Source organism: Micromonospora lupini (genome assembly GCF_026342015.1).
Taxonomy (GTDB): Bacteria; Actinomycetota; Actinomycetes; order Mycobacteriales; family Micromonosporaceae; genus Micromonospora; species Micromonospora lupini_B.
This window is the reverse complement of sequence record NZ_JAPENL010000002.1, coordinates 1590395-2051767: the sequence shown is the minus strand read 5'-3', so window position 1 is coordinate 2051767 and position 461373 is coordinate 1590395. Positions and strand designations below refer to the sequence as shown.

The window sequence follows — 461373 nt, the reverse complement described above, 5'->3', positions numbered from 1 at the left end:
GGTCATGGACGCGGCGCTGACGTCCGCGGCCGGACTGCGCTCGTCGTCGACGACCCTGCCCCCCTCGATGGTGAAGGGGTTCCGGGCGGACGTCATATCGGGCACGAGGTGCTCCAGGAGATGTGCACGGCAGCGCTCGACTCAGTCGTCGGCAGCTTCGAAGCCGTGGAGAGGCGGAGGGGCGGACCCGGCGATGGGCCATCGGTGCCCGCACCCACAGCCTAGCGCCCCGGGCACGGTCCGGGCGCGGCGATGCGGACGTGCGGTCACCGCGGCAGGCCGACGGTGCGCGGAAACATTTCCGGCCGGCACCAATCCGGCGGGGCACCGGCGACGAATCCCTCTCGACAGCACCTGAGCATCAACGCCATTACGGCGGAGACGGAGATCTGTTGTGAGATTGTCCCGAGCCCTGCTCACCGTGCCCGCGGCCGCGCTGGTACTCGCGTTCCCGGGAGTCGCGCACGCCGACGAGACCGTGCAGGTCCAGTTGCAGGACCTCAACGAGACCGGTGCCACCGGAACCGCGACACTGACCGCGACCAGCGGCGGTGACCTCAAGGTCATGATCCGGTCCAAGGGCATGACGCCGAATTCACCGCACGCCCAGCACGTGCACGGCGCGGCCAACGGCATGGACTTCCACTGCCCGGACAAGTCGGCCGACACCAACGGCAACGGCTACGTCAGCACCGAGGAGGGACTGAAGATGTACGGGGACATCTTCATCTCGCTGACCACCACCGGCGACACAACGAAGGCCAGCGGACTCGCGGTGGACCGGATGCCGAAGGCCGACGCGCGGGGCAACCTCAGCTACGAGCGCACCATCCCCGCCGCCGAGCTGCCCACCGGCACGATCGAGCACCTGAAGGACCTGCACCTCGTGCAGCATGGCATCGACGCGAACGACAACGGCAAGTACGACATGGAGGCGCTCGGCGAGTCGACGTTCGCCAAGTCGATCGGCGTCAACGGCATCCCGGCCGAGGCCACCGACCCTGCGACGTGCGGCATGGTCAGTGGCGCGGCAGCCGGCTCCGTACCCGCCGGGGGTGTGGCCACCGGCGACGGAAGCACCTCCGGGACCTCCCCGATGACCCTGTACGCCGTCGGCGGACTCGCTCTGCTCGGCGCGGCTGGTGCGGTCGTCGCACGCCGCCGCGTCGTCGGCGAACGCTGAGCCGGGGAGCAATCGTGTTGGACACCGGCGACACGCCTCTGCCGGCCGGCCACCGTCGTGGGCGTTTCACGCTCCTGGCGGTGGCCGGCGTCCTCGCCGTGACCGCGGCCGTCACGATCGGCGCCGCCGTCGTAGGTCAGCGGTCCCAACCACCCCGACCGGTCACGTCGGCGGCCGCACCCGCGGCGGAAGCCACGCCGGCGCCGGCCACCCGGCCGGGCGAGCTGACCACGGGACCGTTGATGGCCAACTCGCCGCCGGTCCGGGTGTCGATCCCGTCGCTCAAGGCCACTGCGGCGACCATCGCCCTCGGGCTCCAGCCGGACGGCGCCATGCAGGTACCCGACAGCGCCACCGACGTCGGCTGGTTCACCCGGGCCCCGGCGCCGGGCGCCCTCGGCCCGGCGGTGCTGGCCGGGCACGTGAACTGGAAGGGGCGCCGGGGTACGTTCTTCGATCTGGGCAGGTTGACGCCCGGCGCCGGGATAACCGTCGACCGCCGGGACGGCAGCGTCGCGATGTTCACCGTGACCAAGGTCGAGCAGTACCCCAAGGACCGGTTCCCCACCGACGAGGTGTACGGGGCCACTGACCACGCGGCGCTGCGTCTGATCACCTGCGGGGGCGAGTTCGACGACACCACCCACCACTACCGCGACAATGTCATCGTCTACGCGCGCCTCGCTCACGCTCATCCCGCCTGACGCCCCGCGTACGCCCTCGACGGCAGGGCGGTCCGTCACCAGCACCCGCGAGAGGATCTGCCGACAATGATCGGTGACCCGGAGAAGGCGCGACGGTTGCGCTCCGTGCCGGACGTCGCAAGTCCACCTGACGCCAGTGAGCTGCTGTCCCGGGTGGCTCGCGGCGACGAGACGGCGTTCGCCACCCTGTACGACGCGGTGGCGGGTCGGGTCCTCGGGCTGGTCCGGAGGGTGGTGCGGGATCCGGCGCAGGCAGAGGAGGTGACTCAGGAGGTGATGGTCGAGGTGTGGCGCACCGCCGCCAGGTTCGACGCCGCTCGCGGCTCGGCGTCGGCGTGGATCCTGACCATGGCGCATCGACGTTCGGTGGACCGCGTGCGTTCCGAGCAGGCCCGCACGAACCGCGCCTCGCACGTCGCCGCGGCCGAGAACCGCATCCCCTACGACGAGGTGGTCGAGGATGTCACCGCCCGGTTGGAGCGGGAGCAGGTCCGTCGGTGCCTGGGCCGGTTGACGCCGGTGCAGCGGGAGGCGGTCACCCTGGCCTACTACGGCGGCCACACCTACCGTGAGGTCGCGGACCGGCTGGGGACGCCGTTGCCGACGGTGAAGACGCGGATGCGGGACGGGCTGATCCGGATGCGGGACTGCCTGGGCATCGATCTGGAGGGGCGGGCATGAGCGGCGACATCCACACCCTTGCCGGCGCGTATGCCCTCGACGCGGTCGACGAGCTGGAGGGCGCCGCGTTCGAGCGGCACCTGACCGAGTGCGAGGCGTGCAGGTCGGAGGTCGCGGAGTTGCGGGAGACGGCCGCACGCCTCGCCGACGACACCGTGATCGAGGCGCCCTCGCCGGGGCTGCGGGAGCGGACCTTGGCACAGGCCGCCCGGACGCCGCAACTGCGTCCTGGTGCAGGCGCCCAGGGCCGGCCTTCGGCGCGGCGGTGGCGGCAGGTGGCTGTGGCGGCAGCCGCGGCCGTCCTCGTGGCCGGCGGCGCGAGTGCGGTCACCTGGTCTGTCGGCATTGACCGGCTCAGTGACGAGCGGGCCGGCAGCGACCAGGCTCGGCAGGTCGCCGCGGTGCTGAACGCCCCGGACGCCCGCGTCTTCGACGAGCAGCTGTCGCCAGTTGGTGCCGCGACCGTGGTGGTGTCCCGCGATCGTGACCGGGGCGTGGTGCTGCTGCGTGACCTGCCCGACCCCGGTCCCGGACGGGCCTATCAACTGTGGCTCGTCCGGGGGGCCGAGCCGGCCCGCTCGGTGGCGCTGTTGACCGCCGGTGCCCGGGAGTCGACGACGGTCATCGGTCCCGTCGCTGCCGCCGGCACATTCGGGGTGTCGAACGAACCGGCGGGCGGCTCTCCCGCCCCGACCCGGATCGTGGGGCTCGTGACGCTGAGCTGACCGTCCGAGGGCCGAGCGACGACGGGGCTTCGGTCGGCCCTCGGCCTGTCCGCCACCTGCCGCGTGAGAACGCCGGAGTTCCCGACCCATCCGCGCCGGCCTCCGCTGCGAATCACTTACATGAAGGACGACCTGCTCGCCGGCCGATACCGTCGGCTCCTGCTGATCGGTTCCACGACGCCAGCACGCGTCTGGCTGGCTCGCGACGAGCTGCTCGACCGGCACGTCGCGCTCAAGCAGATCGCCGTGCCCGCGTGGCTCGCACGGGCGGAGCGGTCGCGGTTGCAGGACCGCACGCTCACCGAGGTCCGCGGGCTGGCCGGGCTGGACCATCCCGGTGTCGTGGCCATGTGGGACGTGGTGAGCACCGATGGTCACCTGTGGCTCGTCATGGAACACGTGCCGGGCCGGAGCCTGGCCGCGGCGGTCGCGGCGGACGGCCCCCTGGCGGTCACCGAGGTGATACGGGTGGGTCGGCACGTGCTCGCCGCCCTCGGTGCCGCCCACTCGGCCGGTGTGGTTCATCGGGAGCTGCGCCCGGACAACGTGCTGCTCGCCGACGACGGACGGGTCCTGCTCGACGGGTTCGGCCTCTCGATCGTCGACGGCCGCGACCCCGCGACGGTCTCGGGGGCAGCCCTGTCGACGATCCAGTACGTCGCGCCGGAGCGCGCCCGCGACCGGAACGTTGCTCCCGCCGCCGACCTGTGGTCCCTTGGCGCGACGCTCTACCTGGCCGCCGAGGGCCGCCAGCCGTGGGCGCGGCCGTCGACCCTGGCCACCCTTGCCGCCCTGGCCACCGAGCCGCCCGACCCGATGCGCGCCCGTCCGCTCGAACCGACGGTCACCGGTCTCCTCCGCCGCAACCCCCGCCAGCGGCTGACCGCCGTGGAGGCGCGGAGCCGCCTTGAGGCCCTGGCCTCGTCGACCGCTGCCGCCGGCCCGGCCGAAAGGTCGCGATCCCGCCGAAGGCGGCGGGCGCCGACCGGCCCACAGCCGGCGGTGGAGAACGTCGTGTCGTCCCCGGCGGTTCCGGGTGGGCAGGCCCCTGCCGTCCGCATGGTCGTGGCACCCGACCGGACCCGGTGGGCGTTCGCCGCCTCGGTGCTGGGACTGCTGACGGTCGTGGCCGTCGTGATCATCGCCGCCGGCACCCTGATCGGCGGCCTGGGCGGTCGACCCGACGGAGACGGGCCCACCGCCCCGGGGGGCGCCGCCGCAGGCGCTGCGGAGGTGGCGGCACCCGCCCACCTATGCCTCGACGGCGCCGCAGGCGACGGCGAACCGTTGCCGCCGGTCACCGCGCCCCCGCCGGGCGACTTACCAGATGGCTGGCAGTGGGTGAGCGACCCGGCCGGTTTCCGGCTGGCGGTGCCGGCTGGATGGACCCGCCACACCGATGGCGGGAACGTCTGCTTCCGCGACCCCGTCGAGCCGCGCGCCATAGCCGTCGATCCCGCCGCCGAGGCCGACCCCGTGCCGTCGACACTGTGGCAGGCCGCCGAGGGCGACCTGAGACGCTCCGGCGCGGTGCCTGGATACCAGAAGATCAGCATCGGTCCGGTCATCCGGCCCCGTGGCGCCGCCGCCGAGTGGGAGTACACCTTCGACCTCGTCGACGGGCAGCGGATGCACGTGCGGCGGCTGCTCGTCAACGACACTGCCACCCGCGCCCACAGCCTGACCTGGCTCACGCCGGACAGCCGGTGGGCGCTGGACACCCCCTGGCAGCGACTCGCCTTCGCGGGCGTCGGCCTCGACCAGGGTGGAACGTGATCTGCTCGACCCACCCTGCCGGGTCCAGTCAGCACCGCTACGGTCGAGACTGCGGAAACCGTCCCCCGACGCGGGTTCGGTGTGGTGCGAACGGACAGGACAGACATGACGGTTCAGATCGATCTCGCCGGCAGGACCGCGCTGGTGACCGGCTCCACCCAGGGAATCGGCGCCGCCATCACGGTCGGGCTCGCCCGAGCGGGGGCCCGGGTGGCCGTGAACGGCCGTACCGCCGGATCGGTCGAGCGCGCGGCCACGGCGCTGCGCGGCGAGGTCCCCGGCGCCGAGGTCGTCGAGGTGGACGCCGACGTGTCGACCGACGACGGTACGGCTCGCGTGCTCGACCTCCTGCCCAGCATCGACATCCTGGTCAACAACCTCGGCGTCTTCGGCCCCACTCCGGCGCTGGAGATCACTGACGACGAGTGGCGTCGCTACTTCGAGGTGAACGTGCTGGCCGGCGTCCGGCTGACCCGCGCCTACCTGCCCGGGATGATGGAACGCGGTTGGGGTCGGGTGCAGTACATCGCCAGTGACTCGGCTGTCGTCATCCCGGCCGAGATGATCCACTATGGCGTCTCGAAGACGGCCCTGCTCGGCGTCTCGCGCGGGTTCGCGAAGGCCGCCGCCGGCACCGGCGTGACAGTCAACTCGGTGCTGGCCGGGCCGACCCACACCGGGGGCGTGGAGGACTTCGTGGCCGAACTCGTCGGCGACAGCCTGCCGTGGGAGGAGGCGCAGCGGGAGTTCATGCGGCAGCACCGGCCGCAGTCGCTGCTCCAGCGGCTGATCGAGCCCGAGGAGATCGCCAACATGGTCACGTACCTCGCCTCGCCGCTCGCCTCCGCGACGACGGGCGCGGCGGTCCGGGTCGACGGCGGCTACGTGGACGCGATCGTCCCGTAACGGCCGGCTCAGAACTGCACGACGTGGCCCAGGTGCGGCGGCGTACGACCGGCGAGGACGTCGAGCCACGCGTCTCGCAGGGCCTCGGGACCGTTGCCGACCCGCACGTCGACCCAGCCGCTCGCCGCTGGGACGAACCGCTGCCAGGCGTCGGTGAACCGCCTGTCGAGCCCGTCGCGGCCCCAGTCCCGGCTGCGCTTGCGCATCTGCACCGGCGCGAAGAAGACCTCCCCGGCGGCGTCCGCGTTCGGTGTCTGGTTGGTGAGCCCGACGGCGATGTCCCGGACGAGCCGTTCGCCGAGGTGACCGCGCAGCGCGGCCCGGGTCGCTGGTGCGCCGGACAGGTCGAGGTAGACGGTCGGGACCGCGTCGAGGGCGGCGATGTCGTCGTACGCGAGGACGTCGTCGTAGCAGCCGAGGGACCGCGTGAAGGCGACGTTGCCGGGTGAGGTGAGCCCGACCAGTCGCGGGCCGCGACCGTGCAGTTCGGCTGCGGCGGCGTACGCGGTCTTGCTCGACGCCGACGACAGCACGATCGACCGCGCGCCGTAGAAGTCGTTGTCGACGACCTGGTCGGCAAGCATGAACGAGGTGAAGAACAGGGGCCGGAACAGGATCAGCAGATCCTCCTGCCCGACCTGGTACGCCGGGTCTGCGGTGGTCGACCGGTACGCGTTGTACGGCGAGGGCAGCTCGGCCCGGTGTGGGCTCGCGTCGCGGAACCCGGACGCGTCCACCCGGTCCGGTCGGACCACCAGGTGGCCGGCGGGAGGCAGGTAACCGTAGACGCGTTGGCCGACCTCGACCCCGGCAACTGTGGAGGCGACCACGTCGGCGAAGCCCCACAGCGGCGGAAGCCCCCACTGTGGCCCGAGCCCACGGGGACCGGGCGGAAAGAACTCCCAGTAGCGCATCGCCTCGCCGAGCACCGCGTAGGTCACGTTGTTGGCGGTGAGGCCGACGCGGTCGACGCGCAGCAGCGCCGCGCCGTCGGGCAGCGCGGGCGCCTCGGCGTCGGCGAGGGTGGTGTGGCGCAGGTCTGCACGGGCCACGGCGAAGGTCCACGAGTCAGCCATGGCCTGACGCTAGACAGCCTCGCATACCGGAGACAAGTGCACTGGGAGTGCAAAATCCCACTCGACGGTCAGGGCTGGGACGTGCTGACGTGCCGCAGGTGCCCCAGCGGCAGGTGCGGAGGCTGCCACTCAAGGAAGAGGGCCGTGGCGTCGTCGTCGAGCTGCTCGTCCTGGTACGCGAGGACGGCGCGCACCAGGCGGCGCATCGTCTCCGGGCTGGGCAGCCCGTCGTTGAGGGCACGGTTGACGAAGTCGACGAGCCGGTCCAGCCCGAACCGCTCCCCGTCGTCGCTCTTCGCGTCGGTGATGCCGTCGGTGTAGGCGAGGATGCGGTCGCCGGGGTGCAGCTCCTCCTCGTACACCTGGGGTCGCGCCTCGGTCAGGTGACCCAGGCCGAGCGGCAGCGCGGTCGGCCCCGGCAGCTCCCGGATGGCCTTGCCGTCGCGCAGCAGCATGGCACCGGGGTGGCCCGCGTTGATGATCCGGAGCCGACCGGTGCGCCGGTCCAGCTCGGCGAGCAGCGCCGTCGCGAAGTAGCTCGGGTGCTCGGAGCGCACCCACCTGTCGATGCTGATGGCGGTGTCGACGAGATCGAGGCCGGACCGGCGGGCGTTGCGGTACGCGCTGACCACGAGCGAGGCCAGGGTGCTCGCCTTGATGCCGTGCCCGCAGGTGTCGAAGAGCCCGAGGCTGAGCACGTCGCCGTTCAGCGCGTAGTCGAAGATGTCGCCGCCGACGTCGTAGCACGGTTCGAGGATCGCGGTGATCACCAGGTCGTCGGTCGCGAAGGTCAGCGGCGGCAGCAGCCCCCACACGATCTCGGCGGCGACCTGCATCGGCTGACGTCGCCGCATCCGCTCGATGACATCGCCGTAGAGCCGGCGGTTCACCAGGACCTGGGCGACGTTGACCGCCAACTCCCAGGCCGGCCCGTCCAACTCGGGGTCACCGGCGGCCGGTGACACGACCTCAAGCACGCCCAGCCGCTCGCAGCCGAGCAGCAGGGGCACCCAGAGCCGGTCCGGGTTGTCGGCGGCACGCTGCACGTCGAGGGTGGTGAACGCCCGACCGGCCAGGGTCGTCTCGATCGTCAGCTCGTCCCGGGCGAGACCCGCGGCCAGCAGGGGCACGAGGCAGGACTGGGTGTAGTCGGCCAGATAGATCACGATCTCGGTGGCACCAACTGCCGGCGCGGCCCGGGCGACCAGGAGCGACAACTCGTCCGGGCCGCCCCGGGGTGCGTTGAGCTGCAGCCAACGCGCCGCATCGCCGGCGTCGACCAAGCTCCACCTCCCGTGTCGTCACCACCGTAGAAGCCCGGCGGCCAACTGGCCAATGCACGAGGGCCCGGCGAGACGAGGGACTCCCTGCTGTCGCTTCGGGGCACGGGTGCCGGCGAGGCGAAGAAATACGACTATTGAAGCGATGTTGACCGTTATGCAAACTTTATCGCTTAGTTATGCAAAAGTCCGATACGTCCATCTGCGGCTCGGGGCGGCCGCTCAACCGCCGACCCGACCGGCGTCCGGTGAGACACATTCGTGAAAGGGCACATCGTGACAAGCACATTATTGCGCCGACCTCGCGCGGTCATGTCCGCGTTGACGGCCGTCGCCGCCGGCGGCGCAGCCGTCGCCGTACTCATCTTGAGCAGCACCGGCGCGAGCGCGGCCGAGGCGCCGGTCAACCTCGGGACGGCGGCGAACTTCTCCGTGCTGGCCGGCTCCACGGCCACCAACACCGGGCCGAGCTTCCTCGCGCAGAGCCTGGGTGTCAGCCCCGGCAACGCCGCTCCCGGCTTTCCGCCAGGAGTCGTTGGCGGGGAGACCCACCTGGGCGACGCCGTGGCGCTGCAGGCCAAGAACGACCTGACCACGGCGTACAACGACGCCGCCGGCCGGACGCCGTTCACCAACCTGCCCGCCGAACTGGGCGGCACCACGCTGACTCCGGGGGTCTACCGGATCGGCGCCGCACAGCTGACCGGCACGCTGACGCTCAACAGCCAGAACGACCCGGCGGCGGTGTTCATCTTCCAGATCAACTCCACACTCGTCACCGCCTCGAACAGCAGCGTGTTGTTCATCAACGGCGCCACACCCTGCAACGTCTACTGGCAGGTGAGCAGCTCGGCCACGATCGGCACCGGCACCCGCTTCATGGGCAACATCCTGGCCCAGACCTCGATCACCATGAACACCGGCGCCACCCTCCAGGGCCGCGCCCTGGCACAGACCGGTGCGGTCACCCTCGACACCAACACCATCAATGCGCCCGTCTGCCTCCAGCCGACGGGGACCCCGACCGGCCAGCCGACCGGCACGCCCACCAGCACACCGACCGGTACGCCGACCGGGACGCCGACGGGCCAGCCCACCGGGACACCTACCGGCCAGCCGACGGTGACTCCCACCCGCACCGAGCTGCCCGTCACCGGCGGTCGGGGTGGCAGCGGCCTGCTGCCCGCCCTGAGCGCTGTCGGCAGCATCGCCGTCGCCAGCGGCGCAGCCCTGCTGCTGCTTGTGCGCCGACGCCGACAGCTCGAGTCCTGACGAGGCGCCCCGGCGGCCGGGTGACCGGCCGCCGGGGCACCCCTCCGAACCCACCGAGCTGCCTAATCTCATACTTTCGGCTAGTAATACTTCGCACTTTCGGGTAACGTGCGCGCCAGCACCTGAACGACATGACGCGGCGGCGAGGCCCGTGGTTGTGGTCCTGCCGACAGCGCATCGGATTCGTCCGGTCGCCCTGGTCGACGGGCATGCGCGGAGAGGACCAGCCCATGGTCACGACTGTCGAACCCACCACCGGCACCGCCTTCGGCCGACGGAGCACCGCCGGCACCGACGAACTGATCGTCGAGCTGGCCACCACCCCCGCCGACGACCCGCGCCGACCGGCTCTGCGGGAGCGCGCCATCGAGGCGTGGTTGCCGCTCGCCCGCCATCTGGCCCGCCGCTACTCGGGCCGCGGCGCCCCCGACGAGGATCTGACGCAGACCGCCATGGTCGGCCTCATCAAGGCCGTCGACCACTTCGACGCCACACGGGGTGTCGACTTCAGCGGGTACGCCATCCCCACGATCGTCGGCGAGATCAAGCGATACTTCCGGGACCGCACCTGGGCGGTGCGGGTGCCGCGCCGCCTCCAGGAACTCCGGCTCTCGATCACCGCCGCCAACAGCACGCTTACGCACACCCTCGGCCGCTCGCCCACGGTGGCCGACATCGCGACCTATCTCGACGTCTCCGAGGAGACCGTGCTGGAGGGGCTGGAGGGGGCCCGCGCGTACCGGGCGACCTCACTGTCCACTCCGATGGGCATCGACGGGGGCATGGAGCTGGGCGACACCCTCGGGGAGCACGACCACGAGTTCGACCTCGTCGACCTCCGCGTCGCCCTCGGTCCGGCGCTCGCCACACTGCCGGAACGCGAACGACGGATACTCAGCCTGCGGTTCCACGGCAACCTGACCCAGGCCCAGATCGCCGAGCAGATCGGCGTCTCCCAGATGCACGTCTCCCGGCTGATCACCCGGGCGCTTGCCACGCTGCGCGGGCACCTCGCCGCGGACTTCGCCTGATCCACCCGACCGCCCCGGCCCCGCAGCCCGACTGCCGCGTCGGCCCGTCGGCCTGCTCAGTCTCGTCGGGCGTCCACCATCGCGGCGAGCAGCGCGGCCATCGGCACGGTGGCGAAGCCGACCCTGGCGTCGCTGGCGCCGTACGGCAGCCACAGCTCACCGTCGTGGACGAGCCCGCCGCAGGAGTAGACGACGTTCGGCACGTAGCCGTCCCGGTCCGATCCCTCGGGGGACAGGAGCACGCCGGGGAGGCGCGCGACCACCCGTTCCGGTCGGTGCAGGTCGAGCAGGAGCGCACCGATCGCGTACCGACGCATCGGGCCGACACCGTGGGTGAGCACGAGCCAGCCCGCCTCGGTCTCGATGGGAGATCCGCAGTTGCCGACCTGGATCAGCTCCCAGCTGTCCCGAGGAGCGTGCAGCGGGACCGGTGGCTGCCAGCGGTTGGCCGTGTCCAGCACGGTCAGACCGATGGTCTCGCCGTCGGCACGGCAGAGGGCCAGGTGCCGACCGCCGACGGTACGCGGAAACAGCGCGACCCCCTTGTTGCGGACCCCCGGCCCGCGCATCGGAGTCATCTCGAAGTGGCACAGATCGGGGCTGACAAGTGCCCGGGTGGCGATGCTCCGGCCGTCGTAGGCCGTGTAGGTGGCCCGGTACACCGGCTCCGACCCGTCGGTGAACCGGACGAACCGGGCGTCCTCCATGCCGTTGCTCTCCGCCGGGGTGGCCGGCCAGAGCACGCGTTCGTGCAGAACCGACTCGGCGGGAAAGGCGGTGGCGTAGCTGCCGACGTTGGTGCGCCGCAGGTGTTCCAGCGTGTCCAGCCCGGTGCTGCGGGAGAGCAGATCCGGCGGCAGACCACCGAGCACCCGCTCGAAGGTCGCCTCGTCGTACCGGTCGGGCAGCGCGTCCAGCACCGTGGCGGTGACCTCGTTGTCGCAGTCCTTCTCGGCCAGACCGGCCACGAGCAGATCCCGGCGGTGCCGTACTCCGGTCCGCTGGCCGACGACCAGCGGGCCGCCACGGTCGGTGACGGTGAGCTGGCGCCCCGGTCCGAGAACGGCGCTGGCGAATCCGATGGACGACAGGTGACCCTCGCCGATCTGGCGGAGGCTGACCGCGACGCGCAGCTGCCCGGCGCCCAACCGGCTCTGGTCGGGGTGGGCGACCATCGACGGGTTGCACAGGGCGGCGGCCTCGACCGCGTACTCGTGACTGAAGTAGGCGCCGACCAGGAGCCGGCTGGCGGGTGAGAGGTCCGGGGCGCGTGCGGCGCGGTGCCGCACGAGGTCGTAGTGGTGCTGGAACGTCGCCGCGAGGTCGCGGTGCCGGGTGCCGAAGCGGTCCAGCGTGTCCCGCAGCAGCCGGTCGGTCTCCTTCTCGTCGAGGCCCGCGACACGCTCGATGAGCGCCCCAGCGCGGGTGCGTACCACCGCAGCGTCCTCACCCGGGACGAAGAGCTTGACGACGACCCGGCGGGGGTCGGGGGTGAGGGTGACGTCCTGGCGGACGGCCAGGACGTCGGTCACGACCACCGCCGGGCGTGCTGGAGCGTGGCGATGAGCGCGAGGGTCGATTCGGCGCCCTGGTTGAGGTTGGGGCCGTGGGCGGTCAGCCCGTCGTATCCGCCACCGGTGCTCGGGTCCCACATCGGCGCGCCGAGATCGTTGTCACCGAGGAACCAGCCGATCGCCTGCCGTAGCCCGTCGTCCCAGGCCGGGTCGCCGGTCACCGTGGCGGCCGTGGCGCAGGCGTCCGCGAGGGCCGCGACCTCGATCGGCTGCTGGTCGTGGTGGAAGCGCACGGCGCCGCGTCGCCACCCGGCGGCGGGTACGACCGACAGCCGCCCGTCGCGGGTTTGCACGTCACGCAGCCAGGCCAGCATCCGCAGGCCGTCGTCGAGGGGCGGGCCACCGTGGCGCAGCTGACTGGCGACGATGACGACCTCGGCGAGGGCCGCGTTGGCGTAGGTCAACCGCTGCTGCGGCCAGGGCCACCGCGCGTCGGTGTCCGGTGCGCCGACGGCGTTGGCCGCGTCCGCCAGCAACGTCGCCGCGGTCACGTGGCCCGGATGGCGACGCAGCACCTCGGCCGCGCCGAGCCCGGCGAAGGCCATCGCGTGCGGCGCAGGGGATCGCCGCGTCGCCCCGCGACTGAAGGCGACAAGAGCCTCCTCCCGTACCCAGGCGGCGGGACTGCGGGCGACTGCCGTGCCCAGCCCCCACAGCGCTCGGCCCCACCAGTCGCCGAGGCCGGGCTCGTCGGTCCAGCGCCGGTCGTGCCCTAGCCGGTTGTGGAAGGCGCCGGCGTCGTCCTGGGCGTGGGTCAGGAACGCGAGGTAGCGCTCCGCGAGCCGCAGGAGCTCCGCCGTCGGCTCGGGCTCGCGGCAGAGAACCACCAGGCCACGGGCCACGTCGTCGGTGCAGTAGCCGTGCTCGCGCCGGACGATGGCGTGGCGGGCGTGCTCGAACAGGCCTGTGTCGTCGCTCAGCCGGGCCAGGTGCGCGAAGCTCGGCGGGGGCGCGGTCACCCACCGCCTGCTGGAGGTTGCCCGGGAGCGGTCGGCGGTCGCGGTCACGCCGACGCCACGCTGACCACGGACGGGCGTACGTCGGTGAGCCGCTCGGCGAGCATGCCGTAGCGGGCCGCCACCGCCGGCCAGCGCAGATCCGCGGCCAGCGGCCGGACCCGGCCGGCCAGCCGGGTCGCGAGGCCCGGCTCGGTCAGGATCCGCCGGACCGCCAGGGCCAGCGCCGCCGGGTTCTGATGGGGTACGACCAGACCAGGCCCGCCGGTGAGCAGCTCGACGGCGTGCGGGAACGCCGTGGCCACGACTGGCACTCCGGCGGCCACCGCCTCGATGAGCACGCCCGAGGTGACCTGTTCACGGGAGTCGTACGGCAGCACGACCACGTCGGCGGAGCGGATCAGGCGGCCCAGATCGTCCTGGTCGTGGTAGACGTCCTGGTAGTCCACGGCGTGCGCGATCCCGAGCTGGGCGCCGAGCTGGTGCAGACCCGACCGGTACGTCTCGCCGTGGTGCTCGATCACCTTCGGATGGGTCCGTCCGGCGACCGTGTAGGTGGGCGTCGGATCCAGGTCCTGCAACCGGGCGAGGGCGCGCAGCGACCACTCGATGCCCTTGCCGGGGCCGATCAGCCCCCAGGTGAGCAGGTGCGGGCGGGTACGCCTGTCGGCTGGCACACGGGCGAGTTCGGCGGCGCCGTGCGGGATGACGGTTACCTTCTCCACCGGCACGTCGTAGCCGATGAGCAGGCGGTCCCGGGCAGTGTCGGTCATCGTGACGACCGCCCCGGCGGCGGCGACGATCCGCTCCAGCAGGGACTTCTGTCGGGCGGAGGGTTCGCGCAGCACCGTGTGCAGAACCACGATGCTCGGCACGGTGAGCCGGCGCAGCAAGGGCAGGACGTCCTCGCCGTCGGCGCCCGGGTAGATGCCGTACTCGTGCTGGACGATTGCCACGTCGAAGGTGTTCAGGGCGGCGGCGGCGTCCCGCCACCCGGCCGGCGTCCGCGCCGACCAGGTGTGCACGACCCCCGGGGTGGGCCGCTGGTCGTCGCCGTGGTCGGTGACCCGCACGATCCCACCGCGCGTGCCGTCGGCGGTGAGGTGGGCGGCGAGGGCTGAGTTGAAGGTGGCAAGTCCACACCGGGTCGGCGGGTGGGTGCTGAGGAATCCGTAGCTGAGCATGAACGTCGGGCCTTCCGGTTGTCGGCCGCCACCGTGGTACGGGGGCACGCCTCACGCGGTGAGGGCGCACGCCGGTCAGCGTGTGTGACCGGCGGAACGTGTTCGGGGGTGATCAGCTACGGGTGGGGTGTCAGAGCACTGTCGCCTGGTCGGGGACGGCCTGTCGCTCGACGGGTGCGGCGACGCGGCCGACGAGGCGCTCGTAGACGGCGAGATAGTCGCTGACCATTCGATCCGCGCCGAAGCGTTGCAAGGCCCGTTCCCGGCAGGCGGCCCGGTCGAGGCCGGCGACCACTGTCACCGCGTCGACTGCCTGCTCGACGGTGTGGACGAGACATCCGGTGACGCGGTCGTCGACGACCTCCGGCATGGACCCCCGCGCGTACGCGACGACAGGCGTGCCGCAGACCATCGACTCCACCACCGACAGGCCGAACGGTTCGTCGAACGCGATCGGGTGCAGCAGGGCGGTGCTGGCGCCCAGCACCTCGGCGCGTCGGCGCGGGCCGACCGACCCGAGGAAGACGACCTGGTCCCCGTCGATGTGCGGGGCCACCTGCTCGGCGAAGTACCGCTCGTCCTGCACGATGCCGCAGATGGTCAGGGGTCGGCCGGCGCGGCGGGCGATCTCGATCGCGGTGTGGGTGCCCTTGTCGGGGTGGATGCGGCCGAACGCGGCCAGTCCCGGGCCGGCGTCGCCCGTGAACGGCAGCCCGCCGACGTCGACGCCGTGGTGGACCGTGGCGACGTAGTCGAGCGCAGGCGCCCGGTCGGCGTCGGAGATCGACACGTACGACGAGCGTGCTCGGGCGTAGGCGGGCAGGATCCCGGCCCCGGAGAAGCCGTGCACTGTGGTGAGCAGTGGAGCGTGGCAGTGCTCCGCGAACGCCAGCGGCAGCCAGTCGAGGTGACTGTGCACCAGGTCGAACTCCGCCGAGCGGGCGAACGCGTGGGAGACGTGCATCGCCTCCCACACCCGGCCGTCCACGGTCGGGTCGTCCGCGTACCCCCGGGGGGTGACGCCGTCGAGCCGGGCGGAGGTGACGGAGTCCAGCGTCGCGAAGAGCGTCACGTCCACGCCTCGGCTGACCAACCCCTCGGCGAGCAGGCCGGTCACCTGCTCCCAGGGGCCGTAGTGGTGCGGGGGCGTACGCCAGGCGACTGGGCCGAGGAGCGCAACCCTCACGGCGACGGCGCGTCGGCGAGGTCGGCCGGGTCGAGGTGCAGGGTGGCGAGCAGCCCGGAGTTCTTGGCCGGGTCCACTCGCTCCGGCAGCTCACGCTCGACCCAGTCGGCCCGGGCCTGCTGGCCTCGATCACGTAGCGCGCTGACGATCCTGTGCTTGGCGATCCTCATCTGGTGCTCCCTTGTTGAGCCGTCCGGACCGGCGACGCTCCTGGACGGCGGTGTGAAAGCGCGGGTGGGATGCCATTCGCTGCCGTCACCGGGGAACCGAATGTGCGGTGACCGGTGAATCCGACTGGCGGGCCGTGGTCGAGAACGACCAGAACGATCAGCACGCCGCAGCGGGGGCGATGTCGATCGATAACGCCCCTGACGGGCTGGTGGCGGCGACATCCGGCGGCCACCGGGGGCCCCGGGCGACATGCCCAGCCTACGCCCCGGCCTGGGCGGCTGCACGCGCACCGGCCGCGCCAACCAGTCGGCGGTCGCCTGAACGGTGGAGTCGGTCACGACGGCGTACGCTCGAAGTACTCGCCGCCGCACACCCATTCGACCCGGTCGCCGACTTCGCGTGGCACCGCTGGCCGGCCCCTTCCCCCGCACCGGCTCGCCGGGCCGCGACGGTCTGTCGACGGCCCGCCCCCAGCCCGCACGCTGGCAGTCAGCCGTGCCGGGCACCCATCGGAAGGCGGCGGATCGTCGTGACCGCACCCCCGAACAGACCCATCCAACCCGCCACCATCAACGGTCACGAGGGCCCCACCGATTCTCGCCCGGCCCCCGTCCGACTGGCGGTGAAGCGATCGCGGATCGGGGATCTGTGGATCGTCGCAGTGGTTTTCGCGGTCATGCTCCTGCTGCTTCTGATCTTCGTACTGCAGAACGGGCAGCAGACCGAGGTGTCCTTCCTCGGGGCGCACTCGGCCCTGCCCACCGGCGTGGCGCTGCTGCTGGCGGCCGTGATCGGCGTCCTCCTCGTGGCCCTACCCGGCACTGCCCGGATCCTCCAGCTCCGGCTGCGCGATCGCCGTTCCTCGGCACCCCCGCCCGGTTGGCCCTCGTCCGGTTCCGTTCCCCTGTCGAGGACCGGCGTCGCCCCGGCTCCGCCGACGCCGCGCCAGGACGGCTGAGTCATGCCCACCATCGCGCGACAGGCCGCCCGATCTCCGTCCCGACCCCGACCGCCCCTGGGCCCGCGTCCTGACCGCCGCGCCGCGCCGCGTCCGGGCCCGTCGGCGGCTACCGCCTGTCAGTACGCGGTCTGGGACAACGAGGGCGGTAGCAGCGGCGCCCTGCGCAGCCACGTTGACCCCGCCGACCGATAGGGTCTGACCTGCGGCTTTGCCGGAACTGACGGTGATACCTCACTAGCATCAAGGTCCCGAAGCCACCAGACGGGCACCTGATGACTACCGACCGAGCGGTGGGCCTGACCCGCAGGGACGAGGGGCCTCAGCGGGCGACCCTGCTGGAACTCTTTCTCGATCTGGTCTTCGTCGCCGCGCTCGCCCTGACCTCCCGCACTCTGGCGCAGCGTCTCGACTGGGTCGGGATCGCGCAGACCGCGTTGGTGCTGATGGCGATCTGGTGGATCTGGTCGGCGACCGCGCTGGCAACCGAACTCTCCCATGCGCAGAGACCTCCCGTCTTCCTCACGACGCTCTGGGTCATGCTCGGGACCATCCTGCTGGCTGGCTCACTGCCCGGCGCCTTCACCGAGCACGCTCTGCTCTTCGCGGGCGCATACGTGGCCGTCCAGGTGGGACGTGGCGTCCTTCTCGTCGCCGCGCTGCACGGTCGCGCCGCGCCCGCCAACCGGCTCATCTTCTGGTCCGTCGTGTCCGCCGTGCCCTGGCTGGCCGGCGGTCTCGTGGCGGGCCCGGCGCGAGCCCTGCTGTGGGCTGTGGCGCTCGCTGTCGACTACGGGTCAGCCTGGCTCCGATACCCGACGCCGCGACTCGGCCGACTACCCATGCTCCAGTACTCGGTGGCAGCCGACCATCTGGCGGAGCGCTACCAGCAGTTCTTCACCCTCGCCCTGGGTGACCTCGTCCTCGTCACCACGTTGACCTACGCCGACAACGGTGTGACGGCGATCCGTACGGTGGCGCTCGTCGTGGCCTTCGCCGCCACCGTGCTGTTGTGGCAGATCTACGTCCACCGTGCCGGGGCCCTGCTACAGGCCGCTATCGAGTCCTCGCGGGACCCCGGCGGATTCGTACGGTCGGCCCCCAACACCCATCTGCTCATGGTGGCCGGAGTGGTCCCGACGGCGACCGGCTTCGAAGTCGTCATCGCCCACCCCACCGCGTCCACCACGCCCTGGCTGGCAGGTGTCCTCCTCGGCGGACCCGCGCTGTTCCTGGCCGGTCGCGCCCGATTCGAGTACGAGGTGTTCAGCCGGGTTTCACCGTCCCGGTCGGTCGCGCTGATCGTGCTGGTGCTCGCGGGCCCCGCTCTGGTGCGTGCGCCCGCGCTGGTGTCCGGCCTCGTCGCCGCCCTCGTCCTGGCCGGGGTCGCTGTCGCGGACGGCATCCGTGCCCGCGGCCACCCGCCGGAGGCGCCCGCGCCCTCGACGTGAGGGACGGTCAGGGCTCCAGCACGACCTTGCCCGGACGGCTGCGGGCCTCGGCGAAGGCCAGCGCGGCGGAGACCTCGGTGAGCGGGTAACGGGCGGCGATCTGCGGGACGATCACGCCCTGGCGGAGCAGGTCGAGCACGATGCCGAGGTCGGTACGCAGCCGCCGCCGGAACGCCGCGCGGCGGGTCAGGCTGCCGGCCCAGAAGTTGTAGAACCCGGCCCGGTGGCCGTTCGGCAGGGCGTTCCAGGTGTAGAGGCGGGCCAGCAGCTTCACGAAGACCCAGACGATCGAGCGTGCGGAGCCCAGGGCGGAGGCGTTGCCGTAGACGACCAGCTTCCCACCGGGGGCGAGCAGCCGGAACGAGGTGCGTACGCCCGGGCCGGCGACCGGGTCGAAGACGGCGTCGACGCCCGCGGGCGACAGTTCGCGCACGCGTGCGGCCAGGTCCGGGTCGCGGTAGTCAAGCGGTTCGACGCCGAGTTCGCGCAGCGCCGCGTGGTGCCGGGCCGCGGCGGTGCCGATGACCCGCAGCCCCAGGTGGCGTCCGAGTTGGACGAGCACGGTTCCGACGCCGCCGTTCGCGCCGTGCACGAGGATCGTCTGTCCGGCCCGCAGGCGGGCGCCGTGCAGCATCTGCCAGGCGGTCACCCCGTTGACGACGACGGTCTCGGCCGCGGCCGGGTCCACGTCGGGCGGCACCGGGGTGAGGTCGTCGACGTCCACCACGGCGTGCGTGGCCCAGGCGCCGGTCTTGGTGACCGCCGCGACCCGGGTGCCGACAAGCGAGCCGTCGCCTCCCGGGCCCACCGTTCGGACGGTGCCGACGAGGTCGTAGCCGGGCACGAACGGAAACTTCGGCTGGCCGGGGTAGAGGTCGCGGCGCATGCTCTGCTCGGCGAACGAGATGCCGGTGGCCTCGACCTCGACGAGCGCCTGCCCCGCGGCGGGTACGGGCATGGCGCGGCTGTTGATCTGGAGCCCGTCCGGCTCCACCACGCCGGGCAGTACCACTTCGGTGATCATCCTGTCGGTCGTCACAGTGTTCTCCTTCTGTTTGTAAGTGTGCACTCACACACATGCTTGGCGGAAAAAGTGGGCCGCCAGGGAGCGGCCCGGTGGTGCGGACGTCGGGATCAGGGGTGGCGGATGCCCGCGGTCAGCGCACGAGCCCACGGCTCGGGCACCTGCTCCAGGCCGGCGGTCACGATCAGGTGGCAGAGCTGGCCGTACGCGAAGAACTGCTGCACCTGCGCGTCGCTGGCGCCGGACCGACTCCGCACGAAGGTGGCGACCCGCTTGTAGCCGGCCCGCACCGCCTCGGCGATCTCGGGGACGTCCGTGACGGCCTGCGCCTGCACCTGGAACAGCAGGAGGTCTCGGTCGGCGATCAGCTCGGCGTAGGCGTCGCCCATCGCCTCCAGGACCTCCTCCGGCCCCGCGTCGCCGGCACGCTCCGCCCCGGCCTCGAGCGCCACGACTATCCGCTCGAAGCACGTCCCGGCGGCCGCCACGAACAGCCCGAGCTTTCCGGCGAAGAGCCGGAAGACGTACGCCTCGGAGATGCCGGCGGCGGCCGCCACGGCGGTGACCGGGGTGGCGTGGAAGCCGGTGCGCGCGAACGCCGACACGGCGGCGTTCAGAACGGTGGCCCGGCGGGCCTCGGCGGTGGATCGCATGTTTGTAAGTGTGCACTCACAAACATCTTCCGTCAACCCCGCGGGCGCGGCACTCACTCCAAGGGATACAGGCGTGCCGGATCGCCGGCCCGGAGGCTGTCCGCGCCGCCGTCCGGCGTGCTGGCCGCGATCGAGCCGAGCAGCGCCAACGACCGTGCCGACTCCGTACCGGGCTCGGCGTGGTAGATCACCAGGAGCTGCCCCTCGGCGCCGGCGACGGTGAGCTTGTCGCAGTACAGGTCGAGATCGCCCACCTCGGGGTGGTGCAGCCGGCTCACCACACCCTCGCGCCGCCGCACCTCGTGCCGGGCCCACAACTGGCGGAAACAGTCGCTCTTGAGCGACAACTCCCCCACCAGCGCCGTCAGTCGCGGGTCGTCGGCGTCCTCGGCCGAGTCGGCGCGCATCTGCCCCACCACACTCTGCATCGCCTGCCGCCAGTCCCGGAACAACTCCCGCTCCGCCGCGTCCAGGAACACCGCGCGGAGCCGGTTGGCCCCCGGCGCGAGGTTCGGCGACAGCGCCCTCGCCATCCGGTTCGACGCCAGGATGTCGAGATAGCGGTTCTGCACGAAGGCCGGCATCGGGAGCTCCCGCACCAGGTGCAGGACACTTGCCGGCACCCGCTCGACGGCCGGCCGGACCGCCCGGCGCGACCGCGGGCGCGTCAACCCGATCATGTACGCGGTGGCCTCCGGGTCCAGCCGCAACACCCCGGCGAGCGCGTCGAGGACCTGTACCGACGGGTGTCGCTCACGGCCCTGCTCCAACCGCAGGTAGTAGTCGGCGCTGATGCCGGCGAGCATCGCCACCTCCTCCCGGCGCAGGCCAGGCACCCGGCGCAGACCGACGCCCGGGCCGAGACCGACGTCCTCGGGCCGGATCTGTTCCCGCCGGGCACGCAGAAACTCGCCGAGCTGGTTGGTGGCGTCCATGCCACTGACGGTAGATCGCCCCGCGGCCCGGTGACTGGCTGTGTCACTACCAGGAACACCCCGCCCTGCCGGCCGGACGGATGCCGACGGACAGTCGTCACAGGCCGATCTTCGGACCGCTCGCATATCCACCACGACAACGGATAGAGATAAGACATGAGCGACAACCTTCCCGGCGGCTCCCTGACCCCCGCCGATGGCCTCACCCTGAGCCGGATGGGCTACGGGGCGATGCAGCTCGCCGGCCCCGGTGTCTACGGCCCGCCGCGCGACCGCACGCAGGCCCTCGCCGTGCTGCGCGAGGCCGTCGACCGGGGCGTCCGACACATCGACACGAGCGACTTCTACGGCCCGGTGGTGGTGAACGAGCTGATCCGCGAGGCCCTGCACCCGTACCCCGAGGATCTGCACCTGGTCACCAAGGTCGGCGCGCGGCGCGGCACCGACCGCTCCTGGATCCCGGCGCTGGCGCCTGAGGAGCTGAAGGCCCAGGTCCGGGACAACCTCCAACACCTCGGCCTGGACGTCCTCGACGTGGTCAACCTGCGGGTCGGCGTGGCGGAGGGCACCGGCGACGATCCCCTGTCCGAGCAGTTCGGCGCCCTCGCCGAGTTGCGGCAGGAGGGGCTGATCCGGCACCTCGGGCTCAGCAACGTCACGCTCGACCAGCTCACCGAGGCCCAGGCCATCGCCCCGGTGGTCACGGTGCAGAACCTCTACAACCTCGCGAACCGACAGGACGACGCCCTGGTGGACCGGTGCGCGGCGGAGAACATCGCGTTCGCGGCGTTCTTCCCGCTCGGCGGATTCACGCCGTTGCAGTCCGACATCCTCAACGATGTGGCCACCCGGGTTGGCGCCTCGCCACAGCAGGTCGCCCTGGCCTGGCTGCTGCAACGCTCCCCCACCACCGCGCTGATCCCGGGCACGTCCACGCTGGCACACCTGCGGGAGAACCTCGCCGCGGCCGACCTGACGCTGCCGGCCGACGCGATCGCGGAGTTGGACACCATCGGCGCCTGACCGCGGCCCGCTGGCGCTGGGGCGGCCCAGGGCCGTGCGCGGGTGCCACCCCGTGCCGGCTCGGCCCTGGTCCCGGTGGCGACGGCCCTGGTCCCGGTGCTGGCCCGGTTCTTGGGGCCGTCGCCGGGACGGCCCTGGTCCCGGTGCTGACGTGGCTCGGGGCCGTCGCCGGGTCGGCCCTGGTCCCGGTGCTGGCCCGGTTCTTGAGGCCGTCGCCGGGCCGGCCTAGCGCTGGTGCGGGCGGTTGCGGATGAGGGTGAGCGCGAGCACGGCCGTGACCAGGAAGACGATGCCGCTGATCCGCAGACCGGCCTGGACTCCGGAGGTCATCGCCTCGGCGAGCGCCGCCCGGACCGGATCGGGCAGCGGCTGGTCGCCTGTCGCGCCGGCGGCCACCGCCGCCTGCACGGCGGTACGGGTGGGCTCGCCGACCTGGTGCGCGGCGAGGCGGTCGGGCAGGTCGGCCACCATCGTGGTGGTGAGCAGCGTGCCCAGCAGGGACGAGCCCAGCACCGAGCCGACCTGACGGGAGGCGTTGACAGCGCCGGACGCCATGCCAGCCTGGGCAGGCGCCACGCTGGCCAGCGCCGCCGCCGTGGCCGGGGCCACCACCAGCCCGCTGGCGGCGCCGAACAACACGAACAACGCCCAGCGGTGCTCGAACGTCGTGGTCGGCCCCTGCGCCGCCAGCCCGAAACTGGCCGCCGCGCCGAGGACCAGACCCAGGGTGAGTGGCGCCTTGAACCCGGTGCGCCGGATGGTCCGGCCGGCGGCGAAGGCCACGAGCACGTACGCGCCGAAGAGCACAAGCATCCGCCAGCCGGTGTCCAGCGGGCTGAGCGCCTGGGCACGCTCGTGGAAGAGGACAAGCAGGATCGCCACGCCGGTGAAGCCGAACAGCGACACCGCGGCGACGACCATGACGGCGCTGAACGACGCCGAGCGGAACAGCCGTACGTCAAGCATCGGTGTGCTGGTCCGCAGCTCGACCAGGACGAACGTGACCAGCGCGACGGCCGAGACGACCCAGGCGGTCCCCACGACGGGGCTGGCGTAGCCGTCGCGTCCGCCCTGGATCATGGCGTAGACGGCGGCGGCGATGGCGACGGTGCCGAGCAGCAGACCGGGCAGGTCGAGTCGTCCGGCGCTGGGCCGCGACTCGGCCACCCCGATCGCGGCGACAACGAGGGTGACCACACCCAGCACGATCACCGACAGGTAGACGCTGTGCCACGAATGGTGACGCAGCAGCGCGCCTGCGATGAGCGGGCCGATCGCCAGCCCGATGCCGGAGGCGGCCGACCAGGCGGTGATGACCTCGGTCCGGCGGTGCGGGTCGGTGAACGTGGCACCGAGGATCGCCAGGCTGTTCGGCAGGATCATGGCGCCGCCGAGGCCCGCGACCAGCTGACCGACGATCACCCACGCCACGGTGGGGGCGCTGGCCACTACGGCGCCGCCGACGATCATCGCGACGACGCCGGCACCGAACATGCTCCTGCGGCCGTACCGGTTGCCCAGGGTCGCGGCGGACAGCACCAGACTCGCCACGACGAGGGTGTAGGCGCTGGGGATCCAGATCACCGTGGTCGGGTCGACCCGAAGGTCGGCCTGGATGGTGGTCAGGGCGGAGACCGTCGCAGTGATCTGCAGGAAGGTGATCATCGCGCCCAGACACATGGCGATCAGGGTCACCGGCCGAGAGCCGCGAACGGACGTACGGGTGGCGACGGCCGGCCCGGTCGGGGCCGTGCTGCTGGCCGGCCCGGTCGGGGCCGTGCTGCTGGTGGTCACAAGGCGTCCTCGGGTTGGAGTCCTACTGGCTTGCCTTGGCAAAAGTCAGCAGTGCCCCAGTCAATCACCTGGCTAGCCTCGGCGCAAGTCAGGTAGGCTCGGTGACATGGAGGACCTACGGGACGACCGCGACTCCTGGTCGATGGAGAACTGTTCCGTCGCACGGGCCATGGACATCGTGGGCAGCCGTTCGACGATTCTGATCCTGCGCGAGGCACTGCTCGGCACGCGTCGTTTCGACGACTTCGTCCACCGGGTCGGCGTCGGCGAGCCCGCCATGGCGGCCCGCCTCAAGGACATGGTCGCCGCCGGCCTGCTCGAACGGATCCCGTACCGGGAGCCGGGACAACGCACCCGCCACGAGTACCAACTCACCCGCAAGGGTCACGAACTGCTGCCGGTCATCACCGCGCTGCGCAACTGGGGCGACACCTGGAGCGCCGACGAAGCCGGCCCCGGCATCCTCGCCACCCACCACGACTGCGGCGAACCAGTCCGTGCGGTGCTCCGCTGCGCAGCCGGACACGACGTCGAGAGCGGCGACATCGACATCACCGCCGGACCGGGCCTGATCCGCCGCAACTGACACCCGGACCGGCCGACCGCAACCGGGCTGCCGCCCCCCGGCGGTCCGGATGGTCCGGCAGCTCACGACGGTCCGACGACTGCAGGCAGGCCAGCGGCTGCAGGCAGGCCGGGCGCGGCGAGCAGGCCGGACGGGCAGACCGGACGGGCAGACCGGACGGGCAGACCGGACGGGCAGGCCGGGCAGACCAGGCGCGGCGGGCAGACCGGACGGGCAGGCCGGGCAGACCAGGCGCGGCGGGCAGACCGGACGGGCAGGCCGGGCAGACCAGGCGCGGCGGGCAGGCTGCGGCTCCGGGCGAGCCGGACGCCGCAGGCGGGCCAGTGGCGGAAGATCGATGGATCTTGGTAGCCGAAAATGTCGTACACCTGTTCTATTCTCGGGTCATGGTGGAGGAGTTGACGCAGGCCGAGAGCGCCGTGGTGGCCTGCGCCGACACCGACATCTGGGCCCTCCCCACGGACGACCTCGTTGCCGCGCTCGATGCGGCGCACCGCATCGAGCAACGCCTCGCCGCCGTCAAACTCTCGCTGATCCGCGAGCTGGACGGCCGGGGCACACCCGCCGCGCAGGGAGCGTCCTCCACGGCGGTGTGGCTCCGCGAACGACTGCGCCTCACCGTCCCCACCGCCCGTCGCCTCGTCGACCTCGCCGCGGCGCTCGACACCGGGAATCCAGGGGTACGACAGGCATTGGCCGATGCCGACATCACGCTCGATCAGGCCCGGGTCATCGCCGACACCGTCGACGCCGTGCGGAGCACCGCCGGCACGACGGTCGCCGACAAGGCGGTGGGTGTGCTCGTGGAATGGGCCGGGCAGTTCGACCCGACCCTGCTCCGCAAGCTGAGCATGCGAATCCTCGACCACGTCGCACCGGAGGTGGCCGACGCCGCCGCGAAGGCCGCGCTAGAGGCTGAGGCGCGCCGAGCCGCCCGCGACCGCCACGTCACTCTCTCCACGCTCACCGACGGCCGCCTCCGACTCACCGGCACCCTCGACACCGAAACCGCCGGCCTGCTGCGCGCCGCCATCGACCCCCTGACCGCGCCGTCAGGTCCCGATGATCAGCGCTCTCCCGGGCAACGCCGACACGATGCGCTCGCTGACCTGTGCCGGCTCACGCTGCGCACCGGCGAACTACCGGAACACGGCGGCGAGGTCGCTCAGCTTGTCGTCACCACCAGCTTCGACGGCCTCGTGGGACAACTCGACGCGGGCACACTGGACACCGGCCTCGGGCTGACCCCGGAATCGGTCCGCCGGCTCGCCTGCGACGCCGCCATCCTGCCCGCCGTCCTCGGCGGCGGCGGCCAGGTCCTCGACCTCGGCCGTCAACGTCGGCTCGTCACCGGCGCACTCCGCCGGGCACTCGTCCTCCGTGACGGTGGGTGCGCCTTCCCCGGCTGCGACCGCCCACCACGCTGGTGCGACGCCCATCACATCCACCACTGGGCCGACGGCGGCGGCACCAGCCTCGCGAACGCCGTTCTGCTCTGCGGCCATCACCACCGGCACATCCACCACGGCGACTGGACCGTCCGATTGGCCGGCGACAGCCGCCCCGAGTTCACCCCACCCGCCTGGCTCGACCCCGACCAACTCCCCCGCCGCAACCAATACCACCGCCGCACGTAGCCCCGGCGTCCCGCCACCTTCCTGCTGCTCGCAGCGTTCCCGGTGCGCACTCACGAGAAAACAGCAGATGCGACCGGACCGACGAGCGCAGACCGCACGCCTGCGTCGCGTTCAGGGTGCTCGCCGACCCACCGAGCGCAACCCGGGACCCACCGCGCCCATGCCCCGGACCCCACCGAGCGCAGACCCGGGACCCACCAAGCGGAGGCCCCCGACCCACCAGGCGCAAACCGCAGACCCACACGCACACTCCGCACCCCACCGAGCACAGACCCGGAACCCACCAACCGGAGGCCCCGACCCACCAGGCGCAAACCCAGACCCACACGCACACCCCGCACCCCCAAGCACAGACCCGGGACCCACCAACCGGAGGCCCCCGACCCACCCGGGTGGACCACAGACCCAGAGCGCATGCCCCGCAGCCCACTGAGCGCAGACCCGGGAACCAGCGAGCGCAACCCGCAGACCCAGCGAGCGCAACCCGCAGACCCACCGACCGCAGACCCGGGACCCACCTGGCGCAGACCGTAGGCCGCGTCCCCGGATCCACGCCGTGGAACCAGCATCGGAGCTGTCCGAGGGTGCGGCGGGAGCGTGCCGGTCAGCCGAGGCGCTGGGCCAGCACCTGCCCCGGCCAGGCTCCAGCCTGGAAGGTTTCGGTGGCCGTGAACCCGTGACGCTCGTAGAAGGCGACCAACTCGCCGCCGCCGCCCGCCCAGCAGTCGACCCGTAGCAGCCGCACGCCGGCTCGCCGGGTCTCCTTCACGGCTTGTGCCAGCAGGGCCGACCCGAGGTGTCGACCGGCGAATCGTCGGTCGGAAACCAGCAGGCGGACGTACCGCTCGGGCTCTTCCGCGGGCGCGATCGGTGCCTGCGGATTGGGCCCGGAGTCCAACACCAGGGCTGCGGCCGGCACGCCGTCCAGCTCCGCGATGTATGGAAGGTTCTCCGTCAGGTACCGATCGACCATCTCGACCCCGCCGGGCTTCTCCGAGAACGGCGTCGTGCCCCACTGCTCGGTATTGCCGCGAGCGTTCATCCAGATCACCGCCGAGTCGAGCATGTTCAGTACGGCGGGTGCGTCTGCCGGGCCACCGGGTCTGATACGTATGCCACGGGAGGCGTCGTCCATGGCGGAACTCTAATCGAGGCTGAGGCTGAGGCTGACGCCGCTGGCCGAGCGTCGGGCGGGCCGGGGGCCGATTGCGGGCCGATTGCCGGCCGTCTCTGGGTGGCGGGCCGCCGGTCGGCGGCCCGCCACCTCCGGATCAGAGGACGATCTGGTGTACCCGGTCGTCCGCGCCGCGCACGGCCAGCCAGGCGCTGCCGTTGGCGCCCGCGGCGGCCCCCGGGGCGCCCCGGAACGCGTCGGTGGCGAACTCGCCGCGACGGAACCAGCCGCCCCACGCCCCGTCGGTCAGGTTGCGCTGCCACAGCCGGTTGTCGGCGGCCAGCGCGAACAGGTAGACCCGCCCGGCGGTGGCGAGCAGCGTCGGGCTGCCGCTCGTGGTGCCGCCGAGGTTGGTCCAGGCCGACCAGGTGGTGCCGGTCCGGCTGCGCCACCACACCTCGTCGGTGCGGCCGCGCACGGCGACGTGCACCACGCCGGCGTCGTCGACGACCGCGCTCGGCCGGCCGTAGACCGGCCGGTCATCGGGAGCGCCGATGCCGCTCCAGCCGCTGGTCGGGGTACGCGACCAGAGCTTGCCGTCAGCGCCACGGACGACGAGCGTCCACTGCGTCGGGCTGGTCCACGCCACAGTCGGGCCGTCGGTAAGCGTGCCGCCGAGGCTCTGCCACGGTCCCCACCTACCGGCGACGTAGCTGCGTTGCCAGGCCGCGTTGTCGGTGCCACGGACGAACACGTCGATCCGCCCGTTCGGCGAGGCGTACGCGGCCGGCTGGCCGAGGATCCGACCGCCGACCGGGCCGCCGAGCGAGGTCCACACGGTCCCCCACGTCGTACCGGAGCGGGTGTTGACCGCCAGCGCGCCCTGCGCGTCGCGGACGAAGGCCATGGCGTGCGTGTCGTCCACCCGGACCAGCGCGGGGCTGGCGCTTGCGGTGCCACCGAGGTTGGCACCGGCGACCTGGTCGGTGCCGGTGAGGCCGAGCATGGCCACGCCGTGCGCCGGGACCTCGACTGTGTACGAGCCGGTGAACGGCTGGACGCCCGGCGTGTTCGGCTGCGCGTCCACGTCGGCGCGGGCCCACAGGTCGCGGACGCGGACCGATCCGCCGAGCGCGACGTCGGCGAAGGTCACGGTGATCTGCTGGGCGGTGTCGTGCCTGTTGAGCAGCGCTACCGCCCGCTTCCCGGGCCCGGTGAGCACCTTGCTCCACACCTGCGCGTCGGTGCCGGTGTCGGTGACCTTGACGCCCTGTCGGACCAGCGGGTCCTGGTCCACCGCGACGATCTCCGGGTTGGTCAGCGCCGAGATCATCTCGCTCGGCAGGCCGCGCGGGTCGGAGCCGATCACCAGCGGCGCGGCCATGATGGCCCACATGCCGAGCTGCGTCTTGGACTCGTCCAGGCTCAGCTCGTACCCGCCGTCGGGCAGCGGGCGCATCGGCAACAGGTAGTCCGGGTCGTTGTAGTGCCCCGGCCCGGTGGCCGCCGGGTGGTACGCGTTGACGTCCATGTTGCGCAGCACCCACGGGTACGCCCACTGCGGGCTCGGGTCGGTGAGCCCCACGTCGGTGTACGTCCGCCACGAGTCGGCGATGGTCGGCGCGTACGTGTAGCTCCAGGTGGAGAGCTGCTCCGGGGTGTACGGGCCGCCACCCCAGTCCGAGCTGACCGGGTTGCAGATGTTGAGCAGCATCGGCCGGGGCGACTCGCGTACCGCCTGCGCCAGCTCGCGGAACGTGGCCTCCGGGTCGAGGCCGGCGGCCCGGCCGCACAGCCAGTCGGCCTTGAGGGCGTCGAAGCCCCAGCCGGCGAACTGGGCGATGTCGGCCTGGTAGTGGCCGTTGCTGCCGAGCCCACACTGCCCCGGCAGGTACGGGCCGGCGTCGGTGTAGATGCCGGCCTTCATCCCCAAGCTGTGGATGTACGCGGCAAGCGCGGCCATCCCACCGGGGAAGCGGGCGGGGTCGGCGACGAGCTTGCCAGCCTCGTCGCGCGGGGTGAGTGCCGCCCAGTTGCCGTCGATCCAGACGTACGTGTAGCCGGCGTCGCGCAGGCCACTGTGGACCATGTAGTCGGCGACCGACCGTACTTCGGCCTCGGTGGGGTCGCCACCGAGGCCGAAGTAGGTGTTCCAGCCCTGGTAGGGCGTCGGGGCGAGCCCACTGTCGAAGAACGTGGGCGCGCCCTGGTCCTCGGCTCCGGCACTGGCCGGCGTGTGACCGGGACGACCGGGACCGTGACCGGGCTGCGGCAGGCCGGCCTGCGGGGAGCCGGCCTGCGGGGGGCCGGCCATGGCTGGCGTGGGGCTGGCCAGGCCCAGGCCGAGCACGGCCAGGGCAGCGGTCAGCTGTCGGTTCAGGCGCATGGAGGTACTCCTGTCCCTCGGGGGTGGGGGTGGTGGTGCTCCGGCCTCAGTCGCGGGTCAACACGATGAGGTCGGCGTCGTGGGTCGCGCTCCACTGCACGGGCAGGCCGACCGCGCCGAGGTGGCTGCCCGAGTAGTGCCGCTCGCCGTCGGAGTAACGGGCCGCCGGGTCGAGGCCGCGCAGCGGCAGCCGCACCGGGCGCGACGGAAGCAGGCCGGCGCCGTCGAGCCGGCCTGTGTGCCACGCCAGCACGACCACCCGACGCTCATCCGGCGCGGTGTACTGCACCGCGCAGCGGGCCTGGTCGGGGCCACCTATGAGGTGCACCTCGCCGCGCGTGACGACGTCGCGGATCTCCTTGTGGCGGGCGATCCAGTCGGCAGCCTCGGCCCGCTCGGCGGGGGTCCACGCCCGGATGTCCGCGCCGATGCCGAGCACACCGGCCATCGCCAGCACGAACCGGAACGCGAGCGTTCGCGGGCGGGGATCGAACAGGCCGGGCGCGTCGGTGACCCAGGAGCTGAGCAGGTGCGGGGCGTTGGCGTGCAGGAAGCCGTACTGGATGGCCAACCGGTCCAGCGGGCCTGTGTTGTCGCTGGGCCAGAAGACGTCGGCGCGGGCCGCCATCGCCAGGTCGGTCCGCCCGCCGCCGCCGGCGCACGCCTCGATCAGCACGTCGGGGTGGTCCCGGCGCAGCCGCTCGTAGATCCGGTGCAGGTTGGCGACGTGCGCGCCGTCCAGGTCGAGCGGGCCCACCCCGCCGGGACGACCAGGCTCGGTACGCGGTCGGTTGAAGTCCCACTTCAGGTAGTCGATGTCGTACCGGCGCAGCAGACCGTCAACCGTGGAGTGGACGAACTCGGCGACCTCGGGTCGGCCCAGGTCGAGGAGGTACTGGTTGCGGACCGGGGTGAGCGGTCGGCCGTCGACGGCGTACACCCAGTCCGGGTGCTCGGCGTACAGGGTCGACTTCGGGTTGACGCATTCCGGCTCCACCCAGAGCCCGAAGTTCAGCCCGAGCGCGCGGACCTCGGCGATGAACGCGTCGAAGCCGGCGGGGAACTTGGCCGGGTCGGGCGTCCAGTCGCCCAGGCCTGCCGTGTCGTCGTCGCGGCCGACGAACCAGCCGTCGTCCACCACGAACGTCTCCACGCCCAGCTCGGCGGCGATCCGGGCGAGCGCCAGCTGACTCTCCGCCTCGACGGCGAAGTAGGTGGCCTCCCACGAGTTGTAGAGCACCGGGCGCGGGGTGATCCGCTCTCCGGCCAGCAGCCTCTGGTGGGTGTGCCAGACCCGGGCCAGCCCGTCCAGGCCGTCCGGGCTGTACGCGCCGGTGACCACCGGCAGGCTCAGCCGCTCGCCGGCGGCCAGCTCGAGCGGGCCGTCGACCAGGTGGCGGCCGGCCCGTACCCGGGTCAGGCCGCCGGTGTCCCGCTCGGCGCTGATCTCCCACGAGCCGGTCCACGCCAGCGCCATCCCCCAGGCCGGGCCCGCCGGTTCGGCGGTGTCCCGGACAGCCAGCCAGGGCACGTGCAGATGCCCGGGTACGCCCTGGGAGCTGCCGATGCCGAACGTGCCGTGGCCCAGCTCGACGTGCGAGAGCTGGAACTCCTGCGACCACTGCCCCCACTGGTGGCTGAGCAGCGCGCCGTGCGGCGTCGGTACGCAGAACCCGCCGGATCCGGCCCGGACCACTCGCAGGGGGTCGGTGCCGTCGTTGCTCAGCTCGACCCAGCGCTGCACCACGTCGGTGCCCTCGGGCATCCGGTAGTGCACTGTGGCGCGCAACCCGGTCACCTGGTCGGCGAAGTCGACGGCCAGCTCCCGCTGGTCGGCGTCGATCCGCGCGTCGGTGTGCACGAAGCCCACCCGGCGCTTTCCGTCCGCGGTCTCGATGACCAGGTCGGCGCCCGTGAACGGGCGGTCGGCGTCGGTGGCGTACTCGATGGGGGCGGCGTCCCCGGCGGTGAGGAACGGCACCGGGCCGTCGTAGGCGACAGGCGACGGCCCGTCGGAGACACCGTGCGGCCCCCACGCGACAAGTTCCAGCCAACGCCCGTGCGCGGGCACGGTGACGGCGTACTCGGTGTGCGCGCCGCGCAGCGTCCAGCGCTGCCCGGTGGCGGCGGTCACTTGACCGCTCCGAGCGCCAGGCCGGAGACGAAGTGCCGCTGGAAGCGCAGGAACACCGCGACTGTGGGAACGGCCGCGATGACCGTGCCGGCGGCGATGACGTTCCAGGACGAGACGAACTGCCCCTGCAGAGCGAGCAGCGCCGGGGTGACAGGCATGTTGTCGTCGGTCCGCAGCACTGTGATCGCCCACAGCAGGTCGTTGAAGATCCACGTGAAGGAGAGCGCGCCGAGGGCTGCCAGCGCGGGTCGGGTCAGCGGCAGCATCACCTTTGTGAAGATCTGCGCGGTGCCGGCGCCGTCGATCGTGGCCGCCTCCTGGATCTCGCCCGGCAGGTCCCGCATGAACCCGTGCAGGACGAACGTGTAGAAGCCGAGCCCGAAGCCGACCTGCACCGCGATCAGCGCCCAGAGCGAGTCGTACAGGCCGGTCAGCTCGCTGAACTTGGCCACCGGAATGAGCAGGATCTGTGGTGGGAGCAGGTTGCCGGCGAGCATCAACAGCAGGATCGTCCGCCGGCCGGGTATCCGGAAACGGCTCAGCGCGAACGCGGCCATCGCCGCGAGCCCGAGGCTCAGCACCACTGACGGCACTGTCACCACCATGCTGTTGATCAGCGCCCGCAGCTCGCCGCCGTCGGTCCACGCCTGCCGGTACGTGTCCAGGGTGAACGACCGGGGCAGGCTGCCCACCCCGTGCGCGGCGATGTCGTCGAACGACCGGGTGGACATCACCACGACCCAGAGCACCGGACCCAGCCAGAGCAGCGACAGCAGGATCATGCAGGTGTGGAAGGCCCCGGTACGGAGCTTGTTCATCACGCTTCCTCCCGGAACGCGCGGACCAGGTAGCCGAGGATGACCGCAAGCGCGAGCACGAAGATCACGACGGCGATTGCGGAGGCGTAGCCAAGCCGCAGGCTCTGGAACGCGGTCGAGTACATGTAGGTGCTCAGCAGCTCCGACGAGTGGTACGGGCCGCCCCTGGTCAGCGACCAGACGATGTCGAAGGAGCGCAGCGAGTCGATCACGATGACCGAGAGCACCACCGCGTTGACGCCCTTGAGCTGGGGAATCGTCACGTGCCGCAGCCGCTGCCAGGAGTTGGCGCCGTCCATCCGGGCCGCCTCGTGCAGGGCCGGGTCGATCGCCTTCAGGCCGGCCAGGAACAGCACCATGACGTACCCGATCTGCCGCCACAGGGCGGGCAGGATCACCGCGTACAGGGCGGTCTGCGGGTCGGCGAGCCAGGGCCGGATCAGGCTCTCCAGCCCGACGGCCCGCAGGATCGTGTCGGCGACGCCGTCGGGCTGGTAGAAGACGCGCCAGACCAGCGCGGTCACCACAAGCGAGAACACCACAGGGGTGAACAGGGCGGCCCGGTAGAAGCCGACCCCGCGCCGCTCCTTCTGCAGGACCAGCGCCATGCCGAAGCCGCCCAGCACGGAGAGGCCGCCGAAGAGCACCAGCCAGATCACCGTGTTGACGAGCGCGCCCCGGAAGGTGGCGTCACCGGCCAGCTCGACGTAGTTGTCGGTGCCGACGAAGGCCGGCGGCGACATCCCGTCCCAGCGGGTGAGCGAGAACCAGAAGCCCTGGAGTGCGGGCCAGAACACCCAGACGCTCTCGACCGCGAACGGCACCAGGACGAACGCCACCAGCAGCGGCGACAGTCGGGCCGACCGTCGCCGCCGCCGGATGGGGGTGACCGAAGTCGTGGAGATCGTCGCTGTCACGTCAGCCCTTGAAGACCTTCTCGGCGCCGGCCTGCCACTCCCGCAGTATCGCGTCGATCTGGTCCGGCTTGTCGATGAACTTGGTGAGCGCGGTGTCCGCGGTCGGCTGGAGCGCGTCGCTGGAGTCGCGGTTGAAGAACTGGGTCAGCTCCTTGGCCTCGTCGAGCATCGCCTTGCCCTTGACCACGAGCGGCGAGTCGGACGCCTTGGCCTTCGGGTTGGCCGGCAGCACGATGCCGGAGCTGGCCTTGACGTACGCCTCCTGGGCCTCGGTCGAGGCCAGGTAGCTGAGCAGGGCCTTGGTGCCGGTCGGGTTGGCCGTCTTCGCGCTGGCGAAGAAGCCGTCCGTCGGGGCCTCCTCGGCCAGCGGCACCGCCGGGTCGATGACCGGGAACCGGAAGAAGTCCAGGTCGCCGAGGGCGTCCTTGGGTGCGGCGTCGGCGAAGAACGTGCCGATCAGGAACATCCCCGTCTTGCCGGCCAGCAGCGCGGTGGTCGCCTCCTGGAACGGGTACGCCTTGCCCTTGGGGTCGAAGTAGGGCAGGGCCTCCCGCCAGCGGGTGAACACCGCCTTGACCTTCGGGTCGTCGAAGCGCTGCTTGCCGGCGAGCAGCTCACGGTGGAACTGCGCGCCGTTGATGCGGATGTTGAGGTAGTCGAACCAGGCCGAGGCGACCCACGGGGTGTCGCCGAGGCCGATGCCGATCGGGGGGACGCCCTTGCTCTTCAGCGTCTCGCAGACCGCCAGGAACTCGGTCCAGGTCTTCGGCTCCTGCACGCCCCACTTGGCGAAGTTCGACTTGCGGTAGAAGAAGCCCCACCAGTAGTTGTTCATCGGCACGAAGATCTGCTTGCCGCTGGCGTCGGTGGAGAGGGTACGCAGCGACTGGGGGTAGTCGCCGAGCGACTTCCAGACGTCGGAGACGTCCAGCAGCAGGTCCCGGCTCGCGTAGTCGTTGGCGACCGAACCCGCGTACCAGGTGTAGACGTCCGGCGGGTTCGCCGAGGTGAGGTACGTCGGGAGCTGGGTCCGGAAGGTCTCCGAGGCGATCGTGTTGAGGCTCGCCGTGCCCTTGCCCTGCTTGTTGAACGTCTCGATCAGCTTCTCCATCGCCGCCTTGGCCTGCGGCGAGGAGAGGTTGGACTGGATGGTGACCGCGCCCGAGCCGTTGCCCGCGGCCGGCCCGCTGGCGGAGCTGGCGCACGCGCTGAGGAACGAGCTCGCGCCGAGCGCACCCAGGCCGGCGAGCCCGAGGTGGCCAAGGAATCGCCGGCGACCGGGGTCGAAGTCGCTCACGGTGGTGTCCTTCCTCTACGACACGCAGCGTCACGACGCGATGTGTCGGCCATGTGAATGTGTGTGACCAGAAGGTTGCATCGGCCGTCCCCGGCTGTCAAGATATCTTCGTAATTAATGATTAGATGAGATCAAGGCGAGGGTCAGGTGGATCAGCCTATGCGCCGGCTTGAGGGTAAGAACGCGCTGGTCACCGGCGCGATGGGTGGGATCGGCGCGGCCATCGCCCGGCGACTCGCCGCCGAGGGTGCGGCTGTCGCACTGCTCGACGTGGCCGACTCGACGCCGCTGGCAGAGGAACTGGCCGCTCGCGGCGACCGCGCACTGTCCGTAGTGGGCGATGTCAGCGAGGAGAACGACTGGACGGCCGCCGTGACAGCCGTACGGGCCGGCCTCGGCCCGATCGACATCCTCGTCAGCACCGCGTACGCCGTACGGGTCGCCCCGGCCCACGAGACCAGCCGGCAGTCCTGGGACCACCAGCTCGGCGTCAGCCTCACCGGCTCGTTCCTCGGCGTCCGCGCCTGCCTGGACGACCTGCGGGCACGCGCGGGCGCGGTGGTGCTCATCTCCTCGGTGCACGCGCTTGTCGGGCTGCCCGGCCGGCCCGCGTACGCGGCGGCCAAGGGCGGCCTGGTCGCGCTCGGCCGCCAACTCGCCGTCGAGTACGGGCCACAGGTGCGGGTCAACACCGTGCTGCCCGGTCCCATCCGCACCGCCGCCTGGGCCGAGGTGTCCGAAGAGGACCGTCGACGCAGCGTCGCCGAGACCGTGGCGAAACGCTTCGGCACCCCGGACGAGGTGGCCGCGACAGTCGCCTTCCTCGCCTCGCCGGACGCCGCCTACGTCACCGGCGCGAGCCTCGTGGTGGACGGTGGCTGGACAGCGGTGAAAGCCTCGGCCTGAGAGAGAGATCGATCCGACAAGCGAAAAGGCCAGGAGCATTGGCACAGTACGCACGCCGCGGCATCCACGGGCAGACCGTCGAAGCGATCGCCCGTCGCATCCTCACCGGCGAGATCGCCGCCGGCGCGACCCTGAACATCGTCGCGCTCCAGGAGGAGTTCGACGTCAGCCTGACGGCCCTGCGCGAGGCGCTGAAGGTCCTCTCCGCCAAGGGCATCGTCGACGCCAGGCAGAAGCGCGGCACCTTCGTCCGGCCCCGCGCCGACTGGAACCTGCTCGACGGCGACGTGATCCGCTGGCAGTTCGCCGAGGGCCCCGACGAACGTCTGCTCGAAAAGCTGCACGAGGTGCGCGCGATCATCGAGCCGGCCGCCGCACGGCTGGCCGCCACCCGCGCGACCGAGGACGACCTGGCGGCCCTCGACCAGGCACTGACCGAGATGGCCGAGGCCGACGGTGACCCCGCCGCCGCCGTCGCCGCCGACCTCGCCTTCCACCGCGCGCTGCTCGCCGCCACCCACAACGAGCTGATCGAACGGATGGAGGTGGTGATGGAGACCGGGCTCGCCGAACGCGACCGCCTCGTGCACGGCGGCGCCGCGCACGACGACCCGGTGCCGAGCCACCGCGCGGTGGTCGACGCGCTGCGCGAGCGGGACGAGTCGGCGGCCGAGACCGCCATGCGTGAGTTGCTGGACAAGGCCGTCCGCGACGTCGAGAAGGCACGGGGACGAAGGGGCAGTCAGTGAGGATCGAGCGGATCGAGACGTTCCTGGTCGCGCCACGGTGGTTGTTCTGCCGGGTGGAGACCGACGACGGGCTCGTCGGCTGGGGTGAACCGGTCATCGAGGGCCGCGCCGAGGTGGTGCGCAGCGCGGTCGAGGTGCTCTCCGAATACCTGATCGGTCAGGATCCCCTGCGCATCGAAAAGCACTGGCAGGTGCTCACCAAGGGCGGCTTCTACCGGGGCGGCCCGATCCTCTCCAGCGCCGTCGCCGGCCTCGACCAGGCACTGTGGGACATCGCCGGGCAGGCGTACGGCGCTCCGGTGCACGCACTGCTGGGCGGGCCCGTCCGCGAGAAGGTGCGGATCTACTCCTGGATCGGCGGGGACGAGCCCGACGAGGTCGCCGACGCCGCCGCCGCGCAGGTCGCCGCCGGCCTCACCGGGGTCAAGATGAACGCCTGCGGCCGGCTCTCCGCCATCCCCACCTCCGCCGAGGTGGACGCCATCGTCGATCGGGTCGCCGCCGCCCGGGAGGTGCTCGGCCCGGACCGGGACATCGCGCTTGACTTCCACGGCCGTGCCGGGCTGGCCGCCGTACGCCGCATCCTGCCCGAGTTGACGCCGCTGCGCCCGTTCTTCGTGGAGGAGCCGGTCCTGCCCGACCAGGCCCACCACCTGCGTGACATCGTCGCCGGCACGCCGATCCCGGTGGCCACCGGTGAACGCCTCTACGGCCGCTCCGAGTTCCTCACCCCGTTGCAGGCCGGCGTCGCCGTCGTCCAGCCGGACCTGTCGCACGCCGGCGGCATCTCCGAGGTCCGCCGGATCGCCGCGCTGGCCGAGACGTACGGCGCGCTGCTCGCCCCGCACTGCCCGCTCGGCCCGATCTCCCTGGCGGCCAGCCTCCAGGTGGCCTTCGCGACACCGAACTTCCTGATCCAGGAGCAGAGCATCGGCATCCACTACAACGTCGGCTCGGAGCTGCTGGACTACGTGCTCGACCCGGAGCCGTTCCGGTTCGTGGACGGGCACATCGCCCGTTTCGACCGACCCGGCCTGGGCATCACTGTTGACGAGGCGGCGGTCCGCAAGGCCGCGCAGACCCCGCACACCTGGCGCAACCCGGTCTGGCAGCACGCCGACGGGTCGTTCGCCGAATGGTGACCACGCCGGTGCCGCTGCGGGTGGCCTACGACGCCGCGCACGGCGGCCGGTGGACAAGCCTCAACGGCGGCGGCCGGGAGTGGCTGTGGCGGGGCCCGGCGTCCGGCCGACACGACGTACGCCCCGACGACGCGTTCGTCGACGCCGGCGGCCTCGAGGAGTGCCTGCCCACCGTGCGCGGGCTGCCCGACCACGGCGAGGTGTGGTCGCGGCCGTGGCGGAGCGAAGGCCCCGGCACCGTGGTGATCCAGCGGCCGACGTTCACGCTGAGTCGCCGGATCACCGACGACCGTGGCGTGGTGGTGGCCGACTACCGGTTGGCCGCCGACCCCGGGTACCGGTTCGTCTGGGCCGCGCACGCCCTGCTCGACCTCTCCCCCGCCGCCCGGCTCGACGCGCCCGCGGGCACCCCGACCCGGCTGCACCAGGAGGCCGCCGCGCTGCTCCCGCCTGGCGCCTGGCGCGACGGCGACCCGTGGCTCACCGGGTCGTGGCCCTCCCCGGCCGGTTTGACGCTTGACACACTCGGCCCCGACGACGGCACCGCCCTCGGCGCGGTGCTGCTCGACTGCCCCCGCGTCCAGGTGCGCGACGACGACGACCTGCTGACCCTGGAGCTGGAGTGTGCGGGCCAGCCCCGCAGCACCGCGCTCTGGCGCAACCTGGGCGGTTGGCCGGCCGACGGCCCGTACCGCAGCGTTGGTGTCGAGCCGATGCTCGGCGCGGCCTTCGACCTGGCCGACGCCGGTCCGGCCGACACGGCGGTCGTCCCGCACACGGGTGAGGTCACCTGGCGACTCACCATCTCCGCCCACCGCATCCACTGAGGACATTCGCGATGAACCTGCTCGACGAGTTGCGTACCCACCGGTTGCTGGCCATCGTGCGCGGCCCGGACCCGGCGGCGGCGCTTGCCGCCGTGCTCACCCTGGCCGAGAGCGGCGTCGCCCTGGTCGAGGTCTCGCTGACAAGCGCCGACGCGCTCGGCATCATCCGCCGCGCCCGGGCCGCCCTCGGACCCGGGTACGCCCTGGGTGCGGGCACCGTGCTCAGCGTCGAGGACGCCCGCACGGCCGCCGAGGCAGGTGCCGGCTTCCTCGTCACCCCGGCGCTGGCGCCGAGCGTCACCGAGGCCGCCCGGCTCGATCTGCCGGTGCTCGCCGGGGCGCTCACCCCCACCGAGGTGGTGCAGGCCAGCAGCGCCGGGGCCGCCGCCGTCAAGCTCTTCCCCGCCTCGTTCGGTGGGCCCGACTACCTGGGCGCGCTGCGTGACCCGTTCCCGGGCACCGCGTTCGTGCCGGTCGGCGGGGTCGACGCGGACGGCGCGCGACGCTACCTCGACCGGGGAGCGGTGGCGGTCGGCGTCGGCTCGCCGCTGCTCGGCGACGCCGTCCGCGGCGGTGACCCGGCCGCGCTGCGCGAGCGCGCGGCCGCCTTCCTCGCGGCGGTGCGGCAGTGACCGACCTGCTCACGCTCGGCGAGACGATGGCGGCCTTCCGATCCACCGGCCCGCTGCGGCTGGGCGGCACCGCCGGGATCTCCGTCGCCGGGTCGGAGTCGACTGTGGCCATCGGGCTGGCCCGGCTCGGTCACCACGCCGCCTGGGTCGGTGTCACAGGCGCGGACGAGCCCGGCGAACTGGTCCGCCGCACCCTGCGCGCCGAGGGCGTCGACCTCGCCTTCTCCCGGGTCGACCCGGCCGCGCCGACCGGGCTGATCCTCTTCGAGAACAGGGTCGCCGACATCTCCCGGGTCACCTACCACCGCGCCGGCTCGGCCGGCTCCCGGCTGGGCCCGGCCGACGTCGCCCGCGCCTTCGACGCGCCCGGCCCGCCACCCCGGCTGCTGCACGTCACAGGCATCACCTGCGCGCTGGGCGCCGGGCCGTACCAGGCGGTGGTGGAGGCCGTACGTCGGGCTCGCGCGGCGGGCAGCACCGTCTGCCTGGACGTCAACCATCGCAGTCGGCTCTGGTCGGTCACCGAGGCGGCGGCGGCGCTGCGACCGCTGCTGCCCTCGATCGACCTGGTGGTCGCCTCCGACGACGAGTTGGCAGTGCTGACCGACGCGCCCGACCCGGTCGCGGCGCTGCTCGCAGGCGGCGTGACCGAGGTCGTCGTGAAGCACGGCGGGGACGGAGCCACAAGTCACCGCGCGACAGGCACGATCCGCAGGCCGGCCCGGACGGTGCCGGTGGTGGACACCGTCGGCGCGGGCGACGCCTTCGTGGCCGGCCTGCTCTCCGCGTGGCTGGACGGCGCCGACGTCTCCGCCCGACTGGACCGGGCGGTCACCACAGGCGCGTTCGCTGTCGCCACCAGGGGCGATTGGGAGGGCCTGCCCGACCGGGCGGAACTGACGCTGCTCGACCACGGGCCCGGCGGCACGGTCCGCTGACACTGCTCGACCACGGGCCGGCGGTACGGTCCGCTGGCGAGTGCGGCGGCCGGCGCGGGCCGGCGCACCGACGACCGGCGCGCGCCGGCCGCCGCCGACCGGAGATCCTTTGGAGGAGCACCATGGAGCTGACCGAGCCGACCGTCTGGAGCACCGACCGGCTTGACCTGGGTGAGGGCCTGCGCTGGGTCGACGACCGGCTCGTCCTGGTCGACCTGCTGGCCGGGCGGCTGTTGGAGACCGACGGCGACGCCCCGACCCCGCTGCGCGAGCTGCGCCGCCTCGACGTGCCGCTCGGCGCGGTCGCCCCGGTGGTCGACCGGCCGGGCGAGTGGCTGGCCGCCGCCGGGACCGGCGTCACGGTGCTGCCCGCCACCGGCGACCCCCGACCGGTAGCCGACCTGGTCGCCGACGCGCCCGAGCCGACCCGGATGAACGACGCGGTCGCCGACCCGCACGGCCGCTTCTGGGCCGGCAGCATGACGTACGCCGCGGTGCCCGGCGGGGGCACGTTGTTCCGCCTCACCCCGGGCGCCGCGCCGGTCCCCGCGGTGACCGGGCTGACCATCCCGAACGGGCCGGCGTTCGACGCGGCCGGCACCACCATGTACCTGGCCGACACGCCACGCGGCGAGATCGACCGGTTCACCGTCGACCCCGCCACCGGCGCCCTGCACGGGCGGGAGCCGTTCGTGCGGCTGTCGCCCGCCGACGGCGGCCCGGACGGCATGACGCTCGACGCGGCCGGCCACCTCTGGATCGCGCTGTGGGGCGGCTCCGCGGTCCGCCGCTACCGGCCCGACGGCACCCTCGACCGGGAGATCCGACTGCCGGCCACGCAGCCGGCCGGCATCTGCCTGGGCGGCCCCGACAGGCGCCGACTCTTCATCGGCACCGCCCGGGTGGGGCTGGACTCGGCGGGCCCGCAGGACGGCGCGCTGCTCGCGGTGGACGTTCAGGTGCCCGGCCTGCCCGCCGCGGGGGCCGGCGCACCGGTGAGCTGATCGGAGGCATATCGGACGCCGGGGCGGGAACAACCGCTGCGAAGCGGTATCAGCCGACCGGTAGGGAGCGAGCCGATGCGCACCGTGGGGCGGACGTCATGAACGGGCCGGTCGGCGACGAACCGGTCGGCGAGTTGGAGCTGGTGCACACGTTCACCGGCCCGATGCCGACCGGGGTGAGCGTCTCGCACCGGGGCCGGATCTTCGTCAACTTCCCGAAGTGGGGCGACGAGGTGCCAGCCAGTGTCGTCGAGCTGCGCGACGGTAGGGAGGTGCCCTACCCCGACCAGGCGTGGAACACCCCGTCCGGCGACGACGACGCGGGCGCGTTCGTGTCGGTGCAGAGCATCGTGGTGGACCCGGCGGACCGGCTCTGGGTGGTGGACACCGGGAGCCCGATGTTCCAGCCCACCAAGCCTGGTGGGCCGAAGCTGGTCCGGATCGATCTGGACACCGACACGGTGGCCCAGGTGATCACCTTCCCGCAGGACGTGGCGCCGCCGACGACGTACCTCAACGACGTCCGCTTCGACCTGCGCCGGGGCGAGGCCGGGGTCGCCTACATCACCGACTCGACGGACTCCGGGCCGAACGGGATCATCGTCGTGGACCTGGCCAGCGGGGCCTCCTGGCGGCGACTGCACGACCACCCGTCCACGAAGGCGGAGCCGCTGAAGAACTACCGCCCCTTCGTCGAGGGCCGACCGCTCATGTCACGCCCGAAGGACGGGCCGCCGAAGCCGCTGGCGATGGGCTCCGACGGCATCGCCATCTCGGCCGACGGCAGCCGGCTGTACTACTCGCCGCTGATCTCCCGACGCCTGCACAGCGTGTCCGCCGAGGCGCTTGCCGACCCGTCGGTCACGCAGGAGGCGGTGGCGGCCACCGTCGTGGACGAGGGGGACAAGGCCACCGGGTCGGACGGGTTGGAATCCGACGACGCGGGGCGGCTCTACTGCACGTCGTACGAGCACAACGCGGTGCTGCGGCGGCACCCGGACGGGCAGTACGAGACGCTCGTCCACGACCCGCGGCTGCTCTGGCCGGACACCATGTCGGTGGCCACCGACGGACACCTCTACGTGACCGCCAACCAGTTGCACCGGCAGCCGCAGTACCAGCGGGGCCAGGACCTGCGACGCAAGCCGTACGCGTTGTTCCGCACCCGCATCGACGCCGGCCCGGTGCTGCTGCGCCGCTGAAACCGCGCCAGCCGTCAGGCGACGGGCAGGGCGCGGCCCAGGAGGTCGAACAGGGCGGCCCAGTGGCGTTCGGTGGCCTGCTCGTCGTACGCGTGGGTGTCGGCCATCGTGTAGCCGTGGTGCGCGCCCGCGTACACCTCGGAGCGGTAGCGCACACCGGCGGCGTCGAGCGCCTTCTCCAGCGTGGCGATCTGCTCGGGCGTCATCGACTGGTCGGCGTCGGCATGGCCGAAGTACACCTCGCCGGTGATCGAGTCGACGCCCAGGTGCGGGCTGTCCGGCGCGTCGGTGACGATCCGCCCGCCGTGGAAGCTCGCCATCGCGGCGATCCGGTCCGGGTGCGCCTCGATGGCCCGCAGCGCGTTGGTGCCGCCCATGCAGTAGCCGGTGATCGCGACGGGGCCCGGCCGGACGTCGTCGCGGGCGGCCAGGAAGTCGAGGTACGCGGCGCTGTCCCGGCTGATCACGTCGGGGGTCAGCGCGCCGATCAGCGGCATGATCTTCTCGAAGATCGCGCCGCGCTGGGCGGCATCGCCGAGACCCGACAGATCGAACAGCGGCGCCCGGCCGGCCCGGTAGAACAGGTGAGGGGTCAGCACCAGGTAGCCGCGCTCGGCGATCCGCTCGGCCATCTCCACGAGACGGGGCCGAGGCCCGAAGGCGTCCATGAACAGCAGCACCGCCGGAAACGGGCCGTCCCCGTCGGGGCGGGTGAGGCTTGCGTCCGCGATCCCATCGCCGGTCGGAATGTCCACCGTCGTCGTCTGCACCGAGCCTCCTCGTACGCCGATCTTGGTCCGTCTGGAACGTTACTCGCCACGCCGACGTGCCCGGCACCGGTCCGCCAGCCAGGGACCGCCGATCCCTGGACAAGGTCGCCCTGGGTACCGGGCGACGGCCGGCCCAGGGTTGTACGTGACCGATGAGGGACACCGTCGACCTGGAGGTATGTCGTGCTCGACCTGACCGTTGGGGACCTGACCGGGAAGCTCGCCGTGGTGACCGGCGGCAGTGACGGGCTGGGCCTCGGCCTGGCCACCCGGCTGGCCCGAGCCGGTGCGGAGGTGGTGCTGCCGGTCCGCAACCCGGCCAAGGGCGCCGCCGCGCTGGACACCGTGCGGGCCGCCGCGCCGGACGCCACCGTGTCGACCCGGGAGCTGGATCTCGCGTCGCTGGACTCGGTGGCGGCGCTGGCCGACGCGCTGCTCGGCGAGGGGCGGCCGATCCACCTTCTGATCAACAACGCGGGTGTCATGGCGCCGCCCACCCGACACACCACGGCGGACGGCTTCGAGCTGCAGTTCGGCACGAATCATCTCGGCCACTTCGCGCTTACCGGACGGCTCATGCCGCTGCTGCGGGCCGGGCAGGCCCGGGTCACCACCATGTCGAGCAGCGCCGCCCGCTCCGGTCGCCTGGACTGGGACGACCTGCAGAGCACCCACCGCTACGGTGCGGTCCGCTCGTACAACGCCTCCAAGCTCGCCGCCCTGCACTTCGGGCTGGAACTCGACAGGCGCAGTCGAGCCGGCGGATGGGGCATCGTCAGCAACGTCGCCCACCCGGGGACGACAATGACCAACCTGTACGCGTCCGGCCCCAACCTGGGCCGCAGCAAGCCCTCGCCGCACCACGCGGTGATGGAGCGGTTGAACCGCTGGGGCCTCCTGGTGCACTCGGTCGACGCCGGGCTGCTTCCCGCCCTCTACGCGGCGACCAGCCTCCAGGCGCAGGGCGGCCGGTTCTACGGCCCGGACGGCCTGGGGCAGTTCACCGGCAGACCGACCGAGCTGGCCGTCTACCGCTCGGCGCGCGACACCGCCGACGCCGCCCGCCTCTGGACCGTCTCCGAGCGCTTGGTGGGCGTCGCGTTCTGAGCCGGAGGGGCCCCGGCGTGAACGGCGCGTCAAGAATCCGCGGCGGCCCGTCGAAACCGCGTATCGACTGGCGCTCCGCCGCCGCTCGACGGTGACTATGGGTCCATGAGTCCTTGGCGGATGACACGCTGGGAACGCGGGAACCTGCCTCCCGACACCGACAGCAGCTCCGATGACACAGCGACCGGGCCGGCCGAGCCCGAACGGCGACACGAAGCTCTGGTAAGCGTCCGGCTCGGCCCGTCCGCGCCCGGCAGTCACCTGGTGGAGTACCTGCGACACGAGCCGTGCGCCGTCGCCGCGTGGTGGATCGCCGCCGACGTCGACGCGGTGGTGCGACTCTCGGCCGACAGCATGACAGTGCTGCACCGCGCCGTGGCCGACCTGCGCCGCCGCGCCGGGGTGGAGGTCGTGGTGGCGCACTCCATCCTGCGCGCGCTCGACCTGACCGCGCCGGCCGACCCGCGTGCCTCGACGAACGCCCCGGCGTGGATCGCGCCCGCCGCATGAGCCGCCCGTGCACCAGCCCTCGCGTCGTGGCGGGCGTCGACAGGTCGTTCGCCGGCATGCAGGCGCTGCGCCGCGCGGTGCAGCTCGCCCGCCGCGACGGCGCGCAGCTGGACGCCGTACGGGCGTGGGTCTTCGCGCCCACCTGGCGGCCCGGCACGCTGACCTGGCGCTGGCAGGACGAGTGCGACAAGGCTGCCCTGGTCTACCTGCGGGGCGTCTTCGACGCGGCGTTGGGTGGAATCCCCCGGGACGTGTCCGTGCGGCTCGTGGCGACGCAGGGCTACGCCGGGCAGGTGCTCGTCGACCACGCGTACCGCGAATCCGACGTCCTGGTCGTCGGCAACCCCGAACGTGGCCGGTTCGGTCGGGCGCGTGGCCACGTCACCCGGTACTGCGTGACGCGGGCCGTCGTGCCTGTCGTCGCGGTGCCCGCCCCGTCCTGGGCGCGGGCCGCGACGATCCGCCGCTTCGGCCGCGACCTCGAACGATTCAGTCGATGAACGCCGCTTCCACGACACCTTTCGAAAGGACCAACCCGACCATGGACGAGGCCCCGATAATCTACGCCGTTCCGGTGCGAGAGCTGCCGGGACGGATGATCGGGACGGTGCGGACCGGCCGGTCACCGCAGGGTCAGCGGGTGGGCATCGCCTTCACCCGACCCGAACTGCTTGTCGCCGCCATGGGCGCGGACCAGCCGTGGGAGACGCTCTGCGAGTCGGCGCTGCGCGGCATGCTGCGTCCGCTCGGCATCGACCGGATCCAGGTCGACCCACTGCTGGTCGCGCCGGCGCTCGACCCGAGCGTCGGCGACCGGGCGGCACCGACCGCGCCGGCTGGCCTCGTCAGCGCGCGGCCCGGGGGCGACCCGGCCGCACCTCGCGCTCAGGCGGGCACGAAGCGCACCGCGTCGGCGACCACGTAGCCGTTGGTGTCCTCCGTGCGGATCAGCACGCTCCCGTCGGTGCCGGCGGTGAACGGGTAGGTGCCCAGCGGCACCCACTGCCCGCCGGACTGCCGCTGGTCGACAGTCCTGGTGGTCACCCCACCGGAGTACGCGATGTCCACCGGCACGTTCGTCGCCCGGTTCGGGTCGGCGGTCCAGCGCAGGTGCACGGTCCACGAGCCGGCGGTGGGCAGCGTCGGACGGAACCGCAGCCGGTTGACGCCCTTGGCGGTGTTGCCGTCGTGCTCGTAGTCCGGGCCGACGTAGCCGCCGACGGCTGTGCTGCGCAGCCACGTACCGCCCCGGGTGATCCCGACCGACGCCGCGTTGTCCAGGATCACCTCGCCGGGCGTACCCAGGTCCAGCACCGCGCCGTCCTGGCGCAGCCGGGCCTGGAGGGTGGGCACGGACACGGCCTGCACGGCGAGGTTGCCGGTGAGCGCCAGGGACGCCGCGGTGGCCGCCGCCTGCCCGAGGATCATGAACACGGGTTCCATCCGGATCGAGCCGTACGCGATGTGGCTCGCCGACAGGCAGACCGGGACCAGCAGGTTGGCGCACTGGGCCTGGTGCGGCACGATCGAGCGGTAGCTCACCGGGTAGGGCTGCGGCACACCGATCTGCACGTCGCCCTCGTTGCGCACCCGGCCGTCGACGACGACCCGCTGACAGTTGTGCGAGTCCATCGTGTAGCTGGCCAGCCCCACCGAGTCGGTGGCGCGTACCCGGCCCCGGCAGTCGGCCTCGGTCACCACGTACGCGGAGACCATCCGGCGGGCCTCGCGGATGTAGAGCAGTGGCGGCCAGCCACCGGTGCCGGTGAACTCGTCCACCGGCAGCCCCCACCGTGCGGTCGAGTCGCGCACCGACGCCGGCAGCCGGGGGTCGTTGGCCAGGAACCACATGAGTCCCTGCTGGTAGGTGCGGTGCTCGGCGATGATGCTCTCCCGTACCGTCCAACTCGCCGTCGGATACGCGTGGTTGAAGCCGATGTGGTCGGTCGACACCGCGCCGTTGTTGTTGGAGTCGGTCTTGCCGCCGCCGACGGAGTTCGTGGTGAAGTACGGCCCGGTGTAGCCGGCCTGGATGTGCCGTAGCAGCAGCTCGTACCGGATCGGGTCGTAGCCGGACGGTTTGCCGAAGGGGATCCGGTTGGCGGCCTGGGTCAGACACATCCGGAAGCAGTACGCCTGGATCCGGTCGTCGGCGCTGCCGCGCGGGGCGAGCGGCGTGGCGGAGATGCCCGGCAACAGGCCGCTCGCGGGCGAGCCCGCCGTCACGTACGGGTCGACGGGGTAGACGAACTGGTGGGTGTTGCCGGACTGCACCCCGTTGATCGTCTCGCCGTACGTGTCGTTGGACTCCCGCCCGACGGTAAAGCTCACCCCGGCCATTGCCATCAGGTCACCCTCGTACGTGGCGTCGACGAACACCCCGCCCCGGTAGATCGAGCCGTCCTCGGTGCGCAGCTCGGTGATCCGGTCACCACTGCGGCCGACGCCGGCCAGCCGGGCACCGGTGATCACCGGCACGCCCGCCTCGGCAAGCATCTCGGCGAAGACGTCGGCGGCGACGTGCGGTTCGAAGGTCATCCGCAGCGGTGACGTCGGCGTAAGGGTTCCGCCGTGGTACTTCACGTACACCCGGCGGTAGAACTCGGCCGCGAGGCCGCCGATGGACGCCTGGACGCCGGTGTCGGTGGCGCCCAGCCCGGCGGTGCTCAACCCGCCGACGTGGCCTGTGGGCTCCAGCACCACTGCGGTGCGGCCGAGCCGGCGCATGGTGATCGCGGCGGCCAGCCCACCGGAGGTGGCGCCGTAGACGACCAGGTCGGCGGTGGTGACCGCGGCTCGGGCGGGGCCGGCCCGGAACGGATCGGTGAGACCGGCCAGGACGAGGCCGGCGCCGCCGGCGGTCAGCAGCCGACGACGGGACAGGGACAGGGACACGGCGGGCTCCCGAGGGGTAACCGGAGGGGACGGTTACAGAAGCACGCCGCTGCCGCTGCGAACGAGATTCTTCAATCTCCGCCGGCAGGTGTCAACGGGTCACGGCCGGTAGCGGTAGCCCATTCCCGGCTCGGTGATGAGGTGGCGGGGACGGGCGGGGTCGTCCTCAAGCTTGCGCCGCAGCTGGGCCAGGTACTGCCGCAGGTAGTTCGTCTCGTTCTGGTACTCCGGCCCCCACACGTCCTGGAGGAGCTGGCGCTGGCTGACCAGCTTGCCGGGGTGCCGCAGCAGCTTCTCCAGCACGCTCCACTGGATGGGGGTCAGCTTGACCTCGGTGGCGTCGTCGCGCCACACCCGGTGGTCGGCCAGGTCGACTGTGTGCCGGCCGATCCGCAGCGCCGGCACGGCCTCGCTGGGCGTGCCGAGCCGCCGGGTCACCGCGCGGATGCGGGCCAGCAGCTCCTCCACCCCGAACGGCTTGGTGACGTAGTCGTCCGCGCCCGCGTCGAGCGCCGCGACCTTGTCCTCGCTGCCGGCTCGGCCGGAGAGCACGATTATCGGCACGGCGGTCCAGCCGCGCAGGCCGCGGATCACCTCCACGCCGTCGATGTCGGGCAGGCCGAGGTCGAGGACAACGAGGTCGGGCGGGTGGCTGGCGGCGGCCTTCAACGCGGCGGCCCCGGTCGCGGCGACGTCCACGTCGTACCGACGGGCGCGCAGGTTGATCCGCAGGGCGCGCAGGATCTGCGGTTCGTCGTCGACGACCAGGATGCGCGTCATTCCTGCGGCTCCTCCGGGCTGGTCTGCGCGGCGGCGGGCAACCGCAGCACCATGGTGAGCCCACCGCCGGGCGTGGTCTCGGGGGTGATGCTGCCACCCATCGCCTCGGCCAACCCCCGGGACAGGGCGAGCCCGAGACCCACGCCGGTCTGGTTGTCCCTGTCGCCGAGGCGTTGGAACGGCAGGAAGACGTGCTCCCACTGGTCCTCCGGGATGCCCGGCCCCCGGTCGATGACCCGCAGCTCCACCTGACCGGCATGCGCGCTCGCGGTGACTGTCGGCGGCTGGTCGGGCGGGCTGTAGCGCAGCGCGTTGGCGATGACGTTCACCAGCACCCGTTCCAGCAGGCCCGGATCGGCTGTCGCGGCCGGCAGGTCGGCCGGGATGTCCGTGCCGACCGTCGCGGCCGCCGGGCCAAGTTCGTCCAACGCCAGGGGTACGGCGTCCTCCAGGCCGATGGCCGTCGCCGAGATGCCCAGCACGCCCGCCTGGAGGCGGCTCATGTCCAGCAGGTTGCCGACCAGCCGGGCGAGCCGGTCCAGCGACTCCTCGGCCGTCTCCAGCAACTCCTCCCGGTCGGACTCGTCGAACTCGATGTCGTGGCTGCGCAGGCTCGTCACCGCCGCCTTCGCCGAGGCCAGCGGCGTACGCAGGTCGTGGCTGACCGCGGCGAGCAGCGCCGTGCGCATCCGGTCGGCGGCGGCGAGGGGCCGGGCGGTGGCGGCCTCCTCGGCGAGCCGTTCCTGGCGCAGCGCGACGGCGGCCTGGGCGGCGAACGCCTCGACGATCCGCCGGTCGGCGGCCTCCAACCGCCGGCCGCTGAGCACGACTGTGATCCGGTCGTCGACGGGTACCGCCGTCTCGCCGGCGTCGGGAGTGCAGGCCGGCTGCTCGCCGACGCTGGCCACGACGCACCAGGCGTGCTCCTCGCGGGCACGCTCGGGGCGGCCGCTGGCCTCCTCGGCCAGCTCCAGCACGCTCACCGCGCGCAGACCGAAGGTCTCCCGGAGCTGGTCCAGCAGGGCGGGCAGCGGGCGTTCGCCGCGCAGCACGCCACCGGCGACGGCGGCGAGGGTCTGCGCGTCGGCGGCGGCCCGCGCGGCCTCCCGGGTACGCCGGGCGGCCACGTCGACGATCCAACTCACCGCAAGCGCCACCGCGACGAAGACTGCCAGGGCGAGCAGGTTGTCGGCCTCGGCGATGGTGAGCGTGCGGTACGGCGGGGTGAAGAACCAGTTGAGCAGCAGCGACCCGCCGAGCGCGGCGAGCAGCGCCGGCCACACGCCGCCGACGAGCGCGACTCCGACGACCCCGGCGAGGGACAGCAGGATGTCGTTGGTGAGCGTCAGGTCGGGCAGGGCCTTCAGCAGCCCTGTGAGCAGCGGCATGCCCAGCACGGCCAGGCCGAAGCCGAGCAGCCGTCGACGTCGGGACAGCGCCGCCGGCACGGCCGCCGCCCGGCGTCCCTTGCCGGCCTGCCGGTGGCTGACGAGGTGCACGTCGATCGAGCCGGAGAGCGCGGTGGTGGTCACCCCGACGCCGCGGGCGAAGATCTGCGCGAGGCGACCCCGCCGGCTGGCCCCGAGCACCAGTTGGGTGGCGTTCACGCCCTGCGCGAAGTCGAGCAGCGCGGCCGGCACGTCGGTGCCGAGCACCTGGTGGTACGTGCCGCCCAGGCTCTCCACGAGCACCCGCTGCCGGGCGAGCTGGGCCGGGTCCGCGCCGGCCAGGCCGTCGCTGCGGGCCACGTGCACGGCGAGGAGGTCGGCGCCCTTGCTGCGGGCCGCGACCCGGGCCGCCCGGCGGATCAGCGTCTCGCCCTCCGGGCCACCTGTCAACGCCACCACGACGCGCTCCCGGGCCTCCCAGGTGGCGGCGATGCCCTGCTGGCTGCGGTACCTGTCGAGCTGCTCGTCGACCTTGTCGGCCAGCCAGAGCAGCGCCAGTTCACGCAGCGCCGTGAGGTTGCCGACCCGGAAGTAGTTGCCCAGCGCGGCGTCGATCTTGTCGGGTCGGTAGATGTTGCCGTGCGCCATCCGGCGGCGCAGCGCCTCCGGGGTCATGTCGACAAGCTCGACCTGCTCGGCGGCGCGGACGATCTCGTCGGGCACGGTCTCCCGCTGGGTGGTGCCGGTGATCTGCGCGACGACGTCGTTCACCGATTCCAGGTGCTGCACGTTCACCGTGGACAGCACGTCGATCCCCGCGTCGAGCAGTTCCTGGACGTCCTGCCAGCGCTTGTCGTGGCGGGAGCCGGGCACGTTCGTGTGTGCCAGCTCGTCGATCACCGCGATCTCCGGCCGGCGGGCCAGCACCGCGTCCACGTCCATCTCGGTGAACTCGGCGCCCCGGTAGGTCATCGCGCGGCGGGGCACCTGCTCCAGGTCGCCGAGCATGGCGGCGGTGTGCGGGCGGCCGTGGGTCTCCACGAATCCGATCACCACGTCGGCGCCCCGCGCGGCCCGCCGTTGGGCCTCCTCCAACATGGCGTACGTCTTGCCGACGCCGGGGGCGGCCCCGAGATAGATGCGCAGTTCTCCGCGTGGCACGGGGTTCATCCTCCCTGGTCAGATCGGCGGGCGGGGCCGCGCCCGGTCGGCACGGCCCCGCCCGAGGTGCGCTCAGCGTGCGGCGAACTGCTTGTCGAGGGCGATGTTGAGCTCCAACACGTTGACCCCGGGCTCACCCATGAACCCCAGCCCGCGCCCGTCGGTGTGCTCCTCGACCAGCTTGCGGACCGCCGCCGGGTCCGCGCCGCGCTCGCGCGCGACCCGGTTCACCTGCAATTCGGCGTACGCCGGGCTGATCTGCGGGTCGAGGCCGCTGCCGCTGGCGGTGACCGCGTCGGCGGGCACGGCCGGGTCGGCGGGCGCGTCACCCCGGATCGGGGTGATGATCCCGCCGGCGGCGACGTAGTCCTCGCCGGGCTTGGCCAGCTCCACCGGCACCCCCTGGTACGAGGACACGAACGGGGTGGCCGGGGCGACCTGGTTGACGCTCACCACCCGGGTGACCCGGCCGGTCAGACCGTCGGCGCGGAAGACCGCCAGCACGGCGCCCACCCCGTCGTCGGTGCAGAAGGGGCGCCTGCCGTCGACGCCGTCGAGTTCGCCGATGGCCTTGCTGCGCCCGCAGACCTGGGTCAGCAGGCTCTCGCTGGCCTCCTCCGGGTCGGTGGCGAGGGTGTCGACGACGCTCTCCGGGCCGAGGTTGCTGGCCGAGGTGGACGTCGGGTCGTAGCCGTCGCCGGCGGCCGACGGCCGGGACTGGAAGTAGCGGGCGACGGGGTTGCCGTCCGCGTCGGTGAAGGACTGGCCGATGAGCGCGCTGCCGACCGTCGTGCCGCCCGAGGTGATCAGCGAGCCGTCGCTCTTGTGGTCGAGGCCGGGCAGTTGACCGACGGCGACCAGAGCCAGCGGGTAGACCAACCCGAGCAGCACCGTGAAGACGAGCAGGGCGCGCAGGGCGGCGAGGTGTTGGGCGATCCAGGTGGGTAGGCGCATCACGAAATCCCCGGGATGAACTGGATGAGCAGGTCGATGAGCTTGATCCCGATGAACGGCACGATGATGCCGCCCAGTCCGTAGACCAGCAGGTTGCGGCTGAGCAGCTTCGACGCGGCGGCCGGCCGGTACCGCACGCCCCGCAGGGCGAGCGGGATCAGCGCGATGATCACCACGGCGTTGAAGATGACAGCGGACAGGATCGCCGACTCCGGGCTGGCCAGCCGCATGATGTTCAGCGCGTCCAGGCTCGGGTAGAGGCCGGCGAACATGGCCGGGATGATCGCGAAGTACTTCGCGATGTCGTTGGCGATGCTGAACGTGGTGAGCGCGCCACGCGTGATCAGCAACTGCTTGCCGATCTCCACGATCTCGATCAGCTTGGTCGGGTCGGAGTCGAGGTCGACCATGTTGCCGGCCTCCTTGGCGGCCGACGTGCCGGTGTTCATGGCCACGCCGACGTCGGCCTGAGCGAGCGCCGGCGCGTCGTTGGTGCCGTCACCCGTCATCGCGACCAGCCGACCGCCCTCCTGCTCCCGCTTGATCAGCGCGAGCTTGTCCTCGGGCGTCGCCTCGGCCAGGAAGTCGTCCACCCCGGCCTCGTCGGCGATGGCCTTCGCGGTACGCGGGTTGTCACCGGTGATCATCACGGTCCGGATGCCCATCCGGCGCATCTCGTCGAACCGCTCGCGCATCCCGGACTTGACGACGTCCTTCAGGTGGATGACGCCCAGGGCGCGGGCGGGCTCACCGTCGACGTGCTCGGCGACGACAAGCGGCGTGCCGCCGGTTCCACTGATCGCGTCCACGATCTCGCCGACCTGCTCGGTCGGGTGGCCGCCGTTCTCGCGTACCCACTTCATCACCGCGGCGGCGGCGCCCTTGCGGACCCGGCGGGCAGTGCCCACCGCGCCGCCGTCCACGCTGCCGTCCGGGGTCAGGTCGACGCCGCTCATCCGGGTCTGCGCGGTGAACGGCACGAAGGTGGCGTGCGGCATCACGCCCGGCTCGCGCTCGCGCAGCCCGAACTCGTTCTTCGCCAGGACGACAACCGAGCGCCCCTCCGGCGTCTCGTCGGCCAGGCTGGACATCTGCGCGGCGTCGGCCAGGGTCGCGGCGTCGACCCCCTCGACAGGTACGAACTCGGCTGCCTGCCGGTTGCCCAGCGTGATGGTGCCGGTCTTGTCCAGCAGCAGGGTGTTGACGTCGCCGGCCGCCTCGACGGCCCGGCCGCTCATGGCCAGGACGTTGCGCTGCACGAGCCGGTCCATGCCGGCGATGCCGATGGCGGAGAGCAGAGCGCCGATGGTGGTGGGGATCAGGCAGACCAGCAGCGACACCAGCACGACACCTGTGACACCGGAACCGGTGATCGCGCCGCTGTCCGGCGCGGCAGCCTGGTACGCCTTCGAGAAGATCGCCAGCGGCTGAAGGGTGACCACTGCCAGCAGGAAGATGACCGTGAGCGCGGCGAGCAGGATGTTCAGCGCGATCTCGTTCGGCGTCTTCTGCCGGTTGGCGCCCTCGACCAGGGCGATCATCCGGTCGATGAAGCTCTCCCCCGGCTTCTGGGTGATCTTCACGATGATCCGGTCGGAGAGCACCTTCGTGCCACCGGTGACCGCGCTGCGGTCCCCACCGGACTCGCGGATGACCGGGGCCGACTCGCCGGTGATTGCCGACTCGTCGACGCTGGCGATGCCCTCGACGATGTCGCCGTCGCCGGGGATGATGCCGCCCGCCTCGACGAGCACGACGTCGCCCTGACGCAGCTCCGGTGCGGGCACCGCCTCGTCGCGGTAGGTGTCGGCCCGCGCGCCCGGCTTCCAGTCGACCAGCCGGGTGGCGATGGTGTCCCGCTTGGCCTGCCGCAGGGCGGCGGCCTGGGCCTTGCCCCGGCCCTCGGCGACCGCCTCGGCCAGGTTGGCGAAGATCACGGTCAGCCAGAGCCAGATGGTGATCGCCCAGGCGAACACCGACGGGTCGGTCACCGCCAGGACCGTGGTGAAGGCGGCGCCGATCTCCACGATCAGCATCACCGGGTTGCGCCACAGGGTGGTCGGGTTGAGCTTGCGTACGGCGTCCGGCAGGGACCGGATGAGCTGCTGGGGGTCGAGCAGGCCCCCACCGACCCGGTTGCCCTGAGTCGCCGGAGTGCCGGGGAGCTGCTCTGTCGGGGCGGACGTGGCGGACATGTCCTCGTTCCTCATGGTGGTCAGAGCCCCTCTGCCAGCGGGCCGAGCGCGAGCGCGGGCAGGAAGGTCAGCGCGACGAGGACCACGGTGACGCCGACGACCATGCCGATGAACAGCGGTCGGTGGGTCGGCAGGGTGCCCTCGGACGCGGGGGTGGGTGCCTGGCGGGCCAGCGAGCCGGCGAGCGCGAGCACGAAGATGAGCGGTAGGAACCGGCCCAGCAGCATGCACAGCCCGAGCGCGGTGTCCCACCAGGTGGTGTTGACAGTGATGCCGGCGAACGCGGAGCCGTTGTTGTTGCTGGCCGAGGTGAACGCGTACAGGACCTCGGAGAGGCCGTGCGGGCCGACGTTGAGCGCTGTGGAGTTGTTGCCTGTGGCGAACGCCGCCGCCGTACCGACAAGCACCAGGATCGGCGTGATCAGGAAGTACAGCGAGGCGAACTTGATCTCCCGCGAGCCGATCTTCTTGCCCAGGTACTCAGGGGTGCGGCCGACCATGAGCCCGGCGATGAACACCGTGATCACGGCGAGGATCAGCAGGCCGTAGAGGCCGGAACCGGTGCCGCCGGGCGCGACCTCGCCGAGCATCATGTTGACCATCGTCATCATGCCGCCGAGCGAGGTGAACGAGTCGTGGAACGAGTTGACCGCGCCGGTCGAGGTGAGCGTGGTGGCGGCGGCGAAGGTGGCCGAGTTCGACACGTCGAACCGCACCTCCTTGCCCTCCATCGCCGCGCCGACCGCCTGCGGCACCGTGCCGTGGCCCGCCAGCTCGAACACGTTGGTGATGGCGATGCTTGCGAACGCGAGGATGCCCATCACCGCCGCGATGGCGTAGCCCTGCCGGTTCTGCCCGACCATCCGGCCGAAGACCCGGGGCAGGCTGAACGGGATCAGGAAGATCAGGAAGATCTCCAGCCAGTTCGTCCAGGTGGTGGGGTTCTCGAACGGGTGCGCGCTGTTGACGTTGTAGAAGCCGCCACCGTTGGTGCCCAGCTCCTTGATCACTTCCTGGCTGGCGACCGGGCCGCCGGTGACGGTCTGGGCGCCGCCGGTAAGCGTGCTCACGTCGGTGCCTGCGGAAAGGTTCTGCACCACCCCGCCGATCATCAGCACGATGGCGCCGAGCACCGCGATCGGCAGCAGGATGCGCAGCGTGATCCGGGTCAGGTCGACCCAGAAGTTGCCGAGCTGCCCGGTGCGGCTGCGGGCGAAGCCGCGGACCAGCGCCACCGCCACCGCGATGCCGACCGCCGCCGAGACGAAGTTCTGCACGGCCAGGCCGGCCATCTGCACCAGGTGACCCATCGTCGACTCACCCGAGTACGACTGCCAGTTGGTGTTGGTCACGAACGACACTGCCGTGTTCCACGCGCCGTGCGGCACCACCGGGTCGAAGCCCAGCGACAGCCACAGGTGGTTCTGCACCCGCTGGAACAGGTACAGGAACAGGATCGAGACCGCCGAGAAGGCAAGCACGCTGCGGGCGTACACGCCCCAGGTCTGCTCGGCGGTCGGATTGACCCCGACCAGGCGGTAGACCCCTCGCTCGACACGCGACTGCTTCGTTCCGGCGACCGCCCGGAACATGTAGTCGCCGAACGGCTTGTAGACGGCGACGAGGGCCGCCACCAGCGTCAGCACGAAGATGACGCCCGCTGTTGTCATGGTCATCAGAAGCGCTCCGGAAACAGCAGGGCGAACACCAGGAACGCGCCCAGGACGACCGCGAGCACCAGACCGACGGCGTTTACCGCGTTCACAGCTTCTCCACCGCCCGGACCACAAGGGCGAGCACTGCGAACAGCGCCACCGTGAGGACCACGAACACCACGTCAGACACGCTGACTCCTCTTACCGGAAAGGTTCGTCGCGACCGCCTTCCGGTCGCGCCGGGCAATCAAAGCCCCACCACCCGCCAGAGGGCAGGGGCCATAACGCGACCATGACGGCCGCGAACCCTTTTTTGACGCGGTTTTCACACAGGCCCACTGAACAGGTGAAATACGGCACAGACGCCGTGGTCGTCCGGGATGGTGGACGCGGAGAGACCGTGCCTGACCGGAGCGGGAGGCGGCGCGACCCGGCGCGGCTTGGCGCGGGCGGCGGGGGGGTGTGGCCGGGTCAGGCCGGGCGGCGGGCCACCAGCACGTCTCGCATGATCGACTGATCCACCCGGTGCCGCAACGCGCGGTAGGGCTCCTCGTCGACCACAGTCAGGCCGGCGTCGGCCAACGCCGCCGCCGCGTCGTCCCGACCGGCGACGTGGGTGTTCCACGAGATGCCGAGCGCCCCACCGGGGCGCAGCAGCCGCGCCCAGACCGGCGCGGCCTCCGCGAGCAGCGCCAGCGGGTCACGCGTCAGGCCCTGATCGGCGGTACGGCTGCCGTGCTGCACGCCGTACGGCGCGTCGGCGACCACCAGGTCGACGGTCTCCGGCCGGAAGAACTCCGCCGAGCGGGTGGTGTCGGCGTTGACGACGTCGAGCAACTGGGTGCGGCCCGCCTTGTGCTCCTCGCGGGTCGGTGCCAGCTCGATGCGTACCCGCCGGCCGACCACCTTGCGCTCCCGCCGCACCGGCCCCGACTCCAGCACCCGGTGCTTGACCCGCTTCTGCTTCAGCCAGGTCGTGACGAACGCCCGGTACGCCTCGACGTCCTTCTGGTCACGCTCGATCCCGGCGGCGTCGAAGCCGTACATGAGCGCCTGGTTGAGGGTGGTGCCCCGACCACAGAGCGGGTCGAGCACCCGGAACCGGCGGCTGGTCAGCTCCCCGGCCCAGTCCGACGCGAGCAGGGTGACGTTGAGCAGCAGCTTCGTGAACTGCTCGTTGGTCTTGCCGGGGTACTTCTGGATGGTGAGCAGATCGTCGTCGTAGCGGTCCAGCCGGCTCCACTCGACCGGACGCAGCAGGTCGCCGACGATCTCGAACAGCGCGTACCCGGCGGAGAGGTTGCCCAGGACGGCCAGGTCCCGTTCGGTCAGCCCGTCACCTGTGAACGTGACGTACGTCGCGCCGCCGACGACCTCGGTGTCCAGCTCGCCGATCCGGCCGTCGAGCGCCGATGAGCCGAAGATCTCCAGCTCGGCCCGGGTGAGGTCGATGGCGGAACGGGCGTACACCCGGTTGGTGGCGGGAAGGATCAGCAGGCCGTAGCGCGTCATGATCCGGCGAGTATTCCACAACGCGCCCGGGTCGCCGGGAACCGGAGCGACCTGCGGACCGACTACCCACACATGGGGTGTGAGCAGTGGCGGGAGGTCCTGTCCGCGCAGTTGGACGGGGAGGAGACCGCCGCCGAAGGGGCGGCGGCGCAGGGGCACCTGGACGAGTGCGCCAAGTGCCGGGCCTGGTTCGCGACGGCTGTCGCGGTGACGCGCCGGATTCGTACCCGATTGGTCACCGACGTCCCCGACCGGACCGACGCGATCCTGGCCGCCATCGGGGCCAGCGCGGTCACCGGCTCCGATGCCGAGGACGCGCCGCCGGCCCGCCGGTCGCGTTGGCGGCTTCGCCTGCCGGGCCGCGCCGGCCTGGTCGTCGGGCTGCGCGCGGCGCTCGGGCTGCTCGGCGCGGTCCAGCTCGTGCTCGGGCTGGCCCAGGTCGGCCGGGGAGCGACAGGCGACCACGTGCACGCCGCCGGCCAGCACCTGTGGCACGAGTCGGCAGCCTGGAACGTGGCGGTCGGGGCCGGCTTCCTCTTCGTGGCGGTACGCCGCAGCCCGCCGGCGGGTCTCCTGCCGATGCTCAGCGCGTTCGTCGGCACGCTCCTGCTGCTCTCGGTCAACGACCTCGCCACCGGCTCGGTGGGTGGCGAGCGCCTGGTCAGTCACGGGTTCCTGGTGGTCGGCTACCTGATCACCGTGCTGCTGTCCCGGCCCGGGCTGCGCCCCGGCGGACCCGCGCCGCAACGGCAGCCGACGCCGTCGCGCTGGAGGTTCGGCGCGGACGAGACCGAACGGCCACTGCGGGTCGTGCGCGCCGAGCCGTTCTCCGCGCAGGCCGTTCAGCGTCACGCCGCCCCGGCCGCACGCGCCGATCAAGCCGCACGCGCCGATCAGGCCGCACGCGCCGATCAGGCCGCACGCGCCGATCAGGCCCGCCACCGGCGCGCAGCCTGAAGGTCGGCGGGCCCGCGACCGCCCGTCAGCCGGCGCGGCGGCCGTAGTCGGTCGGGTCCAGCCGGGCGGTACGGCGGCGGTACTCGGCTGCCATCCCCGGCCAGTTGGTGACGATCCGGCCGGCGGCCGTGCGGTACCAGCTCCGACAGGCCGCCCACACACTTCCGGCGAGCCGGCGTTGCAGCTCCGCGTCGTAGCGGGCGGCCACCTCGGGGCGTACCTCCAGGGGTTCGCCTCCGGCGGCGAGCAGGCGCACCGCCTGGGCGATGTGCCGGGCCTGCGCCTCCAGGAAGTAGAGCACCGACGTGTTGCCGGTGTTGGTGTTCGGGCCGTACATCAGGAAGAGGTTGGGGAAGCCGGGCACGGCCATTCCGAGGTACGCGTACGCGCCGTCGCGCCACTCCTCGCCGAGCTGGCGGCCGGCGCGTCCGGTGACCCGGATCGGCACCAGGAAGTCGGTGGCCGCGAAGCCGGTGCCGTAGACCAGCACGTCGCAGGTGTGGGTCCGGCCGTCGGCGGTGCGGATGCCGTCCTCGGTCACCTCGACGATCGCCTCGGTGACCAGCTCGACGTCCTCCCGGCCCAGGGCGGGCAGCCAGTCGTTGGTGAACAACACCCGCTTGCAGCCCATCGGCTCGACAGGCGTGACGCGGGCCCGCAGCTCCGGGTCGCGTACCTGCCACCACCTCTGCGCCCGCGAGACAAACCGCAGCACGGCAGCGGCGGCCCGGTTGCCGGTCACCGCCAGCCCGGTGAGCACCGTGACCGACCAGAACGCGGCCCGGGGCACCCGCATCAGCGCCGGCACCCTCCGGTAGAGCGCCCGGCCCAGCCGCCCGTGCCGGCGGTCCGGCTTGGGCAGCGTCCAGGGCGGGGTGCGCTGGAAGACTGTGACCTGGGACGCCCGATCCGCGATGGCCGGCACCAACTGCACCGCGCTGGCGCCGGTGCCGATCACCGCCACCCGAGCGCCGTCCAGCCGTACCGCCGGGTCCCACCGGGCGGTGTGCATCGCCGCCCCGGCGAACCGCTGCGCGCCGGGCAGCGCCGGCACCACCGGCCGCGAGAGCTGGCCGACCGCCGGGACCAGGACGTCCGCCGTCAGTTCCGCGCCATCGGCGGTACGCAGCCGCCAGCACGCCGCGGCCTCGTCCCACGACGCGTCGGTGACCTCGGTACGCAACCGCACGCTGTCGGTAAGCCCCAGCTCCGTCGCGCAGCGGTGCAGGTAGTCGAGGATCTCCGAGTGCGGCGGAAAGCGCCGCGACCAGTCCGGGTTCAGCGCGAAGGAGTACGAGTAGAGCGGCGCGGGGATGTCGCAGGCGCAGCCCGGGTAGGTGTTGTCCCGCCAGACGCCGCCGATCCGGTCGGCCCGCTCCAACAGCACCACGTCCGCGTCGCCGGCGCTACGAAGCGCGGCGGCGACCGCCACTCCGCCGAAACCGGAGCCGATGATCGCCACCCGCACCCGACCGGCAGGTCGGACGGTAGCTGCGCTGTCGGTCATGGCCGGCTCCCTCGGCGGTGCGGCCGACCGTAACAGCTTGTTGGCGGCTCGCCAATGGCTAGCCTGAATGCGCCTGCCGCGCCGCCTCCTCGCCCGCGATGACCTGCGGGATGACCTGCTCCACAATGGTCAGCAGCGTCGCGGTGAGCAGCAGGTGCACCTGGGAGCGGGTCAATGCGCCGCGCTGGAGCCACTCGCGCGCCGTGGACGTGGCCAGCCCGCCGTACGCCCGGACCATCCCGCGCAACTCCTCGCGGTGCTCGGCCTCGCCGGCCAGCCCGACGGCGACGAGCATGCGGTCCGCGGCGACCTCCTCGGCCTCGGCGAGCACCCGCTCCACGTCGGCGTCGCCGCCCATCCCCCGGGCGGTGACGGCGGCCAACCAGGAGGTGCTGTGTCGGGACACCACGTCGAGGAACCACGAGACGCTGGCATCCACCCGGGTTCGTAGATCACCCTTGGGCAGCCGTTCCAGGGCGACCTCCGGAATGGTCACCATGACCCGGACGACCTCCAGGTAGAGGTCCTTCTTCGTGCCGAAGTAGTGGTTGACCAGGCCCCGGGCGACACCCGCCTCCCGGGCGACGTCTGTGGTCGACACGTCCGCGTACGGCCGCTCGCCGAACAGCCGGACCGCGCAGGCCAGGATCTGCCCGCGCCTGGCGTCCGGCTCCAACCGGCGGCGACGGGGAGCCGTCTCGACACTCATCTGCCCGACCCTAGCGGCAGCCACCCCCCTCACCTTGATCAAGTGATGGAAAGTAGGTCAAAGGCAGCCGGGAGACCTGTTTTCATCACTTGATCAAGAAAAGCCGCCCATGATCACTTGCCGCGGTGGCGTCGGACCACGTGCCGGCCGAGGTGCCGCAGGTGGGACGTCTCGGAGTAGAGCGCCGCGTTGATCGCGCCGACCGCCACTCCGGGCGCTCGCTGCACCCGGTCCACGTCCCGGACCACCCGGCCGATCAGCGTGAGTCGGCAACGGAGATCGAACAACTCTCTGCGTGCGCAGTGCAACGCCGTCTCCAATCCCCCGACCCGCTCCCGCAGCCACGCCAACTCCGTCGCCTGATCCATCGGGCCTCCTCCAGCACTCGCGATCGCTGACCAATCGGCCCGAGCCCAGCCGGGCCGACGAGTTCACCTTCACCCATTCGGAAGGACTGCGCAAGTAGGTAGACGCAATTCGGCATTCCTGATCGTCCTACCGTCGACTGATGGGTGAGGTCCCGGGTCCGCTTGTCGGTCCGCACGAGTTGCAGGAGTTGCTCGGCGGCGTGAGTCGGACCCGGATGCGTCAGCTCATCCGCTATCCGACCTTCCCCGCGCCGTTCCAGCGGCTGCACGGGACCACGGTCTGGCTGCGGGCCGATGTGGAGGCGTGGATCGCCGAGCACCGCCCACCTCGCCCCACCGACGGCGACGAGGCCGAGTAGTTCACGCGCGCTGGCTACGACAAGCTGGTCAGCGGCCGAACTTCTCGATCGCGTCGGGGGTCACCGGGGTGAAGAAGTTGACCAGGTTGCCGTCGGGGTCACGGAAGAGCAGGGCTCGGTTACCCCAGGGCATGGTCGTGGGCTCGTTCACGAAGTCCTCCACGACACTCTTCAGCTTGTCGTAGAGCGCGTCCACGTCTGCCACGAGGAACTCGATGATCACGGTGTGGTTGTCGGCCGGGCGGGCCGACCCTGGCGCGAACAGTGGGACGGTGCGCGTACTGCCGATCGCCAGCGTGCCGTGGGCGGTGCGCACCTCGGCGAAGTCCTCGTTGCCCCAGGCCGCCTGCACGCCGGTGATCTTCTCGTAGAAGTCGACCAGGCGGTTGATGTCGCCGGTGATGATGCGGATCGATACGAAATCCATGTCTTATCCCTGTTCAGTATGGTCGGGACCGGTCTGTCATCAGCACGCTAGCCCGAATACCGGACAGATCTGGTCCAGTATTCGGGCTAGGTTCAGACCCATGGCACGACCGACAGCCCAGGTGCTGGCACTGCTGGGGCTCCTGCAGTCCGGCGGCGTCCGGACGATGGCCGAGCTTGCCGAGCGCCTCGGCGTCGAACCGCGCACGGTGCGGCGCTACGTGAGTCACCTGGTCGACCTCGACGTGCCTGTGGAGTCGGTGCGCGGTCGCTACGGCGGGTATCGGCTCGCCGCCGGCTATCGTCTGCCGCCGCTGATGTTCAGCGACGACGAAGCCTTGGCCGTCCTACTCGGCCTGGTTGCCGGCCGCCGTGCCGGGCTGGCGACGGCTACCGGAACGGCGGGTGAGACCGCCGCCGCGAAAATCCGGCGCGTCCTGCCGTCGCGGATCGCGGACCGGCTGGACGCCGTACTCCAGTCTCTCGCCTTCACCACCGAACCCGGCGACTTCCCCGCGCCGCAGACGGATGTCCTCCTCACCGTCGCCGAGGCGGTCCGCCAGCACCTGCCGATCTCACTCAAGTACACCTCGCGCAACGGCAGGCGTAGCGTCCGCGTCCTGCATCCGTTCGGGCTGGTCAACCATGCGGGCCGGTGGTACGTCACCGGGGCCGATCCGGATGTCGGCGAGGATCGAACCCTTCGGCTCGACCGCATCGCGGACGCGAGAACGCTGCCCGGCTCGTTCGAGCCGCCCGCCGGGAACGATCCCGCAGGGCACCTCCTCACCTCGATGGCACAGGCGCCGTACCGGCATGCGGTGTCGCTACGGATACAGGGAACACGTGAGCAGATCCGCGGGCAGCTACCCGCAAGCATCGCCGAGGTGCGCGAGGGCGCGGACGAAGGCTGGCAGGACGTGGAGATCCGGGCAGAGAGTCTCGACTGGTTACCCGCTGTGCTCGCCGCGCTCGACCTGCCGTTCGTCATCGAACGCCCGGACGAACTCCGCGATCGTGTCGTCGCACTCGCCGAGCGGCTGGCGGCCTCCGGACGACGTGAGTCGACCCGCAGCTAGTCGCCCGAATTGATCACGCCGAGTCAGCCTTCTGCGCGGCTCTTCATTGGTAATAAACCAATCGTCAAGAGTGCCGCTTTAGCGTGTGTAGCGCCCCATCCTGGCGTTTGTGCCCGAAGGGTACCGCCAGGGCACCACGGCCCAGGCTGACGGCCGGCATGCGGACTGACGCCTGGCGCATCTAGCAAAGGGAGCAGAATCGTGGTTTCTCGACGTCGAGTCCTCTCCGGCGCGGCCGGCGCGGCGGTGGGCCTGTCGGCCGCCGGCACGTTCGCCGAGTCCGCGGCGGCAGCGCCGTCCACCGCCAACGAAGTGACGTCGCCCCTGGCCGCCCCGCGCGGCCGCCTGCTGAGCAGGACAGTGGTGACCGCACCGGCCATCCCGTTGACCCACCTGTCCATCAGGCACGGCGGACCCTCTGCGGCGGTGCGCCTCCGGACCGGCAGGGTGTGGAGTGACTGGCTGGAGCTGAACGCGTGCCAGAACGGCCGGGACGGAGGCCGGGCATCGGCCCGCTCCAACGTCGTGGTCGCCAACGGCGCCACGGCGTACGAGGTCCAGGTCGCCGACGGCTCGGATGCCACAGTGGCCGAACTGAACATGGTCGACGGGCCCCGGCGGAAGGTCGCGAATCCGCGAACGAACAGCCTTCCGGTTCCGCGAGGTGGCCGGCCGCCGACGTACCTGCCCCGATCCCGGTGGGGCGCTGACGAGTCGCTCCGCTTCGCCGACGACGGCAGCGAACTGTGGCCGGCCGAGTTCTTCCCGGTGCAGACGCTGACGGTCCACCACAGCGGGGTGTACGAGCACAACGAGGACCCGGATCCGGCCGCGACGGTCCGCGCCATCTACTACGACCAGTGCGTGCTTCAGGAGTTCGGCGACATCGGCTACCACCTGCTGATCGACGAGGCGGGACGGATCTACGAGGGCCGCTACTCCGACCCGGGAGTCCTCCCGGTCTACGGTCCGGGCGTCGGCACCGACGGTCGGCCGCTCATGGTCAACGGTGCGCACGTGGGTGGCTACAACGCCGGCAACATCGGCATCTGCCTGCTGGGCCGGTTCACGTCCCGTCAGCCCAGTGCCGCGGCGCACCGGTCGTTGGTGTTCGTCCTGGCGGGCCTCGCCGCCGCGGGTCGGCTCGCCCCCGGCGCGCAGACCAATTACGTCAACCCGGCCAGTGGGGCGAGCGGCAGGGTCGACGTCATCTCCGGCCACCGGGACTGGGCGACCATCGGGGCCGATCCGACCGAGTGCCCCGGCGACGCCTTCCACCCCTACCTCGGCGCTCTCCGCCAGGAGGTCGCGGTGATGCTGTCGCAGTTCCCGACTCCGCCGAAGCACACGCGATAGTCGGCTTGGTCCACGCCAGATCGGCGATCTGGGCGTTTCCGATCGCCCGGATACCGCCACATCGCCGATCTGGTGTGGGCCCCCCGACGCACTCTTATTGACAGGTCGCCAACAGGGCGCGAGGGTGGTGCACATGCCGACGCCCGACGGTCCCCCCTCGCCCTGGCGCGAACCTGAGCACGACGACCTCGCCGACCTGGCCCGCACCTTCTTCACCAAGGAGGTCCTGCCGCACGCCGAGCGTCTGCTGGCGCAGGGCCACCCGGACCGCGAGCACTACCTGCGCGCCGGTGAGCTGGGGTTGCTCGGCCTGTCGGTCCCCGAGGAGTACGGCGGCGGGGGCGGCGGCTTCACCCACGAGGCAGTGATGCTGCACGAGCAGGCGTACACCGGGGAGAGCAGTCTCGGGCTGGCCGTCCACAGTGGCATCGTCACCGGCTATCTCGTCGCGTACGGCAGCGAGGAGCAGAAGCGACGGTGGCTGCCCGGCCTGTGCAGCGGTGAGCTGGTCGGCGCGATCGCGATGACCGAGCCCGACGGCGGCTCGGACCTCCAGGCGATGCGTACGCGGGCGGTCCGCGACGGCGACGACTACCTGGTCACCGGCGCGAAGACCTTCATCACCAACGGCGGCCTGGCCGACCTGATTCTCGTGGCCGTCAAGACCGACCCCGAGCAGCGGGCGGCAGGCGTCTCGCTGCTGGTGTGCGAGGTGGGCGGCGATCCGGAGGGCTTCCGCCGGGGCCGCCTGCTGTCCAAGATCGGACTGCACGCCAACGACACCGCCGAGCTGTTCTTCGACGGGTTCCGGGTGCCGGCGGCCAACCTGCTCGGCGGCGCCGAGGGGCTGGGCTTCATCCAGCTCATGCAGCAACTCCCGCAGGAGCGGCTGGTCATCGGCGTCGGCGCGGTGGCCGCGATGGAACGCGCCGTCGCGCTTACCGTCGCGTACGCCAAGGAGCGCTCCGCCTTCGGCAAGACCCTGATGGGGCACCAGAACACCCGGATGGTGCTCGCCGAGTGCGCCACCCGCACCCGGGTCAGCCGGGTCTTCCTGGACGACTGCATCGTCAGGCACACACGTGGCGACCTGGACGTGGCCACGGCCGCGATGGCGAAGTCGTGGCTGACCGACGGGCAGTGCGAGGTCATCGACAGGTGCCTGCAACTGTTCGGCGGCTACGGCTACACGACTGAGTATCCGATCGCCCGGATGTACGCCGACGCCCGCGTCCAGAAGATCTACGGCGGCACCAACGAGATCATGAAGGAGCTGATCGCCCGTGCCCTCTGAGGCGTACGTCTATGACGCGGTCCGCACCCCGCGCGGACGCGGCCGGGACACCGGCGCGCTGCACGGGGTCAAGCCGATCTCGCTTGTCGTCGGCCTGATCGACGCGTTGCGCGAGCGCAACCCCGGCCTGGACGTGGGCCGGTTGGAGGACCTGTTGCTCGGCATCGTCACCCCGGTCGGCGAGCAGGGCGGTGATCTGGCGCGGGCCGCCGCGCTGCTGGCCGGGCTGCCCGACCAGGTCGGCGGGGTGCAGCTCAACCGGTTCTGCGCCTCCGGACTGGAGGCGGTCAACTCCGCGGCCGCGCGGATCCGCTCCGGCTGGGAACACCTGCTGCTCGCCGGTGGGGTGGAGTCGATGTCCCGGGTACCGATGGGCGCCGACGGCGCGGCCTGGGCCACCGACCCGCAGACCGCGCTTGCCACGTCGTTCGTGCCGCAGGGCGTCAGCGCCGACCTGATCGCCACCCTGGAGGGCTTCACCCGCGACGACGTGGACGGCTACGCCCTGCGGTCGCAGGAGCGGGCCGCCAAGGCAATGGCCGGTGGGCACTTCGCCCGCTCGGTGGTGCCGGTCCGCGACGGCAACGGGCTGGACATCCTCACCGTCGACGAGCACCCCCGCCCGGAGACCACCCGGGAGGTGCTGGCCCGGCTCACCCCGTCCTTCGCCACCATGGGCGAGGCGGCCGGGTTCGACGCGGTCGCGTTGCAGAAGTTCCACTGGCTGGAGGCCATCGAGCACGTCCACCACGCCGGCAACTCGTCGGGCATCGTGGACGGCGCGGCGCTGGTGCTGATCGGCTCGGAGCAGGTCGGGCAGGCCCTCGGCCTCACCCCGCGCGCCCGGATCGTCGGGGCGGCCGTCACCGGCGCCGATCCGACGCTGATGCTCACCGGCCCGATCCCCGCCACCCACAAGGCGCTCGCCGTCGCGGGGCTGACAGTCGACGACATCGACCTGTTCGAGATCAACGAGGCGTTCGCGGCAGTGGTCCTCAAGTACGTCCGCGACCTGCGCCTCGACCCGGACCGCGTGAACGTCAACGGCGGCGCGATCGCCCTCGGCCACCCGCTGGGCGCGACCGGAGCCATGTTGCTCGGCACGGCGTTGGACGAGTTGGAGCGCCGCGATCTGCGCCGCGCCCTCGTGACCCTCTGCATCGGCGGCGGCATGGGCGTCGCCACAGTTCTCGAGCGCTGCTGACCCGGGGGAAGAGACACATGACCACCACCATCCGGTACGACCGCGGCGACGACGGCATCGTCACTCTCACCCTTGACGACCCCGACCAGACCGCCAACACCATGAACCGGGCGTACGCCGCGTCGATGAGCGCCGTGCTGGACCGGCTGGAGGCCGAGCGCGATCTCGTCGGCGTCATCGTGACAAGCGCGAAGTCCACGTTCTTCGCAGGCGGGGACCTGCCCGAGATGATCAGGGCCACCCGCGCCGACGCGCCCGCCCTCGCCGAACTGCTGGGCACCATCAAGCGGGACCTACGCCGCCTGGAGACGCTTGGCAGACCCGTCGTCGCGGCGGTCAACGGCTCGGCGCTCGGCGGCGGCCTGGAGATCGCCCTCGCCTGCCACCACCGGATCGCGCTTGACGCGCCCGACTCGCGGCTCGGGCTGCCCGAGGTGACCCTGGGCCTGCTGCCCGGGGCGGGCGGCGTCACCCGGACGGTACGGATGCTCGGCCTGGCCGGAGCCCTGACCACTGTGCTGCTCACCGGTCGGCGGATGGGCCCGGCCGACGCCCTGGCCGCCGGCATCGTGGACGAGGTCGTCGCCACGCCCACCGAAATGCTTGATCACGCACGGGCCTGGATCGCGGCGAACCCGCACCCGGCCCAGCCGTGGGACCGGCCGGACTATCGGATGCCCGGTGGCACCCCGGCCAGCCGCACGCTTGCCGCGCAGTTACCCGCCTTCCCCGCGACACTGCGCAAGCAGCTCAAGGGCGCGCGGCTGCCCGCGCCGGAGGCGATCCTGGCCACCGCCGTCGAGGGCGCCCAGGTCGACCTGGACACCGCGTTGACCGTGGAGACCCGACACCTGATCGGCCTGCTCACCGGCCAGGTCGCCAAGAACATGATCGGCGCGTTCTTCTTCGACCTGAAGGCAGTCAACGGTGGTGCGGCCCGACCCGCAGATGTGCACGCCCCGGAGGTGCGGAAGGTGGCGGTGCTCGGCGCGGGCATGATGGGCGCGGGCATCGCGTACGCCTGTGCCAGCGCCGGCCTCGACGTGGTGGTGAAAGACGTGTCGCCGGAGGCCGCCGGGCGGGCCCGGGAGCACGCCGAACGGCTGCTGGCACGCCGGGTCCGCAAGGGCCGCGCCACGGAGGCCGACGCCCGCGCGGTGCTGGACCGGATCACCACCACCGACCAGGTGGACGCGCTCGCCGGCTGCGACGCGGTCATCGAGGCGGTGTTCGAGGACCCGGCGCTGAAGAAGGCGGTCTTCGCCGAGGTGCTGCCGGTGCTCGCGCCGGGCGCGCTGCTCGCCTCCAACACCTCCACCCTGCCGATCACCGCGCTGGCCACCGGCGTGGACCGACCGGCCGACTTCATCGGCATGCACTTCTTCTCCCCGGTGGACCGGATGCCGCTGCTGGAGATCGTGGTGGGCGAGCGGACCGGGGACGCGGCCCTGGCGCGCGCCTTCGACCTGGGCCGGCGGATCGGCAAGACCCCTATCGTGGTCAACGACGGCCGGGGCTTCTTCACCAGCCGGGTGATCGGCAGGTTCATCGACGAGGCGGTCGGCATGGTCGCCGAGGGCGTACCGGCCGCGTCGGTCGAGCAGGCCGCTCTTCAGGCCGGCTACCCGACCGGGCCTCTCGCGCTGGCCGACGAGGTGAGCCTCACCCTGATCCAGCGGATCCGCCGCCAGTTCGAGGCGGCCAGCGAGGAGTACCTGCCGCTGCCCGCGCACCGGCTCGTCGACGAGCTTGTCGACGCGTACGACAGGCCGGGGCGTGCGGCCGGACGCGGCTTCTACTCCTACGACGAGGGCACCCGGGGCCGGCTGTGGACCGGCCTCGCCGACCTGGTCACCGACGCCGGCCGGGCGGTGCCGTTCACCGACCTCCAGGAGCGAATGCTCTTCGCCGAGGCGCTCGACGCGTTGCGCTGCCTCGACGAGGGGGTGCTGCGCACCGAGACCGACGCCAACATCGGCTCGATCTTCGGCATCGGCTTCCCCGCCTGGACGGGCGGCGTGATCCGCTACGTCCGGCAGTACGCGGGCGGCCCGGCCGGCTTCGCGGCCCGCGCCGCCGAACTGGCCGAGGTGTACGGCGACCGGTTCACACCGCCCACCGACCTGGCCGGCAGGCTCTCCACCCGTACCGCCGCAGGCGTCGCGTGACGGCGGCCTGGCCTGCCCCCGACGACAAGGCAGCCGGCAAGCGGGGTGGGGAGGCGCGGGGCGGGCCGCTGGCCGGGGTGCGGGTCGTCGAGTTGGCAAGTCTCGCGCCGGCCCCGTTCGGCTGCATGGTGCTCGCCGACCTCGGGGCGGACGTGGTGCGCGTCGACCGGCCGGGCGGCCCGGGAGCCGGGCGACTGGCCGCGCCTACCGGTGGGCCGTTGCAGCGGAGCCGCCGGATCACCGCGCTGGACCTGAAGTCACCGGCCGGCGTGGCAGATCTGCTGCGCCTGGTCGCGCGGGCGGACGTGCTCGTCGAGGCGTACCGGCCGGGGGTCGCCGAACGGCTCGGCTTCGGCCCGGGCGTCTGCCGGGACCACAACCCCCGCCTCGTGTACGCGCGGATGACCGGCTGGGGCCAGGACGGCCCGCTGGCGTCTCGGGCCGGCCACGACATCGACTACATCGCGGTCGCCGGGGCGCTGGAGCCCCTGGGCCGACCCGGCGCCCGCCCACACGCGCCGCTGAACCTGATCGGTGACTTCGCCGGCGGGGGCATGGTGCTTGCCGTGGGGGTCCTGGCGGCACTGCTGGAACGGGAACGCTCGGGCGTCGGCCAGGTCGTCGACGCCGCCATGGTGGACGGATCGGCGCTGCTCACCTCGTTCCTGCACGGGCTGCTGGGCACCGGCCTGTGGGCCGCCTCGCGCGGGCGGAACCTGCTCGACGGAGGAGCACCCTTCTACGACACGTACGCCACCGCCGACGGCGGTTTCATGGCCGTCGGGGCGCTGGAACCGGCCTTCTACGCCGTGCTGCTGGCCGGTCTCGGCCTGGCCGACGAGCCGGACCTGCCCGACCAGTACGACCCGAGCGGCTGGGACGAGCTGCGCAGGCGGTTCACCGAGCGGTTCGCCGAGCGCACCCGGGACGAGTGGACTGCGGTCTTCGCGGACCTGGACGCCTGCGTCGCCCCCGTGCTCACACCGGGCGAGGCGCACCGACACCCGCACAACGCGGCTCGGGGGACGTTCGTCGAGGTCAACGGCGAGATCCAGCCGGCCCCGGCGCCCCGCTTCGACCGTACGCCAACGGGCCCGCCCGCCCCGGCGCCCGATCCGGGGCGTGACGTCGCGCCGGTCGAGGAGATCCTCGCCTCCTGGGACTGATCCACGGCGGACCCCGCGGGGCACCCGAACGGGTGTCGCGTTGGTACCGTCGTGCACCGACTGTCGACTGCGGACGTGGGGGGACGAGCATGGCGAGCGGGATTGATCCGTCCGGCCTGAGCGGCTCGCTCGAAGAGGCGATGCGCCTGCTGAGCCAGGCATCGGGTGCCGTCACGGCTCAGCCGGGTGAGGCCGACGGGCAGCACGACCAGCAGGTGCCGGACGCCGAGCAGATGGTGGGGCGGGGCACCGGCGGTGACGGTCTCGTGGAGGCGGAGGTCGGCGCCTTCGGCGCGCTGCGGACGCTGGTGATCGACCCGAGCCTGTCCCGGGCCGGCACGACCACGATCGCCGAGTACGTCCTGGAGGCGGTCAAGGCGGCGCAGGCCGACGAGCGCGCCCGCCGCGCCGACCTGACGGCCGCGGCCCAGGTCGACAGCACGGCCCTCACCCAGCAGCTCGAACGGGTCTCGCAGGAGGCGTTCCGCGGCTTCCAACAGATGATCGGTGACCTGGACGCGGCCACCCGCCGGATGAATCGTCGCTGAGCCATGTCGGACGGGATTGAGGTGGACGTCGACGCCCTGCACTCGGCCGCGGCGTCGATCGGGACGACCGGCCAGCAGCTCGGCGAGGCGGTGAGCGGCCTCGAGTCGACTGTCAACGGGGCGGGTAGTCCCTGGGGCGCCGACGAGGCGGGGTCGCTCTTCGGGGCGGTGTACGTCGAGGTCCTGACGCATGCGCTCGACGTGTACCGGTCGATGGCCGACCAGTTGTTGGAGGCCGCCGAGAACCTCGACCTCGGTGCCGACGCGCACGAGGCGACAGACCTCGCCAACGCGGAACTCTTCACGAGGATGGAGCTGCCCAGTGGGTATGCAGCTTCCTCCTGAGCTTGCCGAGGCGCTGGGCTGGGTCGGCTTCACCTGGCCGACGGCCGACGAGGAGTTGCTGTTCGAGGCGTCCCAGATGTGGTTCGCGTTCGCCGGCCGGCTGCGGACGTCGGTCGGGGAGGCGCAGGCGGGCGCTGCGCAGGTCGGCACGACCAACCGCGGCGACGACATCCGGGCGTTCGAGCAGGCGTGGCAGGACGAGGAGGGTGCGCCGCGCCGCATGGAGGACGGCGCGCAGGCGGCCGAACTGATCGGCATGGCGTTGCTGGTGATGGCGATCATCACCCTGACGCAGAAGATCATCGTGATCGTCCAGCTGACGATCCTGGTGATCCAGGTGGCGATCGCGTTGGCGGCGGCGGCACCCAGCTTCGGCGCCTCGCTGGCCCAGATCCCCGTATCGATCGGCCTGGCCCGGATGGCGATCCAGCGGGTGATCAAGGAGGTCATCGAGCGGGTCGTCAAGGAGATCATTCCGCAGTTGTTGAAGCGCGCGAAGACGCTGCTGCGCCGCTTCGCCCGCAAGGGGGCGAAACGGGGTGGCCCGAAGGGGCCCCGCGTGCCCGGCCCGCACACCACCCCGCGCTACCCCAACACGAAGAAGATGCTCGACAAGTACCGCAACGAGCATCTACCCGGGGGGCACTTCCCGACTGCCGTGCGCCGGCTCAGTCCCGAGGAGCTGGAACAGCACCGGGTCTTCTTCGACAGCGACGGCGTGCTGCGCAGCGCGCGCAACGGCGAACCGTTCGACACGGCGAGCGCGCAGACCGTGTTCAGCGGAAACGGTCAGGCGATCTTCGTGATGGACCGCAACGGCAACATGTACGCGTCCAACTACCAGAGGGTCGGCGACTTCCACCACTCCACTCTGGGCAACGGGAACCCGGTCGCCGCGGCCGGCGAGCTTGTCGTCAAGGACGGTAGGGTCCAGTACGCCACGGCGCGCAGCGGCCATTACCAGCCCGACCCGAGCCACATGGCCAACCTCGACGCCGAGTTCAAACGCAACGGCGTCAACGGGGTTCCGATTCTGGGCTGGGATGGCGGCCGGATCTTCTAGGGGAGTCGACGAGCATGGGTACGGACAGTTGGAAGGGCCACGTCAACGGGATCCTCTACGGGGTCCAGTTCGACAGGGCGCTCGACGATTCGGTGGTGACCCGGGTCGCCGACGGGGTGGCCGGCGGGCTCTACCCGGGTGGCCGGGCCGAGACGCGGGAGGCGCTGGACCAGGCGCTGCTCTACTCGGGCCCGCTGAACGACCAGGCGGAGACGCACCACAGCGAGGACGACATCCGCGCGTTCTTCCGGCGGCTCTCCGCCGCGCTGGCCGCCCCGTCCGCGCAGAGCTGAGCAGAGCTGATCACGAGGTTCGCGGCACGGCAGCGCCCTGTCGTGACGCGAGCCCGCCGATCGCGCGGGGTGACCGCCTGCGGTAATACCACAAGGGTCCCCGTTTCGCGACTTCCGCACGACCACCGGCATGATCATGGAGCCTGGAAGGGCGACCATGGAGGAGGTGCCTGTGCCGGACGCGGACGAACTCGTCGCCGACGCGCTCGCGGCGGTGCGCGGCACCGACGTACGACAGACCGAACGGCAGCTGGACCGGCTGATGGTCGGCACCGGCGCGGCGGACGGCAACACGGCGGTGGACGCGGCCCTGCGGCGTCGGCTGGTCCGTGGCCTCGGGCAGCTCTGGCCGCGCGGTTGGCAGCCTGTCGACGTGCACCGGATCACCGGGCGGCGGCTCGACGCCCGGGCGGCCCGGCTGGTCCGGGACGCGCTGGCCGCCCAGCGACACGAGCAGGCCGGGCCGGTCCCCGACTGGTGGGACGACCAGCTACGCGGGCTGACCGCCGAGGGCCGGGACGACTACCGCGACCTGCTGGCCGCCTGGACCGCCGCGGAGGGGTTGGACCGGGTCGACGCGCTCCGCGCCGCGGTCGACGTACTCGCGCTTGTGGAGAGCCTGCCACCGATCGCGGTGCTCCGCCCGCCACCAGGCTCGACAGGTGCGGCCGTCCCCCGCGTGGCCGGTTCGGCCCGCAGCGGATCGCCGATGCTGGACCGGGTACGCGCGCTGCTCGCGAAGGCCGAGTCGACAACCTTCCCGGCCGAGGCCGAGGCGCTGACCGGGAAGGCGCAGGAGCTGATCGCGAGGCACAGCATCGACGAGGCGCTGCTGGCCGCCGGGGCGGAGCGCGGCGACCTGCCGGGTGGGGTGCGGCTGGGCACCGAGACCCCGTACGCGGGTGCGAAGGCGCTGCTGGTGCAGGAGGTGGCGGCGGCGAACCGGTGCGAGGCGGTGTGGTCCGACGATCTCGGTTTCACCACCGTGCTGGGGTGGCCGGCGGACCTCGTGGCGGTGGAGCTGCTCTACACCTCGCTGCTGGTACAGGCCACCGCCGCGATGCTGCGCGGGCGCACCGAGCGCCGGCCGGGGTCGGGCCGGCGGACGAAGGTGTGGGACGAGTCCTTCCTCAACGCGTTCGCGCTGCGGATCGGTGAACGACTGCGCGCGGCCACCGAGTCGGCGGACCAGGCGGCCGTCGAGTCGGCGGGGTCGGAGCGGTTGCTGCCGGTGCTCGCCGCGCGCGGCGAGGCGGTCCAGGAGCGGCTGGGCACCCTCTTCCCGGGCGTCACCCGACACCGGCTGAGCGTCCGCGACGCCGAGGGCTGGTCGTCCGGCACCTCGGCCGCCGACCGGGCCGCGCTCGACGTCGCCGGTGGGCGGCAGCCCCGCCAGGTGCCCGGCCGACCGGACCGGCGCTGATCAGCCCGGCGTGGGACCACCGCCGGGGAAGATTTTCTGCGATTTTCTTCGGTACCGGTAGGGAACGGGGTGTCGACTCCGACCCTCCGGTGAGCCGCGCCCCGACCGGGGGCGGCCAGTAACCGAGGAGCGTCGCCGTGAAGTACATGCTGCTGATCTGGAACCGGCCCGGCTTCACCGAGGGGCTGACCGAGGAGGACCGCAACGCCCTGTTCGGCGAGGTCGACGACATCATGAAGGAGCTGACCGAGACCGGCGAGCTGGTTGACGGCCAGGCGCTTGCCGATCCGGCCCAGACACAGACGGTCCGCCGCGTCAACGGCGACACCGAGATCGTCGACGGGCCGTTCATGGAGAGCAAGGAACAGTTCGCCGGCTACCTGACCGTCGACTGCGACAGCCCGCAGCGGGCCGCCGAGATCGCCGCCCGCTGGCCGGACGTGCGCTACGGCGGCGCGATGGAGGTCCGGCCGATCATGGAGCAGGCCGGGACGGAGATGTGACCGAGGACCGGACGGTCGAGGACCTGCTGCGCACGCTCGCGCCGCAGGTCCTCGGCCTGCTGGTCCGCAGGCACGGCCAGTTCGACAGGTGCGAGGACGCGGTGCAGGAGGCGTTGCTCGCGGCCGCGACGCAGTGGCCCGGGCAGGGCGTACCGGACAACCCGCGCGCCTGGTTGCTCACCGTGGCCACCCGCCGGCTCACCGACGAGTGGCGCAGCGAGAGCGCCCGCCGCGACCGGGAGGTGGCGGTGGCGCGGCGCGAGCCGGCGTACGCCCAGGTCGCCCCGGCGGCGGACGCCCCGCCTGCGGTGGCGGACGCCGACGACACTCTCACCCTGCTCTTCCTCTGCTGCCATCCGGCGCTCGCCCCCTCGGCACAGGTAGCGCTCACCCTGCGCGCGGTCGGCGGGCTCAGCACCGCCCAGATCGCCCGGGCGCACCTGCTGCCCGAGGCGACGATGAGCCAGCGGATCCGGCGGGCCAAGCAGCGGATCGAGGCCGCCGGGGCCCGGTTCCTGCTGCCCGGGCCGGGTGAGCGCGGCGAGCGGCTGCGGACGGTGCTCCGGGTGCTCTACCTGATCTTCAACGAGGGGTACACCGCGTCCAGCGGGCCGGACCTGCGACGGGCCGAGCTGACCGGCGAGGCGATCCGGCTGGCCCGCGTCCTGCACGGGCTGCTGCCCGACGACGGTGAGGTGACCGGGCTGCTGGCGCTGATGCTGCTGACCGACGCGCACCGGGCGGCCCGGGTCGGCGAGGACGGCGAGTTGGTGCCGCTGACCGAGCAGGACCGCACCCGCTGGGACGCCGACGCCATCGCGGAGGGAGTCGTCCTGGTCACCGAGGCGCTCACCTGGTCGCCGCCCGGCCCGTACCAGCTCCAGGCGGCAATCGCTGCGGTGCACGCCGAGGCGCCGACGGCGGCCGAGACGGACTGGCCGCAGATCGTGGCGCTCTACCGGCTGCTGGCCCGGATCGCCCCGAACCCGATGGTCACGCTCAACCAGGCGGTGGCGGTGGCCATGGTGAACGGGCCACGGGCCGGGCTCGCCCTGCTCACCGCCCTGGACGCCGACGGGCGTACGGCCGGACACCACCGGCTCGCCGCGGTCCGGGGGCATCTGCTGGAACTGGCCGGCGACTCCGGCGCGGCGCGGGAGGCGTACCTGGCGGCGGCACGCGGCACCACGAGCCTGCCCGAGCAGCGGTACCTGGAGCGGAGAGCCGCCCGACTGGCGGGACAACGATGAGAGACGGGAGTCGAAGGACATGGGCATGGTGCGAAGTCAGCTGTCGATCTCACTCGACGGATACGTGGCGGGGCCGGAGCAGAGTCAGCAGGATCCGCTGGGCCGGGGAGGCATGCGGTTGCACGAGTGGGTCTTCGGCCTGGACACCTGGCGGGCACAGCACGGGTTGACCGGCGGTGAGCGGGGCGTCGACGCGGACGTCGTCGAGGAGATGACCCGGGACATCGGGGCGTACGTGCTGGGTCGGCGGATGTTCGGTGGCGGGGACGGCGACTGGGACGAGAGCTGGCAGGGCTGGTGGGGCGACGACCCGCCGTTCCACACGCCGGTGTTCGTGCTCAGCCACCACCCCCGGGAGCCACTTGTGATGCGGGGTGGCACCGAGTTCCGTTTCGTCACCGACGGGATCGACTCGGCGCTGCGGCAGGCCCGCGAGGCGGCGGGCGACCGCGATGTGGCGATCGGCGGCGGGGCGAGCACGGTTCGGCAGTACCTTGCCGCCGGGCTGGTCGACACGCTGCAACTGCACCTCGTGCCGATCATCCTCGGCGCCGGCGAGCGACTCCTCGACGGCATCGCGCCACGTCTGGAGCAGGTGTCGGTGGTGGCCGGGCCGACAGTCGCGCACCTGACCTATCGGGTCCTGCGCTGATCGACGCTGTGCCGTTGCCGGCCGCCGGGCGGATCTGACCGTCCGACGGCCGGCAGCTCGGTCACACGTCGGGGTCGACTGCCGGGCAGCGGGTGCCCAGGGGCGGCACCACCTGGTCGATCAGGTAGGCGTCGACGGTCGGCCCCACGCACGGGCTCGTGGTGTAACTGCCGTGCCCCCAACCCTCGTAGGTCAGCAGCACGCCGTGCCGGCCCAACTGCCGCGCCACGTTCGTGGCCCAGTTGTACCCGCTGGCCGGGTCGTGCACGGTGGCCGCGATCAGCAGCGGCACGTCGGTACGGACGCGCAGGCGGTGCTGCGGATCGGCGACCGGCGTCGGCGTGCCCAGGCAGGTCACGAGGGCGAACACCGCCGTCGGGTACCGCAGGTCAGGTGCGAGCCGGGCCATCCGGCGCAGGTGTCCGGCGTACTCGCGGTAGTCGCGGACGGGCAGGCTCCAGTCCTGGCAGAAGACCGCGAAGGGGTACGGGGCCACGGCGTCGCCGGTCGACGCGCCGGTCGTCCGTGCGGCGCTCGGGGCGGTCGTCTGTGCGGCGCTCGGGGCGGTCGTCTGTGCGGCCAGCTGGCCGATCCACTCGGCCAGCCCCGGCCACCACCGCGTCTCGTAGAGATCCCGATGTGTGAGCCGGGTCAGCTCGAACGGGGTCAGCACCACCCCGCCCCGTTTCGGGTCGGTCAGCGCCCCGCGCTCGGCCCGCGCGCGCAGCCTCTCCCAGATCGCCCGGAAATCCTGCCCGTGCAGGGCGCACACGCTGGACCTGTCGCACCAGGCGACGAACTCGTCGAACGCGTCCTCCGAGGTGACGGCCTGGGTGTCCAGAAGCGCTCGGGTGCCGAGGCTGTGGTCCATGGCGCCCTCCAGCACCATGGCCCGGACCCTCTCCGGGAACAGCTCCGCGTAGCGCTCACCGAGCAGGGTGCCGTACGAGCTGCCGTGGAAGGTCAACTGCCGCTCGCCGAGCGCGGCCCGGATCGCGTCGAGGTCGCGGGCGGCACTTGTGGTGTCGACGTGGTCGTAGAGGGGCCCGGTGCGGGCGCGGCAGTCGGCCGGCAGCAGCACGTTGCCGGCCAGCGTGGCGTCGAACTGGGCCTGGTCGGCGATCAACTGCGGTTGCCGGGCGAGCAGGTCCCGTGCGCAGAGCACCGGGTTGCTGCCGCCGGTGCCGCGCGGGTCGAAGCTGACGATGTCGAACCGGCGGCGCAGGTCGGCGCTGAACCGGGAGCTGCCGTTCACCACCCGGTCGACCCCGCTGTCGCCCGGCCCGCCGGGACCGAAGACAAGCGCGCCCTCCCGGGTGGCCGGGTTGGCGACCCGGCGGGCCAACGCCAGGTCGAAGCGCTCGCCACGGGGTCGGTTCCAGTCCACGGGCAGCGACAGGGTGCCGCACTCGGCGCTGGCGTCGGTGGCGCAGGGCCGCCACGTGATCGTCGGGGCGGGCCGCGCAGCGGGCTGTGCTCGGGCGGCGGCCGGACTCGCCGGGGTCAGGCCGGCGGCCGTGAGGGCCAGGGCGACCGCCCAGCCGACTGCGGATTTGCGTACGCGCAGCATGAGGTGTTGTCCTCTCCTCGAAGGAGCGTTGCCTGTGAAACTCGCCCAGCGGGCGAGGTGATGCTGCTTCCACCCGGGCCGTCGAGTGGCCGCTCGACGGCCCGGGGCCTTCGTCCGGGGCGGGGTCAGTCGACGTCGCGCAGGACGCGTTCGAGCGTGGTCATGCGGGTCTCCATCCCGCCCAGCCGCCCGTCCATCGCGGCGAGCAGGCGGGCGTTCTCCGCCTGGGACTGGGCGGCCGTCTCGGCGATCCGGCGGTAGTCGTCCGCGCGGGCCGCCTCGTACCGGGCCCGCCGGGTCTTGGCGAACTGCACGACGGTCACCGTGACCACGCTGATCAGGAAACCGAAGATGCCGATCGCCCCGACCACCTCGGTCCAGTCGTGCTCGCTCATCGGTCCGCTCCGGACTGCTCGGCCGAGTCGGGCACGGTAAGCGTCTGGACCGCCGCCGCGATGACCTCGGGGGTGAGTGTGAGCACGAACGGCTCCACCTCGTAGTAGTTCATGGCCTTCCCGTCCTCCGACAACTCCAGGCGGGCGGTGACCAGCCCGGCCGCCGCCAGCTTCCGTAGGTGGACCTGCAACAGCGCCCGGCTGATGCCCAGTTGCCGGGCCAGCCCGCTGACATAGGCACGCTCGCGGGCCAGCGCGGCGACGACCCGCAGCCGGTGCGGGTTGGCCAGGGTGGCAAGCACCCGGACCAGGTCGTCGCCGGTCGGCGGTGGAGCGGCACTCATAACCAGCCCTTGCACATGCCAACAGAAGTTAGCAGGTAATGCCGCGCCGCGGTGCGGTCGGAGAGCGGGATCAGGGGGATCTCAGGGTCACAGGCGAGGCCGGACACGCAGAACGCCGGGCCGGTGAAGATCACCGGCCCGGCGTTCGGAAATGTCGTACGTCAGCTCTTGAAGGCGTCCTTGATCTTCTCGCCGGCCTGCTTGAGCTTGGCCGTGGACTGGTCAGCGCGACCCTCGGCCTCGAGCTGCTCGTTGTCGGTGGCCCGACCGGCGCCTTCCTTCAGCTTGCCGGTCGCGTCCTCGGTGGCGTTGTTGATCTTGTCGTCGAATCCCATAGCCAACCTCCATTGCAAGCGTCTCTACGACACCAGAGGTACCCCCGCCGTCGCCGGTCCAACCATCGCCGTCGTCACATTCCGCGATCGGTGGCCGAACGGAACCGCCGCAGCCGCAGACTGTTGGCCACCACGAAGACCGACGACAGCGCCATCGTGGCACCGGCGATCATGGGGTTGAGCAGCCCGGCGGCTGCCAGCGGCAGGGCCGCCACGTTGTAGCCGAAGGCCCAGAAAAGGTTGCCCCGGATGATCCCCAAGGTGCGCCGGGACAGCCGGATGGCGTCCACCGCCGCGTCCAGGTCGCCCCGGACGAGTGTGAGATCGGACGCCTCGATGGCCACGTCGGCGCCGGTACCCATGGCCAGGCCCAGGTCGGCCTGGGCCAGCGCCGGGGCGTCGTTCACCCCGTCCCCCACCATCGCCACCGACCGCCCCTGCGCCTGCAGCCGCCGGACGACGTCGACCTTGCCCGCGGGCAGCACCTCGGCGATCACCTCGTCGATGCCCACCTCGGCGGCGACCGCCCCGGCCACGGTGGAGTTGTCCCCGGTCAGCAGGACCGGGGTGAGCCCGAGCGCGCGCAGCCGGGCCACTGCCGTCCGGCTGGTGGGCCGGACCACGTCGGCGACCGCGAGCACGCCCCGCGCCCGTCCGTCCCAGCCGGCGACGATCGCCGTACGCCCGGCGGCCTCCGCGTCACGCACGGCCAGGTCGACCTCCGGCGGTACGTCGAAACCGCGCTCCCGCAGCAGCCGGGACCGGCCGACCAGCACGGCCCGCCCGTCGACGGCGCCGGTGACGCCAAGCCCTTCGAGGTTGGCGAAGCCTGTCACCGGAGGCAGCGCTCCGGCCTCGGCGGCGCCCGCGGCGACGGCCCGGGCGATCGGGTGCTCGGAGGCGGCCTCCACGGCCCCGGCGAGCCGGAGCAGCTCGTCGCGGGCCGCGCCGCTCGCCGGCACGGCGTCCACAAACGTCATGCGGCCGGTCGTCACGGTGCCGGTCTTGTCCAGCACGACGGTGTCGACGCGTCGTGTCGACTCCAGCACCTCCGGTCCCTTGATCAGCACGCCGAGCTGGGCGCCGCGACCGGTGCCGACCAGCAGCGCGGTAGGCGTGGCCAGACCGAGAGCACACGGGCAGGCGATGATCAGCACGGCCACGGCGGCGGTGAACGCGGCGGTCGGCCCGGCGCCGGTGCCGAGCCACCAGCCGAGGGTGCCCACCGCGAGGGTGATGACGATCGGCACGAAGACGCCGGAGATCCGGTCGGCGAGCCGCTGCACGGCGGCCTTGCCGCTCTGCGCCTGCTCGACGAGGTCGGCCATCCGGGCGAGCTGGGTGTCGCCGCCGACCCGGGTGGCGGTGACGACCAGCCGGCCGCCCGCGTTGATCGTGGCGCCGACCACGCCGTCGCCCGGCCCGACCTCGACAGGCACCGACTCGCCGGTCAGCATGCTTGCATCGACGGCTGAGGTGCCCTCGTCGACCACCCCGTCGGTGGCGATCTTCTCGCCGGGGCGGACCACGAACCGGTCACCGACGGCGAGCCGGTCCACCGGGATCCGCGTCTCCACCCCGTCGCGCAGCACCGCCACGTCCCGGGCGCCCAGTTCGAGGAGGGCGCGCAGCGCCGCCCCCGCGGTCCGCTTGGACCGGGCCTCGAAGTAGCGGCCCGCCAGGATGAACACCGTCACCCCCGCGGCCGCCTCCAGGTAGATGGTGCCGGCGCCGTCGCCACGGCTGATGTCGAAACGGAACGGGTGCGTCATCCCGGGCATCCCGGCGTCACCGAGGAAGAGCGCCCAGAGCGACCAGCCGAACGCGGCCAGGGTGCCCAGCGAGACCAGGGTGTCCATGGTCGCGGCGCCGTGCCGCAGGTTGGTCCAGGCGGCCCGGTGGAACGGCAGCCCGCCCCAGACCACCACCGGGGCCGTGAGGGTGAGCGACAGCCACTGCCAGTAGTCGAACTGCCACGGCGGCACCATGGCCAGCAGGACCACCGGCACGCTGAGCGCCACCGACACCCACAGACGGGTACGCGGACCCCGCAGCGGGTCGACCGGCTGCTCGGTCGCCGGTGGGGCCGGCAGGGCCGCCGTGTAGCCGGTCTTCTCCACAGTGCCGATCAGGTCGTCCGGGGTGACACCGTCGGCGTACCGGACGGTGGCCTTCTCGGTGGCGTAGTTGACGGTGGCGCTCACCCCGTCCATCCGGTTCAGCTTCTTCTCGATCCGGGCGGCACAGGCGGCGCAGGTCATCCCCCCGATGGCAAGCTCGATCCGGTTCGGCGCCTCGGGCAGTGGTCTGCTGGTGGTGGTCATCGTCTGGTCCCGTCAGTTGTGCCCGTGGCCGGGGGTGCCGTGCTCGGCGCTGCCGGTCGGGGCCGGTCCACGCGGGGTGGGGTCGCCGCTCCCGGTCGCGGCAGCGTCGGCGACGACAGTGAACTCGGCGGTGTGCACCCGACCGCCGTGCCGGAAGTCGAGGTAGAGCCGGTAGCTGCCGGCCGACGGCACCTCGGCGAGGAAGGTCACTTCCGGCCCCGGCCGGGTGCGCCCGTCGCCTGGTGTTCCGTCCGGGTGTACGTGCAGGTACGCCAGATCGCCCCGGCGCAGCGCCACCAGGTGCCCGTACGCCCCCAGGTAGGGCTCCAGGTCGGTGACCGGCTGCCCGTCGCGGCTGACGGTCAGGGTGAGTGACGAGGTGCGGCCGGGCTGTGGCACTCCGGCCAGGGTGACTGTGTAGCCGTCGACAGTGGTGCTGGTCGCCGGGGCGGGCAGCGGCCGTTCGGTCAGCTCACCGGGGACTGTCACGTCCACCCCGAGGGTCAGCGGCTCGCCCCCGGTGGGTGTGAAGTCGGCGAACGCCCGCCACTGCCCGGGGCCGGCCAGCGGGGTGTCGACCCGCCAGGTGCCGTCCGGGGCCAGCTCGGGGTGCACGTGGCGGAAGCCGGACAGGTCCCGGCGGGCGACGATCAGGTGCATCAGCTTGTCGTGCGCCACGTCGTACCTGGTCACCGGGCGGCCGGCCGGTCCAGCGATCCGGAAGGCGAACTCGCCGACCGGGGCGGCCACCGGAACGAGTGTGTAGCCCCGGTCGGAGACGAGCAGGCCGCCGGGAAGCCTGTCGGTCACCTCGTCGTGCGCGGCGGGGCCCGGGGTGTGGGCAGCGGCGCCGTCGGGTCGGCTGTGGGCGGCCGGGTCGGCCGGGTCGACCACCCGGCCGATCCCGTACGCCGCTCCGAAGACCGCCGCGAGACCGAGGGCGAACCCGCCCAGTCTGGTCACCGTGTTCATCCCGGGCCTCCCGCTCACGCCTCGACGAGGTCGTAACCGGCCTCGTCGACCGCGGCCCGGACGGACTCGGTGGCCACGGGCTGGTCGCTGGTGACGGTGACCCGACCGGTGGCGAGATCCACCTGCACGTCGCGCACCCCGGTGATGGCGCCCACCTCGGCGCTGACCGCGCTGACGCAGTGCCCGCAGGTCATGCCCCGCACCTCGTACGTCGTGTCGACCATCGAACCTCTCCCTTCGCCAGACCCGAGCCTATACCCCCCAGGGGTAATGCTCGGGCGGACTCCTGCGCTGCCTCGTACCGGTACCCGGTGGGGGTATCCCACACGACGGACGTTACCATACCCCCCAGGGGTACGCTATCCTCGTCGCCATGACCACACCCACGCCGATCCGCGGGTACACCGCCAGCAAGGACCAACTGCTCGCGCGGCTCCGTCGCGTCGAGGGGCAGGTCCGGGGCATCGAGAAGATGGTCGACGAGGACCGCTACTGCATCGACGTGCTCACCCAGATCTCCGCGATCCAGGCCGCACTCGACAAGGTGGCCCTGGGCCTGCTCGACGGGCACGCCCGGCACTGCATGCACGAGGGGGCGGCCGAGGGCCGGGCCGACGAGATGGCCACCGAGATGATGGCGGCCGTCGGTCGACTCATGAAGCGGGGCTGAGCCGACAGACGAGTCCGGCTCCCGACGTGACTACCATCTCCGACGATGGCTCACCGGACCCCGCCACGCAGTCCGGCACCGGCACCGCCACGGCGCGGCGCCGGCACCTACCCGCCGGGCCGACCGGTCACTGTCCGTGACCGTTGGGTAGTCAACCAGCCATCCGATGCGCTCGTCACCGCGTTCGTCAGGCGGAGGTGAACCGCCTGGCCCGTCGGCACGTACCCCGCACCGGATCGTTGGGAGTCTCGCATTGGGTTCCGACCACAGCCGTTCCGCTCGTCCCGCCCCGCCCCGGGTACGACGGATCCTCGTCGCGACGGTGGTGCCGCTCTTCGTGGCCACCGTCGTCGCCGTGGTGCTCTGGCCACGGGACGGGGTGCCGCAGGCCGGCGGTGGCACCGACGCGCCGCGCCACCACGGCCGGTGGCCCGTGTGGTGACCGAACCCTGCCCACCGTCGGCCGACCCGGAGGGCACGCCGGCCACCGGACCGTGCGGAACCGTGGACGTACGGATCGAGGACGGGCGCAGCTCAGGCCAGCAGGTGCGGACGCCCGTTCCCGCCGGGCCCGGCGCGCCGCGGGTCGAGGTCGGCGACGAGGTCGTCCTGGTCGCGCTGACCGACCCGACCGATCCCGCCGTCAACAGCGGGAACATCGCCGAGCACCAGCGCGGCACGCCGCCCCCGCGCGGACCGGACGGAGGCACTGGCCGCCCTCAGCTCCCCGCCAACGGGTCGGCCCGACGGGCTCGACCGCGAGCGGAGCACACCCCATCCACCGCCACCGACAGGTGGCCAGAGCCGAACAGGAGCACGGATACGGCATGGTGACACTCCTCAGCGTGACCGGATCGGGCACCCGCCCTGAGAACCGCGTCACTGGTCACTCAACGCCATGGCGAAATGACGCTTTTAGTCGGCATCAGGACGTAGCTCAGGCGGTGGACTCTCGGGTAACCTCGCTGCCGGTCACCGACGAAGGCGCGCAGCGGCGCCTGCGGTGCCACCGCCCAATCGCCAACCGGCGAGCCGGGGACCCAGGTATGTGGGGTGAATCCGCGTCAGCGGTAGGGGCCACTTCCGCCCCGAACCCGTCAGCTAACCCGGTCGGCGGTCGACGGAAGGGAACATTGTGACGGCACCCCTACGCCGCTGGTTGACACCCGTGGTGGCCGTGCTCGCCGCGCTGACCGTGTTCGCCGGACCCCTCCCGGCCCACGCCGCCCCGACGACCCCCACACCGTCCGGGCACGAGCAGGAGGACGAGCCCAAGCTGCTCGACGACGTGATCGAGCAGACCAACCGGGACTACGTGGCGGCCAAGTCCAAGCTGGACAAGTCCAAGAAGCGGCAGCTCGAGCTGGCGCTGGAGGTCGACCGGGCCAAGGCCGACCTGGCGGCGCTGGAACCGCAGGTCGCGCAGATCGCCGCCCAGTCGTACCGGACCGGACGGATCGGCGCGATCGCGATGCTGCTGGAGAGCGACGCCCCGGACTCGTTCGTCCGACGGGCCGCGGCGCTCGACGAGATGAACATGGTCAACGAGAAGAAGCTCGCCGAGGTCAACGCGGTAAAGGCCCGCGCGGAGCAGGCCAAGCTGGCCCTCGACGCGGAGGTCCGCGAGCAGCAGAAGCAGACCGCCCTGATGGCGAAGGACAAGCGCGACGCGGAGAAGTCGCTCGCACTGGTCGGTGGTCAGGGTTTCACCGGCGGCCTGGTGGACGCCACCTCCCCTGTCGCCCGGATCGGCCCGGGTCGCACCGCCGACGGTGACTGGAAGCCGCAGTCGTGCAGCGAGAAGGACCCCACCACCTCCGGTTGCGTCACGCCGCGCACCCTGCACGCCTACAAGGAGGTCAAGCGGGCCGGGTTCAACCGGTTCGTCGGCTGCCACCGCAACGGTGGCCCGTACGAGCACCCGAAGGGCCGCGCCTGTGACTGGTCGTTGCAGAAGAGCGGCTTCAGCCCGTGGCACAACAACGACACCCGCATGTACGGCAACAACGTCGCCGCGTTCCTCATCCGCAACGCCGACCGCCTCGGCATCTACTACGTGATCTGGAACCGGCAGATCTGGTTCCCGGCGACCGGCTGGAAGTCGTACAGCGGGCCGTCGAACCACACCGACCACGTGCACATGTCGCTGCTCTGACCCGGCAGTCAGGAGTCCGAGGGCCGTCCCGCATCCGGCGGGGCGGCCCTCGTCGTGTCCGGCGGCGGAGCGTCAGGCGGCGGCGGAAGCTGCCGGGTCGTCCGAGGCGCCGGGCGCGTCGAACGTCGCAGCACCCGACGGTACGGGGGTCACCGGGCGCACCACACCGGCGGCGAGCCGGTACGACATGCCCACCACCGCACACCGCCCCTGCGCCACCTCGTCCGCCAGCACGGGCGACTGCGCGAGCAGCGTTTCGACTGTCTGCGCGATGTGGATGTCGACGATGCCGTCGATGTCGGCGACGCCCTCGGCCGTGGCCCGCCGCAGGCTGGGCAGCACCGCGTCGACCACCGCGGGAAGGTGCCCGGGAGGCGCGATGCCGGTGGCGGCGGCCTCGCGGGCGGCCTGCACGGCGCCGCACGAGTCGTGGCCGAGCACCACCACAAGCGGGGTGCCGAGCACGGTCACCGCGTACTCCACGCTGCCCAGCACCTCCGGGCCGGCGGTGTGCCCGGCCGTGCGGACGACGAAGAGATCACCAAGCCCCCGATCGAAGATGATCTCGGCGGCCAACCGGGAGTCGGAGCAGCCCACGATCACCGCGAACGGGTGCTGCCCGTCGGCCACGGCGGCCCGGTGCCCGGCGTCCTGGTTGGGATGGCGCGGCGCTCCGCCGACGAAGCGGCGGTTGCCGGCGGCCAGCTCGGCGAAGGCTCGGGCCGGCTCGGTAGACATCGGCGCTCGATCGGCGGCCCGCTGCGGGCCCGGCTGCGCGCCAGGCGTACCGGGACGGCTCATTACCGCACCTCGTCTCTAGGCGTTTGACCTGCTCAACAGGCTTTTCAGCCGGGCCGGCGGTGGGCGCTGGCTCGGGCTCCACGGTCACACGCACCGCAAGATGCGTCAAGGTATGCGTGATTTAGATTTCATACGTAGAACCCGAAACGATCTCGGCCACCGGGGCCGGCCGGCCGGTCGGCACCTGGCTCGACACACCGGCGGCATAGGGTGGGGCGGACAACCGGAGAGGCGGCGCCACGATGGCGAGCGCGGCGACGGCCGGAGGCGGCCGGAACTGGACGTTCCTGACCAACCATGGGCATGTGCTGCTGGCCATCGCTCGCGACCCCACCGCTCGACTACGTGACGTGGCGGCCGAGGTGGGCGTCACCGAACGGGCCGCCCAGGCCATCGTCGCCGACCTGGAGGCCGGCGGTTACCTGCACCGCACCCGGGTGGGCCGCCGCAACGAGTACACCCTGAACCCGGCCGGCCGGTTCCGGCACCCCGCCGAGGCCGACCGCCAGGTCGGTGCCCTCCTCGCGCTCTTCGCCGACGCACCCGTCGACGACGTCACGTCCCGACCCTGACCGCGACCTCGCGGCAGCGCTGAACGTCGACGGCCGTGCCGGCCCCGAACGGCGTCCCCGTTCCCCGCCGGAGTGGCGTCCCCCGCCATAGCGGCGTCGGTGGGCCGCTGCCCGGCGCGGCGCAGCGGTAATCTCTGCGGGTGCGCGAATGCCTGCCGCCGAGCGCGACCGAGCCGTCCCGCCGTGCCGTCCGAGCCGTCCTCAGTGGAACGCTTGCGGCCCTGCTCGGCGCCGCCCTGGTGGTCCCCTCCACCCCGGCGGTCGCGGCGGCGCCCACCTGCGGCCCGGCCGGCGAGGACGGCCTGGTCCAGATGCCGTGGGCACTGCGCAGGGTGGATCCGGCCGCGGCGTGGCCGCTCTCCCGGGGAGCCGGGGTGACGGTTGCGGTCATCGACTCCGGAGTCTCCGCAATCCACCCGGCCCTGAAGGGTCAGGTGCTCGAGGGGCGCGACTTCAACAACCTGCCGGCCAACCGGGGTCAGTGCGACCTGGCCGGCCACGGCACGATGGTCGCCGGCATCATCGCCGGCAAGGATGGCACCGGGGTGCCGTTCAGCGGTGTCGCCCCGGCGGCGCGCATCCTTCCCATCCGGGTCCTGCCGGACGCCAAGGGCACCAACGACGAGGCGCTGCCCGGGCAGATCGCCGCAGCCATCGACTGGGCTGTCGACAACGGCGCCGACGTGATCAACCTGTCCCTGGTGACCCTGCCCCGCCCCGAACTGGCACGGGCCGTCGAACGCGCCCTCGCCAAGCGGGTGGTGCTGGTCGCCGCCGCCGGCAACCGGCAGGAGACCCAGGAGGACAGGCCCGCCTACCCGGCGGCGTACCCCGGGGTGATCGCCGTCGGTGGCGTGGACGAGCAGGGCGGGCACGTGGGCACCTCGGTCAGCGGCACCTTCGTCGACGTCGCCGCACCGGGACTGAACATCGTCGGCCCGGCGCCGGGTGGATCCGGCTACCGCGCCGAGCCGACGGGCGGCACCAGCTTCGCCGCCGCGTACGTCTCAGGGGTGGCGGCGCTGGTTCGGGCCGCCTACCCGGATCTCACCCCGGAGCAGGTCGGCGACCGGCTGGAGCGGACGGCGGACAACCCGCCGCAGGGGCGCAACGCCGAAGTCGGCTACGGCGTGGTCAACCCGTACCGGGCGGTGTCGAGCCTGCTGGGCGCCCGCACCAACCCGCCGGTCGGCAGGCTCGCCGCACCCGCCCCTCCCGTCGACCCGCTGAGCTGGCAGCGCACAGTCGCGATCTGGGCCGCCGCGGTGGGAGCCCTGCTCGCCGTACTGCTGCTGATCACACGCCCGATCATGGCGCGCGGCCGCCGACGCGGCTGGCGCCCGGGCCGCCGTACCGACGAACCGGTCACCGGCTGACCGCCGGCGCGCGCCCACGGCGACGGCCCACAGCACCAGGCTGATTCACGGCGCGGACACGCGACACGGCCCGGGCCGGCAGCACGGCGCTGACCCGACGCACGGCCCTGCCGGGTGGCCCGGCGATGCGGCCGTGGCGCGGCGGGTGCGGCCGTGGCGCGGCGGGTGCGGCCGTGGAATGCGCCACGGCGCTGCTGCTCGCGAACCGCAGCAGCGCCGTGGCGCGAAAGCTCAGCGCAGGATGCCGGAGGTGCCGCCGCCGTCCGCGCCCCACACGTCCTCGTCCTCCTCCAGCCAGGTGTTGCGGGCGGTGTCCTCCTCGCCGTAGCCGGCGCCGCCGCCCGCCCCGGCCACGCCACCGGCGCCCCGAGCACCCGCACCCCGGCCGGCACCCGCCGCGCCGCGCCCGGCGCCGCCCCGGCCGGCGCCGCCGCCACCGGCGGCGCCACCCATGCCGGGGGCCATGCCGCCGCCCAGCTTGCCGCCGGCACCGAGTCGACCACCGGCGCCCCGGCCACCGCCGCGACCGGCACCCGCCGCGCCGCCACCCATCATCGGGCCCATGCCCGGGGAGACCGCCCGGCCGAGCGCGCCGCCACCCGCGAGTGCGCCGGCGCTGCCCGCGCCGCCGCCGCTGCCGAGACCACCGGACGAGCCCAGGCCGCCGCCGCCTCCGAGGCCGGAGCCAAGGCCGGGCGAACCGCCGCCGCCCGCACCCGCGAGGCCGCTGCTGAACTCGTCGCCCGCGCCGCCGACGCCCGGGACGCCACCGGTGCCCGGATAGTTACCCGTGCCCGAGTCGTACCCGCCGGAGAGATCCGGGTGGGCGCCTGAGCCGCTGGGCAGGTTGCCGGTGTCCGGCATGGCGGTGGCACCGATCGAGGGCTTCGCACCCAGGTCGCCGGCGGATGGACCGCCGCCGAGCTTCGGCACTCCACCGCCCCCGCCCCCACCGCCACCACCATTGTCCAATTTGGGAATCTGGTTGGTCGGGTCACCCGTGCCGATGTTTCCGGCCTCACCCGGGTGGCCGGGCGCGAGGGCCTGGTAGTCGTCGCTCACCTGCTGGAAGACCCTGGCGGCGTCCTCGGACTGGTCGTTGATCCAGTCGGCGATCGCGGTCACCGGGTCGAACCAGCCCAGGAAGTCCGGCGAGACCTTCGCCTCGAAGAAGCCGACCCCGAGGGTCAGCTTGGCGTTGCGCGCCTCCAGGACGTCGTTGACGCAGGTCGCCGGGATCGGGAAGTCCCGCTGGGCCACGGTGAGCTTGTCGGCGGCGTCCTTGAGCGACTGGACGATGCCGTTGCCCTTCTCCGTGTCCGCCACGATCTGCCCGGTGTCCTTGGAGATCTGCTCGACGTGACCCTTGAACGCCTCGTACGCCGGGCCCTTCCAGGTCGTACCCAGGTCCTTGATGTTGGTGTCGAGGCTCTGCTTGACGTTGTTCAGATTCTTGATCAGCTGTTCCCAGCCGAGGGCGGCGCTTGTCACGTCCCCCGGCCGGCCGTCGATGACGACCTTCTGGCACATCTCTTCCCAGCTCAGGCCCATCTGCCGTCCTCCCCCGTCCTAGCGACCGTCGCCGTTGCCGGCCACGTCGCCGAAGACACGCTGCATGTCGGCGGCGGACATCCTGTTCTGTTCCTCCGCCGTCTCGTAGTTCTGCTTGACCTGGCGCAGCGCCTCCGCCGCGTCGTACAGGTTCTGCGAGAGCTTCCGGACACCGGACTCGGTGCCCTGGTAGAGCCCCTGGTGCTTGGCGGCCAACCGGGCTGCCCAGTCGAACCCGCCGAGCGGGCTCGGCTGCCCGCCGGCTCCGCCAGCCACGCCGCTGGTCGCGCCACCCATCAGATCCTGGATGTCGACCATGTCGTAGGAGAGCTTGTTCAGGTACGCCGCGTGGGTCTCCAGCCAGGTGATGGCCGAGTCCAGGCTGGTCGCGTCCCACTCCGTCTTGACTCCGGCCTCGCCGGGCGCGGTGACCAGGCCCTTCGGCGTCTCGGCGTGGTTGACGTTGTCGATGTCCAGGCCGGTGATGGCCAGACCCGACGTCGGAAACCCGCCCACCGGCACCGGGATGTAGAGGTCGTCGTTCTCGTACCGTGCCGGCTGGCTGGTCCTGTCGTCCGTCATCGGTCCCCTCCCCGAAACCCTGACTGGTGGTCTGCGCTCACTTTTGCTGCTGCTGCTGCGGGCCGGGTGGCGGTGACGCCGAGCCCGGCCAGCCGGACGCGCCCGGCGGTGGCGCCGGAGCGGTCGGCGCCGGCGGATGGCCCTGCGCGGGATAGCTGGGCGGCGGGTATCCGGGCCCAGGCTGGCCCGGCGGCGGGCCGTACCCGGCCGGTGTCGGCGGGGTCGCGGGCCAGCCGGGCGGCGGCGTGCCTGGTGCGCCGGGGTACGGGCTTCCGGCCGGCGGAGAGCGCCGCTTACGGCGTCGCAGCACCACCAGCAGGACGATCAGCGCGATGATCGGTACGCCCAGGCAGAGCGCCACCTGGACGATGGCGCCGGCCTTGTTCGTCACTCCGAACTCAACCGCCGGGCCGTCGTCGTCGCCCGGCCGGGCGACACCGCCGGGGCGGGTCGGGCCGGCCGCCGCGCTTTCCAGCAGCGGGTTCGCCGTCACGGGCGGTACCGACCGGGTCAGCGCGGCCAGCAGATCGACCGTGCCGAAGCCGAACTGCGGGTCACGGCCGGGCGGGCCGGCGTCGCGAGCGGTCTTGATCAGCCGGTTGATGACGTTGGCCGCGTCGAGCTTCGGATACTCGGAACGGATCAGCGCCACCACCCCGGAGATGATGGCGGCCGCCGAACTGGTGCCGCTGCCCAGCGAGTAGCCGTTCGGTGAGACCGCCTTGGGCACCGGACCGATGATGCTGTCCATCGGACCAGCGATGACGGCCTCCGGGCCCTGCACCGAGCCGGCGAAGAAGCCGCCCCGCTTGTCCAGCCCCGTGACGGCGACGACCCCGGGGATGTTGGCCGGGTAGCTGACCTGCCGGTCGCCGTCCTCGATGTTGCCGGCGGCGGCCACCACCACGGCATTCTTGCCGAGGGCGTAGTTGATCGCATCCACCACACCGGGCGCCGCCGCGGTATTGGTGCTGCTGCGGAGCGAGAGGTTGATGACGTCGGCACCGGCATCTGCCGCCCACCGGACACCCATCGCCACGTCGTCGTCATTGAATCGATCACTCATCGAAACCGGGAGGATCTTGGCGGCCGGTGCGATGCCCAACTCGTGCATCGCGCCACCGCCGCGGGCGGCGACGATACCCGACATCCGAGTGCCATGCCCCTTCACCGGATCGTCGTCACGCCGGCCGTCCCGCGCGGCCGCGGCGGTGGTGCCGTGCCCCGCCAGCACCTGCCCGCGCAGGTCGGGATGGCTGGCCTCCACACCCGTGTCGACGACGGCGACCACGACACCCGCACCCTTGGTGATCTTGTGGGCCGCGGGGACCTTGAGGTAGTCCAGGTACCACTGAAGGCCACGGACGGTGTCAGCGGCCTGAGCCGGCGCCGGCGCGACAGTCACCGCGGGGGCCAGCGCGGCGCACAACGCCAGCGCGGCCGCGGCCACGGCCCGTGTCGATCGGAAAGGCTTCCCCGTACGCATCGCTCTCCCAGAACCTGTGCCGACGCCAACACAATGCGGCTCCGGCCCGGTCGAGCCGGACCGGAGCCGCATCGGCGATTGTCTCAGCCCCACACCTTCGAGTTGCTCATCTCGGTGGAGACGTAGTTCTCGCGGGCGATGCCGACGGCACCACCGATCTCGTTCAGGATCCGGTTGATGTCCCGAACCGAGGAGTCCCACTTCGCCTGGTGCTGCTCGTAGGCGGTGCGGTCCTCGCCCTCCCACTCGAGCTTGGACAGCATCGACCGCAGCGTGTCCAGCTTCTCGTCGATGGTCTTCGAGATCGCCTGCATCTGCTGGTTGCTGCTCTCGAGGACCGCGTAGTCAACCTTGATCGTCACGACTTCCTCCTCTGCTGGCTACGGATCACGGGTTGAGAGCAGAGTGGAACTTGTCCAGCATCTGCTGCTGCTCCTCGTCGTTGACCTGGTGCGTCGTACCCGACTTGTCGAGCAGGTCCGCGATGCTGTCCATCGCGGTCAGCAGGTTGTTGGTGTCCTCGCTCCACCGCTGCATGAGCGACTGGAACCCCGTGGACGCCTGACCCTTCCACGCCATGGCCAGGTCGTCGACTACGTTCCACAGCTTCTTCAGCTCGCCGTCGACCTCGCTGCGCGTGGACCGCACGTCACTCGCGGCGGTATGCAGAGTCGCAGCTTCGACCTCGAACGCCATGCTTCACACCCTTCCGTCATGTTGTGGCGGCGGCTTTGCCGCGCCCCTCCCCCGCGGCAAGGCAGCAACACCCCACCGACGGACACTCCAAGTGAGACCGTAGCGGAATCCGTCCAGCGGCCGCAGCCCTGACCGGCAGGTTCGATGGATGGCGATGAATCACGTCGTTTGTGCGACCCGGTCGGACGGGAATCCGACCCGCGCAGACCCCACAGCGCCACAGTCGATCCTGGACGGCCCAGTCCCGCGCGGGCCTGGCCCGAAGGCTCGGTCAGGCCGGCTCGGACCAGGCGGTCTGGATCAACTGCTGACCGTCGCGCCGGCGGACGAGCGTGCCCCGACCGGGTGGCTGCGGGCTCGGACGCAGCGTGCCGAAGACCGCGCCCTCCTCCCGGTTGCCGGACATCAGCAGGCCGGGTGAGTCCAGTTCGCGCAGCCGTTGCAGCACCGGCTCGTAGAGCGCCCGGGACACCCCGCCGACCCGACGCGCGACGATCAGGTGCAGACCGATGTCCCGGGCCTGCGGCAGCAGCTCGTGCAGCGCGCTCAACGGGTTGCTGCCACCGGACGCCACCAGGTCGTAGTCGTCCACCAGGAGGTACAGGTCCGGGCCCTTCCACCAGCTGCGGTCCCGCAGCTGCGCGGTCGTCACGTCCGGGCCGGGCAGCCGGTTGGACAGCGCGCTGCGGATCGAGCCGAGCCCCTGCGCGAACGCCTGGTTGGACGGCGCGTAGTCGAGCAGGTGATCGCCCTCCACCGCGCCCAACAGCCCACGTCGGTAGTCGGCGATCACCAGCCGCGCCTGGGCCGGCGTGTACCGCTCGGTGATCCCCCGGGCGATCAGCCGTAGCAGATTGGTCTTGCCGCACTCGGCGTCGCCGAAGACCGTCAGGTGCGGCTCGTTGGCCAGGTCAAGGTAGACAGGCGCGAGCGCCGACTCGTTGACGCCGATCGGCAGGCCGGGCGCCGACCGGTCGATGATCCGGGCCAGCTCGGACACCGGCAGCCGGCGCGGCAGCAGCCGCACCTTCGGCGCCGGACGCCCCGGCCAGTTCGCGGCCACGTGCCCGGCCAACGCGACGGACGCCTCGCTCAGGTCCTCGATGTCGCGCCGACCGTCGATCCGCGAGATCGCGGTGAGGAAGTGCAGCTTGTCCCGGGTCAGGCCCCGACCGGGCGACTTCTCCGGCACGTTCATCGCCGAGCGCCTGTCGATCTCGGACTCGGCCGCGTCGCCCAGGCGCAACTCCAGCTTGGTGCCGAGCAGATCGCGCATGTTGATCCGGATTTCCGCCCAACGCACCGCCGTGAGCACCACGTGCACCCCGAAGCCGAGACCCCGGTTGGCGAGCGTCGTGATGGTCTGCTCCAGCTCCTCGTAGTCCTGGCGCAGGGTGTTCCAGCCGTCGACCACCAGGAACACGTCACCGAACGGGTCGTCGGCGAACTCGCCGGCGGCCCGGCGGCGGCGGTAGCTGGCCACCGAGTCGATGCCGTGCTGGGCGAAGCGCGTCTCCCGCTCGTCCAGCACCGCGACCACCTCGGCCACCGTGCGCCGCACCGCCTCGACGTCGCGCCGGCCGGCCACCCCGGCCATGTGCGGCAGGCGCTCCAGGCTGCGCAGCGCCCCGCCGCCGAAGTCCAGGCAGAAGAACTGCACCTCACGCGGCGTGTGGGTGAGCGCCAGCGAGGCCAGTAGCGACCGCAGCATGGTGCTCTTGCCGCTGAGCGAGCGACCGACGATGACCACGTTGCCGCCGGCCCCGGCCAGCTCGACCATCATCGGGTCGCGGCGCTGCTCGTACGGGCGGTCCACGACGCCGACCGGCACCGTGAGGCGACCCCGACCCGGCCAGGAGGCAGTGCACAGCCCGTAGGTGGGGTCGACGGCAAGCGGACCGAGCAGCTCGCCCAGGCCCGGGGGATCCGCAAGCGGAGGCAGCCACACCTGGTGCGCGGGCCGTCCCCGACCCTTGAGCTGGTCGATCAGGACGTCAAGCATCGCGACGGCCTTGCCGTCGGCGGGCTGCTCCGGCTCCGGCACGGCGTCCACCGACACCTGCGTGGCCTGCGCCGGGATGAATGTGACGCCGTACGGCACGATCCGGCGCTGCACCAGGGCCTGCGACGCGGACGCCTGCTGGCCGGGCGCCCGGTACGGCCCCGAGACGTACGCGGCCCGGAAGCGCAGCATCGTGCTGGTGTCCGTCTTCAGGTACCCGTGTCCGGGCGCGTTCGGCAGCTCGTACGCGTCCGGCACGCCGAGCACGATCCGGCTCTCCACCGCCGAGAAGGTCCGCAGACCGATCCGGTACGACAGGTGGGTGTCCAGACCGCGCAGCTTGCCCTCCTCCAGGCGCTGCGAGGCAAGCAACAGGTGCACGCCGAGCGACCGACCCAGTCGGCCGATCATCACGAAGAGGTCGATGAAGTCAGGCTTCGCGGCCAGCAACTCGCTGAACTCGTCACAGATGATCAACAGGCTCGGCATCGGGGCCAACGGCTCGCCGGCCGCCCGAGCCTTCTCGTACTCGAAGCGGGAGACGTAGTTGCCGGCCGCCCGCAGCAGCTCCTGCCGGCGCACCATTTCGCCCGCGAGCGCGTCGCGCATGCGGTCGACCAACGGCAGCTCGTCGGCCAGGTTGGTGATCACCGCGCTGGTGTGCGGCAACGCGTCCAGCGAGGCGAACGTGGCGCCGCCCTTGAAGTCCACAAGGACGAAGTTCAGTTCCTCCGACGAGTGGGTCACCGCAAGCGCGGCCACCACCGTACGGAGCAGCTCGCTCTTGCCGGAGCCGGTCGCGCCGATGACCAGGCCGTGCGGGCCCATGCCCTCGTGTGCCGACTCCTTGAAGTCCAGTTCGACGACGTTGCCGTCCGGGCCGACGCCGAGCGGGATGCGCAGCCGGTCCCGGTGCCCGCGCGGCCGCCAGGTCTGGTGCACGTCCACGGTGGCCGCGTCGCCGACGCCGAGCAGGTCGGGCAGCTCCGTGCTGCGGGCCAGCGGCTCCTCGTTGCTGGCCTGCTGCTGCGACAGCCGGTACGGCGCGATCTGCCGGGCCAGCCCCTCGGCGGCCTCGGCGGTGAGCCGGTCGGGTCGTCCGAGCCGTGACGACGAGCTGCCCCGGATGAGGTCGAGGGCAGTGCCGTCGCCCACGTCCAGGCAGAGCAGCCAGCGGCCGGCGTCGCGCGGCACCGTCCCGGAGAGGTCGATCAGGGTGACGCCGAGCAACCCCTGGCCCACGAGTTGGCAGGTCGGGGAGATCTCGCCGCCGTCGACAACCACGATCACGTGTGGCGCGGTGGTCAGCGGCTTGGCCTCGGCGGTGAACCGGGGTCGCCCGGCCAGCTCGCCGGCGAGGGACTCCTCGGCCTCGGCCAGGCTGGCGAAGACCAGCCGGCGCGCGCCTGCCGCATCCGTCCGGCCGGCGTGGTGGGCGTGGGGAAGCCACTTCACCCAGTTCCAGGCGGGCTGCCGGTCGGGCGCGGCGACCACGGCGACGACCAGGTCGTCCGGGGCGTGGAACGTCGCCAGTTGGCCCAGGGCCGCCCGCGTCAGGTCGAGCACGGGCTCGCGGTCGCCGCGCAGCACGACCCGGCTGAACGCGCGCACCGACAGCGCGGTCGGCAGCTCGGGCACTGTGGAGTGCGCGCGGACGAACCGGCGTAGCGCGATGGCGCTCATCGGCTCCAGGTCCTCGACCGGCTTGGTCTCCGGGGGGACGATCTCCACGGCCAGCCGCTGCGGGCCGAGCGCGATCCTGGTTTCGCCGAAGTCGGGTTCGGTGATCCGCCGCTCCCACAGCCGGCGGGACGCCGCGAGCGACCAGAGCGCGTCGGGCTCGGGGTGCCGCCAGTTCATCGCGTCCCGCTGCTGGGCCGCCGCCCGTCGGGTGCGCTTGCGCATCTGCGCCAGGTAGCGCATGTAGTCGCGGCGGTCGGCGTTCAGCTCGGCCTTGTCGTTGCCGCCGTTGCCGAGCGAGCCGAGGGCCATACCGAGCATCGAGACGCCGAACAGGCCACCGGCGACGTACGTCATCGTGCCGCCGCCCCGGCCGGCGTAGAGGAACGCCATCGCGCCGACACCGCAGACCATCGGCAGGATCATGAGCAGCTGCCCCATCCCACGGGGCGTCGGCTCGGGCAGCTCGGGAGGCGACTCCAGCAGCACCTCACCGCGCGGCAGCGCCGGCCCCGGCTGGCGCGGAGGTCGGCGGAACACGACCGTGCTCACGGCTGTCTCCTCCCCAGAAGCGGCCCTGCAGTCGTGCCGGCGCGGCGCGAAGCCCGCGGGTGGGCACTGTACGTGCCCGTCATCGTAGGTAATCTCCCGTGGGCGCGGTGCACCCGCACCGCGGGACCGCGGCCCGCTGATCGTAGATGGACACCAGGAGGCCACTGTGGCGACGAAGACGGCGACCGGTGGTCTGAGCCGGATCACCATTGTGGCCCCCCGTACCCGGATGGATCTGGCCCTGCCCTCGGACGTGCCGATGGCGGACCTCCTGCCCACCCTGCTGCGCTACGCCGGGGAGGACCTGGCCGACGACGGCGTGCGGCACGGTGGTTGGGCGCTGTCCCGCCTGGGTGGCGCACCTCTGGACGGTGGTCGTACGGCCACGCAGCTCGGTGTCCGCGACGGCGAGGTGTTGTACTTCAACCCCCGGTCCGCCGCCGCGCCGGAGGTCGTGTTCGACGACGTGGTGGACGCGGTCGCCACCGCGACCACCCAGCGGCCGGGTTCCTGGCAGGTCGGCGCGACCCGGTCGTTCGCTGTGCTGTTCGCCGCGGCGGCGTTCGGCGCCGCCGCCCTGGCCGCCCTGTTCACCGGCCCTCCCCACCTGCCCGGCGCGCTGGCGGCCCTGCTGGTCGCGGTGGCGCTGCTGGTCGGTGCGGCGGTGCTCTCCCGGGCCGCGGGTGACAGCGGAACGGGCTCGGTGCTGGCGATGGTCGGGCTGGGGCACGCGGGCACCGCTGGCCTGCTGCTGCTCGCCGGCGACCGCAAGCTGACCGAGCTGGCAAGCCCGCACGTCCTGCTCGCGGCCACCGCCGTGGTGGTCGCCGGGGCGGTGGCAGTGGTGGCCGTCGGTGACCGGTACCCCCTCTTCTTCTCCGCGATCGGGGTGGGCGCGGGGACGGGTCTGGGCGCGCTGCTCTGCCTGGCCTTCGGCATCGACGCGGCGGCCGGAGCCGCGGTGGTGGCGGCGGTCGCGTTCGGCATGGTGCCGGCGTTGCCGATGGTGGCCTACCGGCTGGCCCGGCTGCCGGTGCCGTCGATCCCGACCGGCCCGGACGACCTGAAGACCGACAGCGAGTCGGTGGACGGACGGCAGGTGCTCGAGCGGAGTGACCGGGCCGACCGGTTCCTCACTGGTCTGCTGTGGACGGTGTCGCTACTGGTGCTCGGCGCGCAGCTGGTGCTGGCCCTGGACGGCAGCCTGCCGGCGGTGCTGCTGTGCCTGGTGCTGGCCCTGCTGTCGTTGCTGCGGGCACGCCCGCTCCTGGGCCGGGCCCAGCGCGTTCCGGTGCTGCTCGCCGGCACCGTCGGGCTGGGCCTGACCGCCGCCGCGACCTTCGCCGGCGGATCGCTTCCGGTCCGGCTCGGTCTGATCCTCGGCGGCCTGCTGCTGGCGGCCGTGGTCAGTCTGATCTACGGCCTGAGCGTCGCCGGCAAGCGCATCTCGCCGGTGTGGGGCCGACTGCTCGACATCGTCGAGATCATGCTGATCATCGCGCTGGTGCCGCTCGCCGTCTGGGTCGGCGGCCTGTACGGCTGGATCGTCAACCTGCGACCCTGACCGGAGCGCCCCAGCGCGCCGTCAGCGGGGTTGCCGACGACTGGCGCCGCCCAACGCCGACGCGACAGGCGCGCTGGCGTAGACGCCCGGGCCGTGCTGCCCGTCCACCGGCCGGGCCGGCGTGCCGGCACGGCGCGCGACGTCCCGGACGGCCTTGACCAGCGCCTCGACGTGGTTGTCCATGGCCGCGACCCGGAGCAGCGGCGCCGCCCTGCCCCCGTCCGGCGACACCGCCGCGGCCACCGTGTGCGAGGGGGCCGACGTGGCGGTGATCGCGTCCACAAGCGGGCCGAGCGGCGCGTCCGGGCGGCCGCGCAGGGTCAGGCAGTGGTGCGTCCAGCCGCCGCCGCGCAGCCCTCGCCAGCTCTCCGTCGGCGGCTCCGGCACCAGGTCCAACCCCGCGGCGGACACCACGGCGGCGCGCAGCTCGTCGCGACCCAGCGGCCGGTGGGCCAAGCCGGCAGCCGTCAGCGCCTTGCCCAACCGGCCGATTCCGGCGGCAAGCGTCCGGTGGACGCCGGGCAGCCCACCACCCCGACTCACCGTCTCGACCCGTGCGTCGCGGACCGTGAGCCGTAGCGCCACCCAGACGGTCCGGTGCGCCGCCGGCGGCGCACCGGGGGCTGGATACCAGACCAGGGTGTGCGCGACCACCTGGGCCCTGGACACCGGAGCCGAGAAGTCGGCGAGCACCCGCAAGGCGCGGTCCACTGTCGCCGCGTCCACCGAACCCACCGCGGCGCCGGTGTCCGGTTGCAGCGCGACCGCGGCGAACCAGCCCTGGTCGTCCTGCCCGATGCCGAGCCGGGTGCCCCGGTCGGTCAACTCGATGACGTCCAGCTCGGGTGCGAGCGCGGCCAGCCGGGGGTCGGTCGCGGTGCCGCCGGCCAGCGCGGCCGCCGCCCGTTCGCGGCGGTGCCGCAGCCCGCGACGCAGCAGCACGTCGTGGAACCACCAGCGCCCGCCGCGGCGCGCGAACGCGGCCACCACGACGGCCAGCGCCAGGGCGGCCACCGTGGCGAGCAGCCAGCTCGGACCGGCCGTCGCGGCCCAGACCGCGACGGCACACACCTCGAGTACGACGAGCTGGCCGACAAGCACCGGACCGATGCGACCCCGACCGGGTCGGTCGGCCGCCGGGGTGACACGTGCCGGGACGTCGGACGGCCTCGTGACCGCTCGGGCGGGTGGCGCCTGAACCTGCGTCATCGCTGACAGTCCCTCCTGGACGGTACGACTCTGCGCCGGGTCGGCCCGGCACCGATCCGGCGGCGGCCCCGAGGACCCGCCGTCGGCCCCTTATCGTAGGGAAGCCCGCGACGGCACCCCGAGGACATCGTCGCGGATCCACCCCGCCGGAGGTAAGTCATGCGGACCCGCCGCGATCAGGTGCAGGCGTACCGCTTCGTGACCCGTCGGATCGTCTCCGCGCTCATGTCGGGCGATCCGGAGACGACGAACCTGCCGATGCGACGGCTCGGCATGGCGGTCGCCGGCAGCGTGATCGCCGCTGCGGTGGTGCTCGGTGGTGTGGGCGCGTACGGCCAGTTGACCGGGAACGCCGCGCCGCTGGAAGAGAACTCCCTGGTCATCGAGCGGGAGACCGGCGCGACGTACGTGTTCGCCGAGGGCCAGCTCCACCCGACGCTCAACTACACCTCGGCACGGTTGATCCTGAACGAGCCCGACCCCGCGGTGCGCACCATGTCGCAGGCGGCGCTTCGCGACCGGCCGCGGGGCCACACCGTCGGCATCGTCGGCGCGCCCGACGCGTTGCCGGACCGCAAGTCGTTGACCGGCCTGCCGTGGTCGGTCTGCGACGTGCCCGACCCGGCCGACCCGCGCCACTCCACCACCCGCGTGGTGATCGACCGCGCGCTGCCCGGTGGTACGCCCCTCGGCGACCGGGCGGTACTGGTCACCGTGGACGGCCAGCGGCACCTGCTCACCGGCGACTCCCGGCTCGAGGTGCGCGGCGGTGACCAGGCGGTCGCGGCGCTGCGGATGAGCGGCACGACGCCGCTGCCGGTCGGGCAGCAACTGCTCAACGCCGTGCCGGCCGGGCCGCCGCTGCGCAAGCCGTCGCTGCCCGGGATGGGTGACCGCAGCGGGCTGAGCGTCGCCGGCCGACCCGCCACCATCGGTCAGGTATTCCAGGCGGCGGGGCAGCACTACGTCCTCGCTCGGGAAGGTCTCGTCTCGATCAGTGAGATCACCGCCCTGCTGCTCATCAGTGGCGGCGGTCAGATCACCGACATCACTCCGGACCAGGCCGGCCGGCTGTTGACCGAGCAGCGGGTGGACGCGGACGGGATGCCCAGGACGCTGCCCGCCCTGTACCAGGCCAGGGCCGGGCAGACGCTGCTCTGCGCGACGTACCGGGCCGGCAGCGCGGGTGGCCCCCCGACCACCACGTTGGAGGTCTTCGACCGGGTTCCGGCGGAGTTGACGCCCGACGAGCCCGGCTCGGTGCCGGTGCGCCAGACCAACCGCGACGCGGTGCGCACGGCCGAGTCGGTGCTGCTGCCCGGCGGCAAGGGCGTACTGGCCCAGGCCGCGTCCGGCGCCGGCACCAGCGGGTCCGGCGCCGCCGGCGCGACGGTCTACCTGATCAGCCCGCAGGGTGTCCGCTACCCGCTCGGTTCCGCCGAGACGCTTGGCGCGCTCGGCTACGAGGGGGTCACCCCGCTGGCGGTACCCGGCTCGCTGCTCGCGTTGATCCCGACCGGGCCGACCCTCGACCGGGAGGACGCGCTCGTGCAGTACGCGCCCGGTGACACGCCGGCGAGCGCGTCCGCGCCGCAGCCGACGTCACCAACTCCGGCCACGGGCGCACCGGCGAGCGGCGGCACGGGCGGTGGGCTGCCCGGGGCATCGACCGGCGCCGACGACTGAGCCGTTCGGACGGGTCGCCGCGGGTCGCAGCGGTGGACTAACCTGGGCTCGCTGACGGTTGTCAACCAGAACGACGGGGATGTTGCCATGACCGGGCGGACGGAAGTCGATCTGCTGTCCCTTGAGGACTTCCACAAGCACCTGGCATCGCGGCTGAGTGAGGCCGAGTCGGTGCTGCGCAAGCTCAACACCGAGATGCAGTGCAGCCCACCGGCGTTGGGCTCGTTCACCGACGCCACCCAGAATTCGCGCCGCTACAGCGAGGTCCACCAGTCGTACGTGGATCAGGCCGAGCGGCTCCGGCAGGCGGTGCAGGCGGCGCAGCAGGCGACAAGCACCATCCTGGCCAACTACCGCACCGCCGAGGCGCGTAACGCGGCCAACGCCACAGACATCACGGCCGCGCTGACCGGTGTCGACCGGGCGTTGCAGCCGAAGGGGGACGGCAGTGTCTGAGTACACCCAGCGCTACCAGGACAAGAGCCACCGCGAGCTGTACGACGCGGTGATGGCCGGCAAGCCGGAGCAGATCGAGGGGATCGCCGCCCAGTGGGCCGCTCTCAAGGGCATCCTGGACGGTCTCGGCCGGGAGTTGAGCGGCGACCTCGAGAAGCTCGGCAACACCTGGACGGGCTCGGCAGGTCGTGAGTTCCAGCGCCGGCTGACGTTTGTCGTCGACCACTCCGACGCGCTGGGCGACGGCATGTCCGGAATCAAGCAGGGCCTCACCATGATGGCCGGCCAGCTGCGCACCGCGCACAAACAGGCCGAGAGCCCGGAAGAGACCGACGACAACGACCAGGCCATCTCGGGCGCGCTCAAGGGCGCAGCCTTCGGCCTGCCCGGTGCCGTGGTCGGGGGCATCATGGGCCACCAGCAGGACAAGGAAGAGCAGGAGAAGGCCCACCAGCGGATGGTGAACGTGGTGGCCGAGCTGGCCGCCGGCTACGACCTCTCCGCGTACGACCGGGTGGTCGACCCGCCCCACCCCCACCCGGACACTCCCCAGACGACCAACCACGACCGGCCGACGCCGCGCAGCGGCCCGGCCACCACGACGCCGTCGGCCGCTCCGAGCGCCACCGGCCTGACCGCGCACACCGGCGGCGCGACAGTCGGGACGCCCGACGGCGTGGCGCCTCCTCCGGCCGGCGGGGGCGGTTCCGTCCCGGGCCAGGACGCCGGCAGCTCGGTCGTCGTCATCGGGCCGGAGGGCTCCGGCAGCGACCTCGAAGGCAGCACCACATCACTCGCCGGCGCGGATCCGCTGCTCGGCGGGGCGGCCGGAGTGGCCGGGCTGTCCGGGTCGACAGCCGTGGCCGCGAGCGCCGCGGGCGGGTCGAGCCTGCTGTTCGGGGCACCGGCCGGTGGGGTGCTGCGCACCTCCGCGCTCGCCGGGTCGAGCAGCACGCCCACCCCGGCGGCCCGGCCGACCGGCGGCGCTGCCGCCGCCGAGAGCCGTTCCGCAAGTGGCGTCGGGCGCAGCATCGACGGTCGTCGCGGTGAGCCCGGTCGGGCGGCCGTGGGAGGGCGCCAGGGCCTGTCGGGCAGCGGCCGGGGCGCCAACCGCCCCGGGGTGCTCGGCGGGCACGGTCGCCCCGAGGACGACGAGTCCGACGAGCGGCTGACCTGGCTGACCGAGGACGAGATGGTGTGGCGGGACGCCGGGGACGAAGCGCCGCCAGTGCTCGGCACGGCAGGCTGACCAGTCGATAGCGCTCGGCACGGCAGGCTGACCCGTCGGCGGCGACCGGCGCCGCGCGAGATCCCCGAGTGACCCCTGCCGGCGTGCCGCGGCGGGGGTCACAGTGGTTCACCCCTCGGCTCCCGGTTCCGACGCAGCCGCTGGTCATCACCGTCCACAGTGTCGGTGGTGGTGGCGGTCACCCCCATTGCGCCCGCTGTGGTGCTGCGCCGAGCCGGGTCGGGCGATAGGTTTGTCGGGTGTCGTCCGCAGCCCTGGTCCGCCCCGCCCGGTGGGCAGTGCTGTGGTCACTGCGGGAGCTGACCCGGCTGGCGGTCACCGCGCTGGTGCTCGCGGTCGGCCTCGGCGGCGCCCTCGCCGCCACGCCGCCGTCCGCCCAGGCGCAGCTGCGGCCAAGCGCCGTGAGCAGCCGGGTGGACGCCGTTCGACCCGACGCTGTCGCGGCCACCGAGCGTACGAGCCAGCCGGCCGCGCACCGGCCGAGCAGCCAAGCCGTCGTCGCCGCGCCGACCCGCCAGGTCCTCGCGAGCGCGGAGCACGCGCCGGCCGTTGCGCCCGGCCGTGGCACCCCGACCCGACGCGGTCCTCCCACCAGCTGACCCCAGGCCGTCCGGCCCCCCGACGCTCCCCGTGACCCGCCTTCGGGTCGTGCGTCCGGGCGCCCGGGTCGCCGTCGTCGTCGGCGCGACCCGCAGCCAGACCCGATCCGGCTCGCCAGATCCCCGCCCGGCGGGGATCGGCCCCGATCCTCGGACGGCCATCCGCAGCTCACCCCGACCACTCGGAGCCCGGCTCGTCGACACCAGTCGCGCGACCGGCCCGGTGCCGTCAGGACCCATCCGTCGATACCGTCGTTCGACCGCGAGGTGCTGATCATGCAGACCGTCCTCTCCGCCGTCCTGCCCGACATGCCCCGGGCCGCCGCCATCTGGCTGAGCCTGCTCGGGGTCGTGGTGGTCGCCGTCGCCGCGCTCCTGCTGCGACCCGGCCGGCTTCGCCTCGCCCCGGCGGCCCGGATCCGCAACGCCGCCATGCCCAGCCACCTCGAAGAGGCGCAGGAGGAGCGCGAGCAGACCCGCTACGCGCAGGAGGTCGCGGTGGCCGCCGAGCGTGCCACCACCACCGCCAAGCGTCGACGGGCGGAGTGGGTGGCCGCGCAGGAGACCGTCGAAGCCGCCTGGCAGGCACTGGAGGCGGCCGAGGCCGGCGTACGGCGGCTTGGCGGGGCGGCCGCGATGCCGCTGCCGCACACTGCCCGGACCCCTGCCGAGTACGCCGACCGCGAGCGCTACCTGCACCGGGCAGCGCTGGACGCGTACTGGCGGCGGGAGCTGTCGGTGGAACAGCTCAGCGACGTCTTCGCGCACCGCGACGGCTGGGACCCGCGGCTGCACCCCGTCGAGCAGGAACTGGTGCTGCAGCGGGCGATCCGCGACAACCTGGCGGCCCGGCACGTCGCCGCCCAGGAGCGGGAGCAGGCGGCCTGGCGGGCAGCGGAGCTGGCCGTGGCGGCGGCCCGCAGCCTGCGTGCGGAGGCCCACGCGGCGACCGGACGGCGGGTGGCGGAGTCGGCGTCGGTGCTGCCGCTCAGCGAGGTCCTCCGGCCGTCGGCCGAGCAGACCCGGGAGAACGCAGTTGTCGCCCGCGGCCGGGCGGCGGTCCCGGCGTTCTGACCCTGTGGCTCGGCAACTGCCGGTTCCCGAAAGCAGCGCGCCGCCGCCCCTGCCCGGCCGGCTCGGGGGCGGCGCGGCGGGCCGGCGCGTACGGGGGCGCGCGGCGGGCAGGAGCGGCGCGGCGGGCCGGACCGGCGTCAGTGGGTTAGCGTGACGGCATGTCCCGACAGGCGTGGGTCCTCGTGGTGATCGCCGGCATCCTGGCGCTCGCCACACTCGTCGGCGCGGTGGTGCTGGCGGTACGCGTGGTGCGTACGAGGCGGCTGCTGACCGGGCTCGGCACGGGCGGCAAGGTCGCCTTCTACGGGGCGCTGATCTACACGATCTTCCCGGTGGACATCCTCCCGGATCCGATCTACCTGGACGACATGGGCGTTCTGGCCGGCGCGCTCATCTATCTCACGCGGCTCGTGCACAAGCGCCGGGCGGCCGGCCGTCACCTGCCTGGGCAGCCGGACGCGCCGCCGGATCCGGACCGCGCCCGCTCCGTACGATGATCGGGGTCGGCGCACAGGACGGGGGACGGACGTGGCGGGCGATCATCGGCTGGACATCCGCGACGACCGGGTTGCCGCCTTCTGCGCGGAACGGCACCTGGCGACGCTCACCACCCTGCGCGCCGACGGCACCCCGCACGTGGTGCCCGTCGGGGTCACCCTCGACGCGGCGGCCGGACTGGCCCGCGTGATCACCTCCGGCACGTCCCGCAAGGCGCGGCAGGTGGCCGCCGCCGGCGACACGGGCACTCCGGTGGCCGTCTGTCACGTGGACGGCCGCCGCTGGCTGACGATCGAGGGCCGGGCGGTGCTCCGGTCGGATCGAGCCGCCGTCGCGGAGGCAGAGCGCCGCTACGCCGAGCGGTACCGGACACCACGCCCGAATCCGGAGCGTGTCGTCATCGAGATCACCGTGACGGGGTTGCTCGGAAGCCTCTGACCCAGCGGTCCGTTGCGTCACCGTTCGACCGTTTCGGTACCGAGCCCACACCTCCGGAATCCCCCAGGGCCGGTGGCCGTTACACCTGGTCACGACGCCCTCAGCGGCAGCCGGCGGCGGAATGCCGGCCGCAGCACTGCCGTTACGTCCCGGTACCGCACGGCCGAGACCGCCACGGAGGCGGCACCCCCGAACGGAGACTCGACCATGAACCCGATCGTGCAGAAGAGCGGCCTGTCCGTCGTCGGCCTGCTGGTCGCCGGCGGTTGCGCCCTCGGCCCCGCCGTCGCCGCGCAGGCGGCACCCGCGCAGGGCGCCGCGCCCTCGTCGAGCCAGACCGACCGCAGCGCCCAGCGGATCCTCGACGTCGACTACCAGGCGCAGCCGAACTTCTTCTACTGCGGGCCCGCCGCGACCCGGATCGCGCTCTCCGCGCAGGGCAAGGCGCTGTCCCAGGACGAGGTGGCCAAGCGGCTCGGCACCACCGAGGCGGGCACACCGTCGGCCCTGGACACCACGCGCGTGCTCAACGAGCTGACCGGCGGTCGCTACCGGACCACCGAGATCAGTGATTCGGTGGCTCGCCCCGACCAGGTCGAGCAGCTGCGCCGGGACGTGCTGGCCGCGATCGACGCCGGCCGTCCGGTGGTGGCCAACATCAAGGGCACGACAGTGGACACCGACGGCAACCCGCACTCGTACGAGGGCGGCCACTACCTGACGCTCGTCGGCTACCGCGACGGTGGGGACACCATCCGGGTCGCCGACCCGGCCGACCCGGCACTGGGCGAGTACTGGGTGAGCCTGCCGAAGGTGGCCAACTGGATCGCCGAGCGCGGCTACTCCTCCTGATCCGACGGTTTCACCGGGCCGGCCTCTCCCGCGCGGAGGGGCCGGCCCTGTCGTCGTCGCGCCGACGGCTGGCGAGCTGCGCTCGTCGACGCGCCCGAGCGGCCCGGGTCGGCCGGGCGCGGTGCAGATGGCCTCGGGCCGGCGGGGAGATGGCCGCCTCGCCGGCGCCGGCAGCCCTGCGCACGATCCGGTTGGCGTCGTCCGGTTCGCAGCCGGCCGCCCGGAGCAGGTCGCTGGCCGCGGTACGCAGACCGGTGACGAGCGCGTCGCCGAACGACCTGACCCCGCGGGCGGCGGACCGCCCAGCCAGCTCGGCACACTCCTCGACCAGCTTCCGGGTGCACCGCGGGGCGTCGCCGACCCGGCACTCGGTGTGCAACTTCGCGACCGCCTGTCCGAGTCGGGCGATCGCCTCCGGCAGCTCCGACGGAATCGGCTCGTCGTACTGCAGGGCGGTCGTCGACCAGCGGGCCAGCGCACGGGTGTCCAGCAGCAGCCGCTCCAGGTGCGACGCGCTGCGGGCGTACTCGTGGAACTGTTGGCGGCGGTGCCAGCGCGCCGGCGCGATGGTGACCACCTCCTCCGCCCCACTCAGCGAGTCGTTCAGTCGTCCCACGTCGCCCTCGGTGCCGCGAAGCCGCTCCAGAACACCCTTCGTCCGGTCGACGTCGCGCTCGCGTACCGCCTGCGCCAGCTCCGCGAGCTGCTCGCGCAGGACCGCGAAGATCGGCGCGGCGGCGCGGTCCAGCACGCGCATCGGGTTCACCGGCACCAGCAGCGCCACTACCAGGAGACCGACCGCACCGCCGACGAGCGCGTCGACGATCCTCGGCAGCTCCAGGCCACGCTCCATCGGGGCCAGCGTGGCGATCAGGACGGCGGTACCACCGGCCTGGCCGACCAACGGCCCACCCTTGCCGGCCACCAAGAGAGCGCTGGCGATGGCCAGGGCGACGACCACGCCTGTCTGCCACGGCCCGGAGCCGATGAGGAAGCGCAGCGTGTCGCCGATGACGATGCCCAGGCCGACACCGAACAGCAGCTCGAAGGTGCGGCGGGCCCGCTGGCCGATGGCGGTGGCGATCGTACCGACGGCGGCGGCGGGAGCGAAGACGTGCGCCCCGGGACCGAGGAAGTGCTGCGCGATCAGGCCGGCGAGCGCCGCGGCGAGCCCGGCCTGGACGGCGATCACCAGGGTGACCTCCAGCTGCCGGGCCCGGATCCGGCCGGCCTGACCGCCTCGGTGCCACACCCGACCAACCGTCCGGCCACTGCGCTCGGCGGCGTCACTCAGCGCTGACCGGTCAGGGTCGGCTGGTGGGCGGTCGTCGGCCATGGCGGCGGTTACCCCGGGGTCGTCCGGGCAATCGTGCTCCTCCGTCCCGCACGCGCCACGGACACCTGTGGCACCAACAGTCAGCCCGGCCACGGACGACGTACTTCGTCAAATCCATCGGCGACCGTAGGTTTGCCCGACAGTTGGGGGGTACCAGGGGCCGCACACCTACCGACCGCAACCGGCAAGGGGCCCAGATGACCAATCCACTGACCACCGACGACCAGGACGTCGTCGACATCCTCATCGCCGACCACCGCGAGGTCGAGACCCTCTTCGTCGAGCTGGAGACGCGGCAGGGCACGCCCGAGCACCGCCGCCGGCTCGCCGACGTGGTGATCGCCGAGCTGGTCCGGCATGCGGTGTCCGAGGAGGCATACGTCTATCCGACGGCTCGCAGGGCGCTGCCCGACGGCGACCAGATCGCCGAGCGCGATATCGAGGAACACTCCGACGCCGAACGGACCATGAAGGACCTGGAGTCGGTCGATCCGTCCGATCCCCGCTTCGACGAGCTGCTCGCCCACCTGACCAGCACCATTCGCCACCACGTGCGGGACGAGGAGAGCGACCTCTTTCCCCGGCTGCGCGCCGCCACGGCCCGGGAGGAGCTGGTCGAGCTGGCCGCGAAGGTGACGGCGTTCAAGAAGGTGGCACCGACCCGGCCACACCCGAGCGCGCCGGACCGGCCGCCGGCGAACAAGCTGCTCGGACCCGGTACCGGGATGATCGACAGGCTGCGTGACGCACTGAGCGACAGGCCGACCTCGGTGGACGAGCTACGCGAGAGGCAGCAGCACTGACCGACGTACCGTCCGACAGAGACAGTCCCGGGCCGCCGAGTCCTCGGCGGCCCGGGGCATGTCCGGTTCGTCAGCGGACCTGGTCGCCCTCACCGGTACGCGCCTGCGCCTGATCCACGCCCTTGTCGATCTGGTCGTCGTACTTGCCGCCCGTGCGCTTGTCGGCCATGTCGCCGGCCTTCTCCATACCCTGGTCGACCTGCTTGTCGTGCTTGTCCGCGACGTCCTTGGCCTTGTCCATGAAGTCACCCACGGCGCTCCTCCTCCTCAGGTCGTTTCCCTTCGCGTTCCCTGGGCCGGTCGGCGCAAACGCCGACGGTCCGGGCGTGGATGTCGAAGAGCCGGCCGACCGGCACGTCTCGGCGTACGATCCGCGCGGGTGGCACGCCCGTCACTTCGACGGCAGCCCAGCGCCGGCGCGATTCGGGTGTCGGCGCGTCGCCGGCCGGGTACCGACCTCGCCGAGATCGAGGAGGGCCGACATGACGGCAGACGAACCCGGGGCGGACGCCGGGCCGACAACCGGCACCACGGCGACCGGCACCACGGCGACCGGAACTACAGGCACCACGCCCACGGCCGGCGCCACGGCGACCGGTGAGACAGGCGCGCGCCAGGCGTGGGCGGCGCTGCCCTGGCTGGTCCGGAACGCGGTGCTGTGGAGCGCCTGCCTGGTGGTGATCATCGCCGGGCTCTACCTGCTGGGTCGGATCGCCGTCCTGCTGGCCCCGTTGGCCATCGCCCTGGCCGCCACCATATTCCTCACCGCGCTACTCGACCCGGTGCTGCTCCGGCTGCGCCGCCTGCGCCTGCCCGCGGCACTCGCCGCGCTGCTCACAGTCCTGCTGCTGCTCGGCATCCTGGTGGGGGTCGGTGCGCTGGTGTGGAACCTGACCGCCAGCCAGTTCGATCAGCTCAGTCAGGAGCTGACCCAGGGGCTCGACCGCAGCCGCGACTTCGTCACGTCCACTTTGCCGGTAAGCGACGCCCAACTCGACAAGCTTGTCGACCAGGCCCGGGAAGGGCTCAGCGGCAGCTCTCCGGACCCGGTGGCGGGCGCCCGGACGGCAAGCGAGGTCGTCGGGTCCGCGCTGCTCGCCCTGGTGTTGCTCTTCTTCCTGCTCAAGGACGGCCGGTCGATGTGGCACTGGACGCTGTCCCGGATGACCGGCCCGAACCGACCGGTGGTGGCCGAGGCCGGCCGGGCCGGCTGGCAGACGCTTGGCGCCTACAGCCGGGGCACCATGCTCATCGCCGCGATCGACGCCATCGGCATCGGTCTGGCCCTGGTGGTGCTCCGGGTGCCGCTGGCCCTGCCGCTGGCCCTGATCACCTTCCTCGGCGGCTTCGTACCGATCATCGGGGCGACGGTGGCCGGCGCGGTGGCGGTGCTGGTGGCGCTGGCTGCCAACGGGCCGACGACAGCTCTGCTCACCCTCGCGGCGGTGGTCGCCGTGCAGCAGATCGAGGGCAACCTGCTGGAGCCGCTGGTCATGAAGCGTCAGGTGCGCCTGCACCCGGCCGTGATCCTGGTGGCGGTCACCGCCGGCACCCTCATCGCGGGCATCGCCGGCGCCTTCGTCAGCGTCCCGATCACCGCCGTCCTCTGGCGGATCATCGACACCGTCCAGCGCCGCCGCTCCACCACCGACGCGCCGGCACGCTCCTGAAGGCGGCGCGCCGCGTCGCTCACGAGCGGCGCGGCGCGGCGGTCGTCCGGACGAGCTGGGTGGTGAACCAGGCGCCGGCGTGGTCGGCGACCTGGTCGAGCGCGCCGGGCTCCTCGAAGAGGTGGGTGGCCCCCGGCACCACCCGCAGCTCGCCGACGTCGCCCAGCTCGGCGAGCGCCCGCTCGTTGAGCGAGATCACTTCCTCGTCCAGGCCGCCGACCAGCAGCAGCGTCGGGGTACGCACCTGGGCCAGAGCGGCGCCGGCAAGGTCGGGTCGGCCGCCCCGGGAGACCACCGCGCCCACCCGGTCGGCGCGGGACGCGACCGCGACCAGCGCCGCGGCAGCACCCGTGCTGGCACCGAAGAGACCGATCGGCACGTCACCGGCGGGGCGTTCGGCCGCCAACCAGTCGACGATCCCGGCCAACCGGCTGGCCAACATCCCGATGTCGAACCGCAGTTCTGCGGTACGCGTGTCCACTTCGTCCTCGGCGGGGGTGAGCAGATCCACAAGCACGGTCGCGAAGCCGCGACCGGTAAGCGTCCGGGCCACCGCGACGTTGCGCGGGCTGTGCCGCGAGCTGCCGCTGCCATGGGCGAACAGCACCACGCCGACCGGCTCGGCGGGAAGCATCAGATCGGCGGGAAGTTGCGCGTCCCGGACCGGAATGGTCACCGTGCTGCGTTGCTCGTCCATGCCGCACCTCCACGTGCTCGCCTCCGGCCCGCTTACCCCGGCCGCCGCGTCGCACGCGCGCCCGACGCTCGCCGCGCCGCACGCGCCCGCCGCGCCACCACACGCGCCCTGATGCTCGCCGCGTCACACACGCGTCGGGTCACCTGCCGGGCCGCCCGCGCCCGGTCGCGCCGCCCCGGGACGCGGTGTTTGCCGGGTGGGCCGCCGGGTACGCGACGACCGACCGCAGACCGTGTAGGCGCACGGCGCCCCGACGGATCGCGAGGATCACGATGGCCAAGCAGCAGATTTCCCGGCAGCAGCAGATGACCGAACGCGCCCAGCGTGAACAGGACGCCGAGCGCGACCAGGACTTCGGGGACCAGGCCGCCTCGGCCCGGCTGCCCGACGATCCCAAGGCGGCCGCGCCCCGGGACGCGATCGGACGCCCGTCGACAGGCGAGCCGATCTGACGTACGCGTACGACGGCCGGGGCGGGACCACTCCCGCCCCGGCCGTCACTGCTCGTGCTCGGGCAACCGGAGCAGCGGCGACCGGCCCGGCGGCTGCTCCGGCGGCGGACCCGACGGCTCGGCCGGCGGAACGGGCACGGTCACCGGTTCGTGGCAGGTGACCCGCAGCATCTGGTCGTGGTGGCGCAGCTCCACCACGTCGTCCGGGCCGCCGTGGCGCAGCGAGTACGTCGTCTGGTGCGGCCGGACGTCCACCCGCAGCGCCAGCCCGCGCCACTGGAGGGAGAACTCCAGGCGACTGAGCCGGCTGGAGAGCCGAGGCGCGAACGACAGTTCGCCGTCGTGGTCGCGCAGGCCGCCGAACCCGCTGACCAGGGCGAGCCATGCGCCGGCCAGCGAGGCCATGTGCACGCCGTCGCGGGTGTTCTCGTTGAGGTCGTGCAGGTCCATCAGCGCGGCCTCGCGCAGGTAGATGTGCGCCAGGTCGGGATGACCCACCTCGGCGGCGAGCACCGACTGGGTGCAGGCCGACAGCGACGAGTCCCGCACCGTCCGCCGTTCGTAGTAGAGGAAGTTGCGCACCTTCTGTTCGGGGGTGAACGCGTCCCCCCGCCAGTGCATCGCCAGGACCAGATCGGCCTGCTTGACGACCTGCTTCCGGTACAGCTCGAAGTACGGGTAGTGCAGCAGCAGCGGGTACTTCTCGGCGGGCGTGTGCGGGAAGTCCCACTCCTGGAGCCGGGTGAACCCCTCCACCTGCTGGTGCACGTCCAACTCGTCGTCGTACGGCACGTGCATCGAGGTGGCCGCGTCCCGCCAGCTCGCCGCCTCCTCGTCGGTGACCCCGAGGTGGAACGCCTCGTCCCGGTAGCGCATCACCACCTCGGCGGCGGTCAACAGGTTCCGCTGCGCCATCAGGTTGGTGTAGATGTTGTCGTTCTTCACCGCGGTGTACTCGTCGGGGCCGGTGACCCCGTCGATGTGGAAGCGGCCGTGCCGGTCGTGGTGCCCGATCGAACGCCACAGCCGGGCGGTCTCGACAAGCAACTCCAGCCCGATCTCCCGCTCGGTGTCGGTGTCTCCGGTGACAAGCACGTACCGGCGCACGGCGTCGGCGATGTCGGCGCCGATGTGGAACGCCGCAGTGCCGGCCGGCCAGTACCCGGAGGACTCCGGTCCCTCGATGGTCCGCCAGGGGAAGGCCGCGCCCTTGAGGTTCAACGTCTCGGCCCGCTCCCGGGCCAGCTCCAGCGTGCTGTGCCGCCACTGCAGGGCGCTACGCACCGCGCTGGGCTGGGTGTACGTGAGCACCGGCAGGACGAACATCTCGGTGTCCCAGAAGGCGTGCCCGTCGTAACCGGGGCCGGTTAGGCCCTTCGCCGAGATCGGTCGCTGCTCGGCACGGGCCCCGGCCTGGAGCACGTGGAACAGACCGAACCGCACGGCCTGCTGGATCTCCGGATCGCCTTCGACAAGCACGTCCGCCGCGTCCCAGAACTCGTCGAGGTAGTTGCGCTGCTCCCGGTGCAGCCCGTCCCAGCCGTCCAGGCGGGCCCCGGCCAGCGCCGCGCCGACCTGGTCGCGGAGCGCGGGCAGCGAACGGCGGCTGGACCAGCCGTACGTCAGGTACTTGACCACCCGCAGCTTCTCGCCGGGCTTGAGGATGCAGCCGATGGTGGTGCGCACCCAGTCCTCGTACCCCTCGGACTCGATTGTGGTGTGGTCCGGACCGTGCACCTCGTGCTCCATGGCGGCGGCCACCCGCAGCCCGGAGACCTTGGTGCGGTGGAGCAGCAACCCGCCGTCCGGGGTGGTCAGCTCCTCCTCGGCCTGCAACGGCGACTCCAGCACGGCCGCGACCCGGGGGTCCTTGCTCTGCGCCGGCAGTGACTCGTTGGCGACCAGTTCGGACTGGACGATCAGCCGCAGCGGGCGGTCGACGGCCTCCACCTCGTAGCTGATCGCGGCGACCGACCGCTGGGTGAACGACACGAGCCGGGTGCTGCGGACCTTGACCTCGCGGCCGGCCGGGGAGCGCCAGTGCAGCTCCCGGTGCAGGGTGCCGGCTCGCATGTCGAGGATCCGCTCGTGGGACAGCAGCTCGCCGTAGCGGACGTCGAGTGGTTCGTCGTCGACGAGGAGCCGGATCAGCTTGCCGTTGGTGACGTTGACTATGGTCTGCCCGGACTCGGGGAACCCGTAGCCGGCCTCCGCGTACGGCAGCGGGCGCAGCTCGTAGAACGAGTTGAGGTAGGTGCCGGGCAGGCCGTGCGGCTCGCCCTCGTCGAGGTTGCCGCGCAGCCCGACGTGCCCGTTGGAGAGCGCGAAGACCGACTCCGACTGGGCCAGCACGTCCATGTCCAGGCGGGTCTCCCGGATGTGCCACGGCTCGACGGGATAGGCCCGTTCCCGGATCACGCGAGGCCCCGCTCGCCGGTCGGCGCCTGGCCGGGTGTGCGCGGCGCCGGCGGGGCGGCGTCGCCGGCGTCGAGCAGGTCCGCGAGGTCCTTGACGACGATGTCGGCGCCGTGTGCGAGCAGTTCGTCTGCCTGCCCCACCCGGTCGACACCGACCACGTACCCGAAGCCACCGGCCCGGCCGGCGGCCACCCCGGAGAGCGCGTCCTCGAAGACTGCGGCCTGGGCCGGGTCCACGCCGAGGATCTTCGCCCCGGCCAGGAAGGTGTCGGGTTGCGGCTTGCCGCGCAGCTTCTGCTCGCGCGCTACGAGCCCGTCGACGCGCGCCTCAAGCATGGCCTCCAGGCCGGCCGCGGCGACCACCTCGCGCCCGTTGGCACTCGCGGTGACCACCGCCCGACGCAGCCCGGCGGCGGTCGCCGCCTTCAGGTAGCGCACCGAGCCCGGGTAGACCTCGACGCCTGCGGTGCGTAGCTGTTCCAGCAGCAGGACGTTCTTGCGGTTGCCGACGCCGTTGACGGTGTCGGCGTCCGGTGGGTCGTCCGGGCTGCCCTCGGGGAGAACGATCCCCCGGGAGGCGAGGAACGACCGGACGCCGTCGGCGCGGGGGCGGCCGTCGACGTAGCGGTTGTAGTCCGGGCCGGGGTCGAACGGCTGGAAGGGTTCTCCGGTCGCCGTGGCGCGTTGCCGCAGGAACTCGTCGAACGTCTTCGTCCAGGCGGCGTTGTGCACCCGGGCGGTCTGCGTCAGCACACCGTCCAGATCGAAGAGACAGGCGGTCACATGAGCAGGTAGGCCCAGCACGGTACGAATCTAACCACCCGGCAGGGCCCGCAAACCCGTTTTCGGCCGCCCACGACGCGGGTCAGTTCGGCCGCAGCGTCCAGATCACCGTCAGCGCCGAGGTGGGTGTGCCGTCCTCGGTGGCGATCTCCACCTCGACGGCGAACTCGGGCCGACGACCGGCCTCCAGCTCGGCGATCACCTCCGGGGCGGGCCGCCCGAGCCGCGCGGTGGCCAGCACCGGCCCCCGAGCCAGCTTGCGGTAGGCGATCTCGGCCCGGACGGCGAGCGGCACGGCCCGGTCGAGCAGCTGCCCGAAGGCGGCCAGCACGACCGCGCCGGAAGCCGTCTCACCGAGCGTGAACATCGCCCCGGCGTGCGGACCGCCGACGTGGTTGTGGGTGGCCGGCGTGTCGGGGAGTCGGACGACGGCCCGCACCCCGCCGTCCGCCTCCGGTGCCACCTCGACGAATTCGATGCCGAGCGTACGGGCGAACGGCACCGCTTCCAGGATGCCGGCCGCCACCTGGCGGGAGTCGATGGTCATGGCCCGACGTTACTTCTCGGTAACCAGGGCGGCAACCAGGGTTTTCTCCGGCCGCAGACGGGTCAGAGGTTGGCGATCGTCCGCAGGATCTCGGCATAGAAGTTGCCGTCGATGCTGCGGAAGAGCGAGAAGTCCTTGTCCGGGTCACCGAAGAACGGACGCAGCGTCCACGCCAACTGGGTGCCGACGAACCCGAAGAGCAGAATCCAGATGTAGAGCAGCGTCATGCTGGCCGGCCGCTGCGTCGGCTCGCCACGCCGGACCGGCGGGGTGCCCCACGGGCGCTGCGCGGCGGGGTAGCCGGGCGGCATCATGCCGGGTGGGAACGAGGCGGCGGCCGGCTGACCGCTCCACTGCGCCGGAACGTGTGCCGGGGCCTGCCCCGGGGCGGCCGGGGCGGGCGTGGCGGTCGTGGCGTCGGGTGCGCCGCCGTTCGCCGTCGACGCGGCAGCCGCTCCGGCCGGCACGGCGACCGGCTCGGCGACCCCACCGGCCGACCCGGCGGGCACCGTGGCTGGCACGGCGTCGGCGGGCACCGTTGCCGGAACCGCGCCGGCGGGCACGGCGGCCGGGGCGTGGGCCTGGGCCGGGGCGTTGCTCGTCGCCGGGGCGAGCAGGCCGTGGTCGTTGAGCACCTGCATCCCGCCGGTCAGGAAACGCAATCCGACAAGCGCCGACAGCGTCAGGATCGCCACGTTCAGCAGCTTGAAGAAGCCGTAGTCGGGCGCGGTGATCAGGAAGAAGAGGCTGATCGGCGCGAACGCCACCGCCAGCATCGAGGTGACCGTGATCGCGACCATCACCAGCGCCAGCGACTGGCGCACCGACAGCCGGGCGCCGAACACCAGGTTGAACAGGTAGAGCGTGGGCAGGCAGATGGCGAGCGTGACCAGGAAGAGCAGTGGCAGCTTCAGCGCGGACGTGAGCGCCATCAACGGGCTGTGGAACGCCCCGAGCACCGCCCCGTAGCAGGCGAGCGCGACGGCGGAGCTGGCCAGCATCCGCCCGGTCAGGGCGTTGAGGTCGCCCTCGGCCACGATCTGCTGCCAGATGCCCTGCCTGTCGCGCAGGATGCGCTCGATGACGAGCGGGCTGGGACGGTCACCCGACACGGGTGTACCCCTCTCGGTGTGTCACATACTGGACTAGGTGGGCAGACGGTAGGACACCGGACGGCCGTCCCGCCACCCCGTCGCGGCGTGGCGTCACCGCCAACCCACGTCGATCCGGGCACCGCGCTCGTCGAAGAAGTGCAGCGCGTCCATCCGAACCGACACGGCGAGCGGGTGGCCGGCGGTGACCGCCGGGTACGGCGCCAGCCGCACCGCCAGCTCCGCCGGGCGGCGGTGGTGCCGGCCCGGGTCGGGGAGGACGCTGGTCCGCGCGGCGCCGTTCGACGGCTCCTCGGGCTCTACCGGTTTGCCGGTGAGCCGCTGCATGACCGCGCCGAACCGGCGCAGTCCTCGCTGGCCCACAGGCGGCGGGTCCAGGGGCGCGCCCATCTCGTCCACCATGATCGCGGTCGCACCGATGTCGAGGAACGCCAACGACTCGTGCCCGTGGTGCTCCAGGTAGCGGATCCGGCCGCGCAGCACGTCACCGGGGCTGTCCGGGGCGACCGGGGTGAGCGCCTCGGCCCGCATCCCGACCACGATCCGCTCACCGTGGTAGTGCGCCACCGCCCGGCTGCGGATGTCGTTCCACGGCAGGTAGAGCGACTGGTCACCGAGGTTGAGCGTGACGTACCTGTCGAGGTGGACGTAGACCGACGCCTCCAGCAGGTTCATCCGGGGGCTGCCCAGGAAGGCGGCCACGTAGAGCGTCGCCGGGCGGCCGTACACCTGGGTGGGTGTGCCCACGTCCTGGAGCACCCCCCGGCGCATGATGGCCACCCGGTCGGCCATGGTCAGCGCCTCGGCCTGGTCGTGGGTGACGTAGACGGTGGTGACGCCCAGCTCGCGGGTCAGCCCGGAGATCTCCGCGCGCAGCTCGGCGCGCAGCCCACTGTCCAGGTTCGACAGGGGCTCGTCCATCAGGAACAGTCCGGGCCGTCGGACGATCGCGCGGCCCATGGCGACGCGCTGGCGCTGGCCACCGGAGAGCTGGCCCGGCTTGCGGGCGAGCACGTCGCTGATGCCCAGGGCGCTGGCCACGTCGGTGACCCGCTCACCGCGTGGCTCGGGTTCCACGCCGGCCAGCCGCAGCGGAAAGGCGATGTTGTCGCCGACGGTCATGTGCGGATAGAGCGCGAAGTCCTGGAAGACCATCGCGATCTTGCGATCGCGTGGCGGCAGGTCGTTCGCCAGCTCCCCGTCCAGCAGCACCGCGCCCTGTGTCGGGTCCTCCAGACCGGCGATCATCCGCAGCACTGTGGACTTGCCGCAGCCGGATGGCCCCAGCAGCACCATGAACTCGCCGTCGTTCACATCCAGATTTATGCTGTCGACGGCCAACGTGCCGTCCTTGAAAATCTTGGTCACATCTTTGAGCGCGACGGTGCTCACCGTCACCTCCCCCAGGTCGTCGGCCGAACCCCCACAAGACTGTGACCAGGATCATTCGTTTCGCACATCGGGTAAACGTCTCATGTTCGGCTCATGACACCGCAATTACGTGGCACGGGGTGCGGGTGCGGTCAGCAGCCCGCCGACGGCTCGGCCTGTTCGCCGAGGAACACCCGGCGCACCACCCGCTCGGCCGCCCGCCCGTCGTCCAGGTGGCAGAACCGGCCCCGGAAGTGCTGGCGGGCCTTGTCGGCCGCGTCCGAGCGCACCGCGTCGGTGCGAAACAGGTCGAGCAGGTCGGCGAACGTGGTGGCCACGGCCCCCGGCGGCTCCGCGGTGACGTCGAAGTAGACGCCCCGGGCCAGGCGGTACGCCTCCCAGTCCGGCGCGTAGAGCACGATGGGCCGGTCCAGCACCGCATAGTCGAACATCGCCGACGAGTAGTCGCTGACCAGGACATCGGCGACCAGGTAGAGGTCCTCCACCCGCTGGTAGCCGCTGACGTCGCGCACCCGCTTGACGTCCAGCGGCCGGCCGGGCCGGCGCTCCCGGTCGTGGAAGTAGTGGCTACGCATCAGCAGCCGCCCCGAGTCACCGAGCGCGGCGACGAACCGGTCCGGGTCGAAGGGCGGCCGGTAGCCGGGTAGGTGCTCGCGGTGCGTCGGGGCGTACAGCACCACCTGCTCGTCCGGCCCGAAGCCGAACTCCGCGCGCAGCCGGCGTACCTCGTCCGGACTGGCCGTGACCAGCCGGTCGTTGCGCGGATAGCCCACCTCCAGCGTCGTGTAGGTGGCCGGATAGGCCCGGTCCCACATCTGGGTGGAGAAGCTGTTGGCGCTGACGCTGTAGTCCCAGCGGTCCACCCGGCGCAGCAGGCCTGCGAAGTCCATCCGGCCCGCGCCGATCGGGTAGCGCTGCTGGTCCAGCCCCATCACCTTCACCGGCGTGCCGTGGTGGGTCTGGACGTGCACCTGCTCCGGGCGCTTGCGCACGAAGTCCGGGTAGTTGACGTTGTTGACCAACCACCGGGCCCGCGCGAGGACCCGGTAGTACGCAGGGGTGCCGGCGACGACGTACTCCACCCCGGCCGGTACGACGTCCACCCGGTCCCGGCGCACGATCCACACGCCCCGCACCCCGGGGGCCAGCCGGCGGGCCACCTCGTAGATCGCCGCCGGGTTGCAGGAGTATCCCCGGTACCAGTAGGCCGCGTACACGGCGAGCGTCGGGTCCACCGGCCGGCGCAGCTCCGCCCGGTAGTACTCGCGCAGCAGCCCGTCGCGGGTCAGCCGCGCGCCGCGCCGGGCCACCGGCCCGACCCGACGGCGGGCCGTACGCGCCTGCCTCCGGGCCGTGTCACGGGCCCGGCTGGCGGCCCGCAACGCGCTGAACGTCCGCCACCGGCCGGCAGCCACCAGTCGGTGCTTGACTCCCTCGACGCCCTCAGGCACCGGGTAACCGCCGGCCGGCAGCCACCGCGCGTAGTCGGCGGTGATCTGCGCGAAGAACGCCGGCCGCAGTTCCGGGGCGATCCGCTGACCGTTGCCGAGCACCGTCAGGTAGTGCCAGACCATCCGCTCGAAGACCGCCGGCCGCAGCGCGTCCACAGCCGGTGACCAGGCGTCCATCAGGTGGAAGACCCGGTGCCACTGCGGGAACACCTCGAAGTGCCGGTCCCCCCGGGTCTTCGTGATCGCGCCGGCGCGGCGCTGCCGGTAGTTGACGCAGACCCGATCCAGTACGCCGATCCGCTGCGCCGCCATCAGCACCGGGTAGCTGAACGAGACGTCCTCGTACCAGCCGTCCGAGAAGCGCAGCCCCAGCTCGACCAGGAACTCCCGGCGGACCAGGCGGTTCCAGGCGGTGTGCAGCAGCCGCATCGCCTCCGGCCGGTCCCGCAGCCGGAAGGTGGCCACCCCGGGCGACTCCGGGAACACCTCGGCCATCGCGCTGCGGGTGGCGGTGTCGTTCCAGTGCGTCCGCACGTGGTCCACAAGCAGCACGTCCGGCCGGGTCGCGCGCAACCGCTCGGCCACCTCCCGCAGGCAGTCCGGCACCAGCCAGTCGTCCCCGTCGAGAAACCACACGTACTCGCCGACGGCCTGGTCCAGCCCGATGTTGCGGGCTGGACCGAGGCCGACGTTCTCCGACAGCCGGACCGACCGGACCCGCTGGTCGCGAGCCGCGTACTCGTCGATGATCTCGCCGCTGGCGTCGGGCGAGCAGTCGTCGACGGCGATCACCTCAAGGTCGGTCTCCGGCTGGCCGAGGATCGAGTCCAGGCACTCGCGCAGGTATCCCTGCACCCGGAAGGCCGGCACCACGAAACTGATCAGGGTCATCCGGGCCGTCCCTCCGTCAGCGCGGCGCGACACCTCCCGCGCCCACCGGCGCGGCCGACGCCCGCGCGCTACGGGCCGGCCGGACGAACCAGGCCAGGACGACGCTCGCCACGAAAACCACGAGAAGGTACGCACCGAGTGTAGCCATGCCGATACTCACGACGCCGGCAATCGCCGCGAGGGCCAGCAGTACCGAACGTCCGTCCCAGCCCAGCGTGGCGGCGTGCAGCGGCGGCGCCGTCTGCCGCTTCTCCAGCCGGGCCGTCAGGTCGTAGTGGTGCACGGTGAGCACGAAGACGTACCCGAAGATCAGCCATCCCGGTGCGCCGCCGACCACCCCGACAGCTATCGCGAACAGGTACTCGGCGGCCCGCAGCGCCGCCGGCACCAGCCAGTCCAGCGGGCCGTTGTGCGCGGCACCGGCGCCGAGACCACCGGCCAGCAGCACCAGCAACGCCACCGGCACCGCCAGGCGCAGCGCCGACGGCGAGTCCCCGACCAGGGCCGCGACCAACAGCACCGCCGGGCCGAGCGCGGCGAGCACCGCCAGGGTGAGCGGCCCCATCGGGCGGACCACAGGCAGCCGGCGGGCCAACGGGCCGTCGTCGCGGTGCAGGGTCGCGTCGACCGTGTCCAGCACCGGCACCCACATCCAGCGGGCCCGCAACGTGCGCAACGCCCCGGTGTACGCGAACGCCAACCCGCCCCAGACCAGCACCGCGACGAGGCTGACAAGCGGGTTGAACAGCGCCACGGTCAGCGCGATAAGCGCCCACCGCTCGCCGATCGGGAACACCACGGTCCGCTTCAGCCAGTACGACAGCGAGCCCGTGTCCGCCTGCACCCGCGTCGAGGCGGCGTTCAGCCGGTCACCGATCCCGCCGCTGGCGCCCGCAGTCGTCCGGGGCCGGCGTGCCGCCTCGTCGTGCAGCACCCCGTACCAGGTGTCGGTCATGTGCCGGACGGTCTGCAACGTCATCGCGGCGATGGCGAGGGCCCAGCCGTTGCCCAGCCCGGCGTGGCTCACCCCGAAGCCGAGGCCGGCGTAGACCAGGTACTCCTTCGCCCGGTCGGCCATCGTGTCCAGCCAACCGCCCCACGCGCTGAAGTGCCGGGTGTAGCGGGCCAACTGGCCGTCGACGCAGTCAAGCACGAAGCCGAGGTAGAGCAGCACCGCCCCGCCGACCAGCGCCGGCCGCCCGCCGACCCCGAACAGCACAGCGGCGGCCAGCGCGAACAGCACCGAGATCACCGTGACCCCGGTCGGCGTGAGCCGCAGCCGTGCCGCCAACCGCACCACGTACGGGGACCAGGTGCTGACGAAGTACGTGGAGAAGAAGTCGTCCTTCTCCTTCACCGACAGCCGCAGCTCGGCACGGTCCTCGTCGACAGCCGTCACCGCCGCCTCGGCGGCGACCAGCCCGGCGCTGTCCTCGACCCGGTGCGCCACGAGCAGACGTACCCGCTGGGCGAAGATCAGGGTGCCGAGCGCCGCGAGACCCGCGACGAGCCGGTCCACGGCGGACCCGGGGTTGCCCGGTCCGGCATCCCCGGCGGCCGGCAGCGGCGACACGTCGCCGGCCGGGCCGAGCGGAGCGGTGACGGGCCGCGCGCCGACGGCGGCGGCCCGCGCGGCGGCGGCCAGGGTCGGCAGGTCGTCGACGCCGACGCGCAACGCGCCACCGAACACGCCCGTGGCGTCGCCGTCGAGGGCGTCCAGCGTGCCGGCGTCGACGATCTGGCCGCGCTCCTCACGCACGGCCGTCCGTCCGGGCACCGGCGGGTCGGTAAGCACCAACGCCACAGTCGGTCCCACCGGGCTGGTGGCGAGATGCCGCAGTACGGCGGTGTGCGCCACCAGGTCGGTGCCACTGACAAGCAGCGGCCCGTCGGCGGCGTCGGCGAGCGCGGCCAGCTCGTCGAGGGTGGCGGCGAAGCGCACCTCGGCCGCCCCGGCCCGGCGTAGCTGGGCGGCGAGACGGTCGGCCAGCGGCTCGCCGGACGCGGTGGTCAGGCCCGCCGCGGACGTCCCGGCGGCGAGCACGATCGCGAGCGTCACCGCGGAACCGCGGCGTGGTACGCGTCGAGCGCCTCGGCGATGGTGCCGTCGAGCGTCAACCGGCCCGCGTCGAGGTACAACCCCCGACGGCAGAACCGGGTCAGGTCCTTTTCGTTGTGTGACACCAGCACGAGCGTGCGCCCCTCCCCGAGCAGACGATCAATCGTCGCGTAACACTTCTTGCGGAACTCCGCGTCCCCGACCGCGGTCACCTCGTCCATCAGCAGGATCGGGTGCGGCAGGTGCGAGATGATCGCGAAGCCGAGCCGCACCTTCATCCCCGACGAGTAGTGCCGCACCGACGTGTCGATGGCCCGTTCCACCTGCTCACCGGCGAACTCGACGATCTCGTCGAAGTGCCGCTTCAGGTAGCTCGCCGACAGCCCGTGCAGTCCACCGACCAGGTGCAGGTTCTCCCGCCCGGTCAGGTCGTTGGAGAAACCGGCGGACAACTCAAGCAACGGCGCCACCGCGCCGTGCACCCGGATGTCGCCCTCGTCCGGGATGAGCACCCCGGCGATCAGCCGCAGCAGGGTGCTCTTGCCGGTGCCGTTGCGGCCGATCACCCCGACGGTCTCGCCCGGCTCGACTGTGAACGACACGTCGCGCAGCGGCCAGAACTGGCCGGGCAGGGCGCCGCGCCCGCCCCGGTGGATGAACAGCTCGCGCAGCCGCAGTTGGCGGCGACGGTTGCGGACGAACCGGATGCCCAGGCCGTCCGCCTCGATGATCGGCGCGGCCACGTCAGAGTTCCTTGAGCACTGCGGGTTCCAACCGGCGGAACGACCACCAGCCGGCGGCCAGCACCAGCAGGCTGCCGACGACGGTGGTGGCGAGCAGCCGGGCGTCCGGGAACTCGTCCGGGTACCAGATCGCGTGGTGCAGTTGGAAGATCCCGACCAGCGGGTTCAGCTCGTACACCACCTTCAGCCACCCCGGCAGTCCGGACTCCCGGACCAGGCTGAGCGGATAGATGATCGGCGTGGCGTAGAACAGCACCCGGATGATCAACCGCAGGAACCGCTCCACGTCGCGCATCAGCACGTTCCACGCGGACAGCAGCAGGGCCAGCCCGACAAGCAGCACCGCCTGCACCGCCACCGCGAGCGGCAGGGCGAGCAGCGACCAGCCGGGGTGAATCCGGCCGTGCGCCGCGTAGATCACCGCGATGGCGATCAGGATCGGCAGGCCGGCCGCGTACTCGGCGAACCGACCGGTGACCCGGCCGATCGGGAAGACCTGCCGCGGCACGTTCATCGTGGTGATCAGCCGGGACTGGCCGGTAAGCGCGTTTGTGGCCTCACTCAGCGCCGAACTGGCCCACATCCAGGCGAAGATCCCGGTGATCAGGAACAGCGGGTACGATCCGGCCGCCTCGCCGAGGTGCCGGCCGGTGTCGCGGGAGTAGAGCACCCCGAAGACGAACCAGTAGATGGCGCCCATGCCGAGCGGCTCGATCAACGACCAGAAGTAGCCCAGCACCGACTGCTGGTACTTCACCGCCAGGTCCCGCCTGACCAGGATGCGCAGCGAGTTTCGGTGCGACCACAGGGCCGCGACGCCAGAGGTCACCGCGAGCCTCCCGCCTCCTGAAACGGACGACAGGTTAGCAGTCGGTGAACGAATGCCCCGAATCGGCCGGACTCAGCACTCGATCACGTTGACGGCCAGACCGCCACGCGCCGTCTCCTTGTACTTGACCTTCATGTCGGCGCCCGTCTCCCGCATGGTCTTGATGACCTTGTCCAACGACACCTTGTGCACACCGTCGCCGCGCAGGGCCAGCCGGGCGGCCGTGATCGCCTTGATGCTAGCCACCGCGTTCCGCTCGATGCAGGGGATCTGCACCAGGCCACCCACCGGGTCACAGGTCAGGCCGAGGTTGTGCTCCATCCCGATCTCGGCGGCGTTCTCCACCTGCTCGGGGGTGCCACCGAGCGCCTCGGCCAGCCCCGCCGCCGCCATCGAGCACGCCGAGCCGACCTCACCCTGACAGCCGACCTCCGCGCCGGAGATCGACGCGTTCTCCTTGAACAGCACACCGATCGCGCCGGCCGCCAACAGGAACCGCACCACGCCGTCGTCATCGGCCTTCTCGACGAAGCGGCTGTAGTAGTGCAGCACCGCCGGGATGATCCCCGCCGCGCCGTTCGTCGGCGCGGTCACCACCCGACCGCCTGCCGCGTTCTCCTCGTTCACCGCGAGCGCGAAAAGCGTCACCCAGTCCATCACGTGCAGCGGATCCGCCGTCCCGGCGTCCGCCTCCAGGCCGCGCCGCAGCTCCGCCGCGCGCCGCCGAACCTTCAACCCCCCAGGGAGTACGCCGTCCCGCTCGCAGCCGCGCTGCACGCACTCCTGCATCACCCGCCAGATCTCCAGCAGACCCGCCCGGATCTCCGCCTCGCTTCGCCACGAGCGCTCGTTGGCGAGCATCACCTCGCTGATCGACAGCCCGGTGCGGGTGGTCACCTCCAGCAGCTGCGCCCCGGTCAGGAACGGGTACCGCACCCGCGTGCTGTCCGGCTTGATCCGGTCCGCCCCCGCCGCCGCCTCGTCCACCACGAAGCCGCCGCCGACGGAGTAGTAGCTCCGCGCCCTGACCTGCTCCCCGGCCGCGTCGAAGGCCACGAAGGTCATCCCATTCGGGTGGTACGGCAGCGATCGGCGACGGTGCAACGTCAGGTCCCGGTCCGGGTCGAAGTCGATCTCGTGCGCGCCCAGCAGACTGATCCGCCGCTCGGCGCGGATCCGCTCGACGCGAGGACCGACGGTGTCGGTGTCGACGGTCTCCGGCGACTCACCGGCCAGACCCAGCAGCACCGCCCGGTCGCTGCCGTGCCCGTGCCCGGTGGCGCCCAGCGAACCGAACAGCTCGGCCTGCACCCGCGCCGTCTCGGTGAGCAGCCCGTCGGCCTTGAGCCCGGCCACGAACGTACGGGCGGCCCGCATCGGCCCGACGGTGTGCGAGCTGGACGGCCCGATGCCGACGCTGAAGAGGTCGAAAACACTGATCATGGCTGCGCTTCCTCGGCGTCGTCCCGTCGTACGGGATCCGCCCGGTCGTGGCCACCGGTCCGGTAGCCCCGCTCGTGGGCGCCCGGTCGGGCGCCCGCCGGCCACCCGGGGTGTGGGTGCCCGACCAGCGAGCCTACCCGCCCAGCTCACCACCCATCCGGCAGCTCACCCGCGCCCCACCCCGCCCGCGCCGCTTGCCCCCCGCCCCCGCCCCGCCCCCGCCCCGCCCCCCGCCGCAAGATCGCGCTCGATCCTGGATGTAGTGCCCTCCGTCGCCTTGGGCTCAAGTGGTTGTTGCAACGGGGTGGATTCTCGTCAGGATGAGGGGTCATGCCGGGGCAGAGGTTGTCGTCCGCGGAGCGGGCGCAGATTGAGGTGTTGTTCGGTCAGGGGTTGAGTTGTCCGCAGATCGGGCAGGTGATCGGGCGGGATCGCTCGACGGTGTGGCGGGAGTTGTCGCGGAATCACTGCGGTACGGGGGGTCGGGTGCCGACGGGTCAGCGGCATCCGCATGGTCCTGCTCCGGGGTATGTGGCGGGGGTGGGCTACCCGAAGGGGTGGGGTGGGGTGTATCGGTGGAAGTACTGTCACCGCAACGCTCAGGGCAAGGCGGATGAGCGGGCGCGGCGTCTTCGTGAGGGGAAGTTGCGTCCGAGGTGGGGGCGGGCGTGGCCGCCGTTGTGGGAGACGGTCAGGGATCGTCTGACGCAGCGGCATTCGCCGCAGCAGATCGCCCGGTCGTTGCGGCGGGAGTTCCCCGACAGACCGGAGATGTGGGTGTCACACGAGACGATCTACCAGGCGATTTACTTCCAGGCCCGGGGTGGGATGCGCCAAGAACTCGCCCGGCAGGTCGCTCTGCGCTCAGGACGCACCGGCCGCCGCCAGCAGTCACGACAGGCCAGCGCGCTGCGGGGACGCCCGTGGGTGCGTGACTTTCACATCTCGACTCGCCCGGCGGAGGTCGCTGACCGGGCCGTGCCGGGGCACTGGGAAGGTGACCTGGTCATCGGCGCCCGAGGGTCCAGCGCGATCGTCACCCTCGTCGAGCGGGCCACCCGGTATGTGATGCTCGGCGCTCTGCCCGAATCGCGGGTCAGTGAACAGGTCATCGAGACCCTCACCGGTCTCATGCGCCGCCTGCCGGCCGAGTTGCGTAAGACCCTGACCTGGGACCAGGGCATCGAGATGATCCGGCATCCCGTGTTCACCCTGGCCACCGACTGCAAGGTCTACTTCTGCGACCCCCACAGCCCGTGGCAACGCGGCAGCAACGAAAACACCAACGGTCTCCTACGCCAGTACTTCCCCCGCTCCAGCACCGACTTCCGCACCTGGTCCCAGGACGACCTCGACGCCGTCGCCCGCGAACTCAACGGACGACCACGCCAAACCCTCGACTGGCAGAATCCAGCCGAGGTACTCCACAAGCACCTGGTTGCAACCGCCGCTTGAAACCGCCCGCGCGCGAAGCCACCAGATCCAGGATCCTGCGCGATCTTGCACGCTGTGCGCTGGCGGGACTCGAACGCGGCGGCTGGTGCGACAGGAGTCGGGGAGGGTTGACCCGGGTAAAGCACCTACGGGTCCACGGCTTGCCGATCCTCCTCGGGACCGAGGGCGGGATGGCCACCCCTTCGTACCGTGGATTGCAGACGCGGCGCACCGCCGCAGAGTGGGAGTACGACGATGAGTCGCAAACTGGTTCGGCCCCGCCAGGGGCGCATGCTCGCCGGTGTCTGCGCCGGCCTCGGTCAGCGGTTCGGCATGTCCGCCGGGATGGTTCGGCTGCTGTTCCTGCTGTCACTGCTGCTGCCCGGCACCCAGGTGATCGTCTATCTGATCCTCTGGGTCCTCATGCCGAACGAGGACCGCTACCTCGCCTCCACCGGCCACTGACGCCCCCAAACCGCCTCGCACCTTCGGGGATGTTGCTGCCTCAGCCGCTCGCGAGACAGCAACATCCCCGAACTTGCGCAGATCTTGAGCGGAGGTCCGGCGGGGTGCGGGGGTCAGGGTGCGGTGTAGGTGACCGTGACCTGCTGGAAGCCCAGCGAGCGCAGCAACCCCTCCAGCATCTTGCGGGTGTTCTCCTCGGCGCGGGCGGAGAGCCCGCTGTCCCGGGCGGCGGCGGTGATCCGGTCCTCGGCCAGCTGGTAGACCTGCTGCTGCCGGTTGGGGTCGTTGCCGACCAGGTCGCCGAGCCGGTTGAGCAGGCCGCGCTGCTCGGCGAAGACGTAGCTCTTCTCCATGTCGAGGTTTGTCTCGCCGAGCTGCGGCGCGGGGAGCTTGATCTCGACCGACTTGCCGTCGGCGGACTGCACGATGGCGCCCTCACCGATCTTGGTGAAGTCGACGTACGCCTCGACGCTGCCGGCCCCGACGAACAGGGTGCGTTCGTTGAGCAGGAAGTCCGGGACGTTGCGCCTGTCGTTCTGGGTGTCGACCACGACCTGGAAGTTGCCTTCGGCGGCCACGTAGCGGCTGAGGTCCTGGATCGACTTCAGCAGCGGCGGCTGACTGCGGTCGGTCTGCTCCTTGGCGAACGGGTTACGGAAATCGGGCAGGAACCCGGTCGCCTGCACGCCGAGCAGCACCACCACGGCCAGCGCGGCGGCACCGAGAAGCAGGAGCAGCCCACGGGCCGCACCGCCACCACCGCTCGCACCGCCGCCCCCGCCGACCTCACCGCTCGGGGGGCCACCGGTGCCACCTGGTGTGTCCATGGTCGGGTCGGGTGTCGCCGCCGAGCGCTCCTTGAGGTCGTCGCCGGTCGGATAACCGGGGAACTCCCTCGTGGGCTCGTTGATGCCAGCTTCGCGGGCCATCACACTCACCGTCCTCGTCAGACACGTCGTCTACCAATGACGGTACGGCCCCCGTACGACAGCCGCGCGTCGAGCGGCCGGAATGCGTAAACGGGCAGGTCAGGCGAAGGCGGAGAGCCCGGTGAGCCGCTGGCCGACGACGAGCTGGTGGATCTCGGAGGTGCCCTCGTACGTCAGGACGCTCTCCAGGTTGTTCGCATGCCGCATCACCGGGTACTCCCCGGAGACGCCGTTGGCGCCGAGGATGGTGCGGCACTGCCGGGCGATGGCCAGGGCCTCCCGCACGTTGTTCAGCTTGCCCACGCTTACCTGCTCGGGGCGGAGTCGGCCGGCGTCGGCGAGCCGGCCGAGGTGCAGCGCGAGCAGTTGACCCTTGACCAGTTCGACGGCCATGTCGGCGAGCTTGGCCTGGGTGAGTTGGAACCCGGCCAGCGGGCGGCCGAACTGGGTGCGGCTGGTGGCGTACGCCAGGGCGGTCTCCAGGCAGTCCCGTGCTGCGCCGAGTGAGCCCCAGACGATGCCGTACCGAGCCTCGGTGAGGCAGCTCAGCGGCGCCTTGAGCCCGATCGCGTCGGGTAGTTGGGCGTCGGCCGGAAGCCGGACGTCGTCGAGCGCGATCTCGCCCGTCACCGACGCGCGCAGGGACATCTTGCGGCTGATCTCGCGGGCCGTGACGCCGGGCGTGTCCATGGGTACGGCGAATCCGCGCACGCCCTCGTCGGTGCGTGCCCAGATGACGGCGACGTCGGCGATCGGCGCGTTGGTGATCCACATCTTGGCGCCGGTGAGCATCCAGTCGTCGCCGTCGCGGCGGGCGCGGGTGGTCATGGACGCCGGGTCGGAGCCGTGGTCGGGCTCGGTCAGGCCGAAGCAGCCGATCGCCTCGCCGGTGGCCATCGCCGGCAGCCAGCGCTGCTTCTGCTCCTCGCTGCCGTAGCGCCAGATGGCGTACATCGCCAGTGAGCCCTGCACCGAGACCAGCGAGCGGAGCCCGGAGTCGCCGGCCTCCAGCTCCTGGCAGGCCAGCCCGTACGCGACGGCGGAGGCGCCGGCGCAGCCGTAGCCGGTCAGGTGCATGCCGAGCAGGCCGAGTTTGCCGAACTCGCGGGCCAGCTCGCGGGCCGGCACGCGGCCCTCCTCGTACCAGGCGGCGACGTGCGGGCGGACCCGGTCGTCGACGAGCTGGCGGACGACGTCGCGGATCTGCCGCTCCTCCGCGCTGAGCGACGGGTCCAGGTCGAGCAGATCGAGGGCAGTCATGCCGTCACCTTAACGAAGCCTCAGCTCACGCCGCTCACTCGATCGGTCCGGAGAGCACCAGCACGCGGGCGTGGATCTGGTTGCGCTGTTGCAGGGCGGCACGCAGGGCGCGGTGCAGGCCGTCCTCCAGGTAGAGCCCACCGTTCCACTGGACCACGTGCGGAAAGAGGTCGCCGTAGAAGGTCGAGTCCTCGGCGAGGAGCTTGTCGAGCGCCAACTCGCGCTTGGTGGTGATCAACTGGTCCAGACGCAGCGGACGGGGCGGAATCTCCGCCCACTGCTTGAGCGTCAGGTTGTGCTCCGGGTAGGGACGCCCGTCCCGGACCGCTCTGAAGATCACGACGGCACGCTCCCCTCCCCGTGGCCGGGCCGACCGACGACGCCGAGCCGGGCCGCGGCGGGCACCGCGCGGCGCGGCACCGATGACCGTGCCAGCCTAGCCGTCCGGCGCACGCGACGTTCTGCTCCCTGATGTCAGTTTCGCTACCGCTCGTCCGATCCTCAACTCCGACGAACGGGACGGCGCGCTCAACTCCACCGCCCGCGCCGCACCACCTCGTCCATCCCGCGCCGTCCCCGGCGCAACGACGGTGACCGATGGTCCGGTGCACGGTAACCGATTGTGACGGCACCGATGGGGTGGTAGTCGTCCGGCACGCCGAACGCGTCCCGATACGCGTCCAGCCGCTGCGCCGGAATCCCGAAGAAGCACGCTCCCAGCCCCTCGTCCACGGCGGTGAGCAGCATCAGCAGCGCGGCGAAGCCGGTGTCCACGTACCAGTAGGGCACCGGCCAGCGGTCGGTCGACCGGTCCGTCCAACCCTTGTCCGGCTCCGCGTACCGCCGCAGGTAGGCCGACTCGTTGGCGTGCGGCACCACGATGAGCGGCGCCCGGCGCATCCCCGCCAGCCAGCGCTCCCGTCCGCCGCCCTCCGGGGTGGTGGCGGCCCAGAACCGTTCCCGGTCGGCCGCCTCCTCAAGCACCAGGAAGCCCCAGCCCTGGGCGAACCCGGCCGACGGGGCGCGCACGGCGTGGTCGAGCAGCCGATCCACCACGTCGGGCGGGACGGGACGGTCCGGGTCGTAGTTGCGCACCATCCGCCGACGGCGGACGACCTCGGCGAACTCCATCAGGCCCCGGGCCGGATGCCCCAGGCACCCCGCCAGGTCGTGCCGGGCTTGAGCGTGAGCAGGTCCTTGCCCGAGCGGAACGCGTCCGGCGGGCAGGTCATCGGCTCGATCGCCACCGAGCGGCGGTGCCGCTCGCCGGTGAGCGCGTCCCCGGTGAACACCTGCCACCAGCCGAACTCCGCGTCCGCCCAGATGCTCACCCCGGACGAGGAGTCCGGGGCGGCCAGGCTCACCGAGGAACCGCCGTCGCCGTCCCGGATCACCTCGCCGAAGCAGGCGTCCAGCTCGGCGTCGCCGATCCGGCGCGGGCTGGTCCAGTCGTACTCGGTGCCGGCCACCGGGGTCGCCCCGACCGGGAGCAGCCGACCGTCCACAAGCACACGGGTACGCGCCGGCAGCCGCATGACCAGGTCGTCCACCGCGACGCCGGGCAGTTGCAGGTACGGGTGCACGGAGAAGCCGAACGGGGCCCCCTCGGCGCCGATGTTCGTCACCTCGTGCTCGGCGCGCAGTCCGTCCGCGCCGACGCTCCATCGGCTGACCAGTCGCAGCGGCCACGGGTAGCCGGGCTGCGGCGGGAGGTCGTAGCCGAGAGTCACCGCGTCCGCGGACTGCTCCAGCAGCCGCCACGGCACCCAGTTGACCAGCCCGTGGATGGCGACGTGCCGCTCCGGCTCGGTCAGCGCGAGCTGGTGCGTCCGGTCGGCGAACGGGTAGCGGCCGTCGCGGATCCGGTTCGGCCAGGGCGCGAGCACCTGCCCGGCGCAGCCGGGGCAGACCTCGTCGGCGCGGTACCCGTCGAGCAGGTCGACGCCGTCGTGCCGGTACGTCCGCAGCCCGCCGCCCACCTCCACGATGACTGCCTCGTGGCCCGCGGCGGCGATGGTCCACTGTGCGCCGGAGAAGGGGCGCTGGTCGGGGCTTTCCATGCCGGCGACCCTAACCGGTCACGGCCGGTCGCCGCTCGACGCCGTCGTGGCCCGGTAGCGCAGCAGCGCCGGGAACGCGACCGCGAGCACGACCACGAGCACCGCCGAGGCGAGCCCACCGGCGACCCAGGCCACCCCGCCGCCGAACCCGGCGGCCATGGTGCCGGCCCGCAGGTCACCCAGGCGCGGACCGCCGGCCACCACCACCGTGTTGACGCCCTGGAGCCGACCGCGCATCCGGTCCGGCGCGTACACCAGCAGCATGGACTGGCGCAGGACGGCGCTGACCAGGTCGGCGGCGCCGGCCACGGCGAGCAGCAGAACCATCAGCCAGAGCTGGTGGGCCAACCCGGCGGCGGCGATGGCCAGGCCCCAGCCGACCACCGCAACCACCAGGCCGACCCCCTGCCTGCGGAGTCGACCGATCCAGCCGGAGGTCAGTCCGCCGATCATGGAGCCGATCGCGATGGCGCTGTAGAGCAGGCCGACCGAGCCGCCGCCGCCGAACCGCTCGTGTGCGATCTCCGGGAACAGCGCCCTCGGCATCGCCAGGATCATCGCGATCAGGTCCACGCCGAACGAGAGCAGCAGCACGGGTGTGGTGGCGAGGTACCGGAACCCGTCGATCACGCTGGCCAGGCCGGCGCGACGGACCTGACCGTCGGCGGTCGGCTCGGGTGGCAGCGCGGGCAGGCGCAGCGCGGCCCAGAGCATGGCGGTGAACAGCACCGCGTCGACGCCGTAGGCGATCGGCAGGACGACGCTGGTGTCCGGCGAGGCGGCGAGGATCAGACCGGCGGCGAGCGGGCCGGCCACCGAGGCCGCGGTGAAGGTCGTGTAGTTGAGGGTGCTGGCGGCCGGGACGAGGTCCTCCGGGACCAGCCGGGGCAGCATGGCGCTGCGGGCCGGCGAGGTGATCGCGAAGGCCACCGACTGCACCGCCATCAACACCAGCAGCAGTACCGGGCTGCCCACGTTCAGCAGCGCCTGGACCAGCAGTCCGAGGGTGGATGCCCAGAGCAACAACGAGCCGCCGAGCAGCACCGCACGGCGGTCGCGGGCGTCGGCGACCGCGCCGCCCCAGAGCCCGAAGACCAGCAGGGGTACGAAGGCAGCCACGCCCAGCAGGCCCACCCAGAACGAGTCCCGGGTCAGGGCGTACATCTCCACAGGCACCGCGACGGCGGTGAACTGGAAGCCGAACATCGCCACTGTGTTGCCGAGCCACAGCCGCCGGTACGCCGAAACGCGCAGCGGGCGGACGTCGATCGCCCAACGGCGCGCTCCGCGCGGCCGGGCCTCCTGCACACCCGTCACGGCGCCAGCCGCTCGACGATCCAGCCACCCGCGTCGAGGCGACGGAAGCGGAGCCGGTCGTGCAACCGACCGGCCCGGCCCTGCCAGAACTCCACCGAGTCCGGCCGGACGCGCAGGCCACCCCAGTGCGGCGGGGCCGGGATCTCGGCCTGGTCGGCGAACCGCTCGGACACCTCCCGATAGCGCTCCTCCAACGCGGCCCGGTCCGGCACCACCTGCGACTGCGGGCTGGCCCAGGCGCCCACCTGCGAGCCGCGTGGCCGGCTCGCGAAGTACGACTCGGTCACCGCCTGCTCGACCGGGGCGATCGACCCGGCGACCACCACCTGCCGCTGCATGGGAAACCACGGAAAGACCAGACTGGCGTACGGGTTGCCGGTCGCCTCGACACCCTTGCGCGAGAGGTGGTTGGTGAAGAAGACGAAGCCCTCGGGGTCGTACCCCTTGAGCAGCACCGTCCGGCCGCTGGGCCGGCCGGCGTCGTCGGCGGTGCCCACCACCATCGCGTTCGGCTCGGGCAGCCCGAAGGCCACCGCGTCGGCGAACCAGCTGTCGAACTGGTGGTGCCAGTCGGCGGCCAGGTCAGCTTCGGTCAGGCCCAGGTCCGCGGCGTACTCGTTACGCATAGCGGCCGGGGCGGGTGTGTCGCCCGTCACGTCCCCACTCCTCCTCGGCGGCCCGACCAGCGCCCTTCCGCGCTGGCCAGTCCGCATCGCCCAGTCTCACCGAGTGGCGCGGAGAATGCGCGTCCTCAGATGTCGTGTGCAGCACAGTCGCAGCGGGTCGCATATCCGGTTACGCAGCAGGCAAGATGTTCCGAACACATCCCTGAGGGTCGCCTAAGGCGCTCGGCCGACCGGGCCGGCTCACTTGATCAGGCGCACCGACCAGATCCAGGAGAGCGACATGGCCGATTTCAAACCCGGTCTGGAGGGCGTCGTCGCCTTCGAGACCGAGATCGCCGAACCCGACCGCGAGGGTGGCGCGCTGCGCTATCGCGGGGTCGACATCGAGGATCTGATCGGCCAGGTCTCGTTCGGCAACGTCTGGGCGCTGCTTGTCGACGGCCGGTTCGGGCCGGGCCTGCCGCCGGCGGAGCCGTTCCCGGTGCCTGTGCACTCCGGCGACATCCGGGTCGACGTGCAGTCGGCTGTCGCGATGCTGGCGCCGTACTGGGGGCTCAGCCAGCTGTTGGACATCTCCGACGAGCAGGCCCGCGAGGACCTCGCCCGGGTGTCGGTGACCGCGCTCTCCTTCGTCGCACAGTCCGCCCGTGGCCTGGGCCTGCCTGCGGTGCCGCAGAAGGAGATCGACAAGGCGCAGACAATCGTCGAGCGGTTCATGAAGCGCTGGCGGGGCGAGCCGGATCCGCGGCACGTCAAGGCCGTCGACGCGTACTTCATCTCGGCCGCCGAGCACGGCCTGAACGCCTCCACCTTCACCGCGCGCATCGTCGCCTCCACCGGGGCGGACGCGGCGGCCTGCATCTCGTCGGGCATCGGCGCTCTCTCCGGGCCGCTGCACGGCGGCGCGCCGTCCCGCGTGCTCAGCATGTTGGAGGCCGTGGAGCGCAGCGGCGACGCGGAGGGCTACGTCAAGGGCGTCCTGGACCGCGGCGAGCGGCTGATGGGCTTCGGCCACCGGGTCTACCGTGCCGAGGACCCGCGCGCCCGCGTGCTCCGGCGCACCGCCAAGGAGCTGGGCGCGCCGCGCTTCGAGATCGCCGAGGCGCTGGAGAAGGCCGCCCTCGCCGAGTTGCAGGCCCGCCGCCCGGACCGGGTGCTGGCCACGAACGTCGAGTTCTGGTCGGCCGTGGTGCTGGACTTCGCCGAGGTGCCGGCGCACATGTTCACCTCGATGTTCACCTGCGCCCGGATGGGCGGCTGGAGCGCGCACATCCTGGAGCAGAAGCGCCTGCAGCGGTTGGTCCGCCCGTCCGCCCGCTACGTCGGCCCGGACACCCGCAAGCCCAGCGACGTCGAGGGCTGGGCCGCCATCCCCCACGGCGTCTGACCGGCTCGGAGGGCCCCTCCCGAGGACTCACGTCCGGGAGGGGCCTTTTCTGTGCGCGGCGGGCGATCGGCTCCGGGGTGTGGCGAAGGACTCAGGCCGGCCCTCGGGACCCCGACTTCCACGGCCGGACCCGGGTGCGAGGATGGGGGCCGGCAGTGTCGCCGGATCGCCGGTACGGATCCCGGCCGCCGTGCGCCCGCGTACGCGCGCCCACCGCCGGTCCGCACCGAGCCCGCCCTCGCCCATGCGGAAGGACCTTCAAGACCGTGGCTGACGCACCGATCATCCGGATTCCTGACGAGATCAAGCCCGCCGACGGACGGTTCGGCTGCGGCCCGTCCAAGGTCCGTCCGGCGGCCGTGTCCGCGCTCGCCGAGGTGGCGACCAGCTACCTGGGCACGTCGCACCGGCAGAAGACGGTCCGCGACCAGGTGGCCCGGCTGCGCTCCGGCATCGCCGAGTTCTTCTCGCTGCCCGAGGGCTACGAGGTCGTGATCGGCAACGGCGGCACCACCGCTTTCTGGGAGGTCGCCACCTTCGGCCTCGTCCGCGACCGTGCGCAGTTCGCCAGCTTCGGCGAGTTCGGCGCGAAGTTCGCCAAGTCGGTCTCCGACGCCCCGTTCCTCGGTGAGCCGACCGTCCGCAAGGCCGCGGCGGGCAGCGCGCCGGCCCTGGTCGCCGAGGCCGGCGTGGACGTGTACGCGACGCCGCAGAACGAGACCTCGACAGGCGTGGCCGTGCCGATCAACCGGGTGGCCGGCGCGGACGAGGGCGCGCTGCTCCTGGTCGACGCGACCTCGGGCGCCGGCGGCCTGGAGGTCAACGTAGGCGAGACCGACGTCTACTACTTCGCGCCGCAGAAGTGCTTCGGCTCCGACGGCGGCCTCTGGCTGGCCCTGATGTCGCCGGCCGCGCTGGAGCGGGCCGCCGAGATCAAGGCGTCGGGGCGCTACATCCCGGCCTTCCTGGACCTGGTGACCGCGATCGACAATTCGCGGCTGGAGCAGACGTACAACACCCCGGCGCTGGCCACCATCTTCCTCGCGGCCGAGCAGACCGACTGGATGAACGCGCAGGGTGGTCTGGCCTGGGCGGCCAAGCGCACGGCGGAGAGCGCCGCGACCGTGTACGGCTGGGCGGAGCGGTCCACGGTGGCCACTCCGTTCGTCACCGACCCGACGCTGCGGTCCAACGTGGTCGCGACAATCGACTTCGCCGACGGCGTGGACGCCACAGCGATCGCCAAGGCGCTGCGTGCCAACGGCATCGTCGACACCGAGCCGTACCGCAAGCTCGGCCGTAACCAGTTGCGGGTGGCGCTGTTCCCGGCCGTCGAGCCGGCCGATGTCGAGGCGCTGACCGCGTCGATCGACTACGTGGTCGAGCGACTCTGACCTTCGTCACGGTGGGTGTCCGTCGGGGCCTCGACGGACACCCACCGTGATCATCGCCGCAGCTCAGTCGCGACATGCGGGGTGTCGCTTCCCCCACCCCGAGACAGATGCGCGTACGGTGGTCCGAGACGCCTGGGTGGCCGACTCGTGGCGTGCGGCCAGCGAAGCGGGACGGAGGCAACGCTATGCGCCCAGTACGCTTCGTCGCCCTCTCCGAGGACGGCCAGGCCCTGGTGCTCGCCGACGAGGTGGGACGACTCCTCGCCCTGCCGATCGACGAACGCATCGCCGGCGTGATGCACCCCGAGCCGGGTGCCCCGCCGCTCGCGGTGGCACCGACCACGGCCGACCCGATCCCCTCGCTGTCCCCTCGCGACATCCAGGCCCGCATTCGCTCCGGTGAGTCCGCGGAGGATGTCGCCCGGATCGCCGGGGTGCCTGTCGACCGGGTCCTGCGCTACGCCGGCCCGGTGTTGCAGGAGCGGGCGATGCTCGCCCAGCACGCCCGCCGCACCCGCCTCAAGGGCGCGGAGAAGCCCACCCCGCTCGCCGAGGTGGTCAACGGTCGGCTGAGCCAGCACGGCATCGACACCGAGAAGATCTCCTGGGACGCGTACCGGCGCGACGACGGCACCTGGCGGATCATCGCCACCTGGCCGTCCGGCAAGGCCACCGCGCAGGCCATCTGGGACATGGACAAGGCCCGGCAGGTGGTCACGCCGCACGACGACATGGCGCAGTACCTGTGCGCCGAGCGGCCCACGCCGATCCTCGGCCAGGAGCCGGCACCGGAGCGGACCGGGCACGGCCTGCCCGGCCCGTCGCGTGGCGAGCCGAGCCGGGGTGGGCACGGGTTGCCGGCCGCGTCCGAGCACCCGCGCCCCGGCCGCGATCCGATCCGGGCTGGCCGGGACGCCCTGCTCGCCTCCCTGGACCGCCCGCTCGGTGGCTCGTCGGGTCGTGGCCTTGAGCCGCGCACCCCGGCTGCTCTTGCCGGCTCGGACGCGCCTCGGCAGCGGCCGGTCGGCGGGGGTGCCGCCGCGCTGCTCGGCGGTGGCCAGGGCTCGGCCTTCGACGACGACTCGGACGCGCCCAAGGAGGTCCCGGCCGTGCCGTCGCTGGCGGTGCTGCGACCCCGCCGGACGGCCGCCGCGGCGGCCTCCGGCGAGTCGACCGACGCCAGCGGCAAGCCGCGCAAGCGCCTGCCGAGCTGGGACGACGTGCTGTTCGGCAGCGGCCCGGCCGCCCGCGAGTCCTCCTGACGCGTGACGTCGGGCGGTCGGCTGACCGCTACCGCCGACACACGGCAGTCACTGCGTGATCCACTCGGGTTCGTGGAATCGGGCCATCGGTCCGAACAAGAAGCCCCGACTTCCATGAACCCGAGTGGATCATGAGTTCAGGCTGTCTGGCTCGACGGGTCAGAGCGGCCAGGCGGCGAGGCGGTCGTAGCGCGGCCGGAGGCCGAGGTGGCTGTGAACCAGCACCAACTCGCTCGCCCGCCACTCGGGTCCCTGGTAGTCGTTGAGGGCGACCCGGTCGGCTTCGACTGCCGCCGGGGCCACCCGGTCGCCGGGCCGGGCCACTGTCAGGTGCGGGCGGAGCGGCCTGTCGTCGTACGGCAGCCCGGCGTGCCGCAGTCGGTGGCGGATCAGCCGGGCAAGTGCGTGCAGCGCCTCGACGTCGCCCCGGACATCCGTCCAGAGCACGGTGCGCCGACCGTCGCCGAACACGCCGCCGCCGCCGAGACTCAGCCGGGGCGAGGCGTGCCGGTCGTCCCGGAACCACTTGGCGGCGAGCCCGAGCGCACTCCGCACGTCGGCCAGGCGGGCGGTCTCGACCTCACCGAGGAAGGCAAGCGTGAGGTGCAGGTTGGCCGGGTCGGCGAGCCGGACGGCGGTACCGGCGGTGGCCGCCGCGCCGACCCGCAGCCGGGCGGTCTGGGCGCCGAGGTCCTCGACCGCCGCGACGGGCGGATAGACGGCGACGAAGAGCCGCATCGGCCGGCCGGTCAGCGGTGCCGTTGCCGGTGCCCGGCGCGGGCCGCCGGCAGGGTCAGACCGGCGGCGTGCAGCACACCCTCCACCCGGATCCGCTCGATCTGCTGGTCGACGCCGCTCAGCTCGGTGAGGTGTTCGGTGATGCCGAGGGCGCGGCAGGCCAGCCGGAGTCGGTCGTCGTACGCCTGGAGCACCGCGCCGTGCCAGACCATGGACCGGGCGTTGCCGCCGAGCCGCTGACCGCCGAGGCGGCGCAGGTCGGCGGCGAGCTGTTCCAACGGGCGACGGTCGGTGCGGTCGAACTCGCTGAGGTCGATGTCGCGGGTCAGCGCGTCGGCTTCGATGGCCCGGTCGAGGCGGGCGATGGTGCGGCGCTCCCGCCGACGCTCCCGCCACTCGGACCAACCGCAGACCACCCGGTCGATGATCTCGTCGGCGCAGAAGAGCAGGGCGAACGCCGCCGGGAGGCTGGCCACGGCGAGGAACGCCAGGGCAAGCATCAGCGCGCGTTCGACTCCCACATATCGACGCTAAGCCCCGTCGTGCCGCCCCGCCAGCGAATTGGCCGCATCCGCGCTATCCGCCGATCCGGGCCTCCCCGCCTTCTCCGCTCGTGCGCAAGAGCCCCGTTCCGGTCGAAAGGGGCCCTTCGCGCAGCTCAGCAGTCGGCAGAGGTGACGTAGAAGCGGGGCATGGGCAGCACCCGGAAGCGCAGTCGCGCACCGGAGCGGCGCAGTTGCCAGGTGAGCGCGACAAGCGCGGCGGCCAGCGAGATCAGTCCGCCCATCCAGATGCTCGCGCCGGCGCCGAAGTGCTCGGCGACCCAGCCGATCAGCGGTGCGCCGACCGGGTTGGTGCCCAGGAACACCAGCACCCACAGGGCCATCACCCGGCCGCGGAAGGCGGCGTCCACACCGAGCTGAACGCGCTGGTTGGCAGCCTGGGCGAAGAAGACCATGAAGAAGCCGGTGGGCACGAGCAGCACGACGACCAGCCAGTACGTCGACGCGAAGCCGACCAGGGTGCCGAAGCTGGCGCAGGCGATCGCGGCGCCGAGCACCAGCCAGATCGACGGCCGGCTGCGCCTACCGGTGCCGCTGAGCGCGCCGCACAGCGCGCCGACGGCGAGGGCCGTGCTGAACAGGCCGAAGGATGCGGCGCCGGTGTGGAAGACCGTCTTGGCCAGCGCGGCCAGGGTGAGCTGGAAGTTGAACAGCGACATGCCGATCACCGACATGACCGCCATCGGCAGCAGCAGGTCCGGCCGGCGCCACACGTACCGCAGCCCGTCGACGACCTTCGCGGACGCCCGCTCGTCGCGCGGCGGGAGCGCGTCGCGGTGCAGGTCACTCGTCCGCATCCGGACCACGTTGACAAGCGGCGCGATGGAGCTGACGGCGGTGAAGAGGAAGACCGGGCCCACGTCGAAGGCGGCGATGGCCAGGCCGGCGACCGCCGGGCCGACGATCCGGGCGGAGTTGAACACGGCGGCGTTCAGCGACAGGGCGTTGGGCAGCAGGGGCGTGCCGACCAGTTCGGAGACGAACGCCTGGCGGACCGGGGTCTCCACGGCGTTTGCCGTACCGAGCAGGGCGGCGAACGCGAAGACGTGCCAGAGCTGCACCAGGTCGGTGAGCACCAGCAGGGACATCCCGAGCGCCAGCACCGTCCAGAAGGCGTTGGCGGCGAAGAGCAGCACCCGCTTGTCGTACCTGTCGGCGAGGCGGCCGGAGAGCAGGGTGAGCAGCAGCACCGGGGTGAACTGCAGCGCGGTGACCACGCCGAGCGCGGTGGCCGAGTTGTCGGAGAGCTCGAGGACGAGCCAGTCCTGGGCGATGAACATCATCCAGACGCCGATCAGTTTGATCAGCTGCCCGGATGCGAAGAGCCGGTAGTTGCGGACCTGCAGGGACTGGAACATCGTGCTCAACTTGGCCTGCACTCTTGGTGCGCCTCCTCTGGACGTACACGTCATCGACAGGTGACGGCACGGCCCGGTGGCGCGGGCGCGGCTCAGGCGCGAGCGAGCTGCTGAAGAATCTCGGCGGCCCTGTGCAGGGTCTCCCGTTCGTCCTCGTCGAGCGCTGCCAGCCGGTGGGCCAGCCACTCGTCGCGGGCCCGCTCGAACTGGTCGAGCACGGCCTGCCCTCCCTCAGTAGCCGTGAGGATGACCTGCCGGCCGTCGGTCGGGTGGGGGGTCCGTCGCACGAGGCCACGGTCCTCCAACTTCGCGACGATCTTGGTCATCGTCGGTGGCTGCACCCGTTCGACGTCGGCCAGTTCCCGGGGCGTCATCCCGCCCGCCAGCCGCAGGCTGGTGAGCGCGGAGACCTGGGTGACCGTGAGGTCGCCGACCGGCCGGGCCCGTCGGACCCGCCGGTTGAGTCGGGTGATCGCATCTCGCAACTGGGGAGCCAGCTGCGCCGGTGGCACGCGTTCCGCCGTCACCGTCCGCTCCGTCACGTTAGTTAGCTTAACTAATGAGCCTGGCTAACGACATCCGTTATGACCAGGCTCACGAGGATGTTTGTGCTGTTCCGGGCGGGGAATCACACTCGACTCCCCGCCCGGACGGCCTCTCAGAGCACAAGCGACTCGATGGGCCCGCGCAGGAAGTACAGCACGAAGAGCACTGCCACCCCGTACAGCAGCGGGTGGATCTCGCGGGCCTTGCCCCGGGCCAGCTTGACCACCACGAAGGTGATCAGACCGGCGCCGATCCCGTTGGAGATCGAGTAGGTGAACGGCATCAGCACGATGGTGAGGAACGCCGGAATGGCGATCTCGTAGTCGGACCAGTCGATAGTCCGTACCGCGGTCATCATCAGGAAGCCGACCACCACCAGGGCCGTCGACGCCGCCTCGAACGGCACGATCACCACGAGCGGCGCCAGGAACATCGCCAGCAGGAAGAGCACGCCGGTGACCAGGCTGGCCACGCCGGTCCGGGCACCCTCCCCGACACCTGCGGCACTCTCGATGTACGACGTGTTGCTGGAGGTGCTCGCCGCACCGCCGGCCGCCGCAGCGATCGAGTCGACAAGCAGGATCTCCTTGGCCTTCGGCGGGGTGCCCCGCTCGTCGAGCAGGCCACCCTCCTGACCGACCGCCACCATCGTGCCCATGGTGTCGAAGAAGTCCGTGATCAACAGGGTGAAGACGAACATCAGCACGACCACCCAGCCGGCGCGGCCCCACGAGTCGAGCACGTTGAACTTGCCGAGCAGCGACAGGTCCGGAACGTCCACCACAGTCTTGGGCAGCTCCGGCACGTTCAGTGCCCAGCCCTTCGGGTTGGGCTTCCCGTCGACGAACGACGGGCCGATGTTGGCGACCGCCTCGACGATGACCGCGAGCACGGTGGAGGTCAGGATCCCGATCAGGATCGCCCCCTTCACCCGGCGCACCACGAGCACAAGCGTCAGCAGCAGGCCCAGCACGAAGACCAGCAGCGGCCAGCTCACCAGCTTGCCGCCGATGCCCAGGCCCACAGGCACCGTGGTGTTCGCGACGTCCGGGATCCGTCTGACGAAGCCCGCGTCCACCAGGCCGATGATGGTCAGGAAGAGACCGATGCCCACGCCGATCGCCGTCTTCATCTGCGTCGGCACCGCGCGGAACACCGCGGTACGCAGGCCGGTGAGCACCAGCACCGCGATGATCACACCCTCGATCACCACCAGGCCCATCGCGTCGGCCCAGGTCATCTCGGGGGCGATCTCGTACGCCACCAGGGCGTTGACGCCCAGACCGGCGGCGAGCGCCAGCGGGAACCGGCCGACCACGCCCATCAGGATGGTCATCAGGCCGGCGACGAGCGCGGTCGCCGCGGCGAGTGCCGGAATCGGGAGGGACTTGCCGTCACCGTCGACGGCACCGCCCAGGATCAACGGATTGAGCACCACGATGTACGCCATCGTGAAGAAGGTCGCCAGGCCACCGCGTACCTCGCGGCTCACCGTCGAGCCGCGGGCGGAGATCTCGAAGAACCGGTCGAAGCCGTTACGCGGGTGAGCGGGGTCGGGAGGTGTGCCGTTCTCGGGCGGCGCTACTGCCATCAGGTCCTCGCAGGTGATCTTCCGGTTGTCGCGCGCATCGTCCCAGATCACCGACGGGCAGGGGAAGTGGATCGCGTACGCTTGCCGGATGCCGAACGACCAGCCACCGCGTCCCGCGCCGCTGGACCCGCCGATGGTGCCGTTCGCCGTCGCCGGGCTGATCGCCTGGGCGGTCGTCGGGCTGGTGCTTCTGGTGTTCTTCCGCGGCTGGCTTACCGAGCACGATCACGAGAACTGGCTCTGGACCTGCCTGGCCGGTTTCCTGTGGGGGTTCCCCGGCCTCGCCGTCATGCTGCGTCACGACGCCAACCGACGCCGCCGCCGAGCGAACTGAGCGCAGCCGCCCGCGCCGGCGCGAACGCTCAGGGGTGCCCGTACGGCTCCGCCGGCTCGGCTGCCTCCACCGAGCCCGGGGCACGGCTGACCGACATGGCCTCGACCGCGCTGTCGTCGTACACCGTCGGAAGATCCTCCACGGCGGTCTCGGCGGCCTCGATGAGCGTCTCCGAGTGGGCGCCGCAACCGTGGTCGGCGCTCACCACCCGGCCGTCGTCCGGGGCGTAGAAGTTGCCGCAGGCGCCGAACGCCTGCCGCAGCGAGCCGGCCAGCGGCAGGTAGAAGCCGCAGGTGCCGCAGCGGGCGGCGGCCGGGGCGGCGGTGGAGATGGCGGCCGTCGGGCCGTGGTCGCCGTCGTACCAGCGCTGCGCCGCGTCGGCGCGCCCCTCCCGGGACAGCACCCGGGCCCGACCGAGACCCAGCTCCCAGGCCGTCTCCTCGACCGCCGGGTCGTCGGAGAGCAGATAGCCGGGGGCCAGCCGCTCGTCCTCCGGCGAGGTCGGCAGCAGGTCACCCGGGCCGAGGTCACCCGGCTTGAGCCGCTCCTGCCAGGGCAGCCAGCCGGGTGCGAGCAGCGCGTCGGGGCCGGGCAGCAGCACCGTCTCGCAGATGGTCACCGTCTTGCTGCGCGCCACGCGGGTGACGGTGACCGCCCACCGCCAGCCGCGGTAGCCGGCGAGGAGACACTCGAAGTAGTGGGTGACCAGCCGTTCACCCTCGGCAACGACCTGTAGGTGGTCGCCGACGTCGTCGGCGTCCACCTCGGTGATGCCAGCGCGGGCCACCTCGACGGCGGCGGCGCAGACCTGGTCGAGACGGGCGGCACGGGTGGAGGCGGGCCTGGTCACCCGACCATTGTTCCCCATGCTCCCCGCAGGGGTGACAGGGACTCCCGGGGAACCTTTCACCGCAGTGGTGCGGCGTACCTGGATCAGATGGGCGAGGATGGTGCACATGCCGCCGTACTCCCGCTCCGGGCGATCCGTCCTCGGGCGGACCGTTGGCACCGGCATTCGGGCCGTCCGCCTGCTCCTGCGTGGTTCGGTGGGCAGCGGCCGCTGGGTGACCCGCCGGGCCGGCCGGGCCCGGACCCGGGGCGCCGGCGGCGAGGTCGGCATGATCCGCCTGTTCGACCTGCACGCCGTCTCCTGCGCGGGCGACACGCTTATCGCCATCGGCCTGGCCGGGACGATCTTCTTCAACGTGCCGCTCGGCGAGGCCCGCAGCAAGGTCGCGCTCTATCTGCTGGTGACCATGGTGCCGTTCGCGATGCTCGCCCCCGTGGTGGGTCCGCTGCTGGACCACTTCCGGCACGGCCGGCGGTACGCGCTGGCCGCCACCATGCTCGGCCGGGCGTTCCTGGCCTGGCTGATCTCCGACTACATCCACGGCTTCGGGCTCTATCCGGCAGCGTTCGGTGTGCTCGCGCTGTCGCGCGCCTACGGCGTGGCCCGGTCCGCGGCCGTGCCCCGGCTGCTTCCGGAGGGGCTGGGCCTCTCCCAGGTCGGCGCACGGGCAAGCGTCTACGGCACGGTGGCGGGTGCGCTCGTCGCGCCGATCGGGTTGGCGGCCTTCTGGTTCGGGCCGCAGTGGCCGCTGCGCGTCGCGTCGGTGATCTTCCTGATCGGCATGGTGATCTCCCTGCGGCTGCCGCCGAAGGCGGACTCGGAGCCGCCGGAGCGGGTCCCTCGAGCGTTGCGCGCGCTGGGCCGCCGCGGAGACCGACCGCTGGGCCGGGGCCGACCCGCCGGGCGACTGGTGATCGCGACCCTGGTCGGCGCCGCGACCCTGCGCGCCGTGTACGGCTTCCTGCTGCTGTTCCTCGCCTTCGCCATCAAGAAGGGCGACCTGACCACCGACGTGTTCGGCCGGGACCTGGGCGCGGAGTGGGCGCTGGGGCTGGTCGGCGGCGCACTTGCCGTGGGCAGCTTCCTGGCGACCGCCGTCGGCACCCGGTTGCGCATCCACCGGCCGACAGCCATCCAGTCCAGCAGCATGATCATCGTGGCGGGGGTGGCGGTGCTCGCCGTCATCCAGTTCTCGCTGCTGATGGTGGCCCTGCTCTGTCTGGTCACCGCGCTCGTCAGTGGGGTGGCCAAACTTGCCGTGGACGCCTCGATCCAGGAGCGCATCCCGGAGCGGCTGCGAGCCAGTTCCTTCGCCCACTCCGAGACGGTCCTGATGCTCGCCTTCGTCGTCGGCGGCGGGCTCGGGCTGGTTCCGTTCGACGGCCGTACGGGCATCGCGGTCGCCGCCGGCGTGGGCATCCTGGCCGCCGTCCGGGGGGTGCTGGTCGCGGCCCGACTGCGCGCCGAGAAGCTCGCCGGCCGGCCGCTCGGTGACGACGAACTGGCAGCTGACGAGCCGGTGGCCGAGGACGAGCCGGTGGTCGAGCCCGCCGCCGTCGCCCCCACCTCGCCCGCTCCCACCCAGGCCAACCCGCCGCAGCACGACGAGCCGGGGCTGGCACCGCCGGGCTACCACATCTACCGCCCCTCCTCGGCGGTCGGCGGCCCGGGCGGCGGAGCGGACGACGAGACCCGCCGGGAGTCCCCCGGCTCGCTCTCGTGACAGGCCTCCTGGTGGTGACCGCGGTGCCGGCCGAGGCGGACGCCGTACGCGCCGGCCTGACCGACGCCAGCGTCACAGTCGCCCCGATCGGGGTGGGCCCGGCGGTCGCGGGTGCCGCCACGGCACGGCTGCTGGCCCTGGCCGAGGCGGCCGGTCGCCCGTACCGCGCGGTGGTCAGCGCCGGCGTGGCCGGCGGCTTCACCGGGAGGGCCGCCGTCGGCGACACGGTGCTCGGCACCGCCAGCATCGCCGCCGACCTGGGCGCCGAGTCACCCGACGGCTTCATCCCTGTCGACGACCTGGGCATGCCACAGGCGCTGCTCGGCGGAGGCAGCGTCATGCCCGCAGACCCGGGCCTGCTCGCGGCGCTCCGGGCGGCACTGCCGGCGGCGACGACCGGCCCGGTGCTCACCGTCAGCACGGTCACCGGCACCGCCGCCGGCACCGACGAGCTGCGCCGCCGGCATCCGGAGGCGGTCGCCGAGGCCATGGAGGGGTACGGAGTCGCGGTCGCCGCCGCGCAGGCCGGAGTGCCCTTCGTCGAACTGCGCACCATCTCCAACCCCATCGGCCCCCGCGACCGCGACGCCTGGCGACTACGCGAGGCCCTCACGGCGTTGACCACGGCAGCTCCGGCGCTGCGCTGAGCGTGCGGCCTGGCCGGCGCGGCGCTGGCTGTGCGGCCGGCCCGCGCGGCGCTGGCTGTGCGGCTGGCCGGCGCTGCCCCTGCTCAGCGGTAGGTCAGGCGGCCTGGTCGACCCAGCCGCAGTGCCGCGGGCCGGCGGGCCTCGATCGCGAAGCCGCACGCCAGCAACAGCTCGATGCCGGCGTCCTCGGCTATCGCGGCGGCGTCGTCGATACCGGCCTCGCGCATTTCGGTGACAAGTGCCGTGACCAGCCTCCGCCCGAGCCCCAGCCGTCGGTGACGGGGATCAACGAGCACGCCGTCGAGCGCCATCTCCCTCTCCGGTAAGGCCGGGTCCCATTCCCCGTCCTCGAGGTGTGGACTCCGTTCATGTGCTCGCAGCTCGCCGACCAGTTGCCCGTCGGGAAGCTCGGCGACGTACCGCCAACAGACGGACGGCAGGTCACCGCCCACGACCCGGCGTACCCGGGCCGTTCGTCGGATTTCCGCGCCCCACCGTCGGTTGTCGCGGTAGCGCCGGTTCAGCTCGTAGGCCGCCGGCGGCAGGGGCAGCGGATAGCGCTCGGGCGGCAACCTGTACCACGCCGCCCACCACGCGCCCGGCCAGTCCCGAGGCTCGTAAACCGGCCAGACGTCCAGATGAGCCGGGTACCGCCGCCCTGCCATGTCCCGCATGTCGTCGTGTGGGACAGGCGTCGGTTCGATGACCGCGGGTGTCACCGATGGCGTGCCGAACGCCATCTCCCCTCGCGCGGCCCGGACGAGGCGCTCCACCGTCCGGAATCGAGGATCGGCGACCCGCCCCGACTCGATCCGAGCCAGCGTGGGCTGCGGCACACCGGCCCTCTCGGCCAACTGCCGCTGACTCAGATCGGCCTGGCGGCGCAGAGCACGAATCACCTCGCCCAGGTCGGCTCCGGCAGTCTCGACGGTGCGGTCAGTCACCTCGGTCACAGGGCGATGGTCCCGGGAGTTCAGAGAGCTATCAACACCGTCGCCGGAACTGTGGATAAAGCTGTGGACAACCGCCGAGGCCGGTGGACGGCCCACCCCGCCGTCCCTTTGGAGCTGATGCCGCAGACGAATCACCGCGTCGGCACTGCCACTGGTCTGGATTCGGCTTCGTGCGGTGATGCATTGACAGCATCAGCTCCAAAGGGCCTCCGGGACAGGTGTCGACCTCGCCAGGCCGGTTTCGCCGGCGTGCGCCCACCACCTCGACCCGGCCCCAACCAGCCCGGGCCCGCGGGAGTGTCTCGGCCAGTCGGTCGTGGATCACAGTGGGCGGGGCGCGCACGTGCTGCGGGTCGGGTGCGGGGCTAACGTGAGGGTGTGGCGCTCTCCCTGGCGATCTCGCCCTGCCCCAACGACACGTTCGTCTTCGACGCCCTGGTGCACGGGCGGGTGCCCGGCGCACCGCCGGTCGAGGTGACGTACGCCGACGTGGACGTCACCAACACGGCGGCCGAGCGGGGCGCGTTCGACCTGGTGAAGGTGAGCTACGCGGCGCTGCCCTGGCTGCTCGACGACTACCACCTGCTGCCCTGCGGGGGCGCGCTCGGTCGCGGGTGCGGGCCGCTGGTCCTCACCAGGGGTGACCGCGCCGACCTGGCCGGCGCCACGGTGGCGGTGCCCGGCGATCGGACGACCGCGTACCTGCTGTTCCGGCTCTGGTCAGCCGGGCAGCCACCGGCCCGGATCGAGGTGGTTCCGTTCCACGAGATCATGCCGGGCGTCGCGGCTGGTCGCTACGACGCTGGGCTGGTGATCCACGAGGCCCGGTTCACCTACCACCGGCACGGGCTGACCGCGCTCGTCGACCTCGGCGAATGGTGGGAAGCCGACACCGGGCTGCCCATCCCGCTCGGCGCGATCCTGGCTCGGCGCGGCGCGGTCGACCCGGTGGCCGCGGCCGGCTGGATTCGCGAGTCCGTTCGGCAGGCCTGGGCCAACCCGACGGTCAGCCGGGAGTATGTCCTCGCGCACGCCCAGGAGATGGAACTGGACGTGGTGGACAGGCACATCGGCCTGTACGTCAACGAGTTCACCGCCGACCTGGGCGAGGCCGGCTTCGCCGCGGTGACGGCGCTCCTCGACCGCGCCGCCACCGCCGGCCTGGTGCCTCAGACCTCCAGCTCGCGCGCCACCGCGTGGACCAGCTGAGCGATCTTCTGCGCCGTCTTCTTGTCCGGGTACCGGCCCCGGCGCAGGTCCGGCTGGACCTTCGCCTCCAGCACCTTGATCATGTCCTCGACGAGGCCGTGCAACTCCTCGGCCGGCCGACGTCGCAGCTCGGCCATCGACGGCGGCGCGTCCAACAGTTTGACGCCCATGGCCTGCGCGCCCCGGCGGCTGTCCACCACGCTGAAGTCGACCCGCTGACCACCCTTGAGGTCGGTGACGCCCGCCGGCAACGCGGCCTTGGGCAGAAACACGTCGCCGCCCTCGTCACTGGTGACGAAGCCGTATCCCTTGGCCGTGTCGTACCACTTCACTCGACCCGTAGGCACCTGAGAACCCCTGCTTCACTTGAGCCGCTACTGCTCCCAGGCTAGCTGGATCATGCCGTCGAGCGCCGCTGGGAATCCGGTGAGATCGTCCAGCACCACCTTCGCCCCGGCGGCGCGCAGCTCAGCGGAGGAGCAGGGGCCGGTGGCGACAGCGATTCCCGGCACCCCGGCCGCAGCAGCCGCCACCATGTCCGCCACGTGGTCACCGACGTAGTGGGTCGCGCCCTGCTCCCGCAGCGCGGTCGCCTTCTGCTCGGCGAACAGGTCACCGGCCAGCTCGTCGACCGTGAGACCGAGGTGCTCCAGGTGCAGCCGGGCCAGCCGGCCGATCTTGGACGTGACGACAAGCACACGGCCGCCCCGCCCGCGGACCGCGTCGATGGCCTCCCGGGCGCCGGGCAGCGGGAGCGTCGGGGTGATCGCGTACGCCGGGTACAGCTCGCGGTACACCCGCACGGCCGACTCGACCTGCTCCGGCGGGAACCAGTGCGCGATCTCGGTGCGCAGCGGCGGGCCGAGCCGGGACACGGCCAGGTCGGCGTCCACCGGCACGCCCGTCCTGGCGGTCAGGGCCCGGTAGGCCGCGGCGATGCCGGGGCGGGAGTCGACCAGGGTCATGTCGAGATCGAATCCGACTGTCAGTGCGGGCATGTCGAGAAACGTACCGGTGACCCCGGACCGGCCGGACGTCCGAGGGGCGCGACTGCCCGGTGCCGGGCTAGCGTGGAAAGACGATGACCACCTCACTCGCCGACCACCTGCGGTCGTTGCCCGACGAGTCGCTGGCCGCGCTCCTCCAGCTCCGGCCGGACCTCGTCGTGCCCGTGCCTGCCGACGTCTCCGCCCTGGCCATCCGCGCCCAGTCCCGGGTCTCGGTGGCCCGCGCCCTGGACGGGCTGGACCAGTTCACCCTCCAGATCCTCGATGCCGCCCGGCTCACCCGACACCCGGACGAGGGCACCACGGCCACCGACGCCGTGCTCGCCATGGCGACCACCGGGCCGCACCCGCCGGCACCCACGGCCGTCCGGGCCGCCGTGGGCCGGCTGAGGGCGCTTTTTCTGCTGTACGGCCCCGAGCACGCCCTGCACGTGGTGCCCGCCGTCGACGAGGTCTCCCCGTACCCCGCTGGGCTCGGCCGACCCGCCGCGGAGCTGGACCCGCGCACGGCCGCGCTCTGCGCGGACCCGGCGAAACTGCGCCGGACGCTGCTCGCCGCACCCCCGTCGGCCCGGGCGATCCTGGACCGGTTGGCGGCAGGTCCACCCGTGGGCAGCGTGCCTCCGGGCGCGTTGCAGGCGCCGCCGATCGGCGCGCAGGACGCCGTCCTCGCCGACCCGACCAACGGTGGCGCGCCGACCGGCTCGCCGGTGCGCTGGCTGGTCGACAACCGGCTGCTGGTCGCGGTCCCGGCCGGCTCGTCGACGGCAAGCGGCACCGTCGAGCTGCCCCGCGAGGTGGGGCTGCTGCTGCGCCGCGACACTGGCCCGCTCGGTCCGTTGCGCACCAGCCCGCCGCCGGCGGCCACCCCGCCCCGCGAGCCGAAGGCTGTCGACTCGGCAGGCGCCGGGCAGACCATGGAGGTGGTCCGGCACACCGAGGGGCTGTTGGAGCAGCTCGCCGCCGAACCCGCGCCGGTGCTGCGCTCGGGCGGGATCGGCGTCCGGGACCTGCGTCGGCTGGCGCGTACCGGCGGCCTGGACGAGCCGACCACCGCGCTGCTGCTGGAGGTGGCGTACGCGGCGGGGCTCGCCGGTGAGTTGGAGATGCCCGGTTCGACCACCGGCCGCTACGGCGCCGATCAGCAGGTGCTGCCGACCGGCGGGTACGAGGTGTGGCGGGCCGCCTCACTGGCCCAGCGGTGGGAGCACCTGGCCCGCGCCTGGTTGACGATGACCCGGCAGGTCGGCCTGGTCGGTCGGCGTGACGACCGGGACCGGCCGATCACCGCGCTGTCCGCCGAGGCCGAGCGGGCCAGCGCGCCGGCCACCCGGCGGGCGGTGCTCGGGGTGCTCGCCGACCTGGAGCCGGCGACCGCGCCCACGCCGGAGGAGGTGCAGGCCCTGCTGGACTGGCGGGCGCCACGGCGCAGCCGGGGTCGCGAGGCCGCCCACCGGGAGGTGCTTGCCGAGGCGGCGCAGCTCGGCGTGACCGGCCTGGGGGCGCTCACCTCGTACGGGCGGTTGTTGCTGGGCGAGCTGACGTCGGCCGACGAGCCGGGCGGCGACCCGCTGGGGTTGCACGCGGACGTGGAGAGCGGCGACCCGTCCAGTGCCGCGCGGGCGTTGGACGCGCTGCTGCCCGCCCCGGTCGACCACTTTCTGGTGCAGGCCGACCTGACCGTGGTGGTGCCCGGGCCGCCCGAGCCGGCGCTCGCGGCCGAGCTGGAGGCGACGACCGAACCCGAGTCGGCCGGCGGGGCGAGCGTGCACCGGGTCACCACGGCGAGCGTGCGACGGGCGCTGGACGCCGGTTACACGGCCGACGACCTGCACGAACTGTTCCGACGCCGGTCTCGTACCCCGGTTCCGCAGGGACTCAGCTACCTGGTGGACGACGTGGCCCGTAAGCACGGTGGGCTGCGGGTCGGGTCGGCCGGGGCGTACCTGCGCAGTGACGACGAGGCGTTGCTCAGCGAGGTGCTTGCCGACCGACGGTTGGAGTCGTTGACGCTGCGCCGGCTGGCGCCGACGGTGCTGAGCACCCCGTACCAGGTCAGCCGGATGCTGGGTGCGCTGCGGGACGCCGGGTACGCGCCGGTGCAGGAGGACGGCACGGGCGGCACGATGCTGTCCCGCCCCCGGATCCGGCGTGCTCCGGCGCGGGTCGCGGTGACCACCAGGACGCTCGACCCGCTGGCCGCCCCGAAGCTGCCGATGCCCCGGCTGCTCGGAGTGGTGGAGCACATCCGGCGGGGCGACGCGGCGGCGCGGGCGGCCCGGCGGGCGCCTGCCGTCGTCCGTGGCGGGGCGGCGGGGCTGGGCGGAGGTCCGGTGCCCGCGCACACGCACAGCGAGGCCCTCGCCGTGCTCCAGCAGGCGGTCCGCGACAAGGCGCTGGTCTGGGTCGGGTACGTCGACGCCCACGGGGCGACCGCGTCCCGGCTGGTCAAGCCGGTGTCGATAGGCGCCGGCTACCTGCGGGCCGAGGACGAGCGGACCGAGATGCTGCACACCTTCGCACTGCACCGGATCACCGCGGCGGTGCTTGCGGACTGAGCAGGGGCAGGCCGACGCCGGCCGTGCGCGGTCGACGGCGGCTGCTGCCTGTTCGGTCAGCGGCGGCTGCGCCGGAAGGTGCCGACCACCGAGACGACAAGCAACAGGGCGAAGCCGGCGCCGGCGGACTCCCCTACCGAGTCGACGAAGCCCTGCCGCAGCACCAGCCAGCCGACGAGGAACCATGCGACGAGGAGCGCGGCCGCGAGGGCGTACGCGACCACAGTCGCGCGGGACACCTCGTCGGGTGGCGCCTGTTCATGCTCTGCGATCACGTCACGGTCGACAGTCATGCCCAGCCTCCCCGCCCGGTGCGGCCCTGGACTCCCAAGAGTGTCACTACCGCGACGCGTGGGACAGGGGATAAACCCCGAGTCGGGCGGGATGTTCAGGTGCCGGGGCGGCGGCCGATCAGCACCACCCGGGTGCCGACCTTGCCCAACTCCCACATCCGGACGGCGTCGGCGTGCAGCAGGTTGACGCAGCCGTGCGAGCCGATCGACTTGTCGTGCAGGTAGGTCGTGGTCTCGTGGAACCCCATGCCCTGGGTGAAGTGCTGCCAGTACGGCAGCCACACCTCGTACGGGTCGGACCACTCCTTGGGGTTGCGGTAGTTGACCGTGTAGGTGCCGGACGGGGTGCGGTAGCCGGACATGCCGGTACGCGTCACCGTCGGCCCGAGGACCACCTTGCCGCCCCGGAGGGCCCACACGGTCTGCCGGGTCAGGTCCACGCAGAAGGTGGTGCCGGTGCCGGCCTTGCAGCGGGTCGTGTCGGTGGTGGCGAGGCGCTGGGCCACGTCGAGGGTGGTCGGCCCGGCGCGTCCCTCGACGGGGCGAATGTCGTACCTCTTCTGGAACTTCTTGATGGCGGCGCAGTCGGCGGCGGACTGCCGCCCGTCGACAGTGAGGGGCCCGAACCCGCCCAACCGCGCGAGGTAGGTCTCCACCGCGCGCTGGTGCTGGCCCTGGGGGCAGCCGGCGACTGTCGGCGTACCGCTGGGGGTCGGGGTGGACGCCGTGCGGGTCGGCTTCGGCGTGGGTTTCCGGGTGGGTTTCGGGCTGGGTTTCGGGGTGGGCGCGGCCGGCGTGGGCCGGCCGCGCTGGTCCGGCCCGGACGTGCCGCTCGCCCCCGTTGCCTGTTCCGCCGCACCGACCGGGGCGGCTCCCCCGCCACCACTCCCGCCGGACTGCGGATCGAACGTGCACGCGCCGGCACCGACCAGCACGACCACCGCCAGGGCAACCAGCGGGAAAGTGCCGCGGACACGCCTCATGGCACCTCCCCTGGACGGTTGTCCCTTTGCTAGACGTTCGTAAGTGCCGTTCTGGTTGCACCCGGTGCTCATCTTTCTTTCGACGTTCTCCGCCGTGCAACACTGGATGGTCGGCCAGCAGCGGGTATGCGACCCGTTCCGGCCGGACAGCCAACCGAGGAGAGGACGCTGGCGTGAGTGGTGGACCCCTGATCGTGCAGTCGGACAAGACCCTACTGCTGGAGATCGACCACCCCGACGCGCAGGCCTGCCGGATGGCGATAGCTCCCTTCGCCGAGCTGGAGCGCTCTCCGGAGCACGTGCACACGTACCGGCTGACTCCGCTCGGGCTGTGGAACGCCCGGGCGGCGGGGCACGACGCCGAGGGCGTGGTCGACTCGCTGATCAAGTACTCCCGCTACCCGGTGCCGCACGCGCTGCTCGTCGACGTGGCCGACACGATGGACCGGTACGGCCGGCTCCAGCTCGCCAACGACCCGGCGTACGGGCTGGTGCTGCGGGCGCTCGACCGGCTGGTGCTGATCGAGGTGGCCAAGAGCAAGAAGCTCGCCGGGATGCTCGGCGACAAGATCGACGACGACACGATCCGGGTGCACCCGTCCGAGCGGGGCCGGCTCAAGCAGGCGCTGCTCAAGCTGGGTTGGCCTGCGGAGGACCTGGCCGGCTACGTCGACGGCGAGGCGCACCCGATCGAGCTGGCCGAGGCCGGCAAGGACGGGCGCAAGCCGTGGACGCTGCGGTCGTACCAGCGGGAGGCCGTGGAGGCGTTCTGGGCCGGCGGGTCGGGCGTGGTGGTGCTGCCCTGCGGCGCCGGCAAGACACTTGTCGGCGCGGCGGCGATGGCCGAGGCGAAGGCGACGACGCTGATCCTGGTCACCAACACGGTCGCCGGCCGGCAGTGGAAGCGGGAGCTGATCGCCCGCACGTCGCTGACCGAGGAGGAGATCGGCGAGTACTCGGGCGAGCGCAAGGAGATCCGACCGGTCACCATCGCCACGTACCAGGTGCTCACCTCGCGGCGCGGCGGCGCGTTCACCCACCTGGACCTGTTCGGCGCCCGTGACTGGGGCCTGGTCGTCTACGACGAGGTGCACCTGCTGCCCGCGCCGATCTTCCGGTTCACCGCGGACCTTCAGGCCCGCCGTCGGTTGGGCCTCACTGCCACTCTGGTACGCGAGGACGGCCGCGAGGGTGACGTGTTCAGCCTGATCGGGCCGAAGCGCTACGACGCGCCGTGGAAGGACATCGAGTCGCAGGGCTGGATCGCCCCGGCCGAGTGTGTCGAGGTCCGGGTGACCCTGACCGACGCGGAACGCATGTCGTACGCGACGGCGGAGGCCGAGGAGCGCTACCGGATGGCGGCGACCGCCCGCACCAAGCTGCCGGTGGTGAAGGCGCTCGTCGACAGGCACCCGGACGACCAGGTGCTGGTGATCGGCGCGTACATCGACCAGTTGCACCAGATCGGCGAGTACCTCGACGCGCCGATCGTGCAGGGCTCGACCACGAACAAGGAGCGGGAGCGGCTCTTCGACGCGTTCCGCACCGGGGAGATCCGCACGCTGGTGATCTCCAAGGTCGGCAACTTCTCGATCGACCTGCCCGAGGCGGCGGTGGCGATCCAGGTGTCGGGCACGTTCGGGTCGCGCCAGGAGGAGGCGCAGCGGCTGGGCCGGGTGCTTCGGCCGAAGGCCGACGGCCGGCAGGCGCACTTCTACACGGTGGTCTCCCGGGACACGATCGACACGGAGTACGCGGCGCACCGGCAGCGCTTCCTCGCCGAGCAGGGGTACGCGTACACGATCGTCGACGCCGACGACGTCCTCGGCCCGACCCTGCCGACCTTCGACTGAGCTGTCGTCGCCCTGATCGACTCGGTGCGTCGGTCCCGGCCGACGCCGTCGGGGATCGGGTGCCTCCCGCGCTCGCTATCGAGCTGATGCCGTGGACGAATCGCGCGAGGACTCAGTCAGCCCTGACCCTCAGCGCGAGAAGCGGGCCACAAGCACCGCGAGTCGCCGGTCGTGGTCGGCGCGGCGGAGCCGGCCGCTGCGCATCAGCGTGACAAGCCCGTGCAGGCCGCTCCAGAACGTCTCGGTGACCGCCTCCAGGTCGTCGTCACCGGCCGCCGGTCGCACGGCCTCGGCCAGCTCGGCGAATCCCCGGGCCAGGTCGGTCGGAACGTCCTGGCTTGCGAACGGCAGATCCACGGTGAGGGTGAACATCGCGTCGTAGAGCGCGGGCCGCTGTTCGGCGAAGGTGGTGTACGCCGCCGCGACGTCGGCGACCGCCAGCCGAGGGTCGGCTGCCGAGGTCCGGGCCGTGGCCAGGGCGGTGGCCAGCTCGGCGAAGCCCTCGACGGCGACCGCCGCCATGATGGCGTCCTTGCCCTTGAAGTGGCTGTAGAGGACGGGCTGGCTGTATTCGATCTCGGCGGCGAGCCGGCGAGTGGTGACCGCGTCCCAGCCTTCCGCCAGGGCCAGGTCGCGGGCCGCGGTGATGATGGCCCGTTCCCGTTCCGCCCGCTCGCGCTCCCGGCGCGTCTGAGTCGACATGACCGCAATCCTAGCACCGCTAGCGATCCTGTCGTTGCTCTGCTAGCGTCGCTCTTACATCTAGCGGCGCTAGCAATTGGAGCGGACCATGTTGTCACCCCTGGCCTACGGGCTCGCCGTCGTACTCAACCTCTTCGTCGTCTTCATCGGCGCGCGGTTCCTGCTGGTGCCCCAGGCCGCAGCCGCCGGGTACGGCGTGCCGGCCCGGCCGGACGGCGACCCCGCCTACCTGACGATCAAGGGGCTCAGGGACCTCACCTTCGGGCTCATCGGCCTCGCCCTGATCGCCTTCACCACCGCCGACTCGGTCGCGTGGTTCATGCTGATCGTCGCGCTCGTCCCGCTCGGCGACACACTCATCGTGCTCCGCAACGGCGGAACGAAGGCCGTCGCCTTCGGCATCCACTTCGCCACCGCCCTGGTAGTCCTCCTGGACGCCGCCCTCCTGTTCGCCCTCTAACCCGGCCCCGGACCTTCCCGGCGTGATCAAGAGGTTTGCGTCACCGAGAGGCCGATCGGTGACGCAAACCTCTTGATCACCGAGGAAGGGGGTCGGGCGCGGCGGGAAGAGCAGGATGTTCGGGCCACCGTGCGAGCGAACGGAACGGATGGCCTCCGCGTGGCCTACGCGCGCACCGGCCCGGGACCAGCAGCGGTCCCGGGCCGGCGTCACACGAACCTGACTACTTGATCAGTTTCCAGGGCCCGTTCTTGTCACCCGGCTCCTGGCCTCGGGTCCACCACTTCGCCTCGTACACGTGGCCCTTGAAGGACACCCGGTCACCGGCGTTGTAGACCCTGGTGAGCGTCCAGGCCGCCGGGCTGTTGTCCGGTGGGGTCGGGGCGATCTCCTCCCAGGAGCCGTTGCGGTCACCCGGCTTCTGGTTGCGGGTGTACCACTGGGCACGCCACTTCCTGCCGTCGTACATGGCGACGTCACCGGAGTTGAAGATCCGCGACGCGGTCCAGATCGCCGTACCGTCCTCGGTCATGGCGATTTCCTGCCACGCGCCGTTGGGGTCGGCGCCCGGCTTCTGGTTCTTCGTGTACCAGGAGGCCCGGAATACCCGGCCCTGGTAGGTGACCCGGTCCCCGTCGTTGTAGACGGTCGACGAACTCCACTGCGCCGGCAGGTTCACCGTCAGGACGGCGGTGGCCTCCACAGGTGCGAGGTGGTCGTCGCCCGCGTACGACGCGGTGAGCGTGTGCTGGCCGCCCGCGAGGCCCACCGGGAGGGTGAACGTCGCGGTTCCGTTGGTAAGCGTGGCCGAGCCGCGAACCGTCGTACCCTCGCGCAGCTCCACCGCGCCGGTGGCCGGCGTGCTGCCGGCCGCGACCTGCACCGTCACCGTCGCCGCGGTGCCCCAGGTGGTCGGGGCGGCGGTGACTGTCATCGTCGGGACCTGCTTGGCGATCGTGAACACGGCCGGCTGGGCCACCGCCTCGCCGCCGTCCGCGCTCTTCGCGGAGACGATCCAGCCGTACGAGGTGCCCGGCAGCAGCTTGTCCCAGGTCGCCGTGGCGACGCCGTTCGAGGTCACCTCGTCGGTGCCGATGGTGCCGGACGGCACGTACGCGGCGAGCGAGTCGGTGGTGAACGACGTCTTGCGGGTGCTGAGGTCCACCGGCAGGGTCAGGTTGTCCTCCGAGCCGTTGTAGCGCGGCTTCGGCTGGCTGCCGTCCTGGCGGACGTCGTACTCGGTCGCGCCGAAGTTCTTGAGGAACGGCGAGTACGTGTCGATGTGCATCTCGGCCCGGTCCACGTCGAACTGGAGCAGGCGCAGGAAGCTCGCGCCGAACTGGAGCCGGTCGGTGGCCTTGTGGTCCGGAGTGCCGTCGCCGTTGACGTCGATGGTGCCGTCCGGGGCGACCCGCGTCGGCCACAGCTCGGCGGCGGTGACCGTGTAGAACTGGTAGTCCGCGAGCAGCTCGACGACGTCGTGGCTGACCGTGACGCCGATCTTCGACTTCAGGTTGGTGCCGACGCCGTGTTCGTGACCGGCGAGGACCAGGAAGACGTTCGGGTTGGTCTCGACTACCTGCTTGAACAGCGGTGAGCCGTCGGGTGCGGAGAAGTCCGCACCCCGTCCGTCGGGGTTGGGCGACGGCTTCAGGTAGTCGTGGGAGAGCAGGATCCCGTTGCGGTCCTTGTACCGCTTGAAGATCGAGTCGGCCCACTTCGCCTCGGCCGGTGTGACGCCGTACGACAGGCCGACCGCCACGAAGTCCAGGCCACCGGCCGAGAAGAGCAGGTAGTTGTTCTGGTTGTCCCTGCCCGGCGTGACGGACCCGTCGGCGTTCGTCTTCTCGTCCCACGCGTGGTATTCGGTGCCCTTGGGCCAGCCCTTCGCCGTGCCGTAGTACCTGTCGGCGCTGAAGGTCCGGCTGAACCGGGACGTGGGGCCCGTCTCGGCGCCCAACTGGTCGTCGTGGTTGCCCGCGATGACCTGGTTGACGACGCCGTTGTCGTCGAGGATCTTCTGGAAGCCGGAGGCGGTGGACAGTTCCTTCTCGACCTGCTCGTGCAGACCGGGTCGCTTCAGCGAGCCGTCCGGGTTCTTGGCCAGCGGGTCGTAGTAGTCGTTCTCGATGACGTCACCTGTGTGCGCGGCGTACGCGATCTTGCGGCTGGCCGCGTTGTCGGCGATCCACTGCATCTGGTCGCGGTACGCGGCAGACCAGATCGCCTGCTCCTCGGCAGTCTCGACGTCCGAGGGCTCGGCGTTGCCGTCGAAGTCGTCGTACGTGCCGCCGGCCGCGCCCTCGGTGACGTACTGGGTGTCGGTGAAGTGCGCCAGCGAGAAGTCGTACGACGCGGGATCCTCGAAGTGGTCCTTGTCGTTCTGCGCCGTCGCGTCGTGCGGCGACAGGTCGTCGGCGAACGGGTCCTCGCCGGTGACCAGCACGTGCACGACGCCGCCGTCGCGGTAGCCGGCCTCGATCTGCGCGGTCAGGACGGTGTCCTGCCCGGCCTGCCCCCGCGAACTGGTCAGGACTACCCACTTCCTGGTGGCCGGGTCCCACGCTCGCAGCGCCACGATCCGCGCCGGGTCGATGGTGCCCGACCAGCGCAGTGTGGGCTCCTGCTTGGTCGCCCCGAGCGGCAGGTCGTACCGCTGGAAGATCACCCCACGGCTGGACGGGGTGTCGATTGTCGCGCCGTCGAGCGGGCGCAGCGAGGCGACGTCAACGTTCTTGTCGTGCTGCACGTCGAGCGTGGTCGGCACGTCGGCCGCCTCGCCCTGGTAGCCGCCCGTCGGCAGGACCACGTCCGCCTTGGTGAAGGTGGCGGTCAGCCCGACGCCCTCGGCACCGGGGATCCGGGCGGACAACTCGGCCGAGAGCGGGTCGGTGTTCTTGACGGTCGAGTTCAGCTCGGTCGGAACGTCCGGGATGCTGGCGCTGCTGAACCGCACCTCGCGGGTGGCGGTGTTGCCGAGCGCGTCGGTCGCCGTCAGCGAGATGACGTGCGCACCGGCCGGCAGGCCGTGGCCGATCTGGTCGCCCTGCTTGGCGGCCGCGCCGTCGAGGGTGATGACAGGCGTACCGACCACGCCGGAGGCGTCCTTGATCTTGAGGTTGAGCGCGACGGTGGACGTCAGCCGCTGCCCGGCCGCCGGCACGCTGCTCTCGATCTCGGGGGCGGTGTTGTCGGTGGTGAAGCGCCGCGTCGAGGTCTTGTCCCCGACGACCGCCTTGATGGTGTGCGCGCCGTCCGCAATCGTGGTCGTGTCCACGTCGGCGCGCATGCCCAGCGCCGGCAGCGCCGCGCCGTCAGGCGCGGTGACGTCGAACAGGACCACCTTGGTCAGCACCGCGTTGTAGCTGCTGCCGCAGGTGCCGTCACCGAGGTACGTGGTGACCTGGGAACCGGCGGGGTAGCTCGCCGAGCCGATGGTGACAGTGGTCTGCGCGGTCGAGCGGGTCAGCGGGGTCGCCTTCGCGTCGGTCGGCAGGAGCTGGAAGTCGCGCAGCGTGAAGTCGTCGAAGTTGTCGCAGCCGCCCGGCTTGGCGCTGCCGTGGTCGTTGCCGGCGACGAACTCCACGGCGTTGACGCCGGGCACCAGCCACTCGTTCGGGAACGCGAGGTCGGCGGTCTCCTTCTCCCACATGCCGATCTCCAGCGGGATGCCGTTGATCAGCACCTTGTTGTCGTACCCGTTGTCGCTGCCGTTGCCGCCGACGAACACCTTCAGGTGCGCGTCGCCCCCGCTGCCGAGGGTGTCGACAGTACGGGTCGTCGGCGCACCGTCGATGGTGAAGTGGAGTTCGGCATCCCTGTTGGCCGCGCAGGTGCCGTCGCCCAGCGCCAGCGTGGCGGCTGTCGTCTCCGCCTTCGTCACGGTCGTGCCGCTTGTGGTGACGACGTACGTGGTGCCGGCCGTCACCGTGCCGGCCGTGCTCAGGGTGAGGCTCGTCGCCGCCCGGTTGAGGGTGAAGTCGTCGTGGTTGGCGCAGGTCGCGCCGTTCAGGGTGCCGTTGTAGTCGCCGGTGCGGACCTCGACGACGTTGTCACCGAGGTGCAGGAACCGGGTCGGGAACGCCAGCCTGAGGTCCTCCGCCCCGGTGGCGCCGTAGTCGCCGCCGAGGTCGACACGGTGGCCGTTGACAAGCGCGTAGTTCTGGTAGCGGGCCTCGATGGAGTTGCCTGCCTCGACCCGGAGGCCGAGGGTGGCGGTGCCGGTGGCCAACGCCTCCGCGTTCTCGGCGGGCTTGTCGTCGATGGCCAGCGACTCGACGTGGTCCTTGCCGCCGGTGGGCAGCGCGGCGATGACCGGGCGCGTGCCACGGATACGGGCACCGTCACCGGGGGTGACGACCGCAGCGCCTGCCGGTGAGTTGTTGACGTCGACTGTCACGGACGTCTTCGCGCCCGACAGGGTGGTCGCGCTTACCGTGTGCGTACCGTTTGTCAGCTTCGTGGTGTCCAGGTCGGTACGCAGGCCGGAGGTGCTGCCCGGCTCGCCGGAGATGACGAAGGTCAGGGCCTGGTTGAGCAGCTTCGCGGAGCTGCCGCAGGTGCCGTCGCCGAAGCTGTAGCTGAACAGGTTCTGCTCGCCGTCGGCGACCACGCCGAGCAGGCTGAGGCTGATGCTGCTCAACGCGTAGTCGTCGTAGTTGGGGCAGCGGCCACCCTCACCGTTCGGCAACTCCTCGTAGCCGACGGCGGTCTTGGTGGTCGTGTCGACCCAGTTCGCTCCGGCCTGGACGGTGACGGTGTTCGCGCCGGGCTTCAGCCAGTCACCGGGAAAGTCGAGCGTGCCGACCTGCCCGCCCGGGATGTCCGGGAGGTAGATCCGGTCGGCCTCGGCGGTGTGGCCGTTCACAGTGATGTAGTTGCGGTAGCGGGCCTCGGTGCCGTTGCCGCCCATCTCGAAGGCGAAGTGCGCGGTGCCGGCGGTCTTGTCGGCGGCGATCCGGTCGCCGTCGACGGCGAGGGTGGTGACCGAGTCGTTCTCGGTGACCGGCTCGACGACGACGGGGACCTTACCCTCGATGTTCTGCCCGTCCTGCAGGCTGATCAGTGGCGTGTTTCCGCTGGTCGGGACCGTCTGCGCTCCTGCGAGGGTGGGGCTGAGGGTCGTCGCCGGTCCGGCGATGAGCAGGAGCGCCACCGCGGACAGGAGTCCGCGTGTTCGCTTCCTACGCGCACGTGGTGCGTGCGTCATGGCGAGTTTTCTCCTTTGTTGGGTGCGAGGAACCGCCGACGACGTACCTGACGTCGCAGCAGCGGGACGACGGCCGCGACGAGCAGCAGGGGGCCGACGCTTCCGGCGACCTTCCAGGTGGCGGCGCGGTCGTGGTCGCGGTCGTGGTCGGCCCCGCCGGCGGCGGGTGCGGCGCCGAGCGCCCAGTCGTGGGCGTACCGGCCGGGGCCGTACACCTGACGCTTGCCCTGCGGGCCGGTCGCCACCGTCTGGTACGCCTGGTCGAGATCGCTCAACATCCGGACCTCGACGCGGGCCGCGCCGACCGGCCCCGCGCAGGTGTAGTCGACGTCCACACCGGAGCCCACGAGGTCGCTCGGCGGGTCGACAACGCCCGTGCACGCGTGCCCGTCGCTGCTGACTGTCATCTGCGTGAGCAGGTAGCTCGCGAACGGCGCGGACGTGGCGAGCACTGTCGCATCAGAAGTCTGAAAGGAGATCGCGCCGTCGAGCAGAACGCGGTCCTGCGGCAGCAGACCGAGCTTGACGCCGAGCAGGGTCAGTTCGTCGACGCCGCCCGCCTTCCACGTCAGACGCACCACCTCGGGACGGGTCGCGTCCGCCGCGACGGTCACGGTCTGCGGATAGCCGTACGGGTGTGCTCCGGCGGGAACCGCCATGGCGAGCAGGGTGACTGTGAACGCCACCGCGATCACGACGCGGCGGGGCCACCGTGCGGTTGAGGGCATGCCAGCGCTCCGGTCTACAGGTGCTGTGGCACGCCGGTGGGCGCGGCCGTTCAGTGACCCTGCCGGCCGTTGGCGAACTCGTCAGGCGAGCTTGATGAGAAACGAGCGCAGCGGGGATGAACAGTTAGTTGATCAACTGTGCTGCGCAGCCGGCGCAGGTATCTCACGCGCTGTCGAGCTGATGGCGTCAACGAATCAGTCGGCCGCCTCCTGCTCCGCGAGGTCGGCAACGACCTGGGCTAACCAACTCGCCGCCAGCCAGTGCAAGGTCAGCGCTAGACGCCCAGGCCCCTCACTCAAGACGGGGCTGGGGTTGCGGCGAGGGGCTCGCTGGCCATCCGCTGCGGCTGCCCGACGTGTCGATGTGCTGGTGAGCGGTATACCTCAGAGGTATGAATATGACTCTGAGGTATACCGCTGACGACCGCATCCGCCCCCACGGAGGTGACTGAGGGTCACCGCCGGCCGCCGGCCGCGCCCGCCGCCCCAGCCAGGGTTAGGAATTACTCGTCTAGCTGGACTCCGCAACGAAGACGCCGCGACCCGGGCGGCCGACCAGCACACCCTGCTCCCGCAACGTCGCCACCGCCCGATGGATCGTCGAGACCGACACGTCGTAGTGGTCGGACAACTGCTGGGTGGACGGAATCTTTGATCCGCGCTGGAACTCGCCCGTCTCGATCCGCCTCAGCAGATCGTCGATCAACTCACTCATGGTCGGCGGAATCGGCACGTGGAGGCCCCTTGCAGTCGGTTGGCCCTCCCAGTATCGAGCAAGAGGTGAAAGAGCGGCAATAACTGACGCAGGAGAAGCAGGCAGGAGGCGACAGCGAGATTCGACAGATAAGAGAGCGTTGACAGAGGTGATAGGTATCGGTAGCGTCGCTCTCGGTGATGCGGTGCTGCTGCGGTCGGTTGGCGCCTCTCGTGTCGGTCTCGCATCGCCGCCGAGTCCCCACCCTCCGCGCTCCCCCGGCGCGGCCCTGCTGCCGTACCGCCGATCGAGGCTGCGGTCGCAGGGTGGGGCGGTCTCCGCCGACCGCAACCGGCGGAGGCCGCCCCTTCCACTTCGACGCGACCCGACGAAGGGCGGTCCCCCCGTGCGCGACCTGATCCGCCGGCTGGTGAGCCGACGTGAGGATCGACCACCGATCGCAGCAGCAGGCCGGAACAAGTCCCAGAGCGCCCGGTCGGCGAATCGCCGCTACCGATGACCGAGCGTTGGGTGATCCACCTGCCGGTCACCGCACCCGACCTGCTCCGGGCCCGGATCCTCGCCCGGACCGCCGCCCGGGTGCTGGCCCGGCTCAGCGCCCGCGTCGAGCCGGGCGGGGTGACCGTGTCGGCCGAGGACCAGCAGGGCGTACGCCACTGGGTCTTCTGCGACAGGCGACTGCCCGGCGGCGGCCGGTGTGCCCTGCCCGCCGACCACACCGTGCCCTGCTCGCGACGCACGCCCTGCCGTTACCGACGGTGAGAAGTGGCCCGACGTCAGCGGCTCAGGGCGTTCTCCCGCTGCATGTGGGACAGCTTCTCCGGATTGCGGACAGCGTAGATCCCGGTGATCAGGCCGCCGTCGATGCGCACGGCCACGACGGTGTCCAGCTCGCCGTCGAGGTGGACGATCAGCGCCGGGTAGCCGTTGACCTGCGCGGGCCGCCACGACGTGCTGCTCGCGACCTTGCCCCAGAAAGATGCCAGCGCGCGGGCGACCTTGTCGGCACCGAGGATGGGCTGCGGGACGGCCTGTTTGATCCCGCCACCGTCGCCGAGAAACACCACATCCGGCGCGAGGATGTCGAGCAGGCCCTGCAGATCGCCCATGTCGACCGCCCGCTTGAACGCGTCGAGCGCGCGCCGGGCCTCCGCCGCGGAGACGACCTGGCGGGGCCTGCGGGCCGAGACGTGTGCCCGGGCACGGTGCGCGATCTGGCGGACGGCGGCGGGGCTCTTGTCGACGGCTTCGGCGATCTCGTCGTACTCGAGGTCGAACACCTCGCGCAGCACGAACACCGCCCGTTCGGTAGGCGCGAGCGTCTCCAGCACCAGCAGCACGGCCATCGAGACGCTGTCGGCAAGCGCGACGTCCTCGGCCACGTCGGGCGCGGTGAGCAGCGGCTCGGGCAGCCAGGATCCGACGTAGGACTCCTTGCGACGACCGAGCGTCCGCAGCCTGGTGAGCGCCTGGCGGGTGGTGATGCGGACCAGGTAGGCGCGCTGGTCGTGGACTGCGCCCAGGTCGACGCCCGCCCACCGCAGCCAGGTGTCCTGGAGTACGTCCTCGGCGTCGGCGGCCGAGCCGAGCATCTCGTACGCGACGGTGAAGAGCAGGTTGCGGTGGGCGAGGAATGCCTCGGTGGCCCGGTCCGGCCGGTCGTCGGGTGCGGTCTGCGGCATGCCCACCACTGTGAACTCCTGTTCGCTGTCGACTGCGTCACCCACCAGATGCCGGAGCCGGTCGTTCTGTGACACCGTCCGGCCTGTGGCGGCCGTCACCCTGCCCGGCCGTCACAGGGTTGTGCTCGCCGGCATCTCATGTTCGTCCGATCGAACACCACAGCTAAGGACGGAACCATGGACGCCAGGTTCAACATGTTCGAGAACGAGTTCGCCATGAAGTTCTTCAAGCGGTTCGCCAACGTCGGCATGGTGCTGCAGCAGTCGCCGCTGCCGAAGTCCACGCAGGAGCTGGTGTCGCTGCGGGCGAGCCAGATCAACGGCTGCGGCTGGTGCATCGACACGCACGCCAAGGAGGCCGCGGCGGCCGGCGAGAGCGCGGTTCGACTCAGCCTGGTCGCGGCCTGGCGTGAGTCCACAGTTTTCACTGAGGCCGAGCAGGCCGCGCTCGCGCTCGCCGAGGAGGGCACCCGGCTCGCCGACGCCTACCAGGGCGTGTCCGACGAGACCTGGGCTCAGGTGCGCAAGCACTACGACGACGACCAGGTCGCCGCGCTTGTCGCGCTTGTCGCCCTGATCAATGCGGCCAACCGGCTCGCCGTGATCGTGCACCAGCGGGGCGGCTCCTACGAGCCCGGCACGTTGGCCGCCGCGTTCGGCTGAATCGGCGACGGACCCGGCCCGGGATCATCCGATCCCGGGCCGGACGCACGCCGGAAGCCGGAACCTCAGTCGGCGCGTGCGCTGCTCGGCCCCGGGAACGGCACCCAGCTCAGAGGACCCGGGTGACCTGTTCGGCGGCGACGATCGCGTCCCGTCGCGCCGGGTCGAGGTTGGCGCTGATGACCACTGAAGCGCCCGCCGACAGCGGCGCGAGCAACCACTTCAGCGGCTGCTCGGTCTCGGCGGCGTCGACAAGCAGCCGATCGCCGGCCTGCAGGTCCAGCATCGTGGCGAACTCCCGCGCGAGCGCTCCCCACTGGCCGTAGGTCGTGCCGTCCGCGGTCGCCGGGTCCGACGGGTGGATGGCTGTGTGGTCGGGCGTGACGTCGGAGTGGCGGAGCACCTCGGCGGACCAGTCCAGCCAGCCCAGCGGCACGTCGGCCAGCCGCCCCGGCCCGGTGCCGACCAGGTAGCGGTGCGGGGCGTCCGGCACGTCCTCCAGCCAGTCGTCCTGCCGCTCGGGAGTCACGAGGACCGCGTCGAACGGCCTGTCACCGCCGGGCTCCAGCACCGCAAGGCCCGCCGTGGCGCGCGGCCGGAACGACACCGCCAGGCCGCAGGCCCAGGCGCCCAACAACACCGCGGCGGTACGCCAGTGCGGCGGCAGCAGCACCGCTACGCGGCTGCCGGGGCCGAGACCGCAGCCATCCCGCAGGAGGCTCGCGCTACGCGCCGCCCAGACGCCTACCTGCTGTGCGGTCAGGTCGACGCGTTCGCCTGTCGCCTCGTCGCGGTAGCTGAGCAGTGGGCTCTCGGCAGCGGCGGGCGGGACCGTGCGGTCGGCCGTGGCGTGTGACTGCATCTGCGCTCCCCGGGTGACGACGTCGCCACCACCCTACGCAACGACTTTGGTCGTACGCCTCGTCGGCCGATGGCCGTATCGGGTGGCCGGATGGCCCGCGCACGGTCACAGGTGACCCCCGCGACGCCGCCGAGGAGCCCCCATGCCGACCGGACCCGACCCCGCCACCGCTGACAGCCCCGCCACCGCTGAGCGCCCCGCCACCGCTGATCGTGTGCCGCTGCGCTGGCGGCTCCTGCCGGTGCTGGCGTTGCTGCTGGTCGCGCCGTGGGCGGCCGAGTGTTCGTGGGGTGGCTTCGCCATCGACGGCTTCCTTCCGGTGGTGATCGGCCTCGCTCCGATGTACGGCGGAGCGGCGATCCTGATCCGGGAGACCGCCCGACGCCTCGGCGCGGGTTGGCCGACGATCGTGCTGCTCGCCGCCGCGTTCGGTGTGCTCCAGGCCGGCCTGGTGGACCAGTCGCTGTTCAACCCCGGCTACCTCGACGACACGCAGTACGCCGACACCCGGGCCGCCGCCGAGGCCACGCTGGTACCGGGGCTCGGGTTCAGCCTCCGGCAGGCGTTCGACTACGTGGGCAACCACATCCTGCTGACCATCTGCGCGCCGATCGTGTTCGTCGAGTCGTTCCTCGGGGAGAAGCGGCGGCTGCGGCCGTGGCTGGGCCGGCCCGGGTTGGCGGTGGTCGCCGTGGTCTACCTGCTCGGCAGCCTGTTGGTCTTCACCTCCCCCGAGGGTCGGAAGAACTTCCTGGCCAGCCCGCTCCAGCTCGCCTTCGCCGGCACGGTGATCCTCATCCTCGTCGGCGCCGCTCTGCTGCCCTTCTGGCGCAACCCGCGGCCGCGGCCCACCGATCCGTCGAGCGCCGGGCGGACGCGGCGCTCCCGTCGGGCGCCGCACCCACTCTGGGCGGCCCTGCTGATCGTCCTCGCCCGCTTCGGCACCGACCTGACGCCCGGTTGGGCGGGGGTGGCCATCGCGCTGGCCATCGCCGCCGCCGTCGGAGGGCTGATCGCCTACCTGTCGTCGCGCGCCGGTTGGGGGCAGCGGCACGTGCTCGCCGCCGGCTCGGCGAGCGTGGTCAGCGCCGCCGCGTTCGCGTACCTGGTGCCGCCGTACTCCCCGGCGAGCCAGGCGGCTGCCCTGGCCGGCGACATCGCGGTCACGGTCGTCACCGTGGCCCTGGTGGGCGGCGCCTGGTGGCGGTTGCGCCGCGCTTCGCCCGCTGCGCACATCGCCGCGAGCTGAACCGCCCCTATGCGGGCGGGACGGTGCTCAGGGCTGGTCGCGGGCCCCGGGGCCGGCCTGGATGAGCCGGTCCAGGACGGCACGAGCGGCCGCGAGCCGATCGATGGACGTGGTGATCCGATCGCGCTCCACCGCGAGAGCGTCGAGGAGTTCCGGGCAGGTGGGGGCCAGCACGGTCACGTCGTCGGGGATGCAGGGAAGGATCTCGGCGATGGCAGCGGTGTTCAATCCGGCGGACAGCAACAGTTGGATGTGCCGCACCGTGCCCACCGCCTGCGGCTCGTAGTGGCGGTAGCCGCTCGCGAGACGGGCCGGCCGCAACAGGCCCTGTTCCTCGTAGTAACGCAGGGCGCGGGGGGTCGTGCCGGCCTGCCGTGCCAGTTCGCTGATCCGCACACCGAGAGCAGATCAGCGCTTGACCTTCACGTCAACGGCAAGGTTTAGCGTCGTCGCTGTGACTCACCGCAATCATGAGGACAACCAGTCCGCCACAGTCGCCGTCCTGGGGCTCGGTCCGATGGGTCGGGCGCTGGCCGCCGCGTCGCTCGCTGCCGGTCATCCCACAGTGGTCTGGAATCGCACGCCCGACCGGGCGACCGCGCTCGTGGCCGCGGGGGCGCTGCTCGCTCCCACGGTGGCCGATGCCGCGCGCCGGGCATCGGTCGTCATCGCCTGCGTCATCAACTACCGGGCAGCTCGCGCCGTCCTGTCGGGCCTCGACAGTCCGCCGGCAGGCCCATTCGTCAACCTCAGCAGCGGGCACGCCGCCGAGGCGCGGGACCTGGCGACCTGGGCCGCGCAACGGGGCATCAACTACCTGGACGGGGCCATCCTGACGCCCGCGCCGACCATCGGCACACCTGCCGCGACGATCCTCTACAGCGGTCCGCGGGCACTCTTCGACGACAGCCGTCCCTCGCTGGAGAGCTTCGGCGGCTCCAGCGTCTACCTCGGTGCGGACGCCGGCACGGCAGCGGCGTACGAAATGGCGTTGCTCGACCTGTTCACGATGTCCGTCGGCGGACTCGCGCATGCCTTCGCCCTGGCCCGCGCCGAGGGCATACCGCCTGCGACGTTCGCCCGTTTCGCCAGAGGAATCGGTGGCCTGCTTCCCGACATGGCCGACCGGTTCGGCGAGCAGCTCACGTCCGGCACCTTCAGCGCCGACGTGTCAAGCATCGCGTCGGCGGGTTCGGCGGTCGCCCACGTCGTCGACGCCGCGGCCGCGCGCGGCATCGAGACCGGACCGCTGCGCGCCGTGCAGTCGATCATCGACCGGGCCATCGCGGCGGGCCACGGCGGCGACAGTTACGCCCGGCTCGCCGAATCGCTCGTGCCGGCCGATCACGCGTAGGCCGAGACGTCCCCAGCAACTGCTGTGGCTGGACGCTGATTCCTGATCGCGCGTACAGGTGTCGAGAATTTCTCGCCGAGGGTGTCGGTGAAAATTGTGGTCACCACCATCGACAAGCGACGCAGAAACGACCGAAAACCGAAACATGAATCATTGCACCGAGCTTTAGATGATCATCATCTGCCCAGCTCAGGGTAGTTTTGTTGATTCCGGCGTCGCACACCGAGTGTCTGATTCATGACCGTAACCTTCGTGGGATCGCGCAATCTCAGCGTGCACGACGGGGGATCGCAAGAATTCGGGCCTCGGGCCCTCAGTCCGGCTCGCGCCGCTATTGCGCTCCCACGGCACCGTCGTGCTATAGATCTAAGAGCATTTATATCTCATTAATGAGATAGGAACTCGCGTCAAGGAGTGGTGGCAGTCTTCCGCCACGCGGGCTGCGGCAACCACCGACGTGTGGTGTCCGGGCGGCCTTCCATCCGACTTGGAGCGGGTTTTTGCGCACCTGGAGGTAGGAGTCGCATGTCCAGTTCAATCCGCAGTCGAGGGCTGGTGGGATCGGTGCTTGCGATCGCACTCGTCGTCTCCGCCGTGGGCCCCGCACCCGCGTCCGCACACCCAACGGGGAGCGCCCCAGCCGGTCAACCCCACAGGGCCGCCAGCAGCTCACCAGCCGTGTTCACCAACTCGGCGAAGGCCACCACGGCCAGCAAGCCGGCGGCCAAGGCCGCCCGGAAACCCGCGGCGCCCGCCCGGCCCGCCGCCGGTAAGCGCGGCGGCACCGCAGTGGTCACCTGGAAGAAGCCGGCCGAGAACGGCAGCAGGATCACCGGGTACGTGGTGACGCCACACCGCAACGGCAAGGCCACCAAGCCGACGACCTTCGACGCCTCGACCACGAGCCGCGCGGTGAAGATCTCGGGGACCGGGAAGTGGACCTTCACCGTTGCCGCGACCAACAGCGCCGGCACCGGCCCGGCCAGCAAAGCGTCCGCTCCGCCCCGGACACTCGCCCTGCCGACCGCGCCCGCCATCATCGCGGTCAACGGGGGCTCCATCACGGCGGTGTTGAGCTGGACCCGGCCGGCCTCCGACGGCGGGGCCACGATCACCGGTTACGTCATCACCCCGTACATCGCTGGGGTTCCTCGACGCTGACCTCACCAACCCTCGCGGGCGGCGGCCGAGTGGCGCCGCCCGCGAGGCGCGTCAAGCACTCGTAGCTGGCGGTGACCGTCGGTCACCTACGTGGGGGCGGATCTGACCGTGAGCGGTATACCTCAGAGTCATATTCATACCTCTGAGGTATACCGCTCAACAGGACATCGACACGGCGGCCCGCCAAAGCGGGTCTAGGCCGGCAGTTCGGGGCCGCCGTCGAGCAGCGGGGCCAGCAGGTCCCCGTACTCCTCGACCCTGGTCAGGACCTCGGCGGCGGTGAACTGGCGGACGGCCGGTCGCCGGCCGCGGGCGCCGGCCTCGACCTCGTCCCAGGTCAGCGGCGTCGACACCGACGGCACCGACTGGGCGCGCAGCGAGTACGGCGCCACAGTCGTCTTCGCCGCGTTGTTCTGGCTCCAGTCGATGAAGACCTTGCCGGGACGGAGGTTCTTCGCCATCTTCGACACGATCAGCCTCGGGTGCGCCTTCTCCAGCTCCTGGGCGATCCGGCGCGCGTAGGCGGAGACGTCATCGGCGGACTGGGTGCCCGCGATCGGGCAGCACAGTTGCATGCCCTTCTTGCCTGACGTCTTCGGGTACGAGTCGATGCCGTCGTCGGCGAGCCGGTCACGCATCAGCACCGCCACCGGGCAGCACTCGGCGAGCCCGGCGGGCGGCCCCGGGTCCAGGTCGACCACCATCATGTCCGGGTCCTCGCCCACCTTCCACTGCGGTGTGTGCAGCTCCAACGCGGCGAGGTTGGCCAGCCAGACCAGGGTGGGCAGGTCGTCGGCGACCACGTAGTCGATGGTCTCCCGACCCTTTGTCGACCCGGGCGCGGGAAGCGTCTCCACCCGCACCCAGTCCGGGGTCGCGGCGGGCTTGTTCTTCTCGAAGAAGGACTTGTCGTCCACCCCGTTGGGGAAGCGGATCCGGGTGACCGGGCGGTCGGCCAGGTGCGGCAGCAGCACCGGGGAGATCCGGGTGTAGTAGTCGATCACCTCGCCCTTGGTGAAGCCGACCGCCGGGTAGAGGACCTTGTCCAGGTTGGACAGCTCCAACGGGCGGCCCTCGACGTCCACCCGCAGCTTCTCAGCCGGCATCGTCGACCTCCTCCGGCGGCTTGTCCGGGCGCAACCGCAGCACCCGGGGGAAGCGCAGCCGGCCGTCGGGGGTGCGTTGGCCGTACTTCACCTCCACCACCACCCGGGGTTCTACCCAGATGGCACCCCGGGCATCCTCGCGCGGCACTCCCGGCGCGAACGGTGACACGCCGGAGCGCAGCGGCTCCAGCTCGGCGAGGAGCTGCCGTTCGATGGCCGCGCCGATCCCGCCGCCGACCCGACCCCGGTAGATCAGCCGACCGTCCGGGCCGGGCACCCCGACCAGCAGCCCGCCGACCCGGCGCGCGCCCGGCCGCCAGCCGCCGATGACGAAGTCGCCTGTCACCTCCAGCTTGACCTTCACCCAGTCCGGGGAGCGCACCCCGGGGCGGTAGACGGCACCGACCCGCTTCGCCATCACGCCCTCAAGGCCGTGCTCCCCGGCCGCCTCGTAGGTCGCCGGGCCGTCGGCGAAGACCGGCGGCACCGCCCACCGGGCGCCGCCGAGCCCGAGCGCGTCCAGGGCCTCCCGGCGGCGCTCGTACGGCCAGCCGGTCAGGTCCTCGCCGTCGCGGCGCAACAGGTCGAAGATCATGTACGTGACGGGCATGACCGCCGCCAACCGGGCCGCCTTGTTGCGGTCCCGCACGTGCATCCGCTCGGCGAGGGCAGTGAACGACGGCTGCCCGCCCTCGCCGAGCAGCACCACCTCGCCGTCGAGCAGCACGTCGTCGACCTGCTCGGGAAGAGTGGCCAGCTCGGGGTACGCGGCGGTGATCTCCACGCCGGAGCGGGCGTACAGGTGCTGGACGCCGCCGGAGATGTCGGCGAGCGCGCGGACCCCGTCCCACTTGAACTCGTACGCCCAGCCGTCACCCGCCGGGAGCGGCCCGGTCATCGCGAGCATCGGCTTGAGCGGCGCGCCGGACACGACCCGACTGTAGTAGCAGGCCGAACACCTCGCGTCATGTTCTTTCGGATGCGAGCATGGTCGATACCGGGGAAGGGAGCGCAGGATGCGTGCCATCTGGAAGGGAGCCGTGTCGTTCGGGCTCGTCTCGATCGGGGTGAAGCTCTACTCGGCCACCGAGGAGAAGGACATCCGGTTCCACCAGGTGCACCGCGAGGACGGCGGCCGGATCCGCTACAAGCGCACCTGCTCGGTCTGCGGCGAGGAGGTCACCTACGACGACATCGCCAAGGGCTACGACATCGGCGGCGGCGAGATGGTGATCCTCACCGACGAGGACTTCGCCGACCTGCCGCTGACCAGCTCCCGCGCGATCGACGTGCTGGAGTTCGTCCCCGCCGAACAGGTCGACCCCATCCTCTACAACAAGGCGTACTTCCTTGAGCCGGAGGGCACCGCCACCAAGCCGTACGTGCTGCTGCGCGACGCGCTCATCGACTCGGAGCGGGTGGCAATCGTCAAGGTGGCGCTGCGCCAACGTGAACAGCTCGCCACGTTGCGGGTCCGCGAGGGCGTGCTGCTGCTCAACACGATGCTCTGGCCGGACGAGATCCGTACGCCGGACTTCGGTTTCCTCGACGAGGACCTGAAGGTGCGCCCGCCCGAGCTGGCCATGGCCAGTTCGCTCATCGACTCGATGACCGGCGAGTTCGAGCCGGACGTCTTCACCGACGACTACCGGGCCGCCTTGCAGGAGGTCATCGACGCCAAGGTGGAGGGTCGTGAGGTCGTCCAGCCGGAGGAGGCCGAGGAGGCGCCGGCAGCGGCGGTCGACCTGATGGCCGCGCTGAAGGCATCGGTGGACCGGGCCCGGGCGGCACGCGGCGAACAGCCCGCCCGCGGTGGAGGCGGCGGCGAGCCGACGCCCATCTCGTCGGCCCGCTCGGCGCAGAAGGCGGCCGAGAAGAAGGCCGCCAAGGCGCCCGCGAAGAAGACCACGGCGAAGAAGACGGCCGAGAAGAAGACCACCGCGAAGAAGGCCGAGCCGGCGAAGAAGACCGCCGCGAAGAAGGCGGAGCCGGCGAAGAAGACTGCCGCGCGCAAGACCGCACCCCGCAAGAGCGCCTGACCGTACGGCGGCGACGACTGGTGTCCGCCGGACCGGGTACGCTCCGCCGGCCGTTGGCCACCGGAGGAGCCCCCATGCCGTACACCCCTGACCTGGACCGGTTGTTGACGCCCGGTGCCCGCTTCACCGACGAGTACGGCGCGTACCTGATCGAGGCCCATCGGGTAGACGACGTCGTGCTGCCCACCGGCCAGGTGGTCGGGTGCGACCCGCTGGTCTGCCCGGAGGCCGAGCCGTACACGGTGACAGTGGCACCGGGGCGGTATCCCGCCCGCGCCTGGGTGGCAGTGGTGCTCCGGGAGGGCGCCGAGGTGGACAGGCGGGTGGCCGCGCTGCAACTGGTGGTCTCGGACGAGCCGGCGATCCGCTGGGAGCCGGCCGTCGCGGGCGACCAGGACGTCGCCGCGCTCGGCCCGGACGACTACTTCGGGTACGGGGTGGACGCGGGCGCCGGCACGCTCGCCGACCCGACGGCGCTCGCCGTCCTCGACGGCTGGGACCACGACCAGGTGGAGGAGGTGTTCATCCCCGACGAGCTGCCCATGTCGCCGGTCCGGGGCCTGATCGCCGCAGTCGTCGACGAGGCCACCGGCGCCAACGTCGTCACCGTGGCCACGGGTTGGGGCGACGGCTGTTACGGCACCTGGATCGGGCGCGCGGCCGACGGCGGCGTGACGTCGTTCGTGACCGACTTCATGGTGATCCCGAAATAACGTCCCGCGAGGGTGCCGGTGGGCGATCCGAGGCATCCGGGGCGGGCACGGCGGGCCGCCGGGCGAGTACCGTGTGCGTCGGCTTTCCCCCCGGCACCGGGTGCCGGCCACACCTTCGCAGCAGGGAGTCGACGACGTGAGCGAGCGCACGCAGGAGAACCGGTCGGAGGGCCAGAGCCCGGCGACGAAGGCGGGGCGGCGGCTGGCCGCCCAGCTGGCGGCGCAGAAGGCCGCCGAGGCGAAGCGTCGCCGCCAGGCGTGGGCGGGCGGCCTCGCCGGCGTCGCGGTGATGGCGCTGCTGATCGGCGGTTTCGTGTGGATCGACCGGAACCGTAGCGACGACAAGCCCGCCAACCAGGCCGGCGCGACCCCGTCCGCCTCCGCCCCGGCTGCGGACGCCCCCACCACGCCCCCGGCGCCGCAGCTGCCCGAGGGCGCCGACCCGGCGCTGGGCACCAAGCCGACGGTGGCGGCGGGCAAGGGCGAGCTGAAGAAGCTCACGGTCACCCCCGTCATCAAGGGCAGCGGCCCGGCGGTGAAGAAGGGCCAGACCATCACCACCAACTACGTGGGTGTCTTCTACAAGGACGGCAAGGAGTTCGACTCGTCCTGGAACGCCGGGCAGCCGGCCACCTTCGCCATCGGCGTGGGTCAGGTCATCCCCGGCTGGGACCAGGGCCTGGTCGGCGTGACAGTGGGCAGCCGGGTGCAGCTCGACATTCCGGGTGAGCTGGGGTACGGCAACGACGAGGCCAACGCCAACGGCCGCCCGACCGGCCCGCTGCGCTTCGTGGTGGACGTGCTCGCCGCCAAGTGACCCGTCCGGATCGCCCCGGTTGTCGCCGCGGCGCGATGGATTTGTTCACATCGGGCTTCCTGCCCGTCACCCTCCGGCAGTAGGTTCGGCGTCACCCCGGGCGGCCCGCCGTCCGGGGTGACCATGCGGACCTGGGACGCGGAGGTGCACGTGACGGCGGTGGACGAGCCCGGGCGGACCGCCCGGTTGATGTGGACGCACTTCGAGCCGGTGCACGCGGTCACCTACTTCCATCCCCGGGCGCGGGCCGCGACCGAGGCGGTCGGGCTGCGCGGCTACTGGCGGGGCTACTTCGCCGGTCGGGCCGCGCCGCTGGGCGCCGTCGAGGCCGCTCCGGTGATCGCCGCGTTCTTCAGCTTCGCACCACCCATGGTGAGCCGGGCCCTGCCGGCGGTCTGGGGGCTGGCGACCCCGCAGGAGTCGCTGCGCGCGCGGCTGACCGGCGCCGTGCAGGCCCTCGCGGAGCTGACCTACGAGCTGCCCGAGGCGCACCTGGTCGAGGCCGCCGACCTGCTGGAACGGGCCGCCTCGGCGGCACAGACCCCCGGTCGGGTGCTCGGCGCCGCAAACGCGGCGCTACCGGCCGGGGAGTACCCTCTCGCCCGCCTCTGGCAGGCCGCCACCACCCTGCGGGAGCTGCGCGGCGACGGGCACAACGCCGCCCTGGTGGCCGCCGGCCTGGACCCGGTGGAGACGCTGGCCTGGCGGGTCGCGGTGGACATGTCGGCGGAGAACCTGCTCGGCCGGGGCTGGTCCGAGGACCAGTGGCGGGCCGCCCGCGAGCGGCTGGCACAGCGCGGGTGGTTGACAGTCGACGGGACGCCCACCGACATCGGTCGCGCCGGGTTCCGGGCGGTCGAGGACGCCACCGACCTGGCAGCCGAGCATCCGTGGCGGGCTCTCGGCCCGGACGACACGGACCGGCTCCGTGAGCTGTTGGAACCGATCGCCCGGTCCTGCCACACGGTGATCCCGCCGAACAGCCCGATCATGCTGCCCGCGCTGCCCGGCTGACCGGAGGTCGGTCTCTCGGGCAGGATGGGCCCCGTGGTGGATGCGGTGGTTTTCGACCTGGATGGCGTGATCGTGGATTCCGAACCGGTCTGGGAGGAGGTCCGGCGGGCGTACGTGGCGACACACGGTGGCACCTGGCAGCCGGACACCCAGCGCCGGCTAATGGGCATGAGCACCGGCGAGTGGGCCCGTTACCTCAGCGGTGAGCTGGGCGTGCGCCGCAGCGCCGAGCAGGTCGCCGACGAGGTGGTGCGGGAGATGGCCCGGCGCTACAAGGAGCACGTGCCGTTGATCGACGGCGCCGACGACGTGGTGCGCCGGTTGGCGGCGCGGTGGACGCTGGGGCTGGCCAGTTCGTCGCCGACCCGGCTGATCGCGGCGGCGCTGGAGGCCACCGGCCTGACCGCCGCCTTCGCCACGACCCTGTCCACCGAGGAGACCGAGCGGGGCAAGCCGGCGCCGGACGTCTACCTGACCGTCGCGCGGCACCTCGGTGTCGACGCGACCCGCTGCGTGGCAGTGGAGGACTCGTCGAACGGCGTGCGGTCGGCCGCGGCGGCGGGGATGCGGGTGGTGGCGGTGCCACACCTGTCGTACCCCCTCGACCGGGACGCCGCCGGGCTCGCGGCCGTGACGCTGGGGTCGATCGGCGAGTTGTCGCCGGAGCTGGTGGAGGGGCTGGGTTGAGGCCTGTCGAGCGGGGTAGAAACGACTGATGAAAGCCATCGTGTACGAGCGCACCGGCGACCCTTCGGTGCTGGAGCTTGTCGACCGCCCGGTGCCGGAGCCGGGGGCGGGTGAGGTGCTGGTCCGGCTGGCGGTGTCGGGGGTGAACCCGACGGACTGGAAGTCGCGGCGTGCCTTCCCGCCGGACGGGTGGCAGATCCCCGGTCAGGACGGCGCGGGTGTGGTGGAGGCGGTCGGCGAGGGCGTCGACCGCGAGCTGATCGGCCAGCGGGTCTGGATCTGGGAGGCGGCCTGGCAGCGGCCGTGGGGCACCGCGGCGGAGTACACGCTGGTGCCGGTGCGGCAGGCGGTTCCGCTGGGCGACGCCTCGTTCGAGTTGGGCGCCAGCCTGGGCATCCCGTTCCTCACCGCGCACCGCTGTCTGACGGCCGGCGAGTTCATGCCCGACGCGCTGCGCGCCGGCGCGCTGGCCGACCACACCGTGCTGGTGCAGGGCGGGGCCGGCGCGGTCGGCAACGCGGCGATCCAGCTCGCCCGCTGGGCCGACGCGACGGTGATCGCCACGGTGAGCAGCGCGGAGAAGGCACAGCTCGCGGCGGCGGCCGGCGCCTCCTACGTGATCAACTATCGGGAGCAGGACGTGGTCGAGGAGGTCGGCAAGATCGCTCCCCACGGGGTCCACACGATCGTGGAGGTCGCGCCGGCCACGAACGCGGCGGCGGACGTGCAGATGATCCGGCAGGGCGGCGCGGTCTGCGTGTACGCCGACAACGGCGGCACCGAGGTGACGCTCCCGATCCGCCCGCTGTACGTGGTGAACGCCCGCTGGCAGTTCGTGCTCGTCTACACGGAGCCGAAGGCGGCCAAGGCGCAGGGTGTGGTCGACGTGGCTGCCGCGGCCAACCAGGGCGGCCTCCGGGTCGGCGCGGACGCCGGTCTGCCGCTGCACCACTACCCGCTGGCCGACACGGCCGGGGCCCACCAGGCGGTCGAGGACTCGGCGGTGGGCAAGGTGCTGATCACCACCAGCGACGCCCGAACGGGTCGCTGAGCACCCAATTTCCCCGTCATCGGGACAGACCCGAACAATTTTCGCAACAATGACGGTGCGGGGGTAACCCCGTGTGGAGCGGGCGGCCCCGGCGCGGTGCGAACGCCGGGGCCGCCCCTGGGGAGGAATGTCAGGAGTGCTCCTCTGCCCAACAGGCGACAGTGCCCGGTGAAACGTTACGGCGCTGTCAGCTCCCGGACAGTCAGCTCACCGTCGGCGTACCGCGAACGGACGACCTTCTTGTCGAACTTGCCGACGCTTGTCTTCGGCACCGTGTCGATGAACGCCCACCGCTCGGGCAACTGCCACCGGGCCACCGAACCGGCCAGGAAGTCCCGCAGCTCCTCGGCGGTCACCGCCGCACCCTCGCGGACCACCACTGTCGCCAGCGGCCGCTCGTCCCACCGCTCGTCGGGCACGCCCACCACGCACGCCTCCAGCACGGCCGGGTGCGCCATCAGCGCGTTCTCCAACTCCACCGACGAGATCCACTCGCCGCCGGACTTGATCACGTCCTTAGCCCGGTCGGTGAGCGTGATGTACCCGTCCGCGGAGAGCGTGCCCACGTCGCCGGTACGCAGCCAGCCGTCGCGGAACTTCTCCTCGTCCGGGGCGTCGTCACCGACGTACCGCGCGGTCACCCACGGCCCGCGGACCTCCAGCTCGCCCACGGCCGTGCCGTCGGCGGGCAGCGGGTCGCCCGACGGGCCGACGATCCGCGCCTGCACGCCCGCCGGCACCCGCCCCTGCGTGTAGCGGTAACGCCAGGCCCGCTCACCTGTCGCGCCTGCGGGCGGACGCGAGACCGACCCCAGCGGCGACATCTCGGTCATCCCCCAGGCGTGGATGACGTCGATCCCGTGCCGCTCGTCGAAGGCGTGCATCAACGCCGGCGGGCAGGCCGAGCCGCCGACGATCACCTCGGTGAGCGAGGACGTGTCCACGTCGTGGGCGTCCAGGTAGGCCAGCAGGTCGGTCCAGATGGTCGGCACCGCCCCGGCCAGCGTGGGCCGCTCGGCGGCGATCATCTCGGCGATCGGCGCGGCCTGGAGGAACCGGTCCGGCATGATCAACGACGCGCCGGAGAGGAACGCCGCGTACGGCAGACCCCAGGACATGGCGTGGAACATCGGCACGATGGCCAGCTCCCGGTGGGTCGGCCCAAGACCGAAGCCCTCCGGCATGCAGACCTGCAACGAGTGCAGGTAGATGGACCGGTGCGAGTAGGCGACGCCCTTCGGGTTGCCTGTGGTGCCCGACGTGTAGCAGAGGGCCGCCGCGTCCCGCTCGTCCACCTCGGGCCAGTCGTACGTCTCGGGTCGGTCGGCCAGCAACTCGTCCCAGCTGTGCACGGTGACCCGGTGGCCGGCGGCGGCAACCAGCGGCGCCGGGTCGCCACCGCCGACCACCACGACGTGCCGCACCGTCGCCAGCTCGCCGATCACCCGGGCCAGCAGCGGGATGAGCGTGCTGTCGACGAGCACCACCCGATCCTCGGCGTGATTGGCGATGTAGGCGACCTGGTCGGGAAAGAGCCGCAGGTTGAGGGTGTGCAGCACCGCGCCCATGCTCGGCACCGCGAAGTACGCCACCAGGTGCTCGTTGTTGTTCCACATGAAGGTGGCGACCCGCTCGTCGCCGGTGACCCCGCACTCGTCGCGTAGCGCGTGGGCCAGCCGGGCGGCGGTGCGACCCACCTCGGCGTACGTCATCCGACGGGGTTCGCCGCCCGTCCAGGTGACCACCTCGGCCGTGCCGTGCACCCCTGCGCCGTGGTCGAGGATCCGGGAGACCTGCAGGGGGGCGTCCATCATCGTGCTACGCATGGGTAACAAGCTAGTGTCGGCGGTCACACGTTGGGAACCCCCGTAAATTGTCGCAGGTGAGCATCTCCTGGGCCGACTCGTACGTGGGGCAGTTGCGCGCGCTCGCCGGGGATCGGACGCTGATGTTCGTCGGCGCCCGAGCCGTGGTCAACGACGACGCGGGGCGCATCCTGCTCATCCGACGCTCGGACAACGGCCAGTGGGCCATGCCCGCCGGGGCGATGGAGCTGGGCGAGTCGATCGCCGACTGCGCGGTCCGCGAGGTCCGCGAGGAGACCGGCCTACGGGCGCTGCGGGTCTGCGCGTTCGCCCTCTACACCGGCCCGGACCGGACCAGCACCAACATGTACGGGCACACCTACCAGGTCTTCACCACTGCGTTCAAGGTCGAGGAGTGGGACGGGCAGCTGACCCGGGTCACCGACGAGACCACCGACGCCGGCTTCTTCCCCCGCGACCGCTTCCCGACCCCACTCTCCACCTCGGTCATCGAGACCCTCGCCGACCTGGACGTCTTCGAACAGACGAACCGGCTGATCCTCAAGTAGGGCCGTACCTCACTGTTGCGGGTGGCGGAGCCCCGCGAAGTACCCCTCCTGGATCCAGTTCGGGTACGCGACAGGCAGCCTGGTGGCGTCGTCCAGCTCGGTGAGATCCTCCGCGGTGAGGGTGAGGTCCGAGGCGGCGATGTTGTCGACCAACTGCTCCTGCTTGCGGGCACCGACGATCACGCTGGTCACGGCCGGCCGGGACAGGAGCCAGGCGACGGCCACCCGCGCCGGGCTGACCTCGTGCCGCTCGGCGACGGCCTTGAGCACGTCGACCACGGCGAAGGCGTGCTCCGGGTCGAACGGGGTGAAGCTGGAGTAGCCGGGCTGGGCGCTGCGCGCGCCACTGTCGGCGACGGCGCCGTCCCGGCCGACCTTGCCGGAGAGGAAGCCACCGGCGAGCGGGCTCCAGACGGTCAGCCCGATGCCCTCGTCGAGCGCCATCGGCACCACGTCCCGCTCGACGTCCCGGCCCAGCAGGGAGTAGTACTCCTGCACCGAGACGAAGCCGGCCAGCCTCTCCCGCGCGGAGATGCCCAACGCCTTGGAGATCTGCCACGCGGCGAAGTTGGCGCACCCGACGTAGCGGACCTTGCCCTGCCGGACCGCGTCGTCGAGCGCGCGGAGCATCTCCTCCATGGGGGTGACCTGGTCGAAGTTGTGGATCTGATACAGGTCGATGTGATCGGTGCCCAGCCGGCGCAGGCTGTCCTCCAGGTTCTGCATGATGTGCAGCCGGGAGGTGCCCACGTCGTTCGGGCCGGGACCCGTGCGGGAGTGCACCTTCGTCGCCAGTACGACGTCGCGACGCCGCTTGCCGAGCGCCTGGCCGAGCAACTCCTCGCTCTCACCGTCGCTGTAGCCGTCGGCGGTGTCGACGAAGTTGACGCCCGCGTCCAACGCGGTGTCCACCAGCCGCTGCGCGTCGGGCAGCGCCAGCCCGCCGAGGGTGCCCCAGAGCGGGTGCCCGCTGCCGCCGAAGGTCATCGCGCCGAGCGAGATCTCCGAGACGTACACCCCGGTGCTGCCCAACAGTCGGTACTTCACGTGTGTCGCTCCTCGTGGTGGGTCGGAGGCCCCTGCCGGACACTCCGTCGGACACAGTGTCCGACACGAGCGTACGTCGTCGGTCGCACCCCCGGCCACCTAGGATCTCGACCATGCCCTCGATCACCCGCCGCCGCCCGAGCAACCCCGACGGACGCGCGGCCGTCGAGGCGCGGGTGCTTGCGGCCACCGAGCGGCTCCTGAAGGAGGGGATCCGCTTCACCGACCTCGGCGTGCAGCGGATCGCCGCAGAGGCCGGCGTGGCGCGGTCGACCTTCTACACCCATTTCCGGGACAAGAGCGAACTGCTCATGCGCCTCGCCGGCACCATGCGGGAAAGTTCCTTCGACCGCACCGGCGGCTGGGACCCGGGCGGGCCCGGCGACCCGCTGGCCAGGCTGACCGAGGTCTTCGCCGACGTGATCCGGATCTACCGGACGTACGCCCCGGTGCTCGCCGCGGTGAGCGAGGTCGCCGCGTACGACGAGGTGGTTCGGGAGTACTGGGCGGCAGGGCTGGAGCAGTTCGTGACGCGCACCGTCGAGGCGCTTCGCGTCGAGCAGCAGGCCGGGCGTACCCCCGCCGACCTCGACGTGGACGCCGCGAGCCGCCTGATCGTGGTCGGCGGTGACCGTTTCCTCGCCGACCACGTCAGCACGACCTCGGCCGACCCCGCCACCGACGCGGCTGCCGCCCGGGAGTTGGCCGCAACCTGGTGGTACGGCGTCTACCGCCGCCCCGCCTGACCCGGCGTCGACCGGGCCGGGCAGGCCGGGCGGGCCGGCCGAACTGTTCCGCTCCCGCCACGAACCGGCGCAGAGCTGCTTGATCGACTCGAGATCGCCGACGTCGGGGTGTCCCCGGCGCCTGGATACCCCGATCTCGGCGATCTCGAGTCGATCATGTCGGATGGGCGGCTTCGTCAGGCCGCCGCCGACGCGGCGACCTCCGCCGCGCTCGATCGTCTCAACCGCCGGCACGCGCAGCCTCTCCGCCTCGTGGCCGGATGACGCCGACCGCCCCGGAGACATTCCGGGGCGGTCGGACGGGCGCGGTCAGATCATCGTCTGGGACTTGGACTCCATGTCCGCGGCGGCCTCCTCCTTGGACTCCCGCGTCAGGGGCTTACCGCCCGCCGCGGCGGCCTTGCCACCCAGCGGGTCGGCGCCGCCTGTCGCGCCCTCGGGGCCGGCCCCGCGCAGCGTGCTGTTGGGCATCGCCACTGTGACAAGCACCGCCACGATGGCGACGAGCCCGGCAGTCAGGAAGACCAGGTGCAGCGACTCCACGAACGACGCCTGGATGGCCGCCCGGACGGCACCGGGCAGCGCCATGATGGTCGCCGGGTCGTTGATCGAGATGTTCGTGCCGCCGCTCGCCGCCACCGCCGCCCGCTGCTCGGGCGGGAGCTGGGCGATCGCACCGGGCAACCGGTCGGCGAGCTGCGAGTTGAGCCGCGAGGACAGCACCGTGCCGAGGATCGCCACCCCGAACGAACCGCCAAGTGACCGGAAGAACGTCGCCGAGGAGGTGCCGGCGCCCAGGTCGCGGACGGACACCGCGTTCTGCACCGCGAGGACCAGCGACTGCATGCACAGACCGAGGCCGACGCCGATCACCACCATGAAGCCGAACGCCACCCAGAGCGACGTGCCCACCTGCAACCGGGTGAACAGGAGCATGCCGACCAGCAGGGTCGCCGATCCGGCCACCGGGAACCACTTGTACCGGCCGATCCGGCTCATGGCCCGCCCGGTGAGGATCGAGGTCACGATGATGCCTGCCATCATCGGCAGCATCAGCAGACCGCTGCGGGTAGGCGAGGCGCCCTTGACGATCTGGAGGTACAGCGGGATGAAGATGATCGACCCGAACATCACCAGACCGAGTACGAAGCCGGCGGAGTTGGCGAGCGCGAACGTGGCGCTGCGGAACAGCCGCAGCGGCAGGATCGGCTCGGCGACCCGCGCCTCCTGGAGCACGAAGAGCACGGCCAGCGCCGCACCGGCGACGAAGAGGCCGATGATCAGCCCGGAGCCCCACGGGTACTCGTTGCCGCCCCAGCTCAGCGCGAGCAGGAGACAGCTCACCCCGGCCACCAGCAGGCCGGCGCCGAGCCAGTCGATCGCGTGGTCCCGGCGCTCGAACGGGATCAGTCGCATCACGTGGTAGCAGACCACGATCGCCAGGATCGCCAGCGGCACGTTGATGTAGAAGATCCATCGCCAGTCGGTCTCGGCGAAGTACCCGCCGACCAGTGGGCCGGCCACCGACGCGATTCCGAACACGGCTCCGAAGAGACCCTGATAGCGGCCTCTCTCCCGGGGTGAGACCACGTCCGAGATGATGGTGAACGCAAGCGTCAGCAGACCACCGGCGCCGAGGCCCTGGATGCCCCGCGTGATGATCAACTGAGTCATGTTCTGCGACAGGCCGGCCAGCAACGACCCGAGCAGGAACGTGCCGATCGAGAAGAGGAAGACCGGGCGACGCCCGTACAGGTCGGCCATCTTGCCGTACAGCGGCGTCGACGCGGTCGAGGCGAGCAGGTACGCCGTGACCACCCACGAGTAGTGGTTGATCCCACCCAGCTCACCGACGATTGTCGGCAGGGCCGTGCCGACGATCGTCTGGTCGAGGGCGGCCAGCAGCATGCCGGTCATCAGGCCCAGCATGAGCAGCCGGATCTGCTGGCGATTCAGTACCGGCGCGGCAGAGGCTTCGGTGGTCATCAAGCCCTCTTTCCCGACCACCGTGGAACATGCCCCACACCCCCAAAAAACCCCGAGCCTCCCAGGGTTGATCAAGAGGTTCGCGTCACGACACGCCGGGTGGGATGACGCAAACCTCTTGATCAACGAGGGCTAGGGCCGGGGGGCGGGTCAGGTGGTGGCGAAGGTTTTGGTGATCTTTGCGCAGAAGGCGGGGAGGTCGTCGGGGTTGCGGCTGCTTGTCAGGTTGCCGTCCGTTACGCACTCCTCGTCGACCCAGGTCGCGCCGGCGTTTGTCAGATCGGTCCGCAGGCTGGGCCAGGAGGTGATCCGCCGGCCGCGCACCACGTCCGCCTCGATAAGCGTCCACGGGCCGTGACAGATCACCCCCACCGGCTTGCCGGCGTCGAAGAACGCCCGCACGAACCGCACCGCGTCCGGGTCGGACCGCAGGAAGTCCGGGTTCGCCACCCCGCCCGGCAGCACCAGCGCGTCGTACCCGGCGGCGTCCGCCTTGTCCGCGGTGACGTCCACGTCGTACGTCTTGGACTGGTCCAGGTGGTTGAAGGACTGGATGGAACCGGGCTTGAGCGAGACCAGCTCGGCCGTCGCGCCGGCGTTCTCGACAGCCTCGCGCGGCTGGACGTACTCGACCTCCTCGACGCCGTCGGCGGCCAGGAAGGCGATCCTCTTGCCCTGCAATGTCGCTGCCATCTCGGTACATCTCCTCTCCGGGATACCTCAATGTCCTTCCCGACCCCCAACACCCGAAACACCCCACGTCGGTGACGACGGGCACCGCGTCGACGAGGCTGGGACGAAAGGCCGCCGACCTGCGGCGCAGACGGCCTCGGCGCAGGTTTGTCCCGAGGGCCGCTGGGGACCCGGGGAGGCATGGCAGGAGCAGCAGCGGAACAGCGCCGGCTCGCCTCAGTCGTGGAGAGCTGGCTCGGGCGTCCGGTCCTGATCGTCGGCGACGCCATGCTTGACGAGTGGCGGTTCGCCGACTCCGACCGGCTCTGCCGGGAGGCGCCCGCCCCGGTCCTCACCCTGCGTCGACGGATCTCCGCCGCCGGTGGAGCCGCGAACACAGCGGTCAACGTCGCCACCCTCGGCGGGCGGGCCGTGCTGGTGGCACCGGTCGGCGCGGACGTGGCCGGCGACGAGCTGCACGACTGCCTGGACCGGGCCGGCGTCTGGGACCGTACGGTCAACCAGCCCGGTCGGCCCACCCCGGTGAAGCGGCGGATGCTCGCCGGCAACCAGATCCTGCTCCGGGAGGACTCCGGCGACGCGGACGACGCGCTCGACCCGGACGGGGTGGCCCGGCTGCTCACGGCGCTGGACTGCGCCACCGAGGAGCTGCGCGCCGCCGCCGGCGGAGAGGCGCCCACCCTTGTCGTCTGCGACTACGGCCTGGGGGCACTGCCCGCGCCGGTCCGCGCGTGGCTGGTCGAGCAGCGCGAGCGGTACGCCACGGTCGCGCTGGACGCCCACGACCTCGCCGACTGGCGAGGGCTCGCGCCGACTGTGGTCACCCCCAGCTTCGCCGAGGCGACCAGGCTGCTGGCCCGTGCCGGCGGCGCGAACCGTTCGACCGCCGGCGCCGACCTGCACCTGGAACACCCGGACAGCGATCCGGCCGACGGGCCGTCCGAGCTGAGCGTGGGCGCCGCACCGGGCGGGGCCCGCGCCGACGACAGGCCCGGCCCGGTCGGCGAGCCCACCCCGAGCGAGAGTCGGGTGGCCCTCACCGGCGACGGTCTCAGCGTCACCGGCACCGGCGTCACCGTGAACACCGAGGCCGGAGCGGGCGTGGACCGGGCCGTACTGGCCGAGTCGCGCCTCGCCGAGCTGCGCGCGCACACAGGCGCGGACGTGGTCGCGGTGACCCTGGACACCGACGGCGCGGTGGTCGGCGGCGCGGACGGGGAACGGCGGCGCAGCCACAGCACCCCGGTTCCCGCGAGTCACGCCGTGGGCGCGGGGGACGCGTACCTGGCGGCCATGACGCTGGCCCTGGCCGCCGACGCGCCGCTGCCCACCGCCGCGCAGCTCGCCCAGCTCGCGGCCACCATCACCGTGTCCGACACCGGCACCTGCGTGTGCCTGCGGGACGACCTGCTCGCCGCCCTCGACATGCCGTCGGAGGCCACCGGGCACCCGGCGGTTGTCGGCACCGTCGAACTGGACGCGATCGTCGCCGAACATCGCGAGGCGGGCCGGTCGGTGGTGTTCACCAACGGCTGCTTCGACGTGCTGCACCCCGGGCACGTGCGCTACCTGGAACAGGCCCGCGCACTGGGCGACCTGCTCATCGTGGCGGTCAACTCGGACGGCAGCGTACGCCGCCTCAAGGGGCCGGACCGGCCGGTCAACCCGGTCGAGGACCGGGGCGCCCTGCTGGCCGCGCTGTCCTGCGTCGACCACGTGGTGGTGTTCGAGGAGGACTCGCCCGCCGCGCTGATCGAGGCCGTCCGGCCCGACGTGTACGTCAAGGGCGGCGACTACCCGCCGGAGCTGGTGCCGGAGGCGCCGCTGGTGCGCCGGCTGGGCGGTCAGGTGCGCACCCTGGGGTACGTGCCGGACCGGTCCACCTCGGCGATCATCGAGCGGATCCGGTCGCACAGCCAGGAGCCGTCGTCGCACGCCACCGACCCGTCGCTGAGCCCCCGCACCCAGGCGTCGTGAACCGTCCCCTCGCCCTCGGCGCCCCGGCGGAGTTCCACGCCGACCGGCTTGTCGACGTGCTGATTCCGACCCGCAACCGGCCCGCCGAACTGGCCGTCACACTGGCCGGGCTCGCCGCCCAGGGCGGGGTGCCGGGCTTCGGCGTGGTGGTAAGCGACCAGTCCGACGGCGATCCGGCGTACTCCCACCCCGCCGCGGCCACCATGGTCCGGGCGCTGCGCCACGCGAGCCACCCGGTGCTGTTGACCCGCCGGCTGCCGCGCCGCGGATTGGCCGAGCATCGCGCCTACCTGCTCGCCGCGTCGTCCGCCAGGTACGTGCTCAACCTCGACGACGACGTCTGGCTGGAACCCGGGGCGCTGCACCGGCTGGTCACCGCGATCGAGGAGCTGGGCTGCGGGTTCGTCGGCAACGGAGTGCACGGCCTGTCGTACACCGACGACGTCCGGCCGGAGGCGCACGGGCACTACGAGGAGTGGGTCGGCCGGCCCGTTCCGGAGCGGGTCCGGCCGGGCACCCCCGAGTGGGACCGCGCCCGCGTCCACTCGGCGGCCAACCTGCTGCACGTCACCGCCGAACTGGCACTGCCGCCTGGCGCGTGGCGGGCGTACAAGGTGTCCTGGATCGGCGGGTGCGTGCTCTACGACCGGGCCAAGCTCGTCGACTCCGGAGGCTTCGACTTCTGGCGACGGGTGCACGAGAAACACCAGGGCGAGGACGTGGCCGCCCAGCTCGCGGTGCTGGCCCGCCACGGCGGGGCGGGCATCCTGCCCAGCGGCGCCTACCACCTGGAATCCCCCACCACTGTCACCGAACGCGACGTGGAGGCGTGGGAGGTCGTCCTCGCCGACGAGGACACTCCGCAGCCGGCCTGAGCGCCGACTACGGGCTGAGCAGCTCGCGGGCTGCCTCCAGCACCTCGGCCGTCGGCACGTCGGCGACGAACGAGTCGCGGTGCGGGCACTCGCCGTCGCCGGGCCGGTGCGGGTAGATGCCCGGCGTGCAGTCCACCCCGCAGACCGGGCAGTGCACCGTCCAGGAGCTGATCGGCCGGTGCCGGCCCCGCAGCGGGTTCGCCGTGTTGATCAGGTTGCCGACCCAGAAGATGCCCACCGTCGGCGCGCCCACCGCGGCGGCCAGGTGCAGCGGGCCGGTGTCGTTGGAGATCACCAGCGCGCAGTCGGCGTAGCAACCGGCCAGCCCACCGAGGCTGAGCGTGCCCACCTGCGGCCGGACCGGCACCCCCGCCGCCACGACCACCTGGTCCACCACCTCCCGCTCCGAGGGCGTACCGGTGACCAGCACCTCGTACCCGTCGCCGTGCAGCGCACGGGCCACCTCGGCGAACCGCTCGGCAGGCCAGCGACGTCGGGTGTCGCTGGCGCCGGGGTGCAGCGCCACCCGGGGGCGGGTCGGCGGGCCGAGCACCTTCTCCGCCTCGGCCCGGTCGGCGTTGGTGACCGCAAGCGTCGGCACGATCGTGGTCGCCGGGGCGCCGACCAGGGCCACCACCTCCAGATAGCGGATCACCTCGTGCTGGTAGTACACGTAGCGGACCCACCGGTCCAGCGGCGGCGCGTCCTCGGCGCGCAGACCCGCCGTCACCCGGGCGCCGAGGCGGCTGATCAACGGGTTGGAGTTGGCGCCACCGCCATGGGCCTGGACCGCCAGGTCGAAACCCTCGCGGCTGGCCGCCGCCACGAAGTCGTCCATCGTGGACGCCGGCTCATCCGCCTCCGGCTCCCGGATGCCGGGGCCCGGCGGCACCACAAGCACCCGGTCCACCGGGCCGGGCCGGTCGCGCCAGAGCTTCGCGTGCCACGGCGCACCGAGCAGCACGATCTCCGCCGAGGGGTACGCGGCACGCAGCGCGTCCAACGCCGGCAGAACGAAGATGAAGTCGCCGAGGGCGTTGGCACGCAGCACCGCGATCCGTCGCACGTCTTCGACCCGCCCGGCCGTCGGGCCGAGCAGGGACGGGGTGACCACGCGGTCCGCTACGGCCGGTCCATCTCGCCGACGGTGTCCGGGTGGTGCAGCTCCCGGTCCGCAGCGGGATCGACCGGTGTCGGCGTACCCCCGGAGAGGCCGCCCGAGCGCGGCCCGGTGCGGCCGACGGTGATGGTGCGCGCCGTGGGCCGCGCCGCCCGGGGCAGGCGGACCCGCAGCAGCCCGTGGTCCATCACCGCGTCGATGCCCTCCGGGTCGACGCGGGACGGCAGGTCGATGCGGTACTCGAAACCGCGGGTCTCGAAACCCCCGGGAATGCCCTGCTCGGCGTTGACCTCCGCCTCGGAGCGGGCGCGCACGCACAGCTCGCGGTCGTCCAGCTCGACGGCCACCTCCTCCGGCGCGACGCCGGGCAGCCGGACGACGACCTGCCAGCCGTCCGCGGTCTCGGTCAACTCGACGTCGGAGGACCCGGCCCGGCCGCCGACCAGCCGGCTCAGCTCGGCGCGCAACGACTGCAACTCGCCCATCGGGTCCCAGCCCTGCTGCCGACCACGCCAACCACGGCCGGAACCGCCGGCCTGCTGCTGCTCGCTCATCGCACGTCTCCGATCCGCTGGTTGGCCGTTGTGGGCCGCAGTGAGCTGGGCGCGTCCAGACCGGCGTCGCGGTCGACGCCCACGCCGAGCCGGTCGACCAGCTCGCCGCCGAGCCAGGCGCTGATGCCGAGGATCGCCACCGCGACCACCTCGATGGCGATCAACGACCCACCGGCGGCCCGCGAGTCGGCGTTGAGTCGGACCGCCCACACCGCGGCGAAGAGCAGGATCACCGCGATGTTGGCGCCCGCGTGCAGCAGACCCACCCGCTTCGCGCGGGTGCCGGTCGGAATCGCCAGGAGGTCGAACGAGCCGGCCACCGCGGCGAGCAGGCCGCCGACCAGGCCGACGGTGATGTTCCAGTACGCGACCTCGGCGAGGAAGTCGGGCCCGCCGACCGTGTCGACGATGTCGAACAGCACGGCGGTGACCAGCAGCGCGACCGGGAACATGACCAGCATCGGATGGACTGGGTGACCCAGCACCTTGAGTCGGCTCTCCATCTCCCGGCCTCCACTTGTCGGCGTTCCTGCGGACGGTACGTGCGGCGGGCGCGTCGGAGGAGGCCGTACCCCCGGCGACCGTGGGCAAACCTCGCGCTGGCCACGCGGGCCTAGGCTGGCGACGGTGGCGCCGCCACCCGGGTCAACGGCTGGGGGAGGATCACGTGACGGTGGAGATCACCTCGCACGAGGAACTACGCGAGCTGCTCGGCACGCCGGGCGTGCGCGCGGCGAACAAGGAACGCGCCCGCCTGCACGAGCGGGACCGACAGTGGCTCGCCGCCGCGCCGTTCTGCCTGATGGCGACGGCCGGCGCCGACGGCACCTGCGACGTCTCACCCAAGGGCGACCCGGCCGGGTTCGCGCTGGTGCTTGACGACACGACGATCGCGCTCCCGGAACGGCCGGGCAACAAGCGGGCCGACGGCTACCGCAACATCCTCGACAACCCGCACGTCGGGCTGCTCTTCCTGATCCCCGGTCGCACCGACACGCTGCGCATCAACGGACGGGCCCGCCTGGTACGCGACGCCCCCTGGTTCGACGACATGGTGGTCAAGGGGCACCGGCCGGTGCTCGCCGTGGTGGTGGAGATCGAGCAGATCTTCTACCACTGCGCGAAGGCGTTCCTGCGGTCCGCGCTGTGGCAGCCGGAGACCTGGCAGCCCGACGCGCTGCCGTCCCGCGCCCGCCTGATCAAGGAGGTCGAGGCGCCCTCCGAGAGCCTGGAGGACCTGGAGAGGCACTACGGCCCGGAGTACGCCAAGAAGATCTACGTCTGACATCGATCCGTCGTGGTCAGGCCGACCAACCGACGGAACCGCCGGACGACTCCCGGCCGGGTCTCCGACCAGGCAGCCGACGAGTAGGCACTGAGGTCACGCAGGGGCGCGGCTCACACGCTCCGCGGATGGCGTCTTCGACCACGCGCCGGGCGCGATGCTCGTGCGGGGTCGCGCGGCACCCGTCGGGACCGTCCGCGCAGCCTCGGCCAGTTTGGCCAGTCCGGGGCTACGCAGAGCTGCACGAAGCTGGGTGCGCCAGTCGTCCATCAGCTCCAGGCCGGCTTCCGCCCACAGTCGGCGTGTGAGCACGCTGAACGCCGGCCGGCGCGCCAGTCGCGGGAACCGGTCGGTGGTGGTCGGCCGGACGCGGTCCGGGTCCAGGCCGCATTCCTCGTAAACGGCGCGGGCCAGGCCGTACCAGGTGGTGCGCCCTCCGGCGACGCCGTGGTAGATCCCGGCGGTGACTTGGCCGGCGTGGGCGGCGTCGCCGAGGCTGGCGATCCCCTCGGCGAGCATCGCCGACCACGTCGGCTGCCCGTGCTGATCGGCCACCACCTGCACGTCGGGCCGGTTCGCCGCGAGCAGGAGCATGGTCGCCACGAAGTTGGGGCCGTGGTCGCCGTAGAGCCATGCCGTACGCACCACGTAACCGGCGTGCGGCAGGATGGCGCGCACCGCCCGCTCACCGACGAGTTTGCTGCGCCCGTACGCGTTGACGGGTGCCGGCGGAGCCGCCTCGTCCAGCGGCGCCCTCCCGTCCCCGGCCAACACGTAGTCGCTGGATACGTGAATCAGGCGCACGCCGTGGTCGGCGCAGGCGCCAGCCAGGTGTCGCACGCCGTGACCGTTGACCTCCGTGGCGAGTTCCTCGGCCGTCTCCGCACCGTCCACGTCGGTCCAGGCTGCGGCGTTCACCAGAATGTCGTAACCCGGGACGGCCCGGGCGACGGCCGCCGCATCGGTGATGTCGAGGTCGTCGTGAGCGGCGGCGGTGACCACCGTGCCGGGTCGGGCGCGTAACACCTCGACGATGTCGCGCCCCAGCATGCCGCCGGCACCGGTGACGAGCCAGCGGATCATCGGGACGCCGTGTCGTCCGTGGCCTGGCGGTCGAACACGGCCACCGGACTGGGTCGGGCCACCATCTCCCGGGTCACCGTGCCGGCGGCCTCAGCGAAGGCGGGTTCGCTGAGCAGGCGCTGCCCGGCCTGGTGGAACGTCGCGCTGTCACGCGTGGCCGGCGCGAGGGGCAGCTCCGCCTTGCCGCGGACGACCTGCGCGGCGATCAGCGGGGCGTCGGCGGCCTCCGACCGGACGCGCTCGGGTACGCCGCGGTGCCACGCCGCCGCTGTCGGACCGGATCCGCCGTCCGTCGGCGGCCGTCCTCCACGGGCGAACAGGAGGGCCACCCCGAGGTCACCGGCCGGGAAAGCGTCCAGGTTGGACGGGCCACTGTCGGCCGCGGTGCCGGCGACGAAGGCGGTGAGCGCGGACACGACGTCACGTCCGGCCGCTCGGGTCGCCCCGGCGAGGGGCGCGGCCGACAGCGTCAGCCCGCGTCCGGGAGCGGCGGGGAGGAAGACTTTCGCGAATGGCGGATCACACATCTCTCAACCTTCTTCGTGAGCCCAGCGGCGGCGGGGTGCGGTACTCCGAGCGGCGATCCGGTCGCCGAATTCGCCTCGACCCGCTCCGCCACCGGTGGGCCCCCGCACTGTTCGCTGCAGTGCGCGTTGAGGATCGGGCGGATCGACCTTTTCCAGTTGGGCGCCCGAAAAGAAGCCCGGACGCGGCGGAGAGACGCAGGTGTCGTCGGCGCCAGCGTGAAAGGCATGGTCGTGCACACGGTGGAGGCGACCGGCACGGAGTCAGCCAGATCATGACGCCGACTGCGTAGCTCAACCTCGTCCATAGTGTTGACGAGGCTAACCGCTCATCTGCCTCAAATTTAGCTAAATCACCACAAAGCTCTACTAGCACCGCATGGGCAACAGGCGAGTCGTCGCTCGCTCAAAGTCGCGCTCCACGTGCCCCGCGCAACCCCGGCACCTGGCGTCAGAGGCCCTGCGAGGGCGCCGCACCTACCGGACGCAGACCCCAGGGCGCCTGCATGCGCTACATACCTGCTCAAATGCCGCATAACGACCCTGCTCGCCTCATCCGTCGCTTACTCTGCAACTCGCCGGCAACCGTACGTCACGAGTAGGTAGCTCTGGGTGTATCTGGGGCGGCCCTGGAGGGGTCATGAGCAACGACCGACGGCTACGGCGGGGGCTGAAGCATGGCCGCGCCGCCTCAGGATTGAGTTCCGCCCTGCTGTTGGTCGGGATAACGGGTGGGCCCGCAGCCGCGGCACCACCCAAAGAAGCGGAATCGTCCTCCCAGGGCATGCATATCGGTACGCCCGGACCGGTCGGCCAGTACGGCGGGCTCCCGTTGTATTGGCCGACTGCCTTCCGAGACGACGATGGATCTGACGATTCGTGGAAGCCCTCCCCCGGCACCACACCGGACTGCGGTCCCCAAGGCTGGCAGGGCCCGTGGGGTGGGCACGACAAGGGGGGCAAGCAGCCGGACCGGGGCCACCCCCACGGCGGAAAGGGCACCCAGGGCCCCCAGGGCGCGCAGGGCGAAACGGGTGCTGAAGGCGCACAAGGCGACGCGGGTGCTCAAGGCGCACAAGGCGACGCGGGCGCTCAAGGCTTCCAGGGCGCGCAAGGCGACACCGGGGCACAAGGCAGCCAAGGCACCCAGGGCGACACCGGGGCACAGGGAGCCCAGGGAGACAACGGCGCACAAGGCGACAGCGGCGCGCAGGGGGCGCAAGGTACCCAGGGCACCCAGGGCAACACGGGTGCTCAGGGCGGGCAGGGCGAGACCGGCGCTCAAGGCGCACAGGGAGCGCAAGGCTTCCAGGGCAACACCGGCGCGCAGGGAGCACAGGGAGCACAGGGAGCGCAGGGCGCCCAGGGCAACACGGGTACTCAAGGCGCACAGGGAGCTCAAGGCTTCCAGGGCAACACCGGTGCTCAAGGAGCCCAGGGCAACACCGGCGCTCAAGGCAACACGGGCGCTCAAGGCGCGCAAGGCGACACCGGCGCGCAGGGAGCGCAAGGCTTCCAGGGCAGCCAAGGCGACACCGGCGCACAAGGCGCACAGGGAGCCCAGGGCAACCAGGGCAACCAGGGCAACACGGGCACTCAAGGCGCCCAAGGCAACACGGGTGCTCAAGGCCCGCAAGGCGACACCGGAGCCCAGGGAACCCAAGGCTTCCAGGGCAACACCGGCGCGCAGGGAACTCAAGGCGCCCAGGGCAACACCGGCGCACAAGGCAACCAAGGCGCACAGGGCAACACGGGTACTCAAGGCGCCCAAGGCGACACGGGTGCTCAAGGCGCCCAGGGAGCGCAAGGCTTCCAGGGCGACACCGGCGCGCAGGGAGCGCAAGGCACCCAGGGCAACACCGGTGCCCAAGGCGCGCAAGGCGACACCGGCGCACAAGGCGCACAAGGAGCCCAGGGCAACACCGGCGCCCAAGGCGCCCAGGGCAACCAGGGCAACACCGGCGCACAGGGAGCGCAAGGCTTCCAGGGCAGCCAAGGCGACACCGGCGCACAAGGAGCCCAGGGCAACACCGGCGCCCAAGGCGCCCAGGGCAACCAGGGCGACACCGGCGCGCAGGGAGCGCAAGGCGCCCAAGGCAACACGGGTGCTCAAGGCGCCCAAGGCAACACGGGTGCTCAAGGCGCCCAAGGCAACACGGGTGCTCAAGGCGCCCAAGGCAACACGGGCGCACAGGGAGCGCAAGGCTTCCAGGGCAGCCAAGGCGACGCCGGCGCACAAGGCGCACAGGGCAACCAGGGCAACACCGGAGCCCAAGGCGCACAGGGAGCCCAGGGCAACACCGGAGCCCAAGGCGCACAGGGAGCCCAGGGCAACACCGGCGCCCAAGGCGCACAGGGCAACCAGGGCGACACCGGCGCACAGGGAGCGCAAGGCTTCCAGGGCAGCCAAGGCGACACCGGCGCACAAGGCGCACAGGGCAACCAGGGCAGCACTGGAGCCCAAGGTGCCCAAGGCGACACCGGCGCACAGGGAACTCAAGGCTTCCAGGGCAACACCGGCGCGCAGGGAGCGCAAGGCTTCCAGGGCAGCCAAGGCGACACCGGCGCACAAGGCGCACAGGGAGCCCAGGGCAACACCGGCGCCCAAGGCGCCCAGGGCAACCAGGGCGACACCGGCGCACAGGGAGCGCAAGGCGCCCAAGGCAACACGGGTGCTCAAGGCGCGCAAGGCGACACCGGCGCACAGGGAACTCAAGGCTTCCAGGGCAACACCGGCGCGCAGGGAGCGCAAGGCTTCCAGGGCAGCCAAGGCGACACCGGCGCACAAGGCGCACAGGGGGCCCAGGGAGCCCAGGGAGCCCAGGGCAACCAGGGTAACCAGGGCGACACCGGTACCCAAGGCGCCCAAGGCAACACCGGCGCGCAGGGAACTCAAGGCTTCCAGGGCAACACCGGCGCGCAAGGCAACACGGGTGCTCAAGGCGCGCAAGGCGACACCGGAGCCCAGGGAACTCAAGGCTTCCAGGGCAACACCGGCGCGCAGGGAGCTCAAGGCTTCCAGGGCAGCCAAGGCGACACCGGCGCACAAGGCGCACAGGGAGCCCAGGGCAACCAGGGTAACCAGGGCGACACCGGTGCCCAAGGCGCCCAAGGCGACACCGGAGCCCAGGGAACCCAAGGCTTCCAGGGCAACACCGGCGCGCAGGGAGCGCAAGGCACCCAGGGCAACACCGGCACCCAAGGCGCGCAAGGCGACACCGGCGCGCAGGGAGCGCAAGGCTTCCAGGGCAGCCAAGGCGACACCGGCGCACAAGGCGCACAGGGCAACCAGGGCAACACGGGTACTCAAGGCGCCCAGGGCAACACCGGTGCCCAAGGCAACACAGGTGCCCAAGGCGCCCAAGGCGACACCGGCGCGCAGGGAGCGCAAGGCTTCCAGGGCAGCCAAGGCGACACCGGCGCACAGGGAGCGCAAGGCTTCCAGGGCAGCCAAGGCGACACCGGCGCACAAGGCGCACAGGGCAACCAGGGCAACACCGGCGCGCAGGGAGCGCAAGGCACCCAAGGCAACACGGGCACTCAAGGCGCCCAAGGCGACACCGGAGCCCAGGGAACCCAAGGCTTCCAGGGCAGCCAAGGCGACACCGGCGCACAAGGCGCACAGGGCAACCAGGGCAACACCGGCGCACAGGGAGCGCAAGGCACCCAAGGCAACACGGGTACTCAAGGCGCCCAAGGCAACACCGGCGCACAGGGAACCCAAGGCTTCCAGGGCAGCCAAGGCGACACCGGCGCACAAGGCGCACAGGGAGCCCAGGGCAACACGGGTACTCAAGGCGCCCAAGGCGCCCAAGGCAGCACCGGCGCCCAAGGAACCCAAGGCTTCCAGGGCAACCAGGGCAACACCGGCGCACAAGGCGCACAGGGCGACACCGGCGCACAGGGCTTCCAGGGCACGCAGGGCAGCACGGGCGCTCAAGGCGCGCAGGGGGCTCAAGGCGCGCAGGGCTTCCAAGGCGCCCAAGGCGACACCGGCGCTCAGGGTCCGCAGGGCGCGCAGGGAGTGGCGGGCACCGGAATCCAGGCCGCCTATATTCAGGGACCGCTGACGGTGATCGCGGATACTCCCGTTGATTTCGGGTGCCAGGCCGGCGACATTGCTGTCGGAACCGGCTATCAACTGTCGGGGGCGGGTGTCAATCCGGTGCTGATCCAGCCACTGTCGGTCAGTGGTTACCAGTTCACTTTTACTGGCGGGGGCGCGGACATCTGGGTGTCCTGCATCTCACTCGACTAACCGGTCGCGTTTGGCCTGCGGGCAACACCTCAAGCAGCGCGGGTCGCAGGAACCAAGTTTGTATGCCGAACGGCAAGTCGGACCGCCCTGTTATCGTTCAAGGAGGATAAATGAGCATGCGTCAGATACTCGGGTCACTCGCCTGTGGTGCGATCCTGCTGACCGGAGCCACAGCCTGCAGCGAGAAGTCTCCCGGCAAAGCGCAGCCGAGCAACTCCGGTAAAAGCGATGAGGCGAACGGTGGCGCCAACGCCGGGACCGCCTCGGCGGATCTGCTGAAGCTCGGCGTCGAACAGGGCCAAGCCGGTAACCTCGACGCAGCGAAGGCCACCTTCGAGAAGGTGCTGGACGCCGACGTCAACAACAAGTTCGCCTGGTTCAATCTGGGCTTCATTGCCCAGTCGCGCAACCAGAACGACGAGGCGATCAGCAGCTACGACAAAGCATTGGCCGCCGACGCCAGCTACAAGCCGGCCCTTTACAACAAGGCCATCGCGCTGGAGAGTACGGAGCCGACGAAGTCGGTGGACATTTACCGCAAGGTCTTGTCGATCGACAACAAAGCATCGACCGCTTACCTTCGGCTGGGCATGCTGCTGTCCCAGTCCGGCGACACTGCCGAGGCGCGGAACGCTTTCAGTGCGGCGATCCGGCTGGACAAGCGGCTCGCGTCATCAGTTCCGGAGAAGTACCGAGCGGCCCCAACCGCTTCATCCTCGACTCGGGCAGGGAGGTGACCGGCTCGATGCGTACTCCACGTGTAACGGTCTTCACCGGAAGCAACCGCACTCGTTTCATCGACGAATGTTTCCAATCACTGCTGGCGCAGACCTTCACCGACTGGGAATGGGTGGTCGTGCTCAACCAGGGGTCCCGCTGGCGGCCCGAGCGGCATGACGATCGGGTCCGGCTCGTTGTCCAGGACAACCTGAACGGCGTTGGCGCCATCAAGGGGTACGCCTGCGCCGAGGCTGCCGGGGACATCCTGGTCGAGCTCGACGACGACGATGTGCTCAGCAGCGACTGTCTGCAAGAGATCGTCGCTGCCTTCGACCAGAACCCGGAGGTGGGTTTCGTCTACAGCGACACCGCGCAGATCCAGGAGGACGGTAGCCGCTGCGAAGACCGTTTCGCGAGCTCCTTCGGCTGGCGACACTACGACGAGAAGGTGGACGGCCGCGAGGTGCTGGTCTGCCGTGCGATGCCGCCGACGCCGCACAACGTGAGCTTCATTTGGTACGCGCCGAACCATGTGCGCGCCTTCCGCCGGGACATCTACGAGAAGGTTGGTGGATACGACGAGTCGCTCGACGTCGCTGACGACGCCGATCTCATGGCCCGGATCTACCAGGTGAGCGAGTTCCACCATATTCAGAAGTGTCTGTACCTGCAGCGCATGCATGCCAAGAACACGCAGCGCATCCCAGATGTCAACGCCCGAATCCAGCAGCGGACCGTCGCGATATACGACCGGAACATTCAACAGAATGCGCTGACCTGGTCACGGCGACAGGGGCTCCTGGCGCTCGATCTCGGCGCCGCCCACAACAAGCCGGAAGGCTATCTGGGTCTGGATTACCACGACGGTCCGGGCGTCGACATGGTCTGTGACATAACGAACGGCGTCGACCTGCCGGACAGCAGCGTCGGGGTCATCAGGGCAGTGGACTTCCTGGAACACGTGCCGGACAAAGTCGCCCTGTTCAACGAGTTGTACCGACTGCTCGCGCCGAACGGAATGCTGCTGTCGCTGACACCCAGCACCGACGGTCGTGGGGCCTATCAGGATCCGACCCACGTGGCGTTCTACAACGAAAACTCGTTCTGGTACTTCACAGACGCCAAATATTCTCGGTTCGTACCTGAAATCAAGTGCCGTTTTCAGACGTCACGGCTCGTGACGTACTACCCGAGCGAGTGGCACCAGACGCACAACATTTCGTATGTCTCCGCGAATCTCATCGCGATCAAGGACGACACCCTACGCAACGGCGGCCTGTTGACCATCTGATGCGGTCAGACCGTCGGTGCCACCAGGCAAAGGACGTGACCGTCCGGGTCGGTGAGCACCGACTGTCGTTCACCCCAGGGCTGGTCGGCGGGGGCGTCGACGACCTGGGCGCCTGCCTTCTGGGCCGCCGCGGTCGCCTCGTCGACATCCGACACGAGGAAGCTCGCGGCGACACCGGCCAACCCTGGCGTGGGTGGGCGCTCGTGCAGCAGAAGCTCGACCCCGGTGTCCGCAACGGCAAGGACCACCATGTCGCCCGCGCTGTACTTCTCCGCCAGACCCAACGCATCCCGGTAGAGCGCCAGCGCCCGTTCCCGATCGGCCACGGAGACGATGATCCGCTGTAGTCCACGTACCGCCATGACGTCACCTTAACGGCGGCAGATCGGTTCAGCAGGCCCCGGACAACCCGCATCCGACGGCTCCTGATCAGGCCCGCGGCTGGACCGACACCATCCACAGGTGGTCGTCCGGGTCGGCGAAGACGCCCGCGTACCCCCAGGGTTGTGTGGTCGGCGCGGTGATCACCTCGCCGCCGGCGGCGTGCGCCCGCTCGACGATCGCGTCCGCCTCGGCCGGGGTGGCGGCGCCGAGGCCGAGCAGGCACTCGCTCTGCCCTCTCGGCGCTACCTCGTGTTCGCCGATCACCCAACCGAAGCCACCGGTCGGGATGAGCATCAGCCGCAGCCCGTCGTTCACCACGAACTGCAACGGCTCCGGGATGCCGTCATCGGCCAGCTCACCCACCGCCTGCAGGCCGAGGCCGTCGCGGTAGAAGCGGTACGAGGTCGGGCGGTCCGCGATCGGCAGACTGATGATCAGTGGCGCAGCGGGCATGGACGGCACCTCCACAGGTCGGGCGGACACGGTGTTCAGTATGGACACGGCGGGCGTCGGTGACCTCGTCCTCTAGCGTGGCCGCCATGAACGGCGACCACTGGTTGGCAGACACCCGCACCTCCTACGACACGGTCGCGGTCAGTTACGCGCACCTGGTCCGTGACTTCCTGGCGCAGGCACCCTACGAACGCGGGGCTCTGGCGGTGTTCGCCGACCTCGTACGCGCAAGGGGTGGTGGCCCGGTCGCGGACGTGGGCTGCGGGCCGGGTCGCATCACGGCACACCTGAACGAACTGGGCGTCGACGCCTTCGGGATCGACCTCTCTCCCGGGATGATCGCGGTGGCCCGCCGCGACCACCCCGACCTGAGGTTCGAGGTCGGCTCCATGACCGATCTCGACCTGCCCGACGGCTCGGTGGCCGGCCTGGTCGCCTGGTATTCGCTCATCCACATCCCCGACGAGCGGCTCGGCCAGGTCCTGGCGCACTTCCGGCGGGTGGTACGCCCCGGAGGCCCGCTGCTGGTCGGCTACCACGTGGGCGACGAGACGACGCTCAAGACCGAGGGGTACGGCGGCCTCCCGATGAAGCTCCACGTGCACCGCCGCCGGCCGGCCCAGGTCGCGACCTGGCTGCACGACAACGGATTCACTGTCGAGGCCGAGATGACAGTCACCTCGCCCGAGAGCAAGCTCGGCGGCATCACCTTCGGGCGACGAGAGCCCTGATCCCCAGTTGTCAGCCCTCCGCCACCCCTGCTAGCTTGAACTGCGAACAGCGTTAGCAGTTATCCGGACGGGAAAGAAGGCACTGATGGCGGACGACGCGCGGCCCGTCTGGGTCCTCGGTGGCGGTGGCGTCGTCGGTATCGCCTGGGAGGTGGGCGTCCTCACGGGACTCGCGGACGAGGGGGTGACCGTGGCCCCGGACGCGGTGGTCATCGGTACGAGCGCCGGCGCCGTGGTGGGCGCCCAGGTCGCCAGCGGGACACCCCTGGCCGAGCTGTACGAGCGCCAGCGCCGCGGTGTGGCCCACGAGACCGCGCCCGCGCTGGGCCTGCTCGCCCTCCTGCGGCTCGCACGGGCGCAGTTGTTCGTCCGCGACCCAGAGCAGGCCGCTCGCCGTCTCGGCCGACTCGCCCTCTCGTCGCGCATTGACGACCCGTCGCGGCAGCGCCGGATCGCGGAGGCCCGGCTGCCGGACCACACCTGGAGGGACACCGACCTCCGCATCACCGCGGTCGACGTCGACTCGGGCGCTCTCCGCGTCTTCACGCGGCGCGACGGCACACCCCTCCTGGATGCCGTCGCCGCGAGCTGCGCCATGCCGCAGTCCGCCGCACCGGTGTCCGTCGGCGGTCGCCGCTACATGGACGGCGGCATGCGGTCCGCACTCAATCTCGACCTCGCGCCCGGAAACGGTCCGGTGATCGCCCTCGCGCCCAGCACCGCCGCCATCGGCCCCTGGGCCCGCATCGAGAGGCAGCGGGCCGCGCTGGACGCCGGTCGCCGGGTCGAGCTGCTGACACGCGACCCGGCGTCCAAGCGGGCTCAGGGAACGAGCGTGATGGACAGGTCCGTCGTGCCCGCGCTCGTGGCCGCCGGGCGGGACCAGGGCCGACACGAGGCGCCGCGCGTGGCCGCCGCGCTCGCGACGACCGGCCACCCGTAGGCCGCCCGGCCACGCCACCGCCGAGGTCCACCAACGACGGCGACCGGCGGCCCGACGGCCCCGGACCGGGTGTACGTGCGACCCGACAAGTTGATCACCATCAGTGCGCCGTCGCACCGGGCCGACCCGACACCGCGATTTCACGCCCCCGATCGAATTAGCGGCCGTGGATAGAATCGAGCCGTGGCCCGGGAATTCGACACTCAGCTCATCGAGTCCGTCGCGGTTCGCCGCGCCCGGATGCGTGAGCTGCTGCTGTGGGGCCGGCAGCGCCGGGTCCGCGCCACGGGCGACGGGTTCAGGTGGCTGCGCACCGGTCTCGTACTGGCGGCGGTGGCCTGCGCCGTCTGTGTGGGCTGGTCCTTCCTGCAGAACGTCGTCGCCGAGCAGCAGAAGGCACGCAACCCGGCACCGACCCAACCAGCGGGTCCACGATGACGCAACCGCAGACCCTCGCCTCCGCGGGTCACCTCAGTCGGGTGACCCTGGCCGGTCCACACCGACGCATCGACCTCGTGCTGCCCGCCGACGAGCCGCTCGGCCTGCTGCTGCCCGAGGTCGTCGCCCTGGTCGGTCACCCGCCCACGGACGACTCGCGGGGCTACCAGATCAGCACCCTCGACGGCACGGTGCTCGACCCGGCCGGCAGCCTCCGGCAGGCCGCCGTCCCCGACGGCGCGTTGTTACGGGTCGACCCGATCTCCGAGGCGCCACCGGCGGCGATCGTCCACGACGTCTCCGACGAGGTCGGCGACGATCTCAATCGCCGGCACGGCCGGTGGGGCGACGCCGCACGGACGTGGACCGCCACCGCGGCCTGCCTGGTCGCCGCCACGGTGGCGGCGCTGCTCGCCGGCCCGCACCTCGGGCCCGCCGTGGTCAGCGTCGTCGGCGGCGCGGTCGCCCTGTCCGGCCTCTTCGTCGGGATGACGGGCAGACGGACCATCGGGGTGGCGGTGCTGCTGAGCGGCGCCGCGATGGTGCTGACCACCGTGCCCGGCTGGACGGACGCCCCTACCCCCCGCTGGGCACTGTGGGCCGTCGGGATCGGCTGCGCCGTCCTCGCCCTGGGTGCCGTGACGGGCAACGGGCGTGCCGGCGTCCTCGGCGGCGGCACGATCCTGCTTCTGGCCGCGGGCTGGAGCGTGCCGCTGCTGCTCGGCATGCCCGCCGAGCGGGTCGCGGCGGTGCTGGCGATCGCGTCGGTGGGCGTGCTGGGGCTGCTGCCACGGATCGCGATGATCGCGTCGGGCCTCACCCGTCTCGACGACCGACGCAGCAACGACGAGACGGTGAGCCGCGTATCGGTCCAGGCCGCAGTCGACTCCGCGCACCGCGGGCTGGCCATCGCGGCAATCGCGGCGGCGACGTCGGCGACGCTCGCCGGGCTCATCCTCGCGTCGGCACCGGGCCCGTGGAGGCTGGCGCTGGCAGCCCTGGTGGGCGGGGCCCTGCTGCTGCGGATGCGCGCCTTCCCGCTGGCGGCGGAGGTGGTGGCGCTGGTGACCGGCGCGCTGACCATCACGGGCGGCCTGCTGATGTGCTGGATACGGGAAAGGCCCGACACGTGGTGGGCCACAGCGGTGGCAGCACTCGGCGTCTGTGCGGTGGCCCTGGCGATCCTGGCGTACCGGCCACCGCCACACGTCCTGGCACGAGGCCGGCAGGTCGCCGATCGCGTCGAGGCCCTGACCGTGCTGGCGCTGGTCCCCGTGGCCGTCGGGGTGTTCGGGCTCTACTCGCGACTTCTCGACACCTTCTGATGACTGAGGCGGTGGCATGAGCGCTCCACCGGTGCCCGGCCCGGCACCGCCACTTCCGGCACCGCCGCGCACCCCGCCGCCGGCCGGCACGCCCACGTCGGAGCCGGACGAGCTGCCGATCGGGCGTCGGCCTCCCTTCGGCGACTCCGCGCTCCGGCGTACGTGGCGCAGCGCCAGCCGGATGTTCGCCAGCGGCCGGCAGACGCGAGAACTCGTCGACCTCGCCGCCGAGGTGCAGGCACCCGTACACACCGGCCGGCGGATCGCTGTGGCTTCCGTGCAGGGTGGCGCGGGGAAGACCACGGTCGCCGCGCTGCTGGCGTCGGTGTTCGCCGCGCGGCGTGCCGATCCGGTGCTCGCAGCCGATGCCGACCCGTACGAGGGCTCGCTGACCTGGCGGCTCGGCGCCCCGAGCGAGCCGTCGCTGCAACGACTGGCACCCGGTCTGCTCGCGGCCCGGGGCGGCGAGCTGCGCGACCTCGAACCACTCCTGCCACGTACCGGGACGGGCCTCTGGGTGCTGCCGAGCGGCAGCGCCGACCCGAACCTGTGCACCGCTGTCACACGCGCGCTGTCGCGCCTGTTCGCCGTCGCTGTCACCGACTGCCCGCCCGGCCTGGAGTCCCGTACACCGGCGGGGGTGATGGCCGACGCGCACGCGGTGGTGCTCGTCGCGGCGGCGACACCCGACGGGGTTCGGGGCACGTACCAGACGCTGCGCCGGATCGTCGACGACGGATACGGGTCGTGGCTGACGCGGGTGGTCGTCGTCTTGAGCGCGAGCAACCCCCACGGCCGCGCGACGCTGATCCACGGCGCCGCCCGTGAGCTGATCGAGCAGACCGGCGTACCGATGGTGGTGCTGCCCTACGACCGTCACCTGGCCGCCGGTGCGCTCATCACGCCCTCGCGGATCGGCGAGGCGACGCTCGTGGAGGCGACCCGCGCCGCCGCGTTGGCTCTGGGTCGCGCTCGGCGGATGTGACCGGAGGCCCCGACATGTCGACGCGCATGGTGCATCGCCCCGCCCGGATGGCCCGCCCGATGTCCGCCATGGATCCACTCGTGCTGGACCCACCACCGCAACTGCCCGACGGCAAGTCCGCGATGGGGCTCCAGGCGCTGCTGCCCATGGCCGGCGCGGGTGTGGCGATGAGCATGATGATGTTCCTGCGCGGCTCCGGATTCGCGGCTCTGGGCGCGGTCGTCATGGTGGCGGCCCTGGGCGCCGCCGGGGCGATGTACCTCACCCAGCTGGGTAAGGCCGGCCGGCAGCGCCGGGCGCAGCGTGAGCGCTACCAGGACTACCTGGAGGAACTACGCGACCAGTTGCGCGACACCGAGCAGCGTCTGCGGGAGGAGGCGAACCTCCTCGACCCGCCGGTGAACCGGCTGCTCGACGTGATCCGCAGCCCGGCCCGACTGTGGGAACGCCGACGCGCCGACATCGACTTCCTGCACGTACGGCTGGGCATGGGCTCGCTACCCGTCCGGACGCTCGAGCTGCGCGAGCAGAGCACCCCCACCAATCCCCTCGATCCGTTCATGCGCCACGAGGCGCGCTCCCTGATCCACCGATACGCGCTGACACCCGGGCTGCCGCTGCGAGCGAACCTGGACTGCGCCGGGGATGTCAGCGTGATAACGCCGAACTACACCGAGGCGGTCGCCCTGGCCCGGGCGATCCTCGTGCAGGTCGCCACCTTCCACGCTCCCGACGACGTGCAGCTCGCGATCATCACCAGCCCCGAGCGAGCCCGGGCCTGGCGGTGGGCACGGTGGCTGCCACATCTGCTCGACCGGACGTCGATCGGCCCGTCCGGCCCGACCCCGCTGCTGGTCACCGCCGCGCAGACGCTCGTCGAACTGCTCGGCGAGGATCTGGAGGAACGGACCACAAGCGCGCTCAAGTCGTTCCGGCACGGTGTCGGGCGTACGGAGGCGAAGGCCCGGTCGCGGCTGGTGGTCATCGACGACGCCCACGGTGAACTAGCCCGCGTACTGGCCAGCCCCGACCAGACGGTCGGTCTGGCCAGCCTCGGCATCACCGTGGTGCACCTGCTCGCCGACCGGCTGCACGAACCGGGCGACATCTCCCGCCGGATCACCATCGACGGCGACTCGCTCACCCTGGAGGATCTCACCGCGTCCCCGGCGGTGACCGTACGTGGCAACCTCGACGAGGCGCCGGCCCCACTGGTGGAGGGTCTGGCCCGCAGCATCGCGCCGCTGCGGCTGTCCGCCGACTCCTACGACGACGGCACCGGCACGCCACCGGCCGACTTCCAGGACCTGTTGGGCCTGTCCGACCCCACCGACCTGGATCTGGCCCACCTCTGGCGGCCGCGGGGAGAGCGGGACTTCCTCCGCGTCCCGATCGGGGTCGACCCGGCGGGGCGCCCGGTGCTGCTCGACCTGAAGGAGCCCGCACAACTCGGGATGGGGCCGCACGGGCTCTGCGTCGGGGCGACCGGTTCGGGCAAGAGCGAACTGCTGCGTACGCTCGTGCTCGCCCTGGCGGCGAGTCACCCGCCGGAACGGATGGCGATGGTCCTCGTCGACTACAAGGGCGGGGCCACCTTCGCGCCGTTCAGCGAACTGCCGCACCTGGCCGGTCTGATCACCAACCTGGTCGCCGACGCGGCGCTCGTGGAGCGGATGTACACGAGCCTCGACGGCGAGGTGCAGCGCCGCCAGCAGGTGCTCGCCGACGCCGGCAGGGTCACCGACATCACCGAGTACCACATGCTCCGCGCTGCCCAGGGCGAGCGCACCGACCTGCCCCCGCTGCCCCACCTCCTCGTGCTCATCGACGAGTTCGGTGAGCTGCTCGCCGCCAAGTCGGAGTTCATCGACCTGTTCCTGCGGATCGGGCGGATCGGGCGGTCGATCGGCGTGCACCTGCTGCTGTCGAGCCAGCGCGTCGAACAGGGCAAGATGCGCGGCCTGGAGAACTATCTCGCCTACCGGATCGGCCTTCGTACGCTCACCGAGATGGAGTCGCGCACCGTCCTCGACACTGTCGACGCGTTCCACCTGCCGCCGCTGCCCGGCAACGGCTACCTGAAGGTCGACGTGTCGATCTACCAGCGGTTCAAGGCCGCGTACGTCTCCGGCCCGCTCAGCAACGGCGCGGACGCCGAACTCGCCCCGATCGTCGGGCCAATGGCGAAGCCGATGCCGTTGTTCGGCACGGCGCGCACCGAGGTCGACGAGAGCGTGCCCGAGGAGCCGAAGGCGACCCGCCGCACCACCGGGCCGACCCTGCTGTCGACAGTGGTGGGGCAGATGGCGGCGAGCGGGCAGCGGGTCACGGCGATCTGGTTGCCTCCCCTGCCACCCCTGCTCACCCTCGACGAGGCTGGCGGTGGGGTGGTCACCACGCCGGAGGGCGTACGGCTGGGAGACCGGTCGCGCTCCGGCGTCGGATTGCCGGTTCCGCTGGGCCGTCTCGACGATCCGGCCCGTCAGTGGCAGGGCCCCTGGGTGCTGAACCTCGCCGGGAGCGGCGGCAACCTGCTCGTCCTCGGCGGGCCCGGCAGCGGCAAGACCACCGTGCTGCGTACCCTCGCGCTCGGCCTGGCCACCACCCATCGCCCCACCGACGTCGGCATCTACGGCATCGACCTGCTCGGAAACGGCCTGGCGGGGCTCGCCGGGCTCCCGCACGTCGGCGGCGTCGCCAGCCGCGAGGACCGCGAACGCGTCCGCCGCGTCGTCGACGAGGTGCACGCGATGCTCGCCCAGCGGCAACGCATCTTCAGCCGCCACCAGTTCGACACGGTCGAGGACCTGCGGCACGCCGACGAGAGCGTGCGCACCGAGGTCGGCTGCGTCGACGTGGTGTTGCTGATCGACGGGTACGGCCAGCTCAACGCCGAGTTCGAGAGTCTGGAGACCAAGGTGCACGGCCTGCTCGCCAGGGGCGGCCGCTACGGCATCCACGTGATCGGTACCGCCCGGCGGTGGAACGAGGTGCGTGCCGCGCAGCAGGTCGCCTTCGCCAACCGGGTCGAGTTGCGGCTCACCGAGCCCGCGGAGTCGAGCATCGACGGCCGGCAGGCCCGAGGTGTCCCACCCGACCAGCCTGGACGGGCTCTCACCAGCGAGAAGCTGTTCGCCCAGGTCGCGCTGCCCCGCCTGGACGGAATCCCGGACCCGGGCAACGCCGGTCTGATCGCCGCCACCCGGCTGGTGCGAGCAGCCTGGACGGGGGCGCTGCCGCCACCAGTCCGGGTCCTGCCCGCCGTGCTCCCCGTGGCCGACCTCGCCGACGCCCCCGCCGGCCACGGAGTGGTTCCCTTCGGTCGCTACGAGAGTGACTTCGCCCCCGCCGTCGTCGACCTGTTCGGCCGCGACCAGCACCTCCTCGTCCTCGGGGACCCCCGGACCGGAAAGACGAACCTGCTGCGGCTGGTCGCCGAGGAGCTGATGGGGCAGTACACGTCCGAGGAACTGGTGTTCGCCGTGTTCGACCCCCGCCGCGCACTCGCCGACGTGGTGCCCGACTCCTACTGCGGCGGATACGCCCCGAACTCGACGCTCGCCCAGCAACTGTCGAGGGCGGTGGGCGACGAGCTGGCGAAACGGCAGTCGTCCGAGGCGGCGCGCACCCGGATCGTGCTGCTCATCGACGACTACGACATCCTTGCCGCGTCCGCCACGCAGCCGCTCGGCGCGCTGGTCCCACACGTGGCGTCCGGTCGGGACACCGGGCTGCACGTCGTGATGGCCCGGCGGGTGGCCGGCGCCTCGCGCGGCCTGTTCGAGCCGTTCCCGCTTGCCGTGCGCGAGGCGGGCTGCCTGAGCCTGCTCATGTCCGGCGACCGGACGGAGGGTCAACTGTTCTCGGGCGTACGGCCGATGGTCCTGCCGACCGGCCGCGCGCAACTGATCCGCCCCGGCGACGGCCCCCGCATGGTGCAGACCGCGTACACCGGCCAGACGAAGGAGGACTGATGACATTCGATGCGGTGGCGCTGTGCCGCGCCGAGCCCGATGCCGCCGCGATGCTCGGCGCCCTGATCGCGGCCGGCTCCGAGCTGAAGATGGACACGATCGAGGCGGCGGGGCTGGTGCAGCTGTTCGACCCGGGCGACGGACGTCTGCTCCTGAGCGTCGAGACCGCCCGTCTGGTGCGCGTTCCCGGCGAGGCGCAACGGCTGCTGGGCCTCGCCCCCGCCGACGACGTGCCCGAGCCGGTGTGGTGGGTGGAGAGCCGGGCACCGGGTGCCGACCCGCAGGCCGCGGAGGTGGCCCGCCGGTTCACCGCCGCACTGGTCGAGATCACGGGAGGGCTGACATGGATGAGCCGATGAACGGCGCGACCGACACGATCACCGACCGGGCCGTCGTCCTCCACCAGGACCGCGCGGTGGTCGGCCTGGCACCCTGGCTCGCCGAAGCCGCAGTCGACGCGGTACGCGATGGACTGCTGCTCCAGGTCGTCACGCCTGCGGACGGCGTCATCACGTACCCGTTGGAGATGATGCTCGCCCAGGCACAGGGGCAGTGGGTGGTGCGGACGGGCGACAGGTACCGCGACGGGCTCACCGGCCTTCCGTTGCGCTGGGACGGTCACCGCTTCGCCGGTGCCGATGCCTCCCAGCCCGCCGGTTCGCCACCTGACGACGCACCCTGGACGGGCGGCCTGGAAATCCAGATCGTCACCCTGCACCCCGCCACCGAGGCCCTGCGACTGGGTGCCAGCACCGAAGCCGCAGTCCGTGCACTCACCGGCGGCGACCCGGCCGGGTGGGGCGTCGCCGAACCGGTCACCGAGCCGTGGTCACGCCACGACCTCACGGCCTTCTGTCGAACGCGCGCACCCGCCCCCACCAGCCTGACCATCGTCGGCGGCGAGCGCACCTCCCCCACCCTGGGGGTGCTGACGGTCGAGCGGGTCGACGTCGGCCTCCGCGAACAACTCCGGCTGGCCGGCCCTCCCCTGTCCACCGTCGAGGAGACGGCGGTCGAGGGGCTCGCCGAGAAGCTGGCCGGCACCGCCCGCAGCATGATCGTGACCGTGCACCCGGGCCGATCCGGCGGGCTGCGGTCGAGCACGCCGAGCATGCCGGCGCTGCCGTGGGGCATTCTGGTCGGCCACCAGGAGAGCCCCGTCGAGTCTGCGCAGGATGTGGTCATGGGTCGCCCGTTGGGGCGGGGCGCCCGACGCGCGTGGTGGTATCGACTGGACGGCGGCCCCGGCGCGCCGTACGAGATGCTCGGCGCGGTGATGCGTCGCTACGGCCTGAACGTCCCCCGCTAGATCCGCTCGTGTGGGCGGTCGGGGTCGCCCGTCTCGTAGGGGCGGCTCCCCGTCTGACGAACCAACGTTCGCTCTCCGCCTCGGCCATCCGGTGTGCCTGACAAGTCCCCACCGCCCGGGCAGACTGGCACTCGACGAGCATCGTGGTATCGACTGGGCGGCGACCCGATACCCGGTACGAAACACGCTCGGCGCGGTGCTACGCCGCCAGGGCTTGAACGTCCCCTAGATCGGCTCGTGTTGGCGGTCGATGAACGAGCTCACGCTCTCCGCTTCGGCGCGGGTCTTCTCGTGCAGGCCCGCATCGCTCGCCAACCGATCGAAGTAGCCCTTCTCCTCGGGCCCGCCGAGATCCAGAATCGTCGGGACGGTGACGATCGTAAGGCGCCACTGCAAGCGAGGTGTCGCCTCCTTGAGCAGGTCGACCACCCGGGCACGTTCCACATCGTCCAGATGATCAGGGCCCACGCTGCGGAACCAGCGGACCAGACTCTCCGTCGCTCCTTGGATAATGAAGAAGACCCACGATCGACCAATGCTGTCGATGACCTCGTCCGGTGGCGTCGTCCACGTGACGCCGAAGACATCCTCCGAGTCCAGGTAAGCCTCGGTCCAGTCGCGCACCCTCTCGGGCGTGACATCGGCAAGGGTCGGCATCGACTGCTTGAGCCGTGCGTACAGGATGAACCAGTAGTCGTCGAAGAACGCCTTGGGAAGCCCCCAGTCCGTCTCGTCGCCGTAACGGTCCCGGACGTCCACCAGGTAGGCGAGGCACGTCTCCAACGCCCGTAGGGCTTCGGCCCGCTGCTGCGGGCCGGGCAGCAGCTCGCGCGTCGCCTTGCCGCGCTCGACGGGATCCGCCAGCCGCCATGGAATTGGCACGGCGGCCAGAAGTTCGTGGGAAACCCAGGGACCGGTCACAGAAAATCAACTCCGTAGGGCCTGAGGAAGTCACGTGCCGCGTCGAGGTTCGGCAGGTGCTCGCCGAACCACACCGCCGGCTTGCGCATCGGATGCGCCGGGTCGGCCGCGGCCCGCTCCACCGCCTCGTGCAGCGCGGTCAACTGCTGCGGGGTTAAGGTACGCCCGCCGATGGTAATCGGTACGTTCTGGTCGGCGAGTCGTTCGATCGCCAGCTGCGGAGGATCGTTGCCAGCGCGGCTGAAAAGGCCCGTCCAGCCCTCGTCGGTGCCAACCCGGACGCTCACCTCGCGCCCCGGGGCGCCGTCACGCCAGTCGAGCATGCGCTCCAACTGTGCGGGATCGGATCGGAACTTGTTGGCCACGGTCTGGGCGGTGGCCTTGACCTCCGTCACATGGACGTTGCCGTCTGCAGTCTGGTAGACGAGATCGCTTTCGGGGATGCGACCGGTGTCGACGACCGTGCCGTTGCCCAGGTTGACCCGTTCACCAGCGACAACGTTCAGACCGATCTTGCTGCCGGGGGCCAGATCACCGCTCTGCAGCACCTCGTTCGCGGCGCGCAACTCCGTCGCCGCGCCCTCAAAGGCGGAGCGGTCCCCGCTGAGGTTGTCGAGCATGTCGCGGAAGATGTCCCCCTGCCGGTCGACGCCTCCCGCCAATCGCCCGGATTCCTGCAGGTCCATGAAGTCCCGTGCCGCCCGGTTGGCCACACCGTCCGGCAGGTCGGTACGGGCGAGCAGGTCCTGTACCTGAGTCCTGGCGGCGGGAGAGAGCCGCTCGGCCTGATCGAGGAGACGCTGCTGCTCACCCGGCGTGAGATCCCGCCCCCGATCGGGGACTCCTCCACCGGGCGTGTTCCCGTCGGGCGCATTGCCGTCCGGCAGGTTCCCACCCGGCCCATTGCCGTCCGGCAAGTTCCCACCCGGCCCATTGCCGTCCGGCAGGTTCCCACCCGGCCCATTGCCGTCCGGCAGGTTCCCACCCGGAGTCACGTCGCCCGGATGGTGGCCGCCGGGCAGGTTGCCGCCGGGGCCGTTGCCGCCGTCCATGTGCATCACGTCGCCGCCGCGAGTGTTGGGCATGTCGACCTCGAAGCCGCGGCCGACCGGCACGTCGCCGACGATCGCCGGGGCCAGCCCGAGTTGCGGAATCTTGATGTCGAACTTCTTGGCGAAGTTGATGGCCACCTCGCCGACAGTGGGCAACTTGTCGAGCCAGTTGCCGGTGCGGATCAGCGCGGCGCTGATCCGGGCGGCGGTGGCACCGCCTCGGATGCTGTTCACCGCAGCGCCCGCGCCGCGCAGACCGGAGCCGGCGCCCTTGGTGCCGACCACAGCCGAGACGATGTTGAACGTCGCCAGGCCCGCGGCCTTCGACTTGTCCTCGCCCCACGTGTCGTACGCGATGATGCTCTTGCCAGCATTGAGCAGGAGGTTGCCCGCCTCACCCTTCTCCATGAACGGCATGCCTACCGTCTGGTCGATCACGATCGTCACCGGGTTGATGTAGATCGATACGGCCCACACGAACTTGCCGAGCCCCAGCCAGGAGTCGCCGGCGGTGCCCCAACTCCACTCGCCCGTGGTCGGATCCCGGCCGATCAGCCCACCCAGGTCCTCGAGCATGGTGACGAAGCCCTCGCCGACGCCGACGAAGAACGCCCCGACGTCACCGAAGAATCCGCGGTCGTGCTCCTCGTTGCTGCCCCACGGCAGGGCTCCGTCCTCACCGGCAGCGGCGTTGAGCATGTCGGCGGTGAAGCCGTACTCGCCGTCATCGGCCTGGCCATCGGCGTTGTCGGCCCGGTACTGGCGACCGCCGTACAGCGCGTTGATCGTGTTGGCGCACTTGCGCTGCGCCTCGAAGAACGCCGCCACCTGCGTATTCACCGCGGTGATCAGGCCGTTGTGCTGGTCGACCTTGCCCTCGTCATCGCGCCAGTCCTCGTCGTCCTTCACCGAGCCGACGAACTGTTCCGCCTGGCCCTTCAGGGCCGCGAGTTGGGCCTTGATCTCCTTGACCTCGCTGGCGTACGTGGCCAGAGCTGCTCCGACGGCCTGGATGTCCTCGCCGACCGAGGCCGACACCGTGCGTACCGGGCCGGTGGCGGCGAAGAGCTGCGTCGCCTCCGGCGCCTTGTATACCGGTGCCAGCCCCTGAAAGGTGCTGTCGACAGCCTGGCCGGTGTTGGCGAAGTCGCCGCCGGTGGTACGAACCGTCTGTGCGTGGGTGGCCAACACGTCCATGTTGCCGGGGATCTGCGGAATCTCCCCCGGGTTGATCATCGGGGCACCGCCGCACGGCCCGGCCCCGGCATCGTGGCCGACGGGTCGGGCGCTGCCGCTGCGCTGCGCTGCGCGTTCGCGGCCATCTCCAGGTCACCTTCGACGTAGGCGTTCGTCGCCTGCGCCGCTGCCTGTATGCACGCCCCCGTGCGGGTGAACACGAACTCAAGATCCGTCCGAATGGACTCCACGAAGCCCTGAAGTGCCTGGCCTACGATCTCCGAACTGGACTCGGTGGCGGATCCCTCCAGCGCCGAGTTCAAGCTCGTCATCTGCCCCTCGAAAGGGGTGGCCGCGGCATGTGTGCGATTCAGGACGTCGCGCACTCCACCGGGGGAGATGTCCCAGGCGCTCACGCTCGTGCTCCCTCGTCAACAACTCGTCGGAAACGGCTCAACCGATGGACTGGACCGCCGAACGGGCCCGGGACAGCGTCGTGTTCGCCGTCTCGTCGTTCTTCGTCATGGTGGTCTTGACCAGATCGATGATCGCGCGGACCTCGCCTGCGGCGCGGTTCCACCGATCCTCGACGGTCCGGTAGTCCTCGGAGACTCCGTCGGCCTGGAAGTCGGCCATGGCTCCCGCCACGTCGGCGCTGCGCTGCGAGATCACTGCCTCCAGCCGGGCGACGATGGTGGCGAGGTCGCCCTGGACCTGCTGCGACGTGCCCGTGTCGAAACTGCGTCGGTCTGTGCTCATGACTGTCACTCCCCCCGGGTCAGCGGCTGCTCGAGAACCTGGCCGCGTCGAAGTTCGCCGTGCCCGCCGTCGACGAGGCGTTGTCCGCCATCTCGGTGTCACCCTGACCGAAGGCGGAGTCCATTCCACTCTGGCCTCCGAGAATCGCTCCCAGAGCGGAGTTGAGATCCGCGGTGATCGAATCGGCGTTGGCCTTGAACGAATCGAAGGCAACCCGTCCGGCACCGTTGAAATTGCCCTGCAACGGCTCTGCTGCGGCGATCAGCTGCTTGATCAGAGAGCCGAGATCATCGGACGACCCCTGCGTCTGCTTGGTCAGGCTGCCGAGCGTCTGTGCTCCCATGTCGAACTTCATGCCGCTCCTCCCGCACTCTCCGATCCAACGTCCCACGTCTATGCTACGAGGCCGGTGCCACAAAGCTACGCGTGAATTTGACACCTGCCGACAGCGATCGTGTCGCCCGTGACCGCCGTACCTCCGAAAGCGCCAACGACCGACGAGCCGGCCCGCGTCCGAACGCGACAAGGTTCTACGCGCGGCAGCCCTCGGGGTGCGGCATCAGCCCTGCGGGTGTCTCGGCTGGACGAGGCGGTCGCGGCACGGGATGCGGACCATTTGCGGACCGGCACGTCCGGCGGCACTGTCGTGCACCTGGGGAAACGGCGAAGCCCAGGCCAAATGACCTGGGCTTCTGTACCGAGCCGCCTGACGGAATCGAACCGTCGACCTACGCATTACGAGTGCGTCGCTCTAGCCGACTGAGCTAAGGCGGCAACGATCAGCAAGTGTACGGCACCCCTCGACCCCGGACCGAACGGGATACCCCCGAGCGCCCCGCTGGCACCAACCGGACAACAACCGACATCTGGCTGATTACCGGACGGCGCTTCGCCGGGACCGGTACTACGCTGCGGCGGGTGAGTGACGAACGCGACGATCACCAGACCCCGGCGGGCGGGCAACCCGACGGGGAGCGGGCCCCTCGCCGGCCGCGCTCCACCGATCCGCTGGAGTTGGGCTTCACCCCCCGCAAGCCGGTGCCCTGGCTGGCCCCGTTCCTGTTGATCAGCACCGGCATCCGGACGCTGCTGGCGATCCTCTTCGGCGCCTACCTCGACAAGCGCGAGTTGCAGAACGCCTTCGGCGACGGCATCTTCCGCCAGGCCGGGCCGGACGGCGGGCTCTGGCTCGACTACGTGGCCGACCTCGGTGACGGCTTCCACGCCACCTACTCCGTCGCGTACCTGCTGGCGCAGCCGGAGCTGACCGTGGACGGGCACCGGCTGCCCCGGGCGCAGACCCTGGTGATGGGCGGGGACCAGGTGTACCCGTCGGCGGCCTACGCGGAGTACGAGAACCGGTGCAAGGGGCCCTACCAGGCCGCGCTGCCGGCGACCCCGCCCGAGGCTCCCACGCTGTTCGCGGTGCCGGGCAACCATGACTGGTACGACGGCCTGACCGCTTTCCTGCGGCTGTTCGTCCGCTCCCGGGACCGTAACTTCGCCGGCTGGCGCACCGGGCAGTCCCGGTCGTACTTCGCGGTGGAGCTGCCGGCCGGCTGGTGGCTGCTGGGCGTGGACGACCAGTCCGGCTCGTACCTGGACGACCCGCAGTTGGCCTACTTCGACGAGGTCGCCCGGCGGCTCACCCCGGAGTCAAAGGTGATCATCGCGGCGCCGTCGCCGACGTGGGTCAAGGCCGCCGACGACCCCACGGCGTACGACTCGATCGACTACTTCGTCCGGACCATCATCGACCCGACCGGGGCGAAGGTGCGGCTGCTGCTCTCCGGTGACCTGCACCACTACGCCCGCTATGCCGGCCCGGACCGGCAGTTGATCACCTGTGGCGGCGGCGGGGCGTACCTGTACCCCACGCACAAGCTGCCGGAACGCATCGAGGTGCCGCCCCGGGACACGCTGGCTCGACGGGCCAGCCGCACACAGCCGTACGACCTGGTGGCCCGCTATCCGGACGCGGCCCGCTCCCGGCGCTACGGCTGGGGCATCTTCGCCCGACTGCCGTTCCGTAATCCCGGCTTCACCACGCTGCTCGGCACTCTGCACACCCTGCTGATGCTGGCCATGGCGGGCGCGACGGCGAACTGGGCCGACAGCACCAACCAGCGACTGTTCAGCGTCCCGCTGGTGCTGATGGTGCTCGTGACTGTGGTGGCGGCGGCGCTGTTCGCCAAGCCGCCAAGCGCCAGCGGCAAGCGGCATGCGCGGCACTGGATTCTCGGCGTGAGCCACGGCGTGGCCCAGGTGGCGCTGGCCGCCGGCGGCACGTGGGTCTGGTTGGCGCTGCCGTTCTACGACTGGCCGTGGCCGCTGCCGGCGGCCGCCGCGGCGGTGCTGTACGGCCCGGTCATCGGCCTGGTGGCCAGTCAGTTGGTTGCGGCGTACCTGCTGGTCGCCGGTTCGTTCGGGGTGAACGTCAACGAACTGTTCGCGGGGCAGGGCATCGAGGACTCCAAGTCGTTCCTGCGGCTGCGCATCGACCCGGACGGCACGCTCACCGTCTACCCGGTCGGGATCGACCGGGTCTCCCGCGACTGGCAGGTGAACCCCGACGACTCCCCAACGGCAAGCTGGCTGACCCCGAAAACCCCGCTGACCCCCCACCTGACGGAATCCCCGATAGTCCTGCGCTGACCCCAAGCCGCCGAGTGATCAAGAGGTTTGCGTCAGAAACCGGACCCCGGATGACGCAAACCTCTTGATCACCGCGAGTCGACCGGGGGGGGGGGGGTGGGGGTGGGGGGCGGGGTGGGGGTGGGTTAGGGGGTGTAGTGCTGGTCGTGGGCTTGGCGGGGAGCGCAGACGGAGGCGCGGGAGCAGGAGCAGCGGGAGCCGTCGGCGTCGAGGCGTACGGTCACCGCGTCGCGCGGCACGCTGTGGCCGACCACCCGACCGTCGCCCTCGGGGCTGGAGACACGGCTGCCGACGGCCGGCGCGGTCGCCTGGAAACGCTGGTACAGCGGGTGCTCGTACTTCAGGCAGCACATCAACCGGCCACACGCTCCCGAGATGCGCAGCGGATTCAGCGGCAGGTCCTGGTCCTTGGCCATCCGGATGGTCACCGGCTCGAAGTCGGTGAGGAACGTCGCGCAGCACAGGTCCCGACCGCAGGAGCCGATGCCGCCCTGGACGCGTGCCGAATCCCGTGCCGAGAGCTGCCGTAACTCGACCCGGCAGTGCAGGGTGGCGCCCAGGTCGCGGACCAGGGAACGGAAGTCCACCCGGTGCGGGGCGGTGAAGTAGACGGTGCTGCGTTCGCCGCCGCCGTCGCCGTCGCCGAGCACGTGGTCGACTGCCACCACCTTCATCGGGAGGCCGTGCGCGCGGATCAGCCGCTTCGCCGCCACCTTCGCCTCGGCCTTACGACGGCGCAGCGCCTCGTCCCGGCGCAGGTCGTCGTCGCCGGCCAAACCGACCAGCCGGGGGAAGCCGTCGGTCTCCTCGGTCACCCACTGGGCGGCCCAGACGCACTCGGCCACCTCGGGTCCGTCGTCGGTCGGCACCAGCACCCGGTCGCCCACCTGCGGGCGCAACTCGCCCGGGTCGAGGTAGTAGAGGCGCCCGTACCGGTTGAAGCTGACCGCGCAGAGCATGCCCATCCCCCCACCTTACGACGCATCACCGCAAAGGTCGCACCGACCAATCGCCGTACCGCCATTCATGACCGTCGACTCGACCCATTGCCGGGCCACCCGTCGTGCCGTTGGGCCTCGCCCGGACGGTTGATTCCGGCCTTGGGTGGGGGACAAACGCCTCCGGGCGGCGTTGAGTGGAGGCAGACCTGCGGGGGGTGCAGGGGGAAGACCACGGCGTCGCCGTGGGCGCCGACTCTGCTCGGGCGCCCGCGAGCGGCGCCGTGGCCTGTCCGGCGACCAGGCGCTCGGCTACCAGCCGACCCGGGTGGGCTGGTCGTAGCGGGGACGGCCGTCCAGCGGCGACCGCCAGGTGGACTCGGCCAGGCTCGGCGCCCACTGGCGCAGCAGTGTCTCGGCGCCGTCGTACGCGACGCACAGCACCGCCAACACGCGCGCGGCGATCTCGGCCGCGTCGGCGACACCCGGCCCGACCGGCGTCAGGCGCGTCGGCGGGCCGCTGGCGGTGGCGGCGACCACGGCCACCGCCTCGGCCGAGCGCAGCACGTCGGCGATCGTGCGGGCCAGGGCGAGGCGGCTGCCCTCCACCCAGTCGGCGAGCGCGTCCGCGTACCCGGCGGTGGAGTCCAGTCGACCGACCAGGCTCTCCGGGCCCTCGTCGAGATGACGCAGCAGGGCGGCGCGCTCCTGCCCGTACGCCGAGGCGGCCGGGCCGGACCAGAGCACCGGGTCGGTGAGGGCCGCGCCGACGTCGTCGTACCCCCGGACGAGCCGGCGGACGGCGTGCCCGGCGCTGACGAGCGGCGCCGGGTGGAGGTCGAGGAAGCCGCGGACGGCGTCACCCGGCAGCACCTGCATCCGGCGCAGCAGAGGCCAGACCCGGTGCCCCTCGGGGACGCCGGCCGCGAGCAACGCGTCCACCCGGTGGAGCAGGTCGAGGCCCGGTTCGGCGAGCCGATCAAGTGGGTCCATCACGCCTCCCCGATGATCCGGCGGCGGGCGGCGCGGTCGACCTCGGCGTACCTGTCGGCGGCCTCCCGGACCGCCGAGGCGGCCGCGGCGAGCCGCCCGGCAGCGGCCCGTGCCTCGCGGGCCCGGTCGTCGGTGGCGGCGGTCCACTGGCGGTGCAGCGCGCGACCGATCTCGCCGGGGCGGCCCGGGGCGTCCGCGCCGAACGCGGCGTGGGCGGGGTCGCTGGCGGTGACCGTGTGGGACAGGGTGGTGAGCGTGGCGCTCGCCTCGTCGAGACGGGCGGAGAGCGCGCGCAGTGCGTCCATGTCAGGCCCCCGCGAGCGGTCGGTAGGCGGCGAAGGTCTCGTTGTGCAGCTTCTCCCGGGCCCATTCGGCGGCGTCGGCCGCCGCGGTGACGGCGGCCTGCACCGAGCCGGCCACGTCCCGTGGGCTGCGGGTGTGCAGCGGCCCGAGGAACCGGACGTCGGTGATCCGCCCCCCGGCGGTGACCACCACCTCGACCAACCCGTCCGGCGACCGGACGGTGACCTCGACTGTCGACACGGCCTGGTCGAACTCGGCCTGCAGCGATTCGATACGGCGGTAGCGCCGCACCGCCTCCTCGATCCAGGCCTCGTCGATCTCCCCCCGCGGCATCGGCGACTCCTCCCGGATGGCCCCTCACTGAGCGTGCCGTTGCCGTCACCACGGCACACCGGACCGTACCGCACAGCAATCGCGCGTGTCGATGGCTGTGGACAACCGGCTGGAGCTGCGGGTCAGCCCTTCCAGAGGGCGAGCATCATCGCCTCGACCGCGATCCGTGGCTTGACGTTCGCCTCGATCGCCGCCCGGCAGGCGAGGACGGCCTCCAGCCGGCGCAGCGACCCTTCGGCGTCCCACTTCTGGGCCCCCGCGCCGGCGAGCGCGGCGGTGTCGGTGTGCACCGGGTCGACAGGTGCCCCCAGCGCCATGGTGAGCGCGTCCCGGTAGAAGCCGGCCAGGTCGACGAGCGCCCGGTCCAGCGCGTCCCGCTGGGCCCGGGTGGCCCGCGACTTCTGCCGCTTCTCCAGCTCCTTGAGCTGCGCGGCGGCACCGCGCATCGCGCCGGCCGCGCCGCGGCCGGTGCCGCCCGCGCCGAGCGCGGTCTCCAGCGCGGCCCGTTCGGTCGCGTCGGCCTCGGACACCGATGCCTCGGCCTCCGCCTCGGCCGCCTCGATGAGCGCGGACGCCGCGTCGAACGCCGCGCCGACGCCTGTCAGCCGGCGCGGCACGGCCAGCACCGCCTCACGCCGCTTGCGGGCCTCCGGGTCGCGGGCCAGCCGGCGGGCCCGACCCACGTGTCCCTGCGCGGCCGCCGCCGCCCACTGCGCCACGTCGGGCGCGATGCCGTCCCGACGGACCAGCACCTCGGCCACCGCCGCGGCCGGCGGCTGCCGCAGGGGTACGACACGACAGCGCGACCGGATGGTCACCGAGATGTCGTCCGGGTGGGTGGACGGGGCGCAGAGCAGGAAGACCGTGCGCGGCGGAGGCTCCTCGATGGCCTTGAGCAGAGCGTTGCCGGCCGCCTCGGTGAGCCGGTCGGCATCCTCAATGACCACCACCTGCCAGCGCCCGCCGGACGGGGTGCTGGCCGCCCGCAGCACCAGCGCGCGCATCTCGCCGACGCCGATGGAGAGCCCTTCCGGCACCACCATCCGGACGTCGGCGTTGGTGCCGCCCATCGTGGTGTGACAGCCGGGGCACTCGCCGCAGCCGGTGCCGTACGCGCACTGGAGGGCTGCGGCGAAGGCCCGGGCGGCGACCGAGCGACCGGAACCGGGCGGCCCGGTGAAGATCCAGGCGTGCGTCATCCCGGTCGACGGGTCCACCGCGCCGGGCACGGTGTCACCTGCCTCGGTGGCGCCGGCCGGGCCGGCGGCGACAAGCGCGGGCCCCCGGTCGGCCGCGCCGACGCGCAGCACGGCCGCCGCCGCAGCAGCGGCCCGACGCAGTTCGGCGACCGCCTCGTCCTGACCGACCAGGTCGGCGAAGACGTCCGGCATCAGGTCTTGTGCTCCATCATCACCAACTCCGCGTCGGATAACTCCGGCTGCACCGACGTGTCCGGGCCCTGGGCGGGGCGCGGGTGCACGATGCCGCCCGGCTTGCCCAGCATCTCCTGTACGCGCCGGACCACCAGCCCGGTGATCTCCTCGGCCGGCCGCGACGCGTCGAGCACCAGGTAGCGCTTCGGGTCGGCGGCGGCGAGGTCCAGGAAGGCGTAGCGGACGCGCTCGTGGAAGGCGATCGACTCGGCCTCCAGCCGGTCGGCGCCCGCGCTGCGTGAGGCGACCCGGGACAGGCCGGTCCGCGGCTCGACGTCGAGCAGCACCACCAGGTCCGGCTTGAGACCGCCGGTGGCCCAGGAGGAGAGCCAGGAGACCTCGTCGACCGGGAGCGTCCGCCCGGCGCCCTGGTACGCGAGCGACGAGTCGACGTACCGGTCACTGATCACCACGCCGCCACGGACCAGCGCGGGCCGGACCACGGCCGCCACGTGGTGCGCCCGGTCGGCGGCGTAGAGCAGCGCCTCGGCGCGCGGGGAGGGCGCCTCGTCGCCGGAGGTGTCAAGCACAAGCGACCGGATCCGCTGACCGACTGCCGTGGCCCCCGGCTCCCGGGTGACCAGGACGTCGCGCCCCTGGCCGCGCAGCCGCTCGGCGAGCGCGGCGAGCTGGGTGGACTTGCCGGCGCCCTCGCCGCCCTCGAACACCACGAAGAGCCCGGCGGAGACGAACGGCTCGGAGGGCATCAGCGGGCGACCCCGGATCGAGCCCCAGAGGTCGGCGAGGACGGGGACGCCCTTCTTGTCGTCCATCTGGCCGAAGGCGCTGATCCCGGCGAAGATGCCGGCGGCACCGGCGGCGAGCAGCAGCAGTCGGGTGGAGGAGACGGAGATGCCGAGGTCGGCGATTGTCAGCTCGCGGGAGCCGCCGACGCCTACCAACACGCTGCTCAGGCCGATGGCCAGGATCAGCACCAGCCGGGTGCCGATCTGCACCACAGCGAAGACCCGGCCGCGCACCTCGTCGGCCACCTCGCCGCCCAGCAGTGTCGTGCCGGCCAGGAAGGCCATTCCGGCGCCGGCGCCGACCAGGACAGCGCCGACGATCGCCATGGACAGGTGGATGGCGAAGGCGAGGGTCATCACGGCGGCGCTGGCCAGCACGATGCTCATGCCGAACCACCGCCGCCGGGACATGTCCTTGACGATCATCGGACCGAGACCGATGCCGAGGGCCAGACCGGCGAACATCGCGCCGAAGAGCAGCGAGAACGCGGCGTCGCCGGCGCCCAGCGAGTTGGCGAAGAACTTGGCCGTGCCGACCACGATGCCACCACCGGCGAACGCGCCGAAGATGCCCAGCACCAGGCCACGCACCAGCGGGGTCTTGCCGATGTACTTCCAGCCCTCGGAGAACTGCCGGAACATGCTCTGCTCGGCACGCTCGACCTCACCGCGTTGCGCCTCGCTGATCTCCTTGATCCCGAAGGCCACCACAAGTGCCGTGGCGAGCCGGGACAGGGAGTTGATCCAGAGCGCGAGCTGGGCCGGCTCGGCCCAGGAGGGCAGGTCGCCGCCGACGGCGCCACGGACGCCCCGGTCGAGCACGGCCAGGCCGACGGCTGCGGCGATCGGGGTGAGGCCGTACGTGGTGATCAGGGTGAGCTGGTTGGCCGCCTCCAGCCGGGCCCGCGGGATGAGGTTGGGGACCGCGGCCTCCTTGGCCGGGATCCAGAGCAGGGTGATCGACTCGATCAGGAAGGTGGCGATGAGCGCCCAGCCGACCACCAGGCCGCCCGCGGCGCCGGAGAGGGCGTAGAGCGGGATGGACGCGAAGAGCACGAAGCGCAGCAGGTCACAGATGACCATCGTCCAGCGCCTGTCGAACCGGTCGGCGAAGACGCCTGCCACCGGGCCGAGCACCAGCGCGGGCAGCAGCCGGATCGCGGTCACACCGCCGAACGCGGCGCCCTGGGCGGTGCTGCCCTGCACCTGGGAGGCGGCGAAGAGGGCGGTGGCCAGCAGGCCGAGCCAGTCGCCGAAGGAGGCCGCGCCGAGCACGATCCAGAGCCGCCGGAACGGCCTGATCCGCAGAACCGAGCGGATCGCGGCATAGCCGGACGGATCGACCTGACCGGAGCTGGGCTGGTTGGCGGCGTTGCCCGACTGGTCACCCGCGCGCGACACGCCGGGCGACTCGCCGCTGTTCTGGCTTTCGATGGCCGTACCTCCACGTGCCGGCCCATCGCTGGGCACCCCCGGTGCAACACTCTAGACCCGGTGGGGGCCGCCCCACCGGCGACATTCTCCTGCTCGCTGAGCCTAGGCCGCCGGAGGTGCCGGCCGCAGCCCGGGACGTACGCGAGGGTGTTTCGCATTTCCCGTCGGACAGTTAGCGTGCACACGTGGCCATCGAAAGCGACAAACTGCGCGACCGCCTGGACCGGGCGACCGCCCATCTCGACCCCCCGTACGCGGTGGTGGATCTCACCGCCTTCGACGCCAACTCGGCGGCCCTGGCCGACCGCGCCGCCGGCAAACCGGTCCGGCTGGCCAGCAAGTCGGTGCGCAGCCGGGAGCTGATCGGCCGGGCGCTCGCCCGACCCGGCTGGCAGGGCGTGATGGCGTTCACGGTCCCCGAGGCGATCTGGCTGGTCCGGGCCGGCCTGAGCGACGACGTGCTCGTCGCGTACCCGAGCGCCGACCGGGCCGCGCTCACCGAACTGGCCGCCGACCCGACGCTCGCCGCCGCCATCACCCTGATGATCGACGGCACCGGGCAACTGGACTTCATCGACGCCGTCCGAGCCCCGGGGCAGCGCGCCGAGCTGCGGCTCTGTCTGGACCTGGACGCCTCCTGGCGACCACTGCGCGGGGTGCACGTCGGCGTCCGCCGCTCGCCTGTGCACAGCGCCCGGGCGGCCGGCGCGCTCGCCGCCGCCGTCGCCGGCCGCGCCGGCTTCCGGCTGGTCGGGCTCATGTCGTACGAGGCGCAGATCGCCGGCCTGGGCGACGCGCCGCCGGGGCGGACGCTGCTGGCCGGCGCGATCCGGCTGGCCCAGCGCGGGTCGTACCGCGAGTTGCTGGCCCGCCGGGGCGCGGCGGTGGCGGCGGTACGCGAACACGCCGACCTGGAGTTCGTCAACGGCGGCGGCACCGGCAGCGTGGCCGCGACAAGCGCCGATCCCGCGGTCACCGAGGTCACCGCGGGATCGGGCCTGTACGGGCCGACGTTGTTCGACGCGTACCGCGCCTGGCGCCCCACCCCGGCGGCGTTCTTCGCCTGCTCGGTGGTCCGCCGGCCGACGCCGGAGCTGGCGACTGTGCTCGGCGGCGGTTGGATCGCCTCCGGCCAGGCCGCCGACAGCCGGCTGCCTCGACCGTGGCTGCCGGCCGGCCTGAAGCTCGTCGGCACCGAGGGCGCCGGTGAGGTGCAGACCCCGCTCTCCGGCGCGGCGGCGGCCACCCTGCGCGTCGGCGACCGGGTGTGGTTCCGACACGCCAAGGCCGGTGAGCTGTGCGAACGGGTCAACGAGCTGCACCTGGTCGAGGGGGACGCGATCGTGGCGACAGTGCCCACCTACCGGGGCGAGGGCCACGCGTTCCTCTGACGGGCCGCCCCGCGCGCCGACTCAGGCGTGCTGGACGGCCTCGGCCTGCTGCTCGGCGGCGGAGTGGTCGCTGTCGCGCCCGTCGACCTGGCGGTGCAGGTACTCCCGGATCAGCGCCTTCGCCTCGAGCAGCACCCGCTCGTCGCCGTCGGACTTCCGCCGGAACGCGAGCTTGATCAACGCGTCGGCGGCCTCCACCGCGATCTCCAGGACGAAGCGCAGCTTCGGTACGTCGGTGAGCCCGAAGCGCTCGACGAGCACCCGCGCCAACTGGTCGGCGATCACGCCGTTGTTGTCCCGCTGCTCGTCGAGCAGGTGCAGGTCGACCACGTCGCCGAAGTGCAGGGTACGGAAGCCGGGGACGGTGCGGTGCATCGTGATGTACTCGTCGATGCCCGCGTCGACGCCGTCCCACCAGTGGGTCATCTCGTCGGAGGCGAAGCGCTCGTCGAGCCGCTGCAGGTAGGACTCCATCGTGCGCAGGGTCAACGCCTGCACGATCGCCCGCTTGTCCGGGAAGAACTGATAGACCGACCCGATCGCCACTTCGGCCCGCTCGGCGAGCAGGGTCGTGGTCAGACCCTCGTACCCCACCTCGTCGACGAGTTCGGCGCAGGCATCCAACATGCGCTGTACCCGCGCGACACTTCGACCCTGCACCGGTACGCGGCGCAGCGGCCCGGTCGTGGCGGCTGGTGTGGACACTCGGCGCCACCCCCCTTCGACGGATGAACATATCTCCACGTCACGAGTCCGTGACTACCGGTACAACGAGCGGATCGCAATTGCGGTATTTACCAGGTACAACGTTCCTGATATGAAGTCAGTTCATATTCATGAACGAGGAGCGCGCATGGTCGGCACCGCACCGCTCACCGCCCGTTGGTCCAACTGGGCCGGCAACCAGCGTGGCAGCGCCAGCGCGATCCTGCGCCCCGGCTCGCCGAGTGACGTCGCCGAAGCCGTCCGGGTGGCCGCCGCCGCCGGAGGCCGGATCCGCGTCGCCGGCAGCGGCCACTCCTTCACCGCTGTCGCCCTGGCCGACGACCGGCGGATGGAGCTGTCCGAGCTGGACACCGGCGTCAGCGTCGACGTCGCGCGTCGACTCGTCACCGTACCGGCGGGGATGACCCTGCACACGCTCAACGGGCTGCTCGCCCGGCACGGCCTCGCACTGCCCAACCTCGGTGACATCGACGCGCAGACCGTCGCCGGCGCGATCTCCACCGGCACCCACGGCACCGGCGCCGGCTACGGCTGCCTGTCCACCTTCGTCGAGGCCCTCACCCTGGTCACCGGCACCGGCGAGGTGCTGCGCTGCTCCGCCGACGACCACCCCGACGTCTTCGCCGCCGCCCGGGTCTCGCTCGGCGCGCTCGGCGTCCTGGTCGAGGTGACCCTGCGCTGCGTGGACGCCTTCGTCCTCCGTGCCCACGAACGGCCCGCCGAACTGGCCGACGTGCTCGGCGAACTGCCCGCGCTCATCGGCCGGCACGACCACGTCGAGTTCTACTGGTTCCCGTACACGTCCCGGGTCCAGGTCAAGGCCAACGACCGGGTGCCCGCCAACGACAGGCCACTGCCCCGCTGGCGCGGCTGGCTGGACGACGACTTCCTGTCCAACACCGTCTTCGCCGGCGCCTGCCGCCTCGGCCGGGCCGTGCCGGCGCTGGCTCCCGGCATCAGCGCCGTCTCCGCCCGCGCGCTCACCGAACGGCAGTACACCGGCCGCTCCGACCGGGTGTTCTGCACCCCGCGCCGGGTCCGCTTCGTGGAGATGGAGTACGGCCTGCCCCGGGAGGCGCTGCCCGAGGCGCTCACCGCGCTGCGACGGATCGTGGACGGGCTGCCGTTCAAGGTCCTGTTCCCGGTCGAGGTGCGCTTCACCGCCGCCGACGACATCTGGCTGTCGCACGGCTACGGCCGGGACAACGCGTACGTGGCCGTGCACCAGTACGTCGGCATGCCGTACGAGCCGTACTTCCAGGCCTTCGAGAAGGTGGCCGCCGAGCTGGGCGGTCGTCCGCACTGGGGCAAGCTGCACTACCGCGACGCCGCGTCACTCGCGACGGCGTACCCCCGCTTCGCCGACTTCCAGGCGGTCCGCGACCGGCTGGACCCGAACCGGGTCTTCACCAACCCTCACCTGACCCACGTCCTCGGGGTCTGAGAATCCGCAGACCGGCGTCGCGACCGCGTCCGCCGCGGCGCTCAACCGCCCGACGCCACCACCTGGTCCGCGCCGGCGCCCAGGGCCCGGACGTAGCCGAGCACCCGCTGGTACGCCGCCCGGTAGTCGCCCCGCAGACCTGGCGGGGTGCCCGGGTCGGCAAGCGCTGCCGTCAGGTCAACCAGCCGGAGAGCCGGTGCCAGGTCGGTCCAGGTCGGCAGCGCCTCCATCCGGGTCACCGTCCAGCGCCCCGGGGTGGTCTCGGTGAAGGTCGCCCGGGCCATCACACCCTCGCGGTTGTCGTCGATCGGCTCCTCGTGCCGGGCCAGTTCGTTGCCCATGCCGAAGACCACCCACTTGTCGCCGAAGCGCTGGAACGGCTGCACCGCGTGGGCGTGATGGCCCAGGATGAGGTCCACGTCGGGCGACGAGATCAACTGCCGGGCCCAGGCCCGCTGGTCGGCGTCCGGCAGGTGCTGATACTCCGTACCCCAGTGCAGGCTGAGCACGACGATGTCGGCGCCGGCGGCGCGCGCCTTGTGGGCGGCGGCGAGGATCTTGGGCGGATCGATCAGGTTGGCCAGCCACGGCTTGCCCGGGGGGCGGCTCAGCCCGTTGAAGTTCAGGCTGTACGCCAGGTGGGCGACGCGGACGTCGCCGACCTGGTAGATCCGGGGCCTGGCCGCTTCGGCGGCGCTGCGGGCGCTGCCGGTGTGCCCGAGCCCGGCGGCGTCGAGTGCCCGGATTGTCCGGGCCACCCCGTCGGCGCCCTGGTCGAGGGTGTGGTTGGAGGCGGTCGAGCAGCCGTCGAATCCGGTAGCGCGCAGCCCGTCGAGCACCTGCGGGGGCGCGTTGAACGACGGATAGCCGGCGAACGGGCCGGCGGGATCGGCCAGTGGCGTCTCGAGGTGGCACAGCGCCAGGTCGGCGCCGCGGACCGCCGGGGCGACCCCGGCGAACATCGGGGCGAAGTCCATGCCGCCGGCACGGGCACTGTCCCGACGCGCCTGGCCTGTCACGGCCGGATGGATCAGGACGTCACCCGCGGCGACGAGTCGCACGGTCCGCCGGTTGGCGGGATCCCGGGTCGGCTCGGTGGACGACCCGGTTGCGACGGTCTGCGGGGTAGCGTGCGACGCGGTGGCACCGGCTGGCGAGAGGCTGTCCGCGTCCATCGTCCTGATGCCGACCGTGGCCACGGCGAGCAGCAACGCGCCCGCCGCAGCACCGACGAGTACCCGGCGGCGCGGGACAGGGGATGCGAACATCCCCTCACATTAGGCAGTCCACACCAGAGCACCGCCACCGAATTGGACATTTAGCCCATTAGGGGCGGCCTGCCTGCTGTCACTCCTCGGCAGGAGTGGCGATGGCCTTCTTCGGGGCCGCCTTCTTCGCCGGGGCCGCCTTCCTGGCCGCCGTCGCCTTGGCGGTGGTGGTCTTCCTCGCGGCCGTGGACTTGCTGGCGGCGGCAGTCTTCTTGGTGGCAGTGGCCTTCTTCGTGGCCGTGGCCTTCTTGGCGGGCGCCTTCTTCGCCGCCGCCTTCTTACGCGGCGCCGGGCCCTTGGCACGCTTATCGGCCAACATCTCCGAGGCTTCCTCGATGCTCAACGCCTCCGGGGTCTGCCCGCGCCGCAGGGACGCGTTGAACTCGCCGTCGGTGACGTACGGGCCGAAACGCCCGTCCTTGATCACCAGCGGCTTCTCGGTAAGCGGGTCGACGCCCATCTCCCGCAGTGGCGGCGCGGCGGCCCGCCGGCCCCGGGTCTTCGGGGCGGCCAGCAGGGCCAACGCCTCATCCAGGGTGACAGTGAACATCTGCTCTTCGGACTCCAGCGAGCGGAACTCCTCGCCCTGCTTCACGTACGGACCGTAGCGACCGTTGTTGGCGAACACCTCGACGCCGTCGGGTGCGACGCCCACCAGCCGGGGCAGGCTGAGCAGCCGCAGCGCCTCCTCCAGGGAGAGCGAGTCAGGTGTCTGCGAGCGCAGCAGCGAGGACTTCCGCTCGCCACTTGACACGTACGGGCCGAAACGGCCGGACTTCAGCACGATCGGCTCGCCGGTGGCGGGGTCGTCGCCGAGCTTGCGCTCGCCGCTGCCGCCGAGGAACAGCTCGTGCACCTTCTCCGGGGTCAGCTCGTCCGGGGCGAGGCCCTCGGGGATCGGCGCCCGGTCGCCCTGGGGGCCGCTCTCCTCGCCCTCGGCTGCCGGAGTCGGCTGCTCGCCTCCGGGCAGCTCACGCTGGAGGTACGGTCCGTACCTGCCGACCCGGACGACGACCTCGCGGCCGTCGTCGTCGGTGAACAGCGGGATGGAGTTGACGCTGCGCGCGTCGATCGCGCTGAGGTTCTCGGTGACCAGTTTCTTCAACCCACCGGAGCGGGCGATGTCCTGGTCACCGGCACCGTTGGAGCTGCCGAAGTAGAACGCCGTGAGGAAGTCGACGGCGGCGTGGTCACCGCCGGCGATCTCGTCCAGCTCGTTCTCCATGGTGGCGGTGAAGTCGTAGTCGATCAGGCGTGGGTAGTGCAGCTCCATCAGCCCGATCACCGCGAACGCCAGGAACGTCGGGATCATCGCCTGGCCGCGCTTGGTGACGTACCCCCGGTCCTGGATCGTCTGCATGATCGACGCGTAGGTGGACGGGCGGCCGATGCCCAGCTCTTCCAGGGCCTTGACCAGCGACGCCTCGGTGTAGCGCGACGGCGGCTGGGTGTGGTGCCCCTGCGCGGCCAGCTCGTCGGCGGTCAGCGGCTGGTCCTTGACGAGGGTGGGCAGCCGGCGCTCGGCGTCCTCCGCCTCGGCGTTCTCGTCGTCGCTGGACTCGACGTACGCCCGCAGGAAGCCCGGGTCGGTGATCGTCTTGCCGGTCGCGCCGAAGTCGGCCTCCTCCTGCGAGGTGGAGACCGCGCGGATGCGCACCGACACGCTGGAGCCGACCGCGTCGGTCATCTGCGAGGCGATGGTCCGCCGCCAGATCAGCTCGTAGAGCTTGAACTCCTCGGCGGACAGCTCCTTGGCCACCTCGCCCGGGGTGCGGAAGTTGTCACCCGCCGGGCGGATCGCCTCGTGCGCCTCCTGCGCGTTCTTCACCTTGCCGGTGTAGCGGCGCGGCTCCGGAGGAACGCTGCGCTCGCCGTACAGCTCGACGATCTGCCGGCGGGCCGCCGAGATGGCGGTCTCCGACAGGTTCACCGAGTCGGTACGCATATAGGTGATGTAGCCGTTCTCGTAGAGCCGCTGCGCGGTGCGCATCGTCTGCTGCGAGGACAGGCGCAGCTTGCGGGCCGCCTCCTGCTGGAGGGTCGAGGTGATGAACGGCGCGTACGGGCGACGGCGGTAGGGCTTCTCCTCGACGCGGGTGACTGTGAACGGCCGGCCCTCCAGGCGGGCCGCGAGCCCTCGGGCGCCGCCCTCGTCCAGGTGCACGACGCCCGCGCCGGCCCGGACCCGACCCGTGGTCGGCTCGAAGTCCTTGCCGGTGGCGATCCGGTCGCCGTTCAACGCGACAAGGGTGGCGTTGAAGTTGCGGGGCCCCTCACCGGCGTTCGCCACGGCGAGGGTGGCCAGGATGTCCCAGTACTCGGCGGTGCGGAAGGCCATCCGCTGCCGCTCCCGCTCGACCACGATCCGGGTCGCCACGGACTGCACCCGGCCGGCCGAGAGCTTCGGCATGACCTTCTTCCACAGCACCGGGGAGACCTCGTAGCCGTAGAGGCGGTCGAGGATCCGCCGGGCCTCCTGGGCGTCGACCAGGTCCCTGTCGATCTCCCGAGGATTGGCCACCGCCGCCTGGATCGCCGGCTTGGTGATCTCGTGGAAGACCATCCGCTTGACCGGCACCTTGGGCTTGAGCGTCTCCACCAGGTGCCAGGCGATGGCCTCGCCCTCGCGGTCCTCATCCGTGGCCAGGAAGATCTCGTCGACCTCCTTGGACAGCTTCACCAGCTTGCTGATCTGCTGCCGACGGTCGGCGGAGACGACGTAGAGCGCGTGGAACCCGTTGTCCACGTCCACCCCGAGCCGGGCCCAGGACTCGCCCTTGTACTTCGCCGGCACGTCGGCGGCGTTGCGCGGCAGGTCGCGGACGTGACCGAAGCTGGCCTCCACGACGTACCCCGGGCCGAGGTAGCCCGAGATCGTCTTGGCCTTCGCCGGTGACTCGACGATGACCAGACGGGTGGTTCCAGCTTTGCTCGGCACGTCTCTGTCGACCTCACTCCTGCTCGTGGCCTGCCGGCGCCGGGAACAGCGACCGCTCTCGACCCCGCCGCGGCACCGGCGGTCCGGATGTCCAACGTAACGCGCCGTCCGCGTTTCGGGTTTCGCGGGCGGCAATCCGCTGCGACGCGGCGGTCAACTCCGCCCGCCGTGCTCGGCACTGCCGGACGGCGCCACCGTACACCGTGAGTAGGGCTCGAAGCGGGTCACTGTGACGATGGCGGACCATCGACCCGGCCGTTTCCTCTCGATCGGCCCGCCCGTTGTCCGGCACCGGACAGCCGCCCACCCCTCCCGGCTTGGGGGAATTGGCCGGTTCAGCCCTCGGTGGGCCAGGCGTCCGTTGGCGCCGTCGCCGGCGGTCCGCCGACCAGTTCGGCGAGCCGCGCCAACCGGCGCCGGCCGGTGATCCGGTACGCCGGGCCACCCTCGTCGGGGCCGAGCAACGTGCCGGCCAGGCCGGCCGCGGCGAGGGCCGCGCCGATCGCGTCCCACGACTCCCGGTCGCCCTCGCCGAGCCGCAGCAGGAAGCCGCCGGGCGGCTCCGGCGTCCCGGCGGCGGCGAGCCAGAGCCGCAGCCGCCGGCCGGTCAGGTGGAAGACGGCCGGCGGGCGCTTCGCCGGGCCGTGCAGCCAGGCGACCGCGAGCGGCTTCAACAGACGGGTGTACGACGTACGAACCGTGTGTCGCTCGTCCTCGGTCGGCTCCCAGCTCGCGGCCAGCCCACGCAGCGCCAGTTCGGCGACGAGCACGTGCACCCGCCAGGCGGCGTCCACCCGCACCGCGAGACGGGCGGTGCCGCCCATCCGGACCACCTCACCCGGGCCGGCCAACAGCCCGGCCAGGTCGGCGACCGCCGGTTCGGCGGCATCCGCGCCGAAGAAGACCAGTTGGCGCCCGGCGTCGTCGGTGTGCGGCGGCCCGGGACGACCCGGGTCCGATCGGGTCGGGCCGACGCGTCGCCGGTTGGCACCCGACGTCGCCGCGCCGGTGTCCGGCGGATCGGGCTCGGGTGCGGGGAACAGCGCCTCCAGCGGCTGCGCCGCCGAAGAGTCACCGAACCCGTTCAGTGACACTCCGGCACCTCGTCGAAAGCCTGTTTCAACTCCTCGGAGTTGAGCTTGCTGGTGTCCAGCGCGCTGGCGTCGTACTCCTTGTTCAGCGTCTCGACGGCGGCCCGCACGCCGTCGTAGAAGGCGGCCGGCTCGCCGGTGCCCAACCCCTCGATGGTGTCCCGGGCCCGGCCGTAGGCGTCCCGCATCTTGCTCAGCGAGCCGCGGAACCCGGCGGAGATGGCCTCGCCGTTGTCGGTCTCCGGGATGCCTGCCTGCTCGACCTTGCGGCGCGCGGTCTCGCTGGCCTGCTCCGCGCCACCGAAGAGCCGCACCAGGTTCTCCTTGGCCTGCGCCGGAGTGGTCTGCGCCGTCATCTGCTGATCGGTGCTGCTGGTCAACTTGCTGATCTCGGAGCGCCACGGCGTGAGCGCTCCGCAGACCGACGCCGCCCAGGCCCGCGGGCTGGGGCCACCACCGCAGCCGGCGAGGACGACGACGAGCGTGGCCAGGACCACCGTGAGCTTTCCGGCGGCAGACGCCCGGCACGTACGCATGCGTTGCAGCGTACGGCCTTGGGGCAGGCGTGGCACCGGTCCGGATGGCCGGGGTCCCCGTCCGACGGGTACGTCGAGCGGGGACCCCGGTGCCGGTGTCGCTCAGGCGTTGACCGTCTCCGGCCGGTGGTCGGCGCTACCCGCGCCGGTGTTGCCACCGGCGTCGGAGTCGTCCATCGCGATGCCCTTGCGCTTGCTGAAGACCACCGACGCAACGATGATCAGCGTCGCGACCAGCGCGATGCCCACCCGCAGCGCGACGTTGCGGTCGTCACCGACGCTGTACGCCACGACGGCGGGCGCGATCAGCAGCGAGACCAGGTTCATCACCTTGATCAGCGGGTTGATCGCCGGGCCGGCGGTGTCCTTGAACGGGTCACCGACGGTGTCGCCGATGACCGTGGCGGCGTGCGCCTCGGAGCCCTTGCCGCCGTACGCGCCGTCCTCGACAAGCTTCTTGGCGTTGTCCCACGCGCCACCGGAGTTGGCCAGGAAGACAGCCATCAGGGTGCCGGCGCCGATCGCACCGGCGAGGTACGCCGCCAGCGCGCCGGGCCCGAGGCCGAAGCCGACAGCGATCGGCGCCAGGATGGCGAGCAGGCCGGGAGTCATCAGCTCGCGCTGCGCGTCCCGGGTGCAGATGTCGACGACCTTGCCGTACTCCGGGCGCTGGGTGCGGTCCATGATGCCGGGCAGCTCACGGAACTGCCGGCGAACCTCCATCACCACGGCGCCGGCCGAGCGGGACACCGCGTTGATGGCCAGCCCGGAGAAGAGGAAGACGACAGCCGCACCGATGATCAGGCCGACCAGGTTGCGTGGGTTGGCCACGTTCAGCGAGTTGAGGATCTCGGTCCCGACGTCGCCCACACCGGCGTCCGCGTACGCGGTGCGCAGGGTGTCCGTGTACGAGCCGAACAGCGCGGTCGCCGCCAACACGGCGGTGGCGATCGCGATGCCCTTGGTGATGGCCTTGGTGGTGTTGCCGACCGCGTCCAGCTCGGTGAGCGTCCGCGCGCCGTGCTCGTCGATGTCGCCGGACATCTCGGCGATGCCCTGGGCGTTGTCCGAGATGGGGCCGAAGGTGTCCATGGCGACGATGACGCCGACAGTGGTGAGCAGGCCGGTGCCGGCCAGTGCCACCGCGAACAGCGACAGCGTGATGGAGCTGCCGCCGAGCAGGAACGCCCCGAAGACTCCGGCGCCGATCAGCAGCGCCGAGTAGACCGCCGACTCCAGTCCGATGCTGATGCCGGCGAGGATCACCGTGGCGGCGCCGGTCTGCGAGCTCTTGCCGATGTCCTGCACGGGCCGGCGGTTGGTCTCGGTGAAGTAGCCGGTCAGCGCCTGGATCGCCGCGGCCAGCACGATGCCGATCACCACCGCGCCGATGGCCACCAGTCGCGGGTTGCGGTCGGTGACGTCGAGCCCGCCCTCCAGCTCGGCGAAGGTCGCCGGCAGGTACGCGTACGCGGCGATCGCCACCAGCACCGCGGAGAGCACGGCGGAGAGGTAGAAGGCCCTGTTGATGGCGGTCAGGCCGCTGCGGTCGGACGTGCGCAGCCGGGTGATGAAGACGCCGACGATGGCGACGAGCACACCGACGGTGGAGATGATCAGCGGGAAGACCAGGCCGTCCTCGCCGAAGGCGGCCCGGCCGAGGATCAGCGCGGCGACGAGCGTCACCGCGTACGACTCGAACAGGTCGGCGGCCATGCCGGCGCAGTCACCGACGTTGTCGCCCACGTTGTCGGCGATGGTGGCGGCGTTGCGCGGGTCGTCCTCGGGGATGCCCTGTTCGACCTTGCCGACCAGGTCGGCGCCGACGTCGGCGGCCTTGGTGAAGATGCCGCCACCGACACGCATGAACATCGCCAGCAGCGCGGCGCCGAAGCCGAAGCCCTCCAGCACCGTGGGCGCGTCACCCCGGTAGACCAGGACGACGAGCGCGGCGCCGAAGAGGCCGAGGCCGACGGTGAGGAAGCCGACCACGCCGCCGGTCCGGAAGGCGATCTTCATGGCCGCCTCGCGGCCACCCTGTCGCTCCCGGGCTGCGGCTGCCACGCGCAGGTTGGCGCGGGTCGCCAGCCACATGCCGGCGCCGCCGATGGACGCGCTGAACACGGCGCCCACGATGAAGAAGAGCGAGCGGCCGATCTTCACGGCCATCACGCTGCCGTCGGTGTCGTGCACCGGCAGCAGGAAGAGCAGCACCACGGCGACGACGACGAAGATCGCCAAGGTGCGGAACTGGCGGAGCAGGTAGGCCGAGGCGCCCTCCTGGACCGCCCCCGAGATCTCCTGCATATTGGTGGTGCCCTTGCCGGCTGCCAGCACCGTCTTCGTCAGCGCGGCCGCGAAGACGAGCGCCACCAGCGCGATGACCGCGGCGATGACGACGTACGTGACATTGCTTCCGGTAAGGGAAAGCCCGCCGCCATCGGCGGCCAAGGTCTCGGACATCTGTGTCCTCCTGTTACCGAACACTCGCGTCGACGGTGGAGACGCACCTGTCGACGCCTGGATGCGGACTCGCAAGCGCGCGCCAACCCACCCCAGCGGACCAGCGATGACCACCCATACCCGCTGGCTGCGGGTTGGATCACTTGCTGACAACCCGGGTACTGTAGCCCTCCACAGTGTTCGAGGTCACATCGAGGTGGCACCGTGTCTCGATGATCTTCGTCGCTGTGTTATGAAACGAAATCTGATATAGGGCCCGATCCATGACGACAAGGCCGCACCCCCGGCGGGGATGCGGCCTGACTTACCGGAACGGGTCAGCGGCCGACCGGCCACACCATCCGCACCTCGGTGCCGATGCCCTCGTCGACCGGACGCACCTGAAGGTCCTCGACGAAGCCCGCGAGCAGGGCGAACCCGACGCCCGTGGTAAGCGCCTCGTCGGTCAGCGACTCGTTTGCCAACTCGTCCGGCGGCAACGCCGCCAGCCCGATGCCGGCCTCGATCGGCGCACGGTCCACCACCCGCACCGCGTACGCGCCGCCGTCGGACATCTCCACGAGCACCGGGTCGGCCAGGCCGTACTGCCGGTGCAGGGCCACCGCCCGGGTGCACGCCTCACCGATGGCCAGGCGCACCTCGTCCAGCAGGTCCTCGCGCACACCGGCACGCCGGGCGACGGCGACGCCGACCAGTCGGGCGGTACGCACGTGCACCGGCGCCGGGGAGAAGGAGAGCCGGACCGTCGCCATCACGCGTTGGCGCCGGTCGGACCCGCACCGACCGCCGCCTCGACCGTGGGGTGCAGCGGGAACACCTGGTCCAACGCCGTGATCCGGAAGATCTTGAGCAGCGGCTCCTTGTCACAGACCAGGGCGAACGAGCCGCCGGCCGTCCGCAGCCGCTTGTGCGCGCCCACCAGCACGCCCAGCCCGGTGGAGTCGAGGAAGTCCACCCGCCCGAGGTCAACGACCACGTGTCGGGCGCCACCGTCGATCAACTCGAGGAGTCGTTCACGGAGCCGGGGCGCGGTGTAGACGTCCACCTCACCGCCGACCTCGAGCACCGTGTGCTCGCCCACGGTGCGCGTCGCCAGCGACAGCTCCATCGGTCCTCCTCGCCAGAGCCGTAAACTCTCCTGGGCATCTAACCACTACCGCCGGGACACCCTGCGGTCACCGGCGGAGGCTTCCCCTTACCCCCCGGCCCGGCTTTTCATCTCCGAACACCAGTGCGAGAGTGCAGGACGTGACCTCCAACGACTTCATCTCGTCGCGCCCTACGCCGCGCCGCGACCAGGAGTCGTCCGCCGCGCCCACCGTATCCGCAGGTCACGACACTGGACCAACGCCTGTCGACCTGCTGCGCCGGCTGCGCGCCCGGGGTGCCGGCGACCCGGTCACCCACGTCGAGCGGGTGCCGGCCCGCGTCGGGGTGCCCGCCCCCTGGCCGGCGTGGGCGCCGCCGGAGCTGCGGGAGGCGTTCGCCCGCCGCGGCGTGGTCGCACCCTGGCAGCACCAGGCCGAGGCGGCCACCCTGGCGTACGACGGCGGCCACGTGATCGTCGCCACCGGCACCGCGTCCGGCAAGTCGCTCGCGTACCAGCTCCCGGCGCTGGCCACCCTGCTCGCCGACCCCCGGGCCACAGTGCTCTACCTGGCGCCGACCAAGGCCCTCGCCGCCGACCAGCTACGGGCCGTCGCCGGCCTGGACCTGGAAGGGGTACGCCCCGCCTGCTACGACGGGGACACGCCGCGCGCCGAACGGGAGTGGATCCGCCGGCACTCCCGTTTCGTGCTGACCAACCCGGACATGCTGCACCACGGCATCCTGCCCGGCCACGCCCAGTGGTCCGGTTTCCTGCGCCGGCTGGCGTACGTGGTGATCGACGAGTGCCACACCTACCGGGGCGTGTTCGGCTCGCACGTGGCGCACGTGCTGCGACGACTGCGCCGGCAGTGCGCCCGCTTCGGCGCCACCCCGGTGTTCGTGCTCGCCTCGGCGACCTCCGGCGACCCGGCGACAGCGGCCGGGCGACTGACCGGCCTGCCGGTGACGGCTGTCACCGAGGACGCCTCACCGCGCGGCGGGGTGACCTTCGCGCTCTGGGAGCCGCCGCTGCTCCCACCCGACTCGGCCTCCCCCGCGGTGCCCGCGCAGCCGGCCGGCGACCACGACGCCGCGACCGACCTCGTCCAGGTCCGCAGGTCCGCGCTGCGGGAGACCGCGGACCTGCTCGCCGACACGGTCGCCGAGGGGGTACGCACGCTCGCGTTCGTCAGGTCCCGCAAGGGCGCCGAGGTGGTGGCGGCCAACGCGCGCCGGGCGCTTGACGACGCGGTCCCGGGCCTCGGCGGTCGGGTCGCCGCCTACCGGGGCGGCTACCTGCGCGAGGAGCGGCGCGAGCTGGAACGGGCGCTGCTGCACGGTGACCTGCTCGGCCTGGCCTCCACCAACGCGCTTGAGCTGGGCGTGGACCTGGTCGGTCTGGACGCGGTGCTGATCTGCGGCTATCCGGGAACCCGGGCGTCACTGTGGCAGCAGGCGGGCCGCGCGGGGCGGTCCGGCCAGGAGGCCCTCGCCGTGCTGGTGGCGCGGGACGACCCGCTGGACACCTACCTGATACACCACCCGGAGGCGATCTTCGGTGCGCCGGTCGAGGCGACGGTGCTCGACCCGGCCAACCCGTACGTGCTGGCGCCGCAGCTCGCCTGCGCGGCCGTCGAGGCGCCGCTCACCTCCGCCGACCTGGCGCTCTTCGGCGACGGGTCGAAGGAGGCCATCGACCAGTTGGTCGAGGCCGGGGCGCTGCGGCAGCGGCCCACCGGCTGGTACTGGCGGCACCGCGAGCGCCCGGAGGTGGACCTGCGCGGCGAGGGCGGCGCCCCGGTCGCCGTGGTGGAGTCATCGACCGGTCGCCTCCTCGGCACTGTCGACGGTGGCTCGTCGCACTTCCTGCTCCATCCCGGCGCGGTCTACCTGCACCAGGGCGTCTCGTACGTGGTCGACGACCTCGATCTGGCCGACGGCTGCGCGCTTGTGCACGCCGAGGAGCCGGACTGGTCCACCCACGCCCGGGACGTCACCGACCTGTCAGTGGTGTCGGTGCGCTCCTACGTGGACGCCGGGCCGGTCGGCATGTTCCTCGGCGAGGTGGACGTGACCAGCCAGGTCGTGTCGTACCAGCGCCGCCGGATCGCCACCGGCGAGGTGATCGACACCCGGCCGCTCGACCTGCCCACCCGGGAGCTGCGTACGGTGGCGGTCTGGTTCACGCTGTCACCCCGATCGCTTGCCTCCGCCGGGGTCCAGCAGGCCGACGTGCCGGGTGCCCTGCACGCCGCCGAACACGCCGCGATCGGCCTGCTTCCGCTGATGGCGACGTGCGACAGGTGGGACATCGGCGGGCTCTCCACCGCAGTGCACCCGGACACCGAGGCGCCCACGGTCTTCGTCTACGACGGGCACCCGGGCGGCGCCGGCTTCGCCGAGCGGGCGTACGGGACGGCGTCGGCGTGGCTGCGCGCCACCCGGGACGCGATAGCGGAGTGCGGCTGCGAGACCGGCTGCCCGTCCTGCGTGCAGTCGCCGAAGTGCGGAAACGGCAACAACCCGCTCTCCAAGCCGGACGCGATCCGGGTGCTCGACGTGGTGCTGGAGAATCTGCCCGCCTGAGGCAGCTTGCATGAATCCAGGTGGCACTGGGCACAATGGCATGGGAGCGCTTCCATCGATGCTTGTTTTGTTGTTCGCCCCCGCGCCCGAGGAGAAGCCGTGGCCGACACGATCGCCGAGACCGTCGACCTGCTCTACACCATCGACCAGGACCAACTCACCCTCGACCAGCAGATCGCACTCGGGGCCGCGCTGGCCGCCCTGGCTCAGGCGGAACGGCTGGAGCAGATCAACGAGCGGCTGCGCAGCATCCACCAGGTGCTCAACACGTGGTCGTTACGCGTGACCGTGGACGGCCGCTGACCTCCGCCGGGACCGGTCCTGCGGGGCGGACCGGTCGGGGTGGGAGCGCCGGGGCACGGGCCGGCAGCGGTTGCCCGGCTGTGTAAGACTCCGGCGCACCATTCCCCCTGAGGAGAACACATGCAGCTCGACAACTTGCAGACCCTGCAGCAGTTCCACATCCGCCAGCGGCTGCGGATGATGGTCAACCAGTACGAGGTTCGGGCGGTCGCGCCGGACGGCACCGAGGGTGAGCTGCTGGCGTTCGCGCAGCAGAAGCGGCTCGCCTTCAAGGAGCAGGTGACGATCTACACCGACGACTCCAAGCAGCAGCCCCTGCTCGGCTTCAAGGCCCGCCAGCGCATCGACCTCGGCGCCACGTACGACGTCACCGACGCGGCCGGCAACGCGATCGGCCTGTTCCGCAAGGACTTCGCCCAGTCCCTGCTGCGCTCCACCTGGCACGTCGAGCAGGCCGGCCTGCCGCAGGTGACGGGCCAGGAGCGCAGCCTCCCGGTGGCGCTGCTGCGCCGGTTCGTCGACTCGCTGTCCTGGCTCCCGTACCACTTCGACTTCACCGCAGGCGGCCAGCCGGTCTTCTCCGTGGTGAAGAAGTGGGGCCTGCGCGACAAGTACGTCGTCGAGGTGCACAACCCGCAGATCGACCGTCGTCTCGTCATCGCGATGGCCGTCGCCCTCGACGCGCTCCAGGCCCGCTGACGCACTCCGGCTCGCTGACGCACCCCGGCTCACACCTTCTCGGCCGCTGGCCGGGACAGGGCACGCGGCCCTGTCCCGGCCAGCCGGCTGCGGTCCGACCAGCCCGGCGCCATTGTTCAGCCGAGCGTGGGCCGTCGGCTCAGCCGCGCACCGGGCCGGCGCGGGCAGTCGACGCGGCGACCCGGGTCAGGCCCGGAAGCGGTGTGAACGCCACCTCGACTGTCACCAGCACGTCCAGCCCGTCGAGGAGACAGTCGACCAGCCGCCCAGCATTACGTTGGGCGATGTCCGCAGCGGACGCGCATGCCACCGAGTCCCCGTCGAGCGCCCGTGCGGCGCCGGCCAGCGCACCGAGATCGGCGGCCACCGCCGCCCGCTGAGCCGCCATCCCCGCTGCGGCGACGGCGGCACCGAATGTCCCGACCAGCACGAAGACCAGGCCCAACGCGAGCAGCAGCAGGGTCGCGCCACCTCGCTGCGCGTCCGGTCGACAGTCGTCCAGTCCTTCGGCACCGTGTCCCTCGGCACCGTGTCCCTCGGCAGCGTGTCGCTCGGTGTTCGGGCCGCGCCCACCCCACCAAGCGTGCGGATGCCGCATCACCAACTCCCCTCGCTGGCGCCTGGTTCCACGGCGGCGACGGCGGTGGCGACCACTGTGATCCGCGGTAGCCGGGCACCCAGCGCACGGACGGGCGCTCGGACCGTCGCCTGCACCCGGTCGCCGTCGACCGACACCGCCACCTCTGCCCCCGGTGGGGCGGCGCGCTCCCCGTCCGCGCCGCTGTCACCCCGGGCCGCCGCCAACGCCGCCTCCCGGGCCGTGTGCAGGCAACCCGCCTGGGTGCTGACGGCGTTGACCGCGGTCAGACCGGCGAGCAGGAGCAGGAGGAGCGCCGGCAGGCCGGCCGCCAGCTCGGCGGTGAAGGACCCCCGGTCGCCACCGGCGAGGCGGGCCCACCAGCTGCCGTCGCGCGCTCGCTCGGAGGTACCCGTCTTCCGAACACGGCCGACCTGCCGGCGCCCGATCACTTGAGCGCCCGGTCGATGACCGCGGTCAGCGCCGACTGGACATTGCCGGAGGTCAGCACCTTCAACAGGATCCCGGCGAAGGCCACCGCAGCGAGCGTGCCGACGGCGTACTCGGCGGTGTTCATCCCGTCGTCGCCGCGGAGTCGGGCGATGAGTTTGCGCATGCGTCTTTCCTTTCTCGATGGGTCAGAGCACGTCGCCGAGGACGGCGACGATCACCGGCACCAGGCCGGCGAGAATGAACGCGGGCAGGAAGCACAGCCCCAGCGGCAGCACGATGAGCACGCCGGCCCGGCGGGCCGACGCCTCGGCGGCGGTGGCCCGGTCGGCCCGCAGGTCGTCGGCGAGACGGGTCAGCGCACCGGCCAGCGCGGCGCCACTGTTGGCCGAGCGGAACGCCGCGGCTGCCATCCGCTCCGCTCCCGGCACCCCGTCCAAAGCCGACCACGCCTCGGCCGGGCCACCGCCGAGGAGCAGGGTGCGGCCGACCCGGGCCAGTCGGCTGGCGAGTGGACCGTCCAGCGCCTCGGCCACGGCGAGGACCGAGCGGTCCACCGGCGCACCCGCCCGCATCGCCGCCGCCAGCAGGTCGGCGGCGAGCGGCAGGTCGGCAGCTTCCCGGAGTCGCCGGCCGCGGGCCGCGGGAGTCTCGATCCGCCGCAGCAGCACGTCCAACAGGACTGCGGTCGGCACCGCACCGAGCAGCCCGAGCCAGCCCCCGACGACCACCGCCACGGCGAGCCCGGCCATCCCTGCCGCGATCCGGATCGCATCCGGTCGCCGCCGCCTCCCCGCACCGCCGCCACCCGAGCTGGTCCGGTAGCTGGTCCGCTCCGGCGAGCCGCGCCGGCCGAGCGAGCCACCCAGACGCAGCCGGCCGCCATGACCCACAGCGCCGTCGTGAACGACCGGCCGGGGTTGGCGAGCAGGGCCGCGCTGGCGCAGCCGAAGCGACACCACGAGGAGTGCGGCGGCCACCAGGCCGGCGGCCACGAGCAGCACCGGGGACATCAGGCGGCCCGCCCCGACGCCGCGCCCAACCGCTCGGCCCAGAACAGGCCGACAATCTGCAGGGCGATGGCGAGGACCCCGCAGACCCCACCGACAGTGCTGTGCAGGAGCACCGCCAAGGGATCGACCCCGATCCCGTAGCCGAGCCCGATCCCGCCGACCGGCAGGGCCGCCAGCAACCAGGCCGTGGCACGGGCACCCGCCGCCTGTGCCGCTGCGGCGGCCAGACCCCGGTCGGTCGCACGGGCGTCCGCCTCGATCCGCTCGATCAGCTCGGCCAGGGGTGCGCCGGTCCGGTCCGCCAGCCGCACGGCGGCCGAGGTCAGCTCGCGAAGCCGGTCCGCTCCGCCCGACCCCTCGACGGTCGCGATCTCCAGGCTCGGCGGGACGGGCAGGCCCGCCCGGAGGTCGGCTGCCAGACCGCAGAGCAGGTCCAGGCCGCGCCGCCGAACCAGCTCGGCGTGCCGGTTCGCCCTCCAGCGGAGCAGGGCACGCGTGGCCAGCGTGCCGTAGCCGCTCGCCGCGACCGCGGCCACCGGCCCGGCGGACACGGCACCGACACCTGCTCCTACCAGGCCAACCAGCAGTAGCACCCGCCTTGGCGACCGACGCACGCGTACCGCGTGCACCGCGTACGACCCGCCGCCGCTCTGACCCGCGCGGTCGACGAGGCGCTGGTCCGCCGGGTCGACGAGGCGGTCGTCTGCCGCGTCGACCCGGCGGTGATCTGCCGCGTCGACCAGGCAGTGATCTGCCGCGTCGACCAGGCAGTGATCTGCCGCGTCGACCAGGCGGTGGTCCGTACGGTTGACCAGCCTGGCGTCCGGATGCTCGACGGCCTCCAGGGTCTCCGTCTCCGGCCGGGCAGTGGCGGCCGGACGGCGAGGATCCCGACGGATCGGCGGACGTGCCGGGCCGGCCGGTCGCGTGGATCCCCCCGGGCCGCCGGTGGCCCTCGGGCGGCTCGGGCTGCCGTCGACGTCCCGAGTGGACCAGGCGACAACTGCCCGCCCGGCGCTGGGCGCGGACGCTCCCGACGGGTGCGAGAGGGCGCCCGCGTGGGCCGACGCGGGCGCGTCGCCGAACTCATCGGTCGGTCCGCCCGGTCCGCGAGCGAGGTCCCTGATCCATTGCACCAGGGCGTCGTCCGGATCAGCGCCGGCGGCACCACGGCCCGGCGCGAGCACCCGGCGGCGGCGTGCACGGACGGTCCGGGCGGGCCAGGCCACCAGGGCTGCGGTGGCCAGCAGCAGCCCCACCACCAGCGCCGTTGCGCCGGTCATGACGGACCCGCCGATCCGGGCCACGGCTCGCTCAGGATCGGGGGCACCGCCACGCCCCGGTCTCGCAGGAGCGTGCCGAAGGTACGCGCGGCCAGCCCCAACCCACGTCCACGTATCCAGGCGGGCACCACCGTGGCCAACCGCTCCGGCCCGTCGGGGAGCAGCAGGCAGATCGACTCCAGGACTCGACCCCGGTCCCCTCGGCGTACCTGGAGCAGCACCTGGAGCGCGGCGACCACCTGGGCGTGCAGCGCGGCGCGGGGCAGCCCGCCCAGCATGCCGAGAGCCTCCAGCCGGGCCGGCACGTCGGACGGGGTGTTGGCGTGCAGCGTGCCGGCGCCACCGTCGTGGCCGGTGTTCAGCGCGGCCAGCAGGTCGACCACCTCCGCGCCCCGGCACTCCCCAACCACCAGCCGGTCCGGGCGCATCCGCAACGCCTGCCGGACCAGGTCGCCGAGGGTGACGACGCCTGTCCCCTCGACGTTGGCGGTACGCGCCTGGAGCCCGACCACGTGCGGGTGCCCCGGTTGCAACTCGGCCGCGTCCTCCACCAGGACGATCCGCTCGGTCGCGGGCACCAACCCGAGCAACGTGTTGAGCAGGGTGGTCTTGCCGGAGCCCGTGCCGCCGGTGACCAGGTACGCCAGCCGGGCCGCGACAACGGCGGCGAGCAGGGGTGCCACCGGTCGGGGCACCGTTCCCTGGCGCACCAGTTCGTCGAGGCTGAACGGGCGGTGCCGGAACGTCCGCAGGGACAGGTAGGGGCCCTCGGTCGCCACCGGCGGCAGCACGGCGTGCAGCCGGGTGCCGTCGGGGAGCCGGGCATCCGCATACGGGGAGCCGTCGTCGAGCCGGCGACCGGCGCTGGCGATCAGTCGCTGCGCCAGCCGGCGGACGTCCTCGACCGAGCCCACCGGGACCGCGACCTGGTGCAGGCCCGACCCCCGGTCGACCCAGACACGGACACCGTTGACCAGGACGTCGGTCACCTCCGGATCGGCCAGCAGCGGGGCTAGCGGCCCGGCGCCGACGAGGTCGTCGTGCACACGGTCGGCGATCCGCAGGACGGCGGTGTCGCCAAGCACCGCGGCGGTGGGCTCGGCGCGTACGGCGGACACGATCGCCGCCGGGGTGACCGGGTCGGTGGCGGCGGCGATCCGCTGCCGCACCCGGGCCGCGAAGGTGCCCTCCTCCGGTCGGCCGCTCATGCCGCACCCGTGGCGGGGACGCCGGTGAGGTCCGCGACGATGCGCCGGCAGAGCGTGGCGAGCGGGCCCTTGCCGGCCGCCGCCGGCGCCTCGCCGCGTTCGAGGCCCCGGCAGAGCCCGGGCTCGGGGCGCAGCGTGCCCGCGAGAGGAAGCCCGAGTGCCCGTGCCACCTCGGTGGCACGCAGGCGGCCCGGGGCAGGCCCGCGCACCACCACCGAGAGCGCGGCGCAGTGTGGGGCGGCCGTGGCCACCACCCGGGCGGCGGCCGCGGTGGCGCGCAGCTCCGCCGGCACGACGACGAACGCCTGGTCGGCTGCCTGCAACGCGACCACTGCGGCGTCGTCCAACTGTCGGGGAAGGTCGATCACGACGAAGTCCCGGCCACGGTGGGCGGCGTCGACAGTCGCGGCCATCGCGGCGGCGGGCAGTGCCAGCATCTCCCCGCGATCCCAGGAGAGCACCACCAGGTCGCCCCGGCTCGGCAGCGCGTGGACCAGCGCGGGCGCGTCCACCCGCCCGTCCGCGTCGGTGAGCGACGGCCAGCGCAGCCCTTCCAACTGCTCCCAGCCCAGCACGAGGTCGAGGCCACCACCGAGCGGGTCGGCGTCGATGAGCAGGGTGCGCAGCCGGGACCGCGCCGCGGTCACGGCGAGCCCGCCCGCGAGCACGCTCGCGCCGGCGCCGCCCCGGCCGCCGAACAACGCGACGACCCGGGCGCCCGGGCCGGCCGGCTGGTCGGGGCCCTGCTCGGCCAGGCGGTCCAGCAGCCAGGGCTCGGCGGCGGGCAGCGCGGCGACGTGCTCGGCGCCGATCAGCTCGGCGATGTGCCAACCGGGGTCGAGTTGACCGGACCGGCCGACCAGCACCAGCCGGGGCCGCTTCGGCAGTCGGGCGCGCAGGCACGCCTGCGCCTGGTCGGCGCCGAGCAGCACCAGCGGCGCGGGACCCCAGCGGGTGCGGGCCGCGGCCGGGTCGGCGGCGAGCTCCACCTCGGTGCCGCCGGCGGCGGCGAGCCGGAGCAGGTCGTCGAGCAGGTCGCCGTCGGCCGTGACGACCAGCGGGAGCCGTCGGATCGGCGGGACGGAGGTACGGGGTGCCATCGCGGCCTCCAGCGGTCGGGATCGGGGTGCACCGCCGACCCTGCTCGCGATCGGCCCCGCACCCCACCCCGAGCAGGCCGCCTGTGGATAACTTGGCGCGCTGTGGACAACGCCCGGCGAGAGAGTTGATCTGCTAAGCGCGGGTCGAGGTCACCGGTGCCGCCAGCAGGGTCGACGCCTCTCGTACGGGAACTGGAGCGCAGACCGGTAAACCGGCGGACGCGTCGCGGTGTCTTGCTCAGTGACGAGACCGGAGGTCAGATGCGAGATTCGCGGGGCGCGGAGTTCGACGAGTTCGTCCGTACACGGTCGGGCGCGCTGTTGCGGGTCGCCTACCTGCTGACGGGCGATCGGCATGCCGCCGAGGATCTGCTGCAGGAGGTTCTGGAGCAGGTGTACGTGCGCTGGCGTCGCGTGCAGACCAGTCCGGAGGCTTACGCACGCCGTGCGCTGGTCAACCGATCGATCAACCGGTGGCGTGGGCGAAGGCGGCGGCCCGAGCAGGCCCTGGACGACCACGACGCCGTCACAGGGGACCACGCGGACGATGTCGCGCTTCGCCGGGCGGTCGTCGCGGCACTGCGCGACCTGCCGGCTCGGCAACGCGCGGCCGTCGTGCTCCGTTACCTGGAAGATCTTCCCACCGCCGATGTTGCCGCCGCTCTGGGCTGTTCCGAGGGAACGGTGAAGAGCCACGCCTCGCGCGGACTGGCTCATCTGCGGACGGCTCTTGCCGCACCAGGTCTCGTCATGTCCACCATCGACAGGGAGAGTTCGCGGTGAACCCGAGTGACAACGACGTGCGAGAGGCCCTGCACCGAGCGACCAGCCACCTCAGTGGTCGACCCGACCTGTTGGAAGATGTGCGCCGTGGCGGCCGTCGGCGAGTGCGGCGCTTCCAGGTCGTGCTGACTGCGGCCTGCGCGGCCATTGTGGCGATCCCCCTGGGCGGCGTGCTCACGGTCCCGGTCGGACGCGACACTACCTCGGCGGCCTCGCCGTTGTTCGACGATCCGACCAAGGGTGACCTGGCCGGTGACGACGCGTACCTGCGTCAGGTCCGTGCGGCATGGCGGCGGCATCTGGATCGCGCGGGCGATACGCAGATGCCTGGTGACCCACACGTCGTGTGGGCGGGAAGAACGCCTGCCGGCCCCGCTGCCTACGTCGCTTACGCCGGCGCGACCCGTTCGATCGAAGGCACGGGGAACAACCACATCGGATGGGTAGGGTTCGTCGAGCCCACCGCCGATGGTCCACAGGTCAGGGCTATCGAATCTCTCACCGACGACGCACGGCAGCGCAGTCCGCAGGCCGTACTTCTCGGGGCGGAGCGCGACGTGCTCCTCGTCCTCGACAGCGGGCAGCCGATGGAGTTCTCGCCCGAGCTGCGGTACGCGCCGGACGGCAAGACCATCCGCACCTACCAGCCGGTGACGTTCGAGGAAGGCGCGGCGATCCTGCGGATTCCCCCGCAGAGGACGAAGGTCACCGTTGCCCTCTCCTTCACGCCCGTGAGCGACGTGAACACGGTGCAGATCCTCGGCGCCGCAGACGTCCTCTTCTCCAACGGCGGCGCTCGCCGGGACGTACAGCGAATCAGACGCACCCTGCCCGGCGCCGATCAGGCGTGGGGCGGCGACCCCAGCGACCCCCGGTACGAGGGCGGCGGGTCCGCTTACGAGATCGCCGCCGGGCCCGAAGCGCTCGCCGCATGGATCGACGTTGCCGGCTTTCACGACCAGGGGCACTCCCCCGAGCTGTACGTCTACGGGGCGACAGCCGACGGCCGACGGTTACTTCTGCAGAGCATCCAGTACGACAGCGACCCCGTCCGCGTCGTTGCGCTGCTCGCACGCGGTAATGCTCCCCTCCACGCCGTGGCCAGCGCGTTCGCCGACTGGAAGGCGCCGTTGCCGGTCCGGCTGCGCCTGCCGGACGACCAGGGCATCCTCGTCGCCGCCGAGGGGTCGGCGCTTAGTTATCGGAGCGACGCCGGCCAGTGGCAGGACGCCGGCCGGAACGCGGCGCTGCTGCCGTCCACCGCCACCGAGGTACGGGTAACCGCCAGCGGCGGCACCGTCAGCACGGTGTCCCTCACGTAAGACGGAAGCTCGGCTCGTCCACGTCCGCCGTGTCGGGGACACACGTCGGGGCCGCTCCCGAGGGAGCGGCCCCGACGTCGGCGGTCAGCCGATCCGGTCGGTCCAGGCCGTGTCGAGGATCAGTTGGTACGCGCTGATCCGCACTGGCGTCAACGTCAGCAACTCGTGGGCGAGCAGTTCACCCGTCTTCGGGTCGAAGATCAGCAAAGACTGCTGGTCGTGCTCGCGCTCGTCGACGGTGACCGCGACACCGGCCCGGCCGGCCCGGTCGGTCACCCGTCCCCGCCAGCGGAAGCCGGGCACGTCGGCGAGGACCCACAGGATCTGCGCTCGGGTCGCACGCGGTACGACGTACCTCGCGTAGAGCGTGTTGACCTCCTTGCTCGCCGCCCCCGCGCCGTACTCGACCTTCAACAGCTCGCGCAACCGCGACGGGTCGGCCGGCGGCGGCGTGAGCTCCATGGGTGGCAACGGGATCATGGCGGCACTGTCAGCCACCTCGGGACCCGCGAGCTTGCGCTGCCAGTAGTCGCGGGACTCCTGATCCGGGTACTGCGGCTCCATCTGCGTGTTGCTCTGGCTGCCGGTCCCGTCGGCGGCCTGCCAGACCTTCGACTCACCGGCAAAGGCCACGTGGTAACGATCGTCGGCGGAGCTCATCACCGGATCGCCCCACCCCTTCGTGTGGTGGTACATGTAGCGCCCGGTGCGGTGGTCGTACCCCGTGTCCTTGATCTTGGTGGCCAGCGTGCGTAGCTGCGGGCCGGCCGCCGGTGGGTCGGCGTCGAACTGGTACGCGACCGGCACCAACAGCGTCCCCACGGGTCCGCCGGGTCCGCCGGGTCCGCCGGGATCGCCGGGTCCGCCCGGATCGTCCGGCGTTCGTTCGTCGAACGGTCGGAGGACGGCCACGGCACCGGCCGCGACCGCGACCGTCCCGGCCGTCAGGACCAGCCGGCGCGTCGGGTGTACGCGACGGCGTCCGGTCGCATGGTCGGTTGCGGCGGCACGCTCGATCAGGTCGCGCGCCGAAACCGGCGGCGGCGCGACGGCGATGGTGCGGGCCGGGTCGGCAGGGCCGAGAAGGGTACGGATTCGTTCGGCTCCGTCCATCACAGATCCTTTCGGGTAGCGACCAGCAGCGGGCGTCGTAAGCGGGCCGGCTGGTCCGACATCGCTTCGGTGAGACGACGGCGGGCGCGGTGCAGGCGCACCGCCGCGGTCGCACGGGTGCAGCCGAGGACCTGGGCCGCCTCGGCCACCGTCAACTCCTCCCAACCGACGAGCCGCAGGATCTCCTGATCCATCTCGTTGAGGGTGGCCAGCGCGGCCCGCACGTCGGCTACCCCCAGGGTCCGGTCGGCGCCGGACGGATCGGCCACCCGCGTCAGATCGGCGTGGGCGATCGGCAGGAGGTCCGGGGCTGCGCGTCGGGACCGCCACTGGTTGGCCAGCAGGCGCCGGGCCACCCCGTACAGCCAGGGCAGACTGCGGTCCGGCACCTCGCCGCGACGACGCCACGCGACGACGAAGACCTCCTGAGCGAGTTCCGCCGACGCGTCGGCGTCCGCTAATCGGCGCAGGCCGTACCTCACGATGTGTGCGTACTCGGCGGCGTAGAGGCTGGTGAACCAGCCCTCGTCGCGCTTCCCCGGTGGACCCACCCGAACCCCCATTGCCTCGGCGACTCTCACCCTGGCTTGTGTCACGGGAGGCCCGACGATTACCGCGCCCCAACCTGTCACAGCCATCGGGGACACTCCTGGCCGTGAACGTGGAGGAGTTCTGGAGTGTCGTGGAGCGTGCGCGAACGGCGGCAGGCGTGGCAGCGGACCAGCCCCAGCGCGACGGTCAACCGAGTGCGGTCGCCGAGGCCCTGGTGGCGGAGCTGATGCGACTCCCGCTGTCGCACATCGTGGCGTTCGACCAGGTGCTCGACGAGGTGGTGGACCAGGTCGACACCTGGGACGTCTGCGCGGCGTGCTGGATCATCGAGTACGGGTTTCTCTCCGACGACGGATTCTCCGATTTCCAGGCAGGGCTGGTCGGTCTGGGGAGAACAGCGTTCGAGTTGGTGGCGCGTGACCCCGACTCGCTCGCCGACCATCCCGCGATACGGCAGATCAGCGCATCGGAAGGCCGTGACCTGTGGATCGGCGACGAAGCTCTCCAGTTCGCCGCGCAGACGGCGTACGAGCGGCTGACGGGTGACGACGAGGCATTCTGGGAGGCCGCCGAGTCGGCGCAGGCCGCGGCTGCTCCGCCGCACCCCGACCCGGAGCCTGCCGAGGAGCGCTGGGACCTGAGCGACGAAGACGAGTGGCGCAGGCGGCTGCCCCGGCTCTTCGAGCTGTTTGGCGCCCGCCGACTCGGCGTGGAGTAGGAAGAGCGGGCAGCCGTGTCGTGCGGGAGCGCTCCCTGGGAAAGGGACGACCCCCGTCGGGGGGAAAGTGACCTGACGTAGCAGCGGGTGTGATCGAGTGCCGTACCGCGTGGTCAGACGCGTCGGTCGTGCCGTCGAGCATGATCGAGTGTGACTGCGCGGTACGGCGTTCGCTGACGATCGGCTGACTTCCGGCCGGCGCGCTGCTGGCGCCCGAGGACGGCCGAAGACCGCTCGCAGGGCCGTCCGCAGCGCGACCAGTTCCCGGAACCCTGCCTTGCAAAGATCAAGACCGCTGTCGGCCGACGTCGGCCGTTGCCGCTGATCTGCTCGCGCCGTCGCCTCGTGTCTGCACGCGACTGGCCAGGTCGGTCGGCTTGGCTGTACAGATGGCCGTACATGAGCAGGCTGTCAGGAGCCGACGGCCCGACCTCCGTAGACACCGCGCCGCGCAAGTACACCGTCCTTCGGTGCCTGCGCCTCTCGCAGTCCGAGCAGAGCCTTCTCGAAACCCGGCTCTCTCGATCGCAGTCCGACGACGAAGTCCTCGATGATCGCGCACACGAGGTCTTGCATCGACCTACGCCCCTCAAACGGCTGCGCGAGCTGAAGTGCGGTGTAGGTCTCAGCATCGACACGGATGAGGATTTGCTCTTTGGCCGCTCCGTCGGTCGATCGAGGCATGCGCGCCTCCTTCGTCGTCATCTCGCTCACCAGATACCTTGTAGCAATGTCACATCCCAAGAAGGATGGGGCGTGCGCAGGCCCTGTGTCCAGGACGCTGCGCTAGCCAGAGAAGGGACTTAGTGCATGAGCCGGGGACCGCAACCAAGCCGCGACGTGGTCTCCCTCTTCTCAGGAGCGGGCGGCCTCGATCTTGGGCTTGAGTGGGCAGGCTGGAACATCGCCGCCCAAGTCGAGATGGACCCGGACTGCGTCGGCACCCTTCAGAGGCAGGCGAAGAACCGCGAGCGGCCGACAAAGGTTCTCGATCGCCGACTTGAAGACATCGACCCGGTCCAGCTTCGTGACGAGCTTGGCTTCCGACCAGGCGAGCTTCCTCTTCTAGCCGGTGGCCCTCCTTGCCAGCCCTTCACCACGTCCGGCCGCCGCCAAGGGCTGTCCGACGCCCGAGCAACTACTCTCTTCCCGGCCTACCTCACGTGGGTCGACGCCTTCGACCCGCAGTTTCTCCTGATCGAGAACGTTGACGGCATGCTGTCAGCGGCACTCCAGCATCGCCCCTTAGTCGAGCGAGGACCGCGGTGGCCACTGGACGCACCACTGGAGGAGCGGAAGGGCTCGTTCCTCAAGTGGCTGCTCGATCAGCTCGGGCTTCGCGGCTATGCCGTCAGCTGGGGAGTCGCTGAGGCCGCCGACTACGGGGTTCCGCAGATGCGCCAACGGTCCGTCCTAATCGCGACCAAGGGCGCCGTCCCATGCTGGTTGCCTCGGCCCACCTTCGGCACGGCGAACCAGCCGTTCAAGACCCTCCGGCAGGCACTCCAAGGCGTTAACGACCTCGGACCTGTCATGCCAATCAGCGAACGGAAAAAGGCGGTCTACCGCAACATCCCCCCTGGCGGCAACTGGCGGCACCTACCCGATGCTCTCCGGCGCGAGACGATGGGGCGGGCATACCACGCAACTGGCGGCAAAAGCGGCTGGTGGCGACGGCTGTCCTGGGAGTTACCTGCACCGACAATCCTCGGGATGCCGGACCACTCGAGCACCGCCCTGATTCATCCCGACGAGCTTCGGTGTCTCTCAGTCAACGAATGTGCCGCCGTTCAGAGCTTCCCGGCAGGCACTGAGTTCGCCGGCGGCTTCCGTAGTCAGTACCAGCAGATCGGCAACGCCGTGCCTCCGCTACTCGGCAAGGCGCTGGGGGCGCAGCTCCTTCGGTTCGCCGCCGGGGAGCGGGAGGAGGAGCCACTGGTTCCGGCTTGGCGGCAGAGCTCGGCTAACCGCAGACCCGGCACGCATGGCTGGACGCTGCGGGAGGGCTACCATCTTCACGTTCCGATTCGCCCGGACCACGTGTGGGCCGCGTATGACGTGGAGACGCCTGTTGACGCAAGAGCAAAGGCCGACGATACCGCTCCAATCGGCTGACATTGTCGCTGCTGTACGAGAGCTTGCGGGCGTTCCTGCAGGCGTTGGCCCCGATGACGCTCATGTTGTCGCCGGGGTAAGAGGGTTCGCTGAGGCTTTCCACTACTGGTATGTGCGCGTGATCCGCAACGCCGTACCCGACTACAGGAACCTCATCATCAAGCGAATCAACCCGTTCATCCGGAGGATCCAGCTAGACGGGCTGACTACCTCGGAGGCTGCGCAACGGCTGGTGGAGGACTACGACAGCCGGAACTACGTCACTGCTGGTGGTTGGGCGCTGGAAGCTTTGGCCAGCGACGGAAGCCCTGATGCCCAAAAATCGGCTGCGGAGGGTATTGACCTCCAAAGGTTCGATCCTCTTACCGGGGACCACCACCTATATGTCCTCAAAAGCGGGATGGTAACACGAAACAGCGACATCGTGAAGGCGCTTAAGCGGAACTCACGGCAAGCCGAGAAGCTGCTGCGGCAAGGACGAAGCACGGGGGCGGTACACGCTAACTGGGCAGTACTGGCTGGCAAAACCTCTAGCACCTACGAAGACGGGGTGAAACGACCGTCTTCTGCGGAGTTTTGGGGTGAGATTTTCCGCCTGGACGAGGTCCAGGCGGTTGACCTGGCTCTGGCGATGGCTGCGGTGGCGGGCCAAATGATCAAGAACGATGCCACAGGACACCTACTAGCCCTTCAGTTACTAGTCCGTGACTACATCGCTGACCGGAGTGAAGATCACGTTGTCGACTGGGAGTTCCTAGCCCGGCTCACCCTGCAAACGCCGGAAAACTGGCGCGCTGAAGACAAAGCGCGCCACGTCCGTGCGCTCGCACAACTGACACGGACCGGCTATGTGATTGCGCCGAAGATCCCTAAGGCGAGAGGGTAGATGTTCAAGAGCTACGCCTGCTTGTAAAGCGGATCTCCTCGTCGGGCAGTCGTAGACCGTCCAGCCTGCCCGGACGGGGACAAGGTGGAGCGCCTCACCAGCCGAACGACCTTGTCCCCGTCCGGGCAGGCTGGTAGCCCTTGTGGTGCCCGGCGAGGTGATCTGCGGCGGCATCTCTGAGGAGGGTCGGGGTTCGGGGCGGAGCCCCGAGGTCTTCTGATCGTGTCGTCCCTGACCCTGGCCGGCCGGCTCGGCCGATGCCGGCCGGAGGCCGCCAGCAGGCCGGAGCCGGGCCGGCGCGGCCCGCTTGGCGGGCCGCCTTGATCCTAAAGAGAGCATTTCGGCAATGAGGTTTGATCACAGGGTGCAACGACCCTCGCCGCCCGCCCTCGGCTGCGGGATCGGCGCCTCGCTTACAAGCACTGTGCGACGCGTCCGTGCTTGTCCGGAGACCGGCTGCGCGCTCGGAGCTTGGTCCCGGCCTGCACTCGTCAGCGTGCTGGCTTCCGGCGCGGTTGCTGCCGGCGTTACTGTCGACAGTCATCTCGCGGGCGGCCCGGGCTTGACCCTCGTCAAGGCGAGCCGGATGCAGGCTGTCATCCCATCCCAATCGGTGCTTGGCTAAGGCGAGGCCGTCCCCGAGCCGAACCTTTCGGTGACGCGGTCAGCATTGGTCGCCCGACTGCTTGCTGCCTCGGCTTGATCGAGACGGCTAGGCTTATCGCGGTCCATACGTAATCCATTGGAGGCTGCTGCCATGCCGTACCCCTCGCAGGAAGAGGTCCTGCGCGGCGACCCACTCCATGACTGGATCGATGAGCACTTCCTACGCGCTGACCCATTTGCCTTCGACCAAATTGGTTTTCGCTCGTCAGTTAAGATTATTTCAAGCAGCCTCGACATCGACCCCAACGGCATATTCTGCACAGGCTCGGGCGCCATGGGATTTTCGATTAATCCCCACAAAGTGGAGAACAATGCCCTAAAACGTTTTAATGATGGGTCAGATCTCGATATCGCGCTGATTTCCGAAGTTCATTTCGAGGCCGCCTGGCGAGATCTGCGCAAAGCAGCGCAGCCATCAACTCAGCCCATGGACGAACTCGTGCGCGATCACATCAATTGGCAAAAGAAAAGATTTTTTGATGGCGCGGTCATGGCGAATAAGCTGCTTCCGGCACTCTCCTTCGGCGCAGATTGGGTGGCTGCCTCCGTGCGTATCTCCGAACACATCTGCAGATTGCTTGACCGGGAGATCGATGTCGAGTTTTGGATATATCGCGATTACTGGAGCCTAAGAAACTATATTGCCGACGGGGTAACGAAGTGCAGGAAGCTGGTGGCATAAGATGACAATAACTAGTCTTGAATTCGCTGAACAGGTCGCCTCCGCACCCTCCAATATTACAGTTAACTCGTTTCATAAGACGTTCAGCAACGGAGACCTTGTCCTTCGGCCCCCGTTTCAGAGGAATTTGGTCTGGAACCTAGAGCAACAGAGTTTCCTTGTGGACTCAATCCTTCGCGGGCTGCCAGTCCCCGAGATCTACATCCAAAGAGAAACTTCGGCGGATGGCGACGAGAAGACGGTAATCGTCGACGGCCAGCAGCGACTGACTACCTGCATCCGATTCCTCGATGATGAGCTGCGACTCACGAACGACGACGATCTTGACTCGCGATGGCGGGGCCGCAAGTTCGGCGAACTGACGGATGATCTGAAAAGGCGTTTCCGGAGCTTCGAGCTCATTGTAAGAAAGCTGCCAAGCCTTGAGGAGTCCGTACTTCGCGAAGTGTTCCGGCGGCTAAATAAGACTGTGGAGCCCCTAGAAGCGCAAGAGTTGCGACATGCAGCCTTCACGGGACCTTTTGTTCAACTTGTTGAAGCCGCCGCGGCACAGAACGTACTTACAGAGGTAGGCGTATTTTCTGCGAAAGACTACTTACGACGACGCAACGATGAATTCATCGCCGAGGTCGCCTACGCGGTTACGTCTCGAGCCTATCCAAACAAGAAGGATGGGCTGGATGAACTCTTCCTTACCTTTGAGAAACAAGGTACGCCGCAAGGAACACTGGAAGAATTGGAGCGACGCTTCGGTCGCGTTTTCCTGGAACTGAGCAGCGTGGCTGGACCGCTGCGACGGACGCGCTTCCGCAATAAGTCCGACTTCTATTCCCTATTTGTCTTGCTCGCAAAGCAGGCCGAATTGCTGCCCTTGAACAATTCCGCCCACGGCGCCCTCATTGTTGCTCTAAAGAAGTTCTCCGACTTGGTCAATGACATCAAGCGAGAGGAAGCGGAAGGACGGTCGATCGATCCGTTAGTGTCGGATGAGCTTGGGACGGAGGCGGTCCGGTATCTACGGGCGGTGGAACGTGCCGCCAGTGACCGGCTTAATCGAGTACGACGTGAGGAAGCGTTGCGGTTCGCGCTGGCACCGGTCCTGGCCGTGGGGCATCCGACACCTCTCTCGTCTGCAGACGCGGCATGGCGTTCCGCGTCTCCCGTCGACGAGCAAGAGGATCCCTCAGATCCAAATGAAAAGGTGCATGTCCAGGAGATGCTGCTTCGCGACGCCACCTCGAGCTGACGTCCTCCCGTGTGCCGTCGACCCGCCCTCTGGCGGGCCACCGCCCGGCCCGCCACGCTCGGCCCCCACGTCGAGCGGACCTCACGCAGGCCGGACGCTTGCGTTGGGCGGTGGTTTGCTCGGCTTGCTCGAGTCGATGGCAGGCGGGATGGCTACCGCACCCTTCCACAGACTGGGACCCGCCGACGAATGCTCCGGTGATCCTTGAGCCGGAGCGCGCCCCGCCCGAAGCGCAGTAGCCGCAACCCCGCGACCGCCACCAGCCCGCGTGCCCTCCCTGGCGCCGCGCGGGCTTATGGCCACGCGGCCCCCGGCCGGTTGCCGGCATCACCCACTAATCGCTGCCCCTGTCGTTCTGCGGCGGCCTTGGGCTTCCGCCTCCACGCCAGTTGCCGGGCGTGTTGCTTAGGCGGAGTCGGAGCAACAGCGGCAGCGGATGGCGTGCCCCAGGCGGCGGCACATGCGCCCATGGAGAGGCGCCTTGAAGACGTACAGAAACTCGGCGCAGTCAGTGCTGGACAGTGCTAACCGCACGCTATGTGGAGTCGTTCGACCGCGACAAAGATCTGCTGTTCAGGGCCAGGCCGGCTCGGTCGCCACTCAGCAAATAGGGGTCGGACGGCATCGACCAGCCCGGAGAGTTCCTGGTCAGTTGCCGGCTCGGGCAGTGCGTCAAGCGCCGCCACTGCGACCACGGTCGCCTCATACCGGTGAGCGTTCGTCGGTATGTCTTGCCAGCCAGGCGAGCTGTGCCACTCTTGCACACGCTTGCGCACCTCGTGTGCGGCGGCTCGGATGACGGCTGCTCGTTGGCGAGGTGTGAGTTCGGTGCGGGCGTAAGGGCGGTCAGCGGGATCCTGCGGCGGCGTGTCGGCGTCGCGCATGGGGGCGATCGTACCGGTGCCATGATCGGAAGTGCTCGCCCGAGTGCTGAGCGAAGATGACGATCAGCCGGCGGCGTCGTTCCACTCCGAGGCAAGGACCGAGTAGAGCTGGGAGTCGCGCCAGGCGCCATTGGTGAAGACGTGGTCGCGTAGCCGGCCTTCGTACTGCATCCCGAGCCGCTTTGCGACAGCGATGGAGGAAGCGTTGTCGGGGCCGATAGCTGCGGTGATGCGGTGAAGCTTCAGCTCTCGAAAGCCGAAGTCGATGATGGTTCGGGCTGCGTCGGTGGCGCAGCCGTGGCCCCAGTGTTCCGCACCGATGGCGTAGCCGAGCTTAGCGGCCTGGTGTCCGGTGAGTCCGAGGCGGGCGAAGCCGATCATCCGGTTTGAGCGCTGCGGCTGCCGCCAGCTCTCGGCTCGGTCTCGACGATCCGTTGCCCCCGCTGCTTGGAGTGGGTGAAGCCGCGCCGGTTCGACCTGCGCCGCATGTCCTGCCGGTCCTGCGTCTCGACGCTGGGCCGTGGCCGTCGTGGTCAGGGCGGTGACCTGTGCCTCTGATCAACATCATTCCGGGGGACAAGATCCCCGTCGCGCCGATGAACGTGCGTCTTCCCGCATGGCGGGTTCCGGGCTGGCTGCTGGTCTTCTGGTGGCTGGGCCGGGGTCTGATCCGCTTCACCGTGCTGGCGGCCCGCTACTGGTGGATCACCGCGCCAGCGGGCCTCGCGCTGTGGCTGCGGGTCGAGTTCGGCGGCCTCGTCCTGGCCGGCGCGCTCGCGACGATTGCCATCGGCTGCGTGGTCTGGTGGCGGTGGCACCCGTCGTCGTGGCTGCGATTCGGCTGGTATCCGCTCGTTGCCCGAGTCCGCGCCCTGGTGGTCTACCGGCCCCGGTGGGCGTCGGTCATGGCTACCTGTGGTTTGGCGACCGTGTTCGGCGGTGACCGGTACGTGCCCCGCCTGCTGCGGGTGCGCTGCGATCGGTGGGGCGATGAGCTGACCGTGCGGATGCTGCCGGGCCAGATTCCCGACGACTGGGGCCAAGCCGCGGAACGCCTCGCCTACGCATTTCGCCTGCCCACCGGTCAGGCTCGCTCGACGGACCGGCCGGATCGAGTGGTGGTCCGCTTGATGCGCCGCGACCCGCTTGCCGGCATCGTGGCGCCGCTACCGGTAGGCGATGTTCCGTACCTGGATGGGCTGCCGCTCGGAGTCCGGGAGGACGGGCAGGCGTACCGGTTGCGGCTGACCGGTTCGCACGTGCTCATTGCGGGAGCGACCGGTGCCGGGAAGGGGTCGGTGCTGTGGTCCCTGATCCGCTCCCTGTCCGGCGGCATCCGCTCCGGTTTGGTGGAGGTGTGGGCGTTCGACCCTAAGGGTGGCATGGAGTTGGCGGCGGGGGTGCCGCTGTTCGCGCGGTTCTCCTACGACGACCCCGACGGTATGGCCGGCGTCCTCGAAGAGGCCGTGAAACGGATGCGGCTGCGGGCGGCCCGGCTGCGTGGAGTGACTCGCCAGCATGTGCCGACCGTGGAGGAGCCATTGCTGGTCCTGGTGGTCGACGAGCTGGCGGCGCTGACGGCGTACATCACCGATCGGAAGGTCCGCGACCGGATCAAGGAATCCCTCGGTCTGCTGCTGTCGCAGGGCCGCGCGGTCGGGGTGCATGTGGTGGCGGCGTTGCAGGACCCGCGTAAGGACGTGTTGCCGTTCCGGGACCTGTTCCCGACCCGGATCGGGCTGCGGCTGACCGAGCCGGAGCAGGTGGACATGGTCCTCGGCGACGCCGCCCGGGACCGGGGCGCGTTGTGTGACCGCATCCCCGAATCGTCGCCCGGGGTGGGGTTCGTGGTCCTCGACGGCGTCCGCGAACCCGTCCGCGTGCGCTTCGCCTACCTCACCGATGACGACATCCGCGCACTGGGCCGCGACTACCGCCGGCTCTGCGACACCGACGACGAACAGGAGGTCACCCGGTGAAGACGACCACCGAACGGGTGGAGGGCGTGGTCCTGGTGCTCATCGTCCTGACCGTCGGCGGGCTGGCCGGCGCGGCGTCGTTCACCCACGTACACGACTGGACCATGAACAACTCCCCAACCGGTACCGGGGACTGGTTCGGCTGGGCCAACGCCGCGATATCCGAACTCCTACCCCTGGCCGCGCTCCTCACCGTCCGGCGACGCCGCCGCACCGGAGGCCCGATCAGCTACCCGATGTTCCTGCTCATCTGCGCCGTCGCACTTTCCCTGTCAGCGCAACTCGCCGTGGCCAAACCGGGCGTGTCCGGAGCGCTCCTGTCCGCCGTACCCGCGCTGGCGTTCCTCGGCCTGTCCAAACTCATCTTCTCCACCACCACACCTACGGCACCCGTCAACGAGCAGGCAGACGCGGACGGCTGGGGCGACAGCCCGCCCGGCTACAACCCGGCCAACGACGACCGGCCACCCGTCGACGACGCCGACGAGAACCAGACGGCGAATGTCGTCGACCATGACCAGACGGCGACAGTCACCGGGGTTGCCTCCGATGAGCAGTCTCGCCCGTCGGCCCTGCGCCCGGTTCCCACGATTGCGGTTCAACGGCGGCCAGGGCTGGTCCCTGTGCCAGCGGCAGCGTTCACGCCGCGAAACGGCAGCCTCTCCGGCGGGGAGCAGAACCGGTGACCCAACTCGAACTCATCCCCACCACGCCCGTCGAGCAACCCCGACCAGGATCACGCGCCGACCGCTTGCGTAAGCCCCTCGCCAAGGACGCACTCAAGCAGCTCGCCGAAGACAACGGCGTCTGCGTCCGACCCCTGGCCCTGCGGCGCACCGACACCACCACCGGCCTCACCGAGGTCGTGGAAGTGCCGTGCGGGGCGACCCTCGCCGTCAAGTGCAAGCCCTGCGCCGAACGCGGCCGGCGACTGCGCATCCAACAAATCCGCGAGGGCTGGCACCTCGCCGACGAACCCGCCGTACGCCCCGACAAGCCCGGCGAAGACGCCCTCGCCCTGGTCCGCGTCCGAGCGCACCTGGAATTCGAACGCGAAGCCGTCCAGTACCAGCCCATGACCCCCGACGAACGAGCCGCGCACCTGGCGGAGATCGACGCCGCGATAGCCGACCTGGACGAAGCCCTCGCCGAAACCAGCCTGCGCGGACACCTCACCCCCAAGGACCGCGACGAGCGACCCCGCCGCAAGCGATCCACCCGACGCCGGCAGGACTCCCCGGACCTGCCCCGGCTACCCGTCGACCCGCGCACCATCGGCCGTGCCTACTCGGGCAAGACCGGCAAGACCCACCGGCCGTCGATGCTCGTCACGCTCACCCTCGGCTCACACGGGCCGGTGCACTCTCACCTGCGGCGCGGCGCCTACATCGCTCCGTGCGAATGCGGTCAGCGGCACGGCCCGTATGACGGGGTGCTCGGCACCCCCGTCGATCCGAGTAGCTACGACTACCGGCGGGCCGCCCTGGACGCGATCCACTTCGCCCGGGTTCTGGATCGGTGGTGGCAGAACGTGCGCCGCGCCGCCGGCTGGAACGTCCAATACGCCGGAGCTGTCGAGCTGCAACGCCGCCTCGCCCCACACGCCCACTTCGCCATCCGGGGCACCCTGCCGCGCCGGCTGCTCAAGCAGATCGCGGCGGCCACGTATCACCAGGTGTGGTGGCCCCGCTTCGACGAACCCGCCTACCCGCTCGACAAGCCGCCAGTGTGGGACGTCGACCGACAGGCATACGTCGACCCGAAGACCCGCGAGTCGCTGCCCACCTGGGGTGAAGCACTCGACGCCCTGGAGGAACCCGACAGCCGGCCCGCCTACGTCGCCCGCCTCGGGCGAATCGACGCCCGAGGCATCGAGCAGGGCACCAAGGACGCCGAACGGTCCATCCGCTACGTCACCAAGTACGTCACCAAAGACCTCACCGACCAGGCGAAACCGCGCTCTGACGCGCAGAAGGCGCACTTCGATCGGCTGCACGCGGAGCTCTCGGTACTGCCGTGTTCGCCGACCTGCGCCAACTGGCTGCTCTACGGCGTTCAGCCGGACGGGGTCAAGGCCGGCTTGACCCCCGGCCGGTGCACCGGCAAGGTCCACCAACGCTCCACCCTCGGCTTCACCGGACGACGCGTCCTCGTCTCCCGTCAGTGGTCCGGCAAGACCCTCGCCGACCACCGTGCCGACAACCGCGCCTGGGTCCGGGCGATCCTCGCCGGCGGCATGGCCGACACCGAGGAGCACGACCAGGCGGCCGACGACGCGGACGGCTCGAAGCGGTACCGGTTCGAACTCGCCCGACCCGAAGACCCCGACGTGCCGCCGCTGGAACACCGCCTCCTGCGCGCGATTTCAGCCCGCATCCGCTGGCGAGCAGACCTCGACACCGCACGACTACGAACAGCCGCCGCTGTTTCGGCAACCGATCAACCCGCCGCACTCGCGGCATGAACCCCTCGGAGGAAATCTTGTCCATCGTCGTGCCGTTCGCGCCACGGCAGTCCGGCCTTCGGGCCGACGAAGCACACCCCCGCCCGGTCCGGGCGGTCTACACCGTCAAGGAGGTGGCCGCCATGTTGTCCCTGTCCGTTAGTTCGGCCTACGCCCTGGTCAGGGCTGGGCAGATCCCCGCCGAGCGCCTAGGGCGGCGCTGGGTGGTGCCGCGTAGCCGCTTCCACGCCTGGCTCGACGGCGCATCCGATGACCTCGCCGCCACCGGCACCGACGCTCCGCGCGGAGGTCGGTGAGCATGGGCTTCGTCATCAAGACTCCGGCGGGTACGTACCGGGCGAACTGGCGGGACTCGGCGAACCGTCAGAAGGCGAAGACCTTCCGCACGAAGAAGGCCGCGAACGCCTACCTCGCCGAGGTGGAGGGCGCCCTGAACAAGGGCACGTACGTCGATCCGCACGCGGGCAAGATGCGGTTCGACGAATTCGTGGCTCGGTGGCTGGCCGGACGGTCGGTGGAGGCCCGGACGACCGAGCGGACGGAGTCGATGCTGAGGGCGCATCTGCTGCCGCAGTGGGCCGAATGGCCGTTGGGGCGCATCGACTATCTGGCGGTGCAGGAGTGGGTCACCGAGCTCGGTCGGACGCTTGCACCCTCGACCACGGCGAAGCACCTCGGACTGCTCTCGATGATCATGCAGACGGCGATCCGGGCGCGGCTTCTCGCGATCAACCCCTATGAGGGGGTCCGGGTGCCCCGCAACCGGGCGGGTGAGGCTCGCGCGGGCACGATCAGCCGGGAGACGTTCGTCGGCCGGCTGCTGCCCGCCGTCCCGGCCGAACATCGGGGAATCATCTGCGCCGCCGCTGGGGCGGGGCTGCGGTGGGGTGAGTGCGCGGGTCTGCCGTGGGAGGCAGTCGACCTTGACGGCGGGCTGCTGCACGTCGCCCAGGTGGCGGTGGAGACCCACGGCGGGGTCGTGCTGCGGGCGTACCCGAAGACTCGGGCGGGAGTGCGGGCGGTGCCGATGCCGCCGTTCCTCGTCGCCGAGCTGCGCCAGCGGCGCGGCCAGACCTCACTTGACGGGCGGGCGTTGGTCTTCGCCGACCGGGACGGCGGGCCGCAGCGGCGGTCGAACTTCCGTCGGCGGATCTGGCTGCCGTCGTTGGTGCGGGCCGGGCTGCTCGGTCGGGTCACCGAATTGGCGCGGGGTCGGTGGCTGGCGGTGTGGCCGGACCGGGACGGCCGGGAGCGGCAGGCGGAGTTTCCGACGGAGGCGGCGGCGGTGGCGCACGCGGCGGCGTCTGCGGTCGGTGGGCTGCGATTCCACGATCTGCGGCACTCGTACATCACGTGGTTGGTGACGGATGGGGTGCCGGTCAACGTGGTGCGGCGGGTGGTCGGGCACGAGAAGGCGTCGACGACGCTGGACCGGTACACGCACACGCCCGAGGACTACGCCGACCGGGTCCGGCTGACCTTCGCTGACGATTCGCTGACTTTCCGCCCGTCGCCTCGACCGGCCGACCCGGTGGGCACGCCTTCACCTGGCCGGGAGCGCTCCCCAGAAAGGGACGACCCCCGTCGGGGGGAGACGGGGGTCGTCGACGGTTCGGCTCCGGGGGGGTCGAGCCGAACCACTCGGCGGTCACGGGGGGTGCAACCGCCGAGGGTCTGTCTGTTTCGGGGATGTGAAAGCTCGTCGTGCGAACAAGTCTGCCTGAGCGGGCCCGTCACGTCGAGTGTTGTCCACTCCACTCAGCGCGAAAATCTCCTCGCGGAGTGTGAGCGCGATCACGCCGAGCGGAGTTGGGGGCACCCGCCCGCAGGTCCGAGGGGTGGCCTGACCCCGGGCACCCGCCGACGATAGACCATCCGGCTAGACTTTCGCGCCGTGGGCCGAAGTGCCGCTTTCTTCGATCTGGACAAGACCGTCATCGCCAAGTCGAGCGCCCTGGCGTTTGGTCGGCCGTTCTACCGGGACGGGCTGATCACCCGGCGTGACGTGGTCAAGTCGGCGTACGCGCAGCTGATGTTCCGGCTGGGCGGCACCGACGAGCAGACCATGGCCCGAACACGGGACTACCTGGCCGCGCTCTGCAAGGGCTGGCAGGTGGAACAGGTCCGCCAGATCGTCGCGGAGACGCTCCACGAGCTGATCAACCCCTACGTGTACGCCGAGGCTGCCATCCTGATCGAGGAGCACCAGGCGGCCGGGCGGGACGTGGTCCTGGTCTCCGCGTCCGGCGAGGAGATGGTCCGGCCGATCGGCGAGCTGCTCGGGGTGACCGACGTGATCGCCACCCGGATGGCGGTGCGGGACGGCCGGTACAGCGGCGAGGTCGAGTTCTACGCGGCCGGTCCGAGCAAGGTCGAGGCGGTTGGCGAGTTGGCCGCCGCGCGCGGCTACGACCTGGCCGACTCGTACGCCTACTCCGACTCGTACAGCGATCGTCCTCTGCTGGAGTGCGTGGGTCACCCGAGCGTGGTCAACCCGGACCGGCAGCTACGCAAGCTGGCCTCGGAGAACGCCTGGCCGGTGCTGGAGTTCCGGCATCCGATCCCGCTGGGCCGCCGGCTGCGGGAGCGGCCGGCCGTTCCGGTGGCCGCGGCAGCCCTGGGGGTCGGTGTGGGCGTCGCCATCGGCATCGCCTGGTACGGGCGGCACCGTCGCACCCGCGCCGCCGCCACCGCCTGACAGTCGCCACATCGGCGGCGGTTCACCCGCTCGCCAGCGGTCGCGCTCACGCTGCGGGCCGCGCTGCGGTCGAGGTCAGGCTGCGGCGAGGATCTCGTCGCCGATCGTGGTGAGCTGGTCGGCGCCGACCTCGACGGCCGCCATGTAGTGCCGCAGCCAGGAGCGCAGCCCGTCCGGGGTGCCGGTGGCGAACGCGCCGGCCGATCCCACGTACTCGGGCTCCCGTTCCCGGTGACCGACGTCGACGCCGAGCAGGCCGCGCGGGTCGAGGCCGCTGGCGAGCAGCACCAGCCGGGCGGCGCCGCGCGCCACCACGCCTGACGGCCCGGCGAACGGACGTAGGTTCAACAGCTCTCCGTGTACGACAGCGGCGAGCACAAGCGGGGAGACCTTCGTGCCGCCGGCAACCAGACCGGCGAGCCCGTCGAGGCGGGCGGCGACCACCGGGTCGGCCACCGGTCGGCCCAACTCGGCTTCCGTCACGATGTCGCGGGCGGCGAGGACATGCAGCCGGGCGAGTGCCTGCCGGGGTGCCTTCGGCCAGAGTTCGCTCAGGCCGGGCAGCGCCCCGGCGACCCGCAGCGCGCCCTGGAGCACCGGGTCGGTGACGGTGCCGGCCCGGACCTCCTCGCGCTCATGGACGGCGCCCTCGAGCGCGGCGCTGGCCACCGCCGACCGGAGGCTGACCTCGGCCGCGACCTGACCACCGTTGCGGCGCAGCGCGCGGTGCCCGAGAGCCTGGTCGAAGCGCTCACGGGCCCGGTCGACGGCGGCGGCGACGTCGGCGAGCGCGAGCAGCGGGGCGAGCGGGTCGGTGGTCACCCCGCCACGCTAGCGACCCGACCCGACCCGGCGGGCCGCACCCGCCCCCAACGCGACCCGACCCACGCCGGGCGGCCCCACCCAGCCCACAACGCGACCCGACCCACTTCGGCCGGCCCCATCCGCCGCAACACGACCCACCCCGGCCGGCCGACCCACCCGCCGCAACACGACCCGACCCACCCGGCCGGCCGGCCCTGACCGCCCCGGCGACTGGCCGCCGGACTGCGCCCCTCGGCCTTGGCCCGCCCTTTCGGTCCGCCGCCGGGCAAGGTCAACACGACATCGGTGAAATGGCGGGGTCCGACCGGTCGGGATACCCCGATTCCGCCGAACCTGTGTCGATCAAGCCTCGCCGACCGCTCAGGCCGGGCCGGCCGGACGGATGCCGCGAGGCCGGACGCGTGTCGATCAAGCCCTGGGCCGCCTGGGCGAGACCGGACGACGCCCCGGGCCAGACGGGAGCGACGCCGGGTCGGGCATCCCGCGCGACCCGGCGCCGTGTCGATCAAGGCCCGCGTACCGGGCGGGGCGGGTGGGCCGTCGGGCGCGCGGCGGGGGCCGCTCGGCGCGACGGGGTGGGCAGCGGTCGCCGGCCGGGGACCCCGCGACTACCCTCAGGCCCAGCGAGACGCAGGTCACCCCGAGGACGAGGAGTCACGGCATGAGCGAGGCATTGGCCAATCTGCTGAACGAGACGCGCCAGTTCCCCCCGCCGGCCGAACTCGCCGCGCACGCAAACGTCACAGTCGACTCGTACGCCGAGGCTCAGGCCGACCGGCTCGCCTTCTGGGCGAAGCAGGCCGACCGGCTGGCCTGGTCGAAGAAGTGGGACGAGGTGCTCGACTGGTCGAACCCGCCGTTCGCGAAGTGGTTCGTCGGTGGGCAGCTCAACGTGGCGTACAACTGTCTGGACCGGCACGTCGAGGCGGGCCGGGGCGACAAGGTCGCGATCCACTGGGAGGGCGAGCCGGGCGACACACGGACCCTCACGTACGCCGATCTGCACGAGCTGACCTGCCGGGCGGCGAACGCGCTCACCGACCTGGGCGTCACGGCGGGTGACCGGGTGGCGATCTACCTGCCGATGATCCCGGAGGCGGCGGTCGCGATGCTTGCCTGCGCCCGGATCGGCGCGGCGCACAGTGTCGTCTTCGGCGGCTTCTCCGCCGACTCGTTGAGCAACCGCATCCAGGACGCCAGCGCCAAGGTGGTGATCACCGCGGACGGTGGTTACCGGCGGGGCAAGCCGTCGGCGCTGAAGCCCACGGTGGACGAGGCGGTCGCGAACAGCCCGTCCGTGGAGCACGTGCTTGTGGTTCGACGCACCGGCGAGGACGTCGCGTGGTCGGAGAAGGACCACTGGTGGCACGAGACGGTGGAGACGGCGTCGGCCGAGCACACGGCGCAGCCGTTCGACGCCGAGCACCCGCTGTTCATCCTCTACACGAGTGGCACCACGGCTCGCCCGAAGGGCATCCTGCACACCACAGGCGGTTACCTCACGCAGGCGTCGTACACCACGCACGCGGTGTTCGACCTGAAGCCGGAGACGGACGTCTACTGGTGCACCGCCGACATCGGCTGGGTGACGGGCCACTCCTACATCGTCTACGGCCCGCTCTCCAACGGCGCCACGCAGGTCATGTACGAGGGAACCCCGGACACCCCGCACAAGGGCCGCTTCTGGGAGATCGTCGACCGCTACGGCGTGACCATCCTCTACACCGCGCCCACCCTGATCCGGACGATGATGAAGTGGGGCGAGGACATCCCCGCCGGCTTCGACCTGTCGTCGCTGCGGCTGCTGGGAAGCGTCGGCGAGCCGATCAACCCCGAGGCGTGGATGTGGTACAGGCAGCACGTCGGCGGCGGTGAGCTGCCCATCGTGGACACCTGGTGGCAGACCGAGACGGGCGCCATCATGATCTCCCCGCTGCCGGGGGTGACTGCGGCGAAGCCGGGTTCGGCGATGGCCCCGCTGCCGGGCATCGTCGCCGACGTGGTGGACGACCAGGGCCAGTCGGTGCCGAACGGCGGTGGCGGCTACCTGGTGCTGCGCGAGCCGTGGCCGTCGATGTTGCGCACCATCTGGGGTGACGACGACCGGTTCATCGAGACGTACTGGTCGCGGTTCGAGGGCATGTACTTCGCGGGTGACGGGGCGAAGAAGGACGACGACGGGCACATCTGGCTGCTCGGCCGGGTCGACGACGTGATGCTGGTGTCCGGGCACAACATCTCCACGACCGAGGTCGAGTCGGCGCTGGTGTCGCACCCGTCGGTGGCCGAGGCGGCGGTGGTGGGGGCGACCGACCCGACCACAGGTCAGGCGATCGTGGCGTTCGCCATCCCGCGCGGCAGCACGGACATCGCCGGTGAGGCAGGTGAGCAGCTCATCGCCGACCTGCGCAACCACGTGGCGAAGACGCTCGGCCCGATCGCCAAGCCGCGCCAGATCATGCTGGTGCCGGAGCTGCCGAAGACCCGCTCGGGCAAGATCATGCGGCGGTTGCTGCGGGACGTGGCCGAGAACCGGTCGCTCGGCGACGTCACCACGTTGCAGGACTCCTCGGTGATGGAGCTGATCTCCTCCGGGATGAGCGGCGCCAAGTCCGACGAGGACTGACGACAGGCGTACACAAGCAATGGGTGACGGTCCGTCCGGACCGTCACCCATCGTCGTCTTTTGTGGAGGTACGACCACAGACCGCGACCGCCGCAGGTGGTTGGACGAATAACGCCTCCATCACGTTCCCGCCGTTCGACGTGTTTCTCATTTAGTTTCACGAGGTCGGCTGACCTCGATGCGTCTCCGCGCGCCCGGAGCCGGCCGGCATCCTCCGCCCATGCCCGAGAAACGGAGCGGCATGAACAGAAACTCCCATCCGGGGTCGCGTCGACGACTACTCGTCGCGCTGCCCGTCATCGCCCTCGCGGCCACCTCACTGACCGTGAGTGGAAGTGCGGCGGCGCAGCCGTCCACCACCCCTCGGGCGGTGATCGGGGCCGACGAGTACTACATCAACTACGCCGAGCCCGAGGTGCAGACGGACACCACCGGCCGTGAGGTCAAGGGCAAGGGTGGCGTCTACACCCCCGCCGTCGACTCCGCGCGGGCGTTCGACCAGAAGCACGCCCGGGGCAACCCGGTGACCGCGCGCCAGCTCGCGCAGATCGAAGCCAAGTCGATCAAGACGGGCAAGAGCCCGCGGCAGATCAAGCAGTCGCCCACCACGCAGACGGCGAAGCTGCTGACGCTGCTCGTCGAGTTCAACGACAAGGCGAACGACGACTTCACGGGCGTGATGGTCCCGAAGACGGTGTTCGAGGACCGGACCTGTGTTCCCGGCACCGTGCAGAACGGGCCGAAGCACAACACCATCCCGAACCCGGCGAAGCTTCCGCACGAGGACAACAACTCGATGTGGGTGCCGGACTTCTCGCCGTCGCACTACAACAAGATGCTGTACAGCAAGAAGGGCATCACCGAGCGGGTCCGCAAGGACCTGAAGGGCCCGGACGGCAAGAAGGGCGTCGACCTCTCCGGTCGCACGATGCACAACATGTACCTGGAGATGTCCAAGAACGCGTACACGGTCGACGGGCAGGCCAGCCCGTGGATCAGCGTCCCGCACTCCGAGGGCTGGTACGCGGCCAACCGCTGCACCAAGGACGAGAACGGCAACTGGGTTCCCGGCCGGGAGCAGTCGATGAACGGCCACCCGGACAACCCGGCTGGCGCGGGCCGACTGGCGACCGACGCGATCGACGCGCTCGCCGCCAAGGACCCCAGCTTCCCGTGGGCCGACTACGACAAGGAGGACCAGGCCGACCGCGACGGTGACGGCAACCTCTTCGAGCCGGACGGCGTGATCGACCACCTCGTGCTTGTGCACGCCGGGCAGGGCAAGTCGCGCGGCGGCGGCGACCAGGGCGTGTACGCCGTCTGGGCGCACTCCTCCACTGTCGCCGGTGGCTACAGCATCCCGGGCACGAACCTGAAGGTGTCGAACTACATCGTGCAGCCCGAGGACGCCGGTGTCGGCGTCTTCGCCCACGAGTTCGGTCACGACCTGGGTCTGCCGGACCTCTACGACACCTCGGGCAACGCCGACTCGGACATCGACTTCTGGGACCTGATGGCCTCGGGCTCGCACTCGGGTGAGGTCTTCCAGGCGCTGCCGACGCACATGGGCATCTGGGACAAGTGGGTGCTCGGCTGGGCCGACCCGCTGACCATCCGCCCGGGCTCGAACCCGCGTGAGGTGAAGCTCGGGCAGACCTCGCGGACGCCCATCGACTCCGAGGACGGCATCAAGATCGACCTGCCGGACAAGGTGACGACGCTTGCCACGCCGCACAGCGGCACGAAGATGTGGCACAGCAACAACGACCAGGAGTGGGCGGACGTCAAGCTCAGCCGCTCGGTCGAGGTGCCAAACGCGGCGGACGCCAAGTTCTGGATGTGGAACAACTACATCATCGAGGAGGACTGGGACTACGGCTTCGTCGAGCTCTCCACGGACGGCGGGACGACCTGGAACGAGCAGAAGGTGTACGCCGAGGGCGGCGCCGTGGTCACCACGCCCGACGACTACCAGGACCCGAACGGCCGGATGAACGACTTCGGCGGCAAGAAGTACGGCCTGACCGGCAGCACCGACGGCTGGCGTCACGACTACGTCGACCTGTCGGCGTACGCGGGCACGACAGTGCAGCTGCGGCTGCGCCAGGCCACCGACGAGGCGTTCGAGGAGCGCAACTGGTTCGCCGACGACTTCTCGGTCACCGGCGGCGGCGCCACCACCTGGAGTGACGACGTGGAGGGCGGCGCCAACGGCTGGACGGCCACCGGCGGCACCTTCGTCGACACCACCGGCGGGGGCTGGAAGGTCTCCAGCGGCACCGAGACCCACGCGCAGTACTACCTGGCCGAGTGGCGCAACTTCGACGGCTTCGACAAGGGCCTGAAGTACGCCTACGACACCATCTACTCCCACGAGGCGTGGAAGGTCGACCGGATTTCCTACAACGCCCCGGGCATGCTGGTGTGGTACCGGGACAGCGCGCTCGGCGACGTCAACCACGTCACCGGGCAGATGACGGCGCTGCCCAGCTACGGCGCGAAGGGCGGACTGCTCATCGTGGACTCGCACTTCGACCCGTACCGGCGCACCGGCACGGCTGCGGAGAAGGACCCGTCGGTGACGGACAACCTGCCCAGCCGTCCGCAGTCGGCCAACGCGGCGTTCACCCTCCAGAAGACGTACCCCTTCACGGAGTGCCTGGAGGCCGCGGACGAGCCGTACAGCGCGTACTGCACGAAGTTCAAGGCGCAGGCGCCGGTGAAGACCTTCACCGACGCCAAGGGCTGGTACCCGGGCATCGAGATGCGTGACGGGGCTCCGTACGCGCGGGACAACGACGCCTCAGTGGTGGTGCCGTCGCGTGGCAACGCGCCGTACACCACTCGGGTCACCAACCCGGACGGCAGCCCGGCGCCGGAGTTCTACGGCACGACGCTTGGCGGCGGCGCGATCGTGCTCGGCACCGGCAACCCGGGCGACGCGGGCGTGCAGAACGGCGTCTCGCTGACGATCAGGAAGACCGCGCGGGACAACACGTCCGCCACGATCTTCGTCACCCCGGCGAAGAAGTAACGGTTTTACTGATCAAGAACTGATGGTGGGGCCGGTGGCGGGAACGCCGCCGGCCCCACTGTCGTACGACCGATCTTATTGATCGAAATATGTCGCTGTTTACACTCACGCCCAGAGCAGCCTGGTTCGTGCGCTGATGAAGCGCAGGGGTGTGACGGTGGAAAGCATTCCCAACAAAATCTTGCAACAAATCGACGCGCACATCTTCCCACCCGTCCCAGCAGTGTCTATGTTCACCATTGGTCCCACTAGTGGGATCGATCTATCGCCGGCCCTCACCCCCGCTGGGCCGGTTCCCTCACACCGGAGGTACCACGTGCGCAAAGTCGCAGTGGGTCTGCTCGGGCTTTCGCTGACGGCGACGGGGCTGGCGTTCGGACCGTCCGCCAGTGCCGCACCGCAGCCGAAGTTGCCGACGGCCGCTCCGTCGGTCGCCGAGCCCGCCCTTGCCGACCACGACCTGCCGAACCCGCTGGAGGAGAAGCGGCGAGCGCTGCGCCAGGAGGGCCTCAACGAGGTCCTCAAGGGCAAGGCCAAGGCAGAGAAGATCAACGGCAGCACCGTCGTCAAGGTCGGTAAGACCCAGGCCGACGGGGCCGCCGCCCGCACCACCGGAGCGGGTACGGCCCAGACGGAAGACCAGTACGTCGAGCTCTCCCGTCAGCGGACCGACAAGATCTTCGTGATCCTCGCCGAGTTCGGCAACGAGCGGCACCCGGACTTCCCGGACAAGAACACCAGCCCCGACACCGCGGGGCCGACCACGTTCGACGGGCCGCTGCACAACCAGATCCCGGCGCCCAACCGGGCGGTGGACAACTCCACCGTCTGGCAGCCGGACTACAACGCCGACCACTACCGGCAGCTCTACTTCGGCACCAACCCCGGTGACGAGTCGCTGAAGCAGTACTACGAGGCCCAGTCCTCGGGTCGCTACAGCGTCGAGGGTGAAGTCACCGACTGGGTCAAGGTCAAGTACAACGAGGCCCGCTACGGCCGGTCCGACGACCCGATCGCCGACGACGACGTCACGAACCCGGCCAACGACCCGGCGGTCTGCGACAGCAACGTCTGCGACAACACCTGGAACCTCGTCCGCGACGCCGCCAACCAGTGGGTCCTCGACCAGAAGGCCGCCGGTCGCACCGACGCGCAGATCGCCGCCGACGTCAAGTCGATGGACCAGTACGACCGTTACGACTACGACGGCGACGGCGACTTCAACGAGCCCGACGGCTACATCGACCACTTCCAGATCGTCCACTCCGGCGGCGACCAGGCCGACGGTGACCCGCACCAGGGTGAGGACGCCATCTGGAGCCACCGCTGGTACGCGTTCGCGTCCGACCAGGGCAGCACCGGCCCGTCGACGTTCCCCGGTGGTGGAACGGAGATCGGGGACACCGGCGTCTGGATCGGTGACTACACGATCCAGCCGGAGAACGGTGGCCGGAGCGTCTTCTACCACGAGTACGGCCACGACCTCGGTCTGCCGGACGACTACAACGTGGTCAATGGTGGGGACAACAACAACGAGCACTGGACCCTGATGGCCCAGAGCCGGCTCGGTGCCAACAACGACGGCGGCATCGGCGAGCGCGGTGGCGACCTCGGCGCGTGGAACAAGTACCAGCTCGGCTGGCTCGACTACGACACGATCGGGCTGAACGAGAAGCGCACCGTGAAGCTCGGCCCGCAGGAGTACAACTCGCCGGAGGCGCAGGGCGCCGTGGTCGTGCTCCCGGACCGCGACTACACCTTCTCGAACGGCGCGCCGTTCGAGGGCAGCAAGCAGTTCTTCACCGGTAACGAGGACGACCTCAACAGCACGATGACCCGGACCCTGGACCTCACCGGGAAGTCGTCGGCAGCCCTGACCATGAAGGGCCGCTACAACATCGAGACCGGGTTCGACTACCTGTTCTTCGAGGCGTCGGCCGACGGTGGCAAGACCTGGGCGACCCTGCCCGGCACCGTCAACGGCAAGCCGTTGAAGGAGATCTCCCCCGGGCGTTTCGCCCTGGACGGCTCCAGCGCCGGCAAGTGGGTCGACGTCAACATCCCGATGAACTCCGCGGCGGGCAAGGTCGTGCAGTTCCGGCTGCGCTACCAGACCGACGGCGGCGTGTCCCGAGGCGGCTTCTACGGTGACGCGATCACCGTGACCGCCGACGGTCAGACCGTGTTCACCGACGGCGCCGAGACGGGCGCCAACGGCTGGACCTTCGCCGGGAAGTTCGAGATCGCCGGGGCCACCTACACCAAGGCGTTCGACAACTACTACATCGTCGGCACCCGGTCGTACACCTCGTACGACAAGTACCTCAAGACCGGCCCGTACTTCTTCGGCTACGCGAACACCCGCCCGGACTACGTGGACCACTACGCGTACCAGGAGGGTCTGCTGATCTCCTACCACAACACCCGTTGGGCGGACAACGACACGTTCGAGCACCCGGGTGAGGGTCGGAACCTGATCATCGACGCGCACCCGCGGCCGCTCTACAACCTGACCGGCGCCCCCTGGCGGGCCCGCGTCCAGGTCTACGACGCGCCGTTCAGCCTGAAGAAGGCCGACTCGTTCACGCTGCACGTCGACAGCCAGCCGAACTACATCCGCGGTCAGGCTGCGCAGCCCCTGTTCGACGACACCCAGCAGTACTGGTACCCGGAGCTGCCGAACCACGGCGTCAAGCTCCCGGCGACCGGCCGGAAGATCAAGGTTCTGTCGCAGGACGGCATCTACACAAACGTCCGCTTCTTCTGATCCTCGGATCAGGCGACACCCCGCACCACGGCGATGCCCGGGCAGGTCACCTGCCCGGGCATCGCCCGTTCCGGGAACCCCGACGCAGCCCAGCGCGTCCGATCACCCGTGCAACCGCGAACCCGCACCACCCTGACCGGTGCCGGTCTGGCCGTTCTGCTGGCGCTCACCGGCTGCGCCGGAACGAGGAACGAAGGAGACGCTGTGTCCGCCGAGCAAACCCCCTCCGGCCGTCCCTCGCCCAGCGCACCGCCGCCCGCCGCATCGACCGGGCCCACCGATCCGACCCCGTCGTCGTCCCCCTCCGACCGTCCGGCGCGCTCACGCATCCCGCTGCCCACCCTGCGCCAGCCGACCGGCCCGCCGCGCAGACCTACCGACGCCCGCAGAGCCAATGTGCTGGCCGGACGGATCACCCGGGGTGGCGACGGTCCCTGCTACGGCCTGGTCACCGACGACGGCAGGCAGTACGCGCTGCACGGCACCGGCAAGGGCACCTTCGCCGTCGGCACGACCGTCCGGGTGACCGTCGGCCCGCCCGACCCGACCGCCGACTGCGGCCCGGGCACCCCGGTCACCATCGTCGACATCAGCCCGGTCGGCTGACCGCAACCCGGCACTGCCGCCCCACGACGGGCCGGCGAAACGGCTGCTCGCCGGCGAGGTCCTAGGCTGTCTGCCATGACCGACCAGCGCGGCGGAGTCGTCGACGAGTCCTGCGTCCTCACCGAGGGACCGTGGACGCACCGTTTCGTCGGCGCCAACGGCACCAGGTTCCACGTGGTCGAGGCCGGCACCGGGCCGATGGTGCTCTTCCTGCACGGCTTCCCCGAACACTGGTGGGCCTGGCACCAGATGCTCCCGGCGGTCGCCGACGCCGGCTTCCGCGCGGTCGCCGTGGACCTGCGCGGTTACGGCGCCAGCGACAAACCACCCCGGGGGTACGACGGCTACACCCTCGCCGCCGACATCGCCGGCCTGATCCGGGCCCTCGGTGAACGGTCGGCGACGCTTGTCGGCAGCGGCGTCGGCGGCATGGTGGCCTGGACCGTCGCGTCGTTCCACCCCGCCCTCGTCCGCCGGCTGGTGGTGCTCGGAGCGCCCCACCCACTGCGCCTGCGCGCCGCCATCTTCGCCGACCCGCGCGGGCAGTTCGCCGCCTCCACCCCCGCGCTGAAATTCCAGCTCCCCCGCTACGAGCACGTGCTCACGAGGGACGGCGGGGCCGCCGTCGAGGAGATCCTGCGCCGCTGGGCCGGGCCGCGCTGGGCGGCCAGCCCGGGCTTCGAGGCGTACGCCGAGCGGTGCCGGGAGGCGATGCGCATCCCGCAGGCCGCCTTCTGCGCGCTTGAGGGCTACCGCTGGGCCTTCCGCTCGGTGCTGCGCCTGCACGGCTACCGGTTCGTCCGCCTCATGCAGAAGCCGCTGGTCACCCCGACTCTGCAACTGCACGGCGCACAGGACGTCGCCGCCCTGCCACGGACCGCACTGGGGTCCGGCCGGTACGTCGTGGCTCCGTACGAGTGGCGCCTGCTCGACGGGGTGGGGCACTTCCCCCACCTGGAAGCCCCCGAGCTGGTGCTCGGCGAGATCCTGCGCTGGGCCAAGTCCTGAGCGGTCAGACCCGCTGCTCCCGCAGGTCCGTGACCTCGGCGGCCGGCGCCCAGCCCTGGTAGACGCCGAAGTCGAAGACCTCCAGCCGCATCGCCTCGGCCACCGGCCAGCGACCACCCGTGTACTCCACGCGCAGCCAGGCGTCGTGCTTCCCGAGCACGATGAACGGCTGCCCCTGCCACGTGCAGGTGGTCCGCACGTACGCCAGGTCCTCGATCTCGCTCGCCGGCAGCACCCGCACGTGCCGGCCCGGACGGACCTCCTCGAAGCCCTCACCCGGCTCCGGCTGGTAGAGCCGGATGTCGTCGCCGTCCGGGCTCGCCTGGTACTCCCGGCCCTGCCAACGCGCCACGTAGCCGTCGCGCATCACGCCTCCCCGACCCGTCGCCAGACCACCGCGTCGGTGTCGAGCACCGCGACCACCCGCTCGGTGCCGTCCCCGCCGATGCGCCAGAGCTGCGCGCCGTGCGGGAGGCGGGCGCTGTCCACCTTGAACTCCGCCACCACGTCACTGCTCTCACCCGGGGCGAAGCCGTTGCCCCGAAACGGCGCGCGCTCGATGACCCAGCCCTCCATGGCCCGCATCGCCGGCTCGTTCTGGCCGCCGTACGGGATCCGGTAGAGGCTGGGGCGGTGCGCCGGCCAGCGCAGCACGTAGATCTCCTCAGCGTCCCGCACGAACGGCGAACCTGGGTAGCTGAGACCCAGCGCGTCGTGCAGCTCGGCCGGCGTGGTCAGGTGTGCCAACTCGCCGGCCCGGTGCACGAAACCGGAGACGCGGTCGTATCCCCGCTCCAGGTAGTACGCGAGCTGACTTGGCGCTATCGCCTTCTGCATCACTGTCGGTCGGGCCGGATCGACCGCCGCCGGGGCGTACCGGGTGCGGGCCGCGGGTTCCACCTCGACCGCCGGCTCCTGCGGGTCGACCTCCAGGTCGTCGCCGAGCCCCACCTCGGCGGCCCAGTTCGCCAACGCGACGATCTGGTCACCCGGCAGCTTCGCGCCGACAGGCGTGCCCGGGTTGACGGCGAACGACCAGTCCTCGTCGGGCCAGCGCCGGATCAGCTGGGCGAACTTCACCCGGACCGTGTCGACGTCACCCTCGACGTGGTCGGCTTGGCGTTCCGGTGACGTGTAGACCACCACGTACGTCTCGCCGTCGAGCTGCGCGGTGCGCCAGACGAAGCCCGGATCGCCGGGACGGCTGCCGCGCACCGAATCCGCCGAAGCGGGGAGCAGGACCCGGGCCAGCAGGAGGGTGGACAGGAACGTGTCCGTACTGCCGGCGCCAGCGGCGCCGAGCAGGTCCTCCTCGACCGTGTTGGCCGGCTCGAACTGCACCGGGGCTGGCTCGTCGACAAGTGCGGGCCTGCCGTCCGCTGCCGCGCGTCCACCTGTGACGCCGGTGTCGGGGAGATCCGCCTCGGATTCCCGGTCAGCCTCGCTCACGCCGCGACCGATGTCGGTGCGCAGCGGGTCACCACCGCCCGGACCGCCCTCCGCCGGGCCGAACAGTCCCGCGGCGGTGCCCGCCGACTCGCGCAGGCCCCCGCCGGTGTCCGTGTCGTCGCGCAGGCCCGCGCCGACGTCCACCGGTTCGAACAGGCCGGCGCCGGACGACGCGGGGTGGAGCGACGTGGGCGTGGCGAACAGATCCGGGCTCGGAACGGAGGGCTCGGAGACCGAGGGCCCGGGCGTCGACGGTTCAAGCGTCGAAGGGCCGCGAACAGTGGCGTCGGGCTCGGCCGGGCCGAACGTCGGCGGGGCGGCAGCCGGACCGAACGCCGGCGGGGCGACTGTGGCCGGGCCGAACGTCGGCGGGGCGGCAGCAGCCGGGCCGAACGTCGGCGGGGCGGCAGCAGCCGGGCCGAACGTCGGCGGGGCGACTGTGGTCGGGCCGGGTCGCCGTGGCGCGTCGAACGGAGGGCCGGCCTCGCTCGGGTCGAGGAGATCCCGGGACTCGATGATGGTGCCCTCGATGACGATGGGCGTGAAGCCGCGACGCGGGGCGGGTGGGCCGGAGACCGGTTCCGCGACCGACGGCGGCAACTCCTCCACCGGCTCGAAGCGCCGCCGGTCACCGAGCCGGCCACGCGGGATCGCCTGGGTCTCGTCCGCCGAGGAAACGGGCCCTCCGGCGCGGGTCGGTGACGGCTCACCCCCGGCCGGACCGGGCACCCGGAACGCATGGGTGGGTTCCTCGGCAAGCGGGTTGGGCCGTCGCGGCGGCAGAGGCTGGGTGGCCTCGTCGTCGGTCGCGGGCGCTCGTACCACCCGGGATACGCCCAGGTCACCGGCCGGTGGCCGCAGCGATCGGGTGGCGTCCGGCGTCGGCATCGGGAAGGCCGGACCCGCACTGTCGCCGCCCGGCGCGTCCGCGGGACGGCGGCGCGGGAAGGGCTGGCTGCCCCGCCCGAATCGGGACGGCGGCACCGCGCGGTCACCCGACCGACCATCGGTGGAGACAGGGCCGGACGCGCGGCCGGTCGTGGGTTCGAAGAAGGAACGCCTACCGCCCGGGGTGCTGCCGTCACCGGCGGCCGGGCCGTCGCCGTCGCTGGCCGGGCGGCTCGCTGACGGCCGGCCTGCGCGTGGACCCGGCTGGTCCGAGCGTGGACCCGGCTGGTCGGCCGGGGAGACCTGGGTGCGGTCGGTGGAGGCCAGCGGCACGTACCGGGATGCGGCGGTGCGGCTCGCGCCCGGCACGGGACCGACGCCGGGGCGGGCCGGTCGGGGCGGAGCGGTCGGCTGCCGCTGACCGGCCGCGGGCAGGTCCTCCGAGCCGGGCCGGCGCGACAGCTCACCGGGGCCTGGCGACCGGGTCGGAATGCCCGAGGCCGGGGGCGTACCCACCGGCGGCACCGCGGTCCTCGGCGCGGGCCGTCCCGGCGGTGTCGGGTCCGCCGCGGGCGGCGGAGGCGGAGCGAACGCGGTGGTGGGTGAGGCGTCCCGGCCTGTCGTACCCACTCTCGACCGGGCCAGCGTCTCGGCCCGCTCAAGCCGAGCGCGGGCGCCCATGGCGCGGCCCGGCAGCCGGACGTCACCACGGGAGAGCTGGGACACGAACCAGGCGGGCAGGTAGCCCTCGACCGGCAACCCGGGGTTGACCGCGAGCCACCACTCGTGATTGGGCCAGCCGAGGGCGAGGTCGGTGAACGGAATGCGCCGGTTGGTGCCGGAATGCTCACCGAGGCAGGCCCGCAGCGCCGCGGCGGAGGTGAAGGCAAGCACGTGTGTCCGGCCACCTGTGGTCCAGGTGCCCCAGCCGGCGGACGCCTGACCGGGCGGCGCCGGCGTGGAGACCGGCAACAACAGATCGGTGCGGGACAGGAGACGGAAGTAGAGCTCCTGGTCGTTGGCGCGCAGCGCGTCCCGCATCGCCACCTCGGCCTCCGTGGCCGGCTCCCATTCGGTCACGGCCACCTCTCCTTCCGAGAACAGGCCACAGGTATCGCGTACAACCTACAAGGTGGTATCAAGATCACAATGGCTGGCCGGTGGCGGTCCGCCGAGGCGGCGGCGAGGCGATAACATCCCGTTCCGGAGCCGACACGATACGGAGGCTGTCGATGTCCCGGTCGATCGCCCGCCCCGTCCTGGCAGGTCTGGCGGCTGCCCTGCTTACCGCCGCCACCGGGCCGGCCGTCGCCGCCAGCGCCGAGCGCCGGGCGGCCCCGGCCTGCGCGACCCCACTGGCGCCCGTCCGACCGGTCGTGGCCACACCCTGGCCCCAGCAGCGGTACGACTCCGCGCGGCTCGCGCCGCTGACCACCGGCGCCGGGGTGACTGTCGCGGTGGTCGACTCGGGAGTCGACCGGGCGCACCCCCAGTTGACCGGACGGGTGCTGGCCGGCACCGACCTGCTCGACAGGGGTGGGGACGGCGGCCGGGACTGCGCCGGGCACGGCACCGGCGTGGCGAGCATCATCGCGGCGGCGCCCCGGCCCGGTGTCGCCTTCCACGGCTTGGCCCCGGACGCCCGGATCCTGCCGGTACGCGTGAGTGAGCAGCAGGTGGTGCAGGGCCGGGAGTCGGGGCGCACGGTAAGCGCCGACGAGTTCGCCAGCGCCATCCGCTGGGCGGTCGACCACGACGCCGACGTGGTGAACCTCTCCGTGGTGCTGTACGCCGACGACCCGGAGGTCCACTCCGCCGTGCGGTACGCCGTCGAGCGGGACGTGGTGCTTGTGGCCGCCGTGGGCAACCTGCACGACAGCGGCGACCCGCGCCCGTTCCCGGCCGCGTACGACGGGGTGCTCGGGGTGGGAGCGATCGGGGCGGACGGGGCACGGGCGGCCTTCTCCCAGACCGGCTCGTACGTCGATCTGGTCGCCCCGGGCAGCGCGGTGCTTGTCGCCGCGCCGGCACAGGGTCACCAGCAGGTCGAGGGCACCAGTTACGCGGCGCCGTTCGTGGCCGCCACCGCGGCGTTGCTGCGCGCGTACCGACCCGAGTTGACAGCCGCCGAGGTGGTGGAGCGGATCGTCGCCACGGTCGACCCGGCGCCCGGGACGGGACACGGCGGCGGGTACGGCGCCGGCGTGCTGAACCCCTATCGGGCGGTCACCGAGACCGGCGGCGGCCGATCGACAGCCCCGCGGCCGGTTGCCGCACTCGCCGACGACCGGCCGGATCCGGCGGTGCTCGCCCGCCAGGCCCGCCGCGCGACCGCCCGGGACCGTGCTCTGGTGACCGGCGGGGTGATCGGCGTGACGTCGGTGGCCGTGGTGCTGCTCGCCCTCGTGCTGCCCCGCGGCGCGCGCCGACGTTGGCGACCGGCCGAGCCGGTCTGACTCCGCCCCGCCGCCTGACTCCGCCCCGCCGCCCGAGCGCCCCTCGCCGGAGGGTGGCCGGAGCGCTGACGCGGGCACGGTCAGCGCTCCTGGCCCACCGGCGTCACTGGAACAGCCCGGTGTTCTTCTTCTCCGTGTCGAGATAGTCGGCCGCGGAGTCGTCCACCGCCAACTTGATGGCGCGCAGCATCGCCTGGAGGTCCTGTGAGGCGGACCGCCACCGCGCCTGGCGCTGCTCGTACGCGTGTCGTGCGTCGCCCTCCCAGGCCGACACCAGCGGCGCGGCGTCGCGTTCGAGTTGGCCGAGTTGCGAGTCGAGCGTGTTCAGCGCTCGTTGAATGTCCACGCCCGCCTGTTGCAGCGCGGCGAAGTTGACGACCAGCACACCGTTGTCCATCGGAACTCTCCTCCCGGCGGGTCAGAGCGGCAGCTGGATGCCGCCGCGGTTGGTGCCGGCCACCCGGCCGGCCGCCTCGTCGTCCGAGACGTCGTACTGTCGGCCGGCGGTGCGGATGGCCCCGGCGGTCTCCCGCAGGGCCCGGTGCAACGCCGCCTGATCCTGTGACCACTGCCGCTTGACCTGCTCGAACGACCGCCCGCCGGCGCCGCGCCAGGCCTGCTGCAACACCTCCAGCTCGGCCAGCAGGCCGGTCAGCATGGACTGCAACGACTGGTCCACCTGCTCGAACTTCGCGGCGGTATGCCGCATGACCGCCGCTTCTGCCTGGGTCTGGGACACCCGAACATCACCTCGTCTCCTCGGTCGTGCCTGGCCGGCTGTGCGCCCACGGTGCGAGCGCACCGATCGCGTGGCCCGGTCGACGAGCATGGGTGGACGCGGGTCAGCGATGAACTTCGTGGCTGACGGTAGCGGCCTGGTAGCCGTTCTGCTACCCCGGACGTCTCCCCTGTGGACAACCACGGCAGCCATCGGTCGCTTACGATGTGCGGCAGCCACGTCGCGGCGCGTGACGGGCAATCCGGGGCGGTCGGCCGCCCGGCACGTCCACACTGGTCGAGGAGGCGCGGTGTCGCCGATCACCACCGGAGGCCCGCAGCCGGCGAGCCGGCCCGGTTGGGGCCCGGCCCCGGCCGACAGCGTCGCGACAGCCGGGCCGGTCGCCCTGGCCGTCCCCGCAACAGCCACGTCTGTCGGCATCGCGCCTGAGGTCGACACCGGAGCAACCGCGACCACGGCAGTCAGCACCGCGCCGGCCACCCTCGGCGTCCCCGTGCCGGACGGCGTCCGGGACCGCGTACCCGCTCGACGACCGCCCGGCCGGTGGGCCGCGTCCGTTCGGCGCGGCGCCGGGATGCGCGCGGGTCAACTGGTCACCGGGCAGGTCGCCGTCGCGGTCGTCCTCGCCGCGCTGGGCCGCGGCACACCTGTCGTCGTCGCCGCGCTGCTGGTGGCGGCGCTCCTCGTGGCGGTCGCCGGTGTCCGGGTCCGCGGTCGGTGGCTCTTCGAGTGGCTGGGAACCGGCGCCGGACATGTGACCAGACGTCGTGCGCTGGGCGAGCAGACCGGCCCGGCCGAGTTGCTCGACCTGGTCGCACCCGGTGCCGTGGTCCACTCGACGGAGCTGCCCGGGGGGCCGGCGGCGGTGCTGGAGGACACGGCCGGCATGGTGGTGCTCCTGGAACTCGGCGATCCGGGCGACCTGCTCGGCGACGCGTCCCGGGCGATCCCCGCGCCGGCCGCGCTGCTGCCGACGCCCGGTCCGGACGTCCCGCCGCTGCGGATCCAACTGCTCCTCAGCGGGACGCCGGCGCCCGTGCCGGCGGCGGGTGGCACCGTCGGGACGTCGTACCGGCAGCTCACCGACGGACGGCTCACCGGACGGGAGCGGGCGGTGCTGGCGGTCCGGGTACTGCGGGCGGACGGTTGGACGCCCGAGGCACTGCGTCGGGCGCTCGCCGGCACGGTACGCCGGATCGTCCGCCGCCTCGGGCCGCTGACCGCCCGGCCGCTCGGCGTGCCGGCGGCGTTGCGCGTGCTGGGCGAGCTGGCCCACCACGACGGCCAGCCGGTGCGGGAGTCGTGGCCGCTGCTCCGCTCGGGCGCCCTGGTCCAGGCCACGTTCGGGCTTGTCGACTGGCCACAGACCAGCGCCCCGGCCGCGCGGCGGCTGGTGCCCCGGCTGCTCGCGCTGCCGGCGACCGCGACGACTGTGTCGCTCTGCGTGGGGCCGCCGCCGGCCGGCGGCACCGGGGCCGCGCCGACCGAGATGGTCGTACGCCTGGCCGCCGCGTCGACAGCCGAGCTGACCGTGGCCGTCGACGCGCTGGGCAAACTCGTCAGCGGCGCGGGCGGGGCGCTGCGCAGACTCGACGGCGCGCACCTGACCGGGCTGGCCGGCACGCTGCCGCTGGCGCTCACCACCGTCGGGGCGCACCCGACTGTGGCGCTTGACGACTGGGAGCTGACCCTTGGCGAGGCGGGGATGATGGTCGGCACCAACAGGCACGGGGGCGCGGTCACCGTGCGGTTGTTCCGGCCGGAGAGCACCCGGGTGCTGCTGGTGGGCGGGGTGCGTGCCGCGCAGTTGGTGGCGCTGCGGGCGATGGCCCTGGGCGCGCTGGTGGTGGTGCAGACGGCGCGACCCCGCGCCTGGGAGCCGTTCGTGCGAGGTGTGGGCGCTCCGGGCGGAACGATCCCGCTGATCCCGCCGGGCCGGCCGGTCGCCGAATCGGTGGGCACCGCGCTCCGGCCGATGCTGCTTGTGGTCGACGCTGGGCCGATGCCGGCCGAGACCGAGCCGGGTCCGGCGTGGCGGGCGACTCTCGTGGTACGCGACGAGTTGACCCCTGCCGACGTGGACGCGCTGAGCCGCGCCGACCTGGCGGTGCTGCAACCGTTGCACGCGGCCGAGGCCGCGCTGGCCGGCGCGGCGCTGGGGCTGGGTGGGTCGGCCGACTGGCTCACCCGGATCCGGGACGACATGGTGGCGGTGGTGAACCGGCGGGCCCTGCGGTGGGCGCTGCTCTCCCCCACCCCGATCGAGGCCCAGCTCATCGGCCGGCCAGCGCGCGGCTGAGCCGACGGGAGCGCCGACCCGAGCCGCGCCGTCCTGGATGGTCAACTGGTGGGTTACGTCGGTGGGTGGTCCGTGGCACGATCCCGGCCATGGGTTTTCTGAAAGGGTTGCTGATTCGGCTGGCCACCACGGCGCTGGCCTTCTGGTTGGCCACACTGCTCATTCCGGGCATCGACCTGGAGTCGACCTCGGCCGTGCAGACGGTCACCACGCTGATCCTGGTGGCGGTGATCTTCGGTGTCGTCAACGCGGTGCTCCAGCCGGTCATCAAGACCGTCGGCTGCGGCTTCTACCTGCTCACGCTGGGCCTCATCGCGCTTGTCGTGAACGGGCTGCTGTTCCTGCTCACCAGCTGGATCGCCGACCAGGCCGGGCTGCCGTTCTCGGTGGACGGTTTCTGGCCGGCCGCCGTGCTCGGCGCGCTGTTCGTGAGCATCGTGACCTGGATCCTCGGCGCCGTACTCGACAGGGACTGACCGGCGACCGACCCCACCGACCCGCACCGCCCGGCCCCCGATGGGCCGGGCGGTCCGGCGACCAGAGTTCGGGAATTGGCCGGCCGACGAGCCGACCCGGGGACGGCCGCCAGGTGGCGGTGACCCCGATCACCGGAAAGGAACAAAGCGGAGGTTCGCCCCTTACGGTGGAGGCGTGACGCCACTCCGTCTGGGATACCTCTACGGCATCGGTGCGTACCTGCTCTGGGGTTTCTTTCCGCTCTACTTCAAGCTGCTGCGTCCCACCGGCCCGCTGGAGATCCTGGCCCACCGGATCGTCTGGTCGGTGCTCTTCGTGGCCCTGCTGCTCGGCGCGCTACGCAACGTCGGATTCCTGCGGGCGCTGCTGCGCCGACGCCTGGCGGTCGCCGGGATCGTCGCCGCCGCCGCGCTCATCGCCGTCAACTGGGGCACCTACATCTACGGAGTCAGCTCCAACCGGGTGGTGGAGACCGCACTCGGCTACTTCATCAACCCGCTCGTGGTGGTGCTGCTCGGGGTGACGGTGCTGCGCGAACGGCTGCGCCCGACGCAGTGGGTGGCGTTGGGCATCGGCGGGTCGGCGGTCGCGGTGCTCGCCGTCGACTACGGCCGGCTGCCCTGGCTGGCCCTGACCCTGGCGTTCAGCTTCGCCGGCTACGGCTTGATCAAGAAGCGGCTCGGGCTGCCCGCCGCCGAGGGGCTCTTCGTGGAGTCGGCAGTGCTGGCGCTACCCGCGTTGGGCTATCTCGCCTGGCTGAGCCGACATGCCGGGTTGACCTTCGGGCACGTCTCGGCCGGGCACACCGCGCTGCTGGTGCTGGCCGGCGCGGCCACCGCGATCCCCCTGCTGCTCTTCGCCGGGGCCGCCAACCGGCTGCCACTGACCGGCCTCGGCATGATCCAGTACCTGGCGCCGATCCTCCAGCTCGCCTGCGGCGTGCTGATCTTCCACGAGCCGATGCCGCCGGCCCGCCTCGCCGGCTTCGCGCTGGTCTGGCTGGCCCTGATCGTCTTCACCGCCGACGCCGTCAACCAGTCCCGCCGCACCCGCGCCCACACGCGCGCCACCGAGGCACCCGTCCCCACCGCCTGACCCCGCGCAGGAACGGGGGCGGGCTACGGGACCGCGTACGTCAGCAGGGGTGTGCCGTCGGATCGTTGGAGTTCCACGCTGACCAGCTCGGCATCCGTGAAGCGGGTGACGCCGGTGAAGCTGAGATCGTCGCCGGGGGCTGCCAGCCAGGAGCCGATCTGCTCGCTGCTGCCGTTCGGACCGTGCGCCACGAGCCGGAACGGGTACGCCTTGCCGTAGCTCGTCCGCGCGTCGTACCCGCAGTGCATGGTCACCTCGGTGCCCCACTTGCTGCCTGCCAACCCGATCTCGGCGTGCACCGGCCCGGTGCTGGCCACCGGCCGCATGGCGACCATCGACACCTGCGGGCCGGGGCGGGTGCCCTGCGCCCCCGGGTCGACCGGCGGCGCAGCCGGTCGGGGCAGCACCGCGGCCGTGCCGACGCCCACCACCAGGGCGAGCGCGGCGGCGGCGAGCGTGGTCAGGGCGTACCGCCGACGGGTCGCGGCACGCTCGCGGCGCCGGCGGCTGCGGGCCTCCTCGAGCAGCGCGGGCGCCCGGGGCGGGGACGGCGGCGGCAGGAACTGCTCCAGGCCCGCCGGGTCGAGCCGGCCGAGCAGTCCGGGTAGGACGGCGATCTCGGCGACCGCGTCCCGGCAGGAGGCGCAGCCGGCGAGGTGCCTCTCGTAGGCCGCCCGCTCGGCGGGGGCCAGAGCACCCAGCACGTACGCGCCGTCGTCGTGCGCGAACTCGCACCGGGTCATCCCGTCACCCCCATCTCGGCCAGGACCAACCGTAGTGAGCGCAGGGCGTAGTGGGTGCGCGACTTCACCGTGCCCGGTGGCACGCCCAGCCTCGATGCCGCCTCGGCCACCGACCGCCCCTGGTAGAAGCACTCGACAAGCACCTCGCGGTGGGTGGGGCTGAGCCTGTTCAACGCCTCGGCGACGGTCCACGCCTCCACCGCGCGCTCTGCCTCGTCGACCACCTCGGGCGGCTCGGGCAGCTCGTCGGTGAACACCTCGCCGACCCGGGTGGACCGTCGCCGCCAGGCGTCGATGGCCAGGTTACGGGCGGTGGTGAACAGCCAGGCGCGTACGGAGCCGCGTCGCGGGTCGAGGGACTCGGGGTGCCGCCAGGCCCGCAGCAGCGTCTCCTGCACCAGGTCCTCGGCCCGCTGCCGGTCGCCGTTGACCAGCCGCAGGGCGTGTGCGTACAGCGCCTCCGCGTGCTCGTCGTGCAGCGCCCGCAGCAGTTGGGCGTCATGGTCGCTGATGGCGGTCTCCTCACTTCCGGCGCGCGTCCGGCGGTGTGTCCGCTCGGGAATACGTGCGGTGACGCCGATCGGTTCAGCCCGAGGTCAGGCCGGTCGCGGCGGGATCGCGCCCAGGCAGGTGTTCACGCCTGGTTCACACTGCGGCCGACGACCGCTCACCACGTCCTCCTAGCGTCCGGCTGGTACGCCGCCTGTCGTGCCACCGACTTTCCTGGAGGCCACTCCCATGAGCGACCGTCCCCGGCTGCTCCCCCTGTTGACCGGCAACCGTCATGGCACCCGTGACGCCATGACCTGTCTGTACCGCTGCGGCAACGCCTGTGACCACCCCGTCCCGAACACGTCCGACAACGCGTACTTCGGGGACGTGGTGAACGCGGAGGTCTCCCGGCGCGGCGTCGTCCGGGCCGGCGCGGTGGGCGCCCTGGTCCTCGGCTTCGGTGGCGCGGCGGCCGGAGCGCTGGCCGGCGCGGCCCCCGCCGCCGCGGCCCCCGCCACCCCGGACGTGCCGGAGGATTTCGGCTTCGGCCGCCCCGGCACCGGCATCGGCAGCGGCGCGCTGACCTTCAAGCCGATCCCGCCGAACAAGCTGGACACCCTTGTCGTGCCGAACGGCTACGACCACGCCGTGGTGATCAAGTGGGGTGACCCGGTGCTTCCGGGTGCGCCGGAGTTCAACCTGCGCCACCAGACCGCCGCCGCCCAGTCGAAGCAGTTCGGCTACAACAACGACTTCGTCGGCGTGCTGCCGCTGGACAAGCAGGGCAGGCGCGCGCTGCTCGTGGTCAACCACGAGTACACGAACGAGGACCTGATGTTCCCCGGCTTCCCCGGCCTGGACGCGCTCTCGGTGGAGCAGCTGCGTACGGCCATGGCGGCGCACGGCATGTCCGTGGTGGAGTTGGAGCGGGTCGCCGGCACCGGGCAGTGGAAGCCCGTGGACAACGGCCGCCGGCCGTACAACCGGCGGGTCACCGCGCTGAGCACCAAGTTCGACCTGACCGGCCCGGCCGCCGGCTCGGCCTGGCTGAAGACCGCCGCCGACCCGAAGGGCCGCACGGTCGTCGGCACGCTGAACAACTGCTCCGGTGGCGTGACGCCGTGGGGGACCGTGCTCTCCGGCGAGGAGAACTTCAACCAGTACTTCGTCGGGGCGGACGCCGCTCCGGCCGACCTGAAGCCGAAGTTCGACCGCTACGGCATCACCACCACCGCTCGCTACCCCAGCGGCAGCCGCAAGTGGGAACGGGCCGACGAGCGCTTCGACCTGGCCAAGCACCCGAATGAGGCGCACCGGTTCGGCTGGGTCGTCGAGATCGACCCGTTCGACCCGGAGAGCCGCCCGCGTAAGCACACCGCGATGGGCCGGTTCAAGCACGAGGGCGCGAACGTGATCGTCGCCAAGGACGGGCACGTGGTCGCGTACATGGGCGACGACGAGCGGTTCGACTACCTCTACAAGTTCGTCTCCGACAAGAAGTTCCTCAAGGGCAACTCCTGGGCGGCCCGCAAGCACAACCTCACGCTGCTGGAGTCCGGCACGCTCTACGTCGCGAAGCTCGACCAGACCAGCGCCGGCGAGATCGACGGCACGGGCAAGCTCCCCGCGGACGGCGCGTTCAACGGCCGGGGTCGCTGGATCAAGCTGGTCAGCGGCAACCGCTCGTTCGTCGACGGGATGACCGCCGCCGACGTGCTCACCTTCACCCGGCTGGCCGGCGACAAGGTCGGCGCGACCAAGATGGACCGCCCCGAGGACGTCGAGCCGAGCCTGCTCACCGGCAAGGTGTACGTCGCGCTCACCAACAACACCGACCGGGGCAAGGCCGACAAGGCGCCCGCGGACGAGGCCAACCCGCGCAACGCCAACAAGCACGGGCAGATCCTGGAGCTGGTCGAGGACCGCAACGACAACACCGCGGAGACCTTCGTCTGGTCGCTGCCGATCGTCTGCGGCGACCCGACCGACCCGTCGACGTTCTTCTCCGGGTACGACAAGACCAAGGTTTCCCCGATCTCCTGCCCCGACAACGTCGCCTTCGACGCCACGGGCAACCTGTGGATCTCCACCGACGGCAACGCGCTGGGCAGCAACGACGGTCTCTTCGCGACAGCCGTGGAGGGCCCGGAGCGGGGTCACCTCAAGCAGTTCCTCACCGTGCCGATCGGCGCCGAGACCTGCGGCCCGTTCATCACCGGCGACAACCGCTCGGTCTTCGTCGCCGTACAGCACCCGGGTGAGATCACCGGCGCGTCGGTGGAGAACCCGGCCTCGAACTGGCCGGACGGCGACTACGCCAAGCCGGGCGTGGTGGTCACCTGGCGCCTCGACGGCGGCCCGGTGGGCAGCTGACGGTGCCCACGCGGCCGGCAGGCCGCTGACGTTGCTCACGGCGGTCCGGGGCTGGACCGCCCCGAGAGGCCCTCTCCCAGCCCGGGAGAGGGCCTCTCGGCGTCCGGCGGGCTAGTGGTCGGCCGCGATGCCGTCGGCGACCGTACGGGCGACTGTGAGCAGCTTGGCCCGGACGACCCGAGCGGAGGTCATCATCTCGCTCGCCGGCAGGGCGCAGGCCAGCACGACCCGACGTTCCATGTCCTTGTCCGGCGTGACGAGCACCGCCGCGCAGGCCACGCCCTGGCGGAACTGACCCAGCTCCAGTTGCATCCCGCGCCTGTCGCCGGCGGCCAGGTCGGCCTCGAATGCCTCGGTGGTGGTGAGCGTGGCGCTGGTGAACGGGCGCATGCCGTACTCGCGCAGGTAGCGGAAACGCTGCTCGGTCGTGAGGGTGGCGAGCAGGGACTTGCCGAGGGCTGTCGCGTGCGCGCCCTCGTCGAAGCCGGGGACCAGGTCCTCCAGGTAGGGCGAGCGGTGCCCCTCGGCCACCGCCGTGATGGCGACCTGACCGCCGACGAAGCGCCCCAGGTAGTGGCTGTAGCCGGTGTCCAGGGCGGCCCGGCGCAACGTCTCACCGACCACCGGCGGGCCCCGGAACGCGGTCACCAGCTCACGGTAGCGGTCGGCCACCTCCAGCCCCACGATGTACGTGCCGTCCTCCCGACGGATCACGTAGCCCTCGTACGCGAGTGTGCGGACCAGGTGGTAGGTGGTGGCCACGGTCAGCTCGCACCTGCGGGCGATCTGCTTGACGGTCAGGCCCTTCGGGGCGCGACCGACCGACTCGAGCACCCGCAGTGCTCGGGACACGCTGCGGATCAGGTCCGAAGGTTCTGCCAAGGGGTCGCGCACAACCACCTCCGCCGCCGGGGACTTACACCATATGAAAAACAGGCCGGGTGCGAAATGCCTGTTCGGGTCGAGGATGCCAGATCACCATCCACTCCTCGTAGGCCACCGGTCACCAGGAGTGGTCCGAGCCGGACTCGCGTAGGTTTGCCGGACGATGACCGACACTGCCCTAACCCCCGCCGAAGACCGCACTCGGATCCGCCCGATCCGGGCCAGCGTCGGTGCCGTCGCCACCACCGTGGCCTGCGTGCTGCCCGTCTTCCTCCTCGGCGGCCTCGCCGTGCAGATGGGAGCGGACCTCGGGTTCTCCCCGGCCGGGCTGGGCCTGGCCGTGTCCGTCTACTTCGGCGTGAGCGCGCTGGCCTCGGTGCCCTCCGGCCGGCTCGTCGAGCGCTACGGGCCGACCGTGGTGGCCCACAGCGGCATCGTGCTGGCCTCCGGGTCGATGCTGGCCGTGGCGGCGTTCGCCCGCTCGTACGGGGTGCTGCTCGCCCTGCTGGCGCTCAGCGCCGCGGCGAACGCCCTCGGCCAACTGGCCAGCAACGCCACGCTGGCCCAGCACGTGCCACCGAACCGGCAGGGGCTGTCGTTCGGTGTCAAGCAGGCGGCCATTCCGGTCTCCACCCTGCTGGCCGGCGCGGCGGTGCCCACGATCGCGCTCACCGCCGGCTGGCGCTGGGCGTTCGTGGCCGCGGCAGTCGCGGCCCTGACGACGCTGCCGGCCGTACCCCGGCAGGTGCCCGGTAGGGGCCGACGGGCCGACGCGACGCGTGCGGGCCGGGCCACGACGGCCCTCGTGGTGATCGGCGCGGCGGCGACGTTGGCGGCGAGCGCGGCCAACGCGCTGGGCACCTTCCTGGTGGACTCGGCCGCCGCCCGGGGTCTCTCGCCGGGCCTCGCCGGCCTCACCCTGACCCTGGGCAGCGCGGTCTGCGTGGCCGCCCGGGTGGGCGCCGGCGGGCTGGCCGACCGTCGGGCCGGCGGTCACGTCGCGCTCATCGCCGCGATGCTCGTGGTCGGGGCGGCCGGGCTCGGTCTGCTCGCGGTGGCCGGCCCGGTGCCGCTGGTGGCGGGCGTGGTGCTCGGCTTCGGCCTGGGCTGGGCGTGGCCCGGCCTCATGAACTTCGCCGTGGTCCGGCTGCATCCGCAGGCACCGGCCGCCGCCACCTCGATCACCCAGACCGGGGTGTACGCGGGCGGCTGCCTCGGCCCGTTGAGCCTCGGCCCGCTCGCCGCGCACGTCGGCTACCCGGCGATGTGGGCCACGGCGGCGGTGGCGATGCTGCTCGCCGCCGCTCTCATGCTTGTGGGCAGCCGTCTGCTGACCGCCGCGCCCCGCCCCTGACCCGCCCGGTGGGGTGGGTCAGCTGGTGCGGTCGGCGATGTAGTCGCAGAGCGACTCCAGGGCCTGGCGTGACGGGCTCGCGGGGAGCGGGGTCAGGCACGCACGGGCGTCCTCGGCGTAGCTGCGCACGGTCTCCCGGGCGCGCTTGAGCGCCGGGCTCTCCCGCAGCAGCCCCAGGGCCTCGGCGTGCAGCGCGTCGTCGGTCAACGGTCCGGTCGCCAGGATCTCCCGTAGCCGCACCGAGGAGGCGTCGGAGTCGTCGGCCGCACGGGCGTAGAGCACCGGCAGCGTCGGGACGCCCTCGCGCAGGTCGGTGCCGGGCGTCTTGCCCGACTGCACCGACTCGGACGCGATGTCCAGCAGGTCGTCGGTGAGCTGGAACGCGACGCCCATCGTCTCGCCGTAGCCGGCGAGGGCCTCGACCTGCTCGGCGGGGGCGCCACCGAACATGCCGCCGAACCGGATCGACGTGGCGATCAGCGATCCGGTCTTCTCGGCGATCACGCTCAGGTAGTGCGCGACCGGGTCCTCCCCGGCGCGCGGACCCACCGTCTCGGCGATCTGACCGTGCACCAGGCGGGCGAAGGTCTGCGCCTGCAACCGGACGGCCTCGGGGCCCAGGTCGGCCGCGATGTCCGCCGCGCGGGCGAAGAGGTAGTCGCCGACCAGGATGGCTACGGAGTTGGTCCAGCGCGAGTTGGCGCTCGGCGCGCCCCGCCGCACGGCGGCCTCGTCCATCACGTCGTCGTGGTAGAGGGTGGCCAGGTGGGTGAGCTCCATCACCACGGCCGCCGGGACCACAAGCGCGCCCGACGGATCACCGAACTGGGCGCCGAGCGCCACCAGCAGCGGCCGGAACCGCTTTCCGCCGGCCTCCAGGAGGTGCCGGGCCGCCTCGGTGACGAACGGGTCGGCGCTTGCCACACTGGCGCGCAACTCGACCTCGACCGCGTCCAGCAGCCGCAGCACGGACGCCTCGACGCGGGGATCGGCAAGATGGAGGCCGAGCGCGCCGAACTGACTCGTGCTCGCCCGGCCCCGGCGACCGCCGGAACCGGTGGCACCTGAACGCTCGCCAGCCGGAATCACCACACCATCAACCATGCCACACCCGTTCGACCTGCTCCGGGTCGGGGATACGCAGCGAGGGCCGGCACGCGGTCACGCGCCGGCCCTCGATGTCCGAGGTACGTATTACCGCACGAATTCGGCCGCTCCGGTAGCCAGGTCGAGCAGTGGATCGGGGGCGACACCCAGCGCCAGGGTGGCCAGCACGCCGATCATCAGCGCGGCGGAGGTCAGGCCGCCCGGCACGGTGACCGTCGGGGTGGACTCGCCCGGCTCCGACAGCCACATCATCACCACGACCCGCAGGTACGGGAACGCCAGCACCATGCTTGTCAGCACACCGGCGATGACGAGCCACGCCTGGCCGCCCTCAAGCGCCGGCCCGAAGACCGCGAACTTGCTGGTGAAACCGCTTGTCAGCGGGATACCGGCGAACGCCAGCAGGATGAACGTGAACAGCCCGGCGTAGAACGGCGAGCGCCGCCCCAGACCGGCCCACCGGGACAGGTGGGTGGCCTCGCCGTCGGCGTCGCGCACCAGGGTCACCACCGCGAACGCGGCCAGCACCGAGAAGCCGTACGCGACCAGGTAGAACATCGTGCCGGAGAGCCCGTCGCGGCTCGGCGCCAGCACACCGACCAGCAGGTAGCCGGCGTTGGCGATCGAGGAGTAGGCGAGCAGCCGCTTGATGTCCGTCTGGGTGACCGCGAGCACCGCGCCGACAAGCATGGTCAGCACCGCCACCGCACCGAGCACAGGCGTGAAGTCCCAGCCCCCGCCCTCGAACGCGACGTGGAAGACGCGCAGCAGCGCGCCGAACGCGGCGACCTTGGTGCAGGCGGCCATGAAGCCGGTGACCGGGGTCGGCGCACCCTGGTAGACGTCCGGCGTCCACACGTGGAACGGGGCCGCGGCGGCCTTGAAGAGCAGACCGATGGCGAGCAGCGCCATGCCCGCGAAGAGCAGCACCGGGCTTGCCGGCGACTCGGTCACCGCCGCGTTGACTGTGGCGAAGTCGACCCCTGCCGAACGGCCGGGGATGCCTGCGGTGAAGCCGTAGATCAGCGCCACCCCGAACAGGAAGAACGCCGAGGCGTACGCGCCGAGCAGGAAGTACTTCATCGCCGCCTCCTGGCTCAGCAGACGCCGGCGGCGGGCCAGCGCGCAGAGCAGGTAGAGCGGCAGGGAGAAGACCTCCAGCGCGATGAACATGGTCAGCAGGTCGTTCGCCGCCACGAAGATCAGCATGCCGCCGATCGCGAACGTGACGAGCGGGTACACCTCGGTGAGCCCGTTGCGCCCCTCGGCCTGCTTCCGGTCGTCGGCCGACTCGGCGGTCACCGCGGCCTGGGCGACGAACGCGCCGCCCCGCTCGACGGTCCGGTCACCGATCAGCAGCAGCGCCATCGCGGCCAGCACCAGGATGGCGCCCTGGAGGAAGAGCGTCGGCCCGTCCACCGCGATGGACTGACCGGCGGTGACGAGCCGGTCGTCGGCGTTGAGGACCACCATGGTCAGCGCGGCGAGGACTGCCAGCAGCGCCACCGTCAACTGCACCACGTGCCGCGTACGCCGGGGCACGAACGCCTCGACCAGCACACCGAGCAACGCGGTGCCGAGCATGATCATGATCGGGGCGAGTGCCGCGTAGTCGAGCGACGGCAATTTCAACTCGGTCACTGTGCCGACCTTTCGTTCGCGACTGCGGGGCCCCGCTGCGCTGCACTCCTCGCGTTCACCGGCCTGCCTCCTGGACGGTGCCGCCCACGGACGGGGCCGGGTCGGTTCTGCCGATGTCGTCCATGGTCGCCTGGACGGCCGGGTTGATCACGTCGGTGACCGGCTTGGGATAGAAGCCGAGCAGCAGGATCAGCGCGACGAGGGGGGCGACCACGACCTTTTCGCGCAGGTTGAGGTCCCGGCGCATCCCGTCGACCTCGGTGAGCGCCGGATTGAGCGTGCCCTGCGTGGTGCGCTGCACCATCCACAGCACGTACGCCGCCGCCAGGATGATGCCGACCGTGGCGATGACCGCCACCGGCTTGTTCACAGTGAACGTGCCGATCAGCACCAGGAACTCGGAGATGAACGGCGCGGTGCCGGGCAGCGCGAGCGAGGCGAGACCGGCGAAGAACAGCACCCCGGCGAGCACCGGGACCAGCTTGCCGGCGCCGCCGAAGTCACTTATCAGCGCCGAGCCACGCCGGGAGATCAGCATGCCGACCACCAGGAACAGCAGGCCGGTGGCCAGACCGTGGTTGAGCATGTAGAGCACCGCGCCCGTGCCGGCCTGCGTGGTGAAGGCGAAGATGCCCACCCCGATGAACCCGAAGTGCGCGATCGACGTGTACGACACGAGCCGCTTGAGGTCGTTCTGGCCGACCGCCAGCAGCGCCGCGTAGATGATGCCGATCACGCCCAGCGCCAGCGCCCACGGCGCGAACCACTTCGACGCCTCCGGGAACAGCGGCAGGCAGTAGCGCAGGATCCCGAACGTGCCGACCTTGTCCAGCACACCGACCAGCAGCGCGGCGGCGCCCGCCGGTGCGGCGCCACCGGCGTCCGGCAGCCAGGTGTGGAACGGGAAGAACGGGGCCTTGATGGCGAACGCGAGGAAGAAGCCGAGGAACAGCCACCGCTCGGTGCCGGTGCTGATGTCGACCTGCGACAGCGCCTGCCAGTCGAAGGTCTTCCCGCCGACCACCCAGAGGCCGATCACCGCGGCCAGCATGAACAGACCGCCGACGAGCGAGTAGAGGAAGAACTTCACCGCCGCGTACTGCCGCTGGTGGCTGCCGTAGCTGCCGATCAGGAAGTACATCGGGACGAGCATGACCTCGAAGAACACGTAGAACAGGAAGACGTCGGCGGCGGCGAAGACGCCGATCATCGTGCTTTCGAGGATGAGCAGCAGCGCGAAGTAGACCGGGATGGACCGCTTCGACGACTCCGCGTCGTGCCAGGACGCCAGGATCACCAGCGGCACCAGCACCGCGATCAGCATGAGCATCACCAGCGCGATGCCGTCGGCGGCGAAGGTGAAGCTGACGCCCCAGTTCGGGATCCACGAGTACGACTCGCGGAACTGGAACCGGTCACCGCCCGCGTTGAAGCTGACCCACATCACCACCGAGAGCACCAGCACCAGCAGCGACCAGACGAACGCCACCTGCTTGGCCAGCTCCGGCCGGTGGCGCGGCAGGAAGGCCACCGCCAGGGCGCCCACCAGCGGCGCCACGGTGAGCACCGAGAGGAACGGGAAGTTGGACATTATGCGGCCTTACCTCCGTCGTGGATGCGTGGTCCGCCGGCGGGGGCGGGCGTATTCAGGTCGATCACGCCAACCACCCCGCCTGCACCGCCAGGAACGCCGCCATCACCAGCAGCGCACCGGCCAGGATCGAGGTGGCGTACGAGCGGACGAAACCGGTCTGCAACCGCCGGAGCCGGCCCGAACCGCCGCCGACACCCGCGGCGAGCCCGTTGACCAGCCCGTCGATGCCCCGGTTGTCGAGGAAGACCAGCGCCCGGGTGAGGAAGATGCCAGGCTTCTCGAAGACCGCCTCGTTGACCGCGTCGGTGTAGAGGTTGCGTCGGGCGGCGGTGACCAGGATCCCGGCCGGCTGCGGCGCGGTGGCCGTACCGGTCCGGAACAGGAACCAGGCCAGCCCGGCGCCGAGCACGGTCACCACAAGCGAGAGCGTGGTGAGCACGGCGTGCGGGAGAACTGCCTCGTGCTCCGCGTGCTCGCCGCCCAGCCCCGCGGTCGCCGTCAGCCAGTCCGGGACTGACGTGGAGAGCAGGAAACCGGCGCCGACCGAGCCGACCGCCAGCAGGATCAGCGGAATGGTCATCAGCCGCGGCGACTCGTGCGGGTGCTCGATGTCCTCGGTCCACCGCTTCGGGCCGTGGAAGGTGAGCACGAACAGCCGCGTCATGTAGAACGCGGTCAGCCCCGCGCCGAGCAGCGCCGCCCCGCCGAAGAGCCAGGCGGTCCAGTCCTCCCGCTCGAAGGCGGCCACGATGATCGGCTCCTTCGAGAAGAAGCCCGAGAACGGGAACATGCCGATGATGGCCAGCCAGCCCATCATGAACGTCAACCAGGTGACCTTCATGTACGTCGACAGCCCACCGAAGCGGCGGATGTCCACCTGGTCCTTCATCCCGTGCATGACCGAGCCGGCGCCCAGGAACATGTTGGCCTTGAAGAAGCCGTGCGCCAGCAGGTGCACGATTGCCAGCGCGTACGCGCCACCGCCCAGGCCGACGCCGAGGAACATGTAGCCGATCTGGCTCACCGTCGACCAGGCCAGCACCCGCTTGATGTCGTCCTTCGCCGCGCCGATGATGCAGCCCATCAGCAGGGTGAGCGCACCGACGCTGACCACCACGAGCTGGAGGGTCGAGTTGGCGGAGAAGATCGGGTTGGACCGGGCGATCAGGTAGACACCCGCCGTGACCATTGTGGCGGCGTGGATGAGCGCCGACACCGGGGTCGGACCCTCCATCGCGTCCGGCAGCCACGCCTGCAGCGGGAACTGGCCGGACTTGCCGGCCGCGCCGAGCAGCAGCAGCAGGCCGAGCACCAGCACTGTCGTTCCGGTCAGCGCGCCGACACCGTTGAACACCTCGTCGTACTGGGTGGTGCCCAGGGTCGCGAACATGATGAAGATGCCGATGGCGAGGCCGGTGTCGCCGACCCGGTTCATCAGGAACGCCTTCTTGCCGGCAGTCGCGGCGCTCGGCCGCCCGTACCAGAAGGAGATCAGCAGGTACGACGCCAGACCGACGCCCTCCCAGCCGAAGTACAGCATCACGTAGTTGTTGCCGAGCACCAGCAGCAGCATGGCCGCGACGAACAGGTTGAAGTACGCGAAGAACCGGCGGCGGCCACCGTCGTGCGCCATGTACTCGACCGCGTACAGGTGGATCAGGAACCCGACGCCGGTGATCAGGAGGACGAAGACCGCGGCGAGCGGGTCGAACAGCAGGCCGAAGTCGACCCGCAGGTCACCGACCGCGATGAAGTCCCAGAGGCTCAGCTCGGCCGACTTGTTCTCCAGGCCGCGCAGCTGGAAGAAGGACGCCAGCCCGAGCACGAACGCGGCGCCGATGGCCGCGACGCCCAACCAGTGCCCCCAGCGGTCGGCCCGCCGGCCGAGCAGCAGCAGGATGGCCGCGCTGACCAGCGGGATCGCCACCAGCAGCCAGACGCTGCCGAGCAAGCCCGTGGCCTCTGCGTACTGCACAGTCTCTTCCACTCGCTTGCCCCTTAGTACTTGAGCAGGTTGGCGTCGTCGACACTCGCCGAGCGCCGGGTCCGGAAGATGGACATGATGATCGCGAGGCCGACGACGACCTCGGCCGCGGCCACCACCATCACGAAGAACGCCATGATCTGGCCGTTGAGGTCACCGTTGATCCGACTGAAGGTGACGAGCGTCAGGTTGGCCGCGTTGAGCATCAGCTCGACACACATGAACAGCACGATCGCGTTGCGCCGGATGAGCACCCCGGACGCGCCGATGGTGAACAGCACCGCCGCCAGCACGAGGTAATGATTGGGCGTCATCGCTGAGCTCGCCTTTCGTTCGCGACTGCGGGGCTCCGCTTCGCTGCACTCCTCGCGCTCACCTGTCAGTCCCCTTCAGCGTGGTCTCCTGCGCGGTCAGCTCGCGTACCGGCAGGATGTCCGGCGTGCTCCGCTCGGTGAGCCGGCCGTCCGGCAGTCGCGCCGGGGTGGCCACCGAGGAGGAGGTGGCGAAGACGCCGGGGCCCGGCTTGGGGCCGGGGTAGTTGCCCGGCGCGAAGCGCGCCTTCATGGTCGACACCTGGTCGACCTTGTCCTGCTTACGCCGCTCGACGTGGGCGAGCACCATCGCGCCGACCGCCGCCGTGATCAGCAACGCCGAGGTCAGCTCGAACGCGAAGACGTACTTGGTGAACAACAGCCGGGCGATGCCCTGCACGTTGCCTTCGGCGTTGGCCTGGTCCAGGCCGACAGCAGTGGTCTTCTCCATGGCGTTGTAGACGGCGCTGCCGACCAGACCGGCGAAGCCGAGCCCCAGCAGGATCGCGGCGACGCGCTGACCGCGCAGCGTCTCGATGAGCGAGTCCGAAGCGTCCCTGCCGACAAGCATCAGCACGAACAGGAAGAGCATCATGATCGCGCCGGTGTAGACGATGATCTGCACCATGCCGATGAACGGCCCGGCCTGGAGGATGTAGAACACGCCCAGGCAGAGCATCGTGAGCACCAGCCAGAGCGCCGAGTGCACCGCGTTGCGGGCCGCCACCATCCCGATCGCGCCGATGAGCGCGAGCGGCGCGAGGATCCAGAAGGTGACCTCCTCGCCGCCGGACACCCCACCCGCCGCGGCCAGCACCGTAGACGTGGTCATGCTCCCTCTCCCTTGCCGGCCGCCGCGCGTTGGGCGGCCTGCTCGGCGCCCGGGAACGTCACGCCGGGGTGCTCCTCGACCTGGTAGCGGCCGGGACCCATCGGGGACGTCTCGGCACCGGCCGAGGTGCCCGGGTTGTCAAGCGCGCCGACGTAGTAGTCCTTCTCGCTGTCGCCCAGCCGCATCGGGTGCGGCGGCTGCTCCATGCCCTCGAGCAGCGGGGCGAGCAGCTGCTCCTTCGTGAAGATCAGGTCCTGCCGGTTGTCCCGGGCCAGCTCGTACTCGTTGCTCATGGTCAGCGAACGGGTCGGGCAGGCCTCGATGCAGAGCCCACAGAAGATGCACCGCGCGTAGTTGATCTGGTAGGTGCTGGCGTACCGCTCACCGGGCGAGAAGCGCTGCTCGTCGGTGTTGTCGCCGCCCTCGACGTAGATCGCGTCCGCCGGGCAGGCCCAGGCGCACAGCTCGCAGCCGATGCACTTCTCCAGGCCGTCCGGGTGCCGGTTGAGGATGTGCCGCCCGTGGTAGCGCGGCGCCGACACCGGCGGCTTGAACGGATAGTCGGTGGTGACGACCTTCCTGAACATGTGCGAGAAGGTGACACCGAATCCCTTGAACGTTCCGGTGATCGCGCCCACGTCACACCTCCCTGGAGTCCGAGCCGGCGACGATGTTGGCCGGCTCCCGCTCGGCGACCACGCGCGTGATACGCGGGCTCGGTGGTACCTGTAGATCCATCGGTGGCAGCGGGAAGCTCCCGTACGGCCGGCTGTCCACCTGCTCCTGCGCGGTCGGCTTCGGCTGCGGCCGACGGTTGGGCCAGAACAGCGTGGCGAGCAGCAGTACGCCGGCCGGGATGCCGACCGCGATCAGCTTGCCCTTCGAGTCCCAGTCCTCGATGGAGCGCAGGCCCGACAGGACCAGGATCCAGACCAGGTTGATCGGCAGCAGCACCTTCCAGCCGAAGCGCATGAACTGGTCGTAGCGCAGCCGGGGCAGCGTGCCGCGCAGCCACACGAAGACGAAGACCAGCGCGATCACCTTGCCGAAGAACCAGAGCATCGGCCACCAACCGGAGTTGGCGCCCTCCCAGAGGGTGATCGGCCACGGCGCCCGCCAGCCGCCGAGGAACAGCGTGGTGGTGACCGCGGACATGGTCACCATCGCGACGTACTCGCTGAGCATGAAGAGCGCGAACTTCAGCGAGCTGTACTCCGTCATGAAGCCGGCGACCAGCTCGGACTCGGCCTCGGGCAGGTCGAACGGTGCCCGGTTGGTCTCGCCGACTGTGGCGATGAAGAAGATGACGAAGCTGGGCAGCAGCAGGATCGCGTACCAGCCCGGGGCGGGCAGGTCGAACCCGCCGATGCTGAGCTGCGTCCCGTGGGCCTGCTTCGCGACGATCCCGCTGGTGCTCATCGTGCCGGCGGTCATGAAGACGGCCACGATGGAGAGGCCCATGGCGACCTCGTACGAGATCATCTGGGCGCTCGACCGCAGGCCGCCGAGGAGCGGGTACGTCGAGCCGGAGGCCCAGCCGCCCAGCACGATGCCGTAGACGCCCATCGAGGAGCAGGCCAGCAGCAGCAGCACCGCCACCGGCACGTCGGTGACCTGCAACGGCGTGTGGTGACCGCCGATGCTCACCATCGGGCCGAACGGCACCACCGACAGCGCGGTGACCGCGCAGATCACCGAGATCGTCGGGGCGAAGAAGTAGACGACCTTGTCGGCCGCCTTCGGCAGGATGTCCTCCTTGAAGGCCATCTTCAGGCCGTCGGCGAGGGTCTGGAGCAGGCCGAACGGGCCGACCTGGTTGGGGCCGGGCCGCACCTGCATGTAACCCACCACGCGCCGCTCGAACCAGACGCCGAGCAGGGTGGCCAGCAGGCCGAAGGCGAACGCGAAGACGATCTTGCCGAGGACCAGCCACCACGGATCCCGACCGAAGTCGGCAAGCGTCGGGTCCTGGGCGAGGTAGGAGGGACTCACTGTGCCCACCTTTCGTTCGCGACTGCGGGGCTCACTCGCTGCGCTCGTTCACTCCTCGCGCTCACTGGACACCCCCGGTGTTGAGGAGCGGACCCGGGAGACCGGCCTCGTCCGCCGCGACCCGCCCGGCCGGGACGGCCACGCTCGGTGCGGGAACGGAGATCCGGACGACAGTGCCGGACGTCGCCCCGAGGCTGCGTCGCACTGTCGAGCCGGGTGAGTTGGTCGGCAGCCAGACGACGCCGTCCGGCATCTCGGTCAGCTCCGCCGGCAGGGTCAGCGCCCCGCGGTCGGTGCCGACCGTGACCGCGTCCCCGTCGGCCACACCGAGCGCCTCGGCGGTGCCCTTGCCCAGCCGGACGACCGGCGGGCGGGCGGTGCCGGCGAGGTGCTCGTCGCCGTCGGTCAGGGTGCCGAGGTCGACGAGCTGGTGCCAGGTCGACAGCACTGCCTCACCGGCACCCGGCTGCGGCACCGCCCCCGGCGCGACCGACGGCGCGGCCGGGCGGGACAGACGCGTGGTCGGCAGGGAGCCCAGCTCGCGACGCACACTCGGCACGTCGGCGGTGCCGAGCCGCACGTCGAGCAGCGCGGCAAGCGCGTCGAGCACCCGACCGTCGGTCATCGCGGCGGTGTTCAGCACCGCCTCGAACGGACGCAGCCGGCCCTCCCAGTCCAGGAAGCTGCCGGCCTTCTCGACCACCGGGGCCACCGGCAGCACCACGTCGGCCCGCCGGGTCACCGCGCTGGCACGCAGCTCCAGGCTGACCAGGAACGGCACCGCGTCCAGGGCGGTCTCGGCCAACCGGGGGTCGGCCAGGTCGGCCGGGTCGACCCCGCCGACCACCAGTGCCCCGAGCTGCCCGTTGGCTGCCGCCGCCAGGATGCCGTCGGTGTCCCGACCGGCCTGGCTCGGGATCACCCCGGCCGGGATGTCCCACGCCTCGCCCAGCTCGGCCCGCGCCGCCGGCTCGGTGACCAGCCGGCCGCCGGGCAGCAGGTTGGGCAGGCAGCCCGCCTCGACCGCGCCGCGGTCACCCGCGCGCCGCGGCACCCAGGCCAGCTTCGCGCCGGTACGCCGCGCCACGTCCGCCGCGGCGGAGAGCCCACCCGGCACACCGGCCAGCCGCTCACCGACGATGAGGATCGCGCCCGGGGCGCTGAGCGCCTCGCTCACCGTGGCGTGCTCGGCGAGCACGCTTGCCTCCTCGCCCGGCACGACCCGGGCCAGCTTGGCGCCGAGCTTCTCCAGGCCGCGGGTGGCGAACGGCGCCAGCGCGTACACCGTCAGGGTCTTCTTCAGGTACGCCTTGCGCAGCCGCAGGAAGAGGATCGGGCACTCCTCCTCCGGCTCCAGGCCGACAAGCACCACCGCCGGCGCGTTCTCCACGTCGGTGTAGGTGACGTCGGTGACGCCGGCGACCGAGCTGGCCAGGAAGTCGGCCTCCTCGCGGGAGACCGGCCGGGCCCGGAAGTCGATGTCGTTGGTGTTGAGCGCGACCCGGGCGAACTTCGCGTACGCGTAGGCGTCCTCGACGGTCAGCCGACCGCCGGTGAGCACCGCCGTGCCCTGGCCGCCCTCGCGGGCCGCGTGCAGCCCCTCGGCGGCCCTGGTCAGCGCCTCACTCCAGGACGCCTCCCGCAGCTCACCGGTGCGCTCGTCGCGGACCAGCGGGTTGGTCAGGCGGTCGGCGGCCCGGGTGTACTGGAAACCCCAGCGACCCTTGTCGCAGTTCCACTCCTCGTTCACCGCCGGCTCGTCGCCGGCGAGCCGACGCAGCACCTTGCCGCGCCGCCAGTCGGTGCGCTGCCCGCAGCCGGCCGAGCAGTGCTCGCAGACGCTCGGGCTGGACACCAGGTCGAACGGGCGGGCCCGGAACCGGTACTGGGCGCCGGTGAGCGCCCCCACCGGGCAGATCTGCACGGTGTTGCCGGAGAAGTACGAGTTGAACGGGACATCGCCGGCGTCGCCCTCTTCGCCGTACGCGTCGTCCCGGTAGATGTTGATCTCTTCGGCGGACGACCGGCCCATCAGGTCGATGAACTTGTCGCCGGCGATCTCCTCGGAGAACCTGGTGCACCGCTGGCAGAGCACGCAGCGCTCACGGTCCAGCAGCACCTGGCTGCTGATCGCCATCGGCTTCTCGTACTCCCGCTTGTGCTCGTGGAAGCGCGAGTCGGTGCGGCCGGTGGACATCGCCTGGTTCTGCAGCGGGCACTCGCCGCCCTTGTCACACATCGGGCAGTCAAGCGGGTGATTGAGCAGCAGCAGCTCCATCACCCCCTCCTGCGCCTTCTGCGCGACCGGGGAGGTGAGCTGGGTGCGGACCACCATGCCGTCGGCGACGGTCTGGGTGCACGAGGCGACAGGCTTGCGCTGCCCCTCCACCTCGACCAGGCACTGCCGGCACGCGCCGGCCGGGGCCAGCAGCGGGTGGTCGCAGAACCGGGGGATCTCGGTGCCCATCTGCTCGGCGACCCGGATCAGCAGCGTCCCCTTGGGGGCGGTGACCTCGACGCCGTCGATGGTGAGCGTGACGGTCTCGGTCTGCTTGGCTACGTCGGTCATCAGTGCGCCCCTACCAGGGTCTTCTCCGACAGCTTGGGTGCGGTCCGACCCTCGATGTAGTCGAGGTAGTCCTGCTTGAAGTACTTCAGCGACGAGGTCACCGAGCTGGTCGCGCCGTCACCGAGGCCGCAGAACGAGCGGCCGAGGATGTTGTCGCAGGTGTCCAGCAGGGTGTCCAGGTCCTCGTGGGTGCCCTGACCGGACAGGATCCGCCGGTAGACCCGGACCATCCAGTAGTTGCCCTCCCGGCACGGGGTGCACTTGCCGCACGACTCGTGGTGGTAGAACTCCAGCCACCGGTACGTCGCGTAGACCGGGCAGTCCTGGTCGGAGAAGATCTGGGTGGCCGTGGTGCCCAGGATCGAGCCGGCCGCCGCCACCCCCTCGAAGTCAAGTGGCACGTCCAGGTGCTCGGCGGCGAGCAACGGGGTGGACGATCCGCCCGGGGTCCAGAACTTCAGGTTGTGGCCGGGCTGCATGCCGCCGGCCAGTTCCAGCAGGTCGCGCAGCGTGACGCCCATCGAGCACTCGTACTGGCCCGGGTTGTTGATGCGGCCGGACAGCGAGTAGATCATCGGCCCGGAGGACTTCTCGGTGCCCATGGTCTTCCACCAGTCGGCCCCGCCGAGCACGATCGGCGGCACGCTGGCGATGGTGCCGACGTTGTTGACCACGGTGGGGCTCGCGTACAGGCCGTGGGTGGCCGGGAACGGCGGGCGCAGCCGGGGCTGACCCCGGAACCCCTCGAGCGAGTCCAGCAGCGCCGTCTCCTCGCCGCAGATGTACGCCCCGGCGCCGGAGTGCACGACCAGCTCCAGGTCGTAGCCGCTGCGCAGGATGTTGCGGCCGAGGTAGCCCTTGTCGTACGCCTCCTGGACCGCGTTGCGCAGCCGACGCGCGGCGTGCACCGCCTCGCCCCGGATGTAGATGTACGCCCGACTGGCCCGGATCGCGTACGACGCGATGATCACGCCCTCGACCAGCGCGTGCGGGTCGTGGGTCATCAGCGGCAGGTCCTTGCAGGTGCCCGGCTCGCCCTCGTCGGCGTTGACCACCAGGTAGTGCGGCTTGCCGTCGCCCTGCGGGATGAAGCCCCACTTGAGGCCGGTGGGGAAGCCGGCGCCGCCCCGACCACGCAGCCCGGAGTCCTTGATCAGCTGGATCAGGTCGTCCGGGTGGGCCTTGAGGGCCTTGCGCAGCGCGGCGTAGCCGTCCAACTGCTCGTACGTGCCGATCCGCCAGGCGTCCGGCGACAACCAGCGCTTGGTCAGCACCGGCGTCAGCTTGGCCAGCGTCTCCGGTCGGGGAGTGGTCACTTCTGGGCCCCCGTTTCGCTCGCGTCGGCCGCTTCGGCGCCGTCGGCGTCCGTGCCAGCCTTCGCTTCGGTGAGGTTGCGCTGCTGCGCCCCGGCCTCGTCGCCGGCGGGCTTGCCGTCACCGGCCGGCTCGTTGGCCGCCACGCCGGCGGCCTCCGCCGACCGCGCGTCACCAGCCGCGGGCGCGGTGCCGCTGTCGTCCGCCGGGACCTTGGTGCCCGGGGCGTCCGGCGCCGCCGTGCCCGCGTCCGGCTGCCGGGTCTCGGCGGTACGCACCTGCGGCGACTTGTCGTCCGGCGCCTTCACGTCCCGCGTGGTGCTGCCGGTCGCGGCGGCGGCGGGAGCGGGCTCGCCGGCACCAGCGTTGCCTGGCGTCGGGGCGGATGCCCCGTCGCCACCCTTGACCGGGGCCGCCGTGGCCTCGACGGGCGCCGGCTTGGCAGCCTCCGCCTTCGCCTTCGCCTCGGCGGCGGCCTTGTCCGCCTCCGCCTTGCTGCGGATCGGGGTGTTCGGGTCGAAGCCCGGCACCGAGACGTCGTGCTCCTGCGCCAGCCGCAGACCGCGCAGGGTCGGCTCACCCGGCCCGCCGTCGGCGACCGCGCCGTCGCGCTCGTCGGCGAAACCGGCGAGCTGCACCGCCATCTCCTTGAGCGTGCAGAGCCGCGCGCCGCGCGTCGGCATCGGCCGACCGCCGCCGCGCAGCTCGTCGACCACGCCTACCGCCGTGGACGGGTCCACCCGGTCGAAGAAGTCGTAGTTGACTGTCATCACCGGGCCGTAGTCACAGGCCGCCAGGCACTCGGCGTGCTCAAGCGTGATCGTGCCGTCGGCGGTGGTCTCGTCGTGCCCGACACCCAGGTGCTCGACGAGGGTGTCGTAGACCTCCTGGCCGCCCAGCACGTTGCACATCGTGTTGGTGCAGACGCTCACCAGGAAGTCACCTGTGGGCTTGCGCTTGTACATCGTGTAGAAGGTGGCCACCGCGCCGACCTGGGCCTTGTTCAGCCCGAGCACCTCGGCGCAGAACGTGACCCCGGCCGGGGAGACGTACCCCTCCTCCGCCTGGACCAGGTGCAGCAGCGGCAGCAACGCCGAGCGGGACCGGTCCGCCGGGTAGCGGGCGATGATCTCGCGCGCACGCTCCCGCGTCTCGTCAGTGAAAGTCGTCGTCATCGGTCACACCCACCCATCACGGGGTCCAGCGAGGCGCCGCCGGCGATCACGTCGGCGATGAGGCCGCCCTCGGCCATCGCCGGAAGGGCCTGGAGGTTGACGAAGCTCGGCTCCCGGTAGTGCACCCGGTACGGTCGGGTGCCACCGTCGGAGACCGCGTGGACGCCCAGCTCGCCGCGGGGCGCCTCGATGGCGACGTACACCTGGCCGGGCGGGACCCGGAAGCCCTCGGTCACCAGCTTGAAGTGGTGGATCAGCGACTCCATCGACTGACCCATGATCTTGGCGACGTGCTCAAGCGAGTTGCCCATGCCGTCGACACCCATGGCGAGCTGGGCTGGCCACGCGATCTTGCGGTCGGCGACCATCACCGGGCCCGGCCGGAGCCGGTCCAGCGCCTGCTCGACAAGCTTCATCGACTCGCGGATCTCGGCGAGCCGGACCATGTAGCGGCCCCACACGTCACCGTCGGGGTGGGTGGGCACGTCGAACTCGTACGTCTCGTAGCCGCAGTACGGCATGGTCTTGCGCAGGTCCCAGGCGAGCCCGGCCGAGCGCAGCACCGGACCGGTGATGCCGAGCGCCACGCAGCCGGTCACGTCGAGCACCGCGACGTTCTTCGTCCGCTCGATCCAGATCGGCTGGCCGGAGAGCAGGTCCTCGTACTCCTTGAGCTTCTTCGGCATCATCTTGAGGAAGTCGCGGATCTTGACGATCGCCTCGTCCGGAACGTCCTGCGCGACACCGCCCGGCCGGACGTACGCGTGGTTCATCCGCAGGCCGGTGATCGTCTCGAAGATGTCGAGGATGTACTCCCGCTCGCGGAAGCCGTACAGCATGATCGAGATCGCGCCCAGCTCCATGCCTGTGGTGGCCAGCCAGACCAGGTGCGACGAGATCCGGTTGAGCTCCATCATCAGCACGCGGATGGTGGTGGCGCGCTCGGTGACGTCGTCGGTGATGCCGAGCAGCTTCTCGACCGCGAGGGCGTACGCCGTCTCGTTGAAGATCGGTGCCAGATAGTCCATCCGGGTCACGAACGTCGAACCCTGGACCCAGTTGCGGTACTCGAGGTTCTTCTCGATGCCTGTGTGCAGGTAGCCGACGACAGTACGGGCCTCGCGGACCGTCTCGCCCTCCAGCTCAAGGATCAGCCGCAGCACCCCGTGCGTGGACGGGTGCTGCGGACCCATGTTGACCACGATCCGCTCGTCGTTGATCGGGTCGGTGCCCGAGACGACCGTGTCCCAGTCCCCACCGGTGACGGTGAAGACCCTGCCCTCGGTGGTCTCGCGTTCGGTCGCGTAGTTCGACGTGGTCACTGGTACGACCTCCTGCGGTCCGGCGGCGGGATCTCGGCGCCCTTGTACTCGACAGGCACGCCACCGAGCGGGTAGTCCTTGCGCTGCGGGTGGCCCTCCCAGTCGTCCGGCATGAGGATCCGGGTCAGGTTGGGGTGGCCGTCGAAGACGATGCCGAACATGTCGTACGCCTCCCGCTCCTGCCAGTCAGCCGTCGGGTAGACGGCGGTGACGCTGGGCAGGTGCGGCGACTCGGCCGAGACCGCGGCCTCCAGCCGGATCCGACGCCTGTAGGTCATCGAGGTGAGCAGGTAGACCGCGTGCAGGCGGCGCTCGTCGGCGCCGAGGTAGTCCACCCCGGACACCGAGGAGCACAGCTCGAAGCGCAGCGCCAGGTCGTCCCGCAGCACCTGGCAGACCTCGGCGATCCGCTCCGGGCGGACGTGCAGGGTCAGCTCACCCCGGTCGACGACGACCTTCTCGATCGCGTCGGCGAAGGCCGGGTACGCCTCCTCCAGCGCGTCGCGGACCTCGTCGAAGTAGCCCCCGTACGGGCGGGAAGCCTCCTCGATGGGCTGGCGCGGGCGGACCAGGCCGCCGTAGCCGGACACGTCGCCGGTGCCCTGGTTGCCGAACATGCCGCGCCCCGCAGGGCTGGCCGGCGGCTGCTCGGCCGGAGCGCCGCTGGTGGCGCCGGCCGGAACCACAGGCAGCGGTACGCCACCGTCGTTGGGCTTGTCGCTCATTTGGGGCCTGCCTGCGGGTGGAGGTGGTTCTGGGCGTTCATCCAGTTCTCGATGCGCAACTGCTCCTCGCGCCCCTCGCGGACCGCCTGGGTCCACTCGGCACGCCGGGCCTTGTCGCTGCGGTACGAGGACGGCATGGAGCCGTACGGCACGACCGGAACGTCGCCGCGCTCCTGGCGGGCCGCAAGCATCTTGCGACCGTTCGGGCCCAGCGGCTCATACATGATCTTCTCGCGGAGCTTGAGGATCGCGTCGATGAGCATCTCCGGCCGGGGCGGGCAGCCGGGCAGGTACATGTCGACAGGTACGACGTGGTCGACGCCCTGCACGATCGCGTAGTTGTTGAACATGCCGCCGCTGCTGGCGCAGACGCCCATGGAGAGCACCCAGCGGGGCTCGGCCATCTGGTCGTAGATCTGGCGCAGCACCGGTGCCATCTTCTGGCTCACCCGGCCGGCCACGATCATCAGGTCGGCCTGTCGGGGCGAGGCCCGGAAGACCTCCATGCCCCAGCGGCCCATGTCGTAGTGCGGACCACCGGCGGCCATCATCTCGATGGCGCAGCAGGCCAGGCCGAAGGTGGCGCCCCACACGGACGACTTCCGGGACCAGTTGACCAGCTTCTCCACCGAGGTGAGCAGGACGCCGGCGGGGAGCTTCTCCTCGATGCCCATCTGACGTTCCTTCCTCAGTCCCAGTCCAGGCCGCCGCGCCGCCACACATAGGCGTACGCGACGAAGACCGCGACGATGAACAGGACCATCTCCACGAAGCCGAAGATCGGCAGAGCGTCGAACGAGACCGCCCAGGGGTAGAGGAAGATGATCTCGATGTCGAAGACGATGAAGAGCATCGCCGTCAGGTAGAACTTGATCGGGAACCGCCCGCCGCCGACCGGCTGGGGGCTGGGCTCGATGCCGCACTCGTAAGCCTCGAGTTTGGCCTTGTTGTAGCGACGTGGACCGGCGAAGCGGGCGGCGCCGACGGAGAACAGCGAGAACGCCGCGGCGAGGGCGAACAGCCCGATGATCGGTGCGTAAGGCGAGAGCGACATCGTTTTCTCCTGCTCGTCCTTCCCTGCCCTCGGTGCTTGACGAAAATCACACTATTCACGTCCCTCGCGGTGGCTGCCGGCGGGGGTCGATCTTTGTCGGCGTCGGGGCTGTGACCAGCACCGATGCCGTCGCTCTAAACGGCTGGCGCGGCTTTCGTCATCGCGTTGATGACCCGGTCCATCGCGTCCCCGCCTCGGGGGTCGGTCAGATTGGCCAACAACTTGAGCACGAAGCGCATCAGCGTCGGGTGGGGCATGCCGTGCTTGGTGGCGATCCGCATGATCTCCGGACGGCCGATCAGTTTCACGAAGATGCCGCCCAGCCGGTAGTAGCCGCCGAGGCGGGCCTTCAGCTCGTTCGGGTACGCCATCAGCGCCCGCTCCCGCTCCGGCCCGGCCGGACGCGCGAGGGCCTGCACCGCTACCTCAGCGGCCAGCTCGCCGGACTCCATGGCGTACGCGATGCCCTCGCCGTTGAACGGGTTGACCATCCCGCCGGAGTCGCCGACGAGCAGAACGCCGCGGGTGTAGTGCGGCACCCGGTTGAAGCCCATCGGCAGCGCGGCGCCGAGGATCGGACCGTCGGCGTTGGCCTCGTCGGTCATGCCCCAGTCGGCGGGCGTGTTGGCAAGCCAGTCGGTGAGCAGCCGGCGGTAGTTGGTCTTACCGAACGCGGACGACGAGTTGAGCACGCCGAGGCCGACGTTGACCCGTCCGTCTCCGAGTCCGAAGATCCAGCCGTACCCGGGCAGCAGGTTGTCGCCGCTGTCCTTGCTCCGCAGCTCCAGCCACGACTCCAGGTAGTCGTCGTCGTGCTTCACAGGCGAGTGGTAGTAGCGGCGGACGGCCACGCCGATCGGCCGGTCCTCCCGCTTGGCCAGCCCGAGCGCGAGCGGGAACCGACCGGAGACCCCGTCGGCCGCCACGACCAGCGGGGCGTGGAAGGTGGCGGGCTCCTTGCCGGGCCCCACCTCCGCCTCGACGCCTGTCACCCGGCCGTCACCGTCGAGCACCGGGCCCAGCACGTTGACGTTGGTCCGCAGTTTGGCGCCGGCCGACACCGCCCGCTGGGCGAGCAGGTCGTCGAAGTCCAGTCGGGTGCGGACCAGGCCGTAGTTGGGGAAGCTGGCAAGCTCGGGCCAGTCAAGTTCCAGGCGTACGCCGCCGCCGATCACCCGCAGGCCGCGGTTGTGCAGCCAGCCGGCCTCGGGCGACGTGTCCACGCCCATCCGGATGAGCTGGCGCACCGCGCGCGGGGTCAACCCGTCGCCGCAGACCTTCTCCCTGGGGAACTCGGTCTTCTCCAACATCAACACCCGTACGCCGTGCCGGGCCAGGTGGTACGCAGTCGCCGATCCACCGGGACCGGCGCCAACGACGATGACGTCGGCGTCGTGTTCCACCGCGGTCATTCGCGCCTCCTCCCGCACGCTCGTGAAATGCTTCACAAGCCAGACGGGACGAGTGTATGACCGGCGTCATACCTGCGCAGGATCAGGGGTACCTAACTCGCCGATGTGACAGCCGGCGACCGTCTACAGCAGGCGAGTGTCAGGCCGATCGGGAGGCGTCCAAGCCCGCGTCGACCCGGATCGCCTCCGGCAGGTGCTCCCGCAGCGCGCCACCGGCAGCCCGGTCCAGCGCGGCCAGCACCTCGGCGACCACCTGCCGGACGTCCGTCGGGTCGGCGCCGGCAAGCGCGCGAAGCTGCGCGATGAGTTCGGCCGCGTCGTCGTCGGTGGCGGCCACCGGGTCCGCCGGCTCTGCTCCGGTCATGCGGACGAGCGTACGGGGCAAAGTGGACTAAAACCCGATATTCCTGAAACGCGCGTCTCGGTGCCTCGACGCCTCCGCGTCGCGGCGTCTACTCGCGGATTCCCCGGTGCAGCGCGACCACGCCGCCGGTCAGGTTGCGCCAGGCCACCCGGCCCCAGCCGGCCGCGCTGACCCGCCCGGCCAGGGCGGCCTGGTCCGGCCACGCGCGGACCGACTCGGCCAGATAGACGTACGCCTCGGGGTTGCTGGACACCGCGCGGGCGACCACCGGCAGCGACCGCATCAGGTACGACAGGTACACGGTCCGGAAGGCCGGGTTGACCGGGGTGCTGAACTCGCACACCACCAGCCGGCCACCCGGCCGGGTGACCCGAGCCAGCTCGCGCAGGGCCGCGTCGGTGTCGTTGACGTTGCGCAGCGCGAAGGAGATGGTCACCGCGTCGAAGCTCGCGTCGGCGAACGGCAGTCGCAGCGCGTCCCCGGCCAGCAGCGGCACCTCGGGACGGGCCCGCTTGCCCGCGTACAGCATGCCCAGCGACAGGTCGGCGCCCACCGCGTACGCACCGGACTGCGCCAGCTCGCGCGTCGAGACGCCGGTGCCCGCGCCCACGTCCAGCACCCGCTCGCCGGGCCGCAGCCCGAGCGCCGCCCGGGTGGCCCGGCGCCAGGAGCGGTCCTGGCCCAGCGAGATCACCGTGTTGGTCAGGTCGTAACGCTCTGCCACGCCGTCGAACATCGCGGCGACCTCGTGCGGCTGCTTGTCCAGACTGGCGCGCTGGCCCTGCGGGGTACGGCTCACCCGCTCCACTCTGCCAGCCACGCTCAAGCCCTCGGCGGCTGGGTCCGCGTACCCCCACGGTCGCCTGCCGGCCACGCCCGACGCGGCCGGCAGGCGACCGACCCGACGCGGCAGGCGTTGTGTGACACCGCCGGCGCGCGCGGCTCGGCCAGCGCGGTCGGCACGGCCGCCCGGCTCCGGCGGATCTCGCGTGGGCTCGGCACGCGGAAGGGCGGGGTGGTCGCCCACCCCGCCCTTCGTATCGTGCCTACGTCAGGTCGTACCTGTGTCAGTCGGTCGAGGTCTCGTCGCCGGGGGCGACCAGGACGACCTTGCGGCGGCGGGAGAGCACCAGCAGCGCCCCGCCCGCGAGCAGGATCAGACCACCGATGCCGCCGATCAGGCCGGCCTGCACACCTGTCACCGGCAGCCCACCGCCACCGGAACCGCCGCCACCGGCAGTCGGCGACGTGGTCGCACCCGGCGTCGTCGTGCCGCCCGGCGTCGGGGTCGCCGTCGGCGTGGCGGTCGGCGTCGGGGTCGGCGTGGCGGTCGGGGTCGGCTGCGCGCTCAGGTCGACGAAGACGTCGAACTGCGCGGTGTTGTCCACCTCGTCGGTCTCGGTGAAGGCCCGACGCTGCGCGCTGGAGGCCACCTGCGGCTGCTCCTCGGGGCTGCCCTCGGCGGCATCCAGGCCGGCGGCCCAGACGAAACCGGGCCGGAGCAGCGGCTCGGTGACGTCTGCCCCGACCTTCACCCACACGTCGGCGGTGTAGAACTGCCCCGGCTTCAGCACCACGCCGGTGTCCTCGCAGTAGGCGTTCGCGAGACCACCCAGCGGCTGCTCGACGCAGCTCTCCGGCAGCTTGGCGAAGCTGACACCCGCCGGCAGGGTGATGCCGTACGCCACGCCTGTCGCCTTGCGACTGCCGTCGTTGAAGACCGCCCAGTCCAGCGGAGCTGTCGCGCCGCGCAGCACCGGCTTGAGGCCGGACTCGCCCGCCTCGTCGCCGTCCACAGTCACGTCGGCGTAGACGTCCTGCACCCAGGAGGTCAGGTCGTAACCGGGCTTGGCGACTGTGATGTCGTGTCGCACCTTGTTGTCACGCGGGTTCGGGTCGGCGGTGGCCGAGCTGACGCTGACCACAAGCGTGCCGGCGTCACCGCGACCGCCGGTCGAGAAGAGCGGGATGCCGAAGTCCTCGGTCGTGCCGGCCGCGAGATCACCCAGCTGGCAGGTGAAGGTCGTGCCGGTGAGGTCGCACCCGAGCGGAACGAGCACGCCGACCTTGCGGTTCTTCAGGCCCTTCGTCTCCACGGTGACCCGGACGTCCTTGGCGTCGACCGTGCTGCGGGTGTTGTTGACCTGAAACTTGAACGGCTTCGCCTTGGCCGCCTTGACGCCCTGGGCCAGCTCGTAGCTGAGAGGCACCAGGGCCAGGTCGGCCTGGTCGGCGGCCTGCGCCGGGGCGGCAACGGTGGCCAGGCCACCGGCCGCGAGCAGTGCCACGACGCCGACACGAGCCAACGTCGAGCGGTGGAACGCTGTCATCAGTCCCCCGGGGTTTAGGGATGAAGAGAATGAATGGTTGTGAGACCGAGCGGACGTTATCGGAGGTCAATCTCCCGCGCCAGCGCGGCGGGGGGATTTCAACCGTCCGGACTGGACCTGGCAAACGGTACGGGCGGAATGGTCACCCATCCCGCCCGTACCGCCGTGCGTTATATGAACGACCCTCATGGGCCGATGGAGGACAGCCCCTGACCAGCACCAGCAGGCCATGTCACCAGCACGGTCAGGCCGATTCCACCGATCCGTGCGCAACCCACGGCGGCGACGGATACGAGGCGGGACGGTAGCGGTCCGACGATCATTTCCACCACCCCGCGACGGGCAGCCTGCCGCTGCGACGACGGGGACCGCCCGTACCGCCGTCGTGGCACGGCGAGAGCACGACCCCCGGTCAGCCGAACGGTCGGGTCGGGATCGACCTCAGTTGACCTCGACCAGCGGCAGCGACCGGCCCGCGCCACCACCCGGCAGCGCGATCGAGGAGAAGTGCGAGACCACCCGCTCGTCGGTCGGGTCGTCGGCAGGCGTGTGGTGCACGGCGAGCCGGTTGTAGAGGGTGTCGCGTTGGGCGGGGATCCGGTCGGCGGAGCGGATCATGCCGATCAGCTCGTGCAGGTTGGAGCGGTGCCGGGCGCCGGCCGAGGAGATGACGTTCTCCTCCAACATGATCGAGCCGAGGTCGTCCACGCCCATGTGCAGCGACAACTGTCCGACGTCCTTGCCGGTGGTCAGCCAGGACGCCTGCAGGTGCGGCACGGTCTCGAAGAAGAGTCGGGCCACCGCGACCAGGCGCAGGTATTCCAGCGTGGTCGCCTGGGTGCGGCCCTTGAGGTGGTTGTTCTCCGGCTGGTACGTCCACGGAATGAACGACCGGAATCCACGGGTGCGGTCCTGCACGTCGCGGATCATCCGCAGGTGCTCGATCCGCTCGGCGTGCGTCTCGCCGGTACCCATCATCATGGTCGCCGTCGACTCGACGCCCTGCCGGTGGGCCAGCTCCATGACCTCAAGCCAGCGCTCCCCCGACTCCTTGAGCGGGGCGATGGCCTTGCGCGGGCGCTCGGGCAGCATCTCCGCCCCGGCGCCGGCGATGGAGTCCAGGCCGGCGGCCTTGATCCGGGCGATGGCCTCGTCCAGACTCACGCCGGAGACCTTTGCCATGTGCAGGATCTCGCTCGGCCCGATCGAGTGGATGACCAGCTGCGGGTACGCCTGCTTGACCGAGGAGAACAGCTCCTCGTAGTACTCGACGCCGTAGTCCGGGTGGTGCCCGCCCTGGAGCATCACCTGCGTCGCGCCCAGCTCGACCGCCTCGCCGCACCGGCGCAGGATCTCCTCCGTCGGGTGGGTCCAGCCCTCGGAGTGCTTCGGCGCCCGGTAGAACGCGCAGAACTTGCACGCCGTCACACAGACGTTCGTGTAGTTGATGTTGCGATCGATCAGGTACGTGACGACGTTGTCCGGGTAGCGCCGCCGGCGCACCGCGTCCGCCGCCTCACCCAGCGCGTGGAAGGGCGCCTCGGTGTAGAGCAGCAGCGCCTCCTCGGGCGTGATCCGCCCACCGTCCGCGCCACGCTGCAGGATGTCGTCGATCTCCCGGCTCACCGTCACGTCCCGAGCCTACGTCGGCGTCGACTCGTCTCGCGGACCTGGGGACGCTGATGTGATCCCCAACGGCATTCCCTCATAAATGCAAGATCAAAATCGCTGCCCGTCTGCCAGTTCACGACGCTGGTCGCCTCGGCCTCCAGCCGAATCAGTGTTCGGGACTCGTCGGACAGACCACCGATGGCCTCCCACCAACCGCTTTCGGCCGACCGCTCGGCCATGCCGAGCAGCCGCTTGCGCTCGTCCCACGTGATTCCGTAGATCACCAGCAGCGAGGCGACATCCGCAGCCTGGACACCCTGGATGCCGGTCCCGATTCGAGACAGCTTGGACGGCTGCCAGCCCAGCCGGATGGCCACCCGACGTAGCGCTTCCGGCCCACCTCGACGAGGCGGTCAAGCTGATCGAGGAGGCGTGCGGCGAGCGGATCGCCCTCGTCGAGCACCGCTCCGACCTCACCTACTGGACCGCACACGTCCGCCCCAACGACTGACGTCGGGCTTACTCAGCTCTCGCGTACCTCGACCCGGATGCCGTACATGTCCCGCAGATCCGCCGCGAGCGTCGGCCCCGCCCAGGCCGGCACGTGCGCCTCCCACCACTGCCGTTCGGCCCGCCCCGGCATCCGCTGCTCGGAGAGCACCGCTCGGAACCGCTCGTCCGCCGCCTCGATCCGCTCCCGCACCCAACCCATCTGCGGAAAGCCGAACAACCTCTCGTCGGTCAGCACGTTCTCGATCCCGTGCCGGATGCTCAGGTCGAACCAGTACTCGTCGACAATGTCGTCGTAGCCGTCCTCGCAGAAGCCGACGAACTGCTCCCACCCCTCCACGTAGCCGGTTGGACGGCGTCCCCCGGTGACCTCGGCGAACCGCTCGACGAACTCCCGGTCGTTCGGCATCCTCAGGCGTCGTAGTCGACGGTGAGCCTGTCGGTGGTCGGGCTGGACTGGCAGGTGAGCACATAGCCCGCCGCCAACTCGTCGGGCTCCAGGGCGTAGTTGCGGGCCATCGTGACGGCACCGTCGACGACCTTCGCCTTGCACGTCGAGCAGACACCGCCCTTGCAGGCGTACGGCAGCTCGCCGCGCACCTTCAACGCGGCGTCCAGCACCCGCTCCTCGCGGCCCATCGTGAAGGTCGACGACCGACCGTCGAGCACGATTGTGACGTCCGTCCCGGTGCCCGGCCGGTCGGCGGGGCGGGCCACCGGCTCCGGCGGCGCGTCGACGTGGAACAGCTCGGTGTGCACCGCCGACTCCGGCAGCCCACGCGCGGTCAACACGTCCCGGGCATCGACCACCAGGCCGTACGGACCGCAGAGGAACCACTCCTCGATGACGTCGCCCGGCACGATGGTGCCCAGCAGGCGCTCCAGCCGGTCGGCGTCGATCCGACCCGAGAGCAGCGGCGACTCACCCTGCTCCCGGGACAGCACGTGCACCAGGTGCAGCCGGGTGGGGTAGCGGTCCTTCAGGTCGGCCAACTCCTCGGCGAACATGACCCGGTTGGCCGTGCGGTTGCCGTACACCAGGGTGAAGGTGCTGGCCGGCTCGACGGCCAGGGCGGTCCCGACGAGCGCGAGCACCGGGGTGATGCCGGAGCCGGCGACGACCGCGCCGTAGTGCCGCACCCGGTCGGCCGCGAACGCCGTGGTGAAGGTGCCCAGCGGCGTCATCACCTCGACCGTGTCGCCGCGGCGCAGCGCGCCGCAGGCGAACGCCGAGAAGGCGCCGCCGGGGATCTCCCGCACCCCGATCCGCAGCCGGCCGCGCCGGGCCAGGTCGTCCGGGGTGGAGCAGATGGAGTACGACCGGCGTACGTCGTCGCCGTCGTCGGTCACCCGGCGCACGGTGAGGTGCTGACCGGCGCGGAACGCGAACGCCTCCCGCAACTCCTCTCCTACGGCGAAGGTGACCGCGACCGAGTCGTCGGTGAGCCGGTCGACGGCGGCGACCGGCAGCGGGTGGAACGCCGGCCGGCGGCGGACCGGCCGGGAGATCGTGACAGTCACAGCGCCTTCAGGTGGTCGAAGGGTTCGGAGCAGGAACGGCAGCGCCACAACGCCTTGCACGCGGTCGAGCCGAACCGGCTGACCTGCTCGGTGTCCGGCGAGCCGCAGAGCGGGCAGCGGACCGCGAGGGTCAACGCCACCACGCCCGGGGTGGCCGCCGGGGCCGGCGGGGCGATCCCGGCGGCGGCCAACTTGGCCCGCCCGCCGTCGGAGATCCAGTCGGTGCTCCACGGTGGGCTGTAGACCGTCCGCACCTCGGCGTCCGGATAACCGGCGGCGGCAAGCGCGCGCCGAACATCAGTCCGGATCACGTCCATGGCGGGACAGCCCGTGTACGTCGGAGTGATGGTCACGGTGACCCGTCCGCTGACCCGGTCCTCCTCGACCGCGCGCAGGATCCCCAGCTCGTCGATGGTGATCACCCGGATCTCCGGGTCCACCACGCCGGCGGCGGCGTCCCTGGGATTCACCACTTCGCCCCGGGGTGGGCGCGGTGCAGCACCTGCATCTCGGCCAACAGGTAGGACAGGTGCTCGGTGTGCACGCCGGCCCGCCCGCTCGTCGGAGCCCAGCCGCGCTCCGGCCGGGTGAGCGTCGCCTCGGCCAGCACCGGGCCGACTGTCTCGTCGAACACGGCCCGCAGGCCCGCCGGGTCGACAGGCGCCGCCGGGTCCGCCGCGAAAAACTCATGGGTGTACGGCCAGACGTGGTCCACGGCATCCTGCATCCGGCGGTGCGACTCCTCGGTGCCGTCGCCGAGCCGCTTGACCCACAGCGCGCCGTGGTCCAGGTGGTACGCCGACTCCTTGCGCGCCTTCGCGCCGATGGCGGCCAACCGCTCGTCCGGGCAGGACGCGAGCGCGGTGTAGAGCGGCAACTGGTACGCCGCCAGGAAGAACAGCTTCGCCATGGTCACCGCGAAGTCGCCGTTGGGCAGCTCGACCAGCAGCACGTTGCGGAACTCGCGGTCGTCACGCAGGTACGCCAGCGCGTCCTCGTCCCGACCTGCCGCCTCCAGCTCACCCGCGTACGACAGCAGCAGGCGGGCCGCGCCGAGCTGGTCGAGGGCGATGTTGGCGAGCGCGATGTCCTCTTCCATCTCCGGCGCGCGGGTCGTCCACTCGGCCAGCCGCTGCGCCGCGATCAGCGCGTCGTCGCCGAGGCCGAGCGCGAAGTCGAACGGGCCGTTCACACCATCACCTCGCTTCGCTCGGCGGCGTGAAGCGCCCCGTTGCGGGGCTGGCTGGTTTGCTCGCTCCGCTCGCTCACAGGTGTGCCACCCCGTCCGGCACCTCGTAGAAGGTGGGGTGGCGGTAGACCTTGTCGGCGGCCGGGTCGAAGAAGGCGTCCTTCTCGTCCGGGCTGGACGCGGTGATCGCGCCCGCCGGCACCACCCAGATCGACACGCCCTCCTGGCGGCGGGTGTAGAGATCGCGGGCGTTGCGCAGGGCCAGCTCGGCGTCCGGGGCGTGCAGGCTGCCGACGTGGGTGTGCGACAGCCCGCGTCGCGCCCGCACGAAGACCTCCCACAGAGGCGAGTGCTCGTTGCTCACGCGGCCACCTTCTCCCTCTTGTCGGCCCGCTTGGCGGCGTACGCCGCGGCGGCCTCGCGTACCCATCCGCCGTCGGCGTGGGCGGCCCGGCGGTGCGCCATCCGCTCCCGGTTGCACGGCCCGTCGCCCTTGATGACCTGCATCAGCTCGTCGTAGTCCGGCTGGGTGTAGTCGTACGCCTGCCGTTCCTCGTTCCAGCGCAGGTCGTCATCGGGGATGCGCAGCCCGAGGACCTCCGCCTGCTGGACGCACATGTCCACGAAGCGTTGGCGCAGGTCGTCGTTGGAGAAGCGCTTGATCTTCCAGGCCATCGACTGGGCGGAGTGGGTGGAGTCGCCGTCCGGCGGGCCGAACATGGCAAGCGACGGGTACCACCAGCGGTCCACCGCGTCCTGCGCCATGGCCTGCTGCTCCGGGGTGCCGTGCGCCAGGGTGTGCAGGATCTCGTAGCCCTGCCGCTGGTGGAACGACTCCTCCTTGCAGACGCGGATCATCGCCCGCGCGTACGGCCCGTAGGAGCACCGGCACAGCGGCACCTGGTTGACGATCGCCGCGCCGTCCACCAGCCAGCCGATCGCGCCCACGTCCGCCCAGGTCAACGTGGGGTAGTTGAAGATCGAGCTGTACTTCTGCCTGCCGTCGAGCAGCAGCTGGACCATCTCGTCGCGGCTGATGCCGAGGGTCTCGGCGGCGGCGTACAGGTAGAGACCGTGGCCCGCCTCGTCCTGGACCTTGGCCAGCAGGATCGCCTTGCGCTTGAGCGAGGGCGCCCGACTGATCCAGTTGCCCTCCGGCTGCATGCCGATGATCTCGGAGTGGGCGTGCTGCGCGATCTGCCGGATCAACGTCCGGCGGTACGCCTCGGGCATCCAGTCGCGCGGCTCGATCTTCTGCTCCGCGTCGACCACCCCGGTGAAGTACGCCGCCAGGTCCTCGTCCGGTGCGGGGCCGCCGCGGCGTTCGCGCGCGGCGGCGGCGCGCAGCTCCGCCTCGGCCGCCTCGACCTCGCCGAGCAGGCCAGCGCCGGGCGCGTCGTCCGGTGCGTCGCCCGGGGCGGAGAAGTCGTTGCCATACATGTCGACAAGTGTTACAGCTTGCGCCCCGATGCACTAGGGGGTGTAACAGGAAACCCGAGTCACCTTCCGTCACCGGTGGGCATTTCCCGACCACCCAGCGCAACTCATTCGCCTATGACGTGGGTCACCGGCAGAAGATGAAACCCCCCAGAAACCCCATACCGACCGGATTTTGCACCGATATCGCACGTTCAGTGGTGTCGAACCCTGGCACCCGGCCCGCTCGGACGTAGACTTCTGCCGGTCACACGATCGGCTGCCCTCCCGCCGGCTCCACAGAGGCCACCTCCCCCGGCCTCGGCGTAGCGCACCGGTCGCCCCGGACAACGAAGCCGGTCCCCCCGGCCCTGACATCTGGAGCTCACCCAACTCATGCGATCCCGCGTGACCATGGTGCTCGCCGTCGTGGCGGTTCTCCTCGGTGGCGTCCTACTGGTTCCCACCGCGTACGCCCGACTCTCCGCCGACGACAGCAGCGGAGGCGGTGGCGGCGGTGCCGCCAGCAGCAGCGTCGCCGCGCCCGCACCCACCCCGCCGCCACCACCCACGCTGGCCGCCGGCCGGGTGTCGGTGGCCTTCAAGGGTCAGTTCTTCTCGTGGGCCCTGATGGACCGGAAGACCGGCAAGATCTCCGGGTCGGCGAACATGGCCGCGACCAGCTCCACCGAGTCGATGATCAAGGCGTGGATCGTCTCCGACTATCTGCGTCAGCTCAGGGACAGGGAGCCGTCGGCCGCGCTGAAGGAGGCGGCCCGGCTGGCCATCATCGACAGCAACGACACGGCCGCGAACAAGGTCTATGCCGCGGCGGGTGGGTCCTACAAGCCGGTGCGGAGCAGCATCCCCGACCCGGTGATCCAGCGGGCGATCAAGATCTGCGGCCTCACCGACACCAAGCGCGGCAACACCGAGCCGTACACCGGCTTCTGGAGCTTCACCCGGATGTCCCCCCGGGACGCCGTCCGGCTCGGCGACTGCATCGCCGACGGCAAGGCCGCCGGGCCGAAGTGGACGAAATGGGTGCTGGACCAGATGAGCAAGGTCGAAGGCACCACCGCCAAGAAGGACCAGAAGTCCTCCTCCGGCGGTGGGCGCTGGGGGATCATCGACGGCCTGCCGAAGTCGATCACCGCGCAGGGGCCGGTCAGCATCAAGAACGGTTGGACGCCGATCGCCGGCGACGGAAACTGGCACGTCAACTGCCTCGCCGTCAACGGCAAGTGGAGTCTCGCGGTGATGCTGCGCTACCCGATCGGTAGTGGTCTGGACTACGGCGCACAGGTCTGTGCCAGCGTGGCCACCCAGCTGGTCACTCCGCAGCCGGGCGCCGCGCTCAAGGTGCCGCAGCAGCCGGTCGGGAAGCTCTGATGGCCGGCAACCGGCGGGCCGGCCGGCGCGGCACGGGCGAGACCTCACCGCTGCGCCTGATCGCTGTCGCGGTCATCCTCATCGGGCTGGTGCTGGTGTCGCTACGCCTCCTCCCCGGTTCGCCGTTCGAGTCGTCCGCGGCCGCCCAGTGGGGTGACTCCGAGGCGACGACCAGCGACCGGCAGACCGGCGCGGCCACCGACCGCAGTGCCCGTCAGCCGTCCCCGCCGTCGCCGTCGCCGAGCCCCAGCCCCTCGCTCGCGCCGTTGCCGTTCCAGGCCAAGGACCTCAAACTCGACATCCAGGGCTGGTACTCCTGGAGCGTGCTGGACCGCCGGACCGGAAAGATCATCGGCTCGAAGAACATGGGCGAGACCAGCACCACCGCCTCGATGATCAAGTCCTGGATCGTCGCCGACTACCTGCGCCGCTCCGCCGACGCCGGCCGGACGCCGAGCGACGCGAAGCTCGCCGACGCCACCCGGATCATCCGGGACAGCGACAACACCCGCGCCGAGCAGTTCTACAACGATGTCGGCCGGGACGCCTCGATCAAGCGGCTGCTCTCCATGTGCAAGCTGACCGACAGCAGCGTCGCCCCCGACAAGGGCTGGAGCCGGACGGCGTTGTCCCCCCGAGACACCGCACGGCTGGGCAACTGCATCGCCACCGGCACCGCCGCCGGACCGAAGTGGACCAAGTGGCTGCTCAACGAGATGAAGCTCGTTCGCGGCGCCGGTGACTTCGGCATCCGCAAAGCCTTCCCGGCGGCGGAGCAGAAGAATATCGCCATCAAGAACGGGTGGATCGACCGGACCAGGGAGCAGGAGATGCACATCAACTGCCTGGCCATCGGCGACACCTGGACGATGGGCGTGATGGTCAAGTACCCGATCGGCATGGGCTACGACTACGGCATGAAGAACTGCGAGAAGATCACCGAGGCGCTGCTCCGCCCCGGCGCCTGACGCCGCAGGGGCGGCTCAGCCGGCGAAGAACTCCGGGCCGCCGTCCGGCAGCGCCGGGGTCTCACCGATCGCGGCAGCGCGCCGGGCGAACTCCCGCAGCCCGGCGACCTGTCGCTCACCGAGCGAGAAGTCCAGCGTCCGGAAGTACGTGGCAAGCGTCGCGGCGTCGAACGTCTCCCACCGCGCCGCCGACTCGGCGACCTGGTCCAGCTCGGCCAGGCAGAGGTCACGCGAACGCAGGAACGCCTCGTGCACCTCCTTGACCAGGCCCGGATGGGCGGCGGCGAAGTCACGGCGAACCGCCCAGACGGCGAAGACCATCGGCAGCCCGGTCCACTCCCGCCACGCCTGCCCGAGGTCGGTGACGGTGAGGCCCAGCTGCGGCGCCTCGTACAGCGCCCGCAGCGCCACGTCCCCGATCAGCACCCCGGCGTCGGCCTCCAGCAGCATCTGGGTCAGGTCCGGCGGACAGCGGAAGTAGTCGGGGTGGACGTCGTACCGCTCGGCGAGCAGCAGCTGGGCCAGCAGCACCCCGGTACGCGAGGTCGACCCGAGCGCCACTCGCCCGCCGTCCAGCTCGGCGAGGGGCTTCGTGGACACGATGTTGACCGAGAGCACCGGCCCGTCGCTGCCCACCGCCAGGTCCGGCAGGAGCAGCAGCTCATCGGCGTGCTTCAGGTACTCCACGAAGGTGATCGGGCCAATGTCAAGATCGCCGGCGACAAGCGCCGCGCTCAACCGGTCCGGCGAATCCTTGTGCAGGTCCACGTCGAGCAGGGCACCCGAGCGCATCAGGCCCCAGTAGATCGGCAGGCAGTTCAGGAACTGGATGTGCCCGACCCGCGGGCGTGCGATGCGCTCAGCCATGACCCGACCGTATCCCCGGCCTCCGGCCCCGGCTCGGCGGGTCGGCCCGGAGTGGCCAAACCCGCATCCGCCCCGGTCGGCTGCTGGTCCTCCGGTGCATCCGACCGCTCGCGTTCGTGCCCGGCGGGCTGCCGGCTCTCGCATCCACCTGGCTCCTCCGTGGTCGGCCCGCGTACCGCCCGGGCGACGACCGGCACCAGGGCCAGCACCACCAGGAGCCCGGCCACGCCAACCGCCGCGATCAACGGCCGGGGCGGAACTCGCGTGAGCAGCGCGCCGCCGACCAGGTAGCCGGCCATCGAGCCGCCCTGCACCGCCGCACCGTAACCGGCGTACGCGCGGGCGCGCATCGCCTCCGGCACGCGGCGGGCGGTGAGCAGGTTGGCGAAGACGTTGTCCGCGCCGTTGGCCGCGCCACCCACCAGCCAGAGCGGCACCAGCAGACCCGCCGCCGGCACCCACGCGGCCAGCAGCACCATCAGGCTGCATCCGGCCAGCGTGACAAGCACTCCACGGACCAGCGCGCCGTCGTCGTCGAGCCGGCGGGCGAGCCGCGCGGCCAGCCAGCCACCGGGCAACATGCCAGCCATCCAGGCGGCGCCCACGAGCCCGTACGTGGTGGCCGAACCGTCAAGCGTCTCTCGGATGAAGAAGACCTCGATCACGTTGATGCCGCCGATGGCCGCGATCACCACGGCGGTGCTCACCACCATGACGAGCAGCAGCGGATCCCGCCGCAGTCGCCAGCTCCGGGCCGTACCACCAGGGGTGGCCCGCTCGGCCGCGTCCGACCCGGCACTGCCCGACGGGCCGGCGGTCGACACGTCACCCGCGGCGGCTGCGGTCCGGCGACCGCCGCGCCGGGTCCGCAGCAGCAGGCCGGCCACCACCAGCGCCAGGTAGGTCGCAGCGTCGACAAGCAGCGGTACGCGGGTGCCGAACTGCCCGACCAGCAGCCCGGCAAGCACCGGGCCGCCGAGTGCGCCGAGGGAGACGGCGGTCTGGCTGATCGCGCTGGCGCGGGGCAGGTCGGCCGGTCGGACCATGGCCGGGAGCAGCGCCGCCAGGCAGGGCTGGGTCACCGCGAGCCCGCAGGCGAGCAGCGCGACGAGCCCGACCACCAGGACGGGGTGATCGACCACGGCGAGCAACGTGCAGATCGCGGCCTGGGCCAGCCCGACGGTCACCAGCAGGGTACGGCTGTCGACCCGGTCGGCGAGCCGGCCGGCGAGCGGTGCCAACGCCACCAGGGGCAGGGTCGCCGCGAGCAGCAGCCCCGACACGGCGAGCCCTCCGGCGCCGGCACCCTGCAGGGCAAGCGCGAGCGCGGTGGCGGCGAGGAAGTCACCGCAGATGGTGGTGCCCCGGGCGGTGGCCGCCACCCAGACGTCCGTCCAGCGCGAGTCGACAGTTGTGAAGGACATACTTCGAAAATAATCCTTCACAACTGTCGTGCACAACCCCCGCTAGGCCAGCGGCACCGCCCGGTACTGCACCGCCACGGCACGGGCACCCGGCGGCGGATCGGCTCGACGTCGAGCCTGGTACGGCCTGAGCAGCGCCACGACTGCCTCGTTCAGCCCGGTCAGCTCCTCCGCCGTGAGCACGAGCATTGCCTCGTTGAACAGCGCCGCGTCGTACCACTCGGCGGGCTCGTCCCCGGCGCGGCGCGACCACTCCCGGATCCGCTCCATGGCCAGCACGGTGTGCGCCTCCACCAGAGCCTGCTCCGCAGCCCGCGCCTCAGGCCCGGCCTCGCGGCCCGCGTCGACCATCAGGCTGGGGCTCAGCGTGCGCCACACCCGCTCCCGGGCGTCGCCCCGGCTCGGCGCCTGCTCCACCAGGCCGAACTTCGCCAGCGCCCGCAGGTGGTAACTTGTCGCGCTCGGCGACAGTCCGACGATCTCCGCGCACTCGGTGGCGGTGCCGCCACCCTCACGGCTACTCAGATATTCCATGATCGCGATCCGGGCCGGATGCGCCAACGCCCGCATCACCTGCGGGTCACTGACCATCCGACGCGGCTCGGGACGGGCCTCGGTCATGCCCCCATGATCCCGGCCAGCCACCCGACCCGCCATCAGCCCTGGAGTCGCGCCAACCGCAGCATCGCGTCCCGCCCTCGACCCGGTCGGCATGATCTTCGGCCGAGGCCCTGTGGGATCGGAGAACGCTTATGACCACATCCGGCGGGATTCGTGGCGTGCGGTTGGTGGCGGTGGCGACGGTGGGCGCTCGACCGGATCGGGATGGCCTGCGCGACGAAGGGAAGGTGTCCGCTGCCGCCATGCACAACCTGCCGCACTGCCTGATGGCGGGGCTGCGCGGTCGGCTTCCTCGGGAGCACTGCCGCGGCGGGCCACCTCCCCGCATTGCCGGATCACGGGCCGCGCGGTCGGCTTCCTCAATTGGGCGCTGCCGCTGCGGGCCACCTCGCCAGACCGTCTGATCGCGGGCCGCGCGGTCGGCTTCCTGGACGGCCAGAAGTGTCGTACACCTGTTCTATTGTCATTTCATGTTGAGGGGTTTGGCGCAGGCGGCGGGTGCCGTCGACGACTGCGCCGAGGCCGCGTTGTGGGCCCTCCCCGACGACGAGCTGCTCGCGTCGCTCGACGCGGCGCACGTGGCGGCGCAGCGTCTGGCGGCCGTCCAGCTCGCTCTGGTGCGCGAGCTGGACGCCCGTGGTGTCGCCGTCGCTCAGGGAGCGTCGTCCACGGCTGTCTGGTTAGGGGAGCGGCTGCGGCTCTCGGGCCGGTCGGCCCGACAGATGGTCAAGCTCGCCGCCACCATCGACGCCGCCCCGCAGACTGTGCGCGACGCCCTGCTCGGCGGCCGCCTCACCGTGGAGCAGGGCCGGGTGGTGGCGGAGACGGTCGCGGCCCTGCCGGTCGAGGCCGGGCCGGCGGTGGCAGACAAGGCCACCGAGCTGTTGATCTCCTGGGCCGACCGCTTCGACCCGACCATCCTGAGTCGTCTCGGGGAGCGCGTCCTCACGCACGTCGCACCCGACCTGGCCGACGAGGCCGAGCTGGCCGCCCTCGACCGGGCCGCCGATCGGGCCGAGGCTCGCCGGCACGTCACCCTCTCCGAGCCCAGGGACGGGCAGGTACGCCTCACCGGGAACCTCGACACCGAGACCGCAAGCCTGCTACGCGAGGCCATCGATCCACTCTGTGCCCCGGCCGGCGAGCACGACGACCGAAGCCCTGGCCAACGCCGGGCGGACGCACTCGGCGAGATCTGCCGGCTGGCACTGCGCACCGGGCACCTGCCCGACAACGGCGGCGACCGGCCCCAACTGGTGGTCACCATGTCGCTCGAAGCGCTTCTCAACGGCGTGGGCGTGGGCACCCTGGAGACCGGTGCGCGTCTCACGCCGGGCGCTGCGCGGCGCCTGGCCTGTGACTCAGCCGTGCTGCCGGCCGTGCTTGGCGGCAACAGCCAGGTCCTGGACGTCGGGCGTCAGCGCCGGCTCTTCAGCGGTCCCCTGCGACGCGCGTTGGTGCTGCGCGACGGCGGGTGCGCCTTTCCCGGCTGCGACCGACCACCCCGTTGGTGCGACGGTCACCACGTCCGCCACTGGGCCGATGGCGGTGCAACGACGCTTGCCAACGCGGTGCTGCTCTGCGGCCACCATCACCGCCTTCTCCATCGGGGCGACTGGACGGTCCGCATCGCGCCGGACGGCCAGCCCGAATTCCTCCCGCCCGACTGGATGGACCCACTCCGCACCCCGCGTCGCAACCTCTACCACCGGCGCTGCTGAGGCCCGCGAGGCTCACCCTTCGCGAACCGGCCGAGCCCGCCCGCCGAACCACCAACGCAGCCCGGCGGCATAGAACAGCGACCAGGCTGCCAACGCCTATCCAGGCCGGCTCGGACGCACCGGCCGGCCCATCATCTGGCCCGGCCAGACCGGCGTATCGCTCGCGCCCGACATCAGCGAACCCATGCTGGTCCCACCCCGCCGGCCCACCAACACCGGTGATCAGGCCCGCCCGCGACGTCCCGCGCCCCGCACACCCGGTCAGCGCGCGAAGGTCTCGCGGCGCAGTGCCCGTCCGGCGCTATGTCGTTCGGCTGCCCGTCCTGCCCAAAATCAGCCGGCCCTCGCCTTCCGTCGGGCCACCCGACACCGGCCCCAGCCCTGCTCGCGACCTACGCGCCTCGTGCACCAGGACCGCGCAGTGATCTTGCAGGCAGGGCCCGCAGCGGTACGGCGTCGTGCGCCACGCCAGCACTCACGGGTGGTCTGGTCGGTAATTCGGTGGAAGGGGTCTCCGGAAGGGCGTAGCGTTGCAGCCCGCTTGACGGCCGAGGTGAGCTGCACCGGAACGGACGTCACCGCGCCGGGCGGGCGGCCATCCGCCCCCGGACACGCGAGCGCGCAGCAGATGTGAACGATGGGACGTCAGCATGCCCGCACCTGACCTGGACACCCACCCCGACACGGACCTGGTCGCCGAACGCGCCCATCTGGCCACCTCGCGTGCGGCGCTGCGCCGGATGCGGGAGCGGGCCGAAGCCCTCTTCTCGACCGGCGACCAGGTGGCCGGCGACCCCTACGCGGCGGAGATGCTCGGCCGTACGCTTGCCCGCCGGGTGGCCGAACTGGCCGACGACCCCACCACACCGCTGTTCTTCGGCCGCCTCGACTTCGGTGGAACCACGAGCGACGAGGAAGCAGCCACCGGACGCACGACCAACGCGACCACGACCAGCAACACCAGCAGCGGCAACGGCAACGCGGGCGGCAGCAGCAGCGGCAGCGACGGCGGCAACGGCGGCAGCAGCAGCGACAGCCATAGCGTCGGCGACCATGACGGTCGGCGGTATCACGTGGGGCGGCGGCATGTCACCGACGAGCACGGCGAGCCTCTGGTGCTGGACTGGCGGGCGCCGGTCTCCCGGTCGTTCTACCGCGCCAGCGCGCGCGACCCGCAGGGGGTGGCGGTCCGGCGACGGTTCGGGTTCAGCAACGGGGTGTTGACCAGCTTCGAGGATGAGCGGCTGGATCGGGGCGAGGAGCTGGGCACGACCAGTCGGATTCTCACCGCCGAGATCGAGCGTCCGCGCGTCGGGCCGATGCGCGACATCGTCGCCACGATTCAGCCCGAGCAGGACGAGTTGGTCCGGGCCGACCTGGCCGACTCGATCTGCGTGCAGGGGGCGCCGGGCACCGGCAAGACGGCGGTCGGCCTGCACCGGGCCGCGTACCTGCTCTATTTGCACCGGGAGCGGCTGCGGCGGGCGGGTGTGCTGATAGTGGGCCCGAACAGGGCGTTCCTGTCGTACATCGCGGCGGTGCTGCCGGCGCTCGGTGAGGTCGAGGTCGAGCAGGCCACCGTGGAGGAGCTGATCTCACGGGTACCGGTGCGGGCGGTGGAGGCGCCGGCCGTCGCCGCGCTCAAGCACGACGCGCGGATGGCGAGCGTCCTGCGGCGCGCGGTGCAGACACAAATCGGCACGCCGACCGACTCGATCACCGTGTCCGACGGGTCGTTCCGGTGGCGGATCGGGTTGGAGCCGCTGCACCGGATCGTCGAGGAGACCCGCCGGGAGGAGCTGCCGTACGGCACCGGCCGGGAGCGGGTCCGGGCTCGCGTGGTGAGTCTGCTGCAACGGCAGGCCGAGGCGCGGCGGGCGGAGTCGCCCGGCGATGCGTGGCTGCGCCGGATGAGCCGGTGCCGGCCGGTGGTCGACTTCCTGGACGCGGTCTGGCCGGCGTTCACCCCGGAAGGGCTTGTGCACGGTCTACTCTCCGACCCGGCCCGACTCGCCGCCGCCGCGGATGGGTTGCTCAGCGACTCCGAACAGGCGCTGCTGGTCTGGGCGAAGCCGGCCCGTACGCCGAAGGCCGCCCGCTGGACCGCCGCCGACGCGGTGCTTGTCGACGAGGCCGCCGGGCTGCTGGAGCGCCCCTCCGGGTTCGGGCACGTGGTGGTGGACGAGGCGCAGGATCTCTCCCCCATGCAGTGTCGGGCCATCGCCCGCCGCAGCGAGCACGGCTCGGTCACGCTGCTCGGTGACCTCGCGCAGGGCACCGCGCCGTGGGCGGCGACCGACTGGCGGGAGTCCCTCACCCACCTGGGTAAGCCGGACGCCGTGGTGGTTCCGCTGACTGTCGGATTCCGGGTACCCGCCGCGGTGGTCGCGTTCGCCAACCTGCTGCTGCCTGCGCTGGCAGTGGACGTACCGCCTGCCGAGTCGCTGCGTCACGACGGCGGCCTGGAGGTGCGTACCGTGGCCGATCTGACCGCTGCGACGGTGGCCGAGGTGCACGCGGCGCTCACGCACGTCGGTTCGGTGGGTGTGATCGCCGCGGACGACGCGGTCGACGAGCTGCGCGCGGCGCTGGCCGCAGCGGGCGTCGCCACCGCGACCGCCGACGACGTCACCGCCGCGGAGCGGGTCACCGTGGTGCCCGCGACGCTGGTCAAGGGTCTGGAGTACGACCACGTGGTGGTGGTCGAGCCGGCCGCGATCGTCGCGGCCGAACCACGCGGGCTGCACCGGTTGTACGTGGTGCTCACCCGCGCGGTGTCCCGCCTCTCGGTGCTGCACCGCGAACCACTGCCCGCGCCTCTGCTGCCGGCGCCGCCGCAGACGCCGTCGCAGGCCGCACCGCTGGCGTCGGCGCCGCTGTAGACCAGCCTGCCGTCGGCTGCGCTGCCACAGGCTGGACTGCCGGAGGCTGGACTGCCGCAGGCCGCGCTGGTCGAAGGCCGCGCTGGTCGAAGGCCGCGCTGGTCGCGGCCAGCTTGCCGGTGCTCGGGGCGTCGAGCGGGTCAGCGGCTGGTGAGTGCGGCGGCGACCTCGCGCAGTGGCTTGCCGGGCTCGGCGAGCGGCACCGTGAACGCCAGCCACGAGCCGTCGGTGAACTCGATCCGGAGGCGCTTCGGGTTGAGCCGGTGCCAACCCACGCGGGCGTCGGCCACCGTGGGTCGGGGCACGGACCAGACGATCCGGGTTTCGGCGGCGGCCCGCTCGTCGTCGGCCCGGCTCGACCAGAGTGTCACCGGCCCGGATGCGCACACGAGCAGCCGCCGGTCGGTGACCGCGAGAATGGTGTCCTCGATCGAGGTCACCGGAGGCGCCGGTCGCCGGGCGTAGCGCAGTGTGGAGGCGGCCGAGCCGGGGGCGCCCCGGCCGGCGACCCCGAAGATCACGCGGTCGACGATCCGGTCGCCCGCCGGGAAGGAGAGCAGCGGCACGAGCAGGTTGAGCAGCACCCCGGAGGCGACACCAGCGGCACCGGACCGGGCTGGACGCTGGGCGGCGGGCGGGTCGGTGACGGGCGGGTCGGCCGGCTGGACGCCCTGGGCGATCTCCGCCTTCGCGACGGCGAGCACCTGTTCGTCCGGCTCGACGAGGTTGGTCAACGGCACCTGGTAACCGATGGTGGCCATCGAATCAGTGTCCGGCCGCGCGGTCGGTCGACGACGCGGCGAACGCCGTCCGTGCCTCCAGCGCATCGTTCGGACCCGACACCGGCCCTCCCCTGTGTCCTGTGCGACGGATCAGCCCCACCGCCGACGACTCAGCCATTGCCGACCCCACCGTAGGCACTTCGGGCCGCTGTCGATTACCCGCCACCGGAACGGGGCACACAACTTCTACTTTGCGTCGTAAAGTTGTTTGCGTGGAACAGGACGATGATCGACCCCCCGCCGATGCCGCGACGGCGCTCCAACTGATCCGTGACCAGCGGGCGGCCACGGTCTCCCGGCTGGAACCGGACGCCCGGCTGATCTACTGGCCGTGGGGCGTGGCCTGGCTGGTCGGCTTCGGGCTGTTCTTCCTGCGCTTCTCCCCGGACGGTCGGGTGCTGGTCCGGCTGCCCGACTGGCTGCCGCTGACCGTCCTCTTCGTCCTACTGGCGGCCGCTTCGGTGGTGCAGGCAATCGCCGGCGCGCGAGCGTACGGCCAGGTGACCGGGGACTCGGCCCGGCGCGGCCGCTGGTACGGGTGCGCCTGGGCGGTGGGCTCGGTGAGCGTGTACGTGGGGCTCAGCCGAGTTTCGGAACATCTGCCGCACGATCTGGCGGCGCTGCTCTGGTCGGCCACCGCCGTCGGGTTGACCGGCGCGCTGCAGATGGCCGGCGGCGCGATCTGGCTCGACCGGGACCTGTTCCGGCTGGGCGTCTGGATCAGCGTGCTCAACGTGGTCGGCGCGATCGCCGGGCCGGGCTGGCACTCGCTTGTCGTCGCGGTGGCCGGCAGCGGCGGGATCCTGGTCGCCGGGACGATCGCCCACCTGCGACAGCGACGCCGGTCATGACCGACCTCGACCCGGTCATCCACGCCCAGGCGCGACTGCGGGTGGTCGCCGCGCTCTCCGCGCTCGGGGACGGGGACCGGATCACCTTCCCGCGACTGCAGGACCTGCTCGCGATGACCGCCGGCAACCTCTCCGTGCACCTGCGAAAGCTGGAGGACGCCGGATACGTGGAGATCAGCAAGACCCACCGGGGACGCACCCCGACCACCCTGATCCGCCTCAGCCGGCGGGGCCGGCTGGCGTTCGAGGAGTACACCGAAGCCATCCGCGCCCTGCTCGATCCCACCCAGCTCGACTCCACCCCGTCAAAGGAGCAGTCATGATCCTCGCCCGCGCCGACCAGGCCAGCCGCCGGTACGGCGACGTCCTCGCCCTCGACCGCGTCGACCTGGAGGTCCGGGCCGGCGAACTGGTCGGCCTGCTCGGCCCCAACGGCGCCGGCAAGAGCACCCTGATAAACCTGCTGGTCGGCCTGCGTCGGCCCAGCTCGGGCCGGCTCGAACTGTTCGGTGGCGACCCCCGCGACCCGGCGTCCCGACGGCAGATCGGCGTCACCCCCCAGGAGACCAGCCTCCCCGGGACGCTCCGCGTCGGAGAGGTCGTCGACTTCGTCTCCGCCCACTACGCCGACCCGGTGCCCCGGGGCGAGTTGCTCGACCGTTTCGGCCTGGGTGACCTCGCCCGACGACAGACCGGCGGGCTCTCCGGGGGCCAGCGTCGCCGGCTGGCCGTGGCGCTGGCCTTCGCCGGCCGGCCCCGGCTCGTGCTGCTCGACGAGCCGACCACCGGCCTGGACGTCGCCGCCCGGCACACCCTGTGGGAGGCGATCCGCGCGTTCCACGAAGACGGCGGAACCGTCCTGCTGAGCAGCCACTACCTGGAGGAGGTGGAGGCGCTCGCCCGCCGCGTGGTGGTGATCGCGCAGGGCCGGGTACTCGCCGACGACACCGTCGAGGCCGTGCGCGGCATCGTCGGCGTACGCCGGGTCAGCCTGGTCGCCGACAAGCTGCCCGACCTGCCCGGCGTCGTACGCGCCGACCGCGTCGACGGGCGCCTGCACCTGCTCACCACGGACGCCGACGAGCTGGTCCGTGCGCTTGTCGGCTCTCGGGCGGCGTTCACCGACCTGGAGGTGCGGCCCACCTCGCTGGAGGAGGCGTTCCTCGCCATCACCAGCGGCGACCAGCCGGGCGTCGGTGAGCAGGCCGGCGGCGTGCCCCCGACCAGCGCCCCGAACCAGACCGGCGCCGGAGACCCGACCGCCATCGACGACCAGCCCACCGCCGCTGCCGGCGGCCGACCCACCACCGTCTGAGGAGGCGCACCGTGCAGCTCGCCCTGGTCCACGCCCGCTACCAGCTACTGGAGATCATCCGGATCCCGGTGGCAGTCGTCGGCAGCGCGTTCTTCCCCGCCGCCGCGATGATCTTCTTCGTGGTGCCGTTCATCGGCGACGACGAGGTCGGCGCCACCTTGGCCACCGCGTCGATGATCACCTTCTCGGTGATGAGCGCCAACATCTTCCAGTACGGCGCCGGAATCGCCGAGGACCGCGACCAGCCGTGGAGCCCGTACACCCGGACTCTGCCGGCCGGTCCCGCGCCTCGCTTCGCGGGCCGGGTGCTGGCCGGCCTCGCGCTGACGTACCTCTCGCTGATCCCCGTCGTGGTGATCGGCGCGACGCTGACCCCGGCCCGGGTCACCCCGCTGGCGTTCCTGCTGACCGCCGCCACGGTGGCCGTCATCTCGGTGCCGTTCACGCTGATGGGGCTCGCCATCGGCTACTCGCTGCCCAGCAAGGCGGCGATCGTGGTGGCGCAGATCGTCTTCCTTCCGCTCGCGTTCGGTGGTGGGCTGCTCTCCGCCCCTGGAGACGCGCCCGGGTTCATCGAGACGATCGCACCGTTCCTGCCCACCCGGGGCGCGGCCGAACTGATGTGGTGGGCGGTCGGCGACTACCGGGTCGACCCGCTGGCGCTGATCATGCTCGGCGTCTGGGTCGTGCTGCTCGCCTCGCTCGCGGCCTGGGCGTACCGACGGGACGAGGGTCGCCGGTTCAGCTGACGATTCGTCCGTTTCCGCCCCGTGCCACAGCGGGACGGTGCCAGGATTCCGGCAGGGGGGCCGCCCGTGGCCGCCGGCCGAGAGGGGTCTGACGTGAGCACCGTCCCGCCGGGTACGCCGTGCTGGGCCGACCTGGCCACCCCGGACCTGACCGCCGCGCGGCGCTTCTACCCCGAGCTGTTCGGCTGGACCGGACGGGTGACGCCGGAGCCCGAGGCGGGCGGTTACACGGTCTTCCTGCTCGACGGCCGGCCGGTGGCCGGTGTCGGCCCGCCGGCGATCCCCGACCAGGTGCCGATCTGGTCGACGTACGTCGCCACCGACGACGCGGAACTCGTCGCCGGTCGGGTCGAACGGGCCGGCGGGCAGGTAGTGGTGCCGCCGTTCGAGGTCTTCGACCGGGGGCGGATGGCGGTGTTCGCCGACCCGGCGGGCGCCACGTTCAGCGTCTGGCAGCCACTGGCGATGCCCGGCGCCGAGGTGTTCAACGTGCCCGGCGCGATGAGCTGGAACGAACTGGTCACCCCCGACCCGGACGGGGCGAAGGTCTTCTACGAGCTGGTGTTCGGATGGCAGCCGGACGAACAGGCGGTCGGCGGCATGACGTACACCGGGTGGCGGCTCGGCGCGCAGATCGTCGCCGGGATGATGCCGCCGCTCGCCGACGACTTCCCCGCCGATCTCCCGGCGTACTGGACTGTGTACTTCGCGGTCACCGACGCGGACGCCGCCGCCGCCCGCGCCGCCGAGCTGGGCGGAACCATCCTGGTGCCGCCCCGCGACATCCCGACCGGCCGGTTCGCCGCCCTCCGTGACCCCCAGGGAGCACTCTTCTCGGTCATCGACCTGGGTTAGGCCGGGCGGGGCGGACGGGGACCACCAGGGGGCCGTTGGTGCCGGGGACCACCCGGACGCTGGCCCGGTAGTGGGTGGCGAGGAGGTGTTCGGTGAGCACCTCGTGCGGCGTTCCGGTCGCCACCACCCGGCCGTCGGCGAGCATCACCATCCGGTCCGCGTACTCGCCGGCCAGGGAGAGGTCGTGCATGGTGGCGAGCACCGTCAGGCCGTGCGCGTGGCGCAACTGGTCGACAACCTCCAGGACCTCCTGCTGGTGGCCGATGTCCAGCGCGCTTGTCGGCTCGTCGAGCAGCAGCAGCGTCGCGCCCTGGGCGAGCGCGCGGGCGAGGAAGACCCGCTGCCGTTCCCCGCCGGAGAGGGTCGCCAGCTCGCGACTGTGGAAGCCGGTCAGGTCCAGGCGGTCCAGCACCTCGTGCACGGCGGCGATGTCAGCTGTCGACTCCCGGCCCAGCGGCGGGATGTAGGGGGTACGGCCGAGCAGCACGTAGTCCAGCACCGGCATTCCGGGCGGCACCACCGGGGACTGCGTCACAGTCGCCACCACCCGGGCGCGGTCGCGGCGGCGCAGCGCGGTGCTCGGCGTACCGAACAGGGTGATGGCCTGCGGCGCGGGCAGCAGGCCGCCGACGGCGCGCAACAGGGTGGATTTGCCGGCGCCGTTCGGGCCGATCACGGTGACCCATTCGCCGGCCACGACTGTGAGGTCGACGCCGGTGAGGATCGGCGTGCCGTCCAGACTGACGTGCAGGCCGCGAACCTCGACCGCCGGCGGGCCGGCGGGTGATGGGCTCACGTGAGCACCCGTCGGGCGGTCCGCAGCACGAGGACGAAGAACGGGCCGCCGAGCAGGGCGGTGACCACGCCGATGGGCACCTCGGCCGGGGCGGCGGCGGTACGGGCCACCACGTCGGTCAGGGCCAGGAACGCGGCCCCGAACAGCAGTGACAGCGGCAGGATCACCCGGTAGCTCGACCCGGCGAGCAGCCGGACGGTGTGCGGCACGATGATGCCGACGAAGCCGATGAGCCCCGTCGCGGAGACCGCGGCGGCGGTGCCCAGCGACGCGGCGGCGATCAACAGGTAGCGGGAGCGTTGCGGGTGCAGGCCGAGGCTCTTCGCCTCGTCGTCGCCGACCGCGAGGACGTCCAGCTCGCGGCGGTGCAGCAGCACCACGACCGTGGTCAGGGCGGCGTACGGCAGCACCAGCAGCACATCGTGCCAGCCCGCGGTGGCCAGCCGGCCGAGCAGCCAGGAGTAGACCGGCTGGATGCTGTCGGAGTGCCGCTGGAGCAGGTACGTCTGACCTGCGGAGAGGAACGCGGAGACCGCGACCCCGGCCAGGATCAGCATCGCCGGGGACCTGCTCCGCCCGCCGGCCGCGCCGAGCAGGTAGGTCATCGTCACGGCGAGCAACGAGCCGGCGAACGCGGCCAGCGGGATGGTCAACGGCAGCCCGGAGATCGCGCCCTGCCGACCGGCCCCGCCGAGGGCGATCACCGCGGTGACCGCGAGGCCCGCGCCGGCGGCCACCCCGAGCAGGTACGGGTCGGCGAGTGGATTGCGGAACACGCCCTGGTAGCAGCCGCCGGCCAGGGCGAGCAGACCGCCGACGAGGAGGCCCAGCACGACCCGGGGCAGCCGCAGTTCGGTGACGATGGCGATCTCGCGTTCGGTCAGCCCGCTGTCGAGGTGTACCCCGGGGATCAGGTTGAGCAGCTCGGCGGCGACGCTTCCCGGCGGCAGGCTGACCGGCCCGAGTGAGACCCCGGCGAGGAGCGCGAAAAGCACCGCGAGGACGCCGGCGACCAACCAGCGCTTGCGCAGTCCGGCGGGACGCGACACGGCAGGGGGCAACCCCGCGCCCCGGACGCCGGACGGCAGCCCGCCGGGCCCGCCACCAGACGACGGCCCAGCGCCGGACGGCAGCCCGCCGGGCCGGGACGAGGATGGCGTCCCGGCTGGCGGGGTGGCGGGTGGCGGGGCGGGCATCGGCGTCCCGGTCACCGACGGGTCGCGGTCACGCGGGCACCTTGGCGACCGCGTCGATGATCACCCGAAGCAGGTCCACGACACGGGGGCCCCAGCGGGAGGCGATGTCGTCGTCGAGCGTGACCACCTGGCTGCTCTTCACCGCGGTGAGGCCGGACCAGCCGCTGCGGGCCTTGACCGAGTCGGCGTTCTGCTGGCAGCACTTGGAGTCGGCCAGGAAGACGAAGTCCGGGTCGGCCTTGACGATGAACTCCTGGGACAGCTGCGGGTAGCCGCCGTTCTTGCTGTCGGCGTCGGCCGGGTCGGCGATGTTTGTCAGGCCGACCATGCCGTAGAGCGAGCCGATGAAGGTCTTGCTCGTCGCGCTGTACAGCTCCGGGCCCAGCTCGTGGTAGTAGGTGAGCTTCTCGCTGCGCTGCGGCAGATCCTTGACCAGCTTGGCGATGTCGTCCTTCATCCGGCTGGCGACGTCGGCGGCCTGGTCGCCGTGCCCGGTCAGCTTGCCCAGGTCGGTGATCTGCGCGTACGAGTCGTCGAGCGTGGTGGCCGCCGGGGTCAGGTACACCGGGATCTTCAGCTTGCCGAGCTGGTCGACGATCTTGTTGGTGTCGTTGGAGAGCACCACCAGGTCGGGGTTCTTGCCGGCGATCGCCTCGGCGTTGGGCTGGAAGCCGGACAGGTCGCTCTTGGGCGCGTCGGCCGGGTAGTTGGACTGGTCGTCGACCGCGCTCACCTGCGGGCCCGCGCCGATAGCGAAGAGCATCTCGGTGGCGCTCGGCGAGAGCGACACGATCTTCTCGGGCCGCTTGTCGAGGGTGAGCGCGCCGACCGTCACCGGGTACGCGGCGGCGGCGGTGCCCGCGCTCGGCTTGTCGTCGGCCTTCTCGGCGCAGGCGCCGAGGGCGAGCGCGGCGACCGCGAGGGTCGCGGCGAGGAGCCGAGGGGTACGTCTGGACATGGGGGCCTCCTGTCGGTCGAGGAGTGTGGTGCTTCGCCGACAGGACTTCCGTACGCCCGCCCACGAGGCGCCCTTCCTCGAGAGCGCGTGTCGCGACCCATCCGCAGGCGACCTGGCTCGTCCCCGCCGTGCGGCGGGGCATCACAGTTGCGGGACAGCGCCGGGTTTCGCACCGGCTTCGCTGCGGAGTGGTCGCTAAGACGGTAGCGCACCGCCGGGACGTGCCGGATCGATCAAGTGCTGATCGGAACCCGTCGATAGACGCGGCGGCTGCGGAGGCGGCATATGTCCCGAATCCCGAGCCTCGGGAGCGGGTGGCGGGGCCCCGCCGGGGGCGGAGCGGGGCCCCACCCGATCAGGAGGCAGTGATGGTGACGTTGTCCACAGCCGCCTCCACCAGGCTGGCGCCGGACGCGTCCGCCGCCTCGACGAGGATGCGGACCGACTGGCCGGCGTACGGGGTCAGGTTGAGGCTCGCCACCGCCCAGCTCCCGTTGCGGTTGGCGGCCGCCCCGGCCTGGGTGAGCAGGGCTGTGGTGCCGCCGTTGTGCACCACGCTCACCCGCAGGTAGTCGGCCGACGAGGCGTTCGAGCCGTGCGCCAGGTACCAGGCCAGCGAGAGGGTGAGCGTGCCGGACGACGGCAGGGTCACCGCCGGGGACCGGACGCTCGTCACGCCGCCGTCGACGTCGTAGTCACCCGCCGCCGAACCGGCGAGCCGGCCGGTGACCAGGTCGTTGGATCCGGCGTACGGGGTGAGCTGCTTGGCGCCGGAGGACGTGGTGGCCTGGGCGGCGCCCCGTTCCCACGCCCCGAGGGTGGCGGTGTCGGTGCCGGCCGGGTTGGTGGTCCAGCCGGTGGCGGTCTCGAAGGTGTCCGACCAGACCGTGGTGCCGCCGCCACCGCCGCAGTACTGCGACTGCTTGCCGATGGCCCGGTACGGGCAGTCGGCGTACTCGCTGAGCAGCAGCACCGCCTCCCGGTTGCGGGTGGTCTGCGCGGTGATCACCTCGTCGGGCGGGTAGAAGCCGCCGCCGCCGGACGAGCCGGGGTACATCTCGAAGGTGTACGCCCAGATGTTGTGGGTGGCCCACAACCAGTCGAGGCTGTCCCCGTCGGTGATGTAGAGGTCGCTGGACTGCTCCGGGGTGTAGTTGTTCGTGGCCGCCATCTGCTGGCCGATGGTGGCGAACGTGTTGTACTGGTCGGCGCTCATCCCGGTGGCGGTGTTCGCTGTGGTGTAGCCGTACGGCCAGAGCACCAGCTCGGAGTAGGTGTGGAAGTCGATGTTCGCCTTGATCTGCTGGGCGCCGCCGACGACGCGGCTGTTGACGAAGTTGCGCAGCGCCTGCGTCTCGGGCGCGGAGAACGCGGACGGGCCGCGGTAGGTCTCCGACGAGGTGGTGCCGGAGGAGCCGCCGCAGCAGCCCCAGTTGTAGCCCCAGTTGCGGTTGAGGTCGGTGCCGACGTTCGACGAGCCGCTGTTGGGCTGGCGGTTCTTGCGCCAGGACCGGTACGACCCGGTGGCGATGTCGTACTCGCTGCCGTCCGGGTTGACCGTCGGCACGATCCAGATCTCCCGGCCGTTGACGAGGTTGGTGATCCGGGAGTCGCTGCCGTAGCTGTCGGTGAAGAGGTTCAGCAGGTAGATCGCCATCTCGACGGTCAGGTGCTCGCGGGCGTGCTGCTGGGCGTTGAACAGGATCTCCGGTTCACTCTCGTCGGTGCCGACGTTGTCGGAGATCTTCACGGCCATCAGGTCGCGGCCCTCGTACGACGAACCGATGCTGATCTTGCGGGCGATCGCCGGATGGTCGGCGACGACCTGGTTCACGACGGCCGTCAGTTCCGCGTAGTCGTGGTAGTTGGAGTCGGCGGGCGGGAACGCAAGGGTGCCCACCTCGCCGGCGCCGCGCTCGGCGCTCGGCGGCGGCGCGAGCGGTTCCAGCCGGAAGCCGAGCTTGCCGATGGCGGCGGCCTCGGCGGCGGTGGCCGAGATGTGCAGCACTCCGTGTTCGGAGTAGTCGATGGCGGCCCCGGTGCGGGCCACCGCGTTGCGGTCGGCGAGGGTCCGGGGCCCGAGCACCCGGTAGCCGGCGGCGGCCGGCTCGGCGGTCCGGTCCGGCGCCGGCTGGGCGGCTACCGGTCCGGCGGCGACGGTGACGATTCCCAGCCCGGTGACGACGGCGAGCACCAGGACGCGACGGAGAGGGTGGGGTCTGCCCAGGGTCATGGACTACCTCCTCGGAGGGCGGGATGTCCCGCTCGGTGAAGCACACTTCACCATCAGTCACATGGTCATATCAATATTGATCGCTGCCCCGTGCACCGCCCTGTGCATCCCAGGTTGACCATCGCTGCGGCAAAGATTTTCTGCCGCTCAACATATGGCGAAACTTCCCTCCAAGCGGAAAACTGACCAGCGACGATCCCCCCTCTCGACACCGCGGAGCACCCATGGCCAGTCCCCGCCTGCACGCGGCCGCCCTCGCCGGCGTCAGCGCGCTCACCCTGCTCGCCACCGCAGCCCCCGCGACGGCGGCCCGGCCGCCCTCCCCCGCCCACGACGAGCAGATCACCTTCCAGGACTGGTCCGGTCCCGCCGACTGGCACCGGGGCAGCCGGGACGGCACCCGCGTCGTGCCCGGCCCGCGAGCGGGCGTCACCCTGGCCCGCCCGGCCGGCACCATCGAGTACGCCGACCCGCACACAGGCGCCACCCGCACCTGGGAGTACGGCACCTGGACCTCGCCGGTGACCCGGATCGGCTTCGACGCGACCGAGTTGATCGCCTCCTGGAACGCCGAGACCCCCGCCGGCACCTGGATCCAGGTGGAGATGCAGGGCAGCTACACGAGCGGCGACCAGACCCCGTGGTACGTCATGGGTCGCTGGGCCTCCGGCGACACCGACATCAAGCGGACCAGCGTCGACAAGCAGGGCGACCCCTGGTCGACGATCTGGACCGACACCTTCAGCATCGACGACGCCGACGCTGGAGTGCTGCTGCGGTCGTACCAGCTGCGGTTGACCCTCTACCGGGCGCCGGGGCAGACCGCCGCGCCGGTCGTGCGGATGCTCGGCGCGATGAGCTCCACAGTGCCGGACCGGTTCACCGTCGCGCCGAGCGCCGGGCACATCGCCTGGGGTGTCGAACTGCCGGTGCCCCGTTACTCGCAGAACGTGCACGCCGGGCACTACCCCGAGTACGACGGCGGCGGCGAGGCGTGGTGCTCGCCCACCTCCACCGAGATGGTCGTCGAGTACTGGGGGCGCAAGCCGTCGGCGGCCGACACGTCCTGGGTGGACCCGACCTACCCCGACCCGACGGTCAACCACGCCGCCCGGATGACCTACGACTACACGTACGACGGCGCCGGCAACTGGCCGTTCAACACCGCGTACGCGGCCAGTTTCCCCGGGCTGGAGGGGCGGGTGACCCGGCTGCACTCGCTTGACGAGCTGGAGCGCTTCATCGCCGCCGGCATCCCCGTGGTGACCAGCCAGTCCTTCCTCGCCAGTGAGCTGGACGGGGCGAACTACGGCACCTCCGGGCACCTGTTCGTGGTGGTCGGCTTCACCGCCGACGGCGACGTCATCGTCAACGACCCCGCGTCGTCGAGCAACGACGTCGTACGCAACGTCTACAAGCGCGCGCAGTTCGAGCAGATCTGGCTGCGGACCAAGCGCACCAACGCCACCGGCGGAGTCTCCGGCGGCTCGGGCGGCGTCGCATACCTGATCAAGCCGACGTCCAAGCCCTGGCCCAAGGTCCCCAACTCCACCAACTGGTAGGCCCCGCCCCGCTGCCCCCCCAACCCTGGTTGATCAAGAGGTTTGCGTCATGGGAATGGCTCCCGGTGACGCAAACCTCTTGATCACGGCCGTTCTACCGGTCCACCGCCTCGGCGAACGTCTTGTTCTGCTCTCGGCGGCGGCGGATCGTCCAGACCAAGAAGATCACCCAGGCGACCCCGGCCACCACGCCGGCGAGGGTGAGCCCGGTGACGAGCAGCCAGGTCGAACCCCCGGTCGCGGAGAAGACTCCCTTGCGAGCGCCCGTGTCCCGTGCCGAAGCCGTCTCTCCCGTCGACAGGGCGTCCGGGGCGTCGTACAGGATCACGTCCGCCCGCTTCGCACCGTCGTCGGCCACGAAGTTCCCGTGCCAGGTGCAGCTTCGCCGCGAGCACTCCTCGGAGACGGCCGTGAAGGTGCCGGTCGTACCGCCGCCGCCCTTGGCCTGCCAGGCCGGCCCGAGATCACCAATGCCCAGCATCAACCCGATGCCGGCGATGACGGGCAGGCCGATCCAGACGAACACCTTCGCCCGCCAGTCGTTGATCTTGCTGAAGATTTCCACGGCGGCAGACCCTAACGGCACGCGGCCGATTCCGCCGCCCCGTTACGACGAGCCCGGTGCAGTGCGCGACCGCGGACCCTACGGCTCCCGCCGCTGAGCCTCGTCCGGCTTGTCGTCCTCGCCGGCCAGGGCCGCGCGGAGGCGTTCCTTCTCGGTGCGGCGACGCTCGGCCGCGCCGGCCATCTCCTCGGCCATCTCGTCGCGCCAGCCGCGCAACAGGAAGAAGGAGAGCGCGGCGGAGAAGACCAGCGCCAGCATCAGCTTCAGAAACACGTTCATGTCGACCAGCCAGAGGCCCGCCAGCACGGCGACGAACAGCCCGATCCGGCCCAGCGTGTACTTGACCGCCGCGCTCACCTGTACCACTCCGTTCTCTGCTCGACCGCCAGTGTGCCGGCGGAGGGTCGACCCGCCCGGCGGGCGGTCGAGGTCAGCCGGTCCGGCGGGCCAGCCAACGGACGCCGGGAAACCAGACCACCGCATACGCCACTGTGAACGCCACCGCCCCCAACGCGCCGGACAGCAGCGGCGCGAACCCGGCGGCCAGTCCGGCGACAAGCAGCCCCACGAGCACCGCGACGGCCACCGCGGCGAGCGCCGCCGCCACCCGGGCCGCGCCGAAGTCCCAGGCCCGGAAGTCGTCCCAGAACAGCCAGGCCGGCAGGATCACCGCGAGCCAACCGTTTGTGTGACCGAAGTCGCCGGCGCCGAACGAGGCGAACGCCCACTCGAACAGCACGAGCGCCAGCACGCCGATCACCAGGCCGGCCAGGCACACCCCGAGCAGATCGCCCAGGGTACGCACGCGTCCCTCGGCGTCCCGCCGGGGAAACCCGCCCTGCTGCTCGGATCCGCGCTGCTCGGTCATCGACTGCGAGGGTACGTGGTGCCTCAGGCCCAGACCTGCTGCGGCTCGGCGCGGCGCTCGGCCAGCGACGGCGCCTTGTCGTACTCCCGGACCACGTTGTAGCGGGTGTCCCGCTCGACCGGCTGGAAACCGGCATCCCAGATCAGGTGCAGCAGGTCGTCACGGTGCATGGTGTTCGGGGTGCCGTACGAGTCGGCGTCGTGAGTGATCTTGTATTCGACCACCGAGCCGTCCAGGTCGTCCACACCGAAGTTCAGCGAGAGCTGGGCCACCGAGAGACCGTGCATCACCCAGAAGTTCTTCAGGTGCGGCACGTTGTCGAAGAGCAGCCGGGACACGGCGAACGTCTTCAGCGACTCGGCCGGCGAGGCCATCGTGGTGCGCGCCTGGATCCGGTTACGGATCTTGCCGTCCGCCGAGTCCACGAAGTCGTGCTGGTAGCGCAGCGGGATGAAGACCGCGAAGCCGCCGGTCTCGTCCTGCAACTCCCGCAGCCGCAGCACGTGGTCGACGCGGTGCCGGGGCTCCTCGATGTGGCCGTACAGCATGGTCGCCGGGGTCTTCATGCCCTTGCTGTGCGCCAGGGCGTGGATCCGCGACCAGTCCTCCCAGTGGCAGGCGTGGTCGACGATGTGCTGCCGGACCTCCCAGTCGAAGATCTCCGCGCCACCGCCGGTCAGCGACTCCAGGCCCGCGTCCATCAGCTCGTCGAGGATCTCGTCGGCGCTCAGGCCGCTGATCTTCTCGAACCACTGGACCTCGGTCGCCGTGAAGCACTTGAGCTTGACGTTCGGCAGCGCGGCCTTCAGCTCGCGCAGCACCTTGGGGTAGTAGCGCCACGGCAGCGTCGGGTGCAGGCCGTTGACGATGTGCAGCTCGGTGAGCTGCTCGTCCTCCATCTCCTTGGCCTTGCGGACCGCCTCGTCGATGCGCATCGTGTACGCGTCCTTCTCGCCAGGCTTGCGCTGGAACGAGCAGTACGCACACGACGCCGAGCACACGTTTGTGAGGTTGAGGTGCCGGTTGACGTTGAACATCACCCGTTCGCCGTTGAGCGCGGTGCGCTTGTGGTGCGCCAGCCGCCCCAACCAGGTCAGGTCGTCGCTGTCGTAGAGGGCGATGCCGTCCTCCCGGCTCAGCCGTTCACCGGCGTACACCTTCGCTTCGAGCTCACGCTTGAGTCCGGCGTCCATGGCACGTCCCTTCCACCTGCGGTCCCTCCCGAGGGTACGTCGGCACTCGGGCGGCCTCGGCGGCACGGTCGGCGGCAGCGATCCAGTTCACCGGACTCTCAGCCTCCCGTAACCCGCCGATGCATCGACATCACTGCCGTCGTGCGGTAAGACAAGGTGGGGCGGAACTCACACACTGGTACCGTCCCGACGGCCGTGCCCACCGAGCGCGGCGCCGAGCACCGGACGGGGAGTGGAATGGTCGACAGCGGGCGCGGGCGACGGCAGCGACGACGGAGCCCGGTGATCTCGCCGGTGCTGCGGCCGAAGCTCTGGGCCGCCCTGCTCGGCGCGATCGCCGCCGCCGTGCTGGCCACCCCCGCGTACGCCGAGCCCGCAGTGCCCACGACGGTGCCGGACACCGGCGCCCGCCCGCCGGCGATCGGCGCGCCGCAGGTGCCCGGCAGCCCGCCCGTCGTCGGCGTCCCCGCCCCGCCGGTGGCCAACATCGGCACCGGCCCGCTGGCCGCCCAGATCGCCGCCGGTGAAAGCCAGGTCGGCCTGCTCGGCGACCAGCTGCTGCTGACGCGGCAGAAACGCACCGACGCGCAGGCCCAGCTCGCCTCCGCCGGCAAGGTGCTGGCGACCACGCAGGACGCTCTGCTCCGTGCCCAGCAGGCAGCCGACGCGGCCGCCTCGGACGCGGTCAAGGCAGCCGCCGCCCTGCCCCCCGGCGACTTCGTCGACGACATCCAGGGCCTGAGCCGGCTCCAGCGGATCAACCGTGGCGAGAAGGTCGAGGGCGCCACCACCGCCGTGGCCGGTGAGCTGTCCCGGGCTCGGGCCAGCGAGCAGGCCGCCTACCAGGCGCACGCCACGGCCAAGGCTGCCGTGGACGCCGCCGAGGCCGAGTTCACCACCGGCGAGAAGGCGCTGCGCACCGCCGAGGCCAGCCTGCTCAAACTGCGCAAGGACAACGCCGCGCAGCTGATCGAGATCGAGCGACAGCAGGAGGCCAGCGAGCAGCAGCTGGGGGCGGGTTACGTCACCGGCCAGAGCAGCAACGGAATGTCCGCGCACCCGCGGGCACTGGCCGCCGTCCGGTACGCGCTGGCCCAGCTCGGTGACCCGTACAAGTGGTCCGAGGAGGGGCCGGACCGCTTCGACTGCTCCGGTCTGATGTGGGCCGCGTACCGGTCCCCGGGCGCCGACTACTTCGACCTGCCCCGGGTCTCCCGCGACCAGTACGCCGCCACCCGGTCCCGCACGGTGCCGCAGACCGCACTGCTCCCCGGCGACCTGCTCTTCTTCGCCTCCGGCAGCAGCTGGACCACGATCCACCACGTCGCCATGTACATCGGCAACGGCAAGATGGTGCAGGCGCCCACGACCGGCGACGTGGTCAAGATCTCGGTGGTCGGCTGGTCCCGGCTCTACGCCGCGACCCGGGTGATCGGGGCCGTGCCGACTCCGACCGTGCCCCTCCCGCCCGTGCCGCCCCCCACCACCAAGCCGACGCCGACCACCAAGCCGACGCCGACCACCAAGCCGACGCCCAAGCCGACCGGATCGGCCACCCCCAAGCCCACCGGCACCCCGACCCCGAAGCCGACCGGCGGCAGCACCCCGACCCCGACCGGCAGCCCGACCAACACGCCGCCGACTATGCCGACGCCGCCCACCACGGCACCGGCCAGCGCCTCGGCCTCGGCCTCGGCGTCCGCGTCCGCCTCCGCCAGCCGGAGCGGGGTCTCCAGCGACAGCCCGACGACCAGCACGAGCACCGCCCGCTGAGCCGCCACACGGGCTCCGGCTGTCCGCCCGGGGCGATCTGTGGCACGGTGACAACCAGGCACATCCGGTCCGATGTCACGGGCCGGGTGCGAGCATGGCGCGGAGGGCGGAGATGGCCGAGCAGAGAGATACGGCGGAGAGTGTCGACTCCGCGCTGACGGAGGCCGACCCGTTCGACGGCGAAGCCGCCGCCACGCTCGACGGGCGGGCAGCGGCGACAGCCGCCGCGAAGGCCGCCGACGCCAAGGCTGCCACGCCCGACGCGAAGGCTGCCGACGCCAAGGCTGCCGCGCCCGACGCGAAGGCTGCCGACGCAGAAGCCGTCACGCCCGAGGCAGCGCCCGCCGACGCACGGGCCGCTACGCCCTACCTAGAGGCCGCCGACGCGAAGGCCGACGAGCCCGAGGCAACGGCCGCCGACGCAAGGGCCGCCGACGCAAGGGCCGCCGAGCCCGACGCAAGGGCCGCCGAGCCCGACGCAAGGGCCGCCGAGCCCGACGCAAGGGCCGCCGACGTGGAGGACGACGCCGACCTGGACCCTGCCGCCGCCTCAGTGGCCGCCGCCGCGGACGATGTCTCCACCGCGGACGATGTCTCCACCGCGGATGACGTCGCCGACGCGGACGACGTCGGTGGCGATCCTGGCGACAGGGCCGCCTCCACGGACGCCCGTGAGGCGGACATCGAGCAACCCGCGTCGGATGACGCCGCCGCCGGCGCGGTTGCCGCCGTACCGGTGCGGGCTCGTGCGAGCGTCGCGACCCTCGGAGCGCTGCCCGGTGATCTTCCGGCCGGCGCCCCGGCCAGCGCGACCACCTACCGGGCCACCGGCTCCGCCAGCCCGGCCGGTGTCCCGGTGCCCGGCCAGAGGGCCACCTCGACCGCTCCGGCGCGGGCCAGCGCCACGGTGCCGGGCAGCAGCCGGGTAGCGGCCGGCAGCGTGGGTACGTCGGACTCCCGGGCGAGCACGTCTGCCGTCTACCGGTCGGGGCCGGCGAGTCCCGAGCCGCCGGAGCCGGTGCAGCCTCCCGAGCCGCCGACCCCGGAACCGACGCCTCCCGGACCGGGCGACCCGGAGCCCGCGCCGAGTCCGGGGCCGTACCCGCCCGGTCCGTCGCCGACGCCGGGCCCCTTCCCGACTCCGCGGCCCGACCCGGTGCCACCCGTGCCGGGGCCACCCGTGCCGCCGCCCTCGCCGCTGCCGCCCCTGCCGGGCCCGCCGACACCGCCCGTCCCCGGGCCTCCGATGCCACCGCCCGGTCCGATGCCGGCACCACCGTTCCCGCCGCCCCCGGCGACGACAGGCACGCCTGGCGTACGGGCCACCGCCTCGGCCTCCGCGCCGCCGGCCGGCTCGGCCGGATGGACAGCCTCGTCGCCGGTCGAGCGCGCCGACTCCGACAGGCGTGTCACTGGCACGTCATCCAGCCCGGGCGTGCGGGCCACCGCCTCGGCCTCCGCGCCGCCGGCCGCCTGGCCGAGTCCGGGCAGCGCCCCGACGTCGGATGCCGCACCGTCGGCCCCCGGCGGCGCATGGACGTCGGCTGGCGCGCCAACGGCCCCGAGCGGCGCATGGACGTCGGCTGGCGCGTCGTCGGCACCGAGCAGCGCCCGGGCCGAGGCGCCGGTCTCGGCTCCACCGGTGGTGCCCGCGCCCGCGCTCCCGAGCTGGCCACCGTCCACCGCTGGCACGCCGTCCACCGCCAGCACGCCGACGACCGGTGGTACGCCGTCCACCTCCCGCACGCCGTCCACCGCCAGCACGCCAACGACCGTCAGTACGCCGTCCACCGCCGGCACCCCGGCGACCGGTGGTACGGGCTACCGGACGACCACGCCGCCGGGCGGCCCCGCCCTGCGGGACGCGCCAGCCGGCGCCCGCGCCGGAAGGCGCGACGGCGGCACCGATCTCGCGGGCACCGTCTACGGCAGCGGCGAGGGACCGGGGTTCGCCACGATCGCCCTGCCGGCCAACGCGGCGGTGGAGAATTCCGGCTCGCTGACCGGGCACATTCTCGCCCAGGGCTGGTCCGACACGCCGACCGAGCGATCGCGAAACACCCGGGTGGTAATCGTCCTGATCGCCGCGCTGGGGCTGCTGGTGGCGATCAGCGTGCTTGTCGTCCTACTCGCGAACGATGCGATGGACGGCCTGGTGGGCAGCGTGCTCAACGGCTGATCCGACGGTCGGACGCCGTGGCGGGTCCGTGAGTCCGCCCACTACCGTCGGTCAACCGGCTGGCGGGTTCGCCGAACCGCCGTACACTGGTTGAGATCACTGACCCGGCGCGCGTGGTGCGCGCCCTTGGGCGATCTTGCGGGCGATCCGGCGGCACAGCCGCGGCAGGCCATCGCGAAGATGCGCCCCGCTCGAAAGGCATTTGTTGACCACCTCTGCTGACTCCAGCACCGTTTCGTCCGTTTCCGATTCCACCCCGGTGGCGATCGACGCAGCCCCGGAGACGTCCGACGTCGTCGCGGCCGAGCCGGTCTCGACCGAGAACACGCCGGCCGAGGCCGCCGAGCCGATCGACTTCGCCGGCCTGGGCCTGCCCGAGCCGCTGGTGCGTGCCCTGGCCCGCCAGGGCATCACCACCCCGTTCGAGATCCAGCGGGCCACCGTTCCGGACGCGCTCGCCGGCCGGGACGTGCTGGGCCGTGGGCAGACCGGGTCGGGCAAGACGCTCGCCTTCGGCCTGCCTCTGCTCGCCCGGGTCGCCGCCGGTCGCCCGGCCCGGCCCATGCGGCCGCGCGCCCTCGTCCTGGTGCCGACCCGTGAGTTGGCCATGCAGGTCAACGACGCGCTGCTGCCGCTGGGCAAGGCGCTCAACGTCTTCCTGAAGACCGCCGTCGGCGGCGTTCCGTACGACCGCCAGATCGACGCGCTCCGGCGCGGCGTGGAGATCATCGTGGCGACCCCGGGCCGGCTCGGCGACCTGATCGAGCGGGGCATCTGCCAGCTCGACGACGTCGAGGTGACGGTGCTCGACGAGGCCGACCAGATGGCCGACATGGGCTTCCTGCCCGAGGTGACCGACCTGCTGGCGAAGACGCCGGCCAACGGTCAGCGGCTGCTCTTCTCGGCCACCCTCGATGGTGACGTCGACGCGCTTGTCAAGCGGTTCATGAACGACCCGGTGACGCACTCCACCGCGCCGTCCACGGCGTCGGTGTCCACCATGGATCACCACATGCTCTTGATCCCGCCGCACGAGAAGTTCCCGGTGGCCGCGTCGATCGCGGCCCGGGACGGACGGACCATGGTCTTCGCGCGTACCCAGCTGGGCGTTGACCGGCTCGTCGAGCAGCTCGCGGCGGTCGGCGTCCGGGCCGGTGGGCTGCACGGCGGCAAGACCCAGCGGATGCGGACCAAGACCCTGGCCGAGTTCCGTGAGGGTCGGATGAACGTCCTGGTCGCCACCGACGTGGCGGCCCGGGGCATCCACGTCGACGGTGTCACCCTGGTGCTGCACGTCGACCCGCCGAAGGACCCGAAGGACTACCTGCACCGCGCCGGCCGCACCGCCCGGGCCGGCGAGTCCGGCGCGGTCGCGACGCTGGTGCTGCCCAAGCAGCGCCGTACCACCCTCGCGATGCTGGAGAAGGCCGGCGTGGCGCCGGCCGAGACCCGGGTTCGGGTCGGTGACCCGGTGCTGGGCGAGCTGATCGGCGCCCGGGAGCCCAGTGGCGTCCCGGTGCGCGTGGAGGCGGAGCCGCGCGGCTACGGCGACCGCTCCGGCGGCTCGCGTCGCTTCGACGACCGTTCCGGCGGCCCGCGTCGCTTCGGCGACCGGCCGACCGGTGAGCGCCGCTACAGCGACCGGCCGACCGGTGAGCGCCGCTTCGGCGACCGCCCGCAGGGTGAGCGCCGCTTCGGCGACCGCCCGCAGGGCGAGCGCCAGTACGGCGACCGGCCCACCGGCGAGCGCCGCTACGCCGACCGGGACAGCCGGGGTTACGGCGACCGGCCCACAGGCGACCGGCGCTACGGCGACCGCCCGCAGTTCGGCGACCGGGATGGCCGGGGTGATCGGCCGACCGGCGAGCGTCGATTCGGCGACCGGCCGCAGGGTGACCGCCAGTACGGCGACCGTCCGACCGGCGAGCGCCGCTACAGCGATCGACCCACCAGCGACCGGCAGTACGGCGACCGCCCGCAGGGTGAGCGCCGCTACGGCGACCGCCCGCAGGGCGACCGGCCGACAGGCGAGCGCCGCTACGGCGACCGCCCGCAGGGCGACCGGCCGACAGGTGAGCGCCGCTTCGGCGACCGGCCGCAGAGTGACCGCCAGTACGGCGACCGACCCACAGGTGAGCGCCGCTTCGGCGACCGGCCGCAGGCTGACCGGGGTGACCGGCCGGCAGGTGAGCGGCGTTTCGCTGACCGGGACACCCGGGGTGGCTACCGCTCCGAGGGCCGAGGTCGGGACGACCGGCCGCGCGACGACCGGCCGCGCGACGAGCGGCGCGGTTTCGGCGGTCGGCCGCCGGCGCGTACCCACTGATGCACTGACGCACTGATCCACCGGAACGCCGTCGCGGAGCGCACGCTCCGCGGCGGCGTTCGCGCATGCCCTGCCGATGTCGCTCCGGTCGCGTAACGTCCGGCTCATGGCGACCACGGCGAAGTCGATCTTCTGGTCCCGGACGGACACCGCCGGCAGCGAGCAGGCCCTGTTCACCGACGACGACGGGTTGGCGGCGCGGGGCACGCTGCTCGCCGTGGACCCGATTCCGTTCACCGCCCGCTACCGGCTGACCACCGCGCCCGACTGGAGCACCGCGCGCGTCGAGGTCGAGGCCGAGGGGTCGGGCTGGCTGCGCCGGGTGACGCTGGAGCGTGCCGCGTCCCGGTGGCGGGTGACCACCGCCGAGCAGGGCGACCTGGACGCGGCGCTGACCAGGGCCGGGCATCCACGCTCCGGCCTGCCGGGCACCGACGACCCGGATCGCCTGGCCGAGGCGCTCGACGTCGACCTGAGCGGCTCACCGCTGTTCAATTCCCTCCCGGTGCACCGGCTCGGGCTGGCCAGCGGGCCGGCCGACATGCCGCGCCGGATCACCGTCGCGTGGGTGCTGCTGCCCGGCCTGGAGGTGGTGCCGGCCGAGCAGATCTACAGCGGGCTCGGGCCGGGCCGGGTGCGGTTCGCCAGCGGCACCTTCACGGCGGACATCGACCTGGACGCCGACGGCTACGTGGTGCGCTATCCCGGCCTGGCGGAGCGCATCGACCCACGCTGACCGAGCCGAACCCGACACGCCGCCAGGCCGGCAGCCGAAGCGAGGCCCGCATCGCGGACCAGAGCCGTGCGCGCTGACGTACGCGCGGGGAACCAGCCGCTCAGGCGGGCCAGGCGCCGCTGGTCAGGAAGCGTTCGATGGTGGTGGCATGGGGTGCCAGGTCGAGGCCCTGGGCGGTCACCCAGTCGTCGGAGTAGTACGTGTCGGCGTACCTGTCGCCGGCGTCGCAGATCAGGCTGACCACCGAGCCGGTCCGGCCGTCGGCGAGCATCCCCGCGATCAGGCCGAACGCTCCCCACAGGTTGGTGCCGGTGGAGCCGCCCACCCGGCGGCCGAGCACCGCCGAGCCGGCGCGCATCGCGGCCAGCGAGGCGGCGTCCGGCACCTGGACCATCCGGTCCACGACCGATGGCAGGAAGGACGCCTCGACTGTGGGCCGGCCGATGCCCTCGATGCGGGAGCCCTTGCCGGTGCGTACCGACCAGTCGGCGGCCAGCCAGGCCGGATAGAAGGCGGAGTTGTCCGGGTCGACGACGCAGAGCTTGGTGGACAGGCGGCGGTAGCGGGCGTACCGGCCGATGGTGGCGCTGGTACCCCCGGTGCCGGCGCCCACGACGACCCACGCCGGGATCGGGTGCCGTTCCAACTCCAACTGCGCGTAGATCGACTCGGCGATGTTGTTGTTGCCCCGCCAGTCGGTGGCCCGCTCGGCGTACGTGAACTGGTCCATGAAGTGGCCGCCGGAGTCCTCGGCCAGCCAGCGGGCCTCGACCACGACGCTCGCCGGGTCGTCCACGAGGTGGCACCGGCCGCCCTGGAACTCGATCTGCGTGATCTTCTCGGGCGAGGTGGAGGCGGGCATCACTGCGATGAACGGCAGCCCGAGCATCCGGGCGAAGTACGCCTCGGAGACGGCCGTGGAGCCCGAGGACGCCTCGACGATGGTGGTGCGCGGCCCGATCCAGCCGTTGCAGAGGCCGTAGAGGAACAGTGAACGGGCCAGCCGGTGCTTCAGCGATCCGGTCGGGTGTGACGACTCGTCCTTGAGGTAGAGGTCGATTCCCCAGGACCGGGGCAGTGGGAACGGCAGCAGGTGGGTGTCGGCCGAGCGGTTCGCGTCCGCCTCGACGGCGGCGATCGCCTCGGTCACCCAGCTGCGGCTGGCCTCGTCGCACCTGTCGAGATGAGTCACGCTCGGAAACCTAGCAAGCAGGTCAGCGGTGGTCAGCGCCGGTCCGGTGGGGTGCCCCGACGGCGTTGTCGGCGTTGCCCGGCCCGGCCGACGGCCTGGACGAGAGGACTGAGGCCGACGGCGAGTCGGGGCAGGGCGTCCAGCAGCCGGACCTGGGCGCCCCGCCAGCGGGGCAGGCTGACCACCGGGCGGGGTCGGCGGGCCAGCCGGGCCGCGCGGGCGGCCACCCGCTGCGGGGTCAGCATCGACCCGGTGAAGGAGGCCAGCGCGCCGGGGTCGTCCAGCCGGTCGTGCAGCATCGGGGTCCAGATGCCGTCCGGGCAGAGGCAGGAGACGTGCACCCGCCGGTACCCGGCCATCCGCAGGTCGGACAGGGTGCCGAGGCTGAACGCCAGCAGGGCGTGCTTGCTGGCGGCGTACACCGTCTCGCCCGGTGCGGCGACGAGCCCGGCCAGCGAGACGATGTTCAGGACGTGGCCGTGGCCCTGGCCGCGCATGACCGCCAGGGCGGCCAGGGTGCCGTTCATGGCGCCGAGCGCGTTGACGTCGAGCACGCGGCGGCGGGTCGGCCCGTCGTGCTCCCAGGAGGGGCCGGTGACCAGGATGCCGGCGTTGTTGACCCAGAGGCCGAGGCCGCCTCGACTCGCGGCGGTCGCCGCGATCTCGGCGCACGCGGCCTCGTCGCGAACGTCCAGCGCGGCCGACCAGCCGCCGAACGGCTCGGCGGCCGCCGCTGCCGCGGCCGGGTCGAGGTCGGTGAGCAGCACCGACCAGCCGTCGGCGTGCAGCGCGGCGGCGACGGCGCGGCCCAGGCCGCCGGCGGCCCCGGTCACCACTGCCGCGCCCCGTCCCGGCGAGGTCATCGGCGCACGCTACCGCCGCGCGCCGGACCACACCAGGGGTACGCGGCGCAGCAGGGTCAGGCGGGGGCCGGGCCGACCGCCTGGGGGCGGTTCTCCCACTTGGTGGAGAGGGCGATGGCGGTACGCGTGGAGGCGACCCCGGGGGTGCGGTTCAGCCGCACGATGAGCTGCTCCAGCTCGGCGATCGTGCCGACCCGGGCCTTGAGCAGGAACGACTCGACGCCGGCCATGAAGTAGCAGGACTCGATCTCGGGCAGCACCCGCAGCGACTCCAGCATGTCGTCGGAGTCCGCGCCGGAGTCCTCGACGATGCCGATGAGCGCGGTGACACCCAGCCCGATCGCCTCGGGTTCCACGTCCGCCCGGTAGCCCCGGACCACGCCGCTGCTCTCCAGCTTGCCGACCCGCTCGTGCACGGCCGGGGCGGAGAGGCCCACCTGTCGGGCCAGCTCGGCGTACGAGAGGCGGGCGTTGCTCCGCAGCAGGTCGACGAGGCTCAGGTCGATGGCGTCCACGGAGAGTGACCTTAACGGGTTGGGCGTAACGCGACGCCTTCGGCATCCGTTGGACAGAACAGTGAGTAACTGTTCATAAACTGACGGTCTAGGTAGGGGTTGCACCAGTACCATTTACTAACTTCCCAGTCAGTGCATTTTTCGCGTTTGGCGGACAGGCCAGGTCCCTGGTGCTGTAATTGCCATACGTCCCTCATGACGGCTCTGGGCTCGCACCAGCCGGGGGCAGTGTGTTCAGCCAGGGGCTTCGTCGACGCGAGGAGGGGGCTGTGGACACTGGAGATCGCCTGCTGACACCGGGTGAGGTCGCCGCGCTGTTTCGGGTGGACCCGAAAACTGTGACGAGATGGGCGGCGGCCGGCCGGATAGGAAGCATCCGGACTCCAGGCGGGCATCGCCGGTTTCGGGAATCCGAGGTGCGGGCCCTGCTTGAGGGGGAGGGCATGCTGGACGAGGTGGATGAGGTCGGAAAGCCACGCAACGTGGGTCCGGCAGCCTCCACCGGGCCGGGTCCGGCCAACGCCGGCATGTACTGAACTGGTGCGGACAACGTCAGGCGGACCGGACATCAGTCCGGTCCGCGTCCCGCTGCGACGATCCACCGGACGGCACTGCAGCACGGGCTGAGCCGACGGCTCAGCTCCGGGCGGCGCCGAGCTGGCCGGACCACCGGCGGAACAGGGTGTGTGGCACGCCGAGCGCGTCAAGCACCTTGCCGGCCACGAAGTCGACGAGCTGCTGCGCGCTGGCTGCCGCGCCCGCGCCGTAGAAGCCTGGGCTGGCCGGCAGCACCACCGCACCGGCGTCGTGCAACGCGATGAGATGTTCCAGGTGGCTGCGGGTCACCGGGGTCTCCCGGGGCACCACCACCACCGGTCGGCGCTCCTTGAGGTTGACCTCGGCGGCGCGTTGCAGCAGATCCTTGGAGAGCCCGATCGCGATGCCCGCGCATGCCGCCGTGCTCGCGGGTACCACTGCCATTCCGCGTACCCGGTAGGAGCCGCTGCTGGGCCCGGCCGCCAGGTCGCCCGCCGGCCAGTGCCGTACGTCCGCGTCGGTCAGGTCCCGGTCGAGCCAGGCCGCGAGGTCCTCGGCCCAGTGCGCGTCGCGGAACGGTCGGCCGGTCTCGTCGAGCACGGTGAGCCGTGCCGCCCGGGACACGATGAGGTCCACCGGCTCGCCCGCGTCGAGCAGCCCGCCGACGACGGCAGCCGCGTACGGCGTGCCGGAGGCTCCGGAGACCCCGACCACCCATGGTTCCCGCATACCTTCAGCCTGCCTGGTCGGCGTCGCGCGCCGGTGGGCACCCCCGCGATCCGTCGACGGGGCGGTCCGAGATGTCCGGGCGGGCACCTGCCTGTCCCGGCGACCTGACATGCTGCCGCTGGCGGTTCGCACCGGGAGCAGATCGCGCGGGAGGCAGGGTGACGACCGGCGAGGTCCTCTGGGCGCTGCGCGCCGAGTGCCCGATTCCTGCCCGGCTCTCACCGCACGCGGACCGGGTCCAGCAGTGGCTGCTCGGTCTGCTTCCCGAACTGGGTCTGCCGCTTGATGACGCCGCGCTGCGCCGGCTGGCCCGCGGAGGCTTCGCGCGGTACGCGGGGCGGCTCTACCCGGACGCCAGCGAAGCCGACCTGCGGGTGCTGACAACCCTCTTCACCTGGTTCTTCCTCGTCGACGACGCCTGCGACGGCCCGCACCGGCTCGACCCGGCGCAGATCCGGGCGCTGCGCGACGGGACGCTGGCACTGCTGCACGACGGGCCACGGCTCAGGCACGGCGGTTTGACAGGTCCGCTGCGGCGGCTGTTGGTGCTGGCCTGGCGGGAGCCGCGCCGCCGGATGCCCGCCCGGTGGCGGCTGCGCTTCGCCGACGCGGTGGCCCGGCACCTCGACGGCACCTGGCGGGAGGCGGTCAACAAGGAGACCGCCCGCCGCCCCACCGTCGGCGAGTACGTCGAGTTGCGGCGCGAGACCTCGGCGGCTGAGGTGTCGTACCCGCTTGTGGAGTTCGTCAGCGGCCGACCGCTGCCCGATCCCGTCTACCACCATCCGCTGCTACGGCAGGTCGCGAGCACCGGCAACGACCTGCTCTCCTGGTACAACGACCTGGCCTCACTGGACCGGGACCGGGCCACCGCGGGCGGGCACAACCTGGTCCTGGCCACGCAGGCCGAGTGGGGCGTCTCGGCGGAGGAGGCGGTCGACCGGGTGGCCGGGCGCTGGCGGGAGTCGATGCGTCAGTTCGAGGCGCTCCGCGCCAGCGTGCCGTCGTTCGGGCCGGCGCTGGACGAGGCGGTCACCGACCATCTCGACGGGGTCGCGTACGCGGTGCGCGGCACCATCGACTGGACGTTGGAGAGCGCCCGCTACCCGACCAACGCCTAGGGCGGCCGGCCCTACGGACGCAGGTCGAGGCGGATCACCAGGTCGAGCAGGGCGAACACGAACAGCGCGATGCCGACGAAGCCGTTGGCCGTGAAGAACGCCCGGTTGACCTTGCTGAGGTCGGTCGGGCTGACCACCAGGTGCTGGTAGGCGAACGCGACAGCCGTCAACGCCAGCCCGATCCACCAGAGCCAGCCGAACCCGATCAGCGCGCCGAACCAGATGAACAGCCCGAACGTCACCACGTGCGCGACTGTGGAGGCGTGCAGGGCGAAGCGCCTGCCGTACCGGGCGGGCACGCTGTGCACGCCGATCTCCTGGTCGATCTCGGAGTCCTGGCAGGCGTAGATGAGGTCGAAGCCGCCGATCCACAGGCCGACCGCCGCGCCGAGCAGCCAGGCCGGCCACGAGCCGCCCAGGGTGCCGGTGACCGCCAGCCAGGCGCCGACCGGGCCGACCGCCTGGGCGATCGCGAGGATGGCGTGCGGCCAGTTGGTGAACCGCTTGCCGTACGGGTAGACGACGAGCGGCACCACGGCGAGCGGCGCCAGCACCAGGCAGAGCGGGTTGAGCAGCGCGGCGGCGGCGAGGAAGACCACAAGCGCGACGGCCGCGCCGGTCCAGGCCGTCCGCACGCTCACCGCCCCGGTGACCAGTTCCCGTCCGGCGGTACGCGGGTTCCGCGCGTCGATGCGCCTGTCGAGGATCCGGTTGGCGGCCATCGCGAACGTCCGCGCCCCGACCATCGCCACGGTGATCAGCAGCAGGTCGAGCCACCGCACATGGCCGCCGTTGACCTGCATGGCGGTCAGGGCCGAGAGGTAGGCGAACGGCAACGCGAACACGGAGTGCTCGATCGCGACGAGCTTGAGGAAGGACTTGACCCGGCTCGGCTTCTGCACTGGTGCGTCGAGGACGGCCATCAGATTCCGTACTCCTTCCAGCGCTTGTCGACAAGGGCCGTGACCTCCGGTGCCATGCTCATCTCCTCCGGCCAACCGCGGGTGTAGCCCTCGGTGGGCAGCTTGCGGGTCGCGTCGACGCCGGCCTTGCCGCCCCAGAACTGCTGGTACGACGAGTGGTCGAGGTGGTCCACCGGCCCCTCGGTGAGCAGCAGGTCGCGGGCGTAGTCGACGTTGCCGAACGCCCGGAAGGCGACCTCGTTGTAGTCGTGCACGTCGCAGTCCTCGTCGACGATCACGATCAACTTGGTGAGCGACATGAGGTGTGCGCCCCAGATCGCGTTCATCACCTTCTGCGCGTGCTTCGGGTAGCGCTTCCGGATCGACACGATCGCGCAGTTGTGGAACACCCCGGCGGCCGGCAGGTCGTAGTCGACGATGTCCGGGATCATCAGCTTGAGCAGCGGCTGGAAGATCCGCTCGGTGGCCTTGCCGAGGCCGTGGTCCTCCTGCGGCGGCTTGGAGGTGACGATCGAGTGGTAGACGGGGTTGCGCTGCATGGTCATCGCCTCGATGTGCAGCACGGGGAACGGTTCGACCGGGGTGTAGAAGCCGGTGTGGTCGCCGAACGGCCCCTCGGGCAGCCGCTCGCCGGGCTCCAGGTAGCCCTCCAGCACGATCTGCGCGTGCGCCGGCACCTGCAACGGGACGGTCAGGCAGTCGACCATCTCCACCCGCTCGCCGCGCAGGAACCCCGCGAACAGGTACTCGTCGATGTCGCCGGGCAGCGGCGCGCTTGCCGCGTACGAGACGACCGGGTCGCAACCGATCGCGACCGCGACCGGCAGGCGCTGCCCGAGCCGCTCGGCGACCGCGTGGTGTGCTGTCGAGTCCTTGTGGATCTGCCAGTGCATGCCCAGGGTGTTGCGGCCGTGCTGCTGGAGCCGGTAGAGGCCCAGGTTGCGCTTGCCGGTCTCCGGGTGCTTCGTGTGGGTCAGCCCGTAGTTGTGGAAGATGCCCCCGTCGTCGGGCCAGACCTGCAATCCCGGCAGCCGGTTCAGGTCGACGTCGTCACCGCGGTAGACGACCTCCTGGCAGGGCGCGGTCTTCACCTTGCGCGGCGGCACCGACTTGAGCTGCATGACCTTGCCGAGCCCCTCGCGGATGCCCGACCAGCCGACCGGCAGCTCGGGCTTGATCAGCGCGCCGATCCGGGCGCCGATCTCGTCGAGCGAATCGACGCCGAGGGCCATCGCCATCCGCTTCTCGGTGCCGAACAGGTTGATCGCCAGCGGCATCTCGCCCCGGGTGGGGTGCTCGAAGAGCAGCGCCGGCCCGCCGGCGCGCACCGTGCGGGTGACGACCTCGCTGATCTCCAGGGTCGGGTCGACGGGGACGTCGACCCGCCGCAGCTCCCCCGCGCGCTCCAGCGCCGCGAGAAAGTCCTTGAGATCGGTGTACGGGAAGCCACGAGCCGCCATGTCGCCCAGTCTCCCGCACCGGGTCCGAGGCGGCCCACAGCGGGTGCTGTGACACCCGCGACGGCCGTTGCCCCGCGCCCCGCGCCCCGCCCCGCGCCCCGCGCCCCGCGCCGCGCCGCGCCCCGCGCCCCGCGCCCCGGCGCCCCGCGCTCCGGCGCCCCGCGCTCCGGCGCCCCGCGCTCCGGCGCCCCGCGCTCCGGCGCCCCGCGCCCCGGCGCCCCGCGCCCCGCGCCCAAGATCCGCGCAACTTCCCGGATGTTGCTGCCTCCGACACGGTGGAGACACCAACATCCCTGATGTTGCGCGGATCTTGGCGACGAGCACTGACCACCCGCCTGTCGGTCACGGACGCTCCGAGCGTGGGTGGACCTGGCGCTCGTCGCGGTCAGCGCGATCAGGCGCTGGTAGACGGACCATGGGTCGCCGGCACGCGCGCCCAGTGGCGGGTCAGTCCGTGCGGGCCAGGGGTCAGCAGCGGGTCAGTGGGTGCGGGCCAGCTCGACGAAAGCCCGCCACGCGGCCGGTGTGAAGGTCAACAGGCCGCCGTCGCGGTCCTTGGAATCGCGGACGTGCACCCGGCCGGGCAGGTTGTCGGCGACCTCGACGCACGCGCCGGCGTCGTTGCCGCTCCGGGTGGACTTGTGCCAGCGGGCTCCGGTCAGATCCATGGCTTCACGATCTCCTCGAGCAGGTCGATGGACTGCTGCCGGGGCAGCGCGTCACTGCGCAGACTCTCCCACCTTCCGAGCAGGGTCGCCACCTCGAAGATGTCGTCCACGGCGGTGCCGCCGGTCTGGTTGTCGAGGAAGCCGAGCCAACTGCCGTCGGTGGTGCGGCCCAGGATGAACGGCCCGAACAGGCCGGCGTGCAACCCAACCTGCTGCGGCAGCACGTGCACCCGGATGTGCGGACGGCGGGCGCACGCCACCAGGTGCCGCAGCTGATCGGCCAGCACGCCCGCGCAGCCCTCCGCGAAGCGCTGCAACGCGGCCTCGTCGATCACGGCGGTGAGCTGCGGCGGATGCTCCCGGTCGAGGATCGCCTGCCGCTCCAGCCGGGCGGCCACCAACTCCTCCACTCGTTCGGCGGTGAGACCCAGGTCGAGCTGGAACACCGCACGGGCGTAGTCGGCGGTCTGCAACAACCCGGGGATCATCGTCGCCCCGAAGCAGCGCAACTGGGTGGCGACCCGCTCGACCTCCAGCCAGGGGCGGAACCACACCGGCTCCCTGTCGCGCCGACCCAGATCTCGCAGCGAGGTCAGCAGGCCACCCGTGTCGAGCACCTCGTCGGCCCGCTTCAGATACGCCTCGTTGGGCACCGTGTGGCCCAGCTCGACCGAGGACACCATGGACGGTGAATAGTGCGCCTTCTTTCCGTACTCCTCCTGACTCAGCCCGGCCGCGAGCCGCGACCGTCGGAGCTGCTCCCGGATAAGCGTCGCCGTGGACACCACTGAGGTCACTGCGCACCACCTTCCGCCGCGAACGTCGGGTCACACGCGACCCACTTGCCGCACGGTAGCTAGTGCCCGACGCTGCGTCACCCTTCGACGCCCATATTGCGGTAACGCGAGCGGCAGTCCGGCCGTACCGCCCGCACCCTGCGGGCATGGCGGGCGGTTGAGCGGGTAGCCGGGCAACCGGCGGACGGAGGCGGCGATGGGCGCGGAGCGGGTTCCCGCGGGGTTCACCGAGCAGCGGGCGCGGGTCGGCCAGATCAGCATGAACTACGTCCGGGGCGGCAGTGGCCCGCCACTGGTGCTGCTGCACGGCTACCCGCAGTGCTGGCACATGTGGCGGCACCTGCTGCCCGAGCTGGGACGCTCCTTCGACGTGGTCGCACCCGACCTGCGCGGGTTCGGGGACAGCGACGCCCCGCCCGGCGGGTACGACAAGAAGACCGTCGCCGCCGACCTGCACGGCCTGCTCGACCAGCTCGGCCTGGTCGGTGACCTCCGGCTGGTCGGGCACGACCTGGGGACCATGGTGGCGTACGCGTACGCCGCCGCCCATCCGCAGCGCGTGATTCGACTGGTGCTCAGCGAGGCGCCGATCCCCGACGAGAGCATCTACACCTTCCCCGCGCTCACCCAGGCCGGGCCCGGGGTGTGGAACTTCGGCTTCTTCTCCCTCGGCAACGGGCTCCCGGAGGACCTGGTCAGTGGGCGGGAGTCGCTCTGGGTGGACCGGTTCACCGACGCGCTGATGGTGCGCAAGGGCAGCATCGCCGCGCCCGACATCGAGGAGTTCGCCAGCCACCTGCGCGACCCGGCGCATCTGCGGGCCAGCTTCGCCTACTTCCGGGCGTTCGAGCAGGACATCGCCGACAACGCCGAGCACCTGTCGACGAAGCTGACGATGCCGGTACTTGCCGTCGGCGCAGCGGCCAGCCTCGGTGGACAGGTCGCCGAACAGGTTCGCCGGTACGCGGACACGGTCCGCGGCGAGGTGGTCGAGGACTGCGGGCACTGGCTGTACGAGGAGCGCCCGGACGAGATGCTCGCCCTGCTGCGCGACTTCCTGCAGGCGACCTGACCCTGCACCATCCGCGTCAGGAGGCGGGCGTCCAGGCGTGGGCGGCAAGTGGCGGGTCGAGCGGCGCGCGGGTGAGTCGGTTGGCGAAGGTCGAGATGGTGTACGCCCCGACGCCGAGCACCACGTCCAGCGCGTGCCGGGTCTGATAGCCGGCGGCCAGGAAGTCGTCCAACTGGTCGTCGGGCACCGCCCCCCGGTGCTCCAGGACGGCCAGCGTGAACCGGCGAAGCGCCTCCAGCCGTGGTTCGGGCAGCTCGGTCGCGGAACGCAGCGCGGTGATCAGCTCGGTGCTCGCACCGAGTCGGGTGAGCGTGCCGGTGTGCAGGGCGACGCAGACGTGGCACTCGTAGGTGGTGGCGACGGCGAGGACGACCACCTCCCGCTCCAGCGGGGTGAGATCGGTCTGCTCGAACCCCGCGTTTGCGGTGAAGAAGCCGGTGAGCAGTTGTGGTGACTCGGCCATCAGCGCCACCCCGGTTGGCAGCCAGCCGAACCGGCCCTGCACCCCCTCGACGGTCCGACGGGCGGCGGCGGGTGCGGTTTCGGCTGTGTGCTCGGTGAAGACGGACACGGTTACCTGCTTTCGGCAGCGTCGGTCGGGAGGGCCGGTGGCGCATCCCGTACGATAGACAACGTGGTTGACGAAATAGTAAACGTGGTTGTCGAACGTGGCAAGCCCTGAACCCGCGCGCCCCGGATTCCACCTGCCGCTACTGCTCCTGGCCGGCTTCCGGACGCTTATCGACGACCTGCACGCCGAGCTGGCCCGCCAGGGGCATCCGGAGCTGCGGCCACTGCACGGTTTCGTGCTCCAGGCCGTCGGCGTGGACGGCACCACCGCCACCGAGCTGGGCCAACGACTGGGCATCTCCAAGCAGGCCGCCGGCAAGACGATCGACCGGCTGGTCGCCGTCGACTACCTGGAACGTGTCGACGACCCCTCCGACGCGCGCCGCCGACTGGTCCGGGTCACCCCGCGCGGCGTCGACGGCCTACGCCGCTCGGCCGAGGTCTTCGACCGGCTGCGGGCACAGTGGGCCGACACCCTCGGCCCGGACCGGGTCGACGCGCTTGAGGACGACCTGCGCACCATGGCCGCCGCCAACTGGTTCCGCCTCGACGTGCCAGGCTGGTTCGGCGGCTGACCACGGCGCTCGCACACCTACGGGCCTTGATCGACACCAGGTCGCCGAGGTGGCGCCTTGCCGACCGCGCGACACCCCCACATCGCCGATGTGCAGTGGATCAAGCACGGCGGGCACATCTCACCGGCCCTGGCGTGGCCGCACCGACTCGGGGCAGGCTGGGGACATGTCTGACGCGTACGTCGTCGGCGACCCGGACGGGTTGTCGCCCCTGCTGGTCGCGCTGCGCGACGCCATCGCCCGGGAGCTGCACGCGCAGGTGGCGCTTCGCGGCGAACGGATCGAGCTGGCCGACCTGCCGGAGGTGTCCTACCAGGTCACGATCCAGGTCGAGCGGGCGCTACGCGCGTGGCGACCAGGGCGTCTGTCCCCAGTAGAGCACCTTTCCGACGGCGATCGCTGCCCCGTCGACTGATCGAAAACTGTCACAGGCGATCTCTAGGATCAGGGGTGCCGGTCGGGTCGTGGGTGAGCAGCCCAGGCTTCTTCCGACCGGCTCACCCTCACCAAGGAGATCGATGAGATCTGTGCGCGTTACGCGTGGCCGACTCCTGCGCAGCCTGGCCGCGCTGGTCGTGGCCACCGCGGCGGTCGGTGCAACGGCTGGCCCAGCTGCGGCGGAAGACGACCCCGGCTGGGTCAGCGGCTGGCTGGGCGACGTCACGCTCGGCGGCCCCGGCGCTCCCGGCCGGACGGTGCCGCTCACTCTGAACAGCACCGGGGCCACCCAGCCTCGGGTCACGATCGACCTGACCGGCCTGGCCGGCGTCGCGACGGCGAGCTTCCCCACGTGGTGTGTCACCGCGGGCACCTCGGTCACCTGTCCGATGCCACCGACCGCCGTCGACGAGGACGGCACGCTCACAGGTGTCGTGCCTGTGGTGTTCCGGGCCGCTCCCGGTGCCGCCGACGGCGCCACCGGCACCCTCGACTACACGGCGCTCGGCGAGCAGACCGAGGCGTACGCCGAGCAGGCGACGATCACCGTGCGGTCCGGTCCCGACCTGCTCGACATGGTCGACGAGTACGTCAGCGGCGTCGAGGTGGGCGACACGCGCCCCGTTCCGGTGACCCTGGTCAACGCCGGTGACCAGCCGGCTGTCGACCTGCGGCTCACCATGCGCTTCGCGGTGGGCCTGGTCCCGGCGAGCTACCGCAACTGCCGGTACGGCACCGACCAGGTGCTCGCCACAGTTGTCGTCTGCACAGTGCGTGGCACGTTCGCGCCGGGTCAGCGGCACGAGCTGCGGGGCGGGTTCGCCACCACTGTCGGCCCGGCCACCATCGGCGGCAAGCGGATCACCCAGCTCGTGGAGCCGTTGGCCGACGCCGGGCCCCTCCCGAGCGGTGTGCGGCTCCGGCACCGCGAGGCCGACCAGGCGCTGCGGCTGCGGCAGCTCGGAAAGCCGCTCGGCGTGATCCCGGTCGAGGTGGCCGGCGCCGGCGGGCAGACCTACCTGCGCGACGTCCGGGGCGCCTTCGACGTCGTCGCCCAGGGCGCCGCCGTCACCGGTGCCGTCGGTGACACCGTCCAGGTCACCGTGGGCCTTCGTAACGAGGGGCCGGGCGTGCCGGACGGCACGAACTCCGGCGACACGGTCGGGGCGTTCCTGTTCACCCCGCCCACCGGGGTCACCGTCCTGGCCGACCCGCTGGGCTGCAGTCAGATCGGCGGTGAGGAGGGGGAGCCCACCACGCGCACCTGGTACTGCTCCGGACGGGGTGCCGTGTTCCCCGCCGGGACCAGCAACACGGTCACCTTCGATCTGCGGATCGACAGCCTCGCCGGAGCCGCCGGAGAGGTCCAGCCGAGCGGCCGCTACCCCCGCGTGGACGACAACCCGGGCAACGACATCGCCCCGGTCACGGTGAGCTGACCGAACCACCACGACGAATCGGGCCGGCCACGGACAGTTCCGTGGCCGGCCCGTTCACGTTGATCGGGTCAGCTCAGCCCGCCGTACGAGTGCAGGCCGGTGAAGAAGATGTTCACGCCGAACAGGTTCATCAGCATGGTGAGGAAGCCGAGCACCGCGAGCCAGGTGGCCACGTTTCGCTTGACGCTTGGCGTGGCGCGGGCGTGCAGGTAGCCGGCGTAGACCACCCAGGAGATGAACGCCCAGGTCTCCTTCGGGTCCCAGCCCCACGGCCGACCCCAGGCCGCCTCGGCCCAGATCGCGCCGGCGATGACCGCGAACGTGAAGACCGGGAAGGCGAACGCGTGCAGCGCGAAGGTCAACCGCTCCAGGCCGACCGCGCCGGGCAGCCGCTTCGCCAGGGTGTACGGGAAGCTCCGCTTGCCCTGCTCGTACCCGTTGCGCATCAGGAAGCCGACCGCCGGCACCGCGCCGAGCAGGAAGATGCCGGACGCGAAGACGATCGTCGAGACGTGGATGACGAACCAGTACGAGTTCAGTGCCGGCACCAGCGGCACGATCGGCACGTAGAGGACCAGCTCGGCGGTGGCCACCAGCAGCACCATCACCAGGGTGAGGAACAGCCCGAGCTTGCGCAGCGACGGCCGCTTCCAGAGCACCACGAGCCAGGCGGCGACACCGATGAACGTCACCGTGAGCACGAACTCGTACATGTTGCCCCAGGGCATCCGGTCCGCCGCGAGACCGCGTGTGACAAGCGCCGCGAGGTGCAGCACGGCGGCGAGCGCGGTGGCGCCCACCGCGACCAGGCCGGCGATTCGTGCCCGGCGCGCCGAAGCGTCGGCCGAGGGCGGGACGGGCGCGGGCGGCTCCGGGAGGACGCCGCCACCGCCGACCCCCGCACCCACCAGCTCGCGGGCGGGCGACGCCACGGCGACCCGGGTACGCGCGTTGCCCAGCGCGTACTCGACGGCGTGGCTGATCATCGCGATCAGGTACGTCAGGATCGCGAAGGTCACCAGATTGTCGGAGAGCGCGGACATCACTCGGTCCCTTCTCGCACACCGGCCCGGTCGCTGGAGTCAGCGTCGGTCCCGGCCCGCTCGGCAGCCCGGTCGGCACCGCTCACGGCGGTGACGAGCTGGGCGAACTCGTCGGCGAACCCTGGATAGTCGGTGCGCGGCAACCCACCGGCCTCCATCAAGCTACTACCGCCCGTCGGAGATCCGTTCGCGGGGTCGGTCGGCGCCACCCGGAAGAACACGCGGCGACGCCTACCGAACAGCGAGCCCATCAGCCCGACCAGCAGCGCGGCACAGCTCAGCAGCAGCGGCATCGAGCCGGGGTCGTGCCGGACGGAGAGCGTGACGTACCGCTCGGTGCCCAGGAACTGGACGGTGCTGCCGTCGTCAAGCGTCCAGGTCTCGCCCTTGCGGAGCAGCTTGCTGCCGATCTCCTTGACCTTGCCGTTGCGGACCTGCCGCTGGTCTAGCTGGTAGACCGAGCCGGGGATGCCGGCGTCCAGGCCCAGGTTGCCGCGGTAGGCGACCAGGTTCAGCACCGGGTTGCGCTCGGTCGGGTACTCCGAGCGGACGAACGGGCCCTGCTGCGGTGCCGTGGGCAGGTAGATGCCGCTGAACGCCACCTGCTGGTCCGGTGCCCGCGTGCCGGTGGCCGGGTCGACGTTGGCGTCCGGGAACTGGGCCACGCCCTCGCTGGTCAGGCCCCTGTCGCCGGTGGTCAGGAACGGCTCGTCACTGACCTGGCTGTTGCCGAACCGGTCGGTGTAGCGGATCACCGGGGCGTACCCGTGGCCGAGCAGGTGGACGCTCGCGTCGGCGAGGCGCAGCGGCGAGTTCACCGAGAAGTCCGCGACGCGTGTCGGCTCGTCCGGGCCGTCGACCGTCACCCGGGCGTTGAAGGACTCCGGCTGGCCGGACGGCAGGAAACGGGCCTGGAAGTCGTCCAGCCGCAGGCAGAAGCGGGGCAGGTCGGCGCTGTCGACGCGGGGGCCGAGTTTGGCCTCGGCGTACTGCTGGCGGGTGTTGCAGAAGGCGTTGTCCGCGCCGGCCACGAGCAGCCGGTTGCCGCTCCAGCCGTACCACGAGCCGAGCGCGACACCGATCAGCACCGCGATCAGCGAGGTGTGGAACAGCAGGTTGCCGGTCTCCTTGAGGTAGCCCTTCTCGGCGGAGACCTCGTCGCCGCGGACCTCGACCCGCCAGCGTCGCTTGCGCAGCACCTCGGCGACGGCGGTCGCGCCACCGGCCGGGGCGGGCAGGACGGCGTGCTGCGGCAGCCGCGCCAACTGCCTGGGCGCGACAGGTGGCCGGGAGCGCAGCGCCCGGGCGTGGTCGCGCAGCCGGGGCGTGATGCAGCCGATCAGCGACGTGAACAGCAGCAGGTAGATCGCGGAGAACCAGACCGAACCGAAGACCTCGAACGCGCCGATCCGGTCCAGTCGGGGTGCCCAGTCCGGGTGGTCGGTGAAGTACTGGTTCACCTTCTCCGGGCTGATCCCCCGCTGCGGCAGCACCGAACCGGGGATCGCGGCGATGGCCAGCAGGAAGAGCAGGATCAGCGCCGTGCGCATGCTGGTGAGCTGCCGCCACGAGTTGCGCAGCAGGGCCAGCAGCCGGTTGGGCCGACGCCGGGGCGCCGGGGCCACGGTCTCCGGTCGGTCGTCGACGACAGTCATCAGATGCTCACCTCGCCCACCCCGACGGTGGTCTGCAACCAGATCACGAAGCTCTGCCATCCGCCGGTGACGAGCGCCAGGCCGACCAGGATGAGCAGGGCGCCGCCGACCCGGGTGACCCAGCGGCTGTTGCGCCTGATGGCGCGGAAGACCCCGAGCAGGCGTTCGAAGCCGAGCCCGAAGACCACGAACGGTATCCCCAGTCCGAGGCAGTACGCCACGGCGAGCACCACCGCGCGGTCGCTCTGACCGCTGGTGGCGGCCATGCCCATCACCGCGCCGAGCGTCGGGCCGGTGCACGGCACCCAACTGAGCGCGAAGACCGCGCCGAACACGGGCGCGCCGAGCAGGCCGGCCGACGGCAGCCGGGAGATGCGGAACTCGCGTTGCAGCGCCGGGATCATGCCGAGGTAGCCCAGGCCGAGCACGATGATCAACGCGCCGATGCCGATCTGCAGCTCGCGCTTGTAGTCGAAGAAGACCCGACCGATGCCGGCGAACAGGATCGCGCTGGCGACGAAGACCACTGTGAAGCCGGCGATGAAGAGCAGGGTGCCGGCGAGCACCCGGCCCTTGAGCGCTACCGTCCCGGCGCGCTCGCGCAGAGCGACGCCCCCGCCGCCCTCACCGGATGGTGCGGGATCGACCGCCGGCCGGCGACCCTCCAGGTCCGCGCCGGCGAGCCCGGTGACGTACGACAGGTAGCCGGGGACGAGTGGGAGCACGCACGGGGAGAGGAAGCTGACCAGCCCGGCGAGCGCCGCCGCGCCGATCGCGAGCACCAGCGGCCCGCTCCGGGCCAGCTCCTCGAAGGTCTCACCCATCAGTTCGACGCCGGTTTCTCGGCCGCGATCCGTTCGACGATGGGCTTCAGCTCGTCCTGCGTCACGGCGCGGCGGATCACCACGGCGATCCGGCCGTCGCGGTCGAGGACCACTGTCGCCGGTGTGGTGTTGGGCGGGATGTCGAAGTTCAACGCCTGGCGGCTGGACGGGTCGAAGATGCTCGGGTAGGTGGCCCGCCCCTGCTCGAAGGCGATCGCCTTGTCCTTGCTGTCCTGCACGTTGACCCCCAGGAAGGCCACGCCGGACGCCTTGGTGGCCTGGTAGGTGGTCTCCAGGTCGTCGGCCTCCGCACGGCAGGGCGCGCACCAGGATCCCCAGAAGTTGACGACCACGACCTGGCCGCGTGCCTGGGAGACGTCGTACTGGCCGCCGGTGAGGAGTTCGCCGGTCACCTTCGGGGTCTTCGACCGCTGGTCCGGCGCACAGGTGATCGTGAGGCCGTCGCTGGCGCAGCTCTTCTCCTCGCTGCCCCCGGAGGAGCAGCCGGCCAGCGCCACCGCGGCGACTGTGGCGAGCAGACCCGCGGTCCACCTCCGGGTGGTCATCAGGCCCCCTTGGCCGTCCGGGCTGTCGCGGAGAGGGCGACGAGGTGCGCGGCCGGCTCGCTGTAGCCGATGCCCGCGACCTTCGCGCCGTCGAAGTGGAACGAGGTGAGGCTCGCCAGCCCGCACTGCCGCTTGCGCGGGTCGTGCCAGAGCCGCTTGCGCTCGACGTGGCGACGCAGCGTCCAGATCGGGAGCTGGTGCGACACCAGCACCGCCTCGCGCCCCTCGGCGGCGACGCGGGCGGCGTGCACGGCGGCGAACATCCGCTCGGCGATCACCCGGTACGCCTCACCCCAGGACGGTGTCACCGGGTCGCGCAGCACCCACCAGTTGCGCGGGTCGCGGAACGACCCGTCACCCGGGGACACCTTCTTGCCCTCGAACCAGTTGGCGCTCTCGATCAGCCGCTCGTCCACGCCGACCGGCAGCCCGAACTGGGCGGCGATCGGCTCGGCGGTCTGCTGGGCCCGTTCCAGCGGGCTGGCCACCACGTGCACGATCTCCCGGTCGGCGAGACCCTCCGCGGCGGCCTTGGCCATCTGCACGCCCAGCTCGGACAGGCGGAAACCGGGCAGCCGCCCGTAGAGGATCTGGTCGGGGTTGTGCACCTCGCCGTGCCGGAGCACGTGGACCACAGTCTTGCTCACAGTTTGTTACCCCCCGTGACCCGCCGCTGCCGCCGCGTTCGCCGCCGTGGGCAGCGCCGTGGCGATGTGCTCCAGAGCGGCGTCGTCGAGCGCCGCCGACACGAACCACGACTCGAACGCGCTCGGCGGCAGGTAGACGCCGGCGGCGAGCATCGCGTGGAAGAACGCCTTGAACGCCGGCACCTGCTGGGTGCGCGCGCTGTCGTAGTCCACGACGTCGGCGTCGGTGAAGAAGATCGAGAACATGCTGCCCGCGTACGACAGTCGGTGCGGGACCCCGGCGGCGGCAAGCGCGTCGGACGCGAGCTTGCCCACGACGGCGGCCGTCTCGTCGAGCTTGCGGTACAGCGCGTCGTCGGCCAGCCGCAGCGTGGCCAGGCCGGCGGCGCACGCGAGGGGGTTACCGGAGAGCGTGCCGGCCTGGTAGACCGGGCCGGCCGGGGCCAGCCGCGCCATGATGTCCGCGCGCCCGCCGAAGGCCGCGGCGGGCAGACCACCACCCATGACCTTGCCGTACGTCCACAGGTCCGCGTCGGAGGCGTCGAGGCCGTGCCACCCGGCGCGGGAGACCCGGAACCCGGTCATCACCTCGTCCACCACGAGCAGCGCGCCGTGCGCGTGCGCGATCCGGGCGAGCTGGGAATTGAACCCGTCGCGGGGGGCCACCACGCCCATGTTGCCGGCGGCGGCCTCGGTGATCACCGCGGCGATGTGCGGGCCCTCGGCGGCGAACGCCTCCTCGACGGCCCGGATGTCGTTGTACGGAAGGACTATCGTCTCGCTGGCCGCCGCGCCGGTCACGCCGGGCGAGTCGGGCAGGCCCAGTGTCGCCACGCCGGACCCGGCAGAGGCGAGCAGCGCGTCGACGTGACCGTGGTAGCAGCCGGCGAACTTGACGATCTTGGAGCGGCCGGTGAAGCCGCGCGCCAGCCGGATCGCCGACATGGTGGCCTCGGTGCCGGAGTTGACCAGGCGTACCTGCTCCATCGGGGTCCGGTCGACCAGCTCGGCGGCCAGCTCCACCTCGCCCGGGGTGGGCGTGCCGAAGCTGGTGCCCAGGGCGGCGGCGGCCTGCACGGCGGCCACCACCTCGGGGTGGGCGTGCCCGAGGATCAGCGGCCCCCACGAGCAGACCAGGTCGACGTAGCGGCGACCGTCGGCGTCGTACAGCCACGGGCCCTCGCCACGGACCATGAAACGCGGGGTGCCGCCGACCGCCTGGAAGGCGCGCACGGGGGAGTTCACCCCGCCCGGCACGATGGCGCGGGCGCGGTCGAACAGGGCCTCGGAGGCCGGCGCGTCGGCCGGGTAACGGCCTCTTCCGGCGGAAACGATGTCGGTCACGATGCCGCCATTGTGTCAGCGCCGGGCTGTCAACCGGCAGCCACCCCGGGCCGGGGTTATCAGGCTCACCCGCTGCCGGTGCCCGTGACCAGCCCGCACGCGGGTGGGGCGGCGGCTTGCGGCCTCGACAGGCCGGGTCGGCGGGATCGCGCTAGGCTGACCGGGTGGATCGTGCCGAACTGTCCATCACGCTACACCGGACGGGCGACGAAGCAGTGCTGCGCCTGGCCGGTGAGATCGACATGCTCACGGCCGCCCAGCTCAGCACCGTGGTCAACGAGGTGCTGGCCGACCCGCCTCCGCGGATCGTGCTCGACCTCGGCGGCGTCACCTTCTGCGACTCGCAGGGCCTGGGCACGCTCGTGGTGCTCAGCCGCAAGGCCAGTCACGCGCAGAGCCTGCTGATGCTCACCCACGTGGGCGACTTCCTGATCCGCGTCCTGGACATCACCGGCCTACGCAGCGCCCTGATGATCCGCAACGACCAACCAACAGGCTGACCCCCCGCCTCGCCCTGTTGATCAAGAGGTTTGCGTCAAAGATCGCGCTTCCGCTGACGCAAACCTCTTGATCACCGCGTCCGGGTGCCCCGCGGACCCTCGGGGGACCGTCAGGGGGTGGGGATGTTTCGGGTGTGAAAGGTGCGCAGGGCCAGGGCCAGGAGGGCCGCTGTCACGGCGGTCAGCAGGGCCAGGGGGGTTGCTGTCCAGTTGTCGCCGAGGACCTGTGGGGTGTGCGTGAACGGGGACAGGTCCAGCGCCCACTGACTCAGCTTCAGCACCGCGCCGATCTGACCGAGCAGCAGGCAGCCGGCGAGCACCGCCCAGGCCGCCGAGGAGAACCGGGGCAGCCAACCCACAAGCAGCGCCGCGAGCCCGGCGAGCACCCACGCCGCCGGCACCTGGGCCAGCCCGGCGCCGACCAGTCGGGGCAACTCACCGCCGACGTCGCCCACGCTCAGGCCGTACGCCAGCCCGGTCGTCAGGCCCGCCACGGCCAGCACCACCACCGGGCCGAGCAGCGCGAAGAGCAGGTGCGCCGCAAGCCAGCGGGTCCGGCTCACCGCAGTGGCGAGCAGCGGTTCGGCCCGCCCGGCGACCTCCTCCGCCCGCGCCCGCAGCGCGGCCTGGATGCCGTACCCGGCGGCGGCCAGCGCGGTCAGACTCAACGTGCCACCGAGGTACGCCTCGGCGAGCGCCGACGTGCCACCCAGCCGGGCCATGATCTCGGCGATCTGCTCGTTGCCCTGCACCGCGTCGCCGGCCGCGTCCGCCGCGCCACCAAGCACCAAACCGAGCAGCCCGAAGCCGATGGTCCAGCCGAGCAGTTGGCCCCGGTGCAGCCGCCAGGCCAGGCCGAAGGGACCGGCCAGCCCCGGACCGGCGGTGGCCGGGCCGAGCCGCGGCGGCAGCACCCCCGCGCCGAGGTCCCGGCGCACCGAGACGGGGTACGCGACGAGCGCGACCACCGCCGCGAACAGCACCGGCAGCAGCAGCACCCACAAGCGCTCACCGGCGAAGGCCCGTCCCCGGGGCGCCCAGCCCAGCGGCGAGAGCCAGCTCAGCCACTCGGCTTTTCCGGCGGTGCCGCCGGATCCTCCGGCGTCGCCCGCCAGCCGCAGCACGAAGGCCAACCCGAGCACGCCCAGGCCGATGCCGCGCGCGCCGCCGGCGCTCTCGGTGAGCTGCGCGGCCAGGCCGCCGACCGTGGCGAAGGCGACGCCTGTGAGCGCCACCCCCGCGCCGAACAGCAGCGAACCCGCGCCGGGCAGACCCGTGGCGACCAGACCGCCGGCGATGAGCAGACCGAGCAGCACATTCGCGGCGTACGTCACCAGCAGCGCCGCGGTCAGACCGGCGTACCGGCCGAGGACCGTCGCGCCGAGCAGCTCACGCCGGCCGGCCTCCTCCTCGGTGCGGGTGTGCCGGACCACGGTCAGCACACTTACCAACGCGGCGATCAACACCAGCAGGCCGGCCCGCTGGACGGCGAGCGCGCCGACGCTGTCGCCGAACACCGGCCCGAGCAGCGCGACGATCGACGGGTTGCTCGCGGTGCCGGCCAGGTACGCGGCCCGCTCGGCGGCGGTCGGGTACAGCTCGGCGTACGTGGCGGCGTAGCTGGCCGGCAGCACGGCCAGCAGGAGGACCCAGATCGGCAGCACGACACGGTCCCGCCGCAGGATCAGCCGCACCAGGTGCCGGGTGCCGGTGAACGGGGTCATGACCGCACCTGCTCGGCCTGGTAGTGCCGCAGGAACAGCTCCTCAAGCGTCGGCGGCTGGCTGACCAGGCTCCGTACGCCGATCTCGGTGAGCCGACGCAGCGCGACGTCAAGCGCGACGTCCTCCACGTCGAAGCGCACCCGCTGCCCGTCCACACGCAGGTCGTGTACGCCGGTGAGCTGACCCAGCCCGTCCACCGGACCGGTCAGCTCGGCCTCGATCGAGGTGCGGCGCAGGTGCCGCAGCTCGCTCAGGGTGCCGGTCTCCACGTCCCGCCCGTTGCGGATGATCGTCACCCGGTCGCAGAGCGCCTCCACCTCGGCCAGGATGTGGCTGGAGAGCAGCACGGTGCGGCCGTCGGCCTTGGCCCGGCGCACCCAGTGCTGGAAGACCTCCTCCATGAGCGGGTCCAGGCCGGAGGTCGGCTCGTCCAGGATGAGCAGTTCGACGTCCGACGCGAGGGCTGCCACCAGGCCGACCTTCTGCCTGTTGCCCTTGGAGTACGCCCGGCCCTTCTTGCGGGGGTCCAGCTCGAAGGAGTCGAGCAGCTCGGCTCGGCGGGCCGGGTCGAGCCCTCCGCGCATCCGGCCGAGCAGGTCGATGACCTCGCCGCCGGAGAGGTTGGGCCAGAGCGTCACGTCGCCCGGCACGTACGCCAGCCGGCGGTGCAGGGCCACCGCGTCGCGCCACGGGTCACCGCCGAGCAGGCGGACGTCCCCCGCGTCCGTCCGCAGCAGGCCGAGCAGCGCTCGGATCGTCGTCGACTTGCCGGCGCCGTTCGGGCCGAGGAAGCCGTGCACCTCGCCGGCGCGGACGGTCAGGTCCAGACCGTCCAGCGCCCGGGTCCGGCCGAAGGTCTTGACCAGGCCGGACACCGCAATCGGAGTTTCCATATATCGGAAGCTACACTCGTTTCACAAAGTTGTGAAGACAGTGAGAGTCGGGGCACCATCGGTGCCCACGAACCGCGCAGGGAGGGACCGCCATGGCAGCCGTCGACGGCCACGACCCGGTGCACCTCTTCGTCGAACGGATGGCCCTCACGTTCGCCGAGGTCGGCTTTCCCCGGATGGCCGCCCGGGTGTTGTTCACGGTGATGAGCGCCGACGACCCGCTGACGGCCGCCGAGATCGGCGAGCGGCTCGGGGTCAGCGCGGCGGCGGTCAGCGGCGCGGTCCGCTACCTCACCCAGTTCGGCATGCTGATCCGCGAACCCGTCCCCCGGTCCCGCCGCGACCGCTACCGGATGCCGGACAACCCCTGGTACGAGGGGACCATCACCAAGACCGCGATCTACAAGACGTTCATCGACGCGGCCGAGGGTGGTGTGGTCGCCCTCAACGGCCCGGAGACGCCGGCCGGCGAGCGGGTGGCCGAGATGCGCGACTTCTTCATCTTCGTCCAGGAGGAAATCGACTCGCTGGGTGAGCGCTGGCGGATCCGCCGGGCCCAGACCGGCCACCTGCGCCCCGGCGAGGCCTGACCGGTCGGGTCAGGCGGAGCTGCCCCAGCGGGCCTGCTCGAGTAGCTCCACCGCACGGTCCCGCGACTCCTGGTCGTCGGAGCGGAGCAGGGTGGTCGCCTCGTCGACCGCGTCGGTGAGCCGCCGCCACTGCGTGTCGCGCTCCCGGACCAGGTCCGACTGGGCGGCCAACTGCCGGGTCTTCACCCACAGCTCGACGAAGACCGACACCTTGGCCCGCAGCACCCACGGGTCGAACGGCTTGGTCAGGTAGTCCACCGCACCCACCTGGTAGCCCCGCAGCGCGAGCTGGGCGTCCCTGTCGGCGGCGGTGAGGAAGATGATCGGCACGTGCCGGGTCCGCTCCCGGCGCTTGATGTGGCTGGCCGTCTCGAAGCCGTCCATGTCCGGCATCTGCGCGTCCAACAGGATCACCGCGAAGTCGTCCACCAGCAGCTGCTTGAGCGCCGCCTCGCCGCTCTCCACGGCCACCGACTGAACCGGCAGGCCCTGGAGGATCGCCTCCAGGGCCATCAGGTTCTCCCGGCGATCGTCCACGAGCAGCGCCTTGGCCATCTGGGTCACGAAGTCTCCTCGATCCGGCCGCCGCTGATCCAGGACGACATCAACTCGATCAGGTCGTCCAGGTCGACAGGCTTGGTGATGTAGTCGCTTCCCCCGGCCGCGAGCGCGGACTCGCGGTCACCCGGCATCGCCTTCGCGGTCAGGAAGACGACCGGAAGGTCGGCGAACCGGTGGTTGCGGCGGATCTGGCGGGTCGTCTCGTAGCCGTCCTGATCCGGCATCATGGCGTCCATCAGCACGATGTCCACCTCCGGGTGCTCGGCCAGCAGGCGGACGCCGTCCGCCCCGTTGTCCGAGTACAGCACGGTCATGCCGTGCAGCTCCAACGCGCTGGTCAGAGCGAAGACGTTGCGGACGTCGTCGTCCACGATCAGCACGGTCGCACCGTCCAACTGACGGGTGACAGGCGCCTCCGGCCGCGCCGGCAGCAACTCAAGCGGCGGCATCAGCAGCGACGACGGCAGGCCGGCACGCTGCGGTGACGGCGACTGGGGCGCGACCACCGCGTCCGGCGCCAGCACCTGCGGCACGAACAACGTGAATGTCGAACCCTGCCCGGGCGCCGACGACACGGTGATGGTGCCCCCGATCAGCCGGGCCAGATCGCGGCTGATCGACAGCCCCAGGCCGGTGCCGCCGTAGCGGCGACTTGTCGTGCCGTCCGCCTGCTGGAACGCCTCGAAGATGATCGACAGTTTGTCGTCGGAGATGCCGATCCCCGTGTCGATCACCGTGAACGCGATCACCTGCTGGGCGTTGGTGAGCGCCGGCACGTCGAACACCACGTTCTCCGCGGCCGGGGCGATCCGCAACGTCACCGCGCCGTTGTCGGTGAACTTCACCGCGTTGGACAGCAGGTTGCGCAGGATCTGCTGCAACCGCTGCGCGTCGGTGACCAACGCCGGCGGCAGATCCTTGCTCACGCGTACCTGGAAGTCGAGGTTCTTCTCCTCGGCCTGCGGGGCGAACGCCTGCTCGACGTAGCCACGGATCTCCGTGAAGCGGATCTCGGTGGGCTCGACGTCCATCCGACCGGCCTCGATCTTGGACAGGTCCAGGATGTCGTCGATGAGCGAGAGCAGGTCCGAGCCGGCACTGTGGATGGTCCTGGCGAACTCGATCTGCTTCGGGTTGAGGTTCTGCTCCGAGTTCTCGGCCAGCAGCCGGGCCAGCAAGAGCAGCGAGTTCAACGGCGTACGCAGCTCATGGCTCATGTTGGCCAGGAACTCCGACTTGTACGCCGAGGCCCGCGTGAGCTGCTGCGCCTTCTCCTCCAGGCCGAGCCGGGCCAGCTCGATCTCCCGGTTCTTGGTCTCGATGTTGCCCTTCTGCTCGGAGAGCAGTGTGGCCTTCTCCTCCAACTCGGCGTTGGTGCGCTGCAACTCCGCCGACTGCTCCTGCAACTCGTGCGCGAGTCGCTGCGACTGGGCCAGCAGCTCCTCCGTACGCCTGTTGGCCTGGATGGTGTTGACAGCGATGCCGATGGTGAGCACCAGCCGCTCCAGGAACGACAGGTGCAGCTCGGAGAAGGCGGCCACGCTTGCGAACTCGATCACCCCGAGCAGCTCCCCCTCGAACAGCACGGGGAGCACCACCAGGTCGGAAGGGGGTGTCTCGGCCAGGCCGGAGCGCAGCGTGAGACGACTGTTCGGGGAGGCGCTGACCCGGATCGTCCGGCGCGAGAGGGCGGTCTGCCCGACCAATCCCTCACCCGGCCCGAAGGTGACGTCGTGCCCACGTGCCACGTACCCGTACGACGAGGTCAGCCGCAGCCGCATGCTGCCGTCGGCGTCGTCGGCCAGGAAGAAGGCGCCGAGCTGGGCGTCGACGAGCGGGGTCACCTCAGTCATGATCATGCGACAGACCTCGCCCAGGTCCCGCTGGCCCTGCAACAGGCCACCGATGCGGGCCAGGTTGGAGTCCAGCCAGCCCTGCTCGGCGTTCTTCTTGGTCGTCTCCCGGAGGGTGACGATCATCTGGTTGATGTTGTCCTTCAGCTCGGCGACCTCGCCCTGCGCCTTGACCGCGATCCGCTGGGTCAGGTCGCCGCGGGTCACCGACGTGGACACCTGGGCGATGGCCCGCAACTGGGTGGTGAGCGTCGAGGCGAGCTGGTTGACGTTCTCGGTGAGGTCACGCCAGGTGCCGGAGACGCCCTTCACCTGCGCCTGACCGCCGAGCTTGCCCTCGATGCCGACCTCGCGGGCCACCCGGGTCACCTCGTCGGCGAACGACGACAACTGGTCGACCATCGTGTTGACAGTGGACTTCAGCTCAAGGATCTCGCCCTGGGCGTCCACGGTGATCTTCTGGCTCAGGTCACCCTTCGCGACGGCCGTGGTCACCGAGGCGATGTTGCGGACCTGGCTCGTCAGGTTGGACGCCATCGAGTTCACGTTGTCGGTCAGGTCCCGCCAGGTACCGGAGACGCCCTTCACCTGCGCCTGACCACCCAGCTTGCCCTCGGTGCCCACCTCACGGGCCACCCGGGTCACCTCGTCGGCGAACGACGACAACTGGTCCACCATCGTGTTGACAGTCGACTTCAGCTCAAGGATCTCGCCCCGCGCGTCCACAGTGATCTTCTGCGACAGGTCACCCTTCGCCACCGCCGTGGAGACCTGCGCGATGTTGCGCACCTGCGCGGTCAGGTTCGACGCCATCGAGTTCACGTTGTCGGTCAGGTCCCGCCACGTGCCGGCGACCCCACGCACCTGGGCCTGACCGCCCAGCTTGCCCTCGGTGCCCACCTCACGGGCCACCCGGGTCACCTCGTCGGCGAACGACGACAGCTGATCCACCATCGTGTTGACAGTCGACTTCAGCTCAAGGATCTCGCCCCGCGCGTCCACAGTGATCTTCTGCGACAGGTCACCCTTCGCCACCGCAGTGGTCACCGAGGCGATGTTGCGGACCTGGCTCGTCAGGTTCGACGCCATCGAGTTCACGTTGTCGGTCAGGTCCCGCCACGTACCGGAGACGCCCTTGACCTGCGCCTGCCCGCCAAGGTTGCCCTCGGTGCCCACCTCACGGGCCACCCGGGTCACCTCGTCGGCGAACGACGACAACTGGTCCACCATCGTGTTGACAGTGTTCTTCAGCTCAAGGATCTCACCCTGGGCGTCCACAGTGATCTTCTGGCTCAGGTCGCCCTTCGCCACCGCCGTGGAGACCTGGGAGATGTTGCGGACCTGGCTGGTCAGGTTGCCGGCCAACTGGTTGACGTTCTCGGTGAGGTCCCGCCACGTGCCGGAGACCCCACGCACCTGCGCCTGACCGCCCAGCTTGCCCTCGATGCCCACCTCACGGGCCACCCGCGTCACCTCGTCGGCGAACGACGACAACTGGTCCACCATCGTGTTGACGGTGTCCTTGAGTTCCAGGATCTCGCCCTGCGCCGCCACCGTGATCTTCTGCGAGAGGTCACCGCGCGCGACAGCCGTGGAGACCTGCGCGATGTTGCGGACCTGGGCCGTCAGGTTCGACGCCATCGAGTTGACGCTGTCGGTCAGGTCCTTCCAGGTGCCCGCCACGTTCGGCACCTCGGCCTGGCCGCCGAGCTTGCCCTCGGTGCCCACCTCGCGGGCCACCCGGGTCACCTGCTCGGCGAATAGCCGCAGCGTGTCGGTGAGGTAGTTCATAGTCGCGGCCAACTCGGCGACCTCGCCGCGCGCGCCGACCGTGATCTTCTGCGACAGGTCGCCCTTGGCCACCGCCGTCGCCACCTGCGAGATCGACCGCACCTGGCCGGTCAGGTTCGACGCCATGGTGTTCACCGAGTCGGTGAGGTCCTTCCAGGTGCCGGCGACACCCCGGACGTCGGCCTGGCCGCCCAACTTGCCCTCGGTGCCCACCTCGCGGGCCACCCGGGTCACCTCGTTGGAGAACGACGAGAGCTGGTCGACCATCGTGTTCACCGTGCGCCCGATGCGCAGGTACTCGCCGCGCAGCGGCCGACCGTCGATCTCCAACGCCATGTGCTGGGACAGGTCGCCGTCGGCGACCGCCACGATGACCCGGGCGATCTCGGTTGTCGGTCGACCCAGGTCGTCGATCAGCGAGTTGATCGCCCGCTGCCCCTCCGCCCAGGAGCCGTCAAGCCCCTCGTCGTCGAGGCGCTCGGTGAGCCGACCGTCCCGACCGACGATCCGGCTGATGCGCCGCAGGTCCAGGTACTGCCGCTCCTGGAGCGAGACCACCTCGTTGAAGGCGTCCGCCACCTCGCCGGCCGCGCCGGCACGGCGGGGCAGCCGGACCTTCAGGTCGCCGCGACCGATCCGCCGGAGCGCCTCGGTCAACTCACCGAGGAGCGCCTCGTGGTCGGGCGCGGACGGGTCCGCGACCGACTGCTTCGCCGTGGTCATCATTCCTCGCTCAACTCGGGGGCGCCGTGCCCGTACGGACACACCGGCACCCCATATTGTGCCCGCGCGCGCCGTAGTGCCAGGGTGCGCGACCCGCCGGTCGGCCCTGGTGGCCTCCGCGATCCCCCCGGCGACGCCCAACCCGGCACAGACCTCGCCGAGTGGCGCTTGTCACCGGAAGGGCTCGTGGCTGCCGCTGTCCTCTGGACCGTGGCCCAGCCGCCGACGCCCGCCCCCGCCGATCGGGCATCGGCTTGGCACCCGGCGGGGGAACGGTGGAGGATACGGGGATGTCAGCCGAGGCGGGGGCCGCGACGGCCGGGGCCGGGAGCGGGGCCGCCCGGCGTGTCCGCCTGCCCGCCGACCGCCGTACGCCCGCCGCCGCCCGCGCGGTCGTCCGCTCCGTCCTCGCCGAGGCGCACCTGGACGACCTGGTCAACGAGGCGCTGCTGCTCACCACCGAGCTGACCACAAACGCCGTCGAGCACGCCGGCACCGAACTGGACATCGAGGTCGTCGCGGACGGTGTCGGGCTCTCCGTGACCGTCTCCGACTTCGCGCCCAGCTCGGGCAACGACGAGCTGACCGTCGGCACCCGCAACGACGCGACCGAGATCAACGAGGTCTCCGAGCGGGGTCGCGGGCTGCTGCTCGTCGACCACTTCGCCAGCCGCTGGGGCACCACGTACCTGCCGACGGGCAAGGGCGTCTGGTTCCGGCTGGACCGACCCGGGGCCGAGCCGGCGGCCGGATCCAGCGCCGGCGGCACGTCGATGGCGGGCAACCCCGGAGCCGTCGACAGCTCGGCGCCGAGCGCCGGCGCGATGAGCGAACTCATGCAGACCGCCCCCGACGTGTACGCGGACGACCCGCTTCCCGACTTCGCCACCAGCCTGCTCAGCCGGGTCGCCGAGATGGTAGGCGCGGCCGGCGGCGCGATCCGCCTGGACCGGGGCGACGGTCAGGGCCGACAGTTGTTGGCCCGCTTCGGCCGGCAGGCCCGCCCCGACAGCGAGCTGCTGCGGGTGCCGTTGACTGTGCACCGCCCGTACGCCGGGGAGCTGGAGCTGGACGCCGCGCCGTCGGCGTACGCCCGGCCGCTGGCGGTGCTCACCGCGGAGCGCCTGTCGCTGCACCTGGAGAACGACCGGCTGCGCCGGGCGGACGTACGCCGGCAGGCGTGGCTGACGTTCCTGGCCGAGGCGAGCGAACTGCTCGCCCAGTCGCTGGACGTCGAGCTGACCATGGCGCTGATCCCGCAGTTGGTGGTGCCCCGCCTCGGTCAGTGGTGCGCGGTGCACACCACCGACGAGTGGGGCCGGCTGCGGCTGGCGGCGGCCAGCCACGCCGACGAGTCGATGCTGCCGCAACTGCACAAGGTGCTGGCGGAGACCGGCCAGGATTCCATCCAGGCCCGGCTGCGCGAGGCGTCCCGCAGCGCGGCGCAGATCCCGCTCGGCGGGCCGATGGAGGGTTTCGCGGTCCCGCTCATCGCCCGTGGCCAGCGGCTCGGCACCCTGGCGGTGGGCCGGCACCAACGGCACCGGCACGACCCGGACGAGGTGGCGGTGCTTGAGGACGTGGCCCGGCGGGCCGCGCTGGCGATCGAGAACGCCCGGATCCACGCCGAGCGTCGACGGGTCGCGCAGACGCTCCAGCAGTCCCTGCTGCCGCCGGTGCTGCCAGTGGTGGACGGCATCGGCTTCGCCGCCGAGTACGTGCCGACAGGCGACGACGCCGAGGTGGGTGGCGACTTCTACGACGTGGTGCCGCTGCCCGACGGGCGCTGGCTCGTGGTGATCGGCGACGTCTCGGGCAAGGGCGTCCAGGCAGCGGCGGTGACAGGGCTGGTCCGCGACGTGATCCGGGTGCTTGTCGGCGACGGCAAGCCGCTGCCGGAGGCGTTGGCCCGGCTCAACGAGACACTTGTCGAGCGGGGTGGCGGCCGGTACTGCACGCTGGCCCTGGCGGCGGTCGGGCCGGGTGACGGTGATCACCTGGACGTCTCTCTGCACCTGGCGGGGCACGACCGGCCGGTGCTGCTGGCCGGTGGAGGCGGCGCCCGCTTCGTCGGCACCGGGGGCACGGCGCTGGGTCTGCTCGACACGATCACCTCGCCGACGGCGGAGATCACTCTCGCGCCGGGTGATTCGCTGATCTTCTATACCGATGGGGTCACCGAGCGGCGGCGCGGCCGGGAGCTGTTCGGCACCGACCGGCTGCGGGACGCGGCAGCGCCGTTGGCCGGCTACTCGGCGGACGTGGTCGCCGCCCGCCTGCGCGCCGCCGCGATCAACTTCTCGGTCGAGCCGCCCCGGGACGACATCGCCGTGCTGGTGCTCCGCAACGACGCGGTCTGACCGCCGGACCGACCGCGCTCGGCGCCGCCGCCGGGCGATTGCGGCGGCAGAGCCGCGGCAGCACGGGCCGACGGGTCACAGACCGCCGGGGAGACGACCGGGAGCGAGCCGGTGCTCCGGGTCGAGGTGCTCCTTCGCGGCCCGCAACTGTGCCAGGCCGGCGATGTCGCCCCAGAGGTCGACGGCCCGACGGACCGGTGCGGGAGCGGAGACGACAACGCAGCGGCCCTGCCGGGCCAGCAGCACGCCACGGACGGCGGCCAGGATGGACGCCACCCGGTCGGGCGCCACCGCGCCGGGCAGGGCTGCGTGCACCACGCCGAGCCCGGCCGAACCGCGCACCGGCACGGGAGTGCCGGCCGCGTCCCGCAGGGCGTAGACGGCGGCGTGCAGGTCGCTTATCGGCACCTCCAGGCGCAGCGCGGTGTCGCCGGGCGCGAACGGGTAACGCCGCCACCACGGCGGGGCGGAGTGGGCGACAGTCGCCTCGCCGTGCAGCAGGCCGACCAGTCGCTCGGCGCGCTCGGTGACCTCGGCCGGGCCGCCCTCCAGCAGCACGACCAGACTGCCGGCCCGCGACGGGGCGCCGGATCGGCCGGACATCGACGGGTGGCGCTCGCGGGCGGTGGCGGCCGGGTGGCCGGGCGGGTAGGCGGTGCGCGGCCGGGGCGGCCCACCGGGCAGGTCCAGCTCGATGGCCGCCGGCTCCAGTCGGGCGGCGAGAATCGCCCGGACCAGGTCGTGGACCTCCAGCGGCGTCCACACCGGACGGGACACCCAGAGCCGGCTGGCCGGCACCGGATGCACCCGCAGGCTCGCCGAGACCAGCACGCCGAGGGCGCCCTGCGAGCCGCAGAGCAGCCGGGCCAGGTCGAGCCCGGGCGCGCCGCCGCCGGCGCTGACCAGCTCACCGTCGGCGGCGAGGTAGCGGACGCCGAGGAGTTGGTCGCACGGGCTGCCGTGGCGGTGCCGGAGCGGCCCGGCCTCCCCGGCGGCGAGCACCCCGCCAAGCGTCGCGCCCGGTGACGGGGCGTCCATCGCGAGCCGCTGCCCGGTGCGCTCCAGAGTGGCCTGCACCGCCCGCAGCGGGGTGCCCGCTCCCACCTCGGCCACCGGCGCGCCGACCGGCTCGTGGCCGATGCCCGCCAGCCGGCCGGTGTCGAGCATGATGTCGACCTGCGTCGGGGTGGCGCCCCAGTCGATCTTCGTGCCGGCGCCCCGGGGCACCACCGCCAGGTCGTGCACGGCTGCCAGCCGCAGCACCTCGGCCGCGGCGTGCGGCCCACCGGGCACCGCCACCCAGCGGGCCGGACGCCCGGCCACCTCGTCGGCAGGGCCGGCGAGTCGGGCGAACGGCGGACCGCAGATCGCCGTCAGTCGCCTGGTGATCTCAAGGGCTCCGGACCGGCCGAGGGAACTCGCTGCTGCCGCCATGCCGGCTATCGTACATGTGTTCGAAAGTCGTGGTGACGGCCTTCGGGATGCCGCGGGTCCGGCGCACGGGGTGAGCCGGCCGGTAACGTGGCCGCCGTGACCACCGAGACTGCCCCGCCCGCGGCGAAGCGGGTGCCCACCGAGCGCACCCACCACGGCGACACAGTCGTCGACGAGTACGCCTGGCTCGCCGCCAAGGACGACCCGGAGACGATCGCCTACCTGACCGCCGAGAACACGTACACCGAGGAGCGCACCGCGCACCTGGCCGCCCTGCGCGCGGAGCTGTTCGAGGAGACCCGTCAGCGCACCCGGGAGACGGACCTCTCCGTGCCCACCCGCAAGGGCGCGCACTGGTACTACACCCGGACGATCGAGGGCCAGCAGTACGGGGTGCACTGCCGGCGCGCGGTCCGCGACGGCGAGACCGACCCGCCGGTCAGCGCGGACGGCGCCCCGCTCGACGGCGAGGAGGTGCTGCTCGACGGCAACCTGCTGGCCGAGGGGCACGACTTCTTCTCGCTGGGCGCGTTCGACGTCAGCCCGGACGGGCGCTGGCTGGCGTACTCGACGGACTTCTCCGGCGACGAACGGTTCACCCTGCGCGTGAAGGACCTGAGCACCGGCGAGCTGCTGCCGGACGAGGTGCCCGACACGTTCTACGGCACCGCCTGGTCTGCCGACGCGTCGGTGCTGTTCTACGTGACTGTCGACGACGCCTGGCGGCCGAACCGGGTGTGGCGGCACACCATCGGCGCCGCCGCCGCCGACGACGTGGTGATCCACCAGGAGGACGACGAGCGGTTCTGGGTGGGCGTGGAGCTGACCCGGTCGGAGAAGTTCATCCTGATCGACATCCACAGCAAGGTCACCAGCGAGGTGCTGGTGATCCCGGCCGGCAACCCCACCGGGGCGCCGGCCGTGATCGCGCCCCGCCGGCAGGGCGTCGAGTACGCCGTGGAGCACCACGGCCACCGCTTCCTGATCCTGCACAACGACGGCGCGGAGGACTTCGCGCTGGCGTTCACCTCGGCGGACACCCCGGGCGACTGGGTGCCGCTGATCGAGCACACCCCGGGCACCCGCCTGGAGGCGGTCGACGCGTTCGCGAACCACCTGGTGGTGTCGCTGCGCACCGAGGGGCTCACCGGCCTGCGGGTGCTGCCGGTCGGCAGCGACGACTCGTACGACATCGACTTCCCCGAGCCGCTCTACAGCGTGGGGTTGGACGCCAACCCGGAGTACCGGACCGGGCAGATCAGGCTGCGGTACTCGTCGCTCGTCACCCCCGACTCGGTGTACGACTACGACCTGGTCACCCGCCAGATGGTGCTGCGTAAGCAGAAGCCGGTGCTGCCCGGCCCGGACGGGCGGCCGTACGACCCGGCGGAGTACGAGCAGCACCGCGACTGGGCGCTCGCCGACGACGGCACGCGGGTGCCGATCTCGCTCGTGTGTCGGGTCGGCACGCCCCGGGACGGCTCGGCGCCCTGCGAGCTGTACGGCTACGGCTCGTACGAGGCCAGCATGGATCCCTGGTTCTCGGTGGCCCGCCTGTCCCTGCTGGACCGGGGCGTGGTCTTCGCGGTGGCGCACATCCGCGGCGGTGGAGAGCTGGGCCGGCGCTGGTACGACCAGGGCAAGATGCTGGCCAAGAAGAACACCTTCACCGACTTCGTCGCCTGCGCCCGGCACCTCGTCAAGTCCGGTTGGACGGCCGGCGACCGGCTCGTCGCCCGGGGCGCCTCGGCCGGTGGGCTGCTGATGGGCGCGGTCGCCAACCTCGCCCCGGACGCGTTCGCGGGGATCGTGGCGCAGGTGCCGTTCGTGGACGCGCTCACCTCGATCCTCGACCCGTCGCTGCCGCTCACCGTCACCGAGTGGGAGGAGTGGGGCAACCCCCTCGACGACCCCGAGGTCTACGAGTACATGAAGTCGTACACGCCGTACGAGAACGTCGCGGCGGTGGACTACCCGGCGATCCTCGCGGTGACCAGCCTCAACGACACGCGAGTGCTCTACTCCGAGCCGGCGAAGTGGATCGCACGGCTGCGGGCGACCGCCCCGCAGGGCGACTACCTGCTCAAGACCGAGATGGGTGCCGGGCACGGCGGCCCGAGCGGACGCTACGACGCGTGGCGGGAGGAGGCGTTCATCAACGCCTGGATCCTGGACCGCCTCGGTCGCGCCTGACCCGTTCCGCCGCCCACCGCATGATCACGCTCGATCCTGGAAGTAGTCCCCTCGACGGCTCGGGAGGCCACTGGTTCCAGGATCGAGCGCGATCATGACCCAGGCGGGTGTGGCGCGGTCCGGGCCGGGCCGGAGGGGTGACGGCCTAGACTTCCGGCGTGACCGGGGCAACGGAGGATGGCGGCGGGTCGGCCGACGAGGCTCGCCGGCCGAGCATCGCCGTCCTCGCCCGGGACCGTCGCGTCTGGCTGATCCTCGCGGTGGTCGCCGGGCTCCTGGTGTGTTGCTGCTCGGCAGTCGTCGGCACGCTCGTCGCGCTCTCCGCCGGCCTGCTCAGCGCCTGACGCGGCCTGCCACCCCGGCTCAGGCCGTCCGCAGCTCGTCCACCGCCGTGCTCACCCGCAGGAAGAGCAGGCCGACGCCGACCGTCACCAGCACCGCCGCCAGGGCGCCGGCGCCGAGCCAGGCCAACTGCTCCAGGGGTACGGGGATCACCCGCTCCGCCTCGGCGATCTGCACGATCCGGGTGTACTGGTCGCGGGTCGCCGGATCGGCGCAGAGCGCCGCCGTGGCGTCGCACACCATCGTCGACGACCCGCCCGTGCTGACGCTGGGGAAGAGTCCTCGGCCGAGCAGCGCCCCGACGGTGAGCGCCAGCAGGATCGCCGGCACCGCCGGGGTCAGCGCCTGCCAGGCCACCGATCCGCTCAGCGTGCCGCGGGGCACGCCGGTGGCCACCAGCGCGGCGTAGGCGCGTCGGCGGGCGACGATCCCCTCGACCAGCGCGACGATCAACCCACCCGCCGCGATCAGCACCGCCACGGCCACCGCCGCGTCGACGAGGTCCATTGTCGACAGATAAAAGGGGTTGATGTCCGCGTCCACGCCGGCGAGGCGGCTCTGTTCCCGATCCACCTGGTCCTGCACGGCGAAGTACGCACGCTGCGCCGCCGCGCCGGCACCGAAGATCACGGCGGCCAGCAGCGCCGCGAACGTCCGGCTGCCCGCCCAGGGGTCGGCCATCAGCCGGCCCGCCGCGAGCAGCGCCGACGCGCCGCGGGCGTGCCGGTGCAGCAGACGCCCGCAGGTGTGCGAGATCCAGCCGGTGCCGACGACCACGCCGACCATCGCGGCGAGCCCACCCGCCAGGAGCAGCAGTGGCAGAACCCAGCCCCACAACACGTCGTTCCCGTCCATCCGGCCCAGCACCGGGCGCACGGCGACGAAGGAGACCAGGCCCAGGCCGATCAACAGCCCGGCCCAGGGGCGTGGACCCCGTTCCCGCACGGCCTTGCGACTGACCCCGAGCGGGCTGGTCGTGACCGTGCGCAGCATCAGGGCGGTGGCTGCCGCCGCCAGCAGCGGCAGACCCAGCACCACCGCGACCAGCGCGCCTGCCGACGGCAGCACGTCGGTGGGCAGGGCCAGGCGACCCTGCTCGTCCGGCCGGTGCAGCAGCTCGCGACCGACCAGGTAGACGCCCAGCCCGGCGATGGTGCCGAGCAGGCTCGCCAGGCCGGTCTCCAGCACCGCCAGGCCGGTGACCTGACCGGGCGTGGCACCGGCCAGCCGGAGGGCGGCGAGTCGCCGGTCCCGCGCCGGCGCGCCGAGTCGGGCGCACTGGCCGGCCAGCGCCAGCACCGGGATGGCCAGCATCAGCAGCGCGAACGCCGTCCCCCCGCGCAATCCCGGCTCACGCAGCAACTCGTTGCGGTACTGCTCGGACTCCGCCCAGGCATCACCCGCCGGTTTCTGGATCGCCAGCACGGTGAGCGCCGCCAGCCCGGCCAGCGTCGCCAGCAGGGCACTGAGCGCGGTCAGCACCACCCGTGCCGTGTCGGTCCGGTTGCCGGCCAGCGCGAGCCGCACAAGCGTCGCCGGCCTCACCGGGCGCCGCCCGCCAACGGCACGTCGAGCCCCAGGCCGGTGTGGTCCACCACGCCGTCGCGCAGCACGATCTCCCGATCGGCGTACGCGGCGATCCGCGGCTCGTGGGTGACCAGCACGACAGCGGTGCGTTGCTCCCGGGCCAGGCGTACGAGCTGGGTGAGCACCTGCTCGCCGGTGAGCGTGTCCAGCGCGCCGGTCGGCTCGTCGGCGAAGAGCACCCACGGTTCGGTGACCAACGCCCGCGCGGTGGCGCACCGCTGCTGCTGACCGCCGGACATCTCGCCCGGCCGGAGGTCGGCCAGGTCGGCCACCCCGAACCGTTCCAGCCAGGTGAGCGCCGCCGTCCGTGCCTCTCGCCGCCCCGTGCCGGCGAGGAGCAGGGGCAGGGCCACGTTCTCGGCAGCGGTCAGCTCGGCCACGAGCTGGCCGAATTGGAACAGCACGCCGAACTCGGTGCGCCGCAACCGGGACCGGGCCGCCTCCGGCCAGGTGTCGATCCGCTGGCCGCGCCAGGTGACCTCGCCCGCGTCGGGCCGGAGGATCCCGGCCAGGCAGTGCAGCAGGGTCGACTTGCCGCAGCCACTCGGACCGGTGACCGCGACGATCTCGCCCTCGGCCACGTCGAGCGTCACACCGCGCAGGGCGGGTGTCGGGCCGTACGCCCGAACCACGCCGCGAGCCTGGAGTTGCGTCACGGATGCACCTCCCGGTGCCAGTCGGCGACCCGGCCCAGGGTGGTGTGCAGCCACCGCAGGTCCGCGTCGAGGTGGGCGATCGCGAAGTCGGCCGCGACCACGTCGCTGAGGGTGGCGGCCGGGTCCGCCTTGACCGCCGTCAGCTCTCGCAGCCGTGCGGTGTGCGCGGCTCGCTGGGCGACCAGGTACGACCGGGCGCGGTCGACGTCGGCCACCAGCAGCGCCACCACGACCTTGGCGAAGAGCGTGCTGGCCACGTACGGCATCGGTGGTTCAACAGTGGACAGCCACCGGTCCAGCGTGGCACGACCCTCACCCGTCAGCTCGTACGTCGTGCGGTCCGGCCCGGAGGCCCGATCCTGGCCGGCGGTGGCCACCAGGCCGTCCCGTTCCAGCCGGCCGAGGGTGGCGTAGACCTGCCCGAACGCCAACGGCCGAGCCCGCGGCAACCGCTGGTCATGCGCACGCTTGAGCTCATACCCGTGCCGGCTGCCCCCAGCGAGCAACCCGAGCAGCACATGCGGCGTGGACACCCGGCCCACTATTCACCGAGCGAATACCGCAAGTCAACACCCACCCCCACCCCTCCCCTCCCACCCCTCCCACCCACCCCACCTACCCGCCGCGGTGATCAAGAGGTTTGGGTCAGATCTGGTCGCGCTGATGACGCAAACCTCTTGATCACCGCGGCGGGTGGGGTGGGAGTGGGTGGGGGTGGGAGTGGGGGGTTGGGGGTGGGGGGTTAGGGGGTTTGGGGCCAGGTGGGGGTTCGGCCGGTTTGGGTCAGGAGGTGATCGAGGTCGGGGTTGGTGGAGGCGGGGGTGGTGGAGGCGGGGGTGGGGGTTGCGATGGGTGGGGTGGGGGTGGGGTCGGCGAAGACGCCCATCTTGCGGGCTGTCGGGCCCAACTGCTCGACCAGGGCGTGCAGCTCGACCACCGCCTCCGGGTCGGGCCGGTAGGGCTGGCCTGTCGCGACGGCGAGGTCCCAGCCGTGCACGATCAGGTCCAGCAGCGCCATGCCGCCGACGACTGTCTGCGGCAGCCCCATGCCCGGCGAGACACCCTCCAGGGTGGACGGGTCCGACCAGGCGGCGACCAGGCGGTCGGTCTCGACCGGGAACCGGTCCCGCCAGCCGTCGTCCAGGTGGTCGGGTTTCTCGGCCCACTCCACAGGCCTCTTCTCGGCCAGGTCCTGGAAGTTCACCACCACCTCGAACAGGTGGTTGAGCAGATCACGGACCACGTAGTCGCGGCACGGAGTGGGCAGGTCGAGCTGGTCGTCGGCGACGCCGCGCACCACGTCGACGGTTCGCGGCGCCGCAGCCGCCAGCAGATCGCTAGTCTGAGTGGCCATATGGCCAGCGTATGAGGGTGGTCTTGAAGAAATGCGACAGCGACCGCGCGGCGACAGTCGGGGCATTCTCGACCCGGCGCGGTTGCTGCGCGAGGTCCGCTTCCGGCGGCACCTGCCGGCCGAACCGCTGCGCCTGTGGGTCGAGCACTACTGGTTGATCGACTGGGCGTTGAGCGCGCCGTTCGAGCAGCGGATCGTGCCGCACCCGGCGGTGAACGTGGTGTTCCGGAGCGACAGCGCGACCAACCGGGAGACCGACCGCGACAGCGAGCGCAACGGCGACCGCGCCAACGACCGCGGCAACGGCCGCTACGCTCACGGCGACGCGGCGGAGTCCGGCGAGGTGGCCGGGGTGGGCCGCGACCTGTTCCGGATCACGCTCACCGGCACCGGCCGGGTCTGCGGGATCCAGTTCCGCCCCGGTGGCTTCCACCCGTTCTGGCGTCGGCCCGTGGCCGAGCTGACCGGGCGTCGACTGCCACTGCCCGCCGGTCGGCTGGCCTGTCCCGCCCGTCCGGTGTGCGCGGGCAGCGACGCCGACCGTTGTCGCGCGCTCGACGCGGCGCTCACCGCGTGGGCGCCCGACCCGGACCCGGCCGCCGCGGAGGCCGTCCGGCTGGCCGAGTCCATCCGGGCCGACCGGACGGTGCTGCGCGTCGACGAGTTCGCCGCGCGCCACGACGTTCCGGTCCGCCGGCTGCAACGGCTCTTCACCGAGTACGTGGGGGTCGGCCCGAAGTGGGTGATCCGCCGCTACCGCCTCCAGGAGGCCGTCGAGCGGGCTGCCGGCGCTCCGCTGGACTGGGCGGGACTCGCCGCCAACCTCGGCTACAGCGACCAGGCCCACCTGGTCCGCGACTTCACCGCAGTCGCCGGAGTGTCACCCGCCGCGTACGCCCGCTCGGTGCGCTGAGCCGCACCCGCCCCGGCGAGGAGCCGCTCGCGTGGTCAGCGACGGCGCAGGACGACAACGGCGACGTCGTCCTGGATCTTGGACGGGGCCAGTTCCACGAGCAGGCGGGCGCAGAACTCGTCCAGGTCGTCGTCCACCGTGGCGGCCACCGCGGCGAGCGCGGCCAGCCCCTCGTCGATTGTGGCGTCCCGGCGCTCGATCAACCCGTCGGTGTAGAACACGAGCGTGGCGCCGGCCGGCAGGACGAACTCCAGGTCGGCAGGTCGGGGCGCGCGGACGCCGAGCAGTGGCGCCGAGTGCTGCACGAACTCGATCTTGCCGTTCTGCTGGAGCAGCGGGGGCAGGTGGCCGGCGCTGGCAAGCCGGACCCGCCCGGTCGGCGGGTGCAGCAGCAGGACGCAGAGCGTGGCCAACTCGTCCGGCAGCAGGGTCCGCATCAGCTCGTTGACCCGGTGCAGGATCTCGCCGGGCTGGTGCCCCTCGACCGCGTACGCCCGCACCGCGTGCCGCAGCTCGGCCATCACGGTGGCCGCGTGCAGCGAGTGGCCCGCCACGTCGCCGATCGCCAGCAGCAGGTGTCCGTCGAGCATCACCAGCTCGTAGAAGTCTCCGCCCACCTCGGTCTGCGCGCTGGCCGGCTCGTAGCGCACCGCGAGGTCCAGACCGGCGACCGTGGGCAGGCTGCGCGGGAGCAGGCTGCGCTGGAGGGTGACGGCGATCCGGTGCTCCTCGTCGAAGGAGCGCTGGGCCTCGACCGCCGCCGCGACGGCCTGGGCGAGTTGCACGAGCACCGGCGTGCGGGCGGTCTGGGTGGCGGTGGGGACCACCACGTACAGCGGGGCCCGGTCCTCCCGCAGCCGGGCTGCGGCCACCGTCACCGTGTCGTCCGCCGGCCAGGCGAGCAGCCCCCAGTTCGCCGGGGCCTCCACCTTTACCGTGGCGCCCGTGGGCACCCCGGTGTCGTCGACGACCCACGGCACGATGACCGCCTCGGCGCCCGGGCCGGCGCAGATCCCGGCCAGGCAGTCGCCGTCGAACGTCTCGGCGATCACCGCCGCCGGGCTCTTGAAGATCTGCGCGGCGCCCTCAGCGGCGACCTCGAGCAGCCGCGCGAATGTCGACGCGGCGTGCACCGCCACAGTGGTGTCGGCCAGGCCGAGGAGCCGCTCGGCGAGCAGTTCGGCTCGCTGCCGGGCCTGGTAGTAGCGCAGGACCGCCCGGGTGGTGGCGATCAGCTCCTCCGGCTCGATCGGCTCGGCCAGGTAGGCGTCGGCACCCCGGGTGAGCCCCTGGGCCCGGTCGGCGACGTCCACCGCGTGCGCGGAGACGTGGATCACCGGCATCGCCGGATGTGCCTCCTTGATCCGTTCGCACACCTCGTAGCCGCTCAGGTCGGGCAGCCGGACGTCGAGCACCACCAGGTCGATCCGGTCCGTGCCGACCCGGGCCAACGCCTCGGCGCCGTTCTCCGCTTCGAGGACTGTGTACCCGGCCCGGGTCAGCCAACTGACCAGCAGGTAGCGCTTGGTACGACTGTCGTCGACCACCAGGAGGGTCGCCGGGCCGCCATCCACCGTCACGCTCCGCCTGTGGGCAGGGAGATGGTGAACGTGCTGCCTCGGCCCGGCTCGCTGGCCAGCACCAGGGTGCCCCCGAGCAGAGTCACCAGCCGTCGGGCGTACGGCAGGCCGAGGCCGGTGCCGCCGACCCGGGTCGCGCCCGGCACCTGGTAGAACTCCTCGAAGATCCGATCGTGCAGCTCGGGCGCGATGCCCGGGCCGGTGTCGCTGACCTCGAAATTCCACCTGTCGTCGCGGCGCCGGACACGCAGCCGCACCTCGCCGCGCTCGGTGAACTTCAACCCGTTGTGCAGCAGGTTGCGCAGCACCTGGCCGAGCAGCACCTCGTCGGTGCGGAGCACGGCCGGCGCGGGCGGCTCCTCCACCACGAGTTCCACACCAGGCCGGGTGGCAAGCGCCCGCATGGTGCCGCGCAGTTGGCCGAAGACCGGGCGGAGATCCACGTCCGCCCAGTCCGGCTCGATACGGCCCGACTCGGCCTTGGCGAGATCCAGCAGTTCGTTGACCAGTCCGAGCAGGTCCTCCGCCGACGAGCGGATGAGGCCCACCTGGCGGGCCTGTTCGGCGGTGAGCGGGTCGGAGGAGGAGTCGGCGAGCAGACGCCCCAACCCGATGATCGCGGTGACCGGGGCGCGCAGCTCGTGGCTCACGTTGGCCAGGAAGCGGCTCTTCGACTCGCTCGCGGCGCGCAGTTGGGCCGACTTCTCGTCCAGCTCGGCGTAGAGGGCGACCACACCCCGGTTGGTCTCCTCCAGCTCCTCGGTGAGCTGGTTGTAGAGCGCCAGCACACCGCGGTTGGTCTCGGCCAGCTCGTCGTTCAGCACGGCCAGCTCGTCGCGCTGGCTGCGTACCTCGTCGAGTGCGGCGATGAGCTGGCCGTTCTGCACGGTCAGCTCGTCCAGCGCGCTTGCCGGCGCGGTGCGGCCGAGTTCCGCGCGGAACTCGGTCAGCCGCTCCGGGGTCGGCGTCGGCGCGTTGGCCGGGACTCTTCGGGACATCCGTACGACCGTAACCCCCTCGACGGTCGACACGCTCAGTGTGTCGACCAGTCGGGACACCGCACCCGACTGCGGCTCGTACCGGCCGTCGGGCAGCGGGGCCACCGGGGCCAGGTCGGCGCGGAGGTGGAACCGGCCGTCGGATCCCGCGTCGATGTGGAACGTGACGTCCGCGCCGCCGGTCATCCGCAGCAGGTCCCGGGCGACCTCGCTGAGCGCGGTGGCGATCCGGACCTGGTCCTGGTGTTCGAGGCCCACCACGCCCGCCACCTCGCGGCCGCGCTGGCGGATGACGAAGATGTCCTGCTCGACCCGCAGCGCCATCTGCAGCAGCGGCGGCGCGGCCGGCTCCGCGCTCATGCCCGGGACCTCGCGACCAGTACGCAGGCGTCGTCTCGGCGCAGCCCGGCGTCGCGCAGCAGGGTCGCCGCCATCACCAGCGGGGACCGTTCGGCGAGGCCCGGGTAGTCGGTCAACCGCCAGCGGTCGACCACGCCGTCACTGTGCATCACCAGCCGGGCGCCCGGCCCGAACGGGTAGTCGTAGCCGCGGACCGTCGGCCGCTGGTGCCCGGCGATGCCGGGCAGCGACACCAGCCCCCGGCGCTTACCGTCGCCCTCGACGATCACTCCGGAGATGTTGCCCAGCCCGGCGTAGTGCAGCACGCCGTCCGCCAGCTCGGCGACCGCGAGCGCGGCGCCGCGCGTGTGCGACATGCTCCGGTGCAGGTGACTGACCACCGCGGCCGGTGGGCTGGCCGGGGCGTCACGGAAGGCGGCGAGCGCCGCCTCGGTGGCGGCGGCGGCCAGCGGGCCGTGCCCCAGCCCGTCGCTGACGAGCACCTGGTGCCGGCCGTCGGCGAGCCGGACGGCGTACCCGTCGCCGCTTACCGTCTCGCCGGTGATCGGCCGGGTGAGGGCGCCGGCCCAGGACGGCTGGGCCGGTTGGGCCGGCCAGACCTGCACGGCGAGGACTGTGCCCCGGCCGGGCAGGGAGTACCCGTCGAACCAGTTCGCCTGGCGGACGATGGCGCCGAGGCCGATCCCGAGGGTGCCGGTGGTGGAGTGCCCGTCCCTGGACGACACGGTGAGGTCGGCCATCCCGGGCCCGGAGTCGATGGCCACCATCTCCACGCCGGCCTGCCCGGCGCGGCGGACCGGCCGGAGCAGCAGGACGCCGTTGTCGGCGTGCTTGACGAGGTTGCTCGTCAGTTCGGCGGCGACGATGGCCAGGTCGGCGATGCGCGACGCACCCATCTCGATCTGCTCACCGAGGCGTTCCGCGGCCCGCCGTACGGCGCTGGCGGCGCTGCTGGCCTCCACGCGGAACCAGATGCCACTGTCGGTGACCGCGTCCCCGTTCACCTGGACCACTTGGTGACCGTGATCCGCGTGCCGGTCTCCGCCGACGTCTCGATCTCGAACTCGTCGACAAGTCGGCGGGACCCGCTGAGGCCGAGGCCGAGGCCGCCTCCGGTGGTGTAGCCGTCGGTCAGGGCCATGTCGAGGTCGGCGATGCCGGGGCCCGAGTCGGCGAAGACGATCCGGACGCCCTTGCGACGGCCGTTGTCCACGGTCGTCACCTCCACGGTGCCGCCGCCGCCGTACACCAGGGTGTTGCGGGCCAGCTCGCTCGCCGCGGTGACCACCTTGGTCTGGTCGACGAGCGACAGCTTGACGGCGACCGCCACCGTGCGAACCAGTTGCCGGACGCGGACGACGTCCTCGTCGCTGCGGACCGACTGCGCCTGCGGCTGGCCCAGGTCGACGCCCGCGGTCACGGCCTGGCCGTCTCGGCGTCCGGATCGTCGTCGAGCTGGTAGTCGAGCTCGTCGCCGCGGGCCGCCGCGATCAGCTCCATGCCGCGCTCCACGTTCAGGGCGGTACGGATGCCGTTCAGCGACAGCCCCAGTTCGACAAGGGTGATGGCGACGGCGGGTCGCATGCCCACCACCACCGTCTCCGCGTCGAGGACTTTGGAGATCGACGCGATGGTGGAGAGCATCCGACCGACGAAGGAGTCGACGATGTCCAGCGCGGTGATGTCGATGATGACGCCGTGGCAGCCGGTGGCCACGATCCGCTCGGCGAGGTCCTCCTGGAGCTGGACCGCCGTCTGGTCGGACATGTCGAGCTGGATGGAGACGAGCAGGATGTCACCGATCTTGAGGATCGGCACGCGCTCCATCAGGCGTCCCGGCGTGGCTGGCGACGAGCGGTCTCCACCCCGTTGAGCCGCAGCACGTGGCGCAGCGCGTCGGCGAGGCTGGCCTTGGTGGCGATGTCACCGAACTCGATGCCGAGCGCCACGATGGTCTGCGCGATCTGCGGACGGATGCCGGAGATGATGCAGTCGGCGCCCATCAGCCGGGCGGCCACCACGGTCTTCAGGATGTGCTGGGCGACCTGGGTGTCCACCGCGGGGACGCCGGTGATGTCGATGATCGCGTACGGGGAGCCGGTGTCGACAAGGGTCTGCAGCAGCCGCTCCATGACCACCTGGGCGCGGGCCGAGTCCAGGGTGCCGACCAGCGGGACGGCGACCACGCCCTCCCAGAGCTTGACCACCGGGGTGGAGAGTTCGAGAAGCTGCTCGGCCTGGTCGGCGATCAGGCTCTCGCGGGTGCGTACGAAGCTCTCGAAGGTGAACAGGCCCAGCTCGTCGACCAGCTTGGAGAAGGCGACGTAGTCGTGCAGCGCGTTCGCGCCGCCGGCCTCCCGCACGAGTTCGGCCAGCACGTCCTTGAGCGCGAAGATGCTGATCGTCGTCTCGGTTGCGGAGAAGCCCTGCCGGGCCCTGCCCCGGGACAGCTCGGAGAGTGCGGCCCGCAGCTCGCCGGCGCTCTCGGCGGACAGGTCGATGGCGCCCTGCTCGCCGGTGCCGACGATGGCCCGGTGCAGGTCCTCGACCTGCCGGCGCAGCTCGGCGTGGCTCAGCCGGCCTCGCAGCGAACCGGCAACGATGTCGGTCCACCGCTGCGTGACCTTCTCGGCGTGCCCACTCAGCAGCGCGGCGAGCCGACCACTTTCCTCGGCGTTCAACGCCATCGTGAAACCCCCCTCGACCTGGACCGGCCGGACTCTATCACCGGGATCTGCGCAACTACTTGCTCCGTAGCAACGGAATGACGATGGCCACCGGATGCCGGCTCCCGTTCTGCGTGGGACCACGGTCGTGGGATACCGTTCCCCCGATAACAGGAGGTCTGGCGAATGTCCCTGACGGTGCACACGGAACAACGCGGCGACGTGGTCGTCGTGTCGGTCGCGGGCGAACTGGACATGGCAACCGCACCGCAGTTGCAGGACCAGATCACCGACCTGCTCGACAAGGGCCGTAACCGGCTGGTGTTCGACCTGGCGGACGTCTCGTTCTGCGACTCGACCGGGCTGTCGGTGTTCGTTCGCGCCAAGAACAGCTGTGACGAGGCCGGCGGTGTGGTGCGGCTGGCCGCTCCGCAGCGCGGGGTGCTGCGCATCCTCGAGGTGAGCGGGCTCGTCGAGGTGCTGCACACCTATCCGACTGTGGACGAGGCCGTCGCCGGCGAACCGACTCCGGCGTCCTCCTGACCGCTGTCGTGCCCTACTCGTCCTCGACGTAGCGGGGACGGGCGATCGCCATGCCCGCAGCCGTCTGCACGACAAGTGCGGCAAGCAGGAACCCGATCGGCGCCGTCCACCCGCCGGTGATCTCGTAGAGGATGCCGACCATCAGCGGGCCGAGGGCGGCGATCACGTACCCGGTGCTCTGCGCGAACGCGGAGAGCGCGACGGTCCCCTCGGCGGTGCGCGCGCGCAGACCGATCGTGGTGAGGATCATCGGGAACGCGCCCTGCCCGAGCGCCAGCAGGGCCACCCAGAGCAGTGCGGCGCCGTGCGGAGCGAACGCCAGCCCCAGGTAGGCCAGCGCCGAGGCGGCGGTCAGGCCGAGCACCAGCGGGCGCAGGGTGGCGAGCCGGCCGGCGAGGGTGGGCATCAGCAGCGCGATCGGCACGCCGAGCGCGGTCACCCCGGCGAGCAGCAGCCCGGCCGACTCCGGCCGGTAGCCGGCGTCGCGGAAGAGCTGGGCCAGCCAGCCCATGATCGCGTACCCGCTGAGCGACTGCGCCCCGAAGTAGACCGCCATGGCCCAGCCCAGCCGGGTCCGCGCAGGCCGGACCCGCGTCGGCGCGGCGACGGCCGCCGTCGGGGTCGCGCGCCGCGCGCCCGCCCGGGTCCGCAGCGCCAGCGGCACCCACGGGAGTACGGCCACCGCGGCCAGCACCGCCCAGACGCCCAGTCCGGCCCGCCAGGAGCCGAAGGCGTGCGCGATAGGCACCGCGCTTGCCGCCGCCACCGTCGTGCCCAGAGTCAACGCCATGGTGTACGCCCCGGTGACGAGGCCGGTCCGATGGCCGAAGTGCTGCTTGACAAGCATCGGCAGCAGGATGTTGGCGACCGCGATGCCGGCCAGGGCCAGCGCGCTGGTGAGCACGAAGATCCAGGCCGAGTCGGTCACCGCCCGGAGCACCTGACCGGCGGCCAGGGCGAGCATGGCGACCACCAGCACCCGGGCCGGCGCGACCCGGCGGACCAGCCACGGGGTGAGCGCGCCGAGGCCGGCGAACGCGATCGTCGGCAGGGTGGTGACCAGACCGGCCATGACGCCGGAGAGCCCCAGACCGTCGCGGATCTCGTCGAGCAGCGCGCCGAGGCTGGTGACTGCGGTGCGCAGGTTGAGCGCGACAAGCAGCATCCCGACCAGCACGAGCGCGCCACCGGTCGCCGGGTGCGTACGCCGGCCCCCGGGGTCGCGCGTCGGGCGGGTGTCGACGGCGGCGGAAGCGGGCGGGGCCGGAGCGGCGACGGGTGGCGGGGTCATGACCTCTAACCTACAATCATGGGATGAATTTTGGGCCGGTGATGTAACCAGTGCCACCGTCGGTCGATTCCCCCTCCGCACCGCCGGCGCCGCCCCGCGGCCAGCCCGCCGTGCCGCCTCGCGGCCACCGCGTCCGGCAGACGATCGAGCAGCTCCGGGCCCGGATCCTGGGCGGCGAGTGGCCGGTCGGCGGGCGCATCCCCACCGAGCCACAACTCGTCGCCGCGCTGGGCGTCGGGCGCAACACGGTCCGCGAGGCGGTCCGCGCCCTCGTGCACGCCGGGGTGCTTGAGTGCCGGCAGGGCTCCGGCACGTACGTGGTGTCCACCGACGAACTGGCGCCGGTGGTGGCCCGCCGACTGGGCGACGACCGGATGACCGAGGTCATCGAGGTGCGGCGCGCGTTCGAGGTGGAGGCCGCCCGACTCGCCGCGCTGAGGCGTACACCTGCCGACCTGGCGGCGCTCGACGGCGCGCTCGCCGACCGCGAGGCGGCCTGGCTCGGCGGCCTGGTCGACGCGTTCGTCGAGGCCGACGCGGCGCTGCACGTCGCGGTGGTCGCCGCCGCGCACAACGCCATGCTCGCCGAGCTGTACGCCTCGGTCGGCACGGCCCTGCGCAGCACAGTCGCCCAGGCGATGGGCAGCGCGCTCACGCCTGAGCGCTACGTCGACCACACCCGACTGGTCGAGGCGATCCGGGCCGGCGACCCGAGCCGGGCGGCGATCGAAGCCGGCGCTTTTCTGGAGCCCACCGGCGGGGCATAGGTTGTCCGCGACGGAAAACGGACACCTCGGGAGTACGGATGCTCAAGGGCTTCAAAGATTTCATCATGCGCGGCAACGTCGTCGACCTGGCGGTCGGTGTCGTCATCGGCGCCGCGTTCACCGGCGTGGTCACCCAGCTCACCAAGTCGTTTCTCGAACCGCTAGTCCGGGTGATCATCGTGTTGATCACCGGAAACAAGAACGGCCTCACCGGCTCAGTCCCCACGTTCCGAGAGATCCCGTTCGACTGGGTGGCGTTCGTCAACGCGGTGATCACCTTCCTGCTGACCGCGATGGCGCTCTACTTCCTGGTCGTCTACCCGATGAACCGGCTGGCCGAGCGGCGCAAGCGGGGCGAGGAGCCGCCGCCCTCGGCGCCGAGCGAGGAGGTCAAGCTGCTCACCGAGATCCGGGACGCGCTCGTCTCCGCCGGCCACACCACCCCCGGCCAGCAGCGCGGGGCGCTTGACGACGTGCTGGGCCGTCGCACCGACCCGCCGATGCAGCGCTGACCCGAACGGATGCACATCGGCCCCTGCGGGATTCCCGCAGGGGCCGCACTTTCTCGTACGTGTGTTCGATAGAGTCCCGCCATGGAGCAGCGGAAGCACTGGTGGAACGGGAAATGGGGGCGACTCGCCCGACGGGATGTCTTCCTGCGGGTGGACGCCGACCGGTGGCATGTCGAGCAGCGAGCCGGCGGCGCCGAGGGCATTTCCCGGTTCTACGAGTACGGCAGTGCGGACGAGGCCGAGGAGACGGTCCGGGCGCTGCTCGACGGCACGGACACCTGGCGGGAGTTGTCGCCGCGCCCACCGGGCAGCTGGACGCTCCCGAACAACTGAGCGGGCGGCCCGACCGGCCGGCGGCGGGCTGAGCGGGCAGGCTGGCGGCTGACCGGCGGGCTGGCGAGCGGGGCGGCGGCGGGCGGCGGGCCGGCTGGCTGGCGGGCTGGCGGGCGGCGGCGGGCGGCGGGCTGGCGGGCCGGCGGGCCGGCGGCGGCGGGCGGCGGGCGGGCCGGCGGGCGGGCCGGCTGGCGGGCGGGCGGCGGCTGGCGGGCGGGCGGCGGGCGGCGGGCTGGCTGGCGGGCTGGTGGGGCGGCGGGCGGCGGCGGGCAGGCCGGCTGGCTGGCGGGCGGGCGGCGGGCTGGCTGGCGGGCTGGCGGCGGCGGGCAGGCCGGCCGACTGGCGGCGGGCGGCGTGCGGGCGGGCGGGCCGGCGTGCGGGCGGGGCGGGCCTCCGGCGGGGCGCTGACGGCGTTTAGTGGCGTGCCGCCCCGGGAACCGCTGAGGGATGGACCAGCAGGACGAGCAGCAGGCGACCATCTCGCGGATCACCACCGGGATGCCGGTGATCGACTCAGCCGGCACCACGGTCGGGACCGTGGACCTCGTCCAGCGGGGCGACCCCAACGCGGTGACCGTGCAGACACCGAGCGCCGACCCGGGCAGCAGCCTGGACGAGTTGATCGAGGCGACGGCGGTCGAGGAGCCGGACGTGCCAGCCGACCTGGCGGCGCGGCTGCTGCACACCGGCTACCTGAAGGTGTCCACCGAGCTGACCCCCACCGGCGCGGTCTACGTACCGGCCGACCGAATCGGGTCGGTGGCCGACGGCCGGGTCCTCCTGGCCGTGGGCGTGGCCGACCTGCCGCCCGAGGAGTAGCCCCGTCGGTCCCGTCGCCCTGATCGACTCGGGTTCAAGGAAGCCGCGGTATCCCAGCGGACCGGGCCCCCGCCTTCCTTGAAGGCGAGTGGATCAATGCGGGTGGACGCGCCCAGACGAGAGACGCGTACCGTCGCGGGGTGTCCCTGGTGCCACCGCAGCCGGAACTGACCGACGCCGTTGTCCGGCTCCGGCCGTGGGGGATGGCTGACCTCGACAGCGTTCGGCAGGCTGCGGCGGATCGGCGGATCACCGAAGCCACCACCGTGCCGGTTCGGTTCACCGAGGAGGCCGGCCGTGCGTTCGTACGCCGGCAGTGGAGTCGGACCACCGACGGTGCCGGCCTCTCGCTGGCGATCGTCGACGCGGACACCGACGTCGCAGTCGGTTCGGTCACCTTGCTGCTGCGGCCCCAGTCGGGTGTGGCCGGTCTTGGCTACTGGCTGACCCCAATCGGACGGGGACGGGGCTTGGCCAGCAGGGCGGCGCGGCTGCTCACGGAGTGGGCGCTGGAGACCGCCGGCCTAGCCCGGGTGGAGGCGTGGGTCGAGCCGGACAACCTGGCGTCCCGGCGGGTACTCGCGGCGGCCGACTTCGTCGAGGAGGGCGTGTTGAGGAGCTTCCTGGCCTTCCCGAATCGTCGGGCGGACGCCGTGGTGCTGGCCCGGGTCGCGGAGAGCGAACAGCGGAGATCGACACGAGATCAGTGATGTTGCGGTGTCCGGTCGGCGGGGATGGCACCACTTCCCTGATCTGGTGTTGATCTCGACGGCGACGGCGACGGCGACGGCGACGGCGCGGCGGGCGGCGCGGGTCGGCGGCGGTGGAAGAGCAGCAGCATCAGGCAGCCGGCGACCAGTCCCCAGAACGCGCCGCCCACGCCGATCAGCGTCACCCCGGAGGCGGTCACCACGAAGGTGACCACTGCGGCCTCCCTGGTCGCCGGGTCGGTCACCGCCGCCGCGAGCGCGGTGGCGAGCGCGCCCAGCAGTGCCAGCCCGGCGACCGCCTCGATGAGGATCGGCGGCGCGACAGCGACCAGCGCGGTCGCCACGCCGGCGCCCAGCCCGAGCAGCGCCAGCCCGACGCCGGCGGTGACCGAGGCGACCCATCGGCGCTCCGGCTCCGGGTGTGCGTCGGGGCCGGCGGCCAACGCTGCGGTGATCGCCGCGAGGTTCACGGCGTGCCCGCCGGCCGGGGCGGCCAGCAGGCTGGCCAGGCCGGTGGCCCGCAGCGCCGCTCCGAACGGCGGCCGGTAGCCGTAGCCGACAAGCACCGCCATGCCTGGCACGTTCTGCGCCGCCATCGTGACCAGGAACAGCGGGAGGGCGAGCCCGACCAGCGCGGACGCGTTCCAGGCGGGCGTCGTCAGGGTGACCGACGGGGTCAGGGTGGCACCGCTCAACCCGGCCGGCGGCGCGGTCAGCGCGATCGCCACCACCGCCACCAGCAGTGCGCCGGGCACCGCCCAGCGGCGGGCGAACCGGTGCAGCAGGAGCCAGCCGACCACCACCGGGCCGGCCACCCTGGGCAACTCGACGAGCGCGCGGACCGGGGCGGTGCACAGGGGCAGCAGCACACCGGCGAGCATCGCGCCGGCCACCGGCTTGGGGATCGCGGCCACCGCCCGACCCAGCGGCGGGAAGAGGCCGGCCGCGACGATAAGCGCCCCGGAGACGAGGAAGGCGCCCACCGCGACGGGCCAACCGCCAGTCGGCGGCCCGGTCGCCACCAGCAGCGCCGCGCCGGGCGTCGACCAGGCCACGCTCATCGGGATCCGGTGCCGCCAGCCCAGCCAGGCGGCGGCGAGCCCGCACGCCACGCAGAGGGCCAGCAGGCCGGAGGCCGCCTGCGCGTCCGACGCGCCCACCGCACGGAGCCCGGCCAGCACGACTGTGAACGAGCTGGCGAAGCCGACAAGCGCGGTCACGACGCCGGCCAGCACCGGTTGCGCCCGTCCCGCCATCCCGACCTCCTCAAAGCGTTCCGTTTACGGAACGACCACATGTAGCACGATAGCCGGGTGCCGCACCCACCACCAGCCCGCCGTCCGGGCCTCGACGTGGATCCCGCCGTCGTCGGCCGGCGGGTCCGTGCCCTGCGGGAGGAGCGGGGCATCTCGTTGTCCACGCTGGCGCGGCTCGCCGGCGTCGGAAAGGCCACCCTCTCCGGCCTGGAGAACGGCACCCGCAACCCCACCCTGGAGACGCTCTGGGCGGTCACCGCGCAGCTCGGCGTGCCGTTCACCGCACTGCTTGCCGAACCGACGGCCGAGCCCACCGTGCACGGCACCGCGGTCACCGCCACCCTGCTGGAGGTGTTCGACGACACCGACGCGACCTACGAGCTGTACCGGATGCACGTCGCGCCCGGCATCGTGCAGATCTCCCCCGCCCATCAACCGGGTGTCACCGAACACATCACCGTCTTCGGCGGCGTGCTGCGGGCCGGCCCGGCCGACGCGCCGCTGACCGCCCCGGCCGGCGGTCACCTCCGCTGGACCTCCGACGTGCCGCACAGCTACGCGGCGGTGGGCGACGACGAGGTCGCCGCGACCCTGCTGTTGCGCTACCCGCGCGGCTGAGCCCGCCTCAGTCCACCGGAGCGGGCACCGGCAGCCGGTGTCGGACCGCCCAGAGCGCCACCTCGGTACGCGACACCGAGCCGGTCTTGCGCAGCAGGTTCGACACGTGCACAGTGACCGTACGCACCGAGATGCCCAGTGCCTTCGCCACCTGCTTGTTGGACATCCCGGCGACCAGGCAGCCCAGCACCTCGACCTCGCGGGCGGTCAACTCGGGGTCAAGCGGCACGTCGACGATCGGATCGGCCACCGACGCCGGAGCGGGCGCCGCGGTCGGCTGACGCGGTTGACGCGGGCCGGGCAGCCGCCGCAGCAACGCCTCCGGCCCCTCCCCCGCGTGTGCGGCAAGCAGTTCGGTGAGCGCGTACGGGTTGCCGCCGGTGCACCGCCAGAGGGAGGTCACCAGCCGGCCGGACGGGGTGCTGCCCGCGTACACCTGGGTCAGCACCTCGGCGACCTCGGCCGGGCGCAGCGGGCCGAGGTGTTGACGGACGGCGCCGCGGACGCCGCTGAGGCGGGCCAGCGCGCGACGGGTGAGGTCCGGCGCCACCGAGTCGGCCGGCGGTCGGCTCGCCACCACGAGCAGAGCCGGCAGGTCGGCGACGGTGGCCAGCTCTCCGACCAGGTTGACGCTGGCCGGGTCGAGGGCGTGCAGGTCGTCCACGACAAGCACCGCCGGGCCGGCGCCGACGAGCAGCTGGACGGTCCGCACGGCGAGGCGGAGCAGGGTGCCCGGCGCGTACCGCTCGCGGGGCGCGGTGGGCTGCTGGGCCAACCAGGCCAGCGCGTCCGACGGGAGACCGAGTCGGCTGGTGTCCCGACCGGTGAGCACCGCCGCCAGCCAGTCGTACGGGGCTGGGCCGTGCACCCGGGCCGCGCCGGAGAGGACCAGCTCGGGACGCGGCGTGAGGGCGTCCACAGCGGCCGCGACCAGCAGACTCTTGCCCACTCCCGCCGCACCGGTGACCACCGCGACGGCGGGCGCCGAGCGGCGTACGGCCGCCACGGCGGACCACGCCCGGTCGAGCTCGGCGAGCTCGCCGGCGCGTCCGACCATGGACACCGGCATCATTTCTCAACCCTACGCAGTAGTGCGTAGAGACGGAGGCAGGGTGTTCTTGGCAAGCTGGCACCATGACGCTGATCCTCCGCTCGGTCATCCTCAACGACATCGGCCTGGTTCGCACCAACAACGAGGACTCCGCCCTCGCCGGTGACCGCCTGATCGCCGTCGCCGACGGCATGGGCGGGCTGCCCGCGGGCGAGGTGGCGAGCGAGATCGTGATCCGGATCCTGGACGAGCTGGCCCCGCCCACCGACCCGGACGGGGCCGCCGACGCGCTCCGTGCCGTGGTCAGCACCGCCAACCAGCGCATCCACGCCGCGATCACCGTCGACCCGGCCCGCGAGGGGATGGGCACCACGCTCACCGCCGCGCTGCTGGCCGGGGAGACGCTGGTGCTGGCCCAGGTCGGCGACTCCCGCTGCTACCTGCTGCGCGACGGGGAGCTGACCCAGCTCACCCGGGACGACACGTTCGTCCAGGCGCTCGTCGACCAGGGCACGCTCTCCCCCGAGCAGGCCCGGCACCACCCGCAGCGGTCCCTGGTGACGCGGGCCGTGCAGGGCGCCGACACCCCACCGGCCGTCGGCGTGCTCACAGTGGTCCCCGGCGACCGGCTGCTGCTGTGCAGCGACGGGCTCTCCGACTACGTCGAGGACGACGCGATCGCGGCGGCGCTGGGCATGTACGCCGACCGTCAGCAGTGTGGCGAGCAGTTGGTGAAGCTCGCCCACCACGCCGGCGCGCCGGACAACGTCACTGTCGTCGTCTCCGACGTCACGACCCGCTGACCCGCACGGCCTGCTCGGCGGTCCGCGGGGCCGGGGCGCGACACCCACGGATCGGGCCAATCCGGTTGCTGGGACCTGCGCGGCGGGTTGAGATGGGCGGATGACCATCCGACGGGTGACCGCCGACGAACGTCTCACCACGAGTTTCCCGCTGGCCGCGTACGCCTTCGAGGCATCGCCGCTCGGGGCCGCCCGGGTCGAGGAGTTCCGCGACTACCTGCCCTACAACCAGGGCAACCGGACGCTTGTCGTCGAGGAGGACGGCACCACCCTGGCGGCCGTCTCGGCCATCGGCATGCGGCAGAACCTGCGCGGCGCGGTGCTGCCGATGGCCGGTGTCGCAGGGGTGGCCACCCACCCGCTGGCCCGCCGGCAGGGGCACGTCCGCACGTTGCTGCACCAGCTCCTCGACGAGATGCGCGACGAGGGGCACGTGCTCAGCGCGCTCTACCCGTTCCGACCCAGCTTCTACGCCCGGTTCGGCTACGTCGGGCTGCCCAAGCCGCGTACGGTCGCCTTCTCCCCGGCCGACCTGGGGTCGCTCGTACGCGCCGAGCTGCCCGGCGAGGTGGGTTGGGAGCGGATCGCCGCCGGTTATCCCGCGTGGCGGGCGTTCACCGAACGGTGTCTCCACACCCGGCACGGCTTCTCGGTGTTCCCGGACTACCGGGCGGCCGGCCTGCGTGACCGGGACGAGCACTGGCTGGTCACCGCACGGGTGGCCGGCGAGGTCACCGGCGCTCTCACGTACCGGATCGACGACCACGGCGGCACCCTGATCGGCAACGAACTGCTGGTCGCCGATCCCCTCGCCCGTACGCTGCTGCTCCAGTTCCTCGCCCGGCACGTCGACCAGGTCGAGCGCGTCACCGTCCAGGTCCCGCCCGACGAGTTGCCGGAGCTGTGGCTGACCGACCTGGACGTGCACGTCGAGGCGCGGGCGGGCCGGCCGGGCTCGTCCGCCCCGATGGCCCGGCTGCTGTCGCTGGACGCGCTGCACGGGCTGCCCGCCGGGCCGGGCCGGGTCCGGGTCGAACTGACCGGGGACCGGTGGCTGACCGGAACGCACCTGCTGGACGGTACGACAGGCGCGTTGGAACTCGTCGCGGGCGACAGCGGCCGGGCGCCGACGGCCACGCTTACCGCGGCCGGGCTGTCCGCCCTGGCGTACGGGGTGCTGGACCCGGCCGAGCTGCCGTTGCGTGGGCTCGGCGACGTGCCGGCGGATGCCGCTGCCGAACTGCGCGGCCTCTTCCCGCGCCGGGTGCCGTACCTCTTCGCCGATTTCTGAGGGCGGTTTGCCGGCCCGGGCGCAGCGGGTACGGTCCGCGGAATGCCGGAGTGGTTGCAGGCGGGTGGATGGGGACTGTTGGCCGGGTCGGCCCTGCTGATCGGGGCGGCGGTCGGCTTCTTCGCCCGGGTACCGCAGCGGATCACCGCGTCGGTCATGGCGTTCGGCGCGGGGGTGCTGCTCTCCGCCGTCTCGTACGAGCTGATCGAGGTCGCGCACGAGCAGGGCGGGATGCTGCCAACAGTGCTCGGCGCGGCCGGTGGCGCGGTCGTCTACACCCTGGCCAACGTGGGCCTCGCCCGCCACGGCGCGCGGCACCGGAAGCGCTCCGGCGACCAGCAGCCCTCCGAGGACGAGCAGCCCGGCTCCGGCTCGGCGATCGCGGTCGGGGCGCTGCTGGACGGCGTACCGGAATCGGTCGTGATCGGCGCCAGCCTGCTCAGCGGCGGCGCGGTCAGCCTGGTCACAGTGGTGGCGGTGTTCCTCAGCAACGTCCCGGAGGGGCTGTCCAGCGCGGCCGGCATGCGCCAGGCCGGCCGTACCCGGCGGTACGTCTTCCTGCTGTGGACCGGCATCGCGCTGATCAGCGGCGTGGCCGCGCTGCTCGGCAACACCCTGCTGGGCGGCGCGCCCCCGGAGGTGCTGGCCGCCATCACCGCGCTTGCCGCCGGCGCGATCCTCGCCATGATCACCGACACGATGGTGCCGGAGGCGTTCGAGAACGCCCACCTGCTTGTCGGCCTCATCACGGTCGCCGGCTTCCTGACTGCCTTCGCGCTCTCCCACGCGTGAGTGCCCCGGCGGCCCCGATGCCCGGCGTGGCTTAGCAGCGCATTAAGCCGGCACGGCGGATTCGTCGGGACGCCGTCGGGGCTCCTAGCATGACCCGGTGCGCATGACGTCGCTTGCCGCCCTGCTCGTCCTCGGTGTCGCCACCGCGGCCCTGCCCGCGTGCGGGTCCACCGATCCGACGCCGGCCGGCTCGCAGGCCAGCCCGTCGGCCACGCCGGACACTCCCTCGACTGGTGACCCGGGTGTCGCAGCGGCGGGCCGGGACGGTCTCGGTGGCCCCGGGGCCAGCGCGAGCCCGAAGCCGACCGCCCCGGCCGCCAAGGCGCTCGCGGCCGGCAACCCGAACGGCCACGCCACCGTGCCGGCCGAGGCACGCGCGGTGGAAACGTCGAAGCCGACCCGGACCATCGGCACCGGCACCCCGGCGAGCTGCACCTCGGCGGCCGTGGTGAAGGCCGTGGCCGCCGGCGGCGTCATCACGTTCAACTGTGGACCGGCCCCGGTGACGATCAAGATGACCGCCACCGCGAAGGTCCGCAACGCCAACGGGCCCAGGGTGGTGCTCGACGGCGGCGGCAGGGTGACGCTGAGCGGCCAGGGGCAGCGCCGCATCCTCTACCTGAACACCTGTGACGAGGCCCAGGGCTGGACCACCTCGCACTGCCAGAACCAGGACCACCCGCAGCTCACCGTGCAGAACCTGACCTTCGCCGACGGCAACTCCACAGGCGACAAGGCCGAGGGCGGCGGCGGAGGCGCGATCTTCGTCCGTGGCGGGCGGCTCAAGGTGGTCAACTCGCGCTTCGTCCGCAACCGCTGCGACCGGACCGGTCCCGACCTGGGGGGCGCGGCCGTCCGGGTGCTCAGCCAGTACGAGAACAAGCCGGTGTACGTCGTGAGCAGCACCTTCGACGGCGGCTCCTGCTCCAACGGCGGCGCGCTGAGCAGCATCGGCGTGTCGTGGGTGGTGCTCAACAGCCTGCTGAAGAACAACGAGGCGATCGGCAGCGGCGCCAACCCGGCAAAGTCCGGCACGCCCGGCGGCGGCAGCGGCGGCGCGATCTACTGCGACGGCAACGAGTTCACCGTACGGATCGCCGGCACCGTCATCGAGAACAACAAGGCCAACGAGGGCGGCGGCGCGATCTTCTTCGTCAGCAACAACCGCACCGGCACGATGAAGATCGAGAATTCCACCCTGCGCCGCAACCCGAGCGGCAAGTTCGAGACCCCCGGCTACCGCGGAATCTTCTTCCTGGGCGCCCGCAACCCCGAGGTGATCGGCCCCAAACCCGCCTGACCCCCCTCCCCGCCCCTCCCGTCGCCCGCCGGCCGTCGCCCGCCGGTGATCAAGAGGTTTGGGTCACCGAGGCCGGGTTTTCTGACCCGAACCTCTTGATCACCGCGTCAGTAGGGGTTCTTTTCGCCAGGTGCGTGGGCGTGCAGGAGCCCCCCGGGGCGGCCGGGCAGGGTGCGCGCCGCGGAGAGCGGCGGACTGGCCGTGTGGTCGCCACCGGACATGCCGGCGATCAGCTCCTTGAGCGCGGTCAACGCGTCGATCTTGGGTACCCACCCCAACTCGGCCTCGGCACGCTCGCTTGACATCAACGGCGCGTTCAGGCCCAGCTCGACCCAGCCCGCGTCCACCGGCTGCAACCGCGCCCGCCAGGTAAGGGCCGCCGCCACCCGCAGCACCGGCGCCGCGACAGGCACCGTCCAGCCGTGGAAGTGCCGAGCCACCAGCTCCGGAGTCAGCACCGGGTCCGCTGCGACATTGAACGCGCCGCGCGCATCACCCATAACCGCCCTGGCGTACGCGTCAGCCACATCGTCGGCGTGCACCGCCTGCATCCGCAGCCGCCGGTTCGTCGGCACCAGCGGTATCCGGCCGAAGCGCAGCAGCCGCACCGGCGCCAACGGGCCGAGAAAGTAGCGGGTGATCTCCACGCCGGCGTCCCGCTGGAAGATCAGACCGGGCCGCAGTCGCACCACCCGCAGCGTCGGATGTTCCCGCTCCAACCCGTCCAGCAGCGCCTCGACCTCCGCCTTGTGCTCGCTGTACGACGAGCCGGAGACCCCGGTGGCCGGCCACCGCTCGCTGATCGGGTGGTCCTTCGGGCCGGGCGCGTACGTGCCTACCGACGAGGCGTACACAAGTGCCGGCACCCCCGCCCGCGCCACCGCCTCGAACACCGCGCGACTGCCGTCGACGTTCGTCCGGCGCAGCACCCGCTGGTCGTGACTGGGCTGGATCTGCCAGGCCAGGTGCACCACCGCGTCCGCTCCCGCGAACACCTCGGCGAGCTGCCCTGCCGCGCCCGGCGCACCGATGTCGCAGGAGTGCCACTCCACCTGGTCGTACGGCGTACCGGCATCCGGGCCGGGCAACCGCCGGACCACCCCGGCCAGCTCGACGCCGCGCTCCCGGCGCAGCCGCCGCAGCACCGCCGTACCGACGTTGCCACTCGCCCCCACCACCACGATCCGCATGCCCGACCCCGTACCCGCCCAGCAGCAGCTCAACCGCCCTGCCCGCCGCGGGGCGCTCGTTATCGACTCGACCTCCTGGAAGTCGGGGCATTCGCGCGGGCGGGACAGCCCGACTTCCCGGAACCCGAGTCGATCAGAGGCGCACCGACCAGGCATCGACGGCCGGCCGGAAGCCGCGAGCCGTCGGTGGGCGCCGTCCGGTAACCTGAGCGCGCGGGCCGCTAGCTCAATGGCAGAGCTGTGGACTTTTAATCCATAGGTTCAGGGTTCGAGTCCCTGGCGGCCCACCAACGGCAGGTGAACTGCGAGAACGCGGCGAGTGCCCCGTCGCGCACAGGCGGCTCGGACCTCTTCCGCAGTCAGTCTGACGGATGCTGCGGCCCGGGCTCTCCATCGTCAGAGCGCCAGCGGTTGGCTGGTCACAGGAACTCGCTGCGGTAGGTCGAGGCCAGTTCGGCACCGCGGCGGCGGCGTTCGGCCAGTTCGTCTGGTGAGAGCTGCGGCGGCGGTGCGTCCTTGCCCGCGACGACGTCGCCGATCCGGGTGAAGTACTCGTCCTGCCCGGCCGGGGTGCACATGCAGAGCATGTGGGCCGGCGCACCGGAGTTGTTGCGGAAGTTGTGCGGTGCGTTGGCGGGGATGTTGATCGTGGAGCCGGCCCGCACGACGTGCTTCTCGCCGCGGAAGGTGAACTCGATCTCGCCCTCGAGGATCGTGAACATCTCCTCGAAGTCGTGCCGATGCGGCGGCGGGCCGCCGCCGTCGGGGACGCGCATGTCGATCAGGCAGTACGCGCCGTTGGTCTGCTCGCCCGTGATCAACATGCCGTAGGTGTTGCCCACCAGGGAGATGTAGGTCGTGTCGGGATCGTCGGGGTCCGCCACGGTCAGCGAGCGAGTGGGATCGTCGTCGGGAATCATCGTCATCGTCTCCTGGGGTGTGTGGTCAGTTGGTTCGATCGGCCGGGCGACGGCGCGTCTCTCGGAGGCAACTGGACGGGGCTGCTCGTTCGATCCTCGTGGAGACCACTGCCACCTCGCGTGCTTTCCCGTGTGCCGGCGACATCGAGACCGGGTGCAAACAGCCCAGTTGTGCCCGGGAAGTCCCGACGGCGCGGAGGGCCCGAGCAGGACAACGGACGCCGTCACTCGCGTCGGGCGGGTCCGCGGATCGCGTACGTCGCTAGGCCCGTGACCGCCAGGACGGCCGCGACCGCCGCCGCCGGACGGCTGGTGTGCGGCTGGCCCGGCCAGGTGGCGAGGGCGCCCCACGTGCTCGACTGCGGGAACATGGCGGCGACGACCGCCCAGCCCATGGGGAGGAACCAGGCGCGGGCCACGCCGGCGACAGTCGCGCAGAGGGCGGTGAGGCCCAGCAGGCCGGCGGAGTCGCGGACCACGAGCGCGGCGGGGCCGAACCGGGCGCCGGTGGGCTGGGTGGCGAGCAGCACGACGAGTACGAGCGCCAGCGCGGCCAGCAGATGCACGGCTCGGCGCCACGGCCAGTTCAGGGCGGCGGTGCGTTCCAGGTCTTCGTCCGGGGCGGCAAGCGTGGTCGACAGGACCGCCACCATCAGCATGACGGTCAGTACGACGAGCAGGAGGATCGCGTCGCGTTCCGTGGAGAGGGTCAGCCACAGCGCCCAGATCGCGACTGCGGCGCCGACGGCAGCGGCCAGTGCCAGGGGTACGCGTCGTGCGCGGAGGTGGAGGGTCATCGGGACAGCAGTCCGGTGGTGTCCCGGCAGGCCAGGATCGCGTCGCGTACCGCCGTCACGCGGGTGATCGCCTCCGGTGGGGGCAGCTTCTGCAGGCCCTGCCACAGGGTGACCGCCTCGGCGTTGAGCTGCGGATCCTCCTCGATCATCCCGGGGATGACGCCGACGTCGGAGACCGGTTCGCGGCCGAGCAGGTGGTAGGCGGCTGCCCGTTCGACCGCGGCGTCGCGCTCGCATTCCGGGCCGCCGTACCCGGCGCCCAGACCGGAGACCATCTCGGGGACCACCGCGTCGGGATGGGCCAGGCCGCCGTGGTCGTCGATGCGTACGTCGATCGTGACGATGTCGGCGTCGCGGACGGGCTCGTCCTCGACGAGGTACGCCCGCCTGTCCTCGTGCGCCTGCGTGGGGGCGTCCGGCATCTTCGCGAGGACGGACAGACCCTGGCGGGCGAGTGGAGTCAGCGCGTCCAGCACGTTCGCGTTGACCCGGGTGACGCAGACCTTCGGCGCGTCGTCGGTGCAGACGAGTTCGCGGGCCACCGGGTCGATCGGTGCGACGAGGGCAGCCTCGTCGCGAGGGACGATCGCCGCCGCGGCGCCGAAGCCGAGCAGCACCGGCAGCGCGGCGGCCGCGAAGGCCCGTGGGCCTCGGGCTACCAGCAGCAGTACGCCGGTGAGCGCGAGCCCGCCCATGAAGGTGGCGAGGACGGCGGTGACCCGCGGGTCGATGGTCTGGAACGGGTAGAACGGGCTGCTGCCGTAGGCGGGGGACAGGATCGCGCCGATCCAGTCCGGCCGCATGATCGCGGTGAAGAAGACCAGCAGCACACCGGCCACGGCGAGCACGGGGGCGGTCACCAGGGCGGGCAGCAGTCGCCCGACGCCCAGGCCGAGCCAGGCCGCCGCGACCAGGGAGAGCGCGCCGACAAGCATGATGGCGACGACGTCTGGCGGGAAGTACGCGGCTGTCGAGGCGATCCGCATGCCGCCCGCGCCGACCACGAGCAGGAAGGCGAGCCCGACCGAGGCGCCCATCGCGACGAGGACCGGCAGCATCCGGCGGGTGCGGGAGCGGGGTGTGGTGGCGAACAGTTCGCCGACCCTGGCCCGGTGCTCGCGGCGGCCCTGCCACGCTCCGGCGGCCAGGGCGATCGGCCACAGCAGGATCATGTACTCCTTCGTGGCCAGCGCGAGGTCCATCCAGCCCGCCGACCAGCGTCCCGGGGCGATGTAGAGGGCGGCGACGCCGACCACCAACGCGAGCAGGGCGGCGCCGGCCGCGGCGGAGCGCCGCAGTTCGATCCGGAGGACGCTCATCGGGCGACCTCCGCGTGGTGGCCGCGGAGAAGGGCCGAGTAGCCGCGTTCGGCGGGGCTGTCGCCCGGGTGGCGTTCGTCGCCCTGGGCGGCCAGGGCGGTGGGGGTGCCCTGCCACACCAGCCGGCCCTCGTTGATCAGCACGACCTCGGTGCAGGCGGCGACCACGTCCTCGACGAGGTGGGTGGACACCAGCACGCAGGCGTCCGTGCCCAGGTCACGGAGCAGCTCGCGCAGGTCGAGGCGCTGTTCGGGGTCGAGGCCGACGGTCGGTTCGTCCAGCAGCAGCACCTGCGGGTCGTTCACGATGGCCTGGGCGACGCCGGCCCGGCGCAGCATCCCGCCGGAGAGTGTCCTGAGCCGGGCGTCGGCCTTGGCGCTGAGCCCCACGCGGTCGATCGCGCGCTGCGTGGCCGCCGGGATGTCGGGCTTAGGCATCTCCTTCAACCAGGCCAGGTACGACACGAACTCGCGCACAGTGAACCGTGGGTAGTAACCGAAGTGCTGCGGCAGGTAACCGAGGGATCGGCGGGCCTGGCGCAGATCGGCGCGACCGTCGACCGAACTGCCGAGCACTGTGAGTCGACCTCCGGCCGGCTTGAGCACCGTGGCGAGGGCACGCATCAGCGTCGTCTTGCCCGCGCCGTTGCGCCCGAGCAGGCCGTGGACGCCGGTGGCCAGGCTCAGGTCGAGCCCGTCGACGGCCAGGTGGCGACCGGCCCGCACCTTCAGGGCCTCGGCGTGGATGGCCCAGGGGTGGATGGTGGGGGCCGTTTCGGCAGTGCTCACCGCTCGCATTGTGGGTTCCCTTCAGAACGAGGTGAGGCGCCGGAAGCTGTTGGCGCGCAGGAGGGTCAGGGCGGCCAGCACGACCGTGACGACGGCCCACCCGCCGGTGGCAGTCGGCTGCAGGAGCATCGGCAGTTCGGCGGTGGCGAGGCTGGGCGCGACCACGGCGGCGGCCCAGGCCGCCATCAGACCGATCGCGGCGCGGCGGACGCCGACGAGGGAGCCGAGCAGCAGCGTCGCGGCGGTGAAGGCCAGGCACGGCAGCAGCATCAGCGCCGGGTTCGCCCGGCTGGTCCCGAGGGCGGCGAACGCGGCGAGCACCGGGATCACGAGGACGAGCACGGCGGCGGTACGTCGCAGCAACATCGTCAGGCCGGCCGACGGGGTGCCGATGACCAGCTCCCAGGCCGGGTCGCCGCGTCTGCTCCAGGCGGCCGCGACCCCGGGCAGCGGCGCCAGGGGCGCGAGCAGCAACACGATCGACGGCAACTCGGACAGGAAGTACGTGAGCAGGGCGGCGGTGCCCAGCAGGCCGGCGGTCATGGCGACCCACGGCAGCAGCGCCGCCACGAACCACCGCTGCCGCACCGGCGTACGGAAGAAGGTCCTGGATCGTGGGGTGGGCCCGGCGGCGATTCCGCTGTCGACGGCTGCCGCGACCTCGGCGACCAGGGCCCGCGACTCGGCCGTGGTGCTGCCGGCCAGGCGAGCGCGGCAGTCGGCGCAGCTCTCCAGGTGCACCTCGATGGACCAGACGGTCGCCTCGTCGAGGCCGAGGTCACCGTCGGCGTAACGGTCGATGTCGTTCAGGGTGGGATGCACGGTCATGACAGGGCCTCCCGCAGGACGATCCGGGCGCGGCGGATCCGGGACTTGACGGTGTTCTCGGGTACGCCCAGCAGCACGGACGTCTCGCGGACGGTGAACCCGTCGAGGACTGTGGCCCGCAGCACCGCGCGGACCTCGGGCGGCAGCACGGCGAGGGCCTGTTCGAGTTCCTGCCCGACCCGGCCGGACAGCACCTCGTCCTCGGCGGCGGGCGCGACCGTCTCGACCGGGTGCACCTGCGGCATCCGGGCCTGCCGGGAGCGACGCCGGAACGCGTCGACCAGGCGGTGCGCTGCAATTGTCCACAACCAGCCGACGGCGCTGCCGCTGACCTGGTCGCCGGCGAAGCTGCCAGCCGCCCGCCAGACAGTCAGGTAGGTCTCCTGGAGGACGTCGGCGACCACGTCCGGGTCGGCGCACCGACGCCGCAGCCGTACCTCCAGCCAGGGCGCGGTACGCCTGTAGAGCTCGTCGAAGGCCCGCCGGTCACCGTGGGCCACGCGGCGTACGAGTTCCTGCTCGTCGGCCGCGTCCAGACTTCGTCTCACATGGGGTAAGACGACGACCCCCTCGCGATCGGGTCCCGCGTGGGTGTGACAGCCGTCACCTTGGCGGGCCGGTGGGGCGTGAATGGCGTTGCACGGCCCCCGGGCCGGCTGGTTAGGTTGACACCATGCCCAGCTCGTACGCGTTCCCGACGGCGTCCCCCGACGTCCTGTTCGGCGCGCTGCGACGCCGGCGGTCCTGCGACCGCCCGCGCTGAGCATTCCTCACCTGCGACCGGCGGATCGAGCCGCCGGTCACCGCCGTTCGTCTCGGTCCGCCCGCATCCCCTTCCGGTGATCCGCGAGCGACGGATCCGAGCGAGATCGGCGTACCCATGGATCTGGAGAATCTGCTTACCGACCGGCTGGCGCCGGCGTTCGCGACGGTGGCCGGGGTACCTGTCGACCCGGTCGTGCGGCGGTCTCAGCGCGCGGACTTCCAGTCCGACGCGGCGCTGGCGTTGGCGCGGCGGCTCGGCCGGCCGCCGCGCGACATCGCCGCGGAGGTGCTCACGCACGCCGACTTGGCCGACGTGTGCAGCGTGGCGGAGGTCTCCGGGCCGGGCTTTCTCAACCTGACAGTCGCCGATCGGGCGCTTGCGGGCCTGGTCGCCGCGCTCGCCGTCGACAAGCGGTTGGGCGTGCCGGTGGCGGCTGAGCCGGAGACGGTGGTGGTCGACTACTCGGCGCCGAACGTGGCGAAGGAGATGCACGTCGGGCACCTGCGCTCGACGGTGATCGGCGATGCGGCGGCCCGGCTGCTGGAATGGCTGGGGCACCGGGTGGTGCGGGCCAATCACCTGGGCGACTGGGGCACTCCCTTCGGCATGCTCATCGAGCATCTGGCCGATCTGGGCGAGGCCGAGGCCGCGCAGGAGCTGTCCATGGGGGACCTGGACTCGTTCTACAAGGCGGCTCGGGCGAAGTTCGACGCCGACGAGGCGTTCGCCGGGCGGGCCCGGCTGCGGGTGGTGGCCCTGCAGGGCGGCGATCCGGTGACGCTGCGGCTGTGGCGGCTGCTGGTGGAGCAGTCCGAGCGGTACTTCATGACCGTGTACGACAGGCTCGACGTGACCCTCAGCGAGCGGGACTTCCACGGCGAGAGCAGCTACAACGACCTGCTCGGCCCGGTGGTCGAGGAGTTGGAGCGGCTCCGGCTGCTGCGCGAGAGCGACGGTGCTGCCTGCGTGTTCCCGCCCGGCTCGGTGGGCCGGGACGGGGAGCCGTTGCCGCTTATCGTCCGCAAGTCCGACGGCGGGTACGGCTACGCGGCGACCGACCTGGCCGCGATCCGGCAGCGGACCGGCGCGCTCGGCGCGACCCGACTGCTCTACGTGGTCGGGCTGCCGCAACGGCGGCACTTCGAGATGGTGTACGCCGTCGCCGCGCAGGCCGGTTGGCTGGCGCCGCCGGCCCGGGCCGAGCATGTCGGGTTCGGCTCGATCCTCGGCTCGGACGGGCGGATGCTGCGCAGCCGGGCCGGCGGGTCGGTGAAGCTGGTCGGGCTGCTGGAGGAGGCCATCTCCCGGGCGACAGCGCTGACCCGGGAGCGGAACCCGGAGCTGGGCGAGGCGGAGGCGGCCGAGGTGGGCCGGGCAGTCGGCATCGGCGCGATCAAGTACGCGGACCTGTCCAACGACAGGCACCGGGACTACGTGCTCGACTGGGAGCGGATGCTGTCGTTGGACGGCAACACCGCACCCTACCTCCAGTACGCGTACTCCCGGATCCGGTCGATCTTTCGGCGGGCCGGGGTGGCGGCCCGGCCCGAGGCGGCCGTCTCGCTGGCCGAGCCGGCGGAGCGGGCGCTGGCCTTCGAACTTGTCGGCTTCGGCAGGGTGGTCGGCGAGGTGGCCGAGAACCTGGAGTTCCATCACCTCGCCGGCTACCTGTACCGGCTGGCCGCCGCGTTCAGCACGTTCTACGAGAGGTGCCAGGTGCTGCGGGCCGACGAACCGGTCCGGGAGAGCCGGCTGGTGCTCTGCGACCTGACCGCGCGGGTGCTCGGGCAGGGCCTGCACCTGCTCGGCATCCGGACTCCCGAACGGATGTGAGCGCACCCGCACCCCTTACTGCCCGGCCGCATTCATGGCGCGCTCGAAGTTGACGTAGCTATCCTCTTCGGGTGCTGGTCCGTGTGGAGATCGTTGGCACGAGTCCAGCACTGCGAAGGGACTTCTCGACATGCCCCGTGTCGTACCGGCGGTCATCCGCGCACTCGACGTCCTCGAACTGTTCCTGGACTGCCCCCAACTGTCGGCCCGCCAGGTGATGGAGCGACTCGACCTGCCCCGCACCACAGTCCACGAGCTGCTCGTCACGCTCGAGGCTCGCTCGTACCTGATCTCCGTACCGGGCCAGCCGGTGCAGTATCGGCTCGGCATGCCGCTGTTCCAGCTGGGCGCGGCGTTCGCGGGCCGGCTTGATCTGGTACGCGAGGCGCAGGGCGTCGCGCGGGACGTGGCTTCCAAGTGTGACGAGGCGGTTCACGTGGCGGTGCTCGACGGCGCCGACGTCATCTACCTCGTCAAGTTCGACAGCACGCACCCCGTCCGGATGGTCTCCGGTGTCGGGCTGCGGCTGCCGGCCCACTGCACGGCGGTGGGCAAGGTGCTGCTGTCGGCCCTCGACGAGGCGGACCTGGACGCCGTTCTGTCGAAGGACGCTCTGCCGGGGATGACGCCGGACAGCATCACCGACCCGGACCTTCTCCGCGAGCATCTCGAACGTGTCCGGGCGGAGGGCGTCGCGGTCGACGTCGGCGAGTCGGACAGCGCGATGCGCTGCGTCGCGGCGGCCATCCGGGACCATTCTGGTGTCACCATCGCCGCGATGAGCCTGTCCGCGCCGATCATTCGCTGGACGTCTCAGGTGCAGGTGGAGTGGACCGGGCTGGTTCGCGAGGGCGCGGCCTCGCTGTCCGCCCGCATGGGCTACCGGGCCCAGCCTCGATAGCCGGCCTCCTGTTTTCGGCTCGAAACAGCATCGAAACATTGACATTCCTCTCGATGCTGCTCTAGCGTCGCGTCCACTCGATCCGGTATCTCGAACTCAGTTCGAAATCTCGAACGGCGGTGGTCCCGTGACCCGACCGACCTGGAACGCCAGCGGCACCCTCTCGGCCCGGTCGCCGATCGCCTCGACCTCGTCGCGCTACCCGGCGAGCGGCACGCGAAATCTCTCGCGGGCCGTCGCAACCCCGCCAACTCCCCTGACGGGCTTGCGAACGCACTGATCCGTGCGGGCGGCCCGTTCCTGGTCGCCGCATGGAGACACACCTGGAACACAAGGATCGCGGTGTTCGTCAGGCACGCCTCGGGCGTGCAGTGGTGCGGGGACTCTGAGGAGGCGAATGTCCATGGAGAACAATCCAGCCTGGTCTCGACGCGGCTTTCTGGGGATGGGGGTGGGAGTGCTCGGCGCGGCCGGCCTGGCCGCGTGCGGGGGCAACTCCGACTCGCCCAGCAAGGTGCAGCCCGAAGTTCCACAGGAGCTGATCGACGCCGCGGCGTCGATGAAGGGCTCCTCGATGGGGATGCTGTCGCAGAAGCTGTACTCGACGGCGGCGAACGAGGCCCTCGACAGCTCGATCAAGAAGTTCGCCGACACGACCGGAACGAAGATCGAGAACAGCCTGGTCCAGGCCGACGCCGGCGACGTGGTGGCCAAGATCGACGCCGAGGTCAAGGGCGGGGTGGCGCGCGACCTGGCGTTCATGACCGACTCGCGGTTCGTCGCGCAGTTCCAGGCGCTTGGCGACCTGGAGGACGTGACTGACGTCGTCCAGGCACTGACCGCCAGGTACGGCGAGCCCTGTGCCGAGGCCAAGAACTTCTGCGTGTTCGACGGCAAGTGGTTCGCCATCCCGTACCACTTCATCGGGATCGGATCGTTCCTGCGCAAGGACTGGATGCAGGACAAGGGCATCTCCCCCAAGGACATCTACAGCTGGGAGGAGCTGCGGGACCTGTGCCTGGAGATCTCCGATCCGACCAAGCGCCGCTTCGGCTGGGGCATGACCGTGAACCGGTCCGGTGACGGCAACGGCATGATCGAGGCGCTGATCAACGCCTACGGCGGCTCGATCGCCTCCAACGACGGCCGGAAGGTTACGTTCAACTCCCCGGAGACGGTGCAGGCGGTGACCTTCCTCGGCGACATCTACACCAATTCCAAGTACAAGCCGATGCTGCCGCCGGGGATCGCGAGCTGGACCGACACCAGCAACAACGAGAACTGGCTCGCCGGGATCCTCGGTTACACCCGCAACCAGTTCAGCGTCTACGCGGACTCCCGGACCAAGAAGAACCCGGTCCACGCGAACACCCACGTGTTCTCCGACTGCATCGGGCCGGCGACGAACAATCCGCTGCTGCTCGGCCAGTCGCAGGGCTTCGTCATCTTCAAGGGCGCCAAGAACCCGGCGCTCGCCAAGCTCCTGGCGCAGTACCTGGTCAGCGCGCCCGCGCTGCTCGGCGTGGCGAAGGAGGCACCCGGCCTGGTGATGCCCGCCTGGGAGAAGGTCTGGGACGCCGACCCGTTCTTCACGAGCGGCGACCCGGCGTTCCCCATGCTGCGCAGGATCACCCAACTGTCGCTACCGCTGAACACGAAGAACGGCCTGACCTTCCCGCAGAAGGCAAGCGCGGGCCAGCAGGCGGTGGGTTCCGCCTACGTCCTCACCGACATGATGCAGCAGGTCGTCCAGGGCACCGCGCCGGCGCAGGCCGTGACGGACGCCCACGCCAAGATGGTGCAGATCTTCAACCAGCAGGGGCTGCGGCAGTGAACTCGGTCCGTCAGGCGCGGGTCCCGACGGCGAGGAAGTCCCCGCCGTCGGGGCCCGGCTCGCTCACTGCGGTCCAGCGGAGGCTGGGGCGTGACTGGCGGCTGGCGGCGCTGTTCCTGGCGCCGATGGCCGTGCTTGTCGGCGGGCTCGTCCTCGTGCCGATCGCCCGGTCGATCATCACCAGCACCACCGAACGGCACGGCCAGGACACCGTGTTCGTCGGCCTGGACAACTACCTCGCGCTCGTCGGCGACGACCAGTTCCACACCGGCGTGGTGAACTCGTTCGTCTTCACCGCGTACGCCGAGGTCTTCAAGGTCGTGCTCGGGTTGGCCGCGGCCCTGCTGCTGCACCAGCGACGCCGTGGTCGGGCCGTGCTGGCCGGGCTGCTCCTGGTGCCGTGGGTGGTGCCGACGGTGGTGACGGCCTTTAGCTGGCGCGCGCTGCTCGACCCGATCTTCGGCAGCGTCAACACGCTGCTCACCGCCACCGGAATCGGGCCGCTGCTGGCCGACGCGCACCTGGTCGACAGTTGGCCCGCCGGCTGGCTGTCCGACCCGTCGCTGGCCATGCCATCGGTGATCCTCGTGAACGTCTGGAAGGGCGTGCCGTTCTTCACCGTGTGTTTCCTCGCGGGGTTGAAGGCCATCCCGGCGGACCTGTACGAGGCGGCGACAATCGACGGCGCCTCGTCCTGGCAGCGGTTCGCCCACGTGACGCTGCCCGGACTGCGCCACGTGATCACCGTGACGGTGACGCTGTCGTCGATCTGGACGTTCAACAACTTCGACCTCGTCTGGTTGCTGACCCAGGGCGGCCCGGGCGACGTGACCGCGCCGTACGTGCTCGTCGCGTACTCGAAGGCGATCCTGCAGTTGCAGTACGGCGCCGGCGCGGCCGTCACGCTCGTCATGCTGCCGGTCATCGGCGGCCTGGTGTTCGTCCTGGTGCGGTTGTTGCGCCAGGACAGCGGCATCAAGCTGCCCGGGCGACGCCGGACAGCGCGGTGGATCGGAGCGCGGAGGTGGGCCGCGCCGGCGCGCAGGGCGCTGCCCTGGGTCGTCACCGCAGTGGTGACCGGTCTGCTGGCCTGGGCGTCTCCGCAGATCTTCTGGAAGGCGGCCGTGGTCCTCGGGGTGATCCTGCTTATCGCGGCGGCGGTGGGTCGGGTGGTCTCGACCCTCTCGTCGCGGGGCGGTCGCCGGTCGTCGTCGCTGGTGTCGGGCCTGGGATCAGGTGTCGCGCTGGCCGGGTTGCTCTTCTTCGTGCTGGGCCCGCTGTACTGGATAGCCGTCACGGCCTTCAAGTCCGAGGGTCAGGTCGTCATGCGCACCGACGACCTGTGGCCGACACCGTGGACCCTTGAGCAGTTCGGCGCCCTGTTCGACAACCAGCCGTTCGGCCGCTGGTACCTCAACACCCTGCTGGTGTCCGCGGCGTCCACCGCCGTGGCACTCGTCTGTGCCGCCCTGGCCGGTTACGCGCTGGCCCGGCTGCGGTTCCGCGGGGCGCAGGGCTTCACCGTCACGGTGCTGCTCACCTACGTGATGCCGGGCGCGCTGCTGTTCATCCCGCTGTACCAGATGCTCATCGGCGCGCGGCTCACCGACTCGTTGTGGTCCCTGGTGGTGACGTACCCGACCTTCACGCTGCCGTTCGCCACCTGGCTGCTGGTGGGGTACTTCTCGTCGATCCCCGTCGAGCTGGAGGAGGCCGCCCTCGTCGACGGTTGCAGCCGCATCCAGGCGTTCGGCCGGGTGGTGCTGCCGCTGGCCAAGCCCGGGCTGCTGGCGGTCGCGCTCTTCACCCTGACCAACGCCTGGAACGAGTTCCTCTTCGCCTTCGTGTTCATCACGAAGGACGAGTACAAGACGCTCCCGGTGGGGATGCAGTCGATGATCGCCGGAGACGTCGTACCGCAGGGACAACTCGCCGCGGCGTCGCTGCTCGTCAGCATCCCCGTGGTCATCATGTACGCCCTCGGGCAACGCTTCCTGACCGAAGGGCTCACTGCCGGCGCGGTGAAGGGCTGACCGGGTACGTCGAGTCGAGAACGCGGGCGCGGAAGGGCGCTGCCGTCCACTGTGGCTGCTTGCCGTGTCGATGTGCTGGTGAGCGGTATACCTCAGAGGTATGAATATGACTCTGAGGTATACCGCTGACGACAGCATCGGCCCTCACGGAGGTGACCGACGGTCACCGCCGGCCGCGCCCATCGCCCCGCCCCGTCACTGCCGCAGTTCCTTCTCGAACCAGTGGTGCGCGTAGTGCTCGGTGTTGTACGCCTCGATCTCTCGGTAGCCGGCCGCCCGGTACATGGCGATCGCCTCGGTGAGGTTGCGGTTGGTGTCGAGCCGGACCGCGCTCGCGCCCCGGTCGGCGGCGTACCGTTCCAGCTCGCCGAGCAGCCGCCGCCCGACGCCCAGCCCGCGTACGGTGTCCGCCACCCAGACGCGTTTGATCTCGGCGGGTGCGTCGCGGTGCAGTTTGACGGCGCCGCAGCCGACGGGTTCGAGATTGAGAGTGGCGAGCAGGAGCACCCCGGCGGGCGGGGCGAGCGCCTCGTCGTCGACCGGCTTGCTCAGCGCAGGGTCGAACCCGCCGTCGATCCGTCGCCCGATGTCCCGGGCGTACGCCCGCAGGCACGCGCGGGCTCGCCTGTCGCTCGGCGGGCACGGTTCGATGACCACCATCGACCCGATGAGCAGGCGTTCGACCTCGGCCATGGCGGCGACGAGTCGTTCCCGGCGTCGCTCGGTGAGCGGTTCGAGGATCGAGGCGGCGAGTTGGTCGGACCGCTCGTCGAGTTCGGCCCATTCCGTACGGCCGGCGTCGGTGAGCTGGGCGACGCGTACCCGGCCGTCGCCGCCGGCCTGGTCGGCCGGGCCCACGGTGACGAGTCCGTCGTTCTCCAGGGTACGCAGGAGTCGGCTGAGATGGCCCGAGTCCAGGCCGAGCCGGGCCCGTAGCGCCGCGACCTCGGCACCCGCGGGGCCGATCTCCCAGAGCAGTCGGGCCTGCCCGAGGGGACGGCCCTGCGCCATGTACTCGTCGTCGAGCGCGCCCACCCGCTGGGTGACCGTCCGGTTGAACCGCCGCACGGCGGCGAGAAGGGTGGAGTCCATCTGCCTGACTTTAGTCAGGTTTTCCGGGGCGGTGGTAGGTGAAGAGGGCCGCCTGGTCGAGGACCGCCACCACGAGCACCACTCCGGTGGCGACCGCGCTTGTCGCCAGCAGTGGCAGCCGCAGGGCGCCCGCCGCACCGGCCAGCACGAACAGGGCACTCACCCGGGGCCAGGACAACCGCCTGTGGATGGCCACCGAGAAGAGGATCCGGCCGACGAGGAACAGCGTGGGTCCGCCCAGGATTACCGCGACAGCCGCTGTGTCGCCCGCCCCGGAGGGATGGGCGATGCTCAGCTCGGCCCCGACGGCGGTGACCACTATGCCGGCGATCATCACGAGGTGCAGGTATCCGGTGATGACACCGAGCCGGGCCGGGTCGGCGTGCTCGATGGCCGAGCCCAGGTGGCGGCCGGCGGGGGTCACGTAGAGCAGGCCGATCAACACGGCGGTGACGAAGACCAGCAGGAAGGCGGCGGTCTGGGCGAGGTCCAGGTGGGTGCCGGCGTACGCGAGCCCGGCGACCAGCACGAGTTCGCCGAGCGCGATGATCATGATTTGCTGGTAGCGCTCGGCGAAGTGCGCGCCAGCGAGGTGCAACTCCTGCTGACGGGCGCGGCCCAGCCTCGGCGTGGGCCAGCCGAGCCGTGGGCCGGACAGGTCGATCGCGAGGGCGAGCACCCAGAGCGGCACCCGCCACTGCGGCAGGAACGCGCCGGCCAGCCACGGCACGGCGGTGACGCTGTACCAGTAGAGGATCCGCAGCGCCCGGCGCTGCCGTGGATGACCACGCAGCATCGTGGCGGTGACCACACCCCGGATGAGATGAACGGCGACGTACGCGCCGGCGAAGAGCACCCCGCGCTCCCGAAGAGCCTGTGGGGTCGCCACCCCGGCCAGCAGGCTGCCCAGCGTGGCGGCGACCAGCACCGCGCGGATGGCCGGGGTCTCCGGGTCGTACCAGTCGGCGCTCCAGGTGGTGCTCACCCAGATCCACCAGACGCCGGCCAGCAGCAGAGCGGTGTGCAGCGCGCCGGCAAGCGTGAGGTCGTGCAGAAGATGCTCGGTCAACTGGCTCAGGGAGAGCACGAACGCCAGATCGAAGAAGAGTTCCAGGAACGAGGCGCTCAGCGGCGCGTCGTTGCCCCGCAACAGCCGCTCGGGTCTGCTCGCCATCGGCGCTCCTCCCGGTGGCCGGCGCTGGGTCCGTCGTACCACCCCAGGCCCGCCACCGGAGGCGAAAGCGCGTCAGGGGCGGACACCGACCCCGGCGTAGCCGTGCGAGTCCCCGGCCTCCTGCTCGCCGTCCGGTCGCCACCTGGTGGTCTCGACCAGGCCGGGCTCGACCAGGTCGTACCCGTCGAAGAAGCGCAGCGTCTCGGCGTGCGTGCGGGGCACCAGCGGGGCGCTGCTGGTGCGGTACACGGCCTGTCCGCGCTCGGCCACCTCCGGCGGGACGCCGTCGAGCGTCAGGTGCGACAGCACCAGGTGGCTGCCGGGCACTGTGGCGTCGCGCAGCCGGGCGACGGCGGCCCACGGGTCGTCGTCACCCGGCACGAAGTGCAGCACCGCGAGCAGCAGCACGGCCACCGGGCGGTCCAGGTCGAGCGTGCCCCGCACCTCCGGGAGGGCGAGCAGGTCGTCCGGCCGCCGCAGGTCGCCCTGCACGACGGCCGTGCCGGGCACGTCAGTCAACAACCGCCGGGCGTACGCGACGGCCACCTCGTCGTAGTCGACGTAGACCACCCGGGCGTCCGGCGCCACGGCCCGCACCACCTCGTGCACGGTGCCCTGGGTGGGTAACCCCGCCCCGATGTCCAGGAACTGGTGGACGCCCTGCGCGGCGGCGTACCGGACGGCTCGGCGCAGGAAGTGCCTGTTGGTCTGGGCGGCGAACCCGGTGCCGGGAAAGATCTCCAACACCCGCTCGGCGGCGGCCCGGTCGGCGGCGAAGTTGTTGCTGCCACCCAGGAAGTAGTCGTACATCCGGGCGACGTTGGGTCGGGCGGTGACGTCTGTGGTGTCGGGTGTCGGCTGGTCGGTCACGAGGGGTCCCTTCGCCGCGGTCGATCTCGATGTCTAGCACCCGGGGCGACGACCCGCTGACCCCTCGTGTCGTTGATCCGGCTGCACCCCTGGTCACGGCCGGCCACGGTGGGCGCACCGAAGCACCGAGGGGGACGCGATGACCGGTCAGCGGGAAACCGTGCGTGTCGACCACGACCTGTTCCGCGCCGTGTACGACTCACCCGCGTCGCTGCCGGGCCGGCACCGGTGGACCACGCCGGAGGCGGACGTCCGGCGTCTGGAGAAGCTGCTCGGGATGCCGGCGCGCAGCATCGGCGCCCCGCTGTGGGTCAGCGGCGACGAACCGGACTGCCCGAAGTGCGGCCGGCGGATCACCTGGTACGACATCGTCTCGTCGGCGCTCACCGGCCTGCACGACAAGAACATGATCGCCGCGGTCATCCTCGGCGAACAGCGCTACGTCAACACCGAGGTGCCGGACGCCATCCCCGGGGTGCGCTGCGCCGACTGCCACACCGCCATCGACGGCCTGCGCAGCTTCAAGTGCCACAACTGGGCGTACGCCTTCGAAGCGTTGGAGGCAGTCCGCGAGCGCATGGCCGGCGGCCCCACCCCGACCTGAGCCGCTGAGCAACCCGACCTCTGACTCCTGTGCCGTCTCCTGACGCGTTCCCAGGGTGTCTCCAAGATGAACGAGGTATGAACATGTGGTGAGGTGATTCATGGCCGACAACGGCAGCACTGACGTTCCAGAGATCAGCGCCGAGTGGTACCGCGACATCGTCGACACCGCCGCCGGCAGTCCACACCCGGTGCAGTGGTTCGTCGGGCACGCCACCGAGGGGGTGATCCTGCTGCTCGGCGCGCTGCTGGTGGTGGCCGCGCTGCGCCGTCTGGCCGGCGGCCCGCACGACCGGGCACTCGCCCTGGTCGCGCCGCTGCCGACCCTGCTGGCGTACGCGAGCAGCGAGTGGCTCAAGACAGTGGTGGACGAGGATCGGCCGTGCCGGACGGTGGGCCGGGCGATCATCGCCGGCACCTGCCCACCACCGGGCGACTGGTCGTTCCCCAGCAACCACGCCACCCTGGCGGGCGCGCTGGCGATCACCACACTCCTGCTCTCCCGCCGACTCGGGCTGGTCGCGCTGCCGCTGGCCGTGCTGGCCGCCTTCTCCCGGGTCTTCGTGGGCGTGCACTACCCGCACGACGTGGCCGCCGGCCTGCTGCTCGGCGCCCTGGTCGCGATGGTGGCGACCCCGCTCCTGGCCCGTCCGACCACCGAGGCGCTGCGCCGCCGCACCGATGCCCGACGCCCGGTCCCCGACCTGGCCAGCCGGCCCCGCTCCTGAACCCGCCGCGCCGCTGCGGTCAGGTGGTCAGGAGGAGGGCGCCCACCGTGCCGAGCAGCAGGAACGGGCCGAACGGCAGGTGGGTGCCCCACCTGGCCCGTCGGGTGGCCAGCAGTCCCAGACTCACCAGCGCGGACAGCCCGAACATGAGCAGCAGCCCGAGCACGAGGACGGGCCAGCCGTACCAGCCGAGCAGCGCACCCACGCCCAACGCCAGCTTGGCATCGCCCAGCCCGAAGCCCCGGCGACCGAGCAGTAGCGTGCTGGCCGCGAAGAACAGCGCCAGTCCCGTACCGGCGGCGACGGCTCGCAGCCACGGACCTGCCCCGGCACCGGCGAGCGCCGCCGCCCCGAGCAGCAGCCAGGTCCCGCCCGCGGCGGGCAGGGTGAGTCGGTCGGGCAGCCGGTGCACGGCAAGGTCGACGACGACCGCCGGCAGCGTCCAGCCAAGCCACCAGGCCAGCGCCGGCAGCGCTCCGAGTGGCGGGCCGACGAGCACGAGCAGCGCCACGGCCGCGAGCGCGGCCACCTCGATCGTGCCGGGCGGGGGCCCGATCCGGGCGCGGCACCTGCCGCACCGGCCCGCCGGGCCGAGCGCGGGCCACGGCCTGGTCAGGCTGATCACGCCCCCGCAGGCGTCGCAGCCGGTCCGGCTGGGGGCGCCCGAGGGTACGGCGTGACGCACGACGGCCAGCCGCAGCAGGGGGGTGACGAGCAGACCTGGCCAGACGGCGGCGAGCCGGGGACGGCCAGCACCTGCGGCGGTGGCCGGGGAGCCGGCCGACTCGGACGGTTGGCTGGTTGGTTCGGTCGTCAGCGCCACGTCGAGCCCACCGAACGTCGGGCGACCGACTCGAAAGGTGAACACGGATCGTGACTGAACGTTCGCTCGGGTGTAGCGGATAGCGCGGAAAGGGACGTCCGCCAGCGGTGGCTCCCGCCTCGGATCGGACCGGTCGACACGCGTCGCGGCGTAGCCCGAGGTGCGGGTTGGATGCCGGGATGCGGGCGGGATGTCCCGCTTCCGTAAGGGGCGCAGGGGTCACGGCGGATCGACCCGCGCCAACGAGGCCAGGCCGTCGACGACCCCTCGACCGGTCGCCCTCCGCAGCGCGGCTCGGACACCTGCCACCACCACCCATCATCACGCAGAGTGTTCACTTGAATTGCCTCTGTTGCATCGGCGATCGTGAGCTTATGCTCGCCCCTTGGGTGTGACGCAAGCCTCACCTCGACTACCGGAGAACACGGGACCTTGCATTTGTAGAAGATCCGCAACGGTGAATGCAGAAGCGCAATGAACGGCCGGACGTAATGATCCGGGCGCGCTTCCGCATGCTCGACACAGGCGTTTCGTCGCCACGTCGGGCGATCACGAGGAGGGCTCGACGGTGCGCGGACGGCAGCTCAGACGAGCGGCAATCTGCCTGCTGGCGGTCGGGGCGACGGTGCCGGTCACCGGCTGCGGCAGCGGGCAGGAGGCGGTCGAACGACAGGCGTCGGGGCGGGGCGAGCGGGCCCGGACGGCTTCGGATGCCGAACGCGCGGCGGCGGAAAAGGCGGCGCTTGAGGCGTACTCCGGATATCTCACGGCCTCGCGCACGGCGAGCCGGCGCAATGATCCGCACGCGCCGGAACTGTCCAGATTTCTCGCTGATCCACTGTTGACCCGGGTGCAACTGTCCATTCGCGACGCTAAGGAGCACGGCGCGATGCGTACCGGGACATTGAAATCCGATCCGACCGTGGCCGCCGTCGACCTCGACTCGGACCCGGCCACCGTGGAGATCCAGGACTGCCTGGACGCCACCGGATATCGGCTGGTCTACACGAAGGACCAGCGGGCGGTGCCGGGCAGCGGTGGCGGCAAGCACCTGGCCACGGCCACCGCCACCCGCTATCCCGACGGTCGCTGGCTGATCAGCTCCGGCTCGGCGCACCCGGACCAGCCGTGCTGACCCGCCGCGTGTTCGCCGGGGTCGGTCTGGCGTTGCTGCTGGTGGTCGGCGCGACCCTGCCGGCCGCCGCCGCCCGACGCGCGGACCCGGGAGTGGAGTGCCCCCCCGGCCAACCGGACTGCAACGTCTGGGACGACGAGCCCGGCACGCCGGGCGGCCCCGGCGGCGGTGGCGACAACGGCGGTGGCGACTCCGGCGGCGGTGGGGGCGGCGGCGTCTGCCAGTGGGGCGGGCGGACGATCCCCTGCTACGACGACGTGCTGGGCTGGTTCAACAACGGTGACGGGTGCTACTACAAGCTCGCCGTGCCGCAGCCGCCGGCAGCCGAGGGCCAGCAGTGGTACGTGCAGACCTGCAACGGCGGCGACCTCGGCGCCCAGGAGACAGTGCCGCTCGACGGGCCACCGGCCGGCTTCGGCGCTCCGCCGGACCCGGAGGAGCTGGCCCGTCGTGCCCTCGCGTCGATCAAGTTGCTGCCGGCACGGCTCAAGGTGGCGCCCCGCAAGGACATCGGCCCCGGACTGGTTGGCCTGCCGGTGTGGATGTGGGCCACCCCGAGCCCCAGCTACTTCGGGCCGCTGCGCGCCTCCGCGTCCGACCGTGGGTTGACCGTCTCCATCGAGGCGACTGTCGACCGGATCGTCTGGAGCATGGGCAACGGCGCCACGGTCACCTGCACCAAGGCCGGCACCCCGTACGACGCGAAGGGCAAGCGCGCCGGCAAGACCTCCCCGGACTGCGGCTACGACAGCGGCTACCCGAAGGCCGGCACCTACCGGGTGGGCGCCACCACGTACTGGACGGTGCGCTGGTGGACCGGCGACGGCGACGAGGGCGACCCGATCGCGCAGACCCGGACCAGCGGCACCGTGCCGGTCCAGATCAAGGAACTCCAGGTGGTGACCAGGTGAGTGAGCCGGTTCAGCGAGCCCCACAGTCGGGAACGGAGATCGAACGGTGAGTCTGGCGACGCGCAACTCGACCGGGCCGGTGGACGCGCCGGTCACCCCGCCCAAGGTGGTCCGGCAGCGTCGCGTCCGCCCCGGGCTGCTGGGCCTCGCCGTGCTCCTGATCGCCCTCGGCGGGCTGGGAGCCGCGTTCGCTGTCACCTCGGTCCGGGCCACCGGCAGCTACCTCGCGGTGGCCCGGCCGGTGGAGGTGGGTCGGGAGATCAGCGCCGCCGATCTGATCACCGTGCAGGTCGCCGGCGGCCAGGGGTTGCACCCGGTGCCCGCGGGCCGGCTGGACGAGGTGGTCGGTAAGCGGGCGGCCGTCGCGCTGGTGCCCGGCACCCTGCTCACCCTCGGGCAGGTCACCGACGACCCGCTGCTCGGCCCGGGTCAGCAGCAGATCGCGCTCGGTCTGAAGACCGCCCAGGTGCCGGCCCGTGCACTGCACCCCGGAGACAAGGTGCTGCTGGTCAGCACCCCGGACGAGAACGCCACCGGGGCGGCGGCCGGTGCGGGCACCCGGTTCGCGGCCACAGTCATCGACATGGTCAGCCCGACTGACGACGAGAAGGTGCTGTACCTGGCGCTACTCATCCGGGACGTACCCGCCGTGGTGGCGCTGGCCGCCCAGGAGCGGATCGCAGTCGTCCTGACCGAGGCGGCCTGAGCATGGCGATCATCGCGTTGGTGTCCGCGAAGGGCTCGCCCGGCGTGACCACCTCGGCGTTGGCCTGCGCCCTGACCTGGCACCGCCGGCTGGTCCTCGCCGAGTGCGACCCGGCCGGCGGCTCGATCCTCGCCGGCTACCTGGGCGGTCAGCTGGACGGGCCGCGCGGCATCGGCGAGCTGGCCGTCGGGGAGCTGCGCGACGGCAACCTGGAGACCGCCTTCTGGTCCCAACTGGTCGACCTGGACGCGCCGCGCCGGGAACGGCTGCTGCTGCCCGGGTTGATCGACCCGGCGCAGGCCGGCAGCGTCAACCCGCTCTGGCAGCGCTTCGCCGACTACTTCACCGCCCTGGACCGGGGCACCCCCGGCTACGACGTGCTCGTCGACTGCGGCCGGCTGCACGTCACCGGCCCGCCGTGGCCACTGCTGCGGGCCGCCTCGGTGGTGCTGCTGGTAACCCGGGCCCACCTGCCCGACCTGTCCGGCACCAGGGCGGTCGTCAGCACGATCGAGCGGGACTTCGCCGAACACCGGGTGCCGCCGGGCACCCTGCGGCTGCTGCTTGTCGGCAACGGGCACGGGCGCGCGGAGATCAGTCGAGGGTTGAAACTGCCGGTGATCGCCCGGCTGCCGCACGACCCGCGTACCGCAGGGGTGCTCGCCCTCGGCGGGACCGTCCGGTCCGGACGCCCGCTGCTGCGCGCGGCCGCCGCGCTGGAGGTGCCGGTGGGGGCGCTGCTGGAACGTCGGCGGGCACGGCTGGCGTGGCCGGTGCAGCAGGGGGTGCCGGATGCGGTTTGAGCCCGTCTCCACCGACCCACGTCAGCAGCCGCCGGGCGCGACGTCCACCGCGCCGCCGCTGGCCCCGCCGAACGGCCGGCACCACCAGTCGGCGGCGATACCGCAGCCGATGCCCACGGCCACAGCGCCGCCGGAGGTGGCGCCGCGACCCCGGATGGATTTCCAGGTGGTCCGGGAGCTGCGTCGGGAACTGACCGAACGACTCACCCTGTGGCAACGCGGCCGGGAGTTCACAGTCGACGAGGAGGACACCGAGCGGGCCCGACTGGCCGTCACCGTGGTCTCCGAGTACGCGGACGCGGTCCGTCGCGCCGGGACACCGATGGCCGCCGGCGAGGAACGACTGCTGCTCGACCAGGTGACCGCCGAGTTGGTCGGGCTGGGCCGGCTACAGACCCTGCTGGTCGACGACACCATCGAGGAGGTGCACATCCTCGGCTGTGACGTGGTGCGCATCACCCGGCACGGCGGTGGCGTGGACTGGGCCGAGCCGATCGCCGACAGCGACGCGGAGCTGGTGGAGATCCTCCAGGCGGCGGCGCGGCGGGCCGGCGCGACCGAACGGTCACTGTCCACGGTGAAGCCCACCCTGGACCTGCAACTACCCGACGGCAGTCGCCTGGCCGCCGTGTTCCTGGTCAGCCACCGCCCGTACGCGGTGATCCGCAAGCACAACACCCTGGACGTGAGCCTCGACGACGTGGCCGGCGCCCGGGGTGACCTGGACGAGATGATCGACCCCCTGCTGCGCGACTTCCTGCGTGCGGCGATGCGCGCCGGGTTGAACATCATGGTCGCCGGGCTGGCCGGCGCCGGAAAGACCACGATCATCCGAGCGCTCATGAACGAGATCCCGCCCGACGAGCCGTACGTGCTGCTGGAGGAGAGCCGGGAGCTGTTGCCGGCCCGCCGCCGCGAGAGGCACCGGGCGGTGATGAGCTTCGAGGCGCGGGAGGGGCACGGCGAGCGCGGCTTCGACGGCCGGCCGGCGGGTGAGGTGACGATCGCGGACCTGATCCCGCTCTCGCTGCGGATGGGCGTGCTGCGGATCATCGTGGGTGAGGTGCGGTCCCGGGAGATCGTGCCGATGCTCCAGGCGATGACCACCAGCCGGGGCTCGATGTGCACCATTCACGCCCGTACGGCGGCGGGGGTGGGTGAACGGATCGTCGAGCTGGCGCTGGCGCACGGCCGGGAGATGACAGTCGACCAGGCCCGCCGGATGGCGGGCAACGCCCTCGACCTGATCGTCTACGTCACCATCGAGGACGAGAGCGCGATCGGCGGCCGTAAGCACCGGTTCGTCTCGCACGTGGAGGAGGTGATCGGGGCCGGTGAGGCCGGACGGATCACCACCACCACCGTCTTCGGTCCCGGTCCGGACGGCCGCGCGGTCCCCCGCCACCTGCCGGAACGGGTCCGCGACCAGTTGCTGCGGGTGGGGTACGACGTCCGGCTGCTGACCCGCTGGATCGAGGCCGGTACGGGTGCCTGGCGGCGTCCCCGACAGACCCGACTGGCCCGGCGGTGACCTGATGGGGAACAGCCTGGAGTTGATCGCGGTGGTCTCCGGGGCCGCCTGTGTGGCCGGGTTGCTGCTGGCGGTCGTCGCGCTTGTGGGCACCCGTCGGCCTGCCGGGCCCGGCCCGGGAGCGGGGCCCGGCCTGAGCCGCCTCTGGCACGGCTCCGGTGCCACCCCCTCCGAGCGCCGGGCCTACCAGACGCTGCTGCTCGTCGCGGTGGTCGCCGGAGCGTTGGCGTTCCTGCTGACCGGCCTGCCGGTGGTGGGCCTGCTGGTGGCGGTGGCGGTGCCCGGCGCGCCGTGGCTGTTCGCCGTGGGCAAGGCCGAGCAGCGGGCGATCGCCCGGATCGAGGCCGTCGGCGAGTGGACCCGCCGGCTCAAGGACGTCTCCGGCACGGGGCAGGGCCTCCAACAGGCGATCATCAGCACGATCGGCAGCGTCCCACCCGGCATCGAGGACGAGGTACGGCTTCTCGCCGCCCGGTTGCAGGCCGGCTGGCTGGCCCGGTCCGCGTTGCTGGCGTTCGCCGACGAGATCGGCGACCCGGTCTGCGACCAGGTGGTGGCGGCGTTGATCCTGCACCTCACCGACCGAGGTGAGCGGCTGGGCGACGTGCTCGGCTCGATCGCCGGCGCGGCGGCAGCGGAGGTGGCTACCCGCCGGGAGATCGAGGCCAAGCGCACCCAGCCCCGGTTCGCGGTCCGCTTCCTGACCGGGATGACGCTTGCGACGCTGGCGTACGGGCTGGTCAACACCGAGTACATCAAGCCGTACGGCACTCCGACGGGTCAGGTGGTGATGGCCGCGCTCGGCGCCGCCTTCATCGGCCTGCTGGCCTGGGTGCGGTCGATGAGCCAGCCGCAGCGGCCGGCCCGGTTCCTGCCGGCGCCCGACCCCCAGGAGGTGGTGGTCGCATGAGCGCGGTGGTCGCGATCGGACGGTGGTCCCGATGATCCTCAACTGGCACCTCGCCGTCGCGGTCTGCGGCGGGGCGACGATCGGGTTGGGCGTGTTCCTGGTGGTCCGGGAGCTGGTGCCGGCGACCCCCGCGCTCGGGCCGGCGCTGCGCCGCCTGCACCAGCCCCAGGGCACCGGGCGGGTGGCCGCTCCCGCCTCCCGTCGGCTGGACTGGCTGACCGGGCCGTCCCGCTGGTTGCGACCACCGCACCGGCAGCTCGCCCTGATCGGCCAGACCTCCGAGCAGTACGCGCTGTCGGTGCTGCTGTCCGCGCTCGTCGGGCTGGCCACGCCGACCCTGCTCGGGGTGGCGCTGTTCGTGCTCGGTGTGTCGCTGCCGCTCGTCGTACCGGTGCTGGGTGGCCTCGGCATGGCGCTGATCGCCGGCCTGTTGGCGCACCGCTCGGTGCTGGCCAAGGCGGACGCCGCCCGCGACGAGTTCCGCCAGGCCGTCTGCACGTACCTGGATCTGGTGGCCCTCCAGCTCTCCGCCGCGCACGGGCCGGTGCAGTCGCTGGAGCGGGCCGCGGCGGTCTGCGACGGCTGGGTGTTCGACAGGCTTCAGGAGTCGCTGCGGATCGCCCAGATGCAGATGCACGCGCCCTGGGACGAGCTGCGCGATCTCGCCGACAAGATCGGCATCCCGGAGCTGGGCGACGTCGGGGCGATCATGCGCTCCTCCGGCAGCGAGGGCGCACAGGTGCACGAGACCCTGCGCAGCCGGGCCGACTCGCTGCGCGACCAGATCCGCACCGACAACCTGGCTCGCGCCGAGGGCGTGACCAGCCGACTCGACATCCCGGGCGCGCTACTCGTCTTCGTGCTGCTCGGCTTCGTCGTCTATCCGTTCATCGCCCGTGTCTGATCCGACCCCCGAGAAGGAGTACGCCATGTCCATCCTCACCTACCTACACGTCGTGGTGACGACGCGCTTCGCCGAGCTGCGGCGGGACGCCGAGCGCGGCGACAGCCCCGTACCGACCGCCGTGATCATCTTCGGTCTGGTCTTCGTGGCGACAATCGTCACCGGCCTGGCCCTCGGCAAGGCCAGGGACTGGATGAATGCCGTCCCGGGCCACACCAACCCGAAGTAGCCGGCATGCGCCGAGCCGCGTTCCCGAGGTGGCGCCGGACGGTTCGCGCCGTCCGGTGCCGCCTCGCGGCCGGTGACCCGGAGCGGGGCGCCAACCCGGTGGAGCTTGCCGTGCTGATGCCGCTGATCCTGGTGCTCCTGTTCGCCTCGATCCAGGTCGCGGCCGTGTTCCTGGCCCGCTCCACCGCGTTGAACGCCGCGCAGAGCGGGGTCAACGCCCAGCGGCTCTACAACGCGTCGGACGATTCCGGAAAGGCCAGCGCCACCCGGTTCCTGACCGCCACGGGCGGCTGGTTGGTGGGCTGGGAGAAGACCGGGCCGACCTGTGTGACCACCGAGATCGAGGTGACCTGCACGGTGACCGGCCGGTCCCTGTCGGTGGTGCCCGGCGTGGACTTCGCCGTGCGGCAGACCGCGCACGGGACGGTGGAGCGGGTGACCGCGCCGTGAACCGGGCCGCCGAGCGGGGCTCGGTCTCCATCGAGGTGGCGGTGCTCGCGCCCGCGATCATCGCGCTGATGGTGCTGGCCGGCGTGGCCGGACGCAGCGCGGTGGCGGCCGAGGCTCTCGACACCGCCGCGCACGACGCGGCCCGCGCCGCCTCGATCTCCCGGACTGCGGGCGACGCCCGGAAGGCGGCCCGGGACGCGGCCCGGCAACAGTTGGACTGGCGGGGTCTGGCCTGCACCGGCGCTCCGACGCTGAGGTTCACCGGCTCGGTCGGCGGCACCGCCACCAGCTTCGACGACGCCTACCGCAGCGCGCTCGGGCAGGACGCCACGGTCACCGTCGAGATCGTCTGTCAGGTGTCCTTCCGCGACCTGCGGCTCGCCGCCGTGCCCGGGATGCCAAGCGAGAACCGCATCGTGGCACGGTTCACCTCGCCACTGGACCGCTACCGGAGCCGGGGATGAACGCCCGTCCGCTGTCCGGCGACCACGGGCGGGTCAGCATCTTCCTGGCGGTGGCGATGGTCGGCGTACTGGCCATCGTCGGGCTCTCCTTCGACGGCGCCGGGCAGCTGCGCACGCTGCAACGCGCCGACAACCTGGCCGCCGAGGCGGCCCGCGCGGGCGGGCAGGCCATCGACCGGGCCACCGCGATCGAGGGCGGGCCGACGCGAATCGACCAGCGGCAGGCCCGCGTCGCCGTCGCCGACTACCTCACCGCCGCCGGCACCACCGGTCACACCGTCAGCTTCCCGCAGATCGCCGGGGAGATCGTCGTCCGGGTACGCGTCACGATCACCTACCGCCGCTCGATGCTCGGGCTGTTCGGCTTCGCCGACCGGGTCACCGTCACCGGCGAGGCGACCGCGCGAGCCATCACCGCAGGACCGTAGGAAGGAAGGCCGCCATGTCCGCATCGGGTCGGTCCGTCGTACGGCGGACCGGACGCGTCCTCACCGGCGTCGGCGCGCTCGTCGTGCTCTGCGCTCTGGTGGTGGGCGCGCCGGTCGCGCTGCTCGCCTTCGCGGGCAATCCCCTGCCCGACCATCTACCCACCCTCGCCGAGATGGGCACCGCCCTGACCAGCCGCGACGACGGGCAGCTCTTCCTGCGGGCTCTGGCGCTGGCCGGCTGGTTCGGCTGGGCCACGTTCGCCTTCTCCGTCGTGGTCGAGCTGGGTGCGCAGAGCCTGCGCCGGCCCGCGCCGAAGCTGCCGGGGATGAGCCGCCAGCAGAAGGCCGCCGCCGCGCTTGTCGGTTCGGTCGCGCTGATCCTCGCGGCCAGCCCGGCCGCCGCCAGCGCCGCCGCGATCTACACCGGTCCGGCGTACGCCCAGTCGAGCGCGTCGACAGGCGCCGCCCGACTGCCCGACCGTGGGTCGCTCGGAGTGGCCGGGAGCGGGCCGCTCGCGACGACCGGCAGCGGGCCGATCAGAACGGCCGGCAGCGGGCCGCTCGGACTGGTCGCGCCACCCGGGCCGGGCGCCGGCGACCAGGCCGCTCCGGTGTATCGCGTGGCGCGGGGCGACTACCTCGGAGAGGTGGCCGAGCGGTACCTCGACGAGTTCGACGACTATCGACAGCTCGCCAAGCTGAACCGGTTGGACGACCCGGATCGGATTCGCCCCGGCCAACTGCTCCGGCTTCCGGCGGAGGCCACCGACCAGGGCGCTCACCCACACGCCACAGGCAAGCTCGTCGGCCGGCCCGCCGCGCCCAAGCCGCAGGCCCCACGACCGACACCGGAGCGGACCGCGCCGGAGCGGGCGGAGCAGGCACCCCCCGGCGGTACGGAGCCGACAGGTCAGGCACCCTCGATGACCGTCGGCGCGGCACGGGCCGGAACCACCGACCGGGTGAACCGACCGCTGGCGGTCTCCGCCGTCCTGGCTGTGGCGAGCATCGTGGGGGCGCAGATCGGAGCGGTTCTCGGGTTGCGCCGCCGCCCGGCCACCGCCGGTGCCGCCCCTCGGTTGACCGCGGCCACCCGCGCGCCCCGAGGTGGCTCGGGTCGGAGCAGCGGCAGCTCCCGCAGCGGCCGTCGGAGCAGCGGTGCCGCGTGGGCCGCCAGTCGTGCGGCGGCAGCCACCGAGAGCACGGCGGCACCGACCGGAGGCCCCGCCTTCGGCGGCACAACGGCCTGGACCGGCGAGAAGGGCCGGACCGGCGACGAGGGCTGGACCGGCACAGAGGGCTGGACCGGCGATGACCAGCGCGGACTCGCCGCCGGCGGGCCCGGCTGGGATGCCGTGCCGGACGAACCGTCGACCGGTCGGCACCGACGCGGCTGACCTCTCAGGCGACGGCACGTGCCGGACGAGCCGTCCACCAGTCGCCAACGACGAAGCTGGCCGGTCACGCGGCACGCGGCACGACCGGCGGCACGGGCTGGTCAGCTCGTTCCAGGCGCCGCGAATCGCGACCGGCGGCCGATGGTCCGGAGAGCGGTATACCTCAGAGGCATACTTATGACTCTGAGGTATACCGACTGAGAGCAACACCACCCCGACGGCCCGGGACACCGACGCCGCCCGGTCAAGCCAACAGCAGCCCGACGGCCGGGAACGCCGACGCCGTCAGCGTGAGAGCGACACCCCCCGACGGCCCGGGAACACCGACGCCGCCCGGTCAAGGCAACACCAACCCGACGGCCCGAGAAACACCAACGCCGCCGGGTCGCTCTTGGCAGAGCCTGTCAGGGCAGGCGGGCCTGGAGGACGCCGTCCTGGATCCGGGTGGGCAGGATCTGCTGGTCGTTGCCGGAAGGCCCCTGCATGACCTCGCCGCCGTTGAGTCGGAACGCGCTGCCGTGCCACGGGCAGACCACACAGGCGTGGCCGTCGATCTCCTGGACCTCGCCCTCGCCGAGCGGTCCGCTCTGGTGCGGGCAGCGCTCCAGCATCACGGTGACCTCGTCACCGTGGCGGTAGAGGATCACCGAGATGTCGTCGTCGACCTCCCGGGTGATCAGTGTGCGCTGCGGCAGCGTGGCCATGTCGGCAAGCGAGTGCCAGCCGTCGGTCATCCGGTGCAGCTCGGACACGCTCTGGTTGACCTGAGCGCCCTGCTTGTACGCCAGGTGGCCACCGATGTACGCGCCGAGGCTGACGGCGGAGAGGCCGAGGAAGCCGAGCGCCCGACCGACGCCGTGCCGCCCGGAGAGCCTTGCCGCCAGCGAGCCGGCGTAGAGGCCGACGCCGACGGTGTTCGCGGCGGCGTGCACCAGGCCGACCCGGCGCTGGTCCCGGGAGAGCGCCGCCCAGTCGTTCAGACCGGCGACCGCCGCCGGCAGCGCGCTGACGGTGCCCAGACCGACCAGTACGGTGGCCGGCCGGCGCTGACCCGGCATCAGGTCCAGCACGGCGGCGCTGATCCACGCGCCGACCGGCACCTGCACCATCGCCGGATGCAGCGGATGCCCCAACGTCACACCGTGCAGTAGGTCCCGCAGCCGCCGCGGTCGCAGCGTGCCGAGGACCACCTTCTGCAACCGGTCACCCGCGCGGTCCAGCCGGGAGTCCTGCTCGACTTTCGTCAAAAGTGCTCGCACGAGTACCGACTTCCCGGCGATCGCCGTCGCAAACCGGTCGGCGGCGACAAAGCTGCTGCGCCGACCCACGCCGCCGATCTTGCACGTTCTGCTCCAAGAATCCGGGACATACGCCGCGAACCGGCAGACCGAGGGTGCAAGATCGGCGGGGATTGCGGGGGTGGGGCCGGGCGGGCATGCTGGTTCGATGGGTGTGCGGGTGGAGCGGGCTGGTGCGGTTACCACTGTGGTGCTCGACCGGGCGGCCGCGCGGAACGCCGTCGACGGGCCTACCGCGCGGGCACTGGCGGACGCGTTTCGCGCCTTCGACGCCGATCCGGAGGCCGCGGTGGCCGTGCTCTGGGGTGCCGGCGGCACGTTCTGCGCAGGCGCCGACCTCAAGGCGATCGGCACGCCGAGCGGCAACCGGGTCGAGCCGGAGGGCGACGGCCCGATGGGTCCGACCCGCATGGCGTTGAGCAAGCCGGTGATCGCGGCGATCTCCGGGTACGCGGTGGCCGGCGGCCTGGAGCTGGCGCTCTGGTGCGACCTGCGGGTCGCCGAGTCCGACGCCACGCTCGGAGTGTTCTGCCGACGCTGGGGAGTGCCGCTTGTCGACGGCGGAACGGTCCGGCTACCTCGGCTGATCGGTGAGAGCCGCGCCCTGGACCTGATCCTCACCGGGCGGGCGGTGCCCGCCGACGAGGCGTACACCATGGGGTTGGTCAACCGGGTGGTGCCGCCGGGCCAGGCACGGGCGGCAGCCGAGGAACTGGCGGCGGCGATCGCCAGGCATCCGCAGACCTGCCTGCGCAACGACCGGGCGGCGGTGCTGGCCGGCGCCGGACGGCCCGAGTCGGAGGCGCTGGCGACCGAGTTGGCGTACGGGTTGGATTCGCTGGCCACCGACGCGGCGGCCGGGGCAGCCCGGTTCGCGGCCGGCGAGGGCCGGCACGGCGCGATGCCGCCGGGAGGGTGAACCTCCCGGCGGCATCCGGTGCGGGGTGGGTCAGCTGCGGTTGATGGTGAAGGTCGAGGTGGTGTTCCTGATGTCCACCGCGTTGTTGCTCAACTGCAGGTTGTTGAAGGTCACCGACCCGACGGCCGGCCCCTGCCCGGACTCGGGCATCTCGTTGACCCAGATGCCGAAGCCGGACTTGGCGTCGTAGGCGTCACCGCTCTTGCGGGCGCCGCTGATCGAGATGTTGGTGAAGACCGTGTCGGTGACCGGGAACTGCGGCTGCCCACCGACGTAGTTGGTCTGGAACATGATGCCGCTGTAGGTCGGGTCGACGATGTCCACGTCGCTGACCCGGATGCCCTGGAACACCTTCGAGGCGGAGAAGACCCAGATCGCCGGGAAGGTCTGCCCTCCCCAGAAGTGTCCACCGGCACGCACGATCGAGATGTTCTCGAAACGGGTCGGCGGGCTCGCGCCGAATCCGTTCATCGGGTAGCCGAAGTCGAGCGAGCTGATGGTGATGCCTGAGTAGACGAGCGTGTCCGCGATGTAGATGTTGCGGAACGTGTTGCCGTAGCCGCCGTAGACGGCGACACCGGCGGCCCGCCAGGTCAGGGTCGAGGACAGGTTCTCGTAGATGTTGTCCCGCATGTCCGCGCCGCCCGAGTCGATCGCCGAGAACAGCGCGAAGCTGTCATCGCCGGTGGCCCGGGCGTCGTTGTTGCTGACCAGGTTGTTGGTGCTGCCGTTGGTCATGTTGACGCCGTCGGCGAACAGGTTGCGGATCCGCGAGTTCTTGATCGTCATGTAGTCGGTGTTGGCGCCCCAGTAGAGGCAGACCTGGTGCTCGGCCCAGATGTTGTCGATCACAATGTTCGACACGTTGGCGAAGTCGAACACCTTGCCCGGCCCGTCGATGCGCGAGGTGTAGTTGCCGAAGTAGGCGAAGTTCGCGAACGACGATCCGGCCGCCGAGTTCTCGGCCCGGAAGCCGATGTCGGTGTTCTCCTGGCCGGAGGGGGCGTTGAACCGGGTGTACCAGGGCCCGGCGCCGGTCACCTTGACCGCCTTGCCGTACACCTGGAACTTCGACGAGGTGGAGTAGGTGCCGGCGGGCAGGTACACCCCGATCAGGTTGCCTGTGGTGTCCATCCGCACCCGGTCCAGGGCGTTCTGCACGTCCTGGTGGGTGAAGCCGGCCGGCGTCGCGTAGCGGGCCGAGTCCGGGTTCGCGATCGGCGAGACCTGCTCGGTGTTGATGAAGTCGATGGCGTAGTTGGTGGTGTTGGCCGAGTCCTTCTGGAGGCGGATCTTGCTGCCGGCCGGGACCGTCGAGTTGAGCATGACGTTGGCTTCGTCGTAGATGTGCCGCGGTCCACCCGCGCTCGGCGAGTTGCCCGGGCCGGTCTCGTTGCCGTACAGCCAGGCGTAGCGGGACGTCAGGTCGATGGCCTTGTGGAACGTGCCGTTGACGTAGATGTTCAGCGTCGAGTTGATGCCCCCGCCGCCCGACGCGTCGGGGATGGAGAAGCGGGTGACGAGGGTGTTGGTGCTGGCCCGGGTGGTGAACTCGACGTAGCTGCCGGTCGAGTTGAGGGTCACCGCACGCCGGCCGGACGCCTCACCGGCCACGTCGCCGACGGTCCGGTTCGGGCCCACGACAGCCGCGCCGCCGCCGACCACGCCGTCCTCGGCCTCGTACATGTCGTACGGCATGTTGGCGCCGCGACCGACGAAGAGCGGCCGGTCACTTGTGTTGTTGCCCTGCTTGACCGGCAGTTCGTTGCTGTCGGCGGCGAGCACGACCCGGACCGTGTACTTGCCGTTCGCGGCCGTCCAGGTGCCCAGGTTGACCGGGCCGACTGTGGCCCCGGCGTTGATCACACCGGAGTACGAGCCGGTCAGGGTACGGACCACGGTGCCCGATTCGTTGAGCACGGTGAGCGTGATGCCGTGCGACCCGGACGCGGACGCCACGCTGCCGGCGTTGCGGATCGACACGGAGAAGGTGACCGTGTTGCCTGCCGACGGGTTGCCCGGCGACCAGGCCACCGCAGAGGCGACCAGGTCACTGGTGGCGACCGGGCTCACCACGAGCGGGCTCGGGTTGGAGTAGCTGTTGTTGGTGTCGTCCTGCTCGACGACGGCGTTGGCCTCGTCGACCTTCGCGCTGAGCGGGTAGCTGCCCGCGTCGCGGGTGCCGATGCTCGCGCTGACAGTGGTCGAGGCGCCGGCCGCCAGGCCGCCGACCGACGCGGTGCCGACCCGGGTGGAGCCCAGGTAGAAGTTGACGTTGGTGGCCCCGGAGGCGGCCGAGCCGGCGTTGCGCACGGTGGCCGAGAGCGAGATGGTGCTCGTCTCCACAGGCGCGGACGGGCTGACCGACATGCCTGTCACTGTGAGATCCGGGTTCGGCGCGGGGGTGCCGATGACCTGGAACTCGGCCACCTGCCCGGCCGGTGCGCCGGAGTTCGAGGCGATCGAGAGCCGTACGTCGGCCGCGGCGCCGGAGACCGGGATGGTCACCGTGTTGCCGCTGGACGGGTTGAAGGTGTAGTTCGCCGCGCCGACCAGGGTGGTGAAGGTCGACGAGCCCTGGTCCCGGCCCAACACCGTGATGTTCTGGGTACGCGTGCCCCAGGAGGAGTCCGGGTTGAGCTTCAACACGACCTGGCTGAGGCTGGCGTTCGCGCCGAGCTGCACGGTGAGCGTGCTCGGGTTGCCGTTGCCCTCCCAGTAGGTGGCCACGTTGTTGTCGTTGGCGTTGGTGGCCACGAACGTGTGCACGTACCCGGAGGCGGTGATCGGCTTGCCGACCGCCAGGTTGGTGCCGGTCGGCGGGGTGCCGGTGCCGGTCCGGGTCACCGTGTTGCTGTTCGACGACTGGTTGCCGGCCGCGTCCTTGGCCCGCACGTAGTACGAGACGGTGGCGCTGTCCGACTGGCTGTCGGTGTACGTGAGCGTCGAGCCGCTGACGCTGCCGCGCAGCCCGCCGTTCGCGTACACGTCGTACCCGGTCACGCCCACGTTGTCGCTGGACGCCGACCAGGTGAGGCGGATCTGGCCGCTGGCCGGCTGGGTGTAGGCCAGGTTGCCGGGGGCGCTGGGGGCCTGGGTGTCGGTGCTGCCGCTGGCGCCGTACACCTCGACCTCGGACAACTGGGCGGCCGGCCAGCCGGAGTTGCCGGTGACCTGCACCCGTACGTAGCGGGTGCTGGCCGCGGTGAAGCTGACGGTCGCCGTGTTGCCGGTGCCCGGGTCGAACGTGTAGCCGCCGGACGCCTTCAGGGTGGTGAAGGACGAGCCGTTCGTGGAGCCGAGGATCGACAGCGTCTGCGTACGGGTCTGCCAGTCCGAGGACGGCGGGAGCTTGAGCACCACCCGGTCCACGTTCACTGTGGCGCCGAGGTCGGCCTGGATCCACTGCGGGAACGCGTTGTTGGCGCTCTCCCAGTAGGTCGAGGCGTTGCCGTCGTTGGCGTTGCTCGCCACGTAGTTCTGGTTGTAGCTGCTGGCGCTCATGGTGGCGGAGAGCCCGGCGAGCAGGGCCGCGCGGGCGGACCCGGCCGCAGCCGGAGCCGGAGCCGGCTTGGTCGTCGCTGCCGCGCTCGCGGGGGTGAGGGCGGGGGCGGCGGCGAGGAGCAGTCCGGCGAGCGTGCCGGCGAGCAGCCGTCGGCGGGCCGGCAGTCGGCCGGCTCGGGGGAAGGGACCGGGCGAGCCGGTACGCGGGGTGCCTCGGGTGGGGCCGTTTCTCGACATGGGTGGCTACACCTCTTTCGGGGGTGGTGTGGGTGCGTTGCCCGGTGACGGGTGCAGGGGTACGCCCGTCGTGCCGCGACAGGTGGGGGACGGTGCGGTGTGGGACGGGTGCGGACGGGCTCGGCGCCGCGCTGCGCCGGGCTCCCGACCGGTGGCCCCCGCCCAGCTCGGGCGGGGGCCGTCGGCCTAGCTGGAGTAGACCTCGAACTCGCTGAGCTGACCGGCGGGCCAGCCGGTGTTGCCGGTGAAGGTCAGCCGCAGGTATCGCTGGCTGGTCGCCGTGAAGGTCACGGTGACCGTGTTGCCGCTGGCCGGGTTGAAGGTGTAGCCGGCGGACGCCTTCAGAGTGGTGAAGGACGAGCCGGTGGTGGAGCCGAGCACCGCCAGCGTCTGCGTACGGGTCTGCCACGCCGACGACGGCGGCAGCTTCAGCACGACCCGGGACACCGAACGGGTGGCGCCGAGGTCAACAGTCAGCGACTGCGGGAAGGCGTTGTTGGCGCTCTCCCAGTAGGTGTTCGCGTTGCCGTCCACCGTGTTGGTCCCCGCGTACACGTCGGAGTGGCTGGTCTCGGTGACCGACCGTCCGGCCGCGAGGTTGCCACTGGGCGGGGGCGTGGTCGGCGGGGCGGTGGTCGGCGGTGCCGTCGTCGGGGGTGCGGTGGTCGGCGGTGCCGTGGTGGCGGTGCCGCCGTACACCTCGATCTCGCTGAGCTGGGCGGCCGACCAGCCGGTGTTGCCGGTGACGGTGACCCGGATGTAGCGGCGGTCACCGGAGGGCAGACCGATCGAGACGGTGTTGCCGCTGCCGGGGTCGAAGACCCGGCCGGCGGACGACGCCAGGGTGGCGTACGACGACCCGTCGGTGGAGCCCAGCACCGACAGGGTCTGGGTACGGCGTTCCCAGCCGGCGGGCAGCTTGAGCACCACCCGGTCGACCGAACGGGCCGCGCCCAGGTCCACGGTCAGCGACTGCGGGAAGGCGTTGTTGGCGCTCTCCCAGTAGGTGCCCGCGTTGCCGTCCACGGCGTTGCCCGCCGTGTAGTTCTGGTTGGTGCTGGTCGCGGTCGTCGACCGGTTCAGCGCCAGGTTCCCGCCGGTGGGTGGCGGCGTGGTCGGCGGCGCGGTGGTGGGTGCAGCGGTGGTGGGTGGCGCGGTGGTGGGGCCGGTCGTCGGCGGGTTGCTGGGGCCGCCACCCCACTGCGGCTCCGGCCACGGCCCGCAGTACGGGGTGGACGTGTACCAGCCCGAATTGCCGCTGCCCTGGGTGATCTGGAAGCCGCCGCCCACGCAGTTGTGCATCGGGTTGCTCTGCGCGATGTTCGTGGCCCGCACGTTCGTGAACGACACCTGGCTGGGCGCCTGCACCTGGAGCGCGTACGTGCCGGCGCCGTCGATCCGTACGTTGTTGAGGTTGATCCCGCTGGTCTGGCCCTCGATCCAGTGCAGGGCGGCGTACGAGCTGTCCAGGATGTCGGTGTCGGTGATGTTGATGGTGGCCTGCTGGAACGCCTCGTTGAGGGCGGAGAACCAGATCGCCCCGACGCCGAAGTTCCAGTTGTAGTCCGAGTTGCCGTTGCGGATCAGCGTGTTCCGGGCGATCGTCCAGGTGCCCCGGACCGCGGTGTCGCCCTGCACACCCGGGTAGCGGTTGGCGACGTGGATGCCACCGCCGTTGGTGATCGAGTCGGCAGTCACGTTGTCGGAGATCGTGATGTCCCGACCGCCGTAGCTGACCAGGTGGTTCGCCAGCAGCGTCACACCGATGGTGTTGTGCGTGAACGAGTTCTTGACGTTCGGCACGCTCTGCGCCCACATCGCCAGGGCGTCGTCGCCGGTGTTGCGGACGAACGTGTTTGTCACAGTCGAGTTGGTGACGCCGGTGTGGAAGTTCACCCCGTCCGCGGTCTGGTCCAGGATGCGGCTGTTGCGGATCGTGAAGTTGTCCATCGGGCCGTCCATCCACGCCCCGACCTTTGTGTTCTCCAACCACAGGTTGTCCACCACCGAGTCGGTCATCGCCCCGCCCAGGGCGTTGACCTGGTCCTCGTCCACCCGTTCGCGGATGTCGCCGATGATGGCGAAGTCCCGCAGTGTGACGTTGCGGCTCGGCCCGCCGGCCTCGTGCGACCGGATCTCACCCGTGTAGCCGCCGCCGGAGACGTACTTGCCGTAGATGCCTGCGGCCCGCTTACGGTCGGTGGGGTGCCGCCCGCCGAGCACCGAATACCAGGGACCGGCGCCGCGCAGGGTCACCCCGTCGACCACCACGTGGTCCCACAGGGTGAACGTGCCGGTCGGGATCCAGACGGCCCGGCCCTGGGCCTTACCGGCGTCGACCGCGGCCTGGAACTTCGCTGTGGAGTCCGTCGCGCCACTCGGGTCGGCGCCGAAGTCGGTGACCACGTCGAGCACACCGGAGGGCTTGCTGATAGGTGCGCCCACCAGCTCGAAGTCGGCCAGGTCGATGGTGAACGTCGGCGACTGGGCGGTCGAGGAGACCTGCAACCGGATCTTCGTACCGGCCGGGTAGGTGGTGCCGAACATCGCCCGGGTCTCGTCGTAGAAGTGGTGCGGGTTCGTGTCGCCCGGGTTGTTGTTGAACGGGTATCCGCCGTAGTACCAGCCGTACCGGGACGTCACCGGAACCGACTTCAGCAGGGTGCCGTTGGCCCGTAGGTCGAGGGCGGCGTCCCGGCCGGTGCCGGCCGAGTTGTCCGGCAGGCTGTGCCGGAAGGTGACCGCGTTGGCAGGAGCGGTGAGCGTGAACTCGACGTACTCGCCGACGGAGTCGAGGGTGACCGCCTCGCGGCCGGACGCCTCCGACGGCAGCGTGCCGTAGTGACGGTCCGGGCCGATCTTCGTGCCGTTGTGCGCAGCCTTCTCCGCCTCCTGTTCGACGAACGGAACTGTCGCGCCCCGGCCGGAGATGTCGAAGGGGGACAACCCGGCCGCCGAGGCCGGGGTGGCGGTGCCGGTGACAGCGAGGGCGGTCACCGTGGTGGCGGCGAGCAGGGTGGCGGCGATCGCGGCCAGCCCGACGCGTGCCGGGTGTCGGAGGTGGTGCGGGGTGGCGGTGGTGTGGTTGGCCATGAGCTGCGCTCCCTTTCGTCAGGCAGGCCAGGTCCCCCGTTGCGGTGCGGCGTGGCGTTTCTCCCCCTCGTTCCTCCTTCCTCTGGGTCGTGCGCGGTGCGCGGGTGGGTGGTGCCGGCGGCCGGGACGGGACCGCCGGCACCACGTCGGTCGGATCAGGTCAGGGCGGCGGCGTCCGTGCGCGGTCCGTCCACCGCTTCGGGGGTACGCAGCCAGACGGCCGTGTCCGAGGGCAGCAGACCGTCGTCGAGTGGGCCACTGGCCAGCAGCAACTCCCCGTCGGCGGGCAGCGGCACCGCGGTGTCGGTGAGGTTGACCAGGCAGCGGAAGCCGCCGCCTCGACTGAAGGCCAGCACGCCGTCCGGGGCGGGCAACCAGCTCAGCTCACCGTCGCCGAGCGCCGCCTCGGCACGCCGGAGGTGGATCGCCGCCCGGTACAGCTCCAGCATCGAGGCCGCGTCGCCGGTCTGCGCCAGCGCCGTCCGGTCCTTCCAGTCGGCCGGCTGCGGCAGCCAGGGCGCCGCCGCGCCGTCCGGGCTGAACCCGAACGGCGGCTCCTCACCGGCCCAGGGCAGCGGCACACGGCAGCCGTCGCGACCGGGGTCGATCCGGCCGGACCGCTCCCACATCGGGTCCTGACGCAGCGCGTACGGGATGTCCTCGACCTCCCAGAGCCCCAGCTCCTCGCCCTGGTAGACGTAGGCGGCGCCGGGCAGCGACAGCGACAGCAGCGCGGCGGCCCGCGCCCGGCGGTTGCCCAGCTCCAGGTCGGTGGGGATCCCCTCGCGCTTGGCGGCGAAGCTGAACGTGGTGTCCGCCCGGCCGTAGCGGGTGACGTGCCGGGTGACGTCGTGGTTCGAGAGCACCCAGGTAGCCGGCGCGCCGACCGGCGCGTGCGCGCTCAGCGTTCCGTCGATGCTCTCCCGCAGCGCCGCGGCGTCCCACGCGCAGCCCAGGAAGTCGAAGTTGAACGCGGCGTGCAGTTCGTCCGGGCGCAGGTAGTTGGCGAACCGCTGCCGGTCCGGCAACCACACCTCACCGATGAGCGCCCGCTCGCCCGGGTAGGAGTCGGCGACCCGCCGCCAGCCCCGGTAGATGTCGTGCACCCCGTCGAGGTCGTGGAACGGGTGCTGGTGGTCCGGTCGGACCTCCGGCAGCTCTCCGTCCTTGACCAGCAGACCGGCGGAGTCGATCCGGATGCCGTCGACGCCCCGGTCGAACCAGAACCGCAGGATGTCCTCGAATTCGGCCCGCACCCGGGGGTGTTCCCAGTTGAAGTCGGGCTGCTGGGGAGCGAACAGGTGCAGGTACCAGTCGCCGGGGGTGCCGTCCGGGTTGGTGGTGCGGGTCCAGGTCTCGCCGCCGAACTCGCCGATCCAGTCGGTGGGTCGTTCGTCGCCGTTGGGGCCCCGGCCGGGCCGGAACCAGAACAGGTCCCGTTCGGGCGCTCCCGGGCCGCCGGCCAGCGCGGCCTGGAACCACGGGTGCGCGTCGGAGCAGTGGTTGGGCACCACGTCGACGATGGTCCGGATGCCGAGGTCGTGCGCCTCCGCGATCAGCGCCTCGACCTCGGCCAGGGTGCCGAAGACCGGGTCGATGTCGCGGTAGTCGGAGACGTCGTAGCCGGCGTCGGCCATCGGGGACGGGTACCAGGGACTGAACCAGATCGCGTCGACGCCGAGCGCGGACAGGTGGTTCAGCCGGGACCGGATGCCGGCGATGTCACCGATGCCGTCGCCGTTGCCGTCGGCGTAGCTCCGGGGATACACCTGGTAGATCACGGCTCCACGCCACCACGGACTTCTGTCAGCTGTGGACACGAGCACCTGCTTTCTGCGTCAGTACGTCGGCGGGTTCGCCGGACCTGGTTATGTGTCGGGGCGAACGGTCGTTGTTCGCCGCGCGGGTGAATGCGGTCGTGGGCTATCCCTTGATGCTGCCCGTGGTCAGACCGGACATGATGTTCCGCTGGAAGATCAGGAAGATGATGACAGTCGGGATGGCGGCGATGACCGACGCGGCGATCACCACGTTCATCGGGGTGCCACCCGCGAAGGTGTAGATGCCGACACTCACCGTCCGGGTCTCGGGCGACGGCATGACCAGCTTCGGCCAGAGGAAGTCCTTCCAGACCGCGGTCACCGCGAAGATCGAGACGACGCCGAGGATGGGACGCGACAGCGGCAGGATGATCGACCAGAGCGTGCGCAGCGACGACGCCCCGTCCATCAGGGCGGCGGCCATCAGCTCCTCCGGGATCGAGTCGAAGAACCGCTTCAACAGGAAGATGTTGAACGCGTTCGCGACCATCGGCAGCCAGATCGCGAACGGCGAGTCGAGCAGGCTGATGTGCAGGATCGGCAGGTCGAGCACCGTCACGTACTGCGGCACGATGAGGACCATCGCCGGGATCATCAGCGTCCCGAGCATCAGGCCGAGGATCACGTTGCCGAAGATCGGTCGCAGCTTCGACAGGGAGTACGCGGCGGCGGCGTCGAAGACCAGTTGGAACAGCACCGCGCCGATCGCGTAGTAGAACGTGTTGAACAGCAGCTTGGCCAGGGCCAGGTTGTTCCACGCGTCGATGTAGTTCTGCGGCTGCGGGTCCTTCGGGAACAGCGACGGCGGGGTCTGCGCGATCTCCTGGCCGGACTTGAGCGCGCCGGTGACCATCCAGTAGAGCGGCCCGAGGAAGACGAGCGTGAAGCCCGTGACGACGACGATCAGCAGCGTCCAGTAGATGACCTTGCCGCGCCCCCGGTTGAGCTGGGAGTGGGAGATGAGGGTCCGGGTCCCGGAGTCCTGTGCCATTCCTCGCCGTCCTAGTCCTGTTTCGCAGTCAGTCGCACGTACACGGCGGAGAAGCCGGCAAGCACCACGAGCATGATCACGCCCAGCGCGGCGGCGCCGTTGAGGTCGTTCTGGAAGAACCCGTGCTGGTAGATGAGGTACGCCACCGAGGTCGCGGAGTCCTCCGCGCCCGCGCCGTTGGCGAGGATCAGCGGCTCGATGAAGAGCTGCATCGTGGCGACGATCTGCAGCATCGCCAGGAGCGCGAGGATCAGCCGGGTCTGCGGGATCGTCACGTGGCGGATCCGCCGCCAGATCCCGGCGCCGTCGAGTTCCGCCGCCTCGTACAGCTCACCGGGAATGTTCTGCAAGGACGCCAGGTAGATCAGCACCGCGCCGCCCATGTTCATCCAGGTGGACGCGATCACCATGGCCGGCATCGTCATCCCCGGCGACTGCATCCACTGCGACGTGGGCAGGTGCAGCGCCTTGAGGATCGCGTTGAACAGTCCGGCCTCGCTGGGGTCGTACGCGTAGAACTTGAAGAGGAACAGCGCCGAGGCCGGTGGCAGCATGACCGGCAGGTAGACCAGGATCCGCAGGTAACCCTTGGCGTGGCGGAACTCGTTGAGCAGGATCGCCACGAAGAACGGCACCGCGTACCCGAGCACGAGCGCGAGCACCGTGAAGTAGAACGTGTTCTTCCAGGCGGGCCAGAAGCTGGGGTCGGCGATGAGACGGGAGTAGTTGTCCCAGCCGACCCAGGTCGTCTCGCCGCGCCTGGTCCGCTGGAAGCTCATGACGATGCCGCGGACCATCGGGTACCAGGAGAAGACCACGAAGCAGAGCACGGCGCCGATCAGGAACGCGTGCCCGGTGAGGTTGTCCCGTACCTTGCGGCCGAGGCTGGTGCGCTGCGGCCCTGTCGCGTACGGCGACATCGGGCGACCCGGTTTCCTGGGGGCCTGGGGGACGGCGGTGATCGCCAAGGCAACTCCTGCGGAAGTCAGTGACGCGGACTGTGCGGCGCGGGGTGTGGGGGCCGTCGGGCCGGCCCCCACACCTGCCGGTCAGCTCTCGGCGGCCAGGAGCTGGTTGACCTTCTGTTCGGCCGTCTTGAGCAGCGCGTCGATGTTCGCGTTCGGGTTCGTCAGCACCCCGGACATCGCGGCGTCGAGGACGGCGTAGATCGCCTGCGCGTTGCGCGGCTCACCCTTGATCGGTACCGGGGTCGCCTCGAAGATCGCGAAGTTGGTGGTGTCGACGTTCGCGTTCGCCTTGCGCAGCTCGAGTTCCTGCTTCTGCGCCTCGCTGCCGTTGGCGAACAGCAGCGGCTGGGGCAGACCCACCGGGTAGTTCTGCGGCTTGGCCCGGACGTAGTCGAACTGGCCCTTGCCCGGGGTGAGCTTCTGGTACGCGATCCACTTCAGACCGGCCTTGACCTGCTCCGGGGAGAGGTCCTTCTTGAAGAAGTAGCCCTCGCCGCCGCCGAGCGTGCCCTTCGCCGCGCCGTCCTGGCCGGGCAGCGGGGCCATCGCCCAGTCCTGGAACTTGCCCTGGAACTGGCTGACGATCGCCTGGGTGGCGTCCGGCGCGCCGATGAACATGCCGACCTTGCCCGCGCCGGCGTTGGTCAGCAGGTCAGCCCACTGGAGCAGCTGGCGGGAGCCCATGCTGTTGTCGCCGTACCGCATGTCCTTGATGTTCTGCAGGACCTGCTTGCCCATCGCGTTGTTGAAGTCGGCCTTCTTGCCGTCCGGGGTCAGCACCTGGCCACCCTGCGAGTAGAGCAGCGAGGTGAAGTGCCAGCCGCCGGTGTTGCCGGCGCTGTACTCGGAGTAGCCGGCGATGCCGTTGCCGAGGGCGGAGATCTTCTTGGCGGCGGCCCGGACGTCCGCCCAGGTCTTGGGCGGGTTGTTGACGTCGAGCCCGGCCTTCTGGAACAGGACCTTGTTGTAGACCAGGCCCATCGAGTAGTTCTTCACCGGGACGGCGTAGAGCTTGCCGCCGTCGGTGAAGGCCCCCTTGAGCGCCGGGTCGACGCTGTCCCAGGTGGGGATCGTGTCCTTGTTGACGACTCCGGAGATGTCCATCGCCTGACCGGAGTCGAGCACCTGCTGGAGATCGGTCATGTACCCGTAGAACACGTCGGTCACGGTGCCGCCGGCGAGGCGGGCGGTGAAGTCCGGCGGGTTGTTGCACTGCTCGCCGACGCTCACGCTCTTGACGACGATGTCCGGGTTCTGCTTCTGGAACTCGACGACGTCGTCGTTCCAGTTCTTCAACAGCTCTTTCTGGGCGCCGACCGGCTGGCAGTCGACCGTGATGGTGACCTTGCCGTCGGCGGTCGTGCCCTTGTCGTCGCTCTTCGTGGAGCATGCCGTGAGGCTGAACCCCAGGCCGGCCACGAGCGCCAGCGCCGCAGCCCTTCGGTATTGCGGTACGGACATCTGTCCATCCCTTCGGGAACGGGTGTCTCCATGAGATGCGCTGATCTGCGGTGATGCGACCTGACGCCCTGTAGCTGCGCCGGAGCCAGGTGTGAGTGGAGTCACTGTAACGAGGGCGACTCATTTCAGCAAGGTGTCGACGGGGTGCTGAAAAGACACGACATAGTTACGGCAGACACCGACAGTGACGTGTTTTGCGCCGGGTTTGGCGGCTTTCCGTCCTATCTGGTCCACGGGTGAAACGGCGGCGCTCCCGCGCCGTGGGCAACCACGAAAAACTGCCGGCAACCACGAAGAACCGGCCGCCGACCGCAGGAAGCGGTCGACGGCCGGTGCAGGCTGTCGGTCAGTACGGCAGGGTCACGCTCAGCGGCCGGGCGCGGGCGCTGTGGAGCCGCGAACCACAAGCTCCGGCTCGAACAGCAGCTCGTCCTGCAGGACGCCGGCACCCTCGATCTGGGTGACGAGCAGGTCCACCGCGGCCTGCCCCATCGTCTCGATCGGCTGCCGCACAGTGGTCAGCGGCGGGTCGGTGCAGGTCATGAACGCGGAGTCGTCGAAGCCCACCACCGAGATGTCCGTCGGCACCGCGCGACCCAGGCGCCGGGCGGCCCGGATGGTGCCCAGGGCCAGCACGTCGCTGGCACAGATGATGCCTGTCACGCCACGCTCGACCAGCTTCGTCGCGGCGACCCGCGCGCCCTCCATCGAGAAGCTGGAACGCTCGACGCACTCGGCGTCGCCCTCGCCCCAGCCCGCGACCTGGACCATCGCGTTCAGCTTGCGGCGGGACGGCACGTGCCCCTCCGGGCCGAGCACCATCCCGATCCGTTCGTGGCCGAGCGAACGCAGGTGCCCGTAGGCCTGCTCCACCGCCACCGCGTCGTCGGTGGAGACCCGGGGAAAGCCCAGCTCGTCCACACCGGCGTTGACCAGGACCACGGGAAGACCCCGATCGGTGAGCCGCCGGTAGTGGTCGTGCCGGGCGTCGGCGAGCGCGTACGAGCCACCCGCGAAGATCACACCGGAGACCTGGTGGTCGAGGAGCATTTCCACGTAGTCCATCTCGGACACGCCGCCGATGGTGCGGGCGCAGAGCGCCGGGGTGTAGCCCCGCTGGGCGAGGGTTCCGGTGACCACCTCGGCGAGCGCCGGGAAGATCGGGTTCTGCAACTCGGGCAGCACCAACCCGACCAACCGGGCCCGCTCGCCGCGCAGCTTGGTCGGCCGCTCGTAGCCGAGCACGTCCAGCGCGGTCAGCACCGCAGTCCGGGTCGTCTCGGAGACCCCGTCCCGACCGTTGAGCACCCGGCTGACGGTGGCCTCGCTGACGCCCGCCTTCTTGGCAACTTCAGTCAACCGCTTGGTCACGGCCGCAATCGTACGTCACCAGGATGAAAGAAATGAACAGCCAGACGGCCAAATCTTGCCGCCCCGCTTGCTGTGGCTTGTCGCCTTCCGCGTCGTCAGGACAGGTTGCGCAGCGCGTCCTCGATGGCCCGGTGGAAGGTCGGGTACGCGTAGATCATCTGCCGCAGTTGACTCAGCGGCACGGCCGCGTGCACCGCCACCACAAGGGCGGACAGCACCTCGCCGCCGGCCGGGCCGACAGACGTCGCGCCGATCAGCACGCCCTGGTCGGCGTCCGCGACGAGCTTGATGAAGCCCTCGTCACCCACCTGGTGGATCCACCCCCGCGTCGAGCTGCCCAGCTTGGTGAACCCGACCTGCACGTTGATGCCGCGCTCGCGGGCCTGCTGCTCGGTCAGCCCGACCGCACCGACCTCGGGATCGGTGAAGGTCACCCGGGGCAGCGCGCGGTAGTCGGCGCGCGGCACGGTGCCGGCCGACCCACTCGACCCGCTTGCGGCCAGCGAACTGGACGCCCCCATCGCACCGCCGACGACGCTTGCGGTCCCGCTGGCGTCGGCCCCCGCCGTCGCCTCCCGCGCGTGGGCCAGCAGATCGGCCACCACGATCCCCGCCTGGTACATGGCGATGTGGGTGAACGCGCCCTGACCGGTCAGGTCGCCCACCGCCCAGATGCCGTCGGTGACGTGCAGTCGGTCGTCCACCGGAAGGTAACGCTGGGTGGCGTCCACACCGACGGTGTCCAGCCCCAACTCCTCCAGGTGCGCCCGACGGCCGGTCACCACGAGCAGTCGCTCGGCGGTGAACTGCGCGCCCCCGACGCCGTGCAGCGTGAACCGGTCGCCGTCGTGCGCGACCCGTTCGGCCCGTACCCCCGTGTGGATCTCGACGCCGTCGGCGCGCAGCGCCGCGGCGGCCACCTCGGACGCCTCCGGCTCCTCGACGGCCAGCACCCGGTCCAGCGCCTCCACCACCGTCACGCGGACGCCGAAGCGCGCGAAGACCTGGGCCAGCTCCAGCCCGATCGCGCCGCCGCCGAGCACCAGCAACGACCCGGGCAGTTGCTCGACCTCGATCGCCTGGTGGTTGGTCCAGTACGGCGTGCCGGCCAGACCGTCGATCGGCGGCACCGAAGCCCGGGTGCCGGTGCCCAGGACGACGCCGTGCCGGGCCTGGAACACCTGGTCACCGACCCGGACACGCCCCGGACCGTCGAGCCGGCCACTGCCCCGGACGAACCGGCCGCCCTTGCCGGTGAACCGCTCGACCGCGACCTTGTCGTCCCAGTTGTCGGTGGCCTCCTCGCGGATCCGCTTCGCCACCGGCGCCCAGTCCGGACGGACCTGCGCCACGCCCGCGAGCCCGTCCACCCGACGCGCCTCGGCGAGGGCGTTCGCGGCCCTGATCATCATCTTGCTCGGGATGCAGCCCCAGTACGGGCACTCGCCACCGACGAGGTCCCGTTCGATGCCGACGACACTCAGGCCGGCCTCGGCGAGCCGCCCGGCCACCTCCTCGCCGCCGACCCCGAGCCCCACCACGACCACATCCACCAGCTCCGGCTCCGCCATCGGAACAGCATCCCCCAGCCACCTCGCCCCGACCACCGGGGTCGCGGAAAAGTCGACCCCGTCAGCGCGAACCACCGCCTAGGGTGATCCGATGCACGCACGCTTCGACCCCGTCCGGGACTGCTTCCACGACCTCTTCGCCTCCGGCCGGGAGTCCGGCGCCAGCCTCACCGTCTGGTACGACGGCCAGCCGGTGCTCGACCTGGTCGGCGGCTCCCGGACCGCCGACGGGCCCTCAAGCCAGCCGTGGCGGCCGGACACGCTTGTCAACGTCTACTCGGTGAGCAAGCCAGTGGTCGCGCTCTGCCTGCTGCTGCTCGTCGACCGGGGACGCGTCGACCTCGACTCGCCGGTCGAGCGGTACTGGCCGGAGTTCCGCACTCCGGCCACCGTGCGGCAGGTGTTGTCGCACACCGCCGGGCTGCCGGCCTTCCCGGTGCCCCGGCCGGCCACCGCAATCGCCGACTGGGCGCTGCTGGCCGGAGACCTGGCGGTCGCCGACCCCGAGTGGACGCCGGGGTCGCTGGCCGCAGAGCACGCCTGGACGTACGGCCACCTGGTGGGCGAGCTGGTCCGCAGGGTCGACGGCCGTGGCGTCGGCCGCTTCCTGGCCGACGAGATCGCCGGCCCGTGGCAGCTCGACCTCGGCTTCGGGCTGACCGACGCCTACCAACGCCGCTGCGCGGACCTGCGCTACGGAGACCCCCAGTGGCCGATCCGGAAGCTCGGCGAACCCGGCTCGCTGCGGGCGCGGGCGATGGGCAACCCGGCCGGCGGGCTCGACCTCGCCGTGCTGAACAGCCCGCTCTGGCGGGGCGCCGAGATGCCTGCGGTCAACCTGCACGCCACCGCCGCCGGCCTGGCCCGGCTCTACGCGGGCCTGCTGGCCGGTGGCGTCCTCGACGGCGTACGGCTGTTCAGCCCCGAACTGGTGGCCGAGGCGACCCGGGTCCAGTACGACGGGCCGGACGTGCTGCTGGACCGCCAGGTCCGGTGGACGCTGGGCATGCAGTGGGAGCCGGACGGCAGTTGGGGCATGGGCGGCCTCGGCGGCAGCAGTGCGTGGGCCGACCCCGTGCGCGGCTACACCATCGGGTACGTCACGGCGCGGCTCGCCGACCACGACCGCGTCGACGAACTGGCCGAGGCCCTGCACTCCTGCCTGTGATCAGCGCAGCCAGGGCTCGTAACCATCTTTGCCTCGGACAACCGCACGGTCATCCGGTGCACGCGCGGATCGCCGTCACTGTGGCACGCCGGCGGTGCCGGGCCCTGGTTCTCGTCACCGTAGGCGAGGGGCCGCAGGACGTACGACGCACCAGCCATATCACTGTGGGGGTTCGCCGGACGGTCCGGTTGCCCCGGCGGCGGCGGTGCCTCCCAGCTTGTTGATGGCGCCTTGGGTGGCTTGCACGGCTGCTACCCCTGCCGCGACTGCCAGCCCGACCGGTCCGGCTGCCGCGGCTCCTGCGCCTGCCCCTGCTGCCGCCCCACCTGCTGCGCCGCCGCCGGCGGCCCCACCTGCTGCGCCGCCCCCGCTCGCCCCGGCTCCCGGGGTGGCGGGTGGCATGCCGCCACCGCTCGGCGTGGCTCCTGGAGGTGAGTTGCTGCCCGGTCCCTGACCACCGCCACCGCTGCTGCTGCTGCTGCGGGAGGAACCGAGCTGGACCGCGCCCTGCGCGATCTGGCCGACTGCCGCGCCGCCGACGGCGGCGCCGGCGCTGCTTCCGCCGCCGGCGACGGCTTCGACGGCAGGGGTGATGAGGCGCATCAGCGCGGGCAGCGCGACCAGCGCCATGACGAACAGCATGAGCCCGGTCATGACGTTACTGATGATCAGGTCCGGGTCCTTCGGTATCTCGGTGCCGACCGACCAGAACGCGGCGGCGTAGATCGTCGCTGCGACCGGTTTGTACAGCAGCATCGCGATCAGCCATGTCACGTACCGCTGCCGCATCTGCTTGCCGGCGCCGCCCGCGATGCCAACCACCGCCGCGACCGGAAGTAGCCCGGCCAGTAGCACCAGCGCGGCGGCTCGCCCGTACAGCATCACCAGTTGGGTGATGGTGACGATGATCAGCAGGACGCTGACACCCACGAGCAGTACCGGAGCGAGTGTCCCGGCGGCCGCACCGGTCGGCGCGAGTAACAGCAAGCGGTCTCCGAGCTTGGAGCCGTCGATCTGTTCACCTGGCTGTGCGACACCCAGCGATTGGTTGATGATCCAGATCGAGTACTGGTCACCGAAGACCCGCAGGGTCTCCACCACGGCCAGGCCCGCCGTCATCAGCAGTACCGCAGCCCCGAAGTTCTTCGCGAGCTCCGCCGCGGTGCGCCCCGACGGGGTCAGCACCAAGCGCCCGGCCATCCACAACAGCGCTGCCACCGCCGTGGCCCCGACGATCCATGCCGTCGCAGCCTGCAAATTCGCAGCCGCGCCCACCGCCTCCCCCGTTTTCGTGCAGGTAGTCGGCGTAGCCGAGGGCGAAGGCGAAGGCGAAGGCGACGAACCGGGAAGGCACGCGATCGGCAGCGTGGGCGCCTTCATCCAGCCCGTGACCACCATGCCGAGTGCCTTCGCGGCCCCTTCGGACACCCAGTTGGTCAGCTTCTCCAAGATGGAGTCCCCGGCCGACGAGGCGATGCCACCCACGACGCACGTCGGGGTGGGGATCACGCAATCTGCCACGGCTACGGTCCCCAGGTGACGACGCTGGACAGGTCTGGTGCCGGGGCCTGGAGCGCCTGCCAGTTACCGCCAGGCGGCGGGACCATGCGCCAGTCGCCATCCATCCACCGCACGGTGAGCGTGAGGGTGACCCACGCCGAGCTGCGGGGTACCCGCATCGCCATCGCAATCACGGCCGTATCAGTCGAGTAGCTGATGTAGCGGTACCCGCCGATGGTCGCGCGGTCGGCTGCCTCGACCGGTGGCACCGGATCATATTCGGCGTACATGGCCAAGAGCCGGTCCCGGTCGGCGCCAGGGGTGAATTGCTTGGTGACGGTGGGCTCCCAGGACTCACGGCCTGCGTAGAGGTCAGAGCGCAACGCCAGCTGGGCGGCGGCGATAAGCGCGCCTTCCGGGGTGTGCGCGTAGCCGGACGCGACTCCGCCCGCAACCTGGCGGGGCCCGGCCGTCGCGCTCCTGGGCGCAGCGACTTGACCGACCAGTTCCCACGTCACACCGCGGGGTGCGGTGGTGGGAATCGCCGTGGGCAGCGCCTCAGCGGCGGTGGAGGTGCCGCCCGCAGGCTGTGAGGCCGGAGCATTCGAAGGAGCAGGCGACGGCACGCCATCATCGCCACCCATCAGCGCGACCACCACGCCGGCGATGACGACCAGGGCGAGGAGCACGGCGGCGGCGATGGTGCCCGGCCGTTTCCACGGCGAGCGGGGGGCGGTGGCGTAGTCCACCTCGTGCAGCTGGCGGGTCATGTGCATGTCCTCCCCAAGATCGTGATGGGTGTTCAGCCACCGGCGGTGACGTGCTCGCACACCCGGCGGGCCCGGTAGCCGCTGCCCGGCCAGCGGCGTCGAGCGCGGCCAGACCTGCCGCGTCGCGTTCGGCGAAGGCGTCGATCAGCCCGATCGCCATGCCCTGGTGGTCCAGCTCGTCGTCCACATCGACGATGCTGGTCACCCTAGGGCATCGGATCATCACGCGGGTGCGCGCTAAGTGGGGGCCAGCAACGGCTGGTGGCCGTCGGTGTCGAGCTGGGCGAGTCGGCGTTAGCGCCGCGATCCGGACTCCCCTACCCCTGTATGGGCGTGCGGGCGGCCCAGACCTGGCTGGTGCCGATCGGGTCGATCGCGCGTAGGTTCACCAGCACGTCGAGCACGACCAGGTGCGTGCTTTCGTTCTCGCCCCGGCCGGGCGAGATCAGGCAGCGTACAGACCCGGACCGTAGCTCCGGCCGGGCATACCGGTCCCCCTCTGCCGATTCCGCGGAATGCTCGTCGGAATGCGCGTCGCCGGCGGCGGTGAGGTACGCGGCAAGGGTGTAGGTCGTCGCACGGTCGAGGCGCTGCCCGTCGTGGTCGTAGCAGCGAGTGGTGGTGCGTCGGCGTGCCCGAGTGCTCCTGGACGTCTCCCAGGCGGGCACCGGCGTCGCGGGCGAGGGTGGCGCAGGTGTGGCGCAGCACGTGGGGGCTCATCTTCACCGGGATCTGCGCCGTGGTGGCGAGGCGGCGCAGCAGCCGCCACACCGAGCCCCGGTCGCCCCTGCCCGCGGCGGTACGCCGCCTCCTCTACCCAGACGCCATACGGGCCCGGGTCCAGATCGACGACCCGAATCGGCCTCACTACCTCGACACCGCAACCCTCCTCAAACTGTCGCCACCGAAGCAGGCCACCTACATCAAGCAGGTGCTTCACCAAGTCGATCTTGACGACCGGAAGTCGGCACGGCCCCAACCCCCTACAGCGGGCCCGCCCGCTCCCTCGCCAAGGGGTCCTTCAACCGTGCCAGGAGCGGAGGCGGCACACCGAGCCGCACTGGCGTTCCCGGTGAACACCGCGAGAGCCGTACATGGGGGAAGTATGGGCAGGCCTTCGTCCCAGCGCCCGCCATCTCAGCGGGGCCACAGCGGAGACCGCGGTCATGGCCGCTAGACGCCAGCGTGAGTGCTTTCCCGGTTTTCGTTCGGTCCGGAACAAACGGCAACCTGGTCATCGGGTGACTCGGGCCGATGAGGGGGCTTTGCCGAGTCGACAGTCGGAGGGCTTCTGCGAGGCGAAGGTCTCCCCGAGCGGGATCCGGTCGCGCTCGCAGACCACGTCGGCGCAGGCCACGTGCGCTCAGTCGGCGATCACCTTGCCGAGCGGCGTTCCGGACCGGTAGCCGCGATCGCACGCCACGCAGGCGCCCGCGAAGCTGGCCGCGGCGGCGGACGGGTCTGGCAGGCGTGGGCTCCAACTGCCCGTCAGCGCAGCCAGACCGGGTCGGTGCCGGGCACGGAGAGCGGCGGCGGATAGTCAAGCGTGTGGCGGACATCCTCGGGCAGCTTCCACGGCTGGTGGATCGCCTTGCCCGGCACCGCCGACAGCTCCGGCACCCAGCGGCGCACGTAGTCGCCGGCCGGGTCGTACCGCTCGGCCTGCCGTACCGGGTTGAACCCCCGGTACGGCTTGGTGTCGTTGCCGGTGCCGGCGACCCACTGCCAGTTGCCGGAGTTGTTTGCCACGTCCCCGTCGAGCAGCCAGCGGAAGAAGACAGCCACCCCGGCCCGCCAGTCCTGACCCAGGTGCTTGGTCAGGTAGCCGGCGGTGATCAGCCGCGCCCGGTTGTGCTGCCAGCCCTGCGCCCGCATCTGCCGCATCCCGGCGTCCACGATCGGCATCCCGGTCCGCCCCTCGGCCCAGGCCACCAGGGCATCGTCGTCGTAACGCCACTGCTCGGTGACGCCCCGCCGGTAGGCGGCCGTCGAGATCTCCGGGAACGCGGCGGTGACCTGGTAGTAGAAGTCGCGCCAGCAGACCTGCCGCACGAACGGTCCGGACCGGTCGCCGGCGCGGTTGGCCACCGACAGCGGGGACACGCAGCCGAAGCGCAGGTACGGGCTGAGCCGTGAGGTGTCGTCGCCGGCCATGTCGTCGTGCTGCTCGTCATACCTGCCCAGCTCGGGCAGCCAGTCGCTGAGCCGCTGGCGGGCGATCCGCTCGCCACCGGTGGCCGCGTCCGGTGACTCCCCGGCCGGCGGCGTCGGCACCCGACCCACGCGTACCCCGTCGGGCAGCGTGATCCGGCGGGGCGCGGCCAGCTCGTCGCGCCACCGCGCGGCCGTCCACGCCCGGTGGTACGGGCTGAACACCCGGTAGTGGTCGCCTCCGCCGCCGGGGCGCAGCGCGCCCGGCTCGACAACGGTCAGCCCCGGAAAGAGCCGCAGGCGCAGCCGGTGCCGCTCGCACTCGGCGCGCAGCCGCCGCTCGCGCCCACGGGCGTAGTGGCTGACGTCGGCGGAGAGCGCCACGGCTGTCGCGCCGACCTCGCCGGCCAACCGGATCGTCTCGGCCACCGGGTCGCCGCGCCGCACCACCAGGTCACCGCCGCGCTCGCGCAGCGCGTCGCGCAGGTCGGCGAGCGCCTGGTGCAGGAACCGGGTGCGATTGGCCGAGAGGCCGGCCAGCGCCGGGTCGAGCACGTACAGCGGCACCACCCTGTCGAACGCCGCGCAGGTGGTGGCCAGCGCCGGGTGGTCGTGCACCCGCAGGTCGCGGGTGAAGAGCACGATCGCGGTGCCCGCTGTCACCGGGCCGCCGGCTGGACCGTCGGCCCGGGGATCGTGACCGGGGTACCTGTCGAGGTGAGCAGAGCGCGGGCGGCCACCGCCATCCGCCGCCGCTGCGGCACCAGGGCCCGGCGGGTGAAGACGTCGTAGTCCTGCGCGGCCACCTCGTCGAGGATGCCGCCGTAGAGCGCGTACGCGGTGCGCATGCACGCCTGCGACGCCGGCGCGAGCATGGTGATGCCGGGCGCGGCGGCGGCATAGTGCGCCTGGGCCCGGGTCACCTCGTACTCGATCAGCTCGCGTGTCCGGGGCGTACCGCGCCCGCGGGCGCTGGCCTCGGCCAGGTCGTCACGGGTGACGCCGAACTTCGCCAGGTCCTCGTCGGGCAGGTAGGTGCGACCCCGGTCGAGGTCCTCGGCGACGTCGCGGATGAAGTTGGTGAGCTGGAAGGCGAAGCCGAGCTGCCGGGCCGGCTCCCGGGCCGCCACGGGATCGCTGCTGCCCAGGATCGGCAGCATCATGGTGCCGATGACCGCCGCCGAGCCCTCCATGTAGTCGAGCAGGTGGTCGTAGGTCGCGTACGAGGTGACGGTCAGGTCCATCGCCATGCTCTTCAGAAACGACGCAAAGTCGTCCCGGTCGAGATCGAAGACGGCAATCGTGTGCAACACCGCCGGCAGCAGCGGGTCGTCGACAGGCGCGCCGCGCAGGCCGGCCACGAACCTGCTGGCCCAGTCGTCGAGCAGGGCCGCCCGCTCGGCCGGCGGCAGGTCCTCGGTGCGGTCGACGATCTCGTCGGCGTACCGCGTGAATCCATACAGGGCGTGCACATGTCGTCGTTTCCACGCGGGGAGCAACCGGGTGGCGAGATAGTAGGTACGACCGTGACGTTTGTGCAGCTCACGACACCGGTCATAGGCAGCGGTGAGATCCGTGTCCACCGGCCCTCCTCAATTATCGACGCACCAATCGACGCAACTCGTACCCTAGGGTACGCTCGCCAACATGGCCAACGACGCAGTTGCGGGCAACGCGACACGTGTGGCGCCGACGGGCCCGGGCGACAGGGACGATCCAGTCCGCGCCGTCCTGGCCGCGTACACCCAGGACCTGATCACGGCGGTCGACGAGACCCTCGCCACCTTCCTCACCGCCGAGGTCGACGCACTCACCGAGATCGACGCGGCCATGGGCGGCTTCGCGTCCGCGGCGCGCGAAGCCGTGCTGGCCGGCGGCAAGCGGATCCGATCCACGTTCGCCTACTGGGGCTGGCGCGGAGCGGTCGGCGGCACCGAGCCGCTGCCGCCGGTCCTGCCGGCGCTGGCCGCCCTCGAACTGCTGCACACCTTCGCGCTGGTGCACGACGACGTGATGGACGCCTCCACCACCCGCCGCGGCCGGCCCACCGCACACGTCGCGCTCGCCGCGCAGCACGTCGCCGCCGGCCACCGGGGCGACCCCGGCCGGTTCGGCGAGGCGGCGGCAGTGCTCATCGGCGACCTCTGCATGGTCTGGGCCGACAAGCTGCTCGCCCGCGCCACCATCACCCCGGCCCGGCTGTTCGAGGTCCGCCGCTGCTACGACCAGATGCGCGTCGAGACCGTCGCCGGGCAGTACCTGGACGTGCTCGGCGAGAACGATCCGACCAACTGGTCGGTCGACCGGGCTCTGCGCGTGGCCCGCTACAAGACCGCCAGCTACACGGTTCAACAGCCGCTGCTCTTCGGCGCCTTCCTGGCCGGGGTGACCGCCGACGCCCCGCTGGTCACCGCGTACACCCGCTATGGCCTGGCCGTCGGCGAGGCCTTCCAGCTCCGCGACGACCTGCTCGGCGTCTACGGCGACCCGGCGGCGACCGGCAAACCGGCCGGCGACGACCTGCGCACCGGCAAGCCGACCACGCTGCTCATGCTGGCGCGGCAACTGGCCACGCCCGGCCAGCTCCGAGACCTGGAACAGGCCGACGGCGAGCCTGTCGACCGGCTCGCCGACCTGGTCGCCGAGACCGGCGCGGTGGCCCGGGTGGAGCGGATGATCGCCGAGCGGGTGGGCGACGCCCTGGCCGCGCTCGACAGCGCGCCCGTGGACCGGACGGCGCGTACCGCGCTGACCGGGTTGGCCACCGCCGCCACCAGCCGGCGGGCCTGATGAGCGATCTTATCGAGGAGGTGGTCACGTGCGGACGGTGACGGGACGGACGGACCGGGTGGTGGTCGTCGGCGCCGGCCTGGGTGGGCTCGCCTGCGCGCTGCACCTGGCCGGCAGCGGCCGACAGGTGACGGTGCTCGAGCGCGAGCCGGTCCCCGGCGGGCGCGCGGGCCGACTCTCCGTCGACGGGTACGAGTTCGACACCGGCCCGACCGTGCTCACGATGCCCGACCTCATCGCCGAGGCGCTCGGCGCGGTCGGCGAGGAGCTGCACGACTGGCTCGACCTGACGCCGCTCGACCCGGCCTACCGGGCGTACTACCCGGACGGCTCGACCCTCGACGTGCTCACCGACACCACCCGGATGGCGGCCGAGATCTCCCGGGTCTGCGGGCCCCGGGAGGCCGACGGCTACCTGCGCTTCGTCGACTACGCCCGGGAGCTGTGGCGGCTGGAGCGGGCCGACTTCATCGAGCGCAACCTGGACGCGCCCACCGACCTCATCACCGGCAACCTGCTCAAGCTGCTCACCGGCGGGGCCTTCCGCCGCCTCCAAACGAAGATCAACCAGTTCTTCCGGGACCCGCGCACCCAGCGGATCTTCTCCTTCCAGGCGATGTACGCCGGGCTCGCCCCACACGACGCGCTTGCCATCTACGCGGTCATCGCGTACCTCGACTCGGTGGCCGGGGTCTACTTCCCCCGCGGCGGCATCCACGCGGTCTCCCGGGCGATGGCCGGCGCCGCCGAGAAGCACGGCGTGCAGATCCGGTACGACACGACGGTGACCCGGGTCCAGACCGCGAACGGCCGGGCCACAGGCGTACTCACCGCCGACGGCGAGCTGGTGCCGGCGGACGTCGTGGTGCTCAACCCGGACCTGCCGGTCGCCTACCGGGACCTGCTCCCCGCCGCGCCCGCGCGACGCCTCACCTACTCACCCTCCTGCGTCGTCCTGCACGTCGGCTCGCGACAGGGATATGCGAAGATCGCCCACCACAACATCCACTTCGGACGCGCGTGGAAGGGCACCTTCGATGAGGTCATCCGCAGGGGCGAGCTGATGACCGATCCGTCACTGCTGGTGACCAACCCCAGTCGGACCGACCCGTCGGTGGCCCCACCGGACCGGCACACCTACTACGTGCTCGCGCCCGTGCCCAACCTCGACCGGGCGCCGTTCGAGTGGCGGGGCGACCTGACCAGGCGCTACGGCGACCAGCTGATCGGCACGCTTGAGGAGCGCGGGTACGTGGGCTTCGGCGCCGGGGTCGAGGTGTTGCAGGCGATCACGCCAGCCGAGTGGGCCGAGCAGGGAATGGCCGCCGGCACCCCGTTCGCCGCCGCGCACACCCTCTTCCAGACCGGGCCGTTCCGCCCGTCGAACCTGCACCGCGACCTGTCGAACGTCGTCTTCGTCGGCTCCGGCACCCAGCCCGGTGTGGGCGTACCGATGGTGTTGATCTCCGGCAAGCTGGCCGCCGGCCGGATCACCGGAGAAGGCCGATGACCAGCCGCGAGGACCACCTCGTCGAGCTGGTCGACGACGCCGGGCAGGCCCACGGTGACACCACTGTCGCCGCCGCCCACCAGCCGCCGGGGCAACTGCACAGGGCCTTCTCGGTGCTGCTGATCGACCCGGACGGCCAGGTGCTGCTGCAACGAAGGGCCGCGGTCAAGACCCGCTTCCCGCTGCGCTGGGCCAACTCCTGCTGCGGCCACCCGCGACCCGGCGAATCGCTCACCGAGGCGGCCAACCGGCGGCTGAAGGAGGAGCTGGGCACCGGCCCGGTCGAGCTGACCGAGGTGGGCGTCTACGTCTACTACGCCGAGGATCCGACCTCCGGTCGGGTCGAGTTCGAGTACGACCACGTGCTGCGCGGCGACTTCCTGCCCGCCGCCCCGCTGCGACCCGACCCGGACGAGGTGGCCGAGCTGCGCTGGGCCGACCCGGCCGCTCTGGAGGCCGAACTCGACCGCGACCCCCGGTCGTACGCGCCCTGGCTGGGCGGGGTGGTGAACCGTCTGCTGCGCCCCTCGGGGCCGTCGGGCGCCCCCGGCTCCACCATGACCCCGTCCGGATCGTCGGCGGATGACACGGCGGAGCGGTCGGGTGGCCGATGAGGCGCTGAGCGCGGGCGCCGTCGCGCGCCGGCTGGGGGTCGCGGTCACCACGCTGCGCACCTGGCACCAGCGCTACGGGCTCGGGCCCAGCGAGCACGTGCCCGGCCACCACCGCCGCTACACCCCCGCCGATCTGGCTCGCCTCGAAACCATGCGGCGGTTGACCGCCGAGGGCGTGAGCCCCGCCGAGGCGGCCCGGTGGGCGCGGCAGGCACCGGACCGGACACACGTGGACTCCGTCACCCGGAGCCGGATCCGCCAGACCGGCCGCGACGGCGGCGGCGCCATCCCGGTCGGCCGTGCCGGCCCGGCCGCCCGGGGCCTGGCCCGCGCCGCCATGCGCCTCGACGCGGCGGCGATCAACGAGACCATCGCCCACACGATCGCCGCCAGCGGCGTCATCGCCACCTGGGAGACCTTGCTGCGCCCCGTGCTCGCCGGCGTCGGCGAGCGGCACGCCACCACCGCCGGCCTGATCGAGGTCGAACACCTGGTCTCCAGGTGCGTCTCGGAGGCCTTCGCGGCAGCAAGCCAGGCCAAGGCGCCCATCGGCCCCGCCCGGATCCTGCTCTCCTGCGCCGACGAGGAGCAGCACACCCTGCCCCTGGAGGCGTTGGCCGCCGCGCTCGCCGAGGCCGGGGTCAGCTATCGGATGCTGGGTGCCCGGGTGCCGGTGGCCGCCCTCGTCGAGGCGGTCAACCGCACCGGCCCGGCCGCCGTGGTGCTCTGGTCACACACCCGGGCCACGGCCGACCCGACCCAGCTCAGCGCGCTGCTCGCGGCACCCCGCCGCCCGCTGCTGATCCTCGCCGCCGGCCCCGGCTGGCGGGCCGACACGCTGCCCGCCGGAGTGGTCCGACCGGTCGACCTGGCCGAGGCGGTCTCACTCGCGGTGGCGGTCCGTGACTCGCTCGACCAGTCGCGGGAGGCGTGACCGGCCTGTCGGTCACTGGGCCGCTTCCACTACCGTCGGGGATGTCCGCCTGCCCCGACCCCCCGGGAGCGAACAGATGCAAGCCCGCGCCGCCCTGGCGTCCGTCCTCGCCGTGGTGCTGGTCTTGTCCGGTTGCGCTCAGCCAGACAGCACCGTCCACGCCGCCGGCGGGCCGCAACCCGCCGAGTCGACCACCCCGTCTGCCCCGCCCACCCCGACGCCCACCCCGTCGCCGAGCCCCACCCACACCAAGGCGCCGAAGCCGCCCCTGCGACCACTGCCTGCGAAGCTCCCCGCCGGGCTGCGGCGCACCACAGGCGTACGCCCCGTGGCGTTGACCTTCGACGACGGGCCCAGCCCAGCCTGGACCCCGAAGGTGCTCGACCAACTGCGGGCGGCCCACGTGACGGCCACCTTCTGCGTCGTCGGCCTCGAAGCCCAGCGACACCCGGAGCTGATCCGACGGATCGTCCGGGAGGGGCATCAGCTCTGCAACCACAGTTGGCGGCACGACCTCGACCTCGCCCGCCGGCCGGAGGCCGACATCAGGGCCGACCTGGCCCGCACCAACAAGGCCATCCAGACGGCCGCCCCGGGCGCACAGGTGTCCTTCTACAGGCAACCCGGTGGCCGGTGGACACCCGAGGTCCTGGCCGTGGCGAAGGATCTCGGCATGCGCCCGCTGCACTGGGCCGTCGACCCGCAGGACTGGGACAAGCCGAGCGCCGCCACCATCGCCAGGAGGGTCCACAACGCCGCACGTCCGGGTTCCATCGTGCTGCTGCACGACGGAGGCGGTAACCGGGGCGCGACGCTCGCCGCCTGCCCGGGCCTGATCGCCGACCTGAAGCACCGCTTCGGCATCACCCGACTTCGTTAAATCAGGGCCCTGACCTGCGGTTATACGGTTCACAACCGCTTCAGCGATACCGATTTTGTTGACCAGCCAGGCATCACGTATGCTTTCCAAGCCTCCGGCGGGGCCGGATGGGAGCAAGTCCGCTTGAAGTTGCGAATGTGCAATGATGGCGGGGCCGCCCTCATCGTCTAGCGGCCCAGGACGCCGCCCTTTCAAGGCGGTAGCACGGGTTCGAATCCCGTTGGGGGCACGACCGGCGCAAGCCGGAGCAACACAAGCTAGGTCCTGTGGAGCAGTTGGAGTGCTCGCCGCCCTGTCAAGGCGGAGGTCGCGGGTTCAAGTCCCGTCAGGACCGCAGCGCTGACGCCGCGCCTCGCGCGGCGTTCTGCGTATCGGCGCAGGTGACCCTGCCAGCGGTTCATCCGGTTGGCGGGTAGCATGAGCCGAGCAACACGGCCAGGTAGCTCAGTTGGTACGAGCGTCCGACTGAAAATCGGAAGGTCGGCGGTTCGACCCCGCCCCTGGCCACATAGCCTTTCGCCGGGCTACAGGAGCGCCGACCAGCGGAAACGCGGTCGGCGTTCTGCTTTCTGCCCGACCTTCTCCCCGCGCCGTGATCGCCCGGCCCGCGCCGTGATCGCCCGGCCCGCGCCGTGACCGCCCGGCCCGCCCGGCCCGCCCCGTGACCGCCCGGCCCGCGCCGTGATCGCCCGGCCCGCCCCTTGATCGACTCGGTTTCGGCGATATCGGGGTATCGCAGCGACCGGGATACCGCGACATCGCCGAAACCGAGTCGATCATCGCGTCCCAAGGAGCACCACCGCCTGCGCAGGACGTGATCACTGATCGCGGCGGCCCTGGTGACGGTGCTGGGCCATCCCGCCCTGGATCGCCTCCCACACGCTGCGTCCCGCCTGCCGCAGGGTCTCCCCAGCCTGCTCGGCGAGTTGCGCCGCGCTCTGAGCTGCGGCATACGCCCCACCGGACACACCACCGCCGCCCTGGCCACCGCCGCCCTGACCACCGCCGGCCTGGCCACCACGGCCTTGACCGCCGTCTGCCTGCGCGTCGCCACTCTGCCCGCCACGGCCTTGACCACCGCCACCTTGACCACCGCCGGCCCGACCACCACCGCCCTGGCCACCACCGCCCTGACCGTCGCCTGCCTGCGCGTCGCCACTTCGCCCGCCACGGCCTTGACCACCGCCACCTTGACCACCGCCGCCCTGACCACCGCCGCCCTGCGCATCGTCACTCTGCCCGCCACGGCCTTGACCACCGCCACCTTGACCACCGCCAGCCTGACCACCACCGCCCTGACCACTACCGGCCTGCGCGTCGCCACTTCGCCCGCCACGGCCTTGACCACCGCCACCTTGACCACCGCCACCTTGACCACTGCCGGCCTGGCCACCACCGCCCTGACCGCCGCCACCCTGACGGGCCTCGCCCTGGTCCTGGCCCTCGGGCGGACGCTGCCCCTCGGATCCCTGCCCCGCGGAGGTCGGGTGCGCCTGCGCGGAGGCCCGATCCACAGGCCACCGGCCCTTCAGGCGTGACTCCGGCGGCTGGCCATCCGCCGACCGCGACTCCACCCGCTGCCCATCCGCCGACCCGGACCCCGCCGACCCGGACCCCGCCAGTCGAGACTCCACTGGGCGAGACCCTGCGGCGCGAGACTCCGCCGGGCGAGACCCTGCGGCGCGAGACTCCGCCGGGCGAGACTCCGCCGGGCGAGACTCCGCCGGGCGAGGCCCTGCGGGGCGAGACTCCGCCGGGCGAGACCCTGCGGCGCGAGGCTCCGCCGGGCGAGCGCGCTGTGCTGCCTGGTCGCCGAGTTGGCCTGGCAGACCCGCCTGTCGGGCCAGCTCGTCGCGTACGCCGGAGTGCTGTGCCAGGGCGGTGACCCCGGCGGCGCCGGCGGCGGCCAACTGCTCGGTACTGCGGTTGACGTCGTCGAGCGCGCTGCTGGCCGCCCGGGACAAGGATTCGATGACCTGCGGGTTGTTGTCGATCGTGTCGAGTGCCCGGCCCAGGAGTGTCGCCAACTGTTCCAGCCGTACCCGCAGCTGCGCCTCGGCGTGCATTCCGTCGACGTCCAGCTCGACGCCGTGGAGGTGGACCCGTACGCCGGCGTCGAGCTGAAGCAGGTTGGCCAGCCGGGCACGCAGCGAGATGTCGGCGTCCAGCCCGTCCACGACCAGTCGGATCGAGTCGACCGAGACATTCGGGATGTCGAGCAGGACGTCCGGTTCCCCGGCGTCGGCATCCCGGTCCGGATGCCGCTGCTGCGCGCTCTCGCTCATGCTCTCCCGCTCCCGTTTGCCGACCCGGTCGTCCGGCCGTTCGGCGCGGGTACCCGATTTCCGGCGGGGCATCCCGTCCGTGACGGCTCGGCAACCCACTGTCTGGAACCGGGCACCTCGCGAAGCTGCACACCGAGGCATCAGCCGGTATGGTCCGGGCCTATGGGACAGGGGATGGCTGATCCGGCCGACATCCGGCAGGACCTGGAGCGGTTCTCCTTACGCTGCAGCCTCCTCGTCCCGGGTCCCCCCGAGCGGGCGTTCGCGGTCTTCACCGATGACCTGACCGACTGGTGGGTCACCGAGTACACGTGGTCCGGTCCGGAGGCCCTCGCCGAGCTGGGCATGGAGCCACGGGCCGGCGGCATGCTCTACGAGATCGGCCCGTACGGCTTCCGCGCCGACTGGGGACGGGTGCTGACGTGGGATCCGCCACGGCGGCTGGTCTTCGCCTGGCAGCTCGGTCCGGACCGGGTGCCGGTGCCGGACCCGGCGAAGGCGAGCGAGGTCGAGGTGCTGTTCCTTCCCGACGGGCCCGAACGGACCCGTGTCGAGTTGGAGCACAGGCACTTCGACAGGCACGGCGAGGCGGCCGAGGGATACCGCAAGGCGCTGACGGCGGGCTGGCACGAGTTGCTCACGCGCTATCTCGCCACGGTGTCACGCCCCCATCCCGCCGATCCTGCCTGAGCCCAGGCCAGAGTCACAGTCAGCGGTCGAGTTGTCGACCGGCCCGGCTGCCGTC

Annotated in this window: 422 protein-coding genes, 5 tRNA genes, 3 pseudogenes and 2 riboswitches (2 of these 432 only partly in view); of the genes and pseudogenes, 195 read left to right on the top strand and 235 right to left on the bottom strand. The window is 71.7% G+C overall.

Annotated features, from left to right (window positions below):
• Window positions 1-96: the 5' portion of a hypothetical protein gene (locus OOJ91_RS24390; RefSeq protein WP_266248485.1), read on the bottom strand. 87 nt of this gene lie to the left of the window's left edge; only the first 96 of its 183 coding nucleotides appear in the window; its start codon is at window positions 94-96; the stop codon falls past the left edge of the window.
• Window positions 97-394: 298 nt separating this feature from the next.
• On the opposite strand from OOJ91_RS24390, the gene OOJ91_RS24385 reads away from it, so the two are divergent.
• The 6 genes from OOJ91_RS24385 to OOJ91_RS24360 all read left to right on the top strand — a co-directional run bounded on the left by OOJ91_RS24385 (window position 395) and on the right by OOJ91_RS24360 (window position 5975).
• On the top strand, window positions 395-1183 hold the full coding sequence (locus OOJ91_RS24385) for a hypothetical protein (protein ID WP_266248483.1): 789 nt from the start codon (window positions 395-397) through the stop codon (window positions 1181-1183).
• Between the two features lie 14 nt (window positions 1184-1197).
• Entirely contained in the window at window positions 1198-1887 is a 690-nt protein-coding gene (locus tag OOJ91_RS24380) for a class F sortase (protein ID WP_266248481.1), read from the top strand.
• Between the two features lie 66 nt (window positions 1888-1953).
• Window positions 1954-2568, top strand: coding sequence for an ECF RNA polymerase sigma factor SigK (gene sigK, locus OOJ91_RS24375; protein WP_266248480.1), 615 nt, complete (start codon window positions 1954-1956; stop codon window positions 2566-2568).
• Window positions 2565-3293: an anti-sigma factor gene (locus tag OOJ91_RS24370; RefSeq protein WP_266248479.1), complete on the top strand. Its 729-nt coding sequence runs from the start codon at window positions 2565-2567 to the stop codon at window positions 3291-3293. Before sigK ends, OOJ91_RS24370 begins: the two co-directional genes overlap by 4 nt.
• Before the next feature lie 120 nt (window positions 3294-3413).
• Window positions 3414-5069: a serine/threonine-protein kinase gene (locus OOJ91_RS24365; protein ID WP_266248478.1), complete on the top strand. Its 1656-nt coding sequence runs from the start codon at window positions 3414-3416 to the stop codon at window positions 5067-5069.
• Window positions 5070-5174: 105 nt separating this feature from the next.
• Window positions 5175-5975, top strand: coding sequence for an SDR family NAD(P)-dependent oxidoreductase (locus OOJ91_RS24360; RefSeq protein WP_266248476.1), 801 nt, complete (start codon window positions 5175-5177; stop codon window positions 5973-5975).
• A gap of 8 nt (window positions 5976-5983) precedes the next feature.
• Here OOJ91_RS24360 and OOJ91_RS24355 read toward each other — a convergent pair whose 3' ends face one another.
• Together OOJ91_RS24355 and OOJ91_RS24350 are read right to left on the bottom strand one after the other, a co-directional pair.
• Window positions 5984-7051, bottom strand: coding sequence for a DUF2855 family protein (locus OOJ91_RS24355; RefSeq protein ID WP_266248475.1), 1068 nt, complete (start codon window positions 7049-7051; stop codon window positions 5984-5986).
• Between the two features lie 68 nt (window positions 7052-7119).
• Complete coding sequence (locus OOJ91_RS24350) at window positions 7120-8334, bottom strand: PP2C family protein-serine/threonine phosphatase (protein ID WP_266248473.1); 1215 nt, start codon at window positions 8332-8334, stop codon at window positions 7120-7122.
• A 273-nt stretch (window positions 8335-8607) separates the two neighbouring features.
• Between OOJ91_RS24350 and OOJ91_RS24345 the strand changes: the two genes are divergently transcribed.
• The gene (locus tag OOJ91_RS24345; protein WP_266248471.1) at window positions 8608-9603 is read left to right on the top strand and encodes an ice-binding family protein; all 996 of its coding nucleotides are present in this window, start codon (window positions 8608-8610) and stop codon (window positions 9601-9603) included.
• 230 nt (window positions 9604-9833) lie between these two features.
• Window positions 9834-10634: an RNA polymerase sigma factor SigF gene (locus OOJ91_RS24340; protein ID WP_266248470.1), complete on the top strand. Its 801-nt coding sequence runs from the start codon at window positions 9834-9836 to the stop codon at window positions 10632-10634.
• A 56-nt stretch (window positions 10635-10690) separates the two neighbouring features.
• On the opposite strand, the gene OOJ91_RS24335 is transcribed toward OOJ91_RS24340, so the two are convergent.
• From OOJ91_RS24335 to OOJ91_RS24315, 5 genes are all read right to left on the bottom strand, one after another.
• Window positions 10691-12166 carry a glycoside hydrolase family 130 protein gene (locus OOJ91_RS24335; protein WP_266248468.1) on the bottom strand — a complete coding sequence of 492 codons (1476 nt, stop codon included), beginning with the start codon at window positions 12164-12166 and terminating at the stop codon, window positions 10691-10693.
• Window positions 12163-13167 carry a glycosyltransferase gene (locus tag OOJ91_RS24330; RefSeq protein WP_266248466.1) on the bottom strand — a complete coding sequence of 335 codons (1005 nt, stop codon included), beginning with the start codon at window positions 13165-13167 and terminating at the stop codon, window positions 12163-12165. The genes OOJ91_RS24335 and OOJ91_RS24330 overlap by 4 nt, the downstream gene beginning before the upstream one ends.
• Window positions 13168-13211: 44 nt before the next feature.
• On the bottom strand, window positions 13212-14348 hold the full coding sequence (locus tag OOJ91_RS24325) for a glycosyltransferase (RefSeq protein ID WP_266248465.1): 1137 nt from the start codon (window positions 14346-14348) through the stop codon (window positions 13212-13214).
• Between the two features lie 130 nt (window positions 14349-14478).
• Window positions 14479-15534: a glycosyltransferase family 4 protein gene (locus tag OOJ91_RS24320; RefSeq protein ID WP_266248463.1), complete on the bottom strand. Its 1056-nt coding sequence runs from the start codon at window positions 15532-15534 to the stop codon at window positions 14479-14481.
• Window positions 15531-15704 (bottom strand): hypothetical protein, encoded by a 174-nt coding sequence (locus OOJ91_RS24315; protein WP_266248461.1) that lies wholly within the window; start codon window positions 15702-15704, stop codon window positions 15531-15533. Before OOJ91_RS24315 ends, OOJ91_RS24320 begins: the two co-directional genes overlap by 4 nt.
• A 677-nt stretch (window positions 15705-16381) precedes the next feature.
• On the opposite strand from OOJ91_RS24315, the gene OOJ91_RS24310 reads away from it, so the two are divergent.
• Window positions 16382-16663 carry a LapA family protein gene (locus OOJ91_RS24310; RefSeq protein ID WP_266248460.1) on the top strand — a complete coding sequence of 94 codons (282 nt, stop codon included), beginning with the start codon at window positions 16382-16384 and terminating at the stop codon, window positions 16661-16663.
• Window positions 16664-16938: 275 nt separating this feature from the next.
• Window positions 16939-18114 (top strand): low temperature requirement protein A, encoded by a 1176-nt coding sequence (locus OOJ91_RS24305; protein ID WP_266248459.1) that lies wholly within the window; start codon window positions 16939-16941, stop codon window positions 18112-18114.
• A 7-nt stretch (window positions 18115-18121) separates the two neighbouring features.
• Here the strand turns inward: OOJ91_RS24305 and OOJ91_RS24300 are convergent, their stop codons facing one another.
• The 3 genes from OOJ91_RS24300 to OOJ91_RS24290 all read right to left on the bottom strand — a co-directional run bounded on the left by OOJ91_RS24300 (window position 18122) and on the right by OOJ91_RS24290 (window position 20726).
• Complete coding sequence (locus OOJ91_RS24300; protein WP_266248458.1) at window positions 18122-19153, bottom strand: medium chain dehydrogenase/reductase family protein; 1032 nt, start codon at window positions 19151-19153, stop codon at window positions 18122-18124.
• A gap of 95 nt (window positions 19154-19248) precedes the next feature.
• Window positions 19249-19791, bottom strand: coding sequence for a TetR/AcrR family transcriptional regulator (locus tag OOJ91_RS24295; RefSeq protein ID WP_266248456.1), 543 nt, complete (start codon window positions 19789-19791; stop codon window positions 19249-19251).
• A 53-nt stretch (window positions 19792-19844) separates the two neighbouring features.
• On the bottom strand, window positions 19845-20726 hold the full coding sequence (locus tag OOJ91_RS24290; RefSeq protein WP_266248455.1) for a helix-turn-helix domain-containing protein: 882 nt from the start codon (window positions 20724-20726) through the stop codon (window positions 19845-19847).
• 156 nt (window positions 20727-20882) lie between these two features.
• Here OOJ91_RS24290 and OOJ91_RS24285 point away from each other — a divergent pair, with 156 nt between their 5' ends.
• Window positions 20883-21749 (top strand): oxidoreductase, encoded by an 867-nt coding sequence (locus OOJ91_RS24285; protein ID WP_266248453.1) that lies wholly within the window; start codon window positions 20883-20885, stop codon window positions 21747-21749.
• 225 nt (window positions 21750-21974) lie between these two features.
• Here OOJ91_RS24285 and OOJ91_RS24280 read toward each other — a convergent pair whose 3' ends face one another.
• Window positions 21975-23543, bottom strand: a complete 1569-nt coding sequence (locus tag OOJ91_RS24280; protein WP_266248451.1) for an MFS transporter — start codon at window positions 23541-23543, stop codon at window positions 21975-21977.
• Window positions 23544-23649: 106 nt separating this feature from the next.
• Here OOJ91_RS24280 and OOJ91_RS24275 point away from each other — a divergent pair, with 106 nt between their 5' ends.
• Both OOJ91_RS24275 and OOJ91_RS24270 read left to right on the top strand, forming a co-directional pair.
• Window positions 23650-24129: a winged helix-turn-helix transcriptional regulator gene (locus tag OOJ91_RS24275; RefSeq protein WP_266248450.1), complete on the top strand. Its 480-nt coding sequence runs from the start codon at window positions 23650-23652 to the stop codon at window positions 24127-24129.
• 386 nt (window positions 24130-24515) lie between these two features.
• Entirely contained in the window at window positions 24516-25766 is a 1251-nt protein-coding gene (locus tag OOJ91_RS24270; RefSeq protein WP_266248449.1) for an HNH endonuclease signature motif containing protein, read from the top strand.
• 604 nt (window positions 25767-26370) lie between these two features.
• On the opposite strand, the gene OOJ91_RS24265 is transcribed toward OOJ91_RS24270, so the two are convergent.
• The 6 genes from OOJ91_RS24265 to OOJ91_RS24240 all read right to left on the bottom strand — a co-directional run bounded on the left by OOJ91_RS24265 (window position 26371) and on the right by OOJ91_RS24240 (window position 34432).
• Entirely contained in the window at window positions 26371-26901 is a 531-nt protein-coding gene (locus tag OOJ91_RS24265) for a GNAT family N-acetyltransferase (protein WP_266248448.1), read from the bottom strand.
• 136 nt (window positions 26902-27037) lie between these two features.
• Complete coding sequence (locus OOJ91_RS24260; RefSeq protein ID WP_266248446.1) at window positions 27038-29266, bottom strand: glycoside hydrolase family 27 protein; 2229 nt, start codon at window positions 29264-29266, stop codon at window positions 27038-27040.
• A gap of 46 nt (window positions 29267-29312) precedes the next feature.
• Window positions 29313-31400, bottom strand: coding sequence for an alpha-galactosidase (locus OOJ91_RS24255; RefSeq protein WP_266248445.1), 2088 nt, complete (start codon window positions 31398-31400; stop codon window positions 29313-29315).
• Window positions 31397-32218: a carbohydrate ABC transporter permease gene (locus OOJ91_RS24250; RefSeq protein WP_266248443.1), complete on the bottom strand. Its 822-nt coding sequence runs from the start codon at window positions 32216-32218 to the stop codon at window positions 31397-31399. The genes OOJ91_RS24255 and OOJ91_RS24250 overlap by 4 nt, the downstream gene beginning before the upstream one ends.
• A complete protein-coding gene (locus OOJ91_RS24245; protein ID WP_266248441.1) occupies window positions 32218-33135 on the bottom strand; it encodes a carbohydrate ABC transporter permease in 918 nt (305 codons plus the stop codon). The genes OOJ91_RS24250 and OOJ91_RS24245 overlap by 1 nt, the downstream gene beginning before the upstream one ends.
• Window position 33136: 1 nt before the next feature.
• The gene (locus OOJ91_RS24240; RefSeq protein WP_266248440.1) at window positions 33137-34432 is read right to left on the bottom strand and encodes an ABC transporter substrate-binding protein; all 1296 of its coding nucleotides are present in this window, start codon (window positions 34430-34432) and stop codon (window positions 33137-33139) included.
• A gap of 159 nt (window positions 34433-34591) precedes the next feature.
• Between OOJ91_RS24240 and OOJ91_RS24235 the strand changes: the two genes are divergently transcribed.
• From OOJ91_RS24235 to OOJ91_RS24200, 8 genes are all read left to right on the top strand, one after another.
• Complete coding sequence (locus OOJ91_RS24235) at window positions 34592-35338, top strand: SDR family NAD(P)-dependent oxidoreductase (RefSeq protein ID WP_266248438.1); 747 nt, start codon at window positions 34592-34594, stop codon at window positions 35336-35338.
• A gap of 38 nt (window positions 35339-35376) precedes the next feature.
• A complete protein-coding gene (locus OOJ91_RS24230) occupies window positions 35377-36087 on the top strand; it encodes a FadR/GntR family transcriptional regulator (protein ID WP_007455008.1) in 711 nt (236 codons plus the stop codon).
• Window positions 36084-37229 (top strand): galactonate dehydratase, encoded by a 1146-nt coding sequence (gene dgoD / locus OOJ91_RS24225; protein ID WP_266248434.1) that lies wholly within the window; start codon window positions 36084-36086, stop codon window positions 37227-37229. The genes OOJ91_RS24230 and dgoD overlap by 4 nt, the downstream gene beginning before the upstream one ends.
• Entirely contained in the window at window positions 37223-38056 is an 834-nt protein-coding gene (locus OOJ91_RS24220; protein ID WP_266248432.1) for a hypothetical protein, read from the top strand. The genes dgoD and OOJ91_RS24220 overlap by 7 nt, the downstream gene beginning before the upstream one ends.
• 11 nt (window positions 38057-38067) lie before the next feature.
• Window positions 38068-38688, top strand: a complete 621-nt coding sequence (locus OOJ91_RS24215; protein WP_266248430.1) for a bifunctional 4-hydroxy-2-oxoglutarate aldolase/2-dehydro-3-deoxy-phosphogluconate aldolase — start codon at window positions 38068-38070, stop codon at window positions 38686-38688.
• A complete protein-coding gene (locus OOJ91_RS24210) occupies window positions 38685-39626 on the top strand; it encodes a sugar kinase (RefSeq protein ID WP_266248428.1) in 942 nt (313 codons plus the stop codon). Before OOJ91_RS24215 ends, OOJ91_RS24210 begins: the two co-directional genes overlap by 4 nt.
• 122 nt (window positions 39627-39748) lie before the next feature.
• A complete protein-coding gene (locus OOJ91_RS24205) occupies window positions 39749-40630 on the top strand; it encodes an SMP-30/gluconolactonase/LRE family protein (protein ID WP_266248426.1) in 882 nt (293 codons plus the stop codon).
• A 98-nt stretch (window positions 40631-40728) separates the two neighbouring features.
• A complete protein-coding gene (locus tag OOJ91_RS24200; protein ID WP_266248424.1) occupies window positions 40729-41832 on the top strand; it encodes an L-dopachrome tautomerase-related protein in 1104 nt (367 codons plus the stop codon).
• Window positions 41833-41846: 14 nt separating this feature from the next.
• Here the strand turns inward: OOJ91_RS24200 and OOJ91_RS24195 are convergent, their stop codons facing one another.
• Window positions 41847-42602 carry a dienelactone hydrolase family protein gene (locus OOJ91_RS24195; RefSeq protein ID WP_266248422.1) on the bottom strand — a complete coding sequence of 252 codons (756 nt, stop codon included), beginning with the start codon at window positions 42600-42602 and terminating at the stop codon, window positions 41847-41849.
• Between the two features lie 183 nt (window positions 42603-42785).
• Here OOJ91_RS24195 and OOJ91_RS24190 point away from each other — a divergent pair, with 183 nt between their 5' ends.
• From OOJ91_RS24190 to OOJ91_RS24175, 4 genes are all read left to right on the top strand, one after another.
• Window positions 42786-43709: an SDR family oxidoreductase gene (locus OOJ91_RS24190; RefSeq protein ID WP_266248421.1), complete on the top strand. Its 924-nt coding sequence runs from the start codon at window positions 42786-42788 to the stop codon at window positions 43707-43709.
• 105 nt (window positions 43710-43814) lie between these two features.
• Window positions 43815-44219, top strand: a complete 405-nt coding sequence (locus tag OOJ91_RS24185) for a hypothetical protein (RefSeq protein ID WP_266248420.1) — start codon at window positions 43815-43817, stop codon at window positions 44217-44219.
• Window positions 44216-44719 (top strand): universal stress protein, encoded by a 504-nt coding sequence (locus tag OOJ91_RS24180; protein WP_266248418.1) that lies wholly within the window; start codon window positions 44216-44218, stop codon window positions 44717-44719. Before OOJ91_RS24185 ends, OOJ91_RS24180 begins: the two co-directional genes overlap by 4 nt.
• Before the next feature lie 41 nt (window positions 44720-44760).
• Complete coding sequence (locus tag OOJ91_RS24175; RefSeq protein WP_266248416.1) at window positions 44761-45144, top strand: SAV_915 family protein; 384 nt, start codon at window positions 44761-44763, stop codon at window positions 45142-45144.
• Here OOJ91_RS24175 and OOJ91_RS24170 read toward each other — a convergent pair.
• The 8 genes from OOJ91_RS24170 to OOJ91_RS24135 form a co-directional block, all read right to left on the bottom strand.
• Complete coding sequence (locus tag OOJ91_RS24170; protein WP_266248414.1) at window positions 45105-47114, bottom strand: FAD-dependent oxidoreductase; 2010 nt, start codon at window positions 47112-47114, stop codon at window positions 45105-45107. The genes OOJ91_RS24175 and OOJ91_RS24170 overlap by 40 nt on opposite strands.
• A 99-nt stretch (window positions 47115-47213) precedes the next feature.
• Window positions 47214-47894 carry a response regulator gene (locus OOJ91_RS24165; RefSeq protein ID WP_266248412.1) on the bottom strand — a complete coding sequence of 227 codons (681 nt, stop codon included), beginning with the start codon at window positions 47892-47894 and terminating at the stop codon, window positions 47214-47216.
• A complete protein-coding gene (locus tag OOJ91_RS24160) occupies window positions 47891-50443 on the bottom strand; it encodes a sensor histidine kinase (protein ID WP_266248410.1) in 2553 nt (850 codons plus the stop codon). Before OOJ91_RS24160 ends, OOJ91_RS24165 begins: the two co-directional genes overlap by 4 nt.
• 72 nt (window positions 50444-50515) lie before the next feature.
• On the bottom strand, window positions 50516-51397 hold the full coding sequence (locus OOJ91_RS24155) for a potassium-transporting ATPase subunit C (RefSeq protein ID WP_266248408.1): 882 nt from the start codon (window positions 51395-51397) through the stop codon (window positions 50516-50518).
• On the bottom strand, window positions 51397-53592 hold the full coding sequence (kdpB, locus tag OOJ91_RS24150; protein WP_266248407.1) for a potassium-transporting ATPase subunit KdpB: 2196 nt from the start codon (window positions 53590-53592) through the stop codon (window positions 51397-51399). Before kdpB ends, OOJ91_RS24155 begins: the two co-directional genes overlap by 1 nt.
• 20 nt (window positions 53593-53612) lie before the next feature.
• Entirely contained in the window at window positions 53613-55268 is a 1656-nt protein-coding gene (gene kdpA / locus OOJ91_RS24145; RefSeq protein WP_266248405.1) for a potassium-transporting ATPase subunit KdpA, read from the bottom strand.
• Entirely contained in the window at window positions 55268-55357 is a 90-nt protein-coding gene (gene kdpF, locus OOJ91_RS24140) for a K(+)-transporting ATPase subunit F (protein WP_036410889.1), read from the bottom strand. The genes kdpA and kdpF overlap by 1 nt, the downstream gene beginning before the upstream one ends.
• Window positions 55358-55718: 361 nt before the next feature.
• The gene (locus OOJ91_RS24135; RefSeq protein WP_266248404.1) at window positions 55719-56759 is read right to left on the bottom strand and encodes a TRM11 family SAM-dependent methyltransferase; all 1041 of its coding nucleotides are present in this window, start codon (window positions 56757-56759) and stop codon (window positions 55719-55721) included.
• Between the two features lie 72 nt (window positions 56760-56831).
• On the opposite strand from OOJ91_RS24135, the gene OOJ91_RS24130 reads away from it, so the two are divergent.
• Window positions 56832-57716, top strand: coding sequence for a zf-HC2 domain-containing protein (locus OOJ91_RS24130; RefSeq protein ID WP_266248402.1), 885 nt, complete (start codon window positions 56832-56834; stop codon window positions 57714-57716).
• A 25-nt stretch (window positions 57717-57741) separates the two neighbouring features.
• Here the strand turns inward: OOJ91_RS24130 and OOJ91_RS24125 are convergent, their stop codons facing one another.
• The 3 genes from OOJ91_RS24125 to OOJ91_RS24115 all read right to left on the bottom strand — a co-directional run bounded on the left by OOJ91_RS24125 (window position 57742) and on the right by OOJ91_RS24115 (window position 60300).
• Entirely contained in the window at window positions 57742-59223 is a 1482-nt protein-coding gene (locus OOJ91_RS24125; protein WP_266248401.1) for a flavin-containing monooxygenase, read from the bottom strand.
• A 58-nt stretch (window positions 59224-59281) separates the two neighbouring features.
• The gene (locus OOJ91_RS24120; protein ID WP_266248399.1) at window positions 59282-59932 is read right to left on the bottom strand and encodes a TetR/AcrR family transcriptional regulator; all 651 of its coding nucleotides are present in this window, start codon (window positions 59930-59932) and stop codon (window positions 59282-59284) included.
• Window positions 59933-60045: 113 nt separating this feature from the next.
• Window positions 60046-60300, bottom strand: a complete 255-nt coding sequence (locus tag OOJ91_RS24115; protein WP_266248398.1) for a hypothetical protein — start codon at window positions 60298-60300, stop codon at window positions 60046-60048.
• A gap of 140 nt (window positions 60301-60440) precedes the next feature.
• On the opposite strand from OOJ91_RS24115, the gene OOJ91_RS24110 reads away from it, so the two are divergent.
• Window positions 60441-60659, top strand: a complete 219-nt coding sequence (locus OOJ91_RS24110) for a helix-turn-helix transcriptional regulator (protein WP_266248397.1) — start codon at window positions 60441-60443, stop codon at window positions 60657-60659.
• Between the two features lie 28 nt (window positions 60660-60687).
• Here OOJ91_RS24110 and OOJ91_RS24105 read toward each other — a convergent pair whose 3' ends face one another.
• Window positions 60688-61086 carry a VOC family protein gene (locus tag OOJ91_RS24105; protein ID WP_266248396.1) on the bottom strand — a complete coding sequence of 133 codons (399 nt, stop codon included), beginning with the start codon at window positions 61084-61086 and terminating at the stop codon, window positions 60688-60690.
• A gap of 100 nt (window positions 61087-61186) precedes the next feature.
• On the opposite strand from OOJ91_RS24105, the gene OOJ91_RS24100 reads away from it, so the two are divergent.
• The 14 genes from OOJ91_RS24100 to OOJ91_RS24035 all read left to right on the top strand — a co-directional run bounded on the left by OOJ91_RS24100 (window position 61187) and on the right by OOJ91_RS24035 (window position 75429).
• Entirely contained in the window at window positions 61187-62164 is a 978-nt protein-coding gene (locus OOJ91_RS24100; RefSeq protein WP_266248394.1) for a helix-turn-helix transcriptional regulator, read from the top strand.
• A 201-nt stretch (window positions 62165-62365) separates the two neighbouring features.
• The gene (locus OOJ91_RS24095) at window positions 62366-63520 is read left to right on the top strand and encodes a peptidoglycan recognition protein family protein (protein WP_266248393.1); all 1155 of its coding nucleotides are present in this window, start codon (window positions 62366-62368) and stop codon (window positions 63518-63520) included.
• A gap of 133 nt (window positions 63521-63653) precedes the next feature.
• Window positions 63654-64814, top strand: a complete 1161-nt coding sequence (locus OOJ91_RS24090; RefSeq protein WP_266248391.1) for an acyl-CoA dehydrogenase family protein — start codon at window positions 63654-63656, stop codon at window positions 64812-64814.
• Window positions 64804-66018, top strand: a complete 1215-nt coding sequence (locus tag OOJ91_RS24085; protein ID WP_266248389.1) for an acetyl-CoA C-acetyltransferase — start codon at window positions 64804-64806, stop codon at window positions 66016-66018. Before OOJ91_RS24090 ends, OOJ91_RS24085 begins: the two co-directional genes overlap by 11 nt.
• 17 nt (window positions 66019-66035) lie before the next feature.
• The gene (locus tag OOJ91_RS24080) at window positions 66036-68186 is read left to right on the top strand and encodes a 3-hydroxyacyl-CoA dehydrogenase NAD-binding domain-containing protein (RefSeq protein ID WP_266248387.1); all 2151 of its coding nucleotides are present in this window, start codon (window positions 66036-66038) and stop codon (window positions 68184-68186) included.
• A gap of 68 nt (window positions 68187-68254) precedes the next feature.
• Entirely contained in the window at window positions 68255-69352 is a 1098-nt protein-coding gene (locus OOJ91_RS24075; protein ID WP_266249831.1) for a CaiB/BaiF CoA transferase family protein, read from the top strand.
• A gap of 89 nt (window positions 69353-69441) precedes the next feature.
• Window positions 69442-69900: a YbaB/EbfC family nucleoid-associated protein gene (locus OOJ91_RS24070; RefSeq protein ID WP_266248385.1), complete on the top strand. Its 459-nt coding sequence runs from the start codon at window positions 69442-69444 to the stop codon at window positions 69898-69900.
• A gap of 3 nt (window positions 69901-69903) precedes the next feature.
• Window positions 69904-70245, top strand: coding sequence for a WXG100 family type VII secretion target (locus OOJ91_RS24065; RefSeq protein WP_266248384.1), 342 nt, complete (start codon window positions 69904-69906; stop codon window positions 70243-70245).
• On the top strand, window positions 70229-71308 hold the full coding sequence (locus tag OOJ91_RS24060; protein WP_266248382.1) for a hypothetical protein: 1080 nt from the start codon (window positions 70229-70231) through the stop codon (window positions 71306-71308). Before OOJ91_RS24065 ends, OOJ91_RS24060 begins: the two co-directional genes overlap by 17 nt.
• Before the next feature lie 14 nt (window positions 71309-71322).
• A complete protein-coding gene (locus tag OOJ91_RS24055; protein ID WP_266248380.1) occupies window positions 71323-71601 on the top strand; it encodes a hypothetical protein in 279 nt (92 codons plus the stop codon).
• 157 nt (window positions 71602-71758) lie between these two features.
• Window positions 71759-73024, top strand: a complete 1266-nt coding sequence (locus OOJ91_RS24050) for a DUF2786 domain-containing protein (RefSeq protein ID WP_266248378.1) — start codon at window positions 71759-71761, stop codon at window positions 73022-73024.
• A gap of 146 nt (window positions 73025-73170) precedes the next feature.
• Window positions 73171-73527: a YciI family protein gene (locus tag OOJ91_RS24045; protein ID WP_266249829.1), complete on the top strand. Its 357-nt coding sequence runs from the start codon at window positions 73171-73173 to the stop codon at window positions 73525-73527.
• Window positions 73524-74777, top strand: coding sequence for an RNA polymerase sigma factor (locus OOJ91_RS24040; protein ID WP_266248377.1), 1254 nt, complete (start codon window positions 73524-73526; stop codon window positions 74775-74777). The genes OOJ91_RS24045 and OOJ91_RS24040 overlap by 4 nt, the downstream gene beginning before the upstream one ends.
• 25 nt (window positions 74778-74802) lie before the next feature.
• The gene (locus tag OOJ91_RS24035) at window positions 74803-75429 is read left to right on the top strand and encodes a dihydrofolate reductase family protein (RefSeq protein WP_266248375.1); all 627 of its coding nucleotides are present in this window, start codon (window positions 74803-74805) and stop codon (window positions 75427-75429) included.
• 61 nt (window positions 75430-75490) lie between these two features.
• Here OOJ91_RS24035 and OOJ91_RS24030 read toward each other — a convergent pair whose 3' ends face one another.
• From OOJ91_RS24030 to OOJ91_RS24000, 7 genes are all read right to left on the bottom strand, one after another.
• Complete coding sequence (locus OOJ91_RS24030) at window positions 75491-76999, bottom strand: alpha/beta hydrolase (protein ID WP_266248373.1); 1509 nt, start codon at window positions 76997-76999, stop codon at window positions 75491-75493.
• A gap of 125 nt (window positions 77000-77124) precedes the next feature.
• Window positions 77125-77394, bottom strand: coding sequence for a hypothetical protein (locus OOJ91_RS24025; RefSeq protein ID WP_266248371.1), 270 nt, complete (start codon window positions 77392-77394; stop codon window positions 77125-77127).
• Window positions 77391-77738 carry an ArsR/SmtB family transcription factor gene (locus OOJ91_RS24020; protein WP_266248370.1) on the bottom strand — a complete coding sequence of 116 codons (348 nt, stop codon included), beginning with the start codon at window positions 77736-77738 and terminating at the stop codon, window positions 77391-77393. Before OOJ91_RS24020 ends, OOJ91_RS24025 begins: the two co-directional genes overlap by 4 nt.
• Before the next feature lie 161 nt (window positions 77739-77899).
• On the bottom strand, window positions 77900-78073 hold the full coding sequence (locus tag OOJ91_RS24015) for a CsbD family protein (RefSeq protein WP_036410891.1): 174 nt from the start codon (window positions 78071-78073) through the stop codon (window positions 77900-77902).
• A gap of 74 nt (window positions 78074-78147) precedes the next feature.
• Window positions 78148-80397: a heavy metal translocating P-type ATPase gene (locus tag OOJ91_RS24010; protein WP_266248365.1), complete on the bottom strand. Its 2250-nt coding sequence runs from the start codon at window positions 80395-80397 to the stop codon at window positions 78148-78150.
• A 12-nt stretch (window positions 80398-80409) separates the two neighbouring features.
• Window positions 80410-81369 carry a hypothetical protein gene (locus OOJ91_RS24005; RefSeq protein ID WP_266248363.1) on the bottom strand — a complete coding sequence of 320 codons (960 nt, stop codon included), beginning with the start codon at window positions 81367-81369 and terminating at the stop codon, window positions 80410-80412.
• Between the two features lie 14 nt (window positions 81370-81383).
• Window positions 81384-81593, bottom strand: coding sequence for a heavy-metal-associated domain-containing protein (locus OOJ91_RS24000; RefSeq protein ID WP_266248361.1), 210 nt, complete (start codon window positions 81591-81593; stop codon window positions 81384-81386).
• Window positions 81594-81742: 149 nt separating this feature from the next.
• Here OOJ91_RS24000 and OOJ91_RS23995 point away from each other — a divergent pair, with 149 nt between their 5' ends.
• The 3 genes and pseudogenes from OOJ91_RS23995 (at window position 81743) to OOJ91_RS23985 (ending at window position 84194) form a co-directional block, all read left to right on the top strand.
• Window positions 81743-82039 (top strand): metal-sensitive transcriptional regulator, encoded by a 297-nt coding sequence (locus OOJ91_RS23995; protein ID WP_266248359.1) that lies wholly within the window; start codon window positions 81743-81745, stop codon window positions 82037-82039.
• A 253-nt stretch (window positions 82040-82292) separates the two neighbouring features.
• Window positions 82293-82723 (top strand): annotated as a pseudogene (locus tag OOJ91_RS23990) (YibE/F family protein); the annotation flags it as partial.
• A gap of 316 nt (window positions 82724-83039) precedes the next feature.
• Window positions 83040-83170, top strand: a riboswitch (cyclic di-AMP (ydaO/yuaA leader).
• A 4-nt stretch (window positions 83171-83174) separates the two neighbouring features.
• On the top strand, window positions 83175-84194 hold the full coding sequence (locus tag OOJ91_RS23985; protein ID WP_266248358.1) for a coiled-coil domain-containing protein: 1020 nt from the start codon (window positions 83175-83177) through the stop codon (window positions 84192-84194).
• A 72-nt stretch (window positions 84195-84266) separates the two neighbouring features.
• Here OOJ91_RS23985 and OOJ91_RS23980 read toward each other — a convergent pair whose 3' ends face one another.
• The gene (locus OOJ91_RS23980) at window positions 84267-84995 is read right to left on the bottom strand and encodes a carbonic anhydrase (protein WP_323178557.1); all 729 of its coding nucleotides are present in this window, start codon (window positions 84993-84995) and stop codon (window positions 84267-84269) included.
• Between the two features lie 242 nt (window positions 84996-85237).
• Between OOJ91_RS23980 and OOJ91_RS23975 the strand changes: the two genes are divergently transcribed.
• Together OOJ91_RS23975 and mycP (OOJ91_RS23970) are read left to right on the top strand one after the other, a co-directional pair.
• Window positions 85238-85567 (top strand): helix-turn-helix transcriptional regulator, encoded by a 330-nt coding sequence (locus OOJ91_RS23975; RefSeq protein WP_266248355.1) that lies wholly within the window; start codon window positions 85238-85240, stop codon window positions 85565-85567.
• A gap of 140 nt (window positions 85568-85707) precedes the next feature.
• The gene (gene mycP, locus OOJ91_RS23970; protein ID WP_266248353.1) at window positions 85708-86943 is read left to right on the top strand and encodes a type VII secretion-associated serine protease mycosin; all 1236 of its coding nucleotides are present in this window, start codon (window positions 85708-85710) and stop codon (window positions 86941-86943) included.
• Window positions 86944-87174: 231 nt separating this feature from the next.
• Here mycP (OOJ91_RS23970) and OOJ91_RS23965 read toward each other — a convergent pair whose 3' ends face one another.
• The 6 genes from OOJ91_RS23965 to eccCa (OOJ91_RS23940) all read right to left on the bottom strand — a co-directional run bounded on the left by OOJ91_RS23965 (window position 87175) and on the right by eccCa (OOJ91_RS23940) (window position 95492).
• Window positions 87175-88494, bottom strand: a complete 1320-nt coding sequence (locus OOJ91_RS23965) for a WXG100 family type VII secretion target (RefSeq protein ID WP_266248352.1) — start codon at window positions 88492-88494, stop codon at window positions 87175-87177.
• An 18-nt stretch (window positions 88495-88512) separates the two neighbouring features.
• Window positions 88513-89076: a hypothetical protein gene (locus tag OOJ91_RS23960; RefSeq protein WP_266248350.1), complete on the bottom strand. Its 564-nt coding sequence runs from the start codon at window positions 89074-89076 to the stop codon at window positions 88513-88515.
• 37 nt (window positions 89077-89113) lie between these two features.
• Window positions 89114-90526 (bottom strand): S8 family serine peptidase, encoded by a 1413-nt coding sequence (locus OOJ91_RS23955; RefSeq protein ID WP_266248348.1) that lies wholly within the window; start codon window positions 90524-90526, stop codon window positions 89114-89116.
• Between the two features lie 119 nt (window positions 90527-90645).
• Window positions 90646-90924, bottom strand: coding sequence for a WXG100 family type VII secretion target (locus OOJ91_RS23950; RefSeq protein WP_007454922.1), 279 nt, complete (start codon window positions 90922-90924; stop codon window positions 90646-90648).
• 25 nt (window positions 90925-90949) lie between these two features.
• Window positions 90950-91258, bottom strand: coding sequence for a WXG100 family type VII secretion target (locus tag OOJ91_RS23945; RefSeq protein ID WP_266248345.1), 309 nt, complete (start codon window positions 91256-91258; stop codon window positions 90950-90952).
• Between the two features lie 271 nt (window positions 91259-91529).
• Window positions 91530-95492, bottom strand: a complete 3963-nt coding sequence (eccCa, locus tag OOJ91_RS23940) for a type VII secretion protein EccCa (RefSeq protein ID WP_266248344.1) — start codon at window positions 95490-95492, stop codon at window positions 91530-91532.
• A 166-nt stretch (window positions 95493-95658) separates the two neighbouring features.
• Between eccCa (OOJ91_RS23940) and eccD (OOJ91_RS23935) the strand changes: the two genes are divergently transcribed.
• Complete coding sequence (gene eccD, locus OOJ91_RS23935; protein ID WP_266248341.1) at window positions 95659-97056, top strand: type VII secretion integral membrane protein EccD; 1398 nt, start codon at window positions 95659-95661, stop codon at window positions 97054-97056.
• A 21-nt stretch (window positions 97057-97077) separates the two neighbouring features.
• On the opposite strand, the gene OOJ91_RS23930 is transcribed toward eccD (OOJ91_RS23935), so the two are convergent.
• On the bottom strand, window positions 97078-98265 hold the full coding sequence (locus OOJ91_RS23930; RefSeq protein WP_266248339.1) for a type VII secretion protein EccE: 1188 nt from the start codon (window positions 98263-98265) through the stop codon (window positions 97078-97080).
• Between the two features lie 159 nt (window positions 98266-98424).
• On the opposite strand from OOJ91_RS23930, the gene eccB reads away from it, so the two are divergent.
• The 8 genes from eccB (at window position 98425) to OOJ91_RS23890 (ending at window position 105117) form a co-directional block, all read left to right on the top strand.
• On the top strand, window positions 98425-99951 hold the full coding sequence (gene eccB / locus OOJ91_RS23925) for a type VII secretion protein EccB (protein ID WP_266248338.1): 1527 nt from the start codon (window positions 98425-98427) through the stop codon (window positions 99949-99951).
• A gap of 87 nt (window positions 99952-100038) precedes the next feature.
• Window positions 100039-100407 carry a hypothetical protein gene (locus tag OOJ91_RS23920; RefSeq protein WP_266248336.1) on the top strand — a complete coding sequence of 123 codons (369 nt, stop codon included), beginning with the start codon at window positions 100039-100041 and terminating at the stop codon, window positions 100405-100407.
• Complete coding sequence (locus tag OOJ91_RS23915) at window positions 100400-101656, top strand: WXG100 family type VII secretion target (RefSeq protein ID WP_266248334.1); 1257 nt, start codon at window positions 100400-100402, stop codon at window positions 101654-101656. Before OOJ91_RS23920 ends, OOJ91_RS23915 begins: the two co-directional genes overlap by 8 nt.
• Window positions 101657-101895: 239 nt before the next feature.
• Window positions 101896-102255: a hypothetical protein gene (locus OOJ91_RS23910; protein WP_266248332.1), complete on the top strand. Its 360-nt coding sequence runs from the start codon at window positions 101896-101898 to the stop codon at window positions 102253-102255.
• A gap of 276 nt (window positions 102256-102531) precedes the next feature.
• Window positions 102532-103329, top strand: coding sequence for a hypothetical protein (locus OOJ91_RS23905; RefSeq protein WP_266248330.1), 798 nt, complete (start codon window positions 102532-102534; stop codon window positions 103327-103329).
• Window positions 103330-103487: 158 nt separating this feature from the next.
• Window positions 103488-103826, top strand: coding sequence for a YkvA family protein (locus OOJ91_RS23900; protein WP_266248329.1), 339 nt, complete (start codon window positions 103488-103490; stop codon window positions 103824-103826).
• A gap of 31 nt (window positions 103827-103857) precedes the next feature.
• The gene (locus OOJ91_RS23895) at window positions 103858-104265 is read left to right on the top strand and encodes a pyridoxamine 5'-phosphate oxidase family protein (protein ID WP_266248328.1); all 408 of its coding nucleotides are present in this window, start codon (window positions 103858-103860) and stop codon (window positions 104263-104265) included.
• A gap of 207 nt (window positions 104266-104472) precedes the next feature.
• On the top strand, window positions 104473-105117 hold the full coding sequence (locus OOJ91_RS23890; RefSeq protein ID WP_266248327.1) for a C39 family peptidase: 645 nt from the start codon (window positions 104473-104475) through the stop codon (window positions 105115-105117).
• Between the two features lie 10 nt (window positions 105118-105127).
• On the opposite strand, the gene OOJ91_RS23885 is transcribed toward OOJ91_RS23890, so the two are convergent.
• Window positions 105128-106369 carry an FUSC family protein gene (locus tag OOJ91_RS23885; protein WP_266248326.1) on the bottom strand — a complete coding sequence of 414 codons (1242 nt, stop codon included), beginning with the start codon at window positions 106367-106369 and terminating at the stop codon, window positions 105128-105130.
• 281 nt (window positions 106370-106650) lie between these two features.
• Between OOJ91_RS23885 and OOJ91_RS23880 the strand changes: the two genes are divergently transcribed.
• Entirely contained in the window at window positions 106651-107256 is a 606-nt protein-coding gene (locus OOJ91_RS23880; RefSeq protein ID WP_266248325.1) for a hemerythrin domain-containing protein, read from the top strand.
• Window positions 107257-107326: 70 nt separating this feature from the next.
• Here OOJ91_RS23880 and OOJ91_RS23875 read toward each other — a convergent pair whose 3' ends face one another.
• The gene (locus OOJ91_RS23875; RefSeq protein ID WP_255787856.1) at window positions 107327-107497 is read right to left on the bottom strand and encodes an antitoxin; all 171 of its coding nucleotides are present in this window, start codon (window positions 107495-107497) and stop codon (window positions 107327-107329) included.
• Window positions 107498-107738: 241 nt separating this feature from the next.
• Here OOJ91_RS23875 and OOJ91_RS23870 point away from each other — a divergent pair, with 241 nt between their 5' ends.
• Window positions 107739-108926, top strand: a complete 1188-nt coding sequence (locus OOJ91_RS23870; protein WP_266248322.1) for an AI-2E family transporter — start codon at window positions 107739-107741, stop codon at window positions 108924-108926.
• A 19-nt stretch (window positions 108927-108945) separates the two neighbouring features.
• Here OOJ91_RS23870 and OOJ91_RS23865 read toward each other — a convergent pair whose 3' ends face one another.
• On the bottom strand, window positions 108946-109623 hold the full coding sequence (locus tag OOJ91_RS23865) for a dienelactone hydrolase family protein (protein WP_266248320.1): 678 nt from the start codon (window positions 109621-109623) through the stop codon (window positions 108946-108948).
• A gap of 272 nt (window positions 109624-109895) precedes the next feature.
• Between OOJ91_RS23865 and OOJ91_RS23860 the strand changes: the two genes are divergently transcribed.
• The gene (locus OOJ91_RS23860) at window positions 109896-110075 is read left to right on the top strand and encodes a hypothetical protein (protein ID WP_266248319.1); all 180 of its coding nucleotides are present in this window, start codon (window positions 109896-109898) and stop codon (window positions 110073-110075) included.
• Window positions 110076-110120: 45 nt separating this feature from the next.
• Here the strand turns inward: OOJ91_RS23860 and OOJ91_RS23855 are convergent, their stop codons facing one another.
• The 10 genes from OOJ91_RS23855 to OOJ91_RS23810 form a co-directional block, all read right to left on the bottom strand.
• Window positions 110121-112493: a glycoside hydrolase family 65 protein gene (locus OOJ91_RS23855; RefSeq protein ID WP_266248318.1), complete on the bottom strand. Its 2373-nt coding sequence runs from the start codon at window positions 112491-112493 to the stop codon at window positions 110121-110123.
• The gene (locus OOJ91_RS23850; protein WP_266248317.1) at window positions 112490-113296 is read right to left on the bottom strand and encodes an HAD family hydrolase; all 807 of its coding nucleotides are present in this window, start codon (window positions 113294-113296) and stop codon (window positions 112490-112492) included. The genes OOJ91_RS23855 and OOJ91_RS23850 overlap by 4 nt, the downstream gene beginning before the upstream one ends.
• Window positions 113297-113357: 61 nt before the next feature.
• Window positions 113358-113822: a DUF4442 domain-containing protein gene (locus OOJ91_RS23845; protein WP_266248316.1), complete on the bottom strand. Its 465-nt coding sequence runs from the start codon at window positions 113820-113822 to the stop codon at window positions 113358-113360.
• Window positions 113823-113884: 62 nt separating this feature from the next.
• On the bottom strand, window positions 113885-114934 hold the full coding sequence (locus OOJ91_RS23840; protein WP_266248314.1) for a hypothetical protein: 1050 nt from the start codon (window positions 114932-114934) through the stop codon (window positions 113885-113887).
• 93 nt (window positions 114935-115027) lie between these two features.
• Window positions 115028-116326 carry an ABC transporter ATP-binding protein gene (locus OOJ91_RS23835; protein ID WP_266248313.1) on the bottom strand — a complete coding sequence of 433 codons (1299 nt, stop codon included), beginning with the start codon at window positions 116324-116326 and terminating at the stop codon, window positions 115028-115030.
• 131 nt (window positions 116327-116457) lie between these two features.
• Complete coding sequence (locus OOJ91_RS23830) at window positions 116458-118668, bottom strand: bifunctional glycosyltransferase/CDP-glycerol:glycerophosphate glycerophosphotransferase (protein WP_266248312.1); 2211 nt, start codon at window positions 118666-118668, stop codon at window positions 116458-116460.
• 16 nt (window positions 118669-118684) lie between these two features.
• Window positions 118685-120727: a DUF5941 domain-containing protein gene (locus OOJ91_RS23825; protein ID WP_439117099.1), complete on the bottom strand. Its 2043-nt coding sequence runs from the start codon at window positions 120725-120727 to the stop codon at window positions 118685-118687.
• A complete protein-coding gene (locus tag OOJ91_RS23820) occupies window positions 120724-121470 on the bottom strand; it encodes an ABC transporter ATP-binding protein (protein WP_266248311.1) in 747 nt (248 codons plus the stop codon). Before OOJ91_RS23820 ends, OOJ91_RS23825 begins: the two co-directional genes overlap by 4 nt.
• Before the next feature lies 1 nt (window position 121471).
• Window positions 121472-122299: an ABC transporter permease gene (locus OOJ91_RS23815; RefSeq protein ID WP_266248309.1), complete on the bottom strand. Its 828-nt coding sequence runs from the start codon at window positions 122297-122299 to the stop codon at window positions 121472-121474.
• A gap of 72 nt (window positions 122300-122371) precedes the next feature.
• On the bottom strand, window positions 122372-123742 hold the full coding sequence (locus tag OOJ91_RS23810) for an L-serine ammonia-lyase (protein WP_266248307.1): 1371 nt from the start codon (window positions 123740-123742) through the stop codon (window positions 122372-122374).
• A 330-nt stretch (window positions 123743-124072) separates the two neighbouring features.
• On the opposite strand from OOJ91_RS23810, the gene OOJ91_RS23805 reads away from it, so the two are divergent.
• Together OOJ91_RS23805 and OOJ91_RS23800 are read left to right on the top strand one after the other, a co-directional pair.
• Window positions 124073-125197 carry an IS30 family transposase gene (locus OOJ91_RS23805; RefSeq protein ID WP_266244630.1) on the top strand — a complete coding sequence of 375 codons (1125 nt, stop codon included), beginning with the start codon at window positions 124073-124075 and terminating at the stop codon, window positions 125195-125197.
• A gap of 234 nt (window positions 125198-125431) precedes the next feature.
• Window positions 125432-125641 carry a PspC domain-containing protein gene (locus OOJ91_RS23800; RefSeq protein WP_234589045.1) on the top strand — a complete coding sequence of 70 codons (210 nt, stop codon included), beginning with the start codon at window positions 125432-125434 and terminating at the stop codon, window positions 125639-125641.
• 113 nt (window positions 125642-125754) lie between these two features.
• Here OOJ91_RS23800 and OOJ91_RS23795 read toward each other — a convergent pair whose 3' ends face one another.
• The 7 genes from OOJ91_RS23795 to pdxH form a co-directional block, all read right to left on the bottom strand.
• Entirely contained in the window at window positions 125755-126570 is an 816-nt protein-coding gene (locus tag OOJ91_RS23795) for a DUF4230 domain-containing protein (RefSeq protein ID WP_266248305.1), read from the bottom strand.
• A gap of 99 nt (window positions 126571-126669) precedes the next feature.
• Window positions 126670-127830, bottom strand: a complete 1161-nt coding sequence (locus tag OOJ91_RS23790) for an acyl-CoA dehydrogenase family protein (RefSeq protein WP_266248303.1) — start codon at window positions 127828-127830, stop codon at window positions 126670-126672.
• Window positions 127831-127864: 34 nt separating this feature from the next.
• Window positions 127865-128170 (bottom strand): type II toxin-antitoxin system VapB family antitoxin, encoded by a 306-nt coding sequence (locus tag OOJ91_RS23785; protein ID WP_089002310.1) that lies wholly within the window; start codon window positions 128168-128170, stop codon window positions 127865-127867.
• Between the two features lie 188 nt (window positions 128171-128358).
• A complete protein-coding gene (locus tag OOJ91_RS23780; RefSeq protein ID WP_266248298.1) occupies window positions 128359-128961 on the bottom strand; it encodes a nitroreductase family protein in 603 nt (200 codons plus the stop codon).
• Window positions 128961-129890, bottom strand: a complete 930-nt coding sequence (locus tag OOJ91_RS23775; protein WP_266248296.1) for an aldose 1-epimerase family protein — start codon at window positions 129888-129890, stop codon at window positions 128961-128963. The genes OOJ91_RS23780 and OOJ91_RS23775 overlap by 1 nt, the downstream gene beginning before the upstream one ends.
• 18 nt (window positions 129891-129908) lie before the next feature.
• Window positions 129909-131207: an MFS transporter gene (locus tag OOJ91_RS23770; protein WP_266248294.1), complete on the bottom strand. Its 1299-nt coding sequence runs from the start codon at window positions 131205-131207 to the stop codon at window positions 129909-129911.
• Window positions 131204-131920, bottom strand: coding sequence for a pyridoxamine 5'-phosphate oxidase (gene pdxH / locus OOJ91_RS23765; protein ID WP_266248293.1), 717 nt, complete (start codon window positions 131918-131920; stop codon window positions 131204-131206). The genes OOJ91_RS23770 and pdxH overlap by 4 nt, the downstream gene beginning before the upstream one ends.
• A 193-nt stretch (window positions 131921-132113) precedes the next feature.
• Here pdxH and OOJ91_RS23760 point away from each other — a divergent pair, with 193 nt between their 5' ends.
• From OOJ91_RS23760 to sepH, 3 genes are all read left to right on the top strand, one after another.
• Window positions 132114-133220 carry a citrate synthase 2 gene (locus OOJ91_RS23760; RefSeq protein WP_266248292.1) on the top strand — a complete coding sequence of 369 codons (1107 nt, stop codon included), beginning with the start codon at window positions 132114-132116 and terminating at the stop codon, window positions 133218-133220.
• Window positions 133221-133486: 266 nt separating this feature from the next.
• Entirely contained in the window at window positions 133487-134614 is a 1128-nt protein-coding gene (gene serC, locus OOJ91_RS23755) for a phosphoserine transaminase (protein WP_266248291.1), read from the top strand.
• 185 nt (window positions 134615-134799) lie between these two features.
• Window positions 134800-135876, top strand: a complete 1077-nt coding sequence (sepH, locus tag OOJ91_RS23750; protein WP_266248289.1) for a septation protein SepH — start codon at window positions 134800-134802, stop codon at window positions 135874-135876.
• Window positions 135877-136035: 159 nt separating this feature from the next.
• On the opposite strand, the gene thpR is transcribed toward sepH, so the two are convergent.
• The 5 genes from thpR to OOJ91_RS23725 form a co-directional block, all read right to left on the bottom strand.
• Window positions 136036-136614, bottom strand: coding sequence for an RNA 2',3'-cyclic phosphodiesterase (gene thpR / locus OOJ91_RS23745; protein ID WP_266248288.1), 579 nt, complete (start codon window positions 136612-136614; stop codon window positions 136036-136038).
• 11 nt (window positions 136615-136625) lie between these two features.
• Entirely contained in the window at window positions 136626-137135 is a 510-nt protein-coding gene (locus tag OOJ91_RS23740; protein ID WP_266248287.1) for a hypothetical protein, read from the bottom strand.
• Window positions 137136-137272: 137 nt separating this feature from the next.
• Complete coding sequence (locus OOJ91_RS23735; protein ID WP_266248286.1) at window positions 137273-138556, bottom strand: MFS transporter; 1284 nt, start codon at window positions 138554-138556, stop codon at window positions 137273-137275.
• 71 nt (window positions 138557-138627) lie between these two features.
• Window positions 138628-139077, bottom strand: coding sequence for a MarR family transcriptional regulator (locus tag OOJ91_RS23730; RefSeq protein WP_266248285.1), 450 nt, complete (start codon window positions 139075-139077; stop codon window positions 138628-138630).
• A 116-nt stretch (window positions 139078-139193) separates the two neighbouring features.
• Window positions 139194-140672, bottom strand: coding sequence for an NCS2 family permease (locus OOJ91_RS23725; protein WP_266249827.1), 1479 nt, complete (start codon window positions 140670-140672; stop codon window positions 139194-139196).
• A gap of 88 nt (window positions 140673-140760) precedes the next feature.
• Here OOJ91_RS23725 and OOJ91_RS23720 point away from each other — a divergent pair, with 88 nt between their 5' ends.
• Window positions 140761-141006, top strand: coding sequence for a DUF2530 domain-containing protein (locus OOJ91_RS23720; protein ID WP_007454822.1), 246 nt, complete (start codon window positions 140761-140763; stop codon window positions 141004-141006).
• A gap of 28 nt (window positions 141007-141034) precedes the next feature.
• On the opposite strand, the gene OOJ91_RS23715 is transcribed toward OOJ91_RS23720, so the two are convergent.
• Complete coding sequence (locus tag OOJ91_RS23715; protein WP_266248284.1) at window positions 141035-141964, bottom strand: DUF3027 domain-containing protein; 930 nt, start codon at window positions 141962-141964, stop codon at window positions 141035-141037.
• On the opposite strand from OOJ91_RS23715, the gene OOJ91_RS23710 reads away from it, so the two are divergent.
• A complete protein-coding gene (locus tag OOJ91_RS23710; protein ID WP_266248282.1) occupies window positions 141963-143579 on the top strand; it encodes an MFS transporter in 1617 nt (538 codons plus the stop codon). The two genes, OOJ91_RS23715 and OOJ91_RS23710, sit on opposite strands and share 2 nt — an antisense overlap.
• Window positions 143576-144226 carry a futalosine hydrolase gene (locus OOJ91_RS23705; protein WP_266248280.1) on the top strand — a complete coding sequence of 217 codons (651 nt, stop codon included), beginning with the start codon at window positions 143576-143578 and terminating at the stop codon, window positions 144224-144226. Before OOJ91_RS23710 ends, OOJ91_RS23705 begins: the two co-directional genes overlap by 4 nt.
• An 83-nt stretch (window positions 144227-144309) precedes the next feature.
• Here the strand turns inward: OOJ91_RS23705 and OOJ91_RS23700 are convergent, their stop codons facing one another.
• A complete protein-coding gene (locus OOJ91_RS23700; protein WP_266248278.1) occupies window positions 144310-145179 on the bottom strand; it encodes a helix-turn-helix domain-containing protein in 870 nt (289 codons plus the stop codon).
• A 378-nt stretch (window positions 145180-145557) separates the two neighbouring features.
• Here OOJ91_RS23700 and OOJ91_RS23695 point away from each other — a divergent pair, with 378 nt between their 5' ends.
• On the top strand, window positions 145558-146388 hold the full coding sequence (locus OOJ91_RS23695) for a 1,4-dihydroxy-6-naphthoate synthase (RefSeq protein ID WP_266248277.1): 831 nt from the start codon (window positions 145558-145560) through the stop codon (window positions 146386-146388).
• Here OOJ91_RS23695 and OOJ91_RS23690 read toward each other — a convergent pair.
• Window positions 146349-146735 carry a cold-shock protein gene (locus OOJ91_RS23690; protein WP_007454813.1) on the bottom strand — a complete coding sequence of 129 codons (387 nt, stop codon included), beginning with the start codon at window positions 146733-146735 and terminating at the stop codon, window positions 146349-146351. The two genes, OOJ91_RS23695 and OOJ91_RS23690, sit on opposite strands and share 40 nt — an antisense overlap.
• A gap of 27 nt (window positions 146736-146762) precedes the next feature.
• A complete protein-coding gene (locus OOJ91_RS23685; RefSeq protein WP_266248276.1) occupies window positions 146763-147386 on the bottom strand; it encodes an HAD family hydrolase in 624 nt (207 codons plus the stop codon).
• 83 nt (window positions 147387-147469) lie between these two features.
• Here OOJ91_RS23685 and OOJ91_RS23680 point away from each other — a divergent pair, with 83 nt between their 5' ends.
• Window positions 147470-149953 carry a helicase-associated domain-containing protein gene (locus OOJ91_RS23680; RefSeq protein ID WP_266248274.1) on the top strand — a complete coding sequence of 828 codons (2484 nt, stop codon included), beginning with the start codon at window positions 147470-147472 and terminating at the stop codon, window positions 149951-149953.
• Window positions 149954-150009: 56 nt separating this feature from the next.
• On the opposite strand, the gene OOJ91_RS23675 is transcribed toward OOJ91_RS23680, so the two are convergent.
• Both OOJ91_RS23675 and OOJ91_RS23670 read right to left on the bottom strand, forming a co-directional pair.
• The gene (locus OOJ91_RS23675; protein ID WP_266248273.1) at window positions 150010-150246 is read right to left on the bottom strand and encodes a hypothetical protein; all 237 of its coding nucleotides are present in this window, start codon (window positions 150244-150246) and stop codon (window positions 150010-150012) included.
• 95 nt (window positions 150247-150341) lie between these two features.
• Entirely contained in the window at window positions 150342-151229 is an 888-nt protein-coding gene (locus OOJ91_RS23670; RefSeq protein WP_266248271.1) for a L,D-transpeptidase family protein, read from the bottom strand.
• 173 nt (window positions 151230-151402) lie between these two features.
• On the opposite strand from OOJ91_RS23670, the gene OOJ91_RS23665 reads away from it, so the two are divergent.
• The gene (locus OOJ91_RS23665; protein WP_266248270.1) at window positions 151403-153082 is read left to right on the top strand and encodes a DNA repair helicase XPB; all 1680 of its coding nucleotides are present in this window, start codon (window positions 151403-151405) and stop codon (window positions 153080-153082) included.
• Window positions 153083-153211: 129 nt separating this feature from the next.
• Here OOJ91_RS23665 and OOJ91_RS23660 read toward each other — a convergent pair whose 3' ends face one another.
• Window positions 153212-153784, bottom strand: coding sequence for a TetR/AcrR family transcriptional regulator (locus OOJ91_RS23660; RefSeq protein ID WP_266248269.1), 573 nt, complete (start codon window positions 153782-153784; stop codon window positions 153212-153214).
• A gap of 88 nt (window positions 153785-153872) precedes the next feature.
• On the opposite strand from OOJ91_RS23660, the gene OOJ91_RS23655 reads away from it, so the two are divergent.
• Entirely contained in the window at window positions 153873-154244 is a 372-nt protein-coding gene (locus OOJ91_RS23655; RefSeq protein WP_266248268.1) for a DUF4267 domain-containing protein, read from the top strand.
• 223 nt (window positions 154245-154467) lie between these two features.
• On the opposite strand, the gene OOJ91_RS34430 is transcribed toward OOJ91_RS23655, so the two are convergent.
• The 3 genes from OOJ91_RS34430 to OOJ91_RS23635 form a co-directional block, all read right to left on the bottom strand.
• Window positions 154468-159453 carry a carbohydrate-binding protein gene (locus OOJ91_RS34430; protein WP_323178556.1) on the bottom strand — a complete coding sequence of 1662 codons (4986 nt, stop codon included), beginning with the start codon at window positions 159451-159453 and terminating at the stop codon, window positions 154468-154470.
• Window positions 159450-160181 (bottom strand): hypothetical protein, encoded by a 732-nt coding sequence (locus OOJ91_RS23640; protein WP_266248267.1) that lies wholly within the window; start codon window positions 160179-160181, stop codon window positions 159450-159452. The genes OOJ91_RS34430 and OOJ91_RS23640 overlap by 4 nt, the downstream gene beginning before the upstream one ends.
• Window positions 160182-160692: 511 nt before the next feature.
• Window positions 160693-160914 (bottom strand): winged helix-turn-helix domain-containing protein, encoded by a 222-nt coding sequence (locus OOJ91_RS23635; protein WP_266248266.1) that lies wholly within the window; start codon window positions 160912-160914, stop codon window positions 160693-160695.
• A gap of 477 nt (window positions 160915-161391) precedes the next feature.
• On the opposite strand from OOJ91_RS23635, the gene OOJ91_RS23630 reads away from it, so the two are divergent.
• On the top strand, window positions 161392-161658 hold the full coding sequence (locus OOJ91_RS23630) for a hypothetical protein (RefSeq protein ID WP_266248265.1): 267 nt from the start codon (window positions 161392-161394) through the stop codon (window positions 161656-161658).
• Window positions 161659-161672: 14 nt separating this feature from the next.
• Here OOJ91_RS23630 and OOJ91_RS23625 read toward each other — a convergent pair whose 3' ends face one another.
• On the bottom strand, window positions 161673-162578 hold the full coding sequence (locus OOJ91_RS23625) for an RNA polymerase sigma-70 factor (RefSeq protein WP_266249825.1): 906 nt from the start codon (window positions 162576-162578) through the stop codon (window positions 161673-161675).
• A gap of 177 nt (window positions 162579-162755) precedes the next feature.
• On the opposite strand from OOJ91_RS23625, the gene OOJ91_RS23620 reads away from it, so the two are divergent.
• A complete protein-coding gene (locus OOJ91_RS23620; protein WP_266248264.1) occupies window positions 162756-163241 on the top strand; it encodes a carboxymuconolactone decarboxylase family protein in 486 nt (161 codons plus the stop codon).
• Between the two features lie 109 nt (window positions 163242-163350).
• Here the strand turns inward: OOJ91_RS23620 and OOJ91_RS23615 are convergent, their stop codons facing one another.
• On the bottom strand, window positions 163351-164103 hold the full coding sequence (locus OOJ91_RS23615) for a TIGR03089 family protein (protein WP_266248262.1): 753 nt from the start codon (window positions 164101-164103) through the stop codon (window positions 163351-163353).
• Window positions 164104-164245: 142 nt separating this feature from the next.
• On the opposite strand from OOJ91_RS23615, the gene OOJ91_RS23610 reads away from it, so the two are divergent.
• Window positions 164246-165352 carry a hypothetical protein gene (locus tag OOJ91_RS23610; protein ID WP_266248260.1) on the top strand — a complete coding sequence of 369 codons (1107 nt, stop codon included), beginning with the start codon at window positions 164246-164248 and terminating at the stop codon, window positions 165350-165352.
• Window positions 165353-165379: 27 nt separating this feature from the next.
• Here the strand turns inward: OOJ91_RS23610 and OOJ91_RS23605 are convergent, their stop codons facing one another.
• Window positions 165380-165748, bottom strand: coding sequence for a MerR family transcriptional regulator (locus OOJ91_RS23605; protein WP_266248259.1), 369 nt, complete (start codon window positions 165746-165748; stop codon window positions 165380-165382).
• A 58-nt stretch (window positions 165749-165806) separates the two neighbouring features.
• Between OOJ91_RS23605 and OOJ91_RS23600 the strand changes: the two genes are divergently transcribed.
• Window positions 165807-166706, top strand: a complete 900-nt coding sequence (locus tag OOJ91_RS23600; RefSeq protein WP_266248258.1) for an NAD(P)-dependent oxidoreductase — start codon at window positions 165807-165809, stop codon at window positions 166704-166706.
• 644 nt (window positions 166707-167350) lie between these two features.
• Here the strand turns inward: OOJ91_RS23600 and OOJ91_RS23595 are convergent.
• From OOJ91_RS23595 to ligD (OOJ91_RS23585), 3 genes are all read right to left on the bottom strand, one after another.
• A complete protein-coding gene (locus tag OOJ91_RS23595; protein WP_266248256.1) occupies window positions 167351-167815 on the bottom strand; it encodes a hypothetical protein in 465 nt (154 codons plus the stop codon).
• Between the two features lie 246 nt (window positions 167816-168061).
• Window positions 168062-168973: a non-homologous end-joining DNA ligase gene (ligD, locus tag OOJ91_RS23590; protein ID WP_266248255.1), complete on the bottom strand. Its 912-nt coding sequence runs from the start codon at window positions 168971-168973 to the stop codon at window positions 168062-168064.
• Complete coding sequence (gene ligD, locus OOJ91_RS23585) at window positions 168963-169904, bottom strand: non-homologous end-joining DNA ligase (protein ID WP_266248253.1); 942 nt, start codon at window positions 169902-169904, stop codon at window positions 168963-168965. The genes ligD (OOJ91_RS23590) and ligD (OOJ91_RS23585) overlap by 11 nt, the downstream gene beginning before the upstream one ends.
• Window positions 169905-169989: 85 nt before the next feature.
• On the opposite strand from ligD (OOJ91_RS23585), the gene OOJ91_RS23580 reads away from it, so the two are divergent.
• From OOJ91_RS23580 to OOJ91_RS23555, 6 genes are all read left to right on the top strand, one after another.
• The gene (locus tag OOJ91_RS23580; protein WP_266248251.1) at window positions 169990-171012 is read left to right on the top strand and encodes a non-homologous end joining protein Ku; all 1023 of its coding nucleotides are present in this window, start codon (window positions 169990-169992) and stop codon (window positions 171010-171012) included.
• Between the two features lie 74 nt (window positions 171013-171086).
• Entirely contained in the window at window positions 171087-171725 is a 639-nt protein-coding gene (locus OOJ91_RS23575; protein ID WP_266248250.1) for a DUF4241 domain-containing protein, read from the top strand.
• A 100-nt stretch (window positions 171726-171825) separates the two neighbouring features.
• Window positions 171826-172542 carry an FKBP-type peptidyl-prolyl cis-trans isomerase gene (locus OOJ91_RS23570; RefSeq protein ID WP_266249824.1) on the top strand — a complete coding sequence of 239 codons (717 nt, stop codon included), beginning with the start codon at window positions 171826-171828 and terminating at the stop codon, window positions 172540-172542.
• A 123-nt stretch (window positions 172543-172665) separates the two neighbouring features.
• Complete coding sequence (locus OOJ91_RS23565) at window positions 172666-173556, top strand: SCO6745 family protein (RefSeq protein WP_439117098.1); 891 nt, start codon at window positions 172666-172668, stop codon at window positions 173554-173556.
• A 24-nt stretch (window positions 173557-173580) separates the two neighbouring features.
• Window positions 173581-174243, top strand: a complete 663-nt coding sequence (locus OOJ91_RS23560) for an HAD family hydrolase (RefSeq protein ID WP_266248249.1) — start codon at window positions 173581-173583, stop codon at window positions 174241-174243.
• Window positions 174244-174271: 28 nt separating this feature from the next.
• Complete coding sequence (locus OOJ91_RS23555) at window positions 174272-175294, top strand: NADPH:quinone reductase (RefSeq protein WP_266248248.1); 1023 nt, start codon at window positions 174272-174274, stop codon at window positions 175292-175294.
• Window positions 175295-175470: 176 nt separating this feature from the next.
• Here OOJ91_RS23555 and OOJ91_RS23550 read toward each other — a convergent pair whose 3' ends face one another.
• Entirely contained in the window at window positions 175471-177120 is a 1650-nt protein-coding gene (locus OOJ91_RS23550; RefSeq protein WP_266248247.1) for a fatty acid--CoA ligase, read from the bottom strand.
• Between the two features lie 56 nt (window positions 177121-177176).
• Here OOJ91_RS23550 and OOJ91_RS23545 point away from each other — a divergent pair, with 56 nt between their 5' ends.
• Window positions 177177-177668, top strand: coding sequence for an NUDIX domain-containing protein (locus OOJ91_RS23545; protein WP_266248246.1), 492 nt, complete (start codon window positions 177177-177179; stop codon window positions 177666-177668).
• Window positions 177669-177677: 9 nt separating this feature from the next.
• On the opposite strand, the gene OOJ91_RS23540 is transcribed toward OOJ91_RS23545, so the two are convergent.
• On the bottom strand, window positions 177678-178715 hold the full coding sequence (locus OOJ91_RS23540; RefSeq protein ID WP_266248245.1) for an aldo/keto reductase: 1038 nt from the start codon (window positions 178713-178715) through the stop codon (window positions 177678-177680).
• 113 nt (window positions 178716-178828) lie between these two features.
• Here OOJ91_RS23540 and OOJ91_RS23535 point away from each other — a divergent pair, with 113 nt between their 5' ends.
• Window positions 178829-179461, top strand: a complete 633-nt coding sequence (locus tag OOJ91_RS23535) for a TetR/AcrR family transcriptional regulator (protein ID WP_266248243.1) — start codon at window positions 178829-178831, stop codon at window positions 179459-179461.
• Window positions 179462-179770: 309 nt separating this feature from the next.
• Here OOJ91_RS23535 and OOJ91_RS23530 read toward each other — a convergent pair whose 3' ends face one another.
• On the bottom strand, window positions 179771-181447 hold the full coding sequence (locus tag OOJ91_RS23530; RefSeq protein WP_266248241.1) for an MDR family MFS transporter: 1677 nt from the start codon (window positions 181445-181447) through the stop codon (window positions 179771-179773).
• 150 nt (window positions 181448-181597) lie between these two features.
• Entirely contained in the window at window positions 181598-182140 is a 543-nt protein-coding gene (locus tag OOJ91_RS23525; RefSeq protein ID WP_266248239.1) for a type 1 glutamine amidotransferase domain-containing protein, read from the bottom strand.
• Window positions 182141-182320: 180 nt separating this feature from the next.
• Between OOJ91_RS23525 and rfaE2 the strand changes: the two genes are divergently transcribed.
• Window positions 182321-184117, top strand: a complete 1797-nt coding sequence (gene rfaE2 / locus OOJ91_RS23520) for a D-glycero-beta-D-manno-heptose 1-phosphate adenylyltransferase (RefSeq protein WP_266248238.1) — start codon at window positions 182321-182323, stop codon at window positions 184115-184117.
• Complete coding sequence (locus OOJ91_RS23515) at window positions 184114-184992, top strand: glycosyltransferase (protein ID WP_266248237.1); 879 nt, start codon at window positions 184114-184116, stop codon at window positions 184990-184992. Before rfaE2 ends, OOJ91_RS23515 begins: the two co-directional genes overlap by 4 nt.
• Window positions 184993-184999: 7 nt before the next feature.
• Here the strand turns inward: OOJ91_RS23515 and OOJ91_RS23510 are convergent, their stop codons facing one another.
• The 3 genes from OOJ91_RS23510 to OOJ91_RS23500 are packed head-to-tail and all read right to left on the bottom strand — an operon-like array spanning window position 185000 to window position 187169.
• Window positions 185000-186106: a glycosyltransferase family 9 protein gene (locus OOJ91_RS23510; protein ID WP_266248236.1), complete on the bottom strand. Its 1107-nt coding sequence runs from the start codon at window positions 186104-186106 to the stop codon at window positions 185000-185002.
• 8 nt (window positions 186107-186114) lie between these two features.
• On the bottom strand, window positions 186115-186666 hold the full coding sequence (locus tag OOJ91_RS23505) for an Hsp20/alpha crystallin family protein (protein WP_266248235.1): 552 nt from the start codon (window positions 186664-186666) through the stop codon (window positions 186115-186117).
• The gene (locus OOJ91_RS23500; protein WP_266248234.1) at window positions 186663-187169 is read right to left on the bottom strand and encodes a DUF2231 domain-containing protein; all 507 of its coding nucleotides are present in this window, start codon (window positions 187167-187169) and stop codon (window positions 186663-186665) included. Before OOJ91_RS23500 ends, OOJ91_RS23505 begins: the two co-directional genes overlap by 4 nt.
• 164 nt (window positions 187170-187333) lie before the next feature.
• On the opposite strand from OOJ91_RS23500, the gene OOJ91_RS23495 reads away from it, so the two are divergent.
• Window positions 187334-187951, top strand: coding sequence for a pyridoxamine 5'-phosphate oxidase family protein (locus OOJ91_RS23495; protein ID WP_266248233.1), 618 nt, complete (start codon window positions 187334-187336; stop codon window positions 187949-187951).
• Window positions 187952-188047: 96 nt separating this feature from the next.
• Here OOJ91_RS23495 and rfbD read toward each other — a convergent pair whose 3' ends face one another.
• Both rfbD and OOJ91_RS23485 read right to left on the bottom strand, forming a co-directional pair.
• Window positions 188048-189034 (bottom strand): dTDP-4-dehydrorhamnose reductase, encoded by a 987-nt coding sequence (gene rfbD / locus OOJ91_RS23490; protein WP_266248231.1) that lies wholly within the window; start codon window positions 189032-189034, stop codon window positions 188048-188050.
• Entirely contained in the window at window positions 189031-189561 is a 531-nt protein-coding gene (locus tag OOJ91_RS23485) for a nucleotide disphospho-sugar-binding domain-containing protein (protein WP_266248229.1), read from the bottom strand. Before OOJ91_RS23485 ends, rfbD begins: the two co-directional genes overlap by 4 nt.
• 781 nt (window positions 189562-190342) lie before the next feature.
• Between OOJ91_RS23485 and OOJ91_RS23480 the strand changes: the two genes are divergently transcribed.
• From OOJ91_RS23480 to OOJ91_RS23470, 3 genes are all read left to right on the top strand, one after another.
• A complete protein-coding gene (locus tag OOJ91_RS23480; protein ID WP_266248227.1) occupies window positions 190343-193816 on the top strand; it encodes a beta strand repeat-containing protein in 3474 nt (1157 codons plus the stop codon).
• 110 nt (window positions 193817-193926) lie between these two features.
• Window positions 193927-194553 (top strand): tetratricopeptide repeat protein, encoded by a 627-nt coding sequence (locus OOJ91_RS23475; RefSeq protein WP_266248225.1) that lies wholly within the window; start codon window positions 193927-193929, stop codon window positions 194551-194553.
• Window positions 194550-195827, top strand: a complete 1278-nt coding sequence (locus tag OOJ91_RS23470) for a glycosyltransferase (RefSeq protein WP_266248224.1) — start codon at window positions 194550-194552, stop codon at window positions 195825-195827. Before OOJ91_RS23475 ends, OOJ91_RS23470 begins: the two co-directional genes overlap by 4 nt.
• Window positions 195828-195832: 5 nt before the next feature.
• Here the strand turns inward: OOJ91_RS23470 and OOJ91_RS23465 are convergent, their stop codons facing one another.
• Together OOJ91_RS23465 and OOJ91_RS23460 are read right to left on the bottom strand one after the other, a co-directional pair.
• Window positions 195833-196189: a VOC family protein gene (locus OOJ91_RS23465; protein ID WP_266248223.1), complete on the bottom strand. Its 357-nt coding sequence runs from the start codon at window positions 196187-196189 to the stop codon at window positions 195833-195835.
• A gap of 67 nt (window positions 196190-196256) precedes the next feature.
• Complete coding sequence (locus OOJ91_RS23460) at window positions 196257-196664, bottom strand: VOC family protein (protein WP_266248222.1); 408 nt, start codon at window positions 196662-196664, stop codon at window positions 196257-196259.
• 86 nt (window positions 196665-196750) lie between these two features.
• Between OOJ91_RS23460 and OOJ91_RS23455 the strand changes: the two genes are divergently transcribed.
• The 8 genes from OOJ91_RS23455 (at window position 196751) to OOJ91_RS23420 (ending at window position 206369) form a co-directional block, all read left to right on the top strand.
• The gene (locus OOJ91_RS23455) at window positions 196751-197395 is read left to right on the top strand and encodes a class I SAM-dependent DNA methyltransferase (protein ID WP_266248221.1); all 645 of its coding nucleotides are present in this window, start codon (window positions 196751-196753) and stop codon (window positions 197393-197395) included.
• An 85-nt stretch (window positions 197396-197480) separates the two neighbouring features.
• A complete protein-coding gene (locus OOJ91_RS23450) occupies window positions 197481-198338 on the top strand; it encodes a patatin-like phospholipase family protein (protein ID WP_266248220.1) in 858 nt (285 codons plus the stop codon).
• A 183-nt stretch (window positions 198339-198521) separates the two neighbouring features.
• Entirely contained in the window at window positions 198522-198776 is a 255-nt protein-coding gene (locus OOJ91_RS23445; protein WP_007454723.1) for a hypothetical protein, read from the top strand.
• Entirely contained in the window at window positions 198773-200101 is a 1329-nt protein-coding gene (gene eccD / locus OOJ91_RS23440; RefSeq protein ID WP_266248218.1) for a type VII secretion integral membrane protein EccD, read from the top strand. Before OOJ91_RS23445 ends, eccD (OOJ91_RS23440) begins: the two co-directional genes overlap by 4 nt.
• 16 nt (window positions 200102-200117) lie before the next feature.
• Window positions 200118-201086, top strand: a complete 969-nt coding sequence (locus tag OOJ91_RS23435) for a MinD/ParA family ATP-binding protein (RefSeq protein ID WP_266248216.1) — start codon at window positions 200118-200120, stop codon at window positions 201084-201086.
• Between the two features lie 14 nt (window positions 201087-201100).
• Entirely contained in the window at window positions 201101-205060 is a 3960-nt protein-coding gene (gene eccCa / locus OOJ91_RS23430; RefSeq protein ID WP_266248215.1) for a type VII secretion protein EccCa, read from the top strand.
• Window positions 205060-205419: a hypothetical protein gene (locus tag OOJ91_RS23425; RefSeq protein WP_266248214.1), complete on the top strand. Its 360-nt coding sequence runs from the start codon at window positions 205060-205062 to the stop codon at window positions 205417-205419. Before eccCa (OOJ91_RS23430) ends, OOJ91_RS23425 begins: the two co-directional genes overlap by 1 nt.
• Window positions 205404-206369, top strand: coding sequence for a DUF6177 family protein (locus OOJ91_RS23420; RefSeq protein ID WP_266248213.1), 966 nt, complete (start codon window positions 205404-205406; stop codon window positions 206367-206369). The genes OOJ91_RS23425 and OOJ91_RS23420 overlap by 16 nt, the downstream gene beginning before the upstream one ends.
• 225 nt (window positions 206370-206594) lie before the next feature.
• On the opposite strand, the gene OOJ91_RS23415 is transcribed toward OOJ91_RS23420, so the two are convergent.
• From OOJ91_RS23415 to OOJ91_RS23390, 6 genes are all read right to left on the bottom strand, one after another.
• On the bottom strand, window positions 206595-207290 hold the full coding sequence (locus tag OOJ91_RS23415; protein WP_266248212.1) for a hypothetical protein: 696 nt from the start codon (window positions 207288-207290) through the stop codon (window positions 206595-206597).
• Window positions 207287-209380 carry a hypothetical protein gene (locus OOJ91_RS23410; RefSeq protein WP_266248211.1) on the bottom strand — a complete coding sequence of 698 codons (2094 nt, stop codon included), beginning with the start codon at window positions 209378-209380 and terminating at the stop codon, window positions 207287-207289. Before OOJ91_RS23410 ends, OOJ91_RS23415 begins: the two co-directional genes overlap by 4 nt.
• A gap of 194 nt (window positions 209381-209574) precedes the next feature.
• The gene (locus tag OOJ91_RS23405; protein WP_266248210.1) at window positions 209575-209934 is read right to left on the bottom strand and encodes a DUF6507 family protein; all 360 of its coding nucleotides are present in this window, start codon (window positions 209932-209934) and stop codon (window positions 209575-209577) included.
• A 37-nt stretch (window positions 209935-209971) separates the two neighbouring features.
• Window positions 209972-210277 carry a pore-forming ESAT-6 family protein gene (locus OOJ91_RS23400; RefSeq protein ID WP_266248209.1) on the bottom strand — a complete coding sequence of 102 codons (306 nt, stop codon included), beginning with the start codon at window positions 210275-210277 and terminating at the stop codon, window positions 209972-209974.
• 19 nt (window positions 210278-210296) lie between these two features.
• Window positions 210297-210632, bottom strand: coding sequence for a hypothetical protein (locus OOJ91_RS23395; RefSeq protein ID WP_266248208.1), 336 nt, complete (start codon window positions 210630-210632; stop codon window positions 210297-210299).
• A gap of 345 nt (window positions 210633-210977) precedes the next feature.
• Window positions 210978-211051, bottom strand: a tRNA-Thr gene (locus OOJ91_RS23390).
• Window positions 211052-211195: 144 nt separating this feature from the next.
• Here OOJ91_RS23390 and OOJ91_RS23385 point away from each other — a divergent pair.
• On the top strand, window positions 211196-212932 hold the full coding sequence (locus OOJ91_RS23385; protein ID WP_266248207.1) for a metallophosphoesterase family protein: 1737 nt from the start codon (window positions 211196-211198) through the stop codon (window positions 212930-212932).
• 125 nt (window positions 212933-213057) lie between these two features.
• On the opposite strand, the gene OOJ91_RS23380 is transcribed toward OOJ91_RS23385, so the two are convergent.
• The 6 genes from OOJ91_RS23380 to tmk form a co-directional block, all read right to left on the bottom strand.
• A complete protein-coding gene (locus OOJ91_RS23380) occupies window positions 213058-213897 on the bottom strand; it encodes a PSP1 domain-containing protein (protein ID WP_266248205.1) in 840 nt (279 codons plus the stop codon).
• Window positions 213898-214182: 285 nt separating this feature from the next.
• Window positions 214183-214863 (bottom strand): hypothetical protein, encoded by a 681-nt coding sequence (locus OOJ91_RS23375; protein WP_266248203.1) that lies wholly within the window; start codon window positions 214861-214863, stop codon window positions 214183-214185.
• Window positions 214863-215168 (bottom strand): hypothetical protein, encoded by a 306-nt coding sequence (locus OOJ91_RS23370; protein ID WP_266248202.1) that lies wholly within the window; start codon window positions 215166-215168, stop codon window positions 214863-214865. The genes OOJ91_RS23375 and OOJ91_RS23370 overlap by 1 nt, the downstream gene beginning before the upstream one ends.
• A 1-nt stretch (window position 215169) precedes the next feature.
• The gene (locus OOJ91_RS23365; RefSeq protein WP_007454690.1) at window positions 215170-215499 is read right to left on the bottom strand and encodes a YbaB/EbfC family nucleoid-associated protein; all 330 of its coding nucleotides are present in this window, start codon (window positions 215497-215499) and stop codon (window positions 215170-215172) included.
• A gap of 122 nt (window positions 215500-215621) precedes the next feature.
• A complete protein-coding gene (locus OOJ91_RS23360) occupies window positions 215622-216890 on the bottom strand; it encodes a DNA polymerase III subunit delta' (RefSeq protein ID WP_266248199.1) in 1269 nt (422 codons plus the stop codon).
• Window positions 216890-218980 (bottom strand): dTMP kinase, encoded by a 2091-nt coding sequence (gene tmk, locus OOJ91_RS23355; protein WP_266249822.1) that lies wholly within the window; start codon window positions 218978-218980, stop codon window positions 216890-216892. Before tmk ends, OOJ91_RS23360 begins: the two co-directional genes overlap by 1 nt.
• Before the next feature lie 317 nt (window positions 218981-219297).
• Here tmk and OOJ91_RS23350 point away from each other — a divergent pair, with 317 nt between their 5' ends.
• Window positions 219298-220503 carry an amino acid deaminase/aldolase gene (locus tag OOJ91_RS23350; protein ID WP_266248197.1) on the top strand — a complete coding sequence of 402 codons (1206 nt, stop codon included), beginning with the start codon at window positions 219298-219300 and terminating at the stop codon, window positions 220501-220503.
• A 21-nt stretch (window positions 220504-220524) separates the two neighbouring features.
• Here the strand turns inward: OOJ91_RS23350 and OOJ91_RS23345 are convergent, their stop codons facing one another.
• On the bottom strand, window positions 220525-221130 hold the full coding sequence (locus OOJ91_RS23345; RefSeq protein WP_266249821.1) for a TetR/AcrR family transcriptional regulator: 606 nt from the start codon (window positions 221128-221130) through the stop codon (window positions 220525-220527).
• Between the two features lie 226 nt (window positions 221131-221356).
• On the opposite strand from OOJ91_RS23345, the gene OOJ91_RS23340 reads away from it, so the two are divergent.
• Window positions 221357-222673: a D-arabinono-1,4-lactone oxidase gene (locus tag OOJ91_RS23340; RefSeq protein ID WP_266248196.1), complete on the top strand. Its 1317-nt coding sequence runs from the start codon at window positions 221357-221359 to the stop codon at window positions 222671-222673.
• 41 nt (window positions 222674-222714) lie between these two features.
• Here OOJ91_RS23340 and OOJ91_RS23335 read toward each other — a convergent pair whose 3' ends face one another.
• The 7 genes from OOJ91_RS23335 to OOJ91_RS23305 all read right to left on the bottom strand — a co-directional run bounded on the left by OOJ91_RS23335 (window position 222715) and on the right by OOJ91_RS23305 (window position 232077).
• Entirely contained in the window at window positions 222715-223941 is a 1227-nt protein-coding gene (locus OOJ91_RS23335; protein ID WP_266248194.1) for a CapA family protein, read from the bottom strand.
• 79 nt (window positions 223942-224020) lie between these two features.
• On the bottom strand, window positions 224021-226879 hold the full coding sequence (topA, locus tag OOJ91_RS23330) for a type I DNA topoisomerase (protein WP_266248193.1): 2859 nt from the start codon (window positions 226877-226879) through the stop codon (window positions 224021-224023).
• A gap of 335 nt (window positions 226880-227214) precedes the next feature.
• Complete coding sequence (locus OOJ91_RS23325; RefSeq protein WP_266248192.1) at window positions 227215-227973, bottom strand: hypothetical protein; 759 nt, start codon at window positions 227971-227973, stop codon at window positions 227215-227217.
• The gene (locus OOJ91_RS23320; protein ID WP_007454674.1) at window positions 227964-228506 is read right to left on the bottom strand and encodes a hypothetical protein; all 543 of its coding nucleotides are present in this window, start codon (window positions 228504-228506) and stop codon (window positions 227964-227966) included. The genes OOJ91_RS23325 and OOJ91_RS23320 overlap by 10 nt, the downstream gene beginning before the upstream one ends.
• Window positions 228507-228608: 102 nt before the next feature.
• Window positions 228609-230969 (bottom strand): sodium-translocating pyrophosphatase, encoded by a 2361-nt coding sequence (locus OOJ91_RS23315; RefSeq protein ID WP_266248191.1) that lies wholly within the window; start codon window positions 230967-230969, stop codon window positions 228609-228611.
• A gap of 317 nt (window positions 230970-231286) precedes the next feature.
• Complete coding sequence (locus OOJ91_RS23310; RefSeq protein WP_266248190.1) at window positions 231287-231724, bottom strand: ATP-binding protein; 438 nt, start codon at window positions 231722-231724, stop codon at window positions 231287-231289.
• Complete coding sequence (locus OOJ91_RS23305) at window positions 231721-232077, bottom strand: STAS domain-containing protein (protein ID WP_007454668.1); 357 nt, start codon at window positions 232075-232077, stop codon at window positions 231721-231723. The genes OOJ91_RS23310 and OOJ91_RS23305 overlap by 4 nt, the downstream gene beginning before the upstream one ends.
• 140 nt (window positions 232078-232217) lie before the next feature.
• Between OOJ91_RS23305 and OOJ91_RS23300 the strand changes: the two genes are divergently transcribed.
• The 3 genes from OOJ91_RS23300 (at window position 232218) to OOJ91_RS23290 (ending at window position 235646) form a co-directional block, all read left to right on the top strand.
• Window positions 232218-234644 (top strand): DEAD/DEAH box helicase, encoded by a 2427-nt coding sequence (locus tag OOJ91_RS23300; RefSeq protein ID WP_439117097.1) that lies wholly within the window; start codon window positions 232218-232220, stop codon window positions 234642-234644.
• 99 nt (window positions 234645-234743) lie between these two features.
• Window positions 234744-234947, top strand: a complete 204-nt coding sequence (locus OOJ91_RS23295; protein ID WP_007454664.1) for a hypothetical protein — start codon at window positions 234744-234746, stop codon at window positions 234945-234947.
• Between the two features lie 120 nt (window positions 234948-235067).
• On the top strand, window positions 235068-235646 hold the full coding sequence (locus OOJ91_RS23290; protein ID WP_266248189.1) for a hypothetical protein: 579 nt from the start codon (window positions 235068-235070) through the stop codon (window positions 235644-235646).
• A 139-nt stretch (window positions 235647-235785) separates the two neighbouring features.
• On the opposite strand, the gene OOJ91_RS23285 is transcribed toward OOJ91_RS23290, so the two are convergent.
• The 7 genes from OOJ91_RS23285 to ssd form a co-directional block, all read right to left on the bottom strand.
• The gene (locus OOJ91_RS23285) at window positions 235786-236244 is read right to left on the bottom strand and encodes an Rv3654c family TadE-like protein (protein ID WP_323178554.1); all 459 of its coding nucleotides are present in this window, start codon (window positions 236242-236244) and stop codon (window positions 235786-235788) included.
• Window positions 236244-236558 (bottom strand): TadE family type IV pilus minor pilin, encoded by a 315-nt coding sequence (locus OOJ91_RS23280; RefSeq protein ID WP_266249817.1) that lies wholly within the window; start codon window positions 236556-236558, stop codon window positions 236244-236246. Before OOJ91_RS23280 ends, OOJ91_RS23285 begins: the two co-directional genes overlap by 1 nt.
• A 113-nt stretch (window positions 236559-236671) precedes the next feature.
• On the bottom strand, window positions 236672-236839 hold the full coding sequence (locus OOJ91_RS23275; protein ID WP_234584142.1) for a DUF4244 domain-containing protein: 168 nt from the start codon (window positions 236837-236839) through the stop codon (window positions 236672-236674).
• A 22-nt stretch (window positions 236840-236861) separates the two neighbouring features.
• Window positions 236862-237425 (bottom strand): type II secretion system F family protein, encoded by a 564-nt coding sequence (locus OOJ91_RS23270; protein WP_266249816.1) that lies wholly within the window; start codon window positions 237423-237425, stop codon window positions 236862-236864.
• A gap of 260 nt (window positions 237426-237685) precedes the next feature.
• Window positions 237686-238969, bottom strand: coding sequence for a type II secretion system F family protein (locus tag OOJ91_RS23265; protein WP_266248185.1), 1284 nt, complete (start codon window positions 238967-238969; stop codon window positions 237686-237688).
• Window positions 238966-240177 (bottom strand): TadA family conjugal transfer-associated ATPase, encoded by a 1212-nt coding sequence (locus OOJ91_RS23260; RefSeq protein WP_266248183.1) that lies wholly within the window; start codon window positions 240175-240177, stop codon window positions 238966-238968. The genes OOJ91_RS23265 and OOJ91_RS23260 overlap by 4 nt, the downstream gene beginning before the upstream one ends.
• Window positions 240174-241277, bottom strand: coding sequence for a septum site-determining protein Ssd (gene ssd / locus OOJ91_RS23255; protein WP_266248181.1), 1104 nt, complete (start codon window positions 241275-241277; stop codon window positions 240174-240176). The genes OOJ91_RS23260 and ssd overlap by 4 nt, the downstream gene beginning before the upstream one ends.
• 234 nt (window positions 241278-241511) lie before the next feature.
• On the opposite strand from ssd, the gene OOJ91_RS23250 reads away from it, so the two are divergent.
• Window positions 241512-242060, top strand: coding sequence for a SigE family RNA polymerase sigma factor (locus OOJ91_RS23250; RefSeq protein ID WP_266248179.1), 549 nt, complete (start codon window positions 241512-241514; stop codon window positions 242058-242060).
• Entirely contained in the window at window positions 242057-243382 is a 1326-nt protein-coding gene (locus OOJ91_RS23245) for a hypothetical protein (RefSeq protein WP_266248178.1), read from the top strand. The genes OOJ91_RS23250 and OOJ91_RS23245 overlap by 4 nt, the downstream gene beginning before the upstream one ends.
• An 84-nt stretch (window positions 243383-243466) precedes the next feature.
• On the opposite strand, the gene OOJ91_RS23240 is transcribed toward OOJ91_RS23245, so the two are convergent.
• A complete protein-coding gene (locus OOJ91_RS23240) occupies window positions 243467-244495 on the bottom strand; it encodes a CU044_5270 family protein (protein ID WP_266248176.1) in 1029 nt (342 codons plus the stop codon).
• Window positions 244495-245046 (bottom strand): RNA polymerase sigma factor, encoded by a 552-nt coding sequence (locus OOJ91_RS23235; protein ID WP_266248175.1) that lies wholly within the window; start codon window positions 245044-245046, stop codon window positions 244495-244497. The genes OOJ91_RS23240 and OOJ91_RS23235 overlap by 1 nt, the downstream gene beginning before the upstream one ends.
• A gap of 104 nt (window positions 245047-245150) precedes the next feature.
• Between OOJ91_RS23235 and OOJ91_RS23230 the strand changes: the two genes are divergently transcribed.
• The gene (locus OOJ91_RS23230; RefSeq protein ID WP_266248174.1) at window positions 245151-245765 is read left to right on the top strand and encodes a DUF4240 domain-containing protein; all 615 of its coding nucleotides are present in this window, start codon (window positions 245151-245153) and stop codon (window positions 245763-245765) included.
• A gap of 411 nt (window positions 245766-246176) precedes the next feature.
• Here OOJ91_RS23230 and OOJ91_RS23225 read toward each other — a convergent pair whose 3' ends face one another.
• Complete coding sequence (locus OOJ91_RS23225) at window positions 246177-246479, bottom strand: hypothetical protein (protein WP_266248173.1); 303 nt, start codon at window positions 246477-246479, stop codon at window positions 246177-246179.
• A 96-nt stretch (window positions 246480-246575) separates the two neighbouring features.
• On the opposite strand from OOJ91_RS23225, the gene OOJ91_RS23220 reads away from it, so the two are divergent.
• The 4 genes from OOJ91_RS23220 to OOJ91_RS23205 all read left to right on the top strand — a co-directional run bounded on the left by OOJ91_RS23220 (window position 246576) and on the right by OOJ91_RS23205 (window position 251360).
• Complete coding sequence (locus OOJ91_RS23220; protein ID WP_266248172.1) at window positions 246576-247880, top strand: DNA cytosine methyltransferase; 1305 nt, start codon at window positions 246576-246578, stop codon at window positions 247878-247880.
• Window positions 247881-247998: 118 nt separating this feature from the next.
• On the top strand, window positions 247999-248766 hold the full coding sequence (locus OOJ91_RS23215) for a PmeII family type II restriction endonuclease (protein ID WP_266248170.1): 768 nt from the start codon (window positions 247999-248001) through the stop codon (window positions 248764-248766).
• A gap of 757 nt (window positions 248767-249523) precedes the next feature.
• Window positions 249524-250114: a hypothetical protein gene (locus OOJ91_RS23210; protein WP_266248169.1), complete on the top strand. Its 591-nt coding sequence runs from the start codon at window positions 249524-249526 to the stop codon at window positions 250112-250114.
• A gap of 1 nt (window position 250115) precedes the next feature.
• Window positions 250116-251360, top strand: coding sequence for a DUF262 domain-containing protein (locus OOJ91_RS23205; RefSeq protein WP_266248168.1), 1245 nt, complete (start codon window positions 250116-250118; stop codon window positions 251358-251360).
• Between the two features lie 947 nt (window positions 251361-252307).
• Here OOJ91_RS23205 and OOJ91_RS23200 read toward each other — a convergent pair.
• Window positions 252308-252625: a GNAT family N-acetyltransferase gene (locus OOJ91_RS23200; RefSeq protein WP_266248155.1), complete on the bottom strand. Its 318-nt coding sequence runs from the start codon at window positions 252623-252625 to the stop codon at window positions 252308-252310.
• Between the two features lie 167 nt (window positions 252626-252792).
• Between OOJ91_RS23200 and OOJ91_RS23195 the strand changes: the two genes are divergently transcribed.
• The 6 genes from OOJ91_RS23195 to OOJ91_RS23170 are packed head-to-tail and all read left to right on the top strand — an operon-like array spanning window position 252793 to window position 259385.
• A complete protein-coding gene (locus OOJ91_RS23195; protein WP_266248153.1) occupies window positions 252793-254223 on the top strand; it encodes an FtsK/SpoIIIE domain-containing protein in 1431 nt (476 codons plus the stop codon).
• Complete coding sequence (locus OOJ91_RS23190) at window positions 254220-254909, top strand: DUF2637 domain-containing protein (RefSeq protein ID WP_266248151.1); 690 nt, start codon at window positions 254220-254222, stop codon at window positions 254907-254909. Before OOJ91_RS23195 ends, OOJ91_RS23190 begins: the two co-directional genes overlap by 4 nt.
• Window positions 254906-256687: a replication initiator gene (locus OOJ91_RS23185; RefSeq protein ID WP_266248150.1), complete on the top strand. Its 1782-nt coding sequence runs from the start codon at window positions 254906-254908 to the stop codon at window positions 256685-256687. The genes OOJ91_RS23190 and OOJ91_RS23185 overlap by 4 nt, the downstream gene beginning before the upstream one ends.
• A 17-nt stretch (window positions 256688-256704) precedes the next feature.
• Window positions 256705-256983, top strand: a complete 279-nt coding sequence (locus OOJ91_RS23180; RefSeq protein WP_266248148.1) for a helix-turn-helix domain-containing protein — start codon at window positions 256705-256707, stop codon at window positions 256981-256983.
• 2 nt (window positions 256984-256985) lie between these two features.
• Window positions 256986-258557 carry a tyrosine-type recombinase/integrase gene (locus OOJ91_RS23175; RefSeq protein WP_266248147.1) on the top strand — a complete coding sequence of 524 codons (1572 nt, stop codon included), beginning with the start codon at window positions 256986-256988 and terminating at the stop codon, window positions 258555-258557.
• Between the two features lie 24 nt (window positions 258558-258581).
• A complete protein-coding gene (locus tag OOJ91_RS23170; protein ID WP_266248146.1) occupies window positions 258582-259385 on the top strand; it encodes an HAD family hydrolase in 804 nt (267 codons plus the stop codon).
• Between the two features lie 75 nt (window positions 259386-259460).
• Here OOJ91_RS23170 and OOJ91_RS23165 read toward each other — a convergent pair whose 3' ends face one another.
• A complete protein-coding gene (locus tag OOJ91_RS23165) occupies window positions 259461-260207 on the bottom strand; it encodes an oxidoreductase (protein WP_266248145.1) in 747 nt (248 codons plus the stop codon).
• Between the two features lie 664 nt (window positions 260208-260871).
• On the opposite strand from OOJ91_RS23165, the gene acs reads away from it, so the two are divergent.
• The 5 genes from acs (at window position 260872) to OOJ91_RS23140 (ending at window position 270251) form a co-directional block, all read left to right on the top strand.
• Window positions 260872-262836: an acetate--CoA ligase gene (gene acs / locus OOJ91_RS23160; protein ID WP_266248144.1), complete on the top strand. Its 1965-nt coding sequence runs from the start codon at window positions 260872-260874 to the stop codon at window positions 262834-262836.
• Window positions 262837-263056: 220 nt separating this feature from the next.
• The gene (locus tag OOJ91_RS23155) at window positions 263057-265870 is read left to right on the top strand and encodes an immune inhibitor A domain-containing protein (RefSeq protein ID WP_266248143.1); all 2814 of its coding nucleotides are present in this window, start codon (window positions 263057-263059) and stop codon (window positions 265868-265870) included.
• Window positions 265871-266201: 331 nt separating this feature from the next.
• On the top strand, window positions 266202-268637 hold the full coding sequence (locus OOJ91_RS23150; protein ID WP_266249815.1) for an immune inhibitor A domain-containing protein: 2436 nt from the start codon (window positions 266202-266204) through the stop codon (window positions 268635-268637).
• A gap of 204 nt (window positions 268638-268841) precedes the next feature.
• Window positions 268842-269243, top strand: coding sequence for a hypothetical protein (locus OOJ91_RS23145; protein WP_266248142.1), 402 nt, complete (start codon window positions 268842-268844; stop codon window positions 269241-269243).
• Window positions 269244-269318: 75 nt separating this feature from the next.
• Window positions 269319-270251 carry an alpha/beta fold hydrolase gene (locus OOJ91_RS23140; protein WP_266248141.1) on the top strand — a complete coding sequence of 311 codons (933 nt, stop codon included), beginning with the start codon at window positions 269319-269321 and terminating at the stop codon, window positions 270249-270251.
• A gap of 4 nt (window positions 270252-270255) precedes the next feature.
• On the opposite strand, the gene OOJ91_RS23135 is transcribed toward OOJ91_RS23140, so the two are convergent.
• Both OOJ91_RS23135 and OOJ91_RS23130 read right to left on the bottom strand, forming a co-directional pair.
• The gene (locus OOJ91_RS23135; protein WP_266248139.1) at window positions 270256-270621 is read right to left on the bottom strand and encodes a hypothetical protein; all 366 of its coding nucleotides are present in this window, start codon (window positions 270619-270621) and stop codon (window positions 270256-270258) included.
• Window positions 270618-273668 carry an SseB family protein gene (locus OOJ91_RS23130; protein ID WP_266248137.1) on the bottom strand — a complete coding sequence of 1017 codons (3051 nt, stop codon included), beginning with the start codon at window positions 273666-273668 and terminating at the stop codon, window positions 270618-270620. Before OOJ91_RS23130 ends, OOJ91_RS23135 begins: the two co-directional genes overlap by 4 nt.
• A gap of 152 nt (window positions 273669-273820) precedes the next feature.
• On the opposite strand from OOJ91_RS23130, the gene mycP (OOJ91_RS23125) reads away from it, so the two are divergent.
• Window positions 273821-275044 (top strand): type VII secretion-associated serine protease mycosin, encoded by a 1224-nt coding sequence (gene mycP / locus OOJ91_RS23125; protein ID WP_266248135.1) that lies wholly within the window; start codon window positions 273821-273823, stop codon window positions 275042-275044.
• 103 nt (window positions 275045-275147) lie between these two features.
• On the opposite strand, the gene OOJ91_RS23120 is transcribed toward mycP (OOJ91_RS23125), so the two are convergent.
• Both OOJ91_RS23120 and OOJ91_RS23115 read right to left on the bottom strand, forming a co-directional pair.
• Complete coding sequence (locus OOJ91_RS23120; RefSeq protein WP_266248133.1) at window positions 275148-275441, bottom strand: WXG100 family type VII secretion target; 294 nt, start codon at window positions 275439-275441, stop codon at window positions 275148-275150.
• 21 nt (window positions 275442-275462) lie between these two features.
• Window positions 275463-275783: a WXG100 family type VII secretion target gene (locus OOJ91_RS23115; protein WP_266248131.1), complete on the bottom strand. Its 321-nt coding sequence runs from the start codon at window positions 275781-275783 to the stop codon at window positions 275463-275465.
• 289 nt (window positions 275784-276072) lie between these two features.
• Here OOJ91_RS23115 and eccE point away from each other — a divergent pair, with 289 nt between their 5' ends.
• The 3 genes from eccE to rarD all read left to right on the top strand — a co-directional run bounded on the left by eccE (window position 276073) and on the right by rarD (window position 279654).
• Window positions 276073-278082: a type VII secretion protein EccE gene (gene eccE, locus OOJ91_RS23110; RefSeq protein ID WP_266248130.1), complete on the top strand. Its 2010-nt coding sequence runs from the start codon at window positions 276073-276075 to the stop codon at window positions 278080-278082.
• An 89-nt stretch (window positions 278083-278171) separates the two neighbouring features.
• On the top strand, window positions 278172-278558 hold the full coding sequence (locus tag OOJ91_RS23105) for a phage holin family protein (RefSeq protein ID WP_007454618.1): 387 nt from the start codon (window positions 278172-278174) through the stop codon (window positions 278556-278558).
• A 175-nt stretch (window positions 278559-278733) separates the two neighbouring features.
• Complete coding sequence (gene rarD, locus OOJ91_RS23100) at window positions 278734-279654, top strand: EamA family transporter RarD (protein ID WP_266248128.1); 921 nt, start codon at window positions 278734-278736, stop codon at window positions 279652-279654.
• 23 nt (window positions 279655-279677) lie between these two features.
• On the opposite strand, the gene OOJ91_RS23095 is transcribed toward rarD, so the two are convergent.
• A complete protein-coding gene (locus OOJ91_RS23095) occupies window positions 279678-280397 on the bottom strand; it encodes an anti-sigma factor family protein (protein ID WP_266248127.1) in 720 nt (239 codons plus the stop codon).
• Window positions 280394-280909 (bottom strand): sigma-70 family RNA polymerase sigma factor, encoded by a 516-nt coding sequence (locus tag OOJ91_RS23090; RefSeq protein WP_266249813.1) that lies wholly within the window; start codon window positions 280907-280909, stop codon window positions 280394-280396. The genes OOJ91_RS23095 and OOJ91_RS23090 overlap by 4 nt, the downstream gene beginning before the upstream one ends.
• Window positions 280910-281135: 226 nt before the next feature.
• Between OOJ91_RS23090 and OOJ91_RS23085 the strand changes: the two genes are divergently transcribed.
• The gene (locus tag OOJ91_RS23085; protein ID WP_266248125.1) at window positions 281136-283262 is read left to right on the top strand and encodes a PhoX family protein; all 2127 of its coding nucleotides are present in this window, start codon (window positions 281136-281138) and stop codon (window positions 283260-283262) included.
• A gap of 111 nt (window positions 283263-283373) precedes the next feature.
• Here OOJ91_RS23085 and OOJ91_RS23080 read toward each other — a convergent pair whose 3' ends face one another.
• The gene (locus OOJ91_RS23080; RefSeq protein ID WP_266248123.1) at window positions 283374-284156 is read right to left on the bottom strand and encodes an IclR family transcriptional regulator; all 783 of its coding nucleotides are present in this window, start codon (window positions 284154-284156) and stop codon (window positions 283374-283376) included.
• 154 nt (window positions 284157-284310) lie between these two features.
• Here OOJ91_RS23080 and OOJ91_RS23075 point away from each other — a divergent pair, with 154 nt between their 5' ends.
• Complete coding sequence (locus tag OOJ91_RS23075; protein ID WP_266248122.1) at window positions 284311-285501, top strand: MFS transporter; 1191 nt, start codon at window positions 284311-284313, stop codon at window positions 285499-285501.
• Window positions 285502-285519: 18 nt separating this feature from the next.
• Here OOJ91_RS23075 and OOJ91_RS23070 read toward each other — a convergent pair whose 3' ends face one another.
• The 27 genes from OOJ91_RS23070 to paaA form a co-directional block, all read right to left on the bottom strand.
• Window positions 285520-286605, bottom strand: coding sequence for a polyprenyl synthetase family protein (locus OOJ91_RS23070; protein WP_266248121.1), 1086 nt, complete (start codon window positions 286603-286605; stop codon window positions 285520-285522).
• A gap of 90 nt (window positions 286606-286695) precedes the next feature.
• The gene (gene nuoN / locus OOJ91_RS23065) at window positions 286696-288249 is read right to left on the bottom strand and encodes an NADH-quinone oxidoreductase subunit NuoN (RefSeq protein WP_266248120.1); all 1554 of its coding nucleotides are present in this window, start codon (window positions 288247-288249) and stop codon (window positions 286696-286698) included.
• 55 nt (window positions 288250-288304) lie between these two features.
• Window positions 288305-289840: an NADH-quinone oxidoreductase subunit M gene (locus OOJ91_RS23060; protein WP_266248119.1), complete on the bottom strand. Its 1536-nt coding sequence runs from the start codon at window positions 289838-289840 to the stop codon at window positions 288305-288307.
• 64 nt (window positions 289841-289904) lie between these two features.
• Window positions 289905-291830 (bottom strand): NADH-quinone oxidoreductase subunit L, encoded by a 1926-nt coding sequence (gene nuoL / locus OOJ91_RS23055; protein WP_266248117.1) that lies wholly within the window; start codon window positions 291828-291830, stop codon window positions 289905-289907.
• 11 nt (window positions 291831-291841) lie between these two features.
• Window positions 291842-292141, bottom strand: coding sequence for an NADH-quinone oxidoreductase subunit NuoK (nuoK, locus tag OOJ91_RS23050; RefSeq protein WP_007454601.1), 300 nt, complete (start codon window positions 292139-292141; stop codon window positions 291842-291844).
• A 58-nt stretch (window positions 292142-292199) separates the two neighbouring features.
• On the bottom strand, window positions 292200-292970 hold the full coding sequence (locus OOJ91_RS23045; protein ID WP_266248115.1) for an NADH-quinone oxidoreductase subunit J: 771 nt from the start codon (window positions 292968-292970) through the stop codon (window positions 292200-292202).
• Entirely contained in the window at window positions 292967-293608 is a 642-nt protein-coding gene (gene nuoI / locus OOJ91_RS23040) for an NADH-quinone oxidoreductase subunit NuoI (RefSeq protein WP_007454597.1), read from the bottom strand. Before nuoI ends, OOJ91_RS23045 begins: the two co-directional genes overlap by 4 nt.
• A gap of 1 nt (window position 293609) precedes the next feature.
• Complete coding sequence (gene nuoH / locus OOJ91_RS23035; RefSeq protein ID WP_266248113.1) at window positions 293610-294962, bottom strand: NADH-quinone oxidoreductase subunit NuoH; 1353 nt, start codon at window positions 294960-294962, stop codon at window positions 293610-293612.
• Between the two features lie 61 nt (window positions 294963-295023).
• Window positions 295024-297531, bottom strand: coding sequence for an NADH-quinone oxidoreductase subunit G (locus OOJ91_RS23030; RefSeq protein ID WP_266248111.1), 2508 nt, complete (start codon window positions 297529-297531; stop codon window positions 295024-295026).
• The gene (gene nuoF / locus OOJ91_RS23025) at window positions 297531-298847 is read right to left on the bottom strand and encodes an NADH-quinone oxidoreductase subunit NuoF (protein WP_266248109.1); all 1317 of its coding nucleotides are present in this window, start codon (window positions 298845-298847) and stop codon (window positions 297531-297533) included. The genes OOJ91_RS23030 and nuoF overlap by 1 nt, the downstream gene beginning before the upstream one ends.
• A complete protein-coding gene (gene nuoE, locus OOJ91_RS23020) occupies window positions 298844-300019 on the bottom strand; it encodes an NADH-quinone oxidoreductase subunit NuoE (RefSeq protein WP_266248107.1) in 1176 nt (391 codons plus the stop codon). Before nuoE ends, nuoF begins: the two co-directional genes overlap by 4 nt.
• A complete protein-coding gene (locus OOJ91_RS23015) occupies window positions 300016-301341 on the bottom strand; it encodes an NADH-quinone oxidoreductase subunit D (protein ID WP_266248106.1) in 1326 nt (441 codons plus the stop codon). The genes nuoE and OOJ91_RS23015 overlap by 4 nt, the downstream gene beginning before the upstream one ends.
• Window positions 301338-302066: an NADH-quinone oxidoreductase subunit C gene (locus OOJ91_RS23010; RefSeq protein ID WP_266248104.1), complete on the bottom strand. Its 729-nt coding sequence runs from the start codon at window positions 302064-302066 to the stop codon at window positions 301338-301340. Before OOJ91_RS23010 ends, OOJ91_RS23015 begins: the two co-directional genes overlap by 4 nt.
• Window positions 302063-302740, bottom strand: coding sequence for a NuoB/complex I 20 kDa subunit family protein (locus OOJ91_RS23005; RefSeq protein ID WP_266248102.1), 678 nt, complete (start codon window positions 302738-302740; stop codon window positions 302063-302065). The genes OOJ91_RS23010 and OOJ91_RS23005 overlap by 4 nt, the downstream gene beginning before the upstream one ends.
• Before the next feature lie 14 nt (window positions 302741-302754).
• Window positions 302755-303120, bottom strand: coding sequence for an NADH-quinone oxidoreductase subunit A (locus OOJ91_RS23000; RefSeq protein WP_007454588.1), 366 nt, complete (start codon window positions 303118-303120; stop codon window positions 302755-302757).
• Between the two features lie 134 nt (window positions 303121-303254).
• Entirely contained in the window at window positions 303255-304532 is a 1278-nt protein-coding gene (locus tag OOJ91_RS22995) for a geranylgeranyl reductase family protein (RefSeq protein ID WP_266248098.1), read from the bottom strand.
• 139 nt (window positions 304533-304671) lie between these two features.
• Window positions 304672-304896 carry a hypothetical protein gene (locus OOJ91_RS22990; RefSeq protein WP_266248094.1) on the bottom strand — a complete coding sequence of 75 codons (225 nt, stop codon included), beginning with the start codon at window positions 304894-304896 and terminating at the stop codon, window positions 304672-304674.
• Between the two features lie 88 nt (window positions 304897-304984).
• A complete protein-coding gene (locus tag OOJ91_RS22985) occupies window positions 304985-305695 on the bottom strand; it encodes a demethylmenaquinone methyltransferase (RefSeq protein ID WP_266248091.1) in 711 nt (236 codons plus the stop codon).
• 268 nt (window positions 305696-305963) lie between these two features.
• The gene (locus OOJ91_RS22980; RefSeq protein WP_266248089.1) at window positions 305964-307226 is read right to left on the bottom strand and encodes an LPXTG cell wall anchor domain-containing protein; all 1263 of its coding nucleotides are present in this window, start codon (window positions 307224-307226) and stop codon (window positions 305964-305966) included.
• Window positions 307227-307667: 441 nt separating this feature from the next.
• The gene (mqnC, locus tag OOJ91_RS22975; protein WP_266248085.1) at window positions 307668-308858 is read right to left on the bottom strand and encodes a cyclic dehypoxanthinyl futalosine synthase; all 1191 of its coding nucleotides are present in this window, start codon (window positions 308856-308858) and stop codon (window positions 307668-307670) included.
• A complete protein-coding gene (locus OOJ91_RS22970; protein WP_266248081.1) occupies window positions 308855-309214 on the bottom strand; it encodes a hypothetical protein in 360 nt (119 codons plus the stop codon). Before OOJ91_RS22970 ends, mqnC begins: the two co-directional genes overlap by 4 nt.
• Before the next feature lie 146 nt (window positions 309215-309360).
• Window positions 309361-309756: a hypothetical protein gene (locus OOJ91_RS22965; RefSeq protein WP_266248079.1), complete on the bottom strand. Its 396-nt coding sequence runs from the start codon at window positions 309754-309756 to the stop codon at window positions 309361-309363.
• A 2-nt stretch (window positions 309757-309758) separates the two neighbouring features.
• The gene (paaE, locus tag OOJ91_RS22960) at window positions 309759-310868 is read right to left on the bottom strand and encodes a 1,2-phenylacetyl-CoA epoxidase subunit PaaE (protein ID WP_266248077.1); all 1110 of its coding nucleotides are present in this window, start codon (window positions 310866-310868) and stop codon (window positions 309759-309761) included.
• Entirely contained in the window at window positions 310865-311341 is a 477-nt protein-coding gene (paaD, locus tag OOJ91_RS22955) for a 1,2-phenylacetyl-CoA epoxidase subunit PaaD (RefSeq protein ID WP_266248076.1), read from the bottom strand. Before paaD ends, paaE begins: the two co-directional genes overlap by 4 nt.
• On the bottom strand, window positions 311335-312060 hold the full coding sequence (paaC, locus tag OOJ91_RS22950) for a 1,2-phenylacetyl-CoA epoxidase subunit PaaC (protein WP_266248074.1): 726 nt from the start codon (window positions 312058-312060) through the stop codon (window positions 311335-311337). The genes paaD and paaC overlap by 7 nt, the downstream gene beginning before the upstream one ends.
• A gap of 73 nt (window positions 312061-312133) precedes the next feature.
• Entirely contained in the window at window positions 312134-312421 is a 288-nt protein-coding gene (gene paaB / locus OOJ91_RS22945; RefSeq protein WP_266248073.1) for a 1,2-phenylacetyl-CoA epoxidase subunit PaaB, read from the bottom strand.
• Complete coding sequence (gene paaA / locus OOJ91_RS22940) at window positions 312418-313497, bottom strand: 1,2-phenylacetyl-CoA epoxidase subunit PaaA (RefSeq protein ID WP_266248072.1); 1080 nt, start codon at window positions 313495-313497, stop codon at window positions 312418-312420. The genes paaB and paaA overlap by 4 nt, the downstream gene beginning before the upstream one ends.
• A gap of 372 nt (window positions 313498-313869) precedes the next feature.
• Between paaA and OOJ91_RS22935 the strand changes: the two genes are divergently transcribed.
• On the top strand, window positions 313870-314865 hold the full coding sequence (locus tag OOJ91_RS22935) for a hypothetical protein (RefSeq protein ID WP_266248071.1): 996 nt from the start codon (window positions 313870-313872) through the stop codon (window positions 314863-314865).
• Window positions 314865-315833: a hypothetical protein gene (locus OOJ91_RS22930; RefSeq protein WP_266248070.1), complete on the top strand. Its 969-nt coding sequence runs from the start codon at window positions 314865-314867 to the stop codon at window positions 315831-315833. The genes OOJ91_RS22935 and OOJ91_RS22930 overlap by 1 nt, the downstream gene beginning before the upstream one ends.
• 15 nt (window positions 315834-315848) lie before the next feature.
• Here OOJ91_RS22930 and OOJ91_RS22925 read toward each other — a convergent pair whose 3' ends face one another.
• Genes OOJ91_RS22925 through OOJ91_RS22915 form a run of 3 tightly spaced genes read right to left on the bottom strand, consistent with a single transcriptional unit; the run spans window position 315849 to window position 318745 of the window.
• Entirely contained in the window at window positions 315849-316700 is an 852-nt protein-coding gene (locus OOJ91_RS22925) for a menaquinone biosynthetic enzyme MqnA/MqnD family protein (RefSeq protein WP_266248069.1), read from the bottom strand.
• Window positions 316652-318124, bottom strand: coding sequence for an MFS transporter (locus OOJ91_RS22920; RefSeq protein ID WP_266248068.1), 1473 nt, complete (start codon window positions 318122-318124; stop codon window positions 316652-316654). The genes OOJ91_RS22925 and OOJ91_RS22920 overlap by 49 nt, the downstream gene beginning before the upstream one ends.
• A 42-nt stretch (window positions 318125-318166) precedes the next feature.
• On the bottom strand, window positions 318167-318745 hold the full coding sequence (locus OOJ91_RS22915; protein ID WP_266248067.1) for a winged helix-turn-helix domain-containing protein: 579 nt from the start codon (window positions 318743-318745) through the stop codon (window positions 318167-318169).
• A gap of 470 nt (window positions 318746-319215) precedes the next feature.
• Here OOJ91_RS22915 and OOJ91_RS22910 point away from each other — a divergent pair, with 470 nt between their 5' ends.
• Complete coding sequence (locus OOJ91_RS22910; RefSeq protein WP_266248066.1) at window positions 319216-320466, top strand: HNH endonuclease signature motif containing protein; 1251 nt, start codon at window positions 319216-319218, stop codon at window positions 320464-320466.
• A gap of 650 nt (window positions 320467-321116) precedes the next feature.
• Window positions 321117-323348, top strand: coding sequence for a HelD family protein (locus tag OOJ91_RS22905; RefSeq protein ID WP_266248065.1), 2232 nt, complete (start codon window positions 321117-321119; stop codon window positions 323346-323348).
• A gap of 140 nt (window positions 323349-323488) precedes the next feature.
• Here the strand turns inward: OOJ91_RS22905 and OOJ91_RS22900 are convergent, their stop codons facing one another.
• Window positions 323489-324109: a hypothetical protein gene (locus OOJ91_RS22900; protein ID WP_266248063.1), complete on the bottom strand. Its 621-nt coding sequence runs from the start codon at window positions 324107-324109 to the stop codon at window positions 323489-323491.
• Between the two features lie 233 nt (window positions 324110-324342).
• Between OOJ91_RS22900 and OOJ91_RS22895 the strand changes: the two genes are divergently transcribed.
• The 5 genes from OOJ91_RS22895 to OOJ91_RS22875 all read left to right on the top strand — a co-directional run bounded on the left by OOJ91_RS22895 (window position 324343) and on the right by OOJ91_RS22875 (window position 327900).
• Window positions 324343-324981 carry a transporter gene (locus OOJ91_RS22895; RefSeq protein WP_266248061.1) on the top strand — a complete coding sequence of 213 codons (639 nt, stop codon included), beginning with the start codon at window positions 324343-324345 and terminating at the stop codon, window positions 324979-324981.
• A complete protein-coding gene (locus OOJ91_RS22890; RefSeq protein ID WP_266248059.1) occupies window positions 324978-325304 on the top strand; it encodes a winged helix-turn-helix domain-containing protein in 327 nt (108 codons plus the stop codon). The genes OOJ91_RS22895 and OOJ91_RS22890 overlap by 4 nt, the downstream gene beginning before the upstream one ends.
• A complete protein-coding gene (locus OOJ91_RS22885) occupies window positions 325301-326296 on the top strand; it encodes an ABC transporter ATP-binding protein (RefSeq protein ID WP_266248057.1) in 996 nt (331 codons plus the stop codon). Before OOJ91_RS22890 ends, OOJ91_RS22885 begins: the two co-directional genes overlap by 4 nt.
• Before the next feature lie 11 nt (window positions 326297-326307).
• Window positions 326308-327045, top strand: a complete 738-nt coding sequence (locus OOJ91_RS22880; RefSeq protein WP_266248055.1) for an ABC transporter permease — start codon at window positions 326308-326310, stop codon at window positions 327043-327045.
• Between the two features lie 93 nt (window positions 327046-327138).
• The gene (locus tag OOJ91_RS22875) at window positions 327139-327900 is read left to right on the top strand and encodes a VOC family protein (protein WP_266248053.1); all 762 of its coding nucleotides are present in this window, start codon (window positions 327139-327141) and stop codon (window positions 327898-327900) included.
• Here the strand turns inward: OOJ91_RS22875 and OOJ91_RS22870 are convergent.
• From OOJ91_RS22870 to OOJ91_RS22855, 4 genes are all read right to left on the bottom strand, one after another.
• On the bottom strand, window positions 327884-328696 hold the full coding sequence (locus OOJ91_RS22870) for an ABC transporter ATP-binding protein (RefSeq protein WP_266248051.1): 813 nt from the start codon (window positions 328694-328696) through the stop codon (window positions 327884-327886). The two genes, OOJ91_RS22875 and OOJ91_RS22870, sit on opposite strands and share 17 nt — an antisense overlap.
• The gene (locus OOJ91_RS22865; RefSeq protein ID WP_439117096.1) at window positions 328693-329892 is read right to left on the bottom strand and encodes a FecCD family ABC transporter permease; all 1200 of its coding nucleotides are present in this window, start codon (window positions 329890-329892) and stop codon (window positions 328693-328695) included. The genes OOJ91_RS22870 and OOJ91_RS22865 overlap by 4 nt, the downstream gene beginning before the upstream one ends.
• 28 nt (window positions 329893-329920) lie before the next feature.
• Window positions 329921-330850, bottom strand: coding sequence for an ABC transporter substrate-binding protein (locus tag OOJ91_RS22860; RefSeq protein ID WP_266248050.1), 930 nt, complete (start codon window positions 330848-330850; stop codon window positions 329921-329923).
• A gap of 111 nt (window positions 330851-330961) precedes the next feature.
• Window positions 330962-331027: riboswitch (cobalamin riboswitch) on the bottom strand.
• A 178-nt stretch (window positions 331028-331205) separates the two neighbouring features.
• On the bottom strand, window positions 331206-333083 hold the full coding sequence (locus OOJ91_RS22855; protein ID WP_266248048.1) for a M14 family zinc carboxypeptidase: 1878 nt from the start codon (window positions 333081-333083) through the stop codon (window positions 331206-331208).
• A gap of 224 nt (window positions 333084-333307) precedes the next feature.
• Between OOJ91_RS22855 and OOJ91_RS22850 the strand changes: the two genes are divergently transcribed.
• Window positions 333308-334645: a C39 family peptidase gene (locus OOJ91_RS22850; protein WP_266248047.1), complete on the top strand. Its 1338-nt coding sequence runs from the start codon at window positions 333308-333310 to the stop codon at window positions 334643-334645.
• A gap of 94 nt (window positions 334646-334739) precedes the next feature.
• Here the strand turns inward: OOJ91_RS22850 and OOJ91_RS22845 are convergent, their stop codons facing one another.
• The 4 genes from OOJ91_RS22845 to mqnE form a co-directional block, all read right to left on the bottom strand.
• The gene (locus OOJ91_RS22845; RefSeq protein ID WP_266248046.1) at window positions 334740-335210 is read right to left on the bottom strand and encodes a hypothetical protein; all 471 of its coding nucleotides are present in this window, start codon (window positions 335208-335210) and stop codon (window positions 334740-334742) included.
• 78 nt (window positions 335211-335288) lie between these two features.
• Entirely contained in the window at window positions 335289-335567 is a 279-nt protein-coding gene (locus tag OOJ91_RS22840) for a DUF4229 domain-containing protein (RefSeq protein ID WP_266248045.1), read from the bottom strand.
• Between the two features lie 73 nt (window positions 335568-335640).
• Window positions 335641-336078 (bottom strand): hypothetical protein, encoded by a 438-nt coding sequence (locus OOJ91_RS22835; protein ID WP_266248044.1) that lies wholly within the window; start codon window positions 336076-336078, stop codon window positions 335641-335643.
• A gap of 23 nt (window positions 336079-336101) precedes the next feature.
• Entirely contained in the window at window positions 336102-337271 is a 1170-nt protein-coding gene (gene mqnE / locus OOJ91_RS22830) for an aminofutalosine synthase MqnE (protein WP_266248042.1), read from the bottom strand.
• A 237-nt stretch (window positions 337272-337508) separates the two neighbouring features.
• Here mqnE and OOJ91_RS22825 point away from each other — a divergent pair, with 237 nt between their 5' ends.
• The 4 genes from OOJ91_RS22825 (at window position 337509) to OOJ91_RS22810 (ending at window position 344285) form a co-directional block, all read left to right on the top strand.
• Entirely contained in the window at window positions 337509-339044 is a 1536-nt protein-coding gene (locus OOJ91_RS22825) for a C40 family peptidase (protein ID WP_266249810.1), read from the top strand.
• A 112-nt stretch (window positions 339045-339156) separates the two neighbouring features.
• The gene (locus OOJ91_RS22820) at window positions 339157-341223 is read left to right on the top strand and encodes a hypothetical protein (protein WP_266248040.1); all 2067 of its coding nucleotides are present in this window, start codon (window positions 339157-339159) and stop codon (window positions 341221-341223) included.
• 259 nt (window positions 341224-341482) lie between these two features.
• Window positions 341483-343549 carry a DEAD/DEAH box helicase gene (locus tag OOJ91_RS22815; protein ID WP_266248039.1) on the top strand — a complete coding sequence of 689 codons (2067 nt, stop codon included), beginning with the start codon at window positions 341483-341485 and terminating at the stop codon, window positions 343547-343549.
• A gap of 106 nt (window positions 343550-343655) precedes the next feature.
• Complete coding sequence (locus tag OOJ91_RS22810; protein ID WP_266248037.1) at window positions 343656-344285, top strand: putative glycolipid-binding domain-containing protein; 630 nt, start codon at window positions 343656-343658, stop codon at window positions 344283-344285.
• 100 nt (window positions 344286-344385) lie between these two features.
• On the opposite strand, the gene OOJ91_RS22805 is transcribed toward OOJ91_RS22810, so the two are convergent.
• Genes OOJ91_RS22805 through OOJ91_RS22795 form a run of 3 tightly spaced genes read right to left on the bottom strand, consistent with a single transcriptional unit; the run spans window position 344386 to window position 346855 of the window.
• Window positions 344386-345477: a PLP-dependent cysteine synthase family protein gene (locus tag OOJ91_RS22805; RefSeq protein WP_266248035.1), complete on the bottom strand. Its 1092-nt coding sequence runs from the start codon at window positions 345475-345477 to the stop codon at window positions 344386-344388.
• Between the two features lie 32 nt (window positions 345478-345509).
• The gene (locus OOJ91_RS22800; RefSeq protein WP_266248034.1) at window positions 345510-346340 is read right to left on the bottom strand and encodes an SDR family NAD(P)-dependent oxidoreductase; all 831 of its coding nucleotides are present in this window, start codon (window positions 346338-346340) and stop codon (window positions 345510-345512) included.
• A 56-nt stretch (window positions 346341-346396) separates the two neighbouring features.
• Window positions 346397-346855, bottom strand: a complete 459-nt coding sequence (locus OOJ91_RS22795; RefSeq protein ID WP_266248033.1) for an Lrp/AsnC family transcriptional regulator — start codon at window positions 346853-346855, stop codon at window positions 346397-346399.
• A gap of 269 nt (window positions 346856-347124) precedes the next feature.
• Between OOJ91_RS22795 and OOJ91_RS22790 the strand changes: the two genes are divergently transcribed.
• The gene (locus tag OOJ91_RS22790) at window positions 347125-347391 is read left to right on the top strand and encodes a BldC family transcriptional regulator (RefSeq protein ID WP_007454516.1); all 267 of its coding nucleotides are present in this window, start codon (window positions 347125-347127) and stop codon (window positions 347389-347391) included.
• 100 nt (window positions 347392-347491) lie between these two features.
• Here the strand turns inward: OOJ91_RS22790 and OOJ91_RS22785 are convergent, their stop codons facing one another.
• Entirely contained in the window at window positions 347492-348121 is a 630-nt protein-coding gene (locus OOJ91_RS22785) for a UbiX family flavin prenyltransferase (RefSeq protein WP_266248028.1), read from the bottom strand.
• Window positions 348122-348279: 158 nt separating this feature from the next.
• On the opposite strand from OOJ91_RS22785, the gene OOJ91_RS22780 reads away from it, so the two are divergent.
• A complete protein-coding gene (locus OOJ91_RS22780; protein ID WP_266248026.1) occupies window positions 348280-349242 on the top strand; it encodes a terpene synthase family protein in 963 nt (320 codons plus the stop codon).
• Window positions 349243-349253: 11 nt separating this feature from the next.
• Here OOJ91_RS22780 and mqnP read toward each other — a convergent pair whose 3' ends face one another.
• The 4 genes from mqnP to OOJ91_RS22760 all read right to left on the bottom strand — a co-directional run bounded on the left by mqnP (window position 349254) and on the right by OOJ91_RS22760 (window position 353090).
• On the bottom strand, window positions 349254-350165 hold the full coding sequence (gene mqnP, locus OOJ91_RS22775) for a menaquinone biosynthesis prenyltransferase MqnP (protein WP_266248024.1): 912 nt from the start codon (window positions 350163-350165) through the stop codon (window positions 349254-349256).
• A complete protein-coding gene (locus tag OOJ91_RS22770; RefSeq protein ID WP_266248023.1) occupies window positions 350165-351625 on the bottom strand; it encodes a menaquinone biosynthesis decarboxylase in 1461 nt (486 codons plus the stop codon). The genes mqnP and OOJ91_RS22770 overlap by 1 nt, the downstream gene beginning before the upstream one ends.
• A 479-nt stretch (window positions 351626-352104) precedes the next feature.
• A complete protein-coding gene (locus OOJ91_RS22765) occupies window positions 352105-352287 on the bottom strand; it encodes a DUF397 domain-containing protein (protein ID WP_030334025.1) in 183 nt (60 codons plus the stop codon).
• Window positions 352284-353090, bottom strand: coding sequence for a helix-turn-helix domain-containing protein (locus OOJ91_RS22760; RefSeq protein ID WP_266248021.1), 807 nt, complete (start codon window positions 353088-353090; stop codon window positions 352284-352286). Before OOJ91_RS22760 ends, OOJ91_RS22765 begins: the two co-directional genes overlap by 4 nt.
• 196 nt (window positions 353091-353286) lie before the next feature.
• Between OOJ91_RS22760 and OOJ91_RS22755 the strand changes: the two genes are divergently transcribed.
• Window positions 353287-354162: an alpha/beta fold hydrolase gene (locus OOJ91_RS22755; protein ID WP_266248020.1), complete on the top strand. Its 876-nt coding sequence runs from the start codon at window positions 353287-353289 to the stop codon at window positions 354160-354162.
• Between the two features lie 16 nt (window positions 354163-354178).
• Here the strand turns inward: OOJ91_RS22755 and OOJ91_RS22750 are convergent, their stop codons facing one another.
• A complete protein-coding gene (locus OOJ91_RS22750; RefSeq protein WP_266248019.1) occupies window positions 354179-354733 on the bottom strand; it encodes a carboxymuconolactone decarboxylase family protein in 555 nt (184 codons plus the stop codon).
• A gap of 97 nt (window positions 354734-354830) precedes the next feature.
• On the opposite strand from OOJ91_RS22750, the gene OOJ91_RS22745 reads away from it, so the two are divergent.
• The 3 genes from OOJ91_RS22745 (at window position 354831) to OOJ91_RS22735 (ending at window position 357184) form a co-directional block, all read left to right on the top strand.
• Window positions 354831-355307 carry a MarR family winged helix-turn-helix transcriptional regulator gene (locus OOJ91_RS22745; protein ID WP_266248018.1) on the top strand — a complete coding sequence of 159 codons (477 nt, stop codon included), beginning with the start codon at window positions 354831-354833 and terminating at the stop codon, window positions 355305-355307.
• A gap of 166 nt (window positions 355308-355473) precedes the next feature.
• Complete coding sequence (locus OOJ91_RS22740) at window positions 355474-355722, top strand: hypothetical protein (protein ID WP_266248016.1); 249 nt, start codon at window positions 355474-355476, stop codon at window positions 355720-355722.
• 103 nt (window positions 355723-355825) lie between these two features.
• Complete coding sequence (locus tag OOJ91_RS22735; protein WP_266248014.1) at window positions 355826-357184, top strand: hypothetical protein; 1359 nt, start codon at window positions 355826-355828, stop codon at window positions 357182-357184.
• Between the two features lie 68 nt (window positions 357185-357252).
• On the opposite strand, the gene ccsB is transcribed toward OOJ91_RS22735, so the two are convergent.
• From ccsB to hemL, 6 genes are read right to left on the bottom strand one after another with little or no spacing between them, the layout of a single operon-like run.
• Window positions 357253-358227 carry a c-type cytochrome biogenesis protein CcsB gene (gene ccsB, locus OOJ91_RS22730; protein WP_266248012.1) on the bottom strand — a complete coding sequence of 325 codons (975 nt, stop codon included), beginning with the start codon at window positions 358225-358227 and terminating at the stop codon, window positions 357253-357255.
• On the bottom strand, window positions 358227-359882 hold the full coding sequence (gene resB / locus OOJ91_RS22725) for a cytochrome c biogenesis protein ResB (RefSeq protein ID WP_266248010.1): 1656 nt from the start codon (window positions 359880-359882) through the stop codon (window positions 358227-358229). The genes ccsB and resB overlap by 1 nt, the downstream gene beginning before the upstream one ends.
• Window positions 359882-360706, bottom strand: coding sequence for a cytochrome c biogenesis CcdA family protein (locus OOJ91_RS22720; protein ID WP_266248008.1), 825 nt, complete (start codon window positions 360704-360706; stop codon window positions 359882-359884). The genes resB and OOJ91_RS22720 overlap by 1 nt, the downstream gene beginning before the upstream one ends.
• Window positions 360706-361272, bottom strand: a complete 567-nt coding sequence (locus OOJ91_RS22715) for a TlpA family protein disulfide reductase (RefSeq protein ID WP_266248005.1) — start codon at window positions 361270-361272, stop codon at window positions 360706-360708. Before OOJ91_RS22715 ends, OOJ91_RS22720 begins: the two co-directional genes overlap by 1 nt.
• Window positions 361272-361919 carry a histidine phosphatase family protein gene (locus OOJ91_RS22710; RefSeq protein ID WP_266248004.1) on the bottom strand — a complete coding sequence of 216 codons (648 nt, stop codon included), beginning with the start codon at window positions 361917-361919 and terminating at the stop codon, window positions 361272-361274. The genes OOJ91_RS22715 and OOJ91_RS22710 overlap by 1 nt, the downstream gene beginning before the upstream one ends.
• A gap of 6 nt (window positions 361920-361925) precedes the next feature.
• A complete protein-coding gene (gene hemL, locus OOJ91_RS22705) occupies window positions 361926-363263 on the bottom strand; it encodes a glutamate-1-semialdehyde 2,1-aminomutase (RefSeq protein WP_266248002.1) in 1338 nt (445 codons plus the stop codon).
• 164 nt (window positions 363264-363427) lie between these two features.
• Here hemL and OOJ91_RS22700 point away from each other — a divergent pair, with 164 nt between their 5' ends.
• Window positions 363428-363763, top strand: a complete 336-nt coding sequence (locus tag OOJ91_RS22700; protein WP_007454492.1) for an STAS domain-containing protein — start codon at window positions 363428-363430, stop codon at window positions 363761-363763.
• A 110-nt stretch (window positions 363764-363873) separates the two neighbouring features.
• Here the strand turns inward: OOJ91_RS22700 and OOJ91_RS22695 are convergent, their stop codons facing one another.
• Together OOJ91_RS22695 and OOJ91_RS22690 are read right to left on the bottom strand one after the other, a co-directional pair.
• Entirely contained in the window at window positions 363874-365487 is a 1614-nt protein-coding gene (locus tag OOJ91_RS22695; RefSeq protein ID WP_266247994.1) for an ABC transporter permease, read from the bottom strand.
• Window positions 365484-366380, bottom strand: a complete 897-nt coding sequence (locus tag OOJ91_RS22690; RefSeq protein ID WP_266247992.1) for an ABC transporter ATP-binding protein — start codon at window positions 366378-366380, stop codon at window positions 365484-365486. The genes OOJ91_RS22695 and OOJ91_RS22690 overlap by 4 nt, the downstream gene beginning before the upstream one ends.
• Before the next feature lie 92 nt (window positions 366381-366472).
• Between OOJ91_RS22690 and OOJ91_RS22685 the strand changes: the two genes are divergently transcribed.
• Window positions 366473-366970, top strand: coding sequence for a GbsR/MarR family transcriptional regulator (locus tag OOJ91_RS22685; protein WP_266247991.1), 498 nt, complete (start codon window positions 366473-366475; stop codon window positions 366968-366970).
• 9 nt (window positions 366971-366979) lie between these two features.
• Here the strand turns inward: OOJ91_RS22685 and OOJ91_RS22680 are convergent, their stop codons facing one another.
• Together OOJ91_RS22680 and OOJ91_RS22675 are read right to left on the bottom strand one after the other, a co-directional pair.
• On the bottom strand, window positions 366980-367534 hold the full coding sequence (locus OOJ91_RS22680; protein ID WP_266247990.1) for a response regulator: 555 nt from the start codon (window positions 367532-367534) through the stop codon (window positions 366980-366982).
• A complete protein-coding gene (locus OOJ91_RS22675; protein WP_266247988.1) occupies window positions 367531-371898 on the bottom strand; it encodes a HAMP domain-containing protein in 4368 nt (1455 codons plus the stop codon). The genes OOJ91_RS22680 and OOJ91_RS22675 overlap by 4 nt, the downstream gene beginning before the upstream one ends.
• 290 nt (window positions 371899-372188) lie before the next feature.
• Here OOJ91_RS22675 and OOJ91_RS22670 point away from each other — a divergent pair, with 290 nt between their 5' ends.
• Window positions 372189-374258 (top strand): SpoIIE family protein phosphatase, encoded by a 2070-nt coding sequence (locus OOJ91_RS22670; RefSeq protein ID WP_266247986.1) that lies wholly within the window; start codon window positions 372189-372191, stop codon window positions 374256-374258.
• 75 nt (window positions 374259-374333) lie between these two features.
• Here the strand turns inward: OOJ91_RS22670 and OOJ91_RS22665 are convergent, their stop codons facing one another.
• Entirely contained in the window at window positions 374334-375692 is a 1359-nt protein-coding gene (locus OOJ91_RS22665) for an FAD-binding oxidoreductase (RefSeq protein ID WP_266247985.1), read from the bottom strand.
• A gap of 96 nt (window positions 375693-375788) precedes the next feature.
• Here OOJ91_RS22665 and OOJ91_RS22660 point away from each other — a divergent pair, with 96 nt between their 5' ends.
• Window positions 375789-377885 (top strand): S9 family peptidase, encoded by a 2097-nt coding sequence (locus OOJ91_RS22660; protein ID WP_266247983.1) that lies wholly within the window; start codon window positions 375789-375791, stop codon window positions 377883-377885.
• 158 nt (window positions 377886-378043) lie between these two features.
• A complete protein-coding gene (locus tag OOJ91_RS22655; RefSeq protein ID WP_266247981.1) occupies window positions 378044-378229 on the top strand; it encodes a hypothetical protein in 186 nt (61 codons plus the stop codon).
• Window positions 378230-378248: 19 nt separating this feature from the next.
• Here the strand turns inward: OOJ91_RS22655 and OOJ91_RS22650 are convergent, their stop codons facing one another.
• From OOJ91_RS22650 to OOJ91_RS22635, 4 genes are all read right to left on the bottom strand, one after another.
• A complete protein-coding gene (locus tag OOJ91_RS22650) occupies window positions 378249-379772 on the bottom strand; it encodes an FtsX-like permease family protein (RefSeq protein WP_266247979.1) in 1524 nt (507 codons plus the stop codon).
• Window positions 379769-380470, bottom strand: a complete 702-nt coding sequence (locus OOJ91_RS22645; protein ID WP_266247977.1) for an ABC transporter ATP-binding protein — start codon at window positions 380468-380470, stop codon at window positions 379769-379771. The genes OOJ91_RS22650 and OOJ91_RS22645 overlap by 4 nt, the downstream gene beginning before the upstream one ends.
• A complete protein-coding gene (locus OOJ91_RS22640) occupies window positions 380467-381003 on the bottom strand; it encodes a PadR family transcriptional regulator (RefSeq protein ID WP_266247975.1) in 537 nt (178 codons plus the stop codon). Before OOJ91_RS22640 ends, OOJ91_RS22645 begins: the two co-directional genes overlap by 4 nt.
• A 209-nt stretch (window positions 381004-381212) precedes the next feature.
• Complete coding sequence (locus tag OOJ91_RS22635; protein WP_266247974.1) at window positions 381213-381824, bottom strand: TIGR03086 family metal-binding protein; 612 nt, start codon at window positions 381822-381824, stop codon at window positions 381213-381215.
• A 31-nt stretch (window positions 381825-381855) separates the two neighbouring features.
• Between OOJ91_RS22635 and OOJ91_RS22630 the strand changes: the two genes are divergently transcribed.
• Window positions 381856-382737 (top strand): helix-turn-helix domain-containing protein, encoded by an 882-nt coding sequence (locus OOJ91_RS22630; RefSeq protein WP_266247972.1) that lies wholly within the window; start codon window positions 381856-381858, stop codon window positions 382735-382737.
• A 35-nt stretch (window positions 382738-382772) separates the two neighbouring features.
• On the opposite strand, the gene OOJ91_RS22625 is transcribed toward OOJ91_RS22630, so the two are convergent.
• Genes OOJ91_RS22625 through OOJ91_RS22600 form a run of 6 tightly spaced genes read right to left on the bottom strand, consistent with a single transcriptional unit; the run spans window position 382773 to window position 388362 of the window.
• On the bottom strand, window positions 382773-384311 hold the full coding sequence (locus OOJ91_RS22625; protein ID WP_266249807.1) for a SpoIIE family protein phosphatase: 1539 nt from the start codon (window positions 384309-384311) through the stop codon (window positions 382773-382775).
• A gap of 2 nt (window positions 384312-384313) precedes the next feature.
• Window positions 384314-385675 (bottom strand): sensor histidine kinase, encoded by a 1362-nt coding sequence (locus tag OOJ91_RS22620; protein ID WP_266247970.1) that lies wholly within the window; start codon window positions 385673-385675, stop codon window positions 384314-384316.
• Complete coding sequence (locus tag OOJ91_RS22615; protein ID WP_266249806.1) at window positions 385672-386679, bottom strand: SpoIIE family protein phosphatase; 1008 nt, start codon at window positions 386677-386679, stop codon at window positions 385672-385674. The genes OOJ91_RS22620 and OOJ91_RS22615 overlap by 4 nt, the downstream gene beginning before the upstream one ends.
• On the bottom strand, window positions 386676-387095 hold the full coding sequence (locus tag OOJ91_RS22610) for an ATP-binding protein (protein WP_007454469.1): 420 nt from the start codon (window positions 387093-387095) through the stop codon (window positions 386676-386678). Before OOJ91_RS22610 ends, OOJ91_RS22615 begins: the two co-directional genes overlap by 4 nt.
• The gene (locus OOJ91_RS22605; protein ID WP_266247969.1) at window positions 387092-387502 is read right to left on the bottom strand and encodes an STAS domain-containing protein; all 411 of its coding nucleotides are present in this window, start codon (window positions 387500-387502) and stop codon (window positions 387092-387094) included. The genes OOJ91_RS22610 and OOJ91_RS22605 overlap by 4 nt, the downstream gene beginning before the upstream one ends.
• A complete protein-coding gene (locus OOJ91_RS22600) occupies window positions 387502-388362 on the bottom strand; it encodes an STAS domain-containing protein (RefSeq protein ID WP_266247968.1) in 861 nt (286 codons plus the stop codon). The genes OOJ91_RS22605 and OOJ91_RS22600 overlap by 1 nt, the downstream gene beginning before the upstream one ends.
• Window positions 388363-388527: 165 nt before the next feature.
• On the opposite strand from OOJ91_RS22600, the gene OOJ91_RS22595 reads away from it, so the two are divergent.
• A complete protein-coding gene (locus OOJ91_RS22595) occupies window positions 388528-388884 on the top strand; it encodes an STAS domain-containing protein (RefSeq protein ID WP_007454464.1) in 357 nt (118 codons plus the stop codon).
• Window positions 388885-388897: 13 nt separating this feature from the next.
• Here the strand turns inward: OOJ91_RS22595 and OOJ91_RS22590 are convergent, their stop codons facing one another.
• Window positions 388898-390175, bottom strand: coding sequence for an MFS transporter (locus tag OOJ91_RS22590; RefSeq protein WP_266247965.1), 1278 nt, complete (start codon window positions 390173-390175; stop codon window positions 388898-388900).
• A gap of 50 nt (window positions 390176-390225) precedes the next feature.
• Between OOJ91_RS22590 and OOJ91_RS22585 the strand changes: the two genes are divergently transcribed.
• From OOJ91_RS22585 to OOJ91_RS22565, 5 genes are all read left to right on the top strand, one after another.
• Window positions 390226-390942 (top strand): FadR/GntR family transcriptional regulator, encoded by a 717-nt coding sequence (locus OOJ91_RS22585; protein ID WP_439117095.1) that lies wholly within the window; start codon window positions 390226-390228, stop codon window positions 390940-390942.
• Window positions 390943-390980: 38 nt separating this feature from the next.
• Window positions 390981-391454: a large conductance mechanosensitive channel protein MscL gene (gene mscL, locus OOJ91_RS22580; RefSeq protein ID WP_007454458.1), complete on the top strand. Its 474-nt coding sequence runs from the start codon at window positions 390981-390983 to the stop codon at window positions 391452-391454.
• Window positions 391455-391535: 81 nt separating this feature from the next.
• On the top strand, window positions 391536-391787 hold the full coding sequence (locus OOJ91_RS22575) for a hypothetical protein (RefSeq protein WP_007454456.1): 252 nt from the start codon (window positions 391536-391538) through the stop codon (window positions 391785-391787).
• 447 nt (window positions 391788-392234) lie between these two features.
• Window positions 392235-392606: a hypothetical protein gene (locus OOJ91_RS22570; RefSeq protein ID WP_266247963.1), complete on the top strand. Its 372-nt coding sequence runs from the start codon at window positions 392235-392237 to the stop codon at window positions 392604-392606.
• 140 nt (window positions 392607-392746) lie between these two features.
• The gene (locus OOJ91_RS22565; RefSeq protein WP_266247962.1) at window positions 392747-393316 is read left to right on the top strand and encodes a GNAT family N-acetyltransferase; all 570 of its coding nucleotides are present in this window, start codon (window positions 392747-392749) and stop codon (window positions 393314-393316) included.
• On the opposite strand, the gene OOJ91_RS22560 is transcribed toward OOJ91_RS22565, so the two are convergent.
• The gene (locus tag OOJ91_RS22560; RefSeq protein WP_266247961.1) at window positions 393310-394572 is read right to left on the bottom strand and encodes a benzoate/H(+) symporter BenE family transporter; all 1263 of its coding nucleotides are present in this window, start codon (window positions 394570-394572) and stop codon (window positions 393310-393312) included. The genes OOJ91_RS22565 and OOJ91_RS22560 overlap by 7 nt on opposite strands.
• A gap of 57 nt (window positions 394573-394629) precedes the next feature.
• On the opposite strand from OOJ91_RS22560, the gene OOJ91_RS22555 reads away from it, so the two are divergent.
• Window positions 394630-395190 carry an XRE family transcriptional regulator gene (locus OOJ91_RS22555; RefSeq protein WP_266247960.1) on the top strand — a complete coding sequence of 187 codons (561 nt, stop codon included), beginning with the start codon at window positions 394630-394632 and terminating at the stop codon, window positions 395188-395190.
• Window positions 395191-395197: 7 nt separating this feature from the next.
• Here OOJ91_RS22555 and OOJ91_RS22550 read toward each other — a convergent pair whose 3' ends face one another.
• The gene (locus tag OOJ91_RS22550) at window positions 395198-396262 is read right to left on the bottom strand and encodes a helix-turn-helix transcriptional regulator (protein WP_266247958.1); all 1065 of its coding nucleotides are present in this window, start codon (window positions 396260-396262) and stop codon (window positions 395198-395200) included.
• A 62-nt stretch (window positions 396263-396324) separates the two neighbouring features.
• Here OOJ91_RS22550 and OOJ91_RS22545 point away from each other — a divergent pair, with 62 nt between their 5' ends.
• The 4 genes from OOJ91_RS22545 (at window position 396325) to OOJ91_RS22530 (ending at window position 400427) form a co-directional block, all read left to right on the top strand.
• A complete protein-coding gene (locus tag OOJ91_RS22545) occupies window positions 396325-397044 on the top strand; it encodes a PP2C family protein-serine/threonine phosphatase (RefSeq protein WP_266247956.1) in 720 nt (239 codons plus the stop codon).
• A gap of 100 nt (window positions 397045-397144) precedes the next feature.
• Window positions 397145-398335 (top strand): GNAT family N-acetyltransferase, encoded by a 1191-nt coding sequence (locus OOJ91_RS22540; RefSeq protein WP_266247955.1) that lies wholly within the window; start codon window positions 397145-397147, stop codon window positions 398333-398335.
• Window positions 398336-398377: 42 nt separating this feature from the next.
• Window positions 398378-399127: a ZIP family metal transporter gene (locus OOJ91_RS22535; protein ID WP_266247953.1), complete on the top strand. Its 750-nt coding sequence runs from the start codon at window positions 398378-398380 to the stop codon at window positions 399125-399127.
• Window positions 399128-399230: 103 nt separating this feature from the next.
• Window positions 399231-400427 (top strand): hypothetical protein, encoded by a 1197-nt coding sequence (locus tag OOJ91_RS22530; RefSeq protein ID WP_266249805.1) that lies wholly within the window; start codon window positions 399231-399233, stop codon window positions 400425-400427.
• A 107-nt stretch (window positions 400428-400534) separates the two neighbouring features.
• Here the strand turns inward: OOJ91_RS22530 and OOJ91_RS22525 are convergent, their stop codons facing one another.
• Entirely contained in the window at window positions 400535-401617 is a 1083-nt protein-coding gene (locus OOJ91_RS22525) for an NAD-dependent epimerase/dehydratase family protein (protein ID WP_266247952.1), read from the bottom strand.
• A gap of 215 nt (window positions 401618-401832) precedes the next feature.
• Between OOJ91_RS22525 and OOJ91_RS22520 the strand changes: the two genes are divergently transcribed.
• Window positions 401833-401907 (top strand) — tRNA-Lys (locus OOJ91_RS22520).
• 129 nt (window positions 401908-402036) lie between these two features.
• On the opposite strand, the gene OOJ91_RS22515 is transcribed toward OOJ91_RS22520, so the two are convergent.
• The 6 genes from OOJ91_RS22515 to OOJ91_RS22490 form a co-directional block, all read right to left on the bottom strand.
• Complete coding sequence (locus OOJ91_RS22515; RefSeq protein ID WP_266247950.1) at window positions 402037-402543, bottom strand: cupin domain-containing protein; 507 nt, start codon at window positions 402541-402543, stop codon at window positions 402037-402039.
• Window positions 402544-402761: 218 nt separating this feature from the next.
• Window positions 402762-403334: a hypothetical protein gene (locus OOJ91_RS22510; RefSeq protein ID WP_266247949.1), complete on the bottom strand. Its 573-nt coding sequence runs from the start codon at window positions 403332-403334 to the stop codon at window positions 402762-402764.
• Complete coding sequence (locus tag OOJ91_RS22505; RefSeq protein WP_266247947.1) at window positions 403331-404653, bottom strand: hypothetical protein; 1323 nt, start codon at window positions 404651-404653, stop codon at window positions 403331-403333. The genes OOJ91_RS22510 and OOJ91_RS22505 overlap by 4 nt, the downstream gene beginning before the upstream one ends.
• The gene (locus tag OOJ91_RS22500; RefSeq protein ID WP_266247945.1) at window positions 404650-405450 is read right to left on the bottom strand and encodes an ATP-binding cassette domain-containing protein; all 801 of its coding nucleotides are present in this window, start codon (window positions 405448-405450) and stop codon (window positions 404650-404652) included. Before OOJ91_RS22500 ends, OOJ91_RS22505 begins: the two co-directional genes overlap by 4 nt.
• A 12-nt stretch (window positions 405451-405462) precedes the next feature.
• Complete coding sequence (locus tag OOJ91_RS22495; protein ID WP_266247944.1) at window positions 405463-406269, bottom strand: zf-HC2 domain-containing protein; 807 nt, start codon at window positions 406267-406269, stop codon at window positions 405463-405465.
• Window positions 406266-406817, bottom strand: coding sequence for an RNA polymerase sigma factor (locus OOJ91_RS22490; protein ID WP_266247943.1), 552 nt, complete (start codon window positions 406815-406817; stop codon window positions 406266-406268). Before OOJ91_RS22490 ends, OOJ91_RS22495 begins: the two co-directional genes overlap by 4 nt.
• A 332-nt stretch (window positions 406818-407149) precedes the next feature.
• Here OOJ91_RS22490 and argS point away from each other — a divergent pair, with 332 nt between their 5' ends.
• The 4 genes from argS (at window position 407150) to OOJ91_RS22470 (ending at window position 413636) form a co-directional block, all read left to right on the top strand.
• Window positions 407150-408868: an arginine--tRNA ligase gene (argS, locus tag OOJ91_RS22485; protein ID WP_266247942.1), complete on the top strand. Its 1719-nt coding sequence runs from the start codon at window positions 407150-407152 to the stop codon at window positions 408866-408868.
• 130 nt (window positions 408869-408998) lie between these two features.
• Window positions 408999-409769, top strand: coding sequence for an IclR family transcriptional regulator (locus tag OOJ91_RS22480; protein ID WP_266247940.1), 771 nt, complete (start codon window positions 408999-409001; stop codon window positions 409767-409769).
• Between the two features lie 403 nt (window positions 409770-410172).
• A complete protein-coding gene (locus OOJ91_RS22475; protein ID WP_266247939.1) occupies window positions 410173-411603 on the top strand; it encodes an extracellular solute-binding protein in 1431 nt (476 codons plus the stop codon).
• Window positions 411600-413636, top strand: a complete 2037-nt coding sequence (locus OOJ91_RS22470) for an ABC transporter permease (protein WP_266247938.1) — start codon at window positions 411600-411602, stop codon at window positions 413634-413636. The genes OOJ91_RS22475 and OOJ91_RS22470 overlap by 4 nt, the downstream gene beginning before the upstream one ends.
• A gap of 195 nt (window positions 413637-413831) precedes the next feature.
• Here the strand turns inward: OOJ91_RS22470 and OOJ91_RS22465 are convergent, their stop codons facing one another.
• The 3 genes from OOJ91_RS22465 to OOJ91_RS22455 all read right to left on the bottom strand — a co-directional run bounded on the left by OOJ91_RS22465 (window position 413832) and on the right by OOJ91_RS22455 (window position 416772).
• Entirely contained in the window at window positions 413832-414728 is an 897-nt protein-coding gene (locus tag OOJ91_RS22465) for a bifunctional helix-turn-helix transcriptional regulator/GNAT family N-acetyltransferase (RefSeq protein ID WP_266247937.1), read from the bottom strand.
• A 10-nt stretch (window positions 414729-414738) separates the two neighbouring features.
• On the bottom strand, window positions 414739-415902 hold the full coding sequence (locus tag OOJ91_RS22460; protein WP_266247936.1) for a low temperature requirement protein A: 1164 nt from the start codon (window positions 415900-415902) through the stop codon (window positions 414739-414741).
• A gap of 72 nt (window positions 415903-415974) precedes the next feature.
• Window positions 415975-416772 carry an SAM-dependent methyltransferase gene (locus OOJ91_RS22455; protein WP_266247935.1) on the bottom strand — a complete coding sequence of 266 codons (798 nt, stop codon included), beginning with the start codon at window positions 416770-416772 and terminating at the stop codon, window positions 415975-415977.
• 139 nt (window positions 416773-416911) lie between these two features.
• Between OOJ91_RS22455 and OOJ91_RS22450 the strand changes: the two genes are divergently transcribed.
• Both OOJ91_RS22450 and OOJ91_RS22445 read left to right on the top strand, forming a co-directional pair.
• The gene (locus tag OOJ91_RS22450) at window positions 416912-417376 is read left to right on the top strand and encodes a hypothetical protein (protein ID WP_266247933.1); all 465 of its coding nucleotides are present in this window, start codon (window positions 416912-416914) and stop codon (window positions 417374-417376) included.
• A gap of 100 nt (window positions 417377-417476) precedes the next feature.
• Window positions 417477-418103 (top strand): phosphatase PAP2 family protein, encoded by a 627-nt coding sequence (locus tag OOJ91_RS22445; RefSeq protein ID WP_266247930.1) that lies wholly within the window; start codon window positions 417477-417479, stop codon window positions 418101-418103.
• A gap of 19 nt (window positions 418104-418122) precedes the next feature.
• Here OOJ91_RS22445 and OOJ91_RS22440 read toward each other — a convergent pair whose 3' ends face one another.
• Window positions 418123-418821, bottom strand: a complete 699-nt coding sequence (locus OOJ91_RS22440) for a prepilin peptidase (RefSeq protein WP_266249804.1) — start codon at window positions 418819-418821, stop codon at window positions 418123-418125.
• A 673-nt stretch (window positions 418822-419494) separates the two neighbouring features.
• On the opposite strand from OOJ91_RS22440, the gene OOJ91_RS22435 reads away from it, so the two are divergent.
• The 12 genes and pseudogenes from OOJ91_RS22435 (at window position 419495) to OOJ91_RS22380 (ending at window position 428793) form a co-directional block, all read left to right on the top strand.
• Window positions 419495-420061 (top strand): hypothetical protein, encoded by a 567-nt coding sequence (locus OOJ91_RS22435; protein WP_439117094.1) that lies wholly within the window; start codon window positions 419495-419497, stop codon window positions 420059-420061.
• Window positions 420055-420972: a hypothetical protein gene (locus OOJ91_RS22430; RefSeq protein ID WP_439117093.1), complete on the top strand. Its 918-nt coding sequence runs from the start codon at window positions 420055-420057 to the stop codon at window positions 420970-420972. The genes OOJ91_RS22435 and OOJ91_RS22430 overlap by 7 nt, the downstream gene beginning before the upstream one ends.
• Window positions 420973-421018: 46 nt before the next feature.
• Entirely contained in the window at window positions 421019-421678 is a 660-nt protein-coding gene (locus tag OOJ91_RS22425) for an SAF domain-containing protein (protein ID WP_266247926.1), read from the top strand.
• A gap of 2 nt (window positions 421679-421680) precedes the next feature.
• The gene (locus tag OOJ91_RS22420) at window positions 421681-422481 is read left to right on the top strand and encodes a ParA family protein (protein WP_266247923.1); all 801 of its coding nucleotides are present in this window, start codon (window positions 421681-421683) and stop codon (window positions 422479-422481) included.
• Entirely contained in the window at window positions 422471-424012 is a 1542-nt protein-coding gene (locus OOJ91_RS22415) for a CpaF family protein (RefSeq protein WP_266247920.1), read from the top strand. The genes OOJ91_RS22420 and OOJ91_RS22415 overlap by 11 nt, the downstream gene beginning before the upstream one ends.
• Window positions 423973-424922: pseudogene (locus OOJ91_RS22410) on the top strand (type II secretion system F family protein). Before OOJ91_RS22415 ends, OOJ91_RS22410 begins: the two are co-directional and overlap by 40 nt.
• Before the next feature lie 34 nt (window positions 424923-424956).
• Window positions 424957-425826, top strand: coding sequence for a type II secretion system F family protein (locus OOJ91_RS22405; protein ID WP_439117126.1), 870 nt, complete (start codon window positions 424957-424959; stop codon window positions 425824-425826).
• A 25-nt stretch (window positions 425827-425851) separates the two neighbouring features.
• Window positions 425852-426055 carry a hypothetical protein gene (locus OOJ91_RS22400; protein ID WP_266249801.1) on the top strand — a complete coding sequence of 68 codons (204 nt, stop codon included), beginning with the start codon at window positions 425852-425854 and terminating at the stop codon, window positions 426053-426055.
• 5 nt (window positions 426056-426060) lie between these two features.
• The gene (locus OOJ91_RS22395; RefSeq protein WP_266247912.1) at window positions 426061-426504 is read left to right on the top strand and encodes a TadE/TadG family type IV pilus assembly protein; all 444 of its coding nucleotides are present in this window, start codon (window positions 426061-426063) and stop codon (window positions 426502-426504) included.
• Window positions 426501-426968: a TadE/TadG family type IV pilus assembly protein gene (locus OOJ91_RS22390; protein ID WP_266247910.1), complete on the top strand. Its 468-nt coding sequence runs from the start codon at window positions 426501-426503 to the stop codon at window positions 426966-426968. The genes OOJ91_RS22395 and OOJ91_RS22390 overlap by 4 nt, the downstream gene beginning before the upstream one ends.
• Window positions 426965-427396: a pilus assembly protein TadG-related protein gene (locus tag OOJ91_RS22385; protein ID WP_266247909.1), complete on the top strand. Its 432-nt coding sequence runs from the start codon at window positions 426965-426967 to the stop codon at window positions 427394-427396. The genes OOJ91_RS22390 and OOJ91_RS22385 overlap by 4 nt, the downstream gene beginning before the upstream one ends.
• A gap of 14 nt (window positions 427397-427410) precedes the next feature.
• Complete coding sequence (locus tag OOJ91_RS22380; RefSeq protein WP_439117092.1) at window positions 427411-428793, top strand: LysM peptidoglycan-binding domain-containing protein; 1383 nt, start codon at window positions 427411-427413, stop codon at window positions 428791-428793.
• A gap of 404 nt (window positions 428794-429197) precedes the next feature.
• Here OOJ91_RS22380 and OOJ91_RS22375 read toward each other — a convergent pair whose 3' ends face one another.
• Complete coding sequence (locus tag OOJ91_RS22375) at window positions 429198-430052, bottom strand: DUF2231 domain-containing protein (RefSeq protein WP_266247907.1); 855 nt, start codon at window positions 430050-430052, stop codon at window positions 429198-429200.
• Window positions 430053-430239: 187 nt separating this feature from the next.
• Between OOJ91_RS22375 and OOJ91_RS22370 the strand changes: the two genes are divergently transcribed.
• Entirely contained in the window at window positions 430240-431010 is a 771-nt protein-coding gene (locus OOJ91_RS22370) for a crotonase/enoyl-CoA hydratase family protein (RefSeq protein WP_266247905.1), read from the top strand.
• A gap of 30 nt (window positions 431011-431040) precedes the next feature.
• Here OOJ91_RS22370 and OOJ91_RS22365 read toward each other — a convergent pair whose 3' ends face one another.
• The 8 genes from OOJ91_RS22365 to OOJ91_RS22330 all read right to left on the bottom strand — a co-directional run bounded on the left by OOJ91_RS22365 (window position 431041) and on the right by OOJ91_RS22330 (window position 446026).
• On the bottom strand, window positions 431041-434751 hold the full coding sequence (locus tag OOJ91_RS22365; RefSeq protein ID WP_266247903.1) for a discoidin domain-containing protein: 3711 nt from the start codon (window positions 434749-434751) through the stop codon (window positions 431041-431043).
• Window positions 434752-434937: 186 nt separating this feature from the next.
• Entirely contained in the window at window positions 434938-437844 is a 2907-nt protein-coding gene (locus OOJ91_RS22360) for a galactose-binding domain-containing protein (RefSeq protein ID WP_266247901.1), read from the bottom strand.
• A 155-nt stretch (window positions 437845-437999) separates the two neighbouring features.
• A complete protein-coding gene (locus OOJ91_RS22355) occupies window positions 438000-439625 on the bottom strand; it encodes a glycoside hydrolase family 13 protein (protein WP_266247900.1) in 1626 nt (541 codons plus the stop codon).
• 142 nt (window positions 439626-439767) lie between these two features.
• On the bottom strand, window positions 439768-440655 hold the full coding sequence (locus OOJ91_RS22350; RefSeq protein WP_266247898.1) for a carbohydrate ABC transporter permease: 888 nt from the start codon (window positions 440653-440655) through the stop codon (window positions 439768-439770).
• Between the two features lie 11 nt (window positions 440656-440666).
• Window positions 440667-441623, bottom strand: coding sequence for a carbohydrate ABC transporter permease (locus tag OOJ91_RS22345; protein ID WP_439117091.1), 957 nt, complete (start codon window positions 441621-441623; stop codon window positions 440667-440669).
• Between the two features lie 81 nt (window positions 441624-441704).
• A complete protein-coding gene (locus OOJ91_RS22340) occupies window positions 441705-443084 on the bottom strand; it encodes an ABC transporter substrate-binding protein (protein WP_266247894.1) in 1380 nt (459 codons plus the stop codon).
• A gap of 366 nt (window positions 443085-443450) precedes the next feature.
• Entirely contained in the window at window positions 443451-444455 is a 1005-nt protein-coding gene (locus OOJ91_RS22335) for a LacI family DNA-binding transcriptional regulator (protein WP_266247893.1), read from the bottom strand.
• A 95-nt stretch (window positions 444456-444550) separates the two neighbouring features.
• Window positions 444551-446026, bottom strand: a complete 1476-nt coding sequence (locus OOJ91_RS22330; RefSeq protein WP_266247891.1) for a dihydrolipoyl dehydrogenase family protein — start codon at window positions 446024-446026, stop codon at window positions 444551-444553.
• A 91-nt stretch (window positions 446027-446117) separates the two neighbouring features.
• On the opposite strand from OOJ91_RS22330, the gene OOJ91_RS22325 reads away from it, so the two are divergent.
• Complete coding sequence (locus tag OOJ91_RS22325; RefSeq protein ID WP_266247889.1) at window positions 446118-447194, top strand: serine hydrolase domain-containing protein; 1077 nt, start codon at window positions 446118-446120, stop codon at window positions 447192-447194.
• 159 nt (window positions 447195-447353) lie between these two features.
• Here OOJ91_RS22325 and OOJ91_RS22320 read toward each other — a convergent pair whose 3' ends face one another.
• The 5 genes from OOJ91_RS22320 to OOJ91_RS22300 form a co-directional block, all read right to left on the bottom strand.
• Window positions 447354-448643: a hypothetical protein gene (locus OOJ91_RS22320; protein ID WP_266247888.1), complete on the bottom strand. Its 1290-nt coding sequence runs from the start codon at window positions 448641-448643 to the stop codon at window positions 447354-447356.
• Window positions 448644-448717: 74 nt separating this feature from the next.
• Window positions 448718-449464: a hypothetical protein gene (locus OOJ91_RS22315; protein WP_266247887.1), complete on the bottom strand. Its 747-nt coding sequence runs from the start codon at window positions 449462-449464 to the stop codon at window positions 448718-448720.
• A 317-nt stretch (window positions 449465-449781) separates the two neighbouring features.
• Complete coding sequence (locus OOJ91_RS22310; RefSeq protein WP_266247886.1) at window positions 449782-450132, bottom strand: hypothetical protein; 351 nt, start codon at window positions 450130-450132, stop codon at window positions 449782-449784.
• Between the two features lie 820 nt (window positions 450133-450952).
• The gene (locus OOJ91_RS22305) at window positions 450953-452278 is read right to left on the bottom strand and encodes a cryptochrome/photolyase family protein (RefSeq protein ID WP_266247885.1); all 1326 of its coding nucleotides are present in this window, start codon (window positions 452276-452278) and stop codon (window positions 450953-450955) included.
• Complete coding sequence (locus OOJ91_RS22300) at window positions 452275-453198, bottom strand: phytoene/squalene synthase family protein (protein ID WP_266247884.1); 924 nt, start codon at window positions 453196-453198, stop codon at window positions 452275-452277. Before OOJ91_RS22300 ends, OOJ91_RS22305 begins: the two co-directional genes overlap by 4 nt.
• Before the next feature lie 64 nt (window positions 453199-453262).
• Between OOJ91_RS22300 and OOJ91_RS22295 the strand changes: the two genes are divergently transcribed.
• From OOJ91_RS22295 to OOJ91_RS22250, 11 genes and pseudogenes are all read left to right on the top strand, one after another.
• The gene (locus tag OOJ91_RS22295) at window positions 453263-454405 is read left to right on the top strand and encodes a polyprenyl synthetase family protein (protein WP_266247883.1); all 1143 of its coding nucleotides are present in this window, start codon (window positions 453263-453265) and stop codon (window positions 454403-454405) included.
• Window positions 454406-454433: 28 nt separating this feature from the next.
• Complete coding sequence (crtI, locus tag OOJ91_RS22290) at window positions 454434-455915, top strand: phytoene desaturase family protein (RefSeq protein WP_266247882.1); 1482 nt, start codon at window positions 454434-454436, stop codon at window positions 455913-455915.
• Window positions 455912-456529 (top strand): isopentenyl-diphosphate Delta-isomerase, encoded by a 618-nt coding sequence (idi, locus tag OOJ91_RS22285; protein ID WP_266247880.1) that lies wholly within the window; start codon window positions 455912-455914, stop codon window positions 456527-456529. Before crtI ends, idi begins: the two co-directional genes overlap by 4 nt.
• The gene (locus tag OOJ91_RS22280; protein ID WP_266249800.1) at window positions 456519-457463 is read left to right on the top strand and encodes a MerR family transcriptional regulator; all 945 of its coding nucleotides are present in this window, start codon (window positions 456519-456521) and stop codon (window positions 457461-457463) included. The genes idi and OOJ91_RS22280 overlap by 11 nt, the downstream gene beginning before the upstream one ends.
• A gap of 76 nt (window positions 457464-457539) precedes the next feature.
• Entirely contained in the window at window positions 457540-458343 is an 804-nt protein-coding gene (locus OOJ91_RS22275; protein WP_266247879.1) for a polysaccharide deacetylase family protein, read from the top strand.
• Between the two features lie 156 nt (window positions 458344-458499).
• Window positions 458500-458572: transfer RNA gene (locus tag OOJ91_RS22270), tRNA-Glu, on the top strand.
• Between the two features lie 31 nt (window positions 458573-458603).
• A tRNA-Asp gene (locus tag OOJ91_RS22265) sits at window positions 458604-458677 on the top strand.
• Window positions 458678-458776: 99 nt separating this feature from the next.
• Window positions 458777-458850: transfer RNA gene (locus OOJ91_RS22260), tRNA-Phe, on the top strand.
• A 332-nt stretch (window positions 458851-459182) separates the two neighbouring features.
• On the top strand, window positions 459183-459881 hold the full coding sequence (locus OOJ91_RS22255) for a hypothetical protein (RefSeq protein WP_266247877.1): 699 nt from the start codon (window positions 459183-459185) through the stop codon (window positions 459879-459881).
• A gap of 9 nt (window positions 459882-459890) precedes the next feature.
• Window positions 459891-460061: pseudogene (locus OOJ91_RS34495) on the top strand (hypothetical protein); the annotation flags it as partial.
• Window positions 460062-460790: 729 nt separating this feature from the next.
• Complete coding sequence (locus tag OOJ91_RS22250; RefSeq protein WP_266247875.1) at window positions 460791-461318, top strand: SRPBCC family protein; 528 nt, start codon at window positions 460791-460793, stop codon at window positions 461316-461318.
• A gap of 19 nt (window positions 461319-461337) precedes the next feature.
• Here OOJ91_RS22250 and OOJ91_RS22245 read toward each other — a convergent pair whose 3' ends face one another.
• Window positions 461338-461373, bottom strand: partial view of a DUF2786 domain-containing protein gene (locus OOJ91_RS22245; RefSeq protein WP_266247873.1) — the final stretch only. The gene runs 669 nt beyond the window's last position; the window shows 36 of its 705 coding nt (coding positions 670-705); its start codon lies off the right edge, out of view; it ends in the stop codon at window positions 461338-461340.

Coding starts and splice junctions, on each gene's coding strand:
- OOJ91_RS22670 (WP_266247986.1), top strand. CDS start 372,189: ATGTCAGCCGAGGCGGGGGCCGCGACGGCCGGGGCCGGGAGCGGGGCC.
- OOJ91_RS23870 (WP_266248322.1), top strand. CDS start 107,739: ATGACGGCAGACGAACCCGGGGCGGACGCCGGGCCGACAACCGGCACC.
- OOJ91_RS23005 (WP_266248102.1), bottom strand. CDS start 302,740: ATGGGCATCGAGGAGAAGCTCCCCGCCGGCGTCCTGCTCACCTCGGTG.
- OOJ91_RS23525 (WP_266248239.1), bottom strand. CDS start 182,140: ATGGCAGCGACATTGCAGGGCAAGAGGATCGCCTTCCTGGCCGCCGAC.
- OOJ91_RS23995 (WP_266248359.1), top strand. CDS start 81,743: ATGACCACACCCACGCCGATCCGCGGGTACACCGCCAGCAAGGACCAA.
- OOJ91_RS24370 (WP_266248479.1), top strand. CDS start 2,565: ATGAGCGGCGACATCCACACCCTTGCCGGCGCGTATGCCCTCGACGCG.
- OOJ91_RS22605 (WP_266247969.1), bottom strand. CDS start 387,502: ATGGAGCGCGTGCCGATCCTCAAGATCGGTGACATCCTGCTCGTCTCC.
- OOJ91_RS23565 (WP_439117098.1), top strand. CDS start 172,666: ATGCGGACCTGGGACGCGGAGGTGCACGTGACGGCGGTGGACGAGCCC.
- rfaE2 (WP_266248238.1), top strand. CDS start 182,321: ATGGCAGGAGCAGCAGCGGAACAGCGCCGGCTCGCCTCAGTCGTGGAG.
- OOJ91_RS23575 (WP_266248250.1), top strand. CDS start 171,087: ATGCCGTACACCCCTGACCTGGACCGGTTGTTGACGCCCGGTGCCCGC.
- OOJ91_RS23550 (WP_266248247.1), bottom strand. CDS start 177,120: ATGCGTAGCACGATGATGGACGCCCCCCTGCAGGTCTCCCGGATCCTC.
- OOJ91_RS24050 (WP_266248378.1), top strand. CDS start 71,759: ATGGAGGAGGTGCCTGTGCCGGACGCGGACGAACTCGTCGCCGACGCG.
- OOJ91_RS23960 (WP_266248350.1), bottom strand. CDS start 89,076: ATGACGGACGACAGGACCAGCCAGCCGGCACGGTACGAGAACGACGAC.
- OOJ91_RS23880 (WP_266248325.1), top strand. CDS start 106,651: ATGACCAATCCACTGACCACCGACGACCAGGACGTCGTCGACATCCTC.
- OOJ91_RS23435 (WP_266248216.1), top strand. CDS start 200,118: ATGAGCGCTCCACCGGTGCCCGGCCCGGCACCGCCACTTCCGGCACCG.
- OOJ91_RS23275 (WP_234584142.1), bottom strand. CDS start 236,839: ATGCGCAAACTCATCGCCCGACTCCGCGGCGACGACGGGATGAACACC.
- OOJ91_RS23530 (WP_266248241.1), bottom strand. CDS start 181,447: ATGACCACCGAAGCCTCTGCCGCGCCGGTACTGAATCGCCAGCAGATC.
- ccsB (WP_266248012.1), bottom strand. CDS start 358,227: ATGTCCGCGCTCTCCGACAATCTGGTGACCTTCGCGATCCTGACGTAC.
- OOJ91_RS23485 (WP_266248229.1), bottom strand. CDS start 189,561: ATGTGTGATCCGCCATTCGCGAAAGTCTTCCTCCCCGCCGCTCCCGGA.
- OOJ91_RS23800 (WP_234589045.1), top strand. CDS start 125,432: ATGAGTCGCAAACTGGTTCGGCCCCGCCAGGGGCGCATGCTCGCCGGT.
- OOJ91_RS23260 (WP_266248183.1), bottom strand. CDS start 240,177: ATGAGCGGCCGACCGGAGGAGGGCACCTTCGCGGCCCGGGTGCGGCAG.
- OOJ91_RS24080 (WP_266248387.1), top strand. CDS start 66,036: ATGACCACCACCATCCGGTACGACCGCGGCGACGACGGCATCGTCACT.
- OOJ91_RS22570 (WP_266247963.1), top strand. CDS start 392,235: ATGGACCAGCAGGACGAGCAGCAGGCGACCATCTCGCGGATCACCACC.
- OOJ91_RS22965 (WP_266248079.1), bottom strand. CDS start 309,756: ATGCCGAACGACCGGGAGTTCGTCGAGCGGTTCGCCGAGGTCACCGGG.
- OOJ91_RS23265 (WP_266248185.1), bottom strand. CDS start 238,969: ATGACCGGCGCAACGGCGCTGGTGGTGGGGCTGCTGCTGGCCACCGCA.
- OOJ91_RS24015 (WP_036410891.1), bottom strand. CDS start 78,073: ATGGGATTCGACGACAAGATCAACAACGCCACCGAGGACGCGACCGGC.
- OOJ91_RS22935 (WP_266248071.1), top strand. CDS start 313,870: ATGCGATCCCGCGTGACCATGGTGCTCGCCGTCGTGGCGGTTCTCCTC.
- resB (WP_266248010.1), bottom strand. CDS start 359,882: ATGACTGTCGTCGACGACCGACCGGAGACCGTGGCCCCGGCGCCCCGG.
- mqnP (WP_266248024.1), bottom strand. CDS start 350,165: ATGGCCGTCCTCGACGCACCAGTGCAGAAGCCGAGCCGGGTCAAGTCC.
- OOJ91_RS22395 (WP_266247912.1), top strand. CDS start 426,061: ATGCGCCGAGCCGCGTTCCCGAGGTGGCGCCGGACGGTTCGCGCCGTC.
- OOJ91_RS22995 (WP_266248098.1), bottom strand. CDS start 304,532: ATGACCGCGGTGGAACACGACGCCGACGTCATCGTCGTTGGCGCCGGT.
- mscL (WP_007454458.1), top strand. CDS start 390,981: ATGCTCAAGGGCTTCAAAGATTTCATCATGCGCGGCAACGTCGTCGAC.
- OOJ91_RS24070 (WP_266248385.1), top strand. CDS start 69,442: ATGGCGAGCGGGATTGATCCGTCCGGCCTGAGCGGCTCGCTCGAAGAG.
- OOJ91_RS22330 (WP_266247891.1), bottom strand. CDS start 446,026: ATGGCGGAGCCGGAGCTGGTGGATGTGGTCGTGGTGGGGCTCGGGGTC.
- OOJ91_RS23120 (WP_266248133.1), bottom strand. CDS start 275,441: ATGGACAACGGTGTGCTGGTCGTCAACTTCGCCGCGCTGCAACAGGCG.
- kdpB (WP_266248407.1), bottom strand. CDS start 53,592: ATGTCCGCCACGTCCGCCCCGACAGAGCAGCTCCCCGGCACTCCGGCG.
- OOJ91_RS23845 (WP_266248316.1), bottom strand. CDS start 113,822: ATGACCATCGACTCCCGCCAGGTGGCGGCCGGCATCCTGGAAGCGGTG.
- OOJ91_RS23775 (WP_266248296.1), bottom strand. CDS start 129,890: ATGGAAAGCCCCGACCAGCGCCCCTTCTCCGGCGCACAGTGGACCATC.
- OOJ91_RS24305 (WP_266248459.1), top strand. CDS start 16,939: ATGACTACCGACCGAGCGGTGGGCCTGACCCGCAGGGACGAGGGGCCT.
- OOJ91_RS23625 (WP_266249825.1), bottom strand. CDS start 162,578: ATGCCGCAGACCGCACCCGACGACCGGCCGGACCGGGCCACCGAGGCA.
- eccCa (WP_266248215.1), top strand. CDS start 201,101: ATGTCGACGCGCATGGTGCATCGCCCCGCCCGGATGGCCCGCCCGATG.
- OOJ91_RS23320 (WP_007454674.1), bottom strand. CDS start 228,506: ATGCGTACGTGCCGGGCGTCTGCCGCCGGAAAGCTCACGGTGGTCCTG.
- OOJ91_RS23270 (WP_266249816.1), bottom strand. CDS start 237,425: ATGGCCGGGCTCGCCGTGGCGGTGGTCGTCGGGGGCTGGCTCGGGCTG.
- OOJ91_RS22380 (WP_439117092.1), top strand. CDS start 427,411: ATGTCCGCATCGGGTCGGTCCGTCGTACGGCGGACCGGACGCGTCCTC.
- OOJ91_RS22325 (WP_266247889.1), top strand. CDS start 446,118: ATGCACGCACGCTTCGACCCCGTCCGGGACTGCTTCCACGACCTCTTC.
- OOJ91_RS23900 (WP_266248329.1), top strand. CDS start 103,488: ATGTCCCGACAGGCGTGGGTCCTCGTGGTGATCGCCGGCATCCTGGCG.
- OOJ91_RS22810 (WP_266248037.1), top strand. CDS start 343,656: ATGGCGACCACGGCGAAGTCGATCTTCTGGTCCCGGACGGACACCGCC.
- OOJ91_RS24090 (WP_266248391.1), top strand. CDS start 63,654: ATGCCGACGCCCGACGGTCCCCCCTCGCCCTGGCGCGAACCTGAGCAC.
- ligD (WP_266248255.1), bottom strand. CDS start 168,973: ATGCCGGCTGAGAAGCTGCGGGTGGACGTCGAGGGCCGCCCGTTGGAG.
- OOJ91_RS22665 (WP_266247985.1), bottom strand. CDS start 375,692: ATGGCGGCAGCAGCGAGTTCCCTCGGCCGGTCCGGAGCCCTTGAGATC.
- OOJ91_RS24185 (WP_266248420.1), top strand. CDS start 43,815: ATGAGTCCTTGGCGGATGACACGCTGGGAACGCGGGAACCTGCCTCCC.
- OOJ91_RS23535 (WP_266248243.1), top strand. CDS start 178,829: ATGCCCTCGATCACCCGCCGCCGCCCGAGCAACCCCGACGGACGCGCG.
- OOJ91_RS23660 (WP_266248269.1), bottom strand. CDS start 153,784: ATGTCGACTCAGACGCGCCGGGAGCGCGAGCGGGCGGAACGGGAACGG.
- OOJ91_RS24200 (WP_266248424.1), top strand. CDS start 40,729: ATGAACGGGCCGGTCGGCGACGAACCGGTCGGCGAGTTGGAGCTGGTG.
- OOJ91_RS22980 (WP_266248089.1), bottom strand. CDS start 307,226: ATGACAGCGTTCCACCGCTCGACGTTGGCTCGTGTCGGCGTCGTGGCA.
- OOJ91_RS23455 (WP_266248221.1), top strand. CDS start 196,751: ATGAACGGCGACCACTGGTTGGCAGACACCCGCACCTCCTACGACACG.
- OOJ91_RS22600 (WP_266247968.1), bottom strand. CDS start 388,362: ATGGCGTTGAACGCCGAGGAAAGTGGTCGGCTCGCCGCGCTGCTGAGT.
- OOJ91_RS22250 (WP_266247875.1), top strand. CDS start 460,791: ATGGGACAGGGGATGGCTGATCCGGCCGACATCCGGCAGGACCTGGAG.
- OOJ91_RS23105 (WP_007454618.1), top strand. CDS start 278,172: ATGGGTTTTCTGAAAGGGTTGCTGATTCGGCTGGCCACCACGGCGCTG.
- OOJ91_RS23360 (WP_266248199.1), bottom strand. CDS start 216,890: ATGCCGGACGTCTTCGCCGACCTGGTCGGTCAGGACGAGGCGGTCGCC.
- OOJ91_RS22755 (WP_266248020.1), top strand. CDS start 353,287: ATGGGCGCGGAGCGGGTTCCCGCGGGGTTCACCGAGCAGCGGGCGCGG.
- OOJ91_RS23505 (WP_266248235.1), bottom strand. CDS start 186,666: ATGAGCGAGCAGCAGCAGGCCGGCGGTTCCGGCCGTGGTTGGCGTGGT.
- OOJ91_RS22720 (WP_266248008.1), bottom strand. CDS start 360,706: ATGGGTGAGACCTTCGAGGAGCTGGCCCGGAGCGGGCCGCTGGTGCTC.
- OOJ91_RS22825 (WP_266249810.1), top strand. CDS start 337,509: ATGGTCGACAGCGGGCGCGGGCGACGGCAGCGACGACGGAGCCCGGTG.
- OOJ91_RS24155 (WP_266248408.1), bottom strand. CDS start 51,397: ATGCGCCTACCCACCTGGATCGCCCAACACCTCGCCGCCCTGCGCGCC.
- OOJ91_RS24105 (WP_266248396.1), bottom strand. CDS start 61,086: ATGGATTTCGTATCGATCCGCATCATCACCGGCGACATCAACCGCCTG.
- OOJ91_RS23365 (WP_007454690.1), bottom strand. CDS start 215,499: ATGCCGCGGGGGGAGATCGACGAGGCCTGGATCGAGGAGGCGGTGCGG.
- OOJ91_RS22860 (WP_266248050.1), bottom strand. CDS start 330,850: ATGTCCAGACGTACCCCTCGGCTCCTCGCCGCGACCCTCGCGGTCGCC.
- OOJ91_RS22575 (WP_007454456.1), top strand. CDS start 391,536: ATGGAGCAGCGGAAGCACTGGTGGAACGGGAAATGGGGGCGACTCGCC.
- OOJ91_RS23805 (WP_266244630.1), top strand. CDS start 124,073: ATGCCGGGGCAGAGGTTGTCGTCCGCGGAGCGGGCGCAGATTGAGGTG.
- OOJ91_RS23240 (WP_266248176.1), bottom strand. CDS start 244,495: ATGGACGGAGCCGAACGAATCCGTACCCTTCTCGGCCCTGCCGACCCG.
- eccB (WP_266248338.1), top strand. CDS start 98,425: ATGCGGACCCGCCGCGATCAGGTGCAGGCGTACCGCTTCGTGACCCGT.
- OOJ91_RS22920 (WP_266248068.1), bottom strand. CDS start 318,124: ATGTCCTTCACAACTGTCGACTCGCGCTGGACGGACGTCTGGGTGGCG.
- OOJ91_RS24135 (WP_266248404.1), bottom strand. CDS start 56,759: ATGACGCGCTACGGCCTGCTGATCCTTCCCGCCACCAACCGGGTGTAC.
- OOJ91_RS22315 (WP_266247887.1), bottom strand. CDS start 449,464: ATGACCCGCCAGCTGCACGAGGTGGACTACGCCACCGCCCCCCGCTCG.
- OOJ91_RS24325 (WP_266248465.1), bottom strand. CDS start 14,348: ATGCTCAGCTACGGATTCCTCAGCACCCACCCGCCGACCCGGTGTGGA.
- OOJ91_RS23760 (WP_266248292.1), top strand. CDS start 132,114: ATGGCCGATTTCAAACCCGGTCTGGAGGGCGTCGTCGCCTTCGAGACC.
- OOJ91_RS22525 (WP_266247952.1), bottom strand. CDS start 401,617: ATGCGGATCGTGGTGGTGGGGGCGAGTGGCAACGTCGGTACGGCGGTG.
- OOJ91_RS22530 (WP_266249805.1), top strand. CDS start 399,231: ATGACGTCGCTTGCCGCCCTGCTCGTCCTCGGTGTCGCCACCGCGGCC.
- OOJ91_RS23380 (WP_266248205.1), bottom strand. CDS start 213,897: ATGGGCATGCTCTGCGCGGTCAGCTTCAACCGGTACGGGCGCCTCTAC.
- OOJ91_RS23220 (WP_266248172.1), top strand. CDS start 246,576: ATGAGCCGGGGACCGCAACCAAGCCGCGACGTGGTCTCCCTCTTCTCA.
- OOJ91_RS23450 (WP_266248220.1), top strand. CDS start 197,481: ATGGCGGACGACGCGCGGCCCGTCTGGGTCCTCGGTGGCGGTGGCGTC.
- OOJ91_RS22930 (WP_266248070.1), top strand. CDS start 314,865: ATGGCCGGCAACCGGCGGGCCGGCCGGCGCGGCACGGGCGAGACCTCA.
- OOJ91_RS24260 (WP_266248446.1), bottom strand. CDS start 29,266: ATGCGCCTGAACCGACAGCTGACCGCTGCCCTGGCCGTGCTCGGCCTG.
- OOJ91_RS22465 (WP_266247937.1), bottom strand. CDS start 414,728: ATGGACTCCACCCTTCTCGCCGCCGTGCGGCGGTTCAACCGGACGGTC.
- OOJ91_RS22715 (WP_266248005.1), bottom strand. CDS start 361,272: ATGACCACCCGGAGGTGGACCGCGGGTCTGCTCGCCACAGTCGCCGCG.
- OOJ91_RS23210 (WP_266248169.1), top strand. CDS start 249,524: ATGCCGTACCCCTCGCAGGAAGAGGTCCTGCGCGGCGACCCACTCCAT.
- OOJ91_RS22620 (WP_266247970.1), bottom strand. CDS start 385,675: ATGAGCGCGGAGCCGGCCGCGCCGCCGCTGCTGCAGATGGCGCTGCGG.
- OOJ91_RS23905 (WP_266248330.1), top strand. CDS start 102,532: ATGCAGACCGTCCTCTCCGCCGTCCTGCCCGACATGCCCCGGGCCGCC.
- OOJ91_RS22695 (WP_266247994.1), bottom strand. CDS start 365,487: ATGACCCCGTTCACCGGCACCCGGCACCTGGTGCGGCTGATCCTGCGG.
- OOJ91_RS24000 (WP_266248361.1), bottom strand. CDS start 81,593: ATGGTCGACACGACGTACGAGGTGCGGGGCATGACCTGCGGGCACTGC.
- OOJ91_RS23780 (WP_266248298.1), bottom strand. CDS start 128,961: ATGGAGTTCGCCGAGGTCGTCCGCCGTCGGCGGATGGTGCGCAACTAC.
- OOJ91_RS22360 (WP_266247901.1), bottom strand. CDS start 437,844: ATGGCCAACCACACCACCGCCACCCCGCACCACCTCCGACACCCGGCA.
- OOJ91_RS23045 (WP_266248115.1), bottom strand. CDS start 292,970: ATGACCACGTCTACGGTGCTGGCCGCGGCGGGTGGGGTGTCCGGCGGC.
- OOJ91_RS24065 (WP_266248384.1), top strand. CDS start 69,904: ATGTCGGACGGGATTGAGGTGGACGTCGACGCCCTGCACTCGGCCGCG.
- OOJ91_RS23920 (WP_266248336.1), top strand. CDS start 100,039: ATGACCGGGCGGACGGAAGTCGATCTGCTGTCCCTTGAGGACTTCCAC.
- OOJ91_RS23865 (WP_266248320.1), bottom strand. CDS start 109,623: ATGGACGAGCAACGCAGCACGGTGACCATTCCGGTCCGGGACGCGCAA.
- OOJ91_RS22295 (WP_266247883.1), top strand. CDS start 453,263: ATGGCCAACGACGCAGTTGCGGGCAACGCGACACGTGTGGCGCCGACG.
- OOJ91_RS22420 (WP_266247923.1), top strand. CDS start 421,681: ATGGCGATCATCGCGTTGGTGTCCGCGAAGGGCTCGCCCGGCGTGACC.
- OOJ91_RS24360 (WP_266248476.1), top strand. CDS start 5,175: ATGACGGTTCAGATCGATCTCGCCGGCAGGACCGCGCTGGTGACCGGC.
- OOJ91_RS22865 (WP_439117096.1), bottom strand. CDS start 329,892: ATGCCCGCCCCGCCACCCGCCACCCCGCCAGCCGGGACGCCATCCTCG.
- OOJ91_RS23475 (WP_266248225.1), top strand. CDS start 193,927: ATGAGCATGCGTCAGATACTCGGGTCACTCGCCTGTGGTGCGATCCTG.
- OOJ91_RS22685 (WP_266247991.1), top strand. CDS start 366,473: ATGGCAGCCGTCGACGGCCACGACCCGGTGCACCTCTTCGTCGAACGG.
- OOJ91_RS24275 (WP_266248450.1), top strand. CDS start 23,650: ATGGAGGACCTACGGGACGACCGCGACTCCTGGTCGATGGAGAACTGT.
- OOJ91_RS23460 (WP_266248222.1), bottom strand. CDS start 196,664: ATGCCCGCTGCGCCACTGATCATCAGTCTGCCGATCGCGGACCGCCCG.
- nuoK (WP_007454601.1), bottom strand. CDS start 292,141: ATGACGCCCAATCATTACCTCGTGCTGGCGGCGGTGCTGTTCACCATC.
- OOJ91_RS22855 (WP_266248048.1), bottom strand. CDS start 333,083: ATGACCCTGGGCAGACCCCACCCTCTCCGTCGCGTCCTGGTGCTCGCC.
- OOJ91_RS22475 (WP_266247939.1), top strand. CDS start 410,173: ATGGAGAACAATCCAGCCTGGTCTCGACGCGGCTTTCTGGGGATGGGG.
- OOJ91_RS22630 (WP_266247972.1), top strand. CDS start 381,856: ATGCGACAGCGACCGCGCGGCGACAGTCGGGGCATTCTCGACCCGGCG.
- OOJ91_RS22400 (WP_266249801.1), top strand. CDS start 425,852: ATGTCCATCCTCACCTACCTACACGTCGTGGTGACGACGCGCTTCGCC.
- kdpA (WP_266248405.1), bottom strand. CDS start 55,268: ATGACCATGACAACAGCGGGCGTCATCTTCGTGCTGACGCTGGTGGCG.
- OOJ91_RS23725 (WP_266249827.1), bottom strand. CDS start 140,672: ATGGCAGTAGCGCCGCCCGAGAACGGCACACCTCCCGACCCCGCTCAC.
- OOJ91_RS23290 (WP_266248189.1), top strand. CDS start 235,068: ATGCAGCTCGACAACTTGCAGACCCTGCAGCAGTTCCACATCCGCCAG.
- OOJ91_RS22890 (WP_266248059.1), top strand. CDS start 324,978: ATGACCGACCTCGACCCGGTCATCCACGCCCAGGCGCGACTGCGGGTG.
- OOJ91_RS22540 (WP_266247955.1), top strand. CDS start 397,145: ATGACCATCCGACGGGTGACCGCCGACGAACGTCTCACCACGAGTTTC.
- OOJ91_RS22350 (WP_266247898.1), bottom strand. CDS start 440,655: ATGGCACAGGACTCCGGGACCCGGACCCTCATCTCCCACTCCCAGCTC.
- OOJ91_RS22785 (WP_266248028.1), bottom strand. CDS start 348,121: ATGCGGGAACCATGGGTGGTCGGGGTCTCCGGAGCCTCCGGCACGCCG.
- ssd (WP_266248181.1), bottom strand. CDS start 241,277: ATGGCACCCCGTACCTCCGTCCCGCCGATCCGACGGCTCCCGCTGGTC.
- OOJ91_RS23875 (WP_255787856.1), bottom strand. CDS start 107,497: ATGGACAAGGCCAAGGACGTCGCGGACAAGCACGACAAGCAGGTCGAC.
- OOJ91_RS23030 (WP_266248111.1), bottom strand. CDS start 297,531: ATGACCGACGTAGCCAAGCAGACCGAGACCGTCACGCTCACCATCGAC.
- OOJ91_RS24030 (WP_266248373.1), bottom strand. CDS start 76,999: ATGCTGCGCGTACGCAAATCCGCAGTCGGCTGGGCGGTCGCCCTGGCC.
- OOJ91_RS23810 (WP_266248307.1), bottom strand. CDS start 123,742: ATGATCAGTGTTTTCGACCTCTTCAGCGTCGGCATCGGGCCGTCCAGC.
- OOJ91_RS24285 (WP_266248453.1), top strand. CDS start 20,883: ATGAGCGACAACCTTCCCGGCGGCTCCCTGACCCCCGCCGATGGCCTC.
- OOJ91_RS22820 (WP_266248040.1), top strand. CDS start 339,157: ATGGCCGAGCAGAGAGATACGGCGGAGAGTGTCGACTCCGCGCTGACG.
- OOJ91_RS24120 (WP_266248399.1), bottom strand. CDS start 59,932: ATGAGTGTCGAGACGGCTCCCCGTCGCCGCCGGTTGGAGCCGGACGCC.
- OOJ91_RS23400 (WP_266248209.1), bottom strand. CDS start 210,277: ATGAGCACAGACCGACGCAGTTTCGACACGGGCACGTCGCAGCAGGTC.
- OOJ91_RS23420 (WP_266248213.1), top strand. CDS start 205,404: ATGGATGAGCCGATGAACGGCGCGACCGACACGATCACCGACCGGGCC.
- OOJ91_RS22735 (WP_266248014.1), top strand. CDS start 355,826: ATGAGATCTGTGCGCGTTACGCGTGGCCGACTCCTGCGCAGCCTGGCC.
- OOJ91_RS23345 (WP_266249821.1), bottom strand. CDS start 221,130: ATGTTGGATGCCTGCGCCGAACTCGTCGACGAGGTGGGGTACGAGGGT.
- OOJ91_RS23655 (WP_266248268.1), top strand. CDS start 153,873: ATGTTGTCACCCCTGGCCTACGGGCTCGCCGTCGTACTCAACCTCTTC.
- OOJ91_RS22450 (WP_266247933.1), top strand. CDS start 416,912: ATGACCGGTCAGCGGGAAACCGTGCGTGTCGACCACGACCTGTTCCGC.
- OOJ91_RS23315 (WP_266248191.1), bottom strand. CDS start 230,969: ATGTCCGAGACCTTGGCCGCCGATGGCGGCGGGCTTTCCCTTACCGGA.
- OOJ91_RS22925 (WP_266248069.1), bottom strand. CDS start 316,700: ATGGCTGAGCGCATCGCACGCCCGCGGGTCGGGCACATCCAGTTCCTG.
- OOJ91_RS23670 (WP_266248271.1), bottom strand. CDS start 151,229: ATGAGGCGTGTCCGCGGCACTTTCCCGCTGGTTGCCCTGGCGGTGGTC.
- OOJ91_RS22850 (WP_266248047.1), top strand. CDS start 333,308: ATGGCCAGTCCCCGCCTGCACGCGGCCGCCCTCGCCGGCGTCAGCGCG.
- OOJ91_RS22885 (WP_266248057.1), top strand. CDS start 325,301: ATGATCCTCGCCCGCGCCGACCAGGCCAGCCGCCGGTACGGCGACGTC.
- OOJ91_RS23610 (WP_266248260.1), top strand. CDS start 164,246: ATGCCGACCGGACCCGACCCCGCCACCGCTGACAGCCCCGCCACCGCT.
- OOJ91_RS23085 (WP_266248125.1), top strand. CDS start 281,136: ATGAGCGACCGTCCCCGGCTGCTCCCCCTGTTGACCGGCAACCGTCAT.
- OOJ91_RS22275 (WP_266247879.1), top strand. CDS start 457,540: ATGCAAGCCCGCGCCGCCCTGGCGTCCGTCCTCGCCGTGGTGCTGGTC.
- rfbD (WP_266248231.1), bottom strand. CDS start 189,034: ATGATCCGCTGGCTCGTCACCGGTGCCGGCGGCATGCTGGGGCGCGAC.
- OOJ91_RS24125 (WP_266248401.1), bottom strand. CDS start 59,223: ATGACCGACAGCGCAGCTACCGTCCGACCTGCCGGTCGGGTGCGGGTG.
- OOJ91_RS24180 (WP_266248418.1), top strand. CDS start 44,216: ATGAGCCGCCCGTGCACCAGCCCTCGCGTCGTGGCGGGCGTCGACAGG.
- OOJ91_RS22535 (WP_266247953.1), top strand. CDS start 398,378: ATGCCGGAGTGGTTGCAGGCGGGTGGATGGGGACTGTTGGCCGGGTCG.
- OOJ91_RS23285 (WP_323178554.1), bottom strand. CDS start 236,244: ATGCGGCATCCGCACGCTTGGTGGGGTGGGCGCGGCCCGAACACCGAG.
- OOJ91_RS24110 (WP_266248397.1), top strand. CDS start 60,441: ATGGGTGAGGTCCCGGGTCCGCTTGTCGGTCCGCACGAGTTGCAGGAG.
- OOJ91_RS23675 (WP_266248273.1), bottom strand. CDS start 150,246: ATGACTGTCGACCGTGACGTGATCGCAGAGCATGAACAGGCGCCACCC.
- OOJ91_RS23335 (WP_266248194.1), bottom strand. CDS start 223,941: ATGTTCGCATCCCCTGTCCCGCGCCGCCGGGTACTCGTCGGTGCTGCG.
- OOJ91_RS22635 (WP_266247974.1), bottom strand. CDS start 381,824: ATGGCCACTCAGACTAGCGATCTGCTGGCGGCTGCGGCGCCGCGAACC.
- OOJ91_RS24005 (WP_266248363.1), bottom strand. CDS start 81,369: ATGAACACGGTGACCAGACTGGGCGGGTTCGCCCTCGGTCTCGCGGCG.
- OOJ91_RS24010 (WP_266248365.1), bottom strand. CDS start 80,397: ATGACCACCACCAGCAGACCACTGCCCGAGGCGCCGAACCGGATCGAG.
- OOJ91_RS22340 (WP_266247894.1), bottom strand. CDS start 443,084: ATGTCCGTACCGCAATACCGAAGGGCTGCGGCGCTGGCGCTCGTGGCC.
- idi (WP_266247880.1), top strand. CDS start 455,912: ATGACCAGCCGCGAGGACCACCTCGTCGAGCTGGTCGACGACGCCGGG.
- OOJ91_RS24035 (WP_266248375.1), top strand. CDS start 74,803: ATGGTGCGAAGTCAGCTGTCGATCTCACTCGACGGATACGTGGCGGGG.
- OOJ91_RS23930 (WP_266248339.1), bottom strand. CDS start 98,265: ATGACGCAGGTTCAGGCGCCACCCGCCCGAGCGGTCACGAGGCCGTCC.
- OOJ91_RS23945 (WP_266248345.1), bottom strand. CDS start 91,258: ATGGCGTTCGAGGTCGAAGCTGCGACTCTGCATACCGCCGCGAGTGAC.
- OOJ91_RS24235 (WP_266248438.1), top strand. CDS start 34,592: ATGCGCCGGCTTGAGGGTAAGAACGCGCTGGTCACCGGCGCGATGGGT.
- OOJ91_RS23370 (WP_266248202.1), bottom strand. CDS start 215,168: ATGGACGCACTGCGCGCGCTCTCCGCCCGTCTCGACGAGGCGAGCGCC.
- OOJ91_RS23965 (WP_266248352.1), bottom strand. CDS start 88,494: ATGGGCCTGAGCTGGGAAGAGATGTGCCAGAAGGTCGTCATCGACGGC.
- OOJ91_RS24205 (WP_266248426.1), top strand. CDS start 39,749: ATGGAGCTGACCGAGCCGACCGTCTGGAGCACCGACCGGCTTGACCTG.
- OOJ91_RS23830 (WP_266248312.1), bottom strand. CDS start 118,668: ATGACCCTGATCAGTTTCGTGGTGCCGGCCTTCCGGGTGCAGGGATAC.
- OOJ91_RS24025 (WP_266248371.1), bottom strand. CDS start 77,394: ATGAGCGAGCACGACTGGACCGAGGTGGTCGGGGCGATCGGCATCTTC.
- paaA (WP_266248072.1), bottom strand. CDS start 313,497: ATGTATGGCAACGACTTCTCCGCCCCGGGCGACGCACCGGACGACGCG.
- OOJ91_RS23140 (WP_266248141.1), top strand. CDS start 269,319: ATGACCGACCAGCGCGGCGGAGTCGTCGACGAGTCCTGCGTCCTCACC.
- acs (WP_266248144.1), top strand. CDS start 260,872: ATGAGCGAGGCATTGGCCAATCTGCTGAACGAGACGCGCCAGTTCCCC.
- OOJ91_RS23155 (WP_266248143.1), top strand. CDS start 263,057: ATGCCCGAGAAACGGAGCGGCATGAACAGAAACTCCCATCCGGGGTCG.
- OOJ91_RS23095 (WP_266248127.1), bottom strand. CDS start 280,397: ATGACCCGGTGCGAGTTCGCGCACGACGACGGCGCGTACGTGCTGGGT.
- OOJ91_RS22770 (WP_266248023.1), bottom strand. CDS start 351,625: ATGGCGGCTCGTGGCTTCCCGTACACCGATCTCAAGGACTTTCTCGCG.
- OOJ91_RS24340 (WP_266248470.1), top strand. CDS start 9,834: ATGGTCACGACTGTCGAACCCACCACCGGCACCGCCTTCGGCCGACGG.
- OOJ91_RS22480 (WP_266247940.1), top strand. CDS start 408,999: ATGCCCCGTGTCGTACCGGCGGTCATCCGCGCACTCGACGTCCTCGAA.
- eccD (WP_266248218.1), top strand. CDS start 198,773: ATGACGCAACCGCAGACCCTCGCCTCCGCGGGTCACCTCAGTCGGGTG.
- OOJ91_RS22910 (WP_266248066.1), top strand. CDS start 319,216: ATGTTGAGGGGTTTGGCGCAGGCGGCGGGTGCCGTCGACGACTGCGCC.
- OOJ91_RS24130 (WP_266248402.1), top strand. CDS start 56,832: ATGGGGTGTGAGCAGTGGCGGGAGGTCCTGTCCGCGCAGTTGGACGGG.
- OOJ91_RS22505 (WP_266247947.1), bottom strand. CDS start 404,653: ATGAGCGTCCTCCGGATCGAACTGCGGCGCTCCGCCGCGGCCGGCGCC.
- OOJ91_RS24045 (WP_266249829.1), top strand. CDS start 73,171: ATGCTGCTGATCTGGAACCGGCCCGGCTTCACCGAGGGGCTGACCGAG.
- OOJ91_RS24220 (WP_266248432.1), top strand. CDS start 37,223: ATGGTGACCACGCCGGTGCCGCTGCGGGTGGCCTACGACGCCGCGCAC.
- OOJ91_RS22415 (WP_266247920.1), top strand. CDS start 422,471: ATGCGGTTTGAGCCCGTCTCCACCGACCCACGTCAGCAGCCGCCGGGC.
- mycP (WP_266248135.1), top strand. CDS start 273,821: ATGTCCCGGTCGATCGCCCGCCCCGTCCTGGCAGGTCTGGCGGCTGCC.
- OOJ91_RS24055 (WP_266248380.1), top strand. CDS start 71,323: ATGGGTACGGACAGTTGGAAGGGCCACGTCAACGGGATCCTCTACGGG.
- pdxH (WP_266248293.1), bottom strand. CDS start 131,920: ATGCGGACTGGCCAGCGCGGAAGGGCGCTGGTCGGGCCGCCGAGGAGG.
- OOJ91_RS23480 (WP_266248227.1), top strand. CDS start 190,343: ATGCATATCGGTACGCCCGGACCGGTCGGCCAGTACGGCGGGCTCCCG.
- OOJ91_RS23615 (WP_266248262.1), bottom strand. CDS start 164,103: ATGCAGTCACACGCCACGGCCGACCGCACGGTCCCGCCCGCCGCTGCC.
- OOJ91_RS23710 (WP_266248282.1), top strand. CDS start 141,963: ATGCCGCCGTACTCCCGCTCCGGGCGATCCGTCCTCGGGCGGACCGTT.
- OOJ91_RS22500 (WP_266247945.1), bottom strand. CDS start 405,450: ATGCGAGCGGTGAGCACTGCCGAAACGGCCCCCACCATCCACCCCTGG.
- OOJ91_RS22370 (WP_266247905.1), top strand. CDS start 430,240: ATGGGTGTGCGGGTGGAGCGGGCTGGTGCGGTTACCACTGTGGTGCTC.
- nuoE (WP_266248107.1), bottom strand. CDS start 300,019: ATGACGACGACTTTCACTGACGAGACGCGGGAGCGTGCGCGCGAGATC.
- OOJ91_RS22905 (WP_266248065.1), top strand. CDS start 321,117: ATGCCCGCACCTGACCTGGACACCCACCCCGACACGGACCTGGTCGCC.
- OOJ91_RS23620 (WP_266248264.1), top strand. CDS start 162,756: ATGGACGCCAGGTTCAACATGTTCGAGAACGAGTTCGCCATGAAGTTC.
- OOJ91_RS23890 (WP_266248327.1), top strand. CDS start 104,473: ATGAACCCGATCGTGCAGAAGAGCGGCCTGTCCGTCGTCGGCCTGCTG.
- OOJ91_RS24250 (WP_266248443.1), bottom strand. CDS start 32,218: ATGAACAAGCTCCGTACCGGGGCCTTCCACACCTGCATGATCCTGCTG.
- OOJ91_RS22445 (WP_266247930.1), top strand. CDS start 417,477: ATGGCCGACAACGGCAGCACTGACGTTCCAGAGATCAGCGCCGAGTGG.
- OOJ91_RS23980 (WP_323178557.1), bottom strand. CDS start 84,995: ATGAGCCGTCCCGGTACGCCTGGCGCGCAGCCGGGCCCGCAGCGGGCC.
- OOJ91_RS22560 (WP_266247961.1), bottom strand. CDS start 394,572: ATGGCGGGACGGGCGCAACCGGTGCTGGCCGGCGTCGTGACCGCGCTT.
- OOJ91_RS23060 (WP_266248119.1), bottom strand. CDS start 289,840: ATGTCCAACTTCCCGTTCCTCTCGGTGCTCACCGTGGCGCCGCTGGTG.
- OOJ91_RS22590 (WP_266247965.1), bottom strand. CDS start 390,175: ATGACCCCGCCACCCGTCGCCGCTCCGGCCCCGCCCGCTTCCGCCGCC.
- OOJ91_RS23860 (WP_266248319.1), top strand. CDS start 109,896: ATGGCCAAGCAGCAGATTTCCCGGCAGCAGCAGATGACCGAACGCGCC.
- OOJ91_RS23075 (WP_266248122.1), top strand. CDS start 284,311: ATGACCGACACTGCCCTAACCCCCGCCGAAGACCGCACTCGGATCCGC.
- OOJ91_RS22460 (WP_266247936.1), bottom strand. CDS start 415,902: ATGGCGAGCAGACCCGAGCGGCTGTTGCGGGGCAACGACGCGCCGCTG.
- OOJ91_RS23205 (WP_266248168.1), top strand. CDS start 250,116: ATGACAATAACTAGTCTTGAATTCGCTGAACAGGTCGCCTCCGCACCC.
- OOJ91_RS24355 (WP_266248475.1), bottom strand. CDS start 7,051: ATGGCTGACTCGTGGACCTTCGCCGTGGCCCGTGCAGACCTGCGCCAC.
- argS (WP_266247942.1), top strand. CDS start 407,150: ATGGATCTGGAGAATCTGCTTACCGACCGGCTGGCGCCGGCGTTCGCG.
- OOJ91_RS23200 (WP_266248155.1), bottom strand. CDS start 252,625: ATGATCGGCTTCGCCCGCCTCGGACTCACCGGACACCAGGCCGCTAAG.
- OOJ91_RS24295 (WP_266248456.1), bottom strand. CDS start 19,791: ATGCGATCCACCGCCGAGGCCCGCCGGGCCACCGTTCTGAACGCCGCC.
- OOJ91_RS22835 (WP_266248044.1), bottom strand. CDS start 336,078: ATGACCGAGCAGCGCGGATCCGAGCAGCAGGGCGGGTTTCCCCGGCGG.
- OOJ91_RS24165 (WP_266248412.1), bottom strand. CDS start 47,894: ATGACGCGCATCCTGGTCGTCGACGACGAACCGCAGATCCTGCGCGCC.
- OOJ91_RS24100 (WP_266248394.1), top strand. CDS start 61,187: ATGGCACGACCGACAGCCCAGGTGCTGGCACTGCTGGGGCTCCTGCAG.
- OOJ91_RS23560 (WP_266248249.1), top strand. CDS start 173,581: ATGGGCCCCGTGGTGGATGCGGTGGTTTTCGACCTGGATGGCGTGATC.
- OOJ91_RS22515 (WP_266247950.1), bottom strand. CDS start 402,543: ATGACGATGATTCCCGACGACGATCCCACTCGCTCGCTGACCGTGGCG.
- OOJ91_RS22675 (WP_266247988.1), bottom strand. CDS start 371,898: ATGACCACGGCGAAGCAGTCGGTCGCGGACCCGTCCGCGCCCGACCAC.
- OOJ91_RS23640 (WP_266248267.1), bottom strand. CDS start 160,181: ATGCCCTCAACCGCACGGTGGCCCCGCCGCGTCGTGATCGCGGTGGCG.
- OOJ91_RS23070 (WP_266248121.1), bottom strand. CDS start 286,605: ATGGTTGATGGTGTGGTGATTCCGGCTGGCGAGCGTTCAGGTGCCACC.
- OOJ91_RS24175 (WP_266248416.1), top strand. CDS start 44,761: ATGGACGAGGCCCCGATAATCTACGCCGTTCCGGTGCGAGAGCTGCCG.
- OOJ91_RS22690 (WP_266247992.1), bottom strand. CDS start 366,380: ATGGAAACTCCGATTGCGGTGTCCGGCCTGGTCAAGACCTTCGGCCGG.
- OOJ91_RS22800 (WP_266248034.1), bottom strand. CDS start 346,340: ATGACCTCGCCGGGACGGGGCGCGGCAGTGGTGACCGGGGCCGCCGGC.
- OOJ91_RS22595 (WP_007454464.1), top strand. CDS start 388,528: ATGTCCCTGACGGTGCACACGGAACAACGCGGCGACGTGGTCGTCGTG.
- OOJ91_RS22550 (WP_266247958.1), bottom strand. CDS start 396,262: ATGATGCCGGTGTCCATGGTCGGACGCGCCGGCGAGCTCGCCGAGCTC.
- OOJ91_RS23425 (WP_266248214.1), top strand. CDS start 205,060: ATGACATTCGATGCGGTGGCGCTGTGCCGCGCCGAGCCCGATGCCGCC.
- OOJ91_RS24020 (WP_266248370.1), bottom strand. CDS start 77,738: ATGAGTGCCGCTCCACCGCCGACCGGCGACGACCTGGTCCGGGTGCTT.
- OOJ91_RS24265 (WP_266248448.1), bottom strand. CDS start 26,901: ATGGACGACGCCTCCCGTGGCATACGTATCAGACCCGGTGGCCCGGCA.
- thpR (WP_266248288.1), bottom strand. CDS start 136,614: ATGCGGCTCTTCGTCGCCGTCTATCCGCCCGTCGCGGCGGTCGAGGAC.
- OOJ91_RS23175 (WP_266248147.1), top strand. CDS start 256,986: ATGGGCTTCGTCATCAAGACTCCGGCGGGTACGTACCGGGCGAACTGG.
- OOJ91_RS23305 (WP_007454668.1), bottom strand. CDS start 232,077: ATGGAGCTGTCGCTGGCGACGCGCACCGTGGGCGAGCACACGGTGCTC.
- OOJ91_RS23630 (WP_266248265.1), top strand. CDS start 161,392: ATGACCGAGCGTTGGGTGATCCACCTGCCGGTCACCGCACCCGACCTG.
- OOJ91_RS23375 (WP_266248203.1), bottom strand. CDS start 214,863: ATGGACCCACTTGATCGGCTCGCCGAACCGGGCCTCGACCTGCTCCAC.
- OOJ91_RS23685 (WP_266248276.1), bottom strand. CDS start 147,386: ATGCCCGCACTGACAGTCGGATTCGATCTCGACATGACCCTGGTCGAC.
- OOJ91_RS23395 (WP_266248208.1), bottom strand. CDS start 210,632: ATGAAGTTCGACATGGGAGCACAGACGCTCGGCAGCCTGACCAAGCAG.
- OOJ91_RS23500 (WP_266248234.1), bottom strand. CDS start 187,169: ATGGAGAGCCGACTCAAGGTGCTGGGTCACCCAGTCCATCCGATGCTG.
- OOJ91_RS23795 (WP_266248305.1), bottom strand. CDS start 126,570: ATGGCCCGCGAAGCTGGCATCAACGAGCCCACGAGGGAGTTCCCCGGT.
- OOJ91_RS23580 (WP_266248251.1), top strand. CDS start 169,990: ATGCGTGCCATCTGGAAGGGAGCCGTGTCGTTCGGGCTCGTCTCGATC.
- OOJ91_RS24270 (WP_266248449.1), top strand. CDS start 24,516: ATGGTGGAGGAGTTGACGCAGGCCGAGAGCGCCGTGGTGGCCTGCGCC.
- mqnE (WP_266248042.1), bottom strand. CDS start 337,271: ATGGACGCCGGACTCAAGCGTGAGCTCGAAGCGAAGGTGTACGCCGGT.
- OOJ91_RS24365 (WP_266248478.1), top strand. CDS start 3,414: ATGAAGGACGACCTGCTCGCCGGCCGATACCGTCGGCTCCTGCTGATC.
- OOJ91_RS23975 (WP_266248355.1), top strand. CDS start 85,238: ATGGCGAGCGCGGCGACGGCCGGAGGCGGCCGGAACTGGACGTTCCTG.
- OOJ91_RS22365 (WP_266247903.1), bottom strand. CDS start 434,751: ATGTCGAGAAACGGCCCCACCCGAGGCACCCCGCGTACCGGCTCGCCC.
- OOJ91_RS23555 (WP_266248248.1), top strand. CDS start 174,272: ATGAAAGCCATCGTGTACGAGCGCACCGGCGACCCTTCGGTGCTGGAG.
- OOJ91_RS23000 (WP_007454588.1), bottom strand. CDS start 303,120: ATGTCGCTCTCGCCTTACGCACCGATCATCGGGCTGTTCGCCCTCGCC.
- OOJ91_RS22990 (WP_266248094.1), bottom strand. CDS start 304,896: ATGACCGGAGCAGAGCCGGCGGACCCGGTGGCCGCCACCGACGACGAC.
- OOJ91_RS24290 (WP_266248455.1), bottom strand. CDS start 20,726: ATGGACGCCACCAACCAGCTCGGCGAGTTTCTGCGTGCCCGGCGGGAA.
- sepH (WP_266248289.1), top strand. CDS start 134,800: ATGCGCCCAGTACGCTTCGTCGCCCTCTCCGAGGACGGCCAGGCCCTG.
- OOJ91_RS22545 (WP_266247956.1), top strand. CDS start 396,325: ATGACGCTGATCCTCCGCTCGGTCATCCTCAACGACATCGGCCTGGTT.
- OOJ91_RS24310 (WP_266248460.1), top strand. CDS start 16,382: ATGCTCCTGCTGCTTCTGATCTTCGTACTGCAGAACGGGCAGCAGACC.
- OOJ91_RS23790 (WP_266248303.1), bottom strand. CDS start 127,830: ATGACTGCCCTCGATCTGCTCGACCTGGACCCGTCGCTCAGCGCGGAG.
- OOJ91_RS22510 (WP_266247949.1), bottom strand. CDS start 403,334: ATGACCCTCCACCTCCGCGCACGACGCGTACCCCTGGCACTGGCCGCT.
- OOJ91_RS22495 (WP_266247944.1), bottom strand. CDS start 406,269: ATGACCGTGCATCCCACCCTGAACGACATCGACCGTTACGCCGACGGT.
- OOJ91_RS22385 (WP_266247909.1), top strand. CDS start 426,965: ATGAACGCCCGTCCGCTGTCCGGCGACCACGGGCGGGTCAGCATCTTC.
- OOJ91_RS22740 (WP_266248016.1), top strand. CDS start 355,474: ATGTCTGACGCGTACGTCGTCGGCGACCCGGACGGGTTGTCGCCCCTG.
- OOJ91_RS24315 (WP_266248461.1), bottom strand. CDS start 15,704: ATGAGGATCGCCAAGCACAGGATCGTCAGCGCGCTACGTGATCGAGGC.
- OOJ91_RS22915 (WP_266248067.1), bottom strand. CDS start 318,745: ATGACCGAGGCCCGTCCCGAGCCGCGTCGGATGGTCAGTGACCCGCAG.
- OOJ91_RS34430 (WP_323178556.1), bottom strand. CDS start 159,453: ATGACGCACGCACCACGTGCGCGTAGGAAGCGAACACGCGGACTCCTG.
- OOJ91_RS23010 (WP_266248104.1), bottom strand. CDS start 302,066: ATGAGCGACAAGCCCAACGACGGTGGCGTACCGCTGCCTGTGGTTCCG.
- OOJ91_RS23680 (WP_266248274.1), top strand. CDS start 147,470: ATGACCACCTCACTCGCCGACCACCTGCGGTCGTTGCCCGACGAGTCG.
- OOJ91_RS22900 (WP_266248063.1), bottom strand. CDS start 324,109: ATGGCCACCATCGGTTACCAGGTGCCGTTGACCAACCTCGTCGAGCCG.
- OOJ91_RS23715 (WP_266248284.1), bottom strand. CDS start 141,964: ATGTGCACCATCCTCGCCCATCTGATCCAGGTACGCCGCACCACTGCG.
- OOJ91_RS23720 (WP_007454822.1), top strand. CDS start 140,761: ATGCCGAACGACCAGCCACCGCGTCCCGCGCCGCTGGACCCGCCGATG.
- OOJ91_RS24060 (WP_266248382.1), top strand. CDS start 70,229: ATGCAGCTTCCTCCTGAGCTTGCCGAGGCGCTGGGCTGGGTCGGCTTC.
- OOJ91_RS23465 (WP_266248223.1), bottom strand. CDS start 196,189: ATGGCGGTACGTGGACTACAGCGGATCATCGTCTCCGTGGCCGATCGG.
- OOJ91_RS24215 (WP_266248430.1), top strand. CDS start 38,068: ATGAACCTGCTCGACGAGTTGCGTACCCACCGGTTGCTGGCCATCGTG.
- sigK (WP_266248480.1), top strand. CDS start 1,954: ATGATCGGTGACCCGGAGAAGGCGCGACGGTTGCGCTCCGTGCCGGAC.
- OOJ91_RS24115 (WP_266248398.1), bottom strand. CDS start 60,300: ATGGATCAGGCGACGGAGTTGGCGTGGCTGCGGGAGCGGGTCGGGGGA.
- OOJ91_RS23340 (WP_266248196.1), top strand. CDS start 221,357: ATGGTCGGCACCGCACCGCTCACCGCCCGTTGGTCCAACTGGGCCGGC.